The 422,317-nt window shown below is 46.9% G+C and carries 405 protein-coding genes, 5 tRNA genes, 2 other RNA genes, 7 pseudogenes and 1 other annotated feature; of the genes and pseudogenes, 149 read left to right on the top strand and 270 right to left on the bottom strand.

What is annotated here, in order from left to right; translation table 11 throughout:
- Window positions 1-346: 346 nt before the first annotated feature.
- The 17 genes and pseudogenes from HNP82_RS18345 to HNP82_RS04795 all read left to right on the top strand — a co-directional run bounded on the left by HNP82_RS18345 (window position 347) and on the right by HNP82_RS04795 (window position 18,770).
- The gene (locus tag HNP82_RS18345) at window positions 347-514 is read left to right on the top strand and encodes a hypothetical protein (protein WP_330599436.1); all 168 of its coding nucleotides are present in this window, start codon (window positions 347-349) and stop codon (window positions 512-514) included.
- A 314-nt stretch (window positions 515-828) separates the two neighbouring features.
- Window positions 829-2,529 carry an AAA family ATPase gene (locus HNP82_RS04870; RefSeq protein ID WP_330599435.1) on the top strand — a complete coding sequence of 567 codons (1,701 nt, stop codon included), beginning with the start codon at window positions 829-831 and terminating at the stop codon, window positions 2,527-2,529.
- A gap of 175 nt (window positions 2,530-2,704) precedes the next feature.
- The gene (gene wecB / locus HNP82_RS04865) at window positions 2,705-3,874 is read left to right on the top strand and encodes a non-hydrolyzing UDP-N-acetylglucosamine 2-epimerase (protein ID WP_183772067.1); all 1,170 of its coding nucleotides are present in this window, start codon (window positions 2,705-2,707) and stop codon (window positions 3,872-3,874) included.
- A 17-nt stretch (window positions 3,875-3,891) separates the two neighbouring features.
- On the top strand, window positions 3,892-5,109 hold the full coding sequence (locus HNP82_RS04860; protein WP_183772065.1) for a polysaccharide biosynthesis C-terminal domain-containing protein: 1,218 nt from the start codon (window positions 3,892-3,894) through the stop codon (window positions 5,107-5,109).
- Window positions 5,110-5,121: 12 nt separating this feature from the next.
- On the top strand, window positions 5,122-5,553 hold the full coding sequence (locus HNP82_RS04855) for a Glia associated membrane protein glam-1 family protein (protein WP_183772063.1): 432 nt from the start codon (window positions 5,122-5,124) through the stop codon (window positions 5,551-5,553).
- Complete coding sequence (locus HNP82_RS18755) at window positions 5,483-5,644, top strand: VanZ family protein (protein WP_183772113.1); 162 nt, start codon at window positions 5,483-5,485, stop codon at window positions 5,642-5,644. The genes HNP82_RS04855 and HNP82_RS18755 overlap by 71 nt, the downstream gene beginning before the upstream one ends.
- Window positions 5,645-5,802: 158 nt before the next feature.
- Window positions 5,803-6,525: a hypothetical protein gene (locus HNP82_RS04845; RefSeq protein ID WP_183772061.1), complete on the top strand. Its 723-nt coding sequence runs from the start codon at window positions 5,803-5,805 to the stop codon at window positions 6,523-6,525.
- Window positions 6,526-6,541: 16 nt separating this feature from the next.
- Window positions 6,542-7,273 carry a zinc dependent phospholipase C family protein gene (locus HNP82_RS04840; RefSeq protein WP_183772059.1) on the top strand — a complete coding sequence of 244 codons (732 nt, stop codon included), beginning with the start codon at window positions 6,542-6,544 and terminating at the stop codon, window positions 7,271-7,273.
- Between the two features lie 100 nt (window positions 7,274-7,373).
- Window positions 7,374-7,919, top strand: a complete 546-nt coding sequence (locus tag HNP82_RS04835; protein WP_183772057.1) for a recombinase — start codon at window positions 7,374-7,376, stop codon at window positions 7,917-7,919.
- A gap of 133 nt (window positions 7,920-8,052) precedes the next feature.
- Window positions 8,053-9,408, top strand: a complete 1,356-nt coding sequence (gene glmM / locus HNP82_RS04830; RefSeq protein WP_183772055.1) for a phosphoglucosamine mutase — start codon at window positions 8,053-8,055, stop codon at window positions 9,406-9,408.
- A 24-nt stretch (window positions 9,409-9,432) separates the two neighbouring features.
- Window positions 9,433-11,271: a glutamine--fructose-6-phosphate transaminase (isomerizing) gene (gene glmS, locus HNP82_RS04825; protein WP_183772053.1), complete on the top strand. Its 1,839-nt coding sequence runs from the start codon at window positions 9,433-9,435 to the stop codon at window positions 11,269-11,271.
- Between the two features lie 135 nt (window positions 11,272-11,406).
- Window positions 11,407-11,619 carry a hypothetical protein gene (locus tag HNP82_RS04820; protein WP_183772051.1) on the top strand — a complete coding sequence of 71 codons (213 nt, stop codon included), beginning with the start codon at window positions 11,407-11,409 and terminating at the stop codon, window positions 11,617-11,619.
- A gap of 186 nt (window positions 11,620-11,805) precedes the next feature.
- Entirely contained in the window at window positions 11,806-12,093 is a 288-nt protein-coding gene (locus HNP82_RS18750; RefSeq protein ID WP_183772111.1) for a Fic family protein, read from the top strand.
- 223 nt (window positions 12,094-12,316) lie between these two features.
- Window positions 12,317-12,463, top strand: coding sequence for a hypothetical protein (locus HNP82_RS04810; protein ID WP_183772049.1), 147 nt, complete (start codon window positions 12,317-12,319; stop codon window positions 12,461-12,463).
- A gap of 313 nt (window positions 12,464-12,776) precedes the next feature.
- Window positions 12,777-14,352 (top strand): annotated as a pseudogene (locus HNP82_RS18570) (AAA family ATPase).
- A gap of 531 nt (window positions 14,353-14,883) precedes the next feature.
- Window positions 14,884-17,583 (top strand): hypothetical protein, encoded by a 2,700-nt coding sequence (locus tag HNP82_RS04800; protein ID WP_183772047.1) that lies wholly within the window; start codon window positions 14,884-14,886, stop codon window positions 17,581-17,583.
- 86 nt (window positions 17,584-17,669) lie between these two features.
- On the top strand, window positions 17,670-18,770 hold the full coding sequence (locus tag HNP82_RS04795; RefSeq protein WP_183772045.1) for an LCP family protein: 1,101 nt from the start codon (window positions 17,670-17,672) through the stop codon (window positions 18,768-18,770).
- Here the strand turns inward: HNP82_RS04795 and HNP82_RS04790 are convergent.
- On the bottom strand, window positions 18,758-19,198 hold the full coding sequence (locus HNP82_RS04790) for a hypothetical protein (protein WP_183772043.1): 441 nt from the start codon (window positions 19,196-19,198) through the stop codon (window positions 18,758-18,760). The two genes, HNP82_RS04795 and HNP82_RS04790, sit on opposite strands and share 13 nt — an antisense overlap.
- Window positions 19,199-19,245: 47 nt before the next feature.
- Window positions 19,246-20,823 carry a Y-family DNA polymerase gene (locus HNP82_RS04785; protein WP_183772041.1) on the bottom strand — a complete coding sequence of 526 codons (1,578 nt, stop codon included), beginning with the start codon at window positions 20,821-20,823 and terminating at the stop codon, window positions 19,246-19,248.
- A 279-nt stretch (window positions 20,824-21,102) separates the two neighbouring features.
- Here HNP82_RS04785 and HNP82_RS04780 point away from each other — a divergent pair, with 279 nt between their 5' ends.
- Window positions 21,103-21,357: a type II toxin-antitoxin system HicA family toxin gene (locus tag HNP82_RS04780; RefSeq protein ID WP_183772039.1), complete on the top strand. Its 255-nt coding sequence runs from the start codon at window positions 21,103-21,105 to the stop codon at window positions 21,355-21,357.
- Window positions 21,354-21,698, top strand: a complete 345-nt coding sequence (locus tag HNP82_RS04775; protein ID WP_183772037.1) for a type II toxin-antitoxin system HicB family antitoxin — start codon at window positions 21,354-21,356, stop codon at window positions 21,696-21,698. The genes HNP82_RS04780 and HNP82_RS04775 overlap by 4 nt, the downstream gene beginning before the upstream one ends.
- A 534-nt stretch (window positions 21,699-22,232) precedes the next feature.
- Here the strand turns inward: HNP82_RS04775 and ilvN (HNP82_RS04770) are convergent.
- On the bottom strand, window positions 22,233-22,742 hold the full coding sequence (gene ilvN / locus HNP82_RS04770) for an acetolactate synthase small subunit (RefSeq protein WP_183772035.1): 510 nt from the start codon (window positions 22,740-22,742) through the stop codon (window positions 22,233-22,235).
- 11 nt (window positions 22,743-22,753) lie between these two features.
- On the bottom strand, window positions 22,754-24,475 hold the full coding sequence (gene ilvB / locus HNP82_RS04765) for a biosynthetic-type acetolactate synthase large subunit (RefSeq protein ID WP_183772033.1): 1,722 nt from the start codon (window positions 24,473-24,475) through the stop codon (window positions 22,754-22,756).
- Window positions 24,476-24,634: 159 nt separating this feature from the next.
- Window positions 24,635-24,911: a binding site (T-box leader), on the bottom strand.
- Window positions 24,912-25,109: 198 nt separating this feature from the next.
- On the opposite strand from ilvB (HNP82_RS04765), the gene pta reads away from it, so the two are divergent.
- Entirely contained in the window at window positions 25,110-26,093 is a 984-nt protein-coding gene (gene pta, locus HNP82_RS04760) for a phosphate acetyltransferase (protein WP_183772031.1), read from the top strand.
- 303 nt (window positions 26,094-26,396) lie between these two features.
- Here pta and HNP82_RS04755 read toward each other — a convergent pair whose 3' ends face one another.
- Window positions 26,397-26,927, bottom strand: coding sequence for a hypothetical protein (locus tag HNP82_RS04755; RefSeq protein WP_183772029.1), 531 nt, complete (start codon window positions 26,925-26,927; stop codon window positions 26,397-26,399).
- A gap of 270 nt (window positions 26,928-27,197) precedes the next feature.
- Here HNP82_RS04755 and HNP82_RS04750 point away from each other — a divergent pair, with 270 nt between their 5' ends.
- The 8 genes from HNP82_RS04750 to HNP82_RS04715 all read left to right on the top strand — a co-directional run bounded on the left by HNP82_RS04750 (window position 27,198) and on the right by HNP82_RS04715 (window position 37,463).
- A complete protein-coding gene (locus HNP82_RS04750; protein ID WP_183772027.1) occupies window positions 27,198-29,732 on the top strand; it encodes an FAD-dependent oxidoreductase in 2,535 nt (844 codons plus the stop codon).
- Between the two features lie 16 nt (window positions 29,733-29,748).
- Window positions 29,749-30,450: an ABC transporter ATP-binding protein gene (locus tag HNP82_RS04745; RefSeq protein WP_183772025.1), complete on the top strand. Its 702-nt coding sequence runs from the start codon at window positions 29,749-29,751 to the stop codon at window positions 30,448-30,450.
- Window positions 30,443-32,032, top strand: a complete 1,590-nt coding sequence (locus tag HNP82_RS17935) for a hypothetical protein (RefSeq protein WP_183772023.1) — start codon at window positions 30,443-30,445, stop codon at window positions 32,030-32,032. The genes HNP82_RS04745 and HNP82_RS17935 overlap by 8 nt, the downstream gene beginning before the upstream one ends.
- Before the next feature lie 228 nt (window positions 32,033-32,260).
- Window positions 32,261-32,494, top strand: a complete 234-nt coding sequence (locus HNP82_RS04735; RefSeq protein ID WP_183772021.1) for a FeoA family protein — start codon at window positions 32,261-32,263, stop codon at window positions 32,492-32,494.
- A complete protein-coding gene (gene feoB / locus HNP82_RS04730) occupies window positions 32,487-34,592 on the top strand; it encodes a ferrous iron transport protein B (RefSeq protein WP_183772019.1) in 2,106 nt (701 codons plus the stop codon). The genes HNP82_RS04735 and feoB overlap by 8 nt, the downstream gene beginning before the upstream one ends.
- Before the next feature lie 31 nt (window positions 34,593-34,623).
- A complete protein-coding gene (locus HNP82_RS04725) occupies window positions 34,624-34,872 on the top strand; it encodes a hypothetical protein (protein WP_183772017.1) in 249 nt (82 codons plus the stop codon).
- A 54-nt stretch (window positions 34,873-34,926) separates the two neighbouring features.
- Window positions 34,927-36,291: a 5-bromo-4-chloroindolyl phosphate hydrolysis family protein gene (locus tag HNP82_RS04720; RefSeq protein ID WP_183772015.1), complete on the top strand. Its 1,365-nt coding sequence runs from the start codon at window positions 34,927-34,929 to the stop codon at window positions 36,289-36,291.
- Window positions 36,292-36,305: 14 nt separating this feature from the next.
- Window positions 36,306-37,463 (top strand): toxic anion resistance protein, encoded by a 1,158-nt coding sequence (locus tag HNP82_RS04715; RefSeq protein WP_183772013.1) that lies wholly within the window; start codon window positions 36,306-36,308, stop codon window positions 37,461-37,463.
- Here HNP82_RS04715 and mutY read toward each other — a convergent pair.
- Window positions 37,460-38,554, bottom strand: a complete 1,095-nt coding sequence (gene mutY, locus HNP82_RS04710) for an A/G-specific adenine glycosylase (RefSeq protein WP_183772011.1) — start codon at window positions 38,552-38,554, stop codon at window positions 37,460-37,462. The two genes, HNP82_RS04715 and mutY, sit on opposite strands and share 4 nt — an antisense overlap.
- A gap of 188 nt (window positions 38,555-38,742) precedes the next feature.
- Here mutY and dnaG point away from each other — a divergent pair, with 188 nt between their 5' ends.
- The 18 genes from dnaG (at window position 38,743) to pap (ending at window position 60,420) form a co-directional block, all read left to right on the top strand.
- Window positions 38,743-40,518, top strand: coding sequence for a DNA primase (dnaG, locus tag HNP82_RS04705; RefSeq protein WP_183772009.1), 1,776 nt, complete (start codon window positions 38,743-38,745; stop codon window positions 40,516-40,518).
- Between the two features lie 34 nt (window positions 40,519-40,552).
- Window positions 40,553-41,656 (top strand): RNA polymerase sigma factor RpoD, encoded by a 1,104-nt coding sequence (rpoD, locus tag HNP82_RS04700; RefSeq protein ID WP_183772007.1) that lies wholly within the window; start codon window positions 40,553-40,555, stop codon window positions 41,654-41,656.
- 34 nt (window positions 41,657-41,690) lie between these two features.
- Complete coding sequence (gene rpoD, locus HNP82_RS04695) at window positions 41,691-42,794, top strand: RNA polymerase sigma factor RpoD (RefSeq protein WP_183772005.1); 1,104 nt, start codon at window positions 41,691-41,693, stop codon at window positions 42,792-42,794.
- Between the two features lie 32 nt (window positions 42,795-42,826).
- Window positions 42,827-43,531, top strand: a complete 705-nt coding sequence (locus HNP82_RS04690; protein WP_183772002.1) for a tRNA (adenine(22)-N(1))-methyltransferase — start codon at window positions 42,827-42,829, stop codon at window positions 43,529-43,531.
- Window positions 43,528-44,322: a Nif3-like dinuclear metal center hexameric protein gene (locus HNP82_RS04685; protein WP_183772000.1), complete on the top strand. Its 795-nt coding sequence runs from the start codon at window positions 43,528-43,530 to the stop codon at window positions 44,320-44,322. The genes HNP82_RS04690 and HNP82_RS04685 overlap by 4 nt, the downstream gene beginning before the upstream one ends.
- A gap of 11 nt (window positions 44,323-44,333) precedes the next feature.
- Entirely contained in the window at window positions 44,334-45,995 is a 1,662-nt protein-coding gene (locus HNP82_RS04680) for a nucleoside kinase (RefSeq protein WP_183771990.1), read from the top strand.
- A gap of 42 nt (window positions 45,996-46,037) precedes the next feature.
- An RNA gene (rnpB, locus tag HNP82_RS04675) (RNase P RNA component class A) lies at window positions 46,038-46,387 on the top strand.
- 220 nt (window positions 46,388-46,607) lie between these two features.
- Window positions 46,608-47,306: a response regulator transcription factor gene (locus tag HNP82_RS04670; protein WP_183771988.1), complete on the top strand. Its 699-nt coding sequence runs from the start codon at window positions 46,608-46,610 to the stop codon at window positions 47,304-47,306.
- Entirely contained in the window at window positions 47,296-48,525 is a 1,230-nt protein-coding gene (locus HNP82_RS04665; protein WP_183771986.1) for a sensor histidine kinase, read from the top strand. The genes HNP82_RS04670 and HNP82_RS04665 overlap by 11 nt, the downstream gene beginning before the upstream one ends.
- A 167-nt stretch (window positions 48,526-48,692) precedes the next feature.
- Window positions 48,693-51,242, top strand: coding sequence for a hypothetical protein (locus HNP82_RS04660; RefSeq protein WP_183771984.1), 2,550 nt, complete (start codon window positions 48,693-48,695; stop codon window positions 51,240-51,242).
- Window positions 51,242-52,186 (top strand): ABC transporter ATP-binding protein, encoded by a 945-nt coding sequence (locus HNP82_RS04655; RefSeq protein ID WP_183771982.1) that lies wholly within the window; start codon window positions 51,242-51,244, stop codon window positions 52,184-52,186. The genes HNP82_RS04660 and HNP82_RS04655 overlap by 1 nt, the downstream gene beginning before the upstream one ends.
- Entirely contained in the window at window positions 52,176-53,039 is an 864-nt protein-coding gene (locus tag HNP82_RS04650; RefSeq protein ID WP_183771980.1) for an ABC transporter permease, read from the top strand. The genes HNP82_RS04655 and HNP82_RS04650 overlap by 11 nt, the downstream gene beginning before the upstream one ends.
- 183 nt (window positions 53,040-53,222) lie before the next feature.
- The gene (locus HNP82_RS04645) at window positions 53,223-54,068 is read left to right on the top strand and encodes a CPBP family intramembrane glutamic endopeptidase (protein WP_243164650.1); all 846 of its coding nucleotides are present in this window, start codon (window positions 53,223-53,225) and stop codon (window positions 54,066-54,068) included.
- Between the two features lie 28 nt (window positions 54,069-54,096).
- The gene (locus HNP82_RS04640; protein ID WP_183771976.1) at window positions 54,097-54,750 is read left to right on the top strand and encodes an Asp23/Gls24 family envelope stress response protein; all 654 of its coding nucleotides are present in this window, start codon (window positions 54,097-54,099) and stop codon (window positions 54,748-54,750) included.
- Window positions 54,751-55,200: 450 nt separating this feature from the next.
- Window positions 55,201-56,301, top strand: coding sequence for a recombinase RecA (gene recA / locus HNP82_RS04635; protein ID WP_183771974.1), 1,101 nt, complete (start codon window positions 55,201-55,203; stop codon window positions 56,299-56,301).
- On the top strand, window positions 56,291-56,911 hold the full coding sequence (locus HNP82_RS04630; RefSeq protein ID WP_183771972.1) for a regulatory protein RecX: 621 nt from the start codon (window positions 56,291-56,293) through the stop codon (window positions 56,909-56,911). Before recA ends, HNP82_RS04630 begins: the two co-directional genes overlap by 11 nt.
- A gap of 150 nt (window positions 56,912-57,061) precedes the next feature.
- A complete protein-coding gene (rny, locus tag HNP82_RS04625) occupies window positions 57,062-58,597 on the top strand; it encodes a ribonuclease Y (RefSeq protein WP_456298368.1) in 1,536 nt (511 codons plus the stop codon).
- Window positions 58,598-58,935: 338 nt separating this feature from the next.
- Window positions 58,936-60,420: a polyphosphate:AMP phosphotransferase gene (gene pap / locus HNP82_RS04620; protein ID WP_183771968.1), complete on the top strand. Its 1,485-nt coding sequence runs from the start codon at window positions 58,936-58,938 to the stop codon at window positions 60,418-60,420.
- Between the two features lie 327 nt (window positions 60,421-60,747).
- Here pap and HNP82_RS04615 read toward each other — a convergent pair.
- A tRNA-Arg gene (locus tag HNP82_RS04615) sits at window positions 60,748-60,819 on the bottom strand.
- Between the two features lie 423 nt (window positions 60,820-61,242).
- Between HNP82_RS04615 and HNP82_RS04610 the strand changes: the two genes are divergently transcribed.
- The 14 genes from HNP82_RS04610 (at window position 61,243) to tpiA (ending at window position 74,768) form a co-directional block, all read left to right on the top strand.
- A complete protein-coding gene (locus HNP82_RS04610) occupies window positions 61,243-62,076 on the top strand; it encodes a hypothetical protein (RefSeq protein WP_183771966.1) in 834 nt (277 codons plus the stop codon).
- An 80-nt stretch (window positions 62,077-62,156) separates the two neighbouring features.
- A complete protein-coding gene (locus HNP82_RS04605) occupies window positions 62,157-62,867 on the top strand; it encodes a tyrosine-protein phosphatase (RefSeq protein WP_183771964.1) in 711 nt (236 codons plus the stop codon).
- A gap of 33 nt (window positions 62,868-62,900) precedes the next feature.
- Complete coding sequence (locus HNP82_RS04600; RefSeq protein ID WP_183771962.1) at window positions 62,901-63,626, top strand: hypothetical protein; 726 nt, start codon at window positions 62,901-62,903, stop codon at window positions 63,624-63,626.
- Window positions 63,627-63,639: 13 nt separating this feature from the next.
- Complete coding sequence (locus tag HNP82_RS04595) at window positions 63,640-64,623, top strand: ADP-ribosylglycohydrolase family protein (protein WP_207720551.1); 984 nt, start codon at window positions 63,640-63,642, stop codon at window positions 64,621-64,623.
- Between the two features lie 207 nt (window positions 64,624-64,830).
- Entirely contained in the window at window positions 64,831-65,541 is a 711-nt protein-coding gene (locus tag HNP82_RS04590) for a pseudouridine synthase (protein ID WP_183771960.1), read from the top strand.
- Between the two features lie 58 nt (window positions 65,542-65,599).
- The gene (ligA, locus tag HNP82_RS04585) at window positions 65,600-67,573 is read left to right on the top strand and encodes an NAD-dependent DNA ligase LigA (RefSeq protein WP_243164635.1); all 1,974 of its coding nucleotides are present in this window, start codon (window positions 65,600-65,602) and stop codon (window positions 67,571-67,573) included.
- Between the two features lie 79 nt (window positions 67,574-67,652).
- Window positions 67,653-68,099, top strand: coding sequence for an RrF2 family transcriptional regulator (locus HNP82_RS04580; RefSeq protein WP_183771958.1), 447 nt, complete (start codon window positions 67,653-67,655; stop codon window positions 68,097-68,099).
- 2 nt (window positions 68,100-68,101) lie between these two features.
- Window positions 68,102-69,283: a cysteine desulfurase NifS gene (gene nifS / locus HNP82_RS04575; RefSeq protein WP_183771956.1), complete on the top strand. Its 1,182-nt coding sequence runs from the start codon at window positions 68,102-68,104 to the stop codon at window positions 69,281-69,283.
- A 34-nt stretch (window positions 69,284-69,317) separates the two neighbouring features.
- Window positions 69,318-69,755 carry a Fe-S cluster assembly scaffold protein NifU gene (gene nifU / locus HNP82_RS04570; protein WP_183771954.1) on the top strand — a complete coding sequence of 146 codons (438 nt, stop codon included), beginning with the start codon at window positions 69,318-69,320 and terminating at the stop codon, window positions 69,753-69,755.
- 5 nt (window positions 69,756-69,760) lie between these two features.
- Window positions 69,761-70,852 (top strand): tRNA 2-thiouridine(34) synthase MnmA, encoded by a 1,092-nt coding sequence (gene mnmA / locus HNP82_RS04565; protein WP_183771952.1) that lies wholly within the window; start codon window positions 69,761-69,763, stop codon window positions 70,850-70,852.
- A 14-nt stretch (window positions 70,853-70,866) separates the two neighbouring features.
- Window positions 70,867-71,271 (top strand): CBS domain-containing protein, encoded by a 405-nt coding sequence (locus tag HNP82_RS04560; RefSeq protein ID WP_183771950.1) that lies wholly within the window; start codon window positions 70,867-70,869, stop codon window positions 71,269-71,271.
- A 283-nt stretch (window positions 71,272-71,554) separates the two neighbouring features.
- The gene (gene gap / locus HNP82_RS04555; protein ID WP_183771948.1) at window positions 71,555-72,568 is read left to right on the top strand and encodes a type I glyceraldehyde-3-phosphate dehydrogenase; all 1,014 of its coding nucleotides are present in this window, start codon (window positions 71,555-71,557) and stop codon (window positions 72,566-72,568) included.
- 237 nt (window positions 72,569-72,805) lie between these two features.
- Window positions 72,806-73,999: a phosphoglycerate kinase gene (locus HNP82_RS04550; RefSeq protein ID WP_183771946.1), complete on the top strand. Its 1,194-nt coding sequence runs from the start codon at window positions 72,806-72,808 to the stop codon at window positions 73,997-73,999.
- A gap of 19 nt (window positions 74,000-74,018) precedes the next feature.
- Window positions 74,019-74,768 carry a triose-phosphate isomerase gene (gene tpiA, locus HNP82_RS04545; protein ID WP_183771944.1) on the top strand — a complete coding sequence of 250 codons (750 nt, stop codon included), beginning with the start codon at window positions 74,019-74,021 and terminating at the stop codon, window positions 74,766-74,768.
- 112 nt (window positions 74,769-74,880) lie between these two features.
- Here the strand turns inward: tpiA and HNP82_RS04540 are convergent, their stop codons facing one another.
- Window positions 74,881-77,169: an AraC family transcriptional regulator gene (locus tag HNP82_RS04540; protein WP_183771941.1), complete on the bottom strand. Its 2,289-nt coding sequence runs from the start codon at window positions 77,167-77,169 to the stop codon at window positions 74,881-74,883.
- A 198-nt stretch (window positions 77,170-77,367) separates the two neighbouring features.
- Here HNP82_RS04540 and gpmI point away from each other — a divergent pair, with 198 nt between their 5' ends.
- The 8 genes from gpmI (at window position 77,368) to HNP82_RS04500 (ending at window position 84,251) form a co-directional block, all read left to right on the top strand.
- A complete protein-coding gene (gene gpmI / locus HNP82_RS04535) occupies window positions 77,368-78,909 on the top strand; it encodes a 2,3-bisphosphoglycerate-independent phosphoglycerate mutase (protein ID WP_183771939.1) in 1,542 nt (513 codons plus the stop codon).
- Between the two features lie 62 nt (window positions 78,910-78,971).
- On the top strand, window positions 78,972-79,211 hold the full coding sequence (secG, locus tag HNP82_RS04530; RefSeq protein ID WP_183771937.1) for a preprotein translocase subunit SecG: 240 nt from the start codon (window positions 78,972-78,974) through the stop codon (window positions 79,209-79,211).
- A gap of 154 nt (window positions 79,212-79,365) precedes the next feature.
- Complete coding sequence (gene rnr, locus HNP82_RS04525) at window positions 79,366-81,558, top strand: ribonuclease R (protein WP_183771935.1); 2,193 nt, start codon at window positions 79,366-79,368, stop codon at window positions 81,556-81,558.
- Window positions 81,518-82,003 carry an SsrA-binding protein SmpB gene (gene smpB / locus HNP82_RS04520; protein WP_183771933.1) on the top strand — a complete coding sequence of 162 codons (486 nt, stop codon included), beginning with the start codon at window positions 81,518-81,520 and terminating at the stop codon, window positions 82,001-82,003. Before rnr ends, smpB begins: the two co-directional genes overlap by 41 nt.
- Window positions 82,004-82,252: 249 nt before the next feature.
- Window positions 82,253-82,606: a transfer-messenger RNA gene (ssrA, locus tag HNP82_RS04515) on the top strand.
- Between the two features lie 139 nt (window positions 82,607-82,745).
- Window positions 82,746-82,817: transfer RNA gene (locus HNP82_RS04510), tRNA-Glu, on the top strand.
- A 471-nt stretch (window positions 82,818-83,288) separates the two neighbouring features.
- Entirely contained in the window at window positions 83,289-84,119 is an 831-nt protein-coding gene (locus tag HNP82_RS04505; protein WP_183771931.1) for a DUF6076 domain-containing protein, read from the top strand.
- Window positions 84,120-84,168: 49 nt separating this feature from the next.
- A tRNA-Leu gene (locus HNP82_RS04500) sits at window positions 84,169-84,251 on the top strand.
- Window positions 84,252-84,493: 242 nt separating this feature from the next.
- Here the strand turns inward: HNP82_RS04500 and HNP82_RS04495 are convergent.
- Both HNP82_RS04495 and HNP82_RS18565 read right to left on the bottom strand, forming a co-directional pair.
- Window positions 84,494-85,534: an alcohol dehydrogenase gene (locus HNP82_RS04495; RefSeq protein ID WP_243164649.1), complete on the bottom strand. Its 1,041-nt coding sequence runs from the start codon at window positions 85,532-85,534 to the stop codon at window positions 84,494-84,496.
- 27 nt (window positions 85,535-85,561) lie between these two features.
- Window positions 85,562-85,708, bottom strand: a pseudogene (locus HNP82_RS18565) (DUF3783 domain-containing protein); the annotation flags it as partial.
- A gap of 519 nt (window positions 85,709-86,227) precedes the next feature.
- Here HNP82_RS18565 and HNP82_RS04490 point away from each other — a divergent pair.
- From HNP82_RS04490 to HNP82_RS04450, 9 genes are all read left to right on the top strand, one after another.
- The gene (locus tag HNP82_RS04490) at window positions 86,228-86,743 is read left to right on the top strand and encodes an anti-sigma factor family protein (RefSeq protein WP_183771927.1); all 516 of its coding nucleotides are present in this window, start codon (window positions 86,228-86,230) and stop codon (window positions 86,741-86,743) included.
- Between the two features lie 3 nt (window positions 86,744-86,746).
- The gene (polA, locus tag HNP82_RS04485) at window positions 86,747-89,386 is read left to right on the top strand and encodes a DNA polymerase I (protein ID WP_183771925.1); all 2,640 of its coding nucleotides are present in this window, start codon (window positions 86,747-86,749) and stop codon (window positions 89,384-89,386) included.
- A 17-nt stretch (window positions 89,387-89,403) separates the two neighbouring features.
- On the top strand, window positions 89,404-89,991 hold the full coding sequence (coaE, locus tag HNP82_RS04480; protein ID WP_183771923.1) for a dephospho-CoA kinase: 588 nt from the start codon (window positions 89,404-89,406) through the stop codon (window positions 89,989-89,991).
- Between the two features lie 420 nt (window positions 89,992-90,411).
- A complete protein-coding gene (locus HNP82_RS17925; protein ID WP_243164634.1) occupies window positions 90,412-91,929 on the top strand; it encodes a cell wall hydrolase in 1,518 nt (505 codons plus the stop codon).
- A 252-nt stretch (window positions 91,930-92,181) separates the two neighbouring features.
- A complete protein-coding gene (locus HNP82_RS04470; RefSeq protein WP_183771921.1) occupies window positions 92,182-92,973 on the top strand; it encodes an MBL fold metallo-hydrolase in 792 nt (263 codons plus the stop codon).
- Window positions 92,974-93,049: 76 nt separating this feature from the next.
- Entirely contained in the window at window positions 93,050-93,322 is a 273-nt protein-coding gene (locus HNP82_RS04465; protein WP_183771919.1) for an ACT domain-containing protein, read from the top strand.
- Window positions 93,323-93,337: 15 nt separating this feature from the next.
- The gene (locus HNP82_RS04460) at window positions 93,338-94,702 is read left to right on the top strand and encodes a PFL family protein (RefSeq protein ID WP_183771917.1); all 1,365 of its coding nucleotides are present in this window, start codon (window positions 93,338-93,340) and stop codon (window positions 94,700-94,702) included.
- Between the two features lie 16 nt (window positions 94,703-94,718).
- Window positions 94,719-96,179 (top strand): aminoacyl-histidine dipeptidase, encoded by a 1,461-nt coding sequence (locus HNP82_RS04455; protein ID WP_183771915.1) that lies wholly within the window; start codon window positions 94,719-94,721, stop codon window positions 96,177-96,179.
- Window positions 96,176-96,835: an HAD family hydrolase gene (locus tag HNP82_RS04450; RefSeq protein WP_183771913.1), complete on the top strand. Its 660-nt coding sequence runs from the start codon at window positions 96,176-96,178 to the stop codon at window positions 96,833-96,835. The genes HNP82_RS04455 and HNP82_RS04450 overlap by 4 nt, the downstream gene beginning before the upstream one ends.
- 267 nt (window positions 96,836-97,102) lie before the next feature.
- On the opposite strand, the pseudogene HNP82_RS04445 reads toward HNP82_RS04450, so the two are convergent.
- A pseudogene (locus HNP82_RS04445) lies at window positions 97,103-97,972 on the bottom strand (LacI family DNA-binding transcriptional regulator); the annotation flags it as partial.
- 14 nt (window positions 97,973-97,986) lie between these two features.
- Between HNP82_RS04445 and pulA the strand changes: the two are divergent.
- Window positions 97,987-99,933 (top strand): annotated as a pseudogene (gene pulA / locus HNP82_RS04440) (type I pullulanase); the annotation flags it as partial.
- Window positions 99,893-101,917 carry an amylo-alpha-1,6-glucosidase gene (locus HNP82_RS04435; protein WP_183771909.1) on the top strand — a complete coding sequence of 675 codons (2,025 nt, stop codon included), beginning with the start codon at window positions 99,893-99,895 and terminating at the stop codon, window positions 101,915-101,917. The pseudogene pulA and the gene HNP82_RS04435, both read left to right, overlap by 41 nt.
- 37 nt (window positions 101,918-101,954) lie before the next feature.
- Here the strand turns inward: HNP82_RS04435 and glgD are convergent, their stop codons facing one another.
- Window positions 101,955-103,079 (bottom strand): glucose-1-phosphate adenylyltransferase subunit GlgD, encoded by a 1,125-nt coding sequence (gene glgD, locus HNP82_RS04430; RefSeq protein ID WP_183771907.1) that lies wholly within the window; start codon window positions 103,077-103,079, stop codon window positions 101,955-101,957.
- 1 nt (window position 103,080) lies between these two features.
- The gene (locus HNP82_RS04425) at window positions 103,081-104,220 is read right to left on the bottom strand and encodes a glucose-1-phosphate adenylyltransferase (RefSeq protein WP_183771904.1); all 1,140 of its coding nucleotides are present in this window, start codon (window positions 104,218-104,220) and stop codon (window positions 103,081-103,083) included.
- A 440-nt stretch (window positions 104,221-104,660) separates the two neighbouring features.
- Here HNP82_RS04425 and HNP82_RS04420 point away from each other — a divergent pair, with 440 nt between their 5' ends.
- Together HNP82_RS04420 and purF are read left to right on the top strand one after the other, a co-directional pair.
- Window positions 104,661-104,918, top strand: a complete 258-nt coding sequence (locus HNP82_RS04420; protein WP_183771902.1) for a heavy-metal-associated domain-containing protein — start codon at window positions 104,661-104,663, stop codon at window positions 104,916-104,918.
- A gap of 127 nt (window positions 104,919-105,045) precedes the next feature.
- Entirely contained in the window at window positions 105,046-106,488 is a 1,443-nt protein-coding gene (purF, locus tag HNP82_RS04415; RefSeq protein ID WP_183771900.1) for an amidophosphoribosyltransferase, read from the top strand.
- Between the two features lie 119 nt (window positions 106,489-106,607).
- On the opposite strand, the gene HNP82_RS04410 is transcribed toward purF, so the two are convergent.
- Both HNP82_RS04410 and HNP82_RS04405 read right to left on the bottom strand, forming a co-directional pair.
- Complete coding sequence (locus tag HNP82_RS04410; protein ID WP_207720550.1) at window positions 106,608-106,943, bottom strand: sensor histidine kinase; 336 nt, start codon at window positions 106,941-106,943, stop codon at window positions 106,608-106,610.
- Window positions 106,940-107,296 (bottom strand): ATP-binding protein, encoded by a 357-nt coding sequence (locus HNP82_RS04405; protein ID WP_183771896.1) that lies wholly within the window; start codon window positions 107,294-107,296, stop codon window positions 106,940-106,942. Before HNP82_RS04405 ends, HNP82_RS04410 begins: the two co-directional genes overlap by 4 nt.
- A 368-nt stretch (window positions 107,297-107,664) precedes the next feature.
- On the opposite strand from HNP82_RS04405, the gene HNP82_RS04400 reads away from it, so the two are divergent.
- The 15 genes from HNP82_RS04400 (at window position 107,665) to rsfS (ending at window position 118,360) form a co-directional block, all read left to right on the top strand.
- Window positions 107,665-107,835 (top strand): hypothetical protein, encoded by a 171-nt coding sequence (locus HNP82_RS04400; RefSeq protein WP_207720561.1) that lies wholly within the window; start codon window positions 107,665-107,667, stop codon window positions 107,833-107,835.
- On the top strand, window positions 107,832-108,281 hold the full coding sequence (locus HNP82_RS04395; RefSeq protein ID WP_183771894.1) for a hypothetical protein: 450 nt from the start codon (window positions 107,832-107,834) through the stop codon (window positions 108,279-108,281). The genes HNP82_RS04400 and HNP82_RS04395 overlap by 4 nt, the downstream gene beginning before the upstream one ends.
- 348 nt (window positions 108,282-108,629) lie before the next feature.
- Complete coding sequence (locus HNP82_RS04390) at window positions 108,630-110,501, top strand: TIGR03960 family B12-binding radical SAM protein (protein WP_183771893.1); 1,872 nt, start codon at window positions 108,630-108,632, stop codon at window positions 110,499-110,501.
- On the top strand, window positions 110,485-111,186 hold the full coding sequence (locus tag HNP82_RS04385; protein ID WP_183771891.1) for a TIGR03936 family radical SAM-associated protein: 702 nt from the start codon (window positions 110,485-110,487) through the stop codon (window positions 111,184-111,186). Before HNP82_RS04390 ends, HNP82_RS04385 begins: the two co-directional genes overlap by 17 nt.
- Before the next feature lie 18 nt (window positions 111,187-111,204).
- Window positions 111,205-112,434 (top strand): Rne/Rng family ribonuclease, encoded by a 1,230-nt coding sequence (locus tag HNP82_RS04380; protein WP_183771889.1) that lies wholly within the window; start codon window positions 111,205-111,207, stop codon window positions 112,432-112,434.
- On the top strand, window positions 112,427-112,936 hold the full coding sequence (locus tag HNP82_RS04375) for a phosphatase PAP2 family protein (RefSeq protein WP_183771888.1): 510 nt from the start codon (window positions 112,427-112,429) through the stop codon (window positions 112,934-112,936). The genes HNP82_RS04380 and HNP82_RS04375 overlap by 8 nt, the downstream gene beginning before the upstream one ends.
- Window positions 112,937-113,075: 139 nt before the next feature.
- Complete coding sequence (locus HNP82_RS04370) at window positions 113,076-113,705, top strand: cytidylate kinase-like family protein (RefSeq protein ID WP_183771887.1); 630 nt, start codon at window positions 113,076-113,078, stop codon at window positions 113,703-113,705.
- A gap of 212 nt (window positions 113,706-113,917) precedes the next feature.
- Window positions 113,918-114,226, top strand: a complete 309-nt coding sequence (gene rplU / locus HNP82_RS04365) for a 50S ribosomal protein L21 (RefSeq protein WP_183771886.1) — start codon at window positions 113,918-113,920, stop codon at window positions 114,224-114,226.
- A 21-nt stretch (window positions 114,227-114,247) separates the two neighbouring features.
- A complete protein-coding gene (locus HNP82_RS04360) occupies window positions 114,248-114,571 on the top strand; it encodes a ribosomal-processing cysteine protease Prp (RefSeq protein WP_183771885.1) in 324 nt (107 codons plus the stop codon).
- 4 nt (window positions 114,572-114,575) lie between these two features.
- Window positions 114,576-114,866, top strand: a complete 291-nt coding sequence (gene rpmA / locus HNP82_RS04355; RefSeq protein WP_158431115.1) for a 50S ribosomal protein L27 — start codon at window positions 114,576-114,578, stop codon at window positions 114,864-114,866.
- 109 nt (window positions 114,867-114,975) lie between these two features.
- Window positions 114,976-116,259: a GTPase ObgE gene (obgE, locus tag HNP82_RS04350; protein ID WP_183771883.1), complete on the top strand. Its 1,284-nt coding sequence runs from the start codon at window positions 114,976-114,978 to the stop codon at window positions 116,257-116,259.
- A 12-nt stretch (window positions 116,260-116,271) separates the two neighbouring features.
- Entirely contained in the window at window positions 116,272-116,571 is a 300-nt protein-coding gene (gene yhbY, locus HNP82_RS04345; RefSeq protein WP_183771880.1) for a ribosome assembly RNA-binding protein YhbY, read from the top strand.
- Between the two features lie 20 nt (window positions 116,572-116,591).
- The gene (gene nadD, locus HNP82_RS04340) at window positions 116,592-117,245 is read left to right on the top strand and encodes a nicotinate-nucleotide adenylyltransferase (RefSeq protein ID WP_183771873.1); all 654 of its coding nucleotides are present in this window, start codon (window positions 116,592-116,594) and stop codon (window positions 117,243-117,245) included.
- Between the two features lie 169 nt (window positions 117,246-117,414).
- Window positions 117,415-118,014 (top strand): bis(5'-nucleosyl)-tetraphosphatase (symmetrical) YqeK, encoded by a 600-nt coding sequence (gene yqeK / locus HNP82_RS04335; RefSeq protein WP_183771871.1) that lies wholly within the window; start codon window positions 117,415-117,417, stop codon window positions 118,012-118,014.
- 10 nt (window positions 118,015-118,024) lie between these two features.
- Window positions 118,025-118,360, top strand: a complete 336-nt coding sequence (gene rsfS, locus HNP82_RS04330) for a ribosome silencing factor (RefSeq protein WP_207720556.1) — start codon at window positions 118,025-118,027, stop codon at window positions 118,358-118,360.
- Window positions 118,361-118,480: 120 nt separating this feature from the next.
- On the opposite strand, the gene HNP82_RS04325 is transcribed toward rsfS, so the two are convergent.
- Entirely contained in the window at window positions 118,481-119,701 is a 1,221-nt protein-coding gene (locus tag HNP82_RS04325; RefSeq protein WP_183771861.1) for a 6-phosphofructokinase, read from the bottom strand.
- Window positions 119,702-119,885: 184 nt separating this feature from the next.
- Window positions 119,886-120,503, bottom strand: a complete 618-nt coding sequence (gene lexA / locus HNP82_RS04320; protein ID WP_183771859.1) for a transcriptional repressor LexA — start codon at window positions 120,501-120,503, stop codon at window positions 119,886-119,888.
- A 305-nt stretch (window positions 120,504-120,808) separates the two neighbouring features.
- Between lexA and HNP82_RS04315 the strand changes: the two genes are divergently transcribed.
- Window positions 120,809-121,204 (top strand): LysM peptidoglycan-binding domain-containing protein, encoded by a 396-nt coding sequence (locus HNP82_RS04315; protein ID WP_183771857.1) that lies wholly within the window; start codon window positions 120,809-120,811, stop codon window positions 121,202-121,204.
- Here HNP82_RS04315 and HNP82_RS04310 read toward each other — a convergent pair.
- From HNP82_RS04310 to HNP82_RS04295, 4 genes are all read right to left on the bottom strand, one after another.
- A complete protein-coding gene (locus HNP82_RS04310; RefSeq protein WP_183771855.1) occupies window positions 121,186-121,935 on the bottom strand; it encodes a tRNA 2-thiocytidine biosynthesis TtcA family protein in 750 nt (249 codons plus the stop codon). The genes HNP82_RS04315 and HNP82_RS04310 overlap by 19 nt on opposite strands.
- 208 nt (window positions 121,936-122,143) lie before the next feature.
- A complete protein-coding gene (locus HNP82_RS04305; protein WP_183771853.1) occupies window positions 122,144-123,232 on the bottom strand; it encodes a tyrosine-type recombinase/integrase in 1,089 nt (362 codons plus the stop codon).
- Between the two features lie 155 nt (window positions 123,233-123,387).
- A complete protein-coding gene (locus HNP82_RS04300; protein ID WP_183771851.1) occupies window positions 123,388-123,744 on the bottom strand; it encodes a hypothetical protein in 357 nt (118 codons plus the stop codon).
- A 340-nt stretch (window positions 123,745-124,084) separates the two neighbouring features.
- Entirely contained in the window at window positions 124,085-124,723 is a 639-nt protein-coding gene (locus HNP82_RS04295; protein WP_243164633.1) for a phosphatase PAP2 family protein, read from the bottom strand.
- A 699-nt stretch (window positions 124,724-125,422) separates the two neighbouring features.
- Between HNP82_RS04295 and HNP82_RS04290 the strand changes: the two genes are divergently transcribed.
- The gene (locus HNP82_RS04290) at window positions 125,423-128,977 is read left to right on the top strand and encodes an ABC transporter ATP-binding protein/permease (protein WP_183771847.1); all 3,555 of its coding nucleotides are present in this window, start codon (window positions 125,423-125,425) and stop codon (window positions 128,975-128,977) included.
- Window positions 128,978-129,054: 77 nt separating this feature from the next.
- On the opposite strand, the gene HNP82_RS04285 is transcribed toward HNP82_RS04290, so the two are convergent.
- Genes HNP82_RS04285 through HNP82_RS04275 form a run of 3 tightly spaced genes read right to left on the bottom strand, consistent with a single transcriptional unit; the run spans window position 129,055 to window position 133,268 of the window.
- Window positions 129,055-129,657 carry a cytidylate kinase-like family protein gene (locus HNP82_RS04285; RefSeq protein ID WP_183771845.1) on the bottom strand — a complete coding sequence of 201 codons (603 nt, stop codon included), beginning with the start codon at window positions 129,655-129,657 and terminating at the stop codon, window positions 129,055-129,057.
- An 18-nt stretch (window positions 129,658-129,675) separates the two neighbouring features.
- On the bottom strand, window positions 129,676-131,511 hold the full coding sequence (locus tag HNP82_RS04280; protein WP_183771843.1) for an ABC transporter ATP-binding protein: 1,836 nt from the start codon (window positions 131,509-131,511) through the stop codon (window positions 129,676-129,678).
- Window positions 131,511-133,268, bottom strand: coding sequence for an ABC transporter ATP-binding protein (locus HNP82_RS04275; RefSeq protein WP_183771841.1), 1,758 nt, complete (start codon window positions 133,266-133,268; stop codon window positions 131,511-131,513). The genes HNP82_RS04280 and HNP82_RS04275 overlap by 1 nt, the downstream gene beginning before the upstream one ends.
- 252 nt (window positions 133,269-133,520) lie before the next feature.
- On the opposite strand from HNP82_RS04275, the gene HNP82_RS04270 reads away from it, so the two are divergent.
- The 3 genes from HNP82_RS04270 to HNP82_RS04260 all read left to right on the top strand — a co-directional run bounded on the left by HNP82_RS04270 (window position 133,521) and on the right by HNP82_RS04260 (window position 135,441).
- The gene (locus HNP82_RS04270) at window positions 133,521-134,195 is read left to right on the top strand and encodes a response regulator transcription factor (RefSeq protein ID WP_183771839.1); all 675 of its coding nucleotides are present in this window, start codon (window positions 133,521-133,523) and stop codon (window positions 134,193-134,195) included.
- On the top strand, window positions 134,192-135,256 hold the full coding sequence (locus HNP82_RS04265; protein ID WP_183771837.1) for a HAMP domain-containing sensor histidine kinase: 1,065 nt from the start codon (window positions 134,192-134,194) through the stop codon (window positions 135,254-135,256). The genes HNP82_RS04270 and HNP82_RS04265 overlap by 4 nt, the downstream gene beginning before the upstream one ends.
- Window positions 135,257-135,365: 109 nt before the next feature.
- A tRNA-Ala gene (locus tag HNP82_RS04260) sits at window positions 135,366-135,441 on the top strand.
- Window positions 135,442-135,697: 256 nt separating this feature from the next.
- Here HNP82_RS04260 and HNP82_RS04255 read toward each other — a convergent pair.
- From HNP82_RS04255 to HNP82_RS04190, 13 genes are all read right to left on the bottom strand, one after another.
- A complete protein-coding gene (locus HNP82_RS04255) occupies window positions 135,698-135,871 on the bottom strand; it encodes a hypothetical protein (RefSeq protein WP_243164632.1) in 174 nt (57 codons plus the stop codon).
- 5 nt (window positions 135,872-135,876) lie between these two features.
- Window positions 135,877-136,971 carry an ATP-binding cassette domain-containing protein gene (locus HNP82_RS17920; RefSeq protein ID WP_243164631.1) on the bottom strand — a complete coding sequence of 365 codons (1,095 nt, stop codon included), beginning with the start codon at window positions 136,969-136,971 and terminating at the stop codon, window positions 135,877-135,879.
- On the bottom strand, window positions 136,971-137,369 hold the full coding sequence (locus HNP82_RS04240) for an MptD family putative ECF transporter S component (RefSeq protein WP_243164630.1): 399 nt from the start codon (window positions 137,367-137,369) through the stop codon (window positions 136,971-136,973). The genes HNP82_RS17920 and HNP82_RS04240 overlap by 1 nt, the downstream gene beginning before the upstream one ends.
- The gene (locus HNP82_RS04235) at window positions 137,366-138,592 is read right to left on the bottom strand and encodes an ATP-binding protein (RefSeq protein ID WP_183771835.1); all 1,227 of its coding nucleotides are present in this window, start codon (window positions 138,590-138,592) and stop codon (window positions 137,366-137,368) included. The genes HNP82_RS04240 and HNP82_RS04235 overlap by 4 nt, the downstream gene beginning before the upstream one ends.
- A 120-nt stretch (window positions 138,593-138,712) precedes the next feature.
- Window positions 138,713-138,928, bottom strand: coding sequence for a hypothetical protein (locus tag HNP82_RS04230; RefSeq protein ID WP_183771833.1), 216 nt, complete (start codon window positions 138,926-138,928; stop codon window positions 138,713-138,715).
- Window positions 138,906-139,130, bottom strand: a complete 225-nt coding sequence (locus HNP82_RS04225) for a helix-turn-helix domain-containing protein (protein ID WP_183771831.1) — start codon at window positions 139,128-139,130, stop codon at window positions 138,906-138,908. Before HNP82_RS04225 ends, HNP82_RS04230 begins: the two co-directional genes overlap by 23 nt.
- Before the next feature lie 88 nt (window positions 139,131-139,218).
- Window positions 139,219-139,770 carry a hypothetical protein gene (locus HNP82_RS04220; protein WP_183771829.1) on the bottom strand — a complete coding sequence of 184 codons (552 nt, stop codon included), beginning with the start codon at window positions 139,768-139,770 and terminating at the stop codon, window positions 139,219-139,221.
- A gap of 155 nt (window positions 139,771-139,925) precedes the next feature.
- The gene (locus HNP82_RS04215; RefSeq protein ID WP_183772115.1) at window positions 139,926-140,666 is read right to left on the bottom strand and encodes a hypothetical protein; all 741 of its coding nucleotides are present in this window, start codon (window positions 140,664-140,666) and stop codon (window positions 139,926-139,928) included.
- Entirely contained in the window at window positions 140,663-141,223 is a 561-nt protein-coding gene (locus HNP82_RS04210; RefSeq protein WP_183771827.1) for an RNA polymerase sigma factor, read from the bottom strand. Before HNP82_RS04210 ends, HNP82_RS04215 begins: the two co-directional genes overlap by 4 nt.
- A gap of 83 nt (window positions 141,224-141,306) precedes the next feature.
- Window positions 141,307-141,876, bottom strand: a complete 570-nt coding sequence (locus tag HNP82_RS04205; RefSeq protein WP_243164629.1) for a hypothetical protein — start codon at window positions 141,874-141,876, stop codon at window positions 141,307-141,309.
- Between the two features lie 12 nt (window positions 141,877-141,888).
- The gene (locus HNP82_RS04200) at window positions 141,889-142,341 is read right to left on the bottom strand and encodes a LytTR family DNA-binding domain-containing protein (RefSeq protein WP_183771825.1); all 453 of its coding nucleotides are present in this window, start codon (window positions 142,339-142,341) and stop codon (window positions 141,889-141,891) included.
- Window positions 142,342-142,534: 193 nt separating this feature from the next.
- Window positions 142,535-142,807 carry a helix-turn-helix domain-containing protein gene (locus tag HNP82_RS04195; RefSeq protein WP_183771823.1) on the bottom strand — a complete coding sequence of 91 codons (273 nt, stop codon included), beginning with the start codon at window positions 142,805-142,807 and terminating at the stop codon, window positions 142,535-142,537.
- An 18-nt stretch (window positions 142,808-142,825) separates the two neighbouring features.
- Window positions 142,826-143,476: a GOLPH3/VPS74 family protein gene (locus HNP82_RS04190; protein WP_183771821.1), complete on the bottom strand. Its 651-nt coding sequence runs from the start codon at window positions 143,474-143,476 to the stop codon at window positions 142,826-142,828.
- A 284-nt stretch (window positions 143,477-143,760) separates the two neighbouring features.
- Between HNP82_RS04190 and HNP82_RS04185 the strand changes: the two genes are divergently transcribed.
- Both HNP82_RS04185 and srtB read left to right on the top strand, forming a co-directional pair.
- Window positions 143,761-144,372 (top strand): recombinase family protein, encoded by a 612-nt coding sequence (locus HNP82_RS04185; protein WP_183771819.1) that lies wholly within the window; start codon window positions 143,761-143,763, stop codon window positions 144,370-144,372.
- Window positions 144,369-145,145, top strand: coding sequence for a class B sortase (gene srtB / locus HNP82_RS04180; RefSeq protein WP_183771817.1), 777 nt, complete (start codon window positions 144,369-144,371; stop codon window positions 145,143-145,145). The genes HNP82_RS04185 and srtB overlap by 4 nt, the downstream gene beginning before the upstream one ends.
- A 48-nt stretch (window positions 145,146-145,193) precedes the next feature.
- Here srtB and HNP82_RS04175 read toward each other — a convergent pair whose 3' ends face one another.
- Entirely contained in the window at window positions 145,194-145,520 is a 327-nt protein-coding gene (locus tag HNP82_RS04175) for a helix-turn-helix domain-containing protein (RefSeq protein WP_183771815.1), read from the bottom strand.
- A gap of 130 nt (window positions 145,521-145,650) precedes the next feature.
- On the opposite strand from HNP82_RS04175, the gene HNP82_RS04170 reads away from it, so the two are divergent.
- Complete coding sequence (locus HNP82_RS04170) at window positions 145,651-146,472, top strand: hypothetical protein (protein ID WP_183771813.1); 822 nt, start codon at window positions 145,651-145,653, stop codon at window positions 146,470-146,472.
- Between the two features lie 184 nt (window positions 146,473-146,656).
- On the opposite strand, the gene HNP82_RS04165 is transcribed toward HNP82_RS04170, so the two are convergent.
- The 37 genes from HNP82_RS04165 to HNP82_RS03985 all read right to left on the bottom strand — a co-directional run bounded on the left by HNP82_RS04165 (window position 146,657) and on the right by HNP82_RS03985 (window position 179,077).
- On the bottom strand, window positions 146,657-147,142 hold the full coding sequence (locus tag HNP82_RS04165; protein ID WP_183771811.1) for a hypothetical protein: 486 nt from the start codon (window positions 147,140-147,142) through the stop codon (window positions 146,657-146,659).
- Between the two features lie 46 nt (window positions 147,143-147,188).
- Window positions 147,189-148,007: a class I SAM-dependent methyltransferase gene (locus HNP82_RS04160; RefSeq protein WP_183771809.1), complete on the bottom strand. Its 819-nt coding sequence runs from the start codon at window positions 148,005-148,007 to the stop codon at window positions 147,189-147,191.
- Between the two features lie 75 nt (window positions 148,008-148,082).
- Entirely contained in the window at window positions 148,083-148,601 is a 519-nt protein-coding gene (locus tag HNP82_RS04155; RefSeq protein WP_183771807.1) for a hypothetical protein, read from the bottom strand.
- Between the two features lie 35 nt (window positions 148,602-148,636).
- Window positions 148,637-149,485 (bottom strand): class I SAM-dependent methyltransferase, encoded by an 849-nt coding sequence (locus HNP82_RS04150; protein WP_183771805.1) that lies wholly within the window; start codon window positions 149,483-149,485, stop codon window positions 148,637-148,639.
- A 262-nt stretch (window positions 149,486-149,747) separates the two neighbouring features.
- Window positions 149,748-150,140, bottom strand: coding sequence for an RrF2 family transcriptional regulator (locus HNP82_RS04145; RefSeq protein WP_183771803.1), 393 nt, complete (start codon window positions 150,138-150,140; stop codon window positions 149,748-149,750).
- A gap of 39 nt (window positions 150,141-150,179) precedes the next feature.
- Window positions 150,180-150,599 (bottom strand): hypothetical protein, encoded by a 420-nt coding sequence (locus HNP82_RS04140; protein ID WP_183771801.1) that lies wholly within the window; start codon window positions 150,597-150,599, stop codon window positions 150,180-150,182.
- Complete coding sequence (locus tag HNP82_RS04135) at window positions 150,599-151,303, bottom strand: ABC transporter ATP-binding protein (RefSeq protein ID WP_183771799.1); 705 nt, start codon at window positions 151,301-151,303, stop codon at window positions 150,599-150,601. Before HNP82_RS04135 ends, HNP82_RS04140 begins: the two co-directional genes overlap by 1 nt.
- A gap of 40 nt (window positions 151,304-151,343) precedes the next feature.
- A complete protein-coding gene (locus tag HNP82_RS04130) occupies window positions 151,344-152,522 on the bottom strand; it encodes an ABC transporter permease (protein WP_243164628.1) in 1,179 nt (392 codons plus the stop codon).
- Between the two features lie 87 nt (window positions 152,523-152,609).
- Entirely contained in the window at window positions 152,610-153,875 is a 1,266-nt protein-coding gene (locus tag HNP82_RS04125) for an ABC transporter permease (protein ID WP_183771795.1), read from the bottom strand.
- Between the two features lie 15 nt (window positions 153,876-153,890).
- On the bottom strand, window positions 153,891-155,015 hold the full coding sequence (locus tag HNP82_RS04120; RefSeq protein ID WP_330599429.1) for an ABC transporter permease: 1,125 nt from the start codon (window positions 155,013-155,015) through the stop codon (window positions 153,891-153,893).
- Window positions 155,016-155,571: 556 nt separating this feature from the next.
- Window positions 155,572-156,357 carry an ABC transporter permease family protein gene (locus HNP82_RS04115; protein ID WP_183771791.1) on the bottom strand — a complete coding sequence of 262 codons (786 nt, stop codon included), beginning with the start codon at window positions 156,355-156,357 and terminating at the stop codon, window positions 155,572-155,574.
- Window positions 156,354-157,271 carry an ABC transporter ATP-binding protein gene (locus HNP82_RS04110; protein ID WP_183771790.1) on the bottom strand — a complete coding sequence of 306 codons (918 nt, stop codon included), beginning with the start codon at window positions 157,269-157,271 and terminating at the stop codon, window positions 156,354-156,356. Before HNP82_RS04110 ends, HNP82_RS04115 begins: the two co-directional genes overlap by 4 nt.
- The gene (locus HNP82_RS04105; protein ID WP_183771789.1) at window positions 157,272-158,390 is read right to left on the bottom strand and encodes a helix-turn-helix domain-containing protein; all 1,119 of its coding nucleotides are present in this window, start codon (window positions 158,388-158,390) and stop codon (window positions 157,272-157,274) included.
- A 373-nt stretch (window positions 158,391-158,763) separates the two neighbouring features.
- Window positions 158,764-159,981, bottom strand: a complete 1,218-nt coding sequence (locus HNP82_RS04100; RefSeq protein ID WP_183771788.1) for a hypothetical protein — start codon at window positions 159,979-159,981, stop codon at window positions 158,764-158,766.
- Window positions 159,965-160,675, bottom strand: coding sequence for an ATP-binding cassette domain-containing protein (locus HNP82_RS04095; RefSeq protein ID WP_183771787.1), 711 nt, complete (start codon window positions 160,673-160,675; stop codon window positions 159,965-159,967). Before HNP82_RS04095 ends, HNP82_RS04100 begins: the two co-directional genes overlap by 17 nt.
- A 5-nt stretch (window positions 160,676-160,680) precedes the next feature.
- Window positions 160,681-160,851 carry a hypothetical protein gene (locus HNP82_RS04090; RefSeq protein ID WP_183771786.1) on the bottom strand — a complete coding sequence of 57 codons (171 nt, stop codon included), beginning with the start codon at window positions 160,849-160,851 and terminating at the stop codon, window positions 160,681-160,683.
- Window positions 160,852-161,019: 168 nt separating this feature from the next.
- Window positions 161,020-162,306 carry a sensor histidine kinase gene (locus HNP82_RS04085; RefSeq protein ID WP_183771785.1) on the bottom strand — a complete coding sequence of 429 codons (1,287 nt, stop codon included), beginning with the start codon at window positions 162,304-162,306 and terminating at the stop codon, window positions 161,020-161,022.
- Window positions 162,303-163,022 (bottom strand): LytR/AlgR family response regulator transcription factor, encoded by a 720-nt coding sequence (locus tag HNP82_RS04080; RefSeq protein ID WP_183772099.1) that lies wholly within the window; start codon window positions 163,020-163,022, stop codon window positions 162,303-162,305. The genes HNP82_RS04085 and HNP82_RS04080 overlap by 4 nt, the downstream gene beginning before the upstream one ends.
- A 329-nt stretch (window positions 163,023-163,351) precedes the next feature.
- On the bottom strand, window positions 163,352-163,603 hold the full coding sequence (locus HNP82_RS17810; protein ID WP_207720547.1) for a hypothetical protein: 252 nt from the start codon (window positions 163,601-163,603) through the stop codon (window positions 163,352-163,354).
- Window positions 163,604-163,664: 61 nt separating this feature from the next.
- Entirely contained in the window at window positions 163,665-164,093 is a 429-nt protein-coding gene (locus tag HNP82_RS04070) for a helix-turn-helix domain-containing protein (RefSeq protein ID WP_117493285.1), read from the bottom strand.
- A 265-nt stretch (window positions 164,094-164,358) separates the two neighbouring features.
- The gene (locus HNP82_RS04065; protein ID WP_207720546.1) at window positions 164,359-164,718 is read right to left on the bottom strand and encodes a sensor histidine kinase; all 360 of its coding nucleotides are present in this window, start codon (window positions 164,716-164,718) and stop codon (window positions 164,359-164,361) included.
- A gap of 26 nt (window positions 164,719-164,744) precedes the next feature.
- Window positions 164,745-165,218, bottom strand: a complete 474-nt coding sequence (locus HNP82_RS04060; protein WP_183771784.1) for a hypothetical protein — start codon at window positions 165,216-165,218, stop codon at window positions 164,745-164,747.
- A 24-nt stretch (window positions 165,219-165,242) separates the two neighbouring features.
- Window positions 165,243-165,752: a helix-turn-helix domain-containing protein gene (locus HNP82_RS04055; RefSeq protein ID WP_183771783.1), complete on the bottom strand. Its 510-nt coding sequence runs from the start codon at window positions 165,750-165,752 to the stop codon at window positions 165,243-165,245.
- An 85-nt stretch (window positions 165,753-165,837) separates the two neighbouring features.
- Entirely contained in the window at window positions 165,838-167,199 is a 1,362-nt protein-coding gene (locus tag HNP82_RS04050; RefSeq protein WP_207720545.1) for a HAMP domain-containing sensor histidine kinase, read from the bottom strand.
- A complete protein-coding gene (locus HNP82_RS04045) occupies window positions 167,183-167,857 on the bottom strand; it encodes a response regulator transcription factor (RefSeq protein WP_183771781.1) in 675 nt (224 codons plus the stop codon). The genes HNP82_RS04050 and HNP82_RS04045 overlap by 17 nt, the downstream gene beginning before the upstream one ends.
- Before the next feature lie 210 nt (window positions 167,858-168,067).
- Entirely contained in the window at window positions 168,068-168,463 is a 396-nt protein-coding gene (locus tag HNP82_RS04040) for a helix-turn-helix domain-containing protein (protein ID WP_183771779.1), read from the bottom strand.
- Window positions 168,464-168,634: 171 nt separating this feature from the next.
- Complete coding sequence (locus HNP82_RS04035; protein WP_183771777.1) at window positions 168,635-169,066, bottom strand: RrF2 family transcriptional regulator; 432 nt, start codon at window positions 169,064-169,066, stop codon at window positions 168,635-168,637.
- Window positions 169,067-169,094: 28 nt separating this feature from the next.
- On the bottom strand, window positions 169,095-170,450 hold the full coding sequence (locus HNP82_RS04030; protein ID WP_183771775.1) for an MATE family efflux transporter: 1,356 nt from the start codon (window positions 170,448-170,450) through the stop codon (window positions 169,095-169,097).
- A 114-nt stretch (window positions 170,451-170,564) separates the two neighbouring features.
- A complete protein-coding gene (locus HNP82_RS04025; RefSeq protein WP_183771773.1) occupies window positions 170,565-171,125 on the bottom strand; it encodes a TetR/AcrR family transcriptional regulator in 561 nt (186 codons plus the stop codon).
- Between the two features lie 64 nt (window positions 171,126-171,189).
- Window positions 171,190-171,798, bottom strand: coding sequence for a class I SAM-dependent methyltransferase (locus HNP82_RS04020; protein ID WP_183771771.1), 609 nt, complete (start codon window positions 171,796-171,798; stop codon window positions 171,190-171,192).
- 151 nt (window positions 171,799-171,949) lie between these two features.
- Window positions 171,950-172,342: an RrF2 family transcriptional regulator gene (locus tag HNP82_RS04015; RefSeq protein ID WP_183771769.1), complete on the bottom strand. Its 393-nt coding sequence runs from the start codon at window positions 172,340-172,342 to the stop codon at window positions 171,950-171,952.
- Between the two features lie 23 nt (window positions 172,343-172,365).
- Window positions 172,366-172,749: a metal-dependent transcriptional regulator gene (locus tag HNP82_RS04010; RefSeq protein ID WP_183771767.1), complete on the bottom strand. Its 384-nt coding sequence runs from the start codon at window positions 172,747-172,749 to the stop codon at window positions 172,366-172,368.
- A gap of 12 nt (window positions 172,750-172,761) precedes the next feature.
- Entirely contained in the window at window positions 172,762-174,471 is a 1,710-nt protein-coding gene (locus HNP82_RS04005; RefSeq protein WP_183771765.1) for an ABC transporter ATP-binding protein, read from the bottom strand.
- Window positions 174,464-176,227 (bottom strand): ABC transporter ATP-binding protein, encoded by a 1,764-nt coding sequence (locus tag HNP82_RS04000; RefSeq protein WP_183771762.1) that lies wholly within the window; start codon window positions 176,225-176,227, stop codon window positions 174,464-174,466. Before HNP82_RS04000 ends, HNP82_RS04005 begins: the two co-directional genes overlap by 8 nt.
- Window positions 176,224-177,747 (bottom strand): ABC transporter ATP-binding protein, encoded by a 1,524-nt coding sequence (locus HNP82_RS03995; protein WP_183771760.1) that lies wholly within the window; start codon window positions 177,745-177,747, stop codon window positions 176,224-176,226. Before HNP82_RS03995 ends, HNP82_RS04000 begins: the two co-directional genes overlap by 4 nt.
- On the bottom strand, window positions 177,744-178,469 hold the full coding sequence (locus tag HNP82_RS03990) for an energy-coupling factor transporter transmembrane component T (protein ID WP_183771758.1): 726 nt from the start codon (window positions 178,467-178,469) through the stop codon (window positions 177,744-177,746). Before HNP82_RS03990 ends, HNP82_RS03995 begins: the two co-directional genes overlap by 4 nt.
- Window positions 178,466-179,077 carry an MptD family putative ECF transporter S component gene (locus HNP82_RS03985; RefSeq protein WP_183771756.1) on the bottom strand — a complete coding sequence of 204 codons (612 nt, stop codon included), beginning with the start codon at window positions 179,075-179,077 and terminating at the stop codon, window positions 178,466-178,468. The genes HNP82_RS03990 and HNP82_RS03985 overlap by 4 nt, the downstream gene beginning before the upstream one ends.
- Before the next feature lie 186 nt (window positions 179,078-179,263).
- Between HNP82_RS03985 and HNP82_RS03980 the strand changes: the two genes are divergently transcribed.
- Complete coding sequence (locus HNP82_RS03980) at window positions 179,264-180,244, top strand: AraC family transcriptional regulator (protein WP_183771754.1); 981 nt, start codon at window positions 179,264-179,266, stop codon at window positions 180,242-180,244.
- A 190-nt stretch (window positions 180,245-180,434) separates the two neighbouring features.
- Here HNP82_RS03980 and HNP82_RS03975 read toward each other — a convergent pair whose 3' ends face one another.
- Genes HNP82_RS03975 through HNP82_RS03945 form a run of 7 tightly spaced genes read right to left on the bottom strand, consistent with a single transcriptional unit; the run spans window position 180,435 to window position 187,545 of the window.
- On the bottom strand, window positions 180,435-180,824 hold the full coding sequence (locus tag HNP82_RS03975) for an RrF2 family transcriptional regulator (RefSeq protein WP_183771752.1): 390 nt from the start codon (window positions 180,822-180,824) through the stop codon (window positions 180,435-180,437).
- Between the two features lie 24 nt (window positions 180,825-180,848).
- A complete protein-coding gene (locus HNP82_RS03970) occupies window positions 180,849-181,232 on the bottom strand; it encodes a metal-dependent transcriptional regulator (protein WP_183771750.1) in 384 nt (127 codons plus the stop codon).
- 10 nt (window positions 181,233-181,242) lie between these two features.
- Complete coding sequence (locus HNP82_RS03965) at window positions 181,243-182,979, bottom strand: ABC transporter ATP-binding protein (protein WP_183771748.1); 1,737 nt, start codon at window positions 182,977-182,979, stop codon at window positions 181,243-181,245.
- A gap of 14 nt (window positions 182,980-182,993) precedes the next feature.
- Window positions 182,994-184,739 (bottom strand): ABC transporter ATP-binding protein, encoded by a 1,746-nt coding sequence (locus HNP82_RS03960; protein WP_183771746.1) that lies wholly within the window; start codon window positions 184,737-184,739, stop codon window positions 182,994-182,996.
- Window positions 184,736-186,208, bottom strand: a complete 1,473-nt coding sequence (locus HNP82_RS03955; protein WP_183771744.1) for an ABC transporter ATP-binding protein — start codon at window positions 186,206-186,208, stop codon at window positions 184,736-184,738. The genes HNP82_RS03960 and HNP82_RS03955 overlap by 4 nt, the downstream gene beginning before the upstream one ends.
- Window positions 186,209-186,220: 12 nt before the next feature.
- Complete coding sequence (locus HNP82_RS03950) at window positions 186,221-186,961, bottom strand: energy-coupling factor transporter transmembrane component T (protein WP_183771742.1); 741 nt, start codon at window positions 186,959-186,961, stop codon at window positions 186,221-186,223.
- Entirely contained in the window at window positions 186,961-187,545 is a 585-nt protein-coding gene (locus tag HNP82_RS03945) for an MptD family putative ECF transporter S component (RefSeq protein ID WP_183771740.1), read from the bottom strand. The genes HNP82_RS03950 and HNP82_RS03945 overlap by 1 nt, the downstream gene beginning before the upstream one ends.
- 201 nt (window positions 187,546-187,746) lie before the next feature.
- Here HNP82_RS03945 and HNP82_RS03940 point away from each other — a divergent pair, with 201 nt between their 5' ends.
- Entirely contained in the window at window positions 187,747-188,739 is a 993-nt protein-coding gene (locus HNP82_RS03940) for a helix-turn-helix domain-containing protein (protein WP_183771738.1), read from the top strand.
- Between the two features lie 9 nt (window positions 188,740-188,748).
- Here HNP82_RS03940 and HNP82_RS03935 read toward each other — a convergent pair whose 3' ends face one another.
- The 3 genes from HNP82_RS03935 to HNP82_RS03925 are packed head-to-tail and all read right to left on the bottom strand — an operon-like array spanning window position 188,749 to window position 191,571.
- Window positions 188,749-190,251, bottom strand: a complete 1,503-nt coding sequence (locus HNP82_RS03935; protein ID WP_183771736.1) for an ABC transporter ATP-binding protein — start codon at window positions 190,249-190,251, stop codon at window positions 188,749-188,751.
- Window positions 190,252-190,255: 4 nt separating this feature from the next.
- Window positions 190,256-190,993: an energy-coupling factor transporter transmembrane component T gene (locus tag HNP82_RS03930; RefSeq protein WP_183771733.1), complete on the bottom strand. Its 738-nt coding sequence runs from the start codon at window positions 190,991-190,993 to the stop codon at window positions 190,256-190,258.
- On the bottom strand, window positions 190,993-191,571 hold the full coding sequence (locus HNP82_RS03925) for an MptD family putative ECF transporter S component (RefSeq protein ID WP_183771731.1): 579 nt from the start codon (window positions 191,569-191,571) through the stop codon (window positions 190,993-190,995). Before HNP82_RS03925 ends, HNP82_RS03930 begins: the two co-directional genes overlap by 1 nt.
- 227 nt (window positions 191,572-191,798) lie before the next feature.
- On the opposite strand from HNP82_RS03925, the gene HNP82_RS03920 reads away from it, so the two are divergent.
- From HNP82_RS03920 to HNP82_RS03910, 3 genes are all read left to right on the top strand, one after another.
- Window positions 191,799-192,764 (top strand): helix-turn-helix domain-containing protein, encoded by a 966-nt coding sequence (locus HNP82_RS03920; protein ID WP_183771729.1) that lies wholly within the window; start codon window positions 191,799-191,801, stop codon window positions 192,762-192,764.
- Window positions 192,765-193,035: 271 nt separating this feature from the next.
- A complete protein-coding gene (locus tag HNP82_RS03915) occupies window positions 193,036-193,755 on the top strand; it encodes a hypothetical protein (protein WP_183771727.1) in 720 nt (239 codons plus the stop codon).
- 176 nt (window positions 193,756-193,931) lie between these two features.
- Window positions 193,932-194,543, top strand: coding sequence for a SprT-like domain-containing protein (locus HNP82_RS03910; RefSeq protein WP_183771725.1), 612 nt, complete (start codon window positions 193,932-193,934; stop codon window positions 194,541-194,543).
- A gap of 397 nt (window positions 194,544-194,940) precedes the next feature.
- Here HNP82_RS03910 and mobV read toward each other — a convergent pair whose 3' ends face one another.
- The 3 genes from mobV to HNP82_RS03895 form a co-directional block, all read right to left on the bottom strand.
- Window positions 194,941-195,885 (bottom strand): MobV family relaxase, encoded by a 945-nt coding sequence (gene mobV / locus HNP82_RS03905; RefSeq protein ID WP_183771723.1) that lies wholly within the window; start codon window positions 195,883-195,885, stop codon window positions 194,941-194,943.
- Window positions 195,886-196,068: 183 nt separating this feature from the next.
- Window positions 196,069-196,464 carry a replication initiator protein A gene (locus HNP82_RS03900; RefSeq protein ID WP_183771721.1) on the bottom strand — a complete coding sequence of 132 codons (396 nt, stop codon included), beginning with the start codon at window positions 196,462-196,464 and terminating at the stop codon, window positions 196,069-196,071.
- 111 nt (window positions 196,465-196,575) lie between these two features.
- Complete coding sequence (locus HNP82_RS03895; RefSeq protein WP_089702187.1) at window positions 196,576-196,989, bottom strand: cysteine-rich VLP domain-containing protein; 414 nt, start codon at window positions 196,987-196,989, stop codon at window positions 196,576-196,578.
- A gap of 338 nt (window positions 196,990-197,327) precedes the next feature.
- On the opposite strand from HNP82_RS03895, the gene HNP82_RS03890 reads away from it, so the two are divergent.
- The 3 genes from HNP82_RS03890 (at window position 197,328) to HNP82_RS03880 (ending at window position 199,587) form a co-directional block, all read left to right on the top strand.
- Window positions 197,328-198,131 (top strand): helix-turn-helix domain-containing protein, encoded by an 804-nt coding sequence (locus tag HNP82_RS03890; RefSeq protein WP_183771719.1) that lies wholly within the window; start codon window positions 197,328-197,330, stop codon window positions 198,129-198,131.
- 82 nt (window positions 198,132-198,213) lie between these two features.
- Window positions 198,214-199,140 (top strand): alpha/beta hydrolase, encoded by a 927-nt coding sequence (locus tag HNP82_RS03885; RefSeq protein ID WP_204248290.1) that lies wholly within the window; start codon window positions 198,214-198,216, stop codon window positions 199,138-199,140.
- Between the two features lie 21 nt (window positions 199,141-199,161).
- On the top strand, window positions 199,162-199,587 hold the full coding sequence (locus tag HNP82_RS03880; RefSeq protein WP_183771717.1) for an ABC transporter permease: 426 nt from the start codon (window positions 199,162-199,164) through the stop codon (window positions 199,585-199,587).
- Between the two features lie 53 nt (window positions 199,588-199,640).
- On the opposite strand, the gene istB is transcribed toward HNP82_RS03880, so the two are convergent.
- From istB to HNP82_RS03810, 14 genes and pseudogenes are all read right to left on the bottom strand, one after another.
- Complete coding sequence (gene istB / locus HNP82_RS03875; RefSeq protein WP_177310219.1) at window positions 199,641-200,417, bottom strand: IS21-like element helper ATPase IstB; 777 nt, start codon at window positions 200,415-200,417, stop codon at window positions 199,641-199,643.
- A gap of 6 nt (window positions 200,418-200,423) precedes the next feature.
- Window positions 200,424-201,986 carry an IS21 family transposase gene (gene istA, locus HNP82_RS03870; protein ID WP_183771715.1) on the bottom strand — a complete coding sequence of 521 codons (1,563 nt, stop codon included), beginning with the start codon at window positions 201,984-201,986 and terminating at the stop codon, window positions 200,424-200,426.
- 1,026 nt (window positions 201,987-203,012) lie between these two features.
- Window positions 203,013-203,108 (bottom strand): annotated as a pseudogene (locus tag HNP82_RS18560) (helix-turn-helix transcriptional regulator); the annotation flags it as partial.
- A gap of 408 nt (window positions 203,109-203,516) precedes the next feature.
- Window positions 203,517-204,878 carry a HAMP domain-containing sensor histidine kinase gene (locus HNP82_RS03860; protein ID WP_207720543.1) on the bottom strand — a complete coding sequence of 454 codons (1,362 nt, stop codon included), beginning with the start codon at window positions 204,876-204,878 and terminating at the stop codon, window positions 203,517-203,519.
- Window positions 204,859-205,536 carry a response regulator transcription factor gene (locus tag HNP82_RS03855; RefSeq protein ID WP_183771713.1) on the bottom strand — a complete coding sequence of 226 codons (678 nt, stop codon included), beginning with the start codon at window positions 205,534-205,536 and terminating at the stop codon, window positions 204,859-204,861. The genes HNP82_RS03860 and HNP82_RS03855 overlap by 20 nt, the downstream gene beginning before the upstream one ends.
- A gap of 211 nt (window positions 205,537-205,747) precedes the next feature.
- Entirely contained in the window at window positions 205,748-205,915 is a 168-nt protein-coding gene (locus HNP82_RS03850; RefSeq protein ID WP_183771711.1) for a hypothetical protein, read from the bottom strand.
- Window positions 205,916-206,244: 329 nt separating this feature from the next.
- Complete coding sequence (locus tag HNP82_RS03845) at window positions 206,245-207,162, bottom strand: RluA family pseudouridine synthase (RefSeq protein ID WP_183771709.1); 918 nt, start codon at window positions 207,160-207,162, stop codon at window positions 206,245-206,247.
- Window positions 207,155-207,691 carry a signal peptidase II gene (gene lspA / locus HNP82_RS03840; RefSeq protein WP_183771706.1) on the bottom strand — a complete coding sequence of 179 codons (537 nt, stop codon included), beginning with the start codon at window positions 207,689-207,691 and terminating at the stop codon, window positions 207,155-207,157. Before lspA ends, HNP82_RS03845 begins: the two co-directional genes overlap by 8 nt.
- 16 nt (window positions 207,692-207,707) lie before the next feature.
- Complete coding sequence (gene aroB / locus HNP82_RS03835; RefSeq protein WP_183771704.1) at window positions 207,708-208,805, bottom strand: 3-dehydroquinate synthase; 1,098 nt, start codon at window positions 208,803-208,805, stop codon at window positions 207,708-207,710.
- Window positions 208,806-208,930: 125 nt separating this feature from the next.
- Window positions 208,931-209,614, bottom strand: coding sequence for a DivIVA domain-containing protein (locus tag HNP82_RS03830; protein ID WP_183771702.1), 684 nt, complete (start codon window positions 209,612-209,614; stop codon window positions 208,931-208,933).
- A 45-nt stretch (window positions 209,615-209,659) separates the two neighbouring features.
- Window positions 209,660-210,295, bottom strand: a complete 636-nt coding sequence (locus HNP82_RS03825) for a cell division protein SepF (protein WP_183771700.1) — start codon at window positions 210,293-210,295, stop codon at window positions 209,660-209,662.
- Between the two features lie 12 nt (window positions 210,296-210,307).
- On the bottom strand, window positions 210,308-211,018 hold the full coding sequence (locus HNP82_RS03820; protein WP_183771697.1) for a YggS family pyridoxal phosphate-dependent enzyme: 711 nt from the start codon (window positions 211,016-211,018) through the stop codon (window positions 210,308-210,310).
- A gap of 23 nt (window positions 211,019-211,041) precedes the next feature.
- Complete coding sequence (locus HNP82_RS03815) at window positions 211,042-212,472, bottom strand: HlyD family efflux transporter periplasmic adaptor subunit (RefSeq protein WP_183771695.1); 1,431 nt, start codon at window positions 212,470-212,472, stop codon at window positions 211,042-211,044.
- Between the two features lie 29 nt (window positions 212,473-212,501).
- Window positions 212,502-213,449 carry a TIGR01212 family radical SAM protein gene (locus HNP82_RS03810; RefSeq protein WP_183771693.1) on the bottom strand — a complete coding sequence of 316 codons (948 nt, stop codon included), beginning with the start codon at window positions 213,447-213,449 and terminating at the stop codon, window positions 212,502-212,504.
- Between the two features lie 152 nt (window positions 213,450-213,601).
- On the opposite strand from HNP82_RS03810, the gene HNP82_RS03805 reads away from it, so the two are divergent.
- Window positions 213,602-213,811 (top strand): DUF378 domain-containing protein, encoded by a 210-nt coding sequence (locus tag HNP82_RS03805; protein WP_183771691.1) that lies wholly within the window; start codon window positions 213,602-213,604, stop codon window positions 213,809-213,811.
- Window positions 213,812-213,901: 90 nt separating this feature from the next.
- Here HNP82_RS03805 and HNP82_RS03800 read toward each other — a convergent pair whose 3' ends face one another.
- The 24 genes from HNP82_RS03800 to HNP82_RS03685 form a co-directional block, all read right to left on the bottom strand.
- Window positions 213,902-214,321, bottom strand: coding sequence for a cupin domain-containing protein (locus HNP82_RS03800; RefSeq protein WP_183771689.1), 420 nt, complete (start codon window positions 214,319-214,321; stop codon window positions 213,902-213,904).
- Window positions 214,322-214,512: 191 nt separating this feature from the next.
- Window positions 214,513-215,499 (bottom strand): D-alanyl-D-alanine carboxypeptidase family protein, encoded by a 987-nt coding sequence (locus HNP82_RS03795; RefSeq protein ID WP_183771686.1) that lies wholly within the window; start codon window positions 215,497-215,499, stop codon window positions 214,513-214,515.
- 106 nt (window positions 215,500-215,605) lie between these two features.
- Window positions 215,606-216,001 carry a methylglyoxal synthase gene (gene mgsA, locus HNP82_RS03790; RefSeq protein WP_183771684.1) on the bottom strand — a complete coding sequence of 132 codons (396 nt, stop codon included), beginning with the start codon at window positions 215,999-216,001 and terminating at the stop codon, window positions 215,606-215,608.
- A gap of 7 nt (window positions 216,002-216,008) precedes the next feature.
- Complete coding sequence (locus HNP82_RS03785; RefSeq protein ID WP_183771682.1) at window positions 216,009-217,148, bottom strand: FtsW/RodA/SpoVE family cell cycle protein; 1,140 nt, start codon at window positions 217,146-217,148, stop codon at window positions 216,009-216,011.
- Window positions 217,132-217,425, bottom strand: coding sequence for a cell division topological specificity factor MinE (minE, locus tag HNP82_RS03780; protein ID WP_183771680.1), 294 nt, complete (start codon window positions 217,423-217,425; stop codon window positions 217,132-217,134). Before minE ends, HNP82_RS03785 begins: the two co-directional genes overlap by 17 nt.
- 17 nt (window positions 217,426-217,442) lie before the next feature.
- Window positions 217,443-218,234 (bottom strand): septum site-determining protein MinD, encoded by a 792-nt coding sequence (gene minD / locus HNP82_RS03775; protein ID WP_183771678.1) that lies wholly within the window; start codon window positions 218,232-218,234, stop codon window positions 217,443-217,445.
- A gap of 112 nt (window positions 218,235-218,346) precedes the next feature.
- Complete coding sequence (locus HNP82_RS03770; protein WP_183771676.1) at window positions 218,347-221,205, bottom strand: penicillin-binding transpeptidase domain-containing protein; 2,859 nt, start codon at window positions 221,203-221,205, stop codon at window positions 218,347-218,349.
- Window positions 221,198-221,710: a rod shape-determining protein MreD gene (gene mreD / locus HNP82_RS03765; RefSeq protein WP_183771674.1), complete on the bottom strand. Its 513-nt coding sequence runs from the start codon at window positions 221,708-221,710 to the stop codon at window positions 221,198-221,200. Before mreD ends, HNP82_RS03770 begins: the two co-directional genes overlap by 8 nt.
- 18 nt (window positions 221,711-221,728) lie before the next feature.
- Window positions 221,729-222,685, bottom strand: a complete 957-nt coding sequence (gene mreC / locus HNP82_RS03760; RefSeq protein ID WP_183771672.1) for a rod shape-determining protein MreC — start codon at window positions 222,683-222,685, stop codon at window positions 221,729-221,731.
- Window positions 222,686-222,700: 15 nt separating this feature from the next.
- Window positions 222,701-223,723: a rod shape-determining protein gene (gene mreB / locus HNP82_RS03755; protein ID WP_183771670.1), complete on the bottom strand. Its 1,023-nt coding sequence runs from the start codon at window positions 223,721-223,723 to the stop codon at window positions 222,701-222,703.
- A 77-nt stretch (window positions 223,724-223,800) separates the two neighbouring features.
- Window positions 223,801-224,493 carry a RadC family protein gene (radC, locus tag HNP82_RS03750; protein ID WP_183771668.1) on the bottom strand — a complete coding sequence of 231 codons (693 nt, stop codon included), beginning with the start codon at window positions 224,491-224,493 and terminating at the stop codon, window positions 223,801-223,803.
- Window positions 224,494-224,654: 161 nt separating this feature from the next.
- Window positions 224,655-225,941 carry a methionine gamma-lyase family protein gene (locus tag HNP82_RS03745; protein ID WP_183771666.1) on the bottom strand — a complete coding sequence of 429 codons (1,287 nt, stop codon included), beginning with the start codon at window positions 225,939-225,941 and terminating at the stop codon, window positions 224,655-224,657.
- Window positions 225,934-226,884, bottom strand: coding sequence for a tRNA (adenosine(37)-N6)-dimethylallyltransferase MiaA (gene miaA, locus HNP82_RS03740; RefSeq protein WP_183771664.1), 951 nt, complete (start codon window positions 226,882-226,884; stop codon window positions 225,934-225,936). Before miaA ends, HNP82_RS03745 begins: the two co-directional genes overlap by 8 nt.
- Window positions 226,885-226,903: 19 nt before the next feature.
- Window positions 226,904-228,886 (bottom strand): DNA mismatch repair endonuclease MutL, encoded by a 1,983-nt coding sequence (gene mutL / locus HNP82_RS03735; RefSeq protein ID WP_183771662.1) that lies wholly within the window; start codon window positions 228,884-228,886, stop codon window positions 226,904-226,906.
- A 19-nt stretch (window positions 228,887-228,905) separates the two neighbouring features.
- Window positions 228,906-231,629, bottom strand: coding sequence for a DNA mismatch repair protein MutS (mutS, locus tag HNP82_RS03730; RefSeq protein WP_183771660.1), 2,724 nt, complete (start codon window positions 231,627-231,629; stop codon window positions 228,906-228,908).
- Between the two features lie 85 nt (window positions 231,630-231,714).
- Window positions 231,715-233,823 carry a glutamine synthetase III family protein gene (locus HNP82_RS03725; protein WP_183771658.1) on the bottom strand — a complete coding sequence of 703 codons (2,109 nt, stop codon included), beginning with the start codon at window positions 233,821-233,823 and terminating at the stop codon, window positions 231,715-231,717.
- A gap of 4 nt (window positions 233,824-233,827) precedes the next feature.
- Window positions 233,828-235,279 (bottom strand): tRNA (N6-isopentenyl adenosine(37)-C2)-methylthiotransferase MiaB, encoded by a 1,452-nt coding sequence (gene miaB / locus HNP82_RS03720; RefSeq protein WP_183771656.1) that lies wholly within the window; start codon window positions 235,277-235,279, stop codon window positions 233,828-233,830.
- Between the two features lie 219 nt (window positions 235,280-235,498).
- Complete coding sequence (locus tag HNP82_RS03715) at window positions 235,499-235,834, bottom strand: DsrE family protein (RefSeq protein ID WP_243164627.1); 336 nt, start codon at window positions 235,832-235,834, stop codon at window positions 235,499-235,501.
- Window positions 235,835-235,866: 32 nt separating this feature from the next.
- On the bottom strand, window positions 235,867-237,135 hold the full coding sequence (locus HNP82_RS03710; protein ID WP_183771652.1) for a glutamate-5-semialdehyde dehydrogenase: 1,269 nt from the start codon (window positions 237,133-237,135) through the stop codon (window positions 235,867-235,869).
- Between the two features lie 32 nt (window positions 237,136-237,167).
- Window positions 237,168-237,821, bottom strand: coding sequence for a 5-formyltetrahydrofolate cyclo-ligase (locus tag HNP82_RS03705; RefSeq protein ID WP_183771650.1), 654 nt, complete (start codon window positions 237,819-237,821; stop codon window positions 237,168-237,170).
- 5 nt (window positions 237,822-237,826) lie between these two features.
- Window positions 237,827-238,057 carry a DUF896 domain-containing protein gene (locus HNP82_RS03700; protein ID WP_183771648.1) on the bottom strand — a complete coding sequence of 77 codons (231 nt, stop codon included), beginning with the start codon at window positions 238,055-238,057 and terminating at the stop codon, window positions 237,827-237,829.
- 71 nt (window positions 238,058-238,128) lie between these two features.
- Window positions 238,129-238,980, bottom strand: a complete 852-nt coding sequence (proB, locus tag HNP82_RS03695; RefSeq protein WP_183771646.1) for a glutamate 5-kinase — start codon at window positions 238,978-238,980, stop codon at window positions 238,129-238,131.
- 53 nt (window positions 238,981-239,033) lie between these two features.
- The gene (locus HNP82_RS03690) at window positions 239,034-240,662 is read right to left on the bottom strand and encodes an NAD(P)/FAD-dependent oxidoreductase (RefSeq protein WP_183771644.1); all 1,629 of its coding nucleotides are present in this window, start codon (window positions 240,660-240,662) and stop codon (window positions 239,034-239,036) included.
- Between the two features lie 410 nt (window positions 240,663-241,072).
- On the bottom strand, window positions 241,073-242,371 hold the full coding sequence (locus HNP82_RS03685; protein ID WP_183771642.1) for a BaiN/RdsA family NAD(P)/FAD-dependent oxidoreductase: 1,299 nt from the start codon (window positions 242,369-242,371) through the stop codon (window positions 241,073-241,075).
- Between the two features lie 240 nt (window positions 242,372-242,611).
- On the opposite strand from HNP82_RS03685, the gene HNP82_RS03680 reads away from it, so the two are divergent.
- Window positions 242,612-243,211, top strand: a complete 600-nt coding sequence (locus tag HNP82_RS03680; RefSeq protein ID WP_183771640.1) for a carbohydrate-binding family 9-like protein — start codon at window positions 242,612-242,614, stop codon at window positions 243,209-243,211.
- A 125-nt stretch (window positions 243,212-243,336) separates the two neighbouring features.
- Here HNP82_RS03680 and galE read toward each other — a convergent pair whose 3' ends face one another.
- The 11 genes from galE to HNP82_RS03625 form a co-directional block, all read right to left on the bottom strand.
- On the bottom strand, window positions 243,337-244,356 hold the full coding sequence (gene galE / locus HNP82_RS03675) for a UDP-glucose 4-epimerase GalE (protein WP_183771638.1): 1,020 nt from the start codon (window positions 244,354-244,356) through the stop codon (window positions 243,337-243,339).
- Between the two features lie 76 nt (window positions 244,357-244,432).
- Complete coding sequence (locus tag HNP82_RS03670) at window positions 244,433-245,014, bottom strand: hypothetical protein (RefSeq protein ID WP_183771636.1); 582 nt, start codon at window positions 245,012-245,014, stop codon at window positions 244,433-244,435.
- Between the two features lie 66 nt (window positions 245,015-245,080).
- Window positions 245,081-246,703: a putative polysaccharide biosynthesis protein gene (locus HNP82_RS03665; RefSeq protein WP_183771634.1), complete on the bottom strand. Its 1,623-nt coding sequence runs from the start codon at window positions 246,701-246,703 to the stop codon at window positions 245,081-245,083.
- Between the two features lie 19 nt (window positions 246,704-246,722).
- Window positions 246,723-247,826, bottom strand: coding sequence for a DUF3048 domain-containing protein (locus HNP82_RS03660; RefSeq protein ID WP_183771631.1), 1,104 nt, complete (start codon window positions 247,824-247,826; stop codon window positions 246,723-246,725).
- 31 nt (window positions 247,827-247,857) lie between these two features.
- A complete protein-coding gene (ybeY, locus tag HNP82_RS03655; protein ID WP_183771629.1) occupies window positions 247,858-248,358 on the bottom strand; it encodes an rRNA maturation RNase YbeY in 501 nt (166 codons plus the stop codon).
- Window positions 248,291-249,295, bottom strand: coding sequence for a PhoH family protein (locus tag HNP82_RS03650; RefSeq protein WP_183772093.1), 1,005 nt, complete (start codon window positions 249,293-249,295; stop codon window positions 248,291-248,293). The genes ybeY and HNP82_RS03650 overlap by 68 nt, the downstream gene beginning before the upstream one ends.
- Before the next feature lie 259 nt (window positions 249,296-249,554).
- Entirely contained in the window at window positions 249,555-250,397 is an 843-nt protein-coding gene (locus HNP82_RS03645) for a ThuA domain-containing protein (protein WP_183771627.1), read from the bottom strand.
- Between the two features lie 123 nt (window positions 250,398-250,520).
- Window positions 250,521-251,876 carry a diguanylate cyclase domain-containing protein gene (locus tag HNP82_RS03640; RefSeq protein WP_183771625.1) on the bottom strand — a complete coding sequence of 452 codons (1,356 nt, stop codon included), beginning with the start codon at window positions 251,874-251,876 and terminating at the stop codon, window positions 250,521-250,523.
- A gap of 376 nt (window positions 251,877-252,252) precedes the next feature.
- Entirely contained in the window at window positions 252,253-252,873 is a 621-nt protein-coding gene (locus HNP82_RS03635) for a CatB-related O-acetyltransferase (protein ID WP_183771617.1), read from the bottom strand.
- Window positions 252,839-253,561, bottom strand: a complete 723-nt coding sequence (locus tag HNP82_RS03630) for an Ntn hydrolase family protein (protein ID WP_183771615.1) — start codon at window positions 253,559-253,561, stop codon at window positions 252,839-252,841. The genes HNP82_RS03635 and HNP82_RS03630 overlap by 35 nt, the downstream gene beginning before the upstream one ends.
- Before the next feature lie 67 nt (window positions 253,562-253,628).
- The gene (locus tag HNP82_RS03625) at window positions 253,629-253,892 is read right to left on the bottom strand and encodes a CD3324 family protein (protein WP_183771613.1); all 264 of its coding nucleotides are present in this window, start codon (window positions 253,890-253,892) and stop codon (window positions 253,629-253,631) included.
- A gap of 282 nt (window positions 253,893-254,174) precedes the next feature.
- Here HNP82_RS03625 and HNP82_RS03620 point away from each other — a divergent pair, with 282 nt between their 5' ends.
- Window positions 254,175-254,420: a hypothetical protein gene (locus HNP82_RS03620; protein ID WP_183771611.1), complete on the top strand. Its 246-nt coding sequence runs from the start codon at window positions 254,175-254,177 to the stop codon at window positions 254,418-254,420.
- On the opposite strand, the gene HNP82_RS03615 is transcribed toward HNP82_RS03620, so the two are convergent.
- The 4 genes from HNP82_RS03615 to HNP82_RS03600 all read right to left on the bottom strand — a co-directional run bounded on the left by HNP82_RS03615 (window position 254,386) and on the right by HNP82_RS03600 (window position 256,625).
- Window positions 254,386-254,763: a DUF5655 domain-containing protein gene (locus HNP82_RS03615; RefSeq protein WP_183771609.1), complete on the bottom strand. Its 378-nt coding sequence runs from the start codon at window positions 254,761-254,763 to the stop codon at window positions 254,386-254,388. The two genes, HNP82_RS03620 and HNP82_RS03615, sit on opposite strands and share 35 nt — an antisense overlap.
- Window positions 254,763-255,170: an iron chaperone gene (locus HNP82_RS03610; protein WP_183771606.1), complete on the bottom strand. Its 408-nt coding sequence runs from the start codon at window positions 255,168-255,170 to the stop codon at window positions 254,763-254,765. The genes HNP82_RS03615 and HNP82_RS03610 overlap by 1 nt, the downstream gene beginning before the upstream one ends.
- A gap of 14 nt (window positions 255,171-255,184) precedes the next feature.
- Window positions 255,185-255,349 carry a DUF2200 family protein gene (locus HNP82_RS03605; protein ID WP_183771604.1) on the bottom strand — a complete coding sequence of 55 codons (165 nt, stop codon included), beginning with the start codon at window positions 255,347-255,349 and terminating at the stop codon, window positions 255,185-255,187.
- Between the two features lie 736 nt (window positions 255,350-256,085).
- On the bottom strand, window positions 256,086-256,625 hold the full coding sequence (locus HNP82_RS03600; protein ID WP_183771602.1) for a Uma2 family endonuclease: 540 nt from the start codon (window positions 256,623-256,625) through the stop codon (window positions 256,086-256,088).
- A 153-nt stretch (window positions 256,626-256,778) separates the two neighbouring features.
- On the opposite strand from HNP82_RS03600, the gene HNP82_RS03595 reads away from it, so the two are divergent.
- Window positions 256,779-258,029 carry a tyrosine-type recombinase/integrase gene (locus HNP82_RS03595; RefSeq protein ID WP_183771599.1) on the top strand — a complete coding sequence of 417 codons (1,251 nt, stop codon included), beginning with the start codon at window positions 256,779-256,781 and terminating at the stop codon, window positions 258,027-258,029.
- A gap of 143 nt (window positions 258,030-258,172) precedes the next feature.
- Here the strand turns inward: HNP82_RS03595 and HNP82_RS03590 are convergent, their stop codons facing one another.
- The 14 genes from HNP82_RS03590 to rpsO form a co-directional block, all read right to left on the bottom strand.
- A complete protein-coding gene (locus HNP82_RS03590) occupies window positions 258,173-259,183 on the bottom strand; it encodes a GGGtGRT protein (protein ID WP_183771597.1) in 1,011 nt (336 codons plus the stop codon).
- A gap of 20 nt (window positions 259,184-259,203) precedes the next feature.
- Window positions 259,204-259,896, bottom strand: a complete 693-nt coding sequence (locus tag HNP82_RS03585) for an iron-sulfur cluster assembly scaffold protein (RefSeq protein WP_183771595.1) — start codon at window positions 259,894-259,896, stop codon at window positions 259,204-259,206.
- A 372-nt stretch (window positions 259,897-260,268) separates the two neighbouring features.
- The gene (locus HNP82_RS03580; RefSeq protein WP_183771593.1) at window positions 260,269-261,306 is read right to left on the bottom strand and encodes a CPBP family intramembrane glutamic endopeptidase; all 1,038 of its coding nucleotides are present in this window, start codon (window positions 261,304-261,306) and stop codon (window positions 260,269-260,271) included.
- A complete protein-coding gene (locus tag HNP82_RS03575; protein WP_183771591.1) occupies window positions 261,303-261,971 on the bottom strand; it encodes an acyltransferase in 669 nt (222 codons plus the stop codon). Before HNP82_RS03575 ends, HNP82_RS03580 begins: the two co-directional genes overlap by 4 nt.
- 102 nt (window positions 261,972-262,073) lie before the next feature.
- Window positions 262,074-263,603: a cardiolipin synthase gene (gene cls / locus HNP82_RS03570; RefSeq protein ID WP_183771589.1), complete on the bottom strand. Its 1,530-nt coding sequence runs from the start codon at window positions 263,601-263,603 to the stop codon at window positions 262,074-262,076.
- Between the two features lie 116 nt (window positions 263,604-263,719).
- Window positions 263,720-264,634: a sugar phosphate isomerase/epimerase family protein gene (locus HNP82_RS03565; RefSeq protein WP_183771587.1), complete on the bottom strand. Its 915-nt coding sequence runs from the start codon at window positions 264,632-264,634 to the stop codon at window positions 263,720-263,722.
- Between the two features lie 370 nt (window positions 264,635-265,004).
- Window positions 265,005-265,538 (bottom strand): rubrerythrin, encoded by a 534-nt coding sequence (rbr, locus tag HNP82_RS03560; protein WP_183771585.1) that lies wholly within the window; start codon window positions 265,536-265,538, stop codon window positions 265,005-265,007.
- A gap of 120 nt (window positions 265,539-265,658) precedes the next feature.
- Window positions 265,659-267,077, bottom strand: a complete 1,419-nt coding sequence (locus HNP82_RS03555; RefSeq protein ID WP_330599410.1) for an alanine/glycine:cation symporter family protein — start codon at window positions 267,075-267,077, stop codon at window positions 265,659-265,661.
- Window positions 267,078-267,158: 81 nt separating this feature from the next.
- On the bottom strand, window positions 267,159-268,613 hold the full coding sequence (locus HNP82_RS03550) for an ATP-binding protein (protein WP_183771582.1): 1,455 nt from the start codon (window positions 268,611-268,613) through the stop codon (window positions 267,159-267,161).
- Entirely contained in the window at window positions 268,610-269,932 is a 1,323-nt protein-coding gene (locus tag HNP82_RS03545; RefSeq protein WP_183771580.1) for a vWA domain-containing protein, read from the bottom strand. Before HNP82_RS03545 ends, HNP82_RS03550 begins: the two co-directional genes overlap by 4 nt.
- A gap of 17 nt (window positions 269,933-269,949) precedes the next feature.
- The gene (locus HNP82_RS03540; protein WP_183771578.1) at window positions 269,950-270,930 is read right to left on the bottom strand and encodes a leucine-rich repeat domain-containing protein; all 981 of its coding nucleotides are present in this window, start codon (window positions 270,928-270,930) and stop codon (window positions 269,950-269,952) included.
- A 29-nt stretch (window positions 270,931-270,959) separates the two neighbouring features.
- Entirely contained in the window at window positions 270,960-271,829 is an 870-nt protein-coding gene (locus HNP82_RS03535; protein WP_183771576.1) for a DegV family protein, read from the bottom strand.
- A gap of 352 nt (window positions 271,830-272,181) precedes the next feature.
- On the bottom strand, window positions 272,182-274,296 hold the full coding sequence (locus tag HNP82_RS03530; RefSeq protein WP_243164626.1) for a polyribonucleotide nucleotidyltransferase: 2,115 nt from the start codon (window positions 274,294-274,296) through the stop codon (window positions 272,182-272,184).
- A 327-nt stretch (window positions 274,297-274,623) separates the two neighbouring features.
- The gene (gene rpsO / locus HNP82_RS03525) at window positions 274,624-274,890 is read right to left on the bottom strand and encodes a 30S ribosomal protein S15 (RefSeq protein WP_183771574.1); all 267 of its coding nucleotides are present in this window, start codon (window positions 274,888-274,890) and stop codon (window positions 274,624-274,626) included.
- 243 nt (window positions 274,891-275,133) lie between these two features.
- Between rpsO and argH the strand changes: the two genes are divergently transcribed.
- On the top strand, window positions 275,134-276,534 hold the full coding sequence (gene argH, locus HNP82_RS03520; RefSeq protein WP_183771566.1) for an argininosuccinate lyase: 1,401 nt from the start codon (window positions 275,134-275,136) through the stop codon (window positions 276,532-276,534).
- A 72-nt stretch (window positions 276,535-276,606) separates the two neighbouring features.
- Here argH and HNP82_RS03515 read toward each other — a convergent pair whose 3' ends face one another.
- From HNP82_RS03515 to glgB, 3 genes are all read right to left on the bottom strand, one after another.
- On the bottom strand, window positions 276,607-276,918 hold the full coding sequence (locus tag HNP82_RS03515; protein ID WP_183771563.1) for a helix-turn-helix domain-containing protein: 312 nt from the start codon (window positions 276,916-276,918) through the stop codon (window positions 276,607-276,609).
- Between the two features lie 161 nt (window positions 276,919-277,079).
- Window positions 277,080-278,000: a mechanosensitive ion channel family protein gene (locus tag HNP82_RS03510; RefSeq protein ID WP_183771561.1), complete on the bottom strand. Its 921-nt coding sequence runs from the start codon at window positions 277,998-278,000 to the stop codon at window positions 277,080-277,082.
- A gap of 17 nt (window positions 278,001-278,017) precedes the next feature.
- Window positions 278,018-280,486: a 1,4-alpha-glucan branching protein GlgB gene (glgB, locus tag HNP82_RS03505; protein ID WP_183771559.1), complete on the bottom strand. Its 2,469-nt coding sequence runs from the start codon at window positions 280,484-280,486 to the stop codon at window positions 278,018-278,020.
- 296 nt (window positions 280,487-280,782) lie between these two features.
- Between glgB and HNP82_RS03500 the strand changes: the two genes are divergently transcribed.
- On the top strand, window positions 280,783-281,979 hold the full coding sequence (locus HNP82_RS03500) for an LL-diaminopimelate aminotransferase (RefSeq protein ID WP_183771557.1): 1,197 nt from the start codon (window positions 280,783-280,785) through the stop codon (window positions 281,977-281,979).
- 86 nt (window positions 281,980-282,065) lie between these two features.
- Here HNP82_RS03500 and HNP82_RS03495 read toward each other — a convergent pair whose 3' ends face one another.
- From HNP82_RS03495 to leuC, 8 genes are all read right to left on the bottom strand, one after another.
- Window positions 282,066-283,319, bottom strand: coding sequence for a DUF1015 domain-containing protein (locus HNP82_RS03495; RefSeq protein ID WP_183771554.1), 1,254 nt, complete (start codon window positions 283,317-283,319; stop codon window positions 282,066-282,068).
- 75 nt (window positions 283,320-283,394) lie between these two features.
- On the bottom strand, window positions 283,395-284,558 hold the full coding sequence (locus tag HNP82_RS03490) for a phosphoglycerate dehydrogenase (protein WP_183771552.1): 1,164 nt from the start codon (window positions 284,556-284,558) through the stop codon (window positions 283,395-283,397).
- Window positions 284,559-284,599: 41 nt separating this feature from the next.
- On the bottom strand, window positions 284,600-285,688 hold the full coding sequence (serC, locus tag HNP82_RS03485; protein WP_183771550.1) for a 3-phosphoserine/phosphohydroxythreonine transaminase: 1,089 nt from the start codon (window positions 285,686-285,688) through the stop codon (window positions 284,600-284,602).
- A gap of 20 nt (window positions 285,689-285,708) precedes the next feature.
- Window positions 285,709-287,391 (bottom strand): biosynthetic-type acetolactate synthase large subunit, encoded by a 1,683-nt coding sequence (gene ilvB / locus HNP82_RS03480; protein WP_183771548.1) that lies wholly within the window; start codon window positions 287,389-287,391, stop codon window positions 285,709-285,711.
- Between the two features lie 113 nt (window positions 287,392-287,504).
- Window positions 287,505-289,172: a dihydroxy-acid dehydratase gene (gene ilvD / locus HNP82_RS03475; protein WP_183771546.1), complete on the bottom strand. Its 1,668-nt coding sequence runs from the start codon at window positions 289,170-289,172 to the stop codon at window positions 287,505-287,507.
- Window positions 289,173-289,215: 43 nt separating this feature from the next.
- Window positions 289,216-290,298: a 3-isopropylmalate dehydrogenase gene (leuB, locus tag HNP82_RS03470; RefSeq protein ID WP_183771544.1), complete on the bottom strand. Its 1,083-nt coding sequence runs from the start codon at window positions 290,296-290,298 to the stop codon at window positions 289,216-289,218.
- A gap of 177 nt (window positions 290,299-290,475) precedes the next feature.
- Window positions 290,476-290,964, bottom strand: a complete 489-nt coding sequence (leuD, locus tag HNP82_RS03465) for a 3-isopropylmalate dehydratase small subunit (RefSeq protein ID WP_183771542.1) — start codon at window positions 290,962-290,964, stop codon at window positions 290,476-290,478.
- A 20-nt stretch (window positions 290,965-290,984) separates the two neighbouring features.
- Window positions 290,985-292,286: a 3-isopropylmalate dehydratase large subunit gene (gene leuC, locus HNP82_RS03460; RefSeq protein ID WP_183771540.1), complete on the bottom strand. Its 1,302-nt coding sequence runs from the start codon at window positions 292,284-292,286 to the stop codon at window positions 290,985-290,987.
- Between the two features lie 190 nt (window positions 292,287-292,476).
- Between leuC and HNP82_RS03455 the strand changes: the two genes are divergently transcribed.
- A complete protein-coding gene (locus tag HNP82_RS03455) occupies window positions 292,477-293,394 on the top strand; it encodes a LysR family transcriptional regulator (RefSeq protein ID WP_183771537.1) in 918 nt (305 codons plus the stop codon).
- A gap of 86 nt (window positions 293,395-293,480) precedes the next feature.
- On the opposite strand, the gene spoIVA is transcribed toward HNP82_RS03455, so the two are convergent.
- The 8 genes from spoIVA to HNP82_RS03415 form a co-directional block, all read right to left on the bottom strand.
- Window positions 293,481-294,953 (bottom strand): stage IV sporulation protein A, encoded by a 1,473-nt coding sequence (gene spoIVA / locus HNP82_RS03450; RefSeq protein ID WP_183771535.1) that lies wholly within the window; start codon window positions 294,951-294,953, stop codon window positions 293,481-293,483.
- A 251-nt stretch (window positions 294,954-295,204) separates the two neighbouring features.
- Window positions 295,205-296,158: an acyl-CoA dehydratase activase gene (locus HNP82_RS03445; RefSeq protein ID WP_183771533.1), complete on the bottom strand. Its 954-nt coding sequence runs from the start codon at window positions 296,156-296,158 to the stop codon at window positions 295,205-295,207.
- Window positions 296,155-297,237 carry a hypothetical protein gene (locus HNP82_RS03440; protein WP_183771531.1) on the bottom strand — a complete coding sequence of 361 codons (1,083 nt, stop codon included), beginning with the start codon at window positions 297,235-297,237 and terminating at the stop codon, window positions 296,155-296,157. The genes HNP82_RS03445 and HNP82_RS03440 overlap by 4 nt, the downstream gene beginning before the upstream one ends.
- Entirely contained in the window at window positions 297,221-298,168 is a 948-nt protein-coding gene (locus tag HNP82_RS03435) for an acyl-CoA dehydratase activase-related protein (RefSeq protein ID WP_183771529.1), read from the bottom strand. Before HNP82_RS03435 ends, HNP82_RS03440 begins: the two co-directional genes overlap by 17 nt.
- 112 nt (window positions 298,169-298,280) lie before the next feature.
- A complete protein-coding gene (locus HNP82_RS03430) occupies window positions 298,281-298,610 on the bottom strand; it encodes a hypothetical protein (protein ID WP_183771527.1) in 330 nt (109 codons plus the stop codon).
- Window positions 298,611-298,744: 134 nt separating this feature from the next.
- On the bottom strand, window positions 298,745-300,091 hold the full coding sequence (locus tag HNP82_RS03425; RefSeq protein ID WP_243164625.1) for a sensor histidine kinase: 1,347 nt from the start codon (window positions 300,089-300,091) through the stop codon (window positions 298,745-298,747).
- A gap of 1 nt (window position 300,092) precedes the next feature.
- Window positions 300,093-300,770 (bottom strand): response regulator transcription factor, encoded by a 678-nt coding sequence (locus tag HNP82_RS03420; protein ID WP_183771525.1) that lies wholly within the window; start codon window positions 300,768-300,770, stop codon window positions 300,093-300,095.
- Window positions 300,771-300,870: 100 nt separating this feature from the next.
- Complete coding sequence (locus HNP82_RS03415; RefSeq protein WP_183771523.1) at window positions 300,871-301,512, bottom strand: PepSY domain-containing protein; 642 nt, start codon at window positions 301,510-301,512, stop codon at window positions 300,871-300,873.
- 334 nt (window positions 301,513-301,846) lie between these two features.
- On the opposite strand from HNP82_RS03415, the gene HNP82_RS03410 reads away from it, so the two are divergent.
- Window positions 301,847-302,440, top strand: a complete 594-nt coding sequence (locus tag HNP82_RS03410; RefSeq protein WP_183771521.1) for a 50S ribosomal protein L25 — start codon at window positions 301,847-301,849, stop codon at window positions 302,438-302,440.
- Between the two features lie 78 nt (window positions 302,441-302,518).
- Here HNP82_RS03410 and HNP82_RS03405 read toward each other — a convergent pair whose 3' ends face one another.
- From HNP82_RS03405 to HNP82_RS03395, 3 genes are all read right to left on the bottom strand, one after another.
- Window positions 302,519-302,821 (bottom strand): GNAT family acetyltransferase, encoded by a 303-nt coding sequence (locus HNP82_RS03405; protein ID WP_183771518.1) that lies wholly within the window; start codon window positions 302,819-302,821, stop codon window positions 302,519-302,521.
- A 9-nt stretch (window positions 302,822-302,830) separates the two neighbouring features.
- A complete protein-coding gene (locus HNP82_RS03400) occupies window positions 302,831-303,208 on the bottom strand; it encodes a hypothetical protein (RefSeq protein WP_183771516.1) in 378 nt (125 codons plus the stop codon).
- Window positions 303,209-303,266: 58 nt separating this feature from the next.
- Window positions 303,267-303,340: transfer RNA gene (locus HNP82_RS03395), tRNA-Val, on the bottom strand.
- 126 nt (window positions 303,341-303,466) lie between these two features.
- Between HNP82_RS03395 and HNP82_RS03390 the strand changes: the two genes are divergently transcribed.
- Window positions 303,467-304,243, top strand: a complete 777-nt coding sequence (locus HNP82_RS03390; RefSeq protein ID WP_183771514.1) for an SDR family NAD(P)-dependent oxidoreductase — start codon at window positions 303,467-303,469, stop codon at window positions 304,241-304,243.
- A 15-nt stretch (window positions 304,244-304,258) separates the two neighbouring features.
- Here the strand turns inward: HNP82_RS03390 and HNP82_RS03385 are convergent, their stop codons facing one another.
- The 30 genes from HNP82_RS03385 to ilvN (HNP82_RS03240) all read right to left on the bottom strand — a co-directional run bounded on the left by HNP82_RS03385 (window position 304,259) and on the right by ilvN (HNP82_RS03240) (window position 334,776).
- On the bottom strand, window positions 304,259-305,380 hold the full coding sequence (locus tag HNP82_RS03385) for a sulfate/molybdate ABC transporter ATP-binding protein (RefSeq protein WP_183771512.1): 1,122 nt from the start codon (window positions 305,378-305,380) through the stop codon (window positions 304,259-304,261).
- Window positions 305,380-306,036 (bottom strand): molybdate ABC transporter permease subunit, encoded by a 657-nt coding sequence (gene modB / locus HNP82_RS03380; RefSeq protein WP_183771510.1) that lies wholly within the window; start codon window positions 306,034-306,036, stop codon window positions 305,380-305,382. The genes HNP82_RS03385 and modB overlap by 1 nt, the downstream gene beginning before the upstream one ends.
- A gap of 21 nt (window positions 306,037-306,057) precedes the next feature.
- Window positions 306,058-306,870, bottom strand: a complete 813-nt coding sequence (modA, locus tag HNP82_RS03375; protein WP_183771508.1) for a molybdate ABC transporter substrate-binding protein — start codon at window positions 306,868-306,870, stop codon at window positions 306,058-306,060.
- Window positions 306,871-306,877: 7 nt separating this feature from the next.
- A complete protein-coding gene (locus HNP82_RS03370; protein ID WP_183771505.1) occupies window positions 306,878-307,312 on the bottom strand; it encodes an MOSC domain-containing protein in 435 nt (144 codons plus the stop codon).
- 5 nt (window positions 307,313-307,317) lie between these two features.
- The gene (locus tag HNP82_RS03365; RefSeq protein ID WP_183771503.1) at window positions 307,318-308,343 is read right to left on the bottom strand and encodes a molybdopterin-binding protein; all 1,026 of its coding nucleotides are present in this window, start codon (window positions 308,341-308,343) and stop codon (window positions 307,318-307,320) included.
- A gap of 108 nt (window positions 308,344-308,451) precedes the next feature.
- Window positions 308,452-308,979 carry a MogA/MoaB family molybdenum cofactor biosynthesis protein gene (locus HNP82_RS03360; protein ID WP_183771501.1) on the bottom strand — a complete coding sequence of 176 codons (528 nt, stop codon included), beginning with the start codon at window positions 308,977-308,979 and terminating at the stop codon, window positions 308,452-308,454.
- A gap of 2 nt (window positions 308,980-308,981) precedes the next feature.
- A complete protein-coding gene (gene moaA / locus HNP82_RS03355; protein ID WP_183771499.1) occupies window positions 308,982-309,986 on the bottom strand; it encodes a GTP 3',8-cyclase MoaA in 1,005 nt (334 codons plus the stop codon).
- Window positions 309,979-310,479, bottom strand: coding sequence for a cyclic pyranopterin monophosphate synthase MoaC (gene moaC, locus HNP82_RS03350; RefSeq protein WP_183771496.1), 501 nt, complete (start codon window positions 310,477-310,479; stop codon window positions 309,979-309,981). The genes moaA and moaC overlap by 8 nt, the downstream gene beginning before the upstream one ends.
- A gap of 69 nt (window positions 310,480-310,548) precedes the next feature.
- Window positions 310,549-311,778 carry a sporulation protein YqfD gene (locus HNP82_RS03345; RefSeq protein WP_183771494.1) on the bottom strand — a complete coding sequence of 410 codons (1,230 nt, stop codon included), beginning with the start codon at window positions 311,776-311,778 and terminating at the stop codon, window positions 310,549-310,551.
- 5 nt (window positions 311,779-311,783) lie between these two features.
- A complete protein-coding gene (locus tag HNP82_RS03340; protein WP_183771492.1) occupies window positions 311,784-312,134 on the bottom strand; it encodes a YabP/YqfC family sporulation protein in 351 nt (116 codons plus the stop codon).
- 227 nt (window positions 312,135-312,361) lie between these two features.
- Window positions 312,362-312,538 carry a 30S ribosomal protein S21 gene (rpsU, locus tag HNP82_RS03335; protein WP_021886387.1) on the bottom strand — a complete coding sequence of 59 codons (177 nt, stop codon included), beginning with the start codon at window positions 312,536-312,538 and terminating at the stop codon, window positions 312,362-312,364.
- Window positions 312,539-312,642: 104 nt separating this feature from the next.
- Complete coding sequence (locus HNP82_RS03330; protein WP_183771490.1) at window positions 312,643-313,983, bottom strand: CapA family protein; 1,341 nt, start codon at window positions 313,981-313,983, stop codon at window positions 312,643-312,645.
- A gap of 15 nt (window positions 313,984-313,998) precedes the next feature.
- On the bottom strand, window positions 313,999-316,647 hold the full coding sequence (gene alaS / locus HNP82_RS03325; RefSeq protein WP_334298263.1) for an alanine--tRNA ligase: 2,649 nt from the start codon (window positions 316,645-316,647) through the stop codon (window positions 313,999-314,001).
- Between the two features lie 265 nt (window positions 316,648-316,912).
- Window positions 316,913-318,223: a bifunctional phosphoribosyl-AMP cyclohydrolase/phosphoribosyl-ATP diphosphatase HisIE gene (gene hisIE, locus HNP82_RS03320; protein WP_183771488.1), complete on the bottom strand. Its 1,311-nt coding sequence runs from the start codon at window positions 318,221-318,223 to the stop codon at window positions 316,913-316,915.
- Window positions 318,177-318,953 (bottom strand): 1-(5-phosphoribosyl)-5-[(5-phosphoribosylamino)methylideneamino] imidazole-4-carboxamide isomerase, encoded by a 777-nt coding sequence (locus HNP82_RS03315; protein WP_183771486.1) that lies wholly within the window; start codon window positions 318,951-318,953, stop codon window positions 318,177-318,179. The genes hisIE and HNP82_RS03315 overlap by 47 nt, the downstream gene beginning before the upstream one ends.
- A gap of 21 nt (window positions 318,954-318,974) precedes the next feature.
- The gene (hisB, locus tag HNP82_RS03310) at window positions 318,975-319,565 is read right to left on the bottom strand and encodes an imidazoleglycerol-phosphate dehydratase HisB (RefSeq protein WP_183771484.1); all 591 of its coding nucleotides are present in this window, start codon (window positions 319,563-319,565) and stop codon (window positions 318,975-318,977) included.
- A 32-nt stretch (window positions 319,566-319,597) separates the two neighbouring features.
- The gene (hisD, locus tag HNP82_RS03305; protein ID WP_183771482.1) at window positions 319,598-320,893 is read right to left on the bottom strand and encodes a histidinol dehydrogenase; all 1,296 of its coding nucleotides are present in this window, start codon (window positions 320,891-320,893) and stop codon (window positions 319,598-319,600) included.
- 134 nt (window positions 320,894-321,027) lie between these two features.
- Entirely contained in the window at window positions 321,028-321,663 is a 636-nt protein-coding gene (gene hisG, locus HNP82_RS03300; protein ID WP_183771480.1) for an ATP phosphoribosyltransferase, read from the bottom strand.
- A complete protein-coding gene (gene hisZ / locus HNP82_RS03295) occupies window positions 321,664-322,878 on the bottom strand; it encodes an ATP phosphoribosyltransferase regulatory subunit (protein WP_183771478.1) in 1,215 nt (404 codons plus the stop codon).
- Window positions 322,879-323,011: 133 nt separating this feature from the next.
- Entirely contained in the window at window positions 323,012-323,557 is a 546-nt protein-coding gene (locus tag HNP82_RS03290) for a Holliday junction resolvase RecU (protein WP_183771476.1), read from the bottom strand.
- Complete coding sequence (locus HNP82_RS03285) at window positions 323,529-324,536, bottom strand: RluA family pseudouridine synthase (protein WP_183771474.1); 1,008 nt, start codon at window positions 324,534-324,536, stop codon at window positions 323,529-323,531. The genes HNP82_RS03290 and HNP82_RS03285 overlap by 29 nt, the downstream gene beginning before the upstream one ends.
- A gap of 15 nt (window positions 324,537-324,551) precedes the next feature.
- Window positions 324,552-325,160: a hypothetical protein gene (locus HNP82_RS03280; RefSeq protein ID WP_183771472.1), complete on the bottom strand. Its 609-nt coding sequence runs from the start codon at window positions 325,158-325,160 to the stop codon at window positions 324,552-324,554.
- On the bottom strand, window positions 325,157-325,918 hold the full coding sequence (locus tag HNP82_RS03275) for an SDR family NAD(P)-dependent oxidoreductase (protein ID WP_183771470.1): 762 nt from the start codon (window positions 325,916-325,918) through the stop codon (window positions 325,157-325,159). Before HNP82_RS03275 ends, HNP82_RS03280 begins: the two co-directional genes overlap by 4 nt.
- Window positions 325,919-325,923: 5 nt before the next feature.
- Window positions 325,924-327,831, bottom strand: a complete 1,908-nt coding sequence (locus HNP82_RS03270) for a YgiQ family radical SAM protein (RefSeq protein WP_183771468.1) — start codon at window positions 327,829-327,831, stop codon at window positions 325,924-325,926.
- Window positions 327,832-329,253, bottom strand: coding sequence for a pseudouridine synthase (locus tag HNP82_RS18330; RefSeq protein ID WP_183771466.1), 1,422 nt, complete (start codon window positions 329,251-329,253; stop codon window positions 327,832-327,834).
- A gap of 10 nt (window positions 329,254-329,263) precedes the next feature.
- Window positions 329,264-330,568: an RsmB/NOP family class I SAM-dependent RNA methyltransferase gene (locus HNP82_RS03260; protein WP_207720541.1), complete on the bottom strand. Its 1,305-nt coding sequence runs from the start codon at window positions 330,566-330,568 to the stop codon at window positions 329,264-329,266.
- 54 nt (window positions 330,569-330,622) lie between these two features.
- Window positions 330,623-331,108 carry a ribonuclease HI gene (gene rnhA / locus HNP82_RS03255; protein WP_183771464.1) on the bottom strand — a complete coding sequence of 162 codons (486 nt, stop codon included), beginning with the start codon at window positions 331,106-331,108 and terminating at the stop codon, window positions 330,623-330,625.
- A gap of 17 nt (window positions 331,109-331,125) precedes the next feature.
- Window positions 331,126-332,895 (bottom strand): MutS-related protein, encoded by a 1,770-nt coding sequence (locus HNP82_RS03250; protein WP_183771462.1) that lies wholly within the window; start codon window positions 332,893-332,895, stop codon window positions 331,126-331,128.
- A gap of 180 nt (window positions 332,896-333,075) precedes the next feature.
- Window positions 333,076-334,086 (bottom strand): ketol-acid reductoisomerase, encoded by a 1,011-nt coding sequence (ilvC, locus tag HNP82_RS03245; RefSeq protein ID WP_183771460.1) that lies wholly within the window; start codon window positions 334,084-334,086, stop codon window positions 333,076-333,078.
- A 189-nt stretch (window positions 334,087-334,275) separates the two neighbouring features.
- On the bottom strand, window positions 334,276-334,776 hold the full coding sequence (gene ilvN, locus HNP82_RS03240; protein ID WP_183771458.1) for an acetolactate synthase small subunit: 501 nt from the start codon (window positions 334,774-334,776) through the stop codon (window positions 334,276-334,278).
- A 157-nt stretch (window positions 334,777-334,933) separates the two neighbouring features.
- On the opposite strand from ilvN (HNP82_RS03240), the gene HNP82_RS03235 reads away from it, so the two are divergent.
- Window positions 334,934-335,716 (top strand): MurR/RpiR family transcriptional regulator, encoded by a 783-nt coding sequence (locus HNP82_RS03235; RefSeq protein ID WP_183771447.1) that lies wholly within the window; start codon window positions 334,934-334,936, stop codon window positions 335,714-335,716.
- 73 nt (window positions 335,717-335,789) lie between these two features.
- Here HNP82_RS03235 and HNP82_RS03230 read toward each other — a convergent pair whose 3' ends face one another.
- From HNP82_RS03230 to HNP82_RS03205, 6 genes are read right to left on the bottom strand one after another with little or no spacing between them, the layout of a single operon-like run.
- A complete protein-coding gene (locus tag HNP82_RS03230) occupies window positions 335,790-336,194 on the bottom strand; it encodes a 4Fe-4S dicluster domain-containing protein (RefSeq protein ID WP_183771445.1) in 405 nt (134 codons plus the stop codon).
- 6 nt (window positions 336,195-336,200) lie between these two features.
- On the bottom strand, window positions 336,201-337,280 hold the full coding sequence (locus HNP82_RS03225; RefSeq protein ID WP_183771443.1) for a hydrogenase large subunit: 1,080 nt from the start codon (window positions 337,278-337,280) through the stop codon (window positions 336,201-336,203).
- Window positions 337,281-337,284: 4 nt separating this feature from the next.
- Window positions 337,285-337,632, bottom strand: a complete 348-nt coding sequence (locus tag HNP82_RS03220) for an NADH-quinone oxidoreductase subunit C (RefSeq protein ID WP_183771441.1) — start codon at window positions 337,630-337,632, stop codon at window positions 337,285-337,287.
- Window positions 337,633-337,640: 8 nt separating this feature from the next.
- The gene (locus HNP82_RS03215; RefSeq protein WP_183771439.1) at window positions 337,641-338,084 is read right to left on the bottom strand and encodes an NADH-quinone oxidoreductase subunit B family protein; all 444 of its coding nucleotides are present in this window, start codon (window positions 338,082-338,084) and stop codon (window positions 337,641-337,643) included.
- Between the two features lie 16 nt (window positions 338,085-338,100).
- A complete protein-coding gene (locus tag HNP82_RS03210; RefSeq protein WP_183771437.1) occupies window positions 338,101-338,961 on the bottom strand; it encodes a respiratory chain complex I subunit 1 family protein in 861 nt (286 codons plus the stop codon).
- Complete coding sequence (locus HNP82_RS03205; protein WP_183771435.1) at window positions 338,958-340,853, bottom strand: NADH-quinone oxidoreductase subunit 5 family protein; 1,896 nt, start codon at window positions 340,851-340,853, stop codon at window positions 338,958-338,960. Before HNP82_RS03205 ends, HNP82_RS03210 begins: the two co-directional genes overlap by 4 nt.
- Before the next feature lie 315 nt (window positions 340,854-341,168).
- Here HNP82_RS03205 and HNP82_RS03200 point away from each other — a divergent pair, with 315 nt between their 5' ends.
- Genes HNP82_RS03200 through hypE form a run of 6 tightly spaced genes read left to right on the top strand, consistent with a single transcriptional unit; the run spans window position 341,169 to window position 346,795 of the window.
- Entirely contained in the window at window positions 341,169-341,522 is a 354-nt protein-coding gene (locus HNP82_RS03200; RefSeq protein ID WP_183771433.1) for a hydrogenase maturation nickel metallochaperone HypA/HybF, read from the top strand.
- Window positions 341,512-342,168 carry a hydrogenase nickel incorporation protein HypB gene (gene hypB / locus HNP82_RS03195; protein ID WP_183771431.1) on the top strand — a complete coding sequence of 219 codons (657 nt, stop codon included), beginning with the start codon at window positions 341,512-341,514 and terminating at the stop codon, window positions 342,166-342,168. The genes HNP82_RS03200 and hypB overlap by 11 nt, the downstream gene beginning before the upstream one ends.
- On the top strand, window positions 342,165-344,459 hold the full coding sequence (gene hypF, locus HNP82_RS03190; RefSeq protein ID WP_183771429.1) for a carbamoyltransferase HypF: 2,295 nt from the start codon (window positions 342,165-342,167) through the stop codon (window positions 344,457-344,459). Before hypB ends, hypF begins: the two co-directional genes overlap by 4 nt.
- 7 nt (window positions 344,460-344,466) lie before the next feature.
- Entirely contained in the window at window positions 344,467-344,685 is a 219-nt protein-coding gene (locus HNP82_RS03185) for a HypC/HybG/HupF family hydrogenase formation chaperone (protein ID WP_183771427.1), read from the top strand.
- Window positions 344,675-345,769: a hydrogenase formation protein HypD gene (gene hypD, locus HNP82_RS03180; RefSeq protein WP_183771425.1), complete on the top strand. Its 1,095-nt coding sequence runs from the start codon at window positions 344,675-344,677 to the stop codon at window positions 345,767-345,769. The genes HNP82_RS03185 and hypD overlap by 11 nt, the downstream gene beginning before the upstream one ends.
- A 24-nt stretch (window positions 345,770-345,793) precedes the next feature.
- On the top strand, window positions 345,794-346,795 hold the full coding sequence (gene hypE / locus HNP82_RS03175) for a hydrogenase expression/formation protein HypE (protein WP_183771423.1): 1,002 nt from the start codon (window positions 345,794-345,796) through the stop codon (window positions 346,793-346,795).
- 139 nt (window positions 346,796-346,934) lie between these two features.
- Here the strand turns inward: hypE and HNP82_RS03170 are convergent, their stop codons facing one another.
- From HNP82_RS03170 to HNP82_RS03155, 4 genes are all read right to left on the bottom strand, one after another.
- A complete protein-coding gene (locus HNP82_RS03170; protein ID WP_183771421.1) occupies window positions 346,935-348,047 on the bottom strand; it encodes a Gfo/Idh/MocA family protein in 1,113 nt (370 codons plus the stop codon).
- 123 nt (window positions 348,048-348,170) lie between these two features.
- Window positions 348,171-349,433, bottom strand: coding sequence for a phosphopyruvate hydratase (gene eno, locus HNP82_RS03165; protein ID WP_183771419.1), 1,263 nt, complete (start codon window positions 349,431-349,433; stop codon window positions 348,171-348,173).
- Between the two features lie 101 nt (window positions 349,434-349,534).
- The gene (locus HNP82_RS03160) at window positions 349,535-350,452 is read right to left on the bottom strand and encodes a SufB/SufD family protein (RefSeq protein WP_183771417.1); all 918 of its coding nucleotides are present in this window, start codon (window positions 350,450-350,452) and stop codon (window positions 349,535-349,537) included.
- Window positions 350,453-350,471: 19 nt separating this feature from the next.
- Window positions 350,472-351,209, bottom strand: a complete 738-nt coding sequence (locus tag HNP82_RS03155; protein WP_183771415.1) for an ABC transporter ATP-binding protein — start codon at window positions 351,207-351,209, stop codon at window positions 350,472-350,474.
- A 186-nt stretch (window positions 351,210-351,395) separates the two neighbouring features.
- Between HNP82_RS03155 and HNP82_RS03150 the strand changes: the two genes are divergently transcribed.
- Window positions 351,396-352,196, top strand: a complete 801-nt coding sequence (locus HNP82_RS03150) for an HAD family hydrolase (RefSeq protein WP_183771405.1) — start codon at window positions 351,396-351,398, stop codon at window positions 352,194-352,196.
- An 88-nt stretch (window positions 352,197-352,284) separates the two neighbouring features.
- Here HNP82_RS03150 and HNP82_RS03145 read toward each other — a convergent pair whose 3' ends face one another.
- The 5 genes from HNP82_RS03145 to rhaB form a co-directional block, all read right to left on the bottom strand.
- Window positions 352,285-352,689, bottom strand: coding sequence for a cupin domain-containing protein (locus HNP82_RS03145; protein WP_183771403.1), 405 nt, complete (start codon window positions 352,687-352,689; stop codon window positions 352,285-352,287).
- A 79-nt stretch (window positions 352,690-352,768) separates the two neighbouring features.
- Window positions 352,769-357,256, bottom strand: coding sequence for an acyl-CoA dehydratase activase (locus tag HNP82_RS03140; protein WP_183771401.1), 4,488 nt, complete (start codon window positions 357,254-357,256; stop codon window positions 352,769-352,771).
- 509 nt (window positions 357,257-357,765) lie between these two features.
- Window positions 357,766-358,593 carry a rhamnulose-1-phosphate aldolase gene (gene rhaD / locus HNP82_RS03135; RefSeq protein WP_183771399.1) on the bottom strand — a complete coding sequence of 276 codons (828 nt, stop codon included), beginning with the start codon at window positions 358,591-358,593 and terminating at the stop codon, window positions 357,766-357,768.
- Window positions 358,594-358,656: 63 nt separating this feature from the next.
- Complete coding sequence (locus HNP82_RS03130; protein ID WP_183772082.1) at window positions 358,657-359,913, bottom strand: L-rhamnose isomerase; 1,257 nt, start codon at window positions 359,911-359,913, stop codon at window positions 358,657-358,659.
- A 5-nt stretch (window positions 359,914-359,918) separates the two neighbouring features.
- A complete protein-coding gene (gene rhaB / locus HNP82_RS03125; protein ID WP_183771397.1) occupies window positions 359,919-361,337 on the bottom strand; it encodes a rhamnulokinase in 1,419 nt (472 codons plus the stop codon).
- A 222-nt stretch (window positions 361,338-361,559) separates the two neighbouring features.
- On the opposite strand from rhaB, the gene HNP82_RS03120 reads away from it, so the two are divergent.
- Window positions 361,560-362,531, top strand: a complete 972-nt coding sequence (locus HNP82_RS03120; RefSeq protein ID WP_183771395.1) for an AraC family transcriptional regulator — start codon at window positions 361,560-361,562, stop codon at window positions 362,529-362,531.
- Window positions 362,532-362,553: 22 nt separating this feature from the next.
- On the opposite strand, the gene HNP82_RS03115 is transcribed toward HNP82_RS03120, so the two are convergent.
- The 3 genes from HNP82_RS03115 to HNP82_RS03105 all read right to left on the bottom strand — a co-directional run bounded on the left by HNP82_RS03115 (window position 362,554) and on the right by HNP82_RS03105 (window position 365,258).
- Window positions 362,554-363,855: an O-acetylhomoserine aminocarboxypropyltransferase/cysteine synthase family protein gene (locus HNP82_RS03115; RefSeq protein ID WP_330599399.1), complete on the bottom strand. Its 1,302-nt coding sequence runs from the start codon at window positions 363,853-363,855 to the stop codon at window positions 362,554-362,556.
- 354 nt (window positions 363,856-364,209) lie between these two features.
- Window positions 364,210-364,509 carry a hypothetical protein gene (locus HNP82_RS03110; protein WP_183771391.1) on the bottom strand — a complete coding sequence of 100 codons (300 nt, stop codon included), beginning with the start codon at window positions 364,507-364,509 and terminating at the stop codon, window positions 364,210-364,212.
- Window positions 364,510-364,556: 47 nt separating this feature from the next.
- The gene (locus tag HNP82_RS03105) at window positions 364,557-365,258 is read right to left on the bottom strand and encodes an aldo/keto reductase (RefSeq protein ID WP_330599398.1); all 702 of its coding nucleotides are present in this window, start codon (window positions 365,256-365,258) and stop codon (window positions 364,557-364,559) included.
- 72 nt (window positions 365,259-365,330) lie between these two features.
- Between HNP82_RS03105 and HNP82_RS03100 the strand changes: the two genes are divergently transcribed.
- Window positions 365,331-366,506, top strand: coding sequence for a hypothetical protein (locus HNP82_RS03100; protein ID WP_243164624.1), 1,176 nt, complete (start codon window positions 365,331-365,333; stop codon window positions 366,504-366,506).
- Between the two features lie 57 nt (window positions 366,507-366,563).
- Here the strand turns inward: HNP82_RS03100 and HNP82_RS03095 are convergent, their stop codons facing one another.
- From HNP82_RS03095 to HNP82_RS03075, 5 genes are all read right to left on the bottom strand, one after another.
- The gene (locus HNP82_RS03095) at window positions 366,564-367,034 is read right to left on the bottom strand and encodes a pyridoxamine 5'-phosphate oxidase family protein (protein WP_087415746.1); all 471 of its coding nucleotides are present in this window, start codon (window positions 367,032-367,034) and stop codon (window positions 366,564-366,566) included.
- Window position 367,035: 1 nt separating this feature from the next.
- Window positions 367,036-367,998, bottom strand: a complete 963-nt coding sequence (gene asrC, locus HNP82_RS03090) for a sulfite reductase subunit C (protein ID WP_183771389.1) — start codon at window positions 367,996-367,998, stop codon at window positions 367,036-367,038.
- Window positions 367,999-368,009: 11 nt separating this feature from the next.
- Window positions 368,010-368,804: an anaerobic sulfite reductase subunit AsrB gene (asrB, locus tag HNP82_RS03085; RefSeq protein ID WP_330599397.1), complete on the bottom strand. Its 795-nt coding sequence runs from the start codon at window positions 368,802-368,804 to the stop codon at window positions 368,010-368,012.
- A complete protein-coding gene (gene asrA, locus HNP82_RS03080; protein ID WP_087415749.1) occupies window positions 368,801-369,817 on the bottom strand; it encodes an anaerobic sulfite reductase subunit AsrA in 1,017 nt (338 codons plus the stop codon). Before asrA ends, asrB begins: the two co-directional genes overlap by 4 nt.
- A 219-nt stretch (window positions 369,818-370,036) precedes the next feature.
- On the bottom strand, window positions 370,037-370,696 hold the full coding sequence (locus HNP82_RS03075; protein WP_183771387.1) for a Crp/Fnr family transcriptional regulator: 660 nt from the start codon (window positions 370,694-370,696) through the stop codon (window positions 370,037-370,039).
- A gap of 132 nt (window positions 370,697-370,828) precedes the next feature.
- Here HNP82_RS03075 and HNP82_RS03070 point away from each other — a divergent pair, with 132 nt between their 5' ends.
- From HNP82_RS03070 to HNP82_RS03045, 6 genes and pseudogenes are all read left to right on the top strand, one after another.
- Window positions 370,829-371,332: an HD domain-containing protein gene (locus tag HNP82_RS03070; protein ID WP_183771385.1), complete on the top strand. Its 504-nt coding sequence runs from the start codon at window positions 370,829-370,831 to the stop codon at window positions 371,330-371,332.
- Window positions 371,333-371,341: 9 nt separating this feature from the next.
- Entirely contained in the window at window positions 371,342-371,845 is a 504-nt protein-coding gene (locus HNP82_RS03065) for an HD domain-containing protein (protein WP_087415752.1), read from the top strand.
- 12 nt (window positions 371,846-371,857) lie between these two features.
- The gene (locus HNP82_RS03060; RefSeq protein WP_183771383.1) at window positions 371,858-372,697 is read left to right on the top strand and encodes a pyridoxamine kinase; all 840 of its coding nucleotides are present in this window, start codon (window positions 371,858-371,860) and stop codon (window positions 372,695-372,697) included.
- Window positions 372,684-372,953: a TIGR04076 family protein gene (locus HNP82_RS03055; RefSeq protein WP_087415762.1), complete on the top strand. Its 270-nt coding sequence runs from the start codon at window positions 372,684-372,686 to the stop codon at window positions 372,951-372,953. Before HNP82_RS03060 ends, HNP82_RS03055 begins: the two co-directional genes overlap by 14 nt.
- A gap of 1 nt (window position 372,954) precedes the next feature.
- Window positions 372,955-374,130, top strand: a complete 1,176-nt coding sequence (locus HNP82_RS03050) for an aspartate aminotransferase family protein (protein ID WP_183771381.1) — start codon at window positions 372,955-372,957, stop codon at window positions 374,128-374,130.
- 76 nt (window positions 374,131-374,206) lie between these two features.
- Window positions 374,207-376,012 (top strand): annotated as a pseudogene (locus tag HNP82_RS03045) (TnpV protein); the annotation flags it as partial.
- A gap of 56 nt (window positions 376,013-376,068) precedes the next feature.
- Here the strand turns inward: HNP82_RS03045 and HNP82_RS03040 are convergent.
- Window positions 376,069-376,404, bottom strand: coding sequence for a winged helix-turn-helix transcriptional regulator (locus HNP82_RS03040; RefSeq protein WP_183771376.1), 336 nt, complete (start codon window positions 376,402-376,404; stop codon window positions 376,069-376,071).
- A 145-nt stretch (window positions 376,405-376,549) separates the two neighbouring features.
- Here HNP82_RS03040 and HNP82_RS03035 point away from each other — a divergent pair, with 145 nt between their 5' ends.
- The 4 genes from HNP82_RS03035 to HNP82_RS03020 all read left to right on the top strand — a co-directional run bounded on the left by HNP82_RS03035 (window position 376,550) and on the right by HNP82_RS03020 (window position 379,871).
- Window positions 376,550-378,523, top strand: a complete 1,974-nt coding sequence (locus HNP82_RS03035) for an oxidoreductase (RefSeq protein ID WP_183771374.1) — start codon at window positions 376,550-376,552, stop codon at window positions 378,521-378,523.
- Between the two features lie 63 nt (window positions 378,524-378,586).
- On the top strand, window positions 378,587-378,973 hold the full coding sequence (locus HNP82_RS03030; protein WP_087249569.1) for a nuclear transport factor 2 family protein: 387 nt from the start codon (window positions 378,587-378,589) through the stop codon (window positions 378,971-378,973).
- Window positions 378,974-379,028: 55 nt separating this feature from the next.
- Window positions 379,029-379,574, top strand: a complete 546-nt coding sequence (locus HNP82_RS03025; RefSeq protein ID WP_087249567.1) for a flavodoxin family protein — start codon at window positions 379,029-379,031, stop codon at window positions 379,572-379,574.
- A gap of 18 nt (window positions 379,575-379,592) precedes the next feature.
- Entirely contained in the window at window positions 379,593-379,871 is a 279-nt protein-coding gene (locus tag HNP82_RS03020) for a flavodoxin family protein (RefSeq protein WP_243164623.1), read from the top strand.
- A 713-nt stretch (window positions 379,872-380,584) separates the two neighbouring features.
- Here HNP82_RS03020 and HNP82_RS03015 read toward each other — a convergent pair.
- The 19 genes from HNP82_RS03015 to HNP82_RS02925 all read right to left on the bottom strand — a co-directional run bounded on the left by HNP82_RS03015 (window position 380,585) and on the right by HNP82_RS02925 (window position 399,283).
- A complete protein-coding gene (locus HNP82_RS03015) occupies window positions 380,585-381,892 on the bottom strand; it encodes an SseB family protein (protein WP_183771372.1) in 1,308 nt (435 codons plus the stop codon).
- A gap of 50 nt (window positions 381,893-381,942) precedes the next feature.
- Window positions 381,943-383,133, bottom strand: coding sequence for a Card1-like endonuclease domain-containing protein (locus HNP82_RS03010; protein WP_183771370.1), 1,191 nt, complete (start codon window positions 383,131-383,133; stop codon window positions 381,943-381,945).
- Between the two features lie 12 nt (window positions 383,134-383,145).
- Complete coding sequence (locus HNP82_RS03005; RefSeq protein WP_183771368.1) at window positions 383,146-383,814, bottom strand: YkgJ family cysteine cluster protein; 669 nt, start codon at window positions 383,812-383,814, stop codon at window positions 383,146-383,148.
- Between the two features lie 50 nt (window positions 383,815-383,864).
- Window positions 383,865-384,710 carry a hypothetical protein gene (locus HNP82_RS03000; protein WP_183771366.1) on the bottom strand — a complete coding sequence of 282 codons (846 nt, stop codon included), beginning with the start codon at window positions 384,708-384,710 and terminating at the stop codon, window positions 383,865-383,867.
- Window positions 384,711-384,767: 57 nt separating this feature from the next.
- Window positions 384,768-385,460: an HAD family hydrolase gene (locus HNP82_RS02995; RefSeq protein ID WP_183771364.1), complete on the bottom strand. Its 693-nt coding sequence runs from the start codon at window positions 385,458-385,460 to the stop codon at window positions 384,768-384,770.
- A 42-nt stretch (window positions 385,461-385,502) separates the two neighbouring features.
- A complete protein-coding gene (locus tag HNP82_RS02990; protein ID WP_183771362.1) occupies window positions 385,503-385,880 on the bottom strand; it encodes a DUF6483 family protein in 378 nt (125 codons plus the stop codon).
- A 163-nt stretch (window positions 385,881-386,043) separates the two neighbouring features.
- A complete protein-coding gene (locus HNP82_RS02985) occupies window positions 386,044-387,618 on the bottom strand; it encodes an ABC transporter permease (protein ID WP_183771360.1) in 1,575 nt (524 codons plus the stop codon).
- Window positions 387,615-388,325, bottom strand: a complete 711-nt coding sequence (locus HNP82_RS02980; protein WP_183771358.1) for an ABC transporter ATP-binding protein — start codon at window positions 388,323-388,325, stop codon at window positions 387,615-387,617. Before HNP82_RS02980 ends, HNP82_RS02985 begins: the two co-directional genes overlap by 4 nt.
- Window positions 388,326-388,387: 62 nt before the next feature.
- Window positions 388,388-388,855: an LURP-one-related/scramblase family protein gene (locus tag HNP82_RS02975; protein WP_183772079.1), complete on the bottom strand. Its 468-nt coding sequence runs from the start codon at window positions 388,853-388,855 to the stop codon at window positions 388,388-388,390.
- A gap of 97 nt (window positions 388,856-388,952) precedes the next feature.
- A complete protein-coding gene (locus tag HNP82_RS02970; RefSeq protein WP_183771355.1) occupies window positions 388,953-390,635 on the bottom strand; it encodes an acyl-CoA dehydratase activase in 1,683 nt (560 codons plus the stop codon).
- Window positions 390,629-391,930 carry a 2-hydroxyacyl-CoA dehydratase subunit D gene (locus tag HNP82_RS02965; protein WP_183771353.1) on the bottom strand — a complete coding sequence of 434 codons (1,302 nt, stop codon included), beginning with the start codon at window positions 391,928-391,930 and terminating at the stop codon, window positions 390,629-390,631. The genes HNP82_RS02970 and HNP82_RS02965 overlap by 7 nt, the downstream gene beginning before the upstream one ends.
- Window positions 391,897-392,850, bottom strand: coding sequence for a LysR family transcriptional regulator (locus HNP82_RS02960; RefSeq protein ID WP_183771350.1), 954 nt, complete (start codon window positions 392,848-392,850; stop codon window positions 391,897-391,899). Before HNP82_RS02960 ends, HNP82_RS02965 begins: the two co-directional genes overlap by 34 nt.
- Before the next feature lie 15 nt (window positions 392,851-392,865).
- Complete coding sequence (locus HNP82_RS02955) at window positions 392,866-393,195, bottom strand: winged helix-turn-helix transcriptional regulator (RefSeq protein ID WP_330599395.1); 330 nt, start codon at window positions 393,193-393,195, stop codon at window positions 392,866-392,868.
- 253 nt (window positions 393,196-393,448) lie between these two features.
- On the bottom strand, window positions 393,449-394,786 hold the full coding sequence (locus HNP82_RS02950; RefSeq protein ID WP_183772078.1) for an MATE family efflux transporter: 1,338 nt from the start codon (window positions 394,784-394,786) through the stop codon (window positions 393,449-393,451).
- A 64-nt stretch (window positions 394,787-394,850) separates the two neighbouring features.
- Window positions 394,851-395,909 (bottom strand): transglutaminase domain-containing protein, encoded by a 1,059-nt coding sequence (locus HNP82_RS02945; RefSeq protein WP_183772077.1) that lies wholly within the window; start codon window positions 395,907-395,909, stop codon window positions 394,851-394,853.
- A gap of 25 nt (window positions 395,910-395,934) precedes the next feature.
- Window positions 395,935-396,696, bottom strand: coding sequence for an HAD family hydrolase (locus HNP82_RS02940; RefSeq protein WP_183771346.1), 762 nt, complete (start codon window positions 396,694-396,696; stop codon window positions 395,935-395,937).
- Entirely contained in the window at window positions 396,683-397,564 is an 882-nt protein-coding gene (locus HNP82_RS02935) for a TrmH family RNA methyltransferase (protein WP_183771344.1), read from the bottom strand. The genes HNP82_RS02940 and HNP82_RS02935 overlap by 14 nt, the downstream gene beginning before the upstream one ends.
- Entirely contained in the window at window positions 397,548-398,336 is a 789-nt protein-coding gene (locus HNP82_RS02930; RefSeq protein WP_183771342.1) for a DNA alkylation repair protein, read from the bottom strand. Before HNP82_RS02930 ends, HNP82_RS02935 begins: the two co-directional genes overlap by 17 nt.
- Window positions 398,336-399,283: a hypothetical protein gene (locus tag HNP82_RS02925; protein ID WP_183771340.1), complete on the bottom strand. Its 948-nt coding sequence runs from the start codon at window positions 399,281-399,283 to the stop codon at window positions 398,336-398,338. The genes HNP82_RS02930 and HNP82_RS02925 overlap by 1 nt, the downstream gene beginning before the upstream one ends.
- Before the next feature lie 297 nt (window positions 399,284-399,580).
- Here HNP82_RS02925 and HNP82_RS02920 point away from each other — a divergent pair, with 297 nt between their 5' ends.
- Window positions 399,581-400,003: a hypothetical protein gene (locus HNP82_RS02920; RefSeq protein ID WP_183771338.1), complete on the top strand. Its 423-nt coding sequence runs from the start codon at window positions 399,581-399,583 to the stop codon at window positions 400,001-400,003.
- Between the two features lie 31 nt (window positions 400,004-400,034).
- Complete coding sequence (locus HNP82_RS02915) at window positions 400,035-400,490, top strand: GNAT family N-acetyltransferase (protein WP_183771336.1); 456 nt, start codon at window positions 400,035-400,037, stop codon at window positions 400,488-400,490.
- Here HNP82_RS02915 and HNP82_RS02910 read toward each other — a convergent pair.
- The 5 genes from HNP82_RS02910 to HNP82_RS02890 form a co-directional block, all read right to left on the bottom strand.
- Complete coding sequence (locus HNP82_RS02910) at window positions 400,487-401,071, bottom strand: SOS response-associated peptidase (protein WP_243164622.1); 585 nt, start codon at window positions 401,069-401,071, stop codon at window positions 400,487-400,489. The genes HNP82_RS02915 and HNP82_RS02910 overlap by 4 nt on opposite strands.
- A gap of 67 nt (window positions 401,072-401,138) precedes the next feature.
- The gene (locus HNP82_RS02905) at window positions 401,139-401,294 is read right to left on the bottom strand and encodes a hypothetical protein (protein WP_183771334.1); all 156 of its coding nucleotides are present in this window, start codon (window positions 401,292-401,294) and stop codon (window positions 401,139-401,141) included.
- Between the two features lie 199 nt (window positions 401,295-401,493).
- A complete protein-coding gene (locus HNP82_RS02900; protein ID WP_183771332.1) occupies window positions 401,494-401,952 on the bottom strand; it encodes a GNAT family N-acetyltransferase in 459 nt (152 codons plus the stop codon).
- Between the two features lie 17 nt (window positions 401,953-401,969).
- Entirely contained in the window at window positions 401,970-402,503 is a 534-nt protein-coding gene (locus HNP82_RS02895) for a methylated-DNA--[protein]-cysteine S-methyltransferase (protein ID WP_183771330.1), read from the bottom strand.
- A 31-nt stretch (window positions 402,504-402,534) separates the two neighbouring features.
- The gene (locus tag HNP82_RS02890) at window positions 402,535-402,861 is read right to left on the bottom strand and encodes an LPS biosynthesis protein (RefSeq protein ID WP_183771328.1); all 327 of its coding nucleotides are present in this window, start codon (window positions 402,859-402,861) and stop codon (window positions 402,535-402,537) included.
- Between the two features lie 193 nt (window positions 402,862-403,054).
- Between HNP82_RS02890 and HNP82_RS02885 the strand changes: the two genes are divergently transcribed.
- Complete coding sequence (locus HNP82_RS02885) at window positions 403,055-403,234, top strand: hypothetical protein (RefSeq protein ID WP_183771326.1); 180 nt, start codon at window positions 403,055-403,057, stop codon at window positions 403,232-403,234.
- A gap of 130 nt (window positions 403,235-403,364) precedes the next feature.
- Here HNP82_RS02885 and HNP82_RS02880 read toward each other — a convergent pair whose 3' ends face one another.
- The 5 genes from HNP82_RS02880 to HNP82_RS02860 all read right to left on the bottom strand — a co-directional run bounded on the left by HNP82_RS02880 (window position 403,365) and on the right by HNP82_RS02860 (window position 407,866).
- Window positions 403,365-403,847 carry a YbaK/EbsC family protein gene (locus tag HNP82_RS02880; protein ID WP_183771324.1) on the bottom strand — a complete coding sequence of 161 codons (483 nt, stop codon included), beginning with the start codon at window positions 403,845-403,847 and terminating at the stop codon, window positions 403,365-403,367.
- 89 nt (window positions 403,848-403,936) lie between these two features.
- Window positions 403,937-405,013, bottom strand: coding sequence for an ABC transporter permease (locus tag HNP82_RS02875; protein WP_183771322.1), 1,077 nt, complete (start codon window positions 405,011-405,013; stop codon window positions 403,937-403,939).
- Window positions 405,010-405,885: an ABC transporter ATP-binding protein gene (locus tag HNP82_RS02870; protein WP_183772075.1), complete on the bottom strand. Its 876-nt coding sequence runs from the start codon at window positions 405,883-405,885 to the stop codon at window positions 405,010-405,012. The genes HNP82_RS02875 and HNP82_RS02870 overlap by 4 nt, the downstream gene beginning before the upstream one ends.
- Window positions 405,886-406,022: 137 nt before the next feature.
- Window positions 406,023-407,204, bottom strand: coding sequence for a sensor histidine kinase (locus HNP82_RS02865; RefSeq protein ID WP_330599392.1), 1,182 nt, complete (start codon window positions 407,202-407,204; stop codon window positions 406,023-406,025).
- Window positions 407,192-407,866: a response regulator transcription factor gene (locus tag HNP82_RS02860; RefSeq protein WP_183771320.1), complete on the bottom strand. Its 675-nt coding sequence runs from the start codon at window positions 407,864-407,866 to the stop codon at window positions 407,192-407,194. Before HNP82_RS02860 ends, HNP82_RS02865 begins: the two co-directional genes overlap by 13 nt.
- Before the next feature lie 253 nt (window positions 407,867-408,119).
- On the opposite strand from HNP82_RS02860, the gene HNP82_RS02855 reads away from it, so the two are divergent.
- Both HNP82_RS02855 and HNP82_RS02850 read left to right on the top strand, forming a co-directional pair.
- A complete protein-coding gene (locus HNP82_RS02855) occupies window positions 408,120-408,650 on the top strand; it encodes a MarR family winged helix-turn-helix transcriptional regulator (RefSeq protein WP_183771318.1) in 531 nt (176 codons plus the stop codon).
- Window positions 408,628-409,149: a flavodoxin domain-containing protein gene (locus tag HNP82_RS02850; protein WP_183771315.1), complete on the top strand. Its 522-nt coding sequence runs from the start codon at window positions 408,628-408,630 to the stop codon at window positions 409,147-409,149. Before HNP82_RS02855 ends, HNP82_RS02850 begins: the two co-directional genes overlap by 23 nt.
- 258 nt (window positions 409,150-409,407) lie before the next feature.
- Here the strand turns inward: HNP82_RS02850 and HNP82_RS02845 are convergent, their stop codons facing one another.
- From HNP82_RS02845 to HNP82_RS02825, 5 genes are all read right to left on the bottom strand, one after another.
- Window positions 409,408-410,547: a hypothetical protein gene (locus HNP82_RS02845; RefSeq protein WP_183771313.1), complete on the bottom strand. Its 1,140-nt coding sequence runs from the start codon at window positions 410,545-410,547 to the stop codon at window positions 409,408-409,410.
- Entirely contained in the window at window positions 410,531-411,268 is a 738-nt protein-coding gene (locus HNP82_RS02840) for an ATP-binding cassette domain-containing protein (protein WP_183771310.1), read from the bottom strand. The genes HNP82_RS02845 and HNP82_RS02840 overlap by 17 nt, the downstream gene beginning before the upstream one ends.
- Before the next feature lie 5 nt (window positions 411,269-411,273).
- Window positions 411,274-411,444: a hypothetical protein gene (locus tag HNP82_RS02835; protein ID WP_183771308.1), complete on the bottom strand. Its 171-nt coding sequence runs from the start codon at window positions 411,442-411,444 to the stop codon at window positions 411,274-411,276.
- 164 nt (window positions 411,445-411,608) lie between these two features.
- Window positions 411,609-412,892, bottom strand: a complete 1,284-nt coding sequence (locus tag HNP82_RS02830) for a GHKL domain-containing protein (protein WP_183771306.1) — start codon at window positions 412,890-412,892, stop codon at window positions 411,609-411,611.
- Window positions 412,889-413,608 carry a LytR/AlgR family response regulator transcription factor gene (locus tag HNP82_RS02825; RefSeq protein ID WP_183771304.1) on the bottom strand — a complete coding sequence of 240 codons (720 nt, stop codon included), beginning with the start codon at window positions 413,606-413,608 and terminating at the stop codon, window positions 412,889-412,891. The genes HNP82_RS02830 and HNP82_RS02825 overlap by 4 nt, the downstream gene beginning before the upstream one ends.
- A 303-nt stretch (window positions 413,609-413,911) precedes the next feature.
- On the opposite strand from HNP82_RS02825, the gene HNP82_RS02820 reads away from it, so the two are divergent.
- Window positions 413,912-415,435 carry a nucleoside hydrolase gene (locus HNP82_RS02820; protein ID WP_279288879.1) on the top strand — a complete coding sequence of 508 codons (1,524 nt, stop codon included), beginning with the start codon at window positions 413,912-413,914 and terminating at the stop codon, window positions 415,433-415,435.
- Between the two features lie 184 nt (window positions 415,436-415,619).
- On the opposite strand, the gene HNP82_RS02815 is transcribed toward HNP82_RS02820, so the two are convergent.
- Both HNP82_RS02815 and HNP82_RS02810 read right to left on the bottom strand, forming a co-directional pair.
- Complete coding sequence (locus HNP82_RS02815; RefSeq protein ID WP_183771300.1) at window positions 415,620-416,288, bottom strand: ABC transporter ATP-binding protein; 669 nt, start codon at window positions 416,286-416,288, stop codon at window positions 415,620-415,622.
- An 11-nt stretch (window positions 416,289-416,299) separates the two neighbouring features.
- Window positions 416,300-417,640 (bottom strand): ABC transporter permease, encoded by a 1,341-nt coding sequence (locus HNP82_RS02810; RefSeq protein ID WP_183771298.1) that lies wholly within the window; start codon window positions 417,638-417,640, stop codon window positions 416,300-416,302.
- On the opposite strand from HNP82_RS02810, the gene HNP82_RS02805 reads away from it, so the two are divergent.
- On the top strand, window positions 417,639-418,310 hold the full coding sequence (locus tag HNP82_RS02805; protein WP_183771296.1) for a response regulator transcription factor: 672 nt from the start codon (window positions 417,639-417,641) through the stop codon (window positions 418,308-418,310). The genes HNP82_RS02810 and HNP82_RS02805 overlap by 2 nt on opposite strands.
- Entirely contained in the window at window positions 418,303-419,601 is a 1,299-nt protein-coding gene (locus HNP82_RS02800; RefSeq protein WP_183771294.1) for a sensor histidine kinase, read from the top strand. The genes HNP82_RS02805 and HNP82_RS02800 overlap by 8 nt, the downstream gene beginning before the upstream one ends.
- Before the next feature lie 97 nt (window positions 419,602-419,698).
- Here the strand turns inward: HNP82_RS02800 and HNP82_RS02795 are convergent, their stop codons facing one another.
- The 3 genes and pseudogenes from HNP82_RS02795 to HNP82_RS02785 form a co-directional block, all read right to left on the bottom strand.
- Window positions 419,699-420,739: an aldo/keto reductase gene (locus tag HNP82_RS02795; RefSeq protein WP_183771291.1), complete on the bottom strand. Its 1,041-nt coding sequence runs from the start codon at window positions 420,737-420,739 to the stop codon at window positions 419,699-419,701.
- Window positions 420,740-421,081: 342 nt separating this feature from the next.
- Window positions 421,082-422,137: a hypothetical protein gene (locus HNP82_RS17905; protein WP_243164621.1), complete on the bottom strand. Its 1,056-nt coding sequence runs from the start codon at window positions 422,135-422,137 to the stop codon at window positions 421,082-421,084.
- Window positions 422,134-422,317: pseudogene (locus HNP82_RS02785) on the bottom strand (hypothetical protein); the annotation flags it as partial. The pseudogene HNP82_RS02785 and the gene HNP82_RS17905, both read right to left, overlap by 4 nt.

Raw genomic sequence — 422,317 nt, 5'->3', positions numbered from 1 at the left:
AACCCACTATCTACATCCTTCTCCCGGGAACTTGTCCACCATATCAGTTCATTATAAAAATCTTAGATTTTTGTCTTGACAACTGAGCCACTATAGGTATCCTGTGGATGGAAAAACAGACTATATTTTTCTCATAAAATTGACAAAAGAAGATCTGAAATATAAAAAGACCGTTCATTTATTGTTTGGAGGAACAGAGGAAGAAATGTTTTCCGATCACCTCACTATTTTTCAGACAGGCAGGGGATTGCGGTATTTCATATCCTGGATGAGTTTAATCTCCTGAGGGACATGTTATGGAAAATATGGTGTATCTGGAATTGCTATGTAGGGGTCTGATGTATATGTGGGGAAGATTGATTCCTTTGAAGTTGATTTTGCAGTTCAGAACAGTAAGGAAATCTGGTATTATCAGGTCGCTCTTTCCGTGCGAGATGAAAAGACGCTGGAACGGGAACTGAGACCGCTTATTGCGATTGGTGACCCACTATCCCAAAATGATCCTGACGCTTGATGATGACCCGGAAGCACAGTACGATGGAATATGGCGGATCAATGCCAGGGACTGGCTACTTGGTCTGACTGATAACTAAAAGGGCTTGGACGTCTGATGCACGATTTTCATTGCAAAGACGTAAAGGATATGTACAGTGGGATCTTTGCGGAAGCATAGGGTGCCGGGCTTTTCCCGGCTTTTGTATTTACGCAGATGAGACAAGGTGATTAGAGGTGTGCGCTGAAAATCCGGAAGCTTGAAATTGCTCCGCTTTAATGATAATATGGAGTAAAGTTAAAGGACTCTTAGACGCCGGAAGGAGCGAGGGAAAGGTGAGGAAGAAACTTCCCATTGGGATTGATGGATTTGAAAAAATCAGAACTAATGATTTTTATTATGTAGATAAAACTCTGTTCATTAAGGAGCTGCTGGAAAGCTGGGGAGAAGTCAACCTGTTTACCCGTCCAAGGCGCTTTGGGAAGACCTTGAATATGAGTATGCTGAAATGTTTCTTTGAGATCGGAGGAGATCCGGCACTGTTTGCGGGGCTGAAGATTGCGAGGGAAAGGGCGCTGTGTGAGAAGTACATGGGGAAGTTTCCTGTGATCTCCATCAGCCTGAAAAGTGTGGATGGATTGGATTTTCAAGCAGCTTTGACAGCGCTGAAGACAGTGATTGGAGATGAAGCCGGAAGATTTCATTTTTTACGTTCCAGCGATAAACTGACAGGTGATGAGAAGCAGGCGTATGCACAGCTGACAGAGGTTGGTTCATCCCAGGGCGGAATTTATACGATGACAGATAAAGTGGCCGCAGCGAGTCTGAAAACACTATCAAAGCTTTTGTCCAAACATTACGGCCAGAAGGTCATTTTGCTCATTGATGAGTACGATGTGCCTCTTGATAAGGCGTTCCAGGCCGGATACTACCATGAGATGGTAAATCTCATCCGCAATCTGCTTGGAAATGCCTTAAAGACCAATGACAGCCTGTATTTTGCAGTGCTTACCGGGTGCCTGAGAATTTCCAAAGAGAGTATTTTCACTGGCCTCAACAACCTGAAGGTACACACTATTTCGGATGTCCGGTATGATGAGTTTTTCGGTTTCACCAATGCGGATGTGGATGAAATGTTGACATTCTATGGCCTGTCTTCTTACAGGGATGTGATCCGTGACTGGTACGACGGATACCGTTTTGGGGATACGGAAGTGTATTGCCCATGGGATGTGATCAATTATTGCGATGAGCTGCTGGCAGATCCAAAGACCATGCCAAAAAACTACTGGGCCAATACCAGTGGGAATGGCCTCGTTCTCCGTTTGCTTGAAAAAGCAGATCAGACCACGAAAGATGAGGTGGAGGAACTGCTAAACGGGGGAAAGATCACGAAAAAGGTCAGCCAGGAACTGACGTATCGGGATATTGAGGATAGTATTGAGAATGTGTGGAGCGTCCTTTATGCCACAGGCTATCTGACAGGCAGGCATTTGGATCAGGCTGATGCGGATATATTCCGCTTATGGATTCCAAATGGTGAGATCCGCAAATTATTCTATGAACTGGTGGAGGATTGGTTCCGGGAAACAACATGGTCAGACACAGAGAGGATCAACCGTTTCTGCGCGGCGTTTCCGGCGGGGGACATAGATACACTCCAGAATATGCTTGGCGATTACCTTTGGGATTCCATCAGCGTTCGGGACACGGCAGTACGAAGGAATATGAAAGAAAATTTTTATCATGGGATGCTGCTGGGGCTGCTCAGGAGCCAGGGGAGCTGGCTGGTCAAATCTAACGCGGAAACAGGGGAAGGGTACAGCGATATTTCCGTTCAGACGCCGGAACGGATCGGGATTGTGATCGAGATTAAGTATGCGGATGACGGAAACCTGGAAAAAGCCTGCGATGAGGCGTTGGTTCAGATCGAAGAAAAGAAGTATGCGGAAGGTTTGAAACGCCGGGGAATGAAAAAAATCATGAAATACGGTATAGCGTTTTGGGAGAAATCGTGTATGGTAGTGACGGCGTGAAAGCGGAGGCGTGATTAGTCCTGTGGGCCTTTATTTGAATTATGAAAGTGGATATGTATCTATCCCTAATAAGGAACTGATGGAGTTTGCCCGCCATACGTTCGGTTCTATGAAAATGTAAAATAATGAGAGAATGGGAAATACCCGTTCTCTTTTTTAATTGGAGGATAATTATATGTCAGAGAAAGTTTCTTTTAAAAATAATGGAAAGTTAAAATTGCTGATCATTGTGGGTACCCGGCCGGAGATTATACGGCTGGCGGCAGTGATCAAGAAATGCCGAAAGTATTTTGATACGATCCTGGCCCACACTGGCCAAAACTATGATTACAATCTTAACGGCGTGTTTTTCCATGACCTGGAGCTGGAGGCGCCGGAAGTTTATCTGGACGCGGTGGGAAAGGACCTCGGGGAGACCATGGGAAATATCATTGCCCGGTCCTACCAGCTTATGGTGGAAATCCAGCCGGACGCGGTGCTTGTTCTTGGGGATACCAATTCCTGCCTGTCGGTGATCGGGGCGAAGCGCCTTCATATTCCCATTTTTCATATGGAGGCGGGCAACCGCTGTAAAGACGAATGTCTGCCGGAGGAGACAAACCGGCGGATCGTAGATATTATTTCTGACGTAAACCTGGCCTACTCAGAGCATGCCCGGCGCTATCTGGCAGACTGCGGATTACCCAAGGAGCGGACCTATGTGACCGGCTCTCCCATGGCGGAAGTTCTTCACGCCAACCTGGAAAAGATCGAGGCGTCGGATATCCATCAGCGCCTTGGCCTGGAAAAAGGAAGGTATATTCTTCTGTCCGCCCACCGGGAGGAGAATATTGACACGGAAAAGAACTTTTTAAGCCTCTTTAATGCCATTAATAAGATGGTTGAAAAGTACGATATGCCTGTTCTTTATTCCTGCCATCCCCGTTCACGAAAACGTATCCAGGCGTCCGGATTTGTCCTTGATCCGCGGGTGATCGCCCATGAACCCCTTGGATTCCACGACTATAATTGTCTTCAGATGAATGCCTTTGCTGTAGTGTCCGATTCCGGGACATTGCCGGAGGAAAGTTCTTTCTTTACATCAGTAGGACATCCATTTCCGGCGGTGTGCATCCGCACCAGCACCGAGCGGCCGGAAGCTCTGGACAAAGGCTGCTTTGTTCTGGCGGGAATTGACGAGACGTCCCTTTTGCAGGCAGTGGACACCGCTGTGATGATGAACGCCAACGGGGATTATGGCCTGCCTGTGCCGGATTACAAGGATGAAAATGTTTCCGATAAAGTGGTGAAGATCATTCAGTCCTATACAGGGGTTGTCAATAAAATGGTATGGCGGAAGTTTTAAAAGAGAGGAATGTTGAAATGAAAATCTTAGTGACAGGGGCCCGGGGATTTGTGGGAAAAAATCTTGTGGCCAATTTGAAGAATATTATGGAAAATAAAAACCGGACCCGCCCGGAGCTTTCCATTGAGGCTGTGTATGAATATGATCTGCAAACTAATCCGGCTCTGCTGGATGTTTACTGTAAGGACGCGGATTTTGTATTTAATCTGGCGGGGGTGAACCGACCGAAAGAAAACAGTGAATTTATGGCGGGCAATTTTGGATTTGCCCGGACCCTTCTGGATACATTGAAAAAATATAAAAATACTGCGCCGGTCATGTTGTCTTCATCTATCCAGGCAACCCTCATTGGACGTTACGGCCAGTCGGATTACGGAAAAAGCAAGCTGGCCGGGGAGGAGCTTTTCTTTGATTACGCCAAAGATACCGGGGCCAAGGTTCTTGTGTACCGTTTTCCCAATCTTTTTGGAAAGTGGTGCCGCCCCAACTATAATTCGGCGGTGGCTACATTTTGCAACAACATGGCCAATGACCTGCCGATTACAGTCAATGACCGGGCTACGGAGCTGGAGCTTCTCTACATTGATGACCTGGTGGAGGAAATGCTGGACGCCCTGGAAGGAAAGGAGCATCGCTGCGATTACGACGGCCTGACGCCGGTGGAAAAGGCAGAGGGACGATACTGTTTTGTCCCCGTGACCCACAAAGCGACATTGGGGGAAATTGTGGATCTTTTAGAGAGCTTTAAGGCTCAGCCATCTTCCCTGATGATGCCTCAGATCCCTGACGGCTCTTTTGAAAAGAAGCTGTATTCCACTTACCTTTCCTATCTGCCGGAAGATCAGACAAAGTTTCCGTTAAAGATGAATGTGGATGAGCGGGGCAGTTTTACAGAACTGTTAAAGACAGCATCCTGCGGCCAGTTTTCCGTCAATATCAGCAGGCCGGGGATCACCAAGGGCCAGCACTGGCATAACAGCAAGTGGGAGTTTTTCATTGTGGTGTCCGGCCACGGGCTGATCCAGGAGCGCCGGGTAGGCTTAGACGACAACGGCCAGCCTTATCCGGTACGGGAATATGAAGTCAGCGGCGAAAAAATCGAGGCTGTCCATATGCTGCCTGGCTATACCCATAACATCATTAATCTCAGTGACACTGAAAATCTTGTGACAGTGATGTGGGCCAATGAAACCTTCGATCAGGGACATCCGGATACCTTCGGAGAACCGGTGTAGGTTTAAAGGTTTATGGATTTTTTCTGGAATATTTATCCTGTACTTGGCCTGGAAAGTATTATTTTTGCCTTTTTGACAGCGCTGACTGTCTATGGCGCAGGACTCTTTTTATATAAAAAAGGCTTCATTACTTTTTCTTGGCGAATCAGTTTTGCGGTGATGATATTTTATATTCTTCTGGTGCTGTCCTACACTGTTTTTGCCAGGAAAACTGCAGCGGATTATCAATATCAACTGGTTCCTTTCTGGTCTTATTGGGAAATTCTCCATGGGAACCGGCCTCTCCTGGAAGAAGATTTTTGGAACATTATCATGCTTATGCCAGTGGGAATCCTTTTGAAAATCAGCATTCCCCGGATACGGCTGAAAAAAAATAATTGTAAATTTTGCCTTTTCATCAGCCATAGAGATTTTACAGTTTATTTTAAAAAAAGGGCTGTTTGAATTTGATGATATTTTTCACAATACTCTGGGAGGTATTATCGGCTGGGCTGTGGTTGTTTTGATTTTGCGAATAAAATTGAGGAAAGCATGAGTGTTGAAAAATGAGAATGCGTGGCAAACCTGTGAGTGGAACTTTGCCAATGACATGGGATCAACGGTTATTAACTTTTTATAAATTTTCTGCGATACATTGTGATTTTTTTCGACTGGTGATAAGATAAAGTAAAATGTAAGAATGGAGGTGCCCGGATGGATTTTAAGGAACATCGGGAGAACGACATTTTTACAGAAGATAAAGCGGCGGGAAAGAGTTTGGCAGCGGCCGAAAATACACTGGAAGCCCGTCGGGAGAGATACAAAGTGATTATTCGGAATTTTACAATTATGAGTGACACATTTATGCGGAAGGTCTTCGACCGACGGGAATGTGTGGAGTATGCCCTCCGGGTGATCATGGGAAAGCCGGATCTGCAGGTAACGGGATTTGTTGTTCAGGGAGATTATAAAAATCTGCAGGGGCGGTCGGCCATATTGGATTGTGTGGTCAGAGATTCCCTTGGCCTCTATTATGATCTGGAAATCCAGCAAAAAGATGAGGGCGCCAATCCAAAGCGCGCAAGGTATCACAGTAGCCTGATGGATATGAATATTTTGGAAGTAGGAGAAAATTTTGACCATCTTCCGGAAAGATATGTCATATTTATTACAGGAAAAGACCCATTGGGCGGCCGGCATCCGATCTATCATATCCGAAAAAGAATTGACGAAAGCGGAAAGCCTTTTGATGCTGACGATTATGTTATATACGTCAATTCCAGCATACAGGATGATACAGAGCTTGGGCGTCTGATGTACGATTTTCATTGTAAAGACGCAAAAGATATGTACAGTGAGATTTTTGCAAAACGTGTCCGGGAATTAAAGGAAACCCAGGAGGGAGTGGAACAGATATTCTGGAAATGGAAAAGATGAAAGGAGGCTGTTGTGGATGCCCGGCTATATTATACATTTGACGGAAGCAAAATTGATTATGGAGCTGCTTGAGCAGAGGCGGCAGCCTCTTTCTGTGTCGTGGCGGCAGAGTTTTTTGTATGGCAGCCTTCTGCCGGATGCTGTGCCGAAAATGAGTAAGCATTACTCTCATTTTTGGAGGAGCGACGCTGAAATTTATGCGATCCGGACGCCACAGTGGAAGCTGTTTTTAAAAAAGTATGGCATGGATGTAAGAGATCCGAAAATGTTGGGATATTTGGCCCATCTGTATTTAGATCAGCGCTTTTTTGACGAATATTTCCCAGGCCTTATTGAATTTCTGGATGCCGGAGGATGCCCTGCGGGAGTACTCAAGGATATCCGGTATGGGGTGATCAAAAAGAGTGGCGAGCGGGTGCCTCTATCCAGGCTGTTTTCAGGGGAGTATATGTACGGGGATTACACCCGGCTGAATCTCTTTTTGTACAGGAGATACCTTATTGATCTTCCAAAGATTCCGGAAGATGATCCGGAGCCGGGCAGCCGGCAGGTTGAGGAATGTTTGCCCTGTGATATGAAGGGGCTGCTGGCGCATCTAAAAGATTATTTGAAGTCGAGCGCTGCTCTTGAGTCCTGTGAGAAAATCCGCGGTGAGCGCGTATGCCTTGAAGATCAGCTTAAAGTCTTCGAAAAGTTTTCTCTGGAAAAATTTTTGATGGATGTAGCCGGAGATTTTTGCGCACTATAAAATTTATTCTGTACAAGGTTGAATATTCAATGTATAATTGTTGTGTAAAATTCGGATACGGATTGTAATTGTCATAATCTGAGCGGACGGGGGATTGAAAATGAAAACATACAAAAACTATGACGAATTTGAAGATGAGGAATTGAGCTTTGGAAAGAAAACTTTCGCTGACCTGGATAGGGAGCCGGAAGATGGAGAGTTTGTTTTTGAATATGATGAGGAGATGGCAGAAAAGATACGCTGTGACAATTCAGAATATCTGGAGATTTTTGAGGATGACCTGGAAGCGGCCGGCGTGGATGATGATGTTATTAACCGGCATTTAAGTTATGTGGATCTTTATCTGAATCACTTTCTTCTTCACGAAGATATTCTTCCCATGGAGGAAGGTACAATGAATATTGATATGTTTCTGGGAGACTATTTCATCCGGAAATATGCCGGGGCTACGCCAAAGACTATTAAATCGGCGGCGGGCAGTATTAAAAAGTTTTACCGGTGTATGGCAAAACACGGGAATATTGAGCAGGATGATTATGATTACCTCTCCTTGACTGTTGAGGAAAAGATGGATGAATGGCAGAGAATTTGTGAGCGCCATAATGATCCGTCAGAGGACGATCCGCTTGCTGAATTTCCTATTTAAAAGGAATTACAGGTTAAAGGTCAGAGACAAAGCGAAGATGTTTTGTTTCTGGCCTTTGCCCTGAAAATTTTAGAGCAAAATAGTACCGGGAGTTTCCCGGTCAGTGTATTTGTACAAAAGCGAGGTAAAGAAAATGTCAAAGTATTTTGGAACGGACGGTTTCAGAGGCGAAGCTAATGTTACGCTGACTGCGGATCATGCTTTTAAGATTGGCCGCTTTTTAGGTTGGTATTATGGGAGAAATAAAAAGGCAGGAGAGCGGTGCCGCATCCTTATTGGCAAAGATACGCGGCTGTCTTCCTATATGTTTGAGTTTTCTCTGGTGTCAGGAATAACAGCTTCGGGGGCGGACGTTTATCTGATGCATGTGACCACAACCCCATCTGTTGCGTATATTGTGTACACACAGAATATGGATTGTGGTATTATGATTTCCGCCAGCCATAATCCTTATTATGATAATGGGATAAAATTAATCAATGCCTCCGGGGAAAAGATGGAGGAGGAGACGCTTTTAAAAGTGGAAGCTTACATTGACGGGCTGGCCGGCGAAGTGCCTCTGGCAAAAGGGGCGGATATTGGACGCACTGTGGATTTTTCCGACGGCCGTGACCAGTATATGAATTTTTTGCAGTCCCTTGCCCTTAAATCCTACGAAGGCAAGAAGGTTGGCCTGGACTGTGCCAACGGAAGCACATGGATGATTGCAAGAAAAGTTTTTGAAAATCTCGGAGCCCAGGTATTTGTTATTAATGATCATCCCGATGGAAACAATATTAATAAAGACTGCGGCTCAACCCACATGGAGGGCCTGTGTCGTTTTGTGGTGGAGCATCATTTGGATGTGGGCTTTGCCTTTGACGGCGACGGTGACCGGTGCCTGGCCGTGGATGAAAAGGGGAATATTGTAGACGGCGACGGGATTATATATATTTATGGGCGCTATTTAAAAGAGCGGGGTAAGTTGATTGGAAATAAAGTTGTGACAACGGTTATGTCCAATTTTGGACTTTATAAAGCTTTAGATGCCATTGGCATTGAGTATGAAAAAACGGCTGTGGGCGATAAATATGTTTACGAAAATATGGCAAATAACGGGTACCGCATTGGCGGTGAGCAGTCTGGCCATATTATTTTCAAAAAGTACGCCACAACCGGCGATGGCATTTTGACAGCTATTAAGATCATGGAAGTGATGCTGGCAAGAAACACGTCACTTTCTCAGTTGGCAGAGCCTTTTAAAAAGTATCCCCAGAAACTGGAAAATATCCGGATTATGGATAAAGAGACAGTTTTGGCAGACCCGGATATAGTGGGAAAGATCAGGGCCGTGGAGGAAGCGTTGGGAGAGAATGGACGTATTCTTGTGCGGGGCAGCGGTACAGAACCTTTGATCCGGGTTATGGTTGAAGCCAGGGATGAGGATATTTGCAAAAAATATGTGGACAGTATCATTGATACGATCCGGAAAAAAGGCTATGAAGCCTGAGAATTTTTTGGGAGGAATATCAATATGTGTGGAATTGTTGGATATACTGGTGTTATGGAGACAGCGCCGATTTTAATTGAGGGATTGTCCAGGTTAGAATATCGGGGATATGATTCAGCGGGGATTGCTGTGGTTAGTCCGGGAAATGGCGGACCGGCCATTGAGATTATTAAGGCCAGAGGACGTTTGCAGGCCCTACGGGAAATGACGGATAACGGGCGGGCAGTCCGGGGAACATGCGGGATCGGACATACCCGCTGGGCCACTCACGGGGAACCGTCAGTAGTCAATGCCCATCCTCATTTTTCTAAGGATAAGAAAATTGCGGTGGTCCACAACGGAATCATTGAAAATTACAAAGATCTGAAAGAATGGCTTGGAAAAAAGGGCTTTGAGTTTATCTCTGAGACGGACACAGAGGTTGTGGCTCACCTGCTGGATTACTATTATAAAGGCAATCCTCTGGAGGCCATCTGCAAAATGCTCGGCCGCGTTCGTGGTTCTTATGCCCTTGGCATTTTGTTCCAGGATTTCCCGGATAAGATTTATGCTGTGCGCAAAGATAGCCCGCTGATCATCGGCACGTCGGATCAGGGCAATTTTATTGCCTCCGATGTCCCGGCAATTTTAAAATATACAAAAACTGTATGCTATGTGGATGATATGGATATTGTTGAGCTGTCCACGGATCATATCCGGTTTTTTAACACAGATCAGGAAGAAATCCAAAAGGAGTTTAAGACCGTACAGTGGGATGCCAAGGCTGCTGAAAAAGAAGGCTTTGAGCATTTTATGCTGAAAGAAATTTACGAACAGCCCAAGGCTGTGGCCGATACCATTTCCCCAAGAATTAAAGATGGAAATGTGGTTCTTGACGAGTTGGAAATGACAGAGGAAGATATTAAAAAGATCAGCCGCATCCAGATGGTGGCCTGCGGTTCCGCCTATCATGTATGTATGTGCGGTAAATATATTCTTGAGCAGATGGCAAAAATTCCGGTGGATGTGGATCTGGCCTCAGAATTTCGTTACCGGCAGCCAATTCTTGGCGATAACACTCTGGTCATTGTCATCAGCCAGTCCGGCGAGACCGCTGATTCCCTGGCAGCGCTGCGGGAGGCGAAAAAGCTGGGACATAAAGTCCTTGCCATTGTCAATGTGGTAGGAAGCTCCATTGCCAGGGAGGCGGACAGTGTCCTTTACACATGGGCCGGGCCGGAAATTTCTGTGGCGACTACGAAAGCTTACAGTACTCAGCTTGCGGCCATTTATCTCATCGCCCTCCTTTTTGGCCGGACAAGGGAAGTGATCAATCAAGAAGATTACAAAAAATATGTGGCGGAACTGGGGCGGCTGCCTGAGAAGATCCAGCGTATTCTCGATGAAAAAGAGCGCATACAGTGGCTGGCCAACAAATTTTCCCACGCCAAAGATGTATTTTTTATCGGCCGCGGCCTGGATTATGCCATCTCCATGGAAGGCTCTTTGAAATTGAAGGAAATTTCTTATATACATTCGGAAGCCTACGCTGCCGGAGAATTAAAACATGGGACGATCTCGCTGATTGAAAATGGCGTTCTTGTCATCGGTGTGGCTACCCAGCCGGAACTGTTTGAAAAGGAGATCAGCAACCTCGTGGAAGTGCGCAGCCGGGGGGCCAGCGTTCTTGGGCTGACCCTCTACGGCAATTATGCTATGGAGGATATCGCTGACTTTACCATTTATGTTCCCAAAACCGAAGATTATTTTACTACTAGTCTTGCGGTGATTCCGCTTCAGCTACTGGCTTATTATATTTCTGTGGCCAGAGGATTGGATGTGGATAAGCCGCGTAATCTGGCTAAGAGCGTGACGGTAGAATAAAATCCTCGCTGCCGGCTAAGCGCCGTATGTCTGGCATCATGAAAATTTTTCCACAAATAAACTTGTTCCAAAATTTTCTGATGCCAGCCGCATGGCTGAATAGGTTTTGGCATATACTATTTTCGAGGTGATTTCATGGAGTATTGTGTATGCTGCGGCGCGCCGATCCCGGAGGGCGGTTGGATTTGCTGGCGCTGCAAGGCGTATCCGGAAATGATCGGTTCTAAGAAAATGTCAGAGACGATGGCCGGCGAAAAAGAAGATTCTGGGAAGGTCATGAATATGAATCCTATGTGGAATGTTGTTGGCCGGGCAGACGGCGGTGATCAGGGAAAACTGCGGGAATGAAGCTGTAATATGTCAGATGTTAAAGTGATGAGACACTGTACGGCATGGATTTGAAAATTTAAGAAACTGTAATAAAAAAGCCATGGACTGGAGGGAATATCTGAAAGTCCATGGCTCTATTTTTTTGCTCCCATATATTCCGATCCGGGCGAATTATATTCTGCAGCTCCACCGTGATTTGTTTCAATATTCAGAGAAAGGGATCGGCGATCACTTCAAAACACGCAAAATTATATTAGCGCAGCAGACACGGAGAAAAACGAATTTGTACTCTTTACTCCGTTAGCGCTATATGAGACTCTAACTGCGGTTGATACGATATGTGAAAGCTACAATCGTGTGCTTGACGCACAGAAAATTGACGCTCTTATCCTGATTCCTCTTTTTATTCATTACTTCCTTTGCATCCATCCATTCAACGATGGGAACGGAAGGATGAGCCGGCTGCTTACAACTTTGGAGCAAGAACGCTAAAAATAAAAATCTGTATTACAATGCGTTTGAAACCTGTCAGCGTGGCTGGTATGAGAACCAGGAAGATCCTGCACCGTTCATTAAATATCTGCTGAGAACGATCCTTGCGGCATATCGGGACTTTGAGGACAGAGTAAATCTCGTCAGCAAAAAACTCCCGGCAGTAGAGGTGGTAAAGCGTGCTGTGTATGGCAGAATTAGAAAATTTACTAAGAGTGATATCATGGAGTTCTGTCCGACTATTGGAAAGACTTCTGTGGAAAGTTCTATCAAACAGTTGGTTGATAAGGGCGTGCTGGTAAAACATGGTTCCGTCCGTTCTATTATATCAGGAGTGATGCAGAGTGAAATGAATCATTTGGAGAAATGATTGAAATAGGCGGGACACAGTTTTCACAGGAAAAATTGTGACACGGGATTCGCAGTGACGAATCAATACCAGAGGCTGGCTTCTTGGCCTGGCAGATTAACTAAAATAATATGATTTACAAATGAAAAGTATATAGTTCTATATTTGTAATATTTTTTCGCAATCTATTCAGTAACAGTTCAGCCATCAGGGATGGGGAGATGAACGGTTATCCATTTTTGGCGCCTCTTTAATCGCATCCTTGACGTAATATCCGCCTCCGTGGTAAGTTGAGTAAGAAAGAAGACTTCTGCTGCTGAGGCGCGTGAGAGCGATGAGAAAGAAACTTCCCATCGGTAGCGATGGATTTGAAAAAATCAGGACGAATGATTTTTATTATGTAGATAAAACATTGTTTATTAAAGAATTGTTGCAAAATTGAGGGGGGAGTAAACCTGTTTACCCGTCCCAGACGTTTTGGCAAGACGCTGAACATGAGTATGCTGAAGAGCTTTTTTGAGATAGGGACTAACCCTGCGTTGTTTGATGAATTAAAGATTGCGCAGGAAAAAGGATTGTGTGAAAAATACATGGGGAAGTTCCCGGTCATTTTTATCCGTCTGAAAAGTGTGGACGGGCTGAATTTTAAAGGCGCGGTAGATGCATTGCGCCGAATTATCGGAAATGAAGCCTGCAGGTTTAGTTTTCTGGACAACTTGGGCAGAAAGACAAAGAACTGTATAATGGGCTGACAGCAATCAAAGATGGGAGTTTTATTATGGCGGATGATGTTCTTTTTGATAGCCTAAAAACACTCTCTCATCTTTTATCCAAGGATTATAGACAGAAGGTGATCCTGCTGATCGAAGAGTACCATGTGCCGCTGGATAAAGCGTTTCAGGCTGGATACTATGATGAGATGGTAAATCTCATCCGTAACCTGCTTGGCAATGCGCTGAAAACCAACGATAGTTTGTACTTTGCAGTATTCACCGGGGGTCTCAGGATTTCTACGGAAAGCATCTTTACAGAGCTGAATAATCCGAAGGCACATACAATCTCGGATTTTAGATATGATGAGTACTTCGGCTTTACCGATGCAGATGAAATCCTAAAGTACTATGGCCAAACATCTAATAGGGACTTGATACGCGACTGGTATGATGGCTACCGATTTGGGGATACAGACGTATATTGCCCCTGGGATGTGATCAATTACTGCGATGAGCTGCTGTCGAATCCCCATGCCGAACCGGAAAATTACTGGGCCAATACCAGCGGAAACGATCTGATCCGCCGCCTGCTGAAGAAAGCCAATCAAAGCACAAGAAATGATGTTGAGCAGCTGATCAACGGCGGCGCCATTATAAAACCTATCCTGACTTACAGGGAGGTGGAGGATTCCATTGACAATATCTGGAGCGTGCTTTATTTCACAGGTTACCTGACCTGCCGCAGGAGAGTGCCTGGAAAGCAGATGGAACTGACATTGCCAAACAGAGAAGTACGGGAACTGTTTATTGACCTGGTAAAAGGCTGGTTTGAAGAAACGCCCCAGACAGATCCCGCAAGAATCAACCGTTTCTGCGTGGCATTTTTCAAAGGGGACGTGGCTACGATCTAGTATATGCTCAGCGATTACCTGTGGGAATCCATCAGCGTGATGGACACGGCTGTGAGAAAGAACATGAAGGAAAATTTCTATCACGGGACGCTGTTAGGTCTTTTTCAGAGTCAGGATAGATGGCTGGTAAAGCCTAACGCAGAGACTGGAGGCGGCCTATGCGGAGGCGCTAAAGCAGATCGAAGATAAAAAGTATGCAGAAGGGCTGAAACACCGGGGTATGAAGAAGATCATTAAATATGGCATAGCTTTTTGTGAAAAAGAATGTATGGTGGTAATGGCGTAAAGTCATGACCTGTAGTTTATACATGTAAAGTATATGCTTCTACATTTACAGTATTTTTTACAATCTGCTATTTCAAACATATGCTTGATAAAATAGATGATGAAAGCCCTCTGTGGAAGCTGAGCAATGACTTCCTCAGAGGGTATTTTATTATGTAGTTTCGGCAAGGCGGTTCTCCTGCCTTTATCTGTGAAGTCTATCCTCTATGCACCTTATAATATTTAAAATAATACTTCACACATAAAAAGTAAATAGTTACAAAACATCATGTAATTTAAAATACTCCCTTGAGTTCATTTCAATTGATTATATCGCTAAATGATATACTTTACATTTGTAAAGCATATACTCCAATGACAAAAACTATTCTCGTCTGAAAAAGGCGAGAATTAAAGGTTTATATTTTCAGGAAACCTGTTGGAAAAAGTCATTTTCCAACAGATGGAGGTGTGGTATACTAATCTTGCGATTTCAAAAGATCTTGTGCCATTATAAAACGGGCGTTTTATTGTGAGAGGAAGTTATGTCGTTATGAAGAGAAAATATCTAAAAAGATTGGCGGTTTTTGTTGTGACACTGGCGCTGACGACGTCTTTTGTTCTGGGAATGTCGGACAGATGTTTTGGTGCTTCGTCGGGAGTGGAGATGTCTGTTGACGGTGAAGCGACAGTTCCTGGCGGGAAAAGCGGTTTAGCTGATCCGGCGGATGAGGACGGGGATATTTTATCGCCTTATGAGAAAAACTATATCCGGCAGCATTTGGATTACTGCGATAGCTGGGAGTATAAAGCGATCCGGTCAACGTCGGGGATGCTTGCCCAGGATACGGCTTTGGCCTACAATGAAGCCGGTCTGAATGCGGCAAACCGCACATGGGATCAGCTTTCATCATTTTTTGTCCTGATCGGCGGCGGCCAGATTGATGAAGGATTGACAAATTCATTGGAAATTACCAACAAATATGACATTCCAGTGTCCTACCTTATGCAGACAACGGCTTCAGAGGACAGTTTTTCGGAAAGCTACGAGGCCGCCTATCTTAACGCAACTGTAGATATGTTGAATGATATTAAAAGCCTTGTCAGTGACACATCCGGCCTTGCGGGAGATATGTCTGAGGGAAGTCTTGGTAAAGTGGAGGAAATGGCTGGTTTTATTGATCAGGTGATTGTGACTATCGAAGACTTTAAGGGAACAACAAAAGCCGGACAGCAGGCTCTCTATAAAGACGCTTTGGATGAGATAAAAAATAAAATTAAAACGGATTTTATCGAAGAAGATCAGGAGATACTAGCTGAAGGCATTAAAAGCCTGAAAGCGGCCAGGGCGGTAGCACAGATCGGCACAGAGACTTACTCGGATGTCATTGATGCCTGCATCCTGTACAATACCTGTGTCCAGGCGACGGACGTTTGGTGTGAATCCTGGAGAAAGATCGGTGATTCTGCCAGAAAGTCAGGTACGGATGAGAGTAAACTTTTGGCGGAATCCATTGAACGTATACTGGGGGAAATCGAGAGTGCCAAGGAAGATATGGCGATCAGTCTTGTCACAGAAGCTTTGAAATCTGTGGCGGGCAACACTGCTGTGTATGCGGTTAACTTTTTAAGTGACGCATGGGATAAGATGGCAGACTCTTGGACTATTGGAAAGGCTATCAGGCAAGGGCTGCTTGCAGGTGTTACAGTTTCCAATGTCATTACGAATTGTGATGATATCGCTTACTTTGGGGAAATGCTTATAAGTGCAGGTATTCTCGCCGCCCACGGATGGAATGTATTGACAGAGGCGGAGGAAGCCCTGGAGGAAAGGGGAGATTTCCAGTCCGCGCTGGCATTTGATGAGATTTTTAATATATATAAGGAAATTCAGATCGCGGCCTGCGACTATGCTATTAACTACTATCAGGCGATCATCACCGCGCCGCCGGGATATATTTTTAAGTACACTAACGGTGATGAGATTGCCGCTCAAAATCAGATTCTTGCTCAGAAAGCTAAGTGGATGGCTTATCAGTGCCACGGTGAGGAGGGTGTAATTGTCAATAATGGCGGCCGGTTTGTCTCTTATGATGAATGTACATATTACTGGCGTTTCGCGCCTGGAAGCGTGGAAGAGACTGGGATTCTGGGAAATTTTAACCGAGTAGGAGGCGTAAACAATGACCTGATCTGCCGGAAGGCCAACGGTGAAGAGACAGTTGTCATCCAGGATACGGGGACTGGTCCCATATTCATTTCCGGGGATCGGATTTATTATGAGAAAGGTATACAGTCCTGGGGGGTGTGTGAGTTCAACGGTACACCGGTGACTACCTACGATGCTATAAGTATTCTGGCGGCGGTACCCCAGCAGCAATCGGTCATTGCTTTTAGCGATGATAAAGGGATTTTTGCCATTGAGGCGGATGGAACCCAGACGGTTCTCGCCCCAAAAAACGCCAGCTTTATTGGAATTTCAGGCAACAATATGTATTATGGCGCGGCGGAAGAAAATATTATGGATATCCGCAGTATTGGGCTGGATGGCCAGGATCAGGCCCCTATTGGAACTATTACCCTGCCGGAGAGCAGTCAGGATCTGGGTGCGATCTGTTTTGGTGACATATTGACGAAAGATGACGCCTTCTATGTGACCTGCGGCTTTTATGGAGGAAGCGGCGGCGTCTTTTCCGACGGAGGCATTTACCGTATCAGCCGGGAGGGCGGCGTTGAGACACTGTTAGATCCTTCCGGTTCCCAGCAGGTTAACTTTCCAAAGCTTTATATCCAAAATCGTGATGATGGGGATGTTTTATATTATTACTGCGGCGACGGTTATATGAATGCGGGTTCCTGGGACACCTGGGTTTCCCAGGATGTTTATAGTTTGAATCTGGAAACCGGGGAGACAAAGGCAGAGGACTTTATTTTAAGCAATATCGGGGACGCTGTATGTGTGGATGGCAGGGTGCAGACTCTTGTGGACGACAGCGGACAGTACAGGGAAATCCTTTCTGCTGAAACGGCGGATTCACTTGGCTATACCGATATTGGGGATCTTTCCGGAGAAAGTGAGACTTTTGTCGCGGACCTGGATATTGTGGGAGATATGGCCTATTTTACCATAACAAAGATGACAAAAGATTCTTCTCTTGATGTGGGATGGCGGACCGGTTACCGGCGCGATCCTATGAGAACCTATGTGACACAGATTGGTTCAGGAAATGCAACATTGCTGAATGAATATTAAAATCAGAAAATGGATAATAAAAAGCGGGGGCCAACATTTGATATGCCTGGCAGTCGAGAAAGATTTTTGAAAGGAGTATATACTTTATGGATGAAGGACCACATTACAGTTCATCACCTGAAAAGCATAGAAAGAGCAGAAACTCCGGGGGAAAGAGACGCCACAGGTACCCTTTGTGGGTGCGGGTTCTGACCATTGTTCTGGCGGTGATTTTTGCTCTGGCGTTGGGCGGCCTGATTTTTGTCCTGGCAAAGATCGGTCAGATTAATCAGGCGGTGGAAGTTGAGCGTCTGGCGAGAGAGTCTGAGTATTTTGAAACCGATGAAGTGGACAGCGATTTAGAGACGATGAACCCAGAGGAAGTGACATGGGATGGCACTGAGACTGTAGGCGGCAGCGATGATGTTACCAATATTCTCCTCATCGGCCAGGACCGCCGTCCGGGAGAGTCCCGGGCTCGGTCAGACGCAATGATTATCGCGTCTATTAATAAGACAGATAAGACTATTACGCTAACTTCTCTTATGAGAGATATGTATGTCCAGATTCCCGGATACAGCGATAACCGTATTAACGCGGCGTATGCCTTTGGCGGTATGGAGCTTCTGGACGAAACTATTAAAGAAAATTTCGATATTGATATTGACGGCAATATTGAAGTGGATTTTTCTGGTTTCCAGGATGTGATCGACAGTATCGGCGGCATCGACCTGGAGATTCAGGCTGATGAAATCAGCGTAATGAATGATTACATTCGCGATCTCAACCGTCAGAACGGCGTTTACAGCGAGACAGGACTGATCACTCAGGCCGGGGTTCTTCATCTGAATGGTACTCAGGCGTTGGCCTATTCCCGTATCCGGTATGTGGGTAATGGGGATTTTGAGCGGACGCAGCGTCAGCGCAGTGTTCTTATGGCGGCCTTTGAAAAAGTCAGTGATCTGAGCATTCCTCAGATGCTGTCCCTGGCAGATACGATCTTTCCTCTGCTGACAACAGATATGAGCAGCACAGATATTATCGGTCTGGCCACCGATGTTCTTACTCTGGGCATCAGCGATGTACAGACCCACAATATTCCTGAGGAGGCGTCCTATCAGTCGGCGAATATCCGGGGAATGGCTGTTTTAGTTCCGGATCTGGATGACTGCCGCCGTAAACTTCAGGAAATTATTTACGGACAGTAATCCTCAAAGGCTGGAGCGTCTATGTCTGTGATATTATCGAAAGGGACTGTGATGATAGCGTCCTGATCATTCCTGAAGATGAGATGGCAAAACTGTGTATCAATATTTTCTAAATTTCCTATGGCGGTGACGTAAGTCCCGCCATCTTTTTTTTCATCGGGGACAAAAAAGGTCAAGGTGAGCCGGGGATGGTCTTCCTGATGGCGGCGACAAAAGGTCAGCTTTTCATTGATGGCTTCCTGAAGATCAGAGGAAAGCTTCTTTTCGTTCTGGGTCATCCGGCCGGCCTCGGCTACAGCATCATCGTAGCCGGTGAGCGCCGCAAAGGGGGAAAACTGGGCGGCCCTGCTGCATAAGGGCATATGGGGGTGGGTTGTGGATTGATAGTGGGGCAGATGGATAAGATCATCATAGTTGTGGGAATTCATGGATCAGTCACCTCTTTTTGGCAGGGAATAGGTCAGGAAAACTATAGTCAGGCTTTATGGCCTCCGATCTGGTTATTTCTTGTGGGAGTCATGGCGCCTTCTTCCAGATTCATTCCTTTTAATATAGCATTTTTCCCAAATTTCTTCCGGATATTGAGGACAGCTTGCTGCATCCGGCGCTCTTTTTGGAGTGTCTGGCACTGAGCCTGGGCCTGTTCGGAACTGAAGAGTTCACTGTCAAACAGAGTGAGCTGACGGAAACTTTCGTTTTGGACGGATTCTGCCTCGGAGATTACGTGACCGGCAGTGATGGTGACCCGGTGGACAAGAAGGCCGGGGCGGATGATCTCATCGTACAGGCGGCTTATGGCGTCAATGATTTTTTGGCTGCTGTTGGTGTGATGGCCCAGACATTTTGTCCCGTGGGAATGTTTTGGAACCCGGCGGCCATAGTAATCTGAGGATATAGGTACAGAGGCCGGGGCATGGCTATTGTCTGTGCTGCCGATACTGTCTGTGCTTTGAGACAGGCTGGCGCTGTCGTAGCCGATGGTGAGGACGAGCTGATCTGTGACCAGTCCTTTATCCACAAGATCAAGGGCCAGAAGGTCGGTCATCTCCCGGACAATAAGGCGGGCCTCACGGACTGTATAAGGCCGGGGGAGAACCTGGCCGGAGCCAAGAGAACGGCTGGAGGGCCGGTAGGCTTTAATGTCTCTGATGGTGCATGGTTCCCAGCCCCAGGCGTGGTCAATGAGAAGTTCTGCGTTGACCCCGAAAAGACGGTACAAAAGATCCTCATTATAGTAATCTGAGGGGGAACCCATGGAGCAGCGGGCGATATCGCCCATGGTGTAAAGGCCGTTGTCGCAAAGCTTTCTGGCGTAGCCCGGGCCGATGCGCCAGAAGTCTGTCAAAGGCCTGTGGTCCCACAAAAGCCGGCGGTAAGTATATTCATCCAGGCTGGCAATGCGCACGCCGTCTTTATCCGGCGGCACATGCTTGGCGACAATATCCATGGCTACTTTGGCCAGATAGAGGTTGGCGCCTACACCTGCGGCGGCAGTGATGCGCGTAGTTTCAAAGACATCCCGGATGATTCTGCGGGCCAACTGTTCTCCTGTCATGCCATAGGTTTTAAGATAGTCAGTCACATCCATGAAAACCTCGTCGATGGAGTAGACATGAATATCTTCCGGCGCGATATATTTTAAATAGATGGCGTAGATATCGGCGCTGAGGGAGAGATAGCGGGCCATACGGGGCGGGGCGGTAATGTAATCAAGACCAAGGGAAGGATCTTTTGCCAGAGCGGCAGTGTCGCTGCTGTAACCGGAAAATTCCCAGCGGCCATGGGGGCCGCGAACAGCCTTATGCTGACGGACCGCTTCAGACAGACGCATGGCGTTGATCTCTTTGACTCTCTGGACAACCTGGAATAGACGGGCTCTTCCGGGGATGCCGTAGGCTTTTAAGGAGGGCGAGACAGCCAGACAGATGGTCTTTTGAGTGCGGGAGGCGTCAGCCACTACAAGATGTGTGGTGAGAGGATCCAGATTCCGATCGGCGGCTTCGCAGGAAGCATAATAACTTTTCAGGTCAATGGCGATATATGTCCGCGGCATGTTCTCTCCTTTCCGGGTCCTTTGAGGCAGGCTCTGAGGATAATGGTTGCGGGATACTGGCAAGGCGTCCAGTATAAGGGAGGCATATATTACATAAAATCAGAACAAATGTTCTCGAACTTATGTTCTAATTATACGCCGCAAAAAGAGAATTGTCAATATGAGAGTACCGGCCAATTTATGGAAAAGTAATGGGGTATAAAAGTTCTGAAAATGCAACTATTTTTAGTCGCATTTCCTTTTCGCATTGTGTATAATATGAATTGAGGAGGGTACATTATGGGGCAAAAAGAAAAATTAATCCAACGGTTAAAGTCAAAGCCAAAAGACTTTACATTTGATGAAGCAGAAACATTACTGCGATATCTGAGTTACGTCCGATTAAATAAAGGCAAAACCAGCGGTTTTCGCGTTATGTTTACAAGCGAAGAACACAAAGCAATTTTGCTTCACAAACCTCACCCGCAAAAAGAACTGAAAGCCTATCAGATAAAACAATTGATAGAAGTTTTAGAACAGGAGGGACTCATATGAATAACACAATCCAATACAGGGGATATATTGGCAGCGTTGAATTTTCTGAGGAAGATGGGCTCTTCTATGGTAAAGTAATGGGAATACGCTCCCTGATCTCTTATGAAGGGGAAAACGCCAAAGCACTCATTGATGATTTTCATGGTGCAGTTGATGATTATTTAGCAATGTGCGAAGCAGAGGGCCGGACACCAGAAGTTGCATATAAAGGCAGCTTTAATATCCGTATTTCACCGGAACTTCACAAACGTCTGGTCATTTATACCACAGCGCACAATATATCTCTGAACCGCTACATCGAAGATACATTGGAAAAATCTCCAGCCGCACAAGCGCAATAAGCAATTTCCCAGCCAAGCCACAAAGCCTGGCTGGGATTTTTATCTAATTCAAACAGAGGCTCGACAAACGTGCTTATTTCGTTATCCATATAAGCACGTTTGTTTATGATTAGTTACTATTTACAGTCCAATGTCAGTTAGTTAAGATGATAAAATGATCCTGTGACAGAGTCTAACTCAAATATGATATTTCAATTTTTTTGATGTTGGGGTCAAAAGGTCTTTTGACCCCATGATGCCACGGATTTCTCCGCGCTCCGCGCTCTCGAAAATCTACGCTTCGCTCCGGTCGGTGCAGAGCAGACATCCACCGGATGTCTGCTCTGCACCTCATGTTTTTCGGGTCTCAAGGTCATGCTTTTTCATGTAAGCATGAAAAGCATGACCTTTTGACCTTGGCATCATTTTTTTAATGGATATAGCGGAATACGGTTACTACTGACAAAATTACATATAGATCCGTACTTTTAACTAACTGACATTGGTTCAGTCCGCGCCATTCGCAAAGCCGCTATTCCGCCTGCTTTGCAGGCTTTAGCGCTCCATAATACTGATAGATTCAATGCCAACGCTGCCGCCGCGGACAACTTCAATGCTTTTAAATTCTTCTTTAATCAGCTTAATGACCGCGTCGTTTTTGGTTGCTGTCTGGACAAATTCCAGCAGCAGGCTGTCCCGGCCGTAGTCGATCACTTTGGCCTTAAATGCTTCGGCGATCTGAAAGAGAGCGGTCTTGTCTTCCAGGGAGCAGTTTTTAACTTTAACATAGAGGATTTCTTTCATACGGACAAAAATATCCGTGAAATCAATAACTTTAATGACTTCGATCATACGGTTGAGCTGCTTTTTGATCTGCTCAAAAGTTTCATCGTCGCTGACAGTGGCGATGGTCATGCGGGAAACGGTCGGGTCCTCGGTGGTACCTACAGTAAGACTGTCCAGGTTGTAGGATTTTCCCGAAAAGAGACCGGAGATTTTTGAAAGCACGCCAACCTGATTTTCAACATAGAGAGAGATCCATCTTTTCTTCATACCTTTATCCATATCGTATCCTCCTAACAATCCATAATCATATCTTCCAGAGTGCCGCCCGGTTTGATCATCGGATAGACCATCTCCTCCGGGCTGATGATAAACTCAATAAGGGTCGGGGTCGTTGTGTTCTTTTTCGCTTCCTCAAAGGCAGCATGGATCTCCTCTTTCCGGGTGACGCGCATGCCTTTGGCACCGTAGCTTTCAGCCAGCTTGACAAAATCCGGGGTGTATTCCGGATATTCCTCGCCGTTGGTGCGGCGGGAGAGGGCGCCGGCCTTTAAGTTGGTCATGGCGTAGCGCTTTCCGTAAAAAAGTTTCTGCCACTGGCGTACCATGCCAAGGTATTCATTGTTGAAAATACAGATAATTACAGGAAGCTCCTCAAGAACTGCGGTGGCCATTTCCTGGATATTCATCTGCATACCGCCGTCGCCGGAGACAACAATAACCGGTTTATCCGGATTGCCGATTTTGGCGCCGATGCCGCCGGGAAGTCCGTAGCCCATAGTGCCAAGGCCGCCAGACATAACAAGCTGCTTTTTGGCGGTAATATCCGCGTACTGGGTTACAAGCATCTGATGCTGGCCAACGTCGGTGACAATGATCCCCTCGTCAAATTCACTGTTGATCTCGTTAATAATGTCCAGAGGACTTAATGCACCGGAATTTTTCCGCATGGTCAGAGGATGTTCGCCGCACCAGCCCTGGATCTCTTCACGCCATTTCTTTGTATCGCAGGGTTGCACATACTCATCCATTTTAATCAGCGCCTCCCTGGCGTCAGCTACAATAGGCACATGGACATGGATATTTCTCGAAATGGACGCCGTGTCAATATCAATGTGGATAATCTGAGCGTGGGGAGCGAAAGCGTGGAGTTTCCCGGTGATTCTGTCGTTAAAGCGGGTGCCGATGGAAAAGAGCAAGTCACAGTTGCTCACTGCCATATTTGCGCCGTAGGCACCATGCATACCGATATCTCCGATAAAAAGCGGGTGGTCCGTGGAGATGGCGCCCCGGCCCATAATGGTAGTCACTACAGGAACCTGGGTTTTTTCCGCAACCTGTGTGAAAATATCCTGGGCGTGGGCGATATTTACGCCGCCGCCGGCCAGGAGCAAAGGCTTTTTGGCGCTATGGAGCATTTTGATGGCTTTCTTTAACTGTCCGATATGGACACTTGTGTTCGGTTTGTATCCCCGGATATTGACAGAATCCGGATAATCAGGGCTGCCAAGTTCGGCCATAACATCTTTTGGCAGGTCGATAAGTACGGGGCCGGGACGGCCAGTGCGGGCGATATAAAAAGCTTCTTTGACAATGCGGCCAAGGTCTTCCCTATTGCGCACAGTAACACTGTATTTTGTAATGTTTCTCGTGATGCCAACAATGTCCACCTCCTGGAAGGCGTCGTTGCCGATAAGGTAGCGGGCCACCTGACCGGTAAAACATACTAAGGGTACAGAATCATAATTGGCGGTGGCAAGTCCTGTCACCAGATTGGTGGCTCCCGGACCGCTGGTTACAAGACATACACCCACTTTTCCTGTGGTCCTGGCGTAAGCGTCGGCTTCATGGACAAGGGCCTGTTCATGTCTTGGCAGAATGATCTTAATGGAATCCTGTTTATAAAGTTCGTCGCTTAAATCAATGGTGCAGGCGCCAGGGTATCCGAAAAGTACTTCTACGCCTTCATCTTTCAGTGCTTTTACAAGCAGCTTGTTTCCAGAAATCTGTTTCATAGTAAAATCCTCCCTGTTCATATTTTTCATGCTTTGCGGGAATGGCAGGCTGCGGCGCTGTCTGTAGTCCAAAGTAAAAAGGGCAGCCGCCAAATGAACGTGCAGGCATGTCTGTCTGGTTCATTGTCCGAGAAAATAAAAAAAAGCCCCGGCAAAAATGCTTAGGGCGAAATTAAATCCGTGGTACCACCTAAATTCAAAGCTAAAGGCTCTGCACTCTGTCAGTACGAATATCTTCCCGGAAAGGCAGATATGAATACTGCTCCCCTGTAACGTGGGGAAACGTCAGAACTTAATAAGCGCCTGAAATTGTCAGGCAGCCGTTGGGCCTGCTGCTCGAAGGCTACTTCCATAAGGACGCTGCGAAGATTTTCACCGGCCATCTTCTCTCTGTGGGAGCGCGGTCTCATGTACTCCTCCTTGTCACTGCATTTAAAATAATAGTGAAATTAGCGTTATTATAGCTGTTTTCAGACAATATGTCAAGATATCTCTTAAATTTTCATGGATTAACTGTTGCAAAAAAAATTCACAATGCACTCAGGAAAATACAAAGAAATCCATTGTATTTTTACTAAAAAAAGTATAAAATAATAATTGGAAATATACTAAAAAATAAGAAGGGAACTAAATTATGTTTGGATTTGGTAATTTAATCGAAATTCTGAAAAAAAGCCCAAAGAAAATCGTATTTACAGAAGGCACAGACGCCCGTATCCTTGAGGCATCATCCCGTCTTCTGGCCAGCAACTTCCTTCATCCTATCCTGGTAGGCAATCCGGATGAGGTGAACGCTGCGGCTGAGGACACCGGCTTCAATATTCGGGGCGCTGAAATTATTGATCCGGCCAACTTTGACCGCATGGATGAGATGGTAGATCTGTTCTGTGAACTGAGAAAGAGCAAAGGCGTAACACCGGAGCAGGCCAGAGAGACATTAAAGCAGGCCAATTACTTCGGAACAATGCTTGTGAAAATGGGTGTGGCTGATGCCCTTCTTGGCGGCGCTACATATTCCACAGCAGATACTGTCCGTCCGGCGCTCCAACTGATTAAGACAAAACCAGGCAACAAGATCGTATCTTCCTGCTTCATTATGGTCCGTCCTTCCGCTGTCGGCGATAATGAAGTTCTTGCTATGGGTGACTGCGCCATCAACATTAAACCTACAGAAGATGAACTTGTGGAGATCGGCCTTGAGTGCGCTCAGTGTGCGAAGATTTTTGGCGTTGATCCTAAAGTGGCATTTTTAAGCTACTCCACCCTTGGTTCCGGAAAAGGCGAGGATGTGGATAAGATGCGCAACGCTGCACAGAAAGCCAAACTTAAAGCACCGGATCTTCCAATTGAGGGAGAGATTCAGTTTGACGCTGCAGTTGATCCCCGTGTGGCCCGCACAAAGTGCAAAGATTCTGCCGTTGCCGGCCATGCAAATACATTTATTTTCCCGGATATCAATGCCGGAAATATTGGTTACAAGATTGCGCAGAGACTGGGAAACTTTGACGCTTATGGTCCAATCCTTCTTGGCCTGAACGCGCCAATCAACGACCTGTCCAGAGGCTGCAACGCTATGGAAGTTTATTCTATGGCCATTATCACAGCGGCTTTAGCTTAAGCAACATCATAATCATATGAGTTGCCTGACAAATGGGCATGAGGCACGATTGCTTCGCTGCGGTCGGCCCAAGTCAGATGCCACCGGAGCCTAGCGCCCTAAAATACCTCAAATCCGTATATACAAAAATCCCCTGCCGGGGCCGTGTTAAAACGTGCTGGCTGGGGATTTTTTGTGATACACCGGGGGGCTGCGTGCCAACGGCACACAGCACCAACCGTAGCGGAACAAAGATCATATACCTCGCAGCTTGCGCTGCGCTAACTATTGCCATGCCCCGTCAGCTTGCTGCAGGGAATTTAACTATTTGCCTGAAGGCAGGCTGATGAGGACAAAGTCAATGACGCAGGAGATGGCTGCCAGGAGGAGATAAAGTTCCAGATAGTTTGCCGGATAAAGGATCATGGCAGTGATAATGCATACAATGACCAGAACATGGAAAATATATATGCCGTGGGCGGCAATCTGGGAAATCTGATATTTTCGTCCGACATATATTTTTTCAAGGAGCGGGTAAGTTTCGCTGAAAAACATGCAGAACGCGAACAGGATCGCGTCGTGAATATTTCTTGTAAGGGAAAATATAATGGTAGCCTCGATCAGGCTGCTGACAGCGAAAACTAATGATCCCAGGCTGATCACATACCCCAGGCTGATATTTTCGTCCGGATTGAAAACATAGATCATATAACTGCGCATAATAAAAAAGGAGATGACCAGGGGAATCAGGACAATGACGGTATTGTAATCAATATCCGCCAGAAATATAAAAATATTGACAGCCACAAGATTGAGCAGCGCCCCAAAACAAAACTGAAAACTGATTTTTTTCATAAAACCGCCTCCTTACGCAATCTTTCACGGGATGCATAACCAAATTGTCGCCAGAATCAAGACATTTTATACAATTTGATCAGACATCTCTAAGACTATTATAGCAAAAATGTCAGAAAAATCAATTTGATAATACTTATTTTCTGAAATAATTCAGCCCGATCCGTCCCGGATAAGAAAAATTATTTTCCCGTAGACAGGATGTCTGAAATCCGATATAGTGTAGATATAACCGTACATAAAGGATTGATCTTGGAAAGGATGGTGTTTATGAAAACTTTAAAACTGAGAGATGATTTTTACTGGGCCGGGATTATTGACAAGGACCTGAGAGTTTTTGACATTATTATGTATACCGAGTTTGGAACCACATACAACTCCTATATTTTAAAAGCCGGGGACAAAATCGTATTATTCGAGACAGCGAAGGCCCGTTTTTTTAACGAGTATATTGAAAAGGTTAACGAGATCACAGGCGGAGCCAAAATTGATTACCTGGTGGTGGATCACACAGAGCCGGATCACGCCGGGAGTGTGGAGCGTCTCTTAGAGCTAAATCCAGGACTTAAAATTATCGCTACCGGGTGTGCGGCCGGATTTTTGAAAGAGATTGTCAACAGAGATTTTACAGTGATCACTGTGAAAGACAATGAGACTATGAAGATCGGCAATAAGACGCTGCGCTTCCTTGTTGTGCCAAATCTCCACTGGCCGGATACTATGTACACTTATATTGAGGAAGAACAGATTCTTGTGACCTGCGACTCTTTTGGTTCCCACTACGCTTTTGACGGCGTTCTTGTGAGTAAAGTGACGGATCATGAAGGTTATATGCGGGCTACCAAATATTATTTTGACAATATTATCGGGCCTTTTAAGTCTTATATGAAAGCCGCTTTAGACCGCGTGCGTCAGCTTGATGTGACAATGATCTGTACTGGTCACGGTCCGGTTCTTGATGCCCGTCTGGATTTTATTATGGACACTTATGATCAGTGGTGCGCTCCCATGGCGGCAAACGCCAGGAAGACAGTGGTTATTCCATATGTGAGTGCTTACGGCTATACAAAGACGCTGGCGGAAAAGATCAGCGAGGGTATTAAAGACAGTGGGGACATTGACGTGCAGATATACGATATGGTGGAAAGTGATGGAGCCGCTGTGGCGGAAAAACTTGCCGCGGCAGACGGAATTTTACTTGGAAGTCCCACCATTCTCGGAGAAGCATTAAAGCCTATATGGGATCTGACTCTTGGTATGTTTCCTGTAACCCACGGAGGAAAGCTGGCCGGAGCCTTTGGAAGCTACGGATGGAGCGGGGAGGCTGTGGAACACCTGACCCAGCGTTTAAAACAGCTTCGAATGAAAACCGTGGAGGGACTTCGTGTCCGCTTTAATCCGGGGGAGGCCAACCTGATCGACGCCTACGAATTTGGCTATAATTTTGGCTGCACTTTGCTGGACAAAGAACGCCCCAAAAAGAAGGAGAAGACCGGGGCAAGGTCTCTCGTGAAATGTCTTGTCTGCGGAGAAATTTTTGATTCTTCCATGGAAGTCTGCCCGGTGTGCGGCGTAGGCAGGGAGAATTTTGTCCCGGTGGATGAGGAAACTGTGGATTTTTCCAATGATACTCAGAATTACTATGTGATCATTGGGAACGGCACCGCCGGATTAAACGCAGCTAAAGCTATCCGGGAGCGGGATAAGACCGGCTCTGTTCTGATGATATCCAATGAGCCTTACGCTACTTACAACCGGCCGATGCTCACAAAATCTATTATGGCGGATCTTGATCCGGAGCAGCTTGCTGTGGAAAATAAAGAATGGTATGAAAAGAACCGCATTTTTCAGGTCCTCGGAAAGACAGCCGTCCATATTGACACCGCTGAAAAAGAAGTTGTGTTAGACGATGGAAGCCGCCTTAAATATACAAAGCTTATATGTGCCACCGGATCTGAATGTTTTATTCCGCCTATTGACGGAAAGGACAAAGAGGGCGTTGTTGCTATCCGCCGTCTGGCGGATGTCAGAAAAGTGGAGACGCTCCTTGAAAGCACAAAACAGGCGGTGGTTATCGGAGGCGGAGTCCTCGGCCTTGAGGCAGCCTGGGAACTTAAAAAGTCTGGCTGCGATGTGACTGTCCTTGAGCTTGCCCCGGTTCTTATGGGACGCCAGTTAGATGAGGATGCGGGACAGATGATCAAGAGTATCAGTGAAGGTCAGGGAATTGCCATCCATACCGGCGTGAATATTGTCCGCATTGACGGCGATGAGAGGGCCGCGGGGGTTGTCCTTGAAGACGGAACTATATTCCCGGCTCAGCTTGTGGTCATTTCCGCGGGTGTACGGGCTAATGCTGCCTTGGCTGGGGAAGCCGGAGCCGCTGTTGACCGGGCAGTGATTGTTAATGAAAAAATGGAGACTTCTGCGGCGGATATTTATGCCTGCGGAGACTGCGCCCAGTTTGAGGGCGTTAATTACGCCATCTGGCCGGAGGCCTCCGACCAGGGCAAAGTGGCCGGCGCCAACGCCGCAGGGGACAGCCTTGTCTATGAAAATGTCCCCGCTGCCTTGAATTTCCATGGCTTTAATACAGCTCTTTTTGCTGCCGGGGATAATGGAAAGAATCCAAATCTGGTGTACAAGACTGTCGAATTTAAAGACATGGGAAGAAAGCAGTATGAGAAGCTTTATTTCTTAAACGACCGGCTGTGCGGCGTGATCCTCATCGGGGACGTAAGTTCGATGGCCCGGCTGAGCGAGGCGCTAAAGCAGCATAAGACCTACAGGGAAATCATGGACTGAAATTTGCGGAGGGGTTATGATTACTTTACATGCAGAACATCTGAAGAAAAATTTTGACAAAAAAGAAGTATTAAGAGACGTCACATTTGATTTTGAGCAGGGAAAGATTTACGGCCTTTTAGGACGCAACGGCGCGGGTAAGACCACCCTCTTTAACTGCCTCAATGAAGACCTGAGACTGGACGGAGGCCAATTTGATCTTGAGGATGAGAATGGCCGCCGCCCAGTGGGCGGCCAGGATATCGGTTATGTTTTGTCCGTCCCTGTTGTTCCGGAGTTTTTAACGGCCAGGGAATTTCTCAAATTTTTCCTGGAAATTCATGGGAAAGATGAGAGGAAGATCGACACCTATTTTTCCTTTATGCGTATCGAGGAGGAGGACCGGGACCGTCTGCTGAAAGATTATTCCCACGGCATGAAAAATAAAATGCAGATGCTGGTGAATTTTATTTCCAGTCCGGCAGTCCTTCTGCTGGACGAGCCGCTCACTTCCTTTGATGTAGTGGTGGCCGAAGAAATGAAGGAGATGCTCAGACAGATCAAAAAAGACCATATTATTATTTTCTCTACCCACATTATGGAGCTTGCCCTGGATCTGTGCGATGATATTGTGATCTTAAATCACGGGGTTTTGGAGGAAGTCCCCAAGGAGAATCTGGATAACGAGGAATTTAAAGAGCGGATTCTTGAGGCACTGCGGGGTGGCGAAGATGATTAAAGATTTTGTGATTTCATTCAGACTGCGAAATACATATAAAGCCAACGGTTTTATTTACTTTCTCCGACAGCTCCCACTGGTAAAAAAACTGCTGCCGGCCAGCGCCTACAAAAGCCGGGGGCTTAAAAAACTGGCCAACGTCATTGCCTTGATACGGGAGGTAGTTAATACTTTTTTGTGGAAGGGAATCTACCTGGCCCTGATTTTTGCAGCGGCGGTTACTCTGTTTCCAGATATTGGATGGGAAGGGTTTTTAAACGCCTTTTTCTTCCTCACCCTTGCCGGAGGTTTTTTAAATACCCAGCTCTTTGATCCAACCAATGACAAGTACTATGCCATTATCCTTATGGGAATGGACGCCAGGTCGTATACCTTGTCCAATTATGCTTATTTCCTGATCCGTGTATTCATCGGTTTTTTGCCTTTGACCTGTCTCTTTGCCTTTTTGCTGGGGCAAAGCCCCATATGGGGCGTATGGCTTGCCCTGTTTGTTTTGGGTATAAAGCTGCTATTTTCTGGTTTTATTCTCTGGGATGATCTGAAAAGTGTGAAAAAGAACCTGCCTGACAGCACTGAGAAGCGTGATGCCATGCTTGTCCTTTTGGCCGCGGCGCTGCTGTGCGTTGCCGGATTTGGTCTCCCTCTGGCAGGCGTGGCTCTGCCTGTCACCGCATGGCCTTACCTGTTGACAGTGGTTGTGATTCTGGCGGTCTTTGGCGGGATTTATATTTTCCGGTGCCGGGAGTATAAGCGCATGTGCCGGGAACTCCTTAAAAAAGCTCCGGCATTTGCTGCGACAGCGACCACTGCCAACCAGGTGATCCAGGCCAACTCTCTGAAAAAGATTGACTATACTGCGGAGGTAAGCGCGGGGAGAAAGAAAGGTTACGCTTATTTTAACGCTCTGTTTTTTGCCCGCCACCGCCGCCTCCTCCACAAGCCGGCAAAGCGTATCTGTGTGGTCACGGTGATGATTTTTGCCGTGGCGGGAGTTGCCTGCGCCCTTAACGGAGACATAGCTGCCCAGGTGAATGAGATGGTGATGAACATGCTTCCACTGTTTCTCTTTATTATGTATCTGATTCATCCGGGGCGGAGTATGACCCAGGCCATGTTTATGAATTGTGACCACAGTATGCTATCCTACCGGTTTTACCGCCAGCCCAAAGTTATCCTGTCCCTTTTTGTGGAGAGGCTCAAATCTCTGTCCCTGATCAGTCTGATCCCGGCTGCCTTTATTGGGGTGGAGCTGGCCCTTTTGCTGGCCATGACCGGAGGAACAGACAATGTTATCAATTATATACTGATCATTGTCACTATCCTTATGATGTCCGTGTTTTTTTCGGTACATTATATGGTTCTTTATTACCTGCTTCAGCCTTATAATATTCAACTGGAAAACCGCAACGCAGCCTATGGCATTGCCAATTTTCTCACCTATATTGTGTGCTATGGGGCGATTTCACGCCATATTCCCACCATGATCTTTGGTACTGGGATTACTCTGTTTTGTCTGGTGTACATTTTCGCAGCGCTTGTTCTGGTCTACCGGCTGGCACCTAAAACCTTCCGGCTTCGTTAAAGCAAGTAAACTCTTTGCAAGTAAACTTGCTCCTTTGCTCATTAACGGGCGCTCAGTTCATCAGGAATGGGACGGGCTGATTCTTATGCAAGCATAAACCAGCCCGCCCCTTCCTGATGGCTGAATCGAGATAAAAAATGAATTGACAATGGCGGGGAGTAAGTGTAGTATTGTTCTTGTAACTGATAATTATTATCAATAAGAGACATACAAAAAGGAGTTTATCCGATGACACTTGCAGAGGGAAAAATTGGAAATACATATCAGGTTTTAAAAACTGAGGTGGAAGAAAATACAGAACGGCGTTTGGAAGCTCTTGGTCTTACAGAGGGGACAAAGGTTTTGGTGCTGAACCGGAAAGGCAGCGGCACTATGATCTTTAATGTGCGTGGGACCCGGCTGGCGGTAGGTCCCCAGATCGCCCAGGGAATTTCAGTGAAGGAGGCAGCGGCTCATGAGTGAGGTGGTTCAAAGAACGGCTGATATTTCCGGGGAGGGAGCGGACAGCATAAAAAAAGATGTGATTAATGTAGGCTTTGTGGGAAATCCCAACTGTGGAAAGACAACCCTTTTTAACGCCTATACAGGGGCCCGGCTGAAAGTGGCTAACTGGCCGGGAGTGACTGTAGAGAAAAAGGAGGGGGCCATGCGCTTCCACAATCACAATTACAAACTTGTGGATCTTCCGGGTATTTACAGTCTGACCTGCTATTCCATGGAGGAGATTTTGTCAAGACAGTATATTTTGTCCGATGACGTTGATGTGATCGTGGATGTGGCCGATGCCTCCAATCTGGAGAGAAATCTCTATCTTACCCTGCAGCTTATTGAGCTGGGGAAACCGGTGGTGCTTGCTCTGAATATGATGGATATTGTGACGGAGCGGGGTATGGAGATTGACACCCACCGCCTCCCGGAAATGCTGGGTATTCCTGTAGTTCCGGTGTCGGCGCGGAAAAAGACCGGACTGGAGATCTTAATGCACGCGGTGGCTCACCACGTGGGCAAAGGTGTGGATGAAATCCAGCATCACCACTATAACAGCGTGCCAAGCGCTCACAGACATGATCATCACAAAGAGTTTGCCATGGTGTACAGTGATGAGATCGAGGATAAGATCGACGCGGTGAAAGAGCGGTTGAAAGACAAGTATCCCAAGATGACCAATCACCGCTGGCATGCTATTAAGTATCTGGAACATGATAAGGATATTATGGAAAAATATCCTATTGAATACAAAGATATTCTGGATAAAAACTACGAAAAAGAGATCATCAATGAAAAGTATGATTTTATTGAGGAGATTATCGAAGAGGTTCTTGTCAATAAGGACAGCAAGGCAGCGATGACTGATAAGATGGACCGGGTTCTCACCCATCCTGTCTGGGGTGTGCCCATATTCCTTGGGATTATGGCCATTGTGTTTCTCCTGACATTCACCCTGGGCGATGCCATTGCCGGTGGATTTGAGGTGCTTTTGGATTATTTTTCCAGGGGCGTCAGCTTTTTGCTGGATCAGGTTAATGCCTCGCCGGTATTGACATCCCTTATTGTGGACGGTATTATCGCGGGGGTGGGCGGTATTTTAACTTTTCTGCCCAACATTTTTATCCTTTTTTTGGCACTGGCCTTCCTTGAGGACAGCGGTTATATGTCCCGTGTGGCCTATGTTATGGACGGACTTATGGGAAAGATGGGGCTTTCCGGCCGGGCGTTCATTCCTATGCTTTTAGGCTTTGGATGTACTGTTCCGGCGGTTATGTCTGCCCGGACTCTGGAAGATATGCATGACCGCCGGCGGACCATTCTTGTGACGCCTTTTATGTCCTGCAGCGCCAAGGTGCCGATTTATGTTTTATTTTCCAAAATGTTTTTCCCGCAGTGCCCGACCCTTGTGGCGTTATCTATGTACGTTATTGGCCTTGTGGTGGGTATTGTCATTGCACTGATCCTTGGAAAAACGGATAAGAAAAACAGCCGCAATTGCCTGCTCATCGAGCTGCCGGAATACAAGACGCCTAATGCCTATACCATTGCTATCTATGTGTGGGAGAAGGTGAAAGATTACCTTCAGAAAGCCGGGACAACGATTTTTATTGCCTCCATTGTTTTATGGGGTGTGTTAAATTTCGGCCCGTCAGGCATGGTTTCCGATATGTCCGAGAGTTTTGCCGCCTATATCGGCCATATTATTGCGCCGCTGCTGGCGCCGGCGGGACTTGGATACTGGCAGATCGCCGTGGCTTTGATCTCCGGCGTGGCCGCTAAAGAAGTGGTTGTTTCAAGCTGCAGCGTGCTTTTTGGTATTGCCAATATTAACTCTGTGACCGGTATGAGCGCTCTGTCCGCAGCTTTAGGCTCTATGGGCTTTGGATCTTTAAACGCTTTTGTTATGATGGTCTTTTGCCTGCTGTATATCCCCTGCGCCGCCACCCTTGCTACAGTTAAAAAGGAGACTGGCTCCTGGAAGGGCTTCTGGTTTACCGCAGCCTTTCACCTTGTCGTTGCCTGGGTGATTGCGGTTGCTATTTATCAGATTGGCTGTTTATTCATGATTTAGCATTAAAGCTCTATGTGAATGGACGTGAGCGGTGTTAAACGTGTGGTGGTGGATCGGCCGGTCGATTCCGGCCAGCCGGTCCGGCGTCCGGGCGGCTCTGGAAACATTGGAAATCACCAGTACAAAAATGCTCCTGTTTTGCTGCTATGTCCTGGATGCAGAAGAAACGGAGGAATATATGGATGAAATGAGTATTTGTGATAACTCAGGCTGTGATACCGTCACAGCCTTTTTACTTTTCCCCGGAAAGTTCGTTGACATGGCGCTTCGAGTAGGGTAAACTAAAAATTAATCAGATGACGCTTGTATCATCAGATAAAAGGAGTAATGTTTTATGGATTACAGGGATCTTGAAAATCTGGGGCTGCATATGAGCCAGAAAATACGGGATGCCATAGATTCTTTTGATTTTGAACGGTTAAACCAGGAAATACGCCGCAACGCCGATGATGTGATCTTTGGCCGGAAAAATTCCTATGATAATTACGATAATTACGGGACACCCAATGACCATTATGGGACATCTTCCAGGGGTAAGCGCCGACGGGGAAAAAGCGTTTTTGGAAATTTTCAGCAGCAGAACTGGCAGACTTACAAAAATGTAAGACCCTGGTGGGCTTGGTCCAAATCCCAGGGAGATTCCGAAAGGGAAGATGCCTGGAATGAGGATAACGGCAGTGCCGGGACGCGGGAGACCGGCAGAGCGTCCGGACTGGATCGCGGCTGGACACCGGTAGATTATGGTTTCCCTGTGGAGCGAAGCCCTAAGGGGGAGATTTCAGGGATGTTACTGACGGTTTTTGGAGCCATTGGATTTGGCTTTGCCACCTGCGGGTGTATGGTCCTTGGCATTATGGCCGGTTTGGGTTCCTGGCTGGCCTCCCTGACGATCCTGTGCGCTCTTTTGCCGGCGGACATTGTGTTTGCCATTATGATGGCAGTGGGGACAATGCAGAGAAAGCGGGTGAAGCGTTTCCGCAGATATCTTGATGTGATTAAGGGGAAAAGTTTTGCCACCTTCAAAAATCTGGCCCAGAGTGTGGGAAAGAGCGAGGGTTTTGTGCGCCGTGATGTAGTCCGAATGCTGGAACTTGGATACTTTCCCCAGGGACATGTGGACAGCCATAAAACCTGCCTGATGGTGACCGACAGTATTTACCGCCAGTACCAGGAGACGATGGAGAATGCCAGGAAAATGGAGCAGGAGCAGACTCGTGAGAAAAATGAGAGCGGCCAGGACCCGGCAATGGCTCAGGAGATTGCCCGTCTTGAAGCCCTGGGACGTCAGTATATGGAGATTATACGCAAGGCCAACGATGATATCCCCGATACCCAGATCAGCAACAAGCTTTACCGTATGGAGATGATTATCGGAAAGATTTTTGAATATATTAAGTCTTATCCTCAGAAAGCCGACCGGTTGTCCCGGTTCCAGGATTATTATATGCCAATGACCATAAAGTTAGTGGAAACATACCGGGATATTGACGGGCAGCCGGTGGAAGGCGAGAACATAAAAAAAGTGAAAAATGAAATTGCCGCGACGTTGGATACCATTAATGAGGCCTATGAAAAGCTTTATGACAGTATGTACCAGGAGACGGCTATGGATGTTTCCAGCGATATCAGCGTTCTTCGGACGTTGCTGGCCCAGGAAGGACTGACCGGAAGCGATTTTTATAAAAAGGATAAGAAATGACAGGAGTGGATCATATGAGTGATTTTAATGAGATGTTAAAAGAAGGCCCCACACTGACCTTTGAACCATTTAAGGAGGAACCGGCAGCGCCTGCTGCGGCCCAAGAGGAGTCCGCGCCTGCCGCCATTGAGAAGGAGACAGCGTTTACGCCCCAGGAGCAGGAGATGATCAATAATTTTGCCGCCCAGATTGATATTACCAATAGCCAGATGGTGATGCAGTATGGTGCCGGAGCCCAGAAAAAGATCGCCGACTTTTCTGAGAGCGCCCTTGAAAATGTAAAGACAAAGGATCTTGGGGAGACTGGAAAGCTTTTATCCGATGTAGTCACAGAGTTGAAGGAGTTTGACGCCGACGAGGAGGAGAAGGGAATTTTCGGATTTTTTAAGAAGGTACCTTCTAAAATAGAATCTATGAAAGCCCGCTATTCCAAGGCGGAGAGCAATGTGGAGCAGATCTGCAAAGTTCTTACAGACCATCAGGTACAGCTTTTAAAAGATTCAGCCATGCTGGATCAGATGTACGAGCTGAACAAAAATTATTTTAAAGAACTGACGATGTACATCGCCGCTGGAAAGAAGAAGCTGGACCAGGTGAAACAGCAGGAACTGCCAAAACTGGTGGAGAAGGCCCAGACCACATCCAGCCAGGAAGACCTTAACGCGGTAAATGACCTGACTTCCCTGTGCGACCGGTTTGAAAAGAAGATCCATGACCTGGAGCTGACCCGCATGGTGGCCATGCAGATGGCGCCCCAGATCCGTATGATTCAAAATAACGATATTTTAATGTCTGAGAAGATCCAGTCCATGATCGTCAACACAGTGCCTCTGTGGAAGAGCCAGATGGTATTGGCCCTAGGTGTGGCCCACTCGAAGCAGGCGGCCGAGGCTCAGAAGGAAGTGACGGACATGACCAACGCCCTTTTGCGCAAAAACGCGGAGACGTTAAAGATGGCCTCAGTGGAGACTGCCCAGGCTCTTGAGCGGGGCGTTGTAGATATTGAGACGCTGACCGCCACCAACGAGCTTCTCATTTCCACCATCGACGAGGTGGCTAAGATCCATGAGGACGGTCGGGCAAAGCGCCTTGAGGCGTCTGCACAGCTTGAAAAGATGGAAACTGATCTTAAAAATAAGCTTTTTGAGATCAGTACCGGGCGCAGGGGCTAAAAGTCCAGAATCTTTTTGTGGGCGGTAGGTATGGGGAGTTTCTGCAGTTCCTCATAAGTGTAGAGGTGATCGGCCAGCTTCTGATTTTGGGGTCCCTCGATTTCGCCGTAGTAAACGCTCATATGCCATACCCGGTGGGAAAAGACATGGCGAAATTCTGTTTCATATTCCAGAAGTCGGACACTGGTGTGGTAGGCGTCATAGAAGGCGTCCTCAAAGCCGCGGGGAGATTCGGTCTCATATTGGACAAGACCGTAGAGGCCAGAGAGGAGTCCATCTTTGTTTTTGATAAGGAAGTATTTATCTTTATACCGCAGGATGGCGGTGATAAAGTAAATATCTTCCTTGTTTTTATTTTTTATGTTCACCGGCAAAAGTTTCTGGGTTTGGGACTGGCTGGCCTGACAAAAGTCTCTGACCGGACAGTTTTGGCAGGCGGGGTTTTTTGGCGTGCAGATCATCGCTCCAAGGTCCATCATCCCCTGATTAAAATCCGATGGGTCTCCCAGGGCGATGAGTTGATCCATAATTTCCTGATAAAGTTTTTTTGTGGAATCTTTGGCAATATTTTCCTGGCAATTTAAGATCCGGGAGAGGATGCGCAGCGTATTTCCGTCGATGACCCCTTTGGGAAGCTTAAAGGCAATGCTTGAGATGGCGCTGGCAGTGTAGGGGCCCACCCCTTTCAGGGAGAGGATATCTTTGTAAGTATGGGGAAATTCCCCGTCAAAGTCATTAACTATGGCGGCGGCAGCCTCTTTTAAATGGCTGGCCCGGCGGTAATACCCAAGGCCCTCCCAGAGCTTGTAAATCTCATCCATAGGCGCATGAGCCAGGCTGTATACATTGGGAAAGGCTTCCATAAAACGGTGGTAGTATGGAATGACTGTGTCCACCTGGGTCTGCTGAAGCATGATCTCGCTGATCCAAATGGCGTAAGGGTCATTTGTGCGGCGCCAGGGAAGATCCCTGCCCTGGACCCTGTACCACCTGATGATAGCCTGGACAAAATCTTTATGGCGCAGATGGCTGGTAAGATTGTTTATGAGAGTGTCCTTTGGATTTTTTTGACAATTGAATAGTTGTTTCATCTTTTTTCTCCAATTTTAATCTTTTTGTGTTTGATGCCGGAGGCAAAAGGTCTTCTGACTTTTTGCTGCTTGCCTCGTCTTACACATCAGTATAACAATTTTTTGTAAAAAAAAGAAGGATTTAAATTCCCATCGTCGAATATATATAATAGGGCATAACATTTTGACAGTGAAGGGAGAGGCATACGATGTATTATTCCGAAGATCTGATCGAAGAAATCCGAAGCCGCAATGATATTGTGGATGTTATTTCCGGATATGTTAAGCTGCAGAAAAAGGGCTCTTCCTATTTTGGACTGTGTCCTTTCCACAATGAGAAGTCACCATCTTTTTCTGTAAGTGGCCAAAAGCAGATGTATTATTGTTTTGGCTGCGGCGCGGGAGGAAATGTTTTCACATTTCTTATGGAATATGAAAATTACAGCTTTCAGGACGCGGTGAAAGTGCTGGCCCAGCGGGCCGGAGTCCAGCTTCCCCAGGAGGAGGAAACCCCTCAGCAGAAAAAGGAGGCATCTTTAAGACAGAAACTTTTAGATATCCATAAGCTGGCGGCCAGATATTTTTATTATCAACTGACTCAGCCCCAGGGACGGCAGGCCATGGAATACCTTTCCGGACGAAAGCTGACCCATGATACTATTGTCAAATTCGGCCTTGGTTATTCTAATAAGTTTCGGGATGATCTTTACCGGTATTTGAGAAGCCAGGGCTATGACGATTACATATTGAAGGAGAGCGGCCTGATCACTCTGGATGAGAAACATGGAGGCAGCGACAAGTTCTGGAACAGAGTCATGTTTCCCATCATGGATATTAACAACCGGGTCATCGGCTTTGGCGGCCGTGTCCTGGGGGATGGAAATCCCAAATATTTAAACTCACCTGAGACAAAACTCTTTGACAAGAGCCGCAATCTTTACGGCCTGAATCTGGCAAGGCGTTCCAGACGCCCAAATATGATCATCTGCGAGGGATATATGGATGTGATTTCCATGCACCAGGCCGGTTTTGACAATGCGGTGGCCTCCCTGGGAACGGCTTTTACAAGCCCTCAGGCGTCGCTTCTCAAACGCTACACCGATGAGGTTCTTCTGGCCTATGACAGCGATGGCGCCGGGGTGAAAGCGGCTTTGCGGGCAATTCCCATGCTTCGGGATGCCGGACTGCGCTCACGGGTTATTGACATGAAGCCTTATAAAGATCCCGACGAGTTTATTAAAAATCTGGGGACAGAGGCATTTGAGGAGCGGATTGCGGGAGCTATGAACAGCTTTATGTTTGAGATTTCCGTGTTGGAAAAAAACTATGACCTTAATGATCCGGAGGGCAAGACCGGGTTCTTTAACGAGACAGCAAGGAAACTTTTGGAATTTGACCAGGCTCTTGAACGGAAAAATTATATTGAAGCTGTGGCGCGGAATTACGGCATCAGTTTTGACGATCTTGACCGCCTTGTCAACCGCTATGGGTTGGCCGGCTACGGGCAGGAAAATAAAACTTCTCATTCCGGTGCTGGCGTGGAGAGCGTTAAGCAAAAGAAAACCCAGAAGGATGACGCTCTTGTGACTGCACAGAAGCTGCTTCTGACATGGCTCTCAGAGGACACCCGGCTCTTTGAAAAGATCCGTCCGTGGATCGGGCCCGGAGATTTCACTGACCCTCTGTGCCGGGAAGCGGCGGCTAAGGTTTTTGAAGAATACGAAGAGAAGAAGACTGTGACTCCTGCCCGGATCATGAATCTTTTTCAGGACCCTCAGGAGCATGACGCAATTGCCAGAGCTTTTAATACCAATATTGATGACGAAGGGGACAAAGCGGTCCGGGAAAAGGCCCTCAATGAGACTGTGCGCCGTGTAAAGGCGGCAAGTCTTGAGAACGCGGGAAAAAGTGCCCGGGATCTGGAGGCGCTGCAAAGTATTGTCCGGGAGAAACGCAGCCTTTTGAACCTGCATATTTCTTTATAGTGCGGGCAGACTATTTTTACAGGAGGATTAAGTTATGGATGAGAATATGGCAAAGTTTCTGGAAAAATTAAAAGAACTTGTGCCTTATGCCAGGAAGAAAAAGGGCGTCCTGGAATTTCAGGAAATCAATGATTTCTTTGGAGATATAGAATTGAATGAAGAGCAGGTTGAGAAAATTTACGAATATCTGGAAGCTAACCATGTGGATATTTTAAGGATCAGCGACCATGACGATCTTCCCGATGATGACGCCCTTTTGGAAGACAACGAGCATATTGAGGATCTGGATTTTTCCGTGCCCGAGGGCGTCAGCACAGAAGATCCGGTGCGCATGTACTTAAAGGAAATCGGCAAAGTGCCCCTCCTCTCCGCTGATGAGGAGATCGAGCTTGCGCAGCGGATGGAAGAGGGGGACGAGGAAGCCAAAAAGCGTCTGGCTGAGGCTAACCTCCGCCTTGTAGTCAGCATCGCCAAAAGATATGTAGGCAGGGGGATGCTGTTTCTGGATCTGATTCAGGAGGGCAATCTGGGTCTGATCAAAGCCGTGGAAAAGTTTGATTACCGGAAAGGTTATAAATTCAGCACCTACGCCACATGGTGGATACGCCAGGCCATCACCCGCGCCATCGCAGATCAGGCCAGGACTATCCGTATCCCTGTCCATATGGTGGAAACTATTAATAAACTGGTGCGTGTATCCAGGCAGCTTCTTCAGGAGCTTGGACGGGAGCCGACGCCGGAGGAGATTGCCAAAGAGATGCATGTGCCTGTAGAGCGGGTTCATGAGATCTTAAAGATTTCCCAGGAGCCGGTGTCTTTAGAGACCCCTATCGGTGAGGAGGAGGACAGCCATCTGGGAGATTTTATCCAGGACGACAATGTTCCGGTACCTGCTGAGGCGGCGGCCTTCACGCTATTGAAGGAACAACTGGCTCAGGTTCTTGTGACCCTCACCGACAGGGAGCAGAAAGTCCTGCGTCTGCGCTTTGGTCTGGATGATGGCCGGGCCCGTACCCTTGAGGAAGTGGGTAAGGAATTTAATGTGACCAGAGAGCGTATCCGACAGATCGAGGCCAAAGCGCTTAGAAAGCTGCGTCATCCCAGCCGCAGCCGGAAATTAAAGGATTACCTTGAATAAAAAGATAAGTACTCTTACCAGGAGGGATAAATATATGGATGCTAATATGGCAGAATTTACGAAAAAACTTGAAGAACTTGTCAACTACGCCAAAAGCAAAAAGGGCGTTCTGGAATACGATGAGATTAAACCGTTTTTTGGAAATATCCAGTTGACAGAAGAACAGATGGACAGTATTTATGAATACCTGGAGTCCAAAAATATTGACGTGTTAAAGATCGCCGATGACGATGATGTGCCTGACGACGAGCTTTTGCTTGAGGATGAGGAAAATCTTGAAGATATTGACCTGTCGGTACCTGAGGGCGTGGGGATTGAAGACCCGGTGCGCATGTACTTAAAGGAAATCGGCAAAGTGCCTCTGCTCTCCGCCGATGAGGAGATTGAGCTGGCAAAGCGGATGGAAGAGGGGGACGAGGAGGCCAAAAAACGTCTGGCTGAGGCCAATCTTCGCCTTGTGGTCAGCATCGCCAAAAGATATGTAGGCAGGGGGATGCTGTTTCTGGATCTGATTCAGGAGGGCAATCTGGGTCTGATCAAAGCCGTGGAAAAGTTTGATTACCGGAAAGGTTATAAATTCAGCACCTACGCCACATGGTGGATACGTCAGGCCATCACCCGCGCCATCGCAGATCAGGCCAGGACTATCCGTATCCCTGTCCATATGGTAGAGAATATTAATAAACTTGTCCGTGTACAGCGCCAGCTCCTTCAGAAACTTGGCCGGGAGCCAAGTCCTGATGAGATTGCGGCGGAAATGAAGATCCCTGTGGAGCGTGTCCGGGAGATCTTAAAGATTTCTCAGGAACCGGTGTCTTTAGAGACGCCTATCGGCGAGGAGGAGGACAGCCATCTGGGAGATTTTATCCAGGACGACAATGGTCCGGTGCCATTTGACGCCACGGTATCCTCTCTATTAAAAGAACAGATTACAGAAGCTCTGGGGACACTGACGGACCGCGAGCAGAAGGTGCTGCGTCTGCGCTTTGGTCTGGATGATGGTCGTGCCCGCACTCTTGAGGAGGTGGGTAAGGAATTTAACGTGACCAGAGAGCGTATCCGCCAGATCGAGGCTAAAGCGCTGAGAAAACTCAGACACCCAAGCCGGGGAAGAAAACTGCGGGATTACATGAACTGACCCGCTTGGATACATAACAGGGAGGTATCTGTGTGATACAGATTTCTAACAGACTTAAGACCGTGGCTGATATGGTCAGTCCGGGGCTGTGCCCTGTGGACGTGGGGACAGACCACGGGTATGTGCCGTTATATCTGATCTACAATCATAGGGTGGATCATGCGCTGGCTATGGATATTAACGAGGGGCCCCTTTTAAAGGCCAGGGAAAATATCCGGCGTCATGGATTTGAATCTAAGATTACTGTCCGGTTAAGCGATGGTCTTGACGCCCTTGGCCCCCATGAGGCAGACAGTCTTATTATTGCCGGCATGGGGGGCATCCTTATGGAACAGATTTTGGAGCGGGCCAAAGACAGAGGACAGTTGGGCGATTTTAAAGAAATGATCCTGTCGCCCCACTCAGACCTGGACCGGGTAAGAAAAGCTGCCCACCGTCTTAATTTTGCTATTGACATGGAACAGATGCTTGTTGACGGGGGAAAGTATTACACGGTGATTCACTGTGTTCCAGGAAACCAACGCTATGACCGGGAAGAAGATTATATTTATGGTAAGTATCTCCTGGAGCATAAAAATCCGGTGTTAAAAGATTACCTTAGCGATCAGATCCGTGTGCGGCGGCACAGATATGAACAGGTCAGCCGAATGGATACTCCTGGCGCTAAAGCCTATGTCCCCTGTCTTCAGGAGGAAATTAGGAGACTGGAAGATCTTTTAAAGGAGTGTATGCTATGACAGTAAAGGAAATTGTTGATCAACTGGAAGTCCTGGCGCCGCCGGCTCTGGCGGAAAGCTGGGATAATCCCGGACTTTTAGTGGGACGCTGGAATAGGGAAGTGTCACGGGTGTATGTGGCCTTGGATGCCACTAAAAGCGCTATTGAGAGCGCCATAGCCTGCCGCGCTCAGATGCTTATTACCCACCATCCTATGATTTTTTCACCGGTGAAGCAGGTCAATGACAGTCATTTTATTACCCGCCGTATTTTAACTCTGGCTGAGGAGCATATGAGCTACTACGCCATGCATACCAATTATGATGTGGCGGTGATGGGAGATTTGGCCGCCGATATGCTGAAATTAAAAGATCCTCAGGTTTTGGAAGTTACAGTTCCCAAGGGAAAGTTTGAAAATGACCGGCCTTTAGGGATCGGAGCCTGGGGCTGCCTTGAAAAACCGGTGGATCTGGAGACACTGGCCTCTAACGTAAAAAGGACTTTTGAGATCCCTGCTGTAAAGATTTTCGGAGATCTGGACCGGATGGTCAGCCGCGTTGCTCTGTGCCCTGGTTCGGGAAAACACATGACAGAGTATGCCATCGAGAAAAACTGCGATGTGCTGATTACTGGGGATATTGACCATCATCAGGGGATCGACGCCATCCAGCAGGGGATTGCCATTATTGACGCGGGGCATCACGGGATTGAACATATATTTATCGACCAGGTTGCCGGGTTTTTAAAAGAGCGTTTTCCGGACCTTGAGGTGGAGAAGGAGGCGAACCGGTCGCCTTTTATTGTCATTTAGGAGGTTTTGCTATGGGGGAAAAAATTGAGATTACCTGCTGCGGCCGCACCAGGACATACCCTTCTGGGATCACTTTGGAGTCTGTAAGCAAGGATTTTATGGGAGACTATAGCGGCAGTATTATTCTGGCAAAGTACAATAAAAAACTGCGGGAACTGTCCCGCCGGGTCAAGCACAGCGCAAATGTGGAATTTATTACTACCGGGGAGAAGACCGGTCATCAGACCTATGTGCGCACTGCCACCATGGTGCTGGCCCGGGCCGTGTCGGATGTGTCTGGAGATCATGGCCCCAAACAGGTGATTATCGAATATTCCCTCGGACCTGGAATTTACTGCAGATTGTCCGGGGTGACGGCCCCGGATCAGGCGCTTTTACAGAAGATCCGCCGACGTATGGATGAGCTTGTATCTATGGATATTCCTATAACGAAAAGGACAATCAGCACTGATGAAGCTATTAAAATTTTTCATAATGCTAATCTGCAGGATAAGGAAAATCTTTTCCGCTACCGCCGGGCATCCAAAGTCAATATTTACTCCCTGGACGGATTTGAGGATTATAATTACGGGTATATGGCTCCGAGTACAGGCTATGTTCGGCTGTACGAACTTTATCCTTACGATGACGGCTTTGTCCTCCAACTCCCTTCCATGTCTTTGCCTGACCAGTTGGCACCATTTACGCCGTCAGCTAAGCTGTTTTCTGTTTTGAAGCAGTCTGTCCGCTGGGGAGAGATGCTGGATGTAAGTACCATCGGGGATCTCAATGACGTTATTGCCAGGGGGGAGATGGATCAGCTTGTCCTTGTTCAGGAGGCGCTGCAGGAAAAAAATATCGCCCAGATCGCCCAGCAGATTGTCAGAGAAAATAAGCGGGTAGTTCTTATTGCAGGGCCATCTTCATCGGGAAAGACAACCTTTTCCCATCGTCTGTCTGTACAGCTTCGGGCTCACGGCAAAAAGCCGCATCCCATTCCTGTGGATGACTATTTTGTTGACAGGGAAAAGACGCCTCTGGACGCTTTTGGAAAGCCGGATTTTGAGTGCCTGGGCGCTCTTAATGTGGAATTGTTTAACGAGCATATGAGCAGTCTCCTTCGTGGAGAGCAAATCGAGCTGCCGTCTTTTAATTTTGTTACAGGAAAAAGTGAATTTAAAGGAGATTTTCTTCAGATCGGGCCGGAGGATATTCTTGTCATCGAGGGAATCCACGGGTTAAATGATGACCTGACCTACAGTCTCCATAAAGGCAGCAAATTTAAAATTTATATCAGCGCCCTGACACAGCTTAATTTGGATGAGCATAACCGTATTCCTACCACAGACGGGCGGCTGATCCGCAGAATCGTTCGCGATGTAGCTACCCGTGGATCTTCCTGTGCCCGGACTATCGCCATGTGGGATTCCGTCCGCCGGGGGGAGGAGGCAAACATCTTCCCTTATCAAGAGAACGCGGATGCCATGTTTAATTCCGCCCTCATCTATGAGCTGGCCATTTTAAAATTGTATGCGGAGCCTCATCTGTTTGGTATCGGCCAAGATCAGTCCGGTTATGACGAAGCCAAGCGGCTGTTGAAATTCCTGGATTATTTCCTGGGTATGACCAGTGATGTTATACCGCCAAACTCTATTTTGAGAGAATTTATTGGTGGAAGCTGTTTTAAAATTTGAAAAACAGTTGTTTTTAAAAAATGAGTATGTTATTATAAAAGGCAAGTCTGCTAAATGGTCGCGGCTGCACAGACGAAAGGGTGCAGGTGAGGAAAGTCCGGGCTTCACAGGGCAGGATGCCGGATAACGTCCGGTGGAGGCGACTCTAAGGAAAGTGCAACAGAAATAAACCGCCGGCATTTTTGCCGGTAAGGGTGGAAAGGCGGTGTAAGAGACCACCGTCAGCCTGGCGACAGGCTGAGCCATGTAAACCCCATCCGAAGCAAGACCGCACATAAAGCAATACGGCGGCCCGTCGTGCTTTAGGGTAGGTCGCTGGATTCTGACGGCAACGTCAGAACTAGATAGATGACCATTCAAGACATAACCCGGCTTATCGGCAGACTTGTGTTACAGGGGCCTGTGATGGATTCACGGGCCCCTTCTTTTGTGCCTACCAAAGCAGGAAAAGACAAAAAAACGCAGAATGCAATAACATTTTAAAGAATTTGTAAGGACACAGTCCCAGAACCTGTGTTAAACTTGTGGTAGATTAAATACACTGTTTTGTGTATCGGGTATCAAATATGCGGCGCTGTAGACGGCGGAGCATGTGGATAATGGAGGAGAAGTATGGAAGAGAAGATTAATATTCTTGTTGTCGACGATGACGCTGAGATTGCGGATTTAGTAGAGATTTATCTTTGCAGCGCCGGCTATACGGTTTTTAAAGCATTTAATGCCAAGGACGGGCTTGAGATATTGGCGGCTAATGATATTAAGCTGGCGATTATAGATATTATGATGCCGGTAATTGACGGAATCGAGATGTGCCGGCGTATACGGGATACAAAAAATATCCCTATTATCATTTTAAGCGCCAAGTCCGCAGATCTGGACAAGATTTTGGGCTTATCCGCAGGTGCTGACGATTATATGATCAAGCCGTTTAACCCACTGGAACTGACTGCCAGAGTCAAATCTCAGCTTCGCAGATATATGGAGTTAAACCCTAATGTGAAGGAAAATGACAGTGTGATCCGCATTAAGGGGATTGAGATTGATGTGACCCGCCACAAAGTAGTGGTTGACGGCAGAGACGTAGCCCTGACGCCTATCGAGTTTGATATTTTAAAACTTCTTGCCAGCTACCCGGACCGGGTATTTTCCACTGACGAGATTTTTGAAAAAGTGTGGAACGAGAAAATGTATGAGGCCAACAATACAGTTATGGTACATATCCGAAGACTTCGGGAAAAGATTGAAAAAGATCCGAGAAAACCGCAGATTATTGTCACTGTCTGGGGGGTAGGATATAAAGTTGAAAGCTAATCTTTTTAAAAGCTACCGGATGCAGATGATGTACTACACTCTGCTCAGCGCTGCCATAACTATTGGCCTGGATGTGCTTGTTTTGTTTGTTGCCGCTAAGATCATTTATCTGGTCAAAAAAGCATCAAAAGCCTCTGCGTCTATCCAGGAGCGGGTGGGGGAGAGTATCGCCGGAAATTTTCCCGCACTGGCCCAGAGTACCGCACAGTCGGAGAATGCAGTCCAGGGGCAGGGGAGCTATAGCGCCGGTTTCCACAGGGATTTTGAACTGTTTGGCCAGAATTTTCACTGGGGACTTGTGGTACTGCTTATATTTGTGTCCGTGGTGATCTTTGTATTTATTTTCCATCTTCTTACCCGGAAGATGTCCGCCTACATTGAGGAGATCACCGCTTCTATTCAGAGGATCGCCCAGGGGGATTTCTCCAGTACGGTGGAAGTGAAGTATGACAATGAATTTTCCATTATTGCCCGCAACTTAAATATTATGGCTAGTGACCTATATGAGCTGAAGACAAAAGAGCGGGAGACGGAAAACACAAAAAATGAGCTGATCACCAATGTGGCCCATGACCTGCGCACACCGCTGACGTCTATTATCGGCTATCTGGATATCCTCAATGGGGGAGGGGAACTGCCTCAGGAGGCAAAAAAGAAGTACCTTCAGATCGCCTACGATAAGTCCAAGCGGCTTGAAAAGCTGATTAACGATCTTTTCAGTTTTACCAAGCTTGAATATGGGAATATGCCGATAAAAACTGCGCTGATCGACGTTGTCAAGCTTCTGGAACAGCAGGTAGACGAGTTTTATCCATCCTTTGAGGAAAATGGTTTGGAGTGTGAGTTTAAAACTTACATCCAGAGCGCTCCCGTCCTTGCCGACGGTGATATGTTGGCCAGAGCTTTTGAAAATCTGATCTCCAACGCGGTAAAATACGGAAAAGACGGGAAAGTGATCAGGGTGACGGCGAAAAGAGAAGGAGATGAGGTCAAGATAATGATTGTAAATTACGGCACGATCATTCCTCAGGAAGATCTCCCTTACATCTTCGACCGTTTTTACCGGGTGGAGCAGTCCCGTCAGGAGAGTACCGGAGGGACGGGCCTTGGCCTTTCCATCGCAAAAAGTATTATTGAGAAACATGGTGGCCGCATACAGGCCCGCAGTTCCATGGCGGGAACTGCTTTTGAAGTTTATCTGAAAATCGCAAAAGGATGAAATTTCCTAACTGTTCAGGGAAGGCCGAATCATTTGCTGATGAGGCCGTAAGAAAATGATTCAGGTGTGAACAAACCCCATCAGCGAAGCTGATTTTCATGGGTTTGCGAATCGTAACTGTGAAGGTACTGAACAGTTACGAAATTTCCTGTTTAGGAGCATGATCTATGAATTACAAACCAATGAAAGCTCTCATCTGTGCGGTATCTGTTTTTTTACTTTTGATTTGCGCTGTCCCGCCAGTGAAGGTAATGGCGGCTCAGACACCGGACAGCGGGCAATTTAATATTGATCTGATCTGTGGTCTTGAAGGGTACAGCAAGTATGATTCAGATGTACCGGTCCGTTTCCAGGTGACCAACAACGGGGATGATTTTACGGGTGAGATCTGTCTGGCCCTCTCATTTGAAAATATATCCAGCCAGCGTGTTGGTTATACCTATCCCCTGGAGGTGTCCTCTGGAGATACGCAGACCATTCAGTTTGTTGTGCCAAATTTGGGCACATCCCTGGAGTTTGATATTTCTATTACAGATGAAGACGGGGAAGAGTGTTTCAGCCAGAACCTGCGCCATAAAATAATATATTCCGATGATTTTATGATTGGGATACTTACCGATGATTTCGACGCAGTGAACTATCTGGACGGCATGGCTTTTTATACAGACTTTTATGAGATGTATTTCTCTTCCCGGATCTTTTCTCTGGATCAGGAAACCATGCCGGAGGACGGATCTGTTTTAAAAGCCTACGATCTTCTTATTATCAATGATTTTAATGTAGCGTCCCTGTCACAGACCCAGTATGATGTTCTTACAGACTGGATCTATAACGGCGGTACGGTGATGATCGGTACGGGGGCAAACTACGAAGCGACTTTGATGCCTTTTTTGGGAGATTGTCTGGAGGGCGCGGCCGCCGGTGTTGAAAACGTGTCCACGAATTTTGGCCTTGACGGCTATGATTATCTGAGGCGCTCAACCCCTCTTCAATACGAAGCGCCCAGTGCCCAGATTGTGGAAGAAGAAGCTGAACTGGAGAGCAGCGATGAAGAGACGGCTGATGACGTAGAATTGGACGGAAACGAAGGAACAGAGGAGTCCTCTGTGAGTGTATCCGTGGACAGTTTTGATACTGAGGAAGATGTGAGTTTTATTTCACAGCCGCTGGAGACTGTAGAACCGCTGGAGGTACAGACAGCCGGGATCAGTCTGGAGAGCAGCCAGGGATATGACGATTTGCTCTGTCAGAGCGTTAAGGTAGGGGATGGAACGATCATTGTCCTAGACTTTGACCTGGCGGTCGGCGAGTTTGGCCGGTGGGCATATAATGCTGCTGCTGTCCAGAAGATTTTGATAGCTGCTGCCCATGTTTCGGATTATGGAAGTCTGACTGACGATTTTATTTCTGATTATTACGCCCAGGATATGCTGTCCAATTTTATTGAGGATAGAGTGCCAAGGCTTGGTCCTTTTGTCGCTGTTATCGTAGTCTACCTGGTATTAATCTCGCCAGTCATTTATTTCATTTTCAAAAAAAAGGACAGACGGCAGTGGATGTGGCTGTTTATCCCTGTCACCGTTGTTGTATTTACGGGGATCATCTTTTTCATGGGCAGGATGATGAGTCCTCAGACGCCCTATATTAACTACGCAGCCATACTGAAATCTTATTCAGGAAAAGTGTACGAGGACACATATTTTAGCGTCACATCTCCTGAAAATCAGGAATATATGGTCCAGACAGAGGGCGATTATACTGTTCGGCCGCTGTATACAAATCTGTATGCCTATAATAGTTACGAATCAGGGAATAACAGCGATGGTTTTGCCCTGAATCTGACTTATGGAGCCGGGGAGACCGATATTAATGCCAAATATGTCCATGCTTTTGACAGCAGGTATTTTATTGGAGAGCGCGAGACGGTCTGGGAAGGCAGCGTGGATGTAGATATTACTTTTGTTGTAGATCATTATGAGGGAACAGTTACTAACCATACAGGCTATACCCTGGAACATGGATTTTTAAAACTTGGAAATCTGGTAATAGATACGGGGAATTTGGAAAATGGTGAAAGCTATAATATTGACAGCAGAAATGGAGTGGTCATTGAAAGCTATTATGAGATCCCCGGACTGATCTTTGGCAAACCTTCCCAGAAAGAACGAATGCTCAACGGGTTCGTCGGGGCGCTGCGCAACAGCGGCTACAGCTCTTACCAGATGGAACCGGGAAATATTTTCTGCGCTTTTGTGGATGGATATTCGGCAGATATTACTACAGACTATCCTCTTAGCGGCAATGCGCTTTTGTGGGCAAATGTTTTGGTGAAGTATTCTAAAGACGGCGTATATTCCGTTCCCAATATTCTCTATGAAAGCCAGATGATCACAGGGGATCTGGACGGAATGGACGGATGTTTCTATAGTGATGAGATTGTCTTTCAATATGATCTTTCGTCCGCAAATTTTTATCCGGAGACACTGACTCTGACAACGCCTATGGACACCGCATTTATCGGATGTTCTCTGTATTGTCCTAAGACGGAGTCCTATGAGGAAATCTTCACCGACGGACAGTGGACTGTTGAGGGCGATGACCTGACGAAATATATTGACAGCAGCGGATGCCTGCGCATACGTTTTTTTAAGATAGATTCTGAAAATTACGCGGGGATTGCATTGCCCGCGGTCAGCATTACCGGGAGGGAGTATTAATGCTTGAAATTCAAAATTTGTATAAATACTATGGCACTTTTGCTGCCCTCAACGGCTTGAATCTGACTATAAAAAAAGGAGAGCTGTTTGGTTTTGTAGGGCCAAACGGGGCGGGCAAGACGACAACTATGCGCATTATATGCGGACTTTTAAAGGCGGACTCCGGCCAGGTTTATATTGACGGTGTCGACGCTTTTAAGCAGCAGCGGCAGCTCAAAGAAAAAATCGGATATATGCCGGATTTCTTCGGCGTCTACGATAACCTGAAAGTCTATGAGTATATGGATTTTTACGCTTCTGCCTATGGCCTTACAGGGGATTGTGTTAAAAGAACCTGTCTGGAACTTCTGGACCGGGTAAACCTGGGGGACAAAGCCAGTGCTTACGTAGATCATTTGTCGAGGGGAATGAAACAGCGCCTTTGTCTGGCGCGGACGCTGATTCATGATCCGTCTTTGCTTATTTTAGATGAACCGGCTTCGGGCCTGGATCCCCAGGCCCGATTTGAAATGCAGGAGATTTTAAAAGGACTTCTGGATCTGGATAAGACTTTGGTAGTCAGTTCCCATATCCTTCCGGAACTATCCCGGATGTGTACAAGTGTGGGAGTGATCCAGGCCGGAAAGATGGTATTATGTGGAGGTATGGAGGAGATTATGTCTTTAATGGCTTCTGCCAATCCTCTGGTTATTTCCCTGACGGACAAAGTAGACCAGGCTGTGGAGTATTTAAAGCAGCAGCCACTGGTTGCCACTTTGTCATATAAAGACCATACGGTACGGGTGGATTTTAAGGGAGACAGTGAGGATGAGGTCCGCCTTTTGTCCCAGATGGTGCAGATCGGTCTTCCGGTCAGCAGTTTTAGCCGGGAAGAGGGATCTTTGGAAGCACTGTTTCTTCAGATCACATCACAGACTGGGGGGGGGATTTTTTATGCAAATTAATCCAGTGTTCCGAAAAGAGCTTAAACTTACTATGCGAAGTTCAAGACTTCCAATGATTTTGCTGATTTATAACAGTGTTTTGGCTTTTATCACCCTTCTTGTGTTTTACACCATCATAGAAAATGCCAGGTGGACCCAGGTTATGGATTACACGGCGGTGTTTTTGCTGTATATGATCACCTTTGTTGCTGAAGGTCTGCTTCTTGCTTTTATCATCCCGGCTCTGACGTCAAATGCCATATCGGGCGAGCGGGAGCGGCAGACTTTAGATATACTGCTGACAACGCCTATGAGTCCTTTTAGGATCATCCTTGGAAAACTTATGTCCTCTATAAGCATTATCCTTTTGCTGGTGATTTCAAGTATTCCGGTTCTGGCTATAGTGTTCGCTTTTGGCGGAGTCTCCCTTCTGGACGTGATAAAGGTTGTGTGTTACCTTGTTTTTGCGTCTGTGTTTGCAGGAGCAATGAGTATTGCCTCTTCTGCCCGGTTTAAAAAGACAACTACGTCTACGGTAGTCTCCTACGCCGGGGTTTTGGGCCTGATCGTAGGGACTGTGCTGATTGTGACTCTTGGAGTCATGGTCAGCACAGTATCCCCGGTGGATGCGCCAAGTGTGATCCTGGGAATTTTATCCATGATATTGCTGGTCAATCCGGGTGTCACTGTCATTGCCCTCCTTTCCGGACAGTTTTCTTACAGTGATTCTTTCCCGGCGGCCCTGCGTGAGACGCTCAACGTTCCGCCTATTGTTAGTGAACATTGGATTGTTCTCAGCATTGTTATCCAGTGCGTTCTTCTGGCGGCAATGATCTGGTCCGCCAGCGCAGCGCTTGGCCCAAAGCGGCGCTGATCCCTGATGGCGAAGTGCATTTTACAAGGTAGCCGTTTGGCCTACGCTGTGCTGATGGCTGAACGGTTACCTTTACAAACTTTCTTCGCAAAAAAGACATAGAAAAAACACATTGTCGGGAGTATAATAAAAAGAGATTTTTAATGAGTTGCGAAAATGTAAAGGAGTAAAATATTGAATTATATGAGTCCGGGAAGAAGATTATGGCGCCTGTTCTCACCGATTCTCTTATATTATGGGATTGTGATTTTGATATCCCTTATGGGATCATTTATTGTCACCTACCAGATGGCCGGAGAGATGGCGGCCATGACGATGGAGGAATTTACACAGGATCTTATGGTCCGATCTCTGGAGGCTACGGTTCCTATTTATTTTGCCAGTGGCCTAATTGCCCTCATTCCTCTGGCCTTAATGATGCGAAGCGACCGGCGCGGACATATGTATGTGGGTGACGTTCGTGGGAAGAACATAGGAGCGCTGGCCTACTGTCTCATTGCTGGTATACTCAGTTCCCTGGCCGTGAGCATTTTTGTTACGATTTCTCAGGCGGGACAGGTGTTTGACGGTTATGCGGAGGCGACAGGAGAGATATTATCTCAGTCGCTGATTATGCAGGTTCTTTCGGCAGGAATTGTGATGCCTGTTGTGGAGGAGATGATTTTTCGGGGGCTGATGTATAGCCGCATGAAAGATTTTATGACGCCAAGGGGGGCGCTGCTGTTGTCCAGCTTGATTTTTGGTGTTTACCATGGCAATGTGATCCAGGGGATTTACGGGGTTGTCATGGGACTTTTGCTTGTTTTTGTTTACGAGAAATATCAGACTTTAGCGGCCCCGGTGCTGTGCCATATAGGCGCCAACGCAGTTTCCATTGTTTTGCAGCTTCTTAATGTACAAATTGGTTCGGCTGTTTGGGCTGTTTTAGGGGCGGTGATCTGTCTGTTGCTGTTATATTTAATTCTGAGACAGATTCAGAAGCGGGTTCATGTGGATATGATCCAAAATCCCGATTACCGTCCGCTATAAAAATGAAAGTTTAAGGAGGAACACAGGTATGCCTTGGTGTCCTAAGTGTAAAACAGAATATATCAACGGTGTAGAGGAGTGCGCGGATTGTCATACGCCTCTGGTTTCTGAACTGGATGTAGATGAGTCTTTAGTCTGGGAGAGAGACGTGGAAGAGATAGAATTGTCAGAAGAAGAACTGGGGAAAAAACTCAGAGAACATACAGCAACCTATATGCGCACCGAGGAAAAGTATAAGGATACCCGTTCCAGCGGTCTTATGCTTGTTGTTCTGGGAGTGTTTGGCCTGGCGGCACTGGCCCTTGTATTTGTGGGAGTGATCCCATTATCTCTTGACCCGGTAATGCAGTATATTTTTTATGGCGTACTGCTTGTGCTTTTTATCGTTTTCCTTGTTATGGGTATCCAGTCTCTGAGCCGGTCAAAAATATATAAAGAAAATATATCCAAAGAGGAAGCTGAGGAAAAAGAGCTTCTGGAATGGCTGGCCAGCGCCCCATGCCGCAGCCGCCTGGACCTTTGCCACAGCAGTGAGGAGAGCCCGGAGGAAGCTTATTTTGCCTGCCAGGAGGCAATGAAAAAAATGCTTGAGGAACATACTCCACAGATAGCGCCGGAGCGGATGACTTACATTATAGAAAAGGCATATACACAGATGTATGAAGGCGACGATCCCGCATGAGCCCCTGCCAGGCGTGAGGCGTTAAACAACAGAGTATTGAAAAGGAATCCTGAAAAGCAGGATTCTTTTTGTTTGTGTGGAAGAAGTAAAGTCAGCCTTGCCGAGTTCTGGATACAAAAAACACATCGACAGAATCAGTTTTTTACAGTCGTATAAAAGAGCATTTTGCGGATTCGCTGACGATAAAGTATGAGAATGTCGGATTTTCCCGGAAAAAACCGGTTTACAGGATTTTCTGCCGACAGTATAATAATGATGTATTGACAAGCGGGAAAGAATCTATTAAAATAACTTTGAAAAGAACAAATGTTCGCGCTGCTGCCGGATATATTTTAGATGTCAAATTATATGATGCCAGGGTCAAAAGGTCATGCTTTTCATGCAAGCATGAAAATTTATGACCTTTTGTCGCCTGTCTCACAAAAAAATAAAGAAAAGGAAGATTGGATCATGGCAGAAAAGAATGAGAAGACTTTGGATAAAAGTGAAAAGATGAAGGCGCTGGACGCGGCGCTGGCTCAGATTGAGAAGCAGTACGGTAAAGGTTCCATAATGAAGCTGGGAGATAAGGGAACTTCCATGGATGTGGAGACTGTGCCCACAGGAGCTTTGAGCCTGGATCTGGCTTTGGGCCTTGGAGGTATCCCCAGGGGAAGAATTATAGAGATTTACGGTCCGGAATCTTCCGGTAAGACGACAGTTACTTTACATATGATCGCGGAAGTTCAGAAGAGGGGCGGTATCGCGGGATTTATTGACGCGGAACATGCCTTGGATCCGGCTTACGCCCGGAATATCGGCGTAGATATTGATAACCTTTATATTTCACAGCCGGATAATGGGGAACAGGCGCTGGAGATTACAGAGACCATGGTACGCTCCGGTGCTGTGGACATTGTTGTTGTGGACTCTGTGGCCGCTCTTGTTCCCAAAGCGGAGATCGACGGCGATATGGGCGACAGTCATGTAGGCCTTCAGGCCAGGCTGATGTCCCAGGCACTGAGAAAGCTGACAGCCGTCATCAGCAAGTCTAACTGTATCGTTGTCTTTATTAACCAGCTCCGTGAGAAAGTTGGTGTTATGTTCGGAAGCCCTGAGACGACCACCGGAGGCCGGGCATTGAAATTCTACGCTTCCATCCGCCTGGATATTCGCCGGATTGAATCACTTAAGATGGGCGGTGAGATCGTCGGCAACCGGGCCCGCATTAAGGTTGTTAAGAATAAGATCGCCCCGCCGTTTAAGGAGGCAGAATTTGATATTATGTTCGGAAAGGGTATCTCCAGAGAAGGGGATGTGCTGGATCTTGCTGCTAATGTAGGAATCGTTGTAAAGAGTGGCGCATGGTACTCCTATAAGGACGCAAAGATCGGCCAGGGTCGGGAGAATACCAAGCAGTATCTTGCCGAGCATCCTCAGATTCTTGACGAGGTTGAGAATAAAGTCCGCGAGCATTTTGGTCTGGCACCATCCACTCAGCCGTCAGCGGCAGAGCCTGAGGAGGGCGAGGATGGCACACTGTTTCCTCTGATGGACAGCGATGAGCAGTAATTTTATGATAGTCACCCGGATGGAGTCTGTGAACCGGACAAAGGTCCGGGTGACTGTTGACGACGAGGTGTCATGGGTGATGCCGGCATCACAGGCAGAGACACTGGAACTGTATGAGGGACGTGAACTTTCAGAGGAAGACTACGCCCGCCTTTATGAGACCTGTATTTTAAGGCCTGCCAAAGAGAAAGCCCTGTCTATGCTGGAGCGAAGAGACTATACATGGCGGGAGCTTTATGAGCGGCTGACGCTTCAGGGATTCCCCAAAGAGGCTGTTCATAAAGCTTTGGATTATGTACAATCTTACCATTATATTGATGATGAGCGGTATGCCCGAAATTATCTCTTATATCATTCAACTGGAAAAAGCCGTAAAATGGTTGCCCAGACACTGGCGGCGAAGGGGATTGATCCCCAGATTGTTGAGACTTGCCTGGAAGAATGGGAGGATAGTGATCTGGAAAATATCCGCCGCCTTTACACTGGAAAGTTCAGTGGAGAGACGGATCTGACGCCTGAAAAACGCCGGAAGATTCTTAATTATTTCCTTCGCAAAGGTTATCAATACGGAGATGTCCTCAGTGTTATCAAGGAATTTGACAGTATTTAATATATATTGACAGTCGTTTTTAGTTACTATGTCTAAAAATAATTGATATGCTACTTGACATAATATTAAAAAAAGTATAAAATTTATATGTTGTATATCTGTACAATGAAAACTAAATAAGGAGGTGCTCTTGTGCCGTTATATGTAGCGATACCAGTGATTATCGTTTTTGTGATTATTACTGCGCTGATTGCCTGGAATGTGGCAATTTCTTATAGAAAGAAAGTTGTTGAGAGCAAAATTGGCACCGCTGAGGAGAAGGCCCGTGAGATTATTGATGAGGCCATGAAGACAGCGGAGACAAAGAAGCGCGAAGGCCTGCTTGAAGTTAAAGAAGAAGCTCTGAAGAATAAAAATGAGCTGGAACGGGAGAGCAGAGAACGCAGAGCAGAATTGCAGAAGTACGAAAAGCGTGTCCTCGGAAAAGAAGAAGCATTGGATCGTAAGGCCGATTCCCTTGAAAAGAAGGAGAGCCAGTTAGCTTCAAGAGAAGACCGGCTGAACAAGATGCGTCAGGAAGTGGAAGCGCTTAACGAACAAAGGGTACAGGAATTAGAGAGAATCTCAGGTTTAACCTCCGAACAAGCAAAAGAATATCTTTTAAAAACTGTTGAAGACGAAGTAAAACATGAAACGGCTATGTTAGTCAAGGACCTTGAAAACAAGGCGAAAGAGGAAGCGTCAAAAAAGGCGAAAGAATACGTTGTCACAGCCATTCAAAAGTGTGCCGCTGACCATGTAGCGGAGACAACGATTTCTGTTGTGCCTCTTCCTAACGATGAGATGAAAGGCCGCATTATTGGCCGGGAGGGACGGAATATCCGCACTCTTGAGACGATGACAGGTGTTGACCTGATTATTGATGACACACCTGAGGCGGTTATTTTATCCAGCTTTGATCCGATCCGCAGGGAAGTGGCCCGGATCGCTCTGGAAAAACTCATTGTCGATGGGCGTATTCATCCGGCTCGCATTGAAGAGATGGTTGAAAAAGCTCAAAAAGAAGTTGAGACAATGATCCGGGAAGAAGGAGAGGCGGCGACACTGGAAGTCGGCATCCACGGTATTCATCCGGAGCTGGTAAGGCTCCTTGGAAAAATGAAATTCCGTACAAGCTATGGTCAGAACGCCCTGAAACATTCTATTGAGGTGGCTCATCTTTCCGGCCTTCTGGCCGCTGAGATTGGCGTTGATGTTCGCATGGCAAAGCGTGCCGGCCTGCTCCATGATATCGGCAAGTCCGTGGATCATGAGATGGAAGGGTCACACATTCAGATCGGTGTGGATCTGTGTCGTAAGTACAAAGAATCCCCCATCGTTATCAATGCGGTGGAATCACACCATGGAGATACGGAGCCAACGTCGCTGATCGCGTGTATCGTTCAGGCAGCGGATACTATTTCTGCCGCTCGTCCAGGTGCGCGCAGAGAAACTCTGGAAACATATACTAACAGATTAAAACAATTAGAAGATATTGCCAATAACTTTAAAGGCGTGGATAAATCTTTTGCTATACAGGCGGGGAGAGAGATTCGGATTATGGTTGTACCTGAACAAGTCAGCGATGACGATATGATCCTTCTGGCCCACGATATTTCAAAAAGTATTGAAGAAGAGATGGAATATCCGGGACAGGTTAAGGTGAATGTTATAAGAGAGTCGCGAGTTGTTGATTATGCAAAATAAAAGCTGACAATCATATAGCCCTGCATATCTGATAAGTGTTAAACTTTTCAGATATGCAGGGCTTTTCTTTTACTATAAGTTGTAATATAATGATAACAGTTCAGCCGTCGGATATGGAGGCAGACCAACTGTTAGTGCGTCTATATGATTGATGGGTAAAAAGAGAAGTATTTTGTGTTTCATTTTTTGTGAATCGGGGAAAAATTTAACAAAAAACAGGTAACTATTCAGCCACAATTGGGGATTTGGCCGCGTATACGGCGTAAAGCTGTGTTAGCTGCGAGAATACGAGATGCATGGACTGAATCGTTACAAAAATAGATGTAGGAGGAGTTATTATGTTAGAGCGAATTGATCTGACGAAAAATCTGGACAAAAAGGAGTCCAAGGAGCTTTTGGACAGGCTGGACAGCGAGCTTGCCAGTCTTCAGAGGGAGGCAAAAGCGTGCAATATCCCGGTGATGATCATTTTTGAGGGCTGGGGCGCCTCCGGCAAAGGGACGCTGATCAACCGGCTGATCCATCCTATGGATCCAAGAGGATTTAAGGTATTTACCATCCAAAAAGAAAATGAGGAGGAGGCCATGCGGCCTTTCCTGTGGCGCTTTTGGACAAAGACTCCGGCAAAGGGACGTATCCATGTTTTTGACCGGAGCTGGTATAACCGGGTACTGAAGGACCGGATTGATGGCCGTGTGAATAAAGAGCAGCTTATGAGCGCTTACAATGAAATCGTCTCTTTTGAGGAACAATTGTCTGTGGACGGGACGCTGATCATTAAATTTTTCCTTCATATTTCCAAAAAAGAGCAGAAAAAGCGTTTTGAAAAGCTGGAGGCGTCGGAGGAAACCCGCTGGCGGGTGACCGGTGAAGACTGGAAGCATAACAAACAATATGATGAATATGTGGGCGTCTATGAGGATATGCTTGAAAAGACAGATACAGCCTTTGCACCATGGACCATCGTGGAAGCTACTCACAAAGATTTCGCGGCGGCAAAGATTATTTCTACAGTAGTCAACGCCTTAAAAGCGAAGATTAAAAACGTTAAATCCCCTGACAGCGGGCAGGATGACTATGAGGCTTATGCCCCATCGCCGGAATTTACCACATCGGTGCTGGATGGCGTGGATCTTACAAAGAGTTTTACTAAAGATGAGTATAAGAAAAAGCTGAATCATCTCCAAAAGAGGCTGTCTGTACTCCACAGCGAGTTGTACCGCAGACGTGTGCCTGTTGTCCTCGCTTTTGAGGGCTGGGACGCCGGGGGAAAAGGTGGAGCTATAAAAAGGCTGACGGCGGAGCTGGACCCCAGGGGGTATGAAGTAATCCCCACCGCCTCACCCAATGATATTGAGAAGTCTCACCACTATTTATGGCGGTTCTGGAACAATATGCCAAAGGCCGGTCATATTGCTATCTTTGACCGTACCTGGTATGGCCGGGTGATGGTGGAGCGGATCGAAGGTTTCTGCACATCGGCAGAGTGGCACAGAGCCTACAAGGAGATCAACCAGATGGAAGAACACCTGTATAATGCCGGGGCCGTGGTTATTAAATTCTGGATGCACATTGATCAGGACGAGCAGGAGCGACGATTTAAGGAGCGCATGGAAAATCCGGAGAAACAGTGGAAGATTACTGACGAGGACTGGAGAAACAGGGAAAAATGGCCTCAGTATGAGGAGGCAGTGAATGAGATGATCATCCGTACATCCACTAGTTATGCCCCATGGGTCATTGTAGAGGGCAACTGTAAATATTATGCCAGAGTGAAGGTGCTGGAAACGGTTGTGGAGGCCCTTGAAGAACGGCTGAAATAAAGTCAATTACCCCGCAGCGAGCTGAGGGACATGGAAATAGTTAGTTTAGCGTAAGCCGCAAAAATTTGGTACTCTCCGCTGCGGTCGGTGCTAAACGTGTTCCATCGGCACACGTTTAGCACCGATAAATGGACGCGCGGGCGCGCACACGAACACTTGGTTCACTGCCCGCAGGAATAAAAAAATCTTGGGCGCAGTTTTCTCTATCTGGGGAGGAACGCCCCGGCCATACTTTCCGCTTCTTCCTGGAGTGATTTGGGGAGGAGCGGTTTTTGTATATGTGATCTGTGAAAAAGAAAAAAGCCGATTCCAGCGGAATCGGCGAAATGTACCTGAAGGGAATCGAACCCTCGCACCTGGCTCCGGAGGCCAGTGCTCTATCCACTGAGCTACAGGTACCTGAGTAGTATACATCATTTTTTTGAAAAATGCAATGCCTGATTTTAAAAAAATTGTCAGTAACTATTCAGCCATGCGGCTAGTTTAATAAAAATACGGCGCAAGTTTACTTGCAGAGGATTTTTTATTAAACCAGACATATGGCGTTTAGCCATAATCGAGGATTCAGCCGCGTAAGCGGCGGTAAAGCAGCGTTAGCTGCGGGAATCCGAGAGGCATGGCTGAATAGTTACAACAGTAACAGCCAGGCCGGTGTATGTACCGCGCAAACTGTGAAAAAATGATTCGGAGGATCAAAAATGGACTTTTTTTATGCAAAAGTGGTGTCGAAGTGGGGAAAATGAATGGATATTGCTTTTTAAGTGGTTTTTTGGTACAATATATGTGGTAAAAATTGCAATTATCAGCAAAGGAGAAACGTTTATGAAAACCACAGTGCCAAATTTTGCATCGGGGGAACATAAGAAGATCATAATGATGATTTTAGCTTTGATCGTTGTTGTTGCTGTCATTGCGGCTTTGATCGTAAATTTTTCAGGAAATGGTGATACAAATACAGACACCTCGGCCCAGAGCAGCCAGGAGACCGGCGGCACGGCCGAAAGCGGCCAGGATGATACAGTCCCCCAGTTGTCAGATGAGCAGGTTCAGACTCAGATTGAAGATCTTGTAGCCCGCTACCGCACCGCATTTGTTCAGGCGGATATTGAAACTTTAAAAACGCTCTATAACACGGACCAGATTCTCAACAGTGATGTGATTACAGCCACGGCCCAGATCATTACAGCCTATGAAAATACAGCCTGTTATATTAAGGAAGGCATGGATGAGTCATCCAAGGTGGTATTTATCTATGATGATCTAAAGATTGACGGCATAGAAACTTTAATCCCCAACATCAGTTATATATATGTGATGCAGAAAGATGACGGAAGCTATTACATTTACCCCGGAGAGTACAGTTCTTCAGCCGCAGACTATGTGTACAGTACCGAAATACAAAAGTACATTAACGAACGTATGTCGGATTCGGATATCCGGGAACTGTACACATCCACCAGCGAAAAACTGACTCAGGCCATGACCCAGGACTCTCAGGTAAAATCATTTGTGGAAAGCCTGACCGAGGGAGAGATGTCAGAGTCGGCCCAGAGCGGGACTGGAGAGAGTGTTTCCGGTGAAACCGGCCAGAGCGTCGATGAAAGCGCCGACGTTACCGGCACAGATGAGAGCAGTCAGAGCGCTGTGACAGAATAATAAGCCTGGCGTCCGCCTGGTTCACTGCCCGCGGAAATAAAGAAAGAAGAAGGAAGATGGCGGCATATAGGGACATTTGTATGACAGATATTCATTCACACCTGATTCCGGAAGTGGACGACGGTTCGTTTAGTCTGGAGATGTCTGAAATCATGATATTTATGGCCTATCAGCAGGGAGTACGGACATTCTTCACAACACCTCACAGTTCGGCGTTTTTGGCAGACCCTGAACGTGTAAGGAAGAATTACCAGAGCCTGAAGGAGCAGACTGAGAAACTGCCTCTTGGAATAAAGATATTTCCGGGATGCGAAGTCCGGTGTGATATCGCCCATATGGGCGAAACCATGGAACATTTAAAGTCGGGAAGGTTTCCGTCAATGAACGGTACGAGATATGTTCTGACAGAATTTAGCGTCAGGATTCAGCCTTCGGAAGCGCTGCAGATCATTTTTTTGATGAGGAAAGCCGGCTGGCGTCCGGTTATTGCCCATATGGAACGCTATCCTTTTCTTGATGATGGAAAAACAACGGAAAAAATGCTGGATATGGGATGTTTTCTGCAGATCAACGCCTACAGCCTGGAAAAAGATGACGAAGGCGATTTTAAAAGAGCAAGAAAGCTTCTTCTGGAGGAAAAAGTATCTTTTCTTGGGTCGGATACCCATCGTATGAATCACCGGCCGCCCAGCGTGGAGAAGGGACTGTGTTATCTATATGAGCATTGCTCCGGAGAATACGCGGATGCGGTTGCTTTTGAAAATGCGCGGAAGTATTTACTTACTTCATAAGGTGTAAAGAAGTATGGCGGAAGGGAGAGAAGGATGGCAGTTATTGAGAATCTGGAACAGTACAGGCAGCGCACATTGGGATTTATGAGGGACAGTCTGCCCCATGATGGAACATTTGAGACGAATCCGAGGCTGAAATATAAAGTGGACAGTCAGGGAAAATTTCTGCCTTTTTATGGCGATACTGTAATATATCATGTGGACAGCCATGTAAAAGCCCAGGTGAAGGCGCTGCAGGATATTTTATATAGTCAATGCAAGGATATGCTGGCAGAGCCTATCGACTGCTCTACGTTCCATGTGACGCTCCATGACCTGAACAATGGGGAGCGCAGTCCCTGGCTTGCGGAACAGATGGAGGGAAACCGCAGGGCTGTCGGGGAGCTTTGGACAAAGATTGGGAAGGGAAAAGGGCTTCCCATCAGAGTCCGGACGGTCAGCGTGTTTAATATGGTCAATACCAGTGTGGTTTTGGGCCTGGAACCGGCAGACGAGGAGTCCTGCCGCAGATTGATGGAGTTGTATGAACAGTTTCAGAAAGTTGTGTTTCTCGGTTATCCCCTGACGCTGCATATTACAGTGGCATATTTTAGGCCCGGCGTTTATTCCGACGGGCAGAGGCAGGCTCTTGCGCAGGCTTTTTCTGAGGCAAACCGCTGTATAGATATGGAGTTTTGCCTGACAGATGAGAACCTTGTCTATCAATGTTTTTCTGACATGAACCATTATGGCGAAGAACAGGAATATCAAAAGATATGAGGAGTGTATAAGTATGACGGACAAAATGTATCAGATACGCAGCGGGATTTATGGGGTATGCGTAGGAGATGCACTGGGGGTTCCTGTGGAATTTCGCGGAAGAGAACGTCTGAAATTAAATCCTGTGAACGGAATGATGGGCGGAGGAACCCATGGACAGCCGGAGGGAACCTGGTCAGATGACGGGAGCATGACCCTTTGCTTAGCGCAGAGTATGGGGGAAACGGGAGGTGTTCACACCCACGATATTATGAACCGGTTTCTGGAATGGTTTGAAAATGGAAAATATTCTCCATGGGGAGAGAGGTTTGACTGCGGACATACAGTGGCTCAGGCCCTGTTTCTATACAGAGAGGGCACGGTTCCTGTTCTGTGCGGAGGCAATAAGGCTTCGACAAACGGTAATGGATCTCTTATGCGGATACTTCCGATAGTATATTTTCTTTATCCGAGATACGGTATGGATCTGACACAATCTAAGAAAGCGATGGAACTGATCCATAAAGTGTCCGGACTGACACATCGCCATTGTATCGCTCAGTCTGCCTGTGGGATCTATGTGAATATCGCGGCAAGGCTGCTGGGAGGGATGGACTGCAAGACTGCCGTTTCGGATGGCGTGACAAAATCTCTCAGTTGGTACAGGAGTCACGAGGCCTTTGAGGAGGCGATTCCTGTTTGGGACGATATCCAGAATGTGGATACCCTGATGGAAAAACCGGTGAACGAGATACGAAGCGGCGGTTATGTGGCAGATACGCTGACAGCCTCTCTCTGGTGTCTTTTGAATACAGGCACATACCGGGAGTGTGTGCTGAAAGCGGTGAATCTGGGAGATGATACGGATACCACCGCCGCTGTGGCAGGCGGCCTGGCCGGCCTGACTTATGGATATGGGTCAATCCCTCAGGATTGGCTGGATGTGTTAAAGGGGAAGGCAGTCATTGAAGACGCATGTACCGCCCTGCTGCGGTGTGAACCGGAGGCGGATACATAAGGGTCAGCCCATCAGAACTTTCTGTGGTAAAATAAAGGCAGTTGTCGTATAATAGGGGCAACTGCTTTTTTGTGGTGCGCCTGGCGGCCCGGCTTTGGCGCCGAACAAAGCGAAGGGAAGACCTGCAGTGCCGGCCTGGGAAGAGGCGCGGGAGATTTTTTTGCGCAGGCAGGCATCAGAAGGTGCAGAATAGAAGGGAGCGCTGTTATGGAAGAAATCCAGAAGATGCGTTTGAATAAATATTTAAGCGCCCAGGGGATTTGTTCCCGGAGGGAGGCCGATGAATGGATTGCCGGGAAAAAGATTACTGTGGACGGCCATATTGCTTCTATGGGGGAGAAAGTGACCGGGCAGGAAAATATAGAGATTGACGGCCGGCCGATAAAAAATGAAGAAAAGGAACATATTTATATTGCTTTAAATAAACCCAGAGGTATTGTCTGTACGACGAAAAATGATAAAGATAATGTCATTGATTTTTTAGGACTTGACCGCCGGGTTTTTCCAGTGGGCCGCCTGGACAAAGATTCGGAAGGCCTTCTTCTTCTCACCAGTGACGGGGATATTGTCAACAGGATCATGAAGGCGGCAAACCGCCATGAGAAAGAGTATGTGGTGAAAGTCAACAGGCCTTTAGGCCGGGATTTCGTGAAGCGGATGTCCGGGGGGCTTTATCTGGAAGATTTGAATGTGACAACCCGTCCCTGCCGGGTGCATCCCCTGGGAAAAGATACCTTTAAGATTATACTGACCCAGGGGCTGAACCGTCAGATCCGCCGAATGTGCCAGTGTCTCGGCTACCGGGTAGTCACCCTGAAACGGATACGCATTATGAATATCAGTCTGGGAGAACTTCCCACAGGCCAGTGGCGCTATTTGGAAAAACGGGAGCTGGAAATATTAAAAAGCCGGCTCTGAACCGGTTAATCCTCCTTTTAGAGGAAAACTGTGTGTAGAGAAAGGAAATCATATAACTATGGAAATGACCAATACAGAATCAAAGATCCAGCGTATGAAAGAGCTGGTAGAACGTTTAAATGTGGCGGGAAAAGCCTACTACCAGGAAGATAGAGAAATTATGACCAACTATGAGTATGATGCCCTTTATGATGAGCTGGCAGCTCTGGAGAAAGAGACGGGAACTGTTTTGTCCAATAGCCCCACAGTCCATGTAGGGTATGAAGTTTTAAGCGAGCTGCCGAAAGAACGCCATGAGGCTCCCATGCTTTCTCTGGACAAAACAAAAGACGTCCAGGCCCTTAAAAGCTGGCTTGGGAATAACCGGGCGTCTCTGTCCTGGAAGCTGGACGGCCTAACCATTGTCCTGACTTATGAAAATGGCCAGCTTGCCAAAGCAGTGACGCGGGGCAACGGGGAGATTGGAGAAGTAATCACTAACAATGCCCGTGTATTTAAAAATCTTCCCCATAAAATATCTTACGAGGGACAGTTGATCTTGCGTGGGGAAGCTGTGATCAAATATTCCGATTTTAAGCGGATGAACGAAGAAATTGAAGATGTGGACGCCAGATATAAAAATCCCAGAAATCTGTGCAGCGGTTCTGTCCGCCAGCTTAACAACGAGGTGACGGCAAGGAGGAACGTTTATTTTTTTGCATTCACCCTTGTTCGCGCCGACGGCGTGGATTTCCATAATTCCAGGGTGAGACAGATGGAATGGCTGAAATCTATGGGATTTGATATTGTTGAGTATCAGGTGGTCACCGGGGATAATCTTGAGACCGCGGTGGAGGATTTTGCCTCCCGAATTGAAAACAATGACGTTCCCTCCGACGGCCTTGTGCTGACATACGACGATATTGAGTACAGCCGTTCCCTTGGAACAACGGCAAAGTTTCCGAGAGATTCCATGGCCTTTAAATGGGCGGATGAGACGGCTAAGACCCGGCTTCTTGAAATCCAGTGGAGCGCTTCCCGTACCGGTCTTATTAATCCTATTGCCGTTTTTGAACCGGTGGAGCTGGAGGGAACCACAGTGTCCAGGGCCAGCGTACACAATATTAGCATTATCGAAAGTCTGAGACTTGGGATTGGCGATACCATTGAAGTTTATAAAGCTAATATGATCATTCCCCAGATTGCCAGAAATTTAACACAGTCAGGAAATATTGACATACCGATCCGGTGTCCTGTGTGCCATCAGGCCACAGAGATTGCGCAGCAAAATGAAACCAGGGTGTTGTATTGTACAAACCCGGAATGCCCGGCGAAGAAGATTAAATCCTACACCCTGTTTGTCAGCAGAGACGCTTTTAACATTGAGGGATTGTCGGAGGCGACACTGGAAAAGTTTGTCCAGCAGGGGTTTATCCATGAGTTTGCCGATATTTTCCGCCTTTCTCAATATAAGGAAGAGATTGTGGTCATGGATGGCTTTGGTGAGAAGTCTTACAAAAATCTGGAAGACTCCATTGAGCGGGCGAGAGACATCTCCCTGCCTAAATTTATTTATAGCCTGGGTATTCCCGGAGTTGGCCTGTCCAACGCCCGCCTGATCTGTCAGGCTTTTGATCAGGATTTTGACGCTATACGGCGGGCTGACCCGGAAGCCTTTTTGGATATTTCCGGTATCGGCCCGGTGATCGCTGAAAATATGGCTCAGTTTTTCAAAAAAGAAAGCAATCAGGTTATTGTTGACCATCTTTTGGGGCAGGTACGGCTGACTCGTGAGGATGGCGGGGAGAGCAGTACGGCAGTGGATGGGAAAACTTTTGTGATTACCGGAAGTTTGAATCATTTTGCTAACCGGGGGGCCCTCAAAGAGCTTATTGAAGGCAAAGGCGGCAAAGTCTCCGGGTCTGTGTCGTCAAAAACTGATTATCTCATCAACAATGACGCCATGTCCACATCCGCTAAAAACAGGAAAGCCCATGAACTGGGTATTCCCATTCTGACAGAGGAAGATTTTTTAAAACTCCTTGGCGATTGATCATTGACTTTTTTTGGCAGCCGTGGTACACTGTATATAAATCCTAGTAAATTAGTAGGAATTTATGGAGGCCAGAACAATGCGTTTATCTACAAAAGGACGATATGGACTGAGGGCAGTGGCTGATCTGGCTGTGCATGGGAAAGACCAGGCGGTTTCCATCAGCAGCATAGCTGCCCGGCAGAACCTTTCTGAAAGTTATCTTGAACAGTTGATATCTAAATTGAAAAAAGCGGGGATCGTCAACAGCATTCGGGGGATTAACGGCGGGTACCGCCTGTCTAGGAATGCCGGAGAGATTTCTGTAGGTGATATTTTAAGGGCTCTGGAAGGAGATCTGAAAGTTGTGGACTGTCAGGACGATCACGGTTGTGATCTTTACGATTCCTGCGTGACAAAATATGTATGGAAGCGTATTAATGACAGTATAAATAAAGTAGTGGATACAATGACGTTGGAAGAAGTGATCAGCAACGGCTGTCAATTACAAGAGGATGACAATAACCCTAAAGAAATGGAGTGTTGATTATGAATAAGACGATTTATCTGGACCACGCGGCGACAACAGCGGCCAGACCGGAAGTTGTGGAAGCGATGCTTCCCTATTTTACAGAAAAATATGGAAATCCTTCAAGTATTTACGATATGGGAGCAAAAAATAAAGGGGTTATTACCCAGGCTAGGGAGACCATCGCTGATTCCCTTGGGACAACTCCGGAAAATATTTATTTTACGGCTGGGGGAACCGAGAGCGACAACTGGGCGTTGATCGCCACCGTGGAAGGCTATGCGGGAAAGGGCAACCATATTATTACATCCTCCATCGAGCATCATGCAGTGCTTCACACCTGCCAGTATCTTGAAAAGAGAGGATTTGAAGTGACTTACGTTGATGTGGATGAAAACGGAATCCTGCGTTTAGATCAGCTCAAAGCGGCCATACGGCCTACTACTATTCTGATCTCAGTGATGTTTGCCAATAACGAGATCGGTACCATCCAGCCTATTAAGGAGATTGGCGAGATCGCCCATGAACATGGGATTTTGTTCCACACAGACGCGGTTCAGGCTTACTGCCAGCTTCCTATTAATGTAGACGAATATCATATTGATATGTTAAGCGCCAGTGCCCATAAATTAAACGGGCCAAAGGGCATTGGATTTTTATACATCCGCAAAGGCGTAAAGATTCGTTCCTTTATCCACGGCGGCGCCCAGGAGCGCAAACGCCGTGCCGGAACAGAAAATGTGCCGGGGATCATAGGATTTTCTAAAGCGGTTGAGATCGCACAGGCGACGATGAAGGAGCGGACGGAGAAAGAACTGGCTCTCAGAGAGCGGCTGATCTCAAGAATTTATAAGGAAGTGCCTTACGTTCGACTTAACGGGGATCACTGGAACCGCCTGCCTAACAATGTGAATTTCAGCTTTCAGTTTATTGAGGGAGAATCCCTTCTGATTATGCTTGATATGGCGGGAATCTGTGCTTCCAGCGGCTCTGCCTGCACATCAGGCTCCCTTGATCCGTCCCATGTGCTTTTGGCTATCGGCCTGCCCCACGAGATCGCCCATGGTTCTTTAAGACTGACGCTTGGCGAGGACAATACGGAGGAGGAGATAGATTACGTGGTGGATAAAATCAAAGAGATTGTCGAACATCTGCGGGGCATGTCGCCTCTTTATGAAGATTTCATTAAGAAAAACAAGTAAAAAAGTGAAAATTATTGAAATGGAGGAATAAATAGTGTACAGTGAAAAAGTAATGGATCATTTTCAGAATCCGAGAAATGTCGGCGAGATTGAAAACCCCAGCGGCGTGGGAACTGTAGGCAACGCCAAGTGCGGGGATATTATGCGGATCTATTTTGATATTGACGAGAATCAGGTGATCCGTGACGTAAAGTTTAAAACCTTTGGCTGCGGGGCTGCTGTGGCTACAAGCAGCATGGCTACAGAGCTTGTGAAAGGAAAGACAATCTATGAGGCACTTCAGGTGACTAATAAAGCAGTTATGGAGGCTTTGGACGGACTGCCGCCGGTGAAGGTTCACTGCTCACTGCTGGCGGAGGAGGCGATCCACGCGGCTCTGTGGGATTATTGTGAAAAACAGGGGATTACCATTGAGGGTCTGGAAAAGCCAAAGTCAGATATTAGTGAAGAGGAAGAAGAGGAAGATTATTAATTGGCATGATGAAGAAGAAAGTCGTTGTAGGAATGTCGGGAGGCGTAGACTCATCGGTGGCAGCCTGGCTTTTAAAGGAGCAGGGCTATGACGTTATCGGTGTGACCATGCAGATCTGGCAGGATGAGGACAGTGAAAGTGTGGAGGAGAACGGCGGGTGCTGTGGCCTGAGCGCTGTGGAGGATGCCAGGAGAGTGGCCCAGGATCTTGATATCCCATACTATGTCATGAATTTTAAAGAGGTTTTTAAGGATTATGTCATTGACGATTTTGTAAGTGAATATTATCAGGGAAGGACGCCCAACCCTTGTATTCGCTGCAACCGTTTTGTGAAATGGGAAGCTCTTTTAAATAAAAGCCTGGCTCTTGGGGCGGATTATATTGCCACCGGGCATTACGCTCAGGTGGTCTGTCTTGAAAATGGGCGATACAGCCTTAAAGCTGCCTCAAGCAGCAAAGACCAGACCTATGCTCTCTATAATCTGACTCAGGAGCAGCTTTCCCACACGCTGATGCCAGTGGGAAGCTACACAAAAGATGAGATCCGCAAGATCGCTCAAAAGATCGGTCTTAAAGTAGCGGCAAAGCCGGACAGCCAGGATATCTGCTTTGTGCCTGACGGGGATTACGCCCGTTTCCTGGAAGGTTATACAGGAAAGAAACTTCCAAGAGGGAATTTTGTGGATCAGCAGGGGAATGTGTTAGGCTGCCACGAAGGAATCATCCACTACACCATAGGTCAGCGCAAAGGGCTGGGACTATCCATGGGCCATCCGGTGTTTGTCACTCAGATCCGGTCGGATACCAATGAAGTGGTCATTGGGGAAAATAAGGATGTTTTTTCCAGGGAACTTTTGGCCAGCAGTCTGAATTTTATGGCCATCCAGCGCCCCGAACAGCCTATCCGCGTTTTTGCTAAAGTCCGCTATGCTCACAAAGGAGCCTGGGCCACCCTGGAGATGGTGGGGAAAGATAAAGCCCGCTGCGTATTTGACGATCCTGTGCGCGCCATTACTCCTGGACAGGCTGTTGTTTTTTATGACGGCGATATTGTCACAGGCGGAGGAATTATTGATCAAGCCCTGGGGGGCGATTAAAGGAGACCGGTTTTATGAACATTATGTTCTTTTTAACTCCTAAGAGTAACGTGGCATATATTTACGACGATTATTCATTGCGGCAGGCCCTGGAAAAAATGGAGTACCACAGATACTCAGCCATCCCCATCATAAACCGCAAAGGTCTTTATGTGGGGACGCTGACGGAGGGCGACCTGCTCTGGTACATAAAAAGAGAGGGAAATCTCACTTTAAAAAACGCTGAGGATATTCCTATTCTCAGTGTTGAACGGCGTATGGACAACCTGCCCGTCCATGTGGATTCCAACATGGAGGATCTGATTTCAAAAGCACTGAATCAGAATTTCGTGCCGGTGATCGACGATAATAATGTGTTTATCGGGATTATCACCCGGAAAGATATTATCCAGTACTATTGTAAGATCACAGCGGGTTGACCTCCGCTCTATATGGGGCGGCAAACCACTGGCAGCCGGGAAAATCAGGGATACATGGCTGAATATTTACAATATGAATAAAAAAATCAGGGAAAAATATGGCAATCTGACAAGATTGTTAAAAAAATATTTATTACAATAAATAGACTTGAATTTTTTGGAGATATTAGGTAAAATAAACAAAGTAATAGTGATGCGTGTCAATCGCACCCGGTTATTACTCAGACGATAAAGTTGCCAGCCAACTTTAAGTAAAATTTATTCTTTAGGAGGAATTACTATTATGGCAGTAAAAGTAGCAATTAATGGTTTCGGACGTATCGGACGTCTTGCTTTCAGACAGATGTTTGGAGCAGAAGGGTATGAAATTGTTGCAATCAACGACTTAACAGATCCTTCCATGCTGGCTCACCTGTTAAAATATGACTCTTCTCAGGGCAGATATGCCGGCCACACTGTAGAAGCTAAAGAATCTTCCATCGTTGTTGACGGAAAAGAGATCGAAATCTATAAAATGGCTAATGCTGCAGAACTTCCATGGGGAGAACTTGGCGTAGATGTTGTTCTTGAGTGTACAGGTTTCTACACCTCCAAAGCAAAAGCACAGGCTCATATTGATGCCGGCGCTAAGAAGGTTGTTATCTCTGCTCCTGCGGGCAATGACCTCAAGACCATCGTTTACAGCGTTAATGAAGATACACTTACACCGGATGATCAGATCATCTCTGCTGCTTCCTGTACAACAAACTGCCTTGCTCCTATGGCTAAGGCTCTTAATAACTATGCTCCGGTACAGAGCGGTATCATGTGTACAATCCATGCCTACACAGGTGATCAGATGACACTTGACGGTCCTCACAGAAAAGGTGATTTAAGACGTGCGAGAGCAGCCGCTGTCAACATTGTTCCTAACTCAACAGGTGCTGCTAAAGCTATCGGTCTTGTTATCCCTGAGTTAAATGGCAAGCTTATCGGCGCTGCTCAGCGTGTTCCTGTTCCTACAGGCTCCACAACAATCCTTACAGCAGTTGTTAAAGGTACAGATATCACTGTTGAAGGCATCAACGCAGCTATGAAAGCAGCTTCTTCTGAATCCTTCGGCTACAACGAAGACGCTATCGTATCTTCCGATATCGTAGGTATCACATATGGTTCTCTGTTCGATGCAACTCAGACAATGGTATCCAAAGTTGCCGATGACTTATATGAAGTTCAGGTTGTGTCCTGGTATGACAATGAGAACTCCTACACAAGCCAGATGGTAAGAACAATCAAATACTTTGCTGAATTAGCATAATCGTACAGATCTTTTCTGTATGGTTGTGTCCAAAGGACGGATGTAAACTCCGTACTTTGGATGCTTGTATACGATCCTGTAACGGGTCCGGTCGTGTAGGTCAGACTACGGACCGGGCCCTTTTGTTATCCGCCCAAAACCCTCATCCTTCTCCGGACGATAGGGTATCTTAGGATTCTTAAAAGAGAAATCCAGTTCTGGAAGGCGGGTAACTATCTGTAATATGGAGGAATAGATATGCTGAACAAAAAATCCGTAGATGATATTAATGTAAAGGGCAAGAGAGTCCTTGTGCGCTGTGATTTCAATGTGCCTTTAAAGGACGGCGCTATCACAGACGAGACACGTCTGGTGGCTGCTCTGCCTACGATTAAAAAGCTGATCAGTGATGGCGGAAAGGTTATCCTTTGCTCCCACCTTGGAAAACCAAAGGGAGAGCCAAAGCCGGAATTATCTTTAGCGCCGGTAGCTAAGAGACTTTCAGAACTTCTGGGACAGGAAGTTAAATTTGCCGCTGACCCTGAGGTTGTAGGCCCTAACGCCAAAGCTGCTGTAGAAGCTATGAAAGACGGCGATGTTATCCTTCTTGAGAACACCCGTTTCAGAGCTGAGGAGACAAAGAACGGCGAAGCGTTCAGCAAAGAGCTGGCAAGTCTCTGCGATGTTTTTGTAAACGACGCTTTCGGTACAGCCCACAGAGCCCATTGCTCCAATGTAGGCGTGACTCAGTATGTGGATACCGCAGTTGTAGGATATCTTATGCAGAAAGAGATCGACTTCCTTGGCAATGCTGTCAACAATCCTGTAAGACCTTTTGTGGCTATTCTTGGCGGCTCCAAAGTATCCACAAAGATTTCTGTGATCAACAACCTGTTGGATAAAGTAGATACACTGATCATCGGCGGCGGCATGTGCTTCACTTTCGCCAAAGCTGCCGGATTAGAGATCGGTAAATCCCTCTGTGAGGATGAATACCTGGATTATGCCAATGAGATGGTGGCCAAAGCCAAAGAAAAAGGCGTAAAACTTCTTCTCCCTGTAGACTATGTAGCTGCTAAAGAGTTCTCCAATGACGCACCTCACCGTGTTGTTGAGGGCAGCCTTGAAGCTGATGAGATGGGTCTGGATATCGGACCTAAGACAGAGAAGCTTTTTGCAGACGCTCTTAAAGACGCGAAGACTGTTGTATGGAACGGACCTATGGGCTGCTTCGAGATGCCTAATTTCGCTTCCGGTACAATCGCCATCGCCAAAGCTCTGGCTGACTTGAAAGACGCCACAACCATCATCGGCGGCGGTGATTCCGCGGCAGCCGTAAACTCCCTTGGTTTCGGCGATAAGATGACTCACATTTCCACAGGCGGCGGCGCTTCCCTGGAATTCCTTGAGGGCAAAGACCTGCCGGGTGTTGTTGCGGCAAACGATAAATAAATTTAAGGAGATTTTTACAATGCGTAAAAAAATTATTGCGGGCAACTGGAAGATGAATAAAACTCCCAGCGAAGCTGTTGCTTTAGTTAATGAATTAAAACCACTGGTAGCCAATGAAGATGTGGACGTAGTTTTTTGCGTACCTGCCATTGATATTATCCCATGTATGGAAGCTGCCAAAGGTACAAACATTTCCATCGGCGCTGAAAATATGTATTTTGAGGAGTCCGGCGCTTATACCGGCGAGATCGCTCCAAACATGCTCACAGACGCCGGCGTGAAATATGTGATCATCGGACATTCCGAGCGGAGAGAATATTTCGCAGAGACTGATGAAACTGTCAACAAGAAAGTTCTGAAAGCATTTGAACACGGTCTGACTCCGATTATCTGCTGCGGCGAGACACTGACTCAGCGTGAGCAGGGGATCACTATGGACTGGATCCGCCAGCAGATCAAGATCGCTTTCTTAAATGTGACGGCAGACCAGGCCAAGGAAGCGGTTATCGCCTACGAGCCGATCTGGGCTATCGGAACCGGCAAGACAGCTACAAGCCAGCAGGCAGAGGAAGTCTGCAAGGGCATCCGTGACTGTATTGCTGAGATTTACGACTCAGATACAGCCCAGGCCATCCGCATTCAGTACGGTGGTTCCGTAAACGCAGGCAATGCCGCTGAACTGTTCGCTATGGAAGATATTGATGGCGGTCTTGTAGGCGGAGCCAGCCTTAAAGCTGATTTTGGCAAAATCGTAAACTATAATAAATAAATATAGGGTAGAAAAAAAGGGGGCTGTCCCATGAGGAATAAATTTTCTCGTGGGATATGCCCCTTTTTGCGTGACATGTCCAAAGATACGCTGAGTGTCAGGTGTTGTCCCCTTACTCCTGAGGTGTCAGAATGATGGCAATCATCTCCTGGGGATTGATAAACTCGGAATGATTTAAAACGTTGGTGTTTTTCTCGGAAGTGATGGAAACGTGGGGCCATATACTCTGCCGAAGCTGCTCTTTTACATCCAGAGGCAGGCAGCCCAAATCCCTGTCCCCGTCCAGCCGGTGAAAAACACTTCCCCATTTTTCATTCACTACAAGACGTGTGACCTGATAGTTTTTTCCTGGAAGATAGTGGAAGGCGAGGCGCAGATTGATCACCGCAGTGTCTGTGCCGGGATGGCTGTAATTAAACAGTAAGGCAATGATCCTCCCCGTAGAATCCATGGTAATAATATCGTTTTCACTGGAGTGGATACAATTTTCCCCCAGGAGGTTTAAAAACATCATGGCAAAAAAGGAAGGTTTGTAAATCCCCGATGAGGTCAGCATCCCCCGCCCGCCCTGCAAGAGGACACTTTTGGCCGGCCTTGGCTCAAGGTCAGAGAGGGGCGGGGAAGCAAAGGCGGCGGCCAGATCTTTCACCATAATGTGGTTCCGCGTTAAAAAGCTGGACATAAAAAGGCTATCATTTCGGGTGTTGTAGTCTTTTTTCTCGTAATCACAGTCAACAATGTACAGTCCGGGTATTGTCCACGTATTTTTTTCGCTTTTAAAGGTCTGGTTTATGATCTGAAGAGCGGCTGCCGTCCGTTTTGGTAAAATATCCGGATCAGATATAGTTAGGCCTTCAGGGGAAAGACTGAAATCCGGGCTGTATGGGCAGGCTGTAAAAGAGATAAAGTCCGGGATAAAATTTTCTCCTTTCCATGCGGCCAACAATTGCTTTAAGTCTTCAAAAGAACGCTCCATAGGAAATGCCGGACCGCCGACACTGGTGTTAGGGAGGATCTGCCGAACCGCCTTAAACATTTGGGTGGACGCTTCCAGGGCGCCGGCAATGGAATATCCCTCCGGCATAGCCCATTCAATTTTCCATGAGGCCATGCTGGCCGCGCCGAAACAAATTACCATTTGTCGGAGAAAATCCTTGAGCTGCTGTAAAAAATCGTTGGGCCTGCTGCCGTAAGCTTTGGATGGGGATATGACGATAAAAGGCGTAAGCCCATGCCGCAGCAAAGTATCCAGGCAGATGACGCAATTTTCTGGGGAAAGGGCAAAGAGATCTTTTATGCGGCCGTACTTAAAGGAAATATGTGAGCAAACCTGTTCCAGTGCCTGGACGAACCCTGTGTTTAAAACCATTGCCGCTGTGCCCAGATTTAAAATCCGGCCCCAGGGTTTTGCCAGAGGGAGAGTTTTTGAAACGTCCAGAGAAAGCTGATGAGTTTTTCCTGAGTTTGTCACCGGAAGCCTGTTATTTTTTCGGAAGGAGCAAAATACTTTATAATTTTTCTGGGAAATGGCCATAAACGCTGCATCCGGGGATTTTGGCATATCGCCGAAATGTTGGGCGCGGGCTGTCCGGCGGTATTCAAGGGCGGTCATAGAATACCGCTTTTTGAAAGCATGATTAAAGCCGCTGGCGTTGGGAAAACCGTTTTGGTACATGATCTGAGTGATGGTATTTTGAGTGTATATCAGATCGTAGGCCACATGATTTAACCGGACAGTATTTAAGTATTCGCCAAAGGTGCATTCAAAATGTTCTTTAATAAAACTGGAGAGATATTGGGGCGTAAGTCCGAGATTCTGAGCCAGCATGTTCAGGGAGATGGGCTGGGAAAAATTAGTTTCCAGATAATCTCTGATCTGAAAGATTCTACGGTGCTGGGGGGTCGTCTCCTCAAAATCTTTTTGAAAATTTTCAATGAGAAAATGGGCGAAATCAAAAAACACATAGGTCATCCGGGTTCTGGACGGTTTGGGAGCCATATAGTAAAGATCGGTAAGGTAGCAGATTTTTTCAATCAACTGGCCGATGATCCTTTCTTTTGTGCCGGAGGGCAGGTGGATCCCAAGTATCGGGTGATCAAAGCGGGGAAGCTGATAATCGCAGCAGCGGAGTATAAAATTAAAATCCATGCGGACAATACATAGCAGGTAGCTGTCCTGGGCCTGTATAATATAGGAATCGCCGGGGTGTATAATAAACAGATCCCCCGCGTTATAGGTGTTTGCCTCTCCATTGACAGTTCCCTGGATCTGGTTGGAGACAAGGTAGCACAGCAGATAGTCAGATGGTTTAAATATTTCTTCCGGCATTTGCGTCTCCAGCCAGATCTGGAAGGGAAAATTTTCGTAGATGGGCATGAGCCCTTCATCGGTTATGATCATAACGGTTCACTCCCTGTCATCATTGGTATTTTTTTATTTTACCAGTTTGGGGCGGGGGGTTGCAAGAGAAATTATAGTTATAGAAAAACTATTGTAAAAATCTATTTTTCTGGTAAAATAAAGACTGTATCAAAATATGTAACAATTCAGCCCTTTGTTTCTAAGCATAAAGGCATTACAAGATAAGGAGATAAAAAGATGAGCAAAAGACCTACTGTTTTAATGATCCTGGATGGATACGGACTCAGCGACAAACACGAAGGCAACGCTGTTTACGAGGCAAAAACTCCGGTTATGGACCGGTTGATGAAGGAATATCCATTTGTCAAGGGCAATGCCAGCGGTCTGGCGGTTGGACTTCCAGACGGGCAGATGGGTAATTCTGAAGTGGGACATATGAATATGGGTGCCGGACGTATTGTATATCAGGATCTGACAAGAATTACAAAGGAGATCCAGGATGGAGATTTCTTTAAAAATGAAGCTCTTTTAGACGCTGTAAATAACGCAAAGACCCATGACAGCGCTCTGCATTTATACGGCCTTCTCTCTGACGGCGGCGTACACAGCCACAACACTCACCTCTACGCCCTTCTTGAACTGGCGAAAAAGAGCGGGCTGACAAAGGTTTATGTACATTGCTTCCTGGATGGCCGCGACACTCCGCCGGAATCGGGAAAAGATTATGTGGCTGAGCTTGTGGAAAAGATGAACGAGATCGGCACGGGAAAAGTGGCCTCTGTGATGGGACGCTATTACGCTATGGACAGGGATAACCGCTGGGATCGTGTGGAAAAAGCATACAACGCTATGGTTAAAGGCGAGGGCAATAAGGCTGCAGATCCGGTAGCTGCTGTTGACGCTTCCTACAAGGACGGCAAGAGCGATGAATTTGTCATTCCAGTTGTTATTGAGGAAAACGGCGCTCCTGTTGCCACCATCAAAGACGGGGATTCCATTATTTTCTTTAACTTCCGCCCGGACCGCGCCCGTGAGATCACAAGAGCTTTCTGCTGCGATGATTTTGACGGATTTGCCAGAGATCACCGTCTCGATGTCACCTATGTATGCTTTACAGAGTATGATGTGACCATTCCAAATAAGGAGATCGCATTTAAGAAAGTGGAGATCACCAATACTTTTGGTGAGTTTTTAGCCGCCCACCACATGACCCAGGCGAGAATCGCCGAGACAGAGAAGTACGCCCATGTTACATTTTTCTTTAACGGCGGTGTGGAAGCGCCCAATGAAGGTGAGGACCGTATCCTTGTCAAGTCCCCGAAGGTAGCCACATACGACCTTCAGCCGGAGATGAGCGCCTATTTAGTGTGCGACAAGCTGGTGGAAGCCATCACATCAGAAAAATATGACGTGATCATCATTAATTTCGCCAACCCGGATATGGTCGGACATACCGGCGTGGAGAATGCGGCGGTCAAAGCTATTGAAGTGGTAGACGAGTGTGTAGGCCGGGCAGTGGATGCCCTCCTCAAAGTGGACGGCCAGATGATCATCTGCGCGGATCACGGAAATGCAGAGCAGCTTATTGATGAGGAGACCGGGGAACCTTTTACCGCCCACACAACCAATCCTGTGCCGTTTATCCTTGTAAATTATGATAAGGACTACACTCTGGCAGAGGGAGGATGCTTAGCGGATCTGGTACCTACCATGATTGATATGATGGGTATGGAGAAACCTGTAGAGATGACAGGAAAATCCCTTCTTGTCCGCAAATAGAACTTGATAAATCTGTCATTGTATGTTAGAATAGGCAGTGTTGAGTCTAGGAGGTGTACGTGATGGATATTTTAAGAACAATTATCATGGTGCTTTTTGTTCTTATTTGTATAGCATTAGTTGTGGTCATAATGATGCAGGAGAGTAAGTCATCCGGTCTGAGCGGAGCCATCAATGGCGTTGCGGATACTTACTGGGGCAAGAACAAAGGCCGTTCCATGGAAGGAAAGCTTGTGCAGGCCACAAAAGTTCTGGCCGCTCTGTTCTTTGTTATTGCTCTGGTGCTGAATATGGCCTGGTAAAGTAAGTATAAGATCGGACAGGCCGTTTGCTAATGAAAACACTCTTATGATAAAAACCATAAGGGTGTTTTTTTATAGCATAAGAAATCCAGCGAAATATTTTTTATGCCATCGGCAGCGGTGTTTTTGTAAGATCAGAAAGAAGGTGAATTTAATGGATGAGATGAGTTATGATCTTCGGTGGAATATGCTTTTGGAACTTTTTTCCGATGAGGCATACCGCCCTATGAAGTTTAAAGAACTGTGCGTGTTTCTTCACGTTCCCAGGGAGGAAAGAGATGCTTTTAAATCTATGCTGGATCAGATGTTTTCCAAAGGGCTGATCGCCATGACCTCCGATAAAAGATATTCAAAACCTTTGCCAGACCTGTACCAGGGAATATTTATGGGTAGCGCCAAAGGTTTTGGTTTTGTCCGGGTGGAAGGTATGGATGAAGATATTTTCATCTCCAGGGAAGATATCAACGGTGCCCTCCACGGGGATACAGTGTCTGTGCGTGTTCTAAGGAAGTCCTCTGGACCGAGGAGGAGTGAAGGGCAGGTTGTGTCTATTATTCAGCGGGCCAATGAAAATGTAGTGGGGACTTATGATAAGAGCAAAAAATTTGGATTTGTCGTTCCTGATAATTCAAAAATCTCAAAAGATATTTTTGTTCGCGCTGAAAATTCCATGGGAGCAGTGACCGGACATAAAGTGGTGGTCAAAATTACAGACTTCGGCGCTGGAAATAAAAATCCAGAGGGAGAGATTATCCAGATCCTGGGACACGCTGACGATCCTCAGACGGATGTGATATCAGTGCTGATGGCCTACAATATTCCGGTAGATTTTCCTGATGATGTAATAAAGTCACTGGAAAAAATTCCTGATACAGTGTCTGATGGGGATCTTACCGGGCGTAGAGATCTTAGATCGCTTCCTACAGTGACCATTGACGGTGAGGATGCCAAAGATTTGGACGACGCCATTACCCTGTCTAAGGAGGGTGGGATTTATCACCTTGGCGTCCACATTGCGGACGTTAGCCACTATGTGGCAGAAAATTCGCCACTGGACCGGGAGGCGCTGCGCAGGGGAACCAGTGTTTATCTTGTGGACCGGGTTGTTCCTATGCTTCCCCATCAGCTTTCCAATGGGATTTGTTCTCTCAACGAGGGATGTGATCGTCTCACATTGAGTATACTTTTGGATATTGATAGCAAAGGCCAAGTGATCGGCCACGAAATCACGCCGGCAGTGATCTGCGTGGACCGGCGTATGACTTATACTGCCGTCAATGGAATCGTGACAGACAGGGATCCGGAATTGATGGAAGAATACCGGCCCCTTGTGCCTATGTTTGAACTGATGAAAGAGACCGCAGATGTTCTCCGTGAGAAGCGCCGGCAGCGGGGAGGTATTGATTTCGATTTTCCGGAATCTAAGATCCTTCTTAATGAGAAAGGCTTTCCTGTGGATATTCATCCCTATGAGCGGAATGCGGCGACAAAGATTATTGAGGATTTTATGCTTATCGCCAACGAGACGGTTGCCGAAGATTTTTTCTGGCAGGAACTGCCTTTTTTATACCGGACCCATGAGACTCCGGACACTGAGCGGATAAGGAAACTTGTGGCCATGATCTCCGGTTTTGGCTATTCCATGAAAGTCGGCAGGGGAGAAGTCCATCCCAAAGAATTTCAAAAGCTTCTCGGAAAGATTGAAGGGACGCCGGAAGAGGCCATGATCAGCCGTCTGGCGCTGCGGTCTATGAAGCAGGCCAGGTATACCACGGTCAATTCAGGCCATTTCGGTCTGGCAGTGAAATATTACTGCCATTTTACATCGCCTATACGGCGTTATCCGGATCTCCAGATCCACAGAATCATTAAGGAAAATCTGGCCGGAAAGCTGGACGAGAGACGTCAGGATCATTACCGGGCTATTCTAAATGAGGTGGCCAATTCCACAAGCATGAATGAGCGCCGCGCCGATGAAGCGGAGCGGGATGTGGAAAAGCTGAAAAAAGTGGAGTATATGTCGGCTCATCTGGGGGAGATTTACACCGGTGTCATTTCCGGGATGACAAACTGGGGGATGTATGTGGAGCTGCCTAATACATGTGAGGGACTTGTGCGCCTTCAGGATATGGATGATGATTATTACTATTATGATGAGAAAAATTATACCATTACAGGGGAAACTCTTGGAACGGCATACAGCCTTGGACAGAAAGTAAAAGTGCGTGTAGTTTCGGCGGACAAAGCGGAGCGTACTATTTATTTTATATTGTCCGATGAAGAAGAGGAAGGAGAGATGAAAGATCATGGCAAAAAACAGTTCAGGGACAAAGCTCATCGCCAATAATAAAAAAGCTTACTTTGATTATTTTATAGAGGACACTTACGAAGCGGGGATCGTTCTCCACGGAACCGAGGTGAAATCTCTGCGCATGGGACACTGCAGTATAAAAGAAGCTTTTATACGCCCGGACAATGGGGAGATGTATATTTATCAGATGCACATCAGTCCATACGAAAAGGGAAATATCTTCAATAAAGATCCCCTGCGTCCGAGAAAGCTTCTGCTCCATAAATACGAGATTAATAAGATTCTTGGTCAGGCTGCCCAGAAGGGGTATACTATTGTTCCTTTAAAGGTCTACTTAAAAAGCAGTCTTGTGAAAGTGGAGATCGGCCTGGCGCGGGGAAAAAAACTGTATGATAAGCGGGCGGATATCGCCAAGAAGGATCAGCGCAGGGAAGCGGAAAAAGAGTTTAAGGGTAACTATTCAGCCATGCGGCTGGTTTAATAAAAATACGGCGCAAGTTTACTTGCAGAGGATTTTTTATTAAACCAGACATATGGCGTTTAGCCATAATCGAGGATTCAGCCGCGTAAGCGGCGGTAAAACAGCGTTAGCTGCGGGAATCTTAAGATGCATGGCTGAATAGTTGCGTTTAAAGTAAAAAAATTGTATTAAGCTCTTGACGAAAGCCTTTTTCGCGATTATAATTAATCTCAGCCTTATCGTAAAGGATACCAGGCCCAATTTTATTTTGGGGTTGTACTGGTTTCGACGGGGGCGTGGAAGTTGAGGAAGCCATCCGCAGTTTCCGGGACTGCGTTAAAACCTGGAACTTAAATATAAAAGCTGAAGATAATAATTACGCTTTAGCAGCTGCTTAATGCTGCTTGTCAGCCCGGGATCGCTCACAGTCCCGGTAGCTGGCATCAACAATGTGGGGACCTTTGCCGTTTAAGCTTTGCAACGGCAAAAGATTTATGAAGCTACTGAGAGGATAAGCCTGTCGCCGGGCGTATCCTGGAGGGAATGAATATACAGCGACTGTGATGGGAGATGCTTCGATGGATGTGCCTTCGGACCGGGGTTCGACTCCCCGCAGCTCCATTCTGGAAGTTTTTTTGATGATGACTTTCGGAGAGTGAATGCTATAATTTTTGTATAATTCAATTTTTTTGAAAAAATTTGAAAAAAATAAAAAAAAGACTTGATTTTTTCAGGAAGGTGAGTTATACTAAGATAGTCAGATGGCTCGTTGGTCAAGCGGTCAAGACGCCGCCCTCTCACGGCGGAAACAGGGGTTCGATTCCCCTACGGGCTATTGTTTTGCTACTGAAACCCTCGTAAAATCAGTGTTGTACTGTTTTGCGGGGGTTTTGTTTTGCTTCATTAAATAGCGACAAATTATATACTGTTTTAACAGAGCAGGTAAACAATGACTATACAGGATTGCTGGCGGGCCAGGAATCTCCCATTGCTACCTTAAAGACATTGAGATAGGCGGAGCCTGCGGCGTACACCTTATGGAACTTATGACCAGCCGGATGCACTGATTTTGGTAAATGATCTTAAAGAGGCTGTGAAAGCGGCAAAAAGCCATTTTTGCAGCTTTTTTCTCTCTGGCTCTTTTTGGTGACTGAACTGCTGTTTAGCGCATTCCCTGGAGGGGTTATAATAAACGACAAAGATATTTACCGTTTGCTATAAAAATTATCATTGACGTACAGTTGATAATTATATATAGTAATAGTATAGGGCAGATTTGTAACTACCAACAGAGGGAGGAACGATTATGTCAAATCAGGAGAACCTGTATATACATGTTTATATTCCCATTGGATCAGAGATGATTTCTTACAGAAATCCCGATGAGATCTGGGAGATAGGGCAGAGCCTGCTGGATTTTATTTACAAGGATTTTTCAGGGCAAAGCAGCAGTGACCGGGGAAGTTATGAGTTATCCCGGCTGAGGGAGATCCATCCCTATTTTCGACACATTTCCGGAGACAGTCTGAAGCTGTTTCGGGAAAACAGTTTGAGTCCGTCTTATGAAGGCGTATTTTGTCAGGCAGGCCTTGTGAAACTTCAGAAAAGCTATGAAGACTGGTTATCCTGTTATGTCAGTCAAGGCGTTTCTTCTGAACTTATGGAGATGGCCGGGAAATACCGTTTTTACGCTCAGTCCCACTATGTGATGGATCAGGGGCGGCCTTCAACGGATTATTTTCTTTTGGGATTTGAGGACTGCCTTTATCTGGAATTTTCAGAGATGATTCGTCAGAAAGTTCTTGTGAAGGTTTGTAAAAACTGCGGAAGGCTTTTCATACCTAAAAAGAGCAATGTAGATTATTGTCACAGAGTTTATACGGAGGATGGAAAAACCTGTCAGGATGTTGGTTACAGTCAGACCTTCGCTCGATCTGTCAAAAATGACGACCTCCTTTTGGCGTATACGAGAGCCTACAAGGCCCACTATGCCCGTATGTCCAAACCGAGAAAGCGGGCCGGGAATTTGTCCAGGGAAGATTTTGAAAAATGGTACCAAGAGGCCAAAGACAAGTTAAATCAGGCCCGAAGCGGAGCATTAGACGGAGAAGAATTTAAAGCCTGGCTTAAAAAATGATTGACATTTATGAGAGAAAATGGTATTATAGCTTTTGCAGTGAGCAATTGCCGGCGTGTCGGAATGGCAGACGAGGCAGACTCAAAATCTGTTGTGGGCAACCACGTGCGGGTTCAAGTCCCGCTGCCGGCACTGCTTTTATAACCCGCAAGTTCTGATTAAGAGCTTGCGGGTTTTTTGTTGCTTTTCTTTTTCTTTTGGGGTAAAAGGAGAATTGCTTATAGGAAAATGCTCTCAGTTGTTACGATTCCCGGTCCGATTTGAAGCAGTTACCCATTTTCTTCCGAGCAAGCTTGACGAATCTGTTGTCTTACTGCTGTGTCTTGTGGTTTACATAATCAAATTATGTAAACCACATAAAAAGTTTGGTGTAATCATGGTTTTAATACGACTTTCATTACCCCATCTCTGTGGCTCTCAAAGAGATCGTAGGCTGCCATTGCGTCTTTTAAGTCGAAGCGGTGAGTGATCAGGCAGGTTGTGTCAAGTCTCCCATCGGCGATAAGGTCGAGGATTTCCCTGCAGTTGCAGGCGTCCACGCCGCCGGTTTTAAATGTCAGATTTTTTCCGTACATTTGGGGCAGAGGGAGAACCTGATCTTCGTCATATAAAGCGATGACTGTGACGATAGCGTTGGGACGGGCAATCTCCCAAGCCATCTGGAAGGTGTTCTTTCCGCCTGCAGCCTCGATGACAACATCAGCGCCCCTGCCGTCTGTAATCTCTAAAATAGCCTGTTTAACAGACTGAGACTGGCTGTTTATGGTTACATCTGCGATGTGTTCGTTTTTTATAAGGTCAAGGCGGCGCTGATCAATGTCCACGGCAATAATGTGAGCGGGGTGGTAGAGGGCTGCACATTTCATCGCGCAAATTCCTGTAGGGCCGGCGCCGATGACAACGATGATATCGTCAGGTTTGATTTCGCTGATCTTAGCGCCCCAGTATCCTGTGGAGAGGATATCCCCGGTAAAAATGGCCTGTTCGTCGGTGACGCTATCGGGTATTTTTGTGAGGCCGTTCTGAGCCAGTGGCACCCGAACGTACTGAGCCTGACCGCCGTCAATGCGGCAACCCAGAGCCCATCCGCCATTCTCGTTGGTGCAATTATTTACAAAACCTCTCTGACAGAAAAAGCACTCCCCACAGAATGTCTCTACGTTGACGGCCACCCGGTCTCCAACAGAAAGACCACTGACGCAGTTGCCTAACTGGACGATTTCTCCGACAATCTCGTGACCTACTACGATACCGGGAACTGCTTTCGGGACATGGCCGTGTTTAATATGGAGATCACTGGTACATATGGAAGTTAAGGTGACTTTTACAATGGCGTCTGTGGGCTGCTGGATTGTGGGGATTTTTCGCTTTTCCAGAGCGAAAGTGCCGTTCCCTTTATAGATGACAGCGTCCATGATCGGCCCATGGGTCATCATCTGGTGTTCCTTCGTAAGCTCGCTGTGAAGTTCCAAGGAGGTCCACGCCGCGTTATGGGCGGTAACCACAGCCTTTAAAGGAATTTTGGGAACTTTATTCCTGCGTAGCTGGCGGAGCAGTTCGTCCAGCCGGGCGCTGGAAAATCCGTTCATCACCATCATTTCATCATCAAAGCCTGAACCTTCATATGGAATATGGCTCAATTCATAACCCTTCAGGCGTGCCAGCGCTCCCACAGGCTCCATATACATATCTGGGGTAACTGTGCGCATCCGTATTCCCATTTTGAGAAAAACCATTTTCATATTCCGCAGTTTTTGCGGATCGTTAAAATTATATAGCAAAACTGTCTCTGTTCCGGCCATAGACAAACCTCCTTAAAAAGATCCGGGAAAGACCCGGACCATGCTTTTTTCAACGATTTAAACCATAGAGCGCCAAGAAAGCCTGAACAAGGGAAATCTTAACGCTTTCGGCCAGGTCGTTATTTTCATTTTAATATAACTGTCCAAAAGTGTAAAGACAAACTAACCACAAAGGAAGCCCTTTATAACTTTTCTAAAACATGGTATAATAGCCACGAAGTGGCTATTATACCGCGTCTTATGCACAGCGAGCAAAGCGAGCATTCTTCAGCCACGTAGCAAATGTTATTCAGGAGATTGGTTATAATGGATTGCAGAGAAGCGCAGGCGCTGATCGTGCCTTTTATTGAAGGAAAACTTACCGATGAGCAGACAGAAACCTTCATTCAGCATATTGAAAACTGTACAGACTGCTATGACGAGCTGGAAGTCTATTATATTGTCATGGTGGGCGTCAAGCAATTGGATGAAGATGAACATATGCTGGTAGATTTTAAAGGGGATCTGAAAAAATATATTTCTTATAAGAAGGAGCAGATCGCAAAAAAGCATTCCCGCAGCACGCGGCTGAAACTCGGCGGGGTGGCTGTGTTCATACTGCTTTTGTGCGCGGGTGGTTTCGCCTGGTATAATGTGTATAGCCACCCGGATATAACTGCCAGATATATTGGAAATATAAGTTCGGCAGTAAACGTGGATCTTCATAGCCCGTCGGGGGAGACTAAGTCGTTTATTACCAGAAATGCCAGGGACTATTTTATAAATAACAGTTTTGATATGCCGCTGCGCCGTATTCAAACTGTGGATGAGGAAGGAACATAAAAGATGAGTAAAGCTGTATTGATTGATGGACTAAGTATACTAAACAGGGCTTTTTACGGAGTTCCTGATCTGACCAATTCTGAAGGGCTGCACACCAACGGGATTTATGGCTTTTTAAATATTATGCTTAAAATTCTGGATGAGGAGCAGCCGAATTATGTGGCGGTTGCCTTTGATGTCAGCGCGCCCACTTTCCGTCACAAAATGTTTGAGGAATATAAGGGGACGCGAAAGGCTATGCCAGAGGAGCTGCGCCAGCAGGTGCCGGTAATGAAAGAAGTTCTTGAGGCCATGGATATAAAGATTCTTGAGAAAGAAGGTTATGAGGCCGATGATATCCTTGGAACTCTGGGGCGGCGTTTTGAGGAAATAGGGGCGGAAGTGTCCATCATTTCCGGAGACAGAGATCTCCTCCAGCTTGCCACAGACAAAATTAAGATCCGTATTCCAAAAACAAAAATGACGGGGACGGAGATTGAGGATTATTATTCCAAAGATGTAGAGGAAAAATATCAGGTGACACCATCGGAATTTATTGACCTGAAAGCTCTTATGGGGGATGCGTCTGACAATATTCCAGGAGTTCCCGGCATCGGGGAGAAAACGGCGACAAAAATTATTGTGGCCTATAAAAATATTGAAACGGCCCACGAACACGCATCAGAAATTAAACCTAAAAAAGCCTCCCAAAATCTTGTGGATTACTGGGAACAGGCGAAAATGAGCAAAGTTCTGGCTACTATTGATACCCAATGTCCGGTGGAGTTTGATCCTGGGGCGATGGTTTTTAAGGATATGTATACATCCAAGGCATATTTGCTGTTTAAACGGCTGGAATTTAAAAATATTATTGCCAGGTTCGATAAAGATGCACTCCCGAAAGAGGAGCGCCTTTCACCGGCGGTTCTCCTAAAGTCTGTGGAGGAATTTGAGCAGGCTGTGAAGGAAGATCTCGAAGGGCAGAAAAGCCGGGGCGAGCAGGCTGTGGCGGGGATATACTATCACCCTCAAAAACCGGAAGGCCTGTGCGTCAGCCTGGCGTCCCGCCCGGAGCCTTATTTTGCCCCGGCGGAACAGTTTGACTGCCAGAAGCTGGCGGATATATTAAAAAATGAGGGCTATCTTGTTGGGGTGATGGACGTCAAGGAAACCCTCTCCTGGCTGAAACTTGACAAAGACGGCGTGTTTGACACATCCATCGGCGCTTACCTGCTTAATCCCTTAAAAGACAGCTATGGATATGACGATGTTGCCAGGGACTATCTGGGAATGACTTTGCCCTCAGAAAAAGATATTTTTGGCAAAACTTCCCACGAGACGGTCTTTCTGGAACAGCAAGAACGCTTTATGGAGTTTGTGGGGTGGAGCGGGGCAGTAGCCCGCAGAGGGGTATCTGTTTTGACCCAGGCTCTTGAGAATGCTAAGATGGATAAGCTGTACAGTGAGATTGAGCTGCCTCTGGCCTTTGTCCTCAGATCTATGGAAGATTACGGCATCCGAGTGGAAAAGGAAGAATTGAAAGCCTACGGCGACGCCCTGGTGTCCCGTATCCACGAACTGGAGGAAAACATTTATGATCTGGCAGGAGAGCGGTTTAATATTAATTCACCTAAACAGCTTGGGGTCATCCTGTTTGAAAAAATGCGGCTCCCCTACGGGAAAAAGACGAAAACCGGATATTCCACATCTGCGGAAGTCCTTGAAAAGCTCCGGTCGGAAGATCCTATTGTGAATTTTATTCTTGAATACCGTCAGCTGACAAAGCTGAAATCCACTTACGCTGACGGGCTGGAGGGATATATCCGGGAAGATTGCCGCATCCATGGAAAGTTCCACCAGACCATCACGGCTACAGGGCGGATCAGCAGCACAGAGCCTAACCTTCAGAACATCCCCATCCGCATGGAGCTGGGGCGCCTGATCCGGAAAGTTTTTGTGCCGGAAGATGGCTATGTGTTTGTGGATGCCGACTATTCCCAGATTGAACTGAGAGTGCTGGCCCACATGTCCGGGGATGAACAGTTGATCCAGGCGTACAAAGAGGATCAGGATATCCATAAGATTACCGCGTCCCAGGTATTTCACACACCTTTGGATCAGGTGACGCCTCTGCAGAGACGCAACGCCAAAGCGGTAAATTTCGGTATTGTCTATGGGATCAGCTCCTTTGGTCTGAGTCAGGATCTGAGTATCACCCGCAAGGAGGCCGGGGAATATATTGAAAAGTATTTCCAAACCTATCCCCAGGTCAAGGAGTTTCTGGACCGCATGGTCAGCGATGCTAAAGAAAAAGGCTATTCGGAGACGATGTTTGGCCGCCGCAGACCTATGCCGGAACTTAAATCCAGCAATTTTATGCAGAGATCTTTCGGGGAGCGTATTGCCATGAACTCTCCTATTCAAGGATCGGCGGCGGATATTATAAAGATCGCCATGATCCGGGTTAAAGAACGGCTGGAGGTCCTTCATTTAAAATCCCGCCTTATTTTGCAGGTTCACGATGAGCTGCTCATTGAAGCAAAAGCGGAGGAGATAGAGAACGTTACAAAAATTCTCAGAGAAGAAATGGAAAATGCCGCCCGCCTGTCTGTGCCTCTGGAGGTGGACATCCACACAGGGAAAAACTGGTATGAGGCAAAGTAGGAGAGGAGTCTGTCTATATGCGTACGAAAGTAATTGGTATTATCGGGGGAGCTGGAAGCGGGAAAACGGTTGTATTAAAGATTATGGAAGAAAAATTTGGCGCCAGGGTTATTATCGCTGATGAGGTGGCCAGAAAACTTTCGATGCCGGGGGGGGAAAGCTATGAGAAGATCGTTGCCTTCTTCGGCAGGGGGATTCTTATGGATGACGGTACCATTGACCGGGGTAAGCTGGCAGCGATTGTTTTTAATCACAGGGAGCTGTTGGACAAACTCAACGGGATCGTCCATCCTGATGTGCGTGCGGCTATAGAAAAAGAGATTAAAGATTGCCAGGGCGTGTCGCCTCTTGTTGTTTTGGAAGCTGCCCTTCTCGTGGAGTGTGGTTACAGAGATATATGCGATGAGTTTTGGTATGTTCATTCTGATGAGGCGGTGCGCCGGAAGCGGATGAAGGAGACCAGAGGGTACTCTGATGAGAAGATTGATTCCATTCTCAGAAATCAACTATCTGAAAAAGAGTTTTTGGAAAACAGCGACCGCGTTCTGGAAAATAATTCGGATATTGAAAACCTTGAAAAAGAAATAGAGAAAAATCTGATATAAATTTGTGAAATATCACAAAAAGGCGTCTGTTCTATGGGATCGGACGCCTTTTTTTAAAACTGTTTTTTAGTGAAATTGTAATGTCGTAAAAGAAAGAGTACGTAACAATTATGTAATAATTTGTCTTTGGAAGCGTGTCAATAATGTCCAATTCTGTCTAATGAGCAGGAAATGGTGAAGGAAAATATTACATAATTGTTAAGTGGTGGGAAATATTCCCAAAAATCTGCACAAAAATATGGTTTATTTCTTATGTTAATCAAAAAAACGCGGGAATGTGGAGGAGATGATAAAAGATTTGACAATTCCATATGTTTTTGATACAATATGTACCTGTAATATGTATGTAATAATTGGTAATAAAAATTTAAAATTATATCCACATATTATGTAAATTAATTATTTTGAAGAGGTGAAATTATGGTAGGCAAAACTTTCAAAAAGGTAATCGCCAAAGCTGGTGCCGCAGTAACAACAGCAGCCTTGTGCGCAGGCTGTTTAACAGGCTTTAGCTTTGCTGCTTCACCACAATCTGTAGCTGGTCTTCCATCAGATTTTAATGCGGATATGCTGTCTCTGGTTATGGATTCGGCTCTGGAACTGGTCCAGAATCCTTATGAAAATCTGATTGTCACAAATTACGAACCTTATCTCGCCGTATACAAAAGCGCGGATGAAGATAGTGAAATTGTAGGAAAGATGTATCCGGGCTCCTATGGAACCATTGTACATAAGGGGGAAATGTGGACAAAGATTACATCGGGTGATGTTACAGGCTTTGTCCTGACTGAGAATGTTGCCTTTGGGGATGAGGCGGAAGCCCTGGCCAAGGACACAGGAGAAAAGGTGGTCAAAGTCACTGTGGATCAGTTAAATATTCGCAGCGGCCCGGATTTCTATTCGCCGGTGATCGCCTCTGGCGAGAAGGATGAGACTTATCTTATTGTCCCTGAAGGATGTACCTACGATGAGGATTCTGGTGAGATTTACTGGACAGAGGATGGAAATAGTCAGGAACTTGATCCGGAAGCTAAAGAAGCCGGGGAAACCTCTGATGGCGCCGGAAAAGATGATGAGAAGGAAGCGCCTTCATATGAAGAATTTATGGAACCTATTGATGACCTTTCGGGAGGCCAGTGGTACCGCATCCATCTCGATGATATTTATTATGGATATGTTTATGGAGATTGTGTGGAGACCGAAAATCAACTGGACGAAGCTGTGACTTCCGAGGTTGAGGCTATGGCGGCCAGCGAAGAGGTGAGTCAGACAGTCAGTCAAAGTTCTGCTGATGATTTGAGTAAAGAGAGCGCCGCGCTGTCGGTGACTTCAAGTACAGGCGCTGCCGCGTCAAGTTCTCAGGCAACGGGGGCCAAGGAAACTCAGGAATCTCAAAGTCAGACATCCCAGAGTGCGGCATCTCAGACTCAGACATCTCAGACTCAGGAGTCTGAAACTCAGGAATCCGAAACTCAGGCACCTGAAACTCAGACGCCTGAAACTCAGACGTCACAGACCCAGGCACCTGAAACTCAGGCGGCGCAGACCGAAGCTCCTCAGACGGAGGCTCCTGTCAGTGCAAGCACAGATGATGCCTATCTGTTGGCCTGTCTGGTTTACTGTGAAGCTGGAAATCAGTCTTATGAGGGACAGCTTGCTGTTGCCAATGTGGTTATGAACCGGGTTAACAGCCCCTTGTTCCCTAACTCTATCAGTGAGGTTATCTATCAGTCCGGCCAGTTTAGTCCGGCTGCCAATGGGCGGCTTGCTACAGTTTTGTCCAGCGGCCCGACATCTTCCTGCATTCAGGCGGCTAATGATGCCATAGCGGGGAATAATAATATAGGAAATTATCTTTTCTTTAATAATTATGCGCCTTCAGACGCCAGTTCAACGCTGACTATCGGAGATATCGTTTTTTATACTTATAATTATTAAGATTTTCAGGACGGCTGTCCGCGGGAAAACATATTTCCCGCGGACGGTTTTTTGTTACCCGGAAAATTTCTGTGTTTTAGGCGTTTGATTTTTACGTTGGCAAAAATAAATAGTAACGCGCGGGCGGAACTGTCGTGATTCTTTTAATATTTACTTGTTGTGGTAATAAAATTTTTGTATTATAATGAATAAGCGTAAAGAGCTGTCTTTGCCGGGCGGCGCTAAAGATTATAGAGAAAGGGTGACTGTTTCATGTATTTTGGAACTATCGCCAGCGGTAGCAGCGGGAACTGCCTTTATGTGGGGACAGACACAACCCATGTACTTGTGGACGCGGGGATCAGTTGTAAGAGGATTCTTGCGGGCCTGGATTCTTTTGGCGTTGATAGCCGGGATATACAGGCGATCCTTGTGACCCATGAGCATAGCGACCATATATCGGGATTGGGGGTGTTGTCGAGGAAGCTGAACGTTCCTGTCTATGCGACCCATGAGACAATTTTGGAGATCCATCGCTGTAAATCCCTTGGGGATTTGTCCAAAAGTGAGTTTTATGTGATAGAGGCGGAGCGGCCATTTAAAATCGGCGATATCCGAGTAGAAGCGTTTTCTATCCCTCATGACGCGGCGGATCCGGTTAGCTATACTTTTGAAAATGCCGGTTTTAAAATTGGCATGGTGACAGATCTTGGGTGTTTTGACGACGGGATTGTCCATAATCTGGAAAATTCAGATCTTTTATATGTGGAAGCGAATCATGATATCCGTATGCTTCAGGCAGGGCCTTATCCCTATCCACTCAAGCAGCGTATTTTAGGCAGCCGGGGGCATCTGTGCAATGAGATGACTGGGAGACTGGTAGCGCTGTTACATAATGACCGGCTGAAACATGTGATTTTAGGCCATTTAAGCAAAGAGAATAATTATCCGGATCTGGCTTTGGAGACGGTTCTGCTGGAGGCTTTTGGCGGGAGAGAGACTTCGGATTGCCCGGATGTTTTTGTGGCTCCCAGGGATCAGGCGTCCTCGCTGGTGACGCTGTAAGTCCGGTATGATCATGGGCGTCAAAGTATATTTTGACGCCTTCATACTTATAATTATAGTAAAAAGGAGATCTGCTATGAAAAAAACAATTATTACTGTTATCGGTAAAGATACTGTGGGGATTATTGCCAGGGTATGCACATATCTGGCTGAGAATCAGGTTAATGTCCTGGATATATCCCAGACGATCGTTCAGGGTTTCTTTAATATGATGATGATCGTTGATGCTAATAATGCTACAAAGCCTTTTGAAGTTCTCTCTGCGGAGCTGACAAAGTTGGGAGAGAACATTGGGGTGTCTGTGAAAATGCAGCATGAAGATATTTTTAACAGCATGCACAGAATCTGACAGGAGAAAAAAGCGATGATTAATTTATTTGAAGTTCAGGAAACGAATAAAATGATTGAGGAGTCCAACCTGGATGTCCGCACAATCACTCTGGGAATCAGCCTTTTGGACTGCTGTGACAGTGATGTGGATCGGCTTTGTGAAAAAATCTATAAAAAGATCACAACCGTGGCCAAAGATCTTGTAAGCACAGGGGAGGCGATTTCCCTTGAATATGGCATTCCTATTGTCAATAAGCGTATTTCTGTAACGCCGGTGGCTTTGGTAGGCGCTTCCTGCTGCAAAACGCCGGAAGATTTTGTGAAGATTGGTCAGACGTTGGATCGGGCGGCCAAGTCCGTGGGCGTTAATTTTCTGGGCGGATTTTCTGCGCTTGTCTCCAAGGGAATGTCAGAGAGTGACAGGCTTCTTATTGAGGCTATTCCGCAAACACTGGCCACCACAGAGCGGGTGTGCAGTTCTGTCAATGTAGGTTCCACAAAGACGGGCATTGATATGGACGCGGTGAAGCTGTTAGGGGAGAAGATTGTTGAGACTGCCAGGGCCACGTCGGATATAGACTCCGGCGGCTGTGCAAAATTGGTTGTTTTCTGCAACGCCCCCGATGATAACCCGTTTATGGCCGGAGCTTTCCACGGCGTGACCGAGGGAGACGCGGTGATTAATGTGGGCGTCAGCGGCCCTGGGGTTGTAAAAAGAGCCCTTATGGAAGTGCGCGGCAAAGATTTTGAGACATTGTGCGAGACTATTAAAAAGACAGCCTTTAAAGTGACCCGTGTAGGGCAGCTTGTGGCGTCTACGGCGGCAAAACGTCTGAAAATACCATTTGGTATTGTGGATTTGTCTCTGGCGCCGACGCCATCTATTGGTGACAGTGTGGCGGAGATCCTTGAGGAGATCGGACTTGAGCGGGTGGGCGCTCCTGGGACAACAGCAGCCCTTGCGCTCTTAAATGACCAGGTGAAAAAGGGCGGCGTTATGGCGTCTTCCTATGTGGGCGGCCTTTCAGGGGCTTTTATCCCTGTATCTGAAGATCAGGGGATGATCGACGCGGTCAACGCCGGAGCTTTGACGCTGGAGAAGCTGGAAGCGATGACGTGCGTATGTTCCGTAGGGCTGGATATGATCGCTATCCCCGGCGACACAAAGGCGTCTACTATTTCAGGCATTATTGCCGATGAGATGGCTATTGGTATGATTAACCAGAAGACTACGGCAGTTCGCCTGATTCCGGTATGGGGCAAAGGCGTGGGCGAAGTGGCTGAGTTTGGCGGCCTTTTGGGGTACGCGCCCATCATGCCGGTGAATAATTTCTCATGTGAGGCTTTTGTGAACCGGGGAGGCCGTATACCTGCGCCGATCCACAGTTTTAAAAACTAATTGCCGGAGGTGTGAAATGGCAAAAATACTTAAAGATCTGGAGCCTGATAAGGTATTTGATTTTTTTGAGGAGATTTGCAAAATTCCCCATGGTTCCGGGAATGTGAGACAGTTAAGCGATTTCTGTGTGTCTTTCGCCAGAGAAAGAGGTTTGGATGTATGGCAGGATGAAGCTTGCAATGTGATTATAAAAAAGAAGGCCAGCCAGGGCATGGAAAAGGCCCCGGCGGTGATTTTGCAGGGTCATCTGGATATGGTGTGTGAGAAAAATTCTGATGTGGATTTTGATTTTGAAAAAGAAGGGCTTAAACTGGCGGTGGATGGAGATTATGTCCATGCCCAGGGGACAACCCTGGGCGGCGACGATGGCATTGCGGTGGCAATGGCCTTGGCGATTCTGGATGATGACAGTATCCCTCATCCGCCGCTGGAAGTTTTGTTTACCACAGAGGAAGAGACAGGGATGGACGGCGCCAGATATCTGGACTGTTCAAAACTGTCGGCAAAATATATGATCAATATCGACTCTGAGGAGGAGGGCGTCATCACCGTGGGATGTGCCGGCGGTTTAAAAAGTCATGGCCTTATTCCTGTGACAGAGATGGACTTTGAAGGGACAAGGTACAGAGTTAAAATTACCGGCCTTGCCGGCGGACATTCAGGTACGGAGATCGGCCTTGGCCGGGCTAATGCCAACAAGCTTATGGGGCGCCTTCTTTTTGAACTTGGAAAAATGGTGGATTATGGCCTGATCTGCGTGGCTGGAGGCGCTAAAGATAATGCCATCGCCAGGGAGGCTGTAGCCGAGATTGTGATCCCTGAGGGTGACACTGATGAGGCACAGGCGGTGGTCAGCCGCTGGGGCGGGGAGATTTCTGATGAGTATCGGACAACGGATAAAAATATAAGGATTATTCTGGAAGATCTTGGAAAATACAGCGGCCCGGTGTTCTCCTTTGCGTCTGCGCAGAAAACTATATATCTTTTGTTTAACAGCCCTTACGGCGTTCAGACTATGAGCGCTCAGCTTCCCGGACTTGTGGAGAGTTCCTTAAATCTCGGAGTTGTAACTACAGAGAAAGACCATGTAGTGTTTACCTGGGCGGTGCGCAGCAGCGTCCGTTCCCGCAAATGGCTCATTAATGACCAGCTTCAGTATATGACCGAAATGCTTGGGGGCGAGTATTCCTATACTGGAGATTACCCGGAATGGGAATATCGCGATGATTCCAAACTTCGCCCGCTCGCGGCTAAGATGTATGTGTCTATGTTTGGTAAGGAGCCGAAGGTGTGTACTATCCACGCAGGTCTGGAATGCGGATTGTTTGCTGAGAAGATGCCTGGGGAGGATATGATTTCTATTGGTCCGGATATTATAGATATCCATACACCTAATGAGCGCTTGAGTATTTCTTCCACAAAACGCACCTATGACTATGTATGTGCCCTGCTTAAAGCCATGGGAGAGCTGTCATGAGAGAAAACATCACCAGTGTTTTGTTTGATATGGACGGCGTGCTGATCGACAGCCAACCTATGCACTATGAGGCGGATATCCGTACGCTGGCCCGGTTTGGCGTCCGGGTGACAGTAAAAGATGTGGAGAAATATGCGGGAACTACCAATGTGGATCGTTATACCCGGTTTAAAAGAGATTATCAGATTGGCGAGGAAGTGGCCCGGATGGTGGCGTTCAGGGAGAAGGTTATTTTGGATCTGGTGCGCAGTGAAAATGTAGGGCCTATCAACGGGATACCGGAACTTTTAAAGGATATCCGGGATAAAAATTTAAAGACTGCCGTGGCATCGTCATCATCTTATGAACTAATCGCTGTGGTGCTGGATAAGCTGGGGCTGAAGCTTTATTTTGATCAGGTTGTCAGCGGCGAGGATATGAAAAATGGAAAGCCGGCGCCGGATATTTTCCTGAAAACAGCGGAAGTTCTCGGAAGCGCTCCTTCCCAGTGCGTTGTTGTAGAGGATTCCGGCAACGGTGTTAAGGCCGGCATCGCAGCGGGAATGAAAGTTGTAGGATATATTAATCCAAGTTCTGGCACACAGGATTTGTCTGGAGCGTCTCTGGTCATTCAGAATTTTAGAGAAATTGATGCAAAAAAGTTGATAGCGTTGTAAAATATATAGAATGTTATATAGAAAAGTGTAGAACATTATATATAGTAGAATATTGCGGAGTGGTTTCTAATACTATCTTATATAGAATATTGCCGGATAATAGCAATAGCAAGGCAAAAAAAATAAGTGTGAAATCGAAAATGATTTCACACTTATTTTTTGCCTTGTATTTCTGTTTGCAGACGATCTAAAAAGAGAAAACTCCACCGAGAAGATAATCGAAGGTGCGGCCTGGATCTTGATAATGACAAAAAGATAGAATGTAAATTAAATGTTATAGATAATATCTTGAGAGTAATCTTTTGTCTTACCTGTGGACTCTCTGATGATTAATTTGGCGTGGAGCAGGAGAGTCCCTATGGAAACCTGATTAAAAAGGCTGGAAAGCGCAGAAAATCCACATTTACCAAGCTCTATCCGGTTTTGCTGCACTGTGGTCAGCGGCGGGGATGTATAGGGGCAGATAGGGAGATCGTCAAAACCGATAATGCTTATATCCTCAGGTACGCTGTAGCCCAATTGCTGGCATTGGATAATCGCTGCGCTGGCCAGTTGATCATGACTGCATATTATGGCGGTACATCCCATTTTTAAAAGGCGGGGTATGTGCTTTTGCAGACATTCAGTGATGTAGTAAGAAGAACCGAAAAAAGATGGGTCGGTTCGCAGACCGTTCTGGCGCATAGCGTTAAAGAAGGCTTTTTGCCGGACCTGCATAATATAAGAACCCAGAGCGCCGCTTAAATATCCGATTTTTTTGTGACCAAGATTTTTCAGGTGGGTGACGGCCAGTTCCATGCCCTCGTTGTTGTCAATGCCTACGCTGGTAACACATGGATTCGCCTTGATATAGTTGTCATAGAGAGCTGTAGGGGTTTTACATGTCTTGAAATCTTTCATCCACGGGTCCTGAAGGGCGAACCCCAGAGCGAAAGCTCCGGCATAGTTGTTCTGGAGCATAAAAACGTCATAGGGAACTGACTTTTGAAGCGCTTCAGTAACAGGGACAATATCTACATCGTAACCTGAAGGTTCAGCCATCTGGCGAAATCCTACGATAAAATCATAGCCGAAATGATGCGGCTTTTCGTATTCGATATTCTCAATGAGAATGCAAAGTTTTTTTTCGCTGGTTTTACACTTATCAAAAATCCGACCTGGGTGCTGTATGCACCTGGGCCGGAACAACATTTACACTGTGGAGCCCTGCCGCTGACCGGGTATGGCTTCTGCTTTATGAAAAGGGGAGCGATACATCCCCCATTTCGCGACTTCCCATGGAAAAAGGGGAGAGGGGTACATGGAAGTACCATTTGGCCAAAAATCTTCACGGCGTATATTATCAGTACGATCTTTTGATGGAACAGGGCCATGTACTGTCGGCGGACCCTTATGCCCGGGCCTGCGGCATTAACGGCGAGAAGAGTATGGTGGTGGATCTGAAAAAGACCGACCCTTTCGGGTGGGAGGAAGACCGGGCGCCTGCCCTTCCTGTTGAAAATATTATTTACGAGCTGCACATTAAAGAGTTTTCCTGGGACCCGGCAGGAGGGTTCCCTGAAAAATACCGGGGAAAGTATAAAGCGTTTACATGTGAACACACCACGTTAAACGGGGATGGCGTTCATGTTACCGGCCTTGACTACCTAAAAGCTCTCGGAGTGACTCACGTACAGATTATGCCTGCTTTCGACTACGCTACGGTAGATGAGGCCGGCGCGGACACGGAATTTAACTGGGGGTACGACCCTTTAAATTACAATATTCCGGAGGGATCCTACGCCACCGATGCCGCCGATGGCGCGGTGCGCATCCGGGAGTTTAAGGAAATGGTCCAGGCCCTTCATCGCAGCGGCTTTAGGGTGATCATGGATGTTGTCTACAACCATACCTATTCTCTGGACTCTCCTCTTCAAAAAACAATGCCCTGGTATTATTACCGGAGTACAGACGAGGGAATGGCTGCCAACGGGTCTGCCTGCGGCAACGATGTCGCCAGCGAACGGAGTATGTGCGCCAAATATATTTACGAATCTGTCATGTATTGGGCAGAGGAATATCATATTGACGGCTTCCGTTTTGATTTGATGGGGCTTTTGGATGTGGAGCTGATGAACCGGATCCGCCACGGCCTTGACGGGGCTTTTGGCCCCGGCGAAAAGCTTGTTTTCGGTGAGCCGTGGTCCGCCTCCGAGACGCCTATGGAAAATGGTCATATTCCCGCCTTAAAAAAGAATGCCGGGGCATTGGACGACGGTGTGGGCATCTTCTGTGACAATACCCGTGATACTATTAAAGGCCATGTCTTTGAAGGAGATGAGCCAGGATTTGTTAATGGGATGCCGGGCCTTGAGGAAGATATTTTAAATAGTGTCCGGGCTTGGTGTCATACAACAGATGTTCCGGTGAAAGCACCGTCCCAGGTGATTTCCTATGTATCTGCCCACGATAACTGGACTCTGTGGGACAAACTGTCTATTTCCGCGGGGCCGGATCGGCCGGTAGAGCAGCTTTACCGGCTGGCGGCGGGGATTTATATGACCTGCCAGGGTTCCCTTTTTATGCTTTCCGGCGAGGAATTTGGGAGGACGAAGGAAGGCCTTGAAAACAGCTACAACGCCCCTATTGAAATTAACCGGCTGGACTGGAATCTGGCATGGAAAAATAAAGATCTTGTCAATTATTACCGGGGGCTCATCGCTCTGCGAAAAGAGCTGCCAGGACTCTGCGATAAAAGCGCCGGGGCCTGGAAGCGTGTTGAAAAAACATTCACGGCGCCGATGGCCGCAGGCTATGTCCTAGACAACTGTCGAAAAAATGGCGGCGAAGGCTTGTGGGACAAGATTATTGTCATCTATAACAGCGGCCTTGAGCCGGTCTGGGTAAAAGTTCCCCAAGGACCGTGGAAAATTCTGGCGGACGGAGCGGACAGTTTTTACTGGCAAGAGGACAAAGACAGTCATTTACACAATCATAAAACAACAGAGAACAGAGCGGTCCTGGAGGTGGCGCCTTTAAGCCTGCTGGTGGCAGGATTGCCTGGAGGAAATAACAGTCATGAGATGGATTTACGGGAAACAGGATTTTGCCACAATTGAGAGAAGCGAAGAAAATTGCTTTTTAATGACCAACGGTCTGGGAGGCTTTTCTTCCCTGACTATAGGCGGCGGGGCCGCCAGAAATGATCATTCGGTTTTAATGGCCGCTCTTTCGGCTCCGGGGGAACGCTATAATATAGTTCACCGTCTCAGAGAGCGATTATATATAGGTGGGACGTGTAAAGTATTGTCCTCCCAGGAGTTTAGCTTGGGGGCGGCGGAAAAAGGGTACGAGTATCTTTGCTCCTTTGTCTGGGAAGACCGCCCTGTATGGCGGTATTTTGCCGGGGGTGTGGAGATTGTCAAGGAGATGGCCATGGCCTGGCAGGAAAATACGGTGGCGGTGGTTTATGAGATTCGCAATGAAAGCGGGGAACAGGCCGTTCTTGAAGTTACTCCCTTTTTGCAATTCGCAAAAAAAGGGGAAGATGCAAATTTGAAAACAAAGTTTTGCGTCGATAAAAAAAATGGCGGCATTGGGCGAATCAAAGCCGGAAGCCTGGAGCTGGAGTGGAGAACCGACGGAGAACTGGAAGAGCTATGTGAGGAGGAAACTTACTTTTATCGGTATGACGCTTGCGACGGCCGCAGGGAAATGGGCAGCGCCAGGGCGGTCCTTAAAGCAGCTCTTTTTGTTCCGCCTTTAAGTTGCCTGAAAATGGAAATGGTGTTTACTTTAGATCATTGTGAGCGATCTGCCAGTGACGTGATACGGGAAGCCCGGACTTTCAGGAATGATCTTGCGCAGACATCCGGTTTAAAGAACCCTCTTGCCAGGGAGCTTGTTAAAAGCGCGGGGCAGTTTGTCTCTCAAAGGGTTTCCACGAAGGGGAAAACTATACTGGCCGGGTATCCTTTTTTTGAGGATTGGGGGCGGGATACAATGATCGCCCTGCCGGGAATCTGCCTGTCTTCCCGGCAGACCGGATGGGCCAGATCCATCCTGAGAACCTTTGCTTCCAATGAAAAGGATGGCCTTATGCCTAATTTGTTCCCTGGCGGTGGCAATGAGCCTATGTACAATACAGCGGACGCGGCCCTTTTATTTATTAACTGTGTTTATCTTTACTGTCAGACAGCCGGAAGTCTCCAACTGGCAGAAGAAATGTATCCAGTAATGGAGCATATCATAGAATGTTATATAAATGGAACTCATTACAATATACATATGGATGAGGACGGCTTGATTTGCGCCGGTGGGGGAATGGATCAGGTTACATGGATGGATGTTAGAGTGAATGATATCCTGCCCACGCCCCGCCATGGTAAACCAGTGGAGATTAATGCTTACTGGTATAATGCCTTAAAGATTATGGAGACTTTCTGTCAGGCTTTTGGCCGGGATGGAAGCTTTTACTGTCATTTGGCCGGGAAAACGAAGAAATCCTTTGTGGAGCAGTTCTGGATAGAGTCTGAGGGCTGCTTAAAGGATGGTATTTTTGGAACTCCGGCGGATAATCAGATCAGATGCAACCAGATCTGGGCAGTATCTCTGCCCTTTACAATGCTTGACCGGACCAGAGAAAAGATGGTTGTAAAGGCGGTGTACGAGAAACTTTATACCCCTTATGGACTGAGAACTCTCAGTATGGATGATCCCCAGTTTCATCCGGTGTACGCCGGAGAAACATTTAAGAGGGATATGGCCTACCATCAGGGAACGGTGTGGGTGTTCCCTCTGGGAGCCTATTACCTGGCTTATCTTAAAGTCCATGATTACAGTGATCATGCCAAAGAAACTGTGGCCGGACAGCTTGCTGTCCTTGAAGGCGCCATGAGGGAGGGCTGCGTTGGCCAGCTCCCTGAAATTTACGACGGCTCGGTCCCCACATTTTCCAGAGGGTGTTTTGCTCAGGCGTGGAGTGTGGGGGAGATCCTCAGAGTATTTGAGGCCCTTGAAAACGATTCGACTGTCTCAGACGGCCAGGTCAATGGACGCGCAAGCGCGTCTGCTAGGCTCGCTGACTGCGGAAATAAAGTTTAAAAAATGCTCCGGGAATTTTCCCGGAGCTTTTTTTAGATTATAATGTATCTTGACGTTTGACATATCCAGGATTTTCCGGATCGCCGGTCAGATCATTGGCGTGGATGATCTTTGCCCCTTTGTCAACGACAAAGTTTTCCACATGAGAATCCTTTCCGATCAGAGTTCCGGGGAGGATGACGCTGTTTCTTACAACAGCCCCCTCCTGGATGACGCAGCCGCGGCCGATAATGGAATTCTCCACAGAGCCTTCAATGCTGCAGCCGTTGGAGACAACAGAGTTCTTTACATTGGCAGTTTCATAGTACTGTGTTGGGCAGGAGTCGTTGGTCCGTGTATAGATGGGCCAGTCCTCATCGAAAAGGGTTCTGGCGGTCTTAAAGTCGATCAGTTCAATGTTGGCCTTATAGAAACTGTTAAAATCAGTGATGGCAGCAAAGTACCCTCTGTGGGAAACACCCCGAACATCATAGTCCTCTGTGCTGCACATGGCGTTAACAATATCAGCCAATGTATACATGGACGAAATTTTGTGGGCCTTTTCAATGAGTTCAATGAAAAGGTCTTTTTTCATAACATAGGTATCCATGAAAATGTTTCTGTTTTTAGCAGTTCCCCGGTTCTGCTCAATGGAGAGGACACCTTTTTGACGGTTCAGATTTAATACGTTGCAGTTTAAATAGGATTCGTTGGCGTCATCCACAGAGTGGTAAAGGAGAGTGATATCTGCCTCAGAATTAATATGGGTCTGGAGCAGCTCATCAAAATCCATGGAGTAGATCATGTAGCTGGGAGCAATTACAACATAGGGGTAAGGTTCCCGCTCAATACATTCCATATTTTCACGGAAAGCGCTGATGTCTGTGTTATAGATATTTTCATTGTCCAGGCCATCCTCGGAGTAGAGGATGCGCAGTTTTCCCCGCTTTGAGTTGATATTGTAGTGGCGGCCGGTTCCCAGATGCTCTGTGAGAGAGCGGGGTTTGCGGCGGATGTATACCTGGATGTGGTCAATATCACTGTTGCTCATATTAGAGATTGGAAAGTCGATAATGCGGTATCTTCCCAGGAAGGAAAAGGCGCCAATGGGCCGGTATGGCTGAAGTCCCTTCACCCAGATATGATTTCCTGAAAAATTTACAATTCCAAATGCTTTACTCATATTATTCTGCCCCCTTTACACGTTTAGCAACAAGCTCGATATGCTCGCTGTCAGGGCTGCCGACAACAGCCTGTTTTCCGATCTTTATGCCGTCCGCCACAAGGGCTCTCTGGACAACGGCGCCTTCCTCAACTTCAACGCCTGGCATAAGAACGCTGTCAATGATTTTCGCGCCTTCGCCCACACGGACTCCGGTAAACAGCACAGAATTTTCCACATCGCCGGAGATAATGCAGCCCTGATTGATAAAGGCGGATTTAATATTGGCATTGGGGCCTATGTAATGGGGAAGCGTGGTAGTATCCTCGGTATAGATCTTCCATGAAGGATCGTTGAGATCCAACTCATTGTTTTTGTCCAGAAGATCCATATTGGCTTCCCATAAGGAATCAATGGTTCCCACATCTTTCCAGTATCCTTTGAATTTATAGGCAAAAAGACGTTTGTCCTCCGCCAGCATCTGAGGAATAATATCTTTGCCGAAATCATGGCTGGAATTGTCATCTTTCATATCGGCAACAAGCATTTTGCGCAAAAGCTTCCAGTCGAAAAGATAGATACCCATGGATGCCAGATTGTTTTTGGGATGTTCCGGTTTTTCTTCAAATTCTACAATGCGCTCTTCCTCATTGGTGTTCATAATGCCGAAACGGCTGGCTTCTTTCATGGGCACTTCAATAACTGCAATAGTGGCGTCAGCCTTTCGTTCCTTGTGGAAAGCGAGCATTTTAGCGTAATTCATTTTGTAAATATGGTCGCCGGAAAGGACGAGAACATATTCAGGTCCATAGTTGTCAATGAAATCAATGTTCTGTGAAATAGCATCGGCAGTCCCACGGTATACGTTAAGGTTTTCTTCAGCTTTTTCGCGCGGGGGGAGAACGAAAACGCCGCTGTTTCTGGCATCAAGTCCCCAGCGACCTCCGGCCGCTACATAACTGTTTAAAAGAATAGATTCATACTGAGTCAACACCCCGACGATATCAATTCCACTGTTGGCGCAATTGCTGAGCGGAAAGTCAATGATTCGGTACTTACCGCCATAGGAAACGGCCGGCTTCGCAACCTTTTTTGTAAGGTCATGCAGTCGGGATCCGCGGCCGCCAGCTAAGATCATTGCTAACATGTTGTTTTGCTTCATAAATAAGCCCTCACTTTCATTTTGATGCTGTTGAATATATTATACAATTTTTTTTCGGATTTTAACATATTTTTATGTAAAAAAATCATAAAAATTTTTTCACCTGTTCCTTACATTTGGGATTATTGGCCAAAAGTCCGGTTTGTTGATAGTTACTATTCACAGTCTCCTCCACGCTGCATTCGCAATCCCGCCTGCTTTGCAGGCTTTACCGCTGCTGACGCGGTTTAAGATTGCTCATTTGGTGGAGGTTCCTGCTTCGCAGTTGGATTTGAAGCAGTTACCCATCTTCTTACGAGCAAGCTCGACGAATCTGTGTATCTGCTTCAAATCGACTGTGAATAGTAACCTGTTGATAAAAACTCTCCACAGGGTCTTTGGGACTTGCCTTTTTTGCCGGGATTTCAGTAAAATAATGGGGAAAGGAGATGAATCACTTTATGGTAAAGACGACAGCAGGTATTTACGGAATGGCCTGCGATATGTGTGAGACTCATGTCAACGACGCGATCAGAAAGGCGCTGGATGTTAAAAAGGTGGCATCATCCCACCGCAAGAATCAGACGGTGATTTTATCAGAGGCCCCTGTCAGCGAGGAGGCGCTGAAAAAAGCTCTGGAGGGTACCGGATATGAGGTGACATCATTTGTCAGTGAGCCTTATGAAAAAAGGGGATTGTTTTCTTTTATTTTGCATTAACGAAAAAATAACTTGCAAAATAGAAAATGTCGGGTAAAATAGTTCATATGATTCTTTAGTCTAGGGCCAGGCGTTTGGCAGCTGCCGAATGCCTGGCTGCAAAGACAATAGAAAAGGAGTGAATAAAATGATCCATACCCATAAAAAGCTGTCGTTATGTCCGGATTTGGAGACGGCACAAACCCATGGCGTCCATGAGGAATGCGGCGTTTTTGGAATCTATGATACGGACGGCGGCGATGTGGCCTCGTCGGTATATTATGGTCTGTGTTCTTTACAGCACAGAGGTCAGGAGTCCTGCGGTATCGCGGTAACAGATACATCGGGAGCCAGCGGAAATATCCGGTTTCACAAAGATCTTGGTCTTGTGCAGGAAGTTTTTAAAGCGGAAACCATCGGCGGTCTTCATGGAAATCTTGGCGTCGGCCATGTGCGCTATTCAACTACAGGCGCCACAACCCGGGAAAATGCTCAGCCCCTTGTTTTAAACTACATTAAGGGAACTTTGGCTTTGGCCCACAACGGCAACCTTGTCAACGCCAACGAGCTGAAGAAAGAGCTGGTTTATGGTGGCGCGATCTTCCAGACAACAACAGACTCGGAGATGATCGCTTACTATATTGCCAGGGAACGTGTACACACAAAAAGCGTGGAGGAAGCCCTTTTAAAGACGGCGAAGAAGATCCGTGGCGCTTACGGTCTTGTTGTTATGAGTCCGAGAAAACTAATGGCTCTGCGGGACCCCTGGGGATTAAAGCCATTGTGTCTGGGAAAGCGGGAAAATAGTTATATTGTCACTTCTGAAAGCTGTGCCCTCCATGCGGTAGGCGCTGAATTTATCCGGGATATTGAACCGGGCGAGCTGGTGACAATTCATCAGGATGGAACAATCACATCAGATAAATCGCTGCAGCAGGAGCAGCGGGCCCACTGTATTTTTGAGTATATTTATTTTGCCCGCCTTGACAGCGTTATTGACGGCATTAAAGTGTATGATGCCCGCATACGTGCCGGACATGCTCTGGCAAAGGCATACCCTGCCGAGGCGGATATTGTCACCGGTGTTCCTGAATCCGGGCTGACGGCGGCCAGAGGCTACGCCCAGTGCGCGGGAATCCCCTTTGAGATCGCTTTCTATAAAAATAGCTATATCGGCCGGACATTTATTAAACCTACTCAGAAAGAGCGTGTTTCCGGTGTAAAGCTGAAACTTAATGTTCTTGAACCGGTGGTCCGGGGCAAACGTATTGTCCTTGTGGATGATTCTATTGTCCGGGGAACAACCATGGCTAATCTGATCCAGATGTTAAAGAAAGCCGGGGCGAAGGAAGTCCATGTGCGCATCAGCGCGCCGCCATTTTTATATCCCTGCTACTACGGAACGGACGTGCCGTCCAATGAACAGCTTATCGCCTCCTCCCACACTGTCGAGGAGATCCGTCAGATCATCGGGGCAGATTCCCTTGGATATATGAAGATCGAGGATCTTCAGACGATGGTTGGAAAGTTGGGAATATGTAAGGCATGTTTTGATAATCATTATCCTATAAAAAATGAAGAAATTCAGTGACAAAGGTGTCAATACAGGAAACGTAAATTCGGCGTTTCCCGTTTTTGATACCTTTTTTGTCGCTGTAAAGGGTACGCCATAGTCCCCTGGGGCTGCGCTTACCGAGAGTGATATGCAGTCTATAAGCGGGCGGTGCCGGAGGGCAGAGTGACGGTGATGGTCAGAGAATGGCCATCAGAACTGGGGGCTGCTATCCGCCCCTTGTGGGCAGCGGTCACGGCCCGGGCAATGGACAGGCCGATGCCATAGCCTTTAGTCTGGCTGCTGTGGGAGGCATCCCCTCTGTAAAACCGCTCAAAAAGATGGGGGAGCTGATTCCGGGAAATATTGCTGGCGGTGTTGGTGATGGTGAGCTGTACATTTTTTCCATAATGTTCCAGATGAACGTAAATATCTCCATGTTCCGGACAATATTTCAGGGCGTTATCCATAAGGACAGTAACCAGTTGTCTCAAAGCTTTCTCGTCGCCGCGGATCGCCGCGGATGGATATCCCTGACCCATTCGTTATCGCCGATTTCCGCGGTCAATACCTCAGCGTCGGCGTCAATGATAGTGATGGGCGTTTTGATCTCATGCCCTGCGTCAGTAATAAAACGCTTCTGGCGGGCATAGCTTTCAGCTACCGGCGCGACAACCCGTCCGGAGAAAAAGATCAGTAAGACTAAAACTGATGCCAGCCCAAGAAAACAGATCAGCCCTCCGGAGATGAGAAAGGAGCGGAAGGTGGAGAGATCCTGACGGCAGTCCAGAAAAGCATAGAGCGTTTCGTCAGAACCTTCCCGGACTCCATAGCGGTAAGTATCCACAAAGCCCTGGCTTTTGCCGGATATCCACTTTTAGGGAAATGACTGCGCTCCGTGCCTGTCACGGGCAAAAATAAGTAAAACATGGAACATTTTGTGCCTGATTTTGGAAATAGCAAACGATACTTTACCCATATACACCGCATTCTACATCCGCAGCCTGGTACAATTGGAAAGAATCACATTTAGAGCAGTTCTGCTTTTTCTCAGGACTGCTCTTTTTGTCTGCTCTAAATCTGATACTTTCCTAATGAATTTCATGAAGGAATGACAAGAACTCAGTAATAAAGTATTAGCCGAAGATGGTTCAGCCATGGATAAAGGAAGTTCCATGGCTGGACTTTTCGGCGTTGTATAAGGAGGAGAGTGCGGTGGCATTTCAGACAGAATTTGAGTTTACATTACCTAGAGGATATATTGACCGGGATGGAAATCTCCACCGGGACGGTGTTATGCGTCTGGCCAACGCGGCGGATGAGATCCTGCCGCTGAGAGATCCAAGAGTCTCGCAAAATCCCAGGAAGAACAGGATGTTGCAGTGACAGAGCTGCATAAGGCGGTTAATGTGTGGAATGTTTATGAACAGCATGTCCATCTGACCAGTTATAATGTGGCGAATATTTTGTATCACAGGTATTTAACCCTTCTTCGTCACTATGGCAGCTATTTCCCTGAATTTGCTGCATTATCCTCAGCCCAGGAGCAGGCCGTGAAAGACCGTGATGATCAAAGTCCTCAAAACAGGCTTTATATTACTTCACGGCAGTTTATCAATATGACCTGGCATCTGAAAAGCGGAAATCAGATCCTTCCGGGAAAAGAACGGCTAACCAGAGACTTCAAAAGACAAATGCTTGTCTGGGATCGAATGGAGCGGGCCTACGAGGAGCAGGCGGTTTCCGGGGATATGGGTTCAGTTTTTAATGACGGCACGGGGCATTTAATGTACAGTGTTGTTAAAAATATTGTTCCTGGACGACTTTCATAACACGAGTTGTTAATATACCGAACATTATAACGGAACAGAACAATGATATCGCCATGCTCTTATTCAGATATTTCTGGGGATGATGAAAACCGCTGCAGTTGTGGAACTGCAGCGGTTTGTTACTGTTGCGGAGTAAACAGTAACTTTTGACATTTTTAAGTTGATGTTTTTTCCTTTTATGTTTATAATAAGTCACATACCCCACAGCAAGCTAACGGGGCGCGGAAATAGCTTGGCTCATTGCCCGCGGTAATCAAATGCCCCTGGCGGGTACTTTTGAACTGCCAGCCAATGTGAAAATGAAAAGGGCCGGCTTTTTTGAAAAGGCCGGCGGTGAAAGGAACAGGAATGAAAAAATTAGCGTTAAGTGATGACATTTTGTTAAAGGTGGAGAAGCCGGCGAGATACCTGGGCAACGAATTCAACGCGGTCTGTAAAGATCACGGCCAGGTGGATATTAAGTTTGCTATGGCCTTTCCGGACGTATATGAGATTGGTATGTCCTATCTGGGCATACAGATCATTTATGATATGCTTAATGCCAGGGAGGACACGTGCTGTGAGCGGGTGTATTCCCCGTGGACAGATCTGGATAGGATCATGCGGGAGAAAAACATCCCTCTTTTTGCCCTGGAATCTCAGGCTCCGATTAAGGATTTTGATTTTTTAGGCATTACCATTCAATATGAAATGTGTTATACAAATATTTTGCAGCTTATTGATCTGGCACAGATCCCTATGCTGGCAAAGGACAGGACATGGGAACACCCCATTGTCATCGGCGGCGGGCCCTGTACTTACAACCCGGAGCCTTTGGCGGACTTTTTTGATATTTTCTATATTGGCGAAGGGGAGACAGTTTACAATGACCTGATGGATGTGTATAAACAGTGCCGCAGGGAAGGCAGAAGCCGGATGGAGTTTCTGGAGCAGGCCGCCCGGATCCCCGGCCTTTATATCCCTATGTTTTACGATGTGACATATAAGGAGGACGGGACTATCGCATCCTTTGCGCCAAATAATCCAAACGCCGCCCTGTCCATTAAAAAACAGGTGGTGACTGATTTAAGCCACACCTATTACCCGGAAAAACCGGTGGTGCCTTTTATTAAGGTAACCCAGGACCGGGTTGTGTTAGAAATCCAGAGGGGATGTATCCGGGGCTGCCGTTTCTGCCAGGCGGGCATGGTGTACCGGCCTAACCGGGAGCGGGATCTGGAATTTCTGAAAGCGTACGCGGTAAAAATGCTGGAGTCCACAGGTCATGAGGAGATTACATTAAGCTCCCTAAGTTCCAGCGATTATTCCCATATTGAGGAGCTGGTGACCTTCCTTTTGGATGAGTGTCAGTCAAAAAAGATTAATATTTCCCTGCCATCTCTTCGCATCGACGCCTTTTCCTTGGATGTGATGAGCAAAGTCCAGGATGTGAAAAAGAGCAGTCTTACCTTCGCCCCGGAAGCGGGAACTCAGAGAATGCGGGATGTGATCAATAAAGGCCTGACCCAAGAAGATATTTTAGGCGGCGCCATGGACGCCTTTAAGGGGGGCTGGAACCGGGTAAAATTGTATTTTATGCTTGGACTCCCCGGAGAAACCTGGGAGGATATTGAAGGAATCGCCGCTTTATCCAATGATATCGCGGCTCTCTACTATACGATCCCCAAATCTGAGCGTCCAGGTGGCGGAAGGGTGGATATTGTCACATCCACGTCATTCTTTGTACCTAAGCCTTTTACGCCCTTCCAGTGGGTGGCTCAAAATACCAATGAGCAGTTCCTTGAAAAACAGCGCTTCCTTAATGGAAAGATTAAGGATCAGCTTAATCATAAGAGTATTAAGTATAACTGGCATGATGTGGAGCTGACCCAGCTTGAGGGGATATTAGCCCGGGGTGACCGCAGGCTTGGCCCGGTACTTCTTGATGCTTACCGGATGGGGTGCCTTTACGATTCCTGGTCAGAGAATTTCCGCTATGATCTGTGGATGAAGGCTTTTGAGAGGAATCATGTGGATCCTGATTTTTATAATTTAAGAGAGCGGGATTTAGATGAGATCCTGCCCTGGGATTTTATTGACGCCGGGGTGAGCAAAGCCTTTTTAAAGCGGGAGTGGGAGCAGGCCCAAAAAGGCGTTGTGACGCCAAACTGCCGGGCAAAGTGTTCCGGATGTGGCTCAAAGATTTATCAGGGAGGTGTATGCTTTGAAGGTAAGAATTAAGTTTTCAAAAAAAGGAATCATGAAATTTATCGGCCATCTGGATATGATGCGCTATTTCCAGAAAGCCTTCCGTCGAAGCGGCATTGACATTTCCTATTCTCAGGGATTTTCGCCCCACCAGCTCATCTCCTTCGCCGCACCTTTAGGGGTCGGATTGACAAGCCGGGGAGAGTATATGGATATTATGATGGGAACCGGGACGAATTCCCGGAAAATGGCAGAGCTGTTAAACGCCCAGATGGTGGAGGGCGTGGAGATTTTAAGCTGCCGTCAGATCGAAGATGAGACAAAACACTCCAATGCCATGGCTATTCTGGCAGCGGCAGATTATGAAGTGTTTTTTAAAGATCCTGATTTTTTTGATAGGGATATGGAGATGTCCTTCAGGGCGTTTATGGGACAATCCCATATTCCAACAGTGAGAAAGACAAAAAAGGGTCAGCGGGAGATTGATCTAAAGAACCTGATCTATAAATGGGATATTAAAGACGGCCATATTTTTATGAGGCTGGCTACGGGAAGCGTGGACAATCTCAAACCGGAGTTTGTCATTGAGACCTTCCTGCAAAGCCTTGGGAAAAATGCCGAACTGTCCGCCCTTGATATATGCCGCCTTGAAATGTATGCAAAAGCGGAAGACGGCTCCTTTATTTCCCTGGAAGATCTTGGAAAGGATATCCCCTGATATGAGGGGCGGTGTCTCATGGAAAAAAATCTTGTGATCGTTTACTGGAAAAAACACATACTGACGGCGGTTTATGAAAACGACATCCTGTGCGAGATCCTTCTGGATGATCCCCACGGCGGAAATCTGGGAAATATTTATGTGGGCAGGATTCAGAATGTGGTAAAAAATATTAACGCGGCTTTTGTGGAATTTGAGAGGAAAAAGTGCGGTTATTATTCCCTCAGTGATCCTGATGCCCATTTTTTCCTTAATCATAAAAAAAATACAAAGGCTGTACCTGGAGATGAGCTTCTCATCCAGGTGGTCAAAGATCCTGTGAAGACAAAGCCGGCCATGCTGACCGGAAAGATCACTCTCCCTGGACAGTACCTTGTCCTTACCGCCAAAAAGCCTGTGGTGTCTGTCTCCGCCAAGATCACAGATAAGGCAGAAATCAGACGGCTGAAAGCTGCGACAGAGCCTTTTGTCACAGAAAATTACGGATTTATTGTCCGCACAGGGGCTTTAGGCCAGCCGGAGGAAGTCCTTGGCCGGGAGGCGAAAAGACTTGGGGAACAGTTTGAGGTCCTGCTCAAAAGGGCCTGCCATTCTACGTGTTTTTCAAAACTCTATGTCGGCATGCCCGCCTATGTTAAGTATATTTTAGATCACCCGGATCTGAATAAGATCACAACGGACATTAAAGACGTCTACGACCGGGTCAGCCAGGCCCTTAAAAGTTGGGAACGGTCAGTGCCTCTGGTGTTTTACCGGGATGAGAGCTGGCCCCTGGTCAAGCTTAAAAGTCTCCCCACCCATATTCAGCGGGCCCTTGACCCGAAAGTATGGCTGAAATCCGGGGGATTTTTAATGATCCAGCCCACGGAAGCGATGGTTGTCATTGACGTGAATACCGGGCGCTATACAGGGAAGAAAACAACCGAGGAGACTTATTTTAAGGTAAACATGGAAGCAGCGGCGGAAATTGCCCGCCAGATACGGCTGCGCAATCTTTCAGGGATCATTGTCATTGATTTTATTGACATGAAGGATAGCCAGATGCGGCGATCTCTCTTTGAATCCTTTGGAAAGTTCCTTGACCGGGATCCGGTAAAAACCGTCCTTGTGGATACAACCCGCCTGAACCTTGTGGAAATGACCCGGAAAAAAGAGCGCAAGCCCCTTTATGAACTTTTAGGAAAACCCTGCCCTGTATGCGGCGGCTGGGGCTTTGTTGACGCCGGTGAGGAGAGAGACCATGAGTGAAAAATTTTATAAAAATACTACAGATTTTATCCGGGAAAAACCCCGGCGGATGAGTCTGATCTACATGATTGCCAGAGTTTTCCCCATCGCCATAGGGGCGATCTATCTTTTTTTGTGCGTGATCACCGGCCTGATTATGCCCCTGGCTTTGTTTAGGTTCATTGGCGTTCCCCTGGCCGCTTTTGTTTTGGTGACTGTGGGGCGCGTTTTATTTCACAGAAAAAGACCCTATGAAGTATATCGGTTTACGCCCATCACTTTTAATAAGAAAAGATTAAAAAAAGGAAAAAGTTTTCCCAGCCGCCATACGGCCAGTGCTGCGGTCATCGCCATGGCATGTATGTCCCTTGTGCCCTCTTTAGGGGCTGCAATGCTTGTGATGGCGGCCCTGGTGGGCATATCCAGAGTTCTTTGCGGGCTTCATTTTCTTTCGGATGTGGCGGTGGGCTTTGTTTTTGGTATAATTGTTGGAATTATCGGGTTTTGTCCAATAATTTTCTGATAATAATGCTTTAATTTTCAGAAAGACCATGGTATAATATTACTATAAAAGCTACGTCGTTAGACCGGACAGACAGGCATATTTACCAGTGCCGATGGCCGGGCGAAGGAACGCTTTGAAGGATAAAGGGGGTTTTCTTATGAGCAGAAACATCGTTATTACTATCGGCAGAGAGTTTGGCAGCGGCGGCCGTGAGATTGGACAGAAGGTTGCCAAGGCCCTGGGCATCAGTTTTTATGATAAGAATTTGATTGATATTGCCGCGAAAAAGAGCGGCATTAATTCGGATCTTCTTTATCAGGCTGATGAGAAGGCGTCCAACCCGTTTTTCAGCGCCTATCTTCCCACAGGAACCGATTATGGCACAGTCAACGACAGGCTTTTCTGGACCCAGTCTTCCATTATTAAGGATCTGGCTTCCAAAGAGTCCTGCGTGATCGTGGGAAGGTGTTCAGATTATGTCCTGGAAGATTTTGACAACTGTATGCATATATATATCTTTGCTCCGCTGGCAAAGCGGATTGAACGTATTAAAGACCGCTATCTCATCGAATCGGACGCAGCGGCCCGCAAGGAGATTGCCAGAACAGACAAAATCCGCCGCTCTTACTATCAATATTATACGGACCGTAAATGGGGCGGAGTGGACGGTAAGACTATGGCTATCGACAGCAGTTTTTACGGAGTGGACGGTACAGTGGATCTGATTGTTAATATGGTTCATAAAAAATGGCCGGATTTTGTATCTCCTGAAAAAACAGAGGAATAAATGAAAAATGAACGGCAGCGGGGTACTTAAAGAGTACCCCGCGCTTTTGCGAATGGCGCGGGCTGAACTGTTACAATGTTTTAAAAAAATTAAATCCACCTATTGACAAATTTTTTACTTAATGGTAAGCTTTATTAGTGTGCCGCATAGTGAGGTTTTCAAGTGTCTATTGACCACCGTAACTAGCGAGTAATGATCATAGGAGGTGCCATATGTACGCAATTATTGCAACAGGTGGTAAACAGTACAAAGTAGCCGAAGGCGATGTTATCAACGTAGAAAAGCTGGGCGTGGAAGCCGGCGAGTCCGTTGTATTTGATCAGGTCCTTGTTGTCAGTGGTGACGACGTTAAGGTTGGTAATCCGACCGTTGAAGGTGCCAGCGTAGCTGCAACTGTTGTAGGCGATGTTAAAGGTAAAAAGATCATCGTTTACAAGTATAAGAGAAAAACTGGTTATCACAAGAAAAACGGTCACAGACAGGCGTATACAAGAGTAAAGATTGAAAAGATCAACGCTTAATCGGATTGTCACAGACTGGTTATGATAAAGATAACAGTTTTCAGGAATAAGGATCAGGGCTATACCGGATTTATGTCGGAGGGCCATGCGGGATATGCAGAGGAAGGCAGCGATATTATATGCGCGGCAGTTTCTGTGTTGACAGTAAACACCATAAATTCCATTGAATCGTTTACATCCGACAAGTTTCATGTGAAACAAAAGGATGGGTATATTCAATGTCGGTTTGTTGGTGAGCTTTCCAAAGCTTCGGCGTTGCTCATGGATTCAATGATTCTTGGTTTGCAGGAGATCGAAAAAGATTACGGAAGTAAATACATTCGATTGATTTTCAAGGAGGTGTAAGGCCATGTTAAAGATGAACCTTCAGATTTTCGCTCATAAAAAAGGTGTCGGCTCCACAAAGAACGGCAGAGATTCCGAGTCCAAGAGACTTGGCGCAAAGAGAGCTGACGGACAGTTTGTAAAAGCTGGAAACATTCTTTACAGACAGCGCGGAACAAAAATCCATCCGGGCGTTAATGTAGGCCGCGGCGGCGACGATACATTATTTGCGTTGGTTGACGGCGTTGTGAGATTTGAAAGAAAAGGAAGAGATAAGAAACAGGTTTCTATCTATCCTGTAGCTGTAAACGAATAATTAACTTAAACGACTTCAGATTTTACGGAATTTGAAGTCGTTTTTTATGACACACAAAAAGAGCTGCCGGAGTGTTTTCCGGCGCTGACCATGAAAAGAGGTGAAAGATATGTTTGTAGATAAAGCAAATATATATATACGTTCCGGCAAAGGCGGCGACGGACATGTTAGCTTCCGGCGGGAAATGTATGTTCCCGCCGGAGGACCTGACGGTGGAGACGGCGGCAAAGGCGGCGATGTGATCTTTGTTGTGGACAGCGGTCTGAATACGCTGATGGATTTTCGCCATGTGCGCAAATACTGTGCCGGGGACGGTGAGCCGGGAGGCAAGCGGCGCTGTCACGGAAAAGATGGGGAAGATATTATTATCAAGGTACCTGAAGGCACAGTGATTCGGGATACGGACAGCGGCCTTGTCATCGCCGATATGTCCGGGGATCACAAGCGTGAGGTGATCCTTAAAGGCGGCCGGGGAGGCAAAGGCAATATGAACTATGCCACAGCCACGATGCAGGCCCCCAAATATGCTCAGCCGGGACAGAAAGCCCTGGAGTTGAATGTGACCTTAGAGCTTAAAGTTATCGCTGACGTGGGGCTTGTGGGCTTCCCAAACGTAGGTAAATCCACTTTTCTCTCCCGTGTGACCAATGCCCGGCCTAAAATCGCCAATTACCATTTTACTACACTGAATCCCAATCTTGGCGTTGTGGATCTGGACGGGGGCAAGGGCTTTGTCATTGCCGATATTCCGGGAATCATTGAGGGCGCCAGCGAAGGCGTGGGCCTTGGACATGATTTCCTCCGCCATATTGAGCGGACAAAAGTGATCATCCATATCGTGGATGCTGCCGGCGTGGAGGGGCGGGACCCTATCGCCGACATTTATGCAATCAACAAAGAACTGGAAAGCTATAATCCTAAACTTATGGAAAGACCCCAGGTTATTGCGGCAAATAAAATCGACGCTCTCTATGACGGTGAAAATGACGACGCTATCACTTTGATCCGGGAAGAATTTGAACCTCAGGGGATTTTTGTGTTCCCTATTTCCGCGGTGAGCGGTCAGGGGCTAAAACCTTTACTGTACCATGTGCGCAAACTTCTGGATGAGATCAATGAGGCCCCAACAGTTTTTGAGCGGGAATATTTTCCAGAAAATGTCCGCTTTGAGGAGCCTTACACTGTGGAAAAAGATGAGGACGGTGTATTTGTGGTGGAAGGCCCCCGTATTGAGCGTATGCTTGGGTACACGAATCTGGAATCTGAAAAGGGCTTTGACTTCTTCCAGAAATTTTTGAAGGAAAACAAAATCCTGGATGAACTGGAAGCATTAGGCATCCAGGAGGGCGATACTGTACGCATGTATGGTCTTCAATTTGATTATTATAAATAACAGGAGAATGATATGATTAAAACATCAAAACAGCGGGCTTATTTAAAGAGCCTTGCCATGACCATGGACCCGGTGGTGCAGGTTGGGAAGGCATCCCTGACTCCGGAGCTGACGAAAGCTGTGGATGAAGCGTTAAATGCCCGGGAACTTATCAAGGTTTCCGTACTTCAAAATTGCACAGATGATCCCAGGGAGATCGCGGATTATCTGGCCGAACGGACCCACTCGGACGTAGTGCAGGTCATCGGCAAAAAGATCGTTTTATATAAAGAAGGCAAGGATAACAAGAAGAAGATCGTTCTTCCAGAATAAGTCTTTGGGGGACTGGTGTCATGGATAAAAAAAGTAAACGGGTAGGGATCATGGGAGGAACATTTAATCCTGTCCACATCGGTCATCTTCTCATTGCGGAGCAAAGCTATAGAGAGTATGAGCTGGACCAAGTGATCTTCATGCCTGCGGGACATCCCCCCCATAAGCAGGACCAGGAGATTGTCAGCAATCATGACCGTCTTGCTATGCTCCGTCTTGCGGTGGAAGGTGTACCTTATTTTAGAGTTTCAGACTATGAAATCAATAAACACGGCCTGTCCTATACCTATGAGACGCTGGAATATCTGACAGGGATTGCCCCTGACACCCGGTTTTATTTTATCATGGGGGCGGATTCTGTGAAAGACCTGACCCACTGGTGCCGCCCGGAACGGATCTTAGAACTGGCTCATATTCTGGCAGCGGTCCGGGGCGATACGGATATGGAGATGCTCAACCGGGAGGCGGAGCTGCTACGCTGCACCTATCAGGCGAAAATCTCTCTCCTTGGGGCTCCTGAGCTGGATATCTCCTCCAGGGAGCTTAGGGACCGGGTGAAAAACCACGCCTCCATCCGCTTTATGGTGCCGGAAAAAGTGAATTTCTATATTCATTTTCATCATTTATACGAAAAGTCAAATACCCCGCCGCAAGCTGACGGGGCATGGAAATAGTTAGCGCAGCGTAAGCTGCGGGGTATTTGGTCGTCCCTCCGCTTATGATCGGTGCTAGACGTGTGCTACCGGCACACAGCACTGCCAAATGGACGCGCGATCGCGTCCGCTTGGCTACTGCCCGCGGAAATAAAGACCATGTGTCCTATTTTTGCAGGAGGCTGAAAAAATGATTTATACAATTTTGGAAATACAGGATATGTTGAGGGAGAAACAGACCGGTTCCCGCTTTGTCCATACATTGGGTGTGCAGTATACCAGCGCGTGTCTGGCCATGCGTTACGGCGCTGATGTAGAAAAAGCCCAGATGGCCGGCCTGCTCCATGACTGTGCTAAACATATGAAACCGGAAAAGCTTCTGGAAAAATCCAGAAAACACCACCTGGAAGTGACGCACGCCCAGGAGCGGAATCCTTTTCTCCTCCACGGGAGAGTGGGCGCTTATGTGGCCCGGACGAGGTATGGGGTCACAGACCCGGAAATCCTTGGGGCTGTGGAATGGCATACGACGGGAAAGCCGGATATGACTCTGCTGGAAAAGATTGTATTTACAGCCGATTATATTGAGCCAAGCCGTGACAAGGCGCCAAATCTTTCCCGGCTGCGCCAGATCAGTTTTGAGGATCTGGATCAGGCGGTTTACGAGATCCTTGCCCAGACATTGGATTATTTAAAAAAATCTCCTCAGGATATTGACGAGACTACGGAAATTACGTATAGTTACTATAAGTCACTTTTAAAAAGAAGGGAGAAAAACACTGGTGAGTGATTCAAAAAAAATGGCGGCCCTGGCTGTTGAGGCATTAGCCGATAAAAAGGCAGTGGATACAAAAGTTATTAATATTCAGGATATTTCTGTGATCGCCGATTATTTTATTATTGCCAGCGGAAATAATAAAAATCAGGTGCAGGCTATGGCGGACAATGTTTCAGAAGTTCTTGGAAAAGCCGGATATACTCCCCGCCAGGTGGAAGGCTACGCGACAGCCAACTGGATCTTAATGGATTATACGGATATTATTGTCCACGTATTTTCTGAAGAGGATCGCTTGTTTTATGATCTGGAGCGGATCTGGAGAGACGGGAAAGTTACTGAACTGGAAGAACTTGCCTGAGCGGCAAAGGTTTTAAAGTCATATCCCCTGAAGCATAAGCTTCGGGGGATATGACTTTAAAATTAAAGATCCGCGTAGAATCGCACTGCGGCGGAGAATCCTGCGAAGCAGGATTCTTTTTTATTTCCGGTAGGCAAAGACAGGAAGTCCGTCCTCCTCCGGAGGCATAACCGATCCCTGTATGAGCGGGCGGACGTACTGTATAAATTCTTTAGATACGTCTGTTCCATTATGGGTGATCCATGCCTGGGGGACTTTCTTTTCTTTGTTGCATACCTGGTTTACATCTACCAGTGTACATTCAATGTGGTAAGGATCGTCCGAGAGTCGGGAAAATGCAGTCATTTTTCCGGTTTGTCCTGAGAGTGCTGCGTCCACGCTGAAACTTCCGGCCATTATGGCTTCAGCAAGGTCAGTGGCAGACTGGCGGACGGAAGAGCAGCGCTGGCTCACATTCAGTTCAATAGAGCGCACCTTGATTCCAAGGCGGATTCGGATCAGATTTTCCAGATACTTGCCGCACCCGGCCAACATTTTATGGCCGAAGTTGTCAGTGCCCGCTGCCGAGTCGTATTCGCATATAAACCGGCCTTGGGCGTCATGGATGCCCTCAGATACGCAGACCACAATGTTTTTGCGTTTTTTAAGGGCGCTGCTTATGTCAGCAATAAACTGTTCTTCGCAAAAATCCACTTCGGGAAGATAAATAAATACAGGATTATCACCATCGTATTTGCGGGCCAGGGCGGCTGCTCCGGTGAGCCAACCGGCATGGCGACCCATGATTTCCACGATAGTGACAGAATCTGTATCATAAATGGAGGCGTCAATGCCGATTTCCCGGACACTTGTGGCGACAAAACGGGCGGCGCTGCCAAATCCGGGTGTATGGTCAGTAGATACAAGGTCGTTGTCAATGGTTTTTGGAATGCCTATAATCTGTATATCGGTGTTATGGGCGCTGGCACAGCGGGAGAGTTTGCTGACGGTATCCATGGAGTCATTTCCGCCGATATAAAAAAAGTAACCAATATTCATTTCATTAAATTTCTGGAAAATCCGGACATACACCGGATCTTTTAAATCTGAGGGCAGTTTAAAACGGCATGAGCCAAGGTAAGCGCCAGGGGTTGTTTTCAGTTCTTCTAAAGTCGTGTCTGACAGTTGTTCCAGGTCTGTATACTGATCTTTCAAAAATCCCTCAATGCCATTGATCATTCCATAGATGTGGCCGATATGATCTTTTTTATTGTTTTTTGCCTGAGTAATAACGCCATAGAGGCTTCCGTTAATAACCGCGGTGGGGCCTCCGGACTGGCCGACAAGAATATTTTTTTTCATAATCGAGATGTCTCCTCCTGAGTAAAGTAGTTAAATCCTTCAGGTTTGTTTGCGCATACTTGTTTACTATAGCCTATCTTTATAAAAAAGGGAAGGGGATGAAATTAATTTATAAAGTAAATTAATTTCATCCCCTTCCCTACATTCAGTTCGCCATTTCTGATGCCTGGGCTGTATTACGGTATTACATAGACAGGCGCATCAGTCCGATGACCTTTCCGATAATATCCACTGAGGTGACGATAATAGGATTCATAGTATCATTTTCAGGCTGGAGACGATAGTGACCGTCCTCCTTGAAAAAGCGCTTGACAGTGGCGGAATCCCCCAGGAGGGCGACAACAATGTCCCCGTTTTCTGCCGTAGACTGACGCTTTACAATGACTTGATCGCCATCGTAAATCCCGGCGTTGATCATACTCTCGCCGCGTACTTTCAGCATGAAAACTTCAGCGTTGGGCATAAACTCAACAGGGATAGGAAAATAATCCTGGATATTCTCCACTGCCAGGATCGGCTCACCGGCGGTGATGGTTCCCACCATGGGGACATTGATTACTTCCCTGCGGGTCAGGGCGAAATCATCATCCACGATCTCTATAGCCCTCGGTTTAGTGGGGTCACGGCGGATATAGCCGTTTTTTTCCAAAGTTTCCAGATGTGAGTGGACGGAGGACGTGGATTTTAGATGGACAGCCTCACAGATCTCCCGGACGGCAGGTGGATATCCTTTCACTAAAATCTGATGTTTTATGTATTCTAAAATTTCTAATTGTTTTGAGCTGATTCTGCCTTTATCCATTCTGGCGACCTCCTGTAAACATATTATGATGAAGGCGTCAAAAACTATTTTGACGCCTATGATGCACGGATTGCTGCCGCGTCTTGCGCGGTACCTGTGTTTCTCTGTGGGAAGTAAAGCAAAGATGACACGCTTGTGCGCCATTTGATCAGTGCCACAGCACAGGATTTAATTATGTTTATCATACCATATCGAACATATTTTTGCAAACATTTGTTTATACAAAAGGTTGACAACTGAACACATGTTCGCTATAATAAAGAAAACCAAACACATGTTCTAAAAATAAGGAGGAGGAATTTATAATGACTGGAAAGATATGGAAAAAACGGACGGTTACAGTTTTTTTGATGATCATAATCGGACTGATCTGCTTTTTGATCTTTGGATCGACGAAAGTATCCGCAGATGCCCATGTTCAGACCAACGCGCGCAAGTATTTTACAAGCTATGTTGTAAAAAGCGGCGACTCTCTGTGGGACATTGCGGATACTTATATGACGACGGGATATTCCTGTGTGGATGAATATATTGGGGAAGTGATCAAGGCTAACCGTCTGGAAAGCGATGTGATCTATCCAGGACAGCTTCTGATCTTGCCATATTATTCGGATAGACCCTTATACCATACGAAGGCAGACGATGAGCCGGAGGAAGCGGGTGGCTCATCCTTCGCCGGCGCCTACTTGTCTTTGGAGTGATTTGCACAAGTGTGTCTCGGCGGCCAGTTTGGAATGTTTCCGTTGATAATGGCACCAAACATCCGCTCAATGGCGCCGGGATGATCACGGTTAAGCTGGGCGGCAAGCTCCTTGGCATACTCCCGTTTGGTCACACCGTCGGCCGGACATGGACTTTTACATACCGGCAGATGATATTTATGAGAGAAGCCGATGACATCTGCTTCGTTTACATACATCAGAGGACGGATCAGCGTAATATCCATCCGGTCCAGGTAAGTTACCGGTGAGAATGAGTAGAATCGGCCTTCAAAGATGAGAGACAGAAGCATTGTTTCTACAAGATCGTCTTTGTGGTGTCCGTAAGCCAGCTTATTGCATCCCAAAGCTTTGGCCTGTTCGTTGAAAGCGCCCTTGCGCATTTTGGCGCATAGAGCGCATGGATTCTTTTCTTTCCGGTCTTCAAAGATGATATGGCCGATATCTGTCTGCACCACAGTGTAGGGGACGTCCATCTGGCGGCATAGATCTCTGATAGGGTCAAGATTGAAGTTGATGAAGCCCAGATCTACAGTGATGGCATGGATCTCAAAGGGATTGGGATAGAAGCGTTTTAATCCGTGGAGGGCGTAGAGGAGGGCTAGACTGTCTTTCCCCCCGGAGATCCCTATGGCGATTTTATCTCCCGGCTGGATCATCTGATAATCATCGACTGCACGGCGGGTATAGCTTAATAATTGTTGAAGTTTCATATTTTCCTCCTGAGGAGCCTTTTGCGGCCCTTTTGTATTTTATTAGTATTGATTGCTCTTATTAGTTTACATAATTATTTTATGTAAACTAATAAGATGTTAAATTGGAACGATCCAAGCCATGACGCCGGAATTAACCCAGCCGGCGCGGCTAAAATCTTATGCTCGGCACGTAAGCGCGGCTTTGCGAATAGCGTAGGATGGACGGTTACTTGTCTGTCCGATGGTGTGTGTTGGAGGTGTTTTCGCGCAAAATGACGGCAGAGGCCGCCTTCCTTCGCCGTTCATCTCCAAGGGCGGCGTAGTGTTTTTTGGTAGTGTTGACATCCTTATGACCTAAAACATCGGCTACAAGGTAGATATCCCCGGTTTCTCGATAGAGATTGGTGCCATAAGTGCTGCGCAGTTTATGGGGAGTGATATGTTTGTTGGGCGTGACCTGGGAGGAGTACTTTTTGACCAGATCCTCGACGGTACGAACACTGATCCTTTTTCGCTGGGAGGAGAGGAAAAGGGCGTTCTCTTGGCCGGGGAGGGGGATGGTATTTTTTCGGGTGATTTCAAGGTAGTCCGTCAGGGCATTTTCCACCTCCGGGCCAAAGTAGACATACATCTGGTTTCCGCCTTTTCGGGTGACTTTGATGGAATTATTATTAAAGTCCACGTCGTTTAAGTCCAGGCCCACGCACTCAGACACGCGGATACCTGTGCCCAGCAAAAGAGTCATAATAGCCAGATCCCGGAATTTTGTTTTCTCATAGTAAGCCTTCCTTTGGCCTTTTAATTGGTTGCCGCAGTTTTCCACAAAGTCAAGGAGAGAGGCAACCTCATCTACATCCAGGCGGATAATTGCTTTTTCGTGGAGTTTTGGCATAGATACAAGCTGAGCCGGATTGTTTTTTATAGCCTGATGTTTGTAGTAATAATTATAGAAACTTCGCAGGGAAGACATTTTTCGGGCAAGCCCTTTTTCTGTGTTTGTGACCATTTTGTCATCAGAGTCGTAGAGTTTTAGATATTCCTGGTATTCCTCAATATCCACAGCCTGAAGACGGTCGAGATCCTCAAGGGTAAAATCCCTGGTTGTGTAATTTTTATACATAGGATTATTCTCAATTAAATAATTAAAAAATATCCTCAGATCATAGGCATATGAAATTCGTGTCTTGGATGATGTGGTCGGCTCGATGGCCCGGAAATAATCCCTGGAAAAAGGCGGGAGCTGGGCCAGAACATTGCGGAGACGGGACGTATTTTCAATATTCATCTGTTCATGGTATGTTAGCGGGCGATCCATATGAAAACCTCCTTAAAAACAAAAATTGGCTGATCCAAGGTTCATTATGCCATAAATTTGGGCTTTTGTCTAGATCTTCTCCATAAATCTGTATTTGGCGCAGAGATTACTCGCCCTGCTTCTAACAGTTTTCTATGGCGTAAAAAACACAGGCTTTATGAAAGCCTGTGTGAACCATCCTGAACAAAGTTTTCATGATATTTATTTTTGAATAACGTCTGAATCAATTCAATACCCTTATCACATTGATATATAAAATTTCTTGTCAGCGGCTGTGCTTTATTGATTGAAAACGGCTGACATGAAAAATGTTGCTGAACATACCGTTGATCAAGGCATGTATGGTATGGTTCAGGCAGACATGAAAAACAATGCCAGATTTCAAAAATACGCATTTCCTCTTTAAAGATATTTTTAAGATGTTTTGTATAAAATGGACGTTTTTCTTCTATAGCTTCCTGGTCTGCAAAAAGGGATAAAGAAGAAAATGTGAAGGCTTTTTCCCGGCGCATCCGGCCATATATCCTTTTTCTCTGTGTGTATAATCTGCAAAGCATCTGGTCTTTGTGTCTTAGAACATCTTTAATTTCACTGGAATTAGGTACATCATACATATTACAATTATCCCTCCGAAAATCATAATCTTTTGCAACCGTTCAGTTCAACACTCAGCATTGGCGCGGACTGAACGGCCACAATCTTTTTATGTATTTCGCTATTATTGTAATATATTTTTCATATACAATCAATGCAAAACCAAAACAAATGTTCGACAATGTTCAACACAAAATGACAGCTTATTATGTCGGTGATTATTGGGGACAGTATTTGCTTTGCAGTTTTATCCGACAGTTATTGAAATTGTTTGTACCGGACACGCTCTCTTTTTACTTTGACATTTTTATTCATAGATGTAGTTTCATAGGCAACGTAGATAATTCCATATACGACGCCATTTAATAACAGGGCCAAGAGTACATCCAGAATCGAATGCTGCTTTAAAAACATGGTAGACAGTACAATGAGGACTGACAAAATTAAGGAACCATACTGTACGGCGTTATTCTTTTCAAGGGCACGGCATTTCTTCACTGCGATGTACACGGCTACAGAGTTATATACATGGATGCTTGGCAGGATGTTGGTCGATGTGTCTGTCTTATAAAGCTGTTTGACCATATCGACAAAAATGTTATCACGCTCAAAAACCACTGGTCTTAAATCATGGCCGTTGGGGTAAAACCAGGAAACAATAAGAAACAGGGTCATTCCAATGGCAAGGGTGAGAATAAGCTGCCAGTACTCTCTCACATTCTTGTTGTAAAAAGCAAAATATACGATCACCGCGGTAATATAAAAGAACCACAATATGTAAGGGATAATGAAAAATTCACAGAACGGGATCATATCGTCTGCCGGCATGTGGATCAGATGCATCTTCTCCGGCGTCCGATCCTCCAGGATGGCAAATCCGGTTAGATAAAAAATCATGTAAGCCCCGATCAGCCAAATATGTTTATGTTGGAAAAATTGTCTCAAAAATCCCATAGACTTCATTTCACTCCTCTAAAAGTATATAAAAATTTATATGCCCTGATGTTCTTATTGTATCAGAACATACTTGAACAAAGCTTACAATTTTTATAAGATTTTTTAATTTATTTTTGACATTTATTATAAAGTCCAAAAAAGTTCTTTTTTTGCAGGAATTTTACCAAAGATTTACAGAGTTACAGTTCAGCCTGCGCCTACGCTGCGCCGCGCTGACCCGCGGATGACGCCGCTCCTTTGCTCATAATCCGGCGCCGGGCTCATCAGGAATGGGGCGGGTTGATTCTTATGCAAGCATAAATCATCCCGTCCATCCCTGATGGCTGAACTGTAACTTTACAGATTCGCGACTATGTACATATCTGAGTCAGTCCGGTTGACATTATATTTTAATTCACTTATAATTTTCTACATATGTGGTTTTACACAGCTTTTAGCGACAGATGATTCGATTTATTCCTGCGGGCAGTGAGCCAAGCGGACGCGCTCGCACGTCCATTTGGCGAACGCCGCGAGGGTCAAATACCCCGCCCATCGGGGCGCTGCTAGCTTGATGCCCCGTGGCTTGCAGCGGGGATTTGACCTGAGACTGGATATTCAATGAATTGTTCCATAATTTAAAGGAGTGATCTGACAAACATGCTTCAGATTAAAAATATTTGCAAGCAATATAAGACTGGAAATCTGATCCAGAAAGCCTTGGATGGGGTCAGCTTAAATCTCCGCGACAACGAATTTGTGGCCATACTTGGCCCTAGCGGTTCCGGAAAGACGACATTATTAAATATTATTGGCGGTTTGGACCGCTACGACAGCGGAGATCTGATTATCAACGGGATATCTACCAAAAAGTATAAAGACAGGGACTGGGATTCTTACCGCAACCATACTATCGGGTTTGTCTTCCAGAGTTATAACCTTATTCCACATCAGACTGTTCTTGCCAATGTGGAACTTGCCCTGACAATCTCAGGGATCTCCAAAGCTCAGCGGCGCCAGAGAGCCAAAGCGGCCCTTGAACAGGTAGGGCTTGGGGAACAGGCCCATAAAAAGCCAAATCAGATGTCCGGTGGCCAGATGCAGCGTGTGGCTATCGCCAGAGCCTTAGTCAATGATCCGGAGATCCTTCTGGCGGATGAGCCTACCGGCGCCCTGGACAGTGATACAAGCGTTCAGGTTATGGAGTTGTTAAAAGAAGTGGCGAAGGACCGTCTTGTAGTTATGGTTACCCACAATCCGGAGCTGGCTAATGCGTATGCTACCCGAATTGTCAATTTAAAAGACGGAATTATCCGTTCTGATTCAGATCCCTATATCGTGGATGAAAGCCATCTGACGCCGCCGGTCCACAAAAACATGGGAAAATCTGCAATGTCTTTTTTGACTGCCCTCTCTTTAAGTTTTAATAATCTCAGAACAAAAAAGGCGAGAACGCTCCTGACCTCCTTTGCCGGGTCCATCGGTATTATAGGGATCGCTCTGATCCTTTCCATTTCAAACGGAGTCAACACATATATTCAGTCTGTGGAGGAGGACACGTTGTCGGAATACCCTCTGGAGATTCAGAGTACAGGGATGGATCTGTCCTCTATGATGTCTGGGATTGCCAGCAGCTCAGATCATGAGGATGGGACTGTGGGGGTCACTCAGATGCTCACAAGTTTGTTTTCCCAGGTTGATTCCAATGATCTGTCGTCTCTGAAAAGCTACTTTGACAGCGGGGAAAGCGGCATTGAACAGTATGTGAACGCTATTGAATATTCTTACAATGTATCTCCCCAGATTTACCGCGTAGATGAGGACAGTGTACGCCAGGTTCATCCGGATAGTTCCTTTACATCTATGGGACTTGGTTCAGGAACCAGCTCAAGTTCTATGATGTCCTCTATGATGAGTACAAACGTTTTCTATGAGATGCCGGCAGATGCTCAGCTCTATGAGGATCAGTATGATATTAAGGCTGGGCGCTGGCCGCAGAATTATAATGAATGTGTCCTTGTTCTCACGTCTACGGGAAGTATTAGCGACTTCCTGCCCTATGTCCTGGGATTCAGGGACTTCTCCGAACTGGATACGATGGTGGACGCTTTTGTCAATGAAGAGAACGTGGAGACGCCCCAAGATGACCAGTCCTATTCCTATGACGATTTTATTGGCGTCACCTTTAAACTTGTCAACGCGGCGGATTATTACGAATACGATGACCGCTATAATGTGTGGACAGATAAAAGAGATGACACGGAGTATATGAAACAGCTTGTGGATGATGGCGAAGATCTCACCATTGTAGGCGTGGTTCAGCCCCAGTCCGGATCCACAGCGGCTATGCTTAATACGGGGATCTGCTATCCTGCCAGCCTGACGCAGCATGTTATGGAAGAGGCTGCTGCCAGTGAGATTGTCCAAGCACAGCTTGAAGAGCCATCGGTTAATGTATTTACAGGAAATACTTTTGGAGAGGATAACAGTGAAAATGAATTTTCTCTGGACTCTCTTTTTTCCATTAATGAGGAGGCTGTGCAAGATGCCTTCCAGTTTGATGAAAGCGCCCTGGATATTGATATGTCCCAGTATTTTAATATGAACGGGAGTTCCCTGGATCTGTCCCAGATGATGGATTTTGGCAGTTTGTCTCTGGATATGCCCCAATTGTCAGGTATTAATATCAGCGATGTTATGAGCCAACTCAATGTTACTGTGTCCACAGAATACATTGATGACCTTGTGCAGAATGTACTGGACGGCTATGCCCAGTATGCCCAGGAAAATCCACAGGCGGATTATTCAAAGTTAAATGAATATTTTATGGCTTACCTTCAGACCGACTCGGCTCAGAGTCTTCTCTCAGACTGCATCCGTGAAATTATAAACAGCAGCGGTATGTCTGTGCCGGCAGATCAGTTAAATACACTGATCACACAGGTTGCTGCAGGTTTTCAGTCATACCTTGAAGCCAACGGTCTGACCGAGGTGACCGACCCGGCCCAGGTTCAGCAGTACCTGACCGCCTATCTTCAGACACCTGAGGTTCAGCAGCAGATTTCTGACGGAGCGGCCAGCATGATTCTTTCTGCCGGGGAGATCAATGTGACGCCCGAACAGCTTAAAAAGTTGACAGACGGCCTTGTATCCGGCTACCAGCAGTATGCGGAGGACAACGCTCTGCCTGACCCTACCCAGATGGATGAGTATTTTAATGCCTATCTCCAGACGCCCCAGGCTCAGCAGACGATTACTGACGGTATCGGACAGATTATGAATATTGACAGCCTTGAGAGCCAGTTATCCAACATACTGGGAAGCTATATGGAACAGGTGATGGGCTCCTACTCTTCGGCTCTCTCTCAGGCCCTTCAAACCCAGATATCTTCATTGATGCAGCAGACTGTGGCTCAAATCAGCCAGAGTATGACCAGCGGCATGGAAGCGGCTATGAGCCAGATCAGCGCCAATATGGAAAATGCCTTCCATTTTGACACAGACGCCTTTGCAAATGCCATTGAGATCAATATGACAGAAGATGAGCTGACAGAGCTGCTCACCTCCATGATGTCGGCTCAGGATACGTCTTATGACAGCAATCTGCGCGCTTTAAATTATGCTGACCCAGACGATCCAAGCGGGATTAATATTTATCCTCTGGATTTTGAGAGTAAAGGGCATATACTGGATATTCTTGATAGCTATAACGAACAGATGAGCGCTCAGGGTATGGATGAAAAGGTGATCAGTTATACAGATATGGTCGGAACTCTTATGTCCTCTGTGACCGACATTGTGGATGTGATCAGTTACGTCCTTGTGGCTTTTGTGGCGATCTCCCTCATTGTGTCCTCCATAATGATCGGCGTCATTACCTATATCAGCGTGTTGGAGCGGAAAAAGGAAATCGGCATCCTCCGGGCTATCGGCGCATCCAAGCGGAATATTTCCCAGGTATTTAACGCTGAGACATTTATTGTAGGACTGTGTGCCGGGCTGATGGGTATCGGGCTGACGCTGGTACTTTTGATTCCGGCCAATTACCTGATCCATTCCTTTGCTGGTGAGGAGATCAATATCTACGCTTCTCTTCCACCGGTGGCTGGGATTGTCCTTATCTCTTTAAGTATCCTGCTGACGCTGATCGGAGGCCTGATTCCGTCAAAGAAGGCGGCGAAAAACGATCCGGTAGCGGCATTGAGAACAGAATAAGAAAAAAACCGGGTTCCTCCATATGGAGGAAATCCGGTTTTTTTGTCTTGATACGTTGTTGCCTATCTCGAAGCATTTCACTTGGCAAAAAGTCCTTTAAGTACAGAAACACATCCGTCGATACCAAGATAAGTGGAGTTCAGGATAATGTCATAATTTTTTATATCCGTCCACTTCCGGGTGGTGTTGGCGTAGTAATATTTAGATCGTTTGTTATCGAATCTCTTTCGGGTACTTTCCACATCTTTTTCTGGAATTTTGTAGTCTTTCATAATCCTTTGCTTTTTATCTTCGCTTTCCCCACGGATAAAGACTTTGACAACGCCGCTGTATTTTTTTAACGCTTCAGCGGCGCAGTGGCCAAGAAAAATTGCCGGGCCTCCCGCAGCCAGCCGCTGTATTTCTCTTTGCTCGCTCATAAAAATATGGCCTTCGGCGGGAAGCATATCTGAGTTACCGGACTGGGTCTGGCTCATGACAAAAAGGGTATATAAAAAACTGCCCGTCACGGATTCCTCATATTTTTGAATTCGGTCGACAGAAATATCATTCTGCTTGGAAACCGCATCCAATATTTCAGGACCGTAGCATGGGATGTTGCACTCCTGGGCAAGGCGGCGGGCAATTTTTGTGCCGCCGCTGCCGTATTCACGCTCAATGGTTACATAATTGCATTTCATAAGATTCCCCCGCTTTCTTTAAGACGCTTTATCGAACTGGCTATTGTAAAGGTCCGCGTAAAAGCCGCCTTTTTCCAGAAGTTCATCGTGTGTTCCGCTCTCAATGACATCGCCGTCCTTTAATACAAGGATGAGATCTGAATTTTTGATGGTGGACAGGCGGTGGGCAATGACGAAGGACGTGCGTCCCTCCATGAGGGCGTCCATGGCATTTTGGATCTGAAGTTCTGTCCGTGTATCTACAGAGCTTGTGGCCTCATCCAGAATCAGCATTGGCTTGTCAGCAATCATCGCCCTTGCGATGGTGAGCTGCTGTTTCTGGCCCTGGGAGAGATTTAACTGGTCATTAAGTATGGTATCGTAGCCGTGGGGAAGGGTGTGGATAAAATGATCCAGGCCCACAGCTTTACATGCTGCTTCCATTTTCTCATCGCTGACATTTTCTGAACAGTAAATCAGGTTTTCACGGACAGTTCCCTCGAAGAGCCATGTATCCTGAAGGACCATACAAAACTGAGAGTGAACTTCCTCACGATTCATTGTTTTTGTAGAGATGCCATCAATGCGGATATCGCCTCCGTCTATTTCGTAGAATCTCATGAGCAGGTTGACCAGCGTTGTTTTTCCGGCGCCGGTAGGCCCAACAATGGCGATCTTCTGACCGGGCTTGGCTTTTGCAGAAAAATCGTGGATGATGATCTTGTCAGGATCATAACCGAATTTTACATGGTCAAATTCTACATAGCCTTTTGTATTTTCCAGATGAGCAGTTTTGTCTTTCTCATCCTCCATCTCTTTAGCCTCAAGAAATTCAAATACCCGCTCTCCTGCCGCAGCGCCGGACTGGAGAGACTGGATTGCCTGGGCAATCTGGGACAAAGGCTGGGTGAAGAAGCGGACATACATCATGAAGGCGACAATAACTTCAAAACCGATCTGTCCGTTCATTGTCAGCACAGCGCCAACCACACATACGGCAACATAGCCAAGGTTTCCGATAAAGACCATGAGAGGCTGCATAAGGCCAGCCAGACACTGGGCGCGGAAAGCGCTCTCCCGAAGATTTCCGTTCATCTCGTCAAAAGTCCTTTTGGCATTGGCCTCATCGTTGTAGGCTTTAACAACGGTATGTCCAGAGTAGATCTCTTCGATATGCCCGTTAAGCTCGCCTAAGTGGCGCTGCTGGCGGGCAAAATACTTTTGAGAGTGAGATGTGATCAGACGCATAAGCATAAAGCCGATAAAAATAGCGACAACGGCGGTGAGCGTCATGATTACATTGGTGATCAGCATCATGAACAATGAACCGATAAAGAGCGTAATGGCAGATACAAGCATGCCGACACTCTGGTTTAATGACATGGAGATCATGTCCACGTCGTTGGTCACGCGGGAAAGAATATCTCCGTGGGATGAGTGGCTGTAAAAGCTCATGGGGAGACGGTTGATCTTCCGTGTAATATCACTTCTCATCTGCTGCGAAACCATCTGGGAGATGGTCGTCATAATAAAATGTTGTATAAAAGACAGGACGATACTGCACAGGTAAAAGGCAACGAGTGTAAAGCCAATACGCCCTACCGCCTCAAGATCAATGGTGCCGGTCAGACCCTTGGTGATCTCCTCCGTCATGTCGGACAGTCTGTCCGGCCCGACTAATGTAAATACAGTACCGCCGATGGCACATATAACGGCGATCAGGACAGGGACAATATATCTTTTGCAGTATTTGATCAGTTTTTTCCATGTCCCGGTAAAATCTTTGGCCTTCTCCCCGGAGCCCCGGCGCATTCCTGGCCCGCCGTGGGCGTGAGGGGCAGAGCCGTGATTTGATGAATAGGATTTATTTTCCATTATGCCAGTTCCTCCTTTGAAAGCTGTGAAAGGGCGATCTGCTGGTAAACCTCACAATCCTTCATTAACTGATCATGAGTTCCCATTCCCGCGATCTTTCCGTCAGACAAAACAATGATTTTATCCGCGTCGCGTATCGTACCAATACGCTGAGCCACGATGATTCTTGTGGATTGACCGCAGTCTTTTGCCAATGTTTCCCTTAAAATACGGTCGGTTTTATAGTCCAAAGCTGAAAACGAATCGTCAAAAATAAAAATTTCCGGACGACGGCACACGGCCCTGGCAATGGACAGGCGCTGTTTCTGACCGCCGGAGAGGTTAGAGCCTCCCTGGGCAATATAGCCGTCATAGGTTCCTGTCATTTTTTCAACAAATTCATTGGCCTGGGCGGTATATACAGCGTTGACGATATCTTCGTCAGGAAATTCTTCTTGCCCGTTATCTCCAAAGGCCACGTTGCTGCGCACGGTTCCTGAAAACAGAGTGGCTTTCTGGGAGACATAGCCGATCTTATTTCTCAGAGCTTTCTGATCGTATTCCCTCACATCCACGCCATCTACAAGAACCTGGCCGGAAGTGACATCGTAAAACCGGGGGATTAAATTAATCACTGTACTCTTTCCGCATCCGGTAGAACCGATGAAGGCGACAGTCTCTCCTTTGTGGGCGGTAAAGGAAATATTCTGGAGCATATCGCCGTCAGCGTCGGGATAGCGGAAGGATACATTGCGAAACTCCACTTCCCCGGTCAGGCCGGTATCCGGTTCTGTGACTGGGCCATCTTTAATACTTGGAACGGTATCGAGAACCTCATTGATACGTTTGGCGGCAACGGAAGCTCTTGGGAAGATGACCAGTATAATGACAAGCATCATGAAGGACATTACCACCTGCATCGCATACTGGGAGAAGACGATCATATCTGAGAAAATACTCAGCTTATCCATACCTTGGGCATTTTCCACAAGGTAGGCTCCGATCCAGTAGACTGCCAGGGACAGGCCATTCATAACGAGCTGGATACCCGGCATTAAAAAGGCCATGGTCCGGTTGGCAAAAAGCTGGGTTTTGGTGAGGCGGTGGTTGGCCTCTTCAAATTTCTTTTCCTGATAATCTTCTGCATTGTAAGCCCGGATAACATTTAATCCCGTAAGATTTTCACGGGTAATGCGGTTGATCTCGTCGGTGAGTTTCTGGAGACGTTTAAATTTTGGCATAGCGATAATAACGCAGGTACCCACCACAAGAAGGAGGATCACAACGGCAACACCGGTGCTGAAGGTCCACTGCCAGCTCTTCCCGGCAATCTTGGCAATGGCCCAGACCGCAGTGATGGGAGCTTTCAAAAGCACCTGGAGGCCCATGACAATAAGCATCTGAACCTGCATAACATCGTTGGTGGAGCGGGTGATCAGGCTGGCTGTAGAAAAGTTTCCGATTTCAGCCATTGTAAAGGATTGTACTTGGTTAAAAAGATCCTCCCGCAGATTGGCGGAAAAATTGGCCGCGATCTTGGCCGCGCAGATCACTGTGCAGAAGGAGGCGGCAAAACTTCCCAGGGCGCAGGCAAGCATTTTTCCGCCGGCAATAAGAATATCACTCATGGCGCTGCCTGCCGTTTGTACCAGAGTAGTGATTTCTGACATATAATCCGGCATGGTCAGATCCAGCCATACCTGAAAGACAATAAAGATCAGCGCCAAAAAGGCGAAGGTCCACTCTGTTTTTGTGAATTTTTTTAGTAATTTCAGCATAGATAGTCTCCTTCCTCATTATCTGACGCCCGGCTCATCAGGAATGGGCCGATGCTTATGCGAGGCATAAACAATCCAGCCCATTCCTGATAGCTGAACTGTTAAAAAAAATTATATTCATGAAAAATAAACTGAATCTAAACTTCATGGCCCTTTGGTGCAGACCGGTAGGGGGATGTAAGAAACAGGGATTTTTACTTGTCATATTTTAAGGGTAACGCTATAATAATAAGAAATCTGGAGGTGTACACTATGTTTCATATTCTTGTCGCTGATGACGATAAAAATACGCGAATATATATGAGGGCCCTGCTGGAAGGGGCTGGTTATACTGTCTCAACGGCCCAAAATGGAGCCAAGGCCCTTGAGGTGATGCAGAAAAAACATATTGATCTGATCATTTTGGATATTATGATGCCGGACATGGATGGATATGAACTGACGAAAGAATTAAGGGATGCCGGAGATAATATTCCCATCCTTATGGTGTCTGCGCGGCAGCTTCCCGCCGATAAGAAAAAAGGATTTTTAGTGGGGACCGATGACTACATGACAAAGCCGGTGGATGATGAGGAGATGCTTTTGCGTATCCACGCCCTTTTGCGCCGGGCCAAGATTGTCAGTGAGAAAAAGATTGTCATCGGGGATATTATCCTGGATTACAATGCTATGACTGTGACCGGCCACGGTCAGGTTTTTGAGCTGCCCCAGAAAGAATTTCTTCTTTTGTATAAACTTCTCTCCTACCCTGGACAGATATTTACCCGTATCCAGCTTATGGATGAAATCTGGGGGATGGACAGCGATACCGGCTGGGAGACAGTGACTGTCCATATCGGGCGTTTGAGAAAACGTTTTGAGGGATGGCCGGAATTTGAGATTGTCTCTGTCCGTGGACTTGGCTATAAGGCGGTGAGAAAAGTATGATCCATAAAAAAATAAAAAATGGAAAACGTCCCCATATTCCTCTGACATTTATCGTCACTGTGATTGCCTTCTTCGTCCTTGTGATTACTATGTTTGTGGTGACGTTAGTCTCCTACCTGATGATTCACCTTGGCGTTTTTCATTATGTTCCTTCCGGGCGGGCCAGTTTTATCTTTATTATGGTTGAATTTTCATTGTCCAGCATTGTTGTCGGCACATGTGTGTCTTTAGTTGTGGGGCGCATCTCTTTAAGGCCGATTAGCCGTATGATCACGGCCCTGGACTGTCTGGCTGCCGGAGATTACAAAACCCGGATTTATTTTGGGGAAAGCACTGTGGGAAAAGAGCTTGCGAAAAGTTTCAATATGCTGGCTCAGGAGCTGGACAACACAGAAATGCTTCGCTCCGATTTTGTCAATAATTTTTCCCATGAGTTTAAAACGCCCATTGTATCTATTTATGGTTTTTCCCGACTGCTTTTAAAAGGAAAGGTGGATGAAAACACAGCCAGGGAATATCTTTCTATTATTGAGCAGGAATCCGGGCGCCTTTCTAAGATGGCTACCAATGTTTTAAATCTCACAAAAATTGAAAATCAGACGATCCTTACAGATCAGGCCGAATATAATGTTTCTGAACAGATCAGACGTTCTATTCTTCTTTTGGAAAAGAAATGGAGCGCGAAAAATATCCAATTGTCCTGTGAATTTAATGAACATAAAATCACGGCCAATGAAGAGCTTCTAAAGCAGGTATGGATCAACATTTTGGACAACGCCATAAAATTTTCTCCGGAAAATGGAAAGATTACTGTGGCCATCTATGACCGTTCGGAGGCAATTTCTGTTGTGATCAAAAATAACGGGCCAAAGATCAGCGAACACGACATGCTTCGTATTTTTAATAAATTTTATCAGGGAGATGCATCCCATGGTGGAGAGGGGACAGGCGTGGGTCTGTCTATTGTAAAAAAGATCGTGGATCTCCATGGTGGCAAAGTCTGGGTGGAAAGTACAGACAAGGAGACGGCGTTCTGGGTTTCTCTTCCGGTCAGCGCGTAAGCGCGGCGCAGCATAGGCGCGGGCAGAACTGTTACAGGATTTTTGCGAGAAAAGAATTTTTTCCTTGAATTTGCCGATGATCGTGCTATAATAGAAACGTACACCACGTGGGGATATAGCTCAGATGGGAGAGCGATACGTTCGCAACGTATAGGTCACGAGTTCGAGTCTCGCTATCTCCACCAGAATACTCTTACTCGAACTATTTGACCCAAAAAAATATGAGACAGTAGTTTGAGGTTCGTATAAAGTGGAATTATGAGGAAGATCGGCATTGAGGAAATTCGATGCCGATCTTTTCTCGCTTAACCCTAATGACATCATCTTTGAAGGGCTCTAGCAATTGGTTAAAGGGAGAGCTATAGACCGAGTAGATGCTCAAACCAGCAAGATCTTCGTTGCAATATCAAAATACCGTCACTCAGGACATGGAGGAGAAGATCATCTCCATGTATGCCAATCATTATACATGAGAAATACACCGGGAAAGACATGATAAAGCGTCATCATGCCTTCGCCGGAGTTATCGCTTAAACGCATGACCTTGCAATCATCGGACTCAATCAGGTTTTGAACATTCGGGCCGCAGTACATTTCTTGAAATAGTTCCGGCATAGACGCTACCTCCTTTCTTTGGAGCATCCCTCCATATCAAATATTTTATCACAAGTCCGGCCCAAAAACTCAAAATCATGGGAAACTATGATGATCACTTTATTTTCATCATTCAACTTGCGGATCATATTGCTCACTTCCAGCATACGATGATAGTCCAGGCCACTGGTAGGCTCGTCAAAGACAAGTACATCCTTGTTGGAGAGAATAGCGGTTGCCACCGCAAGGCGCTGCTTCTGGCCTCCTGACAGGGCCATCGGATGGCGGTCTTTGAAATCCAGCAAATCAAAAGACCTGAGAATTTCTTCAATCCGCTCCGCCGGGCAATCCGGCTGCGCCAGTTCACATTCGTTCCATACGCTGTCTGAAAAAAGCTGATGGTTCACATCCTGCATCACACAAAAGCTGGCCTTATTACGCTGTTTTGCTTTCAGTGTTTGCCCGTCCAGCCGGACCGTTCCATTCACTTCTTTCACAAGCCCGCACAGGCAGCGCGTCATCGTCGTTTTTCCTGCGCCGTTATGGCCGACAATTCCCAACACTTCGCCCCGTTTTGCAGAAAAGCCAATGCCTCCAAATACCGGCTGCTTATCAAAGGCACAGGAAAGATTTTCTACGGATAAGCCTTCCTGCGCCCCTGGCGGATCGGCGGGGGGCAACTCCAGCACAGGATGGACAAGACTTCTAAGCCCCATCCGGATACGCTGTTCATCCATCAGTCCCTGGGGGATATGCCATTTCCGAAGTGCAACCATCAATTCCCGGACGGGCGTTTTCTGTAAAACCATCGTACCGACAATCAAGCAAGGGAAAATCTTTCTTGCATAAGATACTATGATCGTGAAGCTGCTGGCTAAAATTTGGGGCCCGTTTGGGAACACATAGTATTGCAGCGCCAGACAAATCCCAAATGCGATTGCCAGCTTGCCCGCGGATTTTTGGCACCCGCAGGCAACGATCAGCAGGAGCAGAAAAACAACCCATGTAATTTCAACCCATAGGTTGTGCTGGGTAAAGGCCACGATATTGGCCAGTACCAACAAAAGCAGCTCCGTCCGTGGATCGAACCTTAATGTATGTTTTTTCCCTGGCCCAGCCATCACACAATTCCTGCCTTTACAAAATGCTTTTTGAACAGACCTCTGGCAATAAATGCGCCGATGATACCACCGATGATTGGAGCAACGAACAGAACGATTAGCATTGCATTGGACGACAGGGCTTCAACTGCCGCAACATAATCAGCGGGCATTCCCTGTTCTGTAATCTGCGCCAGAAAATCAGCTTTAAACAGCCAGATTGGAAGGGGCGAGCCGACCATCCCCAGTGAAAAAATCACATAGGCAATGGAATTTCCCTTGAAGCTGTTATACTTGGTCACTACTCGGACAACTTCGGCCAAAATGCAAGTAGAAGCCATGGAAATCTCCGCTTTCATTTCATTAAGGTTTGGCAAGAGATCATCGAGAAATCTTTGGCCCCCGGCGACTTGATTCAATCCTTTGGTTCCATCAGCCAATCCAATAAATACCGTACCTGTATCCCATTGTAATTTCCGGGCGTTAACCGGTCCATGGTTAAAATCATCTTCTCATAATTGTCCCGGATATTTTCAAGGGGTCTGATCTCCCGCTCAAATGTCTCCTGTGCAGTCAAGTCCGCTGTAACCTGAAAATATTGATAGGCCCCCTGCTTCTGGGCAACAAAATCCACTTCTGTGTTTCCGACTTTGCCAACCGTTACCTTATATCCCCGACGCAAAAGTTCAAAATAAACAAGGTTTTCAAGAGAAAAACCCAGGTCATAGTTTTTACGTGGAAGGATATGATTTCTCAATCCCAGATCAACAATATACATTTTTCGGTTCGCTTTTAAAAGCTGCTTCCCGACAATGTCAAAACGTTCTGCGGGATAAAAGATAAAGGATTCCGTTAAGGCTTCCACATAATCCCCCACCGTATTGGGCGAGATTTTTCTTCCATTTGAAATCAGATAATCCGTAATACTTCTGACAGATACGGGATTCCCCACAACACTTGCAAGATATTTTGCAATCGTCTTCAGCAGCGCAATATCTGTAATTTTCCTCTTGGAAAGATCGCTTTCCTTTCTTGCCTGCCTGTCCTCAATATCTTTTACAATGACCGTATTGTAAATTCCCTCCAAATAGGTGCTTACTTTCTCGTTGGTACGATTCATAGCGGCAATGTACGGCATACCGCCGTTTCTTAAATATTCAGGAAATCCTTGTTCCGGTTCTAAACCTGTCATGGAAAGGAACTCCCGGAGAGACAGCGGAAGCATTTTGATCTCCACATACCTGCCTGTCAAAAGTGTTGCTAAATCTCCCGAAAGCATATACGCATTGGACCCTGTAATATAGAGATCCACATTGGGCTTTACATATAAACTGTCTACAACCTTTTCAAAGGAAGGCACTTTCTGAATTTCATCGAGAAAAATATACGTGATTTTTCCGCTGACCAAACGTTCTTTCAGATACTGATGGAGCTTCTTGTAATCCAGCAGATCTTCGTACTCCAGTTCCTCAAAGTTGACGGAAACGATTTGCTCCTGTGTGACCCCGTTTTCCTTCAGCCATTGCTGAAACTGCATCAAAAGTGTCGATTTTCCGCAGCGCCGGATACCTGTGACCACTTTGATCACCTGTTCATCTTTCCAACTGATGAGCTGATCTAAATATTCTTTCCGTTGTACCAATGAAAATCACCTCCCTGTTAGTGTTCTCATTTTAGCACAGATTATTCCCATCGTCAATGCCATGTTCCCATTTCAGAACAATAATTGATTTTTTATTAAATCTATTCCGGTATCGGATTTTCAACAGTGAATATATAATCCCCGGTCTGGCTTGCGCTCTTTTGCCGACTCCAGACGCTCCTGATCCTTCTGAGTCTCTGTGCGATCATCTTCCAGCTTAAGCTTCGGAAATATCTCATTTGCTGTTTTAAAATGCCTTTTCTGTTCTTCTTCCGGAAGTGTACGAACCCTTTCTATATCAGCGGCCGCATCCTCAAGTTTTTTCCGCTCTGCCAAAACTTCCTCCTCTGTAAAACCCCAGAAGAAAATCGGTTGAGACATGATAATACTCAGACATACGGATCAAACCTTCAATCGAGGGCGCGTTTCGTTCACTTTCCCATCTGCTGAGTGTAGGCTGTGAAACGCCCAGCTCTTTCACAGATGAAGTCAGAGCGATCTTTTTCATTTTTCTGGCCAGCTTATATTGACGAGCCACAGCATTCCCTCCTTTACTTCAAGATTACCCATGTTCCTTTTCGATCAGACCCACTGCGCCGGATAAGTATGGATTTTATCAAACACGGCTATTCTTCCGCATCTGAATCAGACGTTCCCGCATCATCACTGGTATATAGGTCTGCAGGAATTGAATTGACAGCAAGCTGTTCTTCCTGCGATAAAGAATTATACCATTCAAGCCATTTAAGAGTTTTTTCGGTCAAGTCAGATTTATGGAATAGCTGTCCATGAAATTCAACAACTTCATCTTCGGTGTTTTCTTCAGACAGGGGAATTACCGGCAGTTCCCTTTCTGCTGCTTTTTCTGCGGTATAATCGCAATTATTCCAGACCGATTCTATGTCCGATGATGTAAAATAATCCTTTTCACTATCGGATACCATAATTCTTCCCGACCTTGCGGCAATGGACGAATATATAACTTCATAAGTCATACCGCCAGACAGATTAAATCTGAAACTTGTCACAGAACCTCCGGCCACAGGCTCCGTCTCTTTATCTTCCAATGCAGCACTTTCAAGCAGTTGATATATGTGTTCAATATCCTCCTGACCGGTAATCACCTTTTTTTCTGCATCCGCTGGATTGACAAAGTAGAACATTTCTATATCTTCCACCTCTGCCGTCTCAAAAGGAAAGTCAATCGTTTCATTCCTGGTGCAGCCAGCCAGCGAAACACACCACACAAAAGCACAGATACTGAGTATCCATTTTTTCATAGAAATCCACCTCCGTTATCCGTTCAGTCAGCTAAACTGTTCTCCGCTCTTATTCAGCCTTCTCCGTCGTATATAGCTTCCCTATGATTTAAGATCTGGTTTAACAATTCCTCTCCGCTCATATTTTCGGAAATTCCAAAGCCGGGAATCGCTGTAAATTCTTCCGTATCCGTTGACGTAAGAAATCCCCGTCCATGGAGTTGGATCACATCTACAAAACAGGTGGCTGTATCTTTATTTTTATCCACTTCGGTTTTAAGATCAAAACCGTGTTCATAGGCACAAATGATCCATTTGTTTTCCTCTTGTGCCACTGTGGCAGTTCCGATACATTCATCCTTCGCCATGACAGGGATGATGTATTGATCATCGAAGACTAAGGTTTCCAAAATTGTATGACTGTCTTGAGTCACATTGGCTGTTGAATAAACGGGAATAACATAGTCAAGGTCAAACGCCGCGTTTGCCACTTCCGCCCAACTCTCTATATCCTGATTTGTAATATCCTGCGCGATTGCGTCAACGACCTTTTGTCCGGCAAAAAGGTTTGGAACCTCCTGCAAAATAACCTGACTGCCTCCTGCCATTGTCCCGCCTGCACCGCCATCGCTTTCCCAGGGACTTAGCATAGAGGGGATGGTTATCGCGGCCGCTGCAATAAGACATAAGCAGGCGGCTATGGCGCTCCACTTAACCCAAACAGGCTTTTTGTCTTTCGTCTTATAGGCGAGGGCTTCCTCAATATATTTGCTGTCAAGCTCGCTCATAGCTTCAGAAAACTTCTTTGCGTTCATACGAATACCTCTCTTTCCGCCAAATATTGCTTCATTTTTTCACGGATACGGGTCAGCCGGACAGAGATATTTTTCTCCGAAAGCCCTACCAACTCAGCAATATCCCTGTAACTGTCAGAAAACCAGTAGCGCCGCATAAAGATCACCCGGTTTTCCAGAGTCAGCGTGTCTAAAAATTCCTCAATGATACGGGCCAATATCTTGACTTCGATTTCCTCTTCAATATTTTCCCGCCCGGCGATACAGGCTTCAATTTCTTCTAAAGCAATGGTATAATGGCTATTTCGTTTCGCTGCTTTCTTTTTCCAGTAGATTTTTAGTGAAATATTCCGGACAATTTTCAGTATGTAGGTCAACAGCGGATTCGGCCGTACCGGTGGAATGGCGTTCCACGCACCCAAATAAGCATCATTCACACATTCTTCCGCATCCTGCCTGTCATTTACAATGTTGTATGAAAGGTTATGGAAGATTACTCCATATTTATCATCCAATTCCTTAATTCCCTGCTCCGAACGCTCAAAAAACAGATCTATGATTTTTTCATCATCCATCATGCCAACTCCCCCTTCCCTCTTTCCGTTTTCACCTATATACTACGTTTTCAGCAGCAAATACTACATCAAATTGAAAAATTTTTTTATTTATTGTCATCTAATAACTGTATCCTTAATACTTCATTGATCACTGCAGGGGATGTTTCCTGAATTTCTCCCCTGTAGGTGACTGAAATCATATCCCCGGCTTCCAACTCTGAGAAATCCAAAGGCGTATTGTGCCATTCCAGCGATGTTTCCCCAAAAACAGAAAAGGAAAATTTCCCACGATAATTGATGTCATTCACAGATAACCCTTTGACTGTAATTGTATTGCCGTCTTCCAGCGTCCCGGAAATCTCAGTAATTTCGGCATAGAACGTTTGCTGCCCCCAACTTTCTCCCCCGTCATCCTGTGATGAGGCCGCGTTCTCCATTCGGTCATAGGCTGTTTTATATCCCACAAAATAACTGATGATCGTTGTCGCAATGAGAACCAGTATGGCAGTGATCAGCAAAACATAAAAAGGGGAAACCATTGTATGGGCTGTTCGCTTTCCCTCTTTTACGGCGCGGTTCACATGCCTTTTATAGAGCTGGAAGTAGATTGCTGACACAGCTGTAACGATCGCAATCGCCCCCAGGACCATAACAAAAAAGTATGGAAAATTCATTTTGATACCTCCTTAAATTCCCAGCCATTCTTTAAATATATAGTAATAGCTTCTTGTTACATCAACTTTTCTGCCATTGCTCATCGTCAATATAAATTTCATAGAAAGTGTGGGGGTGATCGTCTTGATCTTATCCCTGGCGATGATCACTGAATGGCTGATCCTTAAAAATCTGGCCGGGTCCAGCTGACCCTCGATCCTGTACAGCCGGTCCACCGCCTGATACACTTCATCTTGTGTATGGACTTCAATAAAGTGTCCAAAAGATTCAATGGAAACAATCTCACGGGTAGATAAAACCATCCGCTCATTTGTTTTTAGATTTTTTACCATAAGATGATCCTCAAAGCAGCTGCGTTCACTTATGATCAAATCTGCATTTTCATCAATCTCTATTCCATGATCCAAAAGAGCATCTTTAATTTTCTGATAACGCTCCCGGCTGACACATAGCTTTACTTTCAAGCCATTGCCTCCTCTCCCTGTCTCTGGCGTATCTCCGCGCCATCCCGTTACACTCCAAGGGCGTTTCCTAAAACGAAAAACGGCCTTTGAATACAGTATAACTGCAAACAAAAACCGTTTCAATGAATCCGGAATACTTTACAGTGAGCGCGGCACAGATTACAGTCACTTGGGCCATAGACCATAAGCACTTTTAAAGATTCTTATACTTTTCCTGCAAAATCTCTTTTATCTGAGGAATGGTTTTCTTTTGATCCCGCAGCCCCTTAATATAGGCAATGCGCTCTACCGTTTTTTCTCTTGGATACCGGCGTGTCAGATTTGAACCTTCCTGAACGAAGGGGATAAAGCCCTCCTCCGTATAAAACTTCAGTGTACTGTACCGTGTTTCAGTCAACCGCACCAGTTCTCCAATGGTGACATACTCCGATGCCATGATAGCCTCCATGCTCCTCTGTCTCGACATACTGCACACCTTCCTTCATCAGGAAATTGCCACAATAAACATAAGGAACAGAGTGTCGATATACTCCGTGGCCTTGTGGATCAGCTCATTCTGGGGATTCTCCTTAATCTCAGCCAACCGCTTCTTCAAAGCCTGTTTTTCATAAGAAGAAAAATACCTCTGCAAATCCTGACTTTTGTTCAGCAAAGCCGTTAAGACTACAATATCCTCAGAAATCTCCCCATCCTCCAAAAGTTCTGCACGGATATTCTGTACAATATGGTCCACATCGGCTTCATTGGGGATATAGAGTGTCTTTCCATTCATAAAGCCGCCTTTTTCCTTCCGGACACAGCCCAGTTCTGCCAGAGATTCTCCAATATCTTCCACCAGTCCATTGATATATTTATCTGTAAAGTTGAAAGAAAAGTATTCTATGACGTTTTCAAATTTTACCGGCTGCTTTTTTACAACAATATCATACACCTGGCGCAGATAGCTTTTCTCCTCCGGCAATGGTGCCTGAATGGACAGTTTCTTCCCGTCAAAAGTTAAAATATCCTCCATCAAAAGTTCCAGCACAGCGGAAGCTGCCAGACAGGTTGTCTTCTCCATTTCAAGACTTGAAATTTTTCCGTTTTTCTTCAGGATACATAAAAAATATTGTTGAGTCGTTGATAAATTTTTCATAGCGACACCTCCATTGATATATCTTACTTATTTCTTATCACTTATCACTTACTACTTACGATATAAATATATTCTATTCTTTCCGCTTTGTCAAGTATTTTGTAAATCCTCCTGCTCATTCGTGTAATATATCAGGTCCGTAAAGGTGTACCTTTACAGAGTGCTTCCAAAAGGCTATTTCAGGCCCAGCTTAAGCGTCTGAAAATTCCGCTTTTTTATTTACGGACATATCTGTAATAGAAAGAACCTTTACAGACACTTTATGCACAAAGGGGATGCGTTTATTGAAAAAGACTTATGGTTATGCCCGGGTCTCCTCTCGTGACCAACATCTGGACCGGCAGATCAAAGCACTGTTGGACTGCGGGGTGGCGGAACGGGACATTGTCACCGACAAAATCAGCGGCACCAGTCTGGAACGTGAAGGATATATGGCGCTCCGGAATACGATGCTTCGGGATGGGGACACTCTGATCATCAAATCCTTAGACCGTCTGAGCCGAAACAAACAGCATATCTTGCAAGAGCTGCGCCATTACAAGGAACATCACATACAGGTCAAAGTGATTGATCTCCCTACAACGATGATCCAGTTGCCGGAAGGACAGGAATGGGTATTTGAAATGATCAATAATATCCTGATCGAAGTGCTGGCCAGCATTGCCGAACAAGAACGGCTCACCACCCGGCAGCGTCAGGCTGAGGGAATTGCTGTTGCCAAGGAAAAAGGAACACATCTGGGGCGGCCGGCGGCCACCTATCCACCAGACTGGGACCAGATTTACACCCTCTGGAAAAAGGGTACGATCACTGCAGTCCGCGCCATGAATGATCTTGGCCTAAAACGCAGCACGTTCTATAAATTGGTACATCGGTACGAGGAGGGATTGCAATGAAACGCTGGCTTCTGATCTTCTCTTTGACTCTTTCCTTAATCCTTTTGGGTATTGGTGGCTGGAAGTTTTACCAATACTGGAATGAAAATGACCAAAGTGATACGCTTTATTCCAGTTTAGAGGTCTATGTGAAATATCCTGACGAACAGCCGGAATCCACACTGCCAGAGGAAGACGAACCCACATCGGAGATTCTGGAAACAGCAGCTCCGTGGCCAGAGGTAGATTTTGCTTCGCTCCAGCAGACCAATCCCAATATTGTTGGCTGGCTCTACAGCGAAGGCACTCCTATCAATTATCCGGTTGTCCAGGGGACTGATAATTCCTATTACCTGACACATTTATATGACGGCACTTACAATGCCAACGGCTGCTTATTTCTGGACTGCCGGGTAAACCGTGACTTCTCCGCCTTCCACTCCATCATTTATGGGCATTATATGAGAAGCGGCGCCATGTTTGCGTCTCTGGCCGGATACAAGGATCAGTCTTATTATGAGGAGCATCCGACACTGATGCTGATGACTCCGGATAAAAACTATACTGTTGCGCTTTTCGCAGGTTATGTGGCGAGCGTTGATGATCCGGCATGGGAGGTGGTATTCTCTGATGCCTCTGCATTTGAAGCATGGCTGATTCAGGCTCAAGAGCGATCCACTTTTGACAGCAGCGTAAAACCAACAAGTAATGACCGGATTCTTACACTCTCCACCTGCAGCTATGAATTTAATAATGCACGATATGTGGTGTTGGGGGTTCTGCAGGAACAATAAAATTTTATTCATTTTACGGGAATAGCCAGCCGGGATCGGCTGGCCATTCTACTCGTCTTGATATTCTAATACCGCTTTGATCATCGCCAAAACAAGCGCTTGTTTCTCTGGAGAAACGCTTTTCCAAAGTTCTTCGATTTCCCGAATCGTACTGATTTCATTTTCCTCAAGCTCATCTTGCAAAAGATAATCCGGCGAAATTCGCAACGCCCTGCACATATCTATAAATACCGGCAGGCTTGGCATTTTCGCACCGCCTTCAATCTGTCGGAGATAAGTCGCATTGATGCTGCACATTTCCGATAACCGGTCAGCAGTTAGCCCACGCGCCTTCCTTGCAATATTGATACGTTTCCCTAATCCATTCTTTCCCATCGTTTACACCTATATATTAGCTATCAGTTATTATTTTGTATACTTTAAGACTATAATATGATTGTTGTTTAGAATAGATTCTGATAGACTATAATATATGAGCTATCAGCTTTTTGGAAGGGAGTTGCCTATGCAAAATGTGTGGAAGAAAATAAAAGAAAAATGGCTGGACTATTGGCAGGACGATATGCTGGATAGAACCAAAACGCACTTAAGTCAATATGATAAGCGCTCTTTACTTTATGGCGGGTTTATGGTCGGTATTACGACTGTCCTTCTTTGCTCACTCGGCATCTTTATCGGTAATTCATGGGCAGATAAACGAAATGATAAGGCTATGGAAGAGATTCTATGGACACTTGCTGCCTATATGGCACTGGCAACAGAAGATGAGTATGAGCAAATAGCCCAGACCATTCGGAACGATTTGGTCTACAGCCAATATGGCCAAGATGTTGAAAATCTTATTCAGTACATACCAAATACCGCAGATGGCTGCTGTTTGGAATGTGACAGCTACATGAATCGTATTCACCTTGTTTTCTTAAATACTGGGGAAACTTATGGATTAGATGTGTTTGATTCTTATGAGCCTATTGAAAATCAGCGAAACAATAGCAGTACACAAATAAACTTTGGATATGATGAAATCAGCGAAGCACACATCACGATTATGAAAAGTCCAAACAGAAACAGTGGTTCAGCCGATATTGATTCTGGCCGGGGAATCGTGAGCGCCCACAAAATGAAAAGCTATTTTTGTGATGATTGTATCCATGACATATTGGAAGCCGTTGAGGATGTGTTTTTAGACGAGGCCGTCATCTTTGATGCTGAAGAAAAGAAGTTTTATCCAATAACAGAAGGAGATTTACAAATTGGAGACTATGAATTACATACATACTATAGAAACAGCGGTTATACTATCGACATAAAATACATCGGGAACTGAGATAGAATTTTTAATATACGAGACAGAGCAGGCCTTCTGGTAAAACGATTGCGGTAATTTTACAAAACGACTGGGGTAATTTTAGATCACACCCAGCCGTTTTTTGATTCAGAGTTAACAATTCTTGAAAGAGATTCCCCTGCGAATATTGAACCCAATCTGTTCTATATCTTTTTTCAACTGATCAGAAAATAGCTGTCAGCGCTCCTACCGCAAGACAGGCAGGCAGACCAAGAGCCATGCCAATACAGGACTGTCTGATATGAAAACGATAATCCCTGTATTCTTCCATATCCTCTGTCCCCGGTATCCTCACCTTTTTAGAATGGCAGAACCAAAGGCAGTCAAGAATAAGCGCGTCATACCAGTCGATGATCAGCCAGATCAGGTAAGAATCCCGAAATCCTTTCCAGAACGTATTTGCTCCATTAAACTGTTTCAGAATAAAAGCAAAGACAAACACAAAAACAAGCAGTGCGGTTCCTTTCCGAATGATGTCCGCCCTTGTAAAGCGTTGTTCTCTTTTTTCAATCAAGCCTAATTCGATACACTTCTCCCGTATGGCCGGGGGATAATCCCCCACTGAGATAAGGGGATTTTTCAGTGTCAGCGGCACGATCAAAATTGTGAATAACAGGATTCCGATCAGACTCTCTATCATTACCACCATGTATATCTTTCCCCTCCTTGTTCATCAACCCGTGCCTTGTTCCATCTCACTTTCTTCCCACCAACATTCTCGACTCGCCAAGCATCATCATGGCCGCCCGGCGGCGTGAGCCAAATGCCTCTTTGGCAGTGTCAACAAGGCGTACTTCCTCATATCCCATATCCCGGAGTTTTTGGGCAAACGCCTCCATATCCCCGTACATTCCCGGCTTCATCTCATCGTTGAGAGCAAAGACGCCGCCCTTTTTCAGCACCCGCAGAGTCTCCAGCAGCAGCTGCTGTTTATCCGCTCCGGTAATATTGTGATACACATAATTGCTCACCACAGCGTCAAAAGAGCCATCCGGGAAATCCAGCTTATTGGCATCGCCACGGCAAAAGGTACACCGGTCCCCTGCCCCTTCACTGACAGCGTTTTTCTCGCAAAGAGCCTGACTGTAGTTGTAAACAGGCGCCCAGTAGTCAATTCCGACAACCTTTGTCTCCTGCCATGTGAGCGCTGCCCGGATGGATAATGCTCCGGAGCCGCATCCTACATCCAGCAGTGTTCCTTTGCCGTCATAATCCATGTGGGACAGGATCGTCTGATGCACCCGCTCCATGATCCTGCCGCCATCAAAGGCATACTGCCGACGAATCCATGTGATCCAGCCAAGGAGCGCCAGAAGCCCGGCCACGATGATTACAAACAGAATACCCGGCACAAAAATATGGAACACAGCAAATGACAGTACCGCCAGCAGCGCTGCCAGAGCTGTCAGCCCGCCCACCATATAAAACACCGGGTTTGACATCCAGCTTCCGTAGTCTTCCCCATGAGTGCCAAGACGGATCGCTTTTTGAGATTTTCCCTGCAGTTCAGACATAACTTCCCTTCTTTCCTCTTTAACAAATTTAATTGCTGTTACTATAGTCTCATCCTTACTACAATAGTCTCATCCTTACGATGATAGTCTCACTAACAAAACTCCCAGTCCTGCCTGAAGCAAAGCCATCACCGGACAAAGAAGCAATGGCCACTGGAGCAGATGTTCCGGCAGGGCATAGCTTTTCATCCATGCCTTGAACTCATAGCCGGGATGTCCCTCGGTTCCGGGAATAATAAACCGCTTCCTGCATTTTTTCTGGATCAGCCAGACATCTAAGAAAAACAGGTCCGCAAAGCCGATCATCAGCCACTGGATATAACCGTGCAGCGCCATCCAGCCGAATCCCCGGGTTCCGCCTTCCATCATGCTGACCGAGCCATAAATAATCAGGGGCAGGATTTCTCCGAAACAGATCCAAAGCATATAAAACCGGTTCTCCGCTTTCGTGGGAGGTTCCGGCGCATCCTTAATAATGGATGGGGGATAACAGGGAAACATCAATCGGGGGTTGTATATCGCCACAGCCGCAGCGAACAGATTAAAATAAGCTGCCATCATAAAACCATCCAAAACCATGCGTATCCAGTTCACTGTCACTCCTCCCTCCACAATATTCTTATCCAGCTTTACTTTGTATCAAAATCTATCCGCACGATCTGCAAATGCAGTGGACCATCAGCGATTTTAGCCAGCAGGCGATGAACAGGTTTAATGCCCAATCCCTCCAGCTTTTCATAGCCCTGCATATATCCACGGCTGGAAACCTTTAAATTCTCTGCCCAGCGGACCAACTCCTCTTTGGCATGTGCCACTGAAAAATAGGCTCCCACATCCTGAATGTCTGCCTGTTTCACCCAGGTTTTCAGCATCAGCTTTACGGCAGTTTTGCCGGCGGCATCAAAAACAAGCCTTCCACCGGGGAAGCGACGGGACATAGCAGCAACCATCGTCCGCACTGCTTCTGCCTGAAAATAATAAAATACCCCAGCGGCAAACAACACTGTTCCATCTTCCGGATCACTGTCAATGGCAGCCATCCATGCAGGATCATTCAAATCCAGCGCCAGATTTTTCTCCCGATCTCCCGCCGGAAGCAGCTGATTCCTCACCCTGATGACATCCGGCAGATCAATGTTATATATTTTACAGCTTCCATTGTCACAGTTCCGTCCAGTGCAGTCCAAGCCACAGCCCAGGTTGACCACAGCGGCATTGGGATGGGACAACAGATAATCCCTGACCTCCCATGCCATATCCTTCTGCCGCATCGCTGTCTCCATTGCGCCGAACTCCTGCATCAGCCCGGCTGACCGCCTCTCCAATTCTGAAAAATCATAATCTATGCGTTTCATCAGCCCGGCCGCATTTTCATCCTGAAACAAATGGGGATACCGCTGCGAGCATAACCAACGTCCATATAGTGGGATGACCAGTGTTTCCTGCACCGTGTTTTTCTCGATCTTATACTTCTTCATTGCTGCTCCCATAGGATATATCATAATATAAACAGGCTCTATAAATTTATTATAGTTAGCAATAACTAACCTGTCAAGAGATCCCTTTTACGATTTATAGCTGGCCATACTGCGTTAAAATATTACACAAACGGATTGATTTTCTCTGAACCCTATAAAAAGTTTAATCGTCTGACGAGCCATGAGCGGCTGGCATGAATCCGGCCGCTCATAGCTTACTGCTGCTCTGACGCAAATATCTATATAATATGTCGAAAATAAATCATTTCCCCAGCAGCAATTTACTAATTGTTGTTTTACGGAGTTGTTCTGAAAACTGACTTCCAAGATCCCGATATGTTTGCTCCAAAAGCTGAAATTCCGTTTCTGTTGCTTCGTCGGAGCGGAAAGCAGTTTGCTCTGCTCTCCGCTCCATCAGCATAATAATGTCCAATAAACAAATTTCTTCCGGCGGTAAAGACAGCTTGTATCCTCCCGATGAGCCATAGGTAACTGTGATCATTCCGGCGTCACGCAGTCTGGCTCCGATCTGCAGAAGATACCGTGTGGAAACACCGATCATTCTTGCCAGTTTAGATGAAGAAACCGGTCCTGCAGCATCGGCCAAACATATCATCATTCGGATCGCATAATCGGTTGATGCGCTGACCCACATTTCTTGCCCCTCCTCTCTTTCCGCAGGATAAACATCTCTTTATTTGCCCTGCTCTTTGAACCCCCAGACTTCTAAATCCACATCGTCTTCCTCTGTCTCATCCTCCTCTGCAGAAACAGAGTCCTGAAGATCTGCCGGTGGATCAAGCATATACTGGGTGGTCTGATCCGGCATTTCATTTTTAACCGCAGACAGTTTGCGGACGGTAAAACTGCAAAATGCCATGGCTGCTGCAAGAGCAATATATTGAACACAGCTTGTAAGATAAAGGTTTATAATAGCCAGTTCATTTCCCTGCACGGGAACTCCCTGTTCAAGCTGCAGAGAAATGTTTTTATGGCAGGCTCCAAGAGACACCATGGCTGTAACCAACAATATTCCTGCAAGAACGGCAAAAACTATGGAAAAGATATTCCCCTTTTTAGAAGGTTTCACGCTTCGATTGTTGTCCCTTTCCATCAACGCCCCCTCCTTTCACTGCGGGAAGTATTGTTTCTTCGGGATCGTGGCTGTGCAGAAGGATCGTCAATACGCTCCAGCACCTGCAGCTCACCCTTTTTCAGCCGGAATACCACATCGGCCTGTTTCGCCAGTTCACCGGAGTGGGTAACGACCACGACACACTTGTTCATCTTATGGGCGCTCTCTTTGAGGATTTCTGTGATGTCCTGAGCGGTATCCTCATCCAAATTTCCAGTCGGCTCATCTGCAAGGATCACCGGAGCCTCGCTGGCCAAAGCACGGGCGATAGCCACCCGCTGCTGCTGGCCGCCGGAGAGCTTCAGCACATTCCGCCTGGCTTCTTCTTTCGTCAGCCCCAGGCGCTCCAGAATGGGCAGCGGTGGCAGCTTGGAAGTCAGCGACACATTCTCCGCAGGAGTCAGATAGTCGATGAGGTTATATGCCTGAAAGATAAACGCCACATGGTTTTTCCGGTGATCGGAAAGGCCCGTCCTGGCAATGTCCTGCCCGTCAAAATAGATCTGGCCGCTGCCGGGGCTGTCCAGGCCGCCGATCAGGGAGAGCAGGGTGGTTTTGCCGCAGCCGGAAGGCCCCAGGATGGCGTAAAGTTTGCCCTGTTCCATTTCGGCGTTGACGCCTTTTAAGACTTTCTTTTTATTATCGTAGGAATATCCCACTTGCTTGATTTCCATGATACTCATCGTAATTACCTCATTTCGTTATTTTAGGGGGTGGATGGTCTTATTCCATCTGAGACAAAATCTGCTTGGGCTTCAGCCGCATGGTCGAGATACTGGACACCAGCACCGCCACCACCAGCAGGACGCCGCCCACAATAGCCACCAGCATAAAGTGCTCCGGGGTGACGATGACATTCTGCGCTGCCTTGCCAAACAGCGTTCCCAGGGCGCCGGCAACCTGCTTGCTGGACAAATAGGCCAGCGGGAAGGCCACCACTGCGATCAGCAGGGTTTCCAGCACATATTGTAGAATCACCGCAGGCTTGGCAATACCTACCGCCAGCAGGATTCCGGTTTCCCGTTTCCGGCTGCGGATGGACATGGAGAGAATGAGAACGAACAGCATCATGCTCACCACAGTAATCACCACGATCAGCATCGTAATCAAAGTAGCCGTATCCGCAATAGAACTGGAAATGCGCTCGTACACTTCATTGTTCACGGTGATGTAATAGGAGTTCCAGTCGATAGAGGTGCTGTTCTGCACTTCCTGTACGATACTTTCCAGCTTGGCGGCGTCGGAAACGAAGAAGTCAACGGAAGTAATCCCATTTCCCTCACTGGCCGTATAGGGCGTAGATATGGCCGACATGGTATCCATATCCACAAAGATGTATTCCTCGTAATCATAAAATGTTGAGGGTCTTGCCATAGTAGCCTGTTCATCGTCATCATCTGCAATGACCTCAAACAAACCGACAATTTCACACTCTACCAGCGGATCATCTGGGTTCCCGTTTTTAATTTCGAGCGTATCGCCAAGGGACAACCCATATTTATCGGCAAGACCTTCGTACAAGATGATTCCGCCATTGCCATCTGTCACATGGCGGCCTTCTGTCAAACGCAGGGCTCCGCTAAGGAACAAAGGCGAATATTCTGAATCGAAGCAGCCTGACCCATAAAAAAGGTCTGCCACACCTTCCCGTTCATCCGTCCCTTTCATCAAAGTATCCTGATTATAGAGATTTACAATCGTCCATTGAGATGTGTTATAGGCCTCCACGCCGTCGATAGCGGCGATTTCCTCAATCATTTCGTCCGTGACAGGCTGCAGAGTATAGCCATTGTTGGCATTGACGGTGAAGCTGGCTCCTGTCACACCCCGCAGTTCCTCCGATTGTTCCTCCTGAGCGTCGGCAATCGCCAGCCCGGACAGCACCAGGGTGGTAATAGCCAAGAGTAGGAAGAACACCAGCAGTGTCTTTTTCCATTTTCTCGCGCTATATAAAATCGCTCGTATTCCTAAATTCATATTGCGCCTCCTTTACTCCATCTGCGCCAAAATCTGCTTTGGCTTTAACCGTATGGTCGAGATACTGGACACCAGCACCGCCGCCACCAGCAGGATACCTCCCACGATAGCCACCAGCATGAAATGCTCTGGCGTGACGATGACATTCTCCGCCGCCTTGCCGAACAGAGTTCCCAAAGTTCCCGCCACCTGCTTGCTCGATAGATACGCCAGCGGGAAGGCCACCACCGCGATCAGCAGGGTTTCCAGCACATATTGGAGAATGACCGCAGGCTTGGCGATACCCACTGCCAGCAGGATTCCGGTTTCCCGTTTCCGGCTGCGGATGGACATGGAGAGAATGAGGATAATCAGTACCATGCTCACAGCAGTAATGACAATGATGAGGGTGGTAATCAGGGTGCCGGTGTCAGAAAGGGCGCTGGAGATATTCTGATACACCTCGTCGTTGGCGGTGATCTTGTAGTTGTTCCAGTTGATCGAGGAAATGCTTTGCACTTCCCGAATCACATTCTCTAACTGGGCGGCGTCCGTGACATAGTAGTAGGCTTCGGAAATGCCCTCGCCATCTTCGCCCCAGCCCTTAATCAGGCCCTCGGCTGCGTCCATGCTGCAAAAAACATAGCTGGAATAGGCGTAATAGGACGCATCATCATACATATTCACTTGGTCGTCCTTGTCCGCCACCACATCGAAGATGCCTACGATCTCCATATCCACTTCCGGGGTGTTATTTTGCGGGTAGTAAACGCCTGTCAAGGTATCCCCAACCTTCAGCCCGTTCCACTCAGCCAGTTCCCGGCTGATGATAATGCTACCCGTCATATCATCGGTGATATGGGTGCCTTCCACCAGCTCAAACCGGCCCGACAAGAACAGCTCATGGTATTGGGAGTTGTAGGAGCCGTAGTTGTAGAAGCTGTAATTCTCATGGGCCAGTTCCTCACCCTTATCATTGAAGATACGGGGTAGGGTAATTAGAGTGGCATCATACCCCGCAATGCCATCCACTGCGGCAATCTGCTGGATCATGTCCTCGGACATAAATTCCTGTGTGCTGTAATTGCCGTTCCAGCCGCCCGTAGAGATGTCGCGCTCCACGGTAAAGCTGGCCCCGGTGGTTCCCCGGACTTCCTCGGCCTGTTCCTCCTGGGCATCGGCTATGGCAAGGCCGGAAAGCACCAAAGTGGTAATGGCCAGGAGCAAGCAGAACACCAGCAAGGTCTTTTTCCATTTCCGTGCGCTATATAAAATCGCTCGTATTCCTAAATTATTCATATCGCCTGCACCTCCTTAACTCATCTGCGACAAAATACTCTTGGGCTTCATCTTCATAATGGGATAGGCCGCCAGTGCGGTAGAGGCCACACACAGCACCATACCGAAAGCCCATACCAGTGCGTAATCCTCGGCGGAAAGAGCCACCTCGATCTCGGCAAGGCCCAAATCCTCGGCGGGTTCTTCTTCAACAGCTTCGCTTTCCCCGGTCAAGTCCACCGTTTCATAGGTTTCGCTTGTCACCTGGGAGAGCAGGCTGCTCCCGATCTGATGGGAAATGGCTGTGCTGGTGCCGAATGAAATCACCAGGGCGATGGCCGCCACAAGGATCACTTCCAGCAGGTATTGCAGCAGCACCGAGCCTTTGGAAATGCCCATGGCCAGATAGACGCCGGTTTCGTGGATTCGCCCACGGAGCCGCAGCGTCAGGAACAGGGCCAGCACCAGGAAACAGATCACCGATACCACCGCAATGGCGATAAAGACGATGTTCTGCAAGCCCTCCAAGGATTCCTTGGCGTTCTGATAGTCGTTGTCGTAGCGGGTCAGGGTGCAGCTCTCCCAATCCACGCCATCCAGTTCCTGCACATCAGTCATAATGCGCTCCAGCTCGTCCGGGTCGTTCACATAGAAATCCCCGTACTGGACATTGGTGGTTCCCTCCGTGCCGTAGAGCAGGAAAGAGGCGGTGGAGAGGTCGGTGAAAACGATATTGTCGTAAAGGTCATAGGACGGAGCCATGCCGATGGAATCCTGTTCTTCCGTATTGGTGAAGATCCCGGCCACCGTCACGGGGATGGTCTTATCTTTGTCCTCCACATTTCCCAGCAGCATGGTGTCGCCCACAGACAGGCCGTTGCGCTGGGCGAACTTCTCATGGATCAGCACCTGGCTGCCGGTTTCAGTGGTGATGGGGCTGCCCTCCACCATTTCAAAGCCGCCATCGGTGAAATAGCTGTCCTCCTGGGAATTGGAGTTGGCCACCACCCGTCCGGCGTTCTCATAGCCCTCCGGCACCTGGGCAGCGCCCTCGGTATTGATCGTAAGACCGTTCCCGTCTGCGTCAAAATAAGCAGCGTAGGTGTAGGAGCGCAGGGTGTACCTGCCGCTCAAACCATCCACATCAAGAATTTGGCTCACTGTATCCTCCGGGATGCCGTTTTCCAGCGTCTTGGCGTTGATGGTGAAATAGCCCAACAAGGCTTTTTTGATGTTGGCGTTGGCCGTTTCCGTGGCCGATTGAATGGAAAGGCAGGTCAGCATCAGCGTGGCCATAACCAGCAGAAACGCCAGCAGCGTGAGGGTCTTGCCCTTTTTGCGAATGGAATACAGGTAGGCCCGTTTGTACAGGTTCATGTCACAGCCACCTCATTTCCTTTTTGTAAAACCAGTGGGTTCACTTGTGTACCTCCTTTACAGTTGTTTGCCGAAGCTGTTTTTGGCTCCGGTGGTGTCCCCGTCTGCCGGGGATACCCTTATGGTACACTACGAAGGTGGAGTTAAGGTGGAGCCTGGATATTTTTTTGGTGGAGTTGACGATAAGGTGTAAAAAAATCGGCGGCCTTGATTTGTTCAAAGCCGCCGCAGCGATAAATAAGCATGGATATTGTCTGCCAGACGACGGTTTTTTTCTTTTTCCGCCGTCAGGCAGATACAAATTCGTATAGAAGCCAAATTATCTGTTGAATAACATCTCTTATTGCAGAAGTTTTTCGTAGGTGAATCGTCCCATAGATTTTTGCAAAAGAAACCAAGCGAGTATTGCGCAGACCGCACCGAGTCCGAGAAGAATCCAGACATTCATTAAGAGGACGCCGGTAAACTGTCCTGCTATAAACAGAATCAGCGGAATGATCAGAAAAACGGCAGCCTGCTGAGATTCCTCCACACTCTGCGCTTTGGCAGAACCGCGGACGATCAGGGTAACGGCAATCAGTGATATTGCGGGGGAAAGCAGCAGCATAACAACCAGCCAGCTTACGCTCGGAACCAGCAGCCTTCCCATCAGGAAAAACAATTCTGCTTCGATGACCAGGAACATAGCCGTAAAGGAGATCAGCGAGACAAGCATACTTAAAAGGAAAGAGGCCCACACTTTTGCCCGAAAGATCTGTTTGAGCGTAAGCGGGCAATAGAGCAATGTTTCAAGCGTATGGCGTTCCTTTTCTCCTACAAATGCGCTGGCTGCCATGATAGAAGCAGCCATGATGGGTATCATCAGGAAAAAGACCGGAAGTATATAATTTAATACCATGCCGGAAAGCGTAAGCTCCAGGCTTTCCGCCTGCGCGGCTTCAGGAAGCAGCGACAGCAGCTTCGTAATATCCGGGTCATCCGGTGCAAAATGAATAGCAATGACGAAAATAGATGGCAATACGATAGTCAATGCCAAAGGAACGATTAAAAGAGCGGAAAATAACCTGCGGTTACTTGCAACACCACGAAAATCCTTTTTTATGATCGCATACATAGCAGCCTTCATATCGCTCGATCCTCCTTTCTGCCTGCAGTCAGGGCAAAATAAATATCTTCCAGACTGGGTTCTATGAGATTTACAGAATAAATGTCCTCGCCGGCTTCTACAATCTTTCGTACCAGATCAGGGATTTCTTTTTTATCTTGTATTTGAGTTTCAAACTCATTGGCTCTGCGTTTGACAAAATTCAGCTTTTCAGGAACGGCCGACGCGCAGATACGAAGTGATTTTGAGGGAAATGCCTGGGTGCGTAATTCATCTATTGTGCCTGAAGCCAAAAGAGACCCATGTTCAATCAGTCCGTAGCGTGTGCAGATTTCCTGAGCATACCTGAGCTGATGGGTACAGAGGAAAACAGTGATGCCTTCTTTGCTGGCCAGATTGTGAATCATTTGATTGACATTCTGGGCGCTTTCCGGATCTAAGCCGGAAGTCGGCTCATCAAGAAACAGAACTTTCGGGCGATGCAGCAGCGCCCGCGCCAAAGAAAGTCTCTGCCTCATACCAGTAGAATAAGTCGCCAGTTTTCGGTCTTTCGCTTCTGTCAGCTCTAATTCCTTGAGCAGCGACTCGCCGCGCTGTTTTCCTTCTTTTTGTTCCAGCCCAAAGGCAGCGGCATAGAAGATCAGATTTCCCATACCTGTCAGATTATCATACATCTGTGCATGTTCGGTCACAATCCCGGACAGGAGATGGGCCTTTTCCGGTTGAGTGTTGGGATTAACGCCCATGATATCACAGGAACCGCCGGATGGAGCAAGGACTCCGGTAAGAAGTTTTACGGTTGTTGTCTTTCCCGCGCCATTGGGACCAAGAAAACCGAATACCTCTCCTTTGTTTAGGGACAGTGAGAGTTGTTTTAATGCTTCTTTTCCGCCAGGATAAGTTTTGGATAGTTTTTGTATGGTAACAGTCTCCATTTATTTTCCCTCCTCGTTTGCTCTCAGCCGATTGATCATGGCCTGAAATCGTGGGTTTTCTGCCAACGGAAGGAAGACAGGATTTTCACTGAGAGCTTGTGTCATACTGTGCCTAATCAGCGCTTCATCTCTTGGCGGAAAGGCTCCTAACATGAGTTCGCTGTCAAACCATTCATCCAGAAGATTGAAAAAGTTATCCCCATGAAGATGCAATGGATAAATATCACTGACGGCCAGATCCGTATACTGCGTGAGAATATCCAGCGCCTGCTCAATATCACCAAGCGCCAGCCACCCCTGAGCGATCGTAATATAGACTCCTAAAAGAATACTGGGATGCAGTGTTTTCACTTGAAAAGTATCCGCAATCTGATAAAATCGCTGACAGGCTTCTTCAAATTGCTCCGCATCGTTCAGACACAAGTTCAGATAAGAAGGGAACAGATCAAAGAAAGTCATCATCTCTTTGTAGATTCCGATCTGAAGGATTTTTTTTGCCTCCTTATCATTACCGGTCGCCCGATATGCAGAAGCCAGGAGCGGTTCAGGAGATCCAGCTTGCATTTCAACTGGCTCCAGAATATCTATGACTTCCGATGGGCGCTGGAGCTGAAGCAAACAAAATGCTTCCATTAACAGTGCCTCTTTTTGCAGATTTGGCTCATCTGCTTCGGATCTCACACGATGGAAACATTCCAGAGCTTTTTCCATAATCTGTGTCATTTGCTCCGGATTGGAAGCCTGCGCAATATGATTGACCAAAAGAGATCCTAATTGAAACAAGAGCGGATAGCAGGAATAATATTTCTTTACAATTTCAAGGCACTCGGCCAAGACCTCATCAAAGGGCAATACAGAAAAGTCCTTTGAAAGGCGGATATATAATTTCTGAATATCCTCTTTTTCCATCTGTGGCTGGTATCCGATCAACTCGTCAATGCTGATATCGAAATAAGACGCCAGTTGTGGCAACAGCGAAATATCTGGCAGAGACGATCCGGTTTCCCATTTGGAAACAGCTCCTTTTGAAACGCCAATATGAGCGGCCAGCTCATCCTGTGTGATTCCTCTTTTGTGACGATTCTCGATCAGGATGCGGCCAAGATTCATTTCCTTCATAATATTCACCTCGTGAGGTCATTATAAGGGAAAAAGATAGCAGATTCAATGGAGGCGTATTTCACTTTTCTCCGAAAAATCAACTGCCAGGAAACTTTCAAAAGCACATAGTGAAAAGGACAATGGGTGATATACAGTCCAAGACCTCCTTATCCGAATGTTTTTTTGATCTCGACCAATTCATGTCGGTTTTCCACCCAATTTTCTACATAACCGCAGTTACAGCAAACATAGCGGATCACGGGAATTTTCCCAAATAAGGTCATGTTTGTGGTATAGATATTGTTTCCGCTGGCGTATCGAGCAGGATTATCCGGCACTCGCACAATATTCTCCGAATGGCACTTCGGACAACACTTTGAATTTTTCATTGTCACCCTCTCCTTGTAACAAAAAACAAAACACAGCACTCCATCAGCAAAACAGCAACACATATCCAAAGGGCCAATGTCCATGTGCTTACAACTGCCGCAGCCAGCAGCATCATCAGCGGAACAAGATATTTGCGGGGATGATGCCACAAATCGCTTTCTGTTTTCCAATCACGGATTGGATGCTTCCATTCCAGAATCACCGACAAAATGGCGCTTTGCAGGGCGAACATAAGAAGCGTCCCCACATGGGCAAAATTAAGACCGCTGTTTACGATCTGCCAACTGCAAAGGTAAATACTGGCAACAATGCTGTTGACCGTAAAAATAAACAGGCAATACTTCCGGCAAAACCGCCCCGCCTGTCCGGGAAGCATACGGATCGCCTGTTCCAGATCCGGGTCGCAGGACAGCAGCGTACAGATTGGGGTGTTCAAGCAAAGGATCGCAAGGCCGATTGGGAACATATCCAGTCCTTGAAATCCGCCGAACAGCAGAGGCAGAAAGCAGGCAATCCCACACAGGCCCACGGTATTGATCAGATAACTCTTGTTTGCCATCAAATAGCGTGTCAGGTAAACGAACACACTTCCGGCGCGGCCTTTATGCCGGACAGTTCTTTTTGCAACGGCTGCACTGTAAAAGTCATAGGCATCTGCAAACGCCAGATACAGCGCCGCAGCCGCAAGGCTTGCCATTGACACGGGCAGCACCGCCGCCCACTGGCGTACCAGCACGATGACGGCCAAAATGCCAGCGGCCCAAAGGACCAGCAGAGCAGCAAGACCTTTCCGGCACATCCGATACCCCGCTGCCGTCACCGCGCACGCCATGCAGCCGCATAAGACCGCAAGCATGATTTCCCCTGCGCTCCATGAGGCAACAGCGAAGAACAGTGCCCAGATCAGCAATGTTTTTGTAATCAGAGTGTACGCTCCCAGCACCAGTACATAGGAAAAGACAAAGCTGCGGTTATCAAAGGGGAGCATAAACATCCCCTGCATTATTTCCATGTGCCGCCGCCCGGCAAGCATCTGCCACATGATACCGGCGGTAAAAAAGGTTGACGTCAGGCAGAGAATAAATGGCGCAATTTCAACTCGAAATTCAGCCGCATAGACCGCGGCAAACAGGATAACCGCGGCCATCAGGCTTTTTCTGGCGCTCTCATACTTTGAGCCAAAAAACTGTTTGGAAAGTGCTTTAATGATGTTCGTCATCGGCCAGCACCTCCCGGATGTTTCCGGCAGCAATCTTAGCGCCAGTGAATGTCTGGCTGATCCTGCCATGCTCCAAAACCAGTACACGGTCAGAAGTCAGACAAATGCTTTCTAAGATGTGGGACGAAAACAGGAGCGTCCCATACTGCTTATAACCGCCCATAAGCTGGTATAAAAACTCTGTGCTTTGAAAGTCCAGCCCGTTTACGGGTTCGTCCAAAAGCAATAGCCTGGGACGCAGGGCAAACGCTGTGATCAGATAGGCTTTTTTCAGATTTCCGGTGGACAGCTCCTTTAAGAGAACACTGGTATAATCCTCAAAGTGGAAGCCTTTTACCAGCCCGGTCACATCCGGCAGCGGTACGCCATAAGACGCAGCCACATACGTCAAATACTCGCGGAATGTGAAATACTGAAAAGACCGATCTTCTGCAAAGACAATATACCGGCTTCGCTTAAAAGCTTTATCGCGGAACAGGAACGGTTGACCGTTCCATGTGGCACGGTCCAAACGATAGTTTGGCAATAAACCGGCAACAGTTTTGATAAAGGTCGTTTTTCCGGCACCGTTCAGCCCAATCAGCCCGACAACTTCATTTGTCCCCAAATCCAGTGAAAAATCTGAAAGTACGGGATGATTGGCAGTATACCAGACGCTTAATTTGTTGAGGGAAAGAAGTGTCGTGCTGCTCATATCGCTTACCTCCGATGATCTTTTTCTTTCTTCCAGATAGAATAGGCGGAATACAAAAACACACCGCCGAGGAAGATATACAGCAAAGCAAACGGGATATTCATGGTGATAAAGCTGTAAATCATACAGCAGATAAAAACGATGCCGAGGATCAAACGAAAATAAAAGTGACGCATACAAACAACCTCCTATATTTCTGTATGTCATTGGGTTTCTTGTTTACAATGCAAGCATACACCAAAGACCCCCTGCGTGCGGTAATGTCCGCCAATGGCAGGTTTTTGACCACGAAAAAATGGCAGGCAGCTTTTAGGCCGCCTGCCATTGATCTATCGAAGCAAGGATTATGATGTTTTGACCGGCTGGAAAGACAGGGTGACAACGGATTGGAACACATGATCTTTGTAATCGGTGCGAATGGTTCCATCGTAGCGATCCGCCGCTGTCTGGACACTTTTCAGTCCCCATCCATGAAAGGCTTTGTCCTTTTTAGAAGTCAGCAGCTTTCCGTTTTCCTGTACGGGCGTGCTGCCATATCCATTTTCTACTTTGATAATGAGCATGGCGTTAATCCGCCGGATCGTAAGATTTAGAAAACGCAAATTCTCCGGGGCTGTTTTGGCTGCCTCCAAAGCGTTGTCCAGCAGATTTCCTAAAATAGTTGTCAAGTCCACGCTGCGGATATTGGTATTATGGGGATATTCGATATTGACCTTTGTTTTGATCTGCTCTTGCCCGGCCAACGCCATTTTACTGCTGATGAGATAATCAAGGGCTTTGTCACCCGTCCAAACAGTTTGTGAAATTTGCCGCACAGGGGTACGCAAGTCCTCACAATATTGTACTGCTTCCTGAATATCGCCCTGCGTCAGACATTGATAAATGGCCTCAATATGATTATGCAGATCGTGATACAGTTTGGCATTGTCCGCATAAGTACGGCGCAGCGCCTGATAATCCCGTTCTACGATTTCCGCCTGTTCCTGTTTTAGTTTTGCAATTTCCGCCTCCATCTCGCGCTGCTGGTTGACACGGTAAAACAGGATTGCAAACAGCAAGATAAGAGACAGAATAATCCATGTGCCGACCTGATCTTCGTTCAGCGGCAGGATGGTTTGCTCTGACAGGGTTACAGCGCCAAACATTCCCAAAATGACAAGAACAGACAAAGCCCGAAGTGTCCCTGCGTTTGGATGATCCTGCTTTACCAGTATGATCGCCCCAATGAGCATTAAAAGGCGTACCAGCCAGATACCGGCCAGGTATTCCATCGCATTGGGATTGATAAAATTTTCCGAACGGAACATAATGCCCAAACCCGCTTGCAGAAGGAAATCCCATAGCCCTACGCCGACTTCATAAAAGAAAATCAGGAACAGGCAAAGGTTTAATTTGTCCCGCAGACAATACCATGTAACCCCAGTGATTACCAGCAATTCGACGGTCAAAACACCGATCGTCGGCAATCCTGCCATTTGCAGAACTGTTGCCAGAACACCGCCAGCCCCAGACAAAAGCAGCAGCCTTCTTTCCGGCTGGAAGCCCATCGCCTTTGCCACAAGGAAAAGCCCCAAAAACAGGCGCATTTCATTGGTAAGAAGGTAGGAAATCGCTGAAATATACTCCATCATATATGCGCCCCCCAAAACTCATTGATTTTTTGCTTGACCTCCTGCAAGTGGGAACGACTGATGGGTAACTGCTCTCCATTTTTGAGAATAGCCGTACTGCCGCTGATTTTCATGATCTGGATGATGTTGACAATGTATCCGCGGTCAACAAAGATAAACTCCGGTGTATTCAGCTCGTCAAATACCTGCTGCAAGCTCTTGCGCACCTTGGAAATTCCGGCGCTGGACACAATGCTGGCGTTTTTGCCGTCCCGCTGGATATAGAAAATGTCCTTGTACGGAATCTTTTCCATACGGTTTGCCGTTTGGATGATGTACTCCTGACCGGCCTCCAATTCAATCAGCTTGGCGGCATCGGTCACGGCAGCGGCCAGCTTCACTTCCAGATTGTTTTTCGGCACATAGCGAAAGATAGACAGTTCAAAGGCATCAATGGCATATTCTGTGTGCGAGGTCACAAAAATAATTTTAACATTCGGGAGAAAGCCTTTAAGCTGCTGCGGGATTTCCATTCCGCTGATCCCCGGCATTTCAATATCCAGCAAAATCAAGTCATAGAAAAAGCCATCATCGGTTATGTCATAAAGCAGATTGCGGCTTTGGGTATAGGTTGTTATTTCATAGCCGATACCTTGCGACTGCAAGCAGGCTTTAACGATCCTTTCGTGCAGGGCAACGGCTTTTTCTTCATCGTCACATATTGCTATTTTTATCACATTCATCACCACATTTCTTCCTGTGCCAATCTGCTAATGTTTCTGTATTTGTTAGGAGCAGCCAAACACGCCCTACATTCATACCTCCGATAACATTTTTTATTATATTTCATTCGCCCAAAGAACACAAGGCAGGAAATATGAATAATAGAGTGTAAGTATAGGCTATGTCCAGAGGCAGCCATACGCCGAAAGAAAGAGGCCGAACGGCAACGGAAAAGACGCCTCCAGTCTACGCATTTAGGTGAATAAAATCCCATGAAAAAACGTCGGGCATGGTAACTGTTAGGTACACACCCGACGTTTTTTTATAAGACTTTATAGTACCATCACCACAAAAACGCCGTAAACTTCACACCGTTTTCCGTATTAACCATGTTGTGGATGATTTCATGGTGGTCCAGAATGGTCTTGGTGATATACAGCCCCAGGCCGCTGCCGCCGCTGTTCCGGTTCCGGGATTTGTCCAGGGTGGTCATCCGCTTTGCCACATTGCTGATACTAACCAGTGGCTTGGAGTAGTACCGGGAACAAACCACCGCCCCCATGACGGAGATCAGCAGAATCACAACGGCGATCAAGGGGGCTTGTTTTACAAGTGGTGTTTGTTTTATCGTTGAATAGTTCGGCTGGCTTTGCCATTCATTCCTCTATGTTTTGTATTTGATCGGTTATCTCTGGCTGATTGCTCTGATTGCCTTCATTGAGGTTTGGAACGCTGAAAAACACGGCAATGAAAATGTTTATTAAAACGATAGCCGCCAATATAATGGCAACGATTTTCCAGATACGGCGTGAGCGGCGATTTTTGATTGCAAGCTGCTCATTTATCCTTGATAACTGCTCTGCGACATCACTGGCGGTATTTTCATTTTCAATTTTTGCCCCCAGCAATTCGCTGACAGATACTTCCAATGTTTCAGCCAATCGGATAAGGGTATCGGCGTCGGGAACAGATAAATTTTTCTCCCACTTAGAAATGGTCTGTCGGACTACATGGAGCCTTGTTGCCAATTCTTCCTGTGAAAAGCCTTTTTGCTTTCTGAGAGTTTTTAAGTTTTCTCCAAACATTGTGCGTTACACTCCTTTGCTTTGATAAATCCAAAGTAACACATTAGCCCTCATACGGCAAGCAACGCAGATTAACAATAACGCAACTTCCCGTAAAAGAAAGGCTTACATTCAAAAGGCGCTGCGAGCATAAGAAATTAGGCTGAATGGCACCGGAAAATAAACTTGTTATCCACCCAAAGGCATAGATAATCCATAATAAAGCGCCGGATGTGCCACCCCATGAGATACGCATCCAACGCTTTTGAATGATAATATGGTGCCATCACCACAGAAATGCCATAAACTTCACACCATTTTTCGTATTCACCATATTGTAGACGATTTCGTGGTGATCCAGGATGGTTTTGGTGATATACAGCCCCAGGCCGCTGCCGCCGCTGTTCCGGTTTCGGGATTTATCCACCCGGTAGAAGGGCGTGAAGATGCGCTCCAAATCTTCCTCAGCAATGTGGACGCCAGTATTCTCCACGGAAAACACCTCGTCCTTTTGGGTGACGGTAATCACCGCGCCTACCGGCGAATAGGCCACGGCATTTCCGCTTACATTGGTGAACACCTTTTCCTTGAGCCAGTGATTTTCCCGGCTTGATAATACTGACGATCTAACATTACAAATCGACATGGAATCATACTTTTATTTTTTCATAGTTATTTTAATATAGCTTTATATCCATTGGTCTTATCACCGGTGATCGTAATAAAATATGATTCTCCAAAGTTGGCATCCCATGAGATAGGCTCTATATATTTTGTAATGTCATCCGGATAGATATTTTCATAATTGGGCGTTACATATTCGGTTATGATTCGGAACTGCATGGACAGCTCGAAAGTATCGGAAAGCGTATTGAGTTCGTCTTTATTCCATACCACAATGTTATCAGAATCATGCTTGATTAAAGACCCGTCCGCATTTGATATGCCTCCGCTGTATTCGTGACTGTCTGCGCGATAATCATAAACCAGTAATCCAATATCTTCTTCTGTATCTAATTGTATATGCAGGGCTATTTCATCAGCAGCAGGCACATATTCGTCTGGAACCGCTCGATAATAAACGATGAAAACCAATGCCAGCACAACCGCTATTGCAAGGATACTCCCGATGATTTTTTTCTTCATTTCAGAAACACTCCTGTTTACAATTCATTCTTTCTTAAATGTCAAGACAATTCCAACGATTGCCGCAAGAAAGAGAATCGGCGCTACTCTGACAAACAGCCATTCAAATGAATGAAAAGCCACTCCCAAAACAGCGGTTTCAGGGTCACTATAATCCCAACCCAAATAAGGGCTATTTACGATTCCCAAGGCTGCAAAACCTATGGTTATAATCGCGCACAGTGCAATAAGCAGCCAACGGATCATTTTCCTTCTCGTGATTTTTCTTTGCGCCAGTTGTAAATTTATGATCTCCAGTTTTTCAGAAATAGCTTTTAGGCGATCAACCTCTGTTTCAACAACAGTTTCTCCCAATAACGTGCTTACGGGGATTTCAAGCACTTCCGACAGGGAGATCAGCATATCCGAATCCGGAACCGACAATCCCTGCTCCCATTTAGAAACGGTTTGCCGCACGACGTTCAGCTTGACAGCAAGCTCCTGCTGCGAAAGTCCTTTTGATTTTCTGATTGCCTTAATATTCTCCGATAACATAAAAAACTCACTCCTTCACCTTAAGTTTGTACTGCTATTGTACGGAAAAATGCCCGTTGCCACAAGCAACGCACATTAACATTCACTACAAAAATACCGTAAATTTTACGCCAGCCTCCGTATTTTCCATGCAGCAATCAATCCCATGATGTTCTAAAATCATTTTGGTAATATAAAGTCCCAGACCACTGCCGCCGCTGTTCCGGTTCCGGGATTTATCCGGCCGGTAGAAGGGTTTAAAGATCTTCTTCAGATCCTCCTCCGGCAGATGAACGCCGCTGTTCTCTACAGAAAACAGCCCATCTTTTAATGAAACGGCTACCCTTGCGCCTGCCTGGGAATAGATCACCGCATTGCTCAATACATTATCCAGCGCCATCTCCAACAGCCGCCCATCCCCACGGTAATGCACTTCCGGATGGATGTCCATAGTAAGATCCATTCCTTTATCTTCCATCCTTCCCATGATCTTCCGGCATGCCCGCTCTGCCATCGGACTCAAATCCAGATCTGAACAGGAAAGCTGAAAATCACTGCCGCCCATCCGGGCCGCCATAAGGATCTCCTTCACGATTTTTCCCATATCATCGGTGATTTTCAGGCAATGGCGCAGATAAGCATCCCGGTCTTTATACTCTCCTACCTGATAGAGCATCCCCTCCAGTTCCCCTTTGAGGATGGCAATCGGCGTTTTTAATTCGTGGGAAACGGCTGTAAAAAAATCAATCCTCTGTTTTTCCTGTTCCCGCTCCCGTTCAATATCCTGCTGCAGCTGTTCATTGGCGGCCTGCAGACGCTCCATTGTGCTGCTTAACCGCTGGGCCATTTCATTCAGGCTGGCAGCCAGTACACCGATCTCGTCTTTTCGGTTGACTTCACACTTCCAGGTCATATCCAGGGTGGTCATCCGTTTCGCCACATTGCTGATACTAACCAGTGGCTTGGAGTAGTACCGGGAACAAACCACCGCCCCCATGACGGAGATCAGCAGAATCACAACGGCGATCAAGGGGATGAGCTTCAGCAGGATGTCATAAGATTGCGCCACCGCGACCAGGGCGGCATTGGCAAATACATGGTAGGTCTGCCCGCCTTGCTGGAATGTAGCGGAACAGCTCATAGAGGGGGCAGAAGTGTCCAGGTTCTCCATATCGGCAAAATTCACGGAGAACAGATTATTCCCATAATGATCGTTGACTTTCACCGAAGCGTTGTTCCTCATGGAAAACTCCATCAAACTGTCCGAACTGGCCTCCCAGCCGTTCCGCTCCAGGACCGCCATCAAGTCATAAAAATCGGAAGTAACCTGGCCTTCCAGCTCCGTATGATAATTTCTCGGCAGAAAGATCATTACCATGCCGTAAATGAGGATGCAGCAGACCACCAGCAGCGCCAGCATACTGAGGAAGGTCTTGGCCTGAATGCTCCCGCTAATCTTCCTTTTCAATTTTATATCCCGCCCCTCTTATGGTTTCGATGTAGTCCACACCCAGCTTTTTACGGATGTTCTTGATGTGGGTGTTTATGATTTTTTCGTCGCCAACATAATCGTAGCCCCAAACCGTGTCCAGCAGCCTTTCCCTGGACACCACCCGGCCCTGGTTTTCCAGAAGGAGCTTCAAAATCTCAAATTCCCTGGTGGTCAGGGAAACGCTTTCTGTTCCCACAAGGACGGAAAGGCTGTCCGTATCCACCGTGATTTCCTTATAGCGTATCACGGTATTGGGCGCAGCGCCGCCCTGTTCGGCCCGCCGCAGTACCGCTTCGATATGCTTCATCACCACCGGCATGGAAAAGGGCTTGGTGACGTAATCATCGGCCAGGGCGTCAAAGCCCTTCATCTGGCTGTCGTCATCGTCCAATGCGGTGAGCATGATAATGGGGACATGGCTTTCTTTCCGCAGAATTTCGCACACGGCAAAGCCGTCAATTTTCGGGAGCATTAAGTCTAAAAGCACCAGGTTGGGCCTGTTCGCCCGGAACTGTTCGATCCCTTCCAGACCATCCGCGGCCAGGACCACCGTGTAGCCTGCGTCCTCCAGGAACGCCCTGATAATATTCTGAATGGATGTTTCATCTTCTATAACCAAAATCAGTTTTGACATTGCTTGCACCTCCATAAGTAGTGTATCACACGAATGTGGAGTTCCGGTGGAGTTGGGACACTTTTTTTCAGTCAATCACAACCTTTTCGGTTCTCAAAAAATCCCCGGATATTTCCAATGATCCGGAAGCGCAGAAAAAGCAGGAACCGCATTGGATTCCTGCCCTATCAATTTACTATTCTGTTCGGACTTTTCCCATTCTGTGTACTTTCACACTTCCTGTTCTTCATCGGATTTCCCCATGTACCGAATATAGTCCTCCCATGTCTCGATCTCCGGATGCTGGTCATACCATTCCCGTATATGGAGTGCCGACTTGTATACCCGCTCAATCTGTTGCGGTGTCAACTGAAGCATCTCCTGATAGAGCCTGTGCATCAGAAGCCCTGTCTCATCGCGGGGCGCGTAAATACAAATGTCCGCCGATAAACGAAGCGTTACGACACATTTTAAAAATATTTCCGTGCCATGCTTGCTGGTTCCATCTTCTAATCGCCTTACTGTTCGTATATCCACATCTAAGGCATCAGCAAGCTGAAGCTGCGTCCATCCTTTTGCTTCCCGGGCTTCCTTGATAATCCTGCCTGTAAATTCAAAATCATTCATGTATATTTCCTCCGTTTCGACTCATTTTAGCATGTTTTAACGGAAATTCAAAACAAAGTACTTCATACGATACGCAATATTTTGCAGGTCATCACCATTGGACCGAAATGTTGATAAAATCAGCAAAGTGGACGGCTCGCTTCAGTCACAGCACAACATTTGACGGCTCTTTTATGTATTTGCCTTCCCGATTTGTCTGTTTAATTCCCCACACTCTGTCTGTGACAAATCTGAAATCGTAATGCTCTCCAGCTGCCTGTGTATCCCTTTTTCCAGTCGTCTATATGTACATTCCAGTGTGTGAAAATCCTCCTTCGGTAGTCTTTTATCCGGCAGAACAGCCACATTGCCTTTACGATTCATGGCCATAATGACATCCATCAGACTGATTTTAGCCGGCGGCCGTGACAACTGATAGCCGCCGGCGGAGCCATGCCCCACATGGACGAATCCTGCCTCCCGCAGTCTGGCTCCAATCTGAAGCAGATAACGGGGCGATACGCCAATAGCTTTTGCCAGTTTGGAGGAGGAAACGACTCCGGAAGCCCTGGACAGGCAGATCAGCATCCGGATCGCATAGTCTGTTGAAGCGTTGAGCCACATACTGATTTCCTCCTTATCTCAAATATAGCTACATTTCCGAAGAGATCCGATTTCCTTCTTTCGTTCCCTTCCATCCCTTTTTCAAATATACGTTTCCTGTTAAAGCGGCTGCAATACTGGCAACGACATGACTGACTAAAACTGCGGCCCAGATCCCATTAAGGCCCAAATTCAAATGGGACAATAAATAAGCAAGGGGCATCCTTACGATAATGTAGTAAAAAATCATCAAAAACATGCTTTTAGAGGGTTTTCCCAAACCATTAAGTGACCCCAGATAACAGTTTGTGACCGTATTCAAAATATACCCAATGCCGACAATCAAAAAATAGGTACCTACAATCTCTGCCACTTCATCGCTTCTCACAAACAGTCCGGAAAGCTGTCTGGAAAAACCGACAACCAACACAGAAAGAATCACCAGCAGGCCGCAGCCATATTTCAGACCGCATTTCAGATAATCTCTTGCCCGGTCATACCGGTTCCCGCCGGCACACTGGCCAATGATCGTTGTCAGGACCATATTCAGAGCCATGGCCGGATAAAAAAGAATGATCTCCAGTTTCCCTGTTACCCCATAAGCCGCAATGGCTGTGATGCTGTATGTACTGACAAGGGCTGTAAGAAACGTGGTGCTGATCGCCGGTATGCTTTGCTGGACCACAGAAGGAACGGCTTTCTGAATCAGCAGCCATATATCCGCTTTATCAAAGCTGGAAAGTTTAAATGCAAACAGTTTCTTCTTTTTAATGTAAAACAGCATAAATACAAGGCAGATGCCCTCTGACAATACCGTGGCTATAGCCGCGCCGTTGAATCCGATAAAATGAATGAAAATAGGGTCAAGAATCGCGTTTAATATGGTTGTCGTCAGCATGGCAATAGCCTGAAACATAGAGTTTCCAAAACTGCGCAGCACCGCAGCGAAATAACAGTATAAATAAATTGCCAGATAACCTAACACATAGATGGATAAATAGCTGTATGCCATATCATAAGTTTCCGCCGGAGTATTTAAAACATTTAAGATCGTCGGAAGCAAAATCTCCAGTATGACAGTCACTCCAATGGAAAAGACGACAGCCACACAAAAAGAAGTGCCGATTAAACTTTCCGTTCGTTTTTCATTTTTTGAGCCAATGGCCTGGGAAAGCAAAATGGATACACCGTTTGTGGCTCCCATGGCAACGGAGGTCAAAATTAAAATAATCGGTGTGGAATTTGTTAAGGCAGCATACGCTGTTTCTCCCAGTAAGTTGCCGATCCAAAGGCTGTCCACCAGATTATACATCATATTCAAAAACATGGCCGCAACCATTGGCAGCGCCATTGCCAGCAGACAATGCCTTGTATTGCCGCCGATAAAATCAATTTTCTTCATCATCGTTCTTCCTTTCCGCTCTAACAGGCTTCATTGATTTAAAATGTAAATGTTATTATTGAATGAACATTATTCATTTATAGGCTATTAAAATTCCCCTACTGGGAGCAGGGGCTTTTAAAGATGGAGCGCGTAAATCAGAAATTTACGAATCCGGTTTGCTTTTTCCTTTTGGTCCATACCATCGTCCAGCAGAATACCAAGCTGCCCATAAATGCAGAACATTGCCGCCGTTTTCAGATCCTCAAGCTGGATCTCTCCATTTTCCCGGGCATTCTGCAGCATTTTTTCGATCACTGGCACAAGTTTTTCACAGGTTTTGAGAGAAAGCTGGTTATGGAACTTTTTGTTTTGCGGGCCATGGAAGACTGCGTAATATTTTGTATTTTGATCTTCTACATTCAACGGCATCTCCTCGATGAATTGTTTTAATGGCATATGGGTGTTTTCAGCCATTTTGGCAAACTGGGATACCAATATATCCGCATACTGCTCAATCGCGCTGTCAAACAATACTTCCTTTGATGGGAAATAACGGTAGCAAAGGCCCTGAGATACCCCGATAGATTTGGCAATATCCGTAATCGTGATTTTTTCATAGCCCTTCTCGCCAAACAGTTTCAGGGCAGCATCAAAGATCTCCTGTCTGCGCTCTTCCGGCTCTTTCGTAATCCGCATACCTCGTTCCTCCTTTCTTCCATGATACCATACCGCTCCCATAAATTCAATGAGTGAATATCAGTCATTTTATACCCATAGAAACGCAAGCCGTATGACCTACCTGCTCCCATGAAATATTATGGAAACATTGAGACAGCAGGGAAATCATCTCTTCTTTTGAATAAATTTTTACATCGCCTTCTTTGCTATGGCGCATATAAAAATTCATAATCGCGCGTCCTACCAAGGGCTGCCAGCAATCTCCAATCAAAAATGTACCGCCCGGTTTTAAAACTCTTTGGACTTCTCCAATGACATTCTCCGGAGCCGGATAATGATGGAAGGAATCGTTGCAGTACACAACATCAAAGAAATTGTCCGCAAACGGAAGATGCTCACTGTCTCCAAGAACCAGCCGAACCTTGCCCGATAATTTGCTCTCAGCAACCGAAAGCATTTTTTCCGATAGATCAATGCCATACAACTCTCTCTGATCATCGACCTGCAGCAGCATTTTCATCATCTCTCCCGTCCCGCATCCCAAGTCTAAGGCTCTCTGAAACGGAATATGCGCCAACTTACTCAATAGAACAGGATAGAGTGTTCTTGCATGCTGCCCATGGATATCCTCATCATAAGTATCCGCCTGTTGATTGAATGTGGATTTCGATCTTTCTTTTATATCAGCCATCAGTTATGACCTCCTTTCACTTCACAAGTATATCAGGTTTTTCTGAAATGTCAATGAATATTATTCATTCATTTTGTGAAATAATGATCTCATACAAACAACGTCCGGAAAAATAAGCCATCTTACCTTTCCAGACGTTGTTTTCTTCTCCCTATTCTTCCGGCAGCAGTTCACAAATCGTTACTGTCTGCAGCTGCCTTGTTATCCCAATTTCTAATTCTTCATAAACATGTCTTAAAAGCCTGAACTCCTGCTTTTCTTTTATACATGATCGACATTCTGACAGATCCTTTCTCCCTTCCATAGCAGTAATAACATCCAGCAGACTTATCTCTCCCGGTAATCGAGACAGCCTATATCCTCCGGCAGCGCCAAAACTCACACTGATAAAACCGGCATCCCGCAGTCTGGCTCCAATCTGAAGCAGATAACGCGGAGAGACACCAATCGTTCTGGCCAGTTGGGAGGAGGAAACGGCTCCGGAAGCCTTGGCCAGGCAGATCAGCATCCGGATCGCATAGTCTGTAGAGCTGTTCAGCTGCATCACCAATCCCCTCCTCTGCTTTCTCACAATTCACTGTCTGTACTTTCTTCCTTATACTTTTCCTTCAGACGGGAAAAAGTTTCATCGCTGACCACATGTTCAATACGGCAGGCATCTTTTTCCGCGATTTTCAGATCGACACCGGCCTCCATAAGCCATGCTGTAAAAAACCGATGCCGCTCGTAAATTTTTTCTGCGATCTTGCGCCCCTGTTCTGTCAGATGGAGAAAGTGATCTTCATCCATAATAAGGAAGCCGCCCTCCTGCAGGACTGCTACCGCATGGCAGACGCTGGGCTTGGATACTCCAAGATGCCGAGCCACGTCCACGGAGCGCACCATACCCATTTTTTTATGAAGAACCAGAATAGCCTCCAAATAGTCCTCCCCGGACGCGTAGAGTTTCATCGTTACCTCCAATCAGGCAGAAATTTTTTGTTCGGCGTTCCACATAGCCGCATACTTTCCGCCTTTAGCCAGCAATTCATCGTGAGTACCAGCTTCAGCAATCTTTCCGTCAGATACCACAAGGATTTGATCTGCATTTTTGACGATGGAAAGGGTATGAGCAATCATTACCACAGTCTTTTTCTCTTTCAGCAGATTGGCGATGGCCTGCTTTACTGCCAGTTCATTCTCAATGTCAAGGGACGCTGTTGCTTCATCCAAAAGCAGGATCGGGCTGTTTTTCAGGATAGCGCGGGCGATGGAAATCCGTTGACGCTCACCGCCAGAGAGAAGGTTTCCGTTCTCGCCGGTCGACGTATCATATCCCTTTTCCATCTTGCGGATGAAGCCGTCACAGTTGGCCTCCCGGCAAGCGGCCTCGATTTCCTCGTCCGTGGCATTGGGGCGGGCGTGCCGGATATTATCCCGGATGGTATCGTCAAAGAGAAATACATCCTGGTCTACCATAGAGATTTGTTCCAGTACACGCTCTGCGGCCACATGGTTAATCGGTTTGCCGCCGATTGAAATGGTTCCTCCATTCGCCTCGTAGTATTTTGCAATCAGGTTCAGAATGGTAGATTTGCCGGAACCGGAGTCCCCGACAATGGCTGTGAGTTTCTGGTCTGGCACTGTAAAGGTGGCGTATTTCAGCACCGGCTCTCCGGGTACATACGAGAAGTCCACACTGTCGAAGGTGATTTCATGGGTGGACGTTTGAAACGGCTCCATACTGCCAGTTTCCTCTGGTTCGTTCATTACACCCAAGATTTTGTTTTTGGAGATCATCAGGTTCTTATAGCTGGTGAGGTCTACAAAAATCGAGTTCGCCAGTTTTGCACAAAACAGGGGCAACATACAGATCAAAAGATAGTCTACCGTGTTCAGTGTCCCTGCGGCCCAAGGCGCATACGCTGTCCAAATAACCAGCGGGCAGGACAGCCAGCTTAGAATGCCAAATCCAGCGCCGATAGGCAGTACCTTTGCTTCATACACAAAGCTGATCCGGCAGAACTCCCGCATGGCGCCTATAACGGTTTTATTCTTCAATCCACCTACGCCATAGGCCCGGAAAGTTTGAATACCAGACACATACTCCACAATGCTGCTGACATTCTCCGCACAAATATCATTCTTTTCTTTACCATACTTCCGAACCATACGGAAAGAAAGCCACAGTCCAGGGATCAAAAGCAGATCGGCAATCAGCAGGATAATTCCGGCAGGCACATAAATAGTCATCACAAAAATAATCAGCATGAGCGAAAGTGCAAAACTCTTTGCCAGATCACCGATCTTATGGGTCAGGATTTTTTCATAGTTGTTTACATCGCTTGTGATGGTATTGATATAATCGCCGGTCTGTCCCTGGGTAAACCGGGATAGCGGGATACGCTTCAAATGGTCGCCCATAAAAAGCCGGATGTTTTTACTGACCTCTGCGCCGCCAATCTGCGCTTTGGTATAACCATAGCTGTAAATCAGAATACGAAGCAGGAAAATGACCGCAATTACACCAGTCAATATCAATGCCCGGTTCATGTCAAACTGCCCTGACCACAGAAATTGCATGACTGAGTAAAGAAGCATGAACAAGCTGCCGGAGAGAAGCCCTTCCAGAACAGTCCCGCCAACGCCAATATAAAAATTACGGTTCTTTTTCAATACATCATGCTCACTCATGCTGCTCGCCTCCCTCCAACTGATAAGTAATATTCCGGGCTGTTTCGTAGTCCTCCCACGCCTTCCGATAGTAAGCATTGTTCTTTCGGACTTCCTCATGGGTTCCGACACAAGTAATTGTGTGATTTTCAACCACTGCTACACGCTCGCACATCTTCAACGCGCTCAAACGATGGGCTACCACAATGACCGTCTTTCCCTTGCAGAGATTTTGAATGGCTTTGTCAATCTCCATCTGATTTTCCGGGTCAGAGGCGCTTGTGGCTTCGTCTAAAATCAAAATGGGGGCGTTCTTCAGGATAGCGCGGGCGATGGCAATCCGCTGTTTTTCACCGCCGGAGAAGCGAGAGCCGAAGCTGCCCACCTTCGTGTCATATCCATCCGGCAAAGACATGATGAAATCATCAATCTGCGCCTCTTTTGCGGCGGCCCGCACTTCTTCCAGAGTGGCGTTACTGCCCATGCGGATATTTTCTAAAACGCTGTCACGGGTCAGAAATGTCTTTTGGAACACAATAGCGACATTTTTCAGAATAGTATCATAATTGAGTTCCTTTACATTTTTCCCGCCAATCAACACTTCACCTTCCTGCACATCATAGAATCGGGAGATTAGTTCAATCACGGTACTTTTACCGGCACCAGACTGTCCCACAAGGGCCATGCGTTCACCATCTTTAATTTTGAGATTGACGCCTTGCAGTACATCGGTCTTGCCATCATAGGAAAAGCGAACATTCCAAAGTTCAATATCGTGATTTTGGGGAAAGTCCGTTCCACCCTCATAAATTGGAATATCCAGTATCTCTTTGGTCTTAGTAACAGCGTTCAGCACATTAGCAAAATTAGTCCCCAATTCCTGCAGGGGGCGGATTTCCGTCAGATACATGGAACCTACATAGACGAACAGCAAAAATGCGCTGGCTGCCAGCGAGCCTTTCAGGAAAAACATTCCGCCGATTGGAACCATCAGCAACATCCCACATTCGATGATAACAACAAAGGCCGCATAAGGTGGCCCCATGCGCCGGGAAGTTTCATTCCACATGGCGTTTTCTTCCTGGATAGCGTCTGAAAACTTTTGAAACGATTTGCTCCCCATGTTATAGGCTTTAATCAATTTCATGCCGCTGATGTACTCAATCATAACCGAGTTCAGTGTGGTAATGGAGCGATTGGCCCGTTCCATCAGGTCATCCGTATTGCGGAACATCATCCCCATTACAACAACAGCAAGGATCAGCGGAACCAGGGAAATCAATGCCAGAGGAATATTGACGGTCATCAGATAAATAAAGATGACTACCGGCCCCACCAGATAGCACACAAGGTCAGGAAGGTTATGGGCCAGGAACAGCTCCAGCTTTTCAACATCCTCATTCAGAACCGTTTTTATATCCCCGGTGCGCCGTTCATTCAAGGCCCCCAAAGGCGCTCTGGCCATGTGTTCTGCAACCATGCAGCGCACTTTGAACAGTGCGCCGTATGCGCCTTTATGGGCTGCCACGCCGGAACAGCCGAATAGTGCAAAACGCAGGGTGACAGCGGCGGCAATCATTGCCACAGTCTGTACCACAAGTTCTTTTGTGCAGGCATTGTCAAATGTGGCATCCATCAACCTGTAAATCCCAATATACGGAACAATAATGCAAAGCCCACTGCACATGGACAGCAGGATTGCCAGGAACAGCCAGATTTTCTGGCCTCCGGCCCAATGGAGCAGCAAAGCTACTCTGTTTTCTCTTTTCTGTTTCATAGATTACCTCTCCTTCCATCTGAATGGCCCAGGCCACCTTCTCTGTCTCCTTCGGAGACATTCACCTTGACAGAGAACAGCTCTCTCAATTTCGGGAGGGCATCCATCACAACAGGTACATCATCGGGCATTTCGCCCTCGTCAAAATGCAGGACGCGGGAGCAGGTTCGGCAGACAAACTCAAAATCATGGGTAACGATGAAAATAACCTTTCCCATATCAGACAATCGCCGGATCAGCCCTGCCACCTGTGCCATACTGTCAAAATCCAGGCCGCTGGTCGGTTCATCAAATACCAGAAGATTTTTCCCGCAGATCATACTGACCGCCACCGCTACCCGTTGCTTTTGACCGCCTGACAGGGTGTTCGGGTGTCGTTCCCGGTAAGAAGCAAGCCCCAATTCTTCCAGTGTTTCCACCACTAATTTCTGATCGGGATTGCGAATACCAAAGGAGCATTCTGCCTCAACACTGTCAGCAAACAATTCGTAGTTCACATCCTGCATGACCATGTAAGACTTCTTCAGCCTTGCCTTTCGGTCCATCGGTCTGCCATCCCACAGGAATTGTCCATCACAGTCCTTATGCAGCCCGCACAAGGCGCGGGAAAAGGTCGTTTTGCCTGCTCCGTTATGACCAACTACGCCGATCACTTCTCCCTTCGCGGCGGAGAGGGCGATATGATGTAAAATCGTCCTCTTTTTGTAGCGGAGTGTTACATCTTGAAGTTCAAGTATGGGTGCTGAAACAGGCAGGCACTTCTGTGGGGGAAGTACCTCTGTCAAATCTACCGCCCGCAGCCCCATATATTCGCGTTCATTTTCCGGCAAGCGACGAAATTCTTCCGGAGTATAAACCCTTTTGATTTTTCCTTTTTCCAGATAAACAATACGGTCGGCAAGTTCCATCAGGTAGTACAGCCGGTGTTCTGCAATTAAAATCGTTTTGCCCTGGCTTTTTATCAGCCGCAGGTGTTCCTTCAACTCCTGAATAGATGTCATATCCAAATTAGAAGACGGCTCATCCAGCAGATAAATTTTCGGGTTCATAGCATAGACAGAAGCAAAAGCGATTTTCTGCTTTTCACCGCCGGACAGTTCAAAAATGTTCCTGCTCCGCAGCTTCCGGATATGCAGATCTTCTGTTGTCTGTTCTACTCTCTCGGCCAATTCCCGGGGAGGGCGGGCCTCATTCTCAATACCGAAGGCGATCTCGCTGTCTGTGTCCACATTGAAAAATTGTGTCCGTGGATTTTGAAAGACCGAACCAACCTTTGCGGCAATCTGGTACATGGGAAGATTACTGATCTCCTGACCGTCTACCAGCACACGGCCATGAAATTCCCCCTGATAAAACTGCGGGATCAATCCATTGACCAGGCGTGTAATCGTTGTTTTGCCACACCCGCTGCGCCCACAGAACAGGACACATTCTCCATCTGCAATTTTCAGATTGATGTCATGCAGGCCATCATGCTCTTGCCCATCATAAGAAAAGGATACATTTTCAAGCTCAATCAACCGATGACACCTCCCCGCACACACAATTCAAAAATCAGAAAAGCAACGGCAACCGCCATAATCATCCAATCAGCAATTCCGCACTTTATCTGAACAAGGCAGGTGCGTGGATTAGGATTTTCTATTCCGCGGGTAACAGAAGCGATGGAAAGTTCATCTGCCGCTTTCGAGGCCGTCATCATCAACGGCACATAGATACACTCTACCGTCATTCCCGGATGGGACAGAAAGCCCCCCAAAGAAGGGGAAACATCTCTCATCCGCATAGCGTCCTTGATATATCGCCAATCCTCCTGGATGGTCGGAATATAACGCAGCATGACCGCCAACGGGATCACTAATTTCTTCGGCGCATGGACACGGTTCATCGCGGACAGAAACTCATTCACCTTTGTTGTTGACAGTACAATTCCGGCCAACATCCCACAGGCATAGACTTTATGAAACAGACCTAAAAAGGCGATGAACATCGTCCGCAGCGTTCCTGTCATTTCAGCCATGATCCAGACCGTCAAAACGCAGATGACCGCATAGAAGCACACTGCCTTGATGACATATTTCCATTTTCCGAAGAATATTCCCAATATTGCAATCAGCACAACAAGTGCGAATTGGTATGCAAGTGAAGGAGCGAACATGGACGCCAAAACACAGATCAGGATAAGAAAGAGCTTGGCTCGTGGGTCAAGCCAAAGCCCTTTCTTCTGGCGCTCACCGCTCATGCCGTGATACCCGCCTTTTCAAACTGCTTTTTCAGCATTTTGCAGCCTACAAAGGCACTGATTGCCGATGTAATGATAGCGGCGGCAAACATGGCAATCAGGATACCGGTGTTGGCGGTTGCCTGCATGGTGTCAATGTAGCTCTGTTCGGTTCCGTTACCCAGCATGGTCTGCGCCCAGCCATTGGGGTCAGCAAAGAAAACGATGTACGATCCAGTGCCGCCCAAGGAGAACAGGATATATGCAAGACTGTTGAGCTTTTTGCTCTTATATTGTCCCGCCCCAGCAACAAAATCGGCGACCACCGCCATAATCAGATAGCCCAGCGCAAAGGCCCAGTGCATACCCGTAACGAACCAGATGATACAAATGACAACGCCCATGATAGAAAGGCTCCACCTCTTTTGAACCTTTGCGATCATCAGCAGGAAAACAGGCCCCGCAAGCAGTCCGCTCCCGGCCGGCATAAAGAATGTAAGAACCGGGTTAGGTGCAAAAAAGATACCGCCTATCAGTACAAAAACAAATACCAATGCGGTAAAAATACCTGTTGTTACCAGATCTTTCACGGTAAGACCTTTGCTCAAAGAATTTGTTTGATTACTCATTTTTTCCTCCTACCTTTCGTTGTCTTGACTTGACAAAGGGTTTGTGATATTCTTGGGTTAGATGCTGCTAACCGCTATCTAATACAGTACGCTTGTATCGAACAACATGCAATAGGTTCCGGCAATGTTCGTCCGTTCCTTTCAAAAGTTCGTCCAATCGTTGCAAAAAGGAGGCGGGCTGTTTTTATGTCCGAAATTATCGACAAATTTTATACACCTTTGTTGACTGGTCATGGCTTTATTCCTGACCCAGACAATCAGCAGTATGGCGCTTTGGGGATATGTTGGAAACTTTCTCCCGAAGTTGGAGAAGGCACTTACTGGACTTATGGGCAGAAAGACCTTTATGACATCAAGATACACAATTTTTCGTTTCACAAGGATTTTATGCTGGAATTTTCTTTGCCGGAATGTTTGAGCATTACACGCTATGACTCGATTTCCGGTGAAGAACTATCTCCATACCGCAGATTATCTGCTGGTTGTATCAAAACCTTTATTGGAGGCTACACACCCTATAAAGCATTGATCCACAAGAATATTCCAATCCGTTCCATTGGGATAGAAATCACGCCGGCTTATTATGAAGACTACCTGCAGAGATTATATCCAGAAGCGCAGATCAATCCTGTGGAGGCATTTCAGAAAATTGACCAAACTTCATATTTTCCGGAAATGTCTCGTCTTCTTACAGAGATCAAAAACTATCGCGGAGAAGGCGTTGCAGCAAAACTCTTTTATGAAGGCAAAGTAGCAGAAGCTGTTTCAATGGTTGTAGAATACCAGAAAAAACATCCTGAAAAGATTACTCAAAAGCTATCGCGACAGGACATAGAAAGTATTCAGACAGTTGCATCCTATTTAGGTGATCATTATGCTTCTGATATTTCACTTGAACGTCTGACTCAGATTGCCTGTATGGGAACAACAAAGCTGAAAAGCTGCTTTAAGAAATATTATGACTGTACGATTACAGAATACATCCAACAAAGGCGAATGAGTCAGGCGGAGTATTTGCTTGCATATACGGATCTATCTGTAGGACAGATTGCTCAAACAATAGGATATTCCACATCAAGCCGATTCGCTGAATTGTTTAGAAAAAGTACAGGGTTATTACCTATGGAATATCGTAAGATGGCTCAGAAGAACAAAAATTTGCCTTAATTTGTACAATTTCCTATTTTCAAAATAGGGAAGCAAAAAATCATAAGAAAACCGGGACACATGGTTATCTAGTAGCTGCTGTGTCCCGGTTTAACATTAACTTTTGAAAAAGCACTTAGAAGCTCACAGTTATAGAGCCATGATAACTATCCAGACATTGTCTGGTATTTTCAAATAGTGTAAAACGTTCTCATATAATATCCGAAAGCATTATTTTCTTTAATTCTCTCTCCAGCAAAATATTTAATCTCTGATATGCCATTTCCAAAGTAACCATCTCCTGTTCCAATTCATCTGAAGGCAACCCGCAGATCTTTCCGGTTTGCACGACTCCCTCCATACTCAAAATAACATCATACAGGCTGATCTCCTCTGGATTTTTAAATATTTTTAATCCACCTGACGGTCCATGGACGGCCACAATAAATCCGACTGCTCGCAACTTGCTACTAATTTGGAGCAAATACCTATGCGATATGCCAAGAGATGCCGCAAGTTTTGTAGAGGATAGCGTCTGTCCGTTTTTGGCCAGATATACCAGCATCTGTATGGCATAATCTGTAGATCTGTTCAGCTGCATCGACGTTCTCCTCCTCTGCTTTTCTTATGGCTCACCATTTTCATTCTCACTTTGGTATTTTTCTTTCAACCGGCAAAAAGTTTCATCGCTGACCACATGTTCAATACGGCAGGCATCTTTTTCCGCGATTTTCAGATCGACACCGGCCTCCATAAGCCATGCAGTAAAAAACCGATGCCGCTCATAAATTTTTTCTGCGATCTTACGCCCCTGTTCTGTCAGATGGAGAAAGTGATCTTCGTCCATAATGAGGAATCCGCCCTCCTGCAGGACTGCTACTGCATGGCAGACACTGGGCTTGGATACTCCAAGATGCCGGGCCACGTCCACGGAACGCACCATACCCATTTTCTTATGGAGTACAAGAATGGCTTCCAAATAATCCTCCCCGGACGCATAGAGTTTCATAAAGCCCCCTTTACTGAACCAATTTCCAGCCGATGGCCTCCTGTCTGGCCGATACAAAGTCAGCATATAAGCCTTTCTGCTGGATCAGCTCTGCATGAGTGCCGCACTGGACAATGTGAGCATTGTTTAACACAAGGATCTGGTCGGCGTTCCGAACGGTTTTCAGCCGATGGGCAATCATAATAATCGTTTTGTCATGGGTCAATGCCTCGATAGCCCGCTGCAATTCATCCTCATTCTCCGAGTCAACGCTGCTTGTTGCCTCGTCCAAAATGATGATGGGCGCATTTTTCAGCATAGCGCGGGCGATGGAAATACGCTGTTTCTCACCGCCGGACAAGGTGCCGCCGCCCTCGCCAATCACAGTATCATAACCTTCCGGCAGAGCGGAAATAAAGTCATGGCAGCAAGCCTTTTTCGCCGCCTCAACCACCTGCTCATGGGTAGCGTCCGGGCAGCCAAACTTGATATTGTTCTCAATCGTATCTGCAAAGAGGTACACGCTCTGAAACACCATCGAGATATTCTTCATCAGGCTGTCCAGTTTGAAATCCCGTACATCCGTACCGCCTATGGTAATCTTCCCGGCGTTCACATCCCAAAAGCGGGCAATCAGGTTGCACATCGTTGTCTTACCTGCCCCGGAAGGGCCTACAATGGCCGTAGTCGTTTTTTCGGGAATGGTAAAGCTGACCTGATCCAATATCTTGCGGTCTGCGTAGGAAAAATCCACCTTGTCAAACACGATTTCGCTGGACTTCGGCGTAATGTCAGTGCCTTTCTCGTCCATCATCGGCGTGTCATCAATGGAGTTTGCCGTATCCATCGAGGCCGCCAGCATTTGCAGCAGAGAGGCCATATTCCCGGCGTTCTCCAAATCGTTGAACACCATAAAAGAAGCGATTACCAAAATCAGGCCGTAGGCCAGCGGCAAAGAGCCATCCAGCCAGAACCAGACTGAGGCCAGCAACAGCAGGACGCTGAACACCCGGACAACCACTTGCTTGATAGCGTCATAGGGAACGCTGGCTTTTGTCAGTTTCAGGTTATCCCGGCAGCTTGCCTGAATAGCGTTTCCAATGGATTGTGTGCTGTCCCGTTCAAGGCCAAATGCTTTGACAATCCCCATGCCCTGAATGTACTCCAACACGGACTCCACAAGGGACTCCTGCGTGTGCTGGCGCACCGAGCTTAGGGCCGCAGACTTGCGGAGGGCCAGTTCCGCCGCTGCAAGATAAAGAAGGACACCGACAGCAGCCACAAGCCCGATCCGCCAGTCGAATATCAGCAGGACAATGACAAGAGCCACCGAGTTGAAAAATCCGCCCAGTACAGACACCAGGACACGAGCCGCCGAGTTCTCTACATCGCCCAAAGTCGTTGTGACAATGGCGGTAATGTTCCCGATACTATTCTTGTTGAAGTAGCCCATCGGGATATAGCGCAGCCGATCTCCGATGTGGATACGCTTTTCCGCTACCATGCAATAGCCGGTTTCCGTTTGCTCCATCGTGGAAAAGTAGGTCGTGATGATACGCCCGATGAGGGATACCGCCATAATTCCCAACGAAATCCAGATAAACTTTCCGTCCCGGTTGTCAGATACCAGCGCACCGATCACTACAAAGAGGGCGGCAAACTGCATGGCTGAAAACAGCCCGGACAGGAACGCAAACAACAGGGATTTTTTCAAAAGCCCCTTTTTGCTGCCTGCAAAAGCAAAGATTTTTTTCAATGTTCCATACATCTGACAACGCCCCCTTACATCTGGTCTTTCGCGCCGATATGCGCCTGCCACATATCCCGGTAGAGGGGGCAGATTTCCAACAGTTTCTCATGCGTCCCCTGTGCGTGGACGGTTCCATCCTTCACAACAACGATGTTGTCCGCGCCAACAATGGTAGACAGTCGGTGTGCAATCACAATCAGGGTCTTGCCGACAGTTAAAGCGGAAATGGCTTTCTGTACCAGCGCCTCGTTCTCGGGGTCAATGTAGGCTGTTGCCTCGTCTAAAATGACAACCGGCGCATTTTTCAGCATGGCGCGGGCGATGGCAATACGCTGGCGCTCCCCGCCGGAAAGGTGGGAACCGGCGCTGCCGACAATCGTATCATAGCCATTGTCCAGCTTGCGGATAAAGGTATCGCAACCGCTTTGTTTGGCGGCCTGTTCTACCTCCGCGTCTGTGGCGCTGGGCTTTCCCATACGGATGTTTTCCCTGATACTGCGGTTAAAAAGATAGTTGTCCTGGGACACATAGGAAATCTGGTCTGAAATTTCGGACAGCGGAATATCTTTCAATTCATAACCTCCGAGGGTAATGCTGCCGGATGTAACATCCCAATACCCGGCAATCAGTTTTGCCACCGTGGATTTACCGGAGCCGGACGGCCCCACAAGGGCGGTCATGGTTCCGGGGCGAATGACAAGGTTCACATCATGCAAAACCTCTGTTGTCCCGTCATAGGAAAAAGACACAGACCTAAGAGAAATGCCGGTGTCTGCCAGCTTGACCGGCGTATCCTTATGGTTCAATTCTTCAGCGTTCAAAAGCTGGCTGATTTCTTCCACATTTGTCCCCAATACGGCCAAATCGTCCGTAAAGGTAAAGGCCGCGATAATCGGTCCAATCAGTCCCAGCGAAAAAATTACGATAGACAGGAAGGCGGAAAGTTCCAGGCTGCCGGAGAGCCAGAACGCGAAGCCGCAGGGTAGCACACAAATCAGCACCGAGGGCAGAATGGCGTTGTAGGCGCTCATGGTTTTCTGGTTTTCTCTCATCCAGTCCACATAGTAGTTAGCGTTATAGTTTACTGCGTCAGAATATTTTTTGTAGGAACCGGCGGATTGACTAAACGCTTTGACTACCTCAATCCCACCAATGTACTCTACAATGGCGTTTGCCATCTGCTTTCCCGCTTTGACCGCGCCCTCCCATTTGACGGGATAGTTCTTCATGCCAGCGGACATAACAGCAAGGCCCACCACCAGCGTGACAAGGGACAGGAGAGCCATGCGCCAGTCCATGACGAACAGATATACGATAATCACCAAAGGCACCAGCACATTTGCAGTCATTTCCGGAATCAGGTGCGCGAAGGTTGGCTCCATCCCTTCTACCCGGTCAACAATCGTCGTTTTGTACTGGCCGGAGGTCGTATCTAAAATCGTCCCCATCGGGACGCGGGCCAGTTTGGTGGTGATATTCTCCCGTAGATCGCGCAGCGTGTAATAGGTCGCTGTGTGAGAAATTGTTGTGGAAAGATTTGAGAATATGACTTTTCCCAAATAACCGCAAAGCGCAATAACACAAGCTGCTGTATAGTGCGAAAAATTCTGATCCCCGGACAACATCAGCGTAACAATATGAGCTACACAGAAATAAGGCACCATCTGGCAGGCTACGCCTAATACCGCAAGAGCAATGCTGCCGATGAATTTCCTGTGATAGGGTTTGCCCCATCCCCATAAGACACCTATGGGTGACTCTTTCTTTTCTTCTTTCATTTTACAGATACCCCCTTTATGAAATAGTTTCTGATTTTTTCAAGACCCGCCTCATCCATTTGGAATTGGTCAATGATGGAACCGTTCTCAAAATGGACAATATCCGTACAACAGTCTAATATTAACTCAAGATCATGAGTAATGACATACACGGTAATACCTGTGTCCCTGACTTGTCGCAGGACATTTGCAACCTCCTTCATGTGCTTATAATCAAGGCCGCTGGTCGGTTCATCAAAAAATAAGATAGAGCGTTTAGAAGCGATTGCCGAGGCAATCGCTACCCGCTGTTTTTGGCCGCCGGAAAGGGACATGGGGTGTCTGTCCTTGAAGCCTATCAAATCTAACTTGGCAAGGATTTCTTCTGCTTGTTCTTGATTTTCCTCCTCCATACTGATTAAAACTTCATCCAATACCGTTTCCGTAAAAAGCTGATGATTGACTTCCTGCATTACCATATAACAAGTATTTAACCTATCTTTAGGTCGATAAGTTCTGCCGTTCCAGATAACTTCACCACAACGCTTTTCCAAACCGCAGAAACATCGGGAGAAAGTGGATTTCCCGGCTCCATTATTCCCGATAATACCTACGATACGATTTGCAGGGATTTCACATTCACGAATGTGAAGTGTTTCTGGTTCATTTTTGTATGCAAAGCAAAAGTTATGAAGTTCCATTTGTTCTCTGGCCGGCGGCAATGCTTTAGGCGGCAGCAAATCTTCAAGAATAAAGGTGCGTAGCCCTAAATTGACTCTCTGCTGCTCCGACAGGCGCTCAAACTCTGCTGCGGAGTAATCCTTTTCTACTTTCCCAGCGGTAATATAAATAAAACGATCTGCAAGGCCGCGCAGATAGTAGAGTCGGTGTTCCGATACGATAACCGTTTTCCCTTGCGACTTCCAGAAGGCAAGCGTGGCTCTCAAATCAAGAATAGAAGAAGCGTCAAGATTGGATGATGGTTCATCCATGACAAGTACATCCGGTTCCATAATTGATACACCGGCACAGGCGATTTTCTGTTTTTCTCCGCCGGAAAGATGGAAAATATTGCGCCCCATCAGTTTCTCTAAACGAAAATCCCGGACGGTTTTTTCTAATCGTTCCCGAATACTTTGCTCCGGCTGGCCGAGATTTTCACATCCAAATGTAATTTCACTGGTCGTATCTACATTAAAAAATTGAGAGCGTGGATTTTGAAATACGCTGCCAACCGTTTTCGCAGTATCATAAAGGGGCTGCTCCGAAACCTTTGCCCCGTTCACCCACACTTCTCCGTTCATTTTTCCTTCATAGTAGTGCGGAATTAGTCCGTTAATTAGTCGGGTAATTGTCGTTTTCCCGCAGCCGCTTTCGCCACAAAGCACGATAAATTGGCCATCTTCTATGTTCAGGTTTATATCCTGAACCCCACCGGCACTCTCATTTTCTTCTCCATAAGAGAAGGTCACATGGTCGATCCGTATCACAGGCTCACCTCCTCAAAAAGCAATTTGCTGCTGCAATAAAAATAAAACAAAACAGATGATACAGAACAAGATTGCAACCACATCTTGAAAATGAAAACCGATCTGACATACATTTGTGCGTCTAACGGGGGCACCCAGCCCCCGGGTCAACGCAGCAGCAGATAGTTCATCGCCAATCTTCACAACGGATACCATCAATGGAACAAGCCTGTATTCTACCATCAGAAAAGGATTTTTTCCGCCAAAACGGATGTTCCGCATTTTCATTGCGTCCCGGATTGCCTGATATTCTTCGCTGATTGTAGGGAAAAAGCGGAAAATCACAGACATAGGAATGACGATTTTTTCTGTAATGTGCATACGCTCCATTGCGCCGATAAATTCACTAACCGAAGTCGATGAAATCAAATAGGCTCCCGTCATGATGCCAGGTGCAAACCGTGTCATGATAGATGTAATCGCAAGCACAATAAAAGAAAGCAGGCCGCTCAATGTTGTAAGGGCTATCCGTTCTAACACAAAACAAGCCACATATAATAGCAAATACTTTCCTGCCGTTTTGAAACGACGCTCCGATAAAATCAACACAAAAGGCACAAGGCTTAAACAGGGCTTGACAATATTCATAATTCCTTCGTTGCTGGTACTGAACATCAGTGTCGTAATCGTCAACAATAGGACGAGCTTTGTGCGAGGGTCAAGCAATATCCCTTTTCTATTTTCGGTTGTTGCAGAGAATGATACCCCGTTCATTACACAATTCCCGCTTTAGCAAAATGCTTTTTCAGAAGCGCCTTACCCAACAGACCGCCCAAAATTGCAAAGACAAAAATTCCGACGATTACCAGAACAATGCTCCACATAGGCATGACAGCCATTACCCGATCAGCGTATTCCTCACCGAAGCTGGCCGCAAAACTGGCCCAGGAGTCCTCTACCATGAAATACATGGGAATGTATGTACCAACCATCCAAAGACTGAATACCGCATAACCAACCAGGCTCTTTTTGGCACTTTTATAACCACCAGATTTCAAAATCAAATCCCCCAGTAAGCCAAAGATTACGCCCATGGGTACGCCCCAGAACCCCATTCCGGTCAACCCCATCAGCAAACCACTTAAAATCCCCATTATCGTAACCATGCCGAATTTCTTCACTCTTGTCAAGAACAGCATGAAAGGAATACCTGTAATCAAAGACCACAGGGCACCGAGGATCGGTAGAAAGATGGGGACAAACCCAATGGGAATGGCGACACAGCAGCCAATCACGAAGTAGAGAACAGTGAACAGACCCAAGTTAATCAGGTCCTTTGCTTGTAACTTGTTGCTCATAACGAATACCTCCATTCATTTACTGGTTAGATAACACTAACACAAAACAGAATATCAGATATTCTTACGTTTCTCTACGACCTATCAGCTTTTTGGCTCCAAACAGCAACGAGTTTTCCCGTTGACCGGATCATCCAGCCAGACTATAATATAAAAGTAGCCTTTGACAACCAATTCTCATTCATACTAAAGGAGTTCCATATGAAAATTGATGATATTCTGAAAAAGTGTATTGAAATCCCCGGTATATCAATAAAAAGCAGTGAAACCAGTACAGAACTTCTTTTCAAGAGTACATCCGGAAAAGGGTCCATGACTTTCTACTCTCTTTTTCCGGGTTTTAACCTGGCATATATTTTTGTTAATTCTCCCATATGGCCTGCACCGGATTTCCATGAAAATGGCTCCAATGCAACAGGACCTCTTTTATTCAATTATTGTGTTACAGGACGCTGTGAAATTGTCCTTAATAACGGAAACTATGTTTATCTTAAAGACAATGATCTGTCTTTCACGGAACATTTTGCTCAGAGTCAATATCAGTATCCCCGGCACATTTATGAAGGGCTGGAATTTTTTATTGATCTTACAACGATCGCAAATGAAAACACATGGCTGCTGCGGGAATTTGGCATTGACTTTCATCAAATTGTAAAGCATTACTGTCCGGAAGAAAGCACCTACATATCCCCGGCCCCTACAGAAGCAGAAACCATTTTAAAAAAACTTTGGGAACTTTTTGATTTACCAGACCCTGTTGCTGTCACCCAGATGAAGATTTATTCTCTGGCGCTGTTTTCATATTTACAAAATCTTGATAACCTTCCTCCTTCACAGGCATGTACATTTTTTACAGAAACACAGGTAGATATTGCGAAGCAGGTGGAAAAAATCATCACTTCCGACCTGCGCCAGCACCATCCAGCATGGGAATTGGCCGCCCGCTTTTCTGTCAGTGAAACCAGCCTGAAAAATTATTTTCGTGGCGTTTATGGTCAAAACATTTCTGTATATCTGCGTGAAATACGGCTAAAAAAAGCTGCTGAATTATTTGCTTCAACCAAATTGTCTGTATCTGAAGTAGCAGAACAGGTGGGCTATATGAACCAAAGTAAGTTTGCTGCTGTATTCAAAAAGCAATATGGACAAACGCCGTTGGAATACCGCCGTTCCATACATTTAAAGCAAGGTTAAACTTATTCGTTACCCTGTTCCCATATCCTGTAGGAAAAACTTGAGCAGCCGATTTCGGCCATCGTTGTTTTCTATGGAATAACTTTCCTGAATTTGCCCGTTTTCTAAGTGAAGGACATAATTACAGCACCGTAAAATAAATTCCGGGTCATGAGTCACTACAAGCGCAGTTCTCCCGGTATCTGCCACTTGATTGACAACATTGGCAACCTGCCTCATGTGAAAAAGGTCAAGGCCGCTTGTTGGCTCATCGAATAAAATCAGAGGGCGCTCCGAAGCAATCGCAGAGGCAACTGCCACACGCTGCTTCTGGCCGCCTGACAGCCCCATCGGGTGGCAGTCCTCATAAGACAGCAAGTCCATCTCCTTTAAGATTTCTCTTGCTCTTTGCTTATCTTCGGTTCCCATACTGAGCAGAATTTCATCCAGAACACTTTCGGTAAAAAGCTGATGGTTTACATCCTGCATAACCATATAGCAGAGTTTCAATCGTTCTTTCCTGGAATAAATCTTGCTCCGGTCCTGCACCGTCCCCTTGAAGTGCTTTTCCAATCCGCAGAGGCACCGGGCAAAGGTGGATTTTCCCGCACCGTTATGTCCGATAATAGCCGTGGCGCTGCCGGATGGGAAAGTAGTTTCCGTTATATGCAAAGTTTCCGGCTCATGCTTATAGGCAAAGGACACATTCTTTATCGTCCAAACCGCCTCATTTATTCGCTGCGGCGGCCCTTCAACTCCTGAAAGCCCTGCAAGTTCAAGAGGCCGAAGCCCCATTTCCTCTCGCTGTTTTGCTGACAGGCGGCAAAACTCCTCCGCTGTATAATCTCCTTCAATTTCTCCGTCTTTCAGATACAGAACGCGGTCAAAGAGGCCAGACAGATAGTACAGCCGGTGTTCAGAGATGATGATGGTCATTCCTTGCGATTTCAAAGCAAAGAGAAGCTTCCGAAAATCAGCGATAGCGTATGTGTCAAGGTTGGATGATGGTTCATCCAGCACATAAACATCCGGGGCAATCGCTGCTGCCGATCCGCAGGCGATTTTTTGTTTTTCACCCCCGGATAAAGAAAAAATACTTCTATCAAGCAGCGGCTCCAGCTTTAACTGTGCAGCTACACGCTTTACCCGTTCGCGCACAATATCTTCAGCCATGCCGTGGTTCTCCGGGCCGAAAGCCAGTTCGCTGGTCGTGTCCACATTAAAAAACTGAGAACGCGGATTTTGAAATACAGAACCGACTTTTAGAGAAATATCAAACAGTGACAGGTCGCGGGTATCCTTTCCATCCAGATAGACGGAGCCGGTATAAGTCCCCTCATGGTAATGAGGAATAAGGCCGTTGAACAGACGGGTCATCGTTGTTTTCCCGCAGCCGGAAGTTCCGCAAAGCAGGACAAAAGAACCGTCCTCAATGGTGCAGGAAATATGTTTCAAAGCGCCGACCGCCTGCTTTTCACTGTCAGGCAAACCGCTCGCTGGATAGGAAAATGACACATCCCTACATTCAATCACTTCATCACCCCCTTGCAGCCAGCACATAAATTTGTGCTGCGAAGGCACCGAGGCAGATCAGCAGAAAAAGAATATCCTGCACATGAAAGCCCAACTTACAGATATTTGTCCGCTTCACAGGGCCGCCCAAGCCCCGTGTGAGAGCTGCCTGAGAGAGTTCCTCACCAATTTTGACGGAGCAGATCATCATGGGAACAATCCGATACGCTAAAATCGCGCCGGCTTTTCCGCCGCCAAAGCGGACACCACGCATTCGCATGGCGTCCCCAATGGCGCTCCATTCTTCTGCAACCGTAGGGAAGAAACGAAACATCACGGACATGGGAATAGTGATTTGCTGTGGCAGGTGGAGCCGTTCCATTGCCGCGACAAATTCACTAACCGTTGTTGTTGTCACAACGAAATATCCCATAACCACACTGGGCGTAAACCTTAGCAGGATACCAACGATGGCTACTACGATATAGTTTGCTATACCTGTCAGGCGGGACAGGCCAAACATTTCCAGGCACAAGCTGCCCCCAAAAATCAGGATATAGAGAACAGCGCCTTTCCATTTCCTGGCCGCTAACAAAAGCAGCAGAGGGATGGCCGCCAGCACGATGATGTAATACTGCATGATACCTTCATATGAACCGCCTAAAATAAAAACGGCTATGGTAATCAGTACCGCCAGTTTTGTCCGGGGGTCTAATAAAATTCCACTGTTGTTTTTTTGACTTGCAAGAAGTTCGCGGCTCATTACACAATTCCCGCCCGCTCAAAGTGCTTTTTGAAAATCTTCTGTCCAATCAGGCCACCCACAAGACCGCTGACAAAAGCAGCTACCAGAAGTACCGGCAAAATCCAGTCAGGCATATAGGCCATGAGCGTGTCGGCATATTCCTGACCATAACCGGGAAGCAGGCTCTGGTAGTAAGCGTCACGCGTCACAACGATGGGAATAAAGGCACCGATTACCCACATGGAAAAAACGCCGTGGATCAGCACTTCACGCTTAGCGTTTTTGTAGTCACAGGCTTTCATCATAAAATCGGAAATCAGGCCGAAGATCAGCCCGGTGGGAATGCACCAATAGCCCATGCCGGTCAGCAGCATGATGATACCGAGCAGCACCCCGCAGATGGTAAGCATACCGAATTTCTTGATTTTGGAGAAGAACAACATCATCGGAATACCGCCCACAAGCGGCACGATCACGCTGATAAGCGGAATGAAAATCGGGATAAAACCGATAGACGCCGCCGCAAAAATGACGATAAAATAAATCGCCGTGAAAATACCGATGTTGATTAAATCCTTTCCCTGCAATTTGTTCATTGCGAAACCTCCTAACATGATTGCTTTCTTTTTTTGATTAGACTTCGCTAACCAGTTCTAATGGTAGCACACATCAGATAATGCTTCTATGCACATATCGGTATTTTAGGCCCGTATAGCAAGGAGTTTTGACCTTTGGCCGGAATAACCATTGACCGGAAATTTTATCACCGATATAATAATATCAACGATTTTACATGATGAAAGGGGCGAAGCAGTTGCGTGATATGATATACAGCATTTTGGAAAACAGCAATTCCGTTTCAGGTGTGACCTTAAAAAACAGTCCAAATAGCAGCGAACTACTATTAGATCAGGCAAATGGTAAAGGGCGCATGACATTCCATACGCTCTTTCCGGGCCTGACATTAGCTTTTATTTTTGTAAATGCTCCTGTGTGGCCGGAGTCAGAAGCCAACTCAGAGTTAAGGCCATTATTGATAAACTATTGTATTTCCGGCAGAAGTGAACTGCTCCTCGATGATGGCTCATATATTTACCTGAAGGAAAACGACTTTTGTATCAGTGGGCAGACAGCGCAGAAAGAATACATCTTTCCTACACGGCAATATCAGGGCATAAAAATATACTTTGACCTTTCGCTCCTATTACAGTCCTGCGGCGAATTGATGAAATCTTTTTCCATTGATCTCATGTGCCTGGAAGAAAACTATTGCGCGAACCATAAAACATATATCAACGAAGCGGACAGCGAACTGGAAAATATATTTCAAAAACTCTGGCGGCTTTCGGAAAGACCGTCTGCCTTTCATTTGCAAATCTATACGCTTGAACTTATCCACCGGCTTCTCAACATGGAAATCCGGCCTCCGAAAACCTGCGGCTTCTACACGGAAACGCAGGTTGAAATTGCAAAAAGGGCAGCACAAATCCTTTCCGATGATCTTCGCCAGCACATTCCTGTACGGCAAATTGCAGAACGCTTTTCAGTCAGTGAAACCAGCCTGAAAAATTATTTTAGAGGGGTATATGGTCAAAATATATCTACTTGGCTGCGGGAAATCCGTATGAACGAAGCCGCAAGGCTTCTTTCGGACACAAAGCGTCCGATTGCTGAAATATCAGAGCAGGTTGGCTACTCCAATCAGGGGAAATTTGCAGCCGTATTCAAAAAACAGTTTGGACTATCTCCACTGGAATACAGGCGGTCAAAGAATTTGGAAAACGGATAAGACTAAAGCCGGGATTTGCCGCTTGGCAGCGAAATCCCGGCTTTACTTATGCTTAAAATTTCATGTGTAAATCAATTCTTAAAAAATAGCTTCCTGCATCTGCGCTCTTAGCATGTTCATCGGCCTCTAGTGCATGACCTCTATAATATTCTTCATAAAATGTGAAATCTTTTTATCAAAAAGCCTTGCTTTTCCACCCCAAATATGTAAGCTGTCACTCACAAGCAACAAAGGCAGCCAGCCAACAAAAATAAGAAAGGTGGAAAACAATATGAAGACAGGTAAAATCACAGCAAAACTCAGAGACGCGGTTCCCGTATGCCTCATCGTAGAAGGAAAAGAAGTAAAGCGCTATAAGAATATCGAACTTCCGGACGCTATCAAGGAAATCGAAATGCGGGACTTCCATTTCTACATCCCCCAGGACGGAAAGATCACCTTCCAGATCCATTATGAAAAAGGGGCATTACCAGACGTATTTCCGGCTCCGAGAGCGAAAATAGCAAGAGCGGAAAAGGCGGCCGCCAAGGCTGCAGCACAGACCAAAATGGAACAGGCAGAAACAGCGCAAAAGGAACAGAAAGCCCCAGGCACAGTACAAGAGCCGAAAGAAATCACCGCATTAGCAGTAATCAGGCCGCTGGATATGGCCGACCTGATCGCCGCGCCCCATACAGAAACCGCCGCCGCAGAACGCCCCGAAGAAAACTTGCAGGAAGCCGAAGCGGCCAGCCAGCAGGAAATTTCAAAAGACTCTATCGGTGAAACCGGACAGAATAAGGTAAACGAAGAAATTATCGTAGAAGTACCGAAAGACATGAAAATCCACTACAATGTAAATGGCCCCCGCAGAAAGGAACTTGCCGCCGCTGTAGGAAATTTCCTCGGAGCAAAGCCGCAATATATGAAAGCCCCGACATACTCCTATCAGGTAGGCAGCTACAACATCGGCAGAGACGTACCCTTACAGGAGAAGAAAACCCGGAATTAATCGCCGCATTGGCAGAACAAGGATTTCAGGCAGCCTAACATTTCAGCCCCGCCCCGGCGGGGCTTTGCCATTCTCAAAAAAGAGAGGGTTTGAAAACCTTTGAGCTTGCTTTTTGACCGAAAATATGTAAGCTGTCACTCACAGAAATAAAACATATCTTTAAGGAGGACGCCAATATGCTGCAAATATCCCAGATAATAAAGAAAACCGAGGAAATGTTCGACCAATTTAACCAGCATTTTTATAATAATGTACTCACCCGCCCGGCTATTACCGTATCCCCGGACGGCGGACGCGGAGCCTACGGCTGGTGCAGTATCCATGAAATATGGAACGCCAACGGAGAAAAATATCGGGAAATCAACCTCTGCGCCGAGTACCTGGATCGCCCTATTTCCGAACTCGCCGCAACCCTGCTCCATGAAATGGCACATCTCTACAATATCGTCCATGGCATCCAGGACGTAAGCAACAACGGCTATTACCACAACCTGAAATTCAAAGCCACCGCCGAAGCTCACGGCCTTCATATTGAAAAACATCCAAAATACGGCTGGACAATAACCACCCTATCTCCGGAAGCTGAAGCCTGGATCAAAGAAACATTAGGCAGCGACAGCATCCACGCCAGCCGCCTACAGACCATCGGGACAAGCAAGGGCGGCGGTAAGAAATCTCAAAACCGCAGTATCAAATACACATGCCCCTGCTGCGGCACCATCATCCGGGCTACCCGCCGGGTAAATGTAATATGCGCCGACTGCAATGAAGCATTTGAACCTGAATAACCAAGAAGCGCCACTCATAAAAATCAAAATATGGTTGGCGCTAAATTGTTCTCTACTATTATGAATATGTTTTTTTCTCTTTTATACTTTTTAGCGTTTCCGCCTTTTCCTAAATCAAGCATCCCGATGGGGTGCGTAATAGGGACATAACAAGATTAAGATTGGTTATATCCATTTGAGCCACAAAATTTTTCTCATATGTAATTCTGAAAATCCGTCCTCGATTACTTAAAAATCCCCATAAAACAAGGCATTTCAAAGACTTGGCAGGAAAATATGCCTTCTTTTCAATGCCCTATTTTTGTATGAAATGTTGTCCCTTTAGACAGTGTCCTCCATATTCAGTTTTCAAGGTACAATGCCGCACAGGGGCGGCGAAAATTTCTGCTTATATCTATCACCTTTCCTTTACCGTGTGCCGCTGCTGCCGTTTCAGTTCCGCCAGTATATCCGGCGGGATACGGTCAACCAGCCGCTGTAAATTGTCCAGTTCACTTTTCAGCTTTGCCCGTTCCATCGTATCTTTCATCTTGCCTTTTTCACTGGCCTTTGCCCTTGCTTTCAACTTCTCATTCTCCGCCAAAAGGTCATTGATTGTGACCTTGTACTTTTTCAACTGCCCGGAGAAGTTCTCCATCTGCGGGAACCACCTTTTCAGCATGGAGAGGGCTTCCTCTTTTTTCTTTCCGGCGTTCAATGGGTTAATGCCGTCAAGGGCGGCTTCAATGGCTCTGGCCTGTTTGGAGAGGGAAACAGCCTGTTTGAAAAGCCGGGTGGGGATATGCTTCCGGCCTGTCTTGCTGGCACTTTCCCCACGCTCCAAGTCAGGATATTTCTCCACCATATAGGCGTGAAAATCGTCCTGCCACTTCATCAGGTTTGCCCGGTTGCCGATAATCTCCTTAGCGCACAGGCGGTTGTCCTTTGTCAGCGGAACAAAGGTCAAATGCAGGTGGGGTGTTTTCTCGTCCATGTGTACCACCGCCGACACGATATTTTCCCGGCCTACCCGTACAATGAGGAAGTCCGCCGCCCTCTGGAAAAACGCCTGTATCTCCTTTGGGGATTTCCCCTTGAAAAACTCCGGGCTGGCGGTTATCAGCGTATCGACAAACCGTGTACTGTCTTTCCTTGTCCGGCATCCGGCCTGCTCGATACGGCTCTGAACGAAGTGGTAATAGCGTCCCTCCGGCTTGACGATATGGAAGTTGTATTTACTCCGGCTTGTGTCAATGTCGGGGTTGCTGGCGTATTGTTCTTTCTGTCTTTCGTGATGGGCTTCCAAAGGCCTTGCTGGGTTGCCCTTGTGCTTCTCAAACCGCAAAATTGCGTGTTGTGCCATTCTGCTCCTTTCCCCATTCCTTTCCTATCCGGGGTTTTCCACAGGGAAAATCCCGCCGGAATTATCTCTGATACGATAGGAATGGAATGGATATAAATAAATCATTTTAATCTCTGTATTTCTATATACCGTCCGGTTTTCGTACTTCAAGGGGGCGGTTTCCGTACTTCATGGGTACGGTTTTCAGTCCTCCGGCGTACCAGAACGGGATTTCTTGAAGTCGGTGTTTGGAACCACTTCATAGGATTTTGGGAAAATGCGGTTGGGTTTTCCCCAGCCCTGCTTCTGGATTTCCACCAGTCCGGCGTATTGCAGTTCCCGCAGGGTGTTCACCGCTTTCTGCCGCCCACAATGGAGCAGTGTGACCACTTCACAGATAGGGAAATACAGGAAAATCCGTCCGCAGTCATCCGCCCACCCATTCTTGCGGGATAACTCTGTCCGGCGCAGGATAAAGGCGTACAGAACCTTTGCCTCGTTGGACAGGGGCTTGAATGTGGGGGCTTCAAAGAGGAAATTCGGGAGCCGGGTGAAGCTGAACGCCTTTTCCGGCTGATGGATATAAATGGTATTTGTCATAGTGCGTTTTGTGGACGGTTAGAAGCCCGTTTTCCGGGGCGGGCGATACTTTATACCACCTGCCCCGGTTTAGGGCTTGCGAAGCCTGATAAATCAAGGCTTTTTTCGCTCCTAACTGTCCACAGCAGACCTCCTTTTCCGTTCGCTTTCTGTTTTCTGCCGCCTGTGAACTCTGGCGGCGCAGTCTGGGCAGTATTTTGCCCGGTTGGATTTGGGGACGAACACGCCGCCGCAGACCGCACAGCGTTTCAAGGCCTTATCCCGGAAAATCTCCGCTTCCAGCGTTCCGTCCAGCGGCAAGACCGCCCAGCGGAACCACTTACAGCAGACCGAGAAAGAAACCGTCTGCGGGCAGGTGCAGGTGTCCCCATCGTCAAGGACAATGCAGTTGCCATCCTCACAGCAACAGCACTCCCGGCGTATCAGGCTGGCCGCCTGTTTTCTCTGCGCCGGTGCCATGCGGTAAAGGGAACCGTCCGGCCTGCGTTCCAGCGGCGGCAAGTCTTTATAGGGGTTATCTCTCATGCGTTCCCTCCATTTTGCTTTCCGTTGCCGTTCTCCCCGAAAAGGTTTCCTGCCCCATTCCTGCGGCGTGTTCCAGCGTTGGCACGCTCCCCGCAACTTCGGGACATTTTGTCCCGAAGTCCGGCTCATTGCGGTGCTTCCCCAGCCGGGGTATTCCTTTTCGGACGGTCATTCTGTTTTCAAGGTGCTGTCCATCGATGAACTACCCTAAGTCTACACGAAAAAAATGCAATCCCCGGAATTTTGCGAGAATTGCATTTTGATGAAGTTTACACTTTGGAAATTGCATTTTTGCAATCATTCTGTATAATGGAAGTATGCGGAGGAGGTGCGTGTCTATGGCTTTACCCGGAACACCCGGACAGCGGATTTCTGATTTATGCAACGGGAACCACATCACACAAAAGGAACTTGCGGAGAAGATAGGTGTTTCCGCTTCCCAGTTGAGCCGCATTGTCAGCGGTGAAACGAGAACGGTCAGCAGTGACATTCTCATGGGAGTGGCAAAGGAATTTAAGGTATCGACGGACTACATACTGGGCTTGTCCACCGTGAGCGTCCGCAAAAGCTATGATATTTCTGAATTGGGCTTATCCGAGGGAGCCGTGAGGGGGCTTGTGACGGGCACAGTCGATGTGCAAATCCTCAATCGCTTACTGGAACACAGGAACTTTCCAAAGCTGATAGATTTGATACGGATTTATTTTCAAGACACGGCGGCAAAGGGGATAACCGCAAGAAACCAGCTTATCGAGATTGCAACAGCTTCCCTGTCCGACCTGATGAAAGAACACCCGGAACACAGAACAGAAGCAAGACAGGATTTACAGCTATTGAACGCACAGAAGATGGGGGAGCATGAAGCGGAGATTGAGAAAATCAAGAGCGTGTTCCTTGCTATCCTGCGGGATATTAAGAAAGACATGGAAAACGGAGAACAGCCGGGGGAAGCTGTAACCGCCGCCATGTTTCAGACCATGCGGGACGCATTGACGGAACAGAAGCAAAAACCGATTTCTGTTGATGATGTAACAGCAATGATTGCCGGACAAATCGGACAGCTTGCACCGATGGACGAGGAAACCTCCGACTTGTTTCAGAAGTTGGCGAAGAAGCTGATAGAGCAAATGGAGAAGAAGTAATAGACTATTCAACAATCAGAAAAGGTGTTACAAGTGAATTAGTTTTCACTAATCATTTGATAAATAGAAAGGAAGTCGTATTATGAGTATTCGATATAGTATAGCTAAAAGTGCATTACGGGTATTAGGATTCAAAAAAATGTTTCAGTTGCCATTGAACAGACTCATAATAAAAGCAGAACATCTTAACAAAAATCGAAATTTTCAAATACCGAAAAATCGCAAGTATATTTATAACGATATTCCTATAATGAATGGGAAGTATCATTGTCTGTCTATTCAGAAACACCAACAACGGACAGAAAAAGCAATATTATTTTTCTTTGGTGGCGGAATGATTATTGGTCCAGATGGGGGTGACGTAAAATGCGCCGGGGAATATGGGGCGGACTGTAATATGGATGTATGGTTTCCTTATTATCCTCTTTGTACTCGAAATAGTATTTTAGAAACTTATAAGATGGTGTTTGATACTTACCGAAAAATGGTTGCGGTTTATGGCGCAGAGAATATTACGCTACTCGGTTTTTCGTCTGGAGCAGCTTTAGCTATTGGTGTTTGCCTATACAACAACACTTTAGATCACCCCTTGCCTATGCCGCATAGAATTGTGGCGTGTTCACCGGGGTGCTGTCCTGATAGCAATGTGCAACTGAATAAAATGAAAGAATTAAATGCAAAGGATATTATGGTAGATGTTGCTTTTATGGAAAATGTAAGAACACTTATGCAACATGGCGAAAGTGTTCCAGATTATATGCTATCAGGTACACTCGGTAATTTTAAAGGCTTACCAGATATTCATTTTTGGTATGGTAGCGACGAAGTGCTATATGCTTGTGCTGAAAATTTCGTAAAAGCTTGTAAAGCGGAAAATGTAACCTATACATTAAATGTGGGAAAGGGAATGTGTCACTGCTACCCGATGGTATCTTTTTTTCCAGAAGGGAAATCAGCGCATAAAGAAATATGCCAGAAAATTTGTGAAAATAAAAATATTAAATTGTAAGTATTATAGGAGCATTAGCAAATGATTTTAGCAATCGAAACTATAATTTTATGTATTATCTTTTTTCTGCTTTGTTTTGGTGGAACAGGCACTGATGATAAAAATTTGAAAAGCTATTCATCTTATCCAGATAAGGTGCAAAATCAAATAAAGGAAATTATAGAGTATCAGGGACGCTTTAAAGAAAGCAATAAAATAATAGTATTTATATCGAATTTTCTGCTATTCCTGCCTCTATTTTTCATATTAGGATTGTTTATTAGAGAAAATAACTTTTATCATAATTTATTTTGCCTAAATATAATTGGACAAAGCCTGAATATATTTGATTTGCTAATCATTGACCTTTTATGGTGGAGGAATACGAAACGTATTCGCTTTATGTATATTACGGTAAAAATGTACCCCTGTTCCGGAGGAACGGATACCGGAAGTCCGGAGCTATGATACCGTGAGTCCGGAACAGGGATACCGCACTTAATTAATTGTTACCTGCGAGTTTACTCGCTTAATGCTGGATCCAACCCGTACACTTCCCGCATGGATCTGTAATTCGCAGGATCTGTCGGGATGATGTTGATCTTATATGCATCATGCTTGATGCGATCCAGGATCGCCTCCGCAAGGGGACTGTCATCTCCGCCAAGCTGATCATACCAGCCATTGGAATCATACTGGGAGCAGAAGATGGTAGAGGATCTCCTGCGTCTCCGATGGAGAAGCTCCAGAATGTCATGCTGTTCGGATTCAGTTGGTTTCAGCAGGAGCCATTCATCAATGATCAGCAGGACCGGGTTGGCATATTTCCCCTGGACTTTCTTGTATGTGCCATCGTTACGTGCCATCTCCAGTTCCAGGAGCAGATCCGGAAGCCGTACATACTTCGTTTTGTAACGCTGCCTGCATGCTTCCATCCCGAACGCACATGCCAGATAGGTCTTGCCGCTCCCGGTTGCGCCTGTGATAAAGAGATTCCTGTGCTCTGTGATGTATTCGCATGTTGCGAGCCGCTCGATTAATGAACGGTTCAGCTTGCGGCCAGAAGTATAGTTGATATCACCAATGTATGCGTCCGGCTGGTCGAATCCGGCGTTGCGGATCAGGCGTTTCAAGCTGTTGCTCTTTCGGTTGCTATATTCGATATCTACCAGCATCCCGAAGCGATCCTCGAAAGATATTTCTTTCATTTTGGGATCAGATATCTGAGTACGGAATGCATCCGACATAGCTGTCAGGCGCATTTCAATGAGTTTATCCATGGTGCTTTGTGTAGTCATAGTTCCTTACCTCCTGTAGTAATCAGCGCCTCTTGTAAGCGCATGGCTGCTCTTTCCTGATTCTGTATGGCTGCCAGTTGTCTGACCTTTGTCGGATACTTCCGCCTGGTCGTTCCCAGTATCAAGGATATTTTTAATACTCTTATAGCTGGGAGTGGCCGTAAAGGAGAGCGCTTTCCGGCAGGCGGCTTCCAGCCGGTCGGCCGAATATTTGTCAGCCAGCTTCAAAAGCCCCATACAGCTGCGGTAGGACTGTTGTTCTACACGCTTGGAGGTAAGGATTGCATCAACTACCTGATGGGTACTGGAGCCGATCCGTTCCGCCCATTTACGGAAGCGGTCGCCGTTCCATTCCAGGTACTGCTGGTGGGAAGTCGGCATGTGCTCTGTAACCGTGCTGTACTGTCCCTTGCGGCCGTACAGACGGCGGTGGGACGCAATCCGGTTGTGGTTGTAAAAAATTTCAATGGTTTTATCTGTAACCCTCACATCAACTTTGCGCTTTATGTATTCATGCGGAACTGAGTATAGCATTCCGGCAAAGGATATGTGATAATTGAACTGAACGGTGGCTTGTTTCCATTCCGCCAGTTCGTAAGGGGTGGCAGGTAACGGTGCCAGTAATGGCAGTTCTTCGTCGCGGAAGATCTCATACCGGCTGCCCTCCTTCTTTTGGAAGGGGCGTCGGCTGAAAACTTCCAGCTTCTGACGGATCGCCCGGTTTAACTCACTGAGGGAAAAGAACTGCTCATTGCGCAGGGCTGCTGTGATCCAGGTGGAGATATTGCCTACACTGCCCTCGGCATTTGCTTTGTCGCGAGGGGCTCGGACGCGGGCTGGTATGACTGCAGTGCCATAGTGTTCAGCCATTTCCTGATAAACAGCATTGATCCGCTGATCCTTCCAACTCTTGTTGTGATCCACGGCAGTGCGGCAGTTATCCGGCACCAGGATCTTAGCGACACCGCCAAAGTACTCATACATGTGGACATGTGCAGCAATCCACGATGGCTGCTTTTCGTCCATGAATGCTTCCACATATGGATACTGGCTGTAAGTCATTACTCCTACGAAAATGTGGGCGTCCAGGATCTCGCCGGTATCCGGATCAATGATATGTGCCGGATCTCCAGCCCAATCTACCTCAACCTGCTCTGCAGGTTTGCGGTTGATATGCATGGTGGCACGGCGCTTCTGCTCATCCTGCTGGATGTAATAGCAGAATTGGGAATACATAAGTGGATCATCACCGGCAAGGCGGCATTCCTCAAGGTACTCTGTCCAAAGGAGTTTCTTGTTCACGCCATTGCGGAGAAGTTCCTTTCGGATATGAGCGTAATCCGGCATCCGCTTAGTTGATTGAGACTGTTGGCGATTTTCCTTCGGGAACAACAGCTGCTCAATCACAGCGTCGGTCTGGTTGGGATCAAGCGGCCAGGAGATACCTTTTTCTCTGGCAGCTTTTAAAACCTTGTTGACTGTTTTTTTGGAAACACCGCAGCTAAGCGCAATGTTCGTCTGACTGAGATTCAGGCTGGCAAGCCTGATGATCTCGCGATATTTGGTCATATCAGCTGACCTCCTTATAATGTATTTACATCAGAAGATGCATACATACATTATAATCGAGGCAGCTTACGGTTCCCATGTTGTCGGAATGCCGGTTTCTATACAGCGGAATTACGGTTTCCTTTATTCCGGAATACCAGTTTCCATCTTCCGGAATCGTGGTGTAAAATCACCCGGAATACTCACTTTACAAAAATACCTGAAAAAGAATTGTATCAAAATCCGCAGAAACATATACAGTCGTTTATTCGAGGATTTATCTTGTATCTGATAATCGCCATAATAGACGGATATATATTGACGCTATTTTAAGGATAAAGATAGCAAAGCCAGCCGAGCCAGTCAACGGTCAAGATAAACGGCGCATTTCATGCGCCGCCGTTGACAGTCACGCCCGTCTTTGCTAAAGGGTAATCAATGCGGGAAAGCCCTAAAATGGCTTCCCGCCCATTTCAATTTTTAGAAAAGAAACGCTCCAAAATCAGAAAGAGAGCGGCCAAGCACTTCGAGAGATTGGCCGCCTTGTCCACCCATTCAGCGGAACGGCAGGCGGCGGTCAAGACCGGGTGCAAACCCGTTCATTTCAGTCTTGACGGTTGCCCGCTGTCCTGCTATTTTTCCGGGAGTGTGGCCACAACTTCGGGACACTTTGTCCACAAGTCAGAGCGTAGGACGAAGAACGGGGGTGTTCATATACGCCCTGTCTGCTGTCGAAAACAGACCTGCGCTTGCGGCTCCACGCCACACAAGCACAGCCCTGTTTTCCTGCCGCTTCAAATGCCCTTGCCATCCCCGGCGGCAACGGCATTTTCACGGCAACGCCGACAGAGCGTATAACACACTACACTTTGCTTCGCAAAGTCGTGTGCCAAATGGGGGCGTTGCCCCCTTTGGAAACCCCCACAAGAAAAGGCGGTACGCTACCCCCCCCTCCACGGGGCGCATACCGCCTTTTCTTGTTATCCAGCCCTCCGGCTGCATCGGTTGAGCAAAAGTCAGCGTGGGAATGGTGTGGTATCTTTATCTAAGTGATACCCCTTGCTCCCATTTAGAAACGGTTTGCCGCACGACGTCCAGTTTAACAGCAAGTTCCTGCTGCGAAAGCCCTTTTGATTTTCTGATTGCAGATTGTCATCCCAAACGGCCACCTGTGCCATATTATCCGGCCAGCGTGAGTCATATTATCCGGTCGACCATTAACCATTATTCCACGGTACTCTTGACATGAGCCTCCATCACACATGATATTCTGGCAAAGCCGGCAAACCAGCACCACAGGCGGATTTGCCAAGGCAGAGAGCCTATCATGTGCTACTCATGTAAAGAGCCTTTCGCGGCATAACGGTTAATGGCCGGGGATGTCCCGGTCTGGCCGGATAATATGGCCCTGATGGCCGCTAAAGGTGGCTGTCTGCATGATTGCCTTAATATTCTCCGACAACATTAAGAAACTCACTCCTTCACCTTAAGTTCTTACTGCTATTGTAGGTCAAACCGCCCGTTGCCACAAGCAACGCACATTAACATTCACTACAAAAATGCCGTAAACCTTACGCCAGCTTCCGTATTTTCCATGCAACAATCAATCCCATGATGTTCTAAAATCATTTTGGTAATATAAAGTCCCAGACCACTGCCGCCGCTGTTCCGGTTCCGGGATTTATCCGGCCGGTAGAAAGGTTCAAAGATCTGCTTCAAATCCTCCTCCGGCAGATGAACGCCGCTGTTCTCTACAGAAAACAGACTGTTCTTTAATGAAACGGTCACCCTTGCGCCTGCCGGGGAATAGATCACTGCATTGCTCAATACATTATCCATCGCCATCTCCAGCAGACGCCCATCCCCACGGTAATGAACTTCCGGCTGGATGTCCATAGTAAGATCCATTCCTTTATCTTCCATCCGCCCCATGATCTTCCGGCATACCCGCTCTGCCATCGGACTCAGATCCAGATCTGAGCAGGAAAGCTGAAAATCACTGCCGCCCATCCGGGCCGCCATAAGGATCTCCTTCACGATTTTCCCCATATCATCGGTGATTTTCAGGCAATGGCGCAGATAGGCATCCCGGTCCTTATACTCTCCTACCTGATAGAGCATCCCCTCCAGTTCCCCTTTGAGGATGGCAATCGGTGTTTTTAATTCGTGGGAAACGGCAGTAAAAAAATCAATCCTCTGTTTTTCCTGCTCCCGCTCCCGTTCAATATCCTGCTGCAGCTGTTCATTGGCGGCCTGCAGACGTTCCATTGTGCTGCTTAACCGCCGGGCCATTTCATTCAGGCTGGCGGCCAGTACACCGATCTCGTCTTTTCGGTTGACTTCACACTTCCAGGTCATGTCCAGGGTAGTCATCCGCTTTGCCACATTGCTGATACTGACCAGCGGCCTGGAGTAGTACCGGGAGCAGACCACCGCCCCAATGACGGAGATCAACACAATCACACCGGCGATAAAGGGGATCAGCTTCAGGAGAAGATCATAGGACTGAGACACCGCGACCAGTGACGCATTGGAAAAAAGCTGATAGGTCTGCCCGCCTTGCCTAAAGGATGCCCAGCAGCTCATGGACGGCGCCGAAAGATCCAGATTTTCCATATTGGCATAATTTACGGAAAACACACTGTTCCCATTGGCATCGGCAATATCCACCGAAGCATTATTGCTCATAGAAAATTCCATGAGACTTTGTGAGCTGGCTTCCCATCCGTTTCTTTCCAGTTCCTCCACAAGATCATAGAAATCGGAAGTCACCTGTCCCTCCAGTTGGGAATGATAATTTCTTGGAAGAAAGACCATGACCATTCCATAGATGATCACACAGCAGACCACCAGCAGCGCCAGCATACTGATAAAGGTTTTAGCCTGAATACTTTCACTGATTTTCTTTCTCAATTTTATATCCCACCCCTCTGATCGTTTCGATATAATCCACGCCCAGCTTCTTCCGGATGTTCTTGATATGGGTATTGGCGATCTTCTCATCGCCCACATAATCATAGCCCCAGATGCTGTTTAAAAGTTGTTCCCGGGTCACCACCCGGTTGGTATTTTCGAGAAGGAACTTTAAGATCTCAAATTCTCTGGTGGTCAGGGATACACTTTTTCCGCCCACAGATACGGAAAATCTGTCTGCGTCCAAAGTCATCTCTTTATATCGGATTACATGCCTGTCCGGTACAAAACTCTGATCTGTCCGGCGCAGGACCGCTTCGATATGCTTTACCACCACCGGCATGGAAAAAGGCTTTGTAATATAGTCATCCGCCATGGCGTCAAACCCCTTCATCTGACTGACATCGTCATCCAGCGCCGTCAGCATGATAATGGGTACACGGCTCTCCCTGCGGATCATCTCGCAGACAGTAAATCCACTGATCTTTGGGAGCATCAGGTCCAGAAGTACCAGATCCGGCTGCTGCTCGCGAAACAGCTCGATGCCCTCCAAGCCATCCTCCGCTAAAATAACGTTATATCCTTTATTTTCCAAAAACGCCTTGATTACTCTTTGGATAGCTCCTTCATCCTCTATAACTAAAATCACTTTTGACATTTCTTGCACCTCCAACAGTAGTGTATCACAGGAATGTGGAGTTGGGGTGGAGTTGGAATACTTTTTTCAGACAATCACAAACTTTCCTGTTCTCGAAAAAAGATTCCGGACATTTCCAATCATCCGGAAGTGCAAAAAGAGCAGGAACCGCATTGGATTCCTGCCCAATTAAATTACTTACCTATTTGGACTTTTCTCATTCTGTGTACCCTCACACTTCCTGTCCTTCATCGGATTTCCCCATGTACCGAATATAGTCCTCCCATGTCTCAATCTCCGGATGCTGATCATACCATTCCCGTATATGGTGTGCCGATTTGTATACCCGCTCGATCTGTTCCGGCGTCAGATGAAGCATCTCCTGATAGAGCCTGTGCATCTGCTCCTAATTCAGAACTTGTTTTCCCTGACTGATAACCAGAAACTATATTTTTTCCTTCTTCAGGAGTAAAGTTCCGCCGATAGGACTATTGGAGCTACTTTACTACCATATTGCCAAAACAGTCCATTTTCTTATTGCTTTTACGGAATGGCATGAGACAATAGGTTCAAATGAAACTTTCGGATCACTCAACTGTTTTGAATTAAGGATTGTTTGACATTTTTTCGAGTCTACCTCTGAAAGTGCCATAAATAAAGCAAAAAGAACCGTCCTGTAAGAGCAGGCTTTTTCAAAGCTTTGCCCTTACAGGATGGTTCTTTTTTATATTATTGTTTCCTTAACTTTTCCAGCAGATTTTTAAAATAGTCCGGCAGAGGGGCCTCAAATTCCATATACTTTCCTGTAGTTGGATGGATAAAGCCGAGAATCCGGGCGTGGAGTGTCTGACCCTGAAGGGAAAAGGGACATTTTGCCGGGCCGTAGACCGTATCTCCCAGCAATGGGTGTCCGATGCTGGACATGTGGACACGGATCTGATGGGTTCGTCCGGTTTCCAGGGTACACTGGATATAGGTGAACTGGCCGAAACGTTCCAGGACTTTGTAGTGGGTGATAGCTTCACGACCGTTTTTGTAGTTGACGGACATCTTTTTCCGGTCATTGACAGACCGGCCGATGGGGGCGTCCACAGTTCCCTCATCTTCAGTGAAATTATTGTATACAATGGCTTCATAGCGTCGGGTGATGGAATGCTCCTTGAGCTGCCCAGCCAGGCTTAAATGGGCCCGGTCATTTTTGCAGATGACAATAACGCCGGTGGTGTCTTTGTCAATGCGGTGGACGATGCCGGGACGGAGAACGCCGTTAATGGCCGAGAGCTGGTCCCGGCAGTGATACATAACCCCGTTGACAATAGTATGGTTGGGGTGTCCGGGGGCAGGATGTACCACCATATTTTTAGGCTTGTTAATAAGAAGAACATCCTCGTCCTCATACAAAATATCCAGGGGGATGTCCTCCGGTTCCACATCCAGTATTTCCGGCTCCGGAACGATGATCCGGAGCCGCTGGCCGGGGACAACTTTGCAGTTGGCCTTCACCGGCTTTTCGTCGGCAAAGACATTTTCATCCCGGATCTGTTTTTGAAACCAGGAGCGGGAATACTGGGGGAATTTTTCCGAAAGAAATTTGTCAATGCGTGTCCCCTGATCCTGGGGGTCAACCAGAATTTCAAGGTCACTCATGGCGGGACTCCTGTTCATTTTCGGAAGATTTGGACTTTTTAGAGTGGAGGAAACCTAAATCGTCATCCCTGTATTTGAAAATAAAGAGAAGGACAAAAAATACCGCCGAGCAGGTAATATAGATGTCCGCCATATTAAATATAGGGAAATTAATAAGTTTAAAATAAAAAAAATCAACCACATAACCCTGAAAAGCCCGGTCAATAAAGTTTCCGATGGCCCCGGCGAAACATACAACCACAGGAATTTTCATAAGAAAATATTTTTTTCCGTGAGGGATCTTTCCGTAAAACCAGATCAGGGCAATGCCAATGATCACAGTGAGGATATAAAAGAAGATCTGCTGATTCTGGAAAATACCAAAGGCGGCGCCTCTGTTTTCCAGATATTTCAGCTCAAAGACTCCGTCCCACAGGACAAGGGGGTCTTTTCCCATTAAATACTTGACGGCAAGGGCTTTCGTGCCCTGGTCAATCAGGCATAAAATCACAACGGCAATGAGGGAAATGCCATATTTTTTTAGTTTCATAGTGTCTCCTTTAAATTTACCTGGCGCCGATAAAGCGGGCCGCGTCCAGGATCTGAGCCTGTGTTACAGTTCTGTCAATAATGCCGTGGCCTTCCGGGGAGAGAAGTATAAATTTAATGGTCCCGGCTTCCATCTTCTTATCCAGTTTTGTGGCCGCTGCGATATCTTCAGCGCCTAAAGGCCCGGATTCCGGAAGGCTGATGGGAAGATCAAAGTCTTTGAGTGTTTCCAGGATGTCTTTAAATGCCGTCTGGGTGATCATGCCCCGCTCACAGGAGATCCAGGCGGCGGCGGCCATACCTATGGCCACGCATTCTCCGTGGAGCCAGGAAAAGTTTTCAAGCTTTTCCACCGCATGTCCCAGGGTGTGCCCGAAATTTAAGAGCGCCCGCTCTCCCTGCTCCTTAGGATCATTTTCCACAACATTCTTTTTGATCTGACAGCTTGTGTAGACAAGTTCAGACAGGATGGAAACATCACGGCTTAAAATACCTTCTCTGTGGTCTTTAATCCAACGGTAGTAGTCCATGTCTTTGATCAGGCCGTGCTTGATGATCTCTCCCATACCTGAGAGAAACTGTCGGCGGCTTAATGTTTTCAGCACAGAAAAGTTCATGTAGACAAGTTTTGGCTGGTAGAAAGCACCTACCATGTTTTTGTAGGCGTTAAAATCAACGCCGGTCTTGCCGCCGATACTGCTGTCCACCTGTGCCAGAAGACTCGTGGGAATCTGGATAAAATCAATGCCCCGCAGGTAGGTGGCCGCTGTGTAGCCGGTCAGATCACCCACAACGCCGCCGCCGAGGGCGACAAGGAGATCTTTCCGGTCAAACTGGTTCCGGATCAGACATTCATAGAGATCCCCCACAGTGGAAAGATTTTTCTGGGCCTCCCCCTCTGGAAAAATAAATTCAGTGACTGCCGGGCAGACCTTGGATATGGCGGCCTTTACCGTGGGAAGATAAATATCGGCCACATGGCTCTCGCTGACAATGCAGATTTTCCGGTTTTGTGATCCCAAGGAGGGAAGAACATCGGTGAGGCCTTCAAAGCTGTCAGTAAATAAAATATCGTAAACCGGTTTGCCAAAAGCATGTACAGTTAATGTTTTCATTGGTTTGATCTCCTACTATAAAATGCCGCGCACTGAAAGCCGCGGCATTTTAGTGTTTTGATATATTTTGCGCCGGCCAGTCTGGCTAGTGTACTGTCTCATCCACATTTTTGGCCGGCCTGTAATTACTCAGCATCAATATTCATGTCTTTTGTGTCACTGTCTTTAAACAGGCTGGCGAGATCACCAATCTGGATATCATTATCGTCCAGTGTTTCGTCCTCATCCTCAGGTACGGCAGCTTCATCTTCGTGAGCGGCGCTCTCCTCTGGGATGTTCTGATACTGGACTTTGGCGTTAACCGCGGCAGTATTTTGAGCGGTCTCCTGTTCAAGATTGGCAAAAGCATCTAAGGAAGCAATCTCGATGTTAAAAGACTCGCTGTCCAGAAGTTCTGCCTGGGCCTGGGCCAGAGCTTTAAACTGGGAGCGGTAGCGCTGATACTGCTGAAGCAGTTCCACAGTTTTTGCATGAATATGATCCAACTCGATCTTGGCGTCTGCTACAATGGACTGGGCCTTCAAGACAGCTTCCTGTTCAATGACCGTAGCGTTGGTCCTGGCGGAAGAAATCGTTTCCTCCGCTGTCTGTTCAGCGAGGACGAGGGCTTTTTGAAGAGACTTTTCAATACTGCGGTAATGATTGATCCCCTCATTCAAAGTGCCAACCTTGTCTTTCAGTTCCATATTTTCTCTGTATAAAGATTCATAATCAGATGTCAGTGTAGAAAAAAAACTGTCCACATCGGCTTTGGAATACCCCATGCCGCTTTTAAATGTTTTACCCTGCAAATCTACGGGTGTAAGCATATTCTATACCTCCCAAAAATAGTATATCAAAAAATCATTGGCTATTTATACGTTGAGACGGAAAGCGGACATGTCCACCTTGGACGCGCCGTTTCCGGTAAGGACATTTTCCATATCTCCGGAAATATCAATGCCTGACGGAGTGACAATGAAAATATAACTGGAAACTTTCTGAATGTTTCCAGACATAGCGTAACAGGCGCCGGATACAAAATCAATGATCCGCTGGGCAACTTCCACGTCGATGCCTTCAAGGTTGACTACAGCGGCCTTTCCTGTGAGCAACACGTCGCAGATCTCGCTGCTATCCTCAAAGCTGGATGGCTTCTGGATAGACACTTCCATTCCTGCCCCCCGCACACTTGGCTGTTTCATGGGAACAATCTTACTGCTGCGGGCAGCGCTTGTCCGGGATGAAGGTCCCATGGACGGTGCTGTGGATGCCGCCGATGAAGAATAATCCCGTGAGGAAGACTCAGAAGATGATGAAGTCTTTGTATGGCTGCGGAATGTGGTTTTCTTCTTTTTCGGAGCGGGTTCCTCTTCCACATCGTCATCATACTCATCATAATCGTCTGTATAGTCATTATAATCATCGGCATATTCATCATCATAATCGTCGTCATAATTATCGTCGTTTAACCGCATCATATTTAAAAATTTATCTAATCCTTTGCCCATAGATCAAATCTCCTAACTTACATAATTTCTTTCACCAAAAATTCCAGTGCCTACCCGGACCATCGTCGCGCCTTCCTCGACAGCAACTTCATAGTCCCCGGTCATACCCATAGATAGGACACTCATACTAACATTATCAATGTTTTTACTTTTTATGTCAACAGCTAAATTTCTTAATTTTTTGAAATATTGTCGATTATCTTCCGGATTTTGAGTAAAAGGGGCGATAGTCATTAATCCACGGATACAGACATTTGGAAAAAGGGCGATCTCTTTTATTGTATCCAGAAGAGCCTCTGGGCTTATGCCAAATTTGCTCTCCTCCCCGGAGACGTTGACTTCAATGAGAATATTCGCCCGGACATTTTTCTTGGCGGCCTCGTCCTGGATTTTCTTGGCCAGATCCACAGAATCCACAGAGTGGATCAGTTCGGCCCGCCCGACAATATATTTTACCTTATTTTTCTGTAAATGTCCAATCATATTCCAGTGGAGGGGCTGCGAAATGGTATCCATCTTCATAGTCAGCTCCTGAACTTTGTTTTCGCCAAAATATTCCATTCCAGCCTGAGCGGCATATAAAATATCTTCCACAGGTTTGGTTTTTGAGACTGCGATGAGAGTAACCTCTGCCGGGTCTCTGTGGCTTCGCAGGCAGGCTTCCCGGATGCGGGACTGAACCTGCTCAATGTTGTATTTAATCTCCTGTTCTCGGTCATTCATTGAGAAACATCTCCTTCAATTAGTTAGTATATGATCTCATCTTCGGACACACTTGAGGCGTTAAGGATGATACGATCGTACAGTGACACCCCGTAGGATGTGTTTTTATCTACAATACAGTATTCGTCATTTTGATACAAAATCTCAACGATACGGAAAATGGCGTACCCCTGATTGACGTTATAGACGCCGGTGAGCTGTCCGGTCTGGGCGATGCGGTAGAGATCATCGGAATCGGTCTTTCCCACATAATCGCCGACCTGGAACTGGGACGTATCCACATAACAGTAATTGCCGTCGTTGGCGTAAATATCCGTTTTATAAAACTCAGCGTGGGCATCGCCGTTGGAGTCATAGGTATACTTATAAAACCCGGACTCACTTGTATTTTCGTCGGTTACAAGGTAAGTGGATGGAATCATGTAAAAATCTTTTTCCACAACAGCGGAGGCAGGTATTTTTAAGCCTTCTGCGGAATTGGCGATAATCTCAATGTCGATATAGCGGTCAGAAATATAGCGCACCATATATTTGGTCAGAGTGAGGCAGGCGTAATTGCCTTCTCCGTTGGAAAAGACTTCCACATCAGCGCTTGTCTGCACATTGTCTTTGGAAAAGCGCACCGTGACAGAGGTTTGTTCTGACAGATTTCTGGCCTGCTGTGGCGTCAGCTTGATAATAATGGACCAGTCATCGTCGGTGATGAGTTTGTAGGCCGGCTCCCCGCTGTCGATCCACTGGTTGGATACAATTTGTTGCTTTTCATAATTATTAGAATTAAACATATCATCGGTGATTTCATCCCTCGTCAGCCCTTCCATGCCGTCGTAGGTGTAACTGATAATACCGCTTTTTTCTGAAGCAACACTCTCATATTCTTCTCCGGCGTTTTGGAGAGCCGTGATGTTATGGTTGCTTAACGCCTCGGAAATCTGGTTTTGAAGGTCATATTTAAAAGTGTACAGATCAGAGTATTTGCTGTCGGAATAATTGGCGGTGTAGAGTGAGATGATCCGGCTGATATCTGAATAATCGGAACTGTCAAAGCCGGAAAAATCTGAGGCTGTATCCCCGCTCTGATCGGAAGCGGCCAGCATATATACGTTTCCGTCTTTTGCCACTTTATCGCCGTTATTGACATAAAAATTAATATATCCCGAACCCTTTGAATAGACTACTTCCTCGCTGCGTAGAATTATTCCGGTATAATAGCCGTTGTCCACAATACTTCCGTTCTGCACTTCCACAACAGAGACAGAATCTTTGCAAAGAGCAATGATCACATTAATGATCAGATACACAAGTATGATAAAAAAGATGATCATGCCAATATTTACAGAAGGCCGCCGCCGTCTGACCGCTGCCGTTTCTGTTGTCTGGCTTTGGGACGGACGGCTGTCTTTTGATGGATGCTTTTTTCTTTGGGTATTTGTTATATTATTTTCAGAACTCATAGTTCACTCCTTTGCTCTGGGCCTGTCCTTTAGCCCTTTAGCAATGCGAGACAGGGCCCGTTCATATAATGACACAGGTCTCCCTGAAAGATATCTTTCTCCTCAAGGATTTCCCTCAGCCTGGCGTCCAGTTTCCACCAACTGTGTCCCCAGTTGGAAAAAAGAGCATCCTCCTCAGGGATTCTGGAAAAAAGCCGTTCGATGATCATGTCCGGCCGCACATACTCCAGGAATACGACAACACGTTCAAGATATTCTTCCTGGGAGCAGATGGTAAGTTTCCCAGCAAGATAATCTTGGGCCATTGGGGAATTTTTTGCGATGTAAAGGGAATGGAGCTTTGCCATCTGAACCGGAAGGACAGAAAGGATCTTTGCCGTCTCGATCACATCATCAACGGTATCTCCGGGGAGATTTAAAATGACATGGGCGCAGACAGTAAAACCATATCTGGAGATCCGCAGTATTGCGTCAATAAACTCCGCGAGGCCGTGTCCCCGATGGATTTTTTTCAGGGTGTGGTAATTGGCTGTCTGAAGGCCAAGCTCTAAATGGATGGCAATCTCTGTATCCTTCTTAAAATCAGAGAGCATGGTCAATATATCGTCACTGATACAGTCCGGGCGGGTGGAAATGGAAATCTCCACAATATCTTTCACGTTGGCGGCCTGGTATAAATAGCCTTTCAGTGTATCCGGCAAAAGAAAAGTGTTGGTATAATTTTGAAAATAGGCGATAAATTTGTGGGCCTTATATTTTTTCTCAATATGTTCTTTATTTTCCAACAGTTGTCTCTCCACGCTCATGTGGGAATCTCTGGCTTCAAAACCTGTGCCCGCCGGAGCGCAGAAGGTGCAACCATTGCCGCCTAACCGGTTCGGGCAGGTAATAGGGAGATTTACCGGAAGTTTGTAAACTTTCTCACCGTATAAATTTTTCAGATATTGGGAATAGGTATGATATCTTTCGGATTTCATGGGAATTCGCTCCTGTTGAAAAATCTAAGGGTTTCGTCATTCATTATAAACGTTTTTGCCAGATAAGAAAACCCCTTCCGAATAAAAACTTTTAATCTGTGTATACTACATAAGGAATATCATAACTATTCAATTGCAACAGGAGGTATACTATGAAAAGAAACTGGCTGGACATACTGGCGCTGCTTCTTGTTATTATCGGAGGCATAAACTGGGGGCTTGTAGGATTATTCAGATTTGATCTTGTAAGCTTTATTTTTGGAGATATGTCCATGATCACACGGATCATTTTTGCCATTGTAGGCATCGCGGCCATCTATTCCATTGTTTTATTCTGGAAGCTGCGGACGGAGGAAGAATAACTGCCTGCCGGTCATATTACACAAAATGCCGTACACATTCGCGTAAACGTGTGTACGGCATTTTGGTCTTTACGTGTAAATTTTAAAGGTTTATAAAGAAATAACAATTTTATCTCTGAACTGTTCTGGGATATTTTCGGCATCTATGGAGATACTGATGACAAAATCCACGTTGAAAGCGTTGGAAATATTTTCCAGTTTAGTCAATACGTAGCCTACATAGTCGTCTGTGACACAGGAAATACTTAAAAAGCTGTCCAGATACATCGCTTCAAGGTCATGATCCTGAGAGATCAGACCGCAGACAAAGCCCAGGAAACTGTCATAGTTATCCAGGGGATAATCTTTCACATTGATAAGACGGATTTTGTTGCTGAGTTCATACATATGCTTATTATTTTTATCAAGATAAACTATATTGCCCTTGGACCCCTTTACAGCATCATTTACCTTTTGAATAAGATACTTTGTTTTTCCTTTACCTTTTACACCTGAAATAATTTGTATCATCGTACTCTCCTCCTAGTGTTACAATTTTATATATGAGTAACCTTTCAGAACGGCGTATCTTCCTGGCAGGCTTTAGTCTGGCAAGAAGTATCGGATGGACATCCGATGTGAAAAAGCTGGCCTGAATTGTTACATATATTACTGGATATATAAGATACCATAATTATAGTACAAAATACACAAAAATACAATCAGTTTTTCTGAATCATTGATAATAAATTACTCATTTGTTGATACAATTCCGGCTTGTCATCACCGCCAAGAATCAGGGCAATGTAGGGATTATCCTGGTTATCGGTGGTATACAGGATCAGACAGGCGCCGGCGTTGCCTGTGGTGCCTGTCTTCCCGCCAAAAATGTTGACGCCTTCGGGAGGTGAGTAATCTCCGGTAAAGTAGAGATTGGTTGTGTCAAAAGTCTTGCTCACTGCCTCGCCGGAAGCGCTGGTATAATTGACAGTATACTCGCTTTGGCTTATGGCGTCGCGAAACTCCTCATACTCCATACAGGCGGAAAACATGAGATACAGATCATAGGCGCAGCTTAAATGTCCATCCGCGTCCAGACCGCAGGCGTTGACAAAGTGGGTGTGCATGGCGCCCAAATTTTTTGCCTCGCTGTTCATAAGATCGGCAAATTCCTCGATACTCCCTGAAATGTAAATCCCTATAGCGTTGGATGTATCGTTTCCGGAATAAATGAGCATACAGTAAAGCATGTCCCGGACGCTGATCTTATCCCCAACGGCGAAACCGGCCATCTGGGCTTCAGGATTATCCACGTCGATCATCTCCTGGGTGATAGTAATCTCATCGTCCAGATTCCCGTACTTGAAAACAAGAAGGGCGGTCATAAGCTTTGTCAGACTGGCCGGGGCCACTGGCTGGTAAATATTTTTGTAGTACAGCGCCTCTTTTGTGTTGGTCTGTATCAGCAAAGCCGCCGTTGTTGGGATGGTGCTGTCTGACAGGGACGCTTCATTATCCTCAGATGAGACAACGGCAAGATCCTCGGCAAAGCCGGAAGCCTTACCAGGCTCTACAAGGCTGAGGACATCAGAGCTTTGAAGCAGATCCATCTCAGAGTATTTATTTAAGAGGGCCGCCGATGGCTGGCAAGCGCATAAAAGTACACAGATACAGCAGGCGGTGATCAGTAAGGGTCCCTTTTTGTTCATAGCTTTTCCCTTCATTTTGTCAGATTTTCGTCACTTTACGTTGTCATTTTACGCGAACTACTCAGCCATGCCTTTTTTAGATTTTAGCGGCCGAATCGTTGGCGTTTTATTTATAAAACTCCCGCCATTCAAGATCGCCTCGGTCCAGAGCTTTGATGAGAAGCTCCGCTGTGGCCAGGTTGGTGGCGATAGGAATATTGTGCATATCGCAGAGTTTTACGATTTCGTGGACGTTGGGTTCGTGGGACTGGGCGTTCATCGGATCTCTCAAAAAGATCAAGAGGTCAATATTGTTATGTTCGATCTGAGCCCCGAGCTGCTGCTCTCCGCCAAGAGGGCCGGGGAGAAATTTGTGTATACTCAGATTGGTAACTTCCTCAATACTTCTTCCGGTGGTTCCTGTGGCATATAACTCATGTTTGCTTAAAATCCCTCTGTATGCGATACAGAAATTCTGCATCAGCTTCTTCTTCGCGTCGTGTGCAACTAATCCGATATTCATAAAATATCTACCTCCTGTTTCTTTGTAATCCCACATTTAAAACTAAACCAATACCTATAAAGTTTGCCAACAGAGAACTGAGCCCGTAACTGATAAATGGAAGGGGCAGTCCGGTGTTTGGCAACAGAGCCGTCGCCACGCCAATGTTAACAAATGCCTGGAAAGAGATTATGGCAGCGTAGCCGCTGGCGATCAGGCGACCAGTCATGTCCGCAGCATCCCTTGCAATCAGAAGACATTCGATAACGACGAAGAGCAAAAGCCCGATGACAACACAACTTCCCACAAATCCCAGCTCTTCTCCTAAAACTGCGAAAATGAAGTCGGTCTGAGGCTCAGCTAAAAAGTCTCCTCCTTTTACGGACGTTAAAGTGTTGTTGTTCAATCCCTTGCCGGTGAGCATACCGGAACCGATGGCCATGACAGAATTGTACTGTTGGGCGTAGGTTGTCAGCAGGTATTCTGATGGATTTAAAAAGGTCATAATACGGGTCTGCTGGTACTCATCCAGAAGGATCTGAAAGGGCTGAGTGACATACCATAAAACCAGAGCCCCCAAAGGAATGACCGTAACCAATATTCCACCGACAATTTTATAACTTAAACCGCCTACAAACATCAGAACACAAAAAAGGAACACAAATACAAGTGTCGTTGAAAGATCCGGTTCCTCAAAAATGAGAAAAAGAGGAACCGCATATAGTATCCCTGTGATCAAGATCGTTGAAAAGCGGCTGATCCTGTCTTTATTATCATTGATAAACTTGGCGAAAATGATCAGCATGAGCATCTTCGCGAATTCTGATGGCTGCAAGGTGCCAAAAGAACCAAGTGAAAACCATCGGGTCGCCCCGTTTACATCAATACCTAAAAGCAGGACGGCCACAAGCATCACTATATTAATAGCATACAAAATCCACTGAAAATTTGCAATAAATTTATAGTCAATTAACGAAAAAAATATCATTAAGACGACGCCGACACCAATACCAAGGAGCTGTTTCGAGGCAAAACCGTCCGCTGCGCTGTTGATGGTGAGAACGCCGATAATACTCAGGGCAAGTACGATGAGGACAAGTCTTATGTTATATTTTCTGAAATCATATTGCAAAAGTCCGTGTAAAAAATAATTAAATCGCTTTATCATATTTCTCCTGTAAACGTAAGGGCCTGGCATCCCGAAAAGGTATCCGAGCAACAAGGGACGGAACCCCGTCGGCAGTGTCCACAGCCTGTATTATCTCGATATCAATTTTTTCTGTATCTACTTCTACATATTTTGTCAGGACGGTTAAAAGATCATTTCGTATATTTTCAAGTAACGCCGGTGAGCAGCAGGCGCGGTCAGATACGAGGACAGCCCGCAGACGATCCCTGGCAATGTTGCCTGAAGCCCGCCGGTGAAAAAAACGCCAGAATTTCATGTACAAAACCTCCTTTGTCAGACTCTTCCAAACAGGTTTTGCAGTCGGTAACGAACCCCTCTCTTACATTTGTATGTAATAACAGGAACATTATTTCCGAGGATGCGCTGGCATATATCCCGATAAGCCTGACCGGCCATAGTGTTGGAACCAACCAGCGGTTCTCCCTGGTTGGTAGATATTACGACACTCTCATCATCGGGGATTGTACCAATCAGCTCCAGGTTAAGGATATCCACCACATCATCTACCGACATCATGTCTCCCCGGCGGATCATATCGTAGCGGAGACGATTGACGATAAGCTGAACCCGGTTCAGACGGTACTCTTTTAAAAGACCGATAATGCGGTCCGCGTCCCGTATGGCAGATACTTCAGGTGTAGTGACTACAAGAGCCCGGTCCGCGCCGGCTACAGCGTTTTTAAATCCCTGTTCAATACCGGCCGGACAATCCAGGATAATATAGTCAAAATCCATGCGAAGCTGGTCAATAAGTTTTTTCATCTGCTCCGGGGATACGGCGCTTTTATCTTTGGTCTGGGCTGAGGGGAGCAGGTAGAGATTGGGATAGCGCATATCCCGAATCAGAGCCTGCTTAATACGGCAGCTCCCCTCGATGATATCTACCAGATTATAGACAATGCGGTTTTCCAGCCCCATGACTACATCCAGATTGCGAAGGCCGATGTCGGTGTCAATGAGAATAACTTTTTTATTCATCATAGCCAGGCCTGTTCCAATGTTGGCGGAAGTGGTCGTCTTCCCCACGCCCCCTTTTCCGGATGTTATTACAAATACTTCACTCATAGCGATTCCCTCCAAAATGATTCGATTTGACTCTAGCCCTTTAGGGCGGTATCTTAAAGGTATCTTCCATGGTGTTTTTTTCTGTATGTTTACCAAAACCATGGGGCACGGATTAATCGGCGCCGTCATCCATAGTTGTGCTTCCACTGGTGTAGTTAATAGGCATGCGGGCGTGGCGCTGGCTGCTTGTATCTGTATCTGTGGTCTGAGTGGATTCGTAAAGCGGCAGGTTAAAATAGGCGGCGATGGCGTCGCGGAAAGTATCTACCACATTTGTGGAGCCATAACCGTTGGAGATCAGTACGGTAACAGCAACCTGAGGATCACTGTATGGAGCGAATCCGGTAAACCAGGCGTGATCCGGTTTTAGTTCGGATTCCTGGGCGGTACCGGATTTTCCTGCCACAGCTACGTCAAGACTTGTGAAAACATCCCGGTAACTTGTTGTGTCGTTGCACACAAGCCACATGCCCTGATGGACAGCATTCCATGTGGATTCGGCCACCGTATTGGTAAGGTCATTGATCAGTTCCGGAGTGAAATCTTCGACAAGTGCCCCGCTGCTATCTGTGATTTTGTCAACGAGGGAAAGGTTATAGACGCTTCCCCGGTTAGCCACGGCGCAAATATAACGGTTCACCTGTGTAGGGGTATAGTTATTGGTACCCTGTCCGATAAAGGAACGGACGCTGGACTCATCGGAGATATTGGGCTGGGCTTCCCCGATTTCTATGCCGGTGGTCTGTCCGAAGCCAAACATCCGGGCATATTTTGCCAGAAGTTCAAGGCCTTGTTGATCGTTTTCCTGACCGTCAGCAGTCAGAGACGCGTTGTACCCAAGTTCATAGAAGAAATAGTTGCAGGATACGCCGATAGCCTCTGTGATATTGACACTGCCGTGGCCGTTTTGGTTCCAGCAGGAAGGACTTGGATAAACTTTATCAAACAACACCTGGTCGTAAACTTCTGTAGTCAGATCAATGAGCCCCTCTTCCAGGGCGGCGATAGCGGCAAGAGGTTTGTAGGTAGAGCCGGGAGCGCTGGTCTGCTGAGTGGCCCGGTTAAATAAAGGCCGGGATTCATTATTAAGCAGTGAAGAGTAATAGTCTGAATCCGATATTCGGTTGGCGTCATAGCTGGGGTAAGAAACCAGTGCTTTTACCTCCCCGCTGTTGGGGTCAGTGATGACCATAGCGCCAGAGCAGATATCCAGAGCCAGCATATCCGGTGTAATCTCCATCGTATAAATTTTATTGTAAATAAAGCTTCTGGGCGTCACCACATCATTGACAAGATTAGTGTAGTCATCGTCATCGGTGGAAAGAACGCCCTGGTCATAGAGGAGCTGGCAGATCTCCTTCTCTGTGATGGTTTCGGAAGTGAGCATAAACTTGTAGATCAGCTTGTGAAATCCGGAATCATCCAGCAAACCGTTTAAAATCGCTTCCGTCAGAGATGTATATACTTCCGAAGTATCCACATACTCTCCGGAAATATCCAGAAGCGTGGTGTCGATCCATCCCTGGGAGATAGCGTGCTGGAGAAATTCGCCGATGCTGATCTCCCCGTTTTCCCACTGACTGTAGACTTCCTCGTCAGCGTCATACATATCTGTTTTAAGGATATCATTATCCCGGGCCCATGTGTATATATAATTGCAGTAGCGGTCGTATTCTTCCGACAGGGTATTCTGGGGGACAAAATTATCCGGGTTTAGTATGCTTTCCATCTGGGCCATAACCCCGTCCCTGTAGGTGTTAAAACGCTGCCCTACAGATTCTTCCAGCGCAGTGGCGTCACTTGCGTAAAAATGTTCTGTGTCTATAACATTGTTCTCAATAAAGGCGTGAAATACCTGGTCATAGGAAATCAGATGGTCTTCATTGTTTTCCTCATCGACATATTCCACAAGCTTTGCCAGGAGAATGCCCGCGATCTTCTCCTCCAGGAGATTATAGACCGTTTTTGTCAGATCAGCGTCAATAGTCAGGTACACATCGTTGCCCGGCACAGCGGCTGTGACGTCAGTAGTGTCAAGAACACTTCCCAGACTATTGACGTAAAGGGTCTGGGAGCCTTTCGTCCCGGCAAGCTCGTATTCAAAAACACTTTCAATGCCGGTTTTTCCTACCGTATCACTGGACGTATACTCGTCATGTCCGTCCTGAGCGAACTGCTCCAGCTCTGTATCCGATATGGTGCCGGTATAACCGGTAATATGGGCGAAATACTCACTGTCATTATATTCCCGTACATAGGACTGGGATATGGTTACTCCCGGAAGAGAGGCACTGTTTTCCTTCACGGCGGCCACAAGCTGATCATCCACATCGGACACGACAGTGACAGATACATACTGCTGATACCGTGTCATATATAATTCATAGCGCAGGGCCAGAATCTTTAAAATTTCACTGTCCGTGTAATCACCTGTGATATCAAAGAAATCTTCACCACGCATATAGTCGAAAAGCTCCTGAGCTGTCATGGCTTCCTGACGGCTGGAAAGGCTGTCCGAATAATTGACGGAAAAAATATCTTTTTTAAAATTGCGTATGGTTGTGTCTGAGCCGGTAAATTCAATGGTGCCGTCCTCAGATACTTCCATGGGAATGTTGTTCACCGCTTCTCTTCCATTGTCCTCAATGATGGCAATAAGACGCTCGATCATCTGGTTGCGCGTATCATTATCTGATAACAGTGTGCTATTCTCGATAATAACAGAATAAATCATACGGTCATAGGCAAGGACTGTTCCGTTGCAGTCGTAAATCGTGCCTCTGGGAGCCGCGATCTGAGTATCACGCTGGATGCGATAGGTAAACTGTTCAAGGTAGTCTGCGCCCTCAACAACCTGAAGGACAAAAAGACGGTGAAAAAGTAAAACAAACAGGATAACGAAAAACGCTCCAACAATAAACAGCCTTGATCGGATGACAGAAAATATTCCTCTGAAAAGTGATTTAAGCAATGAGATCTTCACTTCCTTTTTTATCTAGCTTTTTGCAGGCAAACAGCATTACGCGGTATAAAACAATGGATACGATGACAGTGTAGACCAGTTCCGGAAGTATAATATGGATCAGGTAATACAGGAAATTAAAGCGTCCACGGATAAGGAAGCTGACGATATACATAAAAATTCCGTACATCAGATCCGCTACCCCGATAAGGATCAGAGGGAGGGTAATATCTTCCTCATAATAGAGCTGATTTAAAAATCCAAGGATAAAACCGATAAACATATAGCAAAGAGCATACACTCCCAGATAGTCTCCTGCGGAAATATCCATAAGCAGGCCGCAGAAAAAGCCAACCACGCATCCCTCATTTCTGCCGCGGATCATGCCGATACTGGCAGTGACAATAATAAGCAGATTGGGAATAATATCCGCCAGGGCAAAAAAAGTAAAAACAGTACTCTGGAGCAGGTAGGCAGCCAGGATGATGACAATGTATATAATAACCCGTTTCATCTGTTGGTTCTCTCCTCTCTATTCCGCCGGGGCATCTGTTTCTTGTGTCTGAGTGGTGGAGTCACTGCCTGATTCGGAGGTGCTTGATTGGGAGGTTTCTTCGGATGTACTGCTCTCTCCGCCTTCCACAAGGTCTGCTTTAAGCTGAGTGATCACAAGAACATCCCTTAAATGTTCAAAATCTACCACAGGGGTAACTTTTGCTGTGCGTGTCAGGGTGGAGGCATCTTCGGTGACGCTGGTAATGTAACCGATGGTCAGTCCCGGAAGAAATTTATCGCTGAGGTAAGATGTGACGATTTCATTCCCCTCTTCAATCTGGGCATCATCGTGGATCAGTTCAACATTGAGCAGCCCGGTATCCTTCTCTTCCAGACTCCCGCTGACGATACAGTGGTCCTCGGATATGGCATCCATAGCACTGACACTGCTGGCATCGTCGGTGATGGACCGGACAATGGAATGATTGATCCCTGTCTCGATGACGATCCCAACAAGGCCGTTATCGGCGATGACGTTCATATCCACCTGGATACCGTCACTGCTGCCCTTATCAATGGTAAAAGTATCATACCAATTGCTGGCGTCACTGCTGATGATCCTGGCGCCCACCATACTGTAATTAGGATAACTTTCTTTTAGTTCAAGGAGCTGCCGCAGTTCATCCAGCTCGTTGAGATTATTTTCCATGGAAGAAATCTGAGATTTCAAAGTGTCTACCTGGAGCTGGAGCTGTTCATTTTCATCCCGAAGCTCACTGATGGTCTTAGAATCCTCCACTCTGGAAGAAATCCAGGAGCCGATGGAGTTCAGGCCGCTCTGCATGGGAACAATCACCGTTCCTAAAGTTCTTTGGACAATATTATTGGCAGTGCCCCACGTAAAGCTGACGGCGATCAGCACGCAGCAGACGGCGAGAAGGGCCAGAAACAAATACTTGGGGTTAATACCGCCATTTTTCTTATGCTGCTTCATAATTTTTATGACTCCTTAATAAAATGCGGATTCCCGCACAGAAAAAGCCAGATCGGACAGTTCGTAACTGTTCATGATCACGTCCAGCCCTTTGACCACACTCTCCTGGGGATGGGAGGACATATTGACTTTCATACGGGTGCGGGAGGCAATAAGACGCTCCAGATTAGGAATCTGGCTTGTGCCCCCGGTGACATAAATTCCGTGATCAAAAATATCATTGTTTAGCTCCGGCGGGGTACGCTCCAAAAGGCTGCGCATGGCGCCAAGAACCGGGTCTAACACGGTAAGGATACACTGAAATACCAGGGAGGCCGGGATCGGAACATGGACCGGAAGTCCGGTGATCAGATCCCTCCCGTAGACAGTGACCGGTTCAGCCATTGTGGGGACAGCGCTCCCCAAAGTCAGCTTTAAGTATTCCGCTGTCTTATAGCCAATGATCATATTGTGGGCCAGTTTGACTTCATTGCAGATGGCCTCGTTGATCGTATTTCCTCCGGTTTTTATGAGGCGGCTTAAAACAATACCGCCAAGAGCGATAATAGAGATTTCCGTGGTATCCGCGCCCATATCTACCACCATGATCCCTCCTGCCCGCTTTACATCCAGCCCTTCTCCGAGAGCCGCAGCTACAGGCTTTTCAACAATGCTGGCATTGTGGGTCTTATAGGTGGAGTAATTGACAAGGCTGAAAAAGGCCCGTTTTTCCACCTCCGTAATGGAGGAGGGAACCGCCAGATAAAACTCATTGTGGCGCATCATACTGTTGCTGCAGTTGAGTTTTTTCAGCAGGTAGTCAAAGAGTTTTCCCATGGGATCGACATCGGCGATGACACCGTCACGGACCGGGTGCTTGATTACAATATTGTCTGACACCTTTTCGTATATTTCATAGGCCGCGTCGCCGGCCGCGACAATCTCTTTTTTCTTGCGCACTGCGATCATGTTTTTTTCAACAAGAATATTCTTACGGATATTGTCATATATTTTTACATAATTTGTACCTAAATCCAAACCATATTTACGTCCTGCCATAAAAAATTCCTTTCACTATAATTGTGACGGATAAGCCTGCGGCTGATCAGTCGGGTAAAATCATAAGACCGGGGCCCTTATCCTGGAACCAGCCCGCTCTCAAAAAGACTTTTATACTGTCCGTCACCGATAATAATATGATCCAGCAGATGTATGCCAAGAATATTGCCCAGCTCGGCAACGGTGCGGGTGATCTCAATGTCCTCATGGCTGGGCGCTGGATCTCCGCTGGGATGATTGTGGAGCAGAACAATATTTACCGCGTCATGACGCAGCGCCTCCAGGAAAATATCTCTGGGGGAGATCAGGGCGGCGTTAACACTACCTTTGGACAAAAGGATATCGCCGATCTTTCTGTTTCTGGTGTTGAGCATGAGCAGGATCAGGTGTTCCTGGCGGTAATGCCGCATTGTTTCCATATAATATCCGGCGATAGACGCCGGATCTGAAAAATTCGGGCCGAAAGCCGCCCGTGATTGGTACAGCCTTCTTGACAGTTCCAGGACACACTGTATCTGTATCGCTTTCACCCGGCCAATGCCGGGAATCTTCATCAATTGGGCGCATGTCAGGTCATTGAGTGAATCCAGTCCGCTGCGGGCACTTCCAAGATTTAAGACCTCCATGGCAAGTTCTACGCTCCGTTTGCTCTTTGTGCCGGTGCGGATAATGACTGCCAGAAGTTCAGCGTCAGATAAGGACGAGGCGCCATGCTTCTCGCACTTCTCGTAGGGCCTTTCACTTTCCGGCAGATCTTTTGTTTTAAGCATATAAATCCCCCTTTACACGTCTCTCCAGGACCTGTTATTCAGGAAATTTACCCCATAAGTTTAACATAAAACACAATAAAAGTATACACTAAGCGCCTATTAAAAATTTATATAATTCTCTATAAAATTAGATAAAATGACCAGAAAATGTGAAAAAACTGTTAAATTTTAACGAGTCCCGCGTCTGACAGTTTTTGCAGGGACATCATAATGCCAAATTTAGCGTGGTACCATGTGAGTCCGCCCTGGAAATATACAGTGAAGGGGGGCTTAATGGGGGCGTCAGCGCTCAGTTCAATGGAGGAACCGGAAATGAAAGCGCCGGCGGCCATGATCACATCGCAGTCATAACCGGGCATGGCCCAGGGTTCCGGCGTGACGTGGCTGTCCACAGGGGCCGCTGCCTGGATGCCTTTACAGAACTCAATGACATGCTCCGGTTGATGGAATACTACAGCCTGGATAATGTCATGGCGGCTTTCCGTGGCATTGGGAACACACTCAAATCCCAGCTTTTCGTAAATAGAGGCGGCAAAAACCGCGCCCTTTAACGCCCCGTTGACGACCTGGGGCGATAAAAACAGTCCCTGGAAAAATGAGCGGTTGACCCCAAGAGTGGCCCCCACTTCTTTGCCAAGGCCGGGAGCTGTCAGCCGGAAGGCGGCGTTTTCTACATACTCTTTTTTTCCGGCAATATAGCCGCCGATGGGGGCCAGACCGCCGCCGGGATTTTTAATCAGGGAGCCTACGCAAAGATCAGCCCCCACGTCAGAGGGCTCCGCAACTTCCACAAATTCACCGTAACAATTGTCCACCATGCAGATCACGTCCGGTTTAATGGATTTAATAAATGAGATCAGCTCCCCGATCCTCTTGACAGATAAGGTCTTTCTTGGCTGGTAGCCCTTGGATCGCTGGATCGTCACAAGTTTTGTCTTTTCGTTGACAGCCTGCCGGATACCCTCATAGTCAAAGCCGCCGTCAGGGAGAAGATCCACCTGGCGATAGGTAATCCCGTATTCCGCCAGAGAACCTTTCTGGGGACGTATTCCGATGATCCCCTCCATGGTGTCGTAAGGTTTGCCCACAGGGGAGAGAAGCTCATCCCCTGGCCTCAAGTTTCCGGAAAGGGCAATGGTCAGGGCATGGGTTCCGCAGGTGATATGGGGCCGCACAAGGGCGTCCTCTGTATGAAAAACACTGGCATAAACCGCTTCCAGGGTGTCCCGGCCGCTGTCATTGTAGCCATAGCCGGTGCTGTCGGCAAAGTGATAGTCGCTGACTTTATGTTCCTGCATGGCTTTGATCACTTTAAGCTGGTTATATTCGGCAACCCGGTCAAACTCTTTAAACCGTGGCTCCAGATCTTTTTCCACACTCTGGCAAAATGTATACACGTTTTCTGAAAGCCCAAGGGAACGGTAATACTGGTTTAATGTTTCATCCATGATATATTCCTCTTTCTGTCAGTATATTAATTATATATTTAAGAATTTCTTCCTCGTTTTCAAATTGCTCTTTTTCGATCCACCAAACGTCTTTTTCACGTCCGAACCATGTGAGCTGGCGCTTGGCAAAATGGCGTGTATCCCGTTTTAATATATATACAGCCTCATCGAGGGAAATTTCCCCTGCGAAATAAGGCACAAATTCTTTATAGCCCAGTCCCTGCATAGATACAAGAGAGGGATCATATCCCTCATCCAAAAGATGCTTTACTTCCGAAAGAAGTCCTGCTGCCATCATCTTATCGACTCTTTTGTCAATTCTTTCATAGAGGATGGCTCTCGGCAGGTTCAGGACAAAGTAGGCGCTGTTGTAGGCGGATGTTTTTTGCCGCTGCTGGGTGTTGTGGATGGATATAGGCTGCCCCGTTTTTTCAAAAAATTCCAGGGCGCGGATCACCCGCTTTACATTGTTGGGGTGGATCTGGGCGGCAGACTGGGGATCTGCCACTTTCAGGCGTTCAAAAAGAACCTGGGGGCCCTGTTCCTTTGCCAGTGCCTCCAGATTAGAGCGCAAGGTTGTGTCGCTGTCATTTTCCGTAAAATCAATATCATTTAAAAGTGCCTGGATATAGAAGCCGGTACCGCCTACAACAATGGGGATCTTGCCCTGGGATAAAATTGTTTTTACTGCTTTCTTTGCCATGTGCTGAAAGCGGACAACATTAAAAGTCTCGTCCGGCATAAGGACGTCCACTAAATAATGGGGAATACCTTCCATTTCATCGGGCATGATCTTTGCGGTCCCAATATCCATTTTTTTGTAGACCTGCATAGAATCGGCGGAAATGATCTCTCCGCCGATTTTTTTCGCCAGGTTCAGGGATAAGGCGGTCTTCCCGACAGCCGTTGGTCCGGTGAGGACAATCAGTGGGGGCTTGCCCATAAGTATCAGCTCCTGTTCGTTACTGAATCCGTTTAAATTTTTTCTCAAGTTCATATTGGCTCATTGAAATGATTGTAGGCCGTCCGTGAGGGCAGTTATAAGGGTTCTGGGCCTCAAGAAGTTCCTCGATGAGGGCGTTGGCTTCGGGAACGGAAAGCCGTTGATTGCCTTTGACTGCCGCTTTACAGGCCATGGTTGCCAGTCGGTCATTGATCAGATCTGCGGTTAAATGGCCGGACTGGGCAGTGAGGGAATCTAAAAGATCCACAAAAAGATCTCTCTCAGTAAATCCGTAAAGCTCCGACGGCACAGCGCGGATGGCGTACTCTCTCCCGCCGAAAGGCTCGATTTCAAAGCCCAGCTTTGTAAACTGGGATATATGGCGGTTAAGGGTTTCCTCCTCCTGCATGGTCAGGGATAGGATCATAGGAGGCTCTAAAAGCTGGGATAGGGCCGTACTGTTTTCATAATGTTTTTTTAGCTTTTCATACATCACTTTTTCATGAGCCGCGTGCTGGTCAATAATGAACAGCTTCTGATCATATTCCACAAGCCAGTAAGTGTCAAAAAGCTGACCGATAAGCCGGTGAGTCAGCCTTTTCTTCCTGGGAAGGATCTGGTCGTCGAAAAGTTCCATCTGCTCCGGCCGCGTTTCCTTTCCAGCGCTGCCGTAAACCGGTGCCTCCTCACTGACTTTTGCCGGTGCGCCGGCAAAAGTCTCTTCTTGGGTTTTTATTGTTGGAGCGCCGGCGGCAGACTTTACAGGTATATTGTCTTGTTCTTTTAACGGCGTATCTTCCGATGCCTTTGCCGGCGCGAAGCTGTTGCTCCAAGCCTTCTTTGGCGCACTGCCACCGACCGGTGTGGCGGCCCACGGCTTTACCAGCTCGGCATTTTGCCGGCGGTGTACTTCAAATGGCTCCGGAGCCGGGGCCGAAAGATGTTCCTTTGCTTCCTGGCGCTGGCGCTGGGAAATCTCCCGATCGCTTTCTAATGTGACGTCAGGAATAAGATTACGGCCTTCCAGCGCTTCCCGTATCGTCCGGTAGACCAGTTGGTACACTTCCTCCCCCTGATTAAAGCGCACTTCCATTTTGGTGGGATGGACATTGACGTCCATAAGGGATGTATCCATCTGGAGGTGGAAGGCTGTGAAGGGATATTTGTGAACCATGACAAAGTTTTTATAAGCTTCCTCAATGGCCTTAGTGATCACCGGACTTTTAATGTAGCGGCCGTTTATAAAATAATTTTCATAGGCCCGATTCCCTCTGGAGATGAGGGGTTTTCCAATGTAGCCGGAGATCTCCATAGTAGAGGAGCGCCGGTTCACTTCCAGGAGATTGGCAGTGATATCACGGCCGTAAATATTGTAAATAATATCTTTTAGCTGCATATTTCCTGCGGTATGGATCTTGTTCTGCCGGTTGTTTATAAATTTGAAGGAAATTTCCGGGTGGGAAAGGGCCAGACGCATGATCAGGTCGTTGACGTAGCCGGCTTCGGTCATATCCGACTTTAAAAACTTACGCCTGGCGGGGGTGTTGTAAAATAAATTCCTCACGATCATCGTTGTGCCGCCGGGACAGCCTACTTCCTCAAGGACAGTCTGTTTTCCCCCTTCAACGCAGCACCGTATGCCCGTCAAGTCGGATGCCGTCTTTGTCACAAGCTCAACCTGGGCCACAGAGGCGATACTTGAAAGTGCCTCACCCCGAAATCCCAGGGACGCGATGACATAGAGATCATCGGCAGTGCGTATTTTGCTGGTGGAATGGCGCAGAAATGCCAGAGGAATATCGTCTTTCTCAATGCCTGATCCGTTGTCAGTAACCCGGATGAGAGACGTCCCGCCATCCTTGATTTCCACAGTGATAGCTGTGGCGTGGGCGTCGATGGCGTTTTCTACAAGCTCCTTGACAACGGAGGCGGGCCGTTCCACCACTTCCCCCGCTGCGATCTTATTAATTGTTTCCGAGTCCAGAACATTGATTGTAGCCATAAACCTTCACCTCTCTCGCTTAAAGCTGCTGCTGTAGCCGGTCTAAAAGAAGCATGGCATCCAGAGGCCGCATCCGGGACAGATCAGCCGATTTTAATTCTTTGATGACCTGAGTCCACCGTGCGGGGATTTCTGATTCTGACGGTTTTTCCATTTGAGAGGGAATATTTGCCGCTGAAGGGATTATCTTCTGAGCAGGTTCATCAAACAGTGACATCTGTCCGTCGTATTCCTCGGCCGGGAAAATGCTAAAATCTGTCTTTGCTTCCGGCTCTCTTTTCTCTGGAGCAGTTTTTATTTCTTTGACCCGCTCAGTAATATCTGCGCTGACCAGTTCTTCCACAAGTTCTTTGGCCCGGTCGATCACCGGCTGGGGAACGCCGGCCAGTTTTGCCACCTGGATACCGTAGCTTTTATCCGCGCCGCCGCGGATAATTTTTCTCAGGAAGATAATATCATCCCCCTGCTCTTTTACCGCGATACAGTAATTGTTTACATTGGAAAGCTTGCCTTCAAGTTCCGTCAGTTCGTGATAGTGGGTGGCAAAAAGGGTCTTTGCCCCTAAAAATTTAGGATTGCTGATATATTCCACCACGGCCCAGGCAATGCTCAGACCGTCAAAAGTGCTTGTTCCCCGGCCGATCTCGTCAAGAATAAGGAGGCTGTTTTTCGTGGCGTTGCGGAGAATATTGGCGACCTCTGTCATCTCCACCATAAATGTACTCTGACCGCTGGCAAGGTCGTCGCTGGCTCCTACCCTGGTGAAAATACGGTCCACAATGCCGATGTTGGCGGACTGGGCCGGAACAAAGCTGCCCATCTGGGCCATGAGGACGATAAGGGCGCTCTGACGCATGTAGGTGGATTTTCCTGCCATATTAGGACCGGTGATAATGGAAATGCGCTGGGCCTGATTATCCAGGTAGGTGTCGTTTTCAATAAACATTTCCCCGGCGGACATTTTTTCAACGACCGGGTGGCGCCCCCCTTTAATATTGATAACACCTTTGGTATTAATAGATGGGCGCACATAGTTATTCCGTTCGGCTACAATGGCCAGGGAACACAAAACATCCAGATTAGCCAGCGCTTTCGCGGTGGTCTGTATGCGGGAAACCTGCTCCTCAATCTTATCCCTTACCATGGAAAAAAGATCGTATTCCAGGGAGAAAAGCTTATCTTCCGCCCCAAGGATGGTATCTTCCAGCTCTTTAAGCTTTGGAGTAATGTAGCGCTCCGCGTTGGTCAGCGTCTGCTTGCGGGTCCATGTGTCCGGAACAAGAGATTTGTAGGAGTTGGTCACTTCGAGGTAATAGCCGAAAACCTTGTTATATTTAACTCTCAGATTTTTAATGCCTGTCTTTTCCCGCTCCTCGGTCTCAAGCTTTGACAGCCATTGTTTGCCTTCGGTTTTCGCGTGGCGGTAGCGGTCGATATCCTCATTAAATCCGTCTTTAATGATCCCTCCGTCCTTTAAGGCGATGGGCGGATCGTCGTTAATGGAGATGTCGATGAGATGATAAATATCCTTAAGTTCGTCCATCTGCTGATAAATCTTCTCCATTCTTTCGGATTTATATTTTTTAAGTAATATTTTAATAGGGCCGATCATTGCCAGGGATGATTTAAAGGCAATGAGATCTCTGGGGTTGGCCGTTTTGCAACTGATCTTTCCGATGAGCCGTTCAAGATCGTAAATGGGATTTAAGTACTCCCGGATCTCATCCCGGTCAATGAGAGCGCCGTTGATCTCCTCAATGGCGTCAAGGCGCTGCTCAATGGGTTTTTTGTCAATGAAAGGCTGTTCGATCCATGTGCGCAAAAGCCTGGCGCCCATGGCGGTTTTTGTCCGGTCCAGCACCCACAGGAGGGAGCCGCGCTTCTGTTTTTCACGGAGTGTCTCAAGAAGTTCAAGGTTTCTCCGGGTAGAACTGTCAATGATCATATATTGCCCGGAATTATAGGTGGTAATGTGGGTCAGATGGGTCAGAGTGCTTTTCTGCGTCTCGTACAGATACTGTAAAAGAGCGCCTGCGGCCAGCGTCCCTGTAGGGTAATCGGTCAGACCAAGACCGTCTAAGACCGATACTTTAAAGTGGCGCTTTAAGCACTGGCGGCACTGATCCTCATCCACATACCAGGATTCCAGGGGAGATATGGAAATATTCATCCGCTCTTTAAGATCATTTAAGTCAACGCCGCTCATACAGAAAGCGTCGTTGTGGATGATCTCAGCCGGGGAAAACTTTGTGATTTCATCCATAAGTTTTTTATCTGAATCCACCTCAGTCATATAATAATCGCCGGTGGACAGATCGGCCGCTGATATGCCAAAACAGTCATCCATGTATACAATACACATGAGATAATTATTTTTTGTCTCATCAAGGGCCTGCATACTTACATTGGTTCCAGGGGTGACAATGCGGACAACCTCCCGCTTTACCAGTCCCTTTGCCAGCTTGGGATCTTCCATCTGTTCACAGATGGCTACTTTATAACCTTTGGACACAAGTTTTGTCAAATAAGAATCCACAGCATGATAAGGAACTCCGCACATTGGCGCCCGCTCTTCCTGACCGCAGTCTTTTCCTGTCAGAGTGATCTCAAGCTCTTTGGAGGCGGTAAGGGCGTCGTCAAAAAACATTTCGTAGAAATCGCCCAGGCGGTAGAAAAGAATGCAGTCTTTATACTGCTCTTTTGTTTTTACATATTGCTGCATCATTGGTGTTAATGGTGCCATAGTTATGCTCCTTCTCATTGGTCACAAAAAATCTCCAAAAGGGGATATGAAAAAAGCTTTGGCTTTTTTCATATCCCCATATGGATTACACGTTAAACATTAAATCCCCGTAGGTCGGGAATGGCCATTCTTTGGCGTCAACAATAAGCTCTAAGGCGTCTGCCGGGCGGCGCAGTTCTTCCATGGCTGTACACACTTCGTCCCGGTAGGCCACGGCCCGGTCTTTAAAGTGTTCAAGGGAGGCGGCACGGCGCACATTATGCTGAAGTTTGATCAGGGCGTCATTCATCTCTTTTAGATACTTGGAACAATCTGCCATGACAATGCGCTGTACGCTGGCGTCATAACCTGCAGCCTCAACCCCGTGAATGGAATCCGCCACAGTGGTGGTATATTTGATCACCGCAGGGATAATCTCCTTTTTCGCCATGTCGATCATAGTGCGGGCTTCGATATTAATAGCCTTGGCGTAAGTCTCGTAGGCAACCTCTTCTCTGGCCCGAAGTTCAATCTCAGTGAGAACATTGTGCCGCTGAAACAGCTCAACAGATTCAGGTGAGGTAAGGTAGCCGGCGGCGTCCACCATGTTTGTAATATTTGGCAGACCTCTGCGGACAGCTTCCTCCACCCATTCTTTTGAGTAGCCGTTACCGTTGAAAATAATGCGGATATGCTCGCTGACCCACTTTTTGATCAGATCATGGGCAGCCATTTCCACATCATCGGCAGCTTCAAGAATATCAGCGGCCTGGCGCAGAGTTTCCGCTACAATGGTGTTTAATACAATGTTGGCGTCGGCGATGGATGCTGAAGAGCCAACCATGCGGAACTCAAATTTGTTTCCTGTAAAGGCGAAGGGTGAAGTGCGGTTTCGGTCTGTGGCGTCCATGCGGAAATTGGGTACAGTGGCAAGTCCGATGTTGGACTCGGTTCCCTCTTTGGAACTGGTAGCCTCCCCTTTTTCGCAGAGCTGATTTAATACATCTTCCAACTGCTCCCCTAAAAATACGGAGATAATGGCAGGCGGGGCTTCATTGGCGCCTAGACGGTGGTCATTGCCCGGATTTGCGGCGGATTCCCGCAGAAGGGGCGCGTATTCATCGACAGCCTTTAAGATAGCGGCAAGGATCAGCAGGAACTGACGGTTCTCATGGGGAGTTTTGCCCGGATCCAGAAGATTCACGCCGGTGTCTGTGATCAAAGACCAGTTATTGTGCTTGCCGGAACCATTAACCCCGTCAAATGGCTTCTCATGGAGGAGGCACACAAGATTATGGCGCAGAGCCACCCGTTTCATGGCTTCCATGACAAGCTGGTTATGGTCTGTAGCAATATTTGTGGTGGCATAAACGGGAGCCAGTTCATGCTGAGCCGGAGCTACCTCGTTGTGCTGGGTTTTTGCGGTGACACCCAGCTTCCACAGTTCTACGTTTAAATCGTTCATATAAGCGGCAATGCGCTCTTTAATAATACCGAAATAGTGGTCATCCATCTCCTGACCTTTGGGCGCGGGGGCGCCAAATAAAGTCCGCCCTGCGAAGATCAAATCGTGACGTTTCATATACAGATCTTTATCTACAAGGAAATATTCCTGCTCCGCTCCCACAGATGTAGTCACTTTGGTGACATCGGTCCGGCCAAAAAGATGAACTACGCGCAGGGCCTGCTTGTTGATGGCTTCCATGGAACGCAGAAGGGGGGTCTTTTTGTCCAGGGCTTCTCCAGTGTAGGAGAAAAAGACTGTAGGGATGCATAAAACCGCACCCGATGGCGCTTCATGGATAAATGCCGGTGAGGACAGATCCCAGGCTGTATAACCTCTGGCCTCAAAGGTGGAGCGAAGTCCACCAGAAGGGAAGGAAGAACCGTCAGGCTCACCTTTGATCAACTCTTTACCGGAAAATTCCAGGATTACACCGCCGTCACCTGTAGGGGTGATAAAAGCATCATGCTTCTCTGCCGTGTAGCCGGTCAGAGGCTGGAACCAGTGACTGTAGTGGGTTGCTCCTTTTTCAATAGCCCAGTCTTTCATGGCGTTGGCCACAACATCGGCCACATGTTTGTCCAGCTCTACGCCTTCTTTCATGCTGTTTTTCAATTCCTGATAGATCCGTTTTGGAAGGCGTTCTCGCATGGTGGCGTCGTCAAATACGTTGGATGCGAAAATGTCTGTGATCTTAATTCCTTTATCCATTTACTTACCTCTTTTCATATAATTCCCCCATATAATAGAAGCCTTTGCATTCTATCAGATGTACCGGGACGATCCTGCCGATAAGGGAAGCGTCCCCTGGAAAGTGGACAACTGTGTTATTTCCCAGGCGCCCGGTGACAAGGCCGGCGTCCTGATGGTTGATCTGTTCCACTAAAACATCCATGACCTGCCCCTCATGTCTCGCACATACATGGGAGGCGATGTCCTGTACCTCTTTTAAAAGCCGGTCGAATCGGTCTTTGATCACGTGTTCCGGCACCTGGTCTTCCATAGCTGCGGCGGGGGTGCCGTTGCGTTTGGAATATATAAAGGTATAGGCGCTATCGTAGCCTACCTTTCTCACCACATCTAAAGTCTCCTGAAAATCTTCCTCCGTCTCACCGGGAAATCCAACGATAATATCTGTAGTTAAGGAGATATCCGGGCAAGCGCTGCGGATCTTTTCTACAAGATGAAGATAATCTTCTTTTGTATATTTTCGGTTCATCCGCTTTAAAATGCGGCTGCTTCCGGACTGGAGGGGCAGATGAAGGTGAGGACATATTTTTTTGGATCGGGCCATCACCTGGATCAGGTCATCAGACAGATCTTTAGGGTGGGATGTCATAAAGCGGATACGCTCCAAACCTTCGATCTTTTCAATCTCTTCGAGAAGACTGGCAAAAGTCACTGGGTTTTCCAGAGTTTTCCCGTAGGAATTAACATTCTGTCCCAGAAGCATCACTTCCACTACACCATCGGCCACGTCCCTGCGGATCTCCTCAAGAATATCTTCAGGCCGCCGGCTGCGCTCCCGGCCCCGGACGTATGGGACAATACAGTAGCTACAGAAATTGTTGCAGCCAAACATAATGTTGATCCCTGATTTGAAAGGATACTTCCGCCGGTTGGGGAGATCTTCCACGATTTTGTCCGTGTCCTTCCACAGATCTATGATCATGGAGCCGGATTCAAGCCGGTCATAGATCAATTCCGCCAGTTTATAAATATTGTGGGTGCCGAAAATAATATCCACATGGCGGTAGCTGTCGCGCAGCTTCTGAACAACATGAGGTTCCTGCATCATACATCCGCACAGGGCGATGAGCATACCTGGCCGGTTTTCTTTGACCTTTTTCAGGGTGCCGAGGCGGCCATAAACTTTTAAATTGGCATTTTCCCGGACGGTACAGGTATTGTAGATAACAAAATCCGCATCCTCGCTGTCTGTCCGGGTATAACCGACTGACTCCAGGATACCGGAAAGTTTCTCCGAATCCCTGGCGTTCATCTGACAGCCGAAAGTAACCACATTGTAGGTGAGGGTCCGGCCGGTATCCGTCATGTATTTGGCCATCCGCTCTCTCAGTACTTTTATAAAATAAAGCTGGCGGTCAGGCTCTGCTGAGGGAGCCATCGCCTGGGCGTTTGGGTTTTGATAATTATTTTGACTCATTTGCTTTCACCTGTGTTGATGATCATACACTCCCTTAAAAATTTTCTGCTGTTTTTGTATAAAACGTCATAATAAATTTTATTATGACGTTTCCAGCGCCGATTTTTGCTGAGTAAAGCGCCGATCTTTCTCTGCAAAAATCGTGCGCATCCCCCGGAGGGTTTACTATAAAAAGTTTCTTCCCTATTGTACAATAGCATTTTTATTCTGTCAAAGAATTTATACGGTGAGCAAAGGTTCTTCTGACGAAAGAATCCGAGTCAGCGGCTTTCCCCACGGAATAACTTCGATTCCAAGGTTTTCCATCTTTTCTTTGGCGCCGAGATTCTCAGCGCAGGAAATACAGGCTGAAAATTTGACGCCGGCATGCATGGCCATTTTGATCCGTGTTTGTATATCGGTATCTTCTGCCACATATTTAGCTGTCGCGCCCCAGATAATGATTTTGACCGAATCCCACCAGCCATGAAGCATGGAATTGGTAGCGTACATCATGACCATATGATGCGACGTCAATGGATCCGCATTGGTCCATAAAATATTCAGGTGCCGCATGTTCATTTACCTCCTCTTATAAAACCGTCGGTTTACTGACGGATCTGCCCGTTTCCGTAAATCACATACTTTGTGGTGGTCAGTTCTTTTAGTCCCATAGGCCCTCTGGCGTGAAGCTTTTGGGTGCTGATGCCGATCTCAGCGCCAAAGCCAAACTCAAAGCCGTCGGTAAAACGGGTGGAGGCGTTGACATAGACTGCTGCGGAGTCGATCTCATTTAAAAAGCGGCGGGCATGGTCATAGTTTTGAGTGACGATAGTCTCAGAATGTCCAGTGCTGAAAGTGTTAATATGTTCAATAGCTTCGTCCAGACTGCCAACAGTTTTTACCGACAGGATCAGATCAAGATACTCTGTTCCAAAATCTTCTTCTGTGGCGGGAGCAAGGTCCGGGACCACAGACAGAGCTTCTTTGTCTCCGCGGATCTGGACATTATGGCCTTTTAACATAGTGCAGATGGGAGGAAGGGCTTCTTTTAAAATATTTCTGTGGATCACAAGAGACTCGCAGGCATTGCATACGCCGGTACGCTGTGTTTTTGCATTTTCAATGATTTTTACTGCCATGTCAATATTCGCGAACTCATCTACATAGACGTGGCAGTTTCCGGTCCCTGTTTCAATGACAGGGATGGTACTGTTCTCAACAACGGTGCGGATCAGTCCTGCCCCGCCTCTTGGAATGAGAACATCCACATAGGTGTTAAGGCGCATAAAAGTTTTTGTTGTCTCCCGGCTTGTGTCCTCAATGAGGGAAATACTGTCAGATAAAAGGGCCGGGTCTAACCCGTTCTGGCCGGCGTACCCGGCCAGCGCGCTGCGGATCACCTGGACAATGGCTGTGTTGGAGCAGATGGCGTCGCTGCCGCCTTTTAAGATGACTGCGTTACCTGTTTTAAAACACAGGCCAAAGGCATCGGCGGTGACATTGGGACGGGACTCATAGATAATGCCGATAACGCCCAGAGGCACTCTCTTTTTGCAGATTTCCAGGCCATTGGGGCGCAGAGAGGATTCCACGATCTCTCCCACCGGGTCGGCAAGCTCGACGATCTGCCTCAGACCTTCGGCCATAGCTTCGATCCGCTGTGGGGTAAGGCGCAGACGGTCAACGAGGGAATCCTTCATGCCCTTTTCACAGGCATTTTTAATATCGGCTGTGTTGGCCTCAAGGATCGACGCTGTATGTGCTGTCAGAGCGCCGGCAACAGCGCAAAGAGCGCCGTTTTTATGGGTCTGGCCCAGGTTTGAGAGATACCGGTATGCTTTTTGGGCGGCTGCGCCCATTTCATTTAAAGTCATTTGTCATTCCTCCAATCATTATATAATGCTCCCTATATTTCTATTTCTGTTGCCAGGCAGTCTAAATAAAGGTCATGGCAATCCATAGGCAGTCGCTCTTTTGGAACCACCTGAAACTCATAGGCCACACCGCAGGTTACAAAATACTCAGGGGCGGCAGACACATGTCTGGAATTTTGAAAAAAGCGGTTTAGCCATGTGTCATAAAATCCACCCCCGTAGCCAAGGCGGCCGATGCGCCCCGATCTACCGGTCACTTCTGACCGGGAAAAGGCCAGGCCGGGGACGAGCATTAAGATTTTTGAGGCTTCTCCCATCGTGGTGCTGGTTAAATCTACAGGGGATAGTCCGGGGCCGGGTTCCATAAGCCCCATGGTGCCTCTGACCAGATGACCGAGGCTGGGAACCGGATAAAATTCCATAGTTCGTTCTCCGGTGACTTTTGGCAGAGCGACGATTTTTCCATGGTTCAAGCCATGATCCAGAACTGGCCGGATATCAGCCTCGTGGTTGACAGGAAAATAGGCCAGCACATAGGTGCAGTGTTTATATACATCCCAGTTGATAATCTTTTGGCAGATCAGCTCTCCTGCTCTTTCAAGCTCCTGAGGGTTCCTGTGAATACGCAGCTCTTTCATGGTTCTTCGGAGATATTGTTTTTCTTTATCAATATACGAGATATTCATAGGCGTTACTGTATATATTTTTTAGGCGGACGACGGCGGTCTTTGACATTTTCAATAGTTCCGTCGGGATTCTCAATCTGGATCTTTTCAAGGTTGGCCCGGAGGTTTTCACGTATGGAAGCGATATAGGCGCCGCGAAGGGTGGCCTGCTCTTTCTTTTCCTCCGGTGTCAGCCCCTCCTTTTTAGACTTGTGGTAAAGCTCATTAATACGTGCGATATCTTTATCTGTGATCATAGTTTTCCTTTCTTATTACCCCTTTTGGATTTTCCTTTTTTAAGGGCCTATGTCTTTGTGAGAATAAAGTATTAATGGTGACGGTGGCGGTTTTCAATATATTCAGTCAGGTTGAAGTTTTTATTTTTATGGGCGAGAAACAGAGTACCCACCGATTCCCCGCTGAGAATGTTGTGGATGATGTGAAAGTCCCGTCCGTTGGCAATGACCATATCGCAGCCGGAATCTGTGGCAATGCGCCCGGCATCAATCTTTGTCACCATTCCACCGGTACCAAGATCGCTGGATGATCCTTTGGCCATGTCGTACAAATGCTCGTCAATTTCCGGAATGCACTCAATCAGACGGGCGTCGGCGCAGGTGTTTGGATCGTCGGTGTAAAGTCCGTCAATGTCTGACAGAAGGATGAGCAGGTCGGCGCCGGACAGTGAGGCTACCACGGCGGACAATGTATCGTTGTCACCAAATTCGATCTCATCGGTGGATATAGTGTCATTTTCATTGACAATAGGGATCACACCCATGGCCAGAAGCTGACGGAAAGTGTTTTTTGCGTTCTGGCAGCTATTCGGGCGGATGATGGTGTGTTTGGTCATAAGAATCTGGGAGGAAAGCTGGTTGTACTCGTTAAACAGCTTTTGGTAGATCATCATGAGGGCCGCCTGTCCCACGGAGGCGCACGCCTGCTTTAAGGGCAGCGTGTCCGGGCGCTTCATAAGGCCCAGGGCTTTTCTCCCAACGCCGATGGCGCCGGAGGACACAAGGATCACATCCTTGCCCTGGTTTCGCACATCGCACAGCAGCCGGACAAGCTGCTCTAACTTGTAAAGATTCAGCTCACCGGTTCCGTCGTGAACCAGGGAGGATGACCCCACTTTGACAACGATCCTTTTTTTATCTTTAAGTTTGTTTCGGTCGTACATAATTTAAGTGTCTCCTTTTGTAACTAACATTTTAAAGGTATTGGGCCGCCTCGTCAAGTTTTATCCGCCGGACTTTTTTCAGGAATTTGATAGCGCCGGGCTATGGCCTCCGCAACCTTAATACCGTCCATGGCTGCGGAGGTGATGCCGCCGGCATAGCCGGCACCCTCGCCACAGGGATAAATTCCCGGAAGGCTGCTCTCAAAACTTTCATCCCGCTCAATGCGTACTGGTGAAGATGTGCGGGATTCTACCCCTGACAGCAGGGCGTCTTGGCGGTCAAAACCGGGGATTTTTTCCCCGAAGGCGTGGATGCCCTCTTTCAGGCTTTCGCAGATAAAGTCGGGAAGGCATCGGCTAAGATCGGTGAGAACGCAGCCGCCTTTGTGTACCGGACGAACCTGGCCGTACTCTGTACTCGGTATGCCGTCACAGAAATCGCCAAACTGCTGTACCGGTACAAGGCCCTCCCCGCCGGCCTTCTTTGCCTGGGCGTAGGCTGCCTGCTCAAGCTTTCTGGCAAATTCTACACCAGAGAGAGGCCCCTCCCCTTTAAAATCCTCCGGGGTCACTGTGACAATGACAGCGCTATTGGCGTTGGCGCTCCCCCTGCCGCTGTAGCTCATTCCATTGACAGCGGTGGACTGGGGTTCTGAGGAGGCGTTGACAACATAGCCTCCGGGACACATACAGAAAGTATACACGCTCCGACCGTTGACACAGGTGTGGGTCAGCTTGTAATCCGCAGCTTTCAGCCATTGATCCTGTCCTCTGCCGTACTGAGCCTGGTCGATCATGGACTGTGGATGTTCGATGCGCAGGCCCACGGCGAAGGCTTTAGCGCTCATATTTATTTGTTTATCCAGAAGCATAGAAAATGTATCCCGGGCGCTGTGTCCGATGGCCAGGACAAGGCACTGGGCCGGGATCTGGCGGCTGCCGTTAATCTCAACAGCTTTAATATGGGAATCTTCTATATATATATCGGTCACCTGAGAATCAAAATAAACTTTTCCGCCAAGGGAGATGATCTCATTGCGCATATGTTCCACAATGTTAATAAGAACATCGGTGCCCAGATGAGGTTTGTTTAAGTAGAGGATCTCTTCCGGCGCTCCCGCTTCATGGAAAATTTCAAGAACCAGACGGTTCCGGCCATATTTATCTTTGACTAGGGTGTTTAGTTTTCCGTCGGAAAATGTGCCGGCGCCGCCTTCACCAAACTGAACGTTGCACTGCGGATCAAGAATCCCCTTTTCCCAGAAAGCGTTTACTTTCCTGGAGCGGGTGTGTACGTCGCTCCCTCGCTCCAAAATTACCGGACGGTAGCCGTGGCGGGCGAGCATTAGGCCGCAAAACAGGCCGGCCGGCCCGCTGCCAACGATTACCGGAGGATGGAAAAGCGTCTCCTTACCCCATTTTGGAAATCTGTAAACAACATCGGCAGCTTTGGATATGGTCCCATTCTGTGAAAACTTTTTTAAGAGAAGCGGTTCTTTATCGACAGCCACATCCACAGTGTAGACGTTGTGGATTTGCCCTTTCCGGGCGTCCAGAGATTTGCGCACGATCTTCATGGACAAAATTTGTCCAGGGGATATGCGAAGCTTTTTTGCCGCTGCCTTGAGAAGTCCGGAAGTGTCGCTGCGGTAGTCGGTTTTGATCTGGCTGATTCGTATCATTGAAAGATTCCTTTCTGTAATTGATGTGAGTCAAATACCCCGCTGCAAGAAACGGGGCATCAAGCTAACAGTGCCCCAAGGGGCGGGATATTTGGTCTTCGTTCCGCTACGGTAGGTGCTAAACGTGTGCCGCTGGCACACGTTTAGCACCGGCAAATGGACGCGCTCGCGCGTCCGATTGTCAAACAGCCCGCGGGAATAAATTTATCTGGGATATATTTTATGAGTTGCCCGACAAATGGGCATGAGACACGGATTGCTCCGTACTTCGTACTCCCCCAATCCTAAAAACACCTCAAATTCGCTCATTTTTCTGCGAAAAATGACTGCTTTTCGGTGTTTTGCGCGCCACAAAGCCATGCTTGCCTGCGCAAGCGCAGCCCGCATGACCTTTTGTCGCTTGTCTCATTTTATACAGGGTGTCGGATTGAACTGCGGCTGCTGTCAGAATAGCTTAGAGCCGCGTTATATCCGGCCACATAACCGCTGGACCAGGCCCACTGAAGGTTGTATCCGCCGCAGATACCGTCTACATCCACAAGCTCACCTGTAAAGTAAAGGCCAGGGACAATTTTAGACTCCATGTGGATGTTGATCTGGCTGCCGTCTACGCCCCCGGCACATACCTGGGCCCGGTCAAAATCCCCGGTCTTACTGATGGGGGTCCGCAGATCTTTAATAAAAGTGACAAGGCGGTGGAGTTCTTTTTTTGTCAGCCCTTTGGCTGGCTTTTCAGGGTCAATTTGAGACAGGCGGATCAAAAGGGCGCACAGTTTCTGGTTAAACATACCTGTAAGAAATTCATCTGTTTTTTTATCCGGACGAACCTGGACTCGCTGTAAAAGAAACATAAATAAACGGCCATTGTCCATATCCGGCATGAAATCTAATGACGCTTCCACAGCGATCCCTTTTTGCAGGGAGCGGGAAGCGAAACGGCTGACTTGAAATGCGGGTATCCCTGAAATACCATAATCTGTAAGCTGCAGCTCGCCCCGGTCCTGGACCATGGGTAAATGCTCCCCATTGTTGATGCTGTACAGAGTGATCTGACCGTCCACCCGAACTCCTGCCACCTGTTTAAAATATTTTTGCGTGCTGTACAGTCCGGTAAGGGCGGGAACCGGTGGGACAATACGATGCCCCAGACTTTTTGCCAGGGCATACCCTGAGCCGTTGGAACCAAGGGAGGGACAAGCTCGTCCACCGGCGGCCACAATAATCCGGGAAGCGCTGTAGCGCCTGCCGTCAAGATCCTCAAGAGAGAAGCCCCTTTTAGTCCTGCGTATATCTTTGATCTCACACTGGGTAATCAGCTTAACGGGAAGCTGGCGGATTTCCATAAGAAGAACATCCAGCATAGAGGAGGCTTGCCCGGACATAGGATACAAATACCCGTCTCGTTCTTTGATGACAATACCAAGTTCCCGGAAAAAGTCCTCAGTATCGGACTGGGTAAATTGTTCCAGCACTTTAGAAAATGGTGCTTTTGTATCGGAATGAAAGCAGACGGGAGACATGTTTTTGTTTGTAAAATTGCATCGGCCGTTTCCGGTTGCCAGTATCTTTTTCCCGGCAGAGGACATGCGTTCTAAAAGTATGACAGGATTGTCCTCCTCTGCCCCGGTTTCTTTGAATATTCTTCCGGCGGCGATGGCAGCGGCAAGTCCGCTTGCTCCGGCTCCGATAATGATGATTTTCGCGGTCATAAGCTCCTCCTGGCTATTTTTGACATTTATGATAATGATGTTGAGGTCAAAAACTATTTTAACAACAAGTTTACCACTGGAAGAAAGAAATAGCAAGACAGTTATGGCAGTTACTTTTTTTCTCTATAAAGCCTTGATATTTGCCGGAGTTTGCGCTAAAGTTAGATTAGCAGAAGTGCCCGATTTATCTGCCATCATTTTAATACCCCAGGTGGGTAACAGACAAAGGAGTGTGGTTTCATGATTTACGAAATCCGCAAGATCGCCGGAGTATCCGAGCTTGAGCAGTGCCACCCCTTTGAAATTTCAAATTTTCAATGGCGCAGTATCTATCGCCCCAGAGCCAGAGGGCGCGTCGGGTATATTGAAAACAAGGGATTTCTTGTGTGGCTCGCCTGCGAGGAAGTTCATCCCAAGGCTGATTGTGTATACAACTTTGATCCGGTGTACACAGACAGTGCCCTCAATGCGTATTTTCAGTTTGATCTCACGAATGACAATTATTTTAATTTTGAATTTAACGCAAAGGGGACCTGCATTGCTGCCTACGGATCTGTTCCTCATATCCGGTCTAATTTTAGCCTCGACCAAATCACCGACCTGAATATTCGACCGAAAGTAACACCTTACGGCTGGCAGATTATTTTCTCAATTCCGGAATCTACGATTTATTTTTACCAGCCTCAAGCCAAGTGGAAAAAAACTCGTTTTTTCCGATGTAATTTCTACAAAGTATCCATCCATCCGGATATTGAGCATTATGGAAGTTTTGCGCCGGTCCACTGCCCGACTCCGGATTTTCACCAGACCGCTTATTTTGCAAAGGCGAGAATTGTTTAACCAGGTTTTTAGACGAGGAATAGGAAGTATGAATGAAGAAAACTCATTATAAAAGGCATTGCCTTTGGCCGTAGGGCTGATCGGCAGTGCCTTTTGTAAATCTTGATATTTGACCGACAGCGATATTAATCCTGAGGATAACCGTCAGGATTATTTTTCTGCCAGCGCCAGGAGTCAGCGCACATATCCTCCAGTGTTTTTTCTGCTTTCCATCCCAGCTCTTGTTCAGCGAGGGAAGGATCTGCGTAGCATGTGTCAATATCGCCGGCACGCCGGGGTTTGATCTCGTAAGGGATATTTTTGCCGCAGGCTTTGGAGAAGGCATTGACAATGTCAAGAACACTGTAGCCGTTGCCGGTGCCAAGATTGTATGTAAGTACGCCCTTCTTCTCGGCAAGCTTTTCAATGGCTTTGACATGGCCTTTGGCAAGATCAACGACATGGATGTAATCTCTGACTCCAGTGCCATCCGGGGTATTGTAGTCGTTTCCAAAAACGCCCAGCTTTGCCAGCTTTCCAACAGCGACCTGAGTAATATATGGGACAAGATTATTGGGGATGCCCTTGGGATTTTCACCGATCATACCGCTCTCATGGGCGCCGATGGGGTTAAAGTATCTTAAAAGGATAACGTTCCAATCACTGTCTGCTGTGTTCAGGTCTGTGAGAATTTGCTCAAGCATCCATTTTGTCCATCCGTAAGGGTTCGTGCATATTCCCTTGGGGCACTCTTCTGTAATGGGGACAAAGGCCGGCTTGCCATAAACCGTGGCTGATGAGCTGAAAACAATATTTTTCACTCCAAAGCTGCGCATAACATCACAGAGATTCAGTGTACCTGTAATATTATTATGATAGTATTCCAGAGGTTTTACAACGGACTCTCCAACGGCCTTCAGGCCGGCAAAATGAATGACAGAATCAATAGATTCATTTTTAAAGATCTGGACAAGAGCCTCTTTATCCAGCATATCGGCTTTATAAAACTTCAGGGTTTTTCCCGTGATCTTTTCCACTCTTCTAAGGGCTTCTTCACAGGAATTATAGAGATTGTCCGCAACAACAACGTCATAGCCGGCGTTGAGCAGCTCAACACAGGTATGGCTTCCAATATATCCGGCGCCACCGGTAACTAAAATAGACAAAAAAATTTCCTCCCTTAAAACTTTTTCTCCATTGTATCATCATTATCCGGCGCAGACAAGTGACTTTTCAGAAATTTCAGGAGGAATAAGTTTCAAGAAAATCATACAGCGCTTTCTCATCCCGGATTTCCACCCCGCTTACAACGTCGGCGGCCACATCAGAAGGCAGGGTATTAAAGTCGATATCTGTATATTCATAGACGGTTTTCCTGTCGCTGTAGTACACGGTGATACAGCCCTTGTTTAATTTGATATAGTATTTGTGGAAATCTTCGCTGGGTTCATAAGTTTTGCGCAGCATCAAACAGTCCGGAGAAAAATACATAAGATCGAAGCTGACTAATCCATCTTCCAGGTCGCTGATGGATAAATTGTCCATATAACTGCTCAGCTTCTGAAGAACTCCGGCACGGGTGAGGCCCAGATACATGGCGGGCATGGCGCTCTCCTTGCGGGTAAGTGACTGGTCGGTGGCATTATACGTCTCCACAATTAATTTAGCTGTAGACTTTACAGTATCCTCACGAACGGCGACCTCAATCTGTCCGGTTTCCTGGGGGATTTCCTCAGATATTCCGGAAAGTTTTTGATAACTGAAAATATAGGCTCCGGTCAGAACCATAAGACCACAAAAAGAACAGATAATGTATTTTTTCATCCGGATACGTCCTCCTTTTGATATACATTATCTGTTCTTTTAGCTCATTTATGCAGCTCATGAAATTTACATGATATGAATTTTTCGACAGAATTTTACAAGTAAATGACCTTTGGGCATACTTCGCAGCTCCTCCTCATTCATGCCGCCGAGAAGGATCAGAATAACTCCGTAGGCAGCGACACCGAAAATAACAGCGAAAATAATGCCGATCAGGTTAATGTGGATGACATAATAAACGACTCTGTAAATAAAATAAGCGATGGCGCCCATGATCACTGCCGCCAGGGTTGGCAGGACAAATGAGCGGAACACTTCCTGCCTGTAATTGACATAACGGTACAGGGCAAAAAGATTCAGGGCGCACATGGCGAAGGAAAACACCAGATTCCCGTAGATCAGAGCATAAATGTTCATATCCGCAAACTGAAGAAGAATATAAACAACCACAATGTGGATCAGCAGAGAAATGGCTGAGTTGATCACCGGCGTTTTCATTCGGTTCATGCCTTGAAGTATGGCGATAGTCACTGTGGAAAAAGAATATGTAATGACAGTGATGGCGCCAAGCTGAAGCAGACGGATTGGCACATCGTTATTGATAACAAACAGGAGTTTCATAATAGGCTCCGCCAATACGATCAGTCCCACGCAAGACGGGATGGCTACAAGGTTTGTCAGTTTAATGATGGAATCAATCCGCTCTCTGGCTTCACGGCGCTTGCCCACAGCGATGAGGGAAGTGACCGCCGGAATCAGGGCAATACCGATGGAAGATGTAATCCCCAAAGGTATGTTCAAGATCATCTTATACTGTCCGCTGTAATTACCAAAAAGTTCCGCGGCCACGTCAGAAGCGTAGCCCAGCCCGCCCATGATCCGGTAAAACATAGAGGTGTCAATAATACCGCTGATCTGGTAGACCGTGGAGCTTAAAACGACGGGAGCCATAGTTACCGCCACCATTTTGATCACCTGTTCTGAGTGGAGGTGAAAATGGCTTTTATCCTTTTTGAGCAGGCGCATGAATGTAGGCTTGTAAAGGTAATACACAATGGCGATGAAGATAAAGCCGCTTAAAGCACCCATACAGGTTCCCAGCGTTCCGCCTGCCGCGCCCCAGGCCGGCCCGCGTACAATGAGAAAATAGGCGGCAATAACGCTGATCAAAGCGTTAAACACCTGTTCCACCATCTGTGAGATGGCTGTGGGCATCATAACATTTTTCCCCTGAAAAAATCCCCGCATAACACCCATGACTGCGGAGATCAGCAGTGTAGGTGCCAGTATACGCAAAGCGATGGATACATCGGCATAGTCCTGTCCGAAAAGGGCGACGGCCAGCCATCTGGCGCCGAAGAGTGTAAAGAGCATGACCACGCCGCCGATGATCAGGGCAAAGATCATGGAGCCTTTAAAAATGCGGTAAACATTTTTATACTCTCTCCGGGCCAGGTGCCGGGCCACAAGGAGAGCCACCGCCGTAGGGATACCATTGGCGGATAAAAGCAGGATAAACTGATAGATTTCATAAGCGGCGCCATAATAACCATTGCCCACATCACCGATGATACGCTGCATGGGTACACGGTATAACAGACCGATAACCCGGACCAGAATCTGTGCTGCGGCAAGAATGGCGCTTTGCACCACAATGCTGTTATTTGAGGATCTCTTTTGATTTGCCATGGATCAACCTCGGTATTTTTTATTCACCTAAAGTAATATTGAAGTTTTCAGGTACAACAGCAATGTAGGTTTTTCCTGGATTAATCTTTAACTGTGTGCCGTCTTCAATATAATAGGTTGTAGGCACAGAGCCGTCAGAACGTTCCCATGTAATATCCACTGCTTTTCCGTCAGTGATATAGATGCCTTTGCCCTCGCCGTACAGAGTAATATCCTGGCATCCGGAACCGCCGGGGATATCCGCGTACTGGGCGTATTGAATAATAATGTTTTTGAATGTAAGCTGCTCATTGTTATTAGCGTCTACATGGGGAGCCCCGTACTGATATTTCTTATATAATTTTGTGGCGCTGTCATATTCCAGTGTAGATTTGCTGTAAACAAATGGTATAGATACATTGTTGGCGATGGTTCCATAGTCGGGATCAGTGTCCTCGGTATTGAACACAAGACCGCCCTCATAGCCATCCGGAAGGTTTCTTTCTGCACCGATCTGGGAAATGCCGGCTTCTAAGGTCTCGCCGCTGGCAAAAATATGGTGAGGTGCCGGGTAAGTATTATCCTGGAAATAAGCGCTGCCCACGTTTTCACTGACAGTGAGGAGACCCTCCTGCTGGATTTTGTTGGTAGCATAAATAGACTGTCCATAGTGGCAGTAAATGGCGTCATAGTTGCTGGCAAAATCCAGGTAATTATGTCTCGCACTGCGGACAGAGCCAACTCTCTCAATTTTGGAAGTATCCTGGAAGATAGCCATAAGCCGGGTAATATTTCCTTCCACAACGGCCTCATATAAAATATCAGCGGCGGATGTTCCGCACTGCTGGGAGGTGGCTTCCTCGATATTGTTGATCATCACAGCGACCGGACGCTGCATGCCGATAGAAGAATCTACAGGTTCTCCGGTAAGAAAGCTGTACATCTGTCCTTCGGGAAGCGAAGCTGCTGCTTCAGTCTCAGACTGGCTCTCCGGGGTGGATTCACTTTCCTGTGCCTCACTCTGAGCGGTGGTTGATACAGCGGTGGAATCGCTCTCCTGGGTATTACCTCCGGAACACCCGGCGGCTGTGGCCGCGATCATTGCCGCGATTAATGCTGTACTTATGCCTTTATATGTTTTCATATTGAATACTCTCCTTTCCTATTTAAGCCTTTTACCGGCTAAGATGAACAAGTTTTAATATATCACGCTGTTTTTCTTCCATAACCTGGGTTTCTTCCGGCTCCATATGGTCATAGCCAAAAAGATGGAGCATACTGTGAGCCACTAAAAAACCAAGTTCGCGCTGGATGCTGTGCCCGTATTTTTCAGCCTGCTCGTAAACTTTGTCCATGGATATGATAATATCTCCCAGCATCAGTTCCCCGCTCTCTGGATTAAAGTAGTCTTCTTCATTGTATTCTTCCAGTACGGAAAAATCTCCGGGAGCTACATAGTCAATCATGGGGAAGGACAAAACATCTGTGGGCTGGTTCAAGTCTCTGTAATCCCTGTTAATCAGCGCAATTTCTTCATTAGATGTGAGGATCACGTTGACTTCAACCTCATAGGGGCAGTCCTCAAATTCCAGGGCACCGCAGACAACGTCATGAATGATTTTTTTGTAATCCAATCCGTCGGGAATGGGAACTTCTTCTTCGATGTTCAGTGTCATCGGTCTTCCTCCTCTGTTTTATATCTTCTTTTTCCCGATAATTTTCAAAGGCTTTAATAATATCTCTCACAAGTTTATGGCGGACAACGTCACGGTTGCTTAGCCGGGAGATTGCGATGCCGTCCACATCTTTCAGAATCATGGCGCTGCGCTCAAGGCCGGATGCCCGGTCCATAAGATCCACCTGGGTGACGTCACCGGTGACAATGATCTTGGATCCTTCACCGAGACGGGTGAGGACCATAAACATCTGTTCAAGGCTGGCATTCTGAGCCTCATCTAAAATAACAAAACTGTTATTCAGTGTCCGGCCGCGCATATAGGCCAGCGGAGCCACCTCAATAATGCCCCGCTCCAGATTTCGGTTAAAGCTCTCCTCTCCAAGCATTTCAAAAAGAGCGTCATAGAGAGGACGCAAATAAGGGTCAACCTTACTTTGAAGATCACCGGGAAGAAAACCGAGATGTTCTCCGGCCTCCACAGCAGGTCTTGTGAGGATAATCCGGGAGATTTCTTCCCTTTTCAGGGCATCTACAGCCATAGCAATGGCCAGATAGGTCTTGCCTGTCCCCGCCGGGCCGATACATATGGTCACTGCGTGGTCTTTAATCGCATTAATATAATTGCGTTGTCCGATGGTCTTGCACTTGACAGGCTTGCCTTTATTGGTCAGGGTAATGACGTCTTTCATGACCATGACCGCCTCATCGGCAGCGCCATCATCCACCAGGTCAATGGCTTGGCTCACCACGTTCTCATTGACGATCTCGTGATTGTCCCGCATCTTTTTCAATGTCTCAAGTACCTGGGCGGCCTTCTGCGCAGCCCCTTCCTCGCCGGTGACTTTAACCCGGTCACCCTGGCCGGTGATAGTTACGGGGAGGGTTTTTTCTATAAGTTTTATATTGCTGTCAAAAGGGCCGAAAATCTGAGTCATCTGATCCAGACTGTCAAATTCAATTACAATTGTCTGCAAATTATATCTTCCTAACCTTTCCTTTCATAAAAGTTCTGTGACAGGCTTATGTCACAATTAATTAATAATTATACCAGATAGGAGCTTTTTAGTAAAGGTATAAAAATATATGCCAGAGGATAGGCGTTACGTTTCTCTAATATGCAGGAACCTGTATGATTGGCAAAAGACAGCGCTTCAGCTGCGGGACTGAAGCGCTGCAATAAAAATATATGATTTTTTAGTGAGTTTCGTTATTATGGTAATAGGGCCATTCATTAAAGCGATCGTTTCCGGTACGCTTAGGTTTATCAAGAGTCACTTCTCCTGTGGCTGCCCACTCTGCGCCCCGGACGAGAATTGTCACATAATTCAGACGGCGGTAAGTATCAATACCATGGCCAATGCTACAACCGAATACCCGGCCTTTGCCGTAATAGTTTTTCCAGATTACCGGCTGCATCGTATTTACGCCAGGCATATTTTCCAGCTTGCCTCCTGGAATATGTACAGGATGATGCTTTGGAGGCCACCAATCCTTCTGATACAGTTTAATATCGTCATAAATCCCGCCAAGAACTTCTTTTTGGCCGGGCGCTTCTTTGACACCGGCAAAAAGATCATCGACAACGATCATAAAATCATTAATGTCTTTCATGATCGGATCCTCCGGCGCAAGGTTTCTGACGATGAGGTCATCCTCCGGTGCTTTCCGGCCTTCCGGCATAGTTACATAATACCCCCACAGTTTTTTATATTCTTCTGGCATATCATCCTCAAGCCAGACGCTGGAATGATGGATATAAAGTCCTCCCCCGTTTTTTACAAAATCGAAAAAGACCTTTTCAGCACCGGGCTCCCAGCGCTCATAGGAATCTGTGGGTGCTGATTTTCCGTCATAGTTAAGGAAAATCAGATCATAGCCTTCCAGTGTCCTGGGGGTGGCTCCATTAAACTCCTCCACGACTTTTACATCGAAACGACCGGTAGATTCCAGCATGGTGCGGATCGCCTCATTAGCCTTCGGGTAATAGTGTTCGGATGTCACCTTACCTGAAATGAGCATTACCTTAATCTTTTCCATAAAACTTCTCCTTTCAACAAGTAAAAAATTAAGTCGAATAAATTATACCCCAAATCTGCCAGATTTTCAATTTTTTTGCGCTGAAGAACAGATATCCAGGGAACGAAGCCCCGGAATATGTGCTTATTTTCCAAAAACAAACTGGTCTTTGCCATTCTTTTTTGCCTCGTAAAGAAGATGATCCGCCTGGCGGTACAGTTCTTCCAGGGAATAGTTTTTGTCCACAGGGATGACCCCGATACTGCACGTCACTGTCAGATCCTGAATCTGGAGTTTTTTTAAGCGGTCTTTCATATCATTGAGAGTGTTTTCAATATCAGCCTTGGAAAGAGGGCTGATGATTAGTGCCACAAACTCATCGCCGCCCAGCCGTCCAAAAATATTCTGCCGGCTGAAAGCTTCCTGAAAGTAATCGGCCACTTTCGCCAAAACCTGATCCCCCACAGGGTGGCCATAGGTATCATTGATCATTTTGAACCTGTCTATATCCATAATAATAAAGTAACCGCCAGTGTTGCTTTTCACCAGCTTTTCTCCAATATGAAAGAAATAACGTCGGCGGAGAAGTCCTGTAAGGCCGTCCAGTCTGGCCTCATAAGAGAGGTAACTGTAATTCTTCTGGTGGAGAATGATCACAATGATCACGATCATAGCCAGGGAGAGAATACCAAGGAGAAACTGGATCTGAAGGTGCATCAGATCATAGGATATATCATCGGAAAGCCGGATATTGTATTGGGACATAACAGTCTCAATACGGTTTGTAAAGTAGACAGCTACACTGACAGACGCCAGGGTGACAAGGATGACTGTAGCGATTACGCCCCACTTTCCGGAAGCAATTTTTGCGCTGGCCTGATTGACTTTATGTATCCGTTGCATAAATTTCTGAAAAAAAGGGGATCGGTAAAACTCATAGCATACGATCACGGCCACGACAGTGATTATAGTGAACGGAACAAAGTCGTTTTGCTGGATATCTGTCAGCGTATCCCTGACGGTAAATCCAGCTTCGGGAAAAAGAGTCATCATACAAGTGTATACAATGAAAGCGTGGAGTATCCGGCCAAAAGAGGCGACAACGGCAATGCCGATTCTTGGGCAGGGGATTTTTTTTGCCAAAGAAAACAAAAGACCTGTGACCAGGCCAAACAGGGCACGGGAACCGATGCTGAGAACAATGCTCTCCAGAGGCTTTCCACTCATAGACGGAGAAAAAATAGCGCCCCCAACACCTACATAAAAGGCGGAAGCTTTCCACATGGACGCCAGTCCAAAAACTGCCCCTACAATGGTGGATTCTTTGGGTCCGAGGATACAGCCACTTATAAGTACAGGTATATAAACAAAAGTCAGAGAAATTGGTTCGATATGAATATAGCCTACAAAAGAAAAAGACATAAAAAGTTCAATGGCAATAAACATTAGGAGCAAATATGTGTTGCTATCAACATTTTTTCTCTTTGAATGTATTTTCAAATTTCTATCATCTCCCATTGTATTTCCAATCATAAAGTGTATAATATATTATAGGGCAGAAATTGTCAATCTTCAACATAATTTATTTTTTGACATAGAATTTTGTAACTATTCAGCCATGCGCCGTATTTTTATTAAACCAGCCGCATGGCTGAATAGTTACAAAATTGTATTGCCCTGACAGATGGGGATATTGTGTAGAAAAATTCAGGACTTCCGCTGACTGGAAGTCCTGAATTTTTTTGAAATCGAATAAATAAATTTCGAGTTGCATATTATTTATCAACTTCTCTATTCAATTCTAATTTTCAGATCACCGCAATAGATTCACATTTCACCGTCGTCAATAAGTTCTGCTCTAACGCCGTCCGGCAATTCATATCAGATGTTCAACATTTCCCGACTGTATTTCGGATATATGTTGCGTAATACACTCCTTAGACCAATCCCACCATTTTATTTTTAATAAAGTGTCAATCGTATCTTGTGAAAAGCGCTTTCTTATCGTCTGTGCAGGTACACCACCAACGATTGTATAAGGTGGAACATCTTTCGTAACAACTGCACGCGTTCCAATAATTGCACCGTCACCAATCGTAACGCCTGATAAAATGACCGCTTCATAACCGATCCAAACATCATTCCCGATAACTATATTCCCCTTGTTATCCCATGCCTTCGTAATATTCTTTGCATCTAATCCCCATTCTTCAAAGAAGATAGGAAATGGGTAGGTTGACAAGGAAGATAACGTATGATTTGCGCTATTGAAAATAAATTTTGCTCCGCATGCTATGGAACAAAATTTTCCAATTATCAGTTTATCTTTATTAACTGGATATTGGTACAAAACATTGTTCTTTTCAAAATCTTTTGGTTCTCTGACAAAATCGTTATATATCGTATAATCTCCAACTGTGATATTAGGATTAGTAATAACATTTTGCAGATAAACTGTTTCTTTATCCTTTGAACGGGGATAGATTTTCTGTTGCATGACTACTCCTTTCCTGCTCCGCTGACGGAAACACAAATTTCGTGATATGTTCAAAGTGGTTATTCTCTGCATAATATACTGCCTGTTTTTTTGCAGAGTAAACAAATGAAACTCTGGTAGCCCATGCACCTTCTTGCCGAACAGTATGAAGCAATGCAAATGCGTTAGAGATTGAAAAATCATTTTTGTAGCTGTCTAATAATTGCAAAGCTCTTTCGTATCGGTTATCACCCTGCACAATAAAATTTTTGGTACTTTTTGGATTCATCAAAGAGTAATTCGTTATTAAGGAATATCTTTTATGCTCTTCCAAATATCCAATCCCCGGCTCAATTATCAACACGCGTCCATAAACATCTGATAACATCGCCTGCATAGTAGCGTCCGGCGCATAGGTAATCTTCTTTAACTTTACAATTTGAAGTGCTTCATCAAAAGAAATTTGTGCTTTAATAAACTGCTCCGTCAAATCTGCAATCGTCATACAGTTTTGGCTGTCTTGATATGTTCCGTCAGAGTTTCCATGTACATATAACAACGTTCCAACATTTCCATTTTTATTCACTCCATGATAAGAATGGTACGTTCCGTCTGGTCGCAAAATTCCGATATAGAAACGCTCCTTTTCTTCAATCACTTTATGTTTCCATACAGAGAGGTCAATATCAAAATTGAACCCTGTAATCATATCATCTCCCCGATAAACCAAACCAATCTGTATAAAATAAGAGGCTGTAAAACACAGCCCCTTACGATTATTTCTGATATATAATTTTCCGAACAGCATAAAGAGATAAACCATATTTTTCAGACAGGCATTCCATAGAAACGCCATTCTGGTACTTTCTTTTTATTTGTTCATTCCGTTGTTCCAATTCTTGCCGATAGCCGGAAACTTCTCCCCAACGCTTTTTCTGCTCCTGTTCGATAGGAATATAGATATATCCACCCTGAACATAATTCTGTAATTCTTTTACCAATGCGTCTGGAAGAATCAGTTTTGCATTAAAATACTTCATGCGGACTTTCCTCCTTGATATGATAGTCAAGTGGCAAAGCCAGCATTTCTATTCTGCGACTATGATTACTCCATGCAAATGTCGCAATCTACTGGCTTTGCATGGAGGAAAACATCATTTTTCCTTTTTTCATTTATGCACATATTAATCACTTCTTTCATTTTTCAAAGAATATCTGCTTGAATTTAGTGTAGCACAATCATAATTTTCTATCAACCAACCAAAAATTTCTTTTTCATACTTTTGGCATTTCTAAAACGTCCCCGTATCAGAGAGTAAGGAATGGAAGGAAAACAAAAGCATAAAGATAACGAATTTTTGCCAAAACGCGGCAAGCCTCAACACGAAACAGTTACTTATGAAATCAGCGGTACATTTATAGATTTTTCGCATTGCGGACGGTATACCATCTTGGCTCGTTCATATTCTTCCCAAGAGCTTCTTTCATTCCAGTACGCTCCTTCGTTTTGTTTCCATGAAGTGAAGTTAGATACTATTTTTGGCAAGCAAAATCCGCCGCTTCCTTGATCCAGCCTATCAGTTCCTCATCAATTTCATCTGGCTTGAAAATAAGCAGATGGTGCGTCCAACGGTGGGGGTAAGGCTCGGTGGCAATGTCGATCCGGGGAGATTCCTTCCTATACTTCAAGCCGAAAGTCACCACAATATAACTTTCTGGGCAATCCTTCTTTTTACGAACCCGTGCAAACGACACGCAGGCAAACATATGCTTGTTATAAAAGGAAATCTGGCTTTTCTGTGCCTCGATGCGCACATTGTCGATTTCCTTTAAAATCCGTTCTTCCAGTTTTTCATAAAGCAAAAGGGCGTCCATGTGTCCTTCAAAGAAAAGAAGTGTGTCCGTGTCCATTATTTTCCGAACTCCTTTCCGCACCATGCCGCAAGATCACCAATCAGACCAAGCGGTAGCGGTTTGTTATAGGGGAGCTGGATGGTCCCCTTGCTGGTTTTGTATCCTTGCAGCCGGTCTGCAAAGGCTTCTACCGCCGCAGGGCCGGGATACAGCCCGATGTGCTTTTTAGCTGCTGCAAACTGGATCAGGTTCCGATTTTTCCAGTAAGTCGGCATACTCCATGAAATTTTTTGCACAGCGTCAGGCAGTGCGTTTTTGATGGCTTCATTGATCTGGCGGAGATACGGCCGGGCATCTTCCGGCTGCTGTGCAATGTATTCCTCAATGCTCTGCGGGGCAGTACCGCAGTAATGGCTTTGATTGGTATTCTTAAACTTTCGTCCGCATTTTGGGCATTCCCACATGGCATTCCACCTCCTTATGGCTGAACCGCAGCCTTTTCAATTTCTTCTGCGGTATATCCGGTCAGCCAGGTGATGACCTGCGTCACCTCCTCTAATGTACGCCCTTTTTTCTGAGCTTTGCTGACCAGAAGCGGATAGATTTTGCTGAAGTTCATGCTATAAACTTTTTCATTGTTCATACTGTTTTCTCCTGTTCTTCCGCCTGCCATGTGCGGAAAAATTTCACCATCAGCGGAAGATATGTTGCAGGGAATGCCGCAGCGCCAATGTCAAAGACGGTCTTTTTTCTGTCTTTTGGAACCAGCATCCCAATCATGGCACCAATGGAAAATTGTAATCATTTTGATTTCTGTATTCTAATGATACCAGGGTCAAATAGACATGCGTTTCATACTTGTATGAAAAAGCATGTCTACTTGACCCGCAAAAACATGAGAAAGAGCCATTTTTCGGAGAAAAATGAGCGATTTCGAATGTTTTTAGGGCGCTAGGCGCCAGTGACGCCTGCCCAGCGCCGACCGCAGCGGAGCGGAGACGCGAGAGTGCGATAGCACGGAGCGATCCGTGGTATCATGAGGTCAAATTTTAATTTGACCTCAACATCATTCTAATGTAGCCTGCTAATTTTGAAAGGTCGTACGAATACATTCTTATTATACCAGAATCCCCGTCGCCCTGCACTATGATAAAGTGGTTTTTCAGCAGATACACCGCCTAAAGCGAGTGGTGCTGTATAGCCGCAAAGACAGGAAAAGACGGCATAGCCTTTGAATGGAGCTAGGCAGACGCATATAAAATATCTTTATCTACATCAGCTTCAAATTTTGGACAGCCATGACAATATTCCTCTACTTTTCTTTCAATAAAAAAGAGTCCTATAAATCTAATCGTAAGACTCTTTAAATAATAATTTCTCTATTCTGTTTTTATCTGGAGCCTCAAATCACCGTCATAGATTCCAACCGGGATTTCATCAGCAAATGGGTATGATGCCACATTTCCGGTCTCGAACTGGTATACAATTACTTGATTGCTAATGGGATCTACAATCCAGTATTCTCTTACCCCAGCAGTCTGATATTTGAATAATTTTGTTAAATAATCTCTGGATCGGCTGCTCTGTGAGACAATCTCGATCACCCAATCCGGAGCGCCGTGACAGCCTTTTTCATCCAGCTTGGACTTATCGCAAATAACTGAAATATCCGGCTCAACATAAGTTTGATCGTCATCGTTAAGGAAAACTGCAAAGGGTGCTGCTAATGCTACACATTCTCCATGTTTTGAATGTATATAAGAGTAAATCGTATTATGCAAGAATGCGGAAATATTCTGATGTGTCAGTCCCGGCGGCGCCATCATATACATTTCTCCGTCAATAAGCTCAGCTCTCACACCGTCCGGCAATGCGTAAATATCATCAACAGTATATTGTTTCTTCTGTTCCAATGGCATAAAAATCACCCCTTTTGTTGTATTTTAACATAGTGTCGTTCTTATCTCAAGTTTTTACCACGAGAATCTCGGATCAAATTTGCTTTTCATTTTGTTGTAGTCCTTAGCCTCCTTAACTCCTTTTTTTTAATTATCATATTTATCGCAAGTTACATGGCAGTAAAGAGTTCTTTCTTTACAGTTCTTACATGCTGGATCAGTGACAAAGCGATCCAATGTCCCCATTGCGGCTACCCTATTGATAAATGCGCAATTCAAAAAATCCGTCATTCAACCAGCAAAAAACGGATGAGGCTCCCTAATGGTTTCGGAAGCATTGTTGAGATTAAGGATCAAAATCTTAGAAATCGTTTTAGAGTGAGAATTACGGTTGGGAAAACACCAGAGGGAAGACCAATAACAAAACTTTTAAAACCCAAGGCGTTTTTTAAAACCTACAACGAGGCGTATGAAGCCCTGGTCAAATATCATGAAAATCCTTATGATATTGATAAATTTATAAGCGTCAAAGAATTGTATGAGAAATGGAGCAAAAAATATTTTGAAACATTAAAGACCATGTCCAGTGTGCGGACAATCACAGCAGCCTGGGCCTATTGCAGCTCGGTTTACTCTATGCCGGTTAAGGAACTGAAAGCCAGGCATATCAAAGGCTGCATCGAAGACGGTTATATACTCGATAAAGACGGTAAAAAGAAATTTCCGGGAGATTCAACAAAGGGACGGATAAAGTCCTTGTTTAACCTGATGCTGGACTACGCGGTCGAGCATGAAGTGGTGCAGACAAATTATGCGCGGACATTTGATCTGTCAAGAGATTTAAAAGTCCAGATGGAGACAAATAAAAACGCCCACATACCTTTTTCCGATGAAGAAATGAAACGATTGTGGGAGAATTTATATAAAATCGACTTCATAGACGTACTGCTTATACAATGCTATACCGGATGGCGTCCTCAGGAGCTTGGTCTGATCCGTCTAAAAAATGTTGATCTTGAAAAAAAGATCATAGTCGGCGGAATGAAAACCAGAGCCGGGACCGACCGTACAGTTCCTATACACCATAAAATATTGGACCTTGTTGTAAAACGGTACGATGAAGCTCAAAGCATTGGCAGCGACCGGTTGTTTAATTGCTGCGATACATCAAGACATAATAATTATTTCATGACCTACGATAAATACAGGCATCGCTTCGAGAAAATCAAACACACACTTAACCTTAACGAAGCCCATAGAGCCCACGATGGCAGGGCCCACTTCATAACAATGGCTAAAAAGTATGAAGTGGACGAATATGCCATCAAGTACATCGTAGGCCACGAAATAACCGACTTAACTGAGAGGGTTTACACCCATCGAAATATTGACTGGCTAAAGACTGAAATTGAAAAAATAAAATAGCGTGTTTTTCCAGTCAGGCATACTCAGGATCAATGTACCAATATGATGTGCTAATAATGTACCAATAATGTACCAATGACCCTTTTTTTGGCACTTTTTATCATTTCTATTAACGTCTATAACCCTTGATTTTACTGGATTTCTTAAAATTTCCCAGCTTTCGCAGCTTCCTCAACAGAAACAGCTACAGCTACAGTAGCACCAACCATTGGGTTGTTGCCCATGCCGATCAGACCCATCATCTCAACGTGAGCCGGTACGGAAGAGGAACCGGCAAACTGAGCGTCAGAGTGCATACGTCCCATAGTATCTGTCATACCGTAGGAAGCAGGGCCGGCAGCCATGTTATCCGGATGAAGTGTACGGCCTGTGCCACCGCCGGAAGCAACGGAGAAATACTTCTTGCCGGCTTCCACACATTCTTTCTTATATGTGCCTGCAACCGGATGCTGGAAACGTGTCGGGTTTGTAGAGTTACCTGTAATGGATACATCCACGCCCTCTTTCCACATGATGGCAACGCCTTCACGAACATCGTTGGCACCATAGCAGTTTACTTTGGAGCGAAGTCCGTCAGAGTAGGCTTTTCTGAAAACTTCTTTTAATTCACCTGTATAGTAATCGTATTCTGTCTCAACATATGTAAAACCGTTAATTCTGGAAATGATCTGAGCTGCGTCTTTTCCAAGACCGTTAAGGATAACGCGGAGGGGTTTTTTACGAACTTTGTTTGCTTTTTCTGCGATACCGATAGCGCCCTCAGCAGCAGCAAAAGACTCATGGCCGGCCAGGAAGCAGAAGCAGTCAGTTTCCTCTTCCAGGAGCATCTTGCCAAGGTTGCCGTGGCCAAGACCTACTTTACGCTGGTCGGCAACAGAACCGGGGATACAGAAAGCCTGAAGACCTTCGCCGATAGCGGCTGCAGCGTCTGCTGCTCTCTTACATCCTTTTTTGATGGCGATGGCAGCGCCTACAGTGTATGCCCAGCACGCATTCTCAAAACAGATGGGCTGGATCTTTTTTACCTGATTATATACGTCAAGGCCGGCATCTTTTGTGATCTTTTCAGCTTCTTCGATGGAAGCGATGCCATAGCTGTTTAATACCGCATTGATTTTATCAATTCTTCTCTCATAGGATTCAAATAAAGCCATTTTCTATACCTCCGAACGAATTATTCTTTTCTTGGGTCAATAATCTTTACAGCGTCATCCACACGGCCGTACTGACCTTTTGCTTTTTCAAGGGCAGTGTTGGCGTCATCACCGTTTTTAATGAAATCCATCATTTTGCCGAAGCTGATGTACTGGTATCCGATGATCTCATCGTCCTCGTTTAAGGCGATACCTGTGACATAGCCCTCTGCCATTTCAAGATAACGGGGGCCTTTCTTCAATGTGCCGTACATTGTACCTACCTGAGAGCGAAGGCCTTTTCCAAGGTCTTCAAGGCCGGCACCTACTGGAAGTCCGTCTTCGGAGAACGCAGACTGGGAACGTCCGTATACGATCTGTAAAAACAGTTCTCTCATAGCTGTGTTAATGGCATCACATACAAGGTCTGTGTTCAGAGCTTCAAGAAGAGTTCTTCCGGGAAGAATTTCAGAAGCCATGGCTGCGGAATGAGTCATACCTGAACATCCGATGGTCTCTACAAGAGCTTCCTGGATAATACCGTCTTTAACGTTTAATGTGAGTTTGCAGGTACCCTGCTGAGGAGCGCACCAGCCAACACCGTGTGTTAAACCGGAAATATCTTTAATCTCTTTTGCTTTTACCCATTTTGCTTCTTCTGGGATTGGCGCGGCACCGTGGTTTACACCCTGAGCCACAGGACACATCATTTCTACTTCATGTGAATAAATCATTTTGAGACTCCTTTCAAAATATGAAATTTTAAGTACCCGCCGAAACAGATATCGGGCAGGTCTTATGCCTGACACAGGCGTATGATTGTTATAGGAAACGTTATAATAATTTTTAATATGACGTTTCCTGCGCCGATTTTTGCTGCGCGAAGCGCAGATCTTTCCTTACAAAAATCGTGTGCATTCCCCGGAGGGTTTAAAGTAATCGACAAATATATTTGCCGTTTACTTTAAATAATCATCATACATGGCTCTATTTTCTCACTTTTTTTTCAATTCGTCCAGCCTTTTTTGCATTTTTTGACGAAATTAGCAACCTTAATAGAAGAACAGTGAAAATAGATTTTCTATGGGACATTTTACACAGTGCATCTACATCATGACCGCGCTGCGTATACACTCTTCCAACCCATAAATGATAAACAGGATTACAGGCAGATCCAGCATAGCGTTTTTTCGCATTTTTCCGTGAAAACCCTGGACATAATCGTTTTCCACATGTTTTGCCAGAAGAACCTCTCCCGGACGGCGGCCGTTGATTCGGAAGGTGGCGTAAATTAAGGCGAGGACGGCGGCCAGTGCCGCAATGGCGATGACCGCAAGGATACCGATGACTATACCCAGTGCCATAGGGAGCATATTTTCAGCCATGGCATCAATTTCTTCAGGGCTTAAACCGCTGAAATCCTGGGCTGCCAATGTCTCCCTGTAAGTCTCTAAAAGAGTCTCCTTGAAATTTGCGCCAGCCTGGGTGGACACGCCGCTCTGGGCGGTAAAAAAGCTTAAAACGGTTGTAAATCCATTAAGAGAAAAATGCATGATCATCGTTGTTATGATGGAGTCCGTAGCTTCCAGCATAAGGGCCATGATAATGCCCAGAAAAAAGGCATAAGGCATCTGATTAAAGTTCATGTGCATGAGACCGAATAAAAAGGCGCTGAAAAATACGCCGGCCAGGGGCCTGCGGAGGCTGTAAGTGTTGTACAAGCTTCCGCGAAAAACGGATTCTTCAATAATGGCGGGAAGCAGTGCCATTAAGATTACCGCTGGTATAAGACCGAGATCCAGCGCTGATGGCAGGACGCTGGCCATGGCGTTGTCCACAAAAAGCATGGAAATAAAATTCAGCAGGATGATCACCGGATAGGACAGAGTCATGACAAGCAAAGCCATAATGACATTGACCGGCTTTGTCTTTTTAAAACGAATCAGCGTTAGAGGGTTGGACCGGGTGATGGCGCAGTACAGGGTCAGCGGGAGGATCAGTGACACCTGTGAAATGAGAAGCACCGCCCACACAGGAATGGTCACAGGCAGAAAACGGATCGCGGCGGCCAGCCCAAGACTGATCACAAACTGTAAAACTACAATAGACACCAAAAGCCAGTGTGCTGTGGAAATTTTTTTCATCGCTTATTTACAACCTCGCCCTGCTTTTTGTAGATATGGTTTGCAGGGATAAAGCCCCGTACCATGGACACCGGATACACGTTGGAATGTTTGCCGATCACCGTTCCCGGATTCATAACGGTATTACAGCCGATTTCCACGCAATCGCCAAGCATGGCTCCAAACTTTTTTAGACCGGTATGGATGCGCTCCTCTCCCACAACTACATCCACAAGAGTTTTGTCGGATTTAACATTGGAGGTGATGGAACCCGCGCCCATGTGGGCCTTGTGGCCTAAAATGGAATCGCCCACATAATTGTAGTGGGGAACCTGCACTTTATTAAATAGAACTACATTTTTCAGCTCTGTGGAATTGCCGACTACGGCTCCCTCTCCCACAATAGCGTTGCCCCGTATAAAAGCGCAGTGGCGCACTTCGGCTCCCTTTCCGATAATCGCCGGTCCTTTGATCATTGCTGACGGATAGATGACGGCGTCTTTTGCGATCCATATATTGTCGCCTTTTTTCTCATATTCGCTTTCCGGGAGGGAATTTCCCAAAGCCATAATAAATTCTCCGATTTTCGGAAGAGCTTCCCATGGATAAGTGAGTCCTTCAAACAGATCGGCGGCAATGGTTTCTTTCAGATCATAAAGATTTTTAATGGTCAGTTGTTCAAACATAACATAACACTCTCCTTTATAAATATAAATTCCATGTCTTATTACAACTGTTTAGGACGGCGTATCTTCTTGTCTGATATTAGCTGACAAGAAGATATACTGTCACAGCAGCGGAGCGAACACTCTCAGCACCGCCTGGAATAGACCTTTGAAAAAACCGGGGCGGGTGTCGGGAAGCATGATTTCCCTGCTCTCCCGGATGGTGTCAATGGCGTCTTTTTTTACATCCATAATGGCCCTGGTGCGGTACATATAGACGCCGCACTCAAAGTGGAGGTAAAGACTTCGGAAATCCAGGTTGATGGAACCTACGGTAGCGATAATATCATCAGCCACAAAATTTTTCGCGTGGATAAATCCCGGAGTGTATTCATAAATGCGTACCCCGTTTTCAAGAAGCTGCTCATAATAGGACTGGGTCAGCATAAAGATCATCTTCTTATCCGGTATGCCGGGAGTGACAATGCGTACGTCCACACCCCTTTTGGCAGCCATACACAGAGCGGTCATCATTTCATTATCAATAATCAGGTAAGGCGTGAAAATGTAAACATAGCGGCTGGCCTGGTTGATAATGTTCAGGTAGGTACTCTCCCCAACAACCTCATCATCCAGGGGTGAGTCCCCGTAAGGCTGGATAAAGCCGTCCTGGTAGTTTCCCTGAATATGGACGTTGGGCTTGTAAATAGAAAAATCCTGATCTTTTTTGGGATAAAAGGCATTCCAGGTCTGTAAAAACATGGCTGTAAAATTCCACACTGCCTCACCCCGGACCATAATGGCCGTGTCCTTCCAGTAGCCAAAACGCTCGATAGTATTAATGTACTCATCGGCCAGGTTGATGCCGCCGGAAAAACCGGTATGGCCGTCTATGACAAGGATCTTGCGGTGATCTCTGTTATTCATAGCCAGAGAGAATACCGGGATAAAGGGGTTAAAAGCAATGCATTTGATTCCCTCTGCTTCCATCTGTTTGTAGTAATGATATGGAAGGCGTGTGACACAGCCTACGTCATCGTATATAAAACGGACATCCACTCCTTCTTTGACCTTTTCTTTTAAAATTTCCAGGATGCCGTTCCACATGGTACCGTCGGCTACAATAAAATATTCCATGAAAATATAATGTTTTGCCTTTTTTAATTCTTCCAGCATTACCGGATAACAGGCTTCCCCTGATTCAAAATAGCGGGCCGTGGAATTTTCATAGATGGGGAAACCGCAGCGGGAAAGATACTTTGCCTGGCCGGCCACGTTAATGTTCCGGTTTTCAAGGGCAAAGATAACCTCCTCATCCTGATGGACCAGGGGCCATATTTTTGACTTGGAGTGTTCCAGCCGGCGGCGCATTCCCCGTGTGGGATTTTTGTTGCCCAGGGCCAGGTACATCATTCCTCCTAGAATGGGGAGCAGAAGGATGGGAACGATCCAGGCCAGCTTGTAAGCCGGATTATCCTTTTTATTAATGATCCACAGAGCAACAATAATGCTTAATACAGTGAGAAAGGTGCGTATATATACGGAATAGTTTCCAAGATGGAAAAAAAGGATCAGGAGCCATATGATCTGTAAAATAATCAAAACTCCTACAAGTACAAGACGGCTCAGCAAAATCTTCATGAGTTTTTTCATTAGTCCCTGTCTCCTTTCAACCGGTGCGTCTCTGAATGTAGTTTTCTTTTGCGGGTACTGGGGGCAGACAGACAAAACTCCCGGAATATCTGCCATATCCCGGGAGCGAAAAACGGTTAGATAACAAACTGTTCAAGATATCTCTTGCTCAAAATAATGGATTTTTTCATATCCTCAAGACTTCCCTCGAAAGCTTTATCCTCAACCTCAATACAGGTATAGCCGTTAAACCCGATATCTGTCAGAGCGGATACATATTTGCCCCAGTCCACATCTCCAAGACCGGGAAGCTTTGGAGACATAAACTGAAGAGGGGTGGCCATAATACCTACGTCTGCCAGCTTATCTTTGTATACTTTAATATCCTTGTAATGTACATGGAAGATTTTATCCTTAAATTCATAAATCGGTTTAATATAATCAATCTGCTGCCATACAAAATGGGAGGGATCATAGTTAATGCCAAAATTAGGGCTGTCAATGATTTCAAATACTTTTCTCCAGTTGGCTGGGCTTGTCATGATATTTTGTCCCCCCGGCCACTCGTCATCAGTGAAAAGCATAGGACAATTCTCAATGGCTATCTTAACACCGTATTCTTCGGCCACTTTGATTATGGGCGGCCAGACTTCCTTCATAATCTCCAGGTTCTGGGCGATTGTCTTATCAGGGACACGTCCCACAAAGGTTGTCACCATATTGACGCCCAGTCTGGCGGAAGCTGTGATCAACTTTTTGAGATGCTCCACATAGACCGCTCTCTTTTCCGGATCAGGATCCATCGTATTGGGATAATATGCGAGGGAAGAGATCTCAATGCCTCTCTCAGCCACATATTTTTTTATATAGGTAATCCTTTCATCATCCAGCTCATCAATATTGATATGAGTTACACCCGCGTACCGGCGAACAGCCTTGCCTTTGGGCCAGCAGGCAACTTCAACGCATTGAAATCCGTTTTCAGCAAGAAAATCAATCATTTCCTCAAAAGAGAGATCGCCCAAAATAGCGCTAACTAAACCTAATTTCATTCTTTTATCCTCCTAAATGGGTTATAGAGCGGCCGCCAGTATGGAATGTCTGGAGGCTAAAAAGCTGTAAACTTCTTCTTTATTTTATCACAATTTATGGCAAATTCAATGGCTAAATGCGAATGGCGCGGGCTGAACTGTTACTTTTGTTTTATTTTTACCGGAAACATAAAAAATAATGCTGCCCTGACAAAAATGCAGGACAGCATGTGCCTTTGAAAAATATATTGCGGCAGATAAGTTCTGGCCATTCCGGATGGCGGAAACTGTTGCAATATATCAGATGGGGGATGCGCAGGGAGCCGGATAAGAATTATGTCGGATGAAGCCGCCCTGACTCCCGCGCCAAGACCCGTGAGCAGGTCTTAAATTAATAGTTTTTAGCCTGGAGCTGGAAATATGCCTGGGGATGGGCACATACCGGACATACTTCAGGAGCCTGTTTGCCGATATGGATATGTCCGCAGTTGGCGCATTGCCAGATCATATCCCCGTCTCTTGAGAATACAAGGCCGTTCTCTACATTTTCAAGAAGTTTTAAATATCTCTCCTCATGTTCTTTCTCAATTTTTCCAACTTCCTCAAACAAATAGGCAATATGGTCAAAACCTTCCTCTCTGGCGACTTTGGCGAAATTGGCGTACATATCTGTCCATTCATAGTTTTCACCTGCCGCTGCCGCTTTCAGGTTTGTCGGGGTATCGTTAATGCCGTCGAGAAGTTTAAACCAGATCTTAGCATGCTCTTTTTCATTGTTGGCCGTCTCTAAAAAAAGGGCCGCGATCTGCTCATAACCTTCCTTTTTTGCCTTGCTGGCGAAAAATGTGTATTTATTTCTCGCCTCGGATTCTCCCGAAAAAGCTGTCCGCAAATTTGCCTCTGTTCTTGATCCTTTTAATTCCATATAATTTTACCTCCTGTATTATTTTAGGAATAATTCCTATTTTTGTACAGTTTATCATGGATTCCCTAAAATGTCAATGGATTCCGCTTTTTTTCTGATGAATTAAGTAATTGTTCATGTTCAGTTATGTTTTATTATGTCCTCATATTTAAAAAGTAATTCACATGCCCGGCGGTTTAAAAGGAGGACGCAGATAAGATTTGGGATAGCCATAGCTGCGTTCATAATATCGGAAAAATCCCAGACAGCCTGGAGGGAAGCCATAGCGCCCACAGCGGCAAAGGCGCAGTAGACGATCCGGTATATGAAAGTTATTTTAAGGGGGGTGCGCAAATGCCTGCATCGGTCTGAAAGGTAATTTAAGGCCATTTCCCCGTAATACTCCCAGCCGATAATGGTGGCAAAGGCAAACATGGTGATTCCCCCGCTAATGATAAACCGGCCTGCCGGGCCCAGGGCTGATTCAAAGACTTTGTTTGTCAGGGCTACGCCGGAGAGAAACTGTCCCTGAAGATCCCTGGCCCCAAGCAGTCCCGATGAAGCAATGGCAAGCCCGGTGGCTGAACATACTACTATAGTGTCAAAAAAAGTACCGGTCATGGCAATGTAGCTTTGCCGTATCACGTCATCTGTATCTGCGGCGGCGGAGGCCACAGGGGCGGAGCCAAGCCCGGCCTCATTGGAAAATACCCCTCTGGCGATGCCCCACCGCATAGCCTGCCCCATACCTGCCAAAATGCTTCCGCCAAGTCCTCCGGCTACGGCAGATGGGGAAAAGGCCATAGAAATCATTTCCATTAAACCGGAGGGAAGATTCTCAATATTGATCAGGATTACAAGGATGGCGGCACCAAAATAAGCCACAGACATTATGGGTACAAGAAAACCACATACTTTTCCAATACAGGAAATCCCGCCGGTAAGGATCAGAAGACATAAAAAAAACAAAATTCCGCCAGTGAGGGCCGGTGGAATCTGAAAGGTATCCCGCAAAGCCTCGGATATGGAGTTTGCCTGGGTCATATTTCCCATACCAAGTGAGGCACCCAGCATAAACAAAGAAAACAGGACGGCAAGGAGCTTCCCCAGTATTCGGGGACGAATATGTTCTTCCATGACATACATGGGCCCTCCGAAAAATAGTCCTCTGCCGTTTTTTTTCCGGCAGTCCATAGTCAGCACATTTTCTGTCAGACTTAGAGCCATGGCAATAAATGCTGAGAGGATCATCCATATCAACGCGCCCGGTCCGCCAAGAACCATGGCGGCAGCCACACCGGCAATATTTCCCGTACCCATCATGGCCGCCATGGCTGTCATTAAAGACTGGAACGGGGAAATGTTTTTTCCGTCACCCTTCCTGGGATGAATAATATCCGAACATACCTGACGCAGAGAAAAACCGAGATTTTTCCACGGTAGAAGTTTTAATCTTACAGTAAGAAAAATCCCGGTTCCAATAAACAGGAAGAAAGTCCAGGGCCCCCAGACCCATGCGTTTATATTTTCCAGAACAGACCCGATGTCCTTTGGTGCCACAACAGCCTCCTGCTTTTGAAAATCAAAACTGGCAGATTTTCAAAAAAATAAGATTACTACAGCTTATTCCGAGACGGCTGGTTAAATACCCAAAAAATCGGCCTGGCGGCGGACATTTCGGATCTCCTCAAGCATTTTATCCTCTTTCGACGTATACAATAGTCCTTCATTGTATTTGTAATAGCGCTGGCATCCATTCATGCGTATATAATCTACGGCAGGGCGGCTTGTGTTAAGCTCTGTAATAAAGATAACCATCTCCTGGCTTTCCCCGAAGGCTTCTTCCATAAAATCAAAGGCGCTTTCAAGATGCTTTTGGGTCAGAGCTGTCTGATCTTCCAAAAGGGCGACGCGGCCGTTAAAATCCTCTCTCAGCTCATCAAAGGAATGACCGGATAAAAGCTGGTTTTTATAGTGGTACAGCGCTTTTCCCACTCCAGGATCTTTGTCATCCAGGGCGCTGATCTTTTCTTCTAAAAGTTTCGGAGCCTCTGAGGGAACCGCTTCTTTTATATCTTTTAAAGCGTCAAAAATGATTTCCAAATGGTTGTTCTGCCTGTTCCACTCTTTGAAATCCTCATTGAGGTATCCCATAAGCAGACCGATCAGGCTGACTTTTTCATCAAAGCGGGCCTGGCGGACTCTCTCAACAGTTTCCGGACGGATCTTGCCGTTGATGATCTCCTGGACATGATAATCGTCCCGGTACTTGTTATAGAGATCGTAATAATTGGCAAAATCTCTGGCAATTTTGTCATGCTGGACATACTGAGCGATCGTGGCTTCCGTTACCGGTTCCAAAAGCGTCTCCAGGACGCGGATCATACTGGACAGATCTTCCCATCCCCGGGCAGTGACAAAGCGCTTTCCGGAAGGGGTTGTCTCCACCTGGTAAAAGTTTTCTTTTTTGATTTCCAGGTAAGTGATGATGGAAGGATGGACGTTCTGATCGTAGGCGTAGCTCTTCCACACAGAAAAGTCTTCCTCAATATCAATCTTTCTCACCCGGTCCAGAGTGACGATATCAAATTCCCGGACAGACTTATTGTACTCCGGAGGATTTCCTGCGGCGACGATGATCCACCCATGAGGAATCTTATGGCTGCCGAAGGTTTTTTTCTGTAGAAACTGGAGCATGGTGGGTGCCAGCGTCTCGGAGACACAGTTGATCTCATCCAGGAACAAAATACCCTCAGTCTTTTTTGTGGACGCCATATAATCGTACACAGAGCCGATGATCTCGCTCATAGTGTATTCCGTGGCGCTGTAAGTTTTCCCCCCATAAGTATGGCTGACGATCATGGGAAGGCCAATAGCGCTCTGGCGGGTATGGTGGGTCATTGTGTAGGCCACAAGTCCGATATGGCACTCTCTGGCAATCTGCTCCATAATGGCGGTTTTTCCAATGCCGGGAGGCCCTATAAGTAAAATCGGACGCTGGGCAGTTACCGGTATGGCGTATCTGTCATTGTCATCCTTCATAAGATAAGCTTTAATCGCTGTTTTTATTTCTTGTTTTGCCTGTAATATATTCATTGGTCTGTTTCCCTTCCGTTATCCAGATCCCGGGGCGTAAGCACAAGCTTTATGGCCCAGGGCGGCACCTGTCTGTCGTTATAGTCTTTTCCCATAAAAACAAAAGCCGTATCAAAAGGCGGTTTTGTTTTTGGAAATTCACCGTATCCGTCGGTAAAATAGATCAGTCCCTTCAGATTTTGAAAAACGCCCTCGTCCATAAGACTGCGGGTATAATCAAAGACCGGTCGGAAATCTGTGCCGCCAAAGCCTTTGACCTCAAAATGATCCATATATGCTTTAAATTCTCCAGGGCGGGTGATCACTGTGTCGGAGGATACGCCGGCGTCACATTGGACAATGTGTATGTTAATTTTTTTAAAAAAGTTCTCCCGGTCTGAGAGCATGGAAAATGTTTCTTCAAGGAAATCCCGAATTACTTCCGGGGGACAGGACTGAGATGTGTCAATGGCAATGACAAATTCGTCGATTTTTTTTACATCTTTATACTCAAGAGGCTCGATGAGGGGCATGTTTTTGTAGTGATCCATACCGTAAGTGTAAAAAATATAGTCAAAGCTGTCATCGTCAGGACAGATCTCTTCCCCCCAGACAGCAAAATGGCGGAGAAAATCCCTGTAATCATAGCACTCCCGATGCTCAAGGGTCAAGGCAGCTAAAAGATCGCCTGCGGTATCGCCCCAGTCTTTGGAAAAAGTCTGCATGTTTGTCTGGGTCCGCTGGCTGATTTGCTGCCAGTTTTTATAACTTTCTTTTCGGGATTTTTGCTGGCGCTGATCCTCATCGTGATCCCAGAACTGATGGTCATCTCTGTGAAAGGCCCGGTACATCCGGTCAAATTCCCGTTGAGGAATAATGTTCTCGTTAAGATAATGATAAATTCCCTGAGCGTTTAAAACCTTCATCTCCTTTTTCAGCCGACGGTAAATATATTCCCGGTAGTCGCTGACGGTGACGAAAACTGCCGGGGAGTCCATGGAGTCGATAATGGATTCTGCGGCAATATCGCAGGCCAGATCCCAACAATCCCTGTTCTTGTCCCTGCCGGTAAAATCATGGCAAAAAAGATTGTGGATCAGCATATGCATATAGACCCGGTTAACATTGATCCTTCCGGCGGTGTAAGCGTCCATGAGATATCTTGGATTAAACAAAATGGACAGTCCGTCGGTACCTATGGTCTTTGTGGAAAGATTCATCTCATAGCCAAGCTGTGACAGAGCCATGTCCAAAAAGCGCATGGAAAGATACAGCTCGTTTCGTGACAGGGTGAGGATGCGCTTTCCGGTCTGACAGAGTTTTTCTTTAATGTCATTCATAGCTGCTCTCCTATTTTTTAAAGGGCGAAGCGTGAGCGGACGGTATGATTTTGCACGGCTTCCAATCCCTTATTTTCAGCAGGACGAAAATCGTCCATCAGCCGGGCGGTAAGCTGGGGCTGTCCGAAGCGCTGACAAAGGTCTAAAGCCAGCCGGCGGCTGTCATCGTCCATAAGGTGATGATTTAGAATATAATCAAAAAGTCTGGAAAGGGCGGCTGTCCCCCGGTCTTTGATCAGCCGCTCAAGAACCTTTGACATATGGCCCTTAATATAATTTTCGTACCGATCCCTGCCCTGGTCTGAGAGTCTGTATGGCCAGCATAGGCGCCCGGCGCAGATTTTTAGCAGCGTTTCCATATCGTCTTCCACCACGGCCAGGGAGAAGACGGAATCATATTTGTCATAATCAATATCGGTATCACGGATACTGATGCGGTAAGAGTCGCCGGAACCATAAGTTTCCCAGTTAAACTGCCGAGCCTCGATCTCAGGAACGTATTCATACTGATAATCAGTAAACACAAGACGGGCCTGATCGTGGATTTGTTCGTCTTTGTCCAGGTAATCAATGGCCACATCCACTTCCTGAAATTCATCCTGAAGAATTGCATTGAGGCAGTTATTCTGTCCGTCTTTAATGGAGACAGAGATTTCATGAAGCTCCAGACAGTTTTTAAAGGCGCCGTAGCCTATGGAAGCTACCTCCGGGCCAAAGGTAATTTTGTGGAGCCCCATACAGTTGTAAAAGGCGTAATCGTCCACTGTGTTCAGGTGCCAGGGAAAAACAAAGGATTCAAGCTCCCGGCATTCGGCAAAAGCGTAGCTGCTGATACGCCGTACGGTCTTTGGAACAACAATGCGGCGCAGGCCCCGGCAGCCGTAAAAAGCTCTGGGGCCGATCTCCTCCACAGGCTTTTGGTTAATATACTCCGGAATATTAAAAACTTCCGGGACAGTATCTGAAATAAAATCTTTATAGTTTTTAAATGTACACATGAAGTCCACTCCTGTACCCGTCAAAAGTCTCAGCGGTGATCTCCCAAAAACAGTACGCCGATGGCGCCGGGGCCGGAATGTGCGCCGATACTCGGACCCACCGGCTGGATCAGAATATTATCGTAGCCAAATTCCTGGCGGATAAGCTGTGCCAGATACAGGGCGTCCTCCTCACAATCGCCGTGGACCACGCCTATGAAAATCTGGCGGTCTTTAAAAGAGCCAAGACGCTGAGCCATATTTTTTACAAGAAGATTTAAAGATTTTTTTCGGCCCCTTGTCTTGTCCAGAGCCACAAGTTTTCCCTGGTCGTCCACATATAAGATGGGCTTAATGTTGGCCAGAGTTCCCACAATAGCCGTGGTTTTTGACAGACGGCCGCCTCTGTAAAGATGGTTGAGATCGTCTACGGTAAACTGAACGCACAGATGAGGGACAAGGGACTGAACATAGTCTGTCGTCTCCTCCAGTGATTTGCCCTGGCTTTGCATATCTACAGCCGCTTTTATAAGAATGCCCTCACCAAGGGAGACGCTTAATGTATCTACTACGTTGATCTTTATGCCGGGAAATTCCTCCATGACTTCTGCCGCTCCAGACATGATGTTATTGTAACCGCCGCTCAGTGCTGAGGAAAAGCTAATATGGAGGATATCCTTACCGGACTGTGCGATTTCTGTAAATTTATCAAGGATCACCGCCGGGTTGCTGGCCATGGTTGCCGCCTTTTTCCGGGCCCGCATAGCGTCATAAAATTCTTTGATTGTCAGTTCATTCCCGTCGCCGTAAACCTGGTCGTCAATGCTGTAATAATGTGGGATTACACAGATATGATTTTCTTCCAGAAATTCTTTGGGCATATCTGAGTTACTTTCCGTAGTGATCACAAAATCTTTCATTTTCACAATTCTCCTTGTTTATTTTATTCCCGTGGGCAGTGAGCCAAAGGGCTTTTGCTGCGTTCACTATTCTCACGCCTTGTCCGCTTGCTGTGGAGTGTTTGACTATAGGCAAAAGCCTGCGGACGTCTTTTAAGAAATCCGCAGGCTTCATCTTATTATGAGTTGCCCGACAAATGGGCATGAGACACGGATTGCGTCGCACTTCGTACTCACGCAATCCTAAAAACACCTCAAATCCGCACATTTTTCTCCGAAAAATGGCTCCTTTTCGGCGTTTTGCGCGCCACAAAGTCATGCTTGACTGCGCAAGCGCAGCCTGCATGACCTTGTGGCTCTTGTCTCATATTATTTAATCCTGAGCGTCCTTAATGCTGAAACTTACTCTGCCCATTTTGTCTTTGCCCATACACTTAGCCCGGACAACATCGCCTAAATGAAGGACATCCTCCACTTTATTGACACGGTGGTTTGTAAGTTTTGAAATATGGACCATTCCGTCTTTTCCAGGTGCAAATTCAATGAAGGCGCCGAAGTCCTTTATACTTACAACCTTGCCCTGGTAAATGCGGCCTTCCTCAAATTCATTGACAATCATCTCGATGATCTCTACGGCCTTGTCAATATCCGGCCTGGATACGCCGCAGATGGAAACGCTGCCGTCATCCTCAATATCAATCTTAACGTTGGTCTCCTCGATGATCTGATTAATTACCTTGCCTTTCTGACCAACCACATCGCCGATCTTGGAGGGATCAATCTGGATCTGAACGATCTTTGGAGCGTAAGGCCCAACCTCAGGTCTCGGCTGAGCGATGACAGGTGTGAGAACCTCATTGATAATAAACTCTCTGGCTTCCTTAGCCCGGGCAATAGCCTCTTCAATGATCTGGCGGGTGAGGCCGTGGATCTTAATGTCCATCTGGATAGCGGTAATGCCGTCGTGGGTACCGGCCACCTTAAAGTCCATATCGCCGAAGAAATCTTCAAGCCCCTGGATATCTGTCAGTACAAGGTAATCGTCATCAGTATCTCCTGTGACAAGACCGCATGAAATACCGGCAACCTGTTTTTTGATAGGCACCCCGGCGGACATGAGGGATAGTGTGGATGCGCAGATACTTGCCTGAGATGTGGAGCCATTGGACTCAAATGTCTCAGATACTGTGCGAATGGCATAAGGAAACTCTTCCACACTTGGAAGTACAGGGATAAGGGCCCGCTCGGCAAGAGCGCCGTGACCGATCTCACGTCTTCCCGGTCCTCTGGACGGCTTTGTCTCACCTACAGAATAGGAAGGGAAATTGTAATGGTGCATATAGCGTTTAGCTGTCTCGGCCTCATCCAGCCCGTCCAGTCTCTGAGCATCAGATAATGGGGCCAGTGTTGTTACAGTACAGATCTGTGTCTGTCCGCGAGTGAACATACCGGAACCGTGAGTTCTTGGAAGAATGTCAATCTCTGCAGAAAGGGGACGTATCTCGTTGATCTCGCGGCCGTCAGGGCGCTTGTGGTCTTTAAGAATCATCTTGCGCACTGTCTTTTTCTGGTACTGGTACACGGCGTCATCCAGAAGAGCCAGCCATTCTTCATTGTCAGCAAATTTCTCTGCCAGCATATCTTTGATCTGGCTGATGTTTTCCTCGCGAACCTGTTTTTCATCGGTGAAGACAGCCTCCTCCATAGCCTGGGGAGGAACAATTTCTTTAATGGCGTCCATTAATTCTTCTGGAACAGCGCAGCTTGTGTAGCTGTGTTTTGGTTTGCCGCACTCAGCGACAATTGTATCAATAAAACTGATGATTTTCTGATTCATCTCGTGGGCCGCGAAAATGGCTTCGATCATTTTGTCCTCAGGAACCTCGTTGGCGCCGGCTTCAATCATGATCACTTTCTCTCTGGTGGAAGCCACTGTGAGGGCCAGATCGGAGGCCGCTTTCTGGGCTGCCGTAGGATTATATACAAGCTCTCCGCCGACAAGACCCATCTGTGTCATGGCACATGGACCGTCAAAAGGAATATCGGAAATGGCTGTGGCGATGGCAGAACCCAGCATGGCTGTAAGTTCCGGGGAGCAATCCTGATCCACACACATAACAAGGTTGTTTAATGTGACGTCATTTCTGTAGTCCTTGGGGAAAAGGGGACGCATAGGCCGGTCGATAACACGGGAAGTGAGGATGGCGTTTTCACTGGCCTTCCCCTCGCGCTTGTTAAAGCCGCCGGGGATCTTGCCAACAGCGTACATCTTCTCCTCGTATTCAACGCTCAGAGGGAAAAAGTCGATGCCGTCTCTTGGTTTTTCACTGGCTGTGGCTGTAGATAATACTACAGTGTCTCCATAGTGCATAAAAGCGGCACCGTTAGCCTGTGCTGCCACTCTTCCGATCTCAACGGTCAATGTACGGCCAGCCAGATCCATGGAAAAAGTCTTAAATTCTTTTTTTTGTATTACTCCTTTGGTCATAAATCTACTCCTTATAAATTATAAGTGTTTTTCAGGAGCGATTCCGAAACTACTGAAAAATCTATCAAACTCAGGAACCGGATAAAAATGTCAGAGTCTTTTTTGAAAATGTCTTTTGGTGATCTGACAACTTTTTTAAAGGCTCTTGATAGCCTTTTCAGTGGTCTCGGCAGTACCCGCTCTGAAAAACGTTTTTTGTTCTTGACAGTCTGTCCCTTTGCAATAGCATATCCTCTTTTCACAACAACAGGGTGGCACATGCGTCCACCCTGCAATTGTAAAAGAAATACCCTATGGCAGACGGCTTGAAGAAGCCGTATGGGCGCTTTACTTTCTCAGGCCCAGTTTTTCAATGATCGCTCTGTATCTTTCGATATCTTTCTTCTTTAAGTAGTCAAGAAGACCACGTCTCTGACCTACCATCTTTAAAAGACCACGTCTGGAATGATGATCCTTTTTATGGATTTTAAGATGCTCAGTAAGCTCTGAGATTCTCGCGGATAATAATGCGATCTGAACTTCCGGTGAACCTGTGTCCTCCGGTGTTTTGCCATATTTGGCAATGATTTCTTTTTTCATTTCTGTTGTGATCATTTAAAACTCCTCCTAAAATTAAATAAATGCCTTGTGCTAAGATGGGGTTGGAGATTCCAACATCTGAACACAGGTTAATGCCTACGCTCGTCTAGTATAGCATATGTCTTTGTTATTGTAAACCAGAATTTTTACAAATTCCTTGCAAAACTGTGGAAAACACGATAAGATAACCTTAGTTTTTTATCTGTCCGAGGGCGGGTAAAAGAACTTTTACATTACGAATGAAAGAAGGGATCATCTATGAAACTTTGGGGCGGACGCTTTACAAAAGAAACCGATCAGCTCGTCCATAATTTTAACGCGTCGCTTTCTTTTGACCAGAAGTTTTTCAGACAGGATATTGACGGAAGTATTGCCCATGTGACTATGCTGGCAGCCTGCCATATTCTTACAGAAGATGAGAAAGATATTATCATTGATCAGTTAAAAAAGATAAAAAAAGAACTGGAAGATGGAACATTGGAGATTTCCCCGGAATACGAAGATATCCACAGTTTTGTCGAGGCTACTCTTATTGAACGTACCGGAGATGTAGGGAAGAAACTTCATACCGGACGCAGCCGCAACGATCAGGTGGCTTTGGATATGAAGCTGTACATTCGGGACGAGATCTTTGCCCTTGATGAACTCCTTACAGAACTTCTGGAGACGATCATGAAGGTTATGGAAGATCATACACACACCTATATGCCAGGTTTTACCCATCTTCAAAAAGCTCAGCCGGTAACTTTAGCTCATCATTTTGGAGCTTATTTTGAAATGTTTAAAAGAGACCGCTCACGTCTTAAAGATATTTACCACCGGATGAACTACTGCCCTCTTGGAGCCGGCGCCCTGGCAGGGACAACTTATCCTCTGGACCGGGAACTGACAGCACATCTCCTTGGATTTGACGGGCCCACACTTAACAGTATGGATTCTGTTTCCGACAGAGATTACATTATCGAGCTTCTTGGCGCACTGTCAATGATAATGATGCACCTGAGCAGGTTCTGCGAAGAAATTATTATGTGGAACTCTAATGAATACCAGTTTATTGAGCTGGATGATGCCTATTCCACCGGAAGTTCCATTATGCCCCAGAAAAAGAATCCGGATATCGCGGAATTAGTCCGTGGAAAGTGCGGCCGGGTTTACGGCGCTCTCATTTCCATACTCACGACCATGAAAGGTTTGCCTCTGGCTTACAACAAAGATATGCAGGAAGATAAAGAATTTACTTTCGATGCTGTTGATACAGTTAAAGGATGCATTAAATTGTTTGAAGGTATGATCTCCACAATGAAGATCAACAAAGAAGCCATGGAGCGCAGCGCAAAGCACGGCTTTACCAATGCTACAGACGCTGCGGATTATTTAGTCAATCATGGCGTTCCTTTCAGAGATGCCCATGGCATCATCGGTCAGATCGTGCTGTACTGCATTGATAAAGGGATTTCCATCGAGGAAATGACTTTAGATGAATTTCAGGCGATCTGCCCTGCCTTCCAGTCAGATATTTACGATGCCATCGCGCTGAAAACCTGCGTAAACATGCGCAATACCATCGGAGGCCCCGGCGAAAAAGCAATGGCCAGAGTCATTGAATTAAATAAAAAATATCTGACTGAAAATCCAATCCTTGCAAAAGACCAGGATTAAGCTGTGGTCTTTAAATGGGAATGTCCGGGATTAAAACCGTCCGGCTTTTAAGCCTTGGCGGTTTTAATCCTGTCAGAGATTCAGAAGTCCTTTCATATAGCTTAACGTCTTCTCTTTCTGTAAGCTTTCCATACGGTTCCAGTATGTTAAAAGCTCCTTCTGTTCATCTGTGAGGTACATCTGCTCTTCATCTGTTTGAAAAAATTGTGAAAGTGTCAGTCCAAAAGCTTGAGAAATTTTTTCCAGGGTGTATACCGAAGGGTTATTTCCCCGGTTGATCAGGTTTGATAATGTGGACTGAGAAATACCTGATTCTTTCGCGAGACGATATTCACTCCAATGCCGCTCTTTTCTCAATTCTATAATACGCTCTACCAAATCCATAGTGGGAGGGACTCCTTTCATGGTGTACCTTTATTGTACAACAGAGACGAGCGAAACATGCACTATAAACAGGTATAATAGTTACTTCTAAATTGAGTAGCATATTAGATAGAGTTAATAACCTTGGATTTCAAAGGTGATTTACCCCGTTTGGAGGAGTTTTACTGCTTATTCACAACATGAACATCAAGTTGGTCAAAGGGCATGGAAATTCCCTCTGCGTCAAATTGCTTTTTGATTGCCTCCTGCATAGCCCACTTGGCTTCCCAGTAGGCTTCGGATTGTACCCAGAAGCGCAGCGTGATCTTAACCGCGCTTGGGTCAAAGCTGGCGACAAAAGCGCGGCTCTCCTGACCTTCCACAACAAAACCACTCTCCTGGGCTGTGTGAAGCAAAACCTTCTTCACACGGTCGATGTTTTCCTCATAGCTGATGGAAACATTAAAATCCAGACGGCGTATCGGCTCCCGGGTGGTGTTGATGACTGTGGAGTTAGCCAGGGTTCCATTTGGGATGGTCACTGTGCGGTTATCGGCGGTGAGAAGTTTTGTGTAGATAATATCAATGGCCGTCACAGTGCCTTCGTTGCCGTCGCTGTCAATAATATAATCCCCAACTTTAAAGGGTTTGACAACAAGGATCAGTACGCCACCGGAAAAATTGGTCAGGCACCCCTGGAGGGCCAGGCCAATGGCCAGGCCCGCGGAACCCACAAGGGCCACAACGGAAGACATGGGAATTCCTAAAATACCAATGATGATAACCACCAGAAGGCATCTTAAAACGGTGGTGATCACAGAGGTGAGAAAACCGGCCATGCCGTCGTCCAGACTAGACCTGTTCAAAAGGGATCGAACCCATCGGCTGATGAGTTTTATAATGTACCAGCCGATTACTCCCACAATAACTGCCCGGAGCAAAGTCAGCCCTGCAGCGACAGCCAGCTCGCCCAGGCGCTCCAGGAGAATGGAGATAGTCGATGCACTGACGCCGGCCTGCTCAATCACCTCTCCCGCCTGAGTTATCTCTTCAATGCCGGTTTCCAGATCGGCGCTCATTTGTATCCACTGATGCATTGGCATCCCTGTTCCTTTCTATTTTAGCTTTTAGCCTTTCCTTTTGTGTCAGTATTTTTTGTGTTAGTATCTTTTACCCTGGTATTCTTTGTGCCGGCATTTTTTGTATCCGCATTCTTAGCTGCACTTTTTGCGCCGGTATCCTTTTTCGCAGGGGTCACGGAAGCTTTCACGCTCTTTTTGGACGAAGCGCTGGAAGCTGTTTTTTTGCCAGGCGCTTTTTTGGACGCAGTCTTCTTCACGCTGCCTTTGGCCTGGGCTTTCGCCGGCTTTTTTGCAGGCTCCAGGTGGGTGCATGAAAACACAGCCATAGCCATAGGCGCAACTGTGATGCGAATGGAATCTTCCCGGTCGTCACATTCATCTTTTTTGGACTGTTTTAACCGGGGGTTTGTGTGCCCCTGACCGCCGTAGATTACTGCGTCGCTGTTAAAGATCTCCTTATATTTTCCGGGGAAGGGGACGCCGATCTTATGATCTTCATAGACTACCGGCGTAAAGTTGCATACAAAAAGGAGCGTCTCGTCTTCTTTTTCTGTCTTTCTCAAAAAGACAACAATGGTTTCGTCGGCGGAGATACAGTTGATCCACTCAAAACCGTCTGGATCGGTATCCAGCTTATAAAAGGCCGGATGAGAAGTATATAAATGATTCAGGTCACGTACATACTCCTGCATCTGCTTGTGCTGAGGGTATTTAAGCATGAACCATTCCAGACTTTTAGCCTCGTTAAATTCTGTGAATTGAGCGTACTCCTGCCCCATAAACAGCAGCTTTTTGCCGGGGTGGGCGGTCATAAAGCCGTAAGCCACTCTCAGGTTGTCAAATTTTTCTGAGCCTTCCCCAGGCATCTTGCCGATCATGGAGCATTTGCCGTGAACTACTTCATCGTGGGAAAGGACAAGGATAAAGTTTTCGCTGTAGGCGTAGACCATGCTGAATAAAAGTTCACCGTAGTGATACTTTCTAAACAATGGGTCCAGCTTCATAAATCCGGTGAAATCATTCATCCAGCCCATGTTCCATTTATAATCAAAACCAAGACCGTCATCCTCCACAGGGTAAGTGATTTTTGGCCACGCCGTGGATTCTTCCGCGATCATAATGGCTCCAGGGTTTCTCTTTTTCATAACAGAATTTAAGTGTTTAAGAAGTTCAATGGCTTCAAGATTTTCATTGCTGCCGTAAATATTGGGGAGCCACTCTCCGTCCTGCTTTCCATAGTCCAGGTAAAGCATGGAGGCCACCGCATCCATACGGATGCCATCGGCATGATATTTTTCTACCCAATACAGGGCGTTGGCAATGAGAAAATTGCTGACTTGAGGCCGTCCGTAATTAAAGATCAGCGTTCCCCAGTGGGGGTGGGAGCCTCTGCGCGGATCCGGATGCTCATAGACACAGCTTCCGTCAAAACGGGCAAGGCCGGCAAGATCTCTTGGAAAATGGGCCGGAACCCAGTCGAGGATCACTCCGATGCCCTGCTGGTGCATATAATCCATAAAATACATAAAATCGTCGGGAGTGCCGTAGCGTGATGTAGGCGCATAGTACCCGGTCACCTGATACCCCCAGGATTCATCCAGAGGATGTTCCATGACCGGCATGACCTCAATATGGGTATAGCCCATCTCCTTGACGTAGGAGGCGATCATTGGCGCCAGTTCCCGGTAATTGTAAAAATACCGTCCATCCTCCTCGTCTGGCTTTTTAAAGCCGCCCAGATGAAGCTCATAAATGAGCATGGGCTGTGACCGTGTGTCAGTCTTGTCCCTCTGCTTCATCCAGGCACTGTCATTCCATGTATATTTGTTAATATCATAGACAATAGAGGCAGTGTCCGGCCGCACTTCTGTAAAGTAGCCATAAGGGTCTGATTTTAATACAACCGTGTCCCCTTTGATCTTCACCTCGTATTTGTAGAGGGTTCCCTCTGTCAGTCCGGGGATAAAAAGCTCATGGACACCGCTGTCGCTAAGACGCTGCATAGGATACCTGCGGCCGTCCCAGTTGCAGAAATCGCCTACAACACTGACCCGGATAGCTTCAGGAGCCCACACGGCGAAATGGACACCAGATACGCCCTGAATGGTGGTCACATGGGCGCCAAGAATATTATAAAGCTGATAATGAATACCAGCCTCGAACTTTTTTAGATCTTCCTCGGTAATAATGGAATCAAAGGCGTAAGGATCGCCCTGCTCCACAATATTATCTTCCCCGTAATTGACGATATATACATAGGGGAAAGGCTTGTCACCGTCCACAAGTACGGCGAAGTACCCGCCTTCATCTGCTTTCTCCATGGGATATTCCCGGTGATTCTTTGTGTTCTTGACAGTAATATCTATAGCGTCGGGGTTAAATGCTGTGATCAGTATACCATCCTCAGTTACCTGCTGGCCAAGAATCTGGCGCGGCCGGTCGTGTTCAGAATATACAAGAGCCTCGATCTCAGGCCACTGCATTTTTGAATATAGTTTTTCTTCCATAAAACGTAACCTCCTGTTTCCCCTCAGTTTCTGAAGGCGTATTGCTTCCTGGATATTATACCACTTCCCAGGGGGGATTTCCATGATTATCTTACAAATCCTATGGATTTTGCAACAGTTCAGCCCGCACCTACGCTGCGCCGCGCTGTTGCGCTGACCCGCGGCTGACGCCGCTCCTTTGCTCATGATCTCCATCCCTGATGGCTGAACTGTTACTGGATTTTAGCGGCGTTGACAAAGGTGTATAAAATCTGGTAAAATATGTGAGAAAATCCAGTGAAGAAAGGATGTAAACAATGCCTAAAATCAACGAGAATTATCTCAATCTTAAAGAAAGCTATCTGTTTTCCGAGATCAATCACAGAGTTGCTGAGTATACAAAACAGAATCCGGATAAAAAGGTGATCCGCCTTGGCATCGGCGACGTGACACGGCCTCTGGGCGATGCGATCATTAAAGGGCTTCATGAGGGCGTGGACGCTATGGCCAGCGCCGGGACATTTAAAGGCTACGGACCGGAACAAGGCTACGAATTTTTACGCAGCGCTGTGGCTTCCTACTATGCGGGCCACAATATTTCCATTGATCCATCGGATATTTTTATTTCTGACGGCGCTAAGAGTGACACCGGGAATATTACAGATATTTTCGGAAATGACAACGTGATCCTGATCCCGGACCCTGTTTATCCGGTCTATGTTGACTCCAATATTATGTGCGGAAGAAAAATAACTTATATGTCTGCCACTGCTGAAAACGATTTCCTGCCGCTGCCGGATAAAAATGTTCACGCGGATCTGATTTACTTATGCTCCCCCAACAACCCTACAGGCGCGGTCTACAGCTATGACCAGTTAAAGGCATGGGTGGATTATGCTCTGGAAAATGAGGCTGTGATCTTATTTGACGCCGCTTATGAGGCATTCATCTCGGATTCCACTCTCCCACGGAGCATCTATGCCGTAGAAGGCGCTAAAAAGTGTGCCATCGAATTTTGTTCCCTGTCAAAGACTGCCGGTTTTACAGGAACTCGGTGCGGCTATACCATTGTCCCCAAAGAACTTGTATTTAAGTCTTCCGACGGCCGTGAGGTGTCCTTAAACGCCCTTTGGAACCGCCGCCAGACTACAAAATTTAACGGTACGTCTTATATTATCCAGAAAGGCGCCGCCGCTGTCTTTACTGAGGAAGGCATGGCCCAGTGCATGGAAAACATCAGCTACTATAAAGAAAATGCCAGAATCATCTGCGATGTATTCGCCAAAAAAGGTATCCGCTATTTTGGCGGGGAACATTCGCCTTATGTCTGGTTTGAATGCCCAGGCGGTATGGACTCATGGACATTCTTTGACTATCTGCTGAACAATGCTCAGGTTGTGGGTACGCCGGGAGCAGGTTTCGGTGAAAACGGGAAAAATTACTTCCGTCTCACAGGTTTTGGTACACGGGAAAATACTATCGAGGCCATGGAACGGATTGACAAGCTGATCTGATATAATCGCTTGCTATGACAGCAAAAGAAGCGCGCCCCCCAGGACAATTCTCCTGGAGGGACGCGCTTCTTTTGCTGTGCAGCTTATTAAATTTCATGAATGAACAGCCCGGAACGAAGTTTCGGCTCAAACCAAGTGGATTTCGGCGGCATAAGCAGGTGCTGGTCAGCCACGTCAAATAATTCCTCAATGGATGTGGGATACATGGCAAAGGCCACGGCCCACTTCTTTTGCCTGCAGTACGCCTCAAGCCCTTCAAGGCCGTGGATACCGCCGATAAAATCAATGCGTTCATCTAACCGGGGATCGTGAATGCCAAGGACAGGCCCAAGGAGACTGTCCTGAAGCACAGAGACGTCAAGGCCATCCACAGCGTTGTCTCCTGAAATCTCAAATTTAGGGCTTAACAGATGCCATTTTTCATCGAGATACATACCGAAAGTTCCTTTTGTTTCAGGAAAATCTCCTGTAGGGCGGCCCGGAAGAGAAAGAATGGAAAATTTTTGTTCCACCCGCCTCAGAAATTCATCTGCCTCAAGGCCGTTAAGGTCTTTTACTACCCGGTTATAGGCCATGATCTTTAACTGATCGTCAGGGAAAAGCACTGAGAGAAAATAGTCGCTCTCATCGCCGCAGCACTGATCCGGCAAAAGCCCCATGGCCTTTCTGCGCATGAGGGATACCTTTACAGCCGACGCGGCCCGGTGATGCCCGTCGGCAATATAGATGTCCGGAATATTGGCAAATGCCTGGCTGATATTTTGAATATCTCCCGCATCGTCAATGATCCATACGCGCTGTGAAACGTTGTCAGGGGTAATGAAGTCATAGACCGGGGATTTTGCCATAGCTTTAGCCATGATCTCATTAATGCTGGGATCGTGGCGGTAAGCGAGAAATATAGGGCCGGTCTGTGCCTGGCAGGCGCTGATATGGCGGATGCGGTCCTGCTCTTTGGCCTCACGGGTATTCTCATGCTTTTTGATGACATTATTGACATAATCGTTGACACTGGCACATGCCACAATACCGGTCTGGGCACGGCCGTCCATGACCTGCTCATAAATGTAATAACATGGGCGGCTGTCACGGATGAAATATCCGTCGCTGATCCACTCTTTAAGGGCCTGACCTGCTTTTTCATAAACCTGTGGAGCATACATATCTACAGAATTGTCAAACCATGTTTCAGGACGGTCAATATGTAAAAAGGATAATGGTTCACGGGTGACCTCTGCTAATGCCTGACTGCGGTCATAAACATCATAGGGGAGCGCCGCGATGCGGGACGCGAGGACACTGTCCGGACGGACGGCGCAAAAGGGTCTGATCTGAGCCATAAATTGCCTCCATTTCTTATCTTCAGGGTTAAAAAGGATATCCCGTCATCTGGGCGGGATATCCTTTTTGAAATTTTATTTGATTACACGGACTTTGACAATACCGTCGATCCTGCGTATATCTTCCACCATCTTTGGGGTGACAGGGGCCGCCAGATCCAGCATGGTATAGGCCCAGTCGCCTTTACTCTTGTTGATCATATCAGTGATATTCACACCGTCAGCAGCGCATACGCTGGTGAGCTGGGCGATCATATTAGGGATATTGCGGTGGTTGACAGCAATACGTCCGGCACATGAGCAAACGCCCATGGAGCAGTCCGGATAATTGACGGAATGGGTAATATTTCCGTTTTCAATAAAGTCTCTCAACTCTCTCACCGCCATCATGGCACAGTTATCCTCAGACTCCTCAGTGGAGGCACCGAGATGGGGGATGGCGATGACATTTTCCATATTGGCAGTCCGGGCGTTTGGAAAATCGGTGACATATTTTCTCACTTTTCCGGAGGCAATGGCTCCGGAAAGCGCGTCCTCGTCCACCAGAAGATCTCTGGCGAAATTCAGGATGACAACGCCCTCTTTCATCTTTTCAAAGGCCTGGGCGTTGAGCATTTTTTCTGTGGATGGAAGGAGGGGCACATGGACGGTGATATAATCGCATTTTGCGTAAATATCATCCAGGTTGTTAATATGGCGTATGTCTCTTGAGAGATTCCAGGCGGCCTGAACGGAAATAAAGGGGTCGTAGCCGTACACTTCCATGCCAAGGCGGTTGCAGGCGTTAGCTACAAGGACGCCGATGGCTCCAAGGCCGATAACACCGATCTTTTTGTCCTTAATCTCTGTTCCGGCAAATTTTTTCTTTCCTTTTTCCACAAGTTTTGCCACGTCCGGGTCCTCACGGACAGACTGAACCCAGTTGACGCCGCCGATAAAATCTCTGGCGGACATTAAAAGGCCGGCAAGAACTGCTTCTTTGACGCCGTTGGCGTTAGCTCCAGGGGTATTAAAAACAACAATGCCTTTCTCAGCACATTTTTCCAGAGGAATATTGTTAACACCCGCGCCAGCTCTTGCTATAGCGTCAAGATTTTCCCCAAGTTCCATATCGTGCATTGAAGCGCTGCGCACTAAAATAGCGTTGGCGCAGGCCGCGTCGTCAATGACCTGATAGTTGTCTGAAAATAATTCCATTCCCAGGGGCGAAATAGGATTGAGACATTTAATATTATACATTTAAAAAAGCCTCCCATAGTGGAGATATGCCTTGGCATATCTTATGCGTGTTTGTTTTCTGCTTCAAATTTTTTCATAAATTCAACAAGGGCTTTGACGCCTTCCACAGGCATGGCGTTGTAAATACTTGCCCGCATGCCGCCGACAGTGCGGTGGCCTTTCAGATTTTCAAAACCTGCGGCTTTGGACTCTGCGATAAATTTAGCGTCAAGTTCGCTGTCGCCGGTGACAAAAGGAACATTCATGAGCGACCTGCTGGCCGGCTCAACAGTCCCCTTAAATAATTCGCTGCTGTCAAGGAAATCGTAGAGAATCTTGGCTTTCTCCTCGTTGACCTCTTTGCGTTTTTCCAGTCCTCCGGTCTTTAAGAGCCATTTAAAGACTTTACCGCAGATATAAATGGCGTACGCCGGCGGCGTATTGTACATGGAACCATTGTCAGCGTGGATCTTATAGCGGAGCATGGTCGGCGTCTGAGGGAGAACATCCTCAGTGATCAGATCCTCCCGGATAATGCAGATGGTCACTCCGGCGGGACCTACGTTTTTCTGAGCGCCGGCGTAAAGCATAGCATACTTTGTAACGTCGATAGGCTCAGATAAAAAGCAGGAAGATACATCGGCGATCAGGTTTTTGCCCTTAGTATTGGGGAGGGTTTTAAATTTTGTGCCGTAGATCGTATTATTTTCACAGATATAGACATAATCCATATCATCGGTTATCGGAAGATCTGAGCAGTCCGGAATATAAGAAAAAGTCTTATCTGCGGAGGAAGCAAGCTCCACAGCCTCACCGAAAATTTTGGCTTCGGCAAAAGCTTTTTTGGCCCACTGTCCGGTGACAACATAACCGGCTTTTCTGTTTTTCATAAAGTTCATGGGGATCATGGCAAACTGGGTGGAAGCGCCGCCCTGTAAAAACAGCACTTTATAGTTGTCGGGAATACCAAGGAGTGTCCGAAGATCCGCTTGTGCCTCTTGAATGATGGTCTCATAAACCTTTGAGCGGTGGCTCATCTCCATGACAGACATGCCGCATCCTCTGTAATCCAGCATCTCGTCAGCGGCTTCCTGGAGAACTTCCACAGGGAGCATTGCCGGGCCGGCTGAAAAATTATAAATTCTACTCATCTTTATTCATCACCTTTCAATTACTTTCCATTCTGCATATCTTCCTCGGCAAATGCTTCAGATATGGAAGCGCCGGGAGCTACCATAGGCCATACTTTGTCATCACAGTCAATCACGCACTCGATGACTACCGGGCCGTCAGATTCCATGGCTTCTTTCAGGGCGGGGCCAAGCTCCTCATTGGAGGTTACCCGGATTCCCCGGGCGCCAAGGGCCTCGGCCACTTTCACATAGTCTACTTTGTCATTAAGTATTGTATTGGAATAGCGCTGGTCATAGAACAACGTCTGCCACTGCCGGACCATTCCAAGGACATGATTGTTTAAAATGACTTCGATGACAGGAATGTTGTACCGGGAAGCTGTAGCAAGCTCGTTCATATTCATGCGGAAACATCCGTCACCGGCAATGTTAAATACAAGCTGGTTCGGACATCCAAGCTTGGCTCCAATGGCCGCGCCAAGGCCAAAGCCCATAGTTCCTAGTCCGCCTGAGGTGATCAGCCTGCGGGGACGGTCATATTTGAAAAACTGTGCCGCCCACATCTGGTTCTGTCCCACTTCTGTAGCGATAATAGCATCGCCGCCGGTCATCGCATAAATTTTTTCCACAACCCCCGGACCGGTAAGGACATCTTTATGATAGGTCATGGGGTAAGTCTGCTTCAGACTGTAAATATGGTTCAGCCAGTCTGTGTGGTCGAGCGGTTCGATCCGGGCGTTAAGTTTTCTTAAAATCACCTTTGCGTCGCCGATAATGCTGCAGTCGCATTGAATATTTTTATTAATCTCCGCCGCGTCCACGTCAATATGGATCTTTTTGGCATTTTTTGCAAAGGTAGAAGAATTTCCAATAACACGATCTGAAAAACGGGCTCCGATAACGATGAGCAGATCACACTCGGTGACGCCGAAATTGGAGGTTTTTGTGCCGTGCATGCCAAGCATGCCTGTATAATTTTGGCTGCGGCCGTCATAGGCACCTTTGCCCATAAGAGAATCCGCCACCGGCGCCTGAATTTTATCCACAAACTGTTTAAGTTCCTCTGAAGCGCCGGACAATACCGCACCGCCGCCGACAAAGACGAAGGGACGCTCACTGCGGGCGATAAGTTGTACTGCCTTGTCAAGGTCTTCTTCCCGGATCTCATCAGTCTGGGGATGAATCTCCTCAGGCTTTTGATATTCGTATTCTGTCTTTAACGCGGTAATATCTTTTGGAATATCAATATGTACCGGTCCGGGTCTTCCGGACTGGGCGATGTAGAAGGAGCGGCGGATAGTATCTGCCAGCTTAGTTACATCTTTGACAATAAAATTGTGTTTTGTAATGGGCATGGTCACGCCTTTAATATCTACTTCCTGAAAACTGTCTTTTCCGAGAAGACTCACGCCTACATTGCATGTAATGGCCACAACAGGAATAGAATCCATGTAGGCTGTCGCGATTCCGGTGACAAGGTTTGTCGCTCCCGGTCCGCTGGTAGCCATGCACACACCTACCTTTCCGGTAGCCCTGGCATAGCCGTCCGCCGCGTGGGCGGCTCCCTGCTCGTGGGAAGTTAAAATATGAGTGATTTCATCACTGTGTTTATATAATTCATCATAGACGTTTAAAATGGTGCCGCCGGGATAACCGAAGACGGTATCCACACCCTGCTCTTTTAAACATTCGATAATGATCTGGGCACCCGTTAATTCCATTTTTACGCCTGCCTTTCCATTTGTATAAGTATCCGGGGATTTAATCGTCTGCCGCCCGGAGCGAATTGAAGAGGTTCCAATACACTCCGGGCGGAAAATCCTGGAATTTAGGATTATTTTTTGATCTCAAGTACAGCGCCCCGGTTGCCGCTGGTCACCATGGCAGCATAGCGTGCCAGATAGCCGGTGGTCACTTTCGGCTCTCTCGGCTGCCATTTAGCTTTTCTGCTGGCCATTTCTTCATCGGAAATATCCAGGGTGATGGTGTTTTCCGGAATATTGATCTTAATGATATCCCCCTCTTCCACTAAGGCGATGGGGCCGCCAACGGCTGCCTCAGGGGAGATATGTCCGATGGATGCGCCACGGGAAGCTCCGGAGAAACGTCCGTCGGTAATTAAAGCTACGCTTGCTCCAAGGCCCATGCCGGCAATGGCGGATGTGGGATTCAGCATCTCTCTCATGCCGGGACCGCCCTTGGGGCCTTCATAGCGGATAACTACAACGTCGCCGGCAACAATCTTCCCGCCTTTGATGGCGGCGATGGCGTCCTCCTCGCAGTCAAAAACTCTGGCAGGACCTTCATGGACAAGCATCTTCGGATCGACAGCGGAGCGTTTAACAACGCTGCCGTCCGGAGCCAGATTGCCTGTAAGTACAGCCAGACCGCCGGTAGCGCTGTAAGGATTGTCAACCGGGCGTATAACTTCAGGATTTAAGTTAACGCAGTTTTTAATATTTTCGCCCACAGTTTTACCTGTGACAGTCATACAGTCAAGATTTAAAAGATTTAACTTGGACAGCTCATTCATCACTGCGTAAACGCCGCCGGCTTCGTTGAGATCTTCCATATATGTAGGACCGGCGGGAGCCAAGTGGCAAAGATTCGGTGTTTTTGCACTGATCTCATTGGCAAAAGTAATATCAAAATCCCAGCCGATCTCATGGGCGATGGCCGGAAGGTGGAGCATACTGTTTGTGGAGCATCCCAGGGCCATATCCACAGTGAGGGCATTTAAGATCGCGTCTTTTGTCATAATATCTCTCGGACGGATATTTTTGCGGTACATTTCCATAACGGCCATGCCGGCGTGTTTTGCCAGCTTAATACGCTCTGAGTAGACTGCCGGGATGGTACCGTTGCCCTTTAAGCCCATGCCTAAAACTTCAGTCAGGCAGTTCATGGAGTTGGCGGTGTACATACCGGAACAGGAACCGCAGGTAGGGCATACTTTATTTTCAAATTCTTCCACGTCCTCGGCGCTCATTGTGCCGGCGGCATAGGCGCCGACAGCCTCGAACATACTGGAGAGGCTGCGCTTGCGGCCTTTAACATGACCGGCGAGCATAGGACCTCCGGATACGAAAACTGTGGGAACATTAATGCGGGCCGCAGCCATTAAAAGGCCGGGAACATTTTTATCACAGTTGGGCACCATTACAAGGGCGTCAAACTGGTGAGCCATGGCCATGGCTTCGGTAGAATCTGCAATGAGATCTCTTGTTACAAGGGAATATTTCATGCCGATATGGCCCATGGCAATACCGTCGCACACAGCGATGGCGGGAAATACGATCGGTGTTCCGCCAGCCATGGCAACGCCCATTTTTACGGCCTCAACGATTTTATCCAGATTCATATGGCCAGGGACAATCTCGTTATAGGAGCTGACAATACCGACTAAAGGTCTCTCAAGCTCTTCTTTTGTCATGCCAAGGGCGTTAAACAGGGAACGGTGAGGTGCCTGCTGCATACCTGTTTTTACTGCGTCACTTTTCATTGCTTTATACCATCCTTTATATTTTTAATTTTTTTCTGATTGTTCAGATTTCCGCTGCGATGGCGCTTCCCATAGCGCTGCAGCCAAGTCTTGTCATGCCCGGAGACATAATATCCACGGTGCGCATACCTTTCTCAAGAACTTTCTGCACGGCGGCCTCTACATCGTCCGCTTCTTTATCAAGATCCAGGGAATATCTTAAAAGCATTGCCGCCGAGAGTATTGTGGCGATGGGATTGGCGATATCCTGTCCCGCAATATCCGGGGCGCTGCCGTGGCTCGGCTCGTAAAGGCCCAGCTTTGTGGCGCTCAGACTTGCAGAGGAGAGCATTCCGATGGAGCCGGTGATTTCGCTGGCCTCATCGGATAAAATGTCGCCGAACATGTTCTCTGTCAGGACAACGTCAAACTGTCGGGGATTTTTTACAAGCTGCATGGCACAGTTGTCCACCAGCATATGGGAGTAGGAAACCTGGGGATAATCTTTGGCCACCTCGTCCACAACCTTCCGCCATAATCTGGAGGAATCCAGAACATTGGCCTTGTCCACGCTGGTGAGGATTTTGCGCCGCTTCATAGCCATCTCAAAACCTTTAATGGCAATGCGGCGTATTTCATTTTCATCGTAAGTCAGGGAATCGTAGGCCTTTAAAACCCCGTTTTCCTCTACAGTCTTGCGTTCGCCAAAATACAGGCCTCCGGTAAGCTCACGCATAATGACAAGGTCAAATCCGTCGCCGATGATCTCGTCTTTCAGGGGACAGGCCGCTTTAAGTTCTTTGTAAAGATAGGCAGGCCGCACATTGGCAAAAAGTCCCAGCGCCTTGCGGATCTTTAAAAGGCCCGCTTCAGGGCGAAGCTGGGGAGGCAGCTTATACCATGGGGATTTAGTAGTATCGCCGCCGATAGAACCCATGAGTACGGCGTCGCTGGCCTTACAGGTGTCGATGGCCTCATCAGTAAGGGGAACGCCGGTGGCGTCAATAGAGGCACCCCCTAAAAGGACATCCGTATAGTTAAAGTGATGATCATATTTCTTCGCGACGCGGTCAAGAACTTTAACCGCTTCGTTTACAATTTCCGGGCCGATACCGTCGCCCCGGATGACTGCAATATTAAAATCCATTGTCATACCTCTTTTGCTTTTTCATGCGTTATTTTATATCATATCAAAGATTACGGTGTTTTTCAAGACGCTGCCACTTTAATCTGCTAAAAAAGGCAACAGTTCATCCCGCCCCTTCCTGATGGCTGAACTGTTACTAAAAAAGAGCGCCAGGCCAATGCCTGGCGCTTTTGGGTCTTATTTTTGCTGATTCATATAATTAATCAGGCCGCCGGCGCCGATAAGCTCCTGCATAAAGGGAGGGAATGCCTGACCTTTGTAGCTGGTGTCTTTTGTTTTATTGTAGATGATGCCGCTGTCAAAATCAATCTCAATTTCATCGCCGGCCTCAATATCTTCACTGGCCTCCCTGCATTCGATGATGGGAAGGCCGATATTGATAGCATTTCGGTAAAAAATACGGGCGAAAGTTTCAGCGATGACGCAGCTTACTCCGGAAGCCTTGATGGCCATAGGTGCGTGTTCTCTTGAAGAGCCGCAGCCGAAATTTTTCCGGGCCACAATAATGTCCCCAGGCTGAACTTTATTAACAAAATCCGGGTCAATATCTTCCATACAGTGCTGAGCCAGCCCTTTGGCGTCTGTGGTGGCCAGGTGTCTTGCGGGGATGATAACGTCGGTATCCACATTATCGCCATATTTAAAAACGTGTCCACATGCTTTCATGTCTATGCTACCTCCTATGATTATAATCCAAGTTCCGCCGGCCCGGAGATTTTTCCGGTAACCGCGCTGGCGGCGGCCACAGCCGGGCTTGCCAGATAAATTTCACTGGTCACATGTCCCATACGTCCCACAAAGTTCCGGTTGGTGGTGGATACGCACCGCTCGTTTTCCGCCAGAATACCCATATACCCGCCAAGACATGGTCCGCAGGTTGGGGTGCTGACAATCGCGCCGGCTTCAATGAAAGTCTTTAAATATCCTGCCTCCATGGCGTCCATATAAATCTGCTGGGTTGCCGGGATGACGATGACTCTCAGGCCTTTTGCCACTTTGCGGCCCTCTAAAATCTTCGCCGCGATCTCAAGATCCTCCAGACGTCCGTTGGTACACGAGCCGATAACAACCTGGTCGATCTTAATATCTCCCACCTGGTCGATGGTCCGGGTGTTTTCCGGAAGGTGTGGAAAGGCTACAGTGGATTTTAATGTACTCAGGTCGATCACATAGGTTTCATCATAGATTGCGTCCTCATCAGCCTCATAGATGGTGTAAGGCTTTTTGCCGGTTTTTTCATACTGGGCTTTCTTTTCCGGGCTCATGTGGCTTTCAATATAGGCTACAGCTTTGTTGTCCACCGGAAAAATACCATTTTTTCCGCCGGCCTCAATGGCCATGTTGGCGATGGTAAAGCGGTCGTCCATGGACAGATACTGGATGCCATCCCCTGTAAATTCCATAGATTTGTACAGGGCACCGTCCACGCCGATCATGCCGATAATATGTAAAATAATATCTTTTCCGGAAATCCATGGGGCAGGTTTGCCGGTGAGGACAAACTTTAAAGCTGAGGGCACTTTAAACCATGCCTTGCCGTAAGCCATTCCCACCGCAGCGTCAGTGCTTCCCACGCCTGTGGAGAATGCTCCGATGGCTCCGTAGGTACATGTGTGGGAGTCGGCGCCGATGACCGTATCCCCGGCGGTGACAACGCCCTGCTCCGGCAAAAGAGCATGTTCAATACCCATCTGGCCCACTTCGTAAAAATGGGTGATATCATTATCGTAGGCAAATTCTCGCATACATTTGCAGTTCTGAGCAGACTTGATATCTTTATTTGGTGAAAAATGATCTGGAACCAGAGCAATCTTATTTTTATCAAAGACACCCTTTTTTGTAAATTTATCCATTTCATGGATGGATACCGGTCCGGTAATGTCATTGGCCAGGACCATATCCAGATTGGCCATGATCAAATCTCCGGCAGCCACGCTCTCAAGGCCGGCGGCATGTGCCAGGATCTTTTGACTCATTGTCATACCCATTGTAAATTCCTCCTTAACTGACATTTTGTGCTGCGGTTCACTAAATGAACCGCAACCCTTTCCTTTTTTCTATATTGCTATCATAGCATATTTGCTGTTATAATTGAAATACATATTAAGAATATTTGCTATAACTTGCAAGAATAATACTGCTGCTCACCTGCCGCAGAATAGAAGTTATGGAGGTCCTATGGAAGAACATTTAAACTTATACCGCATTTTTTATACTGTTGCCAATACGGAAAATATTTCCAGAGCAGCCAGACAGTTGTTTATTTCACAGCCGTCCTTGAGCAAAGCCCTTAAAAAGCTGGAGAGTGACCTTGGCGTCACCCTCTTTACCCGCTCATCCCGTGGAGTTCGTCTGACCGAGGAGGGAAAACTCCTATACGATTATGTCCGTGAGGCATTTACATCTCTCCAGCAGGGGGAGGCGCTGATCCGCCGCCGGCAAGAACAGGGAGTTTCCCATATACGTATCGGTGTCAGCACAACTCTGTGCAAATATATGCTTTTGCCCTATCTGAAAAGTTTTACCCGGCAATTTCCAAATATACGCATTACTATATTGTGTCAGTCATCCAACCAGACAATGGAACTTTTAGACCGTGGGCAGATAGATCTTGGCCTTGTGGGTATCCCGGAAAATCCTAAAAAGTACCGTTTTTTTCAGTTGGAGGAAATTGAAGATATTTTTGTGGCCACCGATAATTATATTGAACAGATGGGACTGGGAAGCCTGTGGGATACACGGAAAATTTTTGAGACTGCATCGGTGATGCTTTTGGACAAACAAAATATGACCCGTCAGTATATTGATGACTACATGGAAAAAAATCATCTTCTGACAAAAAATCTTCTTGTGGTGAGTACCATGGATCTGATCATTGAATTCAGCAAGATCGGTCTGGGTATCGGCTGCGTTATCAAAGAGTTTGTCAAAGATGAGCTGGAGGACGGATTGCTGACGGAAATTCCTCTGGGATTTCCCATACACAAAAGAAAGATTGGTTTTGTCACGGCAAAGCAGGCTTATATGTCCCCAGGGGTGGAGAGTTTTATCACCCAGTGGAAAGAACTCTCTTTATCGCCTGGGGACCGGAAGTAAACAATGACGCTCTCCTACCAGCGGGTATAAAAGCCGGGCCCCGGCCGGAACTGTCGCAGACATTTCCCGGTTGGGGCCCTGTAGGCTCAGATAATGACAAAAATAATGTTGCCCCGGCTGTCGTTAATGATCTTGCGCAGGGTTTCCTGGAGTTTAAGCTGGCATTCGTCGTTAAGTTTGGCAATTTTTCCCTTCATGCCCTCTTCCACAAGCTCGCCGATGGATTTCCCGAAAATCAGTGTGTCCCAGATTGCTTCTCCGGAGCCAGACTGGGCGAGGCGGATATAGTCCACAAGATCCTGGGCCTGCTGCTGCGTACCCACAATGGGGGCAATCTCCGTTTCAATGCCGGCGCTGATCATGTGGATAGATGGAGCGCTGGCCCGGATATTTACACCGAACTTATTTCCGTGTTTGACAAGTTCAGGTTCCATGATCTGAATCTCCTCTTTTCCGGCGGTGACAACGCCGTAACCTTTCTGATGAACCTGGCTGATGGCCTCTGCGACTTTGTCAAATTCCTGTTTTTTGGCAACAAGCTCTTTCATGACTTTAAACAGTTCATACTCGCCCTGGATGGGGCATCCCAGGGTGGATGACAGCAGTTCATAGTAATATTTCATGGCGAAGGACAGGGTGATCTTGACAATGCCTGTGGACATATTGATCTCTTCAATGAAAAATTTATCCATATAGTCATTTTTCAGAAGCTCCTGCCACTGGCGCACGTCCCGGATCACGGAGATCTTCGCGAGATACCCGCCGACGCTGTCTAAAACTGCCGCCTTGAGAGGATGCTTGGGTGGAAGAATATCCAGCCACTTAGGCGTATAAAAGTTAATCTGGCATACGGGAAATTCCATGAGGAGGGTTTCCATCAGCCGCTGAATGTCTTCTTTGCAAAGCTGGTCACAGTTCATGGCAATGGCCGCCACCCCGTATTTATCCGACAGTTGGGTACAAAGCTGGCTGGTGCTGTCTGAGTAAGGCTTTGCGGAATTGACGACAATAATAAAAGGTTTGCCGATCTTTTTTAATTCAGCCACCGTCTGCTGCTCCGGGTCCTCAAAAGCCTGCCGGTCAAGCTCCCCGAAACTTCCGTCACAGGTCATGACAATACCGATGGTAGAATGATCCCGAATAACTTTTTCTGTGCCTATATGGGCGGCCCGGCTAAATGGAATCTCTTCATCAAACCAGGGCGTTTTTACCATGCGCTCCTTCTCATCTTCCATATGTCCCGTGGCGCCTTCCACCATAAAGCCGACGCAGTCAATAAGACGCATTTTTACGGAAATATCCCCATCAAGGCGGAGGGATACGGCGGATTTTGGAATAAATTTCGGCTCCACTGTGGTAATCATTTTTCCTTTGCCGCTGACTGGAACCTCGTCTGTGGCCATCCCCCTGTCTTTTTCGTCCATGTTTGGAATCATGATCTGTTCCATAAATCTCCGGATAAACGTAGACTTTCCCGTGCGCACCGGCCCGACGACGCCTATGTATATCTCCCCGCCGGTGCGGGCCTGTATATCTTTATATACATTAAACTGCTCCATAAAAATACCCCTTCCATATATGCTTATACAGTATATGCAAGGGGATGTAAAATTTATAACTGATTTTTTGTAACTATTCAGCCATGCGGCTGGTTTAATAAAAATACGGCGCAAGTTTACTTGCAGAGGATTTTTTATTAAACCAGACATATGGCGTTTAGCCATAATCGAGGATTCAGCCGCGCAAGCGGCGGTAAAGCAGCGTTAGCTGCGGGAATCCGAGAGGCATGGCTGAATAGTTACGATTTTTTTCAGGCGGTGATCCGCCCCTTTTCACACCGGTTGCCCCAGGCGTCAATAAGGTCGGCGTCCCGGTAGACGCAGATGATCTCACAGTGGTTGGCACATTTTCCGCAGGTGATCTCTTTTGTGATAAAGTCCATATCTGCCACGTCAAAAGAAAAGGGGGCAAAAACACCGCTCTCCCTGGCCAAAACCGCAATGCCAAAAGCGCCCATAAGATGGCCTTTTTCATCAACAGTCACAGGCATAGACAGGGCTTCTTCAAACATTTTTACAACGCCGGCATTTTTGCTGACGCCTCCCTGGAAAACGACAGGAGGGACGATTTTTTTCCCTTTGGCCACATTATTGAGATAATTGCCGGCCACAGCTTTACACAGGCCGGCGATGATCTCCTCTCTGGGATAGCCCACCTGGAGCTTATGTACAAGGTCGGATTCGGCAAAAACCGTACATCGGGCGGCAATGGGCGCGGCGTTTTTGGCCTTCAGAGCAATGGCGCCGAACTCTTCTACATCGACGCCGAGCCGATGGGCCTGGCTGGACAAAAAGGCTCCTGTGCCGGCAGCGCACAGCGTGTTCATGGCGTAGTCGGTGGCGACGCCGTTTTCCACACAGATAATTTTGGAATCCTGTCCGCCGATTTCAAGAATGGTGCGTACGTCCGGGTGGAGTGTGGTTGTTCCCACGGCGTGGGCTGTAATCTCGTTTTTAATAACCTGGGCGCCGATCATAGTGCCGATAAGCTTTCTGGCGCTGCCTGTCGTGCCGGCAGCCACAATCTGGTATTTCTCAGTGTCGATCTGCTCTTTCAGGGCGTGGAGGACATCTTTTGTGGCCTGGGTAGGATTGCCCTGGGTCCACAGGTAACTTTCTGCCAGAAAGGTATTGTTCTGGTCGATCACCACACCTTTCGTAGATATGGAACCGATGTCGATTCCAATATATGCTTTTTCTTTCATCGCAGTACCTTCTTCTTTCTTTCCAGCATATCGCAGAAAGCTTCCAGCCGGGTGTCCAGGCCAGTATCGCTGTTCTGCGTGTCATAGCTGAGATATAAAATGGGTATGTGGTAATCCTGGCTGATATTTTGCAGCACAGGGATAACATCTGTCTCCGGCGTGCAGCCGAAAGATTTGACGTGGATGATCCCGTCAAAGCCCTGACGGGCATAATCCAGGGAAGACCGGATCGTCCATGTGGATGTAGGGCCCATGTTATATTGGACATAGTTTTTGATCCCCGGTCTGAGGGCGCTTTCTTTCCCGCGGAAATGGCAGTTAGTCACACTCATAAAACGGTAAGTGCTGCACCCTAAGCGTGCCAGCTTTTCCTGGAGATTCTGATTGGAGTGAGCGTCCATAACCGTAAAATATTCCCCCACAATTCCGATGCGGATAGGATGGGGCGGCATATTTAACGGCACGTTATTCATCTCCTGCCGGGCCTTTAAGTAGCCGTTTTTGATCTCGCCGTGGTTTTCCGCTGTCTGCATGTCCAGCAGGAACCGGCGGTATATTTTACCAAGTCTCCCGCTCTCCTCCTCAAAGGCGGCGTTCTGATAATAGAAGGCTTCCAGTTCATCCATATATTCCACCATTTTGACAGCGTCATAAAAGGCGGCGATAAGTTTCGCGGGATTTAATTTTGGACTCAGTTCCCTGGCCAGAGCCAGCCAGTCTTTTTTCTTTCCCGCCATGTATGGGGCAAGATTAATAAACTCACAGGAATACCCCAGCTCATGGAGGATTTCGCCCTGGAGTTCACCGTAATAGTCCAGGCGGCACAGTCCGCCGGTTTCAATCAGGACATCTGCTCCGGCATGAACCGCCTCAATAAGACTTCCAAGAGTATGTTTAAATGGAGCGCAGGCATAATCCGGACTGTATCTGCTTCCAAGCTCTATGGTCTCTTTTGTGGCTTGGGGAAGCATAATATACCGGGCTCCAAGACCCTGTTCAATGAGGTACCGGATGGCGTTATTGTAGTGGCTAAATCTTGGAAAAGCCACGCCTTTTCTTCTGTCAATGTTGATTTCCATAACCGCCTGCTTTCTGATATTGTATAATATCCATAAAACTCTCAATCCGTGTTTCAAGACCGGCTGTGCCGTTTTGGGCATCTAAGGTAAGCTGGAGCAGAGGAACATCTTTAATTTTGCGCACCAGCATATCGTTGACAAGAGCGTCAGGGCCGCAAGGATAGGCGCTGACTAAAACAATGCCGTCCACTTTTGAGCGGTTGAGCAAAATCCCGCCGGTGATCTCCCGGTTAATGAGCCAAGGCATGTTTTGGGAAAAATGGTAGCTGCGCTTCACAGCCGCCTCCCTGCTGACATAATCTGTAAAAAGAACAGATGCGCCCAGATTTTTAAAAATACGTTCCAGCTCCCGGCCCATATAGGCGTCATGGAGGACGTAGGGATGTCCGGCCATAAGGATTTTTATATGACTTTCATTAAGAAGATCTTCCTGACGTTTCTCCCGCTCTTTTAAAATCTGTTCCTGATATTTTTTTGCAGCGGCATAAGCTTTTTTCACATCCCGACGTTTGCACTCCAGCTTTTGACCCAGCTCCAAAAAGACGCCGCTTTCTTTTACCGGTGTATCCCAATCATAACTGACGGATAAAATACGGATCTGCTCATCTTTGAAAATATTATAAATAAGATCCGGCAGGGATTCATAGCGGGTACACATTTTTTCACGGGAAGTAAAACCTCCCATCCTTGGGACAAAGATTACATCGCACTTTCCCAAAAGTTCCATAACATGGCCGAGATAGATCTTAAAAGGAAGGCATGTCTCGTCGGCTGCTCTTTCTATTCCCGCGTCCAGGAGCTGTCGGCTGCTCCGCCCGCTGACAATACAGTTAAATCCAAGATTTTCAAAAAATTTTTTCCACAAATGGCCGTTGCGGTATGCCATCAATCCTCTGGGGATACCGATGGTTTTTATCTGTGTTTCATTCATGTTTATCTTCTCCTTGGGGTTGCCTGATAAACTATTTTAATCAAATTCTTTTTTTTGTCAATATAAAAAACCCCATCCAGATGTTGCCATCTGGATGAGGCCGCAACTCCCCTTAATCGGAAGCTGTGTTTTTGAATTCCGGGAATAATGTGGTCAGTATAGCCCAGATATAGGGAGCGTCAAAAAGATTCAGCTTTTTAGGTCCGGTGATTGGCTGTCCTGCCCGTTTCCCCCCGCAGATCTTTTCATAGGCGCGCCAGACCGTAGAACGGGTAATGGATTTTGCTTTTTCCCGCCGGTCAACAAACATTTCCCCGCCCCGGATGGCGTAGACAAAGGGCAGTCCCTTGGCCGCAAAAAACTGTTCCCCCTCATGGCTTTGGATCATATCCCACAAAGCGTTAGGTTCCATTAATGTTAAAGTGTCATAGGTTTCATTCATGTTCATTCCCCTAAACTTCTGATTTTCACAGGCAGCGACCAAAGCATACATGTCCGCTTGTACGGGCTGATGGACTTCACTGCTGGTTATAAGTGCAAGTTTAAAGAAAATTATAATGGGTTAATGGAAAAAAATCAATACATTATGGGCAGGACAAAGGAAAAGCAGGTTCCTTCCCCAAGGGTACTTTGAGCGGTGATCTGCCCTTTGTGAGCCGCAACGATCCACGCCACCATGGACAGTCCCAGACCTGAACTGGTATCCGCGCTCCGGGAGGCGTCCGCCTGATAGAAGCGCTCCCATATATGGGGGAGATCCTCTTTTGAAATACCGATGCCGTCATCCTGCACCGATCCATGGATCATTTTCTCCTCCTGCCAGAGCCGGATATAGATATGGCCATAGTCTTTTCCATATTTAACAGCATTTTCCATAAGATTCATGACCATGCGGATCAAAAGAGTCTCATCACCCCATACATACAGATCCGGCACAATATCCCCTTTTACCTGGATATACCTGGACTGGGCCATTTCTGTACCCTCCAGGAGGATCATTTCCATAAGTTCGCTTAAATTCACAGCTTCCATGACCATCTGCTCTCTCCCCTGATCCGCCCGGGATAAGAGGAGAAGCTGGGAGATCATAGATGAGAGGTAGGAAACTTTCTGGTGTAGAAATTCCACTCCCTCCCGTGTATCCCTGTCCAGAGACTGGCCGGCCAGCAGTGTTTCGCACTGAAGCATCATGGCGGATATAGGTGTTCTCAGCTCATGGGAAACATCAGAGGTGAACTGCTGTTCACGCTTAAACCCTTCTTCGATCTCATCTAAAAGATTATCAAAGGTTCTGGCAAGGCGGTAGATCTCATCATTTCCTTTGCCCAGGCCAATACGTTTGGACAGATCCCGGTCCCGGCGTATCTGTGTCACCGTTTCGGTCATAACGCTGACAGGACGCAGGGTCCTTTTGGTCATAAAATAGCCCAGGATAGCTGTGACAGCCACAAGGAGCGGGAGAAAGATCAGTGCCATGTTCTGGAGAACGTGGACGCCCTCTTCCACTTCAGAGACAGAGATGATCCCCCGGATATATACTCCCCCATAGCCGGGAATGGATGTATAAACATCAAAAATACTGTAGCTAACCCCGCCCTCTGCGACTGTTCGTACCCGTCCGTCCTCAAATACGGCGGTGTTGGAAAAGTCCCTGGGAACCTGGCCGTAGAGATAGGTGCCGCTGCTGTCATAGACGGACAGATAAACGCCGGATTTCAGCTCGCTGAGGTCAGAATCAAAATCCAACCGTCCATCCTCACATTCGATCTCCTCTGTGGCGCTGTACACACTCTCCCGCAGACGGCTCTGGACAGAAGAAATGATCTGCCGGTTTCCAAGCAAAAAGAGCAGAATCAGTATGCCGCAGACCACAGCGGTCATAAGCAGCGTGTATAAAAGGGTCAGCTTCGTTTTCAGAGACAATTCAGGATTCCCCTTCCTTTATAACATACCCGGCGCCCCGAATGGTGTGTATCAGCTTATTGTCAAACCCATCATCAATCTTTTTTCGGAGATAGCGGATATACACATCAATCACATTGGAGCCGCCGCTGTAATCATAGTTCCATATATGCTGTTCCAGCCGTTCTCTGGACAGGACAATGCCAGCATTTTGTACCATATAGCGCAGGAGGGCAAATTCTTTGGCGGAAAGAGGGATATCCTTTCCGCCTCGTTTGACTTTCATTGTGTCCACATGGACTTCCAGATCCCCCACGGTATAAACATTAGTCTGTACGGCAACCGGTTTGCGCAGCATGACACGGATACGGGCCATAAGTTCTTCAAAAGCAAAAGGTTTTACAAGATAATCGTCGGCTCCAGCGTCCAGCCCGCGGACTCGGTCCTCAATGCTGTCCATTGCGGTCAGAAGGAGAACAGGCACGTAATTTTTTCTGGCACGGATGATCTTTAGCGCCTCCAGGCCGCTCATCTTTGGCATCATAATATCCATGATTACAGCGTCATACTGGGCTCCGTCAAGATAGTCCAGGGCTTCCTGACCGTTAAAACAGGAGTCTACACTATATTTTTCATCCCGCAGCCGCTTTGTGAGCAGCCGGTTTAAATCTCTTTGATCTTCTGCCAGTAAAATACGCACCTTTTTTTCCTCCTTATCTATTTCCGGTCAGCCGCAAAAGCAGGCCATAAGGATGGGCTGCCATCCCTTTGGCCCGCGCCGCTTTCCGGCAGTCTTTAATTTATCCGCGGTAGGATTCTTCGCTCCACTCCAGGATCTCACCGGTGTAAGCGTCCATTTCAAACTCATATTCCGTGTTGTTATAATAGATTTCGCCTTCATAATAGGTCCGTCCATCGTCATAGTCCAGTTTGATCCACACATCGGAGGCGGATGCCCCTTCTACACGCTCAAGGACAATCTGAATGGCCTGATCTTCGGAGATCACATCGCTGTTTTGGGTTGTGGCGCTGCCTGAGTTATTGTGGAAATCATCGTCAATATCAAAATCTTTGCTGACAATCTGGCCTGAATCCGCGTCAATGTCATAGTCATATTCTTCACGCTCCACATAAAATTCAACTTCGTAAATATTTCGTCCATCATCACGGTCTTTGCGGACTCTGATGCGGGTTACATCGGCCTCATTAACGCCGGCGTCCGCTAAAGCGGTTGCCTTGGCCTGTTCCTCTGTCACCCCAGTACCGGATGTGGTACCGGAAGATGCCGGTACGCTTGTCTGTTTGCTGGTTTCATAATTGGGAGCTACGGTACTCTGAGCCGTTGTGTCTTCTGAAGAAGATGGTGCCGGACTTCCACATCCCACGGCTGCCAGGATACCTATTACAGTAACAGTTGTTAATAATAAATTTTTCTTTTTCATAATCTATATCCTCTCTTTCTTTTTATGAGTTAAATATAACCCATTAAGATTAAAAAAAGATTAAAATCCTAAAAAATATTATAGGTTTTTTTTCAGGGAATTCAAGGCTTTCGGAAGATACATACGATTGATTTTACATTTCCTCTGTGATATTATCGGCATTTTAGCCATTATTTGTGATAATTTTAATAAAACAGGCCAAAATGAAATATATTTTTGGTTAATCTTTTCTGTAATACGGTACTATAATAAAGCTGTAACTTGAAGGAGTACTTAACAGACCTGAATTATAGAAGGCCGCTAAGCAAAGCTCAGTGATTGGAGGAAAAGATAAATGAATACTTTAAAAGCTGAAAAAAGAGATATGAACACAAAGGCAAAAAAGCTTAGACGGGAAGGTTATGTCACCGGCAATGTTTTTGGAAAGAAAATCGAAGGCTCCATACCTGTAAAAATCGGTGTAAAAGATGCCCAGGAACTTCTGAAAACAAGTAACAAAGGCAGCCAGATTATGTTGAATGTTGATGGCAGCTCAATGGATGTTCTGATCAAAGAGATTGATTATGATTCGATGAAACATCAAATTCTTGAGATGGATTTTCAGGCACTTGTCAGTGACGAAAAAGTACATTCTGTAGCAGAAATTATATTGCGCAACCATGAAATGGTGCAGAACGGCGTCCTTCAGCAACAGTTGGAAGAAATTTCCTACCGCGCTCTTCCGGCAGACCTTGTTGAAAAGATTGAAATTGATGTCAGCAGTCTGAAAACCGGTGATTCTATTAAGGTTAAAGATCTGGACATCGCTTCCAATGATAAAGTGGATCTTCTCACAGACCCGGAGGCAACTATTGTTACAGTGACAGAAGTCCACAATGTTGTTCCAGAAACAGAGAGCGATGAAGGGGAAGCTTCTGCGGAAGCATAAAACGGCTCCGAAAAATATACAGAGAGGCTGTCTCATGAGAACTTTTATTACTCATGGGACAGCCTCTTTTAATTAATGTCAAATATGAGTTTTTGCCTTTAAAATCCCGGCTTTTTCTGCCTTTAGCCACTCTTCTTTCCGGTTTTCATACTGATCGTTGATCCAGGCGATGGCAGCGTCATAGCCATCTTCTGTCCATGGAAATTCTTCTCGTGTCTTATACCGGTCATCGGTATAAGCGAAAGAAAAAGGCGCCGGAAAAGTGTAGGCCGCCAGCATATCTCCTTCTTTTTTCAGAGTGTACTGCATTCCCGATTTTGAACCGTTGGTCCCGTAAACTGCCAGATTTTTTAAAAGCATAGGTTTTTTTTCCAGTACCATGGCCTCTCCCTATTGTTCATCTTCCACCGGTATCTGTCTAAGCTGATGATAGATGCCAATAAAATAGTTGACGATCATACAAAAAGCGATAAATATAATAAAGGTTGTATAACGGCTGAATTTGAACAGAACCACAACCGCAATAGAGACAGCGATGGACACAAGATAGAAAATGTGAAGATGTTTTCCGCTCATTCCACGGGAAGTATAGATAGCAATGCTTATGGCGGTGATGATTACAGCTTCATATAGCAGGATCAAATAGGCATAGATTGCTGTATACTCCGTTAATGTTTTATCTGCCAGATAATCTGCCACCGGGGCAAAGCAGACAATGATGGCCCAGAAGATTACAGAGCCAATGATAAAGAGTATATGTTTTTTCAATGATATTTCCCCTTTCTTTTTGATATGCCGCGCTGTGCGGGGCGATGCCAATAAAAAATGGAAGCAATGGGGCTCGAACCCATGACCTCTCGCGTGTGAGGCGAACGCTCATCCCGGCTGAGCTATGCTTCCATAACAGTTATTATACCACTTTCAAATCAAAATACAATACTTATTTTGGCAAGCACTCTGTTCACATGCCGATAAAAATGGTAAGATATATGATAATCCAAAATTTGGCTAAGGAGGTAACCGAATATGAAAATTGCTGTGGTGACCGGGGCTTCCAGTGGCCTCGGCCGGGAATTTGTGTACCGTCTGATAAAAGAAAAAGATCTGGATGAAATCTGGATGATCGCCAGAAGAAAAGAGAAAATGGATGAAATCGCCGCCAGCGAAAAAAGCCGGGCCCGGCTGCGATCCATATCCCTGGATCTGTCAAAGGAAAGCGGTATCGACCATTACAGCCAGCTTCTGGAAAAACACCGGCCAAGGGTAGCCTGGCTGATCAACTGCGCCGGCTTTGGAAAAATGGGGGCCAACGCCCAGATCGGCCGGGAGGCCCTGGACGCCATGGTGATGCTTAACTGTAAAGGGGCCATGGATATGACCCAGGTAACGATCCCTTATATGGAGCGGGGAAGCCATATTCTTGAGATCTGTTCCACAGCGGCCTTTATGCCCCTGGGGGGCCTGGGCGTCTATGCGGCCACAAAGGCATTTCTGCTCAGTTACAGCCGCTCACTTTACTACGAGCTTTTTCCAAAGAAAATCTTTGTCACTGCCGTCTGCCCTTACTGGATTAAAGATACTGAATTTATCCCTGTGGCCAGAGGGGAGAACAATTTCTCCGGTGTACGCCATTTTCCTCTGGCCTCCCGCAGCCGCAGTGTCGCCCGATGGGCCATGGCAGACGCGAAGCTAATGTTTAGTGTGTCAACTCCGGGAATTGCCTGCACCCTCCACCGTCTGGTTGCCAAGTTTATCCCAAGAGATCTTCTCATGGTGGCCTGGGAAGGTTTGCGCAGAATATAATGGGGCGAATAAGCGTCATGTAAAAAACATAAGTTTTTGACAGGGCATGGAAACGGTAAGCTCCTGCTCTTTGGAAAAAGGCTGAGAGCTGTTTTTAGGGCAGTCCATCCGCAGAAGCCTGGAAGATGCGCTATCTTCTGCCTGGGGCAGATTACTGATGGTTTTAAAGTGATCTTCACCTTCAGGCCAATCTCCGCTCTGAGGGCGGAGAAGGTAAATATCATAAAGAGGATCAGAAATCCGTTTTTCAATATGGCAGCGGATGGAATTTTCATTTTTTCCGGACCAAGAGGGGCACAGATCTGTGGCGTGAAGTCCTACGCCGCAGAGATTTTCAGGGATTTCCCGGTCCGTTTTAAGGACTGTGCCCCAATCCTGGGCCAAAAGTGTGCGGGATGTAAGCCGGCGCGCCCGGGAAATATTTTTACAGCCGGAAAGAAGGGCTTCGGAGATGCTGGAAGGCCGCTCAAACATCTCTTCCACGGGTACCGGCTGGCCGGCGCATCCGCCGGTCATGGCGCTGGCCCGGCTGCACAGGCGATAGATCTCGTCCCGGTCATGGGACACTAAGATCACTGTTTTCCCATATTCCGCCAAAATATCAGAAAGCTGGGTCTCCACCTCCCACCTAAGGCAACTGTCCAGAGCTGACAGAGGTTCATCCAGCAGGATGATCTGAGGGGCTGATATGAGAATGCGGGCCAGAGCAGTACGCTGCTGCTGTCCCCCGGAAAGCTGCCACGGTTTATGCTTTTCCAGACCGGTCAGCCGAAGCTTCTCTATAATATCTTTTACAGCCGCGTCAGCCGAAGCCCGTCCCATATGGTCTCTTAATAGCCCTGTGCGAATATTTTGCCAGACAGTCATATTGGGAAAAAGGGCGTAATTTTGAAATAACAGCCCCACTCTCCGCTTTTGCGGAGAGAGATTGATCTTTTTTTCCGAATCAAATAAAACCTGGCTGTCCAGCTCGATATGCCCTCTGTCCGGAGTGATGACGCCGGCAATACATTTTAACGTCATGGTCTTTCCGCTGCCGGAAGCGCCCAAAAGTCCAAGAACTTCATTTTCCGCCTTAAAATGCACATCCAGAGAAAAATTTCCAAGTGTTTTTTCAATATCAATAATCAGAGACATTATTTCTCCTTTCTCTCCAGAAGATTTACAGCCAGAAGGACAACCGCCGAAATAGCCAGGTTGACAAGAACCCATCGAAAAGCCATCCCCTCGTCGTTAGTGCGCCAGAGCTGGTAGACGGTGGTGGATATGGTTGCCGTACGCCCCGGTGTGTAGCCTGCAAGCATACTTGTGGCGCCGTACTCTCCCAGGGAACGGGCAAAGGAAAGAACCGTCCCAGCCAAAATCCCCTGGCGACAGGCGGGCATGCGCACCCGCCAGAAAATATATGTATTGGACAGGCCCAAAGTCTGTCCGGAGTAGGCCAGGGTCATGTCAAAGCTCTCAAAAGCCCCTCTGGCTGTGCGGTACATCAGAGGGAAAGATACAGCCACGGCGGCGAAGATTCCCGCATACCATGTCATAACAAGGCGGATATTCAAAAAATCCAGAAAAAAGGCACCTACAGGGTGTTTTGGGCCAAGGACAAGCAAAAGCAGATACCCAACAACGGTGGGCGGCAGGACCATGGGAAGGGTGAGGATTACATCCAGAATACCCTTGACGACCCGCCCAAGGCGTGAAATATAGTAGGCGGCAAAAATCCCGGTGAAAAATACGATCACACAGGAGATGGCCGCAACCCGCAATGAGTTCCACAGAGGATACCAATCCAATCTCTACCCCTCCTTCTGTAATTAGCTTAAAGGTGTAAAACCTACACTTTCAAAAACTTCTTTTGCTTCATCACCGGTAAGGTAATCGAGAAATTCCTGGGCTGCCTGGATATTTTCTGAGTTTTTCATCACCGCCGCCGGGTAGATGACCTGTCCGCACATATCGGGCGTGGCCTCATCCACAGGTTCCAGCCCGGCCGAAAAAGCGTCTGTGGCATAAATAATGCCGCAGTCCACAACGCCCTCCTGAACCTGAGTCGTCACTTCCTTTACATTGGTGGCGTAAGTGATTTTTCCCTCATCCTCCAGTTCCTGAGCGCTGGTTCCAAGATATTCCAGAATTTTTAACGAGTAAGCGCCCACAGGAACATCCTCATTGCCAATGCACAGCATGTTCAGCTTGTCGCCGGTCAGAGCCTCAAAGGAGGAAATCCCTGAGTCGCTGCCCTGGGCAGTGACAAGGACAACTTTATTTTCAAGAAGATCAATGCGGCTCTCTTCAAGAACAAAATCCGCTCCGTCGGTATTGTCCTCACCACCGTTAATATCAATCTGATTCATCTGTTTAGGGGCAGCGGAAATAAATAGGTCACAGTCCGCTCCCTGGGCAATTTGTGTGGCCAGAGTTCCTGATGAGTCAAAGGTACATGTGATCGTCACATTCGGATGAGCCTCTGTATATATGTCGGCGATCTTGCTGATGGTTTCTGTCATAGAAGCTGCGGCAAAAACTGTAAGCTCTGTATTTTGTGCAGATGCCTCCGGGCTGCTCTGACAGGACATAAGTGAGGTGCCCAAAAAGGCCGCTGTCAGCAAAATAACAGTTTTTTTCATTTTCTCCCTACTCCTCTTTAATCGTAAAAGTGTCCCCCTCCCGGATCACTCCTCCATGAAGGACAGTGGCAAAAACGCCCTCTCTCGGCATTATACAGTCCCCCATTTCTTTATATATAGCGCACCCATGGTGACATTCCTTGCCAATCTGGGTCAGTGCAAGGATTACGTCATTGCACTGAAAAATGGTTCCCACAGGCAGGGTGGAAAAATTCAGATCGGAAACTACAAGATTTTCACCGAAAGATCCGTAGGTGACGGGTGCGCCTTTTGCTTTAAATGCCTGGATCTTTTCGTCGGACAAAAGGCTGACCTGGCGGTGCCACTTCCCCGCGTGGGCGTCGCCGGCAATGCCCCAGTTTTCAATAAACCGGCCCTCATGGACATTTTTTTTAATAGTGCCTTTTTTTTCGCTGATACATACAGCCATCACTGTTCCCACGCAAATTACCATCCTTTCCCAAAGCTGCACTCCGGGAAATGGCAGACCGGACATTCCAGGCAGAGACCGCCGTTTCCAAGCTTGATAATATCTGACCGGCTGACTCTGATCCCTGCGGCGATGCGGGGCAGGATCAGGTCAAAGACTGTGGCCTTTGAATACATGACACAGCCGGGCAGCCCCATAACCGGCGTGCCGTCATCCATGTAGGCCAGAAGGAACATGGCTCCCGGAAGGACCGGGGCGCCGTAGCTCTCAATCTTCGCGCCGGCGGCTTTGATGGCGCCCGGCGTCATATCGTCAGGGTCCACGCTCATCCCTCCGGTGCAGACGATCATATCGGCCCCTTCTTCTTTAAGTTTAAGGATGGCGTCCCGGATATGGGCCAGCTCATCGTCCACAGTAATATGACCGCTGACGGTAATATGATACCGTGCCAGCTTTTCCTCAACCACAGGGGTAAATGTATCTTTAATCCGCCCTGTAAAAACTTCGCTGCCGGTAGTCACAATACCGCATTTTGCCGGAATGTAGGGGTGAAGGCAGGCGAGGGGCCGGTTCCCTCCGATCTCTTTGACTTTTTCCATACGGCTTTTGTCAATGACCAGGGGAATGACTCTGGTGCCTAAAAGCTTGTCCCCCTTATGTACCGGGAAATGATTGTGCCGGGCGGCGATCATGATCTCCTCAAGACTGTTAATAGCTTCAAGTCTTGGAAGGTCTATAGTAAAAAGACCATCGCAGGCGGCGATCAGTTCAATCTTTCCTTCCCGCACCGGTGTCCGTTCCATATGATCATTGATACAGACAGAACACAAAATTTCAGCCGCCTCATTTTCATGATATTTTGTCGCATCATTTTCCCATACATAGAGATGGGTTTTCCCAAGAGATAACAACAGGGGAATATCTTCCTGGGTGACGATGTGGCCTTTGCGAAACGGCGTGTCTTTGACCACATCTTTAATAATGCGGGTAATATCGTGGCACAAAACGTGTCCCACCGCGTCTTTTGTCTCAATTTTTTTCATAATCGGCTCCTTTTCATTCCCGCAGGCAGTTCGCCAAGCGGACGCGCTTACGCGCCCATTTGGCGAACGCCGCGAGGGGCAAATCCCCCGCAGCTCACGCTGCGCTTACTATTTCCATCCCCCATCAGCTTGCTGCGGAGTAATTGACTTTTTTGCACCGCAGTCTTTAACTTCGCCTAACATGATTTCCAGCCCGTGTCTGATGTGGGGGAGGATAAATCCCAGACTTTCTTCCACGGCTTTGGGGCTGCCGGGGAGATTAATGATCAGTGTGTTTTTACGAATCCCCGCCGCGGCCCTTGAGAGCATTGCCCTTGGAGTAATTTTCATACTCAGAGCCCGCATGGCTTCGGGAATGCCTGGGACAGGCCGGGTAACCACATCCATGGTGGCCTCCGGCATACAGTCTCTGGGGGAAAAACCTGTTCCACCGGTAGTGAGGATCAGACATGCTTCCTCATTGTCGGCAATGGCAGCCATAGCTTTGGACAGTATGTCTCGCTCATCTGGCAGCAGCAGCTTTTTTATGACCGTGTATCCGGCCTGGGTCACCATTTTTTCAATGATCGGACCGCTTAAATCTTCCCTTGTCCCGGCATAGCCGGAATCACTGGATGTAATAATGGCAACATTCATCTTTAACCTCCAATCTGAAACATAGAGCGCTGTTCTTCGCTAATTTGATCTGTTTGAAAGTGATCTTTCCGGAACAAACTTTCCCGGAAATGATGGCCCTCCGGCTTTTCCAAGATGATTTTCTTTAGCGCCTCTGCGATCTCCTCCTCTGAAGCTTCCTGGCCCAGTAAAGTTTTTATGGCATTTGTACCGCTGTACTGAAGACATGTTTTGACACAGCCGTCGGCGGTCAGGCGGATGCGGTTGCACTGTGTGCAGAACCGGTGGCTCATGGCACTGATAAATCCGATGCGTCCGCGAAAACCTTCCACAGTGTAGTACTGGCAGGGACCGCTGCCAAGATTCTGAGGGCAGGGCGTGAAAGGCCCAAATGTTTTTGAGAGCTGTTTGACAATCTCTTCCTGGCAAATCAACGGAAATTGGCGACCAAGGCCCAGGGGCATGATTTCAATAAAACGTACATGAACAGGGAAAGTCCTGGCTAGCCCTGCCACAGCCTCAAGATGCTCCTTGCCGGCGGCACCGGAAACACAGTTGATCTTCAACGTCAAAGGAGGCGTCCACATAAGGGCCTTTTTAACACCTTCCCGCACATCGCGAATATTCCCTCCTCCGGTGATGCGGCGGTACTCTATGGGATCAAGGGTGTCCAGGCTGATATTTACGCCGTCAAGTCCGGCCTGAACAAGACGCTCCACCTGGTCTCCCAGCAGTATCCCATTGGTAGTCAATGTCACTGTCTCAATGCCGGGAATCATTTTGATAAGGGCAACTAGGTTCCACAGCTTTTGCCGCAGCAAAGGCTCACCTCCGGTGAGACGGACCTTTTTGATTCCCAGGCTGGCCGCGGCTGCGACAACCCGGCAGATTTCATCATCGCTGAGAATCTCATTGGCAGGGAGAAAGGAGACTCCCTCCCTGGGCATACAGTAGACACATCTTAAATTGCAGTGATCGGTCACTGAAACCCGCAGATAATCAATATTACGTCCAAATCCATCAATCATTGTCTGATGTTTCTCCTGAAAAGTAAAAATCCCCGCTCTTCCCACCGGTTTTTTTCTCTAAATGGATATCCGTAATAGTCATAGAGTGGTCAATGGCCTTACACATATCATAAATAGTGAGAAGGGCTACACTGACCCCGGTTAAAGCTTCCATTTCCACGCCGGTCTTTCCGTCTACCTTCACCTGGCAGACGGCGATAATGCGGCATTTTTCCTTATCTACAGTAAAATCCAGGCCGCATTTTTGGATCATCAGCGGATGGCACATGGGGATAAGGGCGGATGTGTTTTTTACGCCCATAATTCCGGCAATCCGGGCAACACCAAGGACGTCCCCTTTTTTTGAGGTTCCTCCAATGACGGCGTCAATGACGGCAGGGCTGACATTGATCTGTCCTCTGGCCACTGCGGTACGTTTTGTGATTTCCTTCCGGGATACATCCACCATCACCGCGTTGCCACTGTGATCAAAATGTGATAATTGGTTATGCATATGATTTATTCCCTCAATTCTTTTATAGGAAACGTCATATATGACGTTTCCTGCGCCGATATCATTTTATCAGTCTCTTGCGCCAACGTCAAGAAATGGACGAAATTCTCCCCCCGGAACGATCATCTCCACGTCCCCGGTGACGGAGTAACCGGTGTCAGAGATTACTGTTGAGAGATTATGGTCAAGAACTGTGGCGTCCGCCTCTTCAAAATTTTGAAGAAGCTGTTCTATGGCCTCTTCCCCCAGGGCTTCCATGGCCTCGCGGGTGTATTTTACCGGGACAGTTTCATAAGGGCGGATTTTTGTCATATAAAGGCGGACCGGCAGGTAAAAATTGGGGGTCAGCCGATATTTTGTCACTGTTGAAGTCACTTCAAGCTTACTTCCATTCTCCATGTTGCTCTCCTCGTCAAAGGAAAAATTACCAAAGGTAAAAAGTTTGCCGAAAAGTTCCAGTCCGGGGACACAAACGCTTGATCCCATGTAGTTTTTCTCCATATAGAATCCGGGATAGTAATCACTGCAATGGTAAGTAGCCTCCACATATACATCACCATCGCCGTGGACATAGTGGGTTGTTTTTATTGTGTCGTCGTCATTGTAAATATCTACGGCACCTAAAATAAGTATATCGCCGGCCTGAACCTCATCGCCGACCTGAACCTGGGCTGTGCCTGTTCGAGTGACGATGGCGCTGACCTTTCCACTCTGGACGGCCACAATATTTCCGGGAATATTTTCATCGTCTTCCGGCGGTGTCAGAACAAGTCCCTCCTCAAGCTGGATTTTTAAAACTGTGCCTTCAATCCGGGCGCTGACCCAGGATATATCATCGTAGGCTAAGCGGAGATCTTCTTCAAGACTGTCGAGATCAATATTTTTTTTCAGTCTGCCGGTACAGATGCCTTTTTCCCTTAGAAAAAGAATAATGGAAGTGTCGGTGTGGGACAAATTTCCGTCGATCTCAATATTCCATATAAAACGGGATAAAATAAAAATTATGACAGCGGCCGCAGCCATACCAGCGAAGAAAAATTTGTGGCGGCGGTTTTTGTGGAGGATAAATGGAAGTCCCCGGCGGACGGCAATATGGGGAACAATATGACATTTTCGGGCAATGGGGCGGAGTCTTTTGTAGTTATCCAGAGTTAGGGAAAACAAAATCTGCTGTTTTTCCTCACGGATATGTTCAAGTTCAATACGGCGGCTTTTACATAGATTAAAAAAGCGCTCCGGGGACTGACCTTTAATGCTGCACTCAAGTGTACCGGACAAAAAATTTTTAAATCGGCTCACAGATTTTATCTCCCGTCAGGGGTTGACGCAAACATGATTTTGTCAATATGCCCCCGGACTTTCAGATCATGAGGTGAAAAAAATTCCAGGATCAGATCCTTGCCGTCAAGGACCATCTCCTTTTTTTCAAGCTGTATGCGGATATGGACGCCGGTATATTCCAGAATATTTTCATAATGCTCAATATACATACTTTCATTGCCGCACAGGTAAATGGTGGGCGCCTGAGAACCCAGGATATTCATATCGCTTATGGAATCTTTAAACAGCCGCTTTACAGATATTTCCGGCTCCGGCCTTTTTTTCTTAAACAGCGCTTTTTTTGTCTGCCGGACCATTGCTTTATGTTTCCTCATAAAACCTCCCGCTGGGACGACCGGGAAAATCCGGTCATAAAATTGATATATTATATGTGGGGATACATGAAGTTAGACAGGGTTTTTGGTGATGGTTCAGCCATCAGAAATGCGTGGACTGGATGGTTACATTTTTTACAACCATTCATCCCCGGAGCGCTGTAGTATAAAACAAAAAAGCTATGACCTAAGTCATAGCTTTTTATTTTAAAGATATCCATAAATAATTATTTGAACTTGCGCTTTCTAGCGGCCTCGGATTTCTTTTTCCGACGAACGCTGGGCTTTTCGTAGTGTTCTCTCTTACGAATCTCCTGCTGAATACCTGCTTTTGCACAGTTTCTCTTGAATCTGCGTAAAGCACTGTCCAGAGTTTCGTTTTCTTTAACGATAACGTTTGACATAGCTCACACCTTACCTCCCTCCAGTTGCGTATTGTGCTTATACAACTGTGGGTATATTTTTCATAGCACTATATGAATTATAGCATATTTTTTTTATTCGTCAACTATTTTTCTAAACTAATTTGATATTTATAGTCCGAATATGTGTAAGTCAGTCCGGAATCGCCAATGATCGTCTCAATGACAGAGTCATACCCATCCTCCATGCGCTGCTGATCCAGATAAGAGTTGGCGTCATCGCCAAAGCGGGATTCAAAAGCCTGGGGATTGTCAATCGCCTCGCATATCGGCAGGACAGCAATATCCTCATCAGTCCAGTCCACATAGGTGGGGATAATCTCAACGCTGTCAATCTGTACGCCGGAGCTGTTTTTGGAGATTAAGACGCTGGCCACAGCCCCAAGATCTCTCGGATAGCCGTTGGCAGACTGATACTGCATGGAAGAGATAAAATTGCCAAGAGAATAAAAGACAACGCCCTGGCGGGACGTGCCGTCCTCATCTGTGACAGAGATCACTTCCATAGGCTTGACAACATGGGGATAGCTGCCGAAAATTACGTCCGCACCGGCTTCCACTAACTGGGTAGCCAGACTTCGCTCGGCGTCGCTGACCGTACTGCTGTATCTTACACCAAAGTGAAGATTGACAATGACAACTTCCGCTCCGGCAGCGCGCATCTCCTGGATCTGTTCGCACATAAGGCTGATTTGGGACTCAGAAAAATCGTCCAGGTGGTTGACAACATAACTGTTGGAGTCGTCTAATGTAGTGTTGACCACATTAGTGTAGGCGGTTACGCCCACCTGGATGCCATCCACATCCCGTATCACATACCTCTGCCCTGTTTCTGATTTAAAGGAGCCGGTCTGCTCAAGTCCCGCGGCAGTGATAAAATCAATGGTGGAAGAAACGCCTTCCAAACCGCTGTCCAGCACATGGTTGTTGGCTGTGGTAAGCATATCAAATCCGGCCGCCTTTAAATCTGCAGCCGCCTGTTCCGGTACATTAAAATTCATATTCTGGCTGTCGGCCCAGTAACCGTAAGTATTGCTTCCGGTACCGTTATTCGCCCCCGCCATTGTAGCCTCAAGATTTCCAAGAACATAGGAAGAGTCATCCAGATACTTGGAAATATAGGAAAAACTTGGAGAAAAATCAAAAGTCTGGCTGCCGCTGTCATAGGCCCGGTCCATCTGATAGTCATAGAACATTATGTCGCCGGTGCCGGTAATCTTAACCTCCTGTTCCATATTTCTCGCCACGTATTCCATAATGGCGTCCTCGATGGAAACATTCTGGATCGCTTCCATATTATTATTGGAAAGTCCTCCGGAGGCATAATAATCTCTCACACTCTTTGCGCTGTTGGAGCAGAGAATGTAGAAGACAGCAAACAGCACAACGCATCCCAGGACCAGAGCTAATTTTTTAATCTCTTTCACTGGTGTCACCTCCTGTTAGCGGAGCTGACTTTCCAGTACCTGGGCCGCTTCTTTTAAGGCATTGTCAATGCCGGCAGGATTTTTACCTCCAGCCTGAGCCATATTTGGCCGGCCGCCGCCGCCGCCGCCCACAAGCTTTGCGATGCCTTTAATGAGATTCCCTGCGTGAGCGCCATTTTTCATAGCTTCATCTGTTGCCATGGACAGAAGATTCACCTTCCCGTCCTTCTCGGAGGCGAGGACGATAACGCCCTGACCTAACCGGGCTTTAAGCTGATCGCCAAGGTTCATCAAACCGTTCATGTCCACGCCGTCAACTTTGACCGCAAGTAACGCGGTGCCTTTAATGTCCTGAACCTGATCCATGACATCGCCCAGAGCTTCGCGGGCCATTTTATTTTTAAGCTTTTCATTTTCTGAGGACAGAGTTTTAACCTCATCCATCAGAGCTTCAATACGTTTTACAAGAGCAAAAGGTTCAGCTTTCGCCGCGTGGGCGGCCTCCTTTAATTCCTGTTCAAGACCTGCGTAATAGTTAAACACGCCATCGCCGGTCAGCGCTTCGATACGGCGCACGCCTGCGGCAACACCGGCCTCAGAGACAATCTTAAAGGCCCGGATAACGCCGGTATTGGATACATGGGTACCGCCGCACAGTTCTTTGGAAAAATCGCCCATGGTCACCACCCGGACGTCCTTGTCATATTTTTCGCCAAAAAGGGCCATGGCCCCCGTCTTTTTGGCTTCATCGAGATCCATGATCTTTGTCAGAACAGGAAGATTGGCCTCGATCTCATCATTGACAATATCTTCCACCCGCTTTAATTCATCCGCGGTCATTGGTGAAAAATGGGTAAAGTCAAAGCGAAGATGTTTGTCGTTATTGCTGGAACCTGCCTGCTGTACATGGCTGCCCAGAACCATCTGGAGAGCCTTCTGGAGCAGATGGGTGGCACTGTGGTTTTTGGCTGTATCGCTGCGCTTTTTCTCATCAATAGCCAGCTCTACAGAGTCACCGGTTTTAAACATACCTTTAACAACAGTTCCCACATGGCCGATCTTTCCGCCGGAGAGCTTGATCGTATCTTTGACAGCAAACACACTGTCCCCCCAGGTGATGATTCCGGTATCTGCCTCCTGACCGCCGCTGGTGGCGTAGAAAGGCGTTTCGTCCACAATGATTGTTCCGTTCTGTCCGTCCACAAGAGCTTCCACGATCTCTTCTTCTGTGGTCAGGACAGAAATTTTTGAAGTATACTTTGTATATTCATAGCCCACAAAGCGGCTGGTGACCGCTGGGTCAATGGACTGGTATACAGTAACGTCGGCGCCCATATAGTTGGTTGTCTTCCGGGCCTTGCGGGCCATATCACGCTGGCGGTCCATAGCTGCCTTAAAGCCTTCCTGGTCAATGGTAATTCCATCCTCCTCAAGAATCTCCTCTGTGAGATCAAGAGGGAATCCGTAAGTGTCGTAGAGTTTAAAGGCATCATCCCCGGATAACACGTCCCCGCCGCCGGCAAGAATCTGGGCTTTCATGTCTTTCAGGATGCCAAGACCCTGGTCTAAAGTACGGTTAAACTTGTCTTCTTCCTCGCTGATGATCTTAAAAATAAAGTCTTTCTTCTCTTCCAGTTCCGGATATCCGTCTTTGGATGTCTCGATGACAGTGTCGCTCAATGTGGTCAAAAACTTTTCGGTAATGCCGAGGAGACGTCCGTGGCGGGCAGCCCGGCGCAGAAGACGGCGAAGTACATATCCGCGCCCCTCATTGGAGGGGAGGATGCCGTCAGACACCATAAATGTCACAGACCGGATATGGTCAGTGATAATACGGATGGAAACGTCGGCTTTCGGGTTTTCTTTATACTTGACGCCGGCCATCTGGCACACCTGCTCTCTCAGAGCCTTAATAGTATCTACGTCAAAAATAGAATCCACGTCCTGGACAATGGTGGCCAGACGCTCCAGGCCCATACCTGTGTCAATGTTTTTGCTCTCCAGCAGTTCATAATGGCCGTTGCCGTCATTTTCAAACTGTGTGAATACGTTGTTCCAAACTTCCATGTACCGGTCGCAGTCGCAGCCTACAGTGCAGTCCGGTTTACCGCAGCCATACTTTTCACCCCGGTCATAATAGATCTCAGAACAGGGGCCGCATGGTCCGGCGCCGTGTTCCCAGAAATTGTCCTCCTTGCCAAAACGGAAGATCCTTTCCGCAGGGATGCCGATCTCCTTATTCCAGATATCGAAAGCTTCATCATCGTCCACATAAACGGAAGGATAAAGGCGGTCTTCCTCCAGACCGATGACCTGTGTGAGAAATTCCCATGACCAGGCGATAGCTTCATGTTTAAAATAGTCGCCGAAGGAAAAGTTGCCCAGCATCTCAAAAAATGTTCCGTGGCGGTCTGTCTTTCCGATATTTTCAATATCGCCGGTGCGGATACATTTCTGACATGTGGTTACTCTTGGGCAGGGGGGGATCTCCTGCTTTGTAAAATAAGGTTTTAAGGGGGCCATACCGGAATTTATAAGTAAAAGACTGTTATCGTTGTGAGGGATAAGGGAAAAACTTTTCATTACAAGATGTCCCTTGCTCTGAAAAAAGTCCAGATACATTTTTCTTAATTCATTTAAACCGTAAAATTTATTCACGTTTATTACCTCCTAGTATATGATAAAAAATATCCCGGCTGCAAAGCGTCCTGTGACCCTTCCAAATCCAGGATATTTGATTGTCAAGACATGTAAAAACTTTTTGGGTTTACTACCAGTATTTTATTATACGGTGAATTAAATTCTTTGTCAACGGATTAAAAGCTATTCCAGGGATCTTATGTAACAGTTCAGCCATCAGGGGTGGGAAACGGAAGAAAAGCCGGAACTCAGATGGACGCTGGGTTCCGGCTTTTTTAAAAATTTAAAATCAATGGCGTTTGGCAAGCTCCTCACAGATCTCGTCCCAGGAAACCTCTTTCTCGGCCATAAGGACGATCATGTGATAAAGAAAATCGGCAATTTCATATTTTAACTCGCCAGCGTCCGGGTTTTTAGCGGCAATAACAATCTCCGTCGCTTCTTCTCCCACTTTTTTCAATATTTTATCAATGCCCTTTTCAAACAGATAGTTTGTGTAGGAACCTTCTTTTGGATGGAGCTTCCGGTCAGTGACCGTATCCATAATCTCCTGGAGAATAGTGGATGGATTGACGCTGACATACTCTTTCCTGGCCAAGTTGGTAAAAAAGCAGCTTTCATGGCCGGTATGGCAAGCGGCGCCGATCTGGCGTACCTTGGCCAATATAGTATCTTTGTCACAGTCAATTTCCAGAGAACGGACAAACTGATAGTGGCCGGATGTCTCGCCTTTTTTCCAGAGACATTGGCGGCTGCGGCTGAAATAAGTCATGCGACCGCTTCGGATCGTCTCATTGTATGACTCCTCGTTCATATAAGCCATCATCAGAACTTTTCCCGTCTTATAATCCTGGGTGATTACCGGGATGAGCCCATCGCTGTTCAGTTTAAAATCCTCAAAGGATATGCTGCTCTCAAAAAGACAGATTTCCATCCCTTCAGATCTCAAATAATCTTTTAAAGCCATACAGTCATTTATGCCGGCAATGTCTCCGGGAACCTGGGAAGATATGTCCAGTGCTGTAAATCCAATGACCTGGGGCATGAGAAGGATCTCTTTAATGGCGTCACCGCTAAGCGACTCCCTGGCACATGCGAGAAGGTTCAGCTCCTGTTCATTGATCACAGTGTCGTAGCGTTCCATAGCGGCCATATCCATAACCCAGCTTTTGCATCCTGTAAATACCACTATTTCACGAAAATCTTCCGGGGAGGGAAATCTTTCCTCAGAGACAGTCATAAATGTTCCGTATACATTTTCGCTGCCAAAGCGGGCCACGCCCTCTTTCAATGTTTCCCGGCCGCCGCCTTCTAAGGGATTCATGACGGCCTTTGACGCGCCGGCGTAAATGATCTTTTTAATATCCTCAAACCGGGGATAAACCTGATAAAACATCACCGGGATATCTACAGCAGCGACAGCTTCACAGAGAACCTGGGTCACGTCGTCGGTGGAATGCTTCGCATCCCCCCACAGCAATATGCCGTCGCCCCCGCCGTTTTCAATGGCGGCCAGTGTTTTCCCCAGAGCAGCCGCCGCTAAGATTTTGTCATTATTTTCGGTCAGTGACACTGACGGGATCAAAAAGTTCTTTTTCATTTCCAGTCATTCCTTTTTCATAAATCTCGATAAGTTCTTTCAGATCAATAGTTCCGTTATATAACGAAGTGGCGATAATGATCCCGTCCACATTCAGTTTACTGATCTCCTCCACATCTTCCAGACTGCTGATGCCTCCGCCGTAGATTATACCCACATTGGTCCGGGCCACAAGTTCCCTTGTGTTGTCAATACTGGGGCCTTTATGTAATGAAGAACTTATAATATCTGTGTAGATCACTGTTTTGACGCCGTAACGTCCCATTCCGTTAGTGAGAGCAATAGGGTTATATTTGCTCAGCCGTTCACGGCCTTCAATGGCCACCATGCCATTGACCGCGTCAATGCCGGGGACAAAGCGATCGCTTCCGAAAGCGCTCAGGGCCTCCTCAACAAAGCGGGTATTTCTTACTGCCTCAGTCCCGCATACAACCCTGGTCACACCAAGGGTCAGCATGTGGTCAATGTCCTTAATGGAACGGATGCCGCCGCCGGTCTGAACTGGAATAGATACCGCTTTGACAATTTCACCGATCAGTTCATCATGGGCAGGAAATCCCATCTTAGCCCCGTCCACATCGACAATATGGATGTAGGAGGCGCCGGCCTGCTCCCAGATCTGGGCTAACTTTACCGGGGAACTTGTAAAAATATTCTGTTTCGCGTCTGATCCGGCAGCCGGGTTATAGCATTTGCCGTTTTTAATATGAATGGTTGGATATAATTGCATGACTCATGCCCTTTCTTGTAATTATAGTGCGCCTTTTGTAGATAATACATCCTGTATGCGGGCGTCCATACTGGATGCCTCATCCAGCGCTTTTGCGAAAGCTTTAAAAATACCCTCAATAATATGGTGGTTATTCTCACCGGAAAGGAGTTTTATATGGAGATTCATTCCGGCGCTGTAGGAAACTGCGTAGAAAAATTCCCGGACCATTTCCGTATCAAAATCTCCCACTTTGGGAGTTGTCAATGCTACATCGTAACAAAAATAAGGTCTTCCGGACAGGTCCATAGCCACAAGGACGAGGACATCATCCATAGGGAGGATAAAGGAACCAAAACGGCGTATTCCCCGCTTATCTCCCAGCGCTTTTTTTATAGCTTCCCCCAGGACAATCCCTGTGTCTTCAATTGTGTGGTGGCAGTCCACATCCAGATCGCCGTCCACATCCAGCTTCAGGTCAAAAAAACCGTGGCGGGCAAAGCTGTTGAGCATATGGTCAAAAAAACCGATACCTGTTTTTATTTCGGACGTTCCGCTGCCATCCAGATTCAGTGTCATGGAAATATCAGTCTCGCCGGTCTTCCGGCGCAAAGACGCAATACGTTCCGTCATATTTACGCACCTCCGTTCTGCCCTTGGGCAGCTTACTTATCTTCAAAACGTACCCGGATGGAATTGGCATGGGCCGTCAGAGACTCCGCTTCGGCAAAACGGATAATATCATCTTTTGCCTTTTGCAGTGCTTCCCTGGAATAGTAGATGATGCTGGACTTTTTCACAAAATCATCAACGCCAAGGGGGGAGAAAAATTTAGCTGTGCCGTTGGTTGGCAAAATGTGATTGGGGCCGGCATAGTAATCGCCCAAAGGCTCGGAACTGTTCTCTCCAAGGAAAATAGCGCCGGCATTTTTGATCTTTGTCATCACTTCAAAAGGATTTTTTGTGACGATCTCCAAATGTTCGGAAGCGATTTCGTTGGCAATGTCCACAGCGCTGTCCATGGAATCGGCGATGAGTATATAGCCGTAATTTTCCAGAGATTTCTCCAGGATTTCCCTGCGGGAAAGCTTTTCCGCAAAAATGCCGATCCATCGGGATACTTCTGCGGCCAGTGTTTCGCTTGTGGTCACTAAGATAGCGCTGGCAAGCTCGTCATGTTCTGCCTGAGACAAAAGATCTGCGGCTACATATTCGGGATTGGCCGTTTCGTCGGCGATGACAAGGATTTCACTGGGGCCGGCGATGGAGTCAATGCTCACATGGCCATAGACAGCTTTTTTCGCAAGTGCTACATAAATATTGCCGGGACCTACGATCTTGTCCACTTTTGGAATGGACTGGGTGCCGTAAGCCAGAGCGGCGATGGCCTGAGCCCCTCCCACTTTGTATACCTTTGTGGCTCCCGCCTCGCAGGCGGCGACAAGGGTTGTTGGCGTCACTTTACCGTCCTTGCCCGGAGGAGTGACCATGATAATATTTTCTACGCCGGCAACTTTAGCCGGAACCGTATTCATCAGCACAGAGGATGGGTAAGCGGCTTTTCCGCCGGGAACATAAATGCCGGCATAGGCCAGAGGCGTCACTTTCTGCCCCAGGATGGTACCGTCAGGAGTGGTGTCAAACCATCCGTAGCGCTTCTGCTTCTCATGATAAACGCGGATGTTCTCCATGGATCTGCGGATCACGCTAAGAAGCTTTGGATCTACAGCGGCATAAGCCTCGTCGATTTCTTCTTGTGTCACCTGGATATTTTGGGGAGTAAGATTAGCGCCATCAAATTTCTTAGTGTATTCAAAAAGAGCTTCGTCCCCCCTCTCCTTAACATCGGAGACAATGGACGCCACTGTACTTTCATAGGCGCCATAATTGTTGGGACTTCTTTTCAGTAAATGGTTGAGCAGGTCGCGGATGCTATCCTGGGCCAAATGTATCGTTTTCATAAGTTCCTCCTGTCTTTAAACAGACAATCTTTATTTACATGAGTTGCCCGACAAATGGGCATGAGACACGGATTGCTCCGCACTTCTTGTCTCATTTACATATTATACCAAAGGTCTTTTTAAATTTCAATGAGCTAAAGCAGAGGCTTGATATTGTATAAAAGCTGAGTAATCCGCTCGTTCTCCATCTTCATGCTCACCTGGTTGACAACCATACGGGCGGATAGAGGGCAAATTTCTTCCAAAACTTCAAGGCCGTTCTCTCTCAATGTAGACCCGGTCTCTACAATATCCACGATCACTTCCGACAGCCCCACAATGGGAGCCAGCTCTACAGAACCGTTAAGTTTAATGATTTCCACGGTCTGGTGTTTCTGGTTATAGAAATAATCTTTTGCAATGTGGGGGTATTTGGATGCCACGCGGATCAGCTCCTGATGGCGCAGCAGTTCCCCCGCGCTTTTAGGGCCACAGACACACATACGGCACTTGCCGAATCCAAGATCCATGACTTCATAGAGGCGGCGGCCTTCCTCAAGAAGAGTATCTTTTCCAACAACCCCGATATCCGCCGCGCCATATTCCACATAGGTGGGAACATCACTGGCTTTGGCGAGGAACATTTTGATCTTCCTCTCCTCATTGACAAAGATCAGTTTGCGGGTATTTGGATCTTTCATTTCTTCCATAGTAATCCCGATCTTTTCAAAAAGTTCAAGAGACTTTTTAGCCAGACGGCCTTTGGCAAGGGCAAAGGTTAAATACTCCATTTACCCCACCTCCTTTACATTTTTTTCGCCGCCCTGTAAAGTGATCAACGACTGGATCATATTCTGGCGGCAATATCCCATATATTCCTTTTCGGACAACTGATCATTTTTCTGCATAAGTGTTACCTGGATATTTTGTCCTCTGAGATTTTTGGCCATAGCCACCGCCTGGGAGAAATCCGGGAGAGCGTATAAGATCAAGGCAGACTGATCATTTAAAGGAACCTGGATTTTCTGGCGTCCAAGGGCGGCGAGAAGCTGATCCACAACAAGTGCAAATCCCACTGCCGGCGAATCTTTGCCAAACTGTCCAACAAGGTGGTCATAACGGCCGCCTTTGACAATGGCGTCGCCGGTGCCGTAAGTGTATCCTCTGAAAATGATCCCTGTATAATAATCATAAGTGGTGAGCATACCCAGATCAAAGGTCACATATTCCTCATATCCGTAGGCTTTAACAACCTCGTAGACGCTGGACAGCCGGTCAAGGACAGACCGGGCTTTTTTACTGGATGTCAGTTCCCGCACATTGTCCAGGATTTCCCAGGATCCGGACAGATCCGGCAGTTTCATTAAGACTGTCCTAAGCTCACGGCTGATATTTTTTTCTTCAATCAAACTTTCAATACCGAAGAAATTTTTATTTTCTATGAGGGATTTTAAAAGGTCCTCACTGTCTTTATCAAGGCCGGCCTCCTCCATAAGAACCCGGAAGAAACCGGCATGGCCGATGTCGAGGACAAACTTCTTCAGACCGGCTTTCATCTGAAGCTCAATCGCCAGGGCGATCATCTCCCCGTCGGCCTGGGCGCTGTCAGCTCCGATCAGCTCCGCTCCCATCTGGGTCGTCTCCTTCATCAGTCCCTGATAGCTGGAATTATTGATGAACACGTTGCCAAGGTAGGTAAAACGCAGCGGAACCTGATCATCTTTATAATATTTGGCCACTGCCCTGGCGATGGATGGAGTGATATCGGGGCGAAGAACAAGTGTATTTCCCTCACGGTCAAAAAATTTGTACATTTCCCTGGATTTAACCGTTCCCCGCTCTCCGTTAAAAATATCGAAAAACTCAAAAGCAGGTGTCTGGATCGTGTGATATCCATACTGTCCAAACACCTGCGATAATATTTCCTGAAGCTTAACTTTGCGGGCACATTCAATACCATAAATGTCCCGGACACCTTCAGGGGTGTGCAGTAATATGTCGCGCATAAAGGCTCCTTTCATGCATGACCGGCAAAACCGTATGCTTTATTATAGTAAATTGATAATTCGCTAATGTGTGACTATTATACATGGACAGACGGCTTTTGTCAATAAAAAAAGGTCTAACGTTTGTAGACCTTTATGTATTGGCCTGCCCTTCCCGGCTGTCCAGATCTTTCTGGATAAGGGGCAGATATTGGATGTAATAGCCTCTGACCTGGATGGTATAATCCATGTTAAGTTCCTCAAGACGGATACTTTTGGCGTGACCAGTTTTTGACCGGTTCCAAAAAGCGGCGAGTTCTTTAAACCGCATATAATAATATAAATTCTGGCTGGCAAAATAAATCAACAAAAAGGCAATCCCTCCCTGCCGCTCAAAGTCCTCCATAAAAACAACTTGATGTTCATGGACATTGGCCACGGGAAAGGTTTTCCCATGGCACTCTTTGGCGTCAAAACATACAGGAATACCCTGGACGGCGCCGATATAATCCACGGTGGAACGCTGCTCAAAATAGGCGAGGGTTATGTGCCTGCTTGTCTTGTCAATATTAATGGGTTTAATAGGTGTGGGTATCTTCTGGATCAGCGCCAGCCCTCCGCTTCTGTAGCGCTCATTGGTCAGGTTGACCATTTCTTCCAGATGAGAGCCTCTAAGACCTCTTGAATTCCAGGTTGCCATAGTTATCCACCCTGTCTGTAATTTTTTCCTCCTGCAAAATCTTTGTGAAAAGGGGCGGGAGCGGAGCCCGAAAAACCATGCCCGATATGGCTGTCAGTCTTAACGTATCCTTCGGCATAGTCATCTGTATGCTGTGGAGGAGTTGATATTTTAAATGATACTTTTCATAGAAATAATGGTTCATGTCTTTGTCGCCGTATTTTGGATCTCCGATAATTCCGTGGCCGATGCTGGCAAGATGAGCCCGGATCTGATGAGAACGCCCGGTAAAAAGCTGAACCCACAAAAGGGTATGATTTCCATTGGTGGCCAAAGGTTCATAGCTTGTTTTAATATAGTCGCTGCCCGGACCGGGCCTTTTTGTCACAGTGACCTGATTAGAATCTTTGTCTTTGACAAGCCACCCTTCGATCACCGCCTTCTCTTTTACCCATCCCCGGACAAGACAGCAGTAGTATTTTTTTACCTTTCTCTCCCGTATCAGAGTAGCCATATCCTGAAGACCGGTCATCGTCTTTCCGGCGATGAGGACGCCGCTTGTGTTTCGGTCGAGCCTGTGACACACTGACGGACGGAATGTTTTAAAATCTTCCGGGGAAGCCTGATCGCTGTGGATCATGTAAGAGATCAGCTCCTCATTAACGGAAACATCCTTTGCGGAAGCTTTCTGGGACAGGGCTCCCGCCTTTTTGTTAATGACAAGGATATCCTGGTCTTCATAGAGAATGTCCAGAGCATCTCTGACAATAGTCACCGGATTGTCAGAAAACTTTTCAATAGTCTCATCGGACAGCCACAGGCGGATCTCGTCCCCAAAAGCGACTTTCTCACTGCCGTCAGCCTTTTTATTATTTAAGGTAATATTTTTTTTTCGAAGCATTTTATATATAAAACTTTTAGGCGCCAGATTCAATATTTTTGACAGAAGCTTGTCCAGGCGCTGCCCCGCCTCATTGGGGCTAACAGTACGGCTCTGCATATCGGTCTGCTCCTTTCACACCGCCCGGCTTAACAGGTCCCGGCGGATCTTCTCATCTTTATTTGACGGCGTCTCCTCTTTGGAGGACAGTTTTTGAATCTGCATAAAAAATGCCTGAAAATCCCCAAAGACTGCGGGGGAGGCCTTGCCGCCGCCTGCTTTGACGCTCTCCGTCAATTCTTTGGCAATCTGTGCCAGCGTTTTTTTGTGGCCGGGACAAAATGCAAACACGTTTCCTCCGCAGATGACGGCCATGGAAATATATGTGGCGGCCCCCTCAGACCGGGTCAGGATCAGATCAGCGGCTATAAGAGCGCAGGGCGGAAGAATCTTTTTGACCCGCGCGTATTCTTCAGGGTCAGCCGATGTGTATGGAAGGAGAAGGATCAGCCGGACAACCGCTTTAGCAGCGGGAAGGACAAGGACGATCCCAAGGACTGTAGCGGCATTGAGCCGGCTCTTTGTAAACATGTATCCGGCAATCAGGACAGCCCCGATCACCACAACCCAGATCAGGACGATAATACTCTGCCTCTGCTTCGCGGTCTTAATATACCCGGCGTCGCCTTTTTGCAGGCGGGCCTTTTTTGGGGAGTCTTTTAAATTTTTTCTGGAATCTGTCATAAAAACAACCTCATTCCTGTGATAAGCACTTTATGGGGAATGATCTTTGTGCCTGTGCGAAACAATCGCATGGCCAGGCCGTAGACGGACACCGGCTTTTTGCGCAGGGCGTCCCGCCAGGCCAGAGCGGCCACTTTTTCAGGGTTGGCCATGAAAAACAGCTTGATGGCGGAGAGGGTTTTGCCGCTGCCGCAGTGCTGGAAAAATTCTGTATCTACCGGCCCCGGACAAACGACGGTAACGTGGACGCGCTCCTTTTTTAATTCCGCGTTCAGACTCTGCCCGTAGCTTAAAACGTAAGCTTTCGTGGCGGCGTAGATGGAAAATCCCGGCTGGGGTACAAATGCCGCGCTGCTGGACATAAGTATGATCCGGCCGCCTCTGACCATATAAGGGAGGGCCATCTGGGTGAGAGCGGTCAGCGCCCTCACGTTAATATTGATCATATCCATGGCGTCCTTTGGATCAAGGTCACGGCAAAGTCCGTATTTCCCAAGGCCGGCGCTGGCGGCCAGGACGAAGACCCTGGGTTTCTTTTTTTCAAAAAGTTCCTGGAGTTTTTTCAGGTTCTCTGTAAGAGAAAGATCCATGTCAATGATCCTTAAAGGATGGTTTAAATGAAACTGGAGCTTTTCCAGACGATCCCGGCGTCTGCCGATCACCCAGATTTCATCAAGGACTTTACAGCGTCTGTCAATAATTTTTACAAGCTCTCTCCCGATTCCGGAGGAAGCTCCGCTTATAACTGCGATCTTCACAAAAATCAGCCTTTCTTTTGATGTACGTTTCGGATTGTCTTTTTCTTCCTGCGGGGAGCCGTCCCCTCCCGGTATGCTCTATTGTCCCGCCATCCCCCCTGCTCCTCTCCTTTTTTACGGCGGGGACGGATCAGACAGTGTTTATCATAGCCGATAAGATCCTGGCGTCCGGCAACTTTTAATGCCTCCGCCACCAGCTCATAATTTTTCGGATCACGATACTGGATGAGAGCCCGCTGCATAGCCTTCTCATGGGGATCTTTTGGAACATAAACTTTTTCCATAGTTCTTGGATCATAGCCGGTGTAATACATACATGTGGACAAGGTAGAAGGGGTCGGATAAAAATCCTGGACCTGTTCCGGCATATACCCCAGCTCTTTGAGATAAAGTGCCAGTTCTACGGCGTCCTTCATAGTAGAGCCGGGGTGGGAGGACATTAAATAGGGGACAAGGTACTGCTCTTTCCCCAGTTTTTCGTTCATGGCCTTATATTTTTTAGTAAACTCCCTGTAAACTCTGTTGGAAGGTTTACCCATCAGGCGCAGTACATGGTCGGACACATGTTCCGGGGCCACTTTTAACTGGCCGGACACATGGTACCGGCACAATTCCTCCAGAAAACGGTCGCTTTTATCTGCCAGAAGGTAATCAAAGCGGATGCCTGAGCGGATAAATACCTTCTTTACCCCTGGGATATCCCGAAGCTTTTTCAAAAGGGACAGATAATCGCTGTGATCCGCCCTTAAATTTTTACAGGGGGTGGGGAAAAGGCATTGGCGGTTTTTGCACACTCCGGCAGTTTCCTGTTTCTCACAGGCGGGAAAACGGAAATTTGCCGTAGGGCCGCCCACATCATGGATATATCCTTTAAAGTCCGGATCCCAGATAAACTGGCGGGCCTCGTTGACAATGGATTCATGGCTCCTCGCCTGGATGATCCGGCCCTGGTGAAATGTCAGTGCGCAGAAGCTGCATCCGCCAAAACATCCCCGATTGCTCACCAGGCTGAATTTTACTTCAGAGATGGCCGGAACGCCGCCGAGGGCGTCGTAGGAGGGATGAGGGACCCGCATATAATTCAGGGAATAAACTCTGTCCATCTCCTCGGTGGTCAGGGGCCAGGCTGCGGGATTCTGGACCACGTATAAATGATCGTTATATTTTTCGATTAAAGGCTTTCCCGTATAGGGGTCTGTGTTAATATACTGAGTATAAAAGCTGGCAGCGTAAGTCTTTTTATCTTGTTTGAGGGCGTCAAAATCCGGCAGGGTAATGCCGTCATAAACATCTTCCGGATGTTTTGTTTTGTAGACACTGCCACGGATAAAGGTCAGGTCCCGGATATTCAGACCACTGTCCAGGGCGTCAGCCATCTCCACAATACTTTTTTCGCCCATGCCGTACAAAAGCAGGTCTGCGCCGCTGTCCAGCAAAATGGAGCGTTTCAGGGAATCGCTCCAGTAATCATAGTGGGCCAGGCGGCGGAGGCTGGCCTCAATGCCGCCGATAATTACCGGCACATCTTTGTAGGTCTGGCGGATGAGATTGCCGTAAACCACAGTGGCATAATCCGGCCGTTTTCCGTAGACGCCGCCGGGGGTGTAAGCATCATTGTGGCGGCGCTTTTTAGAAACGGTATAGTGGTTGACCATGGAATCCATGTTCCCGCCGGAAATAAGAAATCCAAGGCGGGGCCGGCCAAAAACATTAATGCTGTTTTTATCTTTCCAGTCCGGCTGTGATATGATCCCAACCCGGTAGCCGGCCGCTTCCAGAACCCGGCTGATAATGGCGTGCCCGAAAGATGGGTGATCCACATAGGCGTCGCCAATGACGTAAACAAAATCCACCTGATCCCATCCCCGCCTTTTCATATCTTCCGGACAAATTGGCAAGAAATCTTTAACCATTTATTTTAACTCCTCATAAGTTTGAAACATAATATCAAAGTAATCTTGTATATAATACCGGGCCAGGCGGCGCTTATCCTCCTCCTGCCATCGGGAATCCGGGTCGTCAATGGCGGCGCAGGTCATTCCCGCCCGGTTGGCAGCCATGACCCCATAGGGGATATCCTCAAATACAAGGCAGTGGCCTGGCTCGATTTTCAGCTTGCCTGCAGTTTCCAGATAAACATCCGGCTCCGGTTTGCCTTTGTGAATGTCCTCGCCGGTTAAGATAACCTGAAAATATCCGGTAATATTGTGGGCTTCAAGGACCGCCTGCGTCAGTCTCCGGGAGTTGCTTGTGGCGATGGCGCAGGGGATGCCCCTGGATTTTAGATATTTTAAAAATTCCAGGGCTCCCGGTTTTAACGGCACCTGGGTCGTATACTTCTCCAGGGCCATCCGGTCCCAGTCGCCAATGATTTTTTCAATACTGTCCGGAATGTGGAAACGCTCCTTAAAATAAACTGCGGTCTGGGTCACGCTGATGCCGGCAATGTTTTCCTGGAGATCATCGGGCATATCCAGGCCAAAGCCTTTCAGATATTCAATATCAATGTCTCTCCACACCCACATAGAATCAATGAGAGTACCGTCCAGGTCAAAGATAACCGCCCGGATATCCTCTAAAATATCCCGGCCCCAAACTTTCTTATTTTCTGGCGCCATTAAAGCGTTAAGCTCCCTGTCTGTCAGGGCCCTGAAAGCTCCCGGAGCCAGAAAGCCGTCCAGACTCAGAGAGCCGAAAGTCAATCGTTTTAAGTAAAGTACAGATTTTCCCACAGCCTCAAACATGCGTTTGATCTGATGGAACTTTCCTTCAAAAATCTCCACAAGAATTTCGCTCTCCTCCTCTTTTTGAAAGCGCTGGAGTGTTACAAGGCGGGCAGGCTGGGCCCGAAATTCCTCATCCACATAAAGGCCGTCGGCAAAATCCTGGATATCTTTTTGGGTAACAAGGCCGGCAATCTTCGCGTAGTAAATTTTAGCCACATGATTTTTAGGGGACAACAGCCTGTGAGACAGAGCGCCGTCGTTGGTGATCATTACAAGCCCCTCCGTATCTTTATCCAGTCTTCCCGCCGGAAAAAGATCTTTCCGCTTTTTATCGCTGATCAGGTCGATAACTGTTGTCTGGGAGCGGTCGGAGGTGGCGCAGATCACTCCCGCCGGTTTATTGAGCATATAATATTCAAAATGAACATAACCCACCGGCTGGCCTTCATACTGCACCTGGTCAGCCTGGGTATCCACTTTCACATCGCCTTTTTGGACCGTCACCCCGTTGACGGTGACAAGGCCCTGGCGGATTTTTTCTTTTACCTGGCTTCGGGTGCCAAAGCCCATATCCGCCAGATATTTATCTAAACGTACACTTGTTTTCAAATACACCACCTCACTCCCAGCGCCATCCCACAGGATATTTATTTTTTAAAGTTCCACGGTTCATTTTGCCAAAACCAAGGGGATAGCCGGCAGCGCATACAAGATACCAGCCATTTTCCTGACCTTCTTCCCCTTCAATAGTCTCGCATTTTAAGTACTTAATCACTCTCGGATCTTCCAGGGAAAGATCCAAAACGTGACTCCACTGGTCTTTGGTCAGGGCTCTGGCAAAAGCGCCGGATGGCTCAAAACGGTTCTTTTTTAGTTCCCCCAAATACCACCCGTTGCGGATCACCCGAAGTCCTGTAAACTCCGGCATGATCTTTGGAAAATAATAAAGGCTTCCTTTTTGGGCCACAAGGCGGGAAGGGTCAAATAAATCTTCGGCATTCCCCGCCCTGACAAAGTCATGAAAAGGCGTCAGGTCTTCCCGGCTTTGGGGACAGTAACATTCCTGGGATGGAGCCGGCTTTTCTCCGGCCTTTTTCAGCAGAACGCAAAAATGTCCTTCTCCGTCTACCTTGTGGGGCCAGAGCCTCTTCACCTTAACAACGGACATTTCCGGACGGTGTTTTAAAAGATACTCCACACTGCCCTCGTCTTCATATTCTGAAAATGTGCATGTAGAGTATACCATCATTCCGCCGGGTTTTAAAAGGTCAGCGCCATTTAGTAAAATCCTCCGCTGGATCGGGCCAAAATAATCCGGCCCCGACCGCTCCCATGCCGCTGTCATCGACGGCTTTTTGCGGAACATTCCCTCCCCGGAACACGGGGCGTCAATCAGCACCTTGTCAAAATATTCGGGAAACACGCCGGCAAGTTTTGACGGATCCTCGCTGAGGATGAGGCTGTTTTTGATGCCGAAAAACTCAATATTTTTAAGCAACGCCTTTGCCCTGGAGACGCTGACATCATTGGACACTAAAAGCCCTGTATTTTTAAGCTTCGCGCCAAGGGCCGTACTCTTTCCGCCGGGGGCGGCACACATGTCAAGGACAATATCCCCCTCCTCCACCGGGAGCATATGGGCCGGACACATGGCCGAAGGCTCCTGGATATAATACAGCCCCGCATGGTAGAGGGGATTTTTTGTAAACCGCCGGCTGCCGTCGTAATAAAAGCCAAGTTCATTCCAGGGGACAGGGCGAAGATTCTCTCCGGACAGTTTCAGATAATTCTCCGGGGAGATTTTTAATGTGTTGACTCTGAGCCCATAATTCATAGGCTTATCATAGCTTTTTAAAAAATCGTCGTACTCATCGCCAAGCAATAGCCGGATCTCGTCTAAAAATTTCTGAGGCAGATCTATCATTGACCGCAGGCTCCTTTTCTATAGAAAGTTTGGTTTAAAAATTCAGCGTTTGTCTTACAATGTCTGTTCATAGATTTCATCAATGAGCAGATCGCCGCTGTCGGCGGCTGTAGTTGCCAAAACGTCGCACCGCTCATTCTGAGGATGGCCATTGTGGCCTTTGACCCAGTGAAAGGTTACCTGGTGGGGCGCCATAGCTGACAGCATCCGCTGCCACAGGTCCACATTTTTTACAGGCTCGTTTTTGCCTCTTTTCCAGCCTTTCCTGATCCATCCATTGATCCAGTGCTGGTTAAAGGCGTCCACAACATATTTGGAATCTGAGAACAGATCCACCTGGCAAGGCCGGTTAAGGGCCTCCATGGCGGCAATGACAGCCATCATTTCCATGCGGTTGTTCGTAGTGCGGCGGAAACCTGCCGACAATTCCTTCACATGGAGTAGGCCTTTTGTATCTATATATTCAAGGACAGCGCCATATCCCCCCGGACCTTCCGGGTTGCCCCTGGCGGCGCCGTCGGTATACACAGTGACTTTCATTGATTTCCTCCTGTTATTCACCTTTCGTTAAGCTGAGCCCAGACGCCTTTGGTTTCAAAATCTCTGGCCGCAGCGGAAGCTTCATTGATAATCTTTTGGTCAAAGCCGATGATTCCCAGAAGTTTAATAGCGTTGCGGGATGTGGCCCGGCCGGGATACAAAATATAGTCAAAAATTACGTCATTATCGTTGACTTCTTCCTGAAAATGGTAGTTAGCGAAACTGTTTTCAAGAATGGAGGTCAGCTCAATATCGTGGGTGGCGGCAAAACACAGGGCGTTCATGGCAGACAGAGCGTAAAGTATCCTTGAGGAGGCAGCGATACGCTCAATAGTGTTGGTACCCCGGAGAACTTCGTCGATAAAACAAAGTACCGGCACGCGGCTCCATGGCTCTGTCTCATTTTCTCCTGTTAAGACGGCCTGGCCTGCAGGCGGCGGGGCCGCCGCGTCTACAATACGTTTCAGGGATTTGATCTCCACAATATAGTAGCTTTCATTGCTGGCTATGTTGTCCTGAAGGGCCATGGAGGAGTAAATCCTGAAAAACCGGGATTCAAAGCGGTCTGCCAGACAGGTATAGATGGTCTGGGCGAAGATGGCATTGATGGCCACAGTTTTTAAAAAGGTAGACTTTCCCGAAGCATTGGAGCCAGTGACGAGGACGCTTTTTTCGGCGTTAAAGGTGTTGGTTACCGGATGGACAATCATGGGATGGTAAATATTTTCAGCATGAATCTTTAGAGGCCCTTCCTCACACAGATCCGGCGTACATATGGGGGTGCCCTGTCCGTCTTTCATATAGCGGCGGTAGGAAGCGATGGCAATATCGCAGTCGATTTCCCCTAAAGTTTCCATGATCTGATCCAGCTCTTTGCCGTATTTAAACAGGCGGTAAGCCAGATAGTCAAAAACAATCATATCAACGTGGGTCAGCATTTTGACATAATCCAGAACAATAGCCAAAAGATCCGCCGAAAAATCTGTACCGGAGACAAAGAGCCAGGAATACCGGCTAATGCTCCTTAACGGCCGGGTGGCTTCTTTAAGGACTTTGGAGGCCCCGTCAATGCCTTCACATTTCAATCCTCCGATCTTTCTCGCGGTCTCAGTCATTCTCGCCAGATAGGAAAACACCACAAAATAGCTGCTGATGCTGGCCTTTCTCTTAAAATAGACGACCATGTTAATGACAATAATGAGGAAGATGTAGGGGAGCCATGTACCGGGACGCACTGCGCAGCCTGCGGCAATGAGGATCAGGGCGGCCAGACAGGCCATATGAAGGACCGGCTTGTGGGGTCTGAGTGACCGGACGCCGCTTAAATACTGGCCTACGCTGGAATTTCTCAACTTTCCAAGTTTGTAAAGCTCACACTGAACTTTAAGGCGCTCCTCCTCGTGGCTGTCAAAATACCGGGCAATGCGGTCCCTCTCTTTAAGCTTTTTATCATCCATGCAAGGGGTGTGGAGCATATCGTAAAGATATTCCTCTCCCACACCGCTGCCGGTATTATTTAAGATCATATAGACTGTTTCCATGTCCAGGTCATTCCACGTAATATCATCAATCACCGGAGTATCATGACTTTTATTTTTGTAATAATATCCGATCCCGTTGTCACTGTACCGGGGAGCGGAATAATCGTTATCGGGAAGCTTTCCATAGGCTTTCTTTATTTTCTGGAAGAGCTTTTTTTTCCGGCTGGCGCCGTCATAGATCATCTTTGCCGCGATCAGGATGGCAATAATGACAACAACCAGTAAAATCGTCTCTCTGGAATCCATAATCCTTCTCCTTTTCCATTTCTTGATGCAGATGCTTTATGTCTGTCCAAAACATTTCTGTTCCTGTGATCCATGAATGGACTTCTTTTCATCTTATCATTAATCCCGGCATATGTAAAGAAAAAACCGGCAGCCTCTCTACATAGAAAAACTGCCGGTTTCATTTATAGATTGATCAGATCAGTTATTGATCAGTTTGTCATCATCATTCCAACTGTACAGTTTGCGAAGCTCTTCGCCCACTTTCTCACATGGATGCTCAGCAGCACGCTTGCGCATAGCCATGAAGTGAGGAGCGCCAACCTGGTTCTCAAGAAGCCAGTTTTTCGCGAATGTACCATCCTGGATGTCGGAAAGGATCTGTTTCATCGCTTTCTTTGTATCCTCTGTGATGATCTTTGGTCCTGTAATGTAATCACCAAATTCTGCAGTATTGGAGATAGAATATCTCATGCCGGCGAATCCGCTCTCAAAGATCAGATCAACGATAAGTTTCATCTCATGGATACACTCAAAATAAGCGTTCTCCGGAGCGTATCCCGCTTCAACAAGTGTTTCATAACCGGCCTGCATTAAAGCGCAGACACCGCCGCACAGAACAGCCTGCTCGCCGAACAGGTCAGTCTCTGTCTCAACCTTGAAGGTTGTCTCCAAAACACCGGCTCTGGCGCCGCCAATACCGAGAGCATAAGCAAGACCAAGGTCATGAGCCTTGCCTGTAGCGTCCTGCTCAACAGCGATGAGACAAGGAACGCCTTTGCCTTCCTGATACTGGCTTCTTACAGTATGTCCTGGTCCTTTTGGAGCGATCATTACAACGTCCACATCCTTCGGAGGGATAATCTGTCCGAAGTGGATGGCGAAACCATGAGCGAACATAAGCATGTTGCCGGGCTCAAGATTTGGAGCGATGGACTCTTTATACATCTTCGCCTGTTTTTCATCATTAATAAGGATCATGATAATATCTGCTCTCTTGGCTGCCTCAGCGGCTGTATATACTTCAAATCCCTGAGCTTCTGCTTTCGCCCAGGATTTACTGCCTTCATAGAGACCAATAATAACATCACAACCAGAATCTTTAAGATTTAATGCGTGAGCGTGTCCCTGGCTGCCGTAACCGATAATGGCGATCTTCTTTCCTTCCAGTAATGAAAGATTACAATCTTCCTGATAATAGATTTTTGCCATGTTCGTTTCCTCCTATTCATCTTCATCTATGTGATACTTTATCACGATGATGTAATTAATTGTATTACTTTTTCAGACTTTGTCAAGAAGTTTTTTATGTAAAATTGTTAAGGGTATTACTGTTCACGGATAATGTCCGGATCATTTTATATATCTTAACTCACTGACATAGCTTATGAATAGCGGATGTTAAAGAAATCTGACATCATCACACCCTCTGGAGAGGCCGCTGATTCCTGTACGGGCAAGTTCAAGAATCTCATGGCCGTCCAAAAGCTGGATAAATGCGTCAATCTTACTCTGGGCTCCAGTCATCTCGATGATCATGGATTCCTTTCCCACGTCAACGATTTTGGCACGGAAAATATCAACGATAGAATTGACCGCCTGGCGCTCCTGGGCGCTGCAGCGGATCTTTACAAGAACAAGCTCACGGCAGACAGAATGGTCGTCTTTAAGTTCCTTAATATCCACCACGTCCACAAGCTTGTTTAACTGCTTGTAGATCTGGTCGAGAACCTGGTCGTCCCCGTTAACAACAACAGTCATCCGGGAATATCTCGGATCAGCCGTCTCCCCGGCAGTTATGCTGTCAATATTGTATCCGCGTCTGGAAAAGAGACCTGAAACACGGCTTAAAACGCCGGTGGTATTATCAACAAGTATGGAAAGTACTTTTTTATGTTCCATGATTTTCACCTCATGAACATTCTAACAACAATGGTGAGCTTTGTCAATGAAAGGCAACAATTCTGACATTGCAAAACAGGGATAATCATTGTATAATAAAAAAAATTGACGTAACTTGACAGTTACCAGTTGACATTAAAAAAAGGGAGGCATATTTGTGAATGCATATATCGCACTCATAAACTTTTTAAACAGCACAAATCCAACGGACATATATTATAAGGTCGCCCAAAATATTTTGCAGAATCTCGACCGTATGAAGAATGCCAGTATTCACGAAGTGGCGGAAATGTGCTATGTATCTGCGCCGACCATCAGCCGTTTTTGCAAGCGTCTTGGCTATGAATCATACAGTTCTTTTAAAAACGAACTGTCCCAGGCAGTTTCCAATTATAACTATAACAACCGTTTTGTCTCCGTCGATACTTCTATGGACACAGAGGACAGTGAAAGCGCGTCCTTTCTCTTTCAGATCGGCCAGTATTCAGAGGCTCTAAAAAAATCTTATTCAAGAGAATATATTCAAGAAATTGCCCAAAACCTTCACCACCACAAAAGGGTTGGTTTCTTTTCCTCTGTCCCTTCCTATCAGCTCCAGTATCTCCAGGCGGATCTTCTTCTGACAAAACACGAAGTCACTTTTTGCCAGACGCCGGCGGATCAGCTTGCCTACGCTAAAACTCTCGGTGAAGACAGCATTGCCCTATTTTTGAAACCAGAGCGTCTTGAATCCCGTTATATGGATGACATTATCAATATTTTGAAAGAAAACCATGTTAAGATCATTCTTATGTCCAATACAAAATACTCCAAATTGAATAAAATGGCGGACTTTATATTAAGTTTTAACGGCAATCTACATATTGTGGACTCATTTTGCTTTGACATGCTTGTGTCGCTGCTCTCCATCGAGTACCGCAAATTATATCTTTCAGAATAGGGAAAGGCAGAATAATACCTGCAGGCAAAACGGGCCTTCCAACGGTCCTAGCCTGCAGGTTTTTGTTGTCTCTTTACGCTAAGGGCGCCTGTGATGCTTCAGGCGCTTTTTTTCCTGATGGCCCAGGCGGTGAGACTTTCACCGTTTGCGTTTCTATGTGAGCCTGAGGTTTTGTGTATCCCGCCACAATGGAGAGGCACTTTTTCGGACACAGGCTGACGCAGTTTCCGCACTGAACGCAGTCAAAAGGATTGATAGTCCAGGTGCCGGCCACCCGGTCAACTTTAATGGCTCCCGGCGGACAGTTTCGCATACACAGTCCGCAGGCGATGCACTGCTCGCTGGCAATCTCGATGTGTCCCCTGGACCGCTGTGTAAATTTGGCCGGTTCATAGGGGTATTTTACTGTGGCCGGCTTTGAAAACAAGTTCTTTAAGGCCGTGCGGGCGAAAGTTAGAAATTTTATATTATCATCCACAATTTCTCACCTCTCTGTACAACTGATGCATGGGTCAATAGTCAGTATAATCAACGGTACGTCCGCTAACTGGCAGCCTTTGAGCAGCTCAACCATGGGGGGGATGTTGCTTGTGGTCGGAGTTCTTAATCGAAAACGGTCAAGAAATTTTGTCCCGCTGCCTTTCACATAATAGATAGCTTCACCTCTGGGCTGTTCGATGCGGGCGAAAAACTCGCCGGAGGGATTGCCTTTTACCGGAACGCTGATATCCCCTTCCGGCACTTTATCAATGGCCTCCCGGATTAAGAGGAAAGACTGGAGGATCTCTTTTAACCGGACTTCACACCGGGCGTAGCAGTCGCCGTCATAGGCTGTCACCGGCTGAATATCCAGATCGTTGTATGCCTCATAGCCAAGCTTCCTGGCATCATAGTTTTCGCCGCTGGCCCGAAGCATGGGCCCTACGGCCCCAAGGAGCATAGCCCTGTCCCTTGTGAGGACGCCCAGCCCTTTCAGTCGGGCGCAGACCGAATAATCTTTCAGAAAAGTCTCCATGATGGGTCTGAAATCTTTCTCCATATCATCTACAGTATCTTTGATAGCTTTTAACATGCCGCTGTCCATATCCTTGGACACGCCGCCCACACACATAACGGAGAAAATAATCCTGCCGCCGGTAGTCAGGTCAAACATATCAAGGATTTTCTCTCTCAGCCGCCAGGATTCCATAAACAGGCTCTCAAATCCCATGGCGTCGGCGAGAAGTCCCAGCCACAAAAGATGGCTGTGGAGACGGCTCATCTCGATCCATATAGTCCGCAGATAGGCGGCACGTCTGGGAACTTCAATACCCATAACATTTTCAACAGCCTCACAGTACCCCATGCCGTGGCCGCAGCTGCAAATGCCGCAGATGCGCTCGGCGATATAAACATATTGCTTAAAGTCCTTTTTCTCAACTAATTTTTCCAGTCCACGGTGGACGAAACCAATACTTGGAATGGCTTCCACAACCACCTCGTCTTCCAGAACAAGGTCCAGGTGTACCGGTTCCGGCAAAACAGGATGCTGGGGGCCGAAAGGAATAATACTGCGCTTTGCCATGACTTCACCCCTTTTCCTTAAATGGCGTCTCTTTATCAATACGGTACAGCTTCCGGTGATAATCCATATTCAGGTTCTCAATCCGGACGCCAAATAACTCCGACGCTTCATTCTCCTGGATAAAAGCGCAGGAATAAATTTCCGTAATACTTGGGACGATTTCATCGGTGGCTACCACAAGACGCAGAGTCACCATCCGGTAATTTTTACAAAAAGAATAACTCATCTCGTAGCCGTCGTCCACTCGGACCGCGCAAATCTGGGCCAGGCGCCACCCTTCCATTTTCATGGTGATGACCTGGGCAAGAAATTCGTCCATAGAAACCGGCCGTATTTCACTTGAATAGTCCATAATTCCTCCTATTTTTCCCTGGCCTTGCTCTTTAAAGCGGCCCTTTTCTCATCCAATATATTTAAAGCCTGGATCACACCGTCAATAATGGATTCAGGGCGGGCGGCGCATCCCGGAACATAGACGTCCACAGGAATAACTGTGTCGATGCCGCCTTTTATATTGTAACACTCTTTAAAAACGCCTCCTGTGCAGGCACAGATTCCAACAGCAACAACCACTTTTGGATCAGGCATCTGACTGTAGAGCTGTTTTACCACAGGTTCTGTCTGGCTGTTGACCCCACCGGTGATCAGCAATATATCCGCCTGAAAAGGGTCTCCGGTATTGATGATTCCAAAACGCTCAACATCATATTTGGGAGTCAGGCAGTCCAGCACTTCAATATCGCAGCCGTTGCAGCTGCTGGCATCGTAATGGAGCAGCCACGGGGATTTTGACATAACGCCCATAAAAACCCTTCCTTTCTCATTTAATCAGCATCAGGATTAGAAGATTCAGACCGCCGGCAAGCAGTGTGACAAGCCAGCTTCCATAGAGAAGATGCTGCCATTTCAGTCTTGCGGTGGCATTATCCCACAAAATCTCAAGAAATAAAATAAACAGACACACCACAATGGCCAGAGGCCAGCTCCACCAATTTTTATTAATTATAAAAAGGCAGAAAATACCCAGGATCAGGATCATCTCATAATATTCCGCGATATTCATAATACCAAGGGTTGTCCCCGACATTTCCGTTGTCAGACCTTTGACCATCTCCTGGTGAGCGTGGTGGCTTGTGGAAAGGTCAAAGGGAGATTTTCTGAATTTGATGGCCGCAGTAAACATAAAACCAATAAGCATTCCCGGCATAAAGACAACAGGGCTGACAGACATCTGTATAATATCCGCCACCTGGAATGAGCCAGAGGAGAGATAAAATCCCACGGCGATAATCAGCGTCAAAGGTTCATAAGCCATCATCTGGATCATCTCACGTCCGGCGCCCATGTTGGCGTAGGGGGATGAATCGCTGGAGGCGGCGATGACTAAAAACATATCCGCCAGAGACAAAATAAACAGGCACATTAAAATATCCGTTCCGCTAAAGAGCATACAGCCGGCGATGACAAGAAAGATTAAATAGCTTAAATTCAAAAAGAGCTGTACATTATTAACGGCGATCATCTGTTTTGAAAACAGCTTGCGCAGATCATAAAAAGGCTGAAGGACCGAGGGCCCTCTCCTTCCCTGCATCCGTGCGCTGATGCACCGCTCTACGCCGTCTAAGAGTGCGCCCAAAAAGGGTGCAAGGATTAAATAGCAGATGACAAAAACGATTCTCATTGTACGGCACCTCCTATGATCAGACAAAAGACAACAATGAGCAGGCTCGCGGACAGGTAAACGCAGGGTTTCATCAGGTGCCGCATGCCAAATTCAAAGCGCAGGTACCAGTTGCTCAGATAGAGGTGGGTCGGTTCGCCCAGGCTGTTGACAAAGTGCCGGTTGTCCCCCTCATTAACGCCGTTCATGTAGATGGGTACCAGTTCGCGTTTTGCCATACGGGTGACAAAGGCCATAATCGTCGGCACGATCAGAACTGAAATCAGCATGATGGCCATGGTTGCCAGCACGCTCATGGAGAGAACAGTGCTGGCGTAGCCAAACATAGATTCCAAAATAGGATTGACAACACCTGTGGCCAGAAATGGGAACAGCAAACACATCAAAAGCATTGCCCCGGCATGGATAAACATGGATAAATATTCGTCTTTGCGTGTAATATCTTTAACACTCTGACGGGCACGGTGCTGGGTCGTCAGCTTGGAGAGCCACTTCGTCCAGTAAAACATAGTGGTGGCGCTGCCATAGGCGATGAAAATAACAAGAAGCACATTTTCCGAATCCACAAAGGCTTTCAGAGCCACCCATTTTGAGATAAGCATACCAAAGGGGGCCAGATACATTCCGGCAATGCCGATACCCATAATATAGGTCAGCTTTGGCAGCCTCAAAAGAAGGCCATGCATATCTTCAATATCTCTGGAACCGAGACAATTTTCTGTGGCCCCCACAGCTTGGAACAGCATAGATTTGCTCACCGCATGGAAGATCATTAAAAGAACGCCGCCCCACACGGTCTCCTCAACGCCAATGCCCGCGCAGGCCACGATCAGGCCAAGGTTTGAAATGGTTGAAAATGCCAGCACTTTTTTCCCGTCATTCTGGGCAATGGCCATCATGCTGGCGGCGATAAAGGTGAAGCCGCCAATGAGGGACACCATCATGCCCACAGCCGTTCCGTGCATGGCCGGAGCAAGGCGGATAAGAAGGTAGACGCCGGCTTTGACCATTGTGGCGCTGTGAAGAAGGGCGCTGGATGGGGTGGGTGCTACCATTGCCCCTAAAAGCCAGGATGAAAAAGGAAGCTGGGCGGATTTTGTCAGGCCGGCAAGGGCGAGACATGCCAAAGGCAGAGCGCCGCCAAAGGCAATGGCGTCGGAAAGCTGAACACTTCCTGTATTTTGAACAAGCACAGCGATGGCCACAGAAAATCCAAGACCACCCAGAAGGTTCATCCACAGGGCAGTAAAGCTGTTATGGATTGCTTCATCAGTGCGGGTATATCCAATAAGAAGAAAAGAAATAACGCTGGTAATCTCCCAGAAGAAATACATCCAGATCAGACTCTGGGACAGTACAAGACCAAGCATAGCCGCAAGAAATAAAAACAGCATCGAGAAGAAAAAGGGCTGACGGTCTTTAAATTCTTTGTGGTGGCTGTGATAGCCTTTCATATAGCCTACAGCATAAATGCAGATCAAACTGCCGACGATGGCTACAATGATACACATAAGGATAGCGAGGCCGTCTTCCATCATGTGGTAGTTTTCCGGAAGCTGGGCAGTAAATTCAACATACATAAGCAGTCCGGTCTGAACAACAGTTAAAATAATAACGAGGATTTTTCTATATTTGATGCCCATATAAATGATCAGGCACATTAAAAAGAGATCCACCACAGTCATAGCGTGGTCAATAAGTTCTGTATCCATGTACAAATTTACTGTAACTCCGCCTCCGGCCAGCCACATTCCAAGATTGGCAAGAGCAAGGGCGATCACACATCCGGCGCCGATGTAGACAACGATCCCACGCACCCTCTCATTTTTCAGAAATGGAAGGATAACGGCCATCACCGCCGGAAACCCAATAAGAATGGGAATCAGATCCATAAAAATACCTCCTGTCTTTTGTATATTGTAACAATTCATCCCTATCAGCACTGACGGCTGAACTGTTAATATACATTCCGTTATAAAAATAACAATCCCTCTCTAATAGTTATATTACTTTTTGTAAAAATTTACAAGAGTTCTTCTAAAAACTGTGATATTGCACTGAAAAATAAACAAAAAGTCTGGCTATGGTATTTTTTGTCCAGTCGTGATAAAATATGTTTCAATGTAACTATTCAGCCATGCGGCTGGTTTAAGAAAAATACGACAAATGCATGGCTGAATAGTTACTTTTAAAAAGGAGGGATAATCTTGCATGAATTGTCCATTACCCAAAGTATTCTTGACTACAGTCTCAGTGAAGCAAAAAAACACGGCGGTGTAAAGATACGGGAAATTCGCCTTCTCCTGGGCCCTTTTTCCGGCATTGTCCCGGAGTGCATCCAGATGTATATGGATCTTCTGGCCGAGGGGACCATTGCCCAGGGAGTTAAGATTAAGGCCACAACCCTCCCTTTAAAAGTTCGGTGCCGGGACTGCGGAAAGGAAAGCGAGATCACGCGCCGGCATATCGCCTGTCCTTTTTGCGAAAGTTTAAGACTTGAAATTTTATCATCAAATGATTTTATTATTGACAGTCTGGAGGTAGATACAGATGGAGATTAAAGTATTACATCAGGTCATGGAGTGGAATGAGGACGTCAGCCGCCAGGTCCGCCAGACCCTTAAAGAGCAAAAGATCTGCATGATTAATATTATGGGAAGCCCCGGTGCCGGCAAGACCAGCCTGATCACTGCTCTGATCGGGAAACTGGGCCGGGAATTTTGTGTCGGCGTCATCGAGGGGGATATTGCGGGACAAATCGACGCAGAAAAAATATTAAGCCTTGGCGTCCCGGCAGTTCAGTTAAATACTGACGGTGCCTGCCATATTGAGGCCATGAGTATTCAAAAAATACTGCCGCTCCTGCCGATAAACGATCTGGATGTGATCTTTGTGGAAAATATCGGAAACCTTGTCTGCCCGGCAGAATTTGATATCGGGGAATCTCTGCGGATAACCCTTTTAAGTATTCCAGAGGGGGACGATAAGGTTGAAAAATATCCTCTCATGTTTACCGATACCGGCTGTCTTGTTCTTAACAAATATGACATGCTCCCCTACTTTGATTTTGATGAGGAGCGGGTGGCCCGAAATTATGAGACAGTAAACCCCTCAGGGCCTTTATTTAAGGTAAGCTGTAAAGACGGGGACGGCCTTGACCTTCTCTGCAATTTTTTATCTAAAAAAATCCGGGAACAGATACGATGAAAAAAAGAATCTCTTTTACCATTGAGGGTGTGGTCCAGGGGGTAGGATTTCGCCCCTTTCTCCATCGCCTGGCCCGCAGGTTCTCTTTAGGGGGATGGGCTAAAAACACTTCAGGCGGTGTTTGCGGAGAACTAGAGGGTAAGGCAGATGACCTTTCGTTTTTTTTTGAGGCACTCCCTTCCTGCCTTCCGCCCCTGGCCCGGATTGAGAATATTGAAAAAAAAGAATTACAAAGCCTTGAGGGTTACAGTGATTTTAAAATCCTTGACAGTGACGTTGGGGACGGCTTCACTCTGATATCCCCGGATATGGCCACCTGCATGGATTGTGAACGAGAGCTTTTAAATCCCGCAGACCGGAGATACTTATATCCTTTTATTAACTGTACCAACTGCGGCCCCCGCTTTACCATTATCCGCCGTATGCCCTACGACCGGAAAAATACGTCCATGGCCCCTTTCCCCATGTGTCCGGTCTGTGCCAGAGAATACGGGGATATTGACAACCGCAGATACCATGCCCAGCCGGACTGCTGTCCGGATTGCGGTCCAGAGGTTTTCTTCCTGGATTCCCAGGGCAATCGCCTGCCCGGCAGCGCCTTAGATGATCCAATTTCCCATGCCCGGCGCTATTTAGCCCAGGGAAAGATTATTGCTGTTAAAGGTATCGGAGGCATCCACCTGGCCTGCAACGCCTTAGATCCCCAGGCTGTTGCCCGTCTTCGTCAAAAAAAAGGACGGCCTAGAAAGCCTCTGGCACTTATGGCTGCTTCTACGGAGGCTGTGCGGTCCATTTGCCGCCTGTCGCCAGAGGAAGAGCTGTTGCTCACAAGTGAGTCAAGGCCCATTGTGCTTCTGGAAAAAAGGGTGCCGGATATTTTGCCTAATATTTCATTTTGCGGAAGTATCGGCGTCATGCTCCCATACACGCCGGTCCACAGACTTTTATTTCACGGCTCTAATATGAAACTTCTTGTTATGACTAGCGCCAACCGTTCCGGCTGTCCTGTGCTGACAGATAACGATGAGAGCCTTCATACGTTGTCCGGCGTGGCTGACGGTTTTTTGCTCAACAACCGTGATATTGTCAACCGGTGTGATGATTCAGTGGTCATGTATGGACATAAAGGGCCGGTCTTTTTCAGAAGGAGCAGAGGTTACGCGCCAGCCCCTTTTTATTCCCCAAAGGATTTCACAGGGATCTGTGCTTTCGGAGCAGAACAAAAAGCCGCCTTCGCCTTCGGCCGTGGGCCTTATCTCTTTTTAAGCCCCCACATCGGTGATCTCAAAAATATGGAAACTATGGATCACTATGAGTCTATGGCAAAAACCTATAACGAACTGTTTAAAATACATCCGGAAATCATAGCCTGTGATCTGCACCCGGACTACGCATCCACCCACATTGCCGAGAAAGCGGCGAAGGAGGCCGGTCGCCCCCTGATCCGTGTTCAGCACCATCACGGCCATATGGCTGCCTGTATGGCAGATAACGGGCTGGATGAGGAAGTGTTTGCAATCATCTGGGACGGCACCGGTCTTGGCAGCGACAGGGAGATTTGGGGAGGGGAATTTTTGACAGGAGATTTTAAAAATTGTAAACGTGTGGGCAGTATCCGCCCCATCGCTCTTCCCGGTGGCGATAAAGCGACAGAGGAGATCGGGCGCATCGGCTTGTCTCTGTTGTGGGACGCCGGACTTGATACAGATTTCGCGCCCCTGTTTGTCAAAAAAAGGCAAGCTGTTACAGCCCTCCTGGATCACCATTTATCATGTCCTGCGGCCAGCAGCATGGGACGGCTTTTTGACGGGGTTGCCGCCCTTTTATGCTCCTTAAACGGCATTACTTTTGACGGTGAAGGGCCTATGTCCGTGGAAGCGCTTGCGTCCGGCTGTATGCCGGATCTTTCCAAAGACTGTCCGCCCTATCCTGCCCTGTTTTACAGCGACGCCGGGGTGCGCCGTTTTGACATCCGGCCTCTGGTCAGGGCTATTGTGTCAGATATAAAACATAAGGTGAAGTCAGACGCCATCGCCAAAAAATTTATGGAAACATTATGCTATATGGCTCTTTTTCAGACCCAGGCTTTAAATCCCCGCCATCTTCCTGTTGTCTTGTCCGGAGGAGTTTTTTTGAATCGTTTTTTACTTTCAGGAGTGACAGAGCTGCTGGCCCGCCATTCCTTTAAAGTCTATACCCATCATAAAGTATCCCCGACAGATGAGGGACTTGCTTTGGGTCAGGCTTTTATCGCCCTATATACATCATCAACTACGCGAAAAGAGGTTTGAAAATATTATGTGTCTTGCCATGCCCATGAAAATCAAAGAGATTGAAGGAAATTCCGCAGTTGGGGAGGCCGGCGGGCTGACCAGGGAAATACGGGTTGATTTTATCAAAGATCTTTCTCCGGGAGATTATGTTATGGTCCACGCCGGTTTTGCCATTGAGAAAATGAGCGAGAAGGAAGCTCTTGACAATATTAACTTCATGGAGGAACTGGAACATGCTCTATGAAAGTTACTTTAAAAAGCCTAAAGACATTGCCGGGGTAATCGCCAAGGTCAGGGACCTGGCAAAGATGACTGGGCCGGTGCGCCTTATGGAAATCTGCGGCACCCACACTATGGCTATTTCCAGATCAGGGATTCGGGGGCTTTTTCTTCCGGAGATTCAACTGATCTCCGGCCCCGGTTGCCCGGTATGTGTGACGCCTTCCGGGGTGATGGACGAAATATTTAAGCTCAGTGACCATAAAAATATTGTGATCACAAGCTATGGGGATCTGCTGAGAGTTCCAGGAAGCCGCCGGGGGGACAGCCTTCTTCGCCGAAAAGCCCTTGGGGCGCATGTGGTGGATGTCTATTCTCCTATGGACGCCCTGGCTCTGGCCCGGAAAAATCCGGGCAAAGAAGTGGTATTTCTGGGCGTCGGTTTTGAGACAACGGCTCCCGGAACCGCATCGTGTCTGTTGGAGGCGGTCAGACAGGGGGTGGAGAATTTCTCTATTCTGTGCCTTTTAAAACCTACGGAGCCCGCCCTGCGCACCTTGGTTGAGAGTCCGGATTTTAATGTCAGCGGTTTTTTGTGTCCCGGACATGTGGCGGCGGTCACAGGGAGCGACGCCTTTGCCTTTCTTCCGGAAGATTATGGTCTTCCCGCCGTTGTCTCCGGATTTGAGGGTGCAGATCTTCTCTGCTCCATTTTACTTCTTATGGAGATGCTGGCGGATAAAACTCCGGGGCTCGTCAACGAATATGTACGCCTGGTGCGTCCAAAAGGCAATCCGGCGGCCCAGGAAATGATCCGCCGGGTTTTTGAGCCTGTGACTTGTGAGTGGCGCGGACTGGGGATGGTTCCCGGCGGCGGATTTAAAATAAAGGATGAATTTTCAGACTTTGATGCGGCCCGGCGCTTTCATCTCACCTGGCATGAGGGCAAAGAACCTGCCGGATGCCGGTGTGCCCAGGTAATCCGTGGGAGTCTGGCGCCGGGACAATGTCCACTTTTTAAAACAGTATGTACCCCACAAGATCCGGTAGGCCCCTGCATGGTATCTTCAGAAGGTTCCTGTGCCGCGGCTTTCCGCTATGAATTGTAACAATCAGAAGGAGGATCGCAGATCATGGATGATATTATTACTTTAGATTACGGCAGCGGCGGTATCAAAACCTCCGACTTTATTGATAATCTGCTGGTGCCGGCTTTTGATAATACTCCTCTAAACAAGCTTGCCGACGGCGCGGTGCTAGACGGCGCAGAGCGCCTTGTATTTTCCACAGACAGCTTTGTCGTCTCACCCTGGAAATTTCCCGGCGGAAATATCGGACGTCTCTGTGTCTGCGGGACGGTCAACGATATTGCCATGGCCGGCGGCATTCCAAAATACCTGAGCCTCTCATTTATCCTCGAAGAAGGATTTAAAATGTGGGATTTAAAAGAGATCATCGCCTCCATCGCTGACGAAGCAAAAAAGGCCCAAGTTATGATCGTCACAGGTGATACGAAGGTCGTGGAACATGGAAAAGGGGACGGCATATATATTAATACCAGCGGTATTGGTATTTTAAAAAATCCAAGACTTGGAAAAGAATATATTCGCCCAGGGGATGGGGTGATCGTCAGCGGCAGCGTGGGCTGTCATGGTGCCAGTGTCATGATGGCCAGAAGCGGCCTTTTAGATGGGGACGGGCCTTTGCGCTCCGACTGCCGGATACTCACCGACCTGGCCGTGGCCGCCCAGGACGCCGGAAATGTGCGGATTTTAAGAGATCCCACCCGTGGAGGCATTGCCACGGTACTGAACGAGTTTGTGGAAGATTCCCCCCTGACGGTGGAACTAAATGAGACGGCCATCCCTGTAGATGCGACCGTGGCCTCTGCCTGTGATCTTCTCGGCCTTGATCCCCTCTACTGCGCCTGCGAAGGCCGAATGTTAGCTGTTGTGGCCCCGGAGGACGTGCCTTCGGTTCTTGACGCCCTTCACCGTCTTTCCGGCGGGGAAAAGGCTGCCTGTATCGGCACCATTACCCAGAAGCGCCCCGGTCAGGTAATATTAAACACCAGCCTTGGAGGGAGGCGTCTCCTTGGAAAACTATCCGGACACCAGCTTCCAAGAATCTGTTAAACCGGGATTTTTTGTAAATCTATATGCCCCGCGGCGTAAGCAGCGCTGTGGGAAAAAAGCGCGTCCTGGCGAAATTTGTGCCGCCGGGACGCGCTTTTATTTTTAGTTTCTACTGTTTTTTAATTTCTACTGTTTTCTTTTAAAAAACGATCTCTTTGCCTTCAGCGTCAGATTTGTAGATAGCGTCGAGGATTTCTGTAACTACAAACGCCTGCTCAGGCAGCACTAACGGATCTTTGCTTGGGTCGATAATGCAGTCGATCCACTGTTTTGCTTCCAGAGCGCCGGGTTCGGAGGCGCCGCCTTCAAAATAGGCGACCTGGCCGGAGCCGGAAATATGTTCTTCCATGAGAAGGTTGTTTTTGCCTCTGTTATAGATCAGTTCGTTGTCTTTAAAGCTCATGCCGGAGCGGATCTCAGCGCCGGCTTTTGTTCCGCAAAGTGTGGTGGATGCTTCCCTGGATTCAAGAATATTCAGAGCCCAGGATGCTTCAAGGACAATAGTTGCCCCGTTTTTCATTTTGATGAATCCGAAAGCGGAGTCTTCTACTTCATAAGTCTCTGGGTCCCATGGTCCAAAAAGGTTGCCTTCTGTAGCCTGGGGAAGGTGTCCTAATTTATAATATACGGAACCTGTGACACGGTCAGGTTCATAATTGTTCATGCACCACAATGTAATATCCAGGGCATGGGTTCCGATGTCGATAAGGGGGCCGCCGCCCTGAAGGGCTTTGTTAGGGAATACACCCCAGGTTGGAACAGCTCTGCGGCGCACAGCGTGAGCTTTGGCGTAGTAGATATCTCCCAATTCCCCTTCTTCACAGGATTTGTGGAGTGCCTGAACCTCAGGTCTGAAACGGTTCTGATAACCGATAGTAAATTTCTTTCCCGATGCTTTCCATGCGTCGATCATTTCTTTCGCGGCTTGAGGATTGTGAGCCATTGGTTTTTCACAGATGACATGCTTGCCTGCTTTAAAAGCGTCCACAGTGATCGGGCAATGGGCAACGTTGGGTGTAAGGACATTGACAGCATCAATTTCAGGATCTGCCAGTAATTCTTTATAATCTGTGTATACCTTTGCATCGGGTGTGCCGTATTCTTTTGCTGCTTTCACAGCTCTCTCTTCAATAAGATCGCAGAAAGCAACCAGGTCTACACGGTCTTTCTGAGTACGAAGAGATGGTAAATGTTTTTGGTTTGCGATACCACCGCAGCCGATGATACCAATCTGAACTTTGCCATTTTTCATAGTTTTCTTGCATCTCCTTATGCGTTTTTGACTTATTTTACTAAATCACCAAACACATATTAGCATTTTTTTGGTGGTTTTGCAAATCTTTTAGGTTATTTTCAGAAAAAGAAACAAAAGTCTTTAATGACTGTACAGCGCCGTCTCCCCCAGCTCTTCCTCAATTTTTAACAGCCGGTTATATTTGGCGGTGCGCTCAGCCCGGCATAGGGCTCCGATCTTTATTTTTTCTGTATTTAATGCTACTGCCAGGTCAGAGATAGTCGTATCCTCACTATCCCCCAAGCGGTGGGAAAAGATCACTTCATATCCGGCATTTCTGGCAAAATCCGCCGCCGCCATGGCTTGGGTCAGCGTACCGGCCTGGTTCGGTTTAATTAAAACTCCTGTGCCGGCCCTCTTTTGAACGCCCATCTGGATTCTGGACGGACTGGACACAAAAAAGTCATCGCCGATAATAGATACTTTCTGCCCAAGTTCCACAGTCAGTCCACACCATCCTTCCCAGTCATCCTGATCCATCCCATCCTCAATGGCCCGTATGGGGAATTTATCGCACAGATAATGATAATACTGGATCAATTCACCGGTAGTCATAGACATATTTTCCTTCTGGGACAGACAATATTTCCCATTGATCCAAAATTCAGTGGCGGCAGCGTCCAGAGCCAGGACCACGTCCTTTCCCGGCTGATATCCGGCTTTGACAATGGCTTGAATAATCAGGGCCAGCGCCTTTTCGTTGGAGGAAATATCCGGGGCATAGCCCCCTTCCGCTCCCACGGCTGTAGAATAGCCTTCCATATCCAAGATCCGGCCAAGATGATGAAAAACCTCTGCGCCCACGCGGACGCCTTCCCGGAAACAGTCTGTACCCGCAGGCATGATCATAAACTCCTGAAAACTCAAGCCGTTGTTGGCATGTTTTCCCCCGCTGATCATAGTGATCATCGGAACAGGGAGCCGCCGGGCAAAGCAGCCGCCCACATACCGGTACAGCGGCATGGAGAGGCAGGCTGCCGCAGTTTTCGCGCAGGCCAAAGACACACCAAGAATACTGTTGGCGCCCAGATTTCCTTTATTATCTGTGCCATCCAGAAGAGACATAGCCTGGTCGATACCTACCTGATCGAAGATACACATGCCGCAAAGCTGTGGGGCGATGGTTTGATTCACATGCTCTACCGCTTTTTTGACACCCTGGCCCAGATAGCGCTTTTCTTCCATATCCCGAAGATCCAGGGCCTCGTAAATTCCTGTGGAGGATCCGGCCGGAACAATGGCTCCAGCAGCCATGCCGCACTGTGCGCAAACTTCCACGGCCACTGTGGGATATCCCCTGGAGTCCAGCACTTCTCTGGCATATATGGATTTAATAAATGGCATAAAAAACCTCCCTTGACATTTTTTATAGTATAAACGTCCAGGGAGATTCTTATACATTTTCAGCCGGTTGTTTCAAAAGCCTGATGTTTATGGTGGCCGTATTATCTTAAAAATCCTTCAACTATCTTTTCCTCAGCCTCAGCCTCTGACAGACCTAAAGTCATCAGCTTTGTAATTTGCTCGCCGGCAATTTTTCCGATGGCAGCCTCGTGGATTAACGCCGCCTCTGTGCTGTTGGCAGTCAGCTCAGGTATAGCCTCAATTTTGGCGTGATCCATAATAATGGCATCGCACTCAGAGTGGCCGCTGCAGACCGTGTTTCCGATAATCTTAGAGACAAACTTCTGGTAGGAATTTTCCTTGGCAACAGCCCTTGAGATTAAGTTTGCTCCCGAATCTTCCCCGTCCAGGGTCACGTCAAAATAGCTTTCCGCCGTCTGTTTTCCGTGGGTCATGAGCCGCTCTGTAATGACAATCTTAGCGCCTTCGGCCAGCTTGGCATGAGTCTTGCGAATGGTGGAATCGACGCCTTTGATCTGAACAGTCTCCATCTCCATGTAGCTGTTTTTAGCCATTTCCACATTAGTTTCAGGATTCATGATCCTCTCGCCGTTGCCATCTCCCATGCCATAATGTTTCTCCACATATTTTACACGGGAGTTTTCACCGATATAAAAGCTGTGGATGCCATCGTGGCGGCTGTCGGCGCTGCCGCCGTTGTGAATGCCGCACCCGGCTATAATGGTTACATCGCAGTCCTCGCCAATGTGGAAATTATTGTAGACAACCTCGCTCAGTCCGGACTGGCTGATAATCACCGGGATGTGGAGACTTTTTTTCTTTGTTCCCGGCTTTACATAAATATTTAAACCACTGCCATCCTCCATAGGGACAATCTCAATCTCCTCGGTAGACTGGCGGCCGATACTCTTGCCGTTTTCGCGGATATTGTAAGCACCCTCAGGAATATCATGAAGGCCCGCAACTTCCTTTAATAACTGTAATCTGATCTCATCCATGATTGATTCCTCCCATCTGTCAACACTGTTCGTAATATCTGCATCCGCAGCCTTCCGGCCGGTCGATCTGCCCGAAAATCTTTGGCAGCATCTCTTCTCTGGGGCCTCTGTCCCTGAGCTGTCCGTCAGCGATCATGACGATCTCATCGGCAATATTGAGGATACGCTCCTGATGGGAAATGATCATAATATTGCCATGGTTTTGCTCATGGAGCTTTTCAAAAACCTGGATCAGATTCTGGAAGCTCCACAGGTCGATCCCAGCCTCAGGCTCGTCAAAAATAGTCATGGCGGTATTCCGCGCCATAACTGTGGCGATCTCGATACGTTTTAATTCACCGCCGGAGAGGCTTGCGTTGACTTCCCTGCGGATATAGTCTTTGGCGCACAGGCCTACCGCTGACAGGTACTCACAGGCTTTGTCCACATTGATAGGCTTGCCTGTCGCCAACTGGATCAGATCAAATACAGTAATTCCTTTAAAACGGACCGGCTGTTGAAAAGCATAGCTGATCCCACGTTTTGCCCGCTCTGTCACGTTTAACTGGGTAATATCCTCCCCGTTCCAAAAGATCTGTCCCTGGGAAGGTGTCTCAATCCCAGCGATGATCTTGGCCAGGGTGGATTTTCCGCCGCCGTTTGGACCAGTGACTACAACAAATTTATTATCTTCAAGTGTCAGATTAATATTTTTAAGTATTCCTTTTGTTTTACTGTTTTCGTCAACATCAAAAGAAATATTGCGTAATTCAAGCATTTTTCTGCTCCTTCCTCTTTTTTAAAAGCATTTCTGCCCGATATGTATTATAAGGCAATTATATAAAAATTACAAGAACAGGAAAAAAGATCAAAGCCTATTGAGAAAAAACTTGCGAAAATATGTGTTTTCATGCATAATAATTCCCGTGTTGTCTTTTTTACAAAAACATGAGGTGAAACTTTAATGACAGATAAAAAAATGATCTTTTTTGATATTGACGGTACCCTTCTGCCCCAGGGATGGCAAGATGTCCCGGAAAGTACAAAGGAAGCTTTAGCGTTGGCCAGTGAAAAAGGACATCTCCTTTTTATCAATACCGGTCGGACAAGTTTTAATATTGATCCCTTTATACACGCGCTGCCATTTGACGGCTACGTCTGCGGCTGCGGTACCTATATTTTCTATAAAGGCCAGTGTCTTTTATCCCACACCATCGACCATGCGCTGTGCATCCAACTGATCGAAAAGCTGCGCCAATGCCGTATTCCGGCCTTTTATGAGGAAAATAATCATATTTATTTTGACACAGATGCCTCAGCCCCATCCCCGGAAATCATGGCCACTGTGCGCAAAGTTTTTGGTGCGAAAGCATATGATCTTCCGGAAAATATTTACGATCCCACATTTACATACGACAAGATCCTTGCCTATATTCAGCCGGACAGCGATGTGGAAAGTTTCCGCAAGTTCAGCGATCCATACCTGGAATATATTGACCGGGGAAATCATGTGGCTGAAATTATCCAGCGGGGATATTCTAAAGCCACAGGTATCGGATTTTTGTGTGACCGCCTGAACATCCCCCTCGAAAACTGTTACGCTCTGGGAGACAGCACCAACGACCTGGCTATGCTGGAATATGTCCCCCACAGTATTGCCATGGGAAACAGCGACAAAATCATCCTGGAAACCTGCAGCTATATTACCGATGACGTTGGCCGGGATGGAGTGTACAAGGCATTGGCCCATTTTCAGCTTATTTAAAAAAACTGGCCGGCGCCAAAGCGGCCCGGCCAGTGTCCTGTGGCAACAGTTCGTCCTGCTCATTCCTGACGGACGAACTGTTGCTTAATTATAATTTATTATATTCTTCATCTGAAACCGCTTCAAGCCACTCGTTGGACGCGCCCTCTGCCGGCACTTCAATGGCCAGATGCTGGAACCATCTGTCCTTCGCGGCGCCGTGCCAGTGTTTTACTTCCGGCGGAATATTTACAACATCGCCTGCATGAAGTTCACGGGCTTCCTTGCCCCATTCCTGGTAATAGCCCCGGCCTCCGGTAACTAAAAGAATCTGCCCGCCTTTGTGATGAATGTGCCAGTTATTGCGGCATCCAGGCTCAAAGGTCACGTTGCCTACGCTTACTCTCTCTGTAGTGAGCATTTTCAGATAACTCTGTCCGATAAAATACTGGGCGAAAGCTGTGTTGGGATCACCGATCTCAAATACGTTTCCGCCGCCTAAGTCCTGTTTCATTTTTTTCTGTATCCATGTGTAACGCCTCCCGCATTATGTTCATGAGGTGCCGACAAATCCAGCGCTTGTCTCATGTTTATTATGAGCCGGTTACAGGAGCCTGGGACAGACGCTCTTTGCCTTCTTTTTTCAGCAGACCAGACAGATGGTTTCTTGGTTTTGTGTTCTCGGTTTTGGCAGCTTCCATGCTTTGAGCTGCTCTCATGTTCATTACAAGCATTTGCAGCCGGTTTTCAATGTTGGCAAAGCTTACGTCCGGATCATAGTCCAGAGGAAGGATCTGGGCATCCGGGTAGACCGCCTTTAACTTTTTGGAAATTCCCCGCCCTACCACATGATTTGGAAGGCATCCAAAGGGCTGGAGGATGACAAAGGTCCGGCATCCTTCCTTTGCGTGATGGAGAATTTCCGCCGGAATCAGCACGCCTTCGCCGGCGTCAAATGTATGGTGAATAATAGGATCGCTCTCACCCACCAGTTCCTGCATCCGGCAGGCCGGATGATATAATGGGTGGCTTTTGGCAATCTTATCTGTAGTGTCGTGAGCCAGATTGAAAATATGGTCTTCCGCAAAAAACAAGACTCGCTTCGCCAGTCCCCGGTGTACATGGTATTCTTTAATCTGGCTGTCCTGGTAAAAATAAGTCTTGCGGATGACGTCGGTCATTTTAGCCTCGATGACTTCAAATCCGTTATCCTCCAGATATCTTTCAATATCGTGATTGGCCCCCGGATGAAAATTCAGCAGGTACTCTCCTACAATCAGCACCTGAGGTCTGACATGGGAGCGGTCGTAGGCTACCTCTTTCATCATCTCTATAGCCTTCTTAAAACCTTCCTTGGCGCCAGCTACTCCGCCGTGTTCAAGGCCGTCCACAAGAGCGTCCATAGCTCTCTCAAAAGCCTGGTCCGCGCTGCCGCGCGTCAGCTCGTAAGGACGAATCTTTCGCAGCAGCTCTTCCAGAGCGTCGATCATAGGCATCGCGTAGACAATGCGCAGAGCAGACGTAACGTTTAAGCAAAATCCTGGATGGAGATTGTGGGCGTCGGTGTCATCATTGGTCAATATGGGGACCTTCTCAAATCCCGCGTCATCCAGGGCCTTCCTCAGCAATGAACTGTAATGGGTCAGCCGGCAGTCGCCAATATATTTTGCCATACCTATGGCAGTTGTATCCGGGTCATATTTGCCGCTTTTTAGGGCGGCCAGAGCCTCTCCGATAACAATCTGGGCCGGAAAACAAATATCATTGTGAACGTACTTTTTCCCAAGACGGATGGCCTCTTCCCGGCCAAGCTCCAAAGGCACTGCCTTAATTCCCTGGGAAGCAAATACCGCCGCCATGATCCTGGAAAAGGCGTGGGATGTATTGGGTACCAGCACTGTCCGCAGCTTCCGGTCGTCTTTTGTGTATTTAACCGGATAAGGATCTTTAAGAGGCTCCGGCTTTCCCGTCAGTCCCCGGCTCCGTTTCATGGCTACAGTCTCCAAAAATGAGCGCACGCGGATGCGCAGCGGCCCCTGAACATCGCTCTCGTCCACTTTCAGAACCAGAGGCGTCTTTTTGGAGATCTCATTCATAAGACGAATGATCTCATCGGAGAGGTAGGCATCGTGTCCGCAGCCGAAACTGACAATCTGCACATATTCCAGAGCGTCCTCCTCAGCGGCTGTAATAGCCCCGGAAAGCATTCTGGCGTGGTAATTGTTCACAATGTCCAGACGGCTTTTGCTCAGGTCAACTCTGTTGACCTCCGGGAGGGAATCCGCCGTCAGTACAGGGATACCGTATCCTGCAAACATTTCCGGAAGTTCATGGTTAACCAGGGCGTCATTTTGATAGGGCCGGGAGGCCAGGACAACAGCAAAGGCATGCTCTTTCTTCACCTGGTCAATGACCGCAGCGCCCCGCTCCTTTAATTGGCGGGAAAAGGATTCCTGGGCCCGGTCCCCGGCCTCCATGGCCTTTATTGTATCTCTCCTGGAAATATGAAAGGTTTCGCTCATATATTTTATAAGCTGGAGCTGCTTATCTTCCTGAGTATACCAGTGAAACATGGGGGCGTCATAGGGGATGCCCCAGTGTTCCTCAGGATTGTCTGAGTTTTTAATAACCAGAGGATATCCCTTGACAATTGCGCACATAGACTGGCTTGTCTCCTCTGTGTTCTCCGAGGGCACCGTTGTGATGATGGGCATAAAAATCCGGTCCACCCCTTTAGCTTTTAAGTTTCTCAGATGTCCGTGGACAAGTTTTGCCGGAAAACATACCGTATCTGACGTTACCGCAGATAGCCCGTCCTCATAAATCTTCCGGGTGCTGAAATCTGAGAATACAACGCCAAAGCCAAGACTTTTCCAGAAGGTTGTCCAAAAGGGCGCCGTCTCCCAAAAAGACAGAATCCGGGGCATACCGATAGTGACCTTTTGGTCGGGCAGCAACCTGGGACAGTCGTAATCCTGAAAAAGAAGCTTTTGACGGTCTTTAAACAGGTTGGGGATCTTCCGAGCTTTTTCCCGCTTCTGTTTAAGCTGTTTTTTAACGGCTTCCTCTTTTGGATCTCCTAAAATTTCTCCACGCTCGCATCGGTTATTGGTAATCCAGGATTGCCCGTTGGAGAAGGTTAAAATCGTCCGTTTACAGTGATTGGTACAGAAAGGACAAGGTTTGTTGGCCTCCTGATGATAGGAAAAGCTGTCCAGTTCGTCCAGGGCGATAAAAGTACTCTGGGCCGGAGCTTTCTCATACTGCTCTTTGGCGATCAGGGCCACGCCGATGGCGCCCATAAGTCCCGGATAAGGCGCACGCGTCACTTCCTTTCCAATGTACTCCTCCAGGGCGCGAAGCACCGCGTCATTTTCAAAGGTTCCTCCCTGAACGACGATTTTATCGCCGAGAGCGTCCACATTGGACAAACGCACTACTTTTGTAAATACATTTTCAATAATGGAACGGCACAGTCCGGCCATAATATCTTCGCCCCTGCGGCCGTTTCGCTGTTCAGTGATAATACTGCTGTTCATAAATACGGTACACCGGCTGCCAAGGACTGCCGGATGTTTGGAGGCAAAAACGGCTTCGGCAATTTTTCCCACAGGGATGTGGAGGGTGGAGGCAAAGTTTTCAAGGAAAGAGCCACATCCCGAAGAACATGCCTCATTGACAAGAATGTTGGTGATGATCCCATGGTCCAGCCAGATGGCTTTCATGTCCTGTCCGCCAATATCTAAAATAAAGGTGGCATCTTTGACATACTTTTCAGCGGACCGGGCATGGGCGACAGTCTCCACCGTGTGGTAATCCGCCCCAAAGGCCTTGGCAAAAAGGACTTCCCCGTAGCCAGTGGTTCCCGCAGCCAGAATACGAAGCTGTTTTCCTGCCCTTTTATACTTATCCCGCATTTGAATCAGCGCCTTTCTGGCCACATCCAAGGGAGTTCCTTCATTTGGGGCATAAAAACAGTCCAAAATATTTTCATTTTTATCCACAAGAACAAATTTTGTCGTGGTACTTCCCGAATCAATGCCTAAATATCCACAGACGTCCTGAGCCTTTTCCATATCGCCGAAATCCCGCTCCGGCTTTTTATGCCTCTCTAAAAAGGCCAGCTTCTCCTCCTCCGATTCAAACAGAGGTTTTGCCTCAGACATGGCCGTACTGACAGAGGAAGTCTTTTGGGAATTTAATATTTCAAGAAGTTTTCCCGCCGTAGAGCATACTCTGGCGGAGGGTATATTTTTCATGGAGAGTGCCGCGCCGTAAGCCACTATCAATTCTGAATGGGGCGGAACCAGGACATCCTCTTTTGAAAGGCCAAGTCTCTGGGCAAAAACCTGGACTAAAACCGGGTTAAAAGTTAAAGGACCGCCCGCAAAAGCCACCGGAGGCTTGATCTCCAGGCCCTGGGCGAGACCGCCGATGGTCTGCTTGGCGATGGCGTGAAAAGCGGACAGGGCAAGATCCTCCTTGGCAATTCCCTGATTTAAAAGGGGCTGTATATCCGTTTTGGCATATACGCCGCAACGTCCGGAAATGTCGTAGACACACTGGCCCTTCCCTGCCAGCGCGTTAAACTCTTCCACCGGAACTTTGAGGACAGAAGCGATCTCATCAATAAAAGCGCCGGTTCCTCCGGCGCAGCTTCCGTTCATGCGCATATCCGACACAGTCAGCGCCCCGGTGACTTCATCTTTTCCAAAAAAGATCATCTTGGCGTCCTGACCGCCCAGCTCAATGGCCGTCTGTATACTGTTATACTGACTTTTCAATGCCTCCGCGTTGGCGGCCACTTCCTGAACAAAGGTGAGTCCCAGCTTTTTAGCGATCGGCTTAGCGCCGGAACCGGTAAGGGCTACCTGTAAAAAATTCCCCGGAAAACGTTGGTTCATCTGCTCCAGCACGTTAATAATGCTCTGAAACTGATCGGCATGGTGTCTGCGGTAATCTGAGTAGAGAAGGGTTCCTTTTGCCCCATCCACAGCGACAACCTTCGTCGTTGTGGAACCCACGTCAATGCCAACCAGCAACTTTCCCTGATTGATATTTTCTTTTGTGTTATTTATCATTCTCTCACTTACTTTCTTTTCCTTGCGTTCAGTTTTTCAGTTTAATAGCAATGTATTTCATTTATAGGCCAAAAAATCCCTAAATGTTAATGCCTTAAAAATGGATATATTCCGAGAACTGAATGTGAAATAGGGAATAAAGATTAACTGTATATAAGACCGCAAAATTTGTAGAATTTTGCCAAAATATTTAAGTTGTATTTTAACTGAGAGAAATAAAGATGTCAAGACACCAGTTCTCCAAATTTGTGATAAAGCGTTACTATTCACAGTCGATTTGAAGCAGATACACAGATTCGTCAAGCTTGCTCACAAGAAGATGGGTAACTGCTTCAAATCGAACTGCAAAGCAGACGAGATTGCGAATGCAGCGTGGAGGGACTGTGAATAGTAATGGAAAAACCGCCGATGTCAAAAGTGGCGAAACACTTCTTTCATCTGCGGCTTTTTCGATTTTTGGGGAGCAGACCGGCAATTAAGGGCCTAACGCCCTTAAAAATTTATATGGATTATTTTTCGTATAAATATTTTTCCGGCAAGGTCACATGGAAATCTTTGGCAAGATCGCGGAAATTGTCCGGCGAAATAGTCTGGCGTTTTGGCTGTCCCATGGACATAACCTTTACAAGGATCTGGGCGGATTTCTCCACAGTGTGCATCAGGCCGAAGGTAATGTCAAAGTCCTCGCCGGAGCAGAACATTCCGTGATGAGCCCAGATGGCCACGTTGAAATCTTCCATTAATTCGCTTGTCTTTACGGCAATATCTCTGCCGCCGGGAACCATCCAGTCCACAACGCCGATGCCGTCAGGGAAAACTACCGGGCACTCTGTAGCCATCTCCCACAATTCTCTTGTGAACACTTCGCTGGTGAGAGGGAGAACAAAAGTCAGGGCGATAACATTGGGGGTGTGAGCATGGTAGATGACTCTGTGCTGTCCGTTGGTCACTCTCTTTTTCACTTCGTGGTTCATCAGGTGGCTTGGAAGTTCGCTGGTTGGACGTGCGCCGCCCTCAAGGCCCCAGCAGATCTGATAATTTTCGCCGCTGCCGTCCACTTTAATGATCCCAATACTCTCCTCCGGTTTAAGGATCACATTGCGAAAAAATTTGCCGCTGCCTGTGACGAGAAAGAACTCTCCGGCAAGCTGTGGAACGCAAGTCCCGATAGCCTTCCACTCCCCGTCAAAGCTCAGATCGTCTTTAACGCTTTCGATTTCTTCATCTTTAATGCGGTAGGACAGATTGCCGCCGTTGCGCTCATGCCAGCCCTGCTCCCATCCGTCGTTGCACATCCGTATAAATCCTTTTGTAAATTCAGCATCTAATACTCTCATTTTTCCTTTTCCTTCCATATATTAATGATCTTATGATACCACTTATCGCGGCCTGGCGCCACACTAATCTCTTTTGCTTAAAACCTGTTCCTCGTAGGCTTTCACATCGTCATACCATGTCTCCCGCACCGGAACACCGCAGCTCTCACAGAAATAATCCCATACATCGCCGAAAGGATAGGTCTTCATCTCCTCCTGGATGAGAAGGACTTCTGTCAGGCGGCCTTCTTCCTGGAAATCGGCCAGCTTTTTATTAGGCGTCAGCAGAGCATAGAGAAGAGCTTTGCGGAAACTGCGCATGCCTACGGTCCAGGCGGCAATACGGTTAATGCTGGCGTCGAAAAAGTCCAGGCCGATCATGACTCTTTCCAGGGCGTCGTTGCGCACAATCTCTTTGGCGATCTCCTTTGTCTCATCATCAAAGAGGACTACATGGTCGGAATCCCAGCGCACCGGCCGTGTAACGTGGAGCGCGATCTTATCAAAAAACAGCAGCATTGAAGATATTTTATCAGATACAACCTCTGTGGGGTGATAATGTCCGTTATCCATCAGAGGAAGGATACCCCGGCTTGCCGCGTAATTTACAGTAAACTCAGAGGATCCTACAGTGTAAGATTCCATGCCGATGCCGAATACTTTGGATTCAAGGCATACGAGAACTTTTTCTTTATCGTAGGGGATACCAAGAATCTCATCCAGGGACTCTTTAAATCGTTTTCTCGGCGTCAGCCGGTCCGCGGGAATATCTTTATATCCATCAGGAATCCATATATTCATCACACAGGGCTGGCCGAGTTCCTCGGCAAAATACTGGGCGATCTTTAAGCATGCCTGTCCGTGGCGTATCCAGAATTTGCGCACCTCCGGGTCCGGGCTTGACAGCGTGAGATTATCTTTAACCATGGGATGGGAGAAAAATGTGGGATTAAAGTCAATGCCCATATGTCTTTCTCTGGCAAATTCCACCCACTTGGCAAAGTGTTTCGGCTCGATGGCGTCCCTGTCGGCAAACTCTCCCTCCTCAAAAATAGCGTAGCTTGCATGAAGGTTCAGTTTCGTCCTGCCAGGAACTAAAGATAACACTTTGTCAATATCGTCCATAAGTTCCTGGGGTGTTCTCGCCTTTCCCGGATAATTGCCGGTGGTCTGGATGCCTCCGCTCAACGCCCCTCTCTGGTCAAAACCGATGACGTCGTCCCCCTGCCAGCAGTGCATGGACACTGGAATATCTTTCAGAATTTTTAACGCCTCGTCAGTATCAACTCCTGCCTGTCTGTAGATTTCTCTGGCGGATTCATAGCGCTCTTTTGTTGTCATCATGATCATTCTCCTTTCGATTGCTCCGGATTAAAAATTTTTATAGGGAAAGATTTAAAAATACATTCTCGTCCTGCTTTTAAGTCGGGAAAAATCTGACCGTGGATCATCTGGACTAAAAGATTGCCGATGGCCGTCGCTTCCGTTGGCCCGGCCACCACTGTTTTCCCGGAAACATTGGCCGTTACCTGGTTGAGATAATCGGCGTTGGAGCCGCCCCCGATAATATGTATACAGTCAAAGGATCTTTGGCAAATCCCCTCAAGCTGAGCTAAAGTCTCACTGTAAGATTGTCCAAGGCTCTGATAAATCACCGACGCCATCTCTCCAATAGTCTTCGGAACTTCCTGCCCGGTACTGCGGCAGTAATCTCTCACTGCCTCCTCCATACTCTCTGGCACCAGAAAACGTCCGTCATTAACGTCCACCCTTGAAGGAAAATCCCGGTTCTCCTCAGCCATCTGGCAGAGCTGGGCAAATGACCAGGCGTCTTTTTCTTCATGGCGCACACACTGGATCATCCAAAGTCCCATAATATTTTTCAGGAAGCGGAACCGAAATTCATATCCGCCCTCGTTGGTCAGGTTGGCCGCTCTGGCTTCCTGTGTGCAGATAGCTTCTTTGACTTCCGTACCCATGAGGGACCATGTCCCTGAGCTGATATAAAGACCTGTATCTTCCCGGCAGGGCATGGCAAGAACCGCTGAGCCGGTGTCGTGGGTTGCCGGAAGGACTACCTGGCAGTCAAATCCCACGATTTTTTGTATTTCCTCAGTGAGATTTCCCAAAACATGGCCCGGCTGAGCAATATTAGGAAATATGTTTTTAGGGTAGCCGCACTTTTCAATAATCTCCCAGTCCCAATCTTTGGTCTGCACATTGACAAGCTGGGTTGTGGTGGCGTTGGTATATTCACAGCACATTTTCCCTGTGAGGAGGAAATGAAAATAATCGGGGACAAGGAGCAATGTCTTTGCCTTTTCCAAAAGTTCTGGCGTCTGCTCCTTCACTGCCATAAGCTGATAAATCGTATTAAAGATCTGTTTCTGAATGCCGGTGCGCCGATACAGTTCCCCCTCCGGGATCTTTTCATAAACTTTAGCATCCATACCTGCTGTCCGGTTATCCCGATAACCGACCACAGGCCCTAAAAGCTGTCCATCACTGTCCAAAAGGGCAAAATCCACAGCCCATGTGTCAATTCCTATGCTTTCCGGAATCCGCCCCGTGTCCCGGCATTTTTTCATGCCCCGGAGGATTTCCTGAAACAGACGTCCGGCGTCCCAGCAGGCTCTCCCGCCAATATTTACCAATCCATTGTCAAAGCGGTAAATTTCTTCCATGTGAAATATTCCATCTTCCATCCAGCCAAAAATGTGACGGCCGCTGGAAGCCCCGATATCAACTGCCAAAAAAGTCCTCATGGATTTTTTGCTCCTCTCCTGTTTTGATCTGTTTTAAGGATACATCTTTTTCAACAGTTTTTTTAGGTCCTGAAAGCAAAAAAAATAGGACTTTATTTGCAGGCTGTGGTAAAATAACCGCAAAGGGGGCTGCGATACATATGTTTTGCCCGCCGCAAAACAGCCCCGCCCATCCGGGCAACCCCTGCCTGCACATAAAATCCCTGTTGAAAGGAGAAATCCATGGATAATGAGATATTAAATTTACTTAGACCTGTGACGCCGGAAGAAAGAGAGATCCTCGACGGAAAAATGTCCGTCAACAGGGACCTGTATACATCCTCCCAGAGTTTTATTATTGACAGCCGCAAACTTTTAGAAAAAGGACAGCTCATTGAGATCCGGCCGCACACCCGGTTTATCCATTTTCCCTGCCACCGCCACAACTACGTGGAAATGGTCTACATGTGCGCCGGATCAACGACCCATATCATTAACGGCCGGGAAAAGGTAGTCCTTGAGGAGGGGGATCTTCTTCTGCTGAATCAAAATGTGACTCAGGAAATCCTCCCCGCCGGCATGGAAGATATTGCCGTAAATTTTATCATCCTCCCGGAATTTTTTGACCAGGCCATGGCCATGGTGGGCCATCATAACGTCCTGTACAATTTTATTGTATCCGCCCTGTCCTCAAGCAACGGCCTGTCCAGCTACCTCCATTTTCATCTGAAAAACGCCCTCCCGGTAAACAACCTTATCGAAAATATGGTGTGGACGATACTGAAAAAGAGCCAGACCGCCAACACCATCAATAAAATTTCCATGGGTCTTTTATTTCTAAATCTCCTTGATTTTGGGGACGCCATCAACAAGGAGGAAGAAAATCAATATGAACAGCATCTTGTGTTTTCCGCTTTAAAATATATTGAAATTTACTACAGATCGGGAACACTGGAAGATTTCTGCCGCCTCCACCATGAGAAAACATACACCGTCAGCCGCCTTTTGAAAAAGCATACGTCGAAAAATTTCAAGGAACTTCTCATGGATGGCAAGCTGAGCCAGGCGGCATGGCTCCTGAAAAACACCCAATTGTCCACCGAAGCCATTTTCCATAGTGTGGGCTATGAAAACAGCAGCTTCTTCCACAGGAAGTTTCGGGAAAAATATGGCAAAACCCCAAGGGAGTTTCGGGCCGCCAAAACCCCATCATAAACCGTCCTCTTAAAGCCGCCTCTTAAATTGCTCTGAAGGCTTCATCTAAAGCGGCGATAAGATCTTCTGCTTTTTCAATGCCTATGGAGAGACGTATAGTATTGGGCCGGATGCCCTGCTCTTCCAGTTCTTCAGTGGTACACTGACTGTGGGTTGTTGTGGCAGGATGGATAACGAGGGATTTCACATCCGCCACATTGGCCAGAAGAGAAAAAACAGGCAAATGGTCGATAAATATCTGGGCCCTCTGACTGTCCCCTTTAATCTCAAAGGTAAAAATTGAACCTCCGCCCTCCGGAAAATATTTTTGGTACAGGCCGTGGGTCGGTTCTGTCTCAAGAGAAGGGTGATGCACAGCTTCCACCTGGGGATGGGCAGCCAGATATTTCACGATTTTTAAGGCATTCTCCACGTGGCGTTCTACTCTAAGGGACAATGTCTCCAGTCCCTGGAGTAAAAGGAAGGCGTTAAATGGGGAGATGGCCGCACCAGTATCCCGCAAAATCACCGCACGCACATAGGTGACAAAGGGCGCCTCTGGCACCGCGTCGGCAAAGGAAACGCCGTGATAGCTTGGATTTGCCTGAGTAAGCCATGGGTATTTTCCTGATGCTTTCCAGTCAAAGCATCCTCCGTCTATGATAACGCCTCCCAGGGCAGTCCCGTGTCCGCCAATAAATTTTGTGGCGGAATGAATGACAATGTCCGCTCCGTGTTCCAGGGGCCGGATCAGATAGGGCGTGGCGAAAGTGGAATCCACCACAAGGGGAATCTGATATTTATGGGCAACTTTGGCGATCCCTTCAATATCCGCCACGTTAGAATTTGGATTTCCCAGAGTTTCAACAAAAATAGCCTTTGTATTCTCTTTAATGGCGTTTTCAAAGGCGTTCTCCTCCTGGGGATCGACAAAAGTTGTAGTGATCCCGCTCATAAGGGGAAGGGTGTGGGCCAGCAGATTGTAAGTTCCGCCGTAAATCGTTTTCGCGGCCACAATATGCTCTCCCGCTTTTGCCAATGCCTGAAATGCATATGTGATGGCTGCTGCGCCCGACGCTGTGGCCAGGGCTCCCGCACCTCCTTCCAGAGCGGCGATACGCTGTTCAAATACATCTTCGGTAGGGTTGGTCAGTCTGCTGTAAATGTTTCCTGATTCCTTTAATGCAAAGAGGTCCGCTCCATGGCGGCAATTTTCAAAGACATAGGATGTTGTAGCGTAAATCGGCACGGCCCGTGCGCCTGTGGCCGGATCCGGCTGTTCCTGCCCCGCGTGAACCTGTTTTGTCTCAAAACTCCAGTTTTTAGGATTTTTTATATCTCTCACTGTTTGTAACCTCCATAATATCATTGTCGTTCTCCCTGGAGGAGATCTGTTTTCTGAACTCATCCTATCATGGAAACCTTATTTTTTCCAATATTCAAAAAAAATATCCAGTTATAGATTTAATCTATAACAGTTCCGATCTCCTTCCATCGGTGCGAAAAAAAGCCCGGACAGGAGGGAGTTGCTGTCCAGGCTTTATCAGAATTTATCCTTTTTTTAATATTGTATATCGGAGCCACAGACCGTCGTCATCCAGCTTCTTGCAGAAAAGACCAGTTTATCATACCGCCGCCGGCAATCATGAGCCGATTGATATGAAATGAGGAGTTGAGCTTTTTTAACAGCAGGCGGCAGTCAAACCGGTCCTTCCCGGCAAATATATATGAAATGCCTTTGGCATGTACCATCTTTATTGATCCAGTCGTCCCTGAGCATATACTGATCTTGGGGCAAGGATTTCTCCAGCTTTCCGTCGGCATAGCCGCCAAGCATTGTCGTTGTCCCGTAAAGGGTGGCCTGGCAGTGATAGAAATTTCTCAGATCCCCATAGGCTTTTATGGACGCTGCAGCCTTGGACGTTCCAAAGAAGGCGCCATCAATCTTTCCGTCTAAAGACGAGAGCATGTGACAAACCACAAACATTTTTTCATCCATTTTTACGGTTCCCCTTTCTTATGGTTGATCGCCGGTTTATACACCGCTTATTTCTGTTCATCCACCGGAGGAACCATTTTTGCGTAGCTGTTCAACAGCTCCGGAGTGCTGACATAATACCGCTTTTGCTGATCCATGGCGGCGATTTCTTTCATCTCCTTGTCTGTGAGAGAAAAATCAAAGAGGTCAAAATTTTCTTTAATATGTTTTGTGTTTTTTGACCCTGGAATTACAATATTGCCGTCCTGAATATGCCAGCGCAAAATGATCTGGGCGTTTGATTTGCCGTACTTTTGTCCCAGGCGGGTAAATATAGGTTCCTGGATCAGTGTTTTGTTCCCGTGACCTAAAGGATACCATGCCTGAATGACTATACTCTCCCCGGCAAGAAACTTTTTCAGTTCTTTTTCCTGGGAGTAGGGATGAACTTCAGTCTGAAGTACCGCAGGCTTTACCTGACAGATATTGAGGATTTCATGAATCTGTTCCGGCGTAAAGTTTGAGAGGCCGATAGCCCGTACTTTACCTTCTTTGTAGGCTTTTTCCATAAGCTGGTACCCGGCGATATAATTTCCAGAGGGCTGATGAATCAGCAAAAGATCAATATAATCCGTATCCAGACGCTTGAGCGTCTTTTCCACAGCATCCGCCTGCTCATAAAATGCCGGCCACAGTTTTGTCTCAAGGAAAATATCTTCCCGGCTGATCCCTGACTGTTTTATTGCCCGGCCTACAGCTTTTTCGTTCACATAGTGATGATCTTTCTTCCTCAAAGCTACACGGTTGTTGCAAGCAGCCGGATTGAAGAAGAAATCCAGCGGTTGACAGAAAAGATTTCCCAGTCGGATTACAGGGATTCAAGCCGACTCCTGGAGCAATTCAGTCTGGAAAATCAGGCGTTGGTCATTCTTACCGGGGCAGGGGAAACTCTATCCTTTGGCTCCTTGCCCAATAGTGATCGGGACAATGTTTTGACAACCTCACTGGAAGTCAATTTTGCAGACCGACCGGAAACCTGCACTTTGAGTATTACCGCACCGGTTTCTCCGGGCCGCGAACTGACTGTAGCCTTTTTGAAAATGTTCCCACTCATACTGCTGCTGATCATGGTGATCTCCGCTGCAGGCGCCTTTCTGTGCAGCCGTGTCCTGGTGCGTCCTATTCTGGAAATCTCTGACCGGTGCGAACTGAACCGGCAGATCAAGACCGACAATGCCCTGCTCCGTGAACTGAGAGGGCAGGTCAAAAAACTGGCGCAGGCAGTTAAAAATACCATCCCGGCACTTGCCGCTGCCATGGAGAATCTGCGTAAAAATCTGCTGCTGTTCTGCTATCAGCTGAGGTATCTCCGCAAAGGCAAGGAGCGTCTGAACACCTCGCTGAATACGCTGCGCCCTGCTCTCGCACAGTACAATCAGCTTGCAAAGGACATTCGGGATAAGACGAAGGAGCGCCGCAGTCTGCTTTCCGAGAAAAAGGCGCTCTCTGCGGTTCATGTATTCTGGCACCGGGAACTGGCGGCTAAGATTGCGGCACTGACAGAGGATTTGGAGGAACTGCGTTCGGAGAAAAATCTGCTTCTGGCGTCGCTGGCATATTCCGAGGAAGATGCCGCCGATAAATTTCCCAAAGACATCGCCGCCATGGAGCAGAGCCTGAAACGGCTGGAAGAACAGGAACAGAAATATTCTGCTGAGCTGGACGCTGCCCTGGACGAGTATGCCGGGCTTCGGGAGCAGGCTCAGGACGTTGACCCGGTGCAGCTGTATGAAGCAAGGCAGGCCATCCGCCCCAGCAAGGAGCAGGAGGCGGAGAACCGAGCGCAGGAGGTTTACGGCGAGAAGTACAGCCCGCTTTTGATGTTTGACAGCAAAAAGGCGGTTTCTCGGATGCTGCATGAAGAAATGGAGCAGCAGGCTGTACGGAGATTGGTGCGGCAGGCACAGAAGGGGCAGCAGACCCATTATAAGAGAAAGCACAAAGAGCAGGAACGGTAATTCGACCTGTAAGCGATATTATGGCATTGTAAATTTCTTTTCATCGAACACAAAAAATTATACTTTACTGTGCATTGCGGTTCGTTTCGCTTTTCCGGTTATTTGTTCGGGGTAAATAATATATACGCCGGTCTTGTCCCATGCTGCCTGGATGTACTGCATCCCTTTTTCCAGAAATTCTTTGCTGTACTTTTCAAGCAATGCAATCAGGCTGGCCTGCTTATCTTTTGACGGCATCATTTGACCGGTCAGAATGACGCTCTCATACAAAGTACCAAACTTTTCGGGCTGCACTGTGGTATCACCAACGACCACAAAACAAACATCCGAGCAGTAGGATATATTTTCGAGTTTCTTTCCCACATTTGCAGCACAGTGCAGATGGATCAGCCCGTCCTTCCAGACATAACTGAGTGGAACTGCATACGGCTTTCCATCCTGGCCAACCGTGGACAGAATTCCGTATTCTCCCTTTTGGAGAATCATTTCGATTTCTTCGCCCATAATTTCTCTATCTTTCCGGCGCATATCAATACTTCACACCCTTCCAGTACATGGGTGTCATAACTTCTGCGATATCCGGCAGGGTGACATCCCGCAAGGCCCACCGCTTGAATTCCTCAAAGCCGGTTCGGTCTACGATATAGCCTATGTGTTCTTTGCCACCGGGAGCGTTGGGATCAATGTACTCCTTCACATAGTCATAGGTGTTGAGAATGATCTTAATAATGCTATCCTCGTCCACCCATTTGATGAAATCTTCACCCAGGCGGGGATTCTTCTTACCGGTTCTGCCCAGCAGTGTGAGCCGATAATACTTTTTATCGCTGCGGGTCCATGCGGCATTGGGACAGGCCAGCACACACTCACCGCAGCCGATGCAGCGCCGTGCGTCTCGCTGGGGACGGAAGTTCACCGGTGTCAGAGCTTCTACGGACTTCTTTTTGCAGGCTTTCACACAAGCTTCGCAACTGACACAGCGGTCTGGCTCAAACTGAGGCACTGTCATACCCATAATGCCAAAGTCATGCATCCGCACCTTTGCGCAGTCGTTAGGGCAGCCGGTCAGAGCGATCTTAAAATGCAGGTCATTTGGGAACACCGCTTTCTCAATGCGCTGCGCAAAGGCTGTGGTATCATAACAAGCGTAGGGACAGACACGGTTGCCCACGCAGGCTGTGATATTTCGAGTTCCAGAGGCGGGATAGCCGTAACCCACCTCATCCTGATTGATATCCAGCCCGTCGATCAGGCTCTGAAGAGCAGCATTGACCTCCGGCATTTTTTCAAAGGGAATACCGGGGATTTCAAAGCCCTGACGGGAGGTGATGTGAACCGTACCGTTGCCGTAGATCTCCGCAATTTTCTGGATCTCTCCGAGATATTTGGCATCCAGATGTCCACCTGGAACACGGATTCGGGAGGCGGTCATACCACGCTCCTTGGTGACACGGAATGCGTTCTTTTTTAATGCTTTTGTGTTGATATCCATGGTACCCCTCCTCAATCCACCAGGAATTTTCCTTTGGTATAATTGAACACCGGCCCGTCCAGGCAGACATATGTATCGCCAATCTTACAGTGGCCGCATTTACCCAAGCCACAGCACATCTTCCGCTCCTGAGAGATCCAGATGTTTTCCTCCGGCAGGCCAATGCCCAGTAGTCCCTGCACAGAAAAGCGCATCATGGCAGGAGGACCGACCACAACGGCCACGGTATTCTGCACATCGCCCAGCTTAATCTGCGGGATGTACTGGGTGACCAGACCTACATGGCAGGCCGCATCTTCTTCTGCACAGTCAACGGTAAGGATGACATCCATGTTCTTTCCCCAGCGATTCAGATCATCACGGAAGAGAATATCATGGGGCGTTTTGAAACCTGCAATCAAGGTCATATGACCTCTTTGCTCAGGATGCTCGGAAAAGTAACTGACTACGCCACAAACCGGAGACAGACCGGTGCCACCAGCCATGACAATAATGTCCTTGCCCATATAATCGGATACATCAAACCCATTTCCATAAGGGCCGCGCAGCAGAAGCGTATCACCCACATAGCGCTCAAACACTTCATTGGTAACCTTGCCCACACGGCGGATGGTTAGATCTACGAAGTTTTCCCCAATGCCGCTGACCGAGATGGGTGCCTCTCCGTACTTGGGGATGGATACCTCAAAAAATTGTCCCGGCTTGACTTCCCCCTGAAATTCCATACGGAAGGTATACTCAATCTCCGTGTGCCGGATGACCTCCAAAATCTTAGAAGGAAACGGGATATAATCATTTTTCATCATTGCTCGGTCACCTCCGCCATAGCATTGTCCAATTTATTGATGCAGCCCGAGAACGAAATGTACTCCGGGCAGATGTCATCACACCGGCCGCAGCCTACACACATGTGATAGCCATTGCGCTGCTTGTAGTCCAGCACCTTGTGCAGCACTTTGAACCGCATCCGCTCGCCGTTCTTCTTTCGGTAGCTGCCGCCGCCAGCCACATCGGTAAAGCCGTCCACCATGCAGGAGGCCCAGACACGGCGGCGTTCTCCTACCTTGCCATTCTCGCTGTAAAAGAGATCCTGCATGGTGAAGCAGGTGCAGGTGGGACAAACAAAATTACAGCGTCCACAGTTGATGCAGCGGCTGTCATACTCGTTCCACATGGTGCTTTTGGCTACCTCTGCGGTCAGATGTTCCGGAATCTGCACAGTGACATTGTTTTCTTCCACATGGCTCGGAATAACCTCCAACCGAGGCGTCTCCGCAGCCTCCAGCTGCTGTGCCCATGCCTCATCCTTGCAGTCCACCAGGTAGGTGCCGTCTGGTTGGCAATCAATGCTCATGTTGTAGTTGGTGCTTACATTGGTGCCCATACTGACACAGAAGCAGTTTCCAAAGGAGTGAGCACAACCCATCAGCACGATTTTGATGTTCTCCCGCAGGCGCTGGTAGTAGTAATCAGCAGGGCCGTTGTGCAGGTACATATCGTCCAGCCGCTTGAGCGCATGGAGATCACAGCTGCGCAGGAAAATAACCGCCCCTTTCTTGGGCGCATCTGCTTCTTTGGTTTCGCCTTCCGTAAAGAAAAACAGTGTCTGGGAAATGGGGGTCAGAATCTCCTTGAAGGAATACTCCGACTTCTTATCGAATACGATCTCATCCACACAGTCGATTTTTCCGTATCGGATACAGTCTGTGTCTGAAAAGCGCCCACCGCCGGAAAAATTACGGGGAGCATAGATGTCATAATTGGTTTGCCATGTCTGAAATAATGCACTCAGCTGCATATTGGTAACATGAAAGCCCATATATTTTCCTCCTTATGCTCATATGAATTCATAATAACTATACGAAGTGTAACATAAACAAAAAAGAATCCATGTTGCGTGCGCAACATGGATTCTTTTTTAATTGGATTGTGCCAATGAGCTAATTGGGACCTTATGGAATTTTAAAACATGAGTAACCCCCAATATTTTCTCAAACAGGTTTTTCCTATTTATAGCATAAAGATCTGTGCTTTTTAATTATAACAGCTGAAATGTGTTCTTATCATAAATAATTAGACCATCTCGCTGCATATAGGACAATTCTCTGGTCACTGCACTACGATCCGCACACAGGTATTCAGCCAATTCGAGCCGTCCCAAAGGAATTGTAAATTGTTTGCTGCTCTGCTCCATAGCCTGTTGTCGTAAGTATGCTAATATTTTTTCTCGAAGTGTCTTTTGGGAAATCACTTCAATTTTGTGCATCAACTGGACATTTTTATCTCCAATCAATTGGACCATGTTCTCAATCAGCCGATGATGGAAGGTACAGCTCATCTTACAGGAATGGATGACTTTGTGAAAGGGCAAAAACAAAATTTCACAGGGTGCAGCGGCCAAAAAGCTGACCTGTGCATCTAAATGACTTCCGCAGGAAAATGATTCCCCAAATAGTTCATTCTTTTTCATTACAACAAGAAGTGTTTGATAGCCTTCGGAGTCCACCTTGACCATATGCACAGTTCCAGACAATATAATACCAACATTTCTGACTTCATTGCTTTCCAAAAAAATAACTTCATCTTTCTGATATTTTTTCTGAAAACTTCCCAGGCAGGTCAACATTGCCGGAAGATCTTCCTCACGAATGCCTTTGAAAATTGGAAGTAAGGTTAGTTGTTCAATATCAAGCCTCATGCTGTCCCTCCTTTCCTAATTTAAAGTATAGCATTTTGAATTATATGTTGCAAGCGCAACGCAAGACTCGTTTGTAATGTTATATTCTATAAAGAGATATTACAATCTTTTCATGAAAGGATGATTGTCAACGTGATAAACGATGAAACTCATCTCTTGTATAACGCAATGTGCTATGAGGAAGGGCATAGCAGGCGTACACAGCACATCCTTAAGGTTTACGCATTGGCTAAATTATTGGGAGAGCAAGAGAAGCTTCCCGTCGAAGAACAGCAGATACTACAAGCAGCCGCGATTTTACATGATATTGCAATCAAGTATTGTAAAGAACATTATAACGGGGATGCCAGTCAAGATAATCAGAAGCAGGCGGTTCCGCTTCTTGTCACTCGTTTTTTAAAAGAAGCAAATTACATTCCCTCGTATATTCCAAGAATTATCGACTTAGTTATCTGCCATCATGATTACGATGATATCAAAAACAAACTTTTACAGCTTCTGATAGAAGCAGATCTCATTGTAAACTGTTACGAAACTCGCCCAGATCGAAAAAAAGCAGAATATATCAAAGGGCTTTTCCAAACTGATGGAGGGAAAGAGTTGTTGGCACTTTGTTTAAAAGAGGAAGTGAAATAGGAGGACTTTATGAATCTGGAAAAAATAATCGATCTTTTAACGCAAGAAATGATTGCTTTCAATCAAAACGATCCCCAGCGTATTCACCATTTGATAAAGGTGCATCGCTTTGCACAGATGATTGGCCATATGGAACAGCTGGATGAACACACCCAGTTTTTAGCCGAATGTGCAGCACTGGTACACGATATCGGAATCCGTCCGTCAGAAGAAAAATACGGAAGGTGTAATGGAAAATTGCAAGAGCAGGAAGGTCCTGCATATGCTCGAAAAATGTTAAAAAAGCTTAAGTTTGAAGAAACAGATATTGAACGCATCTGCTATTTGGTTGGCCATCATCACACTTACACAAATATAGACGGGATTGACTATCAAATTCTTGTGGAAGCGGATTTTTTAGTGAATTTTTATGAAGATAATCTGGGAAAGAACACAATAGAAACCACATTACAGAAGATTTTTCAAACAGAGTCAGGAAAAATGCTGTGCAGACTTTGTTATTTGAGTTACTGAGGGAGTATGGCTATGGAAGATAAAAAGCAAACTCGAACTTTACTAGTCAATGATATGGCGGGGTATGGAAAGGTCGCCTTATCTGTCATGATTCCTGTTTTATCTCACTTGAAATTTGAAACTTTCAATTTGCCGACTGCACTCGTTTCCAACACTCTGGATTATGGGCAGTTTGATATTTTGGACACAACAGAATATATGGAAAATACGCTTCTGGTATGGAAGAAACTCATGTTTTCTTTCGACGCAATCTGTACTGGATTTATTGTGTCAGAAAAACAATCATGTCTCATATATGAATATTGCAAAGAACAACAAAAATCAGGTACTTCGATTTTTGTTGACCCTATTATGGGGGATGACGGAAAACGATACAATGGTGTGACAGATCAAGCAGTCACTTATATGAAACGGTTGTGTTCTATTGCAGATGTGATTGTCCCCAATATTACGGAGGCGTGTTTTTTATCCGGATACACAGTTAAACACACCTATTCTGAGGCGGAAATTGAAGTAATCGCAAATCGACTACATATGCTTGGTGCTAAATCGGTTGTGATTACAAGCGCAAACATTAACGGAAGAATGTTTACTGTTGTAAAAAACTCTCCGAAAAATTCGTGTGTCTTGCTCCCTTATGATGAAATACCGGTGCGTTTTCCAGGCACAGGGGATATTTTTATGGCAATTGTAGTAGGGCATTATTTAAAATCAGGACTGCTTTTAGAGAGCGTAGAAATCGCAATGAGACAACTCGAAAAAATTATTTATGCCAATGTGCATGATACTGATAAATACAAGGGAATTCCCATTGAACAATTTTTGGAGGAAATCAATGATGAAAAAGCCTAAAATTAAAATCAGTTTAATTGATCAAAAAGGTCATATGGGGTGTCATCGTGGTCATCAAATTGGAGACACCTTTGACTTTGATACCGAAAGAGGCAATCTCTGTCCAATGGCCATGCATGTGGCTTTCCCTTACATTGACATTCTGCGGTACGGAGGAAAACTTCCCAGCCAACCGGATGGCTCCATTGTATTCTGTTGTCCAGATGTGGATGTGATCAATGTGTTTAAAATTGAAGTGGTGGAGGAAAAGGACTGAAATGAATCCTTATATTGAACAAGCAAATCAGCAGTTTGTTCCTGTATATAACCGTTATCCTATTGTCTTGGATCATGGAGAAGGTATGTACCTTTATGATACAGAGGGAAACCGGTATCTGGATTTCGGGTCTGGAATCGGTGTGTGTGCCCTGGGATATCACGATCCGAATTACACACGCGCACTGCAAGAACAGATGGAAAAGCTGCTGCACACATCTAATCTTTTTTATAATGTTCCGGCAATTGAAGCTGCAAAGCTGTTTAATCAGGCATCAGATATGGAGCAGGTGTTTTTCACTAACTCTGGAACGGAAGCCATTGAAGGTGCAATTAAAATTGCTAAGAAATATCATTTTTTGAAGCATAATAATCATAATGGAGAGATTATTGCCATGAAGAAATCCTTTCATGGTAGATCTATGGGAGCATTATCGGTAACGGGAAAAGCAGCCTACCAGGAACCTTTTGCTCCTATGCTTGCCCATATTAAATTTGCTGACTTCAATGATCTGGAAAGCGTCAAACGTTTGATAACTGACAATACCTGTGCAATTTTTATGGAAACAGTACAAGGAGAGGGCGGAATTTATCCTGCCACTGATTACTTCATCAAAGGAGTTCGAAAGCTCTGTGATGAGAACGAAATTTTGATGGTTTCGGATGAAATTCAATGTGGCATGGGTAGAAGCGGAAATATGTTTGCGTATCAATTGTATGATATTGTTCCCGATATTGTTGTTTCGGCAAAGGCTTTGGGATGTGGAGTTCCGGTAGGTGCAATTGGAACCAGAGGGGCAGCGACCGGTGTATTGCGTGCAGGAGATCATGGTACAACTTACGGTTCCAATCCTCTGGCAGCAGCAGCCGTTACTGCTGTATTCCAGCTTTACCAACAGTATGACATATTAGCAAACGTCAGGGCGATGACGCTCTATCTGGATAAGGCGTTATCTGAATTGGCTGCCCAAAAAGTTGTAATCAAAGAGGTACGTGGATTGGGCCTTATGAAAGGCATTGAACTGTCTGTGCCTGCTGCACACTTCATAAATGCTTTGCAAGAAGCGGGGATTATCGTAATTCCCTCGGGTTCACATGTAATTCGTCTGTTGCCTCCGTTGATTTTGCAGAAAGAGCATATTGATGTGTTGGTAAATGCACTTAAGACCATATTATAATTTAGTGCAATGTTTTATACATCATAGTTATTTATAAAAAACAAGGGTGTTTTAGTTGAGAAAACACCCTTGAAAAATCTCTTTCCAAAAAAAGATGTTAGAGGACTTCGCACGCCGGAATGGGCTGCCGAACCCCACCCATTTCACCGATGATGGCGTATCGGGAACCCGTTTTGACCGCCCCGGATTTCTGGCGATGATGGAGGAAGTCGAGGCCGGACGGGTGGAGGCCATTGTTATCAAAGACATGAGCCGCCTGGGGCGTGACTATCTAAAAGTCGGCCAGGTTATGGAGATTTTGCGGCAGCGCGGCGTCCGGCTGATCGCCATCAATGATGGTGTGGACAGTCTGAAAGGCGATGATGATTTTACCCCGTTCCGCAACATTATGAACGAGTTTTACGCCCGCGACACCAGCCGGAAAATCCGCTCCGTGTTTAAGTCCAAAGGCATGAGTGGCAAACACCTGACCGGCACCGTCATTTATGGCTACCTGTGGGACGAAAAACGGGAACACTGGCTTGTTGACGAAGAAGCCGCCGAAGTAGTGCGACATATTTTCGCGCTGGCGATGGAGGGCTACGGCCCCTATCAGATTGCAACCAAGCTGTCAGAAGAAAAAATCGAAATGCCCGCCGTTCACCTTGCCCGCTATGGCGAGGGAGTGAACAAAAATAAGACCTTTGCGGATATTTACCGTTGGAGTGCCTCTACCGTTGTTGAAATCCTAAAAAAGCGTGAGTATTTAGGTCATACGGTCAATTTTAAGACCCGCAAGCACTTTAAGGACAAGAAAAGCCACTATGTTGACGAAAGCGAATGGACGATTTTCGAGAATACCCATGAGGCCATCATCGACCAGGAAACCTTTGACAATGTGCAGCGTATCCGGGGAAACGCCAGACGCTACCCGGACGGCTTTGGGGAGGCCCATCCCTTGACCGGCCTGATGTACTGCGCCGACTGCGGCGGCAAGATGTATGTTCACCGTACCTACAACGGCAAGCGCGTCCCACAGTACACTTGCGGCCAGTATGGGAAGTACCCTATCGGCTCCCTTTGCCCTACACAGCACCGTATCAAGGCCGAAGCTGTTCTGACCCTGATAACCGATATGCTCCGAGCCATCGCGGAGTATTCCAGGAATGACCGGGCCGAGTTTATTCGCACCGTCCAGGAAACGCAGGCCGCCCAGCAGACCGCCGATATATCCAAGAAGCGGAAACGGCTGGCCGCCGCCCAAAAGCGGGCCGGGGAACTGGAAAAGCTGATTTGCAAAATCTATGAGGACAATGCCCTGGGTAAGCTGCCGGACGCCCGGTATGAGGCCCTGGACGCACAGTACGCCAAAGAGCAGGACGCCCTCAATGCAGAAATCGCGGAACTGGAAAAGGCCGTTACCGGCTATGAGCAGGGCCGGAAATCTGCGGAGAAGTTTATTGCCCTGATTGATAAGTACGAGAACTTCGACACACTGACAAACACCATGCTCAACGAGTTTGTAGAAAAAATCCTTGTCCATGAACGCGCCCGCAAAGGCAGCCAGGACACCACGCAGGAGGTTGAAATCTACTTCAACTTTGTGGGCCGCTATATCCCTCCTGCCTTGCAGCCGGTTCCCCTGACCCCGGAGGAACAGGAAGAACTGCGGAAGAAGGAGGAACGCAAGGACAGGCTTCACCAGAACTACTTGCGCCGCAAGGCTAACGGCAAGCAGAAGGAATGGGAAGAACGCTATAACGCCAAGCGCAAGGCCCAGGTGGAGGCGGCGGGCGTCACCGAAGAACTGAAAGCCCGTGACCCTATGCGCTGGGTGGGGCTGATGAACACGCTGAAAACGCAGGTGGAGGAAACTATATTTGAGGAAATAATCTATCAATAGGACTATCGAAAAGGCGGATTGAAATCAAGAAGTGACCTCAATCCGCCTTTTCATTTTTACGGCAACCTGTTCTTATCTCCCCAGTCACACATTCCGTCCAGAATGGGAATGAGTGACTTTCCTCTCTCCGTCAAACTGTATTCTACTTTTGGCGGAATTTGCGGGTATTCTTCCCGATGAACAAGCTGGTCGGCCTCCAACTCTTTCAAGGTGGAACTAAGCGTCTTGTAAGAAATTTCACCGATGTACTTTTTCATTTCATTAAATCGGACAACACCGAACTCCATCAGGGTATAAAGGATAGTCATTTTATATTTTCCGTTAATCAGCGACAATGTGTAGCTGAATCCGGTGGAGCTAAGGCACTCATTGGAAATACATCTCTCGCTCATTTTACGCTCTCCTTAAGGTAAGTATTTAACTTTGTTGTAAGTATCGCACTTCAATGTGCGTACTTGTTTTTCTTTTAATTCTCGCTACAATTTTAATATAAGCACCGGGAAAAGTCAATCCCGTAAGAAAAGGAGGAAAAATCCCATGCAGAGTTATGAATACTTAGGCAAGCCGCTGCAAATCGGCAGCTTGACAATCAAAAACAGGTTTTGCATGGCTCCCATCGGCGGAGGGCAACATCACCTTCCCGGAGGTGGACTGAAGGACGAAACCATACAGTATCTGGTGGAACGTGCGAAGGGTGGCTTTGGTCTGATTTTCACCGGGGCGTTGGCAGCGGACTGTACGGTTGACCCTTATACAGGTATTGGGCCTGCAATTCTTCAAAATCCGGACGCTTTCAAAATGACTGCAACGGAACTGAATGAACGGGCAAACGCCTATGGAACAAAAATTTTCGCACAGATTACGATGGGCTTGGGGCGTAATTATCCGAACCTTCCCGCCCCGTCCTCTGTTCATGTATTTCGCCATCCGGGAGAAGTTTCGCCGGAGCTGACCCATGACCAGATCAAGTCAAAGATTGAGTCGGTTATTAAGGCAGCGAAAATTGCAAAGGATTCCGGTTTCGCCGGTGTGGAAGTCCACTCCATTCACTGGGGCTATCTTCTGGATCAGTTTGCTTTGTCCATGATGAACCACCGTACTGATGAATATGGCGGCAGTTTGGAGAACCGTCTGCGCGCCGCAAAAGAAATCTTAGAAGGAATCAAGCAGGAGTGCGGCAGCAATTATCCTGTGAGTATGCGGCTGGGTCTGAAAACCTTTGTAAAAGACTTTGAAAAAGCAACGCTTACCGGCGAGGACGAAGCCGGAAGGACACTGGAGGAAGGCATCCAGATTGCGAAGCTGCTGGAATCTTACGGATATGACTGCCTGAGTGTGGACACCGGCACTTACGATTCCTTCTACTATGCCTGCCCGCCCATGTATATGCCGAAAGGCTATCTTGTGGAAATGGCAGCAAAGGCAAAAGAAGCCGTGAGCATTCCTATTCTTGCAGGTGGCAGGATGAACGACCCGGACATTGCCGAAGCAGCGATTCGGGATGGAAAAATCGACGCTGTGGTAATGGGGCGGGCAGCATTGGCTGACCCGGAATATCCGAACAAGGTACTGACTGGACACACGGAACGTATCCGTCCTTGTATCGCTTGCAATCAGGGCTGTATTACCCGACTTCAGCAGGGAAAACAGCCTACCTGTGCAGTGAATCCAACCGCTATGCGTGAAATCCGCTTTGCTATGCGTCCCGCAATACAACCGAAGAAGGTAGTCGTTGTAGGTGGTGGCGTAGCCGGTATGGAAACGGCGCGAGTTGCCGCCATGCGGGGACATAAGGTTTCTCTGTATGAAAAAAATGATAAGCTGGGTGGCAATCTGATTCCCGGTGGTTCTCACAGCTTCAAAAAAGAGGTACGGGAATTGAACGCCTGGTATCAGGATGAATTGAGTCTGCTGCCGGTAGAAGTCCATACAGGGGAAACAGTGACCGCCAAGGAGCTGAAAGGCATGGGCGCTGATGTGATTGTGCTGGCGACTGGCTCTGTCCCGATTATGCCGAAGGTTCCGGGTATCGACGACGCAAAGGTGATCGGCTGTATGGACGCATTTGCTCACCCGGAAAAGGTTGGAGAAAAGGTAATCGTGATTGGCGGAGGTCTGGTAGGCTGCGAGATGGCTCTGGATTACGCCCAGGAAGGCAAGAAGGTCACGGTTGTCGAGGCTCTGCCAAAGATTCTTTCCGCAGGAATTCCGTCCCCCATTCCCAACGGACAGATGATTCCTGATCTGTTTGAATACCACCATGTGAATGTCATGGAAGGACATAAGCTTGCTGCCGTTGAAAACGGAAAGGCGGTTCTGGAATGTGCCGGACAGAAGAAAGAACTGGACGCAGATTCCATTGTCATCGCCGTAGGCTTCCGTCCCGCACCGTCTATGGCGCAGGAGCTTGCAGGCTGCGGCGCTGTTGTCTATGAGATTGGCGATGGTCAGCAGGTCAGCACGATTCTCCACGCCGTATGGGACGGCTATGAGGTCGGCAACAACATTTAATCAAGGTATAAGGCAAAACGCTTTATATAAAATCATCATGCAATTTTTAAGGAGGAAATCACCATGAGATCTGAAATCAAAGAATACCAGGCCGTAGAAGAAGCGGCAATGAAGTTTGTCAAGAGCGTGGCCGAGGGCAACAGCAAGTATGCGAAGGAGCTGTTCACTGATGAGGCGGTTCTGTTCGGCTATCTGGACGGCGAGCTGGAGCATGGCTCTATTGAGCAGTTTTACCACAACGTAGACACCGTACCCGGCGGCGACAATTTCAAGGCCCGTGTGGATGTGCTGCTGGTAGAGGAATCTCTGGCTGTGGTGCGCGTTCTGGAGGAAGGCTGGGGCAACCGTATCGACTTTACCGATGTGTTGCTTCTGCTGAAGATGAACGGCGAATGGAAGTGCGTAGCAAAAGCCTATAACCAGAACTCCAACACGATTCAGAAAAAGTAAGGATACCCGGCGGCCAGTCAGCCCGGCTGGCCGCCGGTTCATAGGAGGAATTGATATGAGCAAGAAAATCGTCGTGATTACCGGCAGCCCACGTAAAAACGGGAACAGCTTTGCCATGACGGACGCTTTCATCCAGGCCGCCGAGGCAAAAGGCCACAGTGTTACCCGGTTCGATGCTGCCGCTATGAATGTGAGCGGCTGTCATGCCTGCGAAACCTGCTACAAAACCGGGAAAGCCTGTTCCTTTGACGATGATTTCAACACCATCGCTCCGGCCATTTTGGAAGCAGATGTTGTTGTGTTTACTATGCCAGTGTACTGGTATTCCATCCCGGCTCAGATTAAGGCTATTATTGATAAGCTGTATTCGTTCTGCGTGGCGGGCAAGGAAATTGCCGGAAAAGGATGTGCGCTGATAGCCTGCTGCGAGGAAGATGATATGTCCGTTCTGGACGGTGTGCGGATTCCCGTGGAGCGTTCCGCAGCACTGATGAAATGGCACATGCTGGGTGAGGTATTGGTTCCCGGCGTATTGAATGCGGGCGACATTGCGAAAACAAACGGTTGCCAGCAGGCGGCTGCCCTTGCGGATAAAATGTAATTCAGGAGGGAGACTGCGATGAGTAAGAAAATTGTCATTCTGAACGGAAGTCCCCGCCGGAACGGGAACACATCCACCCTTGTCAAAGCGTTTACGGAAGGAGCGGAAAGCGTCGGAAACACCGTGACAGAGTTCTTCCTTGACGGCATGGATATTCACGGATGTAAGGGCTGTTTTGGCGGTCACAGCAGCCGGGAATGTCCATGCGTCCAGAAGGATGACATGAACAAGATTTATCCGGCGGTGAAGCAATGTCATTTAGTTTACGATAAAAGAAGTCTATCTTCTTTGGAATAAAGCAGTGATCACATCCTTGTGACCATAATTCAGGGGAATCGGAGACATTTTACGGTTTGTGGTACGAATTTTTTGTACGACAAAAAGACAGATTGCATATCTGCCTTTTCAAGAGGTATAATGATAATGATGTTTATGCAGCCCGATATAGGAAATATCGTGGTCTCCGGAAATGAGCAGTTTGAAGTCTTGGATATTGACGATCTCTCCGGATGGGGATCAATTCCCTTTGCAATAGTGACATCACATCATACTGGTCTTTCTCCGTGGTCAGACGGAGGAAGACCCTGCATATATGTGCGGCTATTGTAAAATTGACTTTATATTCATGTTTTGTGTCATGGGTTTCCAGTACCGTACAGTTGACCATGGTTTCCGTTATATTATAGGCAATGAGTTTTGCCCAGATCTCCTGTTCAATATACTGTGGTTTATAGGAATGGAAATATGTTCTACAGACGATTCAAACAGATCTTTAATTTTTTGATGAATTATAGAGATGTGCCTCCTTGAAAAAGCGATATATTGCAAATTCAAGGGGCCGCTCTCGCTGCCTCTTAAATATAATCAACAGCGAGAGCGGCCGCACATTTTGGGTATTTTGTCAATACCCTACAAAAAAATGGTTAGACCCCTAATAGGTACTCTAACCATTCTGGACACAAGGTGTTAACTAAATGACATTGCGCGCTGAACTGTTACAGAAAATATAACTATTTTTTCATTTTCTTCATTGTAAGATTAATCGTGTTAGGGTTAATGATCACTCCGTGGATCTGCTCAGGAAGCGTCTGAAGAATTTTATCAAAAGGCAGCTTCAGGTACTTATATTGGGGCTTTTCTTCCCCTTTTTCTTTTAATCTGGCAGTCTCACGCATTTCAAAGGCGGCAGCGGTCTGTATATCCGTAAACACAGGGCAATAATTTTCACCGTTAGTCAGGGTGATCAGAGGAAATCTCACCTGCCCTTTCTCACTTTCCTCTGTGACAAAGACAGGCATAGCCAGAATACCCTCTCTTAAATGAGTAAACAGCTCCTCCTTCATCTGTTTTAACTCATCTGTGTCTTTATCACCTTCCGGACGTCTCTCTTCCTGACATACATAAACGGCTGTCAATAAAAGTTCCGGATTTAGCACCGGCTTTTTACTTTCCTCCAGATTGGAATAATCCGGTTTCTGGACCAAATGATTTAACTGGATGATCCCCTCAGAAGGGGTTTTCACAGCGTTGACGCCCTGGAGATAAAGGTTAAGAAAATGCTGGCGAAAATCTCTGTTGTGGATAAGTTCTGCCCGGACCGGGATTTTTTTTATCTCAAAGTCCTTTATGGCAGCATCAGCCTCGTCTTTTGACGGGTAAACGTAGACCAGATCATCAAAAGTCTCGCTGTCGCACTCCACATAGGGAAGGTTTGTCAGTGTCGAATAAAGCATGTACATTTCTTTTTGAATCCACAGATGAACCGCCGAACGGCTGGCATCCGAGACAAATTCGTCTTTCAGGCGCCGGCAGATGGCCCATACTGGAAGCCCGACAGCATTCTGCCCATGATCAAGGACAATGGCCGTGACGCCTCTTGGAAACAGATTTAAGAAAAATGAAGGGAACTGACCGTGGGGGATCACTTTGATCTCCACCTTCTCTTTATCTGTGGAAAGTCTTTCCACTTCTTTTTGCGCCAGCTCTTTAGTGCTGAAGAGAAAAATCTGCACATCCTTTGTCGTCTCATTGCGCTGTGTCATCATGACCTGAGAGTTCTCCCGGACGAGGAGATAACACTCCTCAAGTCCCCAAAGCCGGATCATAATATGGTTTTCAAAAAAACCGGTCCTCTGGGCAAAAAACAATTTCTGTTTTGGATTATTCGTCGTATTCTGGGTATAGATCGCCGCCATATTGCGCAGAAGAATAAGATCCTGCATGGAAAGCTGAGTATAGTGCTGAGGTGGGAATGGCTTTTTATCAGCTCCCACGCCTAAAAGTGTTTCCTGTAATTCCTTCTGTCTGTCTTTTTCCATAAAGATTCCCTTTCTGAACGTTTTGTCTAAATGTGTGGAGATGTTGTAAACTAACGTATGATCGTCCGCTTCTGGCAAATAGCCCGCTCAAGCTTCGCGGGAAAATCTCCGTGGCGGATATCCTCTTTATCCATAACGATAATCCCCATTTCCTTCGCTTTCATATAAATTCCCTGGCGTTTCTGCTTAATATCGCTCCATGTGACAAGAACCTGAATCACATGGCCTGGGCTGATGCGGTGGCTGACCGCGTACAGCTCATTAACCGCGTCGGCGTCTGTGGCATTTTCCGACATTTTGCAGGAAACCACTACAGGAATACAGCCGTACATAGCTGTCACATCAATTTCATTGCCGATAATATCCTGGGTGTCGTTTCTGTTCCAGTCCACCTTCAGACTATTTTTTACGTCATGAAATTTTTTTGACGCTTTTAGAGCATAGTAGGTCTTAAATTCCAGCCATATGCCGTAAGTTGTCAGATATCCGGCAGATTCCTTATCTTTATAATCAAACTGAATCTGATTATTTTTTATCGTCAGGTTCTGGATCAACTGGGTACGGGCAAGAAAATGCATAATCTTTGTGTCCGGCACCGGATTTTTATTTTTTCCCCGGTATTCCGCAGGTCCTGAAAAATGCCTGCTGTGTCCGCCCCGCCCGTTGCCGCCGTGCTTTTGCAGATAAGTGCAGACCGACAGCCAGGTTTTGGAATTCTCAAGGACTTTGGCGGCCATGGATAAAAGATTGTCCCTGTTTTTATCCAGATAATCGCTGTCGGCGCAGGCGATCACTTTGCCGCCGCAAGCTTCAATCAGGTCTGACAGTTCAAAACTGTGAAAACCATAATGGCGTACCGGATCATTTAAACAGATAATCCTTGAAAAAGTCAGATCCGCGCAGACCATGGGAAGATCATATCTGCCGGCGCTCTGGCAGGCAGCCACGGCGGACAGAGGATTACACCCGGACAGATCAATGATAATATGGTCATTCCCGTTATCCTTGGCGTACCGGAGAAGTTTTTCTTCCATAGCCCAGTAATTATCGGAATCCATGACCCCAAGCTCAAGCTTTAAGTGGGGGATATATTTCCTGCAGGCCAGATAAGTGTCATAAACCGCCGTATGAGTAAAAAAGCGGGGATCAAAATAAAACATAACAATATCCGGCTGTACTCCAAGGACGGCAGTCATATTTTCAAGAATATTTTTGTGGTAAAATTCAATAAGAATCTCCATTTTAGTTCCCCTTTAACCCGAAATATTTTCAAGCCATCTCCTGCCTGTGTCCAGGCGCTGATAAAACTGAGCGTAAAAATTCTGGTTCAGATGCCAGGGCGTAAGGAAAAACAGCTCCAGAATAAACATGTCCGTTTTCTTCATAAGATCCTGACGGTTCTGGATCAATTTTTCCAGATCCATTAAAAAATAGTGCCAATCACAGATATATTGATCATACTTTTTCAAATCCGGCATATCCATCCATTTTTTTACTTTTATTTTGGTCCTATTTTCCTTTTTACATTCGTGAATCTGTAAAAAATAACGAAATGAATGGTCCTCATAATATCGTCCCAGGGGGAACAGGCGACAGACGCCGGGTCTGAATGGATGGATTTGGCATCTCTTATCATCCCCCAGAAAGCCGCAGGCGTCTGTCTGGGAAACCATTTTCAGGTTTGGCAGAATAAGTCCGTCCACCACATTTAATTCGATCTTTTCTGCCAAAAGCTGCTCAAATGTTGTCTTTAATCCCTGACACAGCCTGAATATATCCATAGGGTCAAGAATCGCCGATGTCCCCATACCTTGACAGCAGGCGCAGCAGCCGCCGCAATCTCCAGTTCCCATGCGGGCCATATCTTCCGGCCCAAGAAGCTTACCATCGGAAATTTCATCCAGAGAAACATTTCTTTTCATGACTGTCACCCCCTTTAATCAAAATTCGTAACTGTTCAGTACCTTCACAGTTACCGAAATTCATAAAAAAAGCTTAAAGCGCTGCCTTCACTTAAAGGCTGTACCGCCACAATATTTTTGTCCAGAACGCTGACTGCGGCGCCCATGCTGACGCCGTCTTTGCGAACGCCAAAGAGATAGCAGCCAAGTTTTATCCCATTCTCGCTCTCATACTGGATATTATCCTCAAAGATCAGGGTCATGGTGGCGTCGCTCTCTATCACTTTGCTGTAGGTCACCTGCTCATAGCCGGCGTCCTCCAAAGCTTTTTTGGCTTCCCTGACTGTCATAGGCGATACAATCCACAGATAAAGGAAGGTCACAGCAAACAGGGCGCCAAAGACAAAGCAGGCCAGCACTGAAAGCCGCCTTTGTCCTGCCGGCTCGTAAAGGCTGGAAATCCCTACAATAAGAAGAACAGCAAAATAAAAATAAATCATGAGCATGTATGGATTTCGGATCAGGGCATAGGTCAGAAAAACTGTGGCCCCGGTCAGCAGCAGGGTGCAAAGCAAAAAATTGATCCGCTGTCCAGTGGTCATCTCAGACTTCCATTTCCGGCCAAAACCTTTAAAAGGACGGTGCCACCGGCCCCGCTTTCTCGCCGGTTCTTTTTTATAAATCCCCGACCTCAAAAGAGCGTCCTCCCTATCTTCTTGAGTTTTCTCCGGATAGCCGCCCTGGATCAGCCAGGCGGCGAGGACAGCCAGGGGAATGACGATGACGTAAACTAAGGGCATATGTATGGTACCCCCGTAAATTACATATTGAATGACATAAAGGAAAACGCAGACCGCTATATAGAGCAGGCAGGCGGCTATAAACAGCCCCCATTTTTTTATTAACTTCTGTTCCATATCCGTCCTCCAAAATTAAGAATTTGCTCCAAAATTGCCGGACACAAAAGCCGTCAGTCATTCACTGTCTTCCATGTCCAGTTTTGTAAAATAGTCTCTCACCTCGTCAAGATCCTCAAATTTTTTGTGGACATGATTTAAAAATTCATCGTCCGGCTGCCAGATATCCGGGACCATAATAGTCATACATCCGGCACTGCTGGCAGACAGCACACCATTTCTGGAATCTTCCAAAGCGTAGCATTCTGACGGACTGCGGCCAAGACATTCGCAGGCCATAAGGTAAATATCCGGCGCAGGCTTAGAAGCCTTTAACTGGTCGCCGCCGATGACCACTTTAAAGTACTGGCGGATCTGTGCTTCCTCCAGGTTGGCGATTACCGTTTTTGTGGACGTGGATGAAGCCACAGCCATATCATAGCCGTGAGTGCTTAAATATTCCACAAGACGATACAATCCTTTTTTCACCGGCATTTTACTATTTTTATGAAAATCTTCGTAAAATTCATCCACATACCGCCGTATACCCGCCGCGTCATAGTTCTCGCCCAGATATTTTTTCCATATAGGTTGTGAAGCGGCGTGATTCATCCCCAGTGTTTCAAGGACCAGGTACCCCAGCTTTCCCACACCGTATTTCTCTCCGGCATAGTCATAAGCCCGGATACACAGACGCTCTGAATCAAACATCAGTCCATCCATATCGAAAATAACCGTTTTTTTATGGACATTTGCCGTCTGCCCCGTCATATTAAAATCCTCCTTTTGACGCCTACCTCTTAGAATAATCCGTCAGATTAAAAATGTTCGGGCCATATCTTCATAGCCGTAAAGTTTCATAACTCTGGCCAGCCCGTCGGCAATTTCTTCTCTGGAAAAGTCTCCCTGTTCAAGAACGTCATCGTCAAGATCATTGAGATAATCATAAAACAACAGTGCCATCTGGAAATATTTGATCTCATTATCTTCCAGAAGATCCCAGAGCATATTTTCCGCCTCGTTGATCTGCCCCTCCCCAGCCATAGCGATGAGCTTTTGGAAGGTGTTATCCTCTGTCACTTCGGGAAGCTCCAGTTTTTCACCGTTCTCGCTGTCTTTACCAAGGAGAAGTACCAGCACGGCATGGATCATTTCATTGATCATTCTCATAATATAGTCATCTTTCAGCATGTCATATCCTCTTAAAAATATTAAACGACATATATATTTGTCGTTTAATATAAAACCTCCGGGGGATAGCCCCCATCTCTACAGATGGATATGCCGCGCTGTGCGCGGCAACACATCTTTTATTATAGTGGTTAAATATTCCCTTGTAAAGTAAAAAAGGCGGTTAATCCAGAAACTGAACCAGCCGGGTCCTTCTCACATCCATATAAAAAAGGATAATAAGGATAATCAGCACCACAGCAAGTATTGTATATAGAACCAGAGACGGAGTCTGTGTCATAAACAGAATTGCTCCGGGAATAAACACAAGAGCCATACCTCCAAACACTGTAATCGTGGGCGCAGCCCCCTGCTTGACAACGGCCGCTTCATTCGTCCATGTAAAGTTGGGAAAATGAATATTTAGGGCCATTCCTCCCACAGCCGCCAGCAACGTGAAAAGAACCGGAATAAGTACCGTAAATACGATATCCGTAAATCCCAGTTGAAAACGGACGGCGCATAAAACCGCGGCGATCAGTACACAGGGAATACCAAGGATAAGGTTCAGCCCGATCTTGGCGTGAAAGACTGTGATAGACCGCACCGGAAAACTGGCGACCAGCCAAAGATTCTTTCCTTCCAGGGAAAGGGAGGCGCTTGTGGTGCTTGTGATCCCGGCAAAGAAGGCAATGAGGAGCGGCACAAGGGCGCCGATCATCGTCCCTGCTTCGGGAATATTTAAAACCGCGTCCAGATCCTTGATGAAGAACAGGGCCACCGCGCCGATGATCAAAAGCACATAGATGAGGGCGGTATTCAGCACATAGATCGTAGATGAAAAATACCGCTTAAACTCCCGTTTTAACAGGGAGCCGAAAACAGTGCCGGTCTTTAACTGTGTCATTTTAAAATTTCCCCGGACTCTATGGGCGGTGAGCGCCGCGCAGAGCCGGTTAAACCGCCAAGCGATCAGAGAAATGATGATCCCAGCCACAGCAATTGAAACTACAAGGTAGCCTGCATAAGCAAGAAAATTCCCGCCCATACCGGATATATAAAGGGCAGCCAAAGGATACAGCCGTGAAACCATATCCATGATCAGCGTATTCATCTGGAGCAGCTTTGTCTCATCCACAGAAGATATATTAAAGGAAAAATACATCACCGCCAGGAAAGCCGCTGTTCCCAAAACCATGACTACAATGTTTTTGTATTTAAAGCGTGCCGCAATATAGGTGATCACAATGCCGATCACCGTGGCAATGGCCAGAGGAACAAGCGGCACAAAAAACATGGAAATTACTGCCCCTAAAACGAACACAGGGGACGGGCCGCATAAAAAACTGTAAACACAAAGTGCTGGGAGCATGATCACCGCCGTGATCACTGTCTCATAAATGTAGAGGGAAGCGAACCGGCTGACAATGATGGCCCAGTTGGTCACAGGCAGAGACATTAAAAGATCGTTGTCTCTCGACGAAAAAATAAAGCTGCTGGCTTTTGCCATTGTTGTAAATAAGATCATAATGCTGGAGACCGTCATCATCAGCGGCATCACAGTCTCCGACAGGCCCATCATAATATAGGCCCAAGAAAAGAAAGCGCTGTAAAATATAAAAACAAGTCCTACCAGCGCCAGAACAAGGGACATGGTGGCCGCCTTGGCCGCTTTCTGCCCCCGCTTTGCCCCGAATTGCCCGGAAAAGACAATGCCTTTAAGCTGAACCTTGGTCAGTTTCACGCATTTACGGATCATGATTCGCTCACCTCCATAAATACATCCTCAAGGCTGCTGTCACCAAGGACGGTGTCCATATCGCCGCAAACAACCAATTTACCGTTTTTGATAATAGCAATTTTATTGCACAGCTTCTGGGCCACTTCCAGCACATGAGTAGAGAAGAAAATGGAGCATCCTTCCCGGCACATTTCTCTCATAAGGTTTTTAAGAGTCAGTGAGGCTTTCGGATCAAGTCCCACAAAAGGCTCATCCAGGATGAGCAGCCTTGGCTCATGGATCAGCGCCGAGATCAGTACCAGCTTCTGCTTCATACCGTGGGAGTAGGATGAAATCATATCCCCCAGATTTTGGGTGATTTCAAACAGATCCCCGTATTTTTTTATCCGTTCTTCCCGCTCTTTTTTTCCAACGCCATAAATATCGGCGATAAAATTCAGATATTTTATTCCTGTCATGTATTCATAAATATCCGGGTTATCCGGAATGTAGGCCATCTCCTGCTTGCATTCCAGGGGCTGTGTCTGAATAGACTTCCCGTTGATGAGGATCTCGCCCTCATTAAAATCCAGTATCCCGGCCACAGCCTTAATAGTCGTTGTTTTTCCTGCGCCGTTATGACCGATAAAACCGTAAATATCCCCATCCTCAATGGTCAGGTTCAGATGATCTACAGCCCTCTTCCCGCCTTTATAAATTTTTGTGTAATTTTTAATCTCAAGCATATTATATCCTCCTGATTTCTCAGGTGGCAGTAAAAAGCCGCCTGTTTTTAGCAAAGATGGCCTTAATCTCTCGAACACTTCTCGGCGTCAATGGCAAGAACAAGCATAAGCGCCATTAAAGCATCCCGGGGATCACTAACCTCGATCACATATGTATCGCTCCAGTGAAATAACTGTTTTGATACCATGGCAACCACCTGATCTCCTGATAAGATCCGGTAATCCCACTCCATAAAATTTCCATCCACATGCCAGCCATTACAGTCAATGTTATATCTGGGCGTGAAAAGAGAAAATTCCTTAGAAATACAGCCGATATACTGCTGTCCCACATAAAGTTCAAATTTTGGCAGGAAGGTGAGGACAACTTCTTTTACAGTGGCAATATGCTCCCCCACACTGTTCATAATGTGAAGGCAGTGGCCCCAGGATAGTTCCCCTTTGACTGTAAACAGGTTATTGCCCTCCTCGTCATAGATATCATAGCTGTCAAACCATGAAAATATTCTCTGCTTAAATAATAGTTTCATACTCATACATAAATCTCCTCAGATAATTATTCAGAACATAGCCGTGCAGAGCCTACAGCGTCCTGTACCTGTATAGTAATGCCTGCAGCTATATTTATCAAGATATTTTTTCCAAAGCGTAAAGCGCCGCTCCGGCAGCTCCCACAATCTCCGGCTCCTGACAGATATAAAGTTTATGGCCAATTTTTTCTTCCACAGCCCTGACAACTCCCGGATTTTTGGCCACACCCCCGGTCATCATAAACTCCGGCGCCATCCCCACCCTGCGCAGAAGGCCGTAAGCTTTGTTGGCAATGGCATGGCAGACGCCATTGGCAATATCCGCCTTCTCCCTATTATTAGCGATCAGTGAAATCACCTCCGATTCGGCAAAAACGGAACACATACTTGTAATCTCAATATTTTCCGTAGACGTCAGAGCAATGGTTCCAAGCTCGTCCAAGGATACTTCCAGGGTACGGGCGATCATTTCCAGGAAGCGCCCGGTACCCGCCGCGCATTTGTCATTCATGACAAAATCTTTTACGTCACCCTCCGGGCTTAAACGGATTGCTTTACTGTCCTGGCCTCCGATATCAAGAATTGTCTGTATATTCGGATTAAAATAGTGGGCTCCCTTGCCATGGCAACTGATCTCCGTAATGTTTTCATCGGCAAAAGGGATGCTGACCCGGCCATATCCCGTTGATACGATCCATGAGATATCTTTTGGCTCAAGGCCGGCTGAATTTAAAACTTTACCGTATACTTTATGGGCGCTGTCACCGGATTTTGCCCCCGTACGCACCACGGCAAAGGCCCGTATATTTTTGTTCTGATCCATAATAACCGCGTTGGTAGACGTAGAGCCGCTGTCAATACCCATGACATACACAGGCTTATTTTTCTCCATAGTTTCATGCACCTCCTTCAGTTTATGAGAATTATCTTTCGCGGACGGCAAAGATTCCAAAAATGCCTCGATCCGGGTCCGGATCTGGCCGCAGCTCTGACGTGTGTAGTCAGTTTCCAGCAAAAGCATTGGGCGGTCCATCCAGTCTTTGATCCATGCATACTCATAGGCGTAATTATCACAAAACTGAACGGTGTGATAAATGACCCCGTCCACACTGCCCGCGCTTTTCCGGATCAGCTCATCGCGGTTAGCTGCCTGTTCCATACGCATACAGGGAAACTGCCCTAAAAGGCCACGGACATATCCGGTCATAACCCCTTTCTCATCGTAGACAAGCCGACGTTCCAGGCCAGTGCATGTCAGGTCAAAGGCCACGTTGGCGCCATTGTCTTTAAGTATTTCTTTAATACTGTCATTGGCTCTGGCTCCGATTATACCAATGTTTACCTGATCACTTTTCACATTAAACTGGCGGCTTTCATGGTCTGCTCTAAGGCGGGCTTCAAATACAGATTGATCAAATACCTTTTTGCTGAAATCTTCATAGGCCCGGATCATATCCCTGATCCGCTGTTCATAGATCGTAACGCCGGCATCTTTTGTGATCCGGGGTGTGTCCAGCATATAAATAAACTTTTGGGGAAATTCTTCAACAAGAACATCGTAAAGGCGGCGGATGCTGTCGCAGCATGTCGTCAGGATCACTCCTTCGTAATCTCTGTCCATGACCTCCTCCAAAACTCCTTTAGCGAAACTGCATATGTTAGGGTGCATCCGTTGTTCCGCCTGGTTAAAACTGGTCACGTCCGGCTCAATCCGCTCCATGTCTGCGCCCATGGATTCAAAAATCTCCACAGGCGCATATTTGCATATATAACCTAGCATATCTGTTCTTCCCTTTCTGATTCTTCCGCTGTTTCCTTCTCATCCAACATTTCAAGGAACGCCTCAAGGCGGGTGCGAATCTGCCCGTCATGACTGTTGCGCCGGTCAATCCCGTCCCCGTCTAAGATCAACATGGGAATATTCATTTCCTGCATTTTTTCTTTCAGCAGTAAGCTCCCTCCGGAAGACTGTTTACAGCCCCAATGGCAGAACTGGATCAGGGCATCCGGCTGAAGTTTCCGGGCAAGACGCCCCACCATCTGGGCTTTGTTGGAATAGGAGCCATTATACAGGTTGTGGATGATCTTTCTGGCCAGAGCGTGGAAAGGCTTTGTAATATCCATAGCTTCCATGGAATCCATGGACATGTCACAGGCGATGATCTGATATTTTTTATTTGTATTAAAGTAACTTTGGAGGGTTTCCTGATAAAATGGGATCAGATGGACCCAAAGGATCTTCTTTCCGTCAAATTTAGGATAGGTTTTAATATCCTCAATCATAAAGCGGATAAGATCAAGAAATTCCCGTGTACCGATGAGCAGATGCATCCCCATCATCAGATAAAGATGATGGATCAGCTCTCCTGGGTAATAGCGCTCGCTTTGCAGCCTGAAAAATTCCTCCAGCGCTTTTCTTGTCTGATTTTCAATGTCAAGCCTCTGTCCAAGGGCCGCCGCGTCAAAGCGACCGCCAAAGCGGGCCGCCAGAGCATTTCCGAAATCCTTTAACTGCTCTGCCAGATACTCCACGGATGCCGGATCATCCCGGTAAGGGACATCAAGAAAAGTAAAAGGTACCCCTTTCTTTTTTTCAAGATAACGGAATGTATTTAAGTTCCCGTCACAGGAAAGGGATGTAGTCACCGCGTACTCCGGCACCGGCACCGCACCGCTGTCAATGGCACCCACAAAGGTTTTGTGGTAGGAACAAAGGGTCGGCGCAATACCGGCGTTCTGAGCGTGGTCAATGAAGAAATCTTCCAAGTGATATCCGCTAAAATAGCAGGCCAGACACTCGATGGAAAGGGTATTCAGGCCAAAACACTGGATGATTTCACAGGGGGCGAAAATATTGCCCCATACATAGCTGTCCGGGCGGGCCAGTGAGTCCGCAACAAAGGACATCATCATCGTCTCAAGGCGCTGGTTACCTTTGGAAATTCCTTTGGTGGGCAGCACCTTCATGCGGAATTTATTTAACCGGAAACCGAGAAGGATTTTTCCCCAGCTTTCCTCAGGGTGGGCGATGGTCTGTTCTTTTACATAATTGATGTATTTATCCGCGATCCACATTGTATTTCCTCCAGATATTTCTTCAACTCCATAACATACAATTCCCCCAATTGACTTAAAAAGGTATTTTTTCTCACAATATACCCGATCTCCATAACAGAATTTCTGTTTTCTGTGTCATCCAAAAAAGGAATGGCCACAAATTCATTGCCGTTAAGCTCCTCGCAGATAATCCCGGAACAGAGGGTATAACCTTTAAGTCCCACCATAAGATTCAACATAGTAGCCCGGTCATTTGCCCGGATGATCTGAGGGTACTCCCGGTCTGATAGGATCTCCTCTCCGAGAAAAAAGGGGCTGTCATCCCCCTGCTCAAACATGAGGCAGGGATACTTGGAAAGCTGATCAAAACTTATGGCAGCCTCACCAGACAGAGGATGACCTTTCCAGAGATAGACATATACCTTACATTGGATCAGATGATGAAATTCAAGGCCGGCGCTCCGAAGCATTTTCTCCAGACCTCTCCGGTTAAAATCGCACAGATAGAGAATGCCGATCTCACTTTTCATTGTGCCAACATCCCGGATCACATCGGCAGTCCTGGTCTCCCGGATGGCAAATTCATACTTTGACATATCAAACTGCTGCGCCATGTCAACAAAAGCTTTCACGGCAAAAGAATAATGCTGTGTAGAGACGCCGAACTTTTTCTTTAGCATACAGTTTGCGCCATAGCGCTCCAGTATATCCTCATATTGGCTGTAGAGCTGCCTGGCATACTGGAGAAACTGGGCTCCATCCCCGGTCAGGGTCACACCCCTGCCGCTGCGGTTAAATAAAATGATCCCTAGCTCCCGTTCAAGCTCCTGCACCGCGCTTGTTAAAGACGGCTGGGAGATATACAAAAGCTGGGCAGCCTTATTCATTGAGCCTGTCTTTGCGATGGTGATGACATAGTTTAACTGGTTCAGAGTCATTTTTCACCGCTCCCGTCAGACGATCTTTTTCGCCTTATAAGCTTCTCCCCAGTGGGACATAGCGTCCAGAATAGGTTTTAAGCTCTGTCCAAGTTCCGTCAGGCTGTACTCTACCCGGGGCGGCACCTCAGCGAAAACTTCCCGGCTGACCAGCCCTTTCTCCTCCATATCCCTAAGCTGGGCGGTCAGAACCTTTTGGGACACATTGCCGATAGATTTCTTTAATTCTCCAAAACGCTTTGTCCCTGGCAAAAGATCTCTCAATATCAGGACTTTCCATTTATCACCGATCAGCATTAACGTTGTTTCCACCGGACATGCCGGCAATTCATTAGTAATATTCATGGTCATCGCTCCTTACAAAATCCCAATAGTTTCTTTTAGATACATACAGCATATTTTTCACTTACTTTAATTTTGATCTTTACAAACTTATCATATCAGCGGGAACCGAAACTGTCAACATTCCCCGTATTTCCCCCGTACCGGCTCCAGCCCGCAAATTTTTCATCTTAGAGAAAGTACAGATTCCGTCATATGAAAAGCCCCGGAAAAACCTTTTTCCGGGGAAGACTATGTCTGTAAATCTGCAAAAATTTTAAAGATTGATGGCTTTCATTTCCCGTATACATTTCTTCCGAACAAAATAAAAGCATACGCCCTGCATGATTATGGTCAAGATCCATGAGCCGGGGTAGGAAATAAAAAGAAATTGGAGCGTCCTGTTGTGAGGGAAAAAGGCGTAGATCCACAGAATCCTTGTTCCCACTGTACCAATAATGGATAAAACCATAGGCACCGCCGAGTGCCCCATACCTCTCAGCGCACCGGGGATCAGATCCATAATGCCGCAGAAAAAATAAGGAACTGTTGTGATGGATAAAATCTCCAGGCCGCAGGCCACCACATCCGCCTCCGATGTGTAAATACCCAGAAGCTGGGTACCCAAAACATAGGCGCCAACTCCAAGGATAAGCGATACGCCGATGGAAAGAATGGCACAGTCAAGGAGAACCCGGTCCATGCGCTTGCGCTTTCCTACACTGTAGTTTTGGCTTGTAAAACTCATACATGCCTGAGTAACCGCATTGACGGCTACATATAGAAATCCAAGGATATTATTAGCCGCAGTGTATCCCGCCATGGCTGTGGAACCGAAAGAGTTGACCGAGGACTGGAGCAGGGCGTTTGAAAAATTAATGACCGTACTCTGAACCCCGGCGGGAATGCCTACCTGAAAAATCCGCTTCAAATATTCTTTTCTCAGTTTCAGCTTTGAGAAACGGAGCTGATAGCTTCCCTCACTGCGGTAAAGGCACCACAGCACTAAAACACAGGAAATCATCTGGGAGGCCACAGTGCCGATAGCTACGCCGGCAACCCCCAGGGGAATGACAATAACCAGAAGCAGGTCAAGAACTACATTGGCCAGCCCGGCCACGATCAAAAAGATCAGGGGCCGCTTTGTATCGCCCACCGCCCGTAAAATCGCCGCTCCGTAATTATACAGCATGAAAAATGGCATTCCCATAAAATAAATACGCATATAGACCACCGACTGGTTGATCACATCTGCCGGCGTGTCCATAAGGGCCAGGGCCGGCCGGGCCATACCTACACCGACGAAGATCATAACAATGCCGCTGATGAGGGCCAGAGTGATGGCCGTATGTACCGCCTCAGACATTTCTTTGTCCCGCCCCGCCGCGTAAAACCTGGCGGATAAAACATTGGCTCCCAGGGAAATCCCGATAAAGAGATTAGTAAAAATATTGATCAGCGCGGTCGTCGAACCGACGGCCGCAAGCGCCTGACTGCCACTGAATCTTCCCACAACAATAATATCAACAGCGTTAAACATAAGCTGCAAAATACTTGAAATCATCAGTGGAAGTGAAAACGAGATCAATTTGTCCATGATCGAGCCATTACACATGTCGATTTCAAATTTACTTCTTTTCAAAGTCCGATCCCTCCACTAAATTTTACCACTGGTAATCTTACTGCATTCTTTCTCTTTCGTCAATATCCCCCTCATCGGCCTGCTCAACACAGATCGCCGGGCGGCTTTCTCCAGAGCCGCCATCGCCGTTGTCCTTTAAAGTCAGTTCAATAACCATTTGCCCCGGATTCATGGACATATAGACCTCTTTTCCCCTCTCAGCCGCGGCCTGGGCCGCTTCCTCAAGAATCGCCCCTAAAATATCACGGTTCAGATAACCGCCCCGCCACTGAAAGACAAAATGAGGCTGCCCTTTTCTTGCTACAGCCTTTAAACGTTTACCCACATCCTCAGTTTTTGTCAGCGCCAGACGGTTCTCAATGTAATATCCCCGGCGGCTGTCGCCGCATTCTGGTATAAGATACATGGACGGACGGTGGTCCGCGAAAATCTGACGGTCACTTAAATTAAAATAGTCAAATCGTTTCGCCCCATACCGCCCAAGAGAATTGTCAAAAGTGGCGTCCATATGATACCACTTTCCGTCAAGTTCAATGAGATTCCAGGCGTGGCGGTAGCGGACACCCTTGTCCGGGTCGGCATCGCTGACTGCAATAATACATCCCAGCCCCAGGCGGTCGCAGAGAATTTTTACTGTTTTTGCAATTCCCTCGCACACTCCTATCCCCTGGGCCAGAGGTCCGATAATCTCATGTGAATACTGTTTTTTCAGTTTATCATAAGTCACATTGGAGGTGATGAAATCATGAATAAACAACTCTTTTTCCAGCGGCGTCAGCCCTTGGGCCTGACGTACAAGGCGGGTGACACGGGCGTCCAGAGCTTTCCTGTGTTCCAGGATTTTTTTCTTCTCAAACATATACCGGGGCGTCATACGGACAGAGTCACCAATATCTGTAAAACGGTAGGAAAATGTATTCACATAAAAAATTTCTGGATGATCCAGCCGGAGCCTGAAAAAAATGTCCGTCAGATCCCGGTTTTCAAGTCTGGGCACGTCAAATTCCGGAGATATGGCTAAAAATCCTTCCATCATGGCATAGTAAGCCGCCTGCTGGCTCTTATTCATCTGCCGGTAATAATGTTCCTGCTTCATCAAATCTCTCTTTCCTTTACTGCCTTCAATCGCTGGTGCCTTCCAGGAGTATGCACTGTACCGTCCCCATGTCCAGGGGATCAACGACCCAGTCCGCATCCGGAATATCTTCCTTTGGAGAAAGATTGGAACGAAGATATAAAGTGGACAGCCCCGCGGCTTTAGCCCCATGGATATCACAAATACCGTCGTTGCCAACCATAATACTCTCCTCCGGAGCAATCCGGCAGACTTCCATCATTTTTTTATAAAATCGGATGTCCGGCTTTTTCACGCCATAGTCCGATGAAATAAAAATCCTGTCAAACAGATCCCATATTCCCAGAGCTTTCATCTCATACTCCGTAAAAATCCGCTGGGCGTTGGATAAGAGGATCACCTTGCGCCCGCGGTCCCGGAGATTTTTAAGGAGCCCGGCTGCGCCGTCATATAAACGGACGTACTCTGTAGACAACACTCTGAAAAACTGTCCCGCTAAAACGGACAGTTCCGGATCCGCTTCCACACCTTTCATCCGAAAAAGTCCGGCAAACACCTTTTCAATCTGGATTTCCGGAAATGCCTCATGGCCGATATTCCGCTCCACCATGCCCTCCACGGCGTGGCTCGCGGCGTCCTGACGGCTCATACGCTCATAGGCCCCTTTCAGCTCCAGTGGCGAGTAATGAGCCCCGTAGTACCCGTAAAACAAAGCCAGTTTCTCCCACACAAGTGATTGTCCCTCATCGGTATGGATATCCACCAGTGTTCCATACAGGTCAAATATACAATTTTTATAAATCTTCATTCTTTCGTCTTCCTCCAGTTATCTTCCGTCCAAAGCCAAAGTCATGGGGCGCGGCCAACTGCCAGAAGGCCACAGCGCTGGCGGCGGCTACGTTCAGCGAGTCTACCCCGTGGGCCATGGGAATGCGCAGTGTATAATCACATTCTGCCACGGTTTCCGGTGCAAGGCCGTCCCCTTCCGTTCCCAGAACAATGGCCAGCTTCTCCTGGGACATCACTTCCGGATCTTCAATAGACCTGGACTGATCACCAAGGGCCATGGCCGCCGTTTTAAATCCCATGGAGCTAAGCCATTCCATCGCCGGATGGGGCCAGGCATACTCGTCTTCCATATAGGCCCATGGCACCTGAAACACTGTACCCATACTCACTCTCACCGCACGCCGGTATAAAGGATCGCTGCAGGCTGGGGTAAGGATAACCGCGTCAATGTACAGCGCCGCTGCGGAGCGGAAAATTGCCCCGATATTAGTGGGATTGACAATATTTTCCAGTATAGCGATCCGCCGGGCACCGGCGCAGATCTCTCCCGCATTCCGGGGGGCGGGCCGCCGCATGGCGCACAGCATCCCCCGCGTCAGTTTAAAACCTGTAAGCTGTGTTAAAATATCAAATTCTGCGGTAAATACAGGCGTGTTTTCACACCGGTCTAAAACCGCTTTCGTGTCCCCCGCAAGGCGCCGTTTTTCCGCCAGGAAGGAAATGGGCTCGCAGCCTGCGTCCAGGGCAAGTTGGATCACCATGGGACTTTCCGCGATAAAAATTCCTTTTTCCGGCTCATGGCGGTTTAAAAGCTGTCCCTCACTGCACCGGGCGTATATATCCAGCCGGGGATCTAAAAAATCTGTGATTTCAATAATCTCCGCCATCTAAAGTCCCACCTTTGCGATTTGTGATCTTACCCGGATCATTGGCTGCACCTCTGCGTGACGTAGGCCTGCGCATAAGTTTCAGCCGTTCTTTATCCTCTTTACCTACCCGGTAAGATTCCCTGATCTTCTGAATGGCCTTATTGTGGGTAAAATCATCTAAAATATTTTTTTCAAAGAGAACCTCTGTTTTTTCAGGGTATTTAATGTAGGCGATGGACACCGCCCAGGCCACGGCCATCTTAACATAGTAGCCGTCATGACGGATCCGCCCCAAAATATTAAGAACCTGGTCGATAAAGGGATCAGTCAGGAAAAAATCCAGCATACACACAACAGCGAAGCGGATTTCATACTCCCGGTCACTGGCGGCATATTTTTTTAAATAATCAAACCAGTCCTGGGGTTTTTTCTCCATAAACTTGTATGTTGCGCAGCAGCAGTCACAGATTCCCCAGTTATTGATCAGCGGAACAAAAGCGTCCAGCTCCCTGCGCCTGCGCTGGTCATCCATTTTCCCGTAGCCGATCATCATTCCCCGGATCATCAGTTCCTCATAAACCTTTATATCCGCCTGGCCCGCAAACGAATCATATCCGTCCTTTGCGGCTTTTTTAGCGATCTGTCGGAGTTTTGGCACCCGCACTCCAAGGATATTATCCAGGCCGGGTACAAGAGACTTGTGAAATTCCCGGTATTTAGGATCTGTATTATCTTCAAGTTCCCGGCGAACCCAGGCAGTTATATTTTCTGAAACATTGTCATTAGCCATTAAATTTTCTCCTCTGTTACAATATCCTTTAGCGCCCGGGAATTTTTTTCCTGATTTTCCATGATCTCCCGGTCGATTTGCTCAAGCCTTTCCATAATCTTTTGTATCTGAGAGAATGTCTCCCCGGCCCGCTTCTGGGATTCACTAATTTTATCCCGGACAACCCAGTCAATAAACAGTCCGTCCAGGAAATAATCGGCAAAATGGAGAAAATCTCCGATTTCCGGATGAAGATCCGCTGGGATTTCTGCCTTGACGTCGGCCAGTTCTGTGCGGAAATTTCTCAGGGCGTTTTGCAGTTCCTTCACATTCTTCTGGACATTGTCCAGCTTATCGTACTTTACAATATCTGCCAGAATACCTCCGCCGATGAGATCTACCGTACTCCAGCTTTTAGCGCTGTCCAGATCCGCGATAATATACCCGGCAATTCTTTTGGCTTTATTTCCCGCTACTATCGCCTCATCCACTTCTTTTTTCTGGCCCTTTAAAATGCCCGCCTCTTTTTCAAGCTCAAGAATCTTCTGTCCTTGGATGCTCCCTGAAGCTTTCATCTGCTCCAACTTCTGGTCAAAAACTCTGCCATACTCCTGCTCACACCACATGAGCCTTTCCAAAATTTTTTTACAGTGATCAATATCCTCATTGACTGCCTGAAGCTCTCCTTCCGCCGCGTCATATTTGACAGCCGCCGCGTAAGCTTCTTCCTGCTCCTTTGTGAGTTTTTCTCCGATTTTTCCTGTGACCCGGTAAAAAAGGGCTTTCAAACTCCGGTTCTGAAGCCGGTCAACATCTTCCTGTTCGTCAATCTTTTCCTTTCTCAATTGATCCACCCGGATCCCCAGATCACGCTGCTGTGCGTAAAGATCCTCCAATTTGACTTCTGTCCGTTTTTTTTCAACAATATCCTGCTGTAAACGCGAAAGTTCACTGTCATAATGATCCATAGCCATTCCTCCCGTCAATTAACTGCCATTATCATAACACACATCCTACCTGGGAACAACAAAAAGGTTGAACCGGCTGACGGCCCTTTTCTTCCGGATTACATATATATTTATAGTAAACGACAAATATATTTGTCGTTTACTATAAAACCTCCGGGGGATGCGCACGATTTTTGTAAGGAAAGATCTGCCCTTTGCGCAGCAAAAACCGGCGCAGGAAACATCACAAAAAATTATTATGACGTTTCCTATAAAATATGTTATGATTAAGTTCAATACCGGATGGAGGAGAAACAAATGACAAAAAACGTGGAAAACGTTAAAATAAAATACTGTCCAGGGCTTGTTCAGATCACCTGTGATACCGCCCTGAAAGAATACTTAGATAAAAAAGGGAACGGCGCCCTGAAACTTGGCAGCCACATTCTACGGGTTTATGAAGAACATTACAAAAAGGCATTAAATATTTCTCTTGATTCCCTGGCCATTGAGATCCTTGCCCATACATATATAGACTCTTTTTCCCGGTCCATATCTACGGCAGATGGCATTCTCCCCGATGTTCTTGAGGAACCTTTGGACAAACTTATGGAAAGCATAAAAAATCATACGGAAATTATTGACTGCGGTGAAAGCCAAATAGACAACAACCGGTGGATATGGGATATGCTCACCCCCTACAAAGGGCTAATTTATGGAATCCTTGGCGACCGGGCCTGACACAGATATTACACAAAAGGGGTTTTTAATTATGGAATATAAGATCATACGGCTCATTGACCAGCCGGATTTAAAAGAAAAGGCAGCTTTATGGTTTCATGAAAAATGGGAGATTCCTCTGGATGCCTACGCCCAGAGTATGGACGAATGCCTGGCCTGCAAAGGGCCTGTTCCCCAGTGGTATGTGGCCCTGGAAAATGAGCGGATTATTGCCGGCATGGGCGTCATAGAAAATGATTTTCACAACCGGAAAGATCTGGCGCCAAATGTGTGCGCCGTCTATACTGAAGAAGACCGGCGATGCCGCGGAATCGCTGGATCCCTCCTAAACTACGTGTGCCAGGATATGAAATCCAGAGGCATCGACACCTTATACCTGATCACCGACCATACATCTTTTTATGAGCGTTATGGCTGGAAATTTCTCTGCATGGTCCAGGGTGACGGCGAAGAAGCTTTGTCAAGGATGTATATTCACGAAAGCTAAAAAAGGCACATCTGTTCATATTCTGTTTTCTTTTTAAGAGGCGCTGGTTTTTTTGCCAGAATAAATTCTGTGGCCCCGTCATCCAGCACCCACGCTTTTGCCTCATCCTCATTTAAAAGCAGAGGCATCCGGTCATGGACCGGGGACACAGAGTCATTGGCACAAGTCGTCAGGATGACGAAACGGTCTTCACCGTCAAACCCGGCGAAACATCCCGCCATATAAAGAGGCGATCCATCAGCCTGTTCAAACATAAATTTTTCTTTAACCCTGTTCCACTCGTAAAAGCCCCCGGCCAAAATGACACATCGCCGACGCAATATACTCTCCCTGAAACTTTTCTTTTCAAGGGCCCCCTCCGTCCGGGCATTGATAATCAGGCCCTTGTGATCAAACCGGGGAAATCCCCAGAGCATAAGCTGGGGGATCATCTTCCCTTCTTTGGCCCTGAGGACAACAGTTTTTTGAGAGGGACACACATCTTCCCTTCCCCCTAAATTTATCCCAGGCGCGGCAACGCCTGTCATTTTTTCTATTATTTTGGTGGTTTCATCATCAGTATAATATCTGCCGCACATCATCTATCACATCCAGTACATTATTAAATATTTTCATCCCCAAGCCCCGCAAGACTTTTACACAAAAGATTCAGTTTTTTGGAGGGAATATAAATGACGCCACAGCGCCGCCGGCAGAAATGGCCACAAGGACAAAGAAAGCCATCATAAAACTTCCTGTATTTTGCGTCCCTGCCGCTTCCTGAGATTCCTTCAAAACGGCCGCTCCCTGAGAAACATTGGTCACAGCGGCAGCCACCACCGCAGAGCCGAAGGAACCGCCAATCTGCTGAAACGCCCGGATAATAACTGTAGCACGGGATACATCTTCGTCCGGCAGTCCGCGTCAGCAAAGCTCCGATCCCCCGCTTGCATCATAGACCTGTTATCTACAAGTTTGAAGAAGTAAAAAGTTGATAACTTTAAACCCTGAGGTATTATCTATCTTATTTATGAGCGCCTCCACAAGGAACTTTCTTTATAAAACATACATTTTCCTCATTTTCATTAAATCCGTTCTTCCTGTAAAAATTATAGGCCGGCACATGGCGCTCTGTGAGAAGGACAATATAGGAAATTTTACGGTCTGCCACCTGCCTTTCAATCTCTCCCATAAAACGGGAACCCACCCCCGCCTGCTGCATACCTGGATGGATGCCAAATTCGTCAATCCAGTATTCTGTGCCTTCATACCAGTTAATGATCCGTCCCAGAGATATCCCCGCAAGTTTTCCGTCAATAAACGCTCCAAAGGCCAGAGAATTTGCATTTCCGGTGAGCTGTGTAATATAGGCATGGAGCTGCCTGTCGCTCCATCGGTCATTCCACGGTTCTCCTGAAAAAATATCCAGCATCAATTTTTTTATAGCTTCGATATCTGTTAAATCTAATGTATGTACTTCCATTACTGACTCAATGCCTTTTATAAGGCAGTTCCTTTCTTTGGTATTGAAAAAGATGAAAGATCCACGTTTTCAATGGTCAAAAGCCGGATCTTTTTATCAATTCCCCCGGCATATCCAGTAAGACTTCCATTGCTCCCCACGACACGGTGACATGGGATAATAATGGAAATTTCATTATGTCCCACCGCCTGCCCCACCGCCTGGGAAGACATATGATCCAGTCCGTTTTTCATGGCGATCTGCCTTGCGATAGCTCCATAAGTTGTTGTCTGTCCATAGGGAATCTGGCGCAGGATTTCCCAAACCTGATTTTGAAATGGGGTTCCCTGACAATGGAGAGATACTGAAATATCCGGCTCTTTTCCAGAAAAATAAATATCCAGCCACGCTTTCGCGTCCTTCAATACAGATGTTTCCCGCTCTTCATGCTCCGGCGCCAGTCCCCTGGCAAAATATTTCTGTCCAGCAAACCATAGCCCTTTAAGGCCAAGTTCATCCGCGGCCAGCAAAATATCCCCCAAAGGAGACTCGTAATGAGTAATGTATTGCATAATGTACCTCCCATTTTAAATTCATCTATATTTACTCTTTTCTCAATACTTCTTTGGGCGGTTCGATTTCATAGGCGATCGTATGCTCGGTAAGCTCAGAGAGGAGCTTAATCTTTGCGTTAATAATCGGGCGCATACAATTGGGAACATGTTCCTGATGGGCACGGTGGATCGCCACGCATTCCTTACAGTTGCCATGATAGCGGCAAGCTTTTTTGCAGGAACAGTGATCTTTGTTTTTGTATTCCTCACGGAAAGCGGCAGCAAATTCTTCCTGTAGACGAAGACCTTCCTGCCGGTTTCCTTTATGAAATTGTTCCATAGCGTCTAATTCTTTTTGATTTTTCTCAATCATCATCGGTAAGTTCCCCCGATCCAATATTTTCAAAATTAGCCATCTTTACATATTTTACATAGATTTAACCTAAGCAAGATGGCAATTTTTTTAAAATTTTTGTAAAATATTTGTAAGCGTTCATCCAGCAGAGATGGACAGTCTGAACAGTTACAAATAACTTCGTTTTATAAGGTCGAAAGGAGTAGATAGACATATGTACAAGACTGTAGTCATCAAGTATACGCCAAAAGTTAAAGAGATGGCGGCTAAGATCGAATCTACTGCCAATGAAATGGAACAGAAAGGTTTTGAACTTATTTCCTGTGCCATTATGCCATCTGCCAAAGGAATCCTTGTTTTTAAAAAGGTGGACGAGGTTTCCGCTCCCGCATAACTTTTCGAACGCAAAATAGTCTCCCTGATTATAATCTATATTTCTCAGGGAGACTATTTCTACCCCACTTCTATATAGCAATTAATATCTATTTTCTTTTTCCTATCTACTGTTTTACATTTTAAAAGCTTTACTGGTTATTTTCATTCCATCCTTTACATACGTTGATCCATGCTGTATATAGGGAGTATTTTTCCAGTTCCTCGATGGTCAATTCAATGGCACTGTTGCTGCTTCCGCAGGCAGGAAAAACTGTCCGGAACCTTTTCAGTGATTCATCAAGGTAAACCTTAACATTATCCTTCACCGCAAAAGGACATACACCCCCAATACCATGGCCGATAGAGTCTTCCACAGCATCCGGCGGAATCATTTTCGCTTTTGTCCCAAATGCAGCCTTATATTTGCTGTTATCTATTTTTGCATCGCCTGCGGCAACGATTAAAACAGGCTGATCATTAACCATAAACGACAGGGTTTTCGCGATACGACAGGGCTCACAGTGGAGTGCCTGGGCTGCGAGTTCGACGGTGGCGCTGGATACCTCAAATTCCCGGACACGGTCTTCCATACTATATTTTTCAAAATACGCTTTTACTTTTTCAATAGACATTGGAAATTCTCCTTTTGCAAATTAAAATCCGCTGAGATCATCTCCCAACATTTTTTACCATATCACAATAAGAAAGAAAAGTCAAAATTTCATACGATCTGATGTTTTAAAAATATTCTGGAAGAAACCACCCCTCCAATTCCCACAAACACAGCCGCCACAGGAACTGCCCACACCCCATAGAGGATACCGCTGCCTATCTGTTCCACAGACAGCAGGGAAATGGCCTGGACATGATAGAAAGGCAAAAGGCCCACGTACCGAAACAGCGGATTGGTCTCTGTAAGAGGCAGCAAAGCGGGAAAAAGAAATAACGCCATAGACGCCACAAAAGCCACGATCTGTTTTTTGCTTGCCGCAGATATCAGAAGGGTCATCCCTGTAACGCTCAGGGTACAGGTAAATGCCAGGAGAACCTGATACCTGATCAGTGTACCGCATGTAATATTAAAAGGAATAAAACCTTCCACATAGTCGCTGGACGCAAAGAGAATACTGCAGTCCCACCCTGATTTTCCGTAGAGAACAACGGCTAAAATCAAATTAAAAGCTGCCGTCAGGGCGGTAACGAGAAGGGCCGCGATTACAGACGCGGCCACTTTCGCTGCTGTACCTTTGGTTTTTCCATATTTACTTGTCAGTATCAGATTGTCAACACCCTCGTACTCACCAGAGAAAACCGGGGCTGTCATTACAATAACTGCCAGAGCAAGTACCATAAAGACCCTCACAAGATTTTTGCTTGTGGAAAGCCAGCCATCCACATAGCCGATCCTGATTTCTTCATCGCCAAAAACATCTGAAACACTCAGGCCGTTCCAATGGCCGTCCATATCTGCAAAACGGGCAAAAACTGCGGACTGCATGGCATTCTGGTAAATATATGCCGCGTTAAGGCCATGAAGGTCATATGTAAGGGCAAAATCTTCCATCATTTGCTGTACTTTTTCATCAGTCAGTATACCTTCGTACCTGGCTCCGAGAGCCTTGTCAATCTCTACCGCCGCTTTCCCGCTGCCATCGGCGCTTTTACCGTCAAAGGCATATTTATTGTTATAGGTTGACAGGGCCGTCAGGGCAGAATACACAAGCAGCCCAATCAAAACGATCAAAGATAATCGTTTTGAGAAAATTTTCTTCAGTTCAAATTCAATCAATTTTTTCATTGCCTTTCATCCCCTTTAAAATAAAACAAATATAGATCTTCTAAAGTCGGCTGTACTTTCACAGCATTTTTCAAGGGCGGGCCATCGGCGATGATCCGCAAAACAGCCTGATGATCACTGATATTCCTCAGATTACTTGTATTATAGGCCGCAGCATACTGCTCCGCGCAGGATGCCGGAACCATGCATTCCCACACCTTGCCGTTAATTTCGGCGGTAATCTTCTGGGGATTTCCCAGATGAACAATCCGGCCAGATTTCATCATAATAATTTCTTCTGCAATAAACTCCACATCTGAGACAATGTGTGTGGACAATATCACAATCCGTTCTTTGGAAAAGGCGCTGATTAGGTTACGGAACCGTACCCTCTCTTTCGGGTCAAGACCTGCCGTCGGCTCGTCCAGAATTAAAATTCTAGGATCATTGAGCATGGCCTGAGCAATCCCAAGGCGCTGTTTCATACCGCCTGAAAATGTTTTGATTTTTTGTTTTTTCTCTGACAATAGTCCCACTGCTTCCAACAGTTCTTCCGCTCTGTTCTTCGCCTTTCTCTCATCGAGTCCTTTCAGTGCTGCAATATAGCAAAGGAAATTAAAGGCGGTAAAGTCAGGGTAATAGCAAAAATTCTGAGGCAAATATCCGAGAAGATTTCTGTATCTTTCCCCAAGGCCCTCGATATTCCTGCCGTTTAAGAGAATGGTTCCGGAAGTGGGATTTTGGATGTTGCACAGCAGCCGCATTAGGGTCGTTTTTCCCGCCCCATTAGCTCCAAGCAATCCGTAAACGCCGTTGGACAATGTAATATTCACCTCCTTCACCGCTGTTTTATGGCCAAACTTTTTAGTCAGCTCCAATGTCTTTAATTCCATCATTTAAAAACTCCTTTCCACGCAGTGCTATCCCCGTGGGAAGCGTTTTTTGCCACAGAAAACCCAATTTTCTGTAACAAAAAATACTCTCTATGGGTTACCATAGAGAGTATAAAACACAAATATCTACTTTTTATCTACAAATTCGGAACTTTAAAACAGGCAGACACCTTTGCTCCACCTCCGGCATTATTTTCAAGGGTTATCCAGCCGCCATGATGCTCACAGAGAACTTTGCAAATATAAAGTCCCAGGCCAAAATGTAAAGAAGGGTTATCTTCTTCTGTAAAATAAGGATTTGTACCGTTATACAGGCTGTTTTTATTAAAACCTTTCCCGTCATCGGACACAGAAAGAAACAGACCTCCGCTTTGTAGCTCAAAAGACAGAACAACCTTGGACTTGGCATACCGGGCGGCATTGGCGATCAGGTTATTGCATACCTGTGAAACAAAGCCGCTGTCCAAGGATAACCTAAGGACTGAAATATCATTTTGCACACACAAAATTTTACCCTTCTGTTCACACACGATCTTCCCACTTTCACAGAGGGAATCAAAGAAAGGCTGCAGCAGCACTTCTATACAGTCCGGCTGCATATCTTCCATGCGCCTGAGATGGCTCATACTCGCCACATAATTCTCCATACGGACAATATGCTTTTCCATGGTGGCCGCAATTTCTCTTGTATGAATCTGATCACTTGTCCGTAGCAGCTCATTATACCCTTTTAACACTGTCAGAGGCGTTCGCAGATCATGAGCGAAAGCAGCATTAAGGGTTTTGCGTTCCTCCACCTGCCGCCACATTCTGGAAAAATTGTCAGATAAAGCCTCACGCATCATCTCAAAAGAAGCGCAGAGCCGCCCTAATTCATCTTTAGATGAATAATCTACCTTGAAAGCCAGATCGCTATGGGATATTTTTTCCGAAGCTGTCCGAAGTTTTTCAATAGGTACTTTCAATTTGCCGCGGTAAAACAGCAGTGCCGCAAGAAAAATACACAGGGCACAGTAGACGGGCGTGGCAATTATAGGGATATTTTCCAACAGCGAGGTAAACCGCTCATCCATTTCACTCATGGCTTTCGGTTCAGTGGAAATATAGGCCCCCTCGCCCAGCCGTTCCCCCTGGGCATTGGTCAGATAATACCGCTCCCCTGCGGGCGGGTAAGAGTCTTTGATTCTCTCAACAGCGTAATGGCACAGCCCGGAGGTTACTGCGCTCAGTATCATGGCCAGAGCGGCAAACACAAAAATATAAAGGGCAATACTTTTCTTTAAAGACAAATCACGCCACATAATTTTTATTTTACCCACTTGTAGCCACACCCCCAAACAGTTTCCACATAAGTTCTCTGTGTAAAGGCGGCGATCTTTGCCCGGATTCTCCGGATATGTTCAGCGACAACACCGCTGTCCCCGTCGCTGTCCCAGCCCCAGACACGCTCATAGATCCGCTCTTTGTCAAAAACCTGTCCCGGATTTTGGGAGAGCAGCTCAACAATGTCAAATTCCTTTTTCGCAAGACATACGGGCTGATCGCCAAAAAAGAGACATCTCTGGGCGTAGTCAATGGTCAGGTCTCCTAAAAAACGGACTTTCGCCCCGGCATTGTGGCGGACCTCCCTGCGCAGATGGGCCAAAACTCTCGCCTCAAGCTCCCTCAGCGAAAAAGGCTTGACAATATAATCATCCCCGCCTGCGGCAAAACCTTTGACCTTATCGTTTTCTTCGATCCGCGCAGTCAGAAACAGGATCGGACAGGATATATGATTACGGATACGGCGGCAAATTTCCAATCCATCCAAATCAGGCATCTGGATATCCAGCAAAATAATATCCGGTTTTCTTTCTATCTGTTTCAGCGTCTCCTCACCGTTGGCGGCAGGCAGAACACAAAAACCTTTGCTTTCAAAAAAAGCGCAAAGCATAGATACTATATCTTTTTCATCATCAGCAATGAGTATTTTAGCACACATTTTGTACACCTCCCAAGAAGGAAGTATACCATATGTTTTTCAACAATTTATCTACTTTTTTAAATTTTTGCGATCGTGTGACCGCTTCTTTTTGACACCACGTCAATATCTATAATAGATATAGAACAGCTTTAACATTGTTTTAATCCTAATATTTATAAACATATTGACAAATAGGTAACTTGTTACTATACTGATAATAGATAGACCGATTTCAGTCCCACCGTTAGAATAACAGAAAAGATGAACGAATATGATAAAAGATTTGATCACACGGTTTTCAACTACTACTGAAAATCAGGAAAAAGGCATTTTCAGCACACTTTTTATCGCCGGAAATAAATTGCAGACTCTTTTTGACAGCCGCATTCCAAAACTTTCATTAAAACAGTTTATGCTATTGTCTATTCTCCGCCAGGCCAAAGCGCCCATGACATTAACCCAGTTAGGGAATGTCCTGGGATGCTCCCGGCAAAATGTGAAAAAAATAGCCACTGTACTTGAAAAAAAGCAGTTTGTCACCTTTGAAAAAAGTCCCGACGATGCCAGAGCTATAAGAATCTGCCCGACCCTACAGGCAGACGCTTACTTTAAAGATGAATTTGTCCCCTACATGAAGGAATTAAAAATTTTGTTTGAGGTTTACAGCGAAGAGGAAATCCACACCCTTTATCATCTTATGATGAAAATGTATCACGGCATTGAACGACTTGAAAACAAGACAAAATCTTCAGTTTTTCCAAAAAAGGAGGAAACATACTATGAAAACAGCCGTCATCTATAACTCTCAGACCGGATTTACAAAGCGGTACGCCCAGTGGATCGCCGACGCGGTTTTAGCAGACTGTGTGGAGTTGTCCGCTGCCAAAAACAAAGACTTTAGCCAATATGACGCTATCGTTTTCGGCGGTTGGGCCTGCGGCGGCACGATCAGCAAACTTGCCTGGTTTAAGAGTCACATAGATCAATGGAAAGGAAAAAAACTCATTGCTTTCTGCGTCGGCGCAAGCCCTATAGAAAGTCCCCAGGTTCAGCCGGCTCTGGATCAGAATTTCACGGATGAGGAGAAGAAAAACGTCAAAGTATTTTATTGTCCCGGCGGTTTCGATTATGAGAAAATGCCTCTTCCCTCCAAACTCATGATGAAAGTTTTTACCAAAGTTTTAAAATCAAAGAAAAACAAAAGTGACTATGAGCAGGAGATGTTAAAGATGATCTCCTCATCCTACGATATTTCCGACAAAAAATATATTGAACCCATTATAGATGCGCTGAAGGAGTAATTTCCTCCTGTCTTTGGCAGGAGGAAACTTTCTCATTTTGAAACAGCAGTCTCTTAATAAGTGTTGTCCCGTTCTCCGGAACGCTGAAAAATGCCCTTATGGGCAATTTATTTGAGCATGTAATCTTACAGATACCTCGTCTATCCAATCCATTTGTCCCTCCATAGCTTCCAATTTTTAGTTCCGTCATTTCTATTCTACCACAATTCTGTGAGGCAGGAAACACATCAGCCTATCCAATAAATAGATCGTCTGCGTCTATGTAGCTGCAAACGCTGCAGTCAGCAGCATGATCAGCGGAACGAGATATTTGCGGGGATGATGCCACAAATCGCTTTCTGTTTTCCAGCCACGAATCGGATATTTCCATTCCAGAATAACCGACAAAATGGCGCTCTGCATAGCGAATATGAGAAGCGTCCCTACATGGACAAAATCCATGCCGCCGCCGACAATCTGCCAGCTTAAAAGATAGATGCCGGAGACAATGCTGTTGACTGTAAAGATAAACAGGCAGAACTTCCGCCAAAATCGCCCCGCTTGTCCGGGAAGCATACGGATCGCCTGCTCCAAATCCGGGTCGCAGGACAGCAGGGTACAGATTGGGGTGTTTATAGAAAGGATCGCAAGGCCGAAAGGAAACATATTAAATCCCCCAAATTCGCCAAACAGCAGAGGCAGGAAGCAGGCAATCCCACACAGGCCTGCGGTGTTGATCAGATAAGTCTTGTTGGCCATCAAACAGCGCGTCAAGTAGGTGAACACGTCACCGGTGCGGCCTGTATGCCGGATAGCTTTCTTTGCAGTGCCGGCACTGTAAAAATCATAGGCATCTGCAAAAGCCAGATACAGCACTGCGGCTATCACGCTGATCACCGCCGCAATAAGAACCGCCACCCTCTGGCGTACCAGCAAAATAATAGCCAAAATACCAGCATTCCAAAGAATCGGCAGCACGTCATGACCTTTCCTGTGCATCCCATACCCCGCTGCGGTCACCACACAGGCCATGCAGCCGCAGGCTATTGCAACCGCAATTTCCCATGGGCTCCATGAAGCAGCAGCGATAAACAGCCCCCAGATCAGCAGCGTTTTTGTCATCAGGGTATGCGCACCTATCACCAGCACATAGGAAAAGACAAAGCTGCGGTTATCAAAGGGTAGCATAAACATCCCCTGCAGCGTTTCCATGTGCCGCCGGCCGGCAAGCACCTGCCACATAATACCGGCGGTAAAAAAGACTGAAGTCAGATAGAAAATAAAGGGCGCGACCGCAAGCCGAAATCCTGTACCATAGACTGCCATAAACAGGATAACCGCAGCCGCCAGGCTTTTTCCGCCACTCTCATACTTTGCGCCAAAAAACTGTTTCAATAATGCTTTAATAGTATTCTTCATCGCAGGCCACCTCCTGGTGCTTGTCATGGCCCAGCACCTCCCAGATGTTCCTGGCTGTAATGTCCGTGCCAGCAAATATCCGGCTGATCCTTCCATGTTCTAAAACTAATACGCGGTCAGAAGTCAGACAAATACTTTCTAAGATGTGAGACGAAAACAGAAGCGTCCCATACTGTTTATAACCGCCCATAAGCTGGTATAAAAACTCTGTGCTTTGAAAGTCCAGCCCATTGACAGGTTCATCCAGGAGAAGCAGCCTGGGCCGCAGGGCAAACGCTGTAATCAGATAAGCTTTTTTCAAATTTCCGGTGGACAGTTCCTTTAAGAGAACATCGGTATAATCCCCGAAGTGGAAGCCTTTTACCAGCCCGGACACATCGGGCAGTTCCACGCCGTAAGACGCAGCCACATAGGCCAGATATTCCCGGAATGTAAAATATTGGAAAGACCGGTCTTGAGCAAAAACAATGTATCGGCTCCCCTTGAACCTGTTGTCACGGAAGGAGAATGGCTGACCGCCCCATGTGGCGCTCTCAAGGCGATAACCCGGCAGTAAACCGGCAACAGTTTTAATAAATGTTGTTTTTCCGGCGCCGTTCATCCCGATCATCCCGACAATCTCATTTGTTTCCAAATCCAGTGAAAAATCAGAAAGTACGGGATGATCGGCAGTGTACCAGGCGCTTAAATTTTGGAGAGAAAGAAGTGTCGTACCGCTCATATGCCTTACCTCCAATGATCTTTTTCTTTCTTCCAGATGGAATAGGCAGAATATAAGAATACGCCGCCAAGGAAAATATACAGCAGAGCAAAGGGAATATTCATCGTGACAAAGCAAAAAATCATACAACAGATAAACACGATACCTAGGGTCAAACGAATATAAAAGTGACGCATACAAACAACCTCCTATATTTTCTGTATGTCATTGGCTTTACTGTTTACAATGCAAGCATACACCAAAATCACCCTGCCCGCAGAAATGTCCGCCAATGGCAGGTTTTTGGCCGCGAAAAAAAGCAGGCAGTCTTCCGGCCGCCCGCCATTTGTCGAGGTAAGTCTTATTCTGTTTTGACCGGCTGGAAAGACAAGGCAACAACGGATCGGAATACATGATCTTTGTAATCAGTGCTAATAGTTCCATCGTAACGATCCGCCGCTGTCTGGACACTTTTTAGTCCCCACCCATGAAAGGCTTTGTCCTTTTTTGAAGTCATCAGCCTTCCATTTTTCTGTACAGGCATGTTACCATATCCGTTTTCTACTTTGATAATGAGCATGGCGTTAATCCGCCGGATCGTCAGATTGAGAAAACGAAATTCCTCCGGGGCTGTTTTTGCCGCCTCCAAACCGTTGTCCAGCAGGTTGCCTAAAATAGTTGTTAAGTCAACGCTGCGTATATTGGTATTATGGGGATATTCGATATTAACATTTGTTTTAATCTCCGCTTGCCCGGCCAATGCCATTTTACTGCCGATCAGATAGTCAATGGCTTTGTCGCCTGTCCAGATGTTTTGTGAAATTTCCTGGACAGGGGTCCGCAAATCCTGGCAATACCGTACTGCCTCCCCGGTATCGCCTTGCATAAGGCACTGGTAAATGGCCTCAATATGATTGTGCAGATCATGATACAGCTTGGCATTGTCCGCATATGTACGGCGCAACGCCTGATAATCGCGTTCTACAATTTCTGCCTGCTCCTGTTTCAATTTTGCAATTTCCGCCTCCATTTCACGCTGCTGGTTGACACGATAGAACAAGATTGCAAACAGCAATATGATAGATAGAATAATCCATGTACCTACCTGATCTTCGTTCAACGGCAGAATGGTCTGCTCCGACAATGTTACAGCGCCAAACATTCCCAGAATGACGAGAACAGACAAAGCACGAAGTGTCCTTTTTTGTTTGTCTTGCTTTACCAGTATTATGACGCCAATGAGCATCAAAAGACGTACCAGCCAAATGCCTGCAAGGTATTCGATAGCATTTGGATTGATAAAATTTTCCCGACGGAACATAATGCCCAAACCTGCCTGCAGCAGAAAATCCCATAACCCCACACCGACTTCATAAAAGAATATCAGGAACAGACAAATGTTTAGTTTGTCCCGCAGACAGTACCATACAATTCCGGTTATCACCAGCAATTCAACGGCCAAAACAGAAAACATCGGCAATCCTGCCATTTGCAGAGCTGTCACTAGGGCACCGCCAGCCGCAGACAAAAGCAGTATCTTTCTTTCCGGAAAAAAGTCCATCACCTTTGCGGCAAGAAAAAGTCCTATAAACAGGCGCATTTCATTGGTAAGAAAGCAGGAAATCATCGGAATATATCCCATCATATATGCGCCCCCCAAAACTGATTGATTTTCTGCTTTACTTCCTGTAAATGGGAACGGCTGATGGGAAGCTGCTCGCCATTTTTTAGTACCGCCATCCCATCACTGATTTTCATAATCTGGATGATATTGACAATATAGCCCCGGTCAATAAAAATAAACTCCGGTGTATTTAGCTCGTCAAATACCTGCTGCAAACTCTTTCGCACTTTTGAAGTTCCAATACCGGATACAATGCTGGCATTTTTTCCATCCCGCTGTATATAAAAAATATCTTTGTAAGGAATTTTCTCCATACGGTTTGCTGTCCGGATCGTGTACTCCTGTCCTGCTTCCAACTCAATAAGTTTGGCGGCATCAATCACTGCGGCGACCAGCTTTGTCTCCAAATTATTCTTCGGCACATATCGAAAGATGGATAATTCAAAGGCATCAATGGCATATTCCCTATGGGAAGTCACAAAAATAATCCTGACATTTGGCAGAAATCCTTTGATCTGCTGTGGGATTTCCATGCCGCTGATTTCCGGCATTTCTATGTCCAGCAAAATCAGATCATAAAAAAAACCATCGTCGGTTATATCATAAAGAAGGTTTTGGCTCCGGGTATAGGTCATTATCTCACAGCCGATTCCCTCTGCCTGTAAACATGCTCTGACGATCTGCTCATGTAAATCGACAGCCTTTTCTTCATCATCACATATGGCTATTTTTATCACAACGGCCACCCCGGTTCTTTCTCATATCATCCACTCTCCTTCCTCGTATATCCGCTTCCGCAATCATCGCAGGCGGGCTATCATCAACAAAATTGTCATGTATTCTATTATACAATAACCTTTTGTCTTTTGGAATAGCGTTGGTCAAACTGCTGCCCCTTTTAGAGTGGGAACCTCCTGCAAAATAGCCTGACTGCCTCCGGCCATTGTCCCGCCTGCGCCGCCTTTTGGCGTACATATAGAAAAAACAACATCCTCGTGGTATAATTAAAAGTAATAAACTAAGGAGGCGCACCCGCTTTTCTGTATCAAAATATAAAACAAAATCCGCATGAAATCATTTTAATTGGAATAGGCAATATGACAAATATCGCCACACTATTCACGACTTACCCGGATGCTGCCGGACTGCTGAAAGGCTTATATGTTATGAACGGCTATTTTGATGAAGCACCGTTGCCGGAGCCTTATTATAACTGGAACTCTTGGGCAGACCCGTTGGCTTCCAAAATTGTTTTCAGCTCTAATGTATCTGTACACCGTGCTATTCCGTTGGAAGTTACGGATACGCTTACGATTGAAGCAAAGCAGGCGAGAGTTTTACTAAATTCAGGCAGTGATTTGATGAAATCCGTCTTTTCTTTCGGTGGTGCGTGGCTGGAAAAATCCGAAAAGCTGACCTTGCATGATCCGTTAGCGGCAGTTTCTGTTTTTTACCCTGATATTTGTTCTTTCGAGCGTGGAAATGTGCAGGTGGAAACGAACTTTGAAAGCAATATGGGCGGTACATCGTTTGCCCCTTCGCAAAAAGGTAATGTCGAGATTGCACGAACAGTTGACCGTGAACAGTTTTACCGTATCCTGAGTACCACCTTGTGCGGCGAAAACAAAAAAGTAAAACAGAGACACATTCCGCAGCTTGTTGTCAGTAGGGCAAAATCTGTGGGAACTGTCGGTGAAGCATGGCTTGCTAATCTTGACAATATGGTTTCCGAATTAGAAAAAGAATGGCATATTTCCGGTGAGGACGCTCTTTCCGGCGGTACGCACGCCCTTGTAGCAAATGCAGACGGTGAGAATGGCGAAAAGTATGTATTGAAAATTGATATGCCTGAAGATTTGGGCGGAGAATTTTCAAAAGAAATTTCCGTACTGAAAACAGCGAATGGCAAGAGCTATACAAAGCTGTATGCCTATGACATAGAAAGAAAAGCCTGCCTGTTAGAGCGTTTGGGGAAACCGATTGATAAGCTGGATTATACGGTTCAAGAAAAGCTTCAAATCATTTGCATGGCATTGCAGAAGGTGTGGGAATTGCCTGTGGAAAATGCAGAACTTACCACAGGAGATACCTCATGGTTCAACGAATTTTTGGAAAGTGGTTATGAAAAATTAAACCATCCTTGTCCTCGTAAAGTCATAGAACAGGCTCTTGTTTATCTGAAATCGAGAACAGAAAATGAGAATCCTGACGAATTTGTTATGCTTCATGGAGATGCTCACGGTGAAAATACGCTTAAATCATTGACGGGAGAGGGATTTAAGTTTATTGACCCCGACGGTATCTTTTATGAGAAAGCCTACGATTTAGGCGTTCTAATGAGGGAATGGCGTGAAGAATACGAGCCGGAACCAATGAAAGCAGGAAAGGAGCGATGTTCGTATCTTCATCACTTGACAAGTGTTCCTGAGCAAGAAATCTGGGAATGGGGATATATCCAAATGGTTTCTACAGCATTTGTAATGCTTCAAATCGGACAAGAGGAAACCGGACATAAAATGCTTCATATTGCAGAGTGTCGGAATAACAAATCAAACCCAGTCTAAACAAAATCAGTAAATTATGTATGCCGCCGCATGGGTAATACCATAGCGGCGGTTTTTCGTGCCTATCGGCTGTCATATACTGGATGGTCTGGCCCGGCATTTCATTTTTAACCGCAAACAGTTTTTTGATTGCTGTCCTTCTCCATCAGCGCGCCCTTCTTTCACTGCGGAAAGTATTGTTTCTTCAGGATCGTGGCTGTGCAGAAGAATCGTCAATACGCTCCAGCACCTGCAGCTCACCATTTTTCATCCGGAAAACTACATCGGCCTGCTTCGCCAGCTCACCTGAGTGGGTAACGACCACGACACACTTGTTCATTTTGTGGGCGCTCTCTTTGAGGATTTCTGTGATGTCCTGAGCGGTGTCTTCATCCAAATTTCCCGTCGGCTCGTCTGCCAGAAGCACCTTGGCCTCACTTGCCAAAGCACGGGCAATCGCCACACGCTGCTGCTGTCCACCGGAAAGCTGCAAGACGTTCCGCTTCCAATCCTCCCGAAAAATACTGACTTCCCGCAATAATTCTCCGGCGTTCTTCCTGCCCCCCAGCTTTACGTTTTCTTCGGTGGTAAGATAGTCAATCAGATTATAGTTCTGGAATACCAGAGAAACATTGTGCCTGCGGTGATAGTTCAATCCCTTTTTACGGATGTCCTCGCCTCCATAAAGGATGTTTCCCGATACCGGATGATCTAATCCCGCCAAAAGGGAAAGAAAGGTGGTTTTTCCCGAACCGCTGGAACCGACAATCGCATAGAACGTGGCTTCCTCAAAAGTGGCCGATACATTTTTCAGGACAATTTTGTCCCGCTTCGATTTATAGGAATATAAAACATTTTTTGCCTCTAAAATCATTTCCAGTCCTCCTAACTCATTTCACTTAGAATATCTTTCGGGTTCTTGCGGAAAATCAGGACGCTTGCCGCACAAGTAGATAATCCAATCAAGACGCCTACGCTAAGACTGTCTATTAACAGCATATATGATGTTATTTCCGTCTCTACATTAGTGACGGTAAGGTCCGGCGCCTGATAATCGGTGGCAACTTTGCCCGCGTCCATTTCGTCCTGCAATTCGGCCTGTCCCGCCTGCTGTCCTACCAGATAATCCGCACCGGCATTGGAAACTGCCGGAGCAATCAGGAAAGAAAGCGCAAGCGCCAGAACGCCGATCAGAACAGCTTCGGACAAAATCTGCAGGAGAATCTCTCCTTTTGCAATACCAAGGGACAGCAGTATGCCGATCTCATTTGTCCTGTTTTTGATCCAGAAAATGAAAATCAGAAAAAGGATCACAAAGCTGGCTCCGGTCACAACCAGAAGCAGTGTGTTGCTGATTTTTTCCAAATCATTGAAATTGGAAGCCATTGTGTCCAGATTTCCGTTATTGTCGATCAAATCATACCATTGCCAGTTAACATCCACTTTCTTGATGGCCTCTTTTACGGCATCGTAATCATCCACATTCGCCACTTTAAAATAAGCCGTTTCATACAACGGATCATCTTGCTCCACCTTCTCAGGAAAATGTAAATCTGTGAAAATAATATTTTCGGAACGGTAAGTATCGCCGGACATATAAGGTTCCATCTGCTCCTTGACCAGATAAATCCCTACAATTGTTGCCTCCTGCACAGGTTCTTCCGCTTCTACTGAGTGAAATTGCAGATAATCGCCGACCTCTAGCTGGTTTTTTTCTGCCAGTTCTTCGGAAATGACACAAACATTTGTATCATCCTTTGTTATCATCCGCCCCTCCAGAATGGCGACATTGCCACTAAGTACATTGGCGTCCATTGACATATCCCGATTACCAATCAGGGCCACCCCCTGAAAGTCATAAGTCTGATCTGCGTCGGCATCTTCGATCCGTTCAAAGTTTGCCTGCTTTACTGCGGTTGGAACCGTCGTTATATTATAGTCAGCGATTCCCCCCACTGATGCGATCTTTTCAATATCATCCAATTTTAATGACTCAAAGGAATTATCCGTTGTTGTACGCCAGTTTTCAGAACCATTAACCGTTATTTTTTCCTGATGCACTCCACCGTAACTTCCCTGGCCGTCCGGATTAAGTTCTAAAATCTTTTCACAGGCTTCTTCTAATCGTTGGCTTCGGTTTTCCGGATTATATTCCAGCAAAAATCCCGCACCGATAGCCTGCCGTGTGCTGTCTTTCGTAGCAATATTTGCAGAACGGCTTGCCATGGAAGATGATCTTGACTTATGCCAGGCCATTCAACAGGAATTGATGAAAAATGGTTATTTGGCAGACTGCTGCAATGATGGAGAAACAGCTATGCTGTACGCCCTGAATACAGATTATGGCTATGACCTTGCCATCGTAGACCGTATGCTGCCTGTCATTGATGGTCTGACGATCATCAAGGCGATGCGCCGGAAAAACATTCAAATCCCTGTTATTATCATTACAGGAATGTCTGCTTTGGATGACCGGGTGGACGGGCTGGATGGAGGGGCTGACGATTATCTGGTAAAGCCCTTTCATATCCGGGAACTAATGGCAAGGGTCAGGGCATTGACGCGACGGCCGCGGCAAATTCGGGAAACGGGGATGCTATCTTACTCGGATCTTCATTTTGATTATCCCAATCGGAAAATCACCTGTAATAACCGGGACCTTGTATTGACCGCCAGAGAAGCAGAGCTTTTAAGCGTATTGATGAAGCAGCCCAAAACAGCATTTTCCAGGGAACAGCTTGTTTTAAAAGTTTGGGGCAGCAATGCGGATATAGAGCCGGGAAACGTGGACAACTATATTTCCTTTCTTCGGAAACGGTTAAGGGAGCTTCACAGTAACTGCGAAATCAAAACCATCTACGGTTCGGGATATCGTTTGGAGGATCCCCATGCTTAAGCGTTTACAAACCCGGCTTCGGGTTTTTCTGATAATCTTTTTTATGGCTGTTATCACGCTGATCCTGTGCTTTTCCTTCCGGAATACGTGGCAGGCCCGGCAAACTGCCGATATTACTTATATCCAGCGGATGGCTTCCCTGATTATCTATCAGTTAGAAGCAGACCCGGAAAGCCCGGATGAACTGCTTTCCAATTATGAGAGAGAAATGAATGTTTACAGTATTTTGGAGGACAACACAGGACATGTTCTGTTTCAAAGCGACCCGGACACACTCACAGATCTTGATACATTAGGGAAAATTGCAAAGGACAACATTGAAATCCAATCCCCGACAGCTCAAACAAACAGTTCCCCCGTCACCGATCAGGGGGGATATGGAGAAATTGCAGGAAATAATCATGACCGATATTACGTCATTCCTGCAAGTATCAGCACAAAATCAGGAAATTGGTATTCTTTGGTACTGTTTTATGAGCAGCCATCCATGGGCGCATTATTGCTCCGGCAGGCTCCATCCTACATCGTTGTTTGGCTTCTGGCTTTCATATGCATCTTTTTTGTCAGCCGCTTTCTATTATGCCGTGCCTTTAAGCCTACAGAGCGGGTACTGCAAAGTCAAAAAGACTTTGTTGCTGCCGCTTCCCATGAATTAAAATCTCCTTTGGCGGTGATCATGGCAAATGTGGAGAACATCCAGAATCAGGAATTAACGGAGCCGCAGGTCCAAAACCATCTGAATGTGATTGACGCAGAATGCATAAGAATGTCGAGATTGGTCAGGGACATGGTGCTTTTGGCATCTTCAGACACGGATCAATGGACAGTCCAGATACAGGAAGTGAATATAGATACTTTACTGATCACTTTGTATGAGGCTTACGAGCCAGTATGCAGGGAAAAAAACATCCATTTACATCTTAATTTAGGCGAGGAAAGCTATCCGCAGCTTCATACCGATCAGGAACGCCTCTTTCAGATATTGAGCATTTTTTTAGACAATGCTGTTTCCTATTCGCAAAAAAACTGCAGCATTGAAATACAGACCAGACGGACAGCAAGGGAGCTTGCTTTTCTTGTCATAGATCACGGACATGGGATTGCCGAACAAGACAAACCATTTATCTTTGACCGGTTCTATTGTGCCGATAAGTCCCGAACAGATAAATCCCACTTCGGTTTGGGACTTAGTATTGCAAAAGAATTGGCAAGGATACTGGCAGGAAAAATTGGATTTGAAGATACCTGTGGCGGCGGGGCAACATTCTTTCTGACTCTGCCTATAAAATAAAAAGCGCTGGTACAGAGAACTTCCGTTCCCTGTACCGGCATTTTCTAAAAGGTACATCACATAAATGTGGAATTTAGGCAAAGTTGGAACATGCTTTTCAGTCCCCCTTTACATTTGCGGCTGTCCAGACATGGGGTTCTCTCGAAGACGCGGCTGTGTTTTGAGCCATCACACCGACAAGACGATGAGGGACATAGGGTTCCTCCAAATAATGAATTTCATCTTCGCTTAATTTTAAATCTGCTGCCTTAACCGCTCCTTCAATATGGGTCAATTTTGTCGCTCCCACTACAGGCGCAGTCACTTTTGTAAGCAGCCATGCAAGAGAAACCTCGGTCATGCTCACATTGTGACACTTCGCCAGTTTGGCAACCCGCTGAATAATTACGTTGTCCTGCTCAGCCGTCCCATCATATTTCAAACGTGCATAATCGTCCTCCCTAAATCTTTTAGACATTTCTCCCGGATGTTTAGAAAGCCTTCCGCTTGCCAGAGAACTGTAAGGAGTCATTGCAATGTTGTCCTCTGCGCACAGCTTTACCATCTCCCGCTCTTCTTCCCTGAAAATCAGATTATAATGACTCTGGACGGACACAAATTTAGCAAACCCTTCTTTTTCTGCCAGTGCATTAGCTTTTGCCAGTTGATAGGCATAACAGTTGGAGATGCCAATGTAACGAATCTTACCCGCTTTGACCATCCGGTTTAAACCATCAAGAATATCATAAATCGGTGTTTGATAATCCCACATATGGTAAATATACAGATCTACATAATCCATTCCCAGATTTTCCAGACTTTTATTCAGCATCCGTTCAATATGCTGCTGTCCGGTAACACCTGCTTCAACTTCCTCGTTTGTGCGGGGCAGAAATTTTGTAGCAACAACAACCTTATCCCGGCTGGTAAAATCGTTTAGAGCCCGACCAAGATACTGTTCACTTGTACCGTTCTGATAGCCGATGGCTGTATCAAAAAAGTTAACCCCCAGTTCCAGCCCGCGGCGGATAATCTCACGTGAATGGTTCTCATCAATCGTCCAAGAATGCTGCCCATGGGCCGCGTCTCCAAATCCCATGCATCCCATACAAATTCTTGAGACATTTAACTCTGATGTTCCTAATTTTTCGTACTGCATATTAATTTCCCTCCTACATTTATTATCATTTCTCCTGGCTTCGTTTTCTGATACTATTATAAAAAAACTTTCTGCTCAAGTCTAATACCTGTCATTTATTGTTTTTCATGCTCTGTATGCATAATTTTAGTTTTTCTTCATCTATGCTACCAGAGAAATGAATGCTTACATAAATATATGCATCTTCCAAAGTGATTTCACACAGGGTACATGGAATCTTAGGCTGTGTTTCACAGAAAAGCTTCATTACGAATACGCTGCATCAAAAAACGCCTGGAGCAGAAAAATCTTTCCAGACGTTTTTTGTTTTCTTTATGACAAGGCAAAGTAAGGGATTATGCCCTATTGGGTATCACTCATATTCCTCTCCCAGAAACTGACGGCATGGTCAAGCCAGCCTTCGGCCACGGTTCCTTCGCCCAGTCCGAATCCGTGCCTTAATCCGTCAAAGACTTCGATCTGGGCGTCCGTTCCATTGTTCTGTATCCTGCGGATATAGTCCTCCATGGAGCGATAAGAAGCGATCCCGTCACTGGTTCCCACACAGGCATAGGTGGGCGGCTCTGCGCCTGTCACATCAGACAGGCCGGTGTACTGCATGATCACCGTTCCCGCCGCAGCCTGATCCCGCAGATAATTTGCGATTTCCACTGTACGGTTTGGATTCACATTGTTGTACCATACCAGGATATCTCCCACGTCCTGCAGTTCAAGATCAGCACTGATGGTTCTGTCAACGGGAAAGATCAGCCTTCCATAATCTTCAAACACCGGGTCATTAATCACATCCGCCACTTTTGTCGTCATGGTATATTCTGCGCTGCTGTCCGAATTTTTCCAGATCCAGCACAGACCATTATAAAAATATTCCTCTGCGTACTCTCCGCTATGGACGCCGCCCTCCTGCTCAAGAAAATACAGGTTGCCTTCCCTTTCATTATCGGCAAAACAAAACGTCCCATCTTCCACATCCGCCATGGCCTGAATCTGGACTTTAAATGAAGAATAGGCAAAATCATCTGTGCCGGACGCCGCAAAGATAAAGAAATCATCCCAGTCATGTCCCGACTCTCTCACTAAGGACGCCATGTATGCGCCGTCAGATGTCAGGCTTCCGCTGGATGGCATAAAATAGCGGAAATAATCCAGACAATACTGAAAAGTCCGCCATGTGGCCACAGAGCCCATGGAAAAGCCGCAGAATGCCCGGTGATCCCTTGATTCCCGCAGCCCTTCCGGCGTCGTATCTTCCGCGTAGGTGCTGAAAGTACCTTCCACCGCTGGAATCGGATCATTTACCAGTTCATTGTGATAATTCTCCGTCAGCCTCAGAGCCAGACTGTAATCGGAGCTGTCTTCCTCACTTGTATTGTTATAGGTCGGGCAGACCACGATCATTTCCCGGATTTTTCCATCGGCAATTCCATAATCTCTTCATCCTGGGCGAATAAACCTCCGCCGCCGTGCTGATTTGTCATTCCCTGGCTTTCAAAGTAGTCCGCGTCTTTGATATCCAGAACAAGAATCTGGCTGATCTCTTCATCAGTTAAACCTTCATTCCGGTACATTTCCCTCAAT

The sequence above is a fragment of the Catenibacillus scindens genome (assembly GCF_014202115.1).
In the GTDB taxonomy this organism is placed as follows: domain Bacteria; phylum Bacillota; class Clostridia; order Lachnospirales; family Lachnospiraceae; genus Catenibacillus; species Catenibacillus scindens.
This window is presented reverse-complemented; position numbering and strand designations above follow the sequence as displayed.

Bases quoted from the DNA above. Each gene is read 5' to 3' on its own strand.
- wecB (WP_183772067.1), top strand. From the start codon at position 2,705: ATGTCAGAGAAAGTTTCTTTTAAAAATAATGGAAAGTTAAAATTGCTG.
- HNP82_RS04860 (WP_183772065.1), top strand. From the start codon at position 3,892: ATGAAAATCTTAGTGACAGGGGCCCGGGGATTTGTGGGAAAAAATCTT.
- HNP82_RS04855 (WP_183772063.1), top strand. From the start codon at position 5,122: ATGGATTTTTTCTGGAATATTTATCCTGTACTTGGCCTGGAAAGTATT.
- HNP82_RS04845 (WP_183772061.1), top strand. From the start codon at position 5,803: ATGGATTTTAAGGAACATCGGGAGAACGACATTTTTACAGAAGATAAA.
- HNP82_RS04840 (WP_183772059.1), top strand. From the start codon at position 6,542: ATGCCCGGCTATATTATACATTTGACGGAAGCAAAATTGATTATGGAG.
- HNP82_RS04835 (WP_183772057.1), top strand. From the start codon at position 7,374: ATGAAAACATACAAAAACTATGACGAATTTGAAGATGAGGAATTGAGC.
- glmM (WP_183772055.1), top strand. From the start codon at position 8,053: ATGTCAAAGTATTTTGGAACGGACGGTTTCAGAGGCGAAGCTAATGTT.
- glmS (WP_183772053.1), top strand. From the start codon at position 9,433: ATGTGTGGAATTGTTGGATATACTGGTGTTATGGAGACAGCGCCGATT.
- HNP82_RS04820 (WP_183772051.1), top strand. From the start codon at position 11,407: ATGGAGTATTGTGTATGCTGCGGCGCGCCGATCCCGGAGGGCGGTTGG.
- HNP82_RS04810 (WP_183772049.1), top strand. From the start codon at position 12,317: ATGGAGTTCTGTCCGACTATTGGAAAGACTTCTGTGGAAAGTTCTATC.
- HNP82_RS04800 (WP_183772047.1), top strand. From the start codon at position 14,884: ATGAAGAGAAAATATCTAAAAAGATTGGCGGTTTTTGTTGTGACACTG.
- HNP82_RS04795 (WP_183772045.1), top strand. From the start codon at position 17,670: ATGGATGAAGGACCACATTACAGTTCATCACCTGAAAAGCATAGAAAG.
- HNP82_RS04790 (WP_183772043.1), bottom strand. From the start codon at position 19,198: ATGAATTCCCACAACTATGATGATCTTATCCATCTGCCCCACTATCAA.
- HNP82_RS04785 (WP_183772041.1), bottom strand. From the start codon at position 20,823: ATGCCGCGGACATATATCGCCATTGACCTGAAAAGTTATTATGCTTCC.
- HNP82_RS04780 (WP_183772039.1), top strand. From the start codon at position 21,103: ATGGGGCAAAAAGAAAAATTAATCCAACGGTTAAAGTCAAAGCCAAAA.
- HNP82_RS04775 (WP_183772037.1), top strand. From the start codon at position 21,354: ATGAATAACACAATCCAATACAGGGGATATATTGGCAGCGTTGAATTT.
- ilvN (WP_183772035.1), bottom strand. From the start codon at position 22,742: ATGGATAAAGGTATGAAGAAAAGATGGATCTCTCTCTATGTTGAAAAT.
- ilvB (WP_183772033.1), bottom strand. From the start codon at position 24,475: ATGAAACAGATTTCTGGAAACAAGCTGCTTGTAAAAGCACTGAAAGAT.
- pta (WP_183772031.1), top strand. From the start codon at position 25,110: ATGTTTGGATTTGGTAATTTAATCGAAATTCTGAAAAAAAGCCCAAAG.
- HNP82_RS04755 (WP_183772029.1), bottom strand. From the start codon at position 26,927: ATGAAAAAAATCAGTTTTCAGTTTTGTTTTGGGGCGCTGCTCAATCTT.
- HNP82_RS04750 (WP_183772027.1), top strand. From the start codon at position 27,198: ATGAAAACTTTAAAACTGAGAGATGATTTTTACTGGGCCGGGATTATT.
- HNP82_RS04745 (WP_183772025.1), top strand. From the start codon at position 29,749: ATGATTACTTTACATGCAGAACATCTGAAGAAAAATTTTGACAAAAAA.
- HNP82_RS17935 (WP_183772023.1), top strand. From the start codon at position 30,443: ATGATTAAAGATTTTGTGATTTCATTCAGACTGCGAAATACATATAAA.
- HNP82_RS04735 (WP_183772021.1), top strand. From the start codon at position 32,261: ATGACACTTGCAGAGGGAAAAATTGGAAATACATATCAGGTTTTAAAA.
- feoB (WP_183772019.1), top strand. From the start codon at position 32,487: ATGAGTGAGGTGGTTCAAAGAACGGCTGATATTTCCGGGGAGGGAGCG.
- HNP82_RS04720 (WP_183772015.1), top strand. From the start codon at position 34,927: ATGGATTACAGGGATCTTGAAAATCTGGGGCTGCATATGAGCCAGAAA.
- HNP82_RS04715 (WP_183772013.1), top strand. From the start codon at position 36,306: ATGAGTGATTTTAATGAGATGTTAAAAGAAGGCCCCACACTGACCTTT.
- mutY (WP_183772011.1), bottom strand. From the start codon at position 38,554: ATGAAACAACTATTCAATTGTCAAAAAAATCCAAAGGACACTCTCATA.
- dnaG (WP_183772009.1), top strand. From the start codon at position 38,743: ATGTATTATTCCGAAGATCTGATCGAAGAAATCCGAAGCCGCAATGAT.
- rpoD (WP_183772007.1), top strand. From the start codon at position 40,553: ATGGATGAGAATATGGCAAAGTTTCTGGAAAAATTAAAAGAACTTGTG.
- rpoD (WP_183772005.1), top strand. From the start codon at position 41,691: ATGGATGCTAATATGGCAGAATTTACGAAAAAACTTGAAGAACTTGTC.
- HNP82_RS04685 (WP_183772000.1), top strand. From the start codon at position 43,528: ATGACAGTAAAGGAAATTGTTGATCAACTGGAAGTCCTGGCGCCGCCG.
- HNP82_RS04680 (WP_183771990.1), top strand. From the start codon at position 44,334: ATGGGGGAAAAAATTGAGATTACCTGCTGCGGCCGCACCAGGACATAC.
- HNP82_RS04670 (WP_183771988.1), top strand. From the start codon at position 46,608: ATGGAAGAGAAGATTAATATTCTTGTTGTCGACGATGACGCTGAGATT.
- HNP82_RS04660 (WP_183771984.1), top strand. From the start codon at position 48,693: ATGAATTACAAACCAATGAAAGCTCTCATCTGTGCGGTATCTGTTTTT.
- HNP82_RS04655 (WP_183771982.1), top strand. From the start codon at position 51,242: ATGCTTGAAATTCAAAATTTGTATAAATACTATGGCACTTTTGCTGCC.
- HNP82_RS04650 (WP_183771980.1), top strand. From the start codon at position 52,176: ATGCAAATTAATCCAGTGTTCCGAAAAGAGCTTAAACTTACTATGCGA.
- HNP82_RS04645 (WP_243164650.1), top strand. From the start codon at position 53,223: ATGAGTCCGGGAAGAAGATTATGGCGCCTGTTCTCACCGATTCTCTTA.
- HNP82_RS04640 (WP_183771976.1), top strand. From the start codon at position 54,097: ATGCCTTGGTGTCCTAAGTGTAAAACAGAATATATCAACGGTGTAGAG.
- recA (WP_183771974.1), top strand. From the start codon at position 55,201: ATGGCAGAAAAGAATGAGAAGACTTTGGATAAAAGTGAAAAGATGAAG.
- HNP82_RS04630 (WP_183771972.1), top strand. From the start codon at position 56,291: ATGAGCAGTAATTTTATGATAGTCACCCGGATGGAGTCTGTGAACCGG.
- pap (WP_183771968.1), top strand. From the start codon at position 58,936: ATGTTAGAGCGAATTGATCTGACGAAAAATCTGGACAAAAAGGAGTCC.
- HNP82_RS04610 (WP_183771966.1), top strand. From the start codon at position 61,243: ATGAAAACCACAGTGCCAAATTTTGCATCGGGGGAACATAAGAAGATC.
- HNP82_RS04605 (WP_183771964.1), top strand. From the start codon at position 62,157: ATGACAGATATTCATTCACACCTGATTCCGGAAGTGGACGACGGTTCG.
- HNP82_RS04600 (WP_183771962.1), top strand. From the start codon at position 62,901: ATGGCAGTTATTGAGAATCTGGAACAGTACAGGCAGCGCACATTGGGA.
- HNP82_RS04595 (WP_207720551.1), top strand. From the start codon at position 63,640: ATGACGGACAAAATGTATCAGATACGCAGCGGGATTTATGGGGTATGC.
- HNP82_RS04590 (WP_183771960.1), top strand. From the start codon at position 64,831: ATGGAAGAAATCCAGAAGATGCGTTTGAATAAATATTTAAGCGCCCAG.
- ligA (WP_243164635.1), top strand. From the start codon at position 65,600: ATGGAAATGACCAATACAGAATCAAAGATCCAGCGTATGAAAGAGCTG.
- HNP82_RS04580 (WP_183771958.1), top strand. From the start codon at position 67,653: ATGCGTTTATCTACAAAAGGACGATATGGACTGAGGGCAGTGGCTGAT.
- nifS (WP_183771956.1), top strand. From the start codon at position 68,102: ATGAATAAGACGATTTATCTGGACCACGCGGCGACAACAGCGGCCAGA.
- mnmA (WP_183771952.1), top strand. From the start codon at position 69,761: ATGATGAAGAAGAAAGTCGTTGTAGGAATGTCGGGAGGCGTAGACTCA.
- HNP82_RS04560 (WP_183771950.1), top strand. From the start codon at position 70,867: ATGAACATTATGTTCTTTTTAACTCCTAAGAGTAACGTGGCATATATT.
- gap (WP_183771948.1), top strand. From the start codon at position 71,555: ATGGCAGTAAAAGTAGCAATTAATGGTTTCGGACGTATCGGACGTCTT.
- HNP82_RS04550 (WP_183771946.1), top strand. From the start codon at position 72,806: ATGCTGAACAAAAAATCCGTAGATGATATTAATGTAAAGGGCAAGAGA.
- tpiA (WP_183771944.1), top strand. From the start codon at position 74,019: ATGCGTAAAAAAATTATTGCGGGCAACTGGAAGATGAATAAAACTCCC.
- HNP82_RS04540 (WP_183771941.1), bottom strand. From the start codon at position 77,169: ATGATCATAACCGATGAAGGGCTCATGCCCATCTACGAAAATTTTCCC.
- gpmI (WP_183771939.1), top strand. From the start codon at position 77,368: ATGAGCAAAAGACCTACTGTTTTAATGATCCTGGATGGATACGGACTC.
- secG (WP_183771937.1), top strand. From the start codon at position 78,972: ATGGATATTTTAAGAACAATTATCATGGTGCTTTTTGTTCTTATTTGT.
- rnr (WP_183771935.1), top strand. From the start codon at position 79,366: ATGGATGAGATGAGTTATGATCTTCGGTGGAATATGCTTTTGGAACTT.
- smpB (WP_183771933.1), top strand. From the start codon at position 81,518: ATGGCAAAAAACAGTTCAGGGACAAAGCTCATCGCCAATAATAAAAAA.
- HNP82_RS04505 (WP_183771931.1), top strand. From the start codon at position 83,289: ATGTCAAATCAGGAGAACCTGTATATACATGTTTATATTCCCATTGGA.
- HNP82_RS04495 (WP_243164649.1), bottom strand. From the start codon at position 85,534: ATGGACGCTGTCATCTATAAAGGGAACGGCACTTTCGCTCTGGAAAAG.
- HNP82_RS04490 (WP_183771927.1), top strand. From the start codon at position 86,228: ATGGATTGCAGAGAAGCGCAGGCGCTGATCGTGCCTTTTATTGAAGGA.
- polA (WP_183771925.1), top strand. From the start codon at position 86,747: ATGAGTAAAGCTGTATTGATTGATGGACTAAGTATACTAAACAGGGCT.
- coaE (WP_183771923.1), top strand. From the start codon at position 89,404: ATGCGTACGAAAGTAATTGGTATTATCGGGGGAGCTGGAAGCGGGAAA.
- HNP82_RS17925 (WP_243164634.1), top strand. From the start codon at position 90,412: ATGGTAGGCAAAACTTTCAAAAAGGTAATCGCCAAAGCTGGTGCCGCA.
- HNP82_RS04470 (WP_183771921.1), top strand. From the start codon at position 92,182: ATGTATTTTGGAACTATCGCCAGCGGTAGCAGCGGGAACTGCCTTTAT.
- HNP82_RS04465 (WP_183771919.1), top strand. From the start codon at position 93,050: ATGAAAAAAACAATTATTACTGTTATCGGTAAAGATACTGTGGGGATT.
- HNP82_RS04460 (WP_183771917.1), top strand. From the start codon at position 93,338: ATGATTAATTTATTTGAAGTTCAGGAAACGAATAAAATGATTGAGGAG.
- HNP82_RS04455 (WP_183771915.1), top strand. From the start codon at position 94,719: ATGGCAAAAATACTTAAAGATCTGGAGCCTGATAAGGTATTTGATTTT.
- HNP82_RS04450 (WP_183771913.1), top strand. From the start codon at position 96,176: ATGAGAGAAAACATCACCAGTGTTTTGTTTGATATGGACGGCGTGCTG.
- HNP82_RS04435 (WP_183771909.1), top strand. From the start codon at position 99,893: ATGAGATGGATTTACGGGAAACAGGATTTTGCCACAATTGAGAGAAGC.
- glgD (WP_183771907.1), bottom strand. From the start codon at position 103,079: ATGAGTAAAGCATTTGGAATTGTAAATTTTTCAGGAAATCATATCTGG.
- HNP82_RS04425 (WP_183771904.1), bottom strand. From the start codon at position 104,220: ATGAAGCAAAACAACATGTTAGCAATGATCTTAGCTGGCGGCCGCGGA.
- HNP82_RS04420 (WP_183771902.1), top strand. From the start codon at position 104,661: ATGGTAAAGACGACAGCAGGTATTTACGGAATGGCCTGCGATATGTGT.
- purF (WP_183771900.1), top strand. From the start codon at position 105,046: ATGATCCATACCCATAAAAAGCTGTCGTTATGTCCGGATTTGGAGACG.
- HNP82_RS04390 (WP_183771893.1), top strand. From the start codon at position 108,630: ATGAAAAAATTAGCGTTAAGTGATGACATTTTGTTAAAGGTGGAGAAG.
- HNP82_RS04380 (WP_183771889.1), top strand. From the start codon at position 111,205: ATGGAAAAAAATCTTGTGATCGTTTACTGGAAAAAACACATACTGACG.
- HNP82_RS04375 (WP_183771888.1), top strand. From the start codon at position 112,427: ATGAGTGAAAAATTTTATAAAAATACTACAGATTTTATCCGGGAAAAA.
- HNP82_RS04370 (WP_183771887.1), top strand. From the start codon at position 113,076: ATGAGCAGAAACATCGTTATTACTATCGGCAGAGAGTTTGGCAGCGGC.
- rplU (WP_183771886.1), top strand. From the start codon at position 113,918: ATGTACGCAATTATTGCAACAGGTGGTAAACAGTACAAAGTAGCCGAA.
- HNP82_RS04360 (WP_183771885.1), top strand. From the start codon at position 114,248: ATGATAAAGATAACAGTTTTCAGGAATAAGGATCAGGGCTATACCGGA.
- rpmA (WP_158431115.1), top strand. From the start codon at position 114,576: ATGTTAAAGATGAACCTTCAGATTTTCGCTCATAAAAAAGGTGTCGGC.
- obgE (WP_183771883.1), top strand. From the start codon at position 114,976: ATGTTTGTAGATAAAGCAAATATATATATACGTTCCGGCAAAGGCGGC.
- yhbY (WP_183771880.1), top strand. From the start codon at position 116,272: ATGATTAAAACATCAAAACAGCGGGCTTATTTAAAGAGCCTTGCCATG.
- nadD (WP_183771873.1), top strand. From the start codon at position 116,592: ATGGATAAAAAAAGTAAACGGGTAGGGATCATGGGAGGAACATTTAAT.
- yqeK (WP_183771871.1), top strand. From the start codon at position 117,415: ATGATTTATACAATTTTGGAAATACAGGATATGTTGAGGGAGAAACAG.
- rsfS (WP_207720556.1), top strand. From the start codon at position 118,025: ATGGCGGCCCTGGCTGTTGAGGCATTAGCCGATAAAAAGGCAGTGGAT.
- HNP82_RS04325 (WP_183771861.1), bottom strand. From the start codon at position 119,701: ATGAAAAAAAATATTCTTGTCGGCCAGTCCGGAGGCCCCACCGCGGTT.
- lexA (WP_183771859.1), bottom strand. From the start codon at position 120,503: ATGGATAAAGGCAGAATCAGCTCAAAACAATTAGAAATTTTAGAATAC.
- HNP82_RS04315 (WP_183771857.1), top strand. From the start codon at position 120,809: ATGACTGGAAAGATATGGAAAAAACGGACGGTTACAGTTTTTTTGATG.
- HNP82_RS04310 (WP_183771855.1), bottom strand. From the start codon at position 121,935: ATGAAACTTCAACAATTATTAAGCTATACCCGCCGTGCAGTCGATGAT.
- HNP82_RS04305 (WP_183771853.1), bottom strand. From the start codon at position 123,232: ATGGATCGCCCGCTAACATACCATGAACAGATGAATATTGAAAATACG.
- HNP82_RS04300 (WP_183771851.1), bottom strand. From the start codon at position 123,744: ATGCGCCGGGAAAAAGCCTTCACATTTTCTTCTTTATCCCTTTTTGCA.
- HNP82_RS04295 (WP_243164633.1), bottom strand. From the start codon at position 124,723: ATGATTTTTTATCTAACCGGATTTGCCATCCTGGAGGATCGGACGCCG.
- HNP82_RS04290 (WP_183771847.1), top strand. From the start codon at position 125,423: ATGCTTCAGATTAAAAATATTTGCAAGCAATATAAGACTGGAAATCTG.
- HNP82_RS04285 (WP_183771845.1), bottom strand. From the start codon at position 129,657: ATGAAATGCAATTATGTAACCATTGAGCGTGAATACGGCAGCGGCGGC.
- HNP82_RS04280 (WP_183771843.1), bottom strand. From the start codon at position 131,511: ATGGAAAATAAATCCTATTCATCAAATCACGGCTCTGCCCCTCACGCC.
- HNP82_RS04275 (WP_183771841.1), bottom strand. From the start codon at position 133,268: ATGCTGAAATTACTAAAAAAATTCACAAAAACAGAGTGGACCTTCGCC.
- HNP82_RS04270 (WP_183771839.1), top strand. From the start codon at position 133,521: ATGTTTCATATTCTTGTCGCTGATGACGATAAAAATACGCGAATATAT.
- HNP82_RS04265 (WP_183771837.1), top strand. From the start codon at position 134,192: ATGATCCATAAAAAAATAAAAAATGGAAAACGTCCCCATATTCCTCTG.
- HNP82_RS04255 (WP_243164632.1), bottom strand. From the start codon at position 135,871: ATGCCGGAACTATTTCAAGAAATGTACTGCGGCCCGAATGTTCAAAAC.
- HNP82_RS17920 (WP_243164631.1), bottom strand. From the start codon at position 136,971: ATGGCTGGGCCAGGGAAAAAACATACATTAAGGTTCGATCCACGGACG.
- HNP82_RS04215 (WP_183772115.1), bottom strand. From the start codon at position 140,666: ATGAACGCAAAGAAGTTTTCTGAAGCTATGAGCGAGCTTGACAGCAAA.
- HNP82_RS04210 (WP_183771827.1), bottom strand. From the start codon at position 141,223: ATGATGGATGATGAAAAAATCATAGATCTGTTTTTTGAGCGTTCGGAG.
- HNP82_RS04205 (WP_243164629.1), bottom strand. From the start codon at position 141,876: ATGAATTTTCCATACTTTTTTGTTATGGTCCTGGGGGCGATTGCGATC.
- HNP82_RS04195 (WP_183771823.1), bottom strand. From the start codon at position 142,807: ATGTCGAGACAGAGGAGCATGGAGGCTATCATGGCATCGGAGTATGTC.
- HNP82_RS04190 (WP_183771821.1), bottom strand. From the start codon at position 143,476: ATGAAAAATTTATCAACGACTCAACAATATTTTTTATGTATCCTGAAG.
- srtB (WP_183771817.1), top strand. From the start codon at position 144,369: ATGAAACGCTGGCTTCTGATCTTCTCTTTGACTCTTTCCTTAATCCTT.
- HNP82_RS04175 (WP_183771815.1), bottom strand. From the start codon at position 145,520: ATGGGAAAGAATGGATTAGGGAAACGTATCAATATTGCAAGGAAGGCG.
- HNP82_RS04170 (WP_183771813.1), top strand. From the start codon at position 145,651: ATGCAAAATGTGTGGAAGAAAATAAAAGAAAAATGGCTGGACTATTGG.
- HNP82_RS04165 (WP_183771811.1), bottom strand. From the start codon at position 147,142: ATGGTGGTAATGATAGAGAGTCTGATCGGAATCCTGTTATTCACAATT.
- HNP82_RS04160 (WP_183771809.1), bottom strand. From the start codon at position 148,007: ATGTCTGAACTGCAGGGAAAATCTCAAAAAGCGATCCGTCTTGGCACT.
- HNP82_RS04150 (WP_183771805.1), bottom strand. From the start codon at position 149,485: ATGAAGAAGTATAAGATCGAGAAAAACACGGTGCAGGAAACACTGGTC.
- HNP82_RS04145 (WP_183771803.1), bottom strand. From the start codon at position 150,140: ATGTGGGTCAGCGCATCAACCGATTATGCGATCCGAATGATGATATGT.
- HNP82_RS04140 (WP_183771801.1), bottom strand. From the start codon at position 150,599: ATGGAAAGGGACAACAATCGAAGCGTGAAACCTTCTAAAAAGGGGAAT.
- HNP82_RS04135 (WP_183771799.1), bottom strand. From the start codon at position 151,303: ATGAGTATCATGGAAATCAAGCAAGTGGGATATTCCTACGATAATAAA.
- HNP82_RS04125 (WP_183771795.1), bottom strand. From the start codon at position 153,875: ATGAATAATTTAGGAATACGAGCGATTTTATATAGCGCACGGAAATGG.
- HNP82_RS04115 (WP_183771791.1), bottom strand. From the start codon at position 156,357: ATGAAGGCTGCTATGTATGCGATCATAAAAAAGGATTTTCGTGGTGTT.
- HNP82_RS04110 (WP_183771790.1), bottom strand. From the start codon at position 157,271: ATGGAGACTGTTACCATACAAAAACTATCCAAAACTTATCCTGGCGGA.
- HNP82_RS04105 (WP_183771789.1), bottom strand. From the start codon at position 158,390: ATGAAGGAAATGAATCTTGGCCGCATCCTGATCGAGAATCGTCACAAA.
- HNP82_RS04100 (WP_183771788.1), bottom strand. From the start codon at position 159,981: ATGACGAACATCATTAAAGCACTTTCCAAACAGTTTTTTGGCTCAAAG.
- HNP82_RS04095 (WP_183771787.1), bottom strand. From the start codon at position 160,675: ATGAGCAGCACGACACTTCTTTCCCTCAACAAATTAAGCGTCTGGTAT.
- HNP82_RS04090 (WP_183771786.1), bottom strand. From the start codon at position 160,851: ATGCGTCACTTTTATTTTCGTTTGATCCTCGGCATCGTTTTTATCTGC.
- HNP82_RS04085 (WP_183771785.1), bottom strand. From the start codon at position 162,306: ATGATGGAGTATATTTCAGCGATTTCCTACCTTCTTACCAATGAAATG.
- HNP82_RS04070 (WP_117493285.1), bottom strand. From the start codon at position 164,093: ATGTTTGGAGAAAACTTAAAAACTCTCAGAAAGCAAAAAGGCTTTTCA.
- HNP82_RS04065 (WP_207720546.1), bottom strand. From the start codon at position 164,718: ATGTCGATTTGTAATGTTAGATCGTCAGTATTATCAAGCCGGGAAAAT.
- HNP82_RS04060 (WP_183771784.1), bottom strand. From the start codon at position 165,218: ATGAAGAAAAAAATCATCGGGAGTATCCTTGCAATAGCGGTTGTGCTG.
- HNP82_RS04055 (WP_183771783.1), bottom strand. From the start codon at position 165,752: ATGTTATCGGAGAATATTAAGGCAATCAGAAAATCAAAAGGACTTTCG.
- HNP82_RS04045 (WP_183771781.1), bottom strand. From the start codon at position 167,857: ATGTCAAAACTGATTTTGGTTATAGAAGATGAAACATCCATTCAGAAT.
- HNP82_RS04040 (WP_183771779.1), bottom strand. From the start codon at position 168,463: ATGAATGATTTTGAATTTACAGGCAGGATTATCAAGGAAGCCCGGGAA.
- HNP82_RS04035 (WP_183771777.1), bottom strand. From the start codon at position 169,066: ATGTGGCTCAACGCTTCAACAGACTATGCGATCCGGATGCTGATCTGC.
- HNP82_RS04030 (WP_183771775.1), bottom strand. From the start codon at position 170,450: ATGATGAAGAAAATTGATTTTATCGGCGGCAATACAAGGCATTGTCTG.
- HNP82_RS04025 (WP_183771773.1), bottom strand. From the start codon at position 171,125: ATGCGGATTACGAAAGAGCCGGAAGAGCGCAGACAGGAGATCTTTGAT.
- HNP82_RS04020 (WP_183771771.1), bottom strand. From the start codon at position 171,798: ATGGCTGATATAAAAGAAAGATCGAAATCCACATTCAATCAACAGGCG.
- HNP82_RS04015 (WP_183771769.1), bottom strand. From the start codon at position 172,342: ATGCAGCTGAACAGCTCTACAGACTATGCGATCCGGATGCTGATCTGC.
- HNP82_RS04010 (WP_183771767.1), bottom strand. From the start codon at position 172,749: ATGAAACTCTACGCGTCCGGGGAGGACTATTTGGAGGCTATTCTGGTT.
- HNP82_RS04005 (WP_183771765.1), bottom strand. From the start codon at position 174,471: ATGAGTGAGCATGATGTATTGAAAAAGAACCGTAATTTTTATATTGGC.
- HNP82_RS04000 (WP_183771762.1), bottom strand. From the start codon at position 176,227: ATGAAACAGAAAAGAGAAAACAGAGTAGCTTTGCTGCTCCATTGGGCC.
- HNP82_RS03990 (WP_183771758.1), bottom strand. From the start codon at position 178,469: ATGAGCGGTGAGCGCCAGAAGAAAGGGCTTTGGCTTGACCCACGAGCC.
- HNP82_RS03985 (WP_183771756.1), bottom strand. From the start codon at position 179,077: ATGAGTAATCAAACAAATTCTTTGAGCAAAGGTCTTACCGTGAAAGAT.
- HNP82_RS03980 (WP_183771754.1), top strand. From the start codon at position 179,264: ATGTCCGAAATTATCGACAAATTTTATACACCTTTGTTGACTGGTCAT.
- HNP82_RS03975 (WP_183771752.1), bottom strand. From the start codon at position 180,824: ATGCAGCTGAACAGATCTACAGATTATGCCATACAGATGCTGGTATAT.
- HNP82_RS03970 (WP_183771750.1), bottom strand. From the start codon at position 181,232: ATGAAACTCTATGCGTCCGGGGAGGATTATTTGGAAGCCATTCTTGTA.
- HNP82_RS03965 (WP_183771748.1), bottom strand. From the start codon at position 182,979: ATGTATGGAACATTGAAAAAAATCTTTGCTTTTGCAGGCAGCAAAAAG.
- HNP82_RS03960 (WP_183771746.1), bottom strand. From the start codon at position 184,739: ATGAAAGAAGAAAAGAAAGAGTCACCCATAGGTGTCTTATGGGGATGG.
- HNP82_RS03950 (WP_183771742.1), bottom strand. From the start codon at position 186,961: ATGAACGGGGTATCATTCTCTGCAACAACCGAAAATAGAAAAGGGATA.
- HNP82_RS03945 (WP_183771740.1), bottom strand. From the start codon at position 187,545: ATGAGCAACAAGTTACAAGCAAAGGACCTGATTAACTTGGGTCTGTTC.
- HNP82_RS03940 (WP_183771738.1), top strand. From the start codon at position 187,747: ATGAAAATTGATGATATTCTGAAAAAGTGTATTGAAATCCCCGGTATA.
- HNP82_RS03930 (WP_183771733.1), bottom strand. From the start codon at position 190,993: ATGAGCCGCGAACTTCTTGCAAGTCAAAAAAACAACAGTGGAATTTTA.
- HNP82_RS03925 (WP_183771731.1), bottom strand. From the start codon at position 191,571: ATGAACAAATTGCAGGGAAAGGATTTAATCAACATCGGTATTTTCACG.
- HNP82_RS03920 (WP_183771729.1), top strand. From the start codon at position 191,799: ATGATATACAGCATTTTGGAAAACAGCAATTCCGTTTCAGGTGTGACC.
- HNP82_RS03915 (WP_183771727.1), top strand. From the start codon at position 193,036: ATGAAGACAGGTAAAATCACAGCAAAACTCAGAGACGCGGTTCCCGTA.
- HNP82_RS03910 (WP_183771725.1), top strand. From the start codon at position 193,932: ATGCTGCAAATATCCCAGATAATAAAGAAAACCGAGGAAATGTTCGAC.
- mobV (WP_183771723.1), bottom strand. From the start codon at position 195,885: ATGGCACAACACGCAATTTTGCGGTTTGAGAAGCACAAGGGCAACCCA.
- HNP82_RS03900 (WP_183771721.1), bottom strand. From the start codon at position 196,464: ATGACAAATACCATTTATATCCATCAGCCGGAAAAGGCGTTCAGCTTC.
- HNP82_RS03895 (WP_089702187.1), bottom strand. From the start codon at position 196,989: ATGAGAGATAACCCCTATAAAGACTTGCCGCCGCTGGAACGCAGGCCG.
- HNP82_RS03890 (WP_183771719.1), top strand. From the start codon at position 197,328: ATGGCTTTACCCGGAACACCCGGACAGCGGATTTCTGATTTATGCAAC.
- HNP82_RS03885 (WP_204248290.1), top strand. From the start codon at position 198,214: ATGAGTATTCGATATAGTATAGCTAAAAGTGCATTACGGGTATTAGGA.
- HNP82_RS03880 (WP_183771717.1), top strand. From the start codon at position 199,162: ATGATTTTAGCAATCGAAACTATAATTTTATGTATTATCTTTTTTCTG.
- istB (WP_177310219.1), bottom strand. From the start codon at position 200,417: ATGACTACACAAAGCACCATGGATAAACTCATTGAAATGCGCCTGACA.
- istA (WP_183771715.1), bottom strand. From the start codon at position 201,986: ATGACCAAATATCGCGAGATCATCAGGCTTGCCAGCCTGAATCTCAGT.
- HNP82_RS03855 (WP_183771713.1), bottom strand. From the start codon at position 205,536: ATGTCAAAAGTGATTTTAGTTATAGAGGATGAAGGAGCTATCCAAAGA.
- HNP82_RS03850 (WP_183771711.1), bottom strand. From the start codon at position 205,915: ATGCACAGGCTCTATCAGGAGATGCTTCATCTGACGCCGGAACAGATC.
- HNP82_RS03845 (WP_183771709.1), bottom strand. From the start codon at position 207,162: ATGAGTGACCTTGAAATTCTGGTTGACCCCCAGGATCAGGGGACACGC.
- lspA (WP_183771706.1), bottom strand. From the start codon at position 207,691: ATGAAACTAAAAAAATATGGCATTTCCCTCATTGCCGTTGTGATTTTA.
- aroB (WP_183771704.1), bottom strand. From the start codon at position 208,805: ATGAAAACATTAACTGTACATGCTTTTGGCAAACCGGTTTACGATATT.
- HNP82_RS03830 (WP_183771702.1), bottom strand. From the start codon at position 209,614: ATGCTTACACCCGTAGATTTGCAGGGTAAAACATTTAAAAGCGGCATG.
- HNP82_RS03825 (WP_183771700.1), bottom strand. From the start codon at position 210,295: ATGGGCAAAGGATTAGATAAATTTTTAAATATGATGCGGTTAAACGAC.
- HNP82_RS03820 (WP_183771697.1), bottom strand. From the start codon at position 211,018: ATGAATGACCGAGAACAGGAGATTAAATACAACATTGAGCAGGTTCAG.
- HNP82_RS03815 (WP_183771695.1), bottom strand. From the start codon at position 212,472: ATGAGTTCTGAAAATAATATAACAAATACCCAAAGAAAAAAGCATCCA.
- HNP82_RS03810 (WP_183771693.1), bottom strand. From the start codon at position 213,449: ATGAAATCCGAAAGATATCATACCTATTCCCAATATCTGAAAAATTTA.
- HNP82_RS03805 (WP_183771691.1), top strand. From the start codon at position 213,602: ATGAAAAGAAACTGGCTGGACATACTGGCGCTGCTTCTTGTTATTATC.
- HNP82_RS03800 (WP_183771689.1), bottom strand. From the start codon at position 214,321: ATGATACAAATTATTTCAGGTGTAAAAGGTAAAGGAAAAACAAAGTAT.
- HNP82_RS03795 (WP_183771686.1), bottom strand. From the start codon at position 215,499: ATGAACAAAAAGGGACCCTTACTGATCACCGCCTGCTGTATCTGTGTA.
- mgsA (WP_183771684.1), bottom strand. From the start codon at position 216,001: ATGAATATCGGATTAGTTGCACACGACGCGAAGAAGAAGCTGATGCAG.
- HNP82_RS03785 (WP_183771682.1), bottom strand. From the start codon at position 217,148: ATGATAAAGCGATTTAATTATTTTTTACACGGACTTTTGCAATATGAT.
- minE (WP_183771680.1), bottom strand. From the start codon at position 217,425: ATGAAATTCTGGCGTTTTTTTCACCGGCGGGCTTCAGGCAACATTGCC.
- minD (WP_183771678.1), bottom strand. From the start codon at position 218,234: ATGAGTGAAGTATTTGTAATAACATCCGGAAAAGGGGGCGTGGGGAAG.
- mreD (WP_183771674.1), bottom strand. From the start codon at position 221,710: ATGAAACGGGTTATTATATACATTGTCATCATCCTGGCTGCCTACCTG.
- mreC (WP_183771672.1), bottom strand. From the start codon at position 222,685: ATGAAGCAGCATAAGAAAAATGGCGGTATTAACCCCAAGTATTTGTTT.
- mreB (WP_183771670.1), bottom strand. From the start codon at position 223,723: ATGGCAGGACGTAAATATGGTTTGGATTTAGGTACAAATTATGTAAAA.
- radC (WP_183771668.1), bottom strand. From the start codon at position 224,493: ATGCTTAAAACAAAAGATCTGCCGGAAAGTGAAAGGCCCTACGAGAAG.
- HNP82_RS03745 (WP_183771666.1), bottom strand. From the start codon at position 225,941: ATGGATGAAACATTAAACCAGTATTACCGTTCCCTTGGGCTTTCAGAA.
- miaA (WP_183771664.1), bottom strand. From the start codon at position 226,884: ATGGGCAAGCCCCCACTGATTGTCCTCACCGGACCAACGGCTGTCGGG.
- mutL (WP_183771662.1), bottom strand. From the start codon at position 228,886: ATGGCTACAATCAATGTTCTGGACTCGGAAACAATTAATAAGATCGCA.
- mutS (WP_183771660.1), bottom strand. From the start codon at position 231,629: ATGGCACCATTAACACCAATGATGCAGCAATATGTAAAAACAAAAGAG.
- HNP82_RS03725 (WP_183771658.1), bottom strand. From the start codon at position 233,823: ATGGATAAAGGAATTAAGATCACAGACATTTTCGCATCCAACGTATTT.
- miaB (WP_183771656.1), bottom strand. From the start codon at position 235,279: ATGAGTCAAAATAATTATCAAAACCCAAACGCCCAGGCGATGGCTCCC.
- HNP82_RS03715 (WP_243164627.1), bottom strand. From the start codon at position 235,834: ATGCGGCACCTGAATATTTTATGGACCAATGCGGATCCATTGACGTCG.
- HNP82_RS03710 (WP_183771652.1), bottom strand. From the start codon at position 237,135: ATGACTTTAAATGAAATGGGCGCAGCCGCCCAAAAAGCATACCGGTAT.
- HNP82_RS03705 (WP_183771650.1), bottom strand. From the start codon at position 237,821: ATGAATATCTCGTATATTGATAAAGAAAAACAATATCTCCGAAGAACC.
- HNP82_RS03700 (WP_183771648.1), bottom strand. From the start codon at position 238,057: ATGATCACAGATAAAGATATCGCACGTATTAATGAGCTTTACCACAAG.
- proB (WP_183771646.1), bottom strand. From the start codon at position 238,980: ATGTACGACCGAAACAAACTTAAAGATAAAAAAAGGATCGTTGTCAAA.
- HNP82_RS03690 (WP_183771644.1), bottom strand. From the start codon at position 240,662: ATGATACGAATCAGCCAGATCAAAACCGACTACCGCAGCGACACTTCC.
- HNP82_RS03685 (WP_183771642.1), bottom strand. From the start codon at position 242,371: ATGACCGCGAAAATCATCATTATCGGAGCCGGAGCAAGCGGACTTGCC.
- HNP82_RS03680 (WP_183771640.1), top strand. From the start codon at position 242,612: ATGATTTACGAAATCCGCAAGATCGCCGGAGTATCCGAGCTTGAGCAG.
- HNP82_RS03670 (WP_183771636.1), bottom strand. From the start codon at position 245,014: ATGAAAAAATACATTATCTGTTCTTTTTGTGGTCTTATGGTTCTGACC.
- HNP82_RS03665 (WP_183771634.1), bottom strand. From the start codon at position 246,703: ATGGCAAATCAAAAGAGATCCTCAAATAACAGCATTGTGGTGCAAAGC.
- HNP82_RS03660 (WP_183771631.1), bottom strand. From the start codon at position 247,826: ATGAAAACATATAAAGGCATAAGTACAGCATTAATCGCGGCAATGATC.
- ybeY (WP_183771629.1), bottom strand. From the start codon at position 248,358: ATGACACTGAACATCGAAGAAGAAGTTCCCATTCCCGACGGATTGGAT.
- HNP82_RS03650 (WP_183772093.1), bottom strand. From the start codon at position 249,295: ATGACTCAGATTTTCGGCCCTTTTGACAGCAATATAAAACTTATAGAA.
- HNP82_RS03645 (WP_183771627.1), bottom strand. From the start codon at position 250,397: ATGGAAAAGATTAAGGTAATGCTCATTTCAGGTAAGGTGACATCCGAA.
- HNP82_RS03635 (WP_183771617.1), bottom strand. From the start codon at position 252,873: ATGCAACAGAAAATCTATCCCCGTTCAAAGGATAAAGAAACAGTTTAT.
- HNP82_RS03630 (WP_183771615.1), bottom strand. From the start codon at position 253,561: ATGATTACAGGGTTCAATTTTGATATTGACCTCTCTGTATGGAAACAT.
- HNP82_RS03625 (WP_183771613.1), bottom strand. From the start codon at position 253,892: ATGAAGTATTTTAATGCAAAACTGATTCTTCCAGACGCATTGGTAAAA.
- HNP82_RS03620 (WP_183771611.1), top strand. From the start codon at position 254,175: ATGGAAGGAAAACAAAAGCATAAAGATAACGAATTTTTGCCAAAACGC.
- HNP82_RS03615 (WP_183771609.1), bottom strand. From the start codon at position 254,763: ATGGACACGGACACACTTCTTTTCTTTGAAGGACACATGGACGCCCTT.
- HNP82_RS03610 (WP_183771606.1), bottom strand. From the start codon at position 255,170: ATGTGGGAATGCCCAAAATGCGGACGAAAGTTTAAGAATACCAATCAA.
- HNP82_RS03605 (WP_183771604.1), bottom strand. From the start codon at position 255,349: ATGAACAATGAAAAAGTTTATAGCATGAACTTCAGCAAAATCTATCCG.
- HNP82_RS03600 (WP_183771602.1), bottom strand. From the start codon at position 256,625: ATGCCATTGGAACAGAAGAAACAATATACTGTTGATGATATTTACGCA.
- HNP82_RS03595 (WP_183771599.1), top strand. From the start codon at position 256,779: ATGGCAGTAAAGAGTTCTTTCTTTACAGTTCTTACATGCTGGATCAGT.
- HNP82_RS03590 (WP_183771597.1), bottom strand. From the start codon at position 259,183: ATGGCTTTATTTGAATCCTATGAGAGAAGAATTGATAAAATCAATGCG.
- HNP82_RS03585 (WP_183771595.1), bottom strand. From the start codon at position 259,896: ATGATTTATTCACATGAAGTAGAAATGATGTGTCCTGTGGCTCAGGGT.
- HNP82_RS03580 (WP_183771593.1), bottom strand. From the start codon at position 261,306: ATGAAAAAAATTTCCACAGCACACTGGCTTTTGGTGTCTATTGTAGTT.
- HNP82_RS03575 (WP_183771591.1), bottom strand. From the start codon at position 261,971: ATGTTTGAACAACTGACCATTAAAAATCTTTATGATCTGAAAGAAACC.
- cls (WP_183771589.1), bottom strand. From the start codon at position 263,603: ATGAAAAAACTCATGAAGATTTTGCTGAGCCGTCTTGTACTTGTAGGA.
- HNP82_RS03565 (WP_183771587.1), bottom strand. From the start codon at position 264,634: ATGAAATTAGGTTTAGTTAGCGCTATTTTGGGCGATCTCTCTTTTGAG.
- rbr (WP_183771585.1), bottom strand. From the start codon at position 265,538: ATGGAATTAAAAGGATCAAGAACAGAGGCAAATTTGCGGACAGCTTTT.
- HNP82_RS03550 (WP_183771582.1), bottom strand. From the start codon at position 268,613: ATGAATATATTACAGGCAAAACAAGAAATAAAAACAGCGATTAAAGCT.
- HNP82_RS03545 (WP_183771580.1), bottom strand. From the start codon at position 269,932: ATGAATGACATTAAAGAAAAACTCTGTCAGACCGGAAAGCGCATCCTC.
- HNP82_RS03540 (WP_183771578.1), bottom strand. From the start codon at position 270,930: ATGTGTACATTTAAAAACTATAAAGATTTTATTTCAGATACTGTCCCG.
- HNP82_RS03535 (WP_183771576.1), bottom strand. From the start codon at position 271,829: ATGAAAGATTTTGTGATCACTACGGAAAGTAACTCAGATATGCCCAAA.
- HNP82_RS03530 (WP_243164626.1), bottom strand. From the start codon at position 274,296: ATGACCAAAGGAGTAATACAAAAAAAAGAATTTAAGACTTTTTCCATG.
- rpsO (WP_183771574.1), bottom strand. From the start codon at position 274,890: ATGATCACAACAGAAATGAAAAAAGAAATCATTGCCAAATATGGCAAA.
- argH (WP_183771566.1), top strand. From the start codon at position 275,134: ATGAAACTTTGGGGCGGACGCTTTACAAAAGAAACCGATCAGCTCGTC.
- HNP82_RS03515 (WP_183771563.1), bottom strand. From the start codon at position 276,918: ATGGATTTGGTAGAGCGTATTATAGAATTGAGAAAAGAGCGGCATTGG.
- HNP82_RS03510 (WP_183771561.1), bottom strand. From the start codon at position 278,000: ATGCCAATGCATCAGTGGATACAAATGAGCGCCGATCTGGAAACCGGC.
- glgB (WP_183771559.1), bottom strand. From the start codon at position 280,486: ATGGAAGAAAAACTATATTCAAAAATGCAGTGGCCTGAGATCGAGGCT.
- HNP82_RS03500 (WP_183771557.1), top strand. From the start codon at position 280,783: ATGCCTAAAATCAACGAGAATTATCTCAATCTTAAAGAAAGCTATCTG.
- HNP82_RS03495 (WP_183771554.1), bottom strand. From the start codon at position 283,319: ATGGCTCAGATCAGACCCTTTTGCGCCGTCCGTCCGGACAGTGTCCTC.
- HNP82_RS03490 (WP_183771552.1), bottom strand. From the start codon at position 284,558: ATGTATAATATTAAATGTCTCAATCCTATTTCGCCCCTGGGAATGGAA.
- serC (WP_183771550.1), bottom strand. From the start codon at position 285,688: ATGAGTAGAATTTATAATTTTTCAGCCGGCCCGGCAATGCTCCCTGTG.
- ilvB (WP_183771548.1), bottom strand. From the start codon at position 287,391: ATGGAATTAACGGGTGCCCAGATCATTATCGAATGTTTAAAAGAGCAG.
- ilvD (WP_183771546.1), bottom strand. From the start codon at position 289,172: ATGAAAAGTGACGCAGTAAAAACAGGTATGCAGCAGGCACCTCACCGT.
- leuB (WP_183771544.1), bottom strand. From the start codon at position 290,298: ATGGATTTTAATATTGCAGTCATCCGGGGCGACGGTATCGGCCCGGAA.
- leuD (WP_183771542.1), bottom strand. From the start codon at position 290,964: ATGAAAGCATGTGGACACGTTTTTAAATATGGCGATAATGTGGATACC.
- leuC (WP_183771540.1), bottom strand. From the start codon at position 292,286: ATGGGTATGACAATGAGTCAAAAGATCCTGGCACATGCCGCCGGCCTT.
- HNP82_RS03455 (WP_183771537.1), top strand. From the start codon at position 292,477: ATGGAAGAACATTTAAACTTATACCGCATTTTTTATACTGTTGCCAAT.
- spoIVA (WP_183771535.1), bottom strand. From the start codon at position 294,953: ATGGAGCAGTTTAATGTATATAAAGATATACAGGCCCGCACCGGCGGG.
- HNP82_RS03445 (WP_183771533.1), bottom strand. From the start codon at position 296,158: ATGAAAGAAAAAGCATATATTGGAATCGACATCGGTTCCATATCTACG.
- HNP82_RS03440 (WP_183771531.1), bottom strand. From the start codon at position 297,237: ATGGAAATCAACATTGACAGAAGAAAAGGCGTGGCTTTTCCAAGATTT.
- HNP82_RS03435 (WP_183771529.1), bottom strand. From the start codon at position 298,168: ATGAATGAAACACAGATAAAAACCATCGGTATCCCCAGAGGATTGATG.
- HNP82_RS03430 (WP_183771527.1), bottom strand. From the start codon at position 298,610: ATGAATGAAACCTATGACACTTTAACATTAATGGAACCTAACGCTTTG.
- HNP82_RS03415 (WP_183771523.1), bottom strand. From the start codon at position 301,512: ATGAAAAAGAAAAATTTATTATTAACAACTGTTACTGTAATAGGTATC.
- HNP82_RS03410 (WP_183771521.1), top strand. From the start codon at position 301,847: ATGAATACTTTAAAAGCTGAAAAAAGAGATATGAACACAAAGGCAAAA.
- HNP82_RS03405 (WP_183771518.1), bottom strand. From the start codon at position 302,821: ATGGTACTGGAAAAAAAACCTATGCTTTTAAAAAATCTGGCAGTTTAC.
- HNP82_RS03390 (WP_183771514.1), top strand. From the start codon at position 303,467: ATGAAAATTGCTGTGGTGACCGGGGCTTCCAGTGGCCTCGGCCGGGAA.
- HNP82_RS03385 (WP_183771512.1), bottom strand. From the start codon at position 305,380: ATGTCTCTGATTATTGATATTGAAAAAACACTTGGAAATTTTTCTCTG.
- modA (WP_183771508.1), bottom strand. From the start codon at position 306,870: ATGAAAAAAACTGTTATTTTGCTGACAGCGGCCTTTTTGGGCACCTCA.
- HNP82_RS03365 (WP_183771503.1), bottom strand. From the start codon at position 308,343: ATGAAAAAAATTGAGACAAAAGACGCGGTGGGACACGTTTTGTGCCAC.
- HNP82_RS03360 (WP_183771501.1), bottom strand. From the start codon at position 308,979: ATGAATGTTGCCATTATTACATCCAGTGATTCCGGCTATGCCGGGACA.
- moaA (WP_183771499.1), bottom strand. From the start codon at position 309,986: ATGATTGATGGATTTGGACGTAATATTGATTATCTGCGGGTTTCAGTG.
- moaC (WP_183771496.1), bottom strand. From the start codon at position 310,479: ATGCATAACCAATTATCACATTTTGATCACAGTGGCAACGCGGTGATG.
- HNP82_RS03340 (WP_183771492.1), bottom strand. From the start codon at position 312,134: ATGAGGAAACATAAAGCAATGGTCCGGCAGACAAAAAAAGCGCTGTTT.
- rpsU (WP_021886387.1), bottom strand. From the start codon at position 312,538: ATGTCAAACGTTATCGTTAAAGAAAACGAAACTCTGGACAGTGCTTTA.
- hisIE (WP_183771488.1), bottom strand. From the start codon at position 318,223: ATGAAAAAGAACTTTTTGATCCCGTCAGTGTCACTGACCGAAAATAAT.
- HNP82_RS03315 (WP_183771486.1), bottom strand. From the start codon at position 318,953: ATGCAATTATATCCAACCATTCATATTAAAAACGGCAAATGCTATAAC.
- hisB (WP_183771484.1), bottom strand. From the start codon at position 319,565: ATGACGGAACGTATTGCGTCTTTGCGCCGGAAGACCGGCGAGACTGAT.
- hisD (WP_183771482.1), bottom strand. From the start codon at position 320,893: ATGAAAACGATACATTTGGCCCAGGATAGCATCCGCGACCTGCTCAAC.
- hisG (WP_183771480.1), bottom strand. From the start codon at position 321,663: ATGGAGTATTTAACCTTTGCCCTTGCCAAAGGCCGTCTGGCTAAAAAG.
- hisZ (WP_183771478.1), bottom strand. From the start codon at position 322,878: ATGCGCGACATATTACTGCACACCCCTGAAGGTGTCCGGGACATTTAT.
- HNP82_RS03290 (WP_183771476.1), bottom strand. From the start codon at position 323,557: ATGGCAACCTGGAATTCAAGAGGTCTTAGAGGCTCTCATCTGGAAGAA.
- HNP82_RS03285 (WP_183771474.1), bottom strand. From the start codon at position 324,536: ATGCAGAGCCGTACTGTTAGCCCCAATGAGGCGGGGCAGCGCCTGGAC.
- HNP82_RS03280 (WP_183771472.1), bottom strand. From the start codon at position 325,160: ATGACAGATTCCAGAAAAAATTTAAAAGACTCCCCAAAAAAGGCCCGC.
- HNP82_RS03270 (WP_183771468.1), bottom strand. From the start codon at position 327,831: ATGGTTAAAGATTTCTTGCCAATTTGTCCGGAAGATATGAAAAGGCGG.
- HNP82_RS03260 (WP_207720541.1), bottom strand. From the start codon at position 330,568: ATGATAGATCTGCCTCAGAAATTTTTAGACGAGATCCGGCTATTGCTT.
- rnhA (WP_183771464.1), bottom strand. From the start codon at position 331,108: ATGAAAGTCACTGTGTATACCGACGGCGCCGCCAGGGGCAACCCGGAA.
- HNP82_RS03250 (WP_183771462.1), bottom strand. From the start codon at position 332,895: ATGGATTCCAGAGAGACGATTTTACTGGTTGTTGTCATTATTGCCATC.
- ilvC (WP_183771460.1), bottom strand. From the start codon at position 334,086: ATGGCAAAAATCTATTATCAGGAAGATTGTAATCTTTCATTACTGGAA.
- ilvN (WP_183771458.1), bottom strand. From the start codon at position 334,776: ATGGAACATAAAAAAGTACTTTCCATACTTGTTGATAATACCACCGGC.
- HNP82_RS03225 (WP_183771443.1), bottom strand. From the start codon at position 337,280: ATGGCAAAGCGCAGTATTATTCCTTTCGGCCCCCAGCATCCTGTTTTG.
- HNP82_RS03220 (WP_183771441.1), bottom strand. From the start codon at position 337,632: ATGGACTATTCAAGTGAAATACGGCCGGTTTCTATGGACGAATTTCTT.
- HNP82_RS03215 (WP_183771439.1), bottom strand. From the start codon at position 338,084: ATGGGCGTTATGTCAAAATCCCCGTGGCTGCTCCATTACGATGCCAGC.
- HNP82_RS03210 (WP_183771437.1), bottom strand. From the start codon at position 338,961: ATGAGAATCGTTTTTGTCATCTGCTATTTAATCCTTGCACCCTTTTTG.
- HNP82_RS03205 (WP_183771435.1), bottom strand. From the start codon at position 340,853: ATGGATCTGATTCCCATTCTTATTGGGTTTCCGGCGGTGATGGCCGTT.
- hypB (WP_183771431.1), top strand. From the start codon at position 341,512: ATGGAGATTAAAGTATTACATCAGGTCATGGAGTGGAATGAGGACGTC.
- hypF (WP_183771429.1), top strand. From the start codon at position 342,165: ATGAAAAAAAGAATCTCTTTTACCATTGAGGGTGTGGTCCAGGGGGTA.
- HNP82_RS03185 (WP_183771427.1), top strand. From the start codon at position 344,467: ATGTGTCTTGCCATGCCCATGAAAATCAAAGAGATTGAAGGAAATTCC.
- hypD (WP_183771425.1), top strand. From the start codon at position 344,675: ATGCTCTATGAAAGTTACTTTAAAAAGCCTAAAGACATTGCCGGGGTA.
- hypE (WP_183771423.1), top strand. From the start codon at position 345,794: ATGGATGATATTATTACTTTAGATTACGGCAGCGGCGGTATCAAAACC.
- HNP82_RS03170 (WP_183771421.1), bottom strand. From the start codon at position 348,047: ATGAAAAATGGCAAAGTTCAGATTGGTATCATCGGCTGCGGTGGTATC.
- eno (WP_183771419.1), bottom strand. From the start codon at position 349,433: ATGCCATTTATTAAATCCATATATGCCAGAGAAGTGCTGGACTCCAGG.
- HNP82_RS03160 (WP_183771417.1), bottom strand. From the start codon at position 350,452: ATGGATGAGATCAGATTACAGTTATTAAAGGAAGTTGCGGGCCTTCAT.
- HNP82_RS03155 (WP_183771415.1), bottom strand. From the start codon at position 351,209: ATGCTTGAATTACGCAATATTTCTTTTGATGTTGACGAAAACAGTAAA.
- HNP82_RS03150 (WP_183771405.1), top strand. From the start codon at position 351,396: ATGACAGATAAAAAAATGATCTTTTTTGATATTGACGGTACCCTTCTG.
- HNP82_RS03145 (WP_183771403.1), bottom strand. From the start codon at position 352,689: ATGAAACAGGACTTAGGCGGCGGAAACGTATTTGAGATCGGTGATCCC.
- HNP82_RS03140 (WP_183771401.1), bottom strand. From the start codon at position 357,256: ATGATAAATAACACAAAAGAAAATATCAATCAGGGAAAGTTGCTGGTT.
- rhaD (WP_183771399.1), bottom strand. From the start codon at position 358,593: ATGAGAGTATTAGATGCTGAATTTACAAAAGGATTTATACGGATGTGC.
- HNP82_RS03130 (WP_183772082.1), bottom strand. From the start codon at position 359,913: ATGACAACAAAAGAGCGCTATGAATCCGCCAGAGAAATCTACAGACAG.
- rhaB (WP_183771397.1), bottom strand. From the start codon at position 361,337: ATGAGGACTTTTTTGGCAGTTGATATCGGGGCTTCCAGCGGCCGTCAC.
- HNP82_RS03120 (WP_183771395.1), top strand. From the start codon at position 361,560: ATGGATAATGAGATATTAAATTTACTTAGACCTGTGACGCCGGAAGAA.
- HNP82_RS03110 (WP_183771391.1), bottom strand. From the start codon at position 364,509: ATGGATGAAAAAATGTTTGTGGTTTGTCACATGCTCTCGTCTTTAGAC.
- HNP82_RS03095 (WP_087415746.1), bottom strand. From the start codon at position 367,034: ATGCGCCGGAAAGATAGAGAAATTATGGGCGAAGAAATCGAAATGATT.
- asrC (WP_183771389.1), bottom strand. From the start codon at position 367,998: ATGGATATCAACACAAAAGCATTAAAAAAGAACGCATTCCGTGTCACC.
- asrB (WP_330599397.1), bottom strand. From the start codon at position 368,804: ATGATGAAAAATGATTATATCCCGTTTCCTTCTAAGATTTTGGAGGTC.
- asrA (WP_087415749.1), bottom strand. From the start codon at position 369,817: ATGGGCTTTCATGTTACCAATATGCAGCTGAGTGCATTATTTCAGACA.
- HNP82_RS03075 (WP_183771387.1), bottom strand. From the start codon at position 370,696: ATGAGGCTTGATATTGAACAACTAACCTTACTTCCAATTTTCAAAGGC.
- HNP82_RS03065 (WP_087415752.1), top strand. From the start codon at position 371,342: ATGAATCTGGAAAAAATAATCGATCTTTTAACGCAAGAAATGATTGCT.
- HNP82_RS03060 (WP_183771383.1), top strand. From the start codon at position 371,858: ATGGAAGATAAAAAGCAAACTCGAACTTTACTAGTCAATGATATGGCG.
- HNP82_RS03055 (WP_087415762.1), top strand. From the start codon at position 372,684: ATGAAAAAGCCTAAAATTAAAATCAGTTTAATTGATCAAAAAGGTCAT.
- HNP82_RS03050 (WP_183771381.1), top strand. From the start codon at position 372,955: ATGAATCCTTATATTGAACAAGCAAATCAGCAGTTTGTTCCTGTATAT.
- HNP82_RS03040 (WP_183771376.1), bottom strand. From the start codon at position 376,404: ATGAGCGAGAGATGTATTTCCAATGAGTGCCTTAGCTCCACCGGATTC.
- HNP82_RS03035 (WP_183771374.1), top strand. From the start codon at position 376,550: ATGCAGAGTTATGAATACTTAGGCAAGCCGCTGCAAATCGGCAGCTTG.
- HNP82_RS03030 (WP_087249569.1), top strand. From the start codon at position 378,587: ATGAGATCTGAAATCAAAGAATACCAGGCCGTAGAAGAAGCGGCAATG.
- HNP82_RS03025 (WP_087249567.1), top strand. From the start codon at position 379,029: ATGAGCAAGAAAATCGTCGTGATTACCGGCAGCCCACGTAAAAACGGG.
- HNP82_RS03020 (WP_243164623.1), top strand. From the start codon at position 379,593: ATGAGTAAGAAAATTGTCATTCTGAACGGAAGTCCCCGCCGGAACGGG.
- HNP82_RS03015 (WP_183771372.1), bottom strand. From the start codon at position 381,892: ATGGAAAAAGACAGACAGAAGGAATTACAGGAAACACTTTTAGGCGTG.
- HNP82_RS03010 (WP_183771370.1), bottom strand. From the start codon at position 383,133: ATGGAGATTCTTATTGAATTTTACCACAAAAATATTCTTGAAAATATG.
- HNP82_RS03005 (WP_183771368.1), bottom strand. From the start codon at position 383,814: ATGAAAAGAAATGTTTCTCTGGATGAAATTTCCGATGGTAAGCTTCTT.
- HNP82_RS03000 (WP_183771366.1), bottom strand. From the start codon at position 384,710: ATGGAACAGAAGTTAATAAAAAAATGGGGGCTGTTTATAGCCGCCTGC.
- HNP82_RS02995 (WP_183771364.1), bottom strand. From the start codon at position 385,460: ATGACGGGGCAGACGGCAAATGTCCATAAAAAAACGGTTATTTTCGAT.
- HNP82_RS02990 (WP_183771362.1), bottom strand. From the start codon at position 385,880: ATGCTGAAAGATGACTATATTATGAGAATGATCAATGAAATGATCCAT.
- HNP82_RS02985 (WP_183771360.1), bottom strand. From the start codon at position 387,618: ATGATCCGTAAATGCGTGAAACTGACCAAGGTTCAGCTTAAAGGCATT.
- HNP82_RS02980 (WP_183771358.1), bottom strand. From the start codon at position 388,325: ATGCTTGAGATTAAAAATTACACAAAAATTTATAAAGGCGGGAAGAGG.
- HNP82_RS02975 (WP_183772079.1), bottom strand. From the start codon at position 388,855: ATGAAACTATTATTTAAGCAGAGAATATTTTCATGGTTTGACAGCTAT.
- HNP82_RS02970 (WP_183771355.1), bottom strand. From the start codon at position 390,635: ATGCTAGGTTATATATGCAAATATGCGCCTGTGGAGATTTTTGAATCC.
- HNP82_RS02965 (WP_183771353.1), bottom strand. From the start codon at position 391,930: ATGTGGATCGCGGATAAATACATCAATTATGTAAAAGAACAGACCATC.
- HNP82_RS02960 (WP_183771350.1), bottom strand. From the start codon at position 392,850: ATGACTCTGAACCAGTTAAACTATGTCATCACCATCGCAAAGACAGGC.
- HNP82_RS02955 (WP_330599395.1), bottom strand. From the start codon at position 393,195: ATGAATATTACTAATGAATTGCCGGCATGTCCGGTGGAAACAACGTTA.
- HNP82_RS02950 (WP_183772078.1), bottom strand. From the start codon at position 394,786: ATGTGTAATGGCTCGATCATGGACAAATTGATCTCGTTTTCACTTCCA.
- HNP82_RS02945 (WP_183772077.1), bottom strand. From the start codon at position 395,909: ATGAAGCAGGAACATTATTACCGGCAGATGAATAAGAGCCAGCAGGCG.
- HNP82_RS02940 (WP_183771346.1), bottom strand. From the start codon at position 396,696: ATGAAGATTTATAAAAATTGTATATTTGACCTGTATGGAACACTGGTG.
- HNP82_RS02935 (WP_183771344.1), bottom strand. From the start codon at position 397,564: ATGGCGGAGATTATTGAAATCACAGATTTTTTAGATCCCCGGCTGGAT.
- HNP82_RS02930 (WP_183771342.1), bottom strand. From the start codon at position 398,336: ATGGCTAATGACAATGTTTCAGAAAATATAACTGCCTGGGTTCGCCGG.
- HNP82_RS02925 (WP_183771340.1), bottom strand. From the start codon at position 399,283: ATGGATCATTATGACAGTGAACTTTCGCGTTTACAGCAGGATATTGTT.
- HNP82_RS02920 (WP_183771338.1), top strand. From the start codon at position 399,581: ATGACAAAAAACGTGGAAAACGTTAAAATAAAATACTGTCCAGGGCTT.
- HNP82_RS02915 (WP_183771336.1), top strand. From the start codon at position 400,035: ATGGAATATAAGATCATACGGCTCATTGACCAGCCGGATTTAAAAGAA.
- HNP82_RS02910 (WP_243164622.1), bottom strand. From the start codon at position 401,071: ATGATGTGCGGCAGATATTATACTGATGATGAAACCACCAAAATAATA.
- HNP82_RS02900 (WP_183771332.1), bottom strand. From the start codon at position 401,952: ATGGAAGTACATACATTAGATTTAACAGATATCGAAGCTATAAAAAAA.
- HNP82_RS02895 (WP_183771330.1), bottom strand. From the start codon at position 402,503: ATGCAATACATTACTCATTACGAGTCTCCTTTGGGGGATATTTTGCTG.
- HNP82_RS02890 (WP_183771328.1), bottom strand. From the start codon at position 402,861: ATGATGATTGAGAAAAATCAAAAAGAATTAGACGCTATGGAACAATTT.
- HNP82_RS02885 (WP_183771326.1), top strand. From the start codon at position 403,055: ATGTACAAGACTGTAGTCATCAAGTATACGCCAAAAGTTAAAGAGATG.
- HNP82_RS02880 (WP_183771324.1), bottom strand. From the start codon at position 403,847: ATGTCTATTGAAAAAGTAAAAGCGTATTTTGAAAAATATAGTATGGAA.
- HNP82_RS02875 (WP_183771322.1), bottom strand. From the start codon at position 405,013: ATGAAAAAATTGATTGAATTTGAACTGAAGAAAATTTTCTCAAAACGA.
- HNP82_RS02870 (WP_183772075.1), bottom strand. From the start codon at position 405,885: ATGGAATTAAAGACATTGGAGCTGACTAAAAAGTTTGGCCATAAAACA.
- HNP82_RS02860 (WP_183771320.1), bottom strand. From the start codon at position 407,866: ATGTGTGCTAAAATACTCATTGCTGATGATGAAAAAGATATAGTATCT.
- HNP82_RS02855 (WP_183771318.1), top strand. From the start codon at position 408,120: ATGATAAAAGATTTGATCACACGGTTTTCAACTACTACTGAAAATCAG.
- HNP82_RS02850 (WP_183771315.1), top strand. From the start codon at position 408,628: ATGAAAACAGCCGTCATCTATAACTCTCAGACCGGATTTACAAAGCGG.
- HNP82_RS02845 (WP_183771313.1), bottom strand. From the start codon at position 410,547: ATGAAGAATACTATTAAAGCATTATTGAAACAGTTTTTTGGCGCAAAG.
- HNP82_RS02840 (WP_183771310.1), bottom strand. From the start codon at position 411,268: ATGAGCGGTACGACACTTCTTTCTCTCCAAAATTTAAGCGCCTGGTAC.
- HNP82_RS02835 (WP_183771308.1), bottom strand. From the start codon at position 411,444: ATGCGTCACTTTTATATTCGTTTGACCCTAGGTATCGTGTTTATCTGT.
- HNP82_RS02830 (WP_183771306.1), bottom strand. From the start codon at position 412,892: ATGATGGGATATATTCCGATGATTTCCTGCTTTCTTACCAATGAAATG.
- HNP82_RS02815 (WP_183771300.1), bottom strand. From the start codon at position 416,288: ATGATTTTAGAGGCAAAAAATGTTTTATATTCCTATAAATCGAAGCGG.
- HNP82_RS02805 (WP_183771296.1), top strand. From the start codon at position 417,639: ATGGAAGATGATCTTGACTTATGCCAGGCCATTCAACAGGAATTGATG.
- HNP82_RS02810 (WP_183771298.1), bottom strand. From the start codon at position 417,640: ATGGCAAGCCGTTCTGCAAATATTGCTACGAAAGACAGCACACGGCAG.
- HNP82_RS02800 (WP_183771294.1), top strand. From the start codon at position 418,303: ATGCTTAAGCGTTTACAAACCCGGCTTCGGGTTTTTCTGATAATCTTT.
- HNP82_RS02795 (WP_183771291.1), bottom strand. From the start codon at position 420,739: ATGCAGTACGAAAAATTAGGAACATCAGAGTTAAATGTCTCAAGAATT.
- HNP82_RS17905 (WP_243164621.1), bottom strand. From the start codon at position 422,137: ATGATCGTGGTCTGCCCGACCTATAACAATACAAGTGAGGAAGACAGC.